The organism is Pseudomonas sp. HLG18 (genome assembly GCF_051903985.1).
GTDB lineage: Bacteria > Pseudomonadota > Gammaproteobacteria > Pseudomonadales > Pseudomonadaceae > Aquipseudomonas > Aquipseudomonas fluorescens_BT.
Genome location: NZ_CP195831.1, coordinates 3,691,290 through 4,152,662 on the forward strand (window position 1 = coordinate 3,691,290; position 461,373 = coordinate 4,152,662).

Here is a 461,373-nt window from a genome sequence, read left to right on the forward strand (position 1 = left end):
TCGCTCTCGGACATCGAAGCCATCGTCCAGGGCACCGCCGGTACACGGGTCAGCACGGCAGCGCCAGGCATCACCTACCGATAACAAGAAACTCCGGGGGCAGATCTCAGGTCTGCCCTTCTCCCATGCCTTGAAAGGAGAAAACCATGGCCCAGTTCGAACCCGGCCGCTTGCACATCGAGCGCCACGCGTTAACTGACGACGACGTCAATTACAACGTGCACCTCGACTATGAAGTGTTCACCGATCCCCAGAAAGGCAAAGGGATACAGTTCACCCTGCATGGCAGCATGCAGGGAAAAGAGGTCAAAGAACCGTTCTTTCTGCCCAAAGAGGAAGCCTACAACTTCGCTCGCAACGTGACGCAGATCGCCGAGAAGTACGGCATCCCCAAGAGTCACAGCCAGATCGGCTCGGTGCACAAACATTACGACCTGATGTTTGAAGACATCCGCAAGCAGTTGAATATGCAATCCGGGGATCCGGTCAATCCCGAGCATTTCGAGTAACCCCAAAAGCCCCCTCACCCGGAGGGAGAGGGAGCTGACCGAGTTGCTTGCTCAAGGTACACCGACCTGAAATAGCGAGCCGAACTCAAGCTTTGAAAAGCCCCCAATCCGCTCCCTTTCCCCCTCGCCCCTCTGGGGAGAGGGCTGGGGTGAGGGGTGGATTTCGAGCACGACGCCATTCTCAAGATTTCACCCCAGTCCCCCATCAAGGCATACTTGCCCCCCTCCGCACTCCAGAACCCAGAACCGCCCCATGCGTATCCACGTCAGCTTCATCGACCGCGTCGGCATCACCCAGGAAGTCCTGGCTATCCTCGGCGGGCGTAATCTCAATCTGGATGCGGTGGAGATGATCCCGCCCAACGTCTACATCGACGCCCCGACCTTGAGCCCGCAAGTGCTCGAAGAACTGAAGGATGCGCTGTTTCGCGTGCGTGGTGTAGAAGCAGTGACCGTGGTCGACATTCTCCCCGGCCAGCGTCGGCACTTGCAGCTCGATGCGTTGCTCGCGGCGATGACCGACCCGGTGCTGGCACTCGACAGCGCCGGCAAGGTGCTGCTGGCCAACCCGGCGCTGATCGCCTTGTACGGTCGCGAGCCGGCGGGCGAAAGCGTGTCGGAACTGTTCAACGATCCGGGCCTGCTCGAAACCCTGCTCGAACAGGGCTTCCGCCTGCCGCTGCGGGAAATCACCGTCAACGGCCAGACCCTGTTGCTGGACGCCACGCCGATCACCGACGCCGGCGCCCTGCTGACCCTGTATCAACCGAACCGCATCGGCGAACAACTCTCAGCGCTGCATCACGACCATGCCGAAGGTTTCGATGCGTTGCTCGGTGAGTCGCCGCCGATCCGCACCCTCAAGGCCCGCGCCCAGCGCGTCGCGGCCCTCGATGCACCACTGCTGATCCAGGGCGAAACCGGTACCGGCAAGGAACTGGTGGCCCGCGCCTGTCACGCCATCAGCGCCCGGCACAACGCGCCCTTCCTGGCGCTGAACTGCGCGGCCCTGCCGGAGAACCTCGCCGAGAGCGAGCTGTTCGGCTACGCCCCCGGCGCCTTCACCGGTGCACAACGGGGCGGCAAACCGGGGCTGATGGAGCTGGCCAACCAGGGCACGGTGTTTCTCGACGAGATCGGCGAGATGTCGCCGTACTTGCAGGCCAAGTTGCTGCGATTCCTCAACGACGGCAGCTTCCGTCGGGTCGGTGGCGATCGTGAGGTGAAGGTCAACGTGCGGATCCTCAGCGCCACCCACCGCGATCTGGAAAAAATGGTCAGCGAAGGCCTGTTTCGCGAAGACCTGTTCTACCGCCTCAACGTGCTCAACGTCGAAGTGCCGCCGTTACGCGAACGCGGTCAGGACATTCTGCTGCTGGCCCGCTATTTCATGCAGCAGGCCTGCGCGCAGATCCAGCGCCCGGTCTGCCGCCTCGCCCCGGGCACTTACCCGGCGCTGCTCGGCAACCGCTGGCCGGGCAACGTGCGGCAATTGCAGAACGTGATCTTCCGCGCCGCCGCCATCTGCGAAAGCAGCCTGGTGGACATCGGAGATCTCGACATCGCCGGCACCTCGGTGGCACGCCAGGCCGACACCGACGTCGACAGTCTGGAAGAAGCCGTGGAAGCGTTCGAGAAATCGCTGCTGGAAAAACTCTACGTCAGCTACCCCTCGACCCGCCAACTGGCCAGCCGCCTGCAGACCTCGCACACGGCAATCGCGCATCGACTGCGCAAATACGGCATCCCCAACAAACCCTGAACCGGACTCGCTCCCACAGGGTATGTGGCGGATTCGAAATCCGTTCAAAAGCGACCTCCATCTGTACTGAAAGCGCTACAGCGGAACGATATCGATACAGCCTCCTCGAATCACCGCTGTGCAAGGCTTTGATCCGGTTCAGCTTTTTTCTTCGCCTCACGCTGTAGCGATTTCGCTACAGTCAACGTGATCGCGCTCGCCCACAAATCAATTAAGCCATTGATTAATAACGATATTTTTACATTGGCCGCGTTCTTGCTAAGTAACCGTTCATAAAATCAGGGCATTGCCGCCCGAGTATTTCACCGCGTCCACCAGACGAGTCTGGCCCCTAGGAGATTCCATGAGCGAGTTGCGTTTTACTGAAGATCACGAATGGCTGCGCGCCGAAGCCGATGGTTCTGTCACCGTTGGCATCACCGCTTTCGCGCAGAACGCCCTGGGCGACGTGGTGTTCGTGCAACTGCCTGAATTGCAGGCGTACGAGAAAGGCGCCGAAGCCGCCACCGTGGAATCGGTGAAAGCCGCCAGCGGCGTGTACATGCCACTGGACGGTGAAGTGCTGGCAGTGAACCCGGCGCTGGAAGATGCCCCTGAACTGGTCAACGAAGATCCGCTGGGCGAAGGCTGGTTCTTCCGCTTCAAGCCAGCCGACGCTTCTGCCGTCGCCAAGCTGCTGGATCAGGACGCCTACGACCGTCTGATCAAAGCCCAAGCCGAAGCCTGAGGAACCTGACATGACCCAAGTAAATCTCGGCACCGCCAACGAATTCATCGCCCGTCACATCGGCCCGCGCGCCGGTGACGAGCAAGCCATGCTCAACAGCCTCGGCTTCGACTCGCTCGAAGCCCTGAGCGCCAGCGTCATCCCGGAAAGCATCAAGGGCACCAGCGTGCTCGGCCTCGACGACGGTCTGAGCGAAGCCGATGCCCTGGCAATGATCAAAGGCATCGCCGGCAAGAACCAGCTGTTCAAGACCTACATCGGCCAGGGCTACTACAACTGCCACACGCCGTCGCCGATCCTGCGCAACCTGCTGGAAAACCCGGCCTGGTACACCGCCTACACCCCGTACCAGCCGGAAATTTCCCAGGGCCGTCTCGAAGCGCTGCTGAACTTCCAGACCCTGATCAGCGACCTCACCGGCCTGCCGATCGCCAACGCCTCCTTGCTCGACGAAGCCACCGCCGCTGCCGAAGCCATGACCTTCTGCAAACGCCTGAGCAAGAACAAGGGCAGCCACCAGTTCTTCGCCTCGATCCACAGCCACCCGCAAACCCTCGACGTGCTGCGCACCCGTGCCGAGCCGCTGGGCATTGAAGTGGTGGTCGGCGACGAGCGTGAACTGACCGACGTGACGCCATTCTTCGGCGCACTGCTGCAATACCCGGCGAGCAACGGAGATGTGTTCGACTACCGCGAACTGACCGAGCGCTTCCACGCCGCCAACGCACTGGTCGCCGTGGCTGCCGACCTGCTGGCCCTGACCCTGCTGACTCCGCCGGGTGAATTCGGCGCCGACGTGGCCATCGGCAGCGCCCAGCGCTTCGGCGTGCCGCTGGGCTTCGGTGGCCCGCACGCGGCTTACTTCTCCACCAAAGACGCGTTCAAGCGCGACATGCCCGGCCGTCTGGTCGGTGTTTCGGTTGACCGTTTCGGCAAACCGGCCCTGCGTCTGGCGATGCAGACCCGCGAGCAACACATCCGCCGCGAGAAAGCCACGTCGAACATCTGCACCGCACAAGTGCTGCTGGCCAACATCGCCAGCATGTACGCCGTGTATCACGGCCCGAAAGGCCTGACCCAGATCGCCAACCGCGTGCATCACCTGACCGCGATCCTGGCCAAGGGCCTGAGCGCACTGGGCGTGACCGTCGAGCAAGCCAGCTTCTTCGACACCCTGACCCTGGCCACCGGCGCGCAAACTGCTGCGCTGCATGACAAGGCCCGCGCCCAACAGATCAACCTGCGTGTGATCGATGCCCAGCGTCTGGGCCTGTCGGTGGACGAAACCACCACCCAGGCCGACATCGAAACCCTGTGGAGCCTGTTCGCCGACGGCAAGAGCCTGCCGGATTTCGCTGCTCTGGCCGCTGCCGCACAAAGCACCATTCCAGCCACGCTGGTGCGTCAGTCGCCGATCCTCAGCCACCCGGTGTTCAACCGTTATCACTCGGAAACCGAGCTGATGCGCTACCTGCGCAAACTGGCGGACAAGGACCTGGCACTGGATCGCACCATGATTCCGCTGGGCTCGTGCACCATGAAACTCAACGCCGCCAGCGAAATGATCCCGGTGACCTGGGCTGAATTCGGCGCCCTGCACCCGTTCGCTCCGGCCGAGCAAAGCGCCGGTTACCAGCAACTGACCGACGAACTGGAAGCGATGCTCTGCGCCGCCACCGGTTACGACTCGATCTCGCTGCAGCCGAACGCCGGTTCCCAAGGTGAGTACGCCGGTCTGCTGGCAATTCGCGCCTATCACCAGAGCCGTGGCGAAGACCGTCGCGACATCTGCCTGATCCCGTCGTCCGCCCACGGCACCAACCCGGCGACCGCCAACATGGCCGGCATGCGTGTGGTCGTGACCGCGTGCGACGCCCGTGGCAACGTGGACATCGAAGACCTGCGCGCCAAGGCCATCGAGCACCGCGAACACCTCGCCGCACTGATGATCACCTACCCGTCGACCCACGGCGTGTTCGAAGAAGGCATCCGCGAAATCTGCGGCATCATTCATGACAACGGCGGCCAGGTGTACATCGATGGCGCCAACATGAACGCGATGGTCGGCCTCTGCGCACCAGGCAAGTTCGGGGGCGACGTCTCGCACCTGAACCTGCACAAGACTTTCTGCATTCCCCACGGCGGTGGCGGCCCAGGCGTCGGCCCGATCGGCGTGAAATCGCACCTGACGCCGTTCCTGCCGGGCCACGGCCACATGGAACGCAAGGAAGGCGCGGTCTGCGCAGCACCGTTCGGCAGCGCGAGCATTCTGCCGATCACCTGGATGTACATTCGCATGATGGGTGGCGCAGGTCTCAAGCGCGCTTCGCAACTGGCGATCCTCAATGCCAACTACATTTCCCGTCGCCTGGAAGAGCACTACCCGGTGCTGTACACCGGCAGCAACGGTCTCGTGGCGCACGAGTGCATCCTCGATCTGCGTCCGTTGAAAGACAGCAGCGGTATCAGCGTCGATGACGTCGCCAAGCGTCTGATCGACTTCGGCTTCCACGCCCCGACCATGTCGTTCCCGGTGGCCGGCACGCTGATGATCGAGCCGACCGAAAGTGAATCCAAGGAAGAGCTGGACCGCTTCTGCGACGCCATGATCCGCATCCGCGAAGAAATCCGCGCTGTAGAGAACGGCACCCTGGACAAGGATGACAACCCGCTGAAGAACGCTCCGCACACCGCTGCTGAGCTGGTCGGCGAGTGGACTCACCCGTACAGCCGCGAGCAAGCGGTGTACCCGGTGGCGTCGTTGATCGAAGGCAAGTACTGGCCGCCGGTCGGTCGCGTCGACAACGTGTTCGGCGACCGCAACCTGGTCTGCGCCTGCCCGTCGATCGAAAGCTACGCTTAAACGAATGAGGGGCAGGTAAACCTGCCCCGACTTCAGCTACACCACAGTTCCCCATGTGGGAGCGGGCTTGCTCCGGGCGGCGATCCGACGAATGCGGTGAATCAGTCGCCATCAATGTTGCCTGACACACCGCATTCGCGAGCAAGCCCGCTCCCACAAGGAAATGCATCAAGCCTCAAATCCCGCCAATTCCTATAACAAGAAACCGGAGAACCACTCATGTCGTTAAGCGTGTTCGACCTGTTCAAGATTGGCATCGGTCCCTCCAGCTCCCACACCGTCGGCCCGATGCGTGCTGCTGCGCGCTTCGTCGAAGGCCTGCGCCGGGAAAACCTGTTGTCGGCCACCACCGGTATCAGGGTCGAGTTGTATGGATCCCTCGGCGCCACCGGCAAGGGCCACGGCAGCGACAAGGCCGTGCTGCTGGGCCTGGAAGGTGAACACCCGGACACCGTGGATACCGAAACCGTCGCCGCACGTCTCACGCAGATTCGCGGCAGCGGGCGTTTGAACCTGCTCGGCGAACACAGCATCGCGTTCAATGAGAAAGAACACCTGGCAATGATCCGCAAGCCGTTGGCCTATCACCCCAACGGTATGATCTTCCGTGCCTTCGATGCGGCGCGATTGCAGATCCGCAGCCGCGAGTACTACTCGGTCGGGGGTGGCTTTGTGGTCGACGAAGACGCGGCCGGTGCCGACCGCATCGTCGAAGATGCCACCCCGCTGACCTTCCCGTTCAAAAGTGCCAAGGACTTGCTCGGTCACTGCGCCACCTATGGTCTGTCGATCAGCCAGGTGATGCTGACCAACGAAAGCGCCTGGCGCCCGGAAGCGGAAACCCGCGCCGGCCTGCTGAAAATCTGGCAAGTGATGCAGGACTGCGTGGCTGCGGGCTGTCGTAACGAAGGCATTCTGCCGGGTGGCCTGAAGGTCAAGCGGCGGGCGGCAGCACTGCACCGGCAACTGTGCAAGAACCCGGAATCGTCACTGCGCGATCCGCTGTCGGTGCTGGACTGGGTCAACCTCTACGCCCTCGCCGTCAACGAAGAAAACGCCAACGGCGGGCGCGTGGTCACGGCACCGACCAATGGCGCGGCGGGGATCATCCCTGCGGTGCTGCATTACTACATGCGCTTCATTCCCGGCGCGAACGATGACGGCGTGGTGCGCTTCCTGCTGACCGCGGCGGCCATCGGCATTCTGTACAAGGAAAACGCCTCGATCTCCGGCGCCGAAGTCGGCTGTCAGGGCGAGGTTGGCGTGGCCTGCTCGATGGCGGCCGGCGCGTTGTGCGAAGTCCTCGGCGGCAGCGTGCAGCAAGTGGAAAACGCCGCCGAAATCGGCATGGAACACAACCTCGGCCTGACCTGCGATCCGATCGGCGGGCTGGTTCAGGTGCCGTGCATCGAGCGCAACGCCATGGGCTCGGTCAAGGCGATCAACGCCGTGCGCATGGCCATGCGCGGAGACGGGCAGCACTTCGTCTCCCTCGACAAGGTCATCCGCACCATGCGCCAGACCGGCGCCGACATGAAAAGCAAATACAAGGAGACCGCCCGTGGCGGTCTGGCGGTCAACATTATCGAGTGCTGATCGCGCCATAAACTCGCTCTCCCTTTGGGAGAGAACACAAAACTGGCCCCCTCTCCCTCCGGGAGAGGGTTGGTGTGAATCAAGGAGTTCCGCATGTCCACCGAACAATTGTCGAAAACCCCGCTGCACGCTCTGCACATCGAACTCGGCGCCCGCATGGTGCCGTTCGCCGGCTACGACATGCCGGTGCAATACCCGCTGGGCGTGATGAAAGAACACCAGCACACCCGTGAGCAGGCCGGGCTGTTCGATGTCTCGCACATGGGCCAGATCCGCCTGACCGGCGCCAATGCCGCCAAAGCCCTGGAAACCCTGGTGCCGGTGGACATCTTTGACCTGCCGGTGGGCATGCAGCGCTACGCGATGTTCACCAACAAAACCGGCGGCATTCTCGATGACCTGATGGTCGCCAACCTCGGCAACGACGAACTGTTCCTGGTGGTCAACGCCGCGTGCAAGGATCAGGATCTCGCGCATTTGCAACAACACATCGGCGATCAGTGCACCATTACGGAGCTGTTCGAAGCCCGCGCCCTGCTCGCCCTGCAAGGTCCGGCGGCCGTAACCGTACTGGCACGCCTGGCGCCGGAAGTGGCGAAGATGACTTTCATGCAGTTCGCTCGAGTGACTCTGCTGGGTGTGGATTGCTTCGTCAGCCGCTCGGGCTACACCGGTGAAGACGGTTTCGAAATCTCGGTACCGGCAGGCGATGCAGAAAAACTCGCTCGCGCCCTGCTGGCCGAACCCGAAGTGGCGGCCATCGGCCTCGGTGCCCGGGATTCACTGCGCCTGGAGGCCGGCCTGTGCCTGTACGGCCACGACATGAACTCCGAGACCACGCCGATCGAAGCCAGCCTGCTGTGGGCAATCTCCAAGCCACGGCGTGCCGATGGTGCGCGGGCTGGCGGCTTCCCGGGGGCAGAACAGATTTTCAGCCAGCAGCAGAACGGCGTCGCGCGCAAACGCGTCGGCCTGCTGCCTCAGGAGCGCACGCCGGTCCGTGAAGGAGCAGAGATCGTCAACGAAGCCGGCGAAATCATCGGCAGCGTGTGCAGCGGCGGTTTCGGTCCGACCCTGGGCGGGCCATTGGCGATGGGTTACCTCGACAGCGCCTATGTCGCACTGGACACGCCAGTCTGGGCCATCGTTCGTGGGAAAAAGGTGCAAATGCTTGTAAGCAAAATGCCATTTGTTCCACAACGCTACTATCGCGGTTGATTGACTGTTTCTATAAGTAACGCGATTGCGTTATGCGTGCACTAATGTGTAACGCAATCGCCATAAAACAGTGCACTCCGTTTACATTCGATTCGAATATGAACTTGGCTTATAACGTTCGAAAACAATTGAACAAGCCAATCGAATAAGCCGGACTAGTGGACCGACTAAGTGCCAGCAAGCGCAGGAAAACCGGGGCCTTCACAGGGCTTGTTTTTCCTCCCGTAGTTGGCGTAGAGTTTGTCCACTGTGTTTGCATGGGTCAGCTTGGAATCGTGACCTGGGCAGTAGCCTACAAGTTAGCTACATCCCGTTCGACGTCTTCTTACTCTCCTGCAACCAGCCCCAGTACTCTTTCATGAGGAAGAGACTGTCATCAATTTTTGCGTCAAAGGAAATAAGAAATGTCCACACGTCAGAGCGGTACCGTCAAGTGGTTTAACGACGAGAAAGGTTTTGGTTTTATCACTCCAGAAAGCGGTCCGGATCTGTTCGTGCATTTCCGCGCCATTCAGGGCAGCGGCTTCAAGAGCCTGAAAGAAGGCCAGAAAGTGACCTTCGTTGCCGTACAAGGCCAGAAAGGCATGCAGGCTGATGAAGTCATCGCCGAAGCCTGATCTTCTGTAACGAAAAAGCCCCTGATATTGATATCAGGGGCTTTTTTGTGCGCGTGAATCCGTAAAATGGCGCTTCACTTTCCGTCCAGAGGCTGCCATGTCGAAACACCTGCTCATTCCCCAGGGCGATTTCCCCGCCGTCGGCCTTGGCCGCCGCCTGGCAGCGATGTTCTACGACTTTCTCCTGTGCACCGCCCTGCTGATCGTGACCGGCGGCATCTACAAGATGATTCAGGCCGCGATCATCGGCGAAGAGCGCCTGCGAGTGCTGACCGACGCCGGCAAGCTGGACGGCGACCCGCTGTACTCAACCGTTCTGCTGCTGGTGCTGTTCGGCTTCTTTGCCAAGTTCTGGACCCACGCCGGCCAGACGCTGGGCATGCAGGTATGGGGCATCCGCGTGCAGAACGCCGATGGTACCGCCATCAGCCTGTGGCAGGCGCTGCTGCGGTTCATGGTGTCGATTGCGTCGTGGCTCTGTCTGGGGGTGGGGTTCTTCTGGTCGCTGTTCGACAAGCGCAAGCGCGCCTGGCATGACATCTACTCGGACACGCAACTGGTGCGGATCCCGAAGAAAGCAAAGTAACCCTGCAGATGCAAAAACGCCCCGATCAAATCGGGGCGTTTTCGTTTACGGCTCAAGGTCAGGCGTTGCCTGCCAGCTTCATGCGCGCGGCCTGGGTGAAATCGAGCATGCGCTTGAGCGGGCGGATTGCCTGAGGAATGAGGGCCGGGTCGACGAAGATCTCGTTCGAGCCCTCCTTCAGGCACTTGAGCGTGCGCTCAAGGGTGTTCATGGCCATCCACGGGCAATGTGCGCAACTGCGGCACGCCGCGCCGTTACCGGCGGTTGGCGCCTCGATGAAGACCTTGTCCGGGCACAGCTGCTGCATCTTGTAGAAGATGCCACGGTCGGTGGCCACGATCAGGGTCTTGTTCGGCAGCGATTGAGCGGCGGCAATCAGCTGACTGGTAGAACCCACGGCGTCCGCCAGTTCGATCACCGAGGTCGGCGATTCCGGATGCACCAGAATGGCGGCGTCCGGGTACAGCGCTTTCATGTCTTCCAGCTGTTTGGACTTGAACTCTTCGTGGACGATGCAGGCACCATCCCAGAGCAGCATGTCGGCGCCGGTCTGACGCTGGATGTAGGTACCCAGGTGCTTGTCCGGGCCCCAGATAATGGTTTCGCCGTTGTCCATCAGGCTTTCGACGATCTCCAGCGCGCAGCTCGATGTCACCACCCAGTCGGCCCGGGCCTTGACCGCCGCCGACGTGTTGGCGTAGACCACGACCGTGCGCTCCGGATGCTGATCGCAGAACGCCGAGAACTCATCCACCGGGCAACCCAGGTCCAGCGAGCAGGTCGCCTCCAGGGTCGGCATCAGCACACGTTTTTCCGGGTTGAGAATCTTCGCGGTTTCACCCATGAACTTCACGCCGGCGACCACCACGGTCTTGGCCGGGTGGGCGTTGCCGAAGCGGGCCATTTCCAGAGAATCGGACACGCAACCGCCGGTTTCTTCGGCGAGGGCCTGGATGATCGGATCGCAATAAAAGTGGGCAACCAGCACCGCGTCCTGAGCCTTGAGCTCGGCGGCGATGGCGGAACGGTAATAAGCCTCTTCCTCGGCCGTCAGCGGTTTGGGCTGTTTGGCGTCGAGGTGGGCTTGTACCAGAAGGCGTTCGGAAATCTGCGTCATGTTCGCAAGACCTGCAGGCGCATTCGCGCGAAAGTCGAGTATACACCCGGCTCCGGACCGCTTGAGGGTACCGCCGGGAGAGTGAGTGTTATCAGGCACGGACAGCGTTGAAGCTGCGCAAGGCTACAGAATATCCCGTTGATACAAAAGATGATTCTGACCTGCGTCACGGCGGGAAAAAACGAAGGGAGGGATGCTCGAATCGCAGGCAAAAAAAAATCCGGAAATCCTCACTTTCGTGGGCCTTCCAGACTTTTAAAACAGCAAAAATGGTGGGTCGTGTGGGATTCGAACCTACGACCAATTGGTTAAAAGCCAACTGCTCTACCAACTGAGCTAACGACCCGCTGTGTGGTGGCGCGTATAATACTGATTTTTAAGGACTATTCAACACCTAATTTGAAAAAAATCAAAAATAACGTGTCGGGTCGCTGATTCCGGCCGCTGCGAAGCCTTCTGCGCGCAGTCGGCAGCTATCGCATTTGCCACAGGCGCGGCCTTCATCGTCCGCCTGATAGCAGGAAACAGTCAGCCCGTAATCGAGCCCAAGCTTCACACCCGCCTGGACAATCTGCGCCTTGCTCAGGTTCTGCAACGGTGCCTGGATACGGAAACCATTGCCTTCGACACCGGCCTTGGTCGCCAGATTGGCCATACGCTCGAACGACTCGATGAACTCCGGGCGACAATCCGGGTAACCGGAGTAATCCACCGCGTTGACACCAATGAAGATGTCACGGGCACCGAGTACTTCAGCCCAGCCCAGGGCAAGCGACAGGAATACCGTATTGCGCGCCGGAACATAAGTCACCGGAATGCCGTCACCGAGCGACTCCGGGATATCGATGCTGCTGTCGGTCAGGGCCGAACCGCCCATACCGTTCAGGTTCAGCCCGATCACCTTGTGTTCGACCACTCCCAGATCGCGTGCGACGCGCGCCGCGGCATGCAACTCGGCATGGGAGCGCTGGCCGTAATCGAAGCTCATGGTGTAACAGCGATAGCCTTCGGCCCGAGCCATGGCCACGACCGTGGCCGAGTCCAGGCCGCCGGACAGCAAAATGACCGCGCGTTTTTCAGTAGTGTTCAGTTGCTCAGTCATCTCAGCGCCCCGGCTCGTCATTCCACAGATACTTGTGCAGCTGCAATTGCAGGCGTACGGGCAAATTGTCCGCTACCACCCAATCGGCCAGTTCCCGTGCATTCAGGTCATGGTGGCTCGGGGAAAACAGCACTTCGCCGGCCCGCCGCTCAAGACCGTACTGGATCAGTTTGGAGACCGCCCAGTCGTAGTCTTCCCGCGAACAGATGACAAACTTCACCTGATCGTTGGGCGTCAGCAGTTCGATATTCTCGTAACGGTTGCGATGGGCTTCCTTCGAGTCAGGGGTCTTCAAATCGACAACCCGGCTGACCCGAGGATCGACCGCCGAAATATCGAGGGCACCACTGGTTTCCAGCGAGACCTCGTAACCGGCATCACACAACCGCTTGAGCAAGGGAATGGCATTGGGCTGAGCCAGCGGCTCCCCGCCAGTGACGCAGACGTAGCGCGGACGATACCCGGCCACTTGTTCGAGGATATCGTCGAGCGTACGAATGGTGCCGCCGCTGAACGCATAGGCACTGTCGCAGTATTGGCAACGCAATGGGCAACCGGTCAGGCGCACAAAAACCGTGGGCAGCCCGGCAGTCCGCGTTTCCCCCTGCAACGAGTAGAAAACTTCGGTGATTCTCAATGTGTCTTGCATAGTCGCCACGGGCGTAACAGCTAAACAGGCTGTCCGCCTCCGTCAGGCACTTCAGGCAACCCCGCCAACGCGTAGATCACCAGAAGCGTGTTTCATAAAAGGGCGTGAATTCTAACGAAAAAACCCGCGACAAGCGCGGGTTTCTTCCAAACGGGTCAAACACACTTACATGCGCTGCAGATCGCGCTGGGCCAACTGAGCAGCAGAGGTCCCCGGGTATTGGGAAACCACTTGCTGCAGAATGCCCTTGACCTTGTCGGTGTGGCCGAGACGGCGTTCTACGTCAGCCAGCTTGTACAGCGAGTCCGGCACCTTGGCGTGCTTGGGATACAGCTGCGAAACCTTGGCGAAAGCCTGACCCGCGCCTTGCAGGTCACCTTTGGCCAGGTTCACCTCGCCCAGCCAGTACTGGGCGTTGCCCGCGTACTGACTGTTCGGGTATTTACGCAGGAATGCCGAAAAAGCCTGGCTGGCCTTGTCGAAATCCTTGGCCTTGATCAAGTCGAAGGCGGCATCGTAATACAGCTTTTCCTTGGCCGGGTCAGCCGGTTCACCACCCGCGGCAGGTGCCTGGGCGGCAGCAGCGGCCCCGGCTCCAGCGGCAGCACCGGCAGCAGCACTTGCATCGCCACCGGCAGAAGAATTCTCAGGAGTCGCGGCAGGTGCAGCACCGGATCCTATGCGCCGATCAAGATCCTGGTATCGCTCCAGGGATTCCTGCTTCATGCGCGCAACCTGATTCTGCAGTTCTTCGATCACGCCTTGCTGGCGCGATATCTGATCCTGCATTTGTTGCAGTTGGTTGAACAGCATGCCTTGTGCCGAGGCAGGGGCCGAAGCCGCTCCCCCGGCATAGGCGCCGTTCGTACCGTAACCTGCAGGCGGATAACTGCTCCCGCTATTGTTATAACCGGAGTTGTCATCGACCACAGGAACCGCAGCCCACGCCGCAAGCGGCGCGAGACTGAGAGCCAGAACAGTTACAGCACGACGGCACGTTCGCATATCGAATTACTTACGCAGTTCGACGCGACGGTTTTGAGCCCAGGACTGCTCGTCGTTGCCGGTAGCAACTGGACGCTCTTCGCCGTAGGAAACCAGTTCCAGCTGAGCTGGGGAAACACCTTGCAGTACCAGGTAACGCTGAACGGCTTTCGCACGACGCTCGCCCAGTGCCATGTTGTACTCACGAGTACCACGTTCGTCGGTGTTGCCTTCCAGAACAACGCGAGCGCCGTTTGCTTTCAGGTCTTTGGCGTGAACGTCCAGAGCGCGCATGGCTTCTGGCTTCAGGTCCGAGCTGTCGTATTCGAAGTAGAAGGTGGTGATTGCGCGCAGAGCAGCTTCTTCGCTCAGGGAACCGTCAACTGCACCAGTGTTTGCGCCGTAACCAGCGTTTGGATCAACAGCGCCTTCACCGGCGTTGTCGCCGCCTTTGGACGAGCAACCTACAGCTACAGCCATGGCCAGAGCCAGCGCAGCAAATTTACCAAACTTCAGCATTTCCATCGTGAAACTCCTAATGAACCCCAGTGTGTTAAGTAAAACGTAAAGCGCCGCGTCAGTTCAGGTAAGGGGACCAGGACGGTTCTCTGACTTCGCCTTGAGCGGTAGGAAGCGGGAGCCTCACGCGTCCATTAATGGACACGAGCATCAAGACTCCCCGGCCCTGCTGGCGGGTGGCGTAGATTACCATGGTGCCGTTGGGCGCAACAGTAGGCGACTCGTCCAGAGTGCTATCAGTGAGGATTTTTACACTTCCGCGCTGCAAATCCTGAGCCGCTACTTTGAAATTGGTGAAACCGTCCTGACGATGGATCATCACCAGGGTCTTTTCATCCGCCGACAGCTTCGGGTTGGCGTTGTAGTTGCCCACGAACGTCACGCGCTCGGCACCACCGCCACCGGCGCTGGTCTTGTAGATCTGCGGCTTGCCGCCACGGTCGGAGGTGAAGTAGATGGTCGAGCCATCCTTGCCCCAGTACGGTTCGGTGTTGATGCCCGGACCTGCAGTCACTCGGGTGATCTGACGCGAACCGAGGTTCATCACGTAGATGTCCGGGTTACCGTCTTTCGACAGCACGAACGCCAGGCGATTGCCATCCGGCGACCAGGCCGGAGCGCCGTTCAGGCCTTCGAAATTGGTGATCTGCTCGCGGCGACCGGTGTCGATATTCTGCATGAAGATCCGTGGACGCTTCTGCTCGAACGACACATAGGCAATGCGCTTGCCATCCGGTGCAAAACGCGGCGACAGGATAGGCTCGCGCGATTGCAACAGGGTCACGGCACGGGCACCGTCGTAGTCCGAACGCTGCAGCGTGTAACGAGTGTTCTTCTCGGAGAAGCGTTCAGCCGTCACGTACAGCAGGCGAGTCGAAAACGCGCCCTTGATACCGGTCAGTTTCTCGAACGACTGGTCGGAGATGTAGTGCGCCATGTCACGCAGTTGTTCGGTGGTACCGGAAACACTGCCGTCCGCGACCTTCTGCTCGGTAGCGACGTTGAACAACGCCCACTGCACCTGCAGGCGACCGCCCGCTGGAACGATGCTGCCAACCATCATGTACTGGGCACCGACCGCCTTCCAGTCACGGAAGATGATTTCGCTCGGCTGGCTTGGCTGGCTGATCATGTTCTGTTTCGGAATCGGCGAGTAATAACCCGAGTTCCGAAGATCGTTGCCAATGATTTCAGCCATGTCGTCCGGCAGGACGGCACCGCCCTGGAAACCGAACGGTACGACGGCGATCGGGGTAGCCCGATCGCTGCCGCTGGTGACCAGAATGTTCTTTTCATCCGCCATCGCGATCCCTGCCATGCAGCAGATCACGACCAGCATTCCTCGAAGAAGGTTTCTCACAAGGCTAGATCCTCAGGTGTGAATGTCATCTTGAATGAACGATACGGAGCGAAATCGCTCGGCTTCATTCCCTGCATTTCCGTCAAACGTCCAATATTCTTGACCGCCGCCACTGCCGACGCATCGAAAGGACCGTCGCCACTGGACTTGGCCACGCTGACCGTGGTCACCGTGCCGTCCGGCAACATGCCGATCTGCAGCACAACCGTCATGCCCTTGCGTGCCGAAGGAGGACGAGCCCAACCTTCCGCTGCCCGCGCACGAATCAAGTCATCGAAGCTGCCCGCGGTTTCGTCACCACGTTCGTCCGCCAAAGCCTGTTGACGCTCGGTCTTGTCGGACAGCAGGTCGGCCAGAGCCTGGGCCTTCTTGTCCTCGACCGATTTGCGTGCCGCGTCCTGCGCTTTCTTCTTCGCAGCATCGGCAGCAGCTTTCTTCTTGGCTTCGTCGGCGACTTTCTTCTTCGCCTCTTCAGCCTCGGCTTTTTTCTTGGCGTCTTCGGCAGCTTTCTTCTTCGCGTCTTCGACGATCTTCTTCTTGGCTTCTTCAGCGGCCGCTTTCTTGGCCTCTTCTTCAGCAGCCTTCTTGGCTTCTTCTTCGGCTTTCTTCTTGGCTATATCAGCCAATTGTTTCTCTTCTGCCTTCTTGGCTTCGGCGGCTTTCTTCGCGTCGTCGGCTTTCTTGGCTTCATCAGCCTTCTTCGCCTCGTCCGCTTTTTTCGCCTCATCGGCCTTCTTGGCTTCCTCGGCCTTTTGAGCCGCTTCTTCTTTCTTTTGTTCCGCAGCCTTCACCGCTTCCTGCTCGACCTTTTTCTGCTCCATCTGCTCGACTTCGGTCTGGCGCGCGGCGGATTTCTTCGCCTCACCCGCAATCTTCTGATTGGTCTGGGTGGTCGCCTGACTTTTCGATTTCAGCTGGTAAAGGGTCGCCTGGACGATCGGTTTGGCCGGCGGCAGCTCCGGTGTCATGGCGAAACTGACGAACAGCATGCCGAACACCAGCACGTGCAAGCCAATCGCCCAGACACTGGGCCAGAAGTAGCTTTCCGAGGCGGACGGCTCTCGCTGTTGCTGCATCAGGGGGCCTCGGTGATCAAACCAACATTACCGACCCCGGCTTTCTGCAACCCGCCCATGGCACCCATGACGGAGCCATAATCGACGGACTTGTCGCCACGGATGAAGACCTGGGTACGCTTGCCGTTATCGTTACCGGCCGCGATGATCTTGGTCACCGCGCTGGTCATCTGCGGCAGGGTCATGGCCCGGTCCTGTTGCTTCTCGGTGTCGACTTCGCTGCCAAGGTTCCAGTAGTAGGTCTTGTCAGCCTTGATCGAAATGGTCAGCACCTGGGTGTTGTTGTCCTGCGGCAAGGCTTCGCTGGAAACCTTGGGCAGATCCACCTTCACGCCCTGATTGAGCATCGGCGCAGTCACCATGAAGATGACCAGCAGCACCAGCATCACGTCGATGTAAGGCACTACGTTCATCTCGGCGACCGGCTTGCGCTTGTGTCGGGCTCGAGTGATTAAAGCCATCGGGAAATACCTGCTTATTCTTCGCTGGTGTGCACTTTGCGGTGCAGGATCGCCTGGAACTCATCGGCGAAGGTGTAGTAGCGGCTCAGCAAGGTTTCACTGCGGGCAGAGAAACGGTTGTAAGCGATAACGGCCGGGATCGCGGCGAACAGACCGATCGCGGTGGCGATCAGGGCCTCGGCGATGCCCGGGGCCACGGTGGCCAGGGTGGCCTGCTGGGCGCTGGCCAGACCACGGAAGGAGTTCATGATCCCCCAGACAGTACCGAACAGACCGATGTACGGGCTGACCGAACCGACGGTGGCCAGGAACGGCAGGCTCTGCTCGAGCTTCTCTTCCTCGCGGGAGATGGCCACGCGCATGGCACGGGCCACGCCTTCCATCACCGCTTCAGGATCGACGCCCGGCTGCTGGCGCAGACGGGAGAATTCCTTGAAGCCGGCACGGAAGATCTGCTCGACGCCCGAATCCGGATCCGGGTTGCTGCCGGCCTGGCGGTACAGTTTGGACAAGTCGATACCCGACCAGAAGCGCTCCTCGAAGCTCTCCAGGGCACGTCGACCGGCGCGCAGCAGATTGCTGCGCTGAAAGATCATGATCCATGAGGTCACCGATGCGGCCACCAGAGTCAACATTACCAACTGCACCACGATGCTGGCATTGCTGACCAGGCTCCACATGGAGGAATGGTCGACGACGTTAGCTTCCACGCTTTATCTCCTGCTTTGAGTGTGTACCCGTGCCGACCGCGTCGGCAAAGGCCGCACGCAGGTCTTCGGGAAGGGCCCGGGGTTTCAAACTGTTAGTGCGCACACAGGCCACCAGAAACTGCCCCTCGCAGAGCAGCACATTATCCGTTGCCCGCCTGACCTGCTGTCGAAAGCGCAGGCTGGCACGGTTCAATTCGATTACATCAGCGCTTACCAGCAGCTCGTCGTCCAGTCGCGCCGGCGCGTGATAACGCGCTTCGCTGGAATGCACGACGAACAACAGGTCCTCACCTGCCAGCGCCGACTGGGCAAAGCCCAGCTCCCGGAGCCGCTCGGTTCGAGCCCGTTCCATAAACTTGAGGTAATTAACGTAATACACGATGCCGCCCGCATCGGTGTCCTCGTAATAAACGCGACAACGATGTGTGAACGGCTCAAGCCCGTTTTGCGCGCGCATACTCTAGTGCTTACTCCTCGGGTTGCCAATCCGGCCAGGCAACTGTTTTTCATTGTTCAAAGGCTTTACCGCAAAAGTACCGTCCTGAGACAGTACAAACGCTGAATAAATCGCCAATAAATGTGTATCAATCGTCCACAGCATCCAGAAACTCGTCTGCCACGGGCATTTCGCCCATTCGTGACGGAATGTTTAAACCAAAATGCAGGTACGCATGCCGGGTCACCACCCTGCCCCGCGGCGTGCGCATGATGTAGCCCTGCTGGATCAGATACGGCTCCAGCACATCTTCGATCGTGTGACGCTCTTCGCTGATCGCGGCCGCGAGACTGTCGATGCCGACCGGACCGCCATCGAACTTCTCGATCATGGTCAGCAGCAATCGCCGGTCCTGATGATCGAAGCCGTGTTCGTCGACATCCAGCAGGTTCAATGCCAGATCAGCGACGGACTTGGTGATATGCCCCTTGGCCCGGACTTCGGCAAAATCCCGCACCCTGCGCAGCAGTCGATTGGCGATCCGCGGCGTGCCACGGGCACGGCGGGCGATCTCGAAAGAGCCTTCCGGATCCAGCGGCAATCCAAGGATATTCGCCGAGCGACTGACGATCGTCGCCAGATCGGCGGTGCTGTAGAACTCCAGGCGCTGGACGATACCAAAACGGTCGCGCAGCGGGTTGGTCAGCATCCCTGCCCGCGTCGTTGCACCGACCAGGGTGAACGGCGGCAGATCAAGCTTGATCGAACGCGCCGCCGGCCCTTCACCGATCATGATGTCGAGCTGAAAATCCTCCATCGCCGGGTACAGCACTTCTTCGACGATTGGCGACAGACGATGGATTTCATCGATGAACAGCACGTCGTGCGGCTCAAGGTTGGTCAACAGCGCGGCCAGATCCCCGGGGCGCTCGAGCACCGGTCCCGACGTACTCTTGATCGACACACCCATTTCCTGGGCAATGATGTTGGCCAGAGTAGTCTTGCCCAATCCGGGCGGGCCGAAAATCAGGGTGTGGTCGAGGGATTCGCTACGGCCACGGGCGGCCTGGATAAACAGTTCCATCTGCTCGCGGACGGTCGGCTGGCCGATGTATTCGGCCAGGCTGACGGGACGTATAGCCCGATCCTGGACTTCTTCGCGCTCACGCGGACTGTGCGTGGCGGCGATCAGACGATCAGCTTCAATCACTTAAATCATTCCCTTCAGGGCGCGTCGGATCATGTCTTCACTGCTCAAGCCTTTCTCCTTGATCGCGGAAATCGCCTTGCTCGCTTCCTGTGGCTTGTAGCCCAGGGAAATCAGCGCGCTGACCGCATCATTCTCGGCGGTATTGACCGGCGCCGGGCCGTCCGGCTGGTTAGGCACCAGTGCAAACATGGCCGGCGAGGTTTCCCAGGCCTTGAAGCGATCCTTGAGCTCCACCAGCAGACGCTCGGCGGTTTTCTTGCCTACGCCCGGCACCTTGGTCAGCGCCGAGGTGTCCTGGGATTGCACGCAGCGGATCAGCTCATCGACTTCCAGACTCGACATCAGGGCCAGGGCCAGTTTCGGCCCCACACCATTGAGACGGATCAACTCGCGAAAAAAGTCTCGCTCGCGCTTGCCGGCAAAACCATAGAGTAACTGCGCGTCTTCGCGTACGACCAAATGGGTGTGCAAGGTCAGTGGTTCACCGACCGACGGCAGGCGATACAAGGTGGTCATGGGCACTTCCAACTCATACCCGAGGCCGTTTACATCCAGAATCAGGTGCGGCGGCTGTTTCTCAGCCAGAGTGCCGCGCAAGCGTCCAATCACGTTTCAGATCCTTGAGCGTTGGCCAGCCGTGGGCTGGCGACCAACAGAACATGGATTTACGGCCGACGACCCAGGCGCGAAATCCACATTCCGTGAAATTGACTGCTGATGCTATCAGAGACGCAGGCGCCCGCCACGACTGCGTGCGGTACCCAGACCGTGAGGCAACAGGCTGGAGCGAGTGTGCGCGTGGCAAATGGCAATGGCCAACGCGTCAGAAGCGTCGATTTGCGGCTTGCTGGTCAGTTTCAGCATGTGCATGACCATCATCTGAACCTGCTCTTTATTCGCGGCGCCGGTGCCGACCACCGCCTGCTTGACTTGAGTGGCCGTGTACTCGGCGATCTCCAGGCTCTCCTCGGCGCCAGCAACAATAGCGGCCCCCCTGGCCTGCCCCAGTTTCAGCGCGGAATCGGCATTCTTCGCCATGAACACCTTTTCGATCCCCATGGTCACCGGACCGTAGGTCTGGATGATTTCCCGTACACCGCGATAGACGATTTGCAGACGTTCATGCAGCTCGCCGGCACCGGTACGAATGCAGCCGGAAGCCACGTAGACACAACCACGGCCCGTATCGCGAACAATGCCGTATCCGGTGATGCGCGAACCGGGGTCGATACCAAGAATTAAAGTCATAAGCCTGCAGGTTCGAAAAAACACAAAAACAAATGTGGGAGCTGGCTTGCCAGCGATGACGGAATGTCAGGCGCCATCATTACCTGATGTGCCGACGCCATCGCTGGCAAGCCAGCTCCCACATTGAAGCCTAGCCGTTATCAGCCGAGCTGAGCAGCCACGTCTTCCGGAATATCCGCGTTGGAATAGACGTTTTGCACGTCATCCAGGTCCTCGAGCATGTCGATCAGCTTGAGTACCTTCTCGGCGCCCTCCAGATCCAGTTCGGCACTGGTGGTCGGCTGCATGACGATTTCCGCGTCATCGCCCTTGAACCCGGCCGCTTCCAGCGCATTGCGTACCGCGTAGAAACTGGTGAACGAGGTGAACACATCGATCGAGCCGTCTTCGTGGCTGACCACGTCGTCTGCATCGGCTTCCAGCGCCGCTTCCGTCAGCGCATCTTCGTCGACACCCGGTGCAAAGCTGATCTGGCCCTTGCGTTCGAACAGATAGGCCACCGAACCGTCGGTACCGAGGTTGCCGCCACACTTGCTGAACGCGTGGCGAACAGCTGCTGCGGTTCGGTTGCGGTTATCGGTCATGCATTCGACCATCACCGCCACGCCACCCGGGCCGTAACCTTCGTAGGTCAGTTCTTCAACGTTGTCGGCTTCGGTAGCGCCGGCGCCACGAGCCACGGCACGATCGATGATGTCCCGGCTCATGTTGGCGCCCAGCGCCTTGTCCAGTGCCAGACGCAGACGCGGGTTGGAGCCCGGATCACCGCCGCCCTGACGGGCCGCCACGGTCAGCTCGCGGATCCACTTGGTGAAAATCTTGCCTCTCTTGGCATCCTGGCGTTCTTTGCGGTGCTTGATGTTCGCCCACTTGGAATGACCTGCCATAACTCGCTCCGAATTCTCTTGAACAATGCCCGCCATGCAGGTGCATCGGCCAGCAAAAAAATCTCGTTTTCAATCACTGCAGAAAGAAAAAAGGCGCATCCGAAGATGCGCCTTCAGGCCCGTCTTACTCAGCCTTTGGTGTTTCACGCAAACGAATGTGCAGTTCGCGCAGTGCCTTGGCATCCACGACACCCGGCGCCTGCGTCATCACGTCGGCAGCACTCTGGGTTTTCGGGAAAGCGATCACTTCACGGATCGACTGAGCGCCGGTCATCAGCATCACCAGACGGTCCAGACCGAAGGCCAGGCCACCGTGCGGCGGTGCACCGTACTTCAACGCGTCGAGCAGGAAGCCGAACTTCTCTTCCTGTTCCGCTTCGTTGATGCCCAGCAGACGGAATACCGCCTGTTGCATCTCTTTACGGTGGATACGGATCGAACCGCCACCCAGTTCGGTGCCGTTCAGAACCATGTCGTAGGCACGGGACAGCGCGCCAGCCGGGTTGGCTTCGAGCTCTTCCGGGGTGCACTTCGGCGCGGTGAACGGGTGGTGCAGAGCAGAGAAGCTGCCGTCGTCATTCTCTTCGAACATCGGGAAGTCGACGACCCACATCGGTGCCCACTCGCAGGTCAGCAGCTTCAGGTCGTGACCGAGCTTGATACGCAGCGCGCCCAGGGCTTCGCTGACGATCTTGGCCTTGTCGGCGCCAAAGAACACGATATCGCCGTCGACTGCACCGACGCGATCGAGGATCACGTTCAGGTTGGCTTCCGGAATGTTTTTCACGATCGGCGACTGCAGACCTTCAACACCGGCCGCGCGCTCGTTGACCTTGATGTACGCCAGGCCCTTGGCACCGTAGATACCGACGAACTTGGTGTAATCGTCGATCTGCTTGCGCGGCATGCTCGCCCCGCCTGGAACGCGCAGTGCGGCGATACGGCATTTCGGATCGTTGGCAGGGCCGCTGAAGACTTTGAAATCCACTTCTTTCAGCTGATCAGCCACGTCTACCAGTTCCAGCGGGTTACGCAGGTCCGGCTTGTCGGAACCGTAGCGGCGCATGGCTTCTTCGAAGGTCATGTGCGGGAATTCGCCGAATTCCAGATCCAGCACTTCCTTGAACAGGTTGCGGATCATGCCTTCGGTCAGGCCCATGATGTCTTTTTCGTCGAGGAAGCTGGTCTCGATGTCGATCTGAGTGAACTCAGGCTGACGGTCGGCACGCAGGTCTTCGTCGCGGAAGCACTTGGCGATCTGGTAGTAGCGGTCGAAACCGGCAACCATCAGCAGTTGCTTGAACAGCTGTGGCGATTGCGGCAGCGCGAAGAACGAACCGGCGTGGGTACGGCTCGGTACGAGGTAGTCGCGCGCGCCTTCCGGAGTCGCACGGGTCAGGATCGGCGTTTCCACGTCGAGGAAGCCGTTCTCGTCGAGGTAACGACGGATGCTGGTGGTCATGCGCGAACGCAGACGCAGCTTCTCGGCCATTTCCGGGCGACGCAGGTCGAGGAAGCGATAGCGCAGGCGGGTTTCTTCACCGACATCGGAGAACTCGTTCAGCGGGAACGGCGGGGTTTCCGACTCGTTCAGCACTTCCAGTTCGTAGCCCAGGACTTCGATCATGCCCGACGCCATGTTGGCGTTGGTGGCACCGGCCGGACGCAGACGCACCTTGCCGGTGATCTTCACGACGTATTCGCTGCGCACGCGATCGGCGGCGGCGAAGCTCTCGGCGCGATCCGGATCGAATACCACCTGGGCCAGACCGTCACGATCACGGATATCGAGGAAAATCACCCCGCCGTGGTCGCGGCGACGGTGAACCCATCCGCAAAGGGTAATTTCCTGGCCTTCCAGGCTTTCGTTCAGTTGGCCGCAATAATGGCTGCGCATCATGGTAGTGGTTTCGCTTCTCGTAATTCGAAATTCGGTGGAGATCCCGTCGCACTCAAGCGCCCCGGAAACTCACGCATGTCGTTCGACCTGGGCCTGAACCCTAGTCAGATTTGTCGCCACCGGCCAGATTCTTCTTCGCGCCGGTCTTGAAATCGGTTTCGTACCAACCGCTGCCGCTGAGGCGAAAGCCCGGCATGGACAGCTGTTTCCTGAGCTCTGGAGCCTGACAGGCAGGGCAATCGACCAGTGGTGCGTCACTGATCTTTTGAATGGCTTCCAACTGATGACCACAGGAAGCACATTGGTAATCGTACATCGGCATGGAGTTGTCTCGGCGATCAGATTGCCAGCTCCCGCAGGGCGGTGTGGCGAAAGAGCGGGATTATATCCATTAAATGCGGCCTGTGCAGCCGCAAGACTGCACAGGCCGCCACGTCATTGGCAACCCCCGGCCGACACCGGGGCATCACGCAGGCCATGTACGACACACAGCACCCGTACAAGGCCGCTGAAGTTCTTCACCCCGCCGTGGCGCAAATGCACCTCGCGATCGACACGGGATAACAGCGCACCGACCGAACAACTGTTGTTCTCGGCCATGCGACCCAGAATATTCCAGTAGACCTGCTCCAGCCGCATGCAGGTTGCAAAACCGTTCAAACGCACCGAACGGGCCAGCGGCTGGATCAATGCCATGTCGAACTCTTCAAGAAACGGCGCCAGGGCTCCGTCCTGCCGTGAGCCGATGGCGATGTCACCTCGCCTGTCTCCACCTTCCATATCGTTGACACTCCTTTGCCATCGCTGCCTCTTGTCAAGGCAACATCCTGTCACCTCATTAAAAGCGCAGGGGCAAAGGTATATCCAGACGACTTTTTGTCCGTCTGCGTAGGATAAGCCAACGCAGCAAGGAGGATCATGGAGCGGCGAGCCGCTCTCTTCATTTCCTACATTAGCGAATGCCTTTTCCCGGCCAAAACAGGCGCACGCCCCACAATTCGTGTCCGTGCGCCTCCGGCAATCAGGCTTCGAGCAGCGCCCTGAGCATCCACGCGGTTTTCTCGTGGACTTGCATGCGCTGGGTCAAAAGGTCAGCGGTCGGCTCGTCACTGACTTTATCAAGCAACGGGAAAATGCCGCGGGCGGTACGGGTGACCGCTTCCTGACCTTCGACCAATTGCCTGATCATGTCTTCGGCACTTGGCACCCCCACTTCTTCTTTGATGGAAGAAAGGCGCGCATAGGTCGCATAGGCACCCGGTGCCGGAAAGCCCAAGGCCCGGATGCGCTCGGCGATCGAGTCCACGGCCAGTGCCAGTTCGTTGTATTGCTCTTCGAACATCAGGTGCAGGGTGCGGAACATCGGACCGGTGACGTTCCAGTGGAAATTATGGGTTTTCAGATACAGCACATAGGTGTCCGACAGCAGACGCGACAACCCTTCGACGATGGACTTGCGATCCTCTTCACTGATACCGATATCGATTGCCATGTTTACCCCCTAACGGCGATTGAATTCATCCAGCAGGTGTCGCTGCACTGTAGCAAGGCCACCCTCGCCTGACAGCCCCCGTATCGACCCGATAGAGGCGACAAATCGCCCCACGCATGCCGCTGGCCGGCGTGATTTGAGTAGCTGCAGGCTTTGCTGTTAAATAGACAGCGTGTCGCTACGCCCCGTTTTCCGGGTGTTGCGCATAGGCTGATACCGGGCACGTGTCCAACGCCTCTTATAGTTTCGAAGCGAACCGTGCGCCTTCAGCTCTTCCTTGTGAGCCGTCATAACGTGAGTCAATAAAAATGTTGAAAATCGTCCACCTGCTAATGGGCGCAGCGGCGTTGCTGCTGTCGTTCATACCCAGCTTGAAATCCGAAGCCGTTCCTTACCTGCAACAACCCGATGCACTTTACCTGGCCTTTTTCGGCCTGCTGAACCTGGTCATTGCCCCGGTGATCCCTTACTGGAACAAAGGCCCGCGCCAGCATTTGCAAAACCTTGTCAGCGCCCTGCTGGTGCTCACCGTCGTGCTGCAAACCCTGACCCTGATCGCACCGATGCCGGTCATCGCCGGCCAGCCTGCGGTACTGTTCAGCCTGGCGATCGCTCTGGTTGCCGTGGTCCTGCACCTGGCCGTCAGCTTCTACAGGTCATCTCCGGCTGCCGCGCCGACCAGCTACGACATGAGCAACCGCGATACCGGTACCGTCAAGTGGTTCAACACTTCCAAGGGCTTCGGCTTTATCTCCCGGGACTCCGGCGATGATATTTTCGTGCACTTTCGCGCCATTCGTGGCGAAGGCCACCGCGTCCTGGTCGAAGGCCAGCGTGTGGAGTTCTCGGTGATGAACCGTGACAAAGGCCTGCAAGCCGAGGATGTGATCGCCGCCCTGCCGCGTCGCTGATCCAGAACGAAAAAACCGCGAACAGCCTGGCTGTCCGCGGTTTTTTATTGCCCTTACAAAATACGCAAACTCAGTAATGCGGCGGCGGCGCGTCTTCTTCAAAGGATCCGAACTGGCCGACCATTTCTTCCTGGCGCTTGAGCAGTGCGGCCATCTGCAACTGCAGACGCTCCACCACATTCTGCTGAGTCACCAGCACGTCGTTCAGCGCCTGAATGGTGTCATCCTGAAAGGCCAGGCGGCTTTCCAGATCGTTAACGCGTTGTTCCAGGCTCATGTTCAGCCCTCCAGAAACTTGAAATCTTCGTCCAGCACCAGGCGCAGTCGCTCGCGGATCGCGGCCACCTGCCCGGCACCATAAGGCGTAGCAGGATGCTTGCCCCAGACCGGCGCCGGCCATGCGGCATCATCACGCTTACGCACGATCACATGCATGTGCAGCTGACTGACGACGTTGCCCAGGGTGGCAACGTTCATTTTGTCGGCATCGAACGAGTCCTTGAGCACTTCGGCCAGCGCGGTGGTTTCCTGCCAGAGGCGCTGCTGGTCTGCGACATCCAATTGAAACAACTCGCTGATATCGTCGCGACGAGGCACCAGGATGAACCAGGGGTAGTTGGCGTCATTGGACAGCAGCAACCGGCAGAGCGGGAAGTCACCGATGGTCAGGGTGTCCTGTTGAAGTCGTGGATCTAAAGCAAACACTGGGTGCACTCCCGGCTGATCGACATTATTCAGCTTAGTGGGCCTCCCGAGGGGACGGCGCACTAAACGACAGGACGGCAGCATACCTTCGATTGCCCGGCCCTTCACGACGAAGCAACGCCCCGACATGGAGCATTTCTGGAGATCGCGCACCAGCACAAGACCCACCGACCCAGGTAACGCGCGGAAATGATCATGGCTCCCCCCTGTGTTCAGGGTCATGACAGGGCTCAAGTGTTTGAATTCGGTACAGCCAGAAAAATTATTTGCACCAAAACCGTACAGCACGTCTACGCTCAATGGCTTAGGTATCCGCCAAATACTCACTGACAGGGTGAACCGGTAACGTTTTTGATTGTCGCGGGTTGAAAACAGGTGTGACAGCACCAAGCGAGAAAGCGCGTCAACCCCCATCGAAAACGTGCCTGAGCCCCAGGGATTACAAGGTTTTTACAGCAACAGGCGGGTAAGGAAAAAAATATCCGCATTCATTTTGCGGTTTGTGCACGCTTGTTGCATTCATACTCAAATGGACTATGAGCACACCACGGGAAGTGGCAGTGCCAGGCCCAAGAAAAACAGTGGCAGGGTTGCCCGATGGAGATTCAAGTGTTTTGCCAGGGACTCTTTTTTACCGATGCAGAAAGGCCCAGAAACAGCGATAAAGTTGTCAGCCCGGCTGCATGGGTACTGTGAATTTGCGACATCGACCAAGCCATTTGCGACAGCGTCGTAAAGAACGTGAAAGGTTGTATGCGCAAGTATCGCCAACATTGTCGGCGTGATATAAGTTTGCGCCGACACAAAAAGAAAGAGCCGCCCAGATAATAAAACAGGTGGGACGGCAGTACTCTTCTAAAACCAAAGGAGCAAATCACGATGCGCGTGATGAAGTGGAGCATGATCGCACTGGCAGTTTCAGCAGCCGCCAGTACTCAATTGGCTACGGCCGCACCTTTTGTTAGTGACCAGTCTGAAGCCAAAGGCTTTGTCGAAGACGCGAAACTGACCGAGACGTTGAAGAACTACTACTTCAACCGCGACAACAAGAACGGCGGCCACGACCAGAAAGACTGGACCCAGGGTTTCCTCGGCAACTTCACTTCCGGTTACACCCAAGGCACCGTAGGCGTCGGTATCGATGCATTCGGTTACCTGGCGGTCAAACTGGATGGCGGTGACGGTACTTCCGGTACCGGTAACATGAGCCGCAGCAATACCGTCAAAGCCAACGGCTATGCCCATGACGTTGATGACAGCCAAGGCAAAGCCGGCGCAGCCATCAAATTCCGCATCTCCAAAACCGAGCTGAAAATCGGCGACCAGCAGCCAAGCACTGCTCCAGTGTTCGCTGTCGGTGGTTCCCGCGTTCTGCCGCAAACTGCCAGCGGCTTCCAGCTGCAGAGCAGTGAAATCAAAGACCTCGATCTCGAAGCCGGTCACTTCTACTCGGCTACCAGCCAGGACAAAAACGCTCGTGAAGGCGGCCTTTACGCCACCTACGCAGGCGTAGAAGCCAAAAACATCGACTACTTCGGTGGTAAATACGGCATCACTGACAACCTGACTGCATCCCTGTACGGCGCCAAGCTGGAAGACATCTGGAACCAGTACTACGCGAACGTGAACCTCACCACGCCATTCGGTGGTGACACTTCGTTGAACACTGATTTCAACATCTACCGCACCACCGACACCGGTAGCGCCAAAGCAGGCGAAATCAGCAACACCGCCTTCTCGCTGGCAACCGCGCTGTCGTTCCTGAAAGCGCACACCTTCACCCTGGCCTTCCAGAAGGTCAACGGCGACACCCCGTTCGACTACATCGGCGTGGGCAAGAACAACCGTGGTGGCGACTCGATCTTCCTCGCCAACTCCATCCAGTACTCCGACTTTAACGGTGCAGGCGAGAAATCCCTGCAAGCCCGTTACGACCTGAAAATGGCCGAGTACGGCGTGCCTGGCCTGAGCTTCATGGTTCGTTACGTCAAAGGCTGGGATATCGACGGCACCCACACTCCAGCGGGTAGCGCTTACGCCGGTCTCTACGGTGAAGATGGCAAGCACCACGAAACCAACTTTGAAGCCAAGTATGTGGTTCAAAGCGGTCCGGCAAAAGACCTGTCCTTCCGTATTCGTCAAGCGTGGCACGTTGCTAACGCTGATGAAGGCGAAGGCGACGTTAAAGAGTTCCGCCTGATCACCGAGTACCCACTGAACATCTTGTAATCGTCAGTGGTTAGTTTGGTTGAATGAAAAAGGCCCATCTTCGGATGGGCCTTTTTTGTTATCTGTCACTTGTAATAAATGCCTGACCAACAAGTCAGGCAATTAATTAGCAACCTATCATTACACCGCCGATTCCTGAACCACACGAATCACTCGCTGTGGAAACGGAATGTCAATGCCGGCAGTCTTTAAACGATCACGGGACTGTTCGTTAAACATGAACATCACATCCCAGTAGTCCGCAGTTTTAACCCACACACGCAGCGAAACAGTGATCGAACTGTCTCCCAGAGTAGAAATGACCGCCTGAGGCGCCGGATCCTGCAGAACGCGATCATCCTTGGCCAGATCCAACAGCACCTGACGGGCCTTTTGCAGATCGGCTTCGTAATCGACACCCACGTCAAACACCACCTTGCGGGTTGGCTGACGGTTGGTGTTGGTAATGATGCCATTCGACAGATTGCCGTTCGGCACGATGATGGTCTTGTTGTCGCCGGTACGCAGTACGGTGTGGAAAATCTGGATGCTGTCGACAGTACCCGCCACGCCTTGCGCTTCGATCCAGTCACCGATACGGAAAGGACGGAACAGCAGAATCAGCACGCCGCCGGCGAAGTTCGCCAGGCTGCCCTGCAATGCCAGACCGATGGCCAGACCCGCCGCACCGATTGCCGCGACAAACGAAGTGGTCTCGACGCCGATCATCGACGCCACACTGACGATCAGCAGCACCTTGAGAATGATGTTGGCCAGGCTGCTGATGAAACCTTGCAGCGCCAGGTCGGCATTGCGCAGAGCCAGCAAGCCACCGAGCTTTTGCGTGACCTTGTTGATCAGCCACCAGCCGATCGCCAGCGTAATCACCGCCAGCAGTACACGGCTGCCGTATTCCATGATCATCGGAATCCACGCCTGGGACGCCTTGACCAGGTGGTCCACCTCAGCATTCAAATCCATCTTTTATCTCCTGATTTCCGGCTACCCGGGCTATGAAATATCAACGGCAGAAAGACCGAGGCCATTGGGGCTCAATCGTTTCTGCCGCTGCTTGGCCCTCGGACGCTGAAAACGCCGAGAGGTTCCCGACCGAGGTGGCTCAGTCGCGGAAGTTGTTGAACTGAAGTGGCATGCCGAATTCCTTGGCACGCAGCGCCGCAATGGCTTCCTGCAGGTCATCACGCTTCTTGCCGGTCACACGCACCTGCTCGCCCTGAATGGCGGCCTGTACCTTGAGCTTGGCTTCCTTGATGTGGCCGACGATCTTCTTCGCCAGTTCCTTGTCGATGCCTTCCTTGAGGACGGCGTCCTGCTTCATCAGCTTGCCCGAGGCGAAGGAGTCTTTGACTTCGAGGCACTGCACGTCGATCTTGCGCTTGACCAGGGCCAGCTTGAGGATCTCGATCATCGCTTCCAGCTGGAAATCGGCTTCAGCGGTCAGGTGGACGGTCAGGTCCTTTTCCTTGAATTCGAAGCTGCCCTTGCCTTTCAGGTCATAACGACGATCGAGTTCCTTCACGGCGTTCTCGACCGCGTTGGTGAGTTCGTGTTTGTCCAGTTCGGATACCACGTCGAACGACGGCATGTAATCTCTCCAATAAAAAGGCGCGCTCGTTCAGGACGCGGCGCGCTTGGCTTGCGGTTAAAATCGGGCTCATTATAACGGGTCTTTTCCCACCGACACGGCGAGCCTTGCATGCCTGTACCTTACCGAGTGAAAAACTGATGTCCACCCCCTGGCATGTGCTGGGCGCCGGAAGCCTCGGCACGCTCTGGGCCACACGTCTGGCCCGGGCCGGATTGCCTGTCCGGTTGATCCTGCGCGATATCGACCGTTTGCATGACTATGCGACGGCGGGCGGCCTGACGCTGGTGGAACAAGGCGTGGCCAGCCGTTATGCCATCCCCGCCGAAACGCCGGACAGCCCCGAACCGATCCGTCGTTTGCTGGTGGCGTGCAAGGCCTATGACGCCCAAAGCGCCGTGGCCGGTGTCGCTCATCGTCTGGCGCCAGACGCAGAACTGATTCTTCTGCAAAACGGCCTCGGCAGCCAGGAAGCGGTCGCCGCACAAGTCCCGCAGGCACGCTGCATCAGTGCATCGAGCACCGAAGGCGCGTTTCGTGACGGTGACTGGCGCGTGGTGTTCGCCGGTCACGGCTACACCTGGCTCGGCGACGTCAGCCATCCCGTGGCGCCCCTCTGGCTCGACGATCTGGAAGCCGCAAAAATCCCCCACGAATGGACCGCCGACATCCTCACTCGCCTGTGGCGAAAACTGGCGCTCAACTGCGCGATCAATCCGTTGACCGTGTTGCATGACTGTCGCAACGGCGGTTTGCAGCAACACCACTGCGAAGTCGCCACACTCTGCGCCGAGTTGACCGAGTTGCTGGAACGCTGCGGTCAGCCGGCGGCAGCGGACAATCTGCAACTGGAAGTCGAGCGGGTCATTCTGGCCACAGCGGCCAATTTCTCCTCCATGTATCAGGACGTGGCCAACAAGCGCCGTACCGAAATCAGCTATCTGTTGGGCCATGCCTGCAAAGTCGCGCAACGCCATCAATTGAACCTGCCGCATCTACAACAATTGCAGCAACGGCTGACAGCCCATCTGTACAGTCTCGGATTGCCCGTCGACTGAGCAGCGGCTACGCTGCCCACTTGTTCCTTTGCTGCGATAACCCCGATGCCATTGCGCCAGCGCCTCGAAAACCTGCCGGTCGGCCAGAAACTGCTGGCCGCCCTGCTGGTGCTGTTGACCACCGTGTTACTGGTCGCCAACCTGACCTTCATCAGCGCGGCCTATTACATTTCCCAGGAGAGCATGGCGCCGCAGGCGCTGCAGACCATTGGCCGGCTGGTCGCGAACCCGAGCCTGATCGCCGAAGCGCTGCAATCACCGCAGAACGCCGAACGCCTGCTCAAGGAGCTCGACAGCTACTCGCCGCTGCGAGCCGCTGCCCTGTATGACGGCAAGGGTGATCGTATTGCGCAGGTACAACGCGGCGACAAACTCAACCTGCCGGAACGCTACCGGCACATCGAAGCCTGGCAACTGACCGAGTTTCGCAGCAATCAACTGATCACCCTGCCCCGCCCCGGCACTGCGCCGGGTCATCTGCTGCTGGTGGCCAGCAGCGAACTGCCGATGGCGTTCTACACCGGCACCCTGACGGCGAGTCTGGGAATCCTGATTTTCAGCGTCCTGCTGTGGCTGGTGATTGCCCGGCAAATCAAGCGCCTGATCACTCGACCCATCCACGAACTCGAAGAGCTGTCCCGCCAGGTCACCCGCGAGGAGAACTATGCCCTGCGCGCTTCCCGTGGCAACCACGACGAAATCGGCAGCCTGGCCGAGGCGTTCAACACCATGCTTTCACGCATCGAGGCCCGCGAGCAGCAGCTCAAGCGCGCCCGCGATGACTCGCAAGCCGCCTACGATCAGGCACAGGGCCTGGCCGAAGAAACCCGCCACACCAACCGTAAGCTGGAGCTGGAAGTCCAGGTGCGCAGCAAGATCGAGAAAAAGCTCACGGGCTTCCAGAACTACCTCAACAGCATCATCGACTCCATGCCCTCGGCGCTGATTGCCCTCGACGAGCAGCTCTACGTCACCCAGTGGAACCAGGAGGCCAGCGCCCTCTCCGGAACGCGGCTGGACGAAGCGCTGAACCAGCCGATCTTCCTTGCCTTCGAACCGCTCAAGCCGTTTCTGCCGCAACTCAAGCAGACCGTCGAACAACACACGGTGGCGAAGATCGAGCGAGTGACGTGGTTCAAGGACGACGAGCCCAAGCACTACGCCCTGACCTTCTACCCGCTGATGGGCGGTGCCGGGCGTGGTGTGGTGATCCGGATCGACGACATCACCCAGCGCCTGTCCCTGGAAGAAATGATGGTGCAGTCGGAGAAAATGCTCTCGGTTGGCGGTCTCGCTGCCGGCATGGCCCACGAAATCAACAACCCGCTGGGCGCGATCCTGCACAACGTGCAAAACATTCGTCGGCGCCTGTCGCCCGACCTGCCGAAGAACCTCGAACAGGCCGAGCAACTGGGTATCGAGCTGGAGACCGTGAACCGCTACCTGCAAGGCCGGGAAGTCCCGCAACTGCTCGACGGCATTCAACAGGCCGGGGCCCGGGCAGCAAAGATCGTCACCCACATGCTCAGTTTCAGCCGTCGCAGCACCCGTCAGATGGCGCCATGCGACCTGCCGGCACTGATCGATCAGGCCGTGGAAATCGCCGGCAACGATTTCGACCTGGCCATCGGCTTCGATTTCAAGGGGCAGGCGATCATCCGTCAGTTCGACCCGGCACTGGGCCCTGTGCCAGGCACCGCCAATGAACTTGAGCAGGTGCTGCTCAACCTGCTGAAAAACGCCGCGCAAGCGATTCACCAGCGCGAAGACGACAGCGAACCGGGGCGGATCATTCTGCGCACCCGACTCAATCCGCCATGGGCCGAGATTCAGGTCGAAGACAATGGCATCGGCATGAGCGAGAACGTGCGCAAACGGACGTTCGAGCCGTTCTTCACCACCAAGGAAATCGGCCAGGGCACCGGGCTCGGCCTGTCGGTGTCGTACTTCATCATCACCAACAACCACAAAGGGCAGATGGAAGTGCAGTCCACACCCGGGCAAGGCACTTGCTTCACCCTGCGCCTGCCGCTCGTGCAACCGGCCCCCATCGCTGCAGAAACCAATCAACTACCGAGGTAAACCATGGGCTTTCGCTTGTCGAAGATTTACACCCGCACCGGCGACAAAGGCGAAACCGGACTTGGAGATGGCCGCCGCGTACCCAAGGATCATCCGCGGATCGAGGCAATTGGCGAGGTCGACACCCTGAACAGTCAGGTCGGCGTGCTGCTGGCCGGATTGATTGCCGAGCGCGAAGACTGCCCCGGGCTCAACGAGTTGATCGAAGTTCTGGCGCCTTGTCAGCACCGACTGTTTGACCTGGGTGGCGAGCTGGCAATGCCGGAATATCAGGCGCTGAACACGGCAGAAATCGAGCGACTGGAAGCGGCCATCGATGTGTGGAACGAAGAGCTGGGGCCGCTGGAGAACTTCATTCTGCCTGGCGGCTCGATGCTGATTGCCCAGGCGCATGTTTGCCGCAGCCTGGCGCGCAGTGCCGAGCGTCGTTGTCAGCATTTGAATGCGATCGAGCCGTTGGCCGGGGTTGGCCTAGCTTATATCAATCGCTTGTCGGATCTGTTGTTTGTGGCGGCAAGGCTGATTGCGCGGCGCCAAGGGATTGCCGAGATTCTGTGGCAACCGGCGACCAAACCTTCAGATCAGTAGCGACGGTCGGGACGCCTTCGCGAGCAAGCCCGCTCCCACAGCTGATTGCATTCCAACAGGAAGAACTCGATCAGCTGGGGGAGCGGGCTCGCTCGCGAAGGGGCCATCAGCCTCAATACAGATCAGACCCCAGGCCAGAACGCCCGAATCCCCGCCACACCCTGCGCCCCGGCACTCCACGCTTTCTCGCGCTCGGCCGGGCCGACTCCACCCAGCAGGAATACCGGTTTGCTGAAGCCCTCGATCAACGTCGATGCCTGCTCCCAGCCCAACGGTTGCGCGTCCGGGTGAGTCAGGGTCGGCTGCACCGGCGACAGGGTGACGAAATCCACGCCCATCTGCTCGGCCAGCGCGAGCTCTTCAACATTGTGGCAGGACGCCGCCAGCCAGCGCTCCGCCGGTAGCGGACGCCCTGCGGCCGCGTACTTGCGCAGTTGCGCCGAGGTGATGTGCCAACCGGCGGACGGGAAATCCCCCAGCCACTCGAACGGCCCCTTGATCATCAACTGCGCCTTGCCGGCACAAAGGCCGACCGCGTCCACCGCCAGATCGCGGTACTTCGGATCATAGCCATTGGGTGCTCGCAGCTGGATCAGCTTGATGCCACCGGCAATCGCTTTCTGGATACCACGCAGCAACGCCGGGGTTTCCAGATCTTGCGGGGTTATCAGGTATTCAGCGGGCAGACGCGCTGCCGCGACGATCGGCTGGTTGGCCGCCGGGAATTCGTAATTCGTCAGTTCCCTGGCCGACACCCAGGCCAATGGCTGGCCTTCGGCGCCGTGGGGTTCGCCGGTGAAGCTCGAGACTTCCCAGACATCCAGCAACACCTGTTTGTCCGGGTAATCGTGGCGAACCTTGATCAGCGGGCGGGCGGCGCCGACGACAATGCCCAGTTCTTCCTGCAGCTCACGGGCCAGCGCGGTTTCCACCGACTCATCGGCCTCGACCTTGCCACCGGGAAATTCCCACAGCCCCCCCTGATGCTGGGTGTCAGCACGGCGGGCGATGAGGATTTTGCCACTGTCGTCACGAATGACGGCAGCAGCGACGTGTACACGTTTCACGACTGCAACTCCTCCAGTCCTGCCTTTTGCCAGGCCTTGAAGGCCGGCCATTGGTAGACGGTTTCAACATAGGCTTCATCTTCGGCCGGCAGCTTCACCTGATAGGTACGCAGACGCACGGCAATCGGTGCGAAGAACGCATCGGCCAGCGACACCCGACCAAACAGGAACGGCCCGGCCTCGGTCGCCGCCGCCCGGCATTCGGCCCACAGCGCGAGCATCCGCTCGACATCGACCTTCACTTCCGGCGGCACCGGATTGAGCGGTGCGTCGTGGCTCAGGTTGAACGGCATGTGATTGCGCATGGCAAAGAAGCCGCTGTGCATCTGCGCACAGGCAGAGCGCGCCTGAGCACGAGCGGCGATGTCGGTCGGCCAGAGTTGCTCGGAAGGAAACTGTTCGGCCAGGTATTCGGCAATTGCCAGCGAGTCGGCGACGGTGCCACGGGCGGTTTTCAGCAACGGCACCTTGCCGGTAGGCGAATGCTTGAGCAACCGCTCGCGGGTGTCGGGTTTGCCGAGCTTGATCAGTTCTTCGGTGTAGGGCGCGCCGGTCAGCTCAAGCGCCAGTGCCGCGCGCAGGGACCAGGAGGAAAGCAGTTTGTCGCCGATGATCAGGTGAAGGCTCATGTTCGGGTCCTTTCATGGGACAGAAGAAAAGGAGGTCCGCAGACCTCCCTCTTCGGCAGGGATCAGGTGCGGTATTCGGCGTTGATCTTCACGTATTCGTGGGACAGGTCGGTGGTCCAGATGGTTTCGCTGCAATCGCCGCGACCCAGTTCGATACGGATAGTGATTTCTTCCTGCTGCATCACCGCCGAGCCCTGGGCTTCGGTGTAGGTCGCGGCGCGGGCGCCACGGCTGGCGATGCACACATCGCCGAGGAACACGTCGATCTTGCTCACGTCCAGATCCGGTACACCTGCACGGCCCACGGCGGCGAGGATACGGCCCCAGTTCGGGTCGGAGGCAAACAGTGCAGTCTTGATCAGCGGCGAGTGCGCCACGGTATAACCGACGTCCAGGCATTCCTGGTGATTGCCGCCACCGTTGACTTCAACGGTCACGAACTTGGTCGCGCCTTCGCCGTCACGCACGATGGCCTGAGCCACGTCCATGCACACCTCGAACACGGCCTGTTTCAGCTTGGTGAACAGCTCGCCTTCGGCACGGGTGATTTCCGGCAGCGCAGCCTTGCCGGTAGCAATCAGCATGCAGCAGTCGTTGGTCGAGGTGTCGCCGTCGATGGTGATGCGGTTGAACGACTTGTTGGCGCCGTCCAGCATCAGGTTGTGCAACACGTCGCGGGAGACTTTGGCGTCGGTGGCAATGTAACCGAGCATGGTCGCCATGTTCGGACGGATCATGCCCGCGCCTTTGCTGATGCCGGTGACGGTGATGGTCACGCCGTCATGCTGGAACTGGCGGCTGGCGCCTTTTGGCAGCGTGTCGGTGGTCATGATGCCGGTGGCGGCGGCTTCCCAGTTGTTTTCCGACAGATCGTCCAGCGCGGCCTGCAAGGCGCCTTCGATCTTCTCGACCGGCAGCGGCTCGCCGATCACGCCGGTGGAGTACGGCAGAATCTGGCTGGCATCGACGCCGGTCAGCTCGGCCAGCTTCGCGGTCGTACGCTCGGCGGCGGCCAGGCCCGGCTCGCCGGTGCCCGCGTTGGCGTTGCCGGTGTTGGTCAACAGGTAGCGCACAGCGTTCTGCACGCGTTTCTTGGCCAGGATCACCGGCGCTGCACAGAAAGCGTTCAACGTGAACACGCCCGCCACGGTAGAACCTTCGGCACAGCGCATCACGACGACATCCTTGCGCCCCGGGCGCTTGATGCCGGCCGAAGCGATACCGAGTTCAAAACCGGCGACCGGGTGCAACGTTGGCAAAGGACCAAGACCAACAGCCATGAATGCGCTCCTTACTCAATGATGTCAGCACCGCCAAGCGTAGTGACGGTGGTGTAAATGGCAAAACGCCGCGACGGCTGGTGCCGGTCGCGGCGCGGGTATTTCAGCGATTGAAACGGGGTTTACTGGATCTGCCCGTGGCAATGCTTGAATTTCTTGCCCGAACCGCAGTAGCACAGCTCGTTGCGGCCCAGTTTCTGCTCGTTGCGAACCGGCGCGGTGGCCAGCGCCACATCGACCTCTTCACCGACCAGTGCTTCCGGCTGCTCCAGACCTGGCGCCTCGGCGTGTTCGAACTGCATGCGAGCAGCCAGCGCTTCGGCTTCCTGACGCAGGCGTTGTTCTTCTTCGGCCGGATCTTCGCGGCGAACCTGAACGTGCGACAGCACACGGATCGAGTCGCGCTTGATCGAATCCAGCAGCTCGGAGAACAGCGTGAAGGACTCGCGCTTGTATTCCTGTTTCGGGTTCTTCTGCGCATAACCACGCAGGTGGATGCCGTGACGCAGGTGATCCATGGTCGACAAGTGGTCTTTCCACAGGTCGTCCAGCACGCGCAGCACGATTTGTTTCTCGAAGGAGCGCAGTGCGTCGGCACCGGCCTGGTCTTCTTTCTCGTTGTACGCGGCGATCAGCTCGTTCATCAGCTTCTCGCGCAGGGTTTCTTCGTACAGGTGATCGTCTTCGTCGAGCCATTGCTGGATCGGCAGCTTCACGCCGAAGTCGCTGGCAATCGCGGCTTCCAGACCGGCCACGTCCCACTGCTCGGGCAGCGATTGTGGCGGAATGTGCGCGCTGACGGTGGCGTTCAGGACGTCCTGACGGAAGTCAGCGATGGTTTCGCCGATGTTGTCCGCAGCCAGCAACGTGTTGCGCATGTGATAGATCACTTTACGCTGTTCGTTGTTGACGTCGTCGAACTCCAGCAGTTGTTTACGAATGTCGAAGTTGCGACCTTCAACCTTGCGCTGGGCCTTTTCGATGGCGTTGGTCACCATGCGGTGCTCGATCGCTTCGCCAGGCTGCATGCCCAGGGCCTTCATGAAGTTCTTCACCCGGTCGGAGGCGAAGATGCGCATCAGGCTGTCTTCCAGCGACAGGTAGAAGCGGCTGGAACCAGCGTCACCCTGACGGCCGGCACGGCCACGCAGCTGGTTGTCGATACGACGGGATTCGTGACGCTCGGACGCGATCACCTGCAAACCGCCGGACTCCAGCACCTGCTGGTGACGCTTCTGCCAGTCGGCCTTGATCTGGGCGATCTGCTCAGGGGTCGGGTTTTCCAGGGACGCGACTTCAACTTCCCAGTTGCCGCCCAACAGGATGTCGGTACCGCGACCGGCCATGTTGGTCGCGATGGTCAGGGCGCCCGGACGGCCGGCCTGCGCGATGATCTCGGCTTCTTTTTCGTGGAACTTGGCGTTCAGAACCTTGTGTTCGATGCCTTCCTTCACGAGCAGTGCGGACATGTGCTCGGAGGTTTCGATGGTCGCAGTACCCACCAGCACCGGACGGCCGGCAGCCATGCTTTCCTTGATGTCATTGACGATCGCCGCGTATTTCTCTTCGGCGGTCAGGAACACCAGGTCGTTGTAGTCCTTACGGGCCAACGGCTTGTTGGTCGGAATCACGATGACCTGCAGACCATAGATCTGATGGAACTCGAACGCTTCGGTGTCGGCGGTACCGGTCATGCCGGACAACTTGTCGTACAGACGGAAGTAGTTCTGGAACGTGGTCGATGCCAGGGTCTGGCTCTCGGCCTGGATGTTCAGGTTTTCCTTGGCCTCGATAGCCTGGTGCAGGCCTTCGGACAGACGACGGCCGGGCATGGTACGGCCGGTGTGTTCGTCGACCAGCACGACCTGGCCATCCTGCACGATGTATTCAACATTGCGATGGAACAGCTTGTGCGCACGCAGACCGGCGTAAACGTGGGTCAGCAGGCTCAGGTTGTGCGCCGAGTACAGGCTCTCGCCTTCGGCCAGCAGGCCGATGCTGGTCAGCTGGTCTTCGATGAACTGGTGACCGGCTTCGTTGAGTTCGACCTGACGGGTCTTCTCGTCAACGGTGTAATGGCCTTCCTGGGTGACTTCGCCTTCGACTTCTTCGACATGCAGCTTGAGTTTCGGGATCAGCTTGTTGATCTCGATGTACAGCTTGGAGCTGTCCTCGGCCTGACCGGAAATGATCAGCGGGGTACGCGCTTCGTCGATGAGGATGGAGTCGACTTCGTCGATCACGGCAAAATTGAGTTCGCGCTGGAATTTCTCTTCCATGCTGAACGCCATGTTGTCGCGCAGGTAGTCGAACCCGAATTCGTTGTTGGTGCCGTAGGTGATGTCGGCGGCGTAGGCGGCGCGCTTCTCTTCCGGCGGCTGGAAAGGCGTCACGATGCCGACGCTCAGACCGAGGAATTCATACAGCGGACGCATCCAGTTGGCGTCGCGGCGAGCCAGGTAATCGTTCACGGTCACAACGTGCACGCCCTTGCCGGACAGCGCATTGAGGTAAACGCCCAGGGTACCCACCAGGGTCTTGCCTTCACCGGTGCGCATTTCGGCAATCTTGCCTTCGTGCAAGGTCATGCCGCCAATCAGCTGGACGTCGAAGTGGCGCATGCCCATGACCCGCTTGCCGGCTTCGCGGGCGACCGCAAAAGCTTCCGGCAACAGCTTGTCGAGGGTCTCCCCTTTGGCAATGCGGTCTTTGAACTCTGCGGTCTTGGCGCGCAGTTGATCGTCCGAGAGGGCGACCATCTTCTCTTCGAAGGCATTGACGAGCTGCACCGTCTTGAGCATGCGTTTGACTTCACGCTCGTTCTTGCTTCCAAAAAGTTTCTTTAACAAAGGCGCAAACATATCGGCAGGATCTTCCACACTAAAGGGATGGAGGGCGGCCCCGTGAGTCGCCCGTGCAGCCCTCATGGCCGCATGCGAACGAGCATTCTACCCGGAAACGGTGGTGAGGAAAGTGGGGATATTCCACGATGCTGGCACTGCGCTTTGACGGGGCTCACTTAAAATAGGGGCGTTTTGCTCAACTTCAAGCCGTTGGCAACAGAAGTTAGTCGTTGATTTAATGGGTAAAGCAGGGACAAAAGCAATGGGCGAGTGAAATGGGGTCCATCTGCTACCATGGCGCCTTTGCTACTTCAGGTGTTGGATCATGGCATTTCGCCCTCTTACCGCCAGAGCGCCCGCCGTTCTGCTACGCGAAGCCAGGCCGTTGAAAGCCATCCTCGGCCATGCTCAACGCCTGGCCCACCTGCAGCGTCTGCTCGACAGCCAACTGCAACCCGCCGCCCGCGAGCACTGCCATGTGGCCAAGTGGCGCGAAGGCGAACTGTCGCTGGTGGTCACCGACGGCCATTGGGCCACTCGCCTGCGCTATCAGCAAAAGCGCCTGCTGCGGCAACTGCAGATGTTCGACGAATTCGCCGGTCTGACGCGGATCAAGTTCTCGGTGCGACCTCCCGTCATCCAGTCCAGGCCATCCGGGCACACGATGGACCTGTCGACGGATGCCGCGGCGACCATTCAATCGACCGCCGACGGGATCAGCGATCCGAACCTGCGGGCGGCGCTGGAGCGTCTGGCAGCGCACGCCAAGGCCAAATCCTGACCCTGGCGCGCCCGTCACAGTTCTTAGCGGCGCTTGCTGCCACCGAGCAACGACCCCATCAATCCCCGCACCAACTGGCGTCCCAACTGGTTCGCCGCTTGACGCATCGCCGACTTCAAAGCCTGACCCGCGGCAGTCCCGAGGAATTCCCCGGCCTTGTCCGCCAGACTTGGCTCCTCGGCTGCCGGCTTGCCAGGTATTGCCTCGGCTTCAGGCCCCAGGTTCTTGCGCCCGGTGAGGATTTCATAAGCCGACTCGCGGTCGATCGGCTTGTCATAACGGCCCTTGAACGGCGAGCCGGCAATCAGCACCGTGCGTTCGGTCTCGGTCAAAGGCCCGATCCGCGACTGCGGCGGTGCCACCAGCACACGCTGAACCATTTCCGGGGTGCCCTTTTCCTGCAAGGTGCCGACGAGCGCCTCGCCAATCCCGAGTTCGGTCAATACCGATAACGTATCGAACGCCACATTCGACCGGAAACCATCCGCCACCGCACGCAGGGATTTCTGCTCTTTGGCGGTGAACGCCCGTAGACCGTGCTGAACCCGCAAACCCAGCTGTGCCAGCACGTTGTCCGGCAAGTCGCCCGGCGACTGGGTGACGAAATACACCCCGACGCCCTTGGAGCGGATCAACCGCACCACTTGTTCCAGACGCTCCTGCAAGGCCTTGGGCGTATCGCCGAACAGCAAGTGCGCTTCATCGAAGAACAGCGCCAGCAGCGGTTTTTCGGCATCGCCCCGCTCCGGCAGTTGCTCGAACAGCTCGGCGAGCAGCCACAGCAGAAACGTCGCGTAAACCTTCGGCGCTTCATGTACCAGACGACTGGCATCCAGCAAATGAATGCGTCCGCGACCGTCGGCGGCCGGTTGCAGGATGTCTTCCAGTTGCAGCCCCGGTTCACCGAACAAGGCTTCGGCCCCTTGCTGTTCAAGGACCGCCAGACGCCGCAATAGCGCCTGGCTGGAACCGGTGGTGAACAGCGCCGCGTCTTCGCCCAGCAACTGCGGATTGTCCTTGAGGTGATTGAGCAGTGCCTTCAGGTCTTTCAGGTCCAGCAGCAACAGGCCTTCGCGGTCGGCGACCTTGAACGCCGCGTACAACGCCGACTGCTGGCTGTCGGTCAGCTCCAGCAACGCACCGATCAATAACGGCCCCATTTCACTCAGCGTGGTGCGCAGCGGATGACCGGACTCCCCGTGAATGTCCCACAAGGTCACGGGATAAGCCTGAGGCTTGTAGTTGAGCCACGGCATCCCGGCGATGCGCTCGGCGACCTTGCCCTGAGGGTTGCCGGCAGCGCCGAGGCCGCACAGGTCACCTTTGATGTCGGCGGCGAACACCGCGACGCCGGCGTCGCTGAAAGCTTCGGCCAGCCTCTGCAAAGTGACGGTCTTGCCAGTGCCGGTCGCCCCGGCCACCAGTCCGTGACGGTTGGCCAGGCGCATCGCCTGGGCGATCGGTTGCCCGGCGAGATCGGCGCCGATTACGAGTTGCGAAGAGTCAGGCATTTGGTCACCCAATAGTTAATCTTTGTCGAGCATGGCCGATAGAAAGGAGTGAGAGACCCGATCAAAAGTCAGGTCCGTGATTTCCCTAAGGAGAGACGGAAATATCACTCAGCGTTCACACCTGCCCATTTTGCGCGCCTTTATAAAAGCACGCCCTGGACATTAAGACCTTAGCGGAACCCCAAGCCATGAACAAAAATCTACGCTTCAGCCATAAAATCCTGCTTGCCGCCGCCCTCATCGTCATTGCCGCCTTTGCCTCGTTCACGCTGTACAACGACTGGCTGCAGCGCAATGCAATCCGCGACGACCTGAACAACTACCTCAACGAGATGGGCGAAGTCACCGCCGACAACATCCAGACCTGGCTCACCGGGCGCATCCTGCTGATCGAGAACGCCGCACAGAACATCGCCATCAATCCCGAGCCGGCCGCCGTCGCCAGCCTGCTGGAACAGAAAGCCCTGACATCGACGTTCATGGCGTCCTACCTCGGCGACGCCACCGGGCACTTCACCATCCGTCCGGATGCGAAAATGCCGGACGGTTTCGATCCGCGGGTCCGCCCCTGGTATAAGGGTGCCGAAAGCAGCAGCACCTCTACCCTGACCGAACCGTACATCGACGCCGCCACCGGCCAGACCATCATTTCCATCGCCACCGCCGCGAAAAAGGCCGACCAGAGCGTCGGCGTGGTGGGCGGTGACCTGAGCCTGCAAACCCTGATCGACACCCTCAGCGCCCGGGACTTCTCCGGCATGGGCTATGCGTTCCTGGTCAGCGCCGACGGCAAGATCCTGGTGCACCCGGACAAGGCCCTGGTGATGAAATCGCTCAAAGAAGCCTATCCGCAGGACACCCCGCGCATCAGCAGCGATTTCAGTGAAATCACTGTCGACGGCAAGACCCGCATCGTCACGTTTGCCCCGATCAAGGGCCTGCCGTCGGTGAACTGGTACATCGGCCTGTCAGTGGACAAGGACAAAGCGTTCTCGATGCTCAGCCAGTTCCGCACCTCGGCCGTGATCGCGACCGTGATTGCGGTGGCGATCATCATCGCCCTGCTCGGCATGCTGATCCGCATCCTGATTCAGCCGCTGCACGTCATGACCCGCGCCATGGAAGACATCGCCGACGGCGAAGGTGACCTGACCAAACGTCTGACCATTCAGAACCAGGACGAATTCGGCGTGCTCGGCACGGCATTCAACCGCTTCGTCGAGCGGATTCACGGTTCGATCCGCGAAGTGTCGTCCGCCACCGGGCAAGTCAACGAAGTCGCCCTGCGCGTGGTCGCGGCGTCCAACTCGTCGATGTACAACTCCGACCAGCAAGCCTCGCGCACCAACAGCGTGGCTGCCGCGATCAATCAGCTCGGTGCCGCCGCCCAGGAAATCGCCCGCAACGCCGCACAAGCCTCGACCCAGGCCAGCGACGCCCGTGGCCTGGCCGAAGACGGCCAGCAAGTGGTGGATCGCAGCATCAAGGCAATGAATCAGTTGTCGAGCATGCTCAGCGCGTCCAGCAGCAACATCGAGTCGCTGAACAGCAAGACCGTGAACATCGGCCAGATCCTGGAAGTGATCACCAGCATTTCCCAGCAGACCAACCTGCTGGCGCTCAACGCCGCCATCGAGGCTGCGCGTGCCGGTGAAGCCGGCCGTGGATTTGCCGTGGTAGCGGATGAAGTACGCAACCTTGCCCACCGCACCCAGGAATCGGCGCAACAGGTGCAGACCATGATCGAGGAGCTGCAAGTCGGCGCCCGCGAATCGGTCAGCACCATGAGCGACAGTCAGCGCCACAGCCAGGACAGCGTGGAAATCGCCAACCTGGCCGGCGAGCGCCTGAACAGCGTGACCCAGCGTATCGGCGAAATCGACGGAATGAACCAGTCGGTGGCCACCGCGACCGAGGAACAGACCGCCGTGGTCGAGTCGATCAACGTGGACATTACCGAGATCAATACCCTGAACCAGGAAGGCGTCGAGAACCTCCAGGCAACCTTGCGTGCCTGCTCGGATCTTGAGCAGCAGGCTTCGCGATTGAAGCATCTGGTTGGCAGCTTCCGCATTTAAAGCCGCTCTGCCGGTCGTCTTCGTCGTTCGTTACCATCCGACGAAGACGGCCAACAATCCCTCCGAAACCAGCCCTGCACCCCACCGCGAAACCCCGACCGAACATCTATTCTTGATAAGGGTCAACCTAGGGAGATCAACGCGGAGGGTCGTTTACTGTGCATATCGCCGACATCACCATGTTCTACGCCCCGGCCAGCGGCGGCGTGCGCACCTATCTGGACGCCAAGCACCGTCGTCTGGGCGTGAAGCCCGGGATCCGCCACAGCCTGCTGATCCCCGGCGCGCGTTACGGCGAGCATGATGGCGTTTACACAGTTCCCGCCCCCGCCCTGCCCTTCGGCAAAGGCTATCGTTTTCCCCTGCGCCTGGCCCCGTGGCGAAACGTCCTGCAGGACTTGCAACCGGATCTGATCGAAGTCGGCGATCCGTACCTCACCGCCTGGGCCGCGCTCGATGCGCGTCGGCAACTGGATGTGCCGGTGATCGGTTTCTATCACTCCGACCTGCCGCTGTTGGTGGGCAACCGAATGGGCCACTGGGTCACGCCGAATATCGATGCGTATGTGCGCAAGTTGTACGGTAATTTCGACCGGGTGCTGGCGCCCAGCCAGGTCATGGCCGACAAGCTCAGCGGGCTGGGCGTGCGCAACGTCTTCGTGCAGCCGCTGGGCGTTGACCTTCAGACCTTCCACCCCGATGCCCGCGACGCCGCATTGCGCAGCGAACTGGGGATCGCCGAGGACACGCGCCTGTTGATCTTCGCCGGTCGGGGCTCCAAAGAGAAAAACCTGCCGGTGCTGCTCGATTGCATGAAGCGTCTGGGCCCGCGTTATCACCTGCTGCTGGTCGGCTCGTCGATGCCGGCGTCCGTCCCGGACAACGTCAGCGTGATCGACCGGTTCTGCCCGGCCACCCAGGTCGCACGCCTGATGGCCAGTGCCGACGCGCTGATCCACGCCGGCGATCAGGAAACCTTCGGCCTGGTGATTCTGGAGGCCATGGCCTGCGGCATTCCGGTGGTGGCGGTGGCGGCCGGGGCGTTCGAGGAAATCGTCAGCGAATCCTGCGGCCTGCTCTGTGCGCCGAACAATGCGCAAGCCATGGCCAATGCCGTGCGCGAACTGTTCAGTCGCGGGACTGGCTCACTTGGTCAACAGGCACGCCAACATGTCGAGCGCAATTACGCCTGGGACACCGTGGTCGACAGCCTGCTGGGCCACTACCACGCCGTACTCGGCGATTCGGCTCCGTGGGTGGCCAATGGCTGAATCTCACGAGTGCCCGGCGGTGATGCTTGTGCTGCATGACGTGGCCCCCTCCACGTGGGCCGATTATCGAGGATTCGTCGACGCCGTTGACCGGTTGGGCAACGTACCGATGACGTGGCTGGTGGTCCCGGACTTCCATCGACACGATGCCCTTGAGGCTCACCCGGCGTTCTGTCGAATGCTCGACGAGCGCGTCGCACGCGGCGATGAACTGGCCTTGCACGGCCATTTCCATGAAGACACCGAACCCGGCCCGCGAACGGCGCGCGACTGGTTCATGCGCCGGGTCTACACCCATGAAGGCGAGTTTTATCAACTGTCCCGTGAAGCCGCCCTCGCCCGCCTGCACCCCGGCATCGATCTGTTTCGGCGCCACGACTGGCCGCTGCACGGTTTCGTCGCCCCGGCCTGGCTGATGAGCGCCGGCACGCGCCAGGCACTGCGCGAACTGCCGCTGCGCTACACCAGCGATCCGCAGCATCTTTATCACTTGCCGGATTTCACTGCGGTCGAGGCCCCGGGACTGGTCTGGAGCGCACGCAGCGCCTGGCGTCGCGGCATGTCGAAGGTCATCAGCGAACAGCGTGAGCAGCGCTGGCGTCAGGCGCCGGTGATTCGTCTAGGCTTGCACCCGGTGGACATGCGCCATCGGTTTTCCCGGGATTACTGGTGGCGCACCCTTGAACGACTGTTGGCGGACGGACGCGTGCCCATGACCAAAATCGACTGGCTGACGCGCCAGCGCACTCAAGCCGAGCGTGCCGCTTGAGTCGCGGCATTCTGTTACTGATCGGCCTGCTGGTGGCCGTGGCGGTGCCCGTCCTGCTCGGCGGCGGCGAGACTTTGGAGCGCTTGCAGGCTTTTCCGCTGAATTGGCTGTTGATCATGTTCGCCATGGTGCTGCTGTGCTGGGGCATCAACACCCTGCGCCTGCGGCTGCTGCTCGGCGATCAGCGTGACCGGGTCACGCCCGTGAAAAGCCTCGGGGTGGTGATGGCGGCCGAATTCGCCTGGTGCGCCACGCCCGGCGGCAGCGGAGGGCCGTTGACGATCATGGCCCTGCTGGCGCGCAGCGGCGTGCGCCCGGCCCGGGGCAGCGCCGTGTTTGCGATGGATCAGTTGAGCGATCTGCTGTTTTTTCTCTGCGCCCTGAGCGGGATCCTGATCTACGCGCTGTTCCAGCATCTCAGCGGCCGTATGGAATGGCTGCTGACCGTCAGTGCCCTGTCGTTGACCGGCGGTCTGTTCAGTTGCGTGCTGGTCGCGCGCTATCACCGTCGATTGATTCGCCTGAGCGGACGCCTGCTGGCCGGGATGAACGTCGAACCGCGTACCCGACGGCGCTGGGCGCGGCAGTTGCTGCACTTTCTGGCCGCGTTCACCGATGCGCTGAAATTGCCGTGGCAGACATTGATCAAGGTGTTCGTCCTGACCTGCGTGCATTGGTCGCTGCGTTACAGCGTGCTGTATCTGGCGCTGCGCGGGCTGGGGGCGGATGTGCAGTGGGCCTGGACGTTTCTGATTCAGATGCTTTCGCTGGGTGCGGGGCAGTTCAGCCTGCTGCCGGGCGGTGCCGGTGCGGCGGAATTGACCTCGGCGGCGCTGCTGGCGCCGATGGTCGGCAAATCGACCGCGGCGGCGGCGATCCTGATCTGGCGGGTGGTGACGTATTACTTCTACCTGCTGGTGGGTGGCCCGGTGTTTCTGTTGATGCTGGGCAGGCCGTTGCTGAAAAAATTGCTGAGCGTCAGACAGGCTTCTTGAGGTCGTCCTCTTCGTCCTTGAGTTGCTCCCACAGTTCGGCAGCGCCAGGAAACTCCGTGCCGTCCTCCGGGCTCAGGTCATCCGGGTCATAGCGGCTCAGGCAGCCTTCGCCAAGGGTGGCGGGGGCTTTGGAAGTGGCTTTGTCCAGTGGATCGCTCATGAACGCTTCCTCACAGGGCTGCAACAAGGCAAAAAAAAGGGCCTGAGGCGATTGAACGCCCAGGCCCTTTGTTTTTCAACCGAAAGCTTCGATCAGAACACCACGGTCTTGTTGCCGTGCACCAGCACGCGGTCTTCCAGGTGATAGCGCAGGCCACGGGCCAGCACCATCTTCTCGACGTCACGGCCGAAACGCACCATGTCTTCAATGCTGTCGCTGTGGCTGACACGCACTACGTCCTGCTCGATGATCGGGCCGGCATCCAGCTCTTCGGTCACGTAGTGGCAGGTTGCGCCGATCAGCTTCACGCCGCGCAGCGAGGCCTGGTGATACGGCTTGGCACCGACGAACGACGGCAGGAAGCTGTGGTGAATGTTGATGACCTTGTGAGCGTATTCGCGGCACATGTCCGGCGGCAGGATCTGCATGTAGCGCGCCAGCACCACCACTTCGGCGTCATGCTGCTTGACCAGGCGCGACACTTCGTCGAAGGCCGGCTGCTTGTCCTGCGGATTGACCGGGACGTGGTAATAAGGAATGCCGTGCCACTCGACCATGCTGCGCAGGTCATCGTGGTTGGAAATCACGCAGGAGATCTCGCAATCGAGTTCATCGCTGTGCCAGCGGTGCAACAGGTCGGCCAGGCAGTGGGATTCACGGCTGGCCATCAGCACCACGCGCTTCTTCTGCTCGGTGTCGGTGATGCGCCAGTCCATCGAGAACTCTTCGGCGATCGGCGCAAACTTCTCGCGCAATACCTCGATACCGAAAGGCAGGGAATCGGCACGGATTTCGTGACGCATGAAGAACCAGCCGACCTGATTGTCCGAGTGGTGGCTCGCTTCGGTGATCCAGCCATTGTGGGCCGCCAGAAAATTACTGACTTTGGCAACGATGCCAACGCGGTCCGGGCAAGAAATCACCAGCCGAAAAGTGCGCATGAGGGGGAAACTCCAGAACTTCGCAAAGGCGGCCATTCTAGCGACTGCGCGGGAAAACTGCAGTATTGATGCCCCCCGGAACCTCGCGGCAGTCCGTCACAGATTTTTTGACGCTGGCAAACGCCAGAATGATGGCGCAGCAATAGCCATGCATGAACAGTCCTGTGTGAATATCTGTGAAGACTCCATCACAATATTTAACTGAACATTCAATTCAGGGCTTTTCAACGTAACTAATTCAAATAAAAACCCCGGTTAAATGTTTACTTGATGAAACAGCCTGACTATTATTGCGGCACTGTCCCCTGCCATCGCGCACTCCCACATAAGGTAGTAATCATGTCCTTGATCAACGAATACCGTGCCACCGAAGAAGCTATCAAAGAGCTGCAAGCTCGTTTGAAGAACCTGTCGCAAGACGACAAACTGCAAGCCGAGCTGGAATTTGAAGGCAAACTGCGCACACTGATGGGCGAATATTCCAAATCCCTGCGCGACATCATCGCGCTGCTGGATCCAGAATCCAAAACCAAAGCACCACGTGGCGGCGCAGCCAAAACTACCGGCACCAAGCGTGCTCGCAAAGTTAAACAATACAAAAACCCGCACAACGGCGAAGTCATCGAAACCAAAGGTGGCAACCACAAAACTCTGAAAGAGTGGAAAGCCAAGTGGGGCGGTGACGTGGTTGAAGGCTGGGCTACCCTGCTGGGCTAAGCCGCAACCCCCGTCGCAGCCCCCTGCGCGACATAAAAAAACGCCAGCATCCGCTGGCGTTTTTTTATGCCCGTCATTCAGGCGACGGACATGTTCGATTTCAAAGATTCAAACGTTTGCGTAATGCCTGGACATAGTTCTGCCATTCAATCAACACCTGGGCCTGCATCGGCGCAGCACTAAGCAGCCATTGCTCCATGGCCTCGGCAAAAGATTGCAAGGTATTAGGGGCACCCCACTCCGGTTCGGACAAGCGTTGCCGACAAAAGATTTGCCAGCGTTCTTGCTCTTCGAAACTCAACGTATCCGGAAAGTTACGCGCTCGATATCGAAACAACAATTCGGGCAAGCGTTCGTCATCGAACGGCCATTGCTCTCGCGCCAATTGCGCAGGATCTGCCGTCCTCACTTGCTCACATAGTCGCCGGTCTCGATCACCGATAAATCCGTCGTACAACTGTTGTTCCGGATCTTCACTCGGGGTGAAATCTTCGCTGGCATAAATCGCCGAGACTTTATCTTTCCAAACTTGTTGTGCGTCACTTAGTCGCAATGCGCGCGCCTGATAAAGCGCCATGTCCAGCCCCAGACGCTGCTGATCTTCAGCTCTCAGCACCGACAACGGCGCCACCACCGGGCACTTGTTGATGTGAATCAGCTTGAGCGGCACCGGCAGCTCACCCTCGGCCAGATCGTCGCGACGGGTATACAGGCGCTGGCGCAAGGCCTGTGCATCCAGATCCAGCAGGCCCTGCGGGTCCAGATGCAGATCACAGACGATCAACGCATTCTTGTTGCGCGGATGCCAGGCCAGCGGCAGCACCACACCGACAAAACTGCGGGCCGCCGAAAAGCGTCCGGAAATGTGCACCATCGGCTGCAACAGGCGAATCTGGTCCATGACCTTCTGCTTGCTGCGCAGCTGGAACAGCCAGTCATACAACCGGGGCTGTTTCTCGCGGATCAACCGGGCCAGGGCGATGGTGGCGCGCACGTCCGACAGCGCCTCGTGGGCGTTGCCGTGATCAATGCCATTGGCAGCGGTCAGGCGTTCGAGCTTGAGCGTCACCCGGCCTTCGTCATCGGTTGGCCAGACCAGCCCGTCGGGACGCAACGCATAAGCGGCGCGCACCACATCGATCAGGTCCCAGCGACTGTTGCCGCCCTGCCATTCACGGGCGTAAGGATCGAAAAAGTTGCGGTACAGGCTGTAGCGGGTCATCTCGTCATCGAAGCGCAGGGTGTTGTACCCCGCGCCGCAGGTGCCGGGGGCGGCGAGCTGGGCATAGACCCGGGTCATGAAGTCGGCTTCGCTCAAACCTTGCTCGGCGAGGCGGCTCGGAGTGATGCCGGTGATCGCGCACGCCGCCGGGTGCGGCAGGATGTCTTCGCTGGGCTGGCAGTAAAGATTGACCGGTTCGTCGATTTCGTTGAGTTCGTGGTCGGTGCGGATCCCGGCCACCTGCAACGGACGGTCGCATCGGGGATTGATGCCGGTGGTTTCGTAGTCGTACCAGAAGATGGAAGTCACGGGCGGTTCCTGAACTGAAGATCGGCAAAGTCTAGGCGTTCGACCGCCGTCGCGGCCAGCACCGCATCATTCAGTCACCTTTGGTTGAAAGATGTGTATGACATAGTGATGTCGTTTCCCCCCGAGAGACTGCTAGCATCGGATTCACTCGCATCCCGATCCGGCAACATCAGGTAGCCCATGCTCGAGACCACAGCACCGCCAAGGAAAGCACCGCTGGCCCCGCCACTGGAAACGCGGCACCAGGTTGAAACGCCGGAAGGCATCGACCTGCCGCTGCGTCCCGCCGGTCTGATGGTGCGTGCCGTGGCGTTTACCATTGATCTGGGGTTGCGCGGGCTTATCCTGGGCCTGCTGCTGATGTTGCTGGCGCTGCTCGGCAAACTCGGCATCGGCCTCGGCTCATTGCTGCTGTTTGTGGTGAGCTGGTGGTACATGGTGCTGTTCGAAGTACTGCGTCAGGGCCGCTCGCCGGGTAAACAATGGATGGGCCTGCGGGTGGTGCACGACGACGGCACGCCGGTCGGCTGGTCGGCCTCCCTGTTGCGCAACCTGCTGCGTTTTGTCGACCTGATGCCATTCGGCTACTTCCTCGGTGCGATCAGTTGCCTGCAACACCCGACCTTCAAACGCCTCGGCGACATCGCTGCCGGCACGCTGGTGATCTACAGCGAACGCCCGCTCAGGCACCCGCAGTTACCCGATGCGGAACCACGCCGCTCGCCGATCCCGCTGACCCTGACTGAACAACGCGCCCTGCTCGCCTTCGCCGAACGCCAGGGGGAACTGTCGACCGCGCGGGTCAACGAGCTCGCCGCATTGCTGACCCAGCCGCTGCGCATCAGCGCCCCCAAAGCCGTAGGCGAACTCAACAGCATCGCCCGTGGCCTGATGGGGCCGACATGAAACAAAGCCTTTTCGAAAGCCGCCACAAGGCCGAATGGGAGCGCTTTACACTCGCTCTCGAACGACTGGAACGAGGCAAGGACACTTCGCAGGTGGCCGAATTTCCCAAGGCCTATCGCCGACTCTGCCAACATCTGGCTCTGGCGCAGGAGCGTGGCTACAGCAGCTTTCTCGTCGACTCCTTGCAACAGCTCGTGCTGCGCGGTCATCAACAGCTTTACCGTCATCGCCGACAGCTCGGTGCCAGCCTGCTGAGTTTCATCCTCGCCGGATTCCCCCGGCTGGTAAGGGCGCAATGGCCTTTCGTGCTCGTGGCCGGGCTGCTGTTCTTCGGCAGCCTGGCCAGTTTCGGGGTACTGGTGTATCTGAATCCCGAATTGATCTACAACATGATCCCCGCCGAGCAGGTCCGCGAGATGCAGAGCATGTACGATCCGGTCGCCGGCCACCTCGGGCGCTCGGCCGAGCGCGCCGCCAGTGAAAACTGGGTGATGTTCGGCTACTACATCATGCACAACATCGACATCGCCTTTCAGACCTTCGCCAGCGGTTTGCTGCTGGGTCTGGGCAGTGCGTTTTTCCTGTTCTACAACGGCCTGACCATCGGTGCAGTGGCCGGGCACCTGAGTGAAATCGGCTTCGGTCAGACCTTCTGGCCTTTCGTGATCGGTCACGGCGCATTTGAACTCAGCGCAATTGTCCTGGCCGGCGCAGCGGGGTTGAAACTGGGTTGGACACTGATTGCACCGGGACGCCTGACTCGCGGTGAGGCCTTGAGACACGCGGCGCGCCAGAGTGTCCTGCTGATCTGCGGGGTGATGCTGTTCCTGCTGATCGCCGCGTTCATCGAGGCGTACTGGTCATCACGCACCGGGGTCACGTCGCAGACCAAATACCTGGTCGGCGCGGGACTCTGGCTCTGCGTGGCGATTTATCTGCTGTTCGCCGGAAGGAGCCGCCATGCGCCTGAGTGACGCGACGGTGGTGATCCGCCCACGCAGCACCTGGGAAGCCATGGACCTGGGCGTGCGCATGAGCCAGCAGCATCGGCGCTTGCTGATGACCAGCTGGGCCATCGTCACCCTGCCATTGTTTGCGGTCCTGAGCCTGTTGTTCTGGGATTCTCCGTCGCTCGCGGTGTTCATCTTCTGGTGGCTGAAACCGGCCTATGAGCGCTTGCCGCTGTACATCCTCTCCAAAGCCCTGTTCGGCGAAACACCCACTTTGCAACAGGCGTTACGCCAATGGCCGCACTTGCTCAAACCGCAACTGCTGGCCAGCCTGACCTGGCGACGCCTGAGCTTGAGTCGCAGCTTCCTGATGCCGGTGGTGCAACTCGAGGGCCTGGGCGGCCTCGCACGACAGCAGCGTGTGCGGGTGCTGCTGCAACGCAACGCCGGCGCGGCCCAGTGGCTGACGATCATCGGCGTCCATCTGGAAACGGCGCTGTGGATTGGCCTGATGGTGCTGTTCTATTTACTCCTGCCACAACAGGTCGAAACCGACTGGGACTGGCAAAGCCTGATCTTCGCCGCCGATCACCAATGGCGCTGGCTCGAGCACTTGACCAATGCCCTCTACGCTCTGGTACTGGTGATCTGGGAACCGATCTACGTCGCCTGCGGTTTCAGCCTCTACCTCAACCGGCGCACCATCCTCGAAGCGTGGGACATCGAACTGGTGTTCCGCCGCCTGCGCCAGCGCCTGAACAGCAGCGCGCTCGGTGTGCTGCTGGTGGTTTGCCTGTTGCTGCCGGGAGTCCCCTCGGCATGGGCCGCCGCCCCCGCCACCGCTCCGGATGCGCCCCGGCTTTTGAATCAGCCACTGACCAGCCAGGCGTCTCGCGACAGCATCAACGCCTTGCTCGAACAACCGCCGTTCAAGAACAAGGAAACCGTCACCCGCTATCGCTTTGGCGAAGATCCCGCCACCGCCGAAAAAGCCAAGGACGGCAAGACGCCGCAATGGCTGAAAACCCTGCTCGACTGGCTCAACGGTCAACACCTCAACGGGTTGGCCAAGGCGATTGAAGTGTTGCTGTGGGCCGTGGTGATCGCAGCACTCGGCGGGTTGATCTGGCGCTATCGCGAGTTTCTGCAGACGTTCGTCAGTCGTCGCCCGCGATTGCCCGAGCGGATAAAACGCCCCTTGCCACAGCAAGCCTTCGGCCTCGACCTGAGCCGGGAAACACTGCCCGACGACATCGCCGCCAGTGCCGAACAGCTCTGGCAGACCCAGCCCCGCGCGGCGCTCGGTCTGCTGTATCGGGCGCTGCTCAGTCACCTGCTGCACGATTTCAACCTGACACTGAAACCCGCTGACACCGAAAGCGAAGTACTGGCACGGATCGAACACTTGCAGCGTCCGGACCTGCTCGCCTACAGCCGTCACCTCACCGGCCACTGGCAGAACATGGCCTACGGACACCGCGTGCCGGCGGCGCATCTGCAACAGGAACTGTGCGATGGCTGGCGGTCACTGTTCGGCCATGGAGCCGCCCGTTGAACCGGCGCACGATCTGGCTGGCCGGCGCGCTGATCGTCGCTCTGCTGAGTGCGCTGGGCGTTTATCTGTACCTCAAGGCCACGCCTTACCAGACCGTGGTCGATCACGGCCCCTCGCCCGCCGCACAAGCCAATCCTTATCTGGCGGCGGAGATGTTTCTGCGCGGTCACGGGATAACCGTCGGCCATGCCGAAAGCCTGTCCGTGCTGCCCGAGATCGATCCGCGCCAACACACCCTGCTGTTGTTCAACGATCGTTCGAAAATGACGCCGCGTCAGGTCGATCAAGTCTTGAACTGGGCCCGGGCCGGCGGGCGGCTGGTATTCGTTGCCGAGTCGCTGTGGGATGAAAAGACCGGCCAGAGCAACGACCTGCTGCTCGACCGTGTGCAACTGCATCAGTCCCTGAGCAAGGATCTCAAAGACCCGCCGCCGGATGCCGACGAAGATCCCTACCCCAACCTGACCAAGCTCTATCTGGAAGACGAAGACGCGCCGGCCTACGCCGGGTTCGACACCGCGTTCCACCTCGACGACCCGAAAAACCTCGCCCAGGCCTGGGCCAACAGCGCCAGAGCCACCCACATGATGCAACTGCCCTACGGCGTCGGCTCGGTCACCGTGGTAACCGACGCCGAACTGTGGAAAACCCCGGCCATCGCTCAGCACGACAATGCCTGGCTGCTTTGGTACCTGAGCGCCGACACCTCCGTAACCCTGCTGTACAACACCGAACACGACGGTCTGCTGACTCTGCTCTGGCGCTACTTCCCACAAGCCATCGTCGCCCTGCTCGCCTTGATCGGACTGTGGTTGTGGCATGTCGGCGTGCGTCACGGGCCGGTGCAGGCCCCTGTCCCGAGCGGTCGTCGTCAGTTGATGGAACACCTGCGCGCCAGCGCCGATTTCATCCTGCGCCACAACGGCCAGCAGACCTTGCTGCAAGCCCTGCAGCAGGACGTCCTGCGCCGCGCCCGTCACCGTCATCCCGGTTTCGACCAATTGAACGTCGCCGAACAATGGCTGGCCTTGTCGCGCCTGACCCGCCAACCGACCCGTGCCATCAGCCAGGCCCTGAGCCCGGCACCGAAGCGGCGCCTGTCCAGCGCCGAATTCTGCCGTCAGGTCGCCCACCTGCAAGCCTTGAGGAACTCGCTATGACCGAACACATCGAACCCGGCTCGCCCAGCCACGCCGCCCAGCAACGTCACCGTGCCAGCCAGTTGGCACAAGCGGTACGCGGTGAACTGCAAAAGGTGCTGATCGGCCAGAACCCGGTGATCGACGACGTGCTGACCGCGCTGATCGCCGGCGGTCACGTGCTGCTCGAAGGCGTTCCCGGCCTCGGTAAAACCTTGTTGGTACGCGCCCTGGCAAAATGCTTCGGGGGCGAGTTCGCGCGCATCCAGTTCACCCCGGACCTGATGCCCAGCGACGTCACCGGCCACGCGGTCTACGACCTGCAGACCGAGCAGTTCAAACTGCGCAAAGGCCCGCTGTTCACCAACCTGCTGCTGGCCGACGAGATCAACCGCGCCCCGGCCAAGACCCAGGCCGCTCTGCTCGAAGCGATGCAGGAACGTCAGGTCACTCTCGAAGGCCGCCCCCTGCCGATTGCCCAGCCGTTCATGGTGCTCGCCACGCAGAACCCGATCGAACAGGAAGGCACTTACCCGCTGCCCGAAGCCGAGCTCGACCGTTTCATGCTCAAAGTACGCATGGATTACCCCGAAGCCGACCAGGAGCTGGACATGGTGCGCCAGGTCAGCCGCTCGACCCGCGCCGACATGCTCGACGTGCAACCGCTGCGCACCGTGTTGCAAGCCAAGGACGTGCAAGCCCTGCAGCGCATCGCCAGCGATCTGCCACTGGACGATCAGGTGCTCGATTACGCCGTGCGCCTGGCCCGCAGCACCCGTACCTGGCCGGGGCTGAGTCTGGGCGCCGGGCCACGCGCCTCCATCGCACTGGTGCGCTGCGCTCGCGCTCGCGCGCTGTTGCGCGGTGGTGAATTCGTGATCCCGGACGACATCAAGGGCTGCGCACTGGCGGTGCTGCGTCACCGGGTACGCCTTGCACCGGAGCTGGACATCGAAGGGCTGCAAATCGATCAAGTCCTTCAGCAACTGCTCGACCAAGTACCGGCGCCGCGCCTGTGAAACCCTCGCGCCTGCTGTTGATCTGGCTGGCGATCCTGCTGGTCATCGGCATTGTGCTGGGCGCGTTGCAGGCGCTGGACGTCGAGGTGCCATCGAGCCTGTTGTCGATCAACTGGGGATTGTTGCTGGCGCTGTTTGCGCTGAGCCTGCTGGACGCGCTGCGCCTCAAGCGCCTGCCCTCGCCCCGCGTACATCGGCATATGCCCGGCAGCCTGGCCCTCGGTCGCTGGAGCGAAATCCGGCTGGAGGTCGAACACGATTTCGCCCAGCCACTGCCCCTTCAACTCTTCGACCATGTACCCGACGGCCTCAGCTACGAAAACCTGCCGCTCTCGACCGAGCTGCAACCTGGCCAGCGCAGCCTGATCGGCTATCGCCTGCGCCCACTCAAGCGCGGCCACTTCAGCTTCGACACCTGCGAACTCAACCTGCCGAGCCCCTTCGGCCTGTGGTCCGGCAAACGCCTGCTGAACATCACTGATCACACCCGCGTCTACCCCGACTTCGCCCGCCTCTACGACGGCCAGCTGCTGGCGGTCGACAACTGGCTCAGCCAGCTCGGCGTACGCCAGCGCCAGCGCCGTGGCCAGGGAATGGAATTTCATCAGCTAAGGGAATTTCGCGAAGGCGACAGCCTGCGCCAGATCGACTGGAAAGCCACCGCCCGCCATCGCACACCGATTGCCCGGGAGTACGAAGACGAGCGGGATCAACAGATTGTTTTCATGCTCGATTGCGGGCGGCAGATGCGAAGTCAGGATGGGGAGCTGTCGCATTTCGATCATGCGTTGAATGCGTGTTTACTGTTGAGTCATGTGGCGTTGCGGCAGGGGGATGCGGTGGGCTTGTCCACCTTCGCCAGTGATCAGCCGCGGTTTATTGCACCGGTCAAAGGTGCGGGGCAGCTCAAGGTGTTGCTCAATGGTGTTTACGATCTGGATAGCACGCGGCGTTCGGCGGACTATCCGGCTGCGGTGAATCAGTTACTGGCCAGACAAAAGCGTCGGGCGCTGGTGGTGCTGGTGACGAATGTGCGGGATAAGGATGATGAGGAATTGCTGAACGCCGTCAGACAACTAAGCCACCGGCATCGAGTACTCGTGGCCAGCCTGCGTGAAAGCAAGCTTGAAGATAGACGGTATGCTCAGGTGCAAACGATTGAGCAAGCGCTTGAATACTGCGCAACAGTGGATTACCTGAACGCCCGATCGGTGCTCCATGAAAAATTGAGTGCCCAAGGAGTACAAGTGATAGATGTCCCCCCAAGTGAATTGAGCACAGACGTAATTTCGCGGTATCTGAACTGGAAAAAATCTGGAGCACTCTGCTAACACACTGTGAAATTCACACAGGAGGGCCAGATTAAAATTACGAAAATCAAAAAGTTCTAAACAATAAGCTGGCTCAGTTCACCCGCGGAGCATCACAGCTGATGCAGCTCACCATTTGAGTAGAAATCGCTAGCCAACTAACACTCGCAAATGCCACTGCTATGCTTAGTTTTTTGCAAAAAGGAGACTAAGAATGGCCGATCAATATTCTCTATCAGACGTGTTGGAAAGGATGTATCAGAATCAACTCGGCTTGGAAGCCGCTCTGATGGAATTTGTACTCCTGGTCGAAGCACAGGGAATGGTGGATACCGGAAACAACGTCCGGGAAGCACTTTTTACTATTGGAGAAAACGCTGGCTTCATCAAGCAAGGTTTGGCAAAGCTGAAAGGAAACCGTCCCAGCTAAAGCTTTCGGACTCTCACCGATGTCCAAGATCTTTCGATGTATTTCTTCTACGGTTCACGTTCTCTAAAACCAATCATTAACCGGGGGGGTTCTTACAGCTCGGCTCTCAAAAAAGCCCCCCTTTGCCTACGAATACGCTAGCCCTGCCCCGCGTGTAAAAACCCTCAAAAGAGATGCAGAACTGTTGTTCTCTCACTTTTTGTGGAGAACAAAAAAACGGTGGAATTGAGGCTACAACACGTGACGCTTTTGCCTACGTGTAAGCGCGAATCCGCTGGCTTGTGCACCTTGGCGTTGCCCCGTAACTTGATACCCGTCGCTGCCAATCAGCGGCCGGGTTTAGTCGCCCGAGGTAAGATAGGTTTGCAAACGCATCGTCCAGTCGGGTATTCCCTATCCCTGCACTCGATGGTGGCTGTGAGCAGGGTGCCCCCGGGCACGCCGGAAAAAGCCTACTTCCCCGGTCGACTAACCTGCTTACAGCTGCCACCCCCTCGTTTAGTCGCGAAGCGGTAACAGCCCAACTTATTAGGAAGTTAGGTATGTTCAAAGCTACACCAAATCCCCCATCAGACACCGATCCAAAGGACCCGACCGATCAACCCGATCCGGTCTCCCCCTACGCTTCAATCGATTCGAAAAAACTTCACGACGCAGCCCACAAGGCCCTCGACTTCTACCTGAACCCCAAGGCCGAAAAACCGCGCAACTCCGTGGATCGCGGCATGCAGATGTTCAAGGTCGACCCGGACATCAACCCCGAGGCGATCGCCATCCAGACCTACGAAACCTTTTCTTCGGTGAGCATCCTGCTGCTGGACCTGGCCGACAGCCTGGACGACAAGCCGCGGCATCTGGCGATGGCGATCTATCAGTTGAGCGAGATGGGATTGTTGCTGGCAGAGAGGACGCTGGATAACGAACGGGCGATTGCGATAACCGAGTAAGAAAAAAGGGCCACAACCTTCGGCAGGTTGTGGCCCTTTTTTGTTTTCAGGCCGAAGCCGGCAACGGCTGAAAACTGAAGTACTGCTTCAACGCCTCGACCAGTTGCCCATACTCCGGTGGTGTCCGGTACAGGCTGAAACCGGCGTCGTAATGCCGGGGAGTCGCGTCTTCATGGCACCACAGGCAGCAGGCGCTGAGATCAATCACCTGCTGGCAGTCAGCGCCTACAGGAATCTTCAGACGCAATTTGAATTCAGCACCGATCATCATCGGCAACTGGCTGATGAGCATCAGCCCGTCTTCGGAGACGTTGCCCAGAAAGCCGATGGGTTTGTCGGTGACGCTGTTGAACACTCGCAGAAAATACGGCAACTGGTGCCGTTCGATTCGACGGTCAGTAAACATGAACTTATCACCATGCAGGGCCCGGTAAACGGACCGCACTGTGCTTCGGAACGAACCTGCCCGACAGGTCCGCTCTCCCCGCTTCCGGTGTGGCGCTCGCCACGTAATGCTCATGCCAGTCGCAGGTGTTGCGCCGATGTGGAGTCCAGGCTCTAAACCGGTGTCATTGGACTATAGCTCACCTTGTACAGCCGGCCATATTTTGTAGGACAACCGCCATCAGAACCGGGTTGGACGTACCACCGCGGCAGCGCTGCGAGTCGGGTAGTGACCCAGACTCTGCAGGGTTTCCAGACGCGCGCGGGCGCGGTAGGCGTATTCGCTGTTGGGGTACGAGGTGATGATGAACTGATAGGTCTGCGCCGCATCGACGAACATTTTCTGCCGCTCCAGGCACTGGCCGCGCATCATCGATACCTCCGGCCACACGTAAGGGCGGGCACGGCTGGCGCGTTCGACCTTGGACAGTTCGAGCATCACCTGCTCGCAGTTGCCACGGTCGTAGGCGCTGTAGGCGTTGTTCAAATGATGGTTCATCGACCAACGGGTGCAGCCCGTGACGGCGAGGACGCTGAGGGCAAGGGCGGCAATGGGCACGAATCGCATGGGGTATTCTCCTGTCTTGTGATCATTATCGACCTCTGGCGAGAAATCTTCAGAGCCCTTTGCTCCGATTGTCGCGTTCAATAAAGAAAACAATAAGTAGTGCAAACGAACAATGACTACACCCAAAGAGCGTAGTAGCCTCTGCGAGCGCTTGAACCTGAGGAGTCTTTGCATGTCCGTCCGTCGTACCAAAATCGTCGCTACCCTTGGCCCGGCCAGTAACTCGCCGGAAGTTCTCGAACAGCTGATTCTGGCTGGCCTGGACGTCGCCCGTCTGAACTTCTCCCACGGCACCCCCGACGAGCACAAGGCTCGCGCGAAGCTGGTGCGTGACCTGGCTGCCAAGCACGGCCGCTTCGTCGCCCTGCTGGGTGACCTGCAAGGCCCGAAAATCCGTATCGCCAAATTCGCCAACAAGCGCATCGAGCTGAAGATCGGTGACAAGTTCACCTTCTCCACCAGCCATCCGCTGACCGAAGGCAACCAGCAGGTGGTCGGCATCGACTACCCGGATCTGGTCAAGGACTGCGGCGTGGGCGACGAGCTGCTGCTCGACGACGGCCGCGTGGTGATGCGCGTTGAAACCGCCACCGCGACCGAACTGAACTGTGTCGTGACCATCGGCGGCCCGCTGTCCGACCACAAAGGCATCAACCGTCGCGGCGGCGGCCTGACCGCGCCGGCCCTGACTGAAAAAGACAAGGCCGACATCAAGCTCGCCGCTGAAATGGAAGTCGACTACCTCGCCGTGTCCTTCCCGCGTGACGCTGCCGACATGAACTACGCCCGTCAACTGCGCGACGAAGCCGGCGGCACTGCCTGGCTGGTGGCGAAGATCGAACGCGCCGAAGCCGTGGCCGACGACGAAACCCTCGACGGCCTGATCAAGGCGTCCGACGCGGTAATGGTTGCCCGTGGTGACCTGGGTGTGGAAATCGGCGACGCTGAACTGGTGGGCATCCAGAAGAAAATCATTCTGCACGCACGCCGCCACAACAAGGCGGTGATCGTGGCGACCCAGATGATGGAGTCGATGATCCAGAACCCGATGCCGACCCGCGCCGAAGTGTCCGACGTGGCCAACGCCGTGCTCGACTACACCGACGCCGTGATGCTGTCGGCCGAATCCGCTGCCGGGGCTTACCCGCTGGAAGCCGTGCAGGCCATGGCGCGCATCTGTGTCGGCGCTGAAAAGCACCCGACCAGCAAGACCTCCAGCCACCGCATCGGCAAGGAATTCGAGCGCTGCGACGAGAGTATTGCGCTGGCGACCATGTACACCGCCAACCACTTCCCGGGCGTCAAGGCGATCATCGCGCTGACCGAAAGCGGCTACACCCCGCTGATCATGTCGCGTATCCGTTCGTCGGTGCCGATCTACTGCTTCACCCCGCACCGCGAAGCCCAGGCCCGCGCTGCGTTGTTCCGTGGCGTGTACACCGTTCCGTTCGACCCGGCCTCGCTGGCCCCGAACGAAGTCAGCCAGAAAGCCATCGACGAGCTGGTCAAGCGCGGCGTGGTGGAGAAAGGCGACTGGGTCATCCTGACCAAGGGCGACAGCTACCACACCACCGGCGGCACCAACGGCATGAAGATCCTGCACGTGGGCGACCCGCAGGTCTGAGTGACCGGTTGCTGAAAACGAAAAGCCCCGCCATGTGAATGGCGGGGCTTTTTCGTTAATGCCGCTTGATGAACCCGGTCAACGCCGCCAACGCCTCCGGCGAGCGCAGTCGCTGGGTGAACAGTGCGCCCTCCTCCTCGATCACTTTGCGAATCAACTCGCGATCCGGTGCGCGCATCAACTGCTTGCTGATCCGCACCGCCTCGGCCGGCAGCTCGTCAAACCGCAGCGCCATCTCCCGCGCCTTGGCCAACGCGGCTTCGCCGCTGCCCAATGCCTCGGTCGCGATCCCCCATTGCGCCGCTTGCTCACCGGTAAAGCCCTCACCGAGCAGCAACAATTCCGAGGCTTTGGCCTGCCCGAGCAATCGCGGCAGGATCAGGCTGGAGCAGAATTCCGGGCACAACCCGAGGTTGACGAACGGCATGCGCAACCGGGCATTCCGCGCCACGTACACCAGATCGCAATGCAACAGCAGCGTCGTACCAATCCCCACCGCCGCCCCGGCCACGGCGGCGATCACCGGTTTGCGGCATTCGAGCAGTTCAAGCATGAAATGAAACACCGGGCTGTCGAGGTCGCTCGGCGGTTGCTGGATGAAGTCGGCGATGTCGTTGCCGGCGGTGAAGCACTCGGCGCTGCCGGTGATCAGCACGGCGTTGATTTCCGGGTCGCGGTCGGCCTGTTTCAGGGCGTCGGCCAACTGGCTGTACATGACGCGGGTCAGGGCGTTTTTCTTGTCCGGGCGGTTGAGGCGCAGGGTCAGCAAACCGCGTTCACGGTGCAGCAGGATGGCGTCGGGCATGGCAGGTCTCGCGTCTGAGAATTCAGCGCTCAACCACGGCTCAGGAAGACATCGGCCAGCAGTTGATTGCGCGGCAGTCCGGCCAGGAACAGGCGCTTGGCAAAGGCGTCGACGCTGGCCGTCGAGCCGCAGACTAAGGCCAGGGTTTGCCGGGAAACAAGGCGCAGTTGCGCCAAAGCGCCCGGCAACTCGGCCGCCGTCCACCGTTCGACGCTGAGGTTTTCCCGCTGCGCGGCCAGTGCCTCAAGGGGTTTGGCCAGGTAATGCCCGTCGGCATCATGGGCCAGGTGAATGACGCGGATGGCGCCCCGATGATCGTGACGCAAGGCTTCGCGCAACACGCCGAACAACGGGCCGAGCCCGGTGCCGGCGGCGAGCAGCCACAGCGGCCGGTCGTGCCAGTCCGGGTCGTAATGCAGCGCGCCGCCGCGCAGTTCGCCGAGGCGGATCGGGTCGCCGATCTGCAAGCGCCGGGCAGCATCGCTGAATTCGCCGGGCTGGCGGCAATCGAGGTGAAATTCGAGAAAGCGGTCCTCTTCCGGCAGGCTCGCCAGCGAATACGGCCGCGCAATGTGGCCGGCCCACAGCACCAGATGCTGTCCGGCGCTGTAGCGCAACGGCCGCTGGGGTGTCAGGCGCAATCGCAACACGCTGTCGCCGAGCCAGTCCAGCGCTTCGACCGTGGCCGGGCGCCCATCGGTGACAGGGTCGAAGGTGTGCACCTGCAAGTCTTCGACGACCTGACACTGGCAGGCCAGCCGCCAGCCCTGCTCACGCTGTTCGGCGCTCAGGGCATCGGGGCGACTGTCGGCAGGCAAACCCCGGACGCATTGCACCAGACACGCATGGCAACTGCCGGCGCGGCAGCTGTAAGGCACCGCCACACCGTTCTGATTGAGGGCATCGAGCAGGTTGCTGCCCGCCGCCACCGACCACTGTCGTTCACCGACCCGCAGTTCAGGCATCGACGTTCTCCCACGCCGCCGCGCAACGGTTGCGCCCGTCGCGCTTGGCCCGGTACAGCGCCTGATCGGCGCGCTGCAAGGCGTCGTCCAGATCATCGCCCAGTTCCAGCAGGGTCATGCCGGCGGACAAGCTCAGGTTTTTCACATTCAGGCCCACCAGTTCAACGTCGGTGAAGGCGATGCGCAGGCGTTCGCAACAGGCGGTCAGCCGCTCGGCGTTGCAATCGGGCAGCAGCACCACGAATTCTTCACCACCATAACGCGCCAGCACGTCGCCGTCGCGCAGGCAGGCTCCGGCCACACCGGCGAAGGCCTGCAAGACCTGATCGCCGGCGGCATGGCCGTGAATATCGTTGATGCGTTTGAAGTGGTCGAGGTCGATCAGCGCCAGACCGTGCACCACGTCGGCCTCCATCGCATTCAACTCGCGGGTGGCCAGGCGCAGGAAATGCCGACGGTTGAACAGCCCGGTCAATTCGTCGGTAGCCACCAGGTCTTCGAGCTGGCGCATCATCCCGCGCAACGTGTCCTGATGCGCCTGCAAGGCAAACCGGCGCTGACGCATGCGTTGTCGCGAGGTCTGGACGAAGCGCGCGTAAATCACCAGCCACGCCAGCACAATCAACAGGATGCAGGCCTGCAACGCGGACAGCGCCGGATCGTGCAGACGCATGTGATAACCGTCCCACAGCGTGATCGCGCAGAAACTGAAGAACACCAGCATCGCGCAGCGCACGAAGGCCCGCCGCGACAGATGGAACAGGCCGAACAGCAGGATCAGCACATAGAAGACCAGGAACTCGCCCCGGGCCTCTTGCAGATGCGCGATCAGCCACGTCTGCCAGCCGAGGCCGAGCAGCACTTGCGCTTCGGTCAGGCTCGGGTCGGAAAACCGCAGGTTGGCGCCTGAGAAAAACACCGCGAACAGGGTCGCCTGGCTGATGACCACCAGGGCGCTGCCGACAGCGACGCCTGCCAGCGAGTCTTCGTAGTGTCCGGTGAAATACGCCAGCCACAGCAGCAGCAAGGCCAATCCATAGGTGGCTGCAGCGAGGGCAAAGCGTTTAAGCAAAAGACGTTGAATGGCGTTATGGGTCAATCGTTGACTCACCGTGCGATAAGAGGCTGACCGAGTGTCCTACTCTACAGACCGGCTGCCACTTTAGTGGCCCAGTCGATAAATGACCATTGATTTTCGGGCCGGGTATTTGGCGTCAAAAACCTGCAGCCATGCGACCAACGAATGACTCCGGGCAGATGTGCCCGCCACCGAGGCGCGGTATACTGCCGCGCCTTTTTAGCGTCGCGCCAGCAGCCCCGGCGTGCCTTGAAAGGTGTCTGCGACCGACCGATGCACCCAAGCCGCAGGCACCTTATTGAATGTTCCCGTCTTTTAGAGGAGCGCGACTCATGACCGTGATCAAGCAAGACGACCTGATTCAGAGCGTTGCCGACGCCCTGCAATTCATTTCCTATTACCACCCCGTGGACTTCATCCAGGCGATGCACGAAGCCTACCTGCGCGAAGAATCGCCAGCGGCCCGTGACTCGATGGCGCAGATCCTGATCAACTCGCGCATGTGCGCCACCGGCCACCGGCCGATCTGCCAGGACACCGGCATCGTGACCGTGTTCGTGCGTGTGGGCATGGACGTGCGTTGGGATGGCGCGACCATGAGCCTGGACGACATGATCAACGAAGGCGTGCGCCGCGCCTACAACCTGCCGGAAAACGTCCTGCGTGCTTCCATCCTGGCCGACCCGGCCGGTGCGCGTAAAAACACCAAGGACAACACCCCGGCGGTCATCCACTACTCCATCGTCCCGGGCAACACCGTGGAAGTGGACGTGGCGGCCAAGGGCGGCGGTTCCGAGAACAAGTCGAAAATGGCCATGCTCAACCCGTCCGACTCGATCGTCGACTGGGTACTCAAGACCGTTCCGACCATGGGCGCAGGCTGGTGCCCACCGGGTATGCTGGGCATCGGCATCGGCGGTACTGCCGAGAAAGCCGCCGTGATGGCCAAGGAAGTGTTGATGGAATCCATCGACATTCACGAGCTCAAGGCCCGTGGCCCACAGAACCGCATCGAAGAAATGCGTCTGGAGCTGTTCGAGAAGGTCAACCAGCTGGGTATCGGCGCCCAGGGCCTCGGTGGCCTGACCACCGTGCTCGACGTGAAGATCATGGATTACCCGACCCACGCCGCTTCCTTGCCGGTGTGCATGATCCCGAACTGCGCCGCTACCCGTCACGCGCACTTCGTGCTCGACGGTTCCGGCCCTGCTTCGCTGGAAGCGCCACCGCTGGACGCCTACCCGGAAATCGTCTGGGAAGCCGGCCCGTCGGCCCGTCGCGTCAATCTCGACACCCTGACCCCGGAAGACGTGCAGAGCTGGAAGCCGGGCGAAACCGTCCTGCTCAACGGCAAGATGCTCACCGGTCGCGACGCCGCGCACAAGCGCATGGTCGAGATGCTGAACAAGGGTGAAACCCTGCCGGTAGACCTCAAGGGTCGCTTCATCTACTACGTCGGCCCGGTTGATCCGGTCGGTGACGAAGTGGTTGGCCCGGCCGGCCCGACCACCGCCACGCGGATGGACAAGTTCACCCGTCAGATCCTCGAGCAGACTGGCCTGCTGGGCATGATCGGCAAGTCCGAGCGCGGCCCGACCGCCATCGACGCGATCAAGGACAACAAGGCTGTGTACCTGATGGCCGTCGGCGGTGCCGCTTACCTGGTGGCGCAGGCGATCAAGAAGTCCAAGGTCCTGGCGTTCGCGGAGCTGGGCATGGAAGCGATCTACGAGTTCGAGGTCAAGGACATGCCGGTCACCGTTGCGGTGGACAGCAAAGGTGAGTCGGTGCACATCACCGGTCCTGCGATCTGGCAACAGAAGATCAGCGAAAGCCTGGCGGTTGAAGTGCAGTAAGCGCTTCATCTGCCAGCAAAAAGGCCGGGCGGTCAGCAATGATCGCCCGGCCTTTTTTTCGCCTGCCATAAAGTGCCGGCACCAGCACCTGTCAGATCTGACAGGTGTCGAAAGAAAAATGCTTTGTTAGCGTGCAATCTCGGCATTCACTGGTTACGTCGCCATGGTTCCTGATGCAGATGCGCTAGTCACCCCGCCCTCCATTGCCAAAACCGCGTCCATTGCCACCAATGGGCGCAGTTGGGGAGAGATCGGTGCGAGCGGGCAACGGTCTTACTCTCTGACGCTGCCGACGATGTCATGCAGGCTGACGGAACCGACCTGCGGCCCGAACTGACGACGCGCGGCAAGATCAAGGCCAACCTGGATCGGCAAACGGGAAAAGTCACGAACATGCTCCGCGGTCTGGCCAATACGGTTCGAACCCACAGAGCCAGCCCAAAAGTCGTGGCCTGAACGCACATAATTTATGCCTCGACAACCCTGCCGCCACAGGGAGGCATGTTATCGTGCCACCCCGTCCTGCCATCCATTCGTCCCAGCATGCTGCCGACTTCCCGTACCTTGCGTCTGTCGTTGTATACCCTGCTGATCATCGCCGGTGCCGCCCTTGCTGCAACGCTGGCAATCCGTCACGCCGAACGCCAGGCGCTGGAAGAAGACGCTGCCCGGGCCAATCAGCAACTGGCGCTGTACGCCAACTCGCTGCACACCCTGATCGACCGCTACCGCGCCCTGCCCGCCGTGCTCGCGCTGGATCCGCAATTGCGTGCGGCGCTGGCCGGTCAGGTGGATGCCGAACAGCAGGCTGCGCTGAATCTGAAGCTGGAAAAGATCAACGGCGCCGCACAGTCCTCGACCCTGGAGCTGCTCGATCACACGGGTCTGGCGGTGGCGGCCAGCAACTGGCGCTTGCCCAGCAGTTACGTCGGCCACAATTATGGCTTTCGCCCCTACTTCAGCCAGACCCGCACTCAAGGCACCGGGCGCTTTTACGCGGTCGGCGTGACCAGCGGGATTCCCGGTTATTTCCTGTCCAGTGCCGTGCTCGGTGACAGCGGCGAGTTCCTCGGGGCGATGGTGGTCAAACTCGAATTCCCGGAGCTTGAACGCGAATGGAGCCATGGCAACGATACTCTGCTGGTCAGCGATGCCCGGGGCATCATCTTCATCGCCAACCAGCCGGACTGGCGCTATCGCCTGCTGCACCCGCTGAGCCCGGCCGATTACCGCGAGATCAAGGCCACCCGCCAATACGACAAACAGTCGCTGGTGCCGCTGACGCATCTGTCGCTGCGGCGCTTCGATGACAACAGTGATCTGCGTCGCGTCGAAGGTCCGCAAGGCACGGCGGATTACCTGTGGGAATCGCTGCCGCTGACCGCCGAAGGCTGGACCCTGCACCTGCTGCGTCGCCCGCAACTGTCCTTCGAAGACCAACGCAATGCCGGGCTCGCTGCTGCCGGGGTGTGGCTGGCGCTGGTATTCCTGTTGCTGTTCCTCAACCAGCGCTGGCGCCTGGCAAAAATGCGCCAGCGCAGCCGCGAAGAGCTTGAGCAACTGGTCGAAGAACGCACCCGTGATTTGCGTACCGCCCAGGATGGTCTGGTGCAATCGGCGAAACTCGCGGCACTGGGGCAGATGTCGGCGGCGCTGGCTCACGAAATCAATCAGCCGCTGACCGCCCAGCGCATGCAACTGGCGACCCTGCGCCTGCTGCTCGATCATGGGCGCGTCGATGACGCCTACAAGGCGCTCAAACCGGTGGATGACATGCTCACGCGCATGGCGGCCCTCACCGGTCATTTGAAAACCTTCGCCCGCAAGAGCCCCAGCGGCCTGCGCGAACGGCTGGACCTGGCGACGGTGGTCGATCAGGCCTTGCAGTTGCTGGACGCCAGAATGCGCGACGAACAGGTCAGTCTGGTGCTGCACCTGACCCGGCCGGCGTGGGTACGCGGCGATGCGATCCGTCTCGAACAGGTGCTGATCAACCTGCTGCGCAACGCCCTCGATGCGATGCAGGGCAAACCGTGCAAGCGTCTGGAAATCCGCCTGGAAACCGACGAGCAACTGTGGCGCCTGAGCGTCATCGACAACGGCGGCGGCATCGCCGAAGAACATCTGGGGCAGGTATTCGATCCGTTCTTCACCACTAAACCGGTGGGTGACGGGTTGGGTCTGGGGCTGGCGGTATCATTCGCCATCGTTCATGAATCCGGCGGACGCCTGTGCGCCGAAAATGGCGACAACGGCGCGGTGTTCAGCCTGACCTTGCCGATCGATCTGGAGGCGCACATCTGATGCTCAATTCGGTGATGGTGGTCGATGACGAAAGCAGCATTCGCAGTGCCGTCGAACAATGGCTGAGCCTGTCCGGGTTCGAGGTGCAGCTGTTCAGCCGCGCCGAAGAATGCCTGGCGGCGTTGCCGGCGCATTTTGCCGGGGTGATTGTCAGCGACGTGCGCATGCCCGGCCTCAGCGGCCTTGAGCTGCTGGCCGAAGTGCAGCGCCGCGATGCCGACCTGCCGGTAATTCTGCTGACCGGCCACGGCGATGTGCCGATGGCGGTCGAAGCCATGCGCGACGGCGCCTACGATTTTCTGGAAAAACCCTTCAGCCCCGAGACCCTGCTCGGCAGCCTGCGCCGGGCACTGGACAAGCGTCGGCTGGTGCTGGAAAACCGCGCCCTGCACGAACAGGCCGACAACCGCGCCAGACTGGATGCGACGCTGCTGGGTGTGTCCCGTAGTTTGCAGACCCTGCGCCGGCAGGTACTGGACTTGGCGACGCTGCCGGTCAACGTGCTGATCCGTGGCGAAACCGGCAGCGGCAAGGAACTGGTCGCCCGTTGCCTGCACGACTTCGGCCCCCGCGCCGATAAGCCGTTCGTGGCGCTGAACTGCGCGGCGATCCCCGAGCAACTGTTCGAAGCCGAGTTGTTCGGGCATGAAAGCGGCGCGTTCACCGGCGCCTCGGGCAAGCGCATCGGCAAACTGGAATACGCCGATGGCGGCACGCTGTTTCTCGATGAAATCGAAAGCATGCCGCTGGCCCAGCAGGTGAAACTGCTGCGGGTGTTGCAGGAGCAGAAGCTGGAGCGGCTGGGGTCGAACCAGAGTATTCGCGTGGACTTGCGCATCGTCGCGGCGACCAAACCCGACTTGCTGGATGAAGCGCGGGCCGGGCGTTTTCGCGAAGACCTGGCGTATCGTCTGAACGTCGCTGAGCTGCGATTGCCGCCGCTACGGGATCGTCGCGAAGACATTCCGCTGTTATTTGAATCCTTCGCCCAGAGCGCCGCCCAGCGCTTGGGCCGGACGTTCCCGCCGCTCAGTGGTGCGCAGTTGAGCCACCTGCTCAGCCATGACTGGCCGGGGAATGTGCGTGAGTTGGCAAACGTGGCCGAACGTCAGGTGCTGGGGCTGGATGAACCGGTGCAAGGCATCGATCCGGGCCAGTCGCTGGCGGCGCAGCAGGAAGCGTTTGAAGCGCAGTGTCTGCGGGCGGCGTTGACCCGGCACAAGGGTGATGTGAAAGCCGTGCTTGAAGAGCTGCAACTGCCGCGTCGAACCTTTAATGAAAAGATGCAGCGCCATGGTTTGACCCGGGAGATGTTTGTGCAGGGTAGTTGATTTTTACAGTGCCTGATCGGGCCCCTTCGCGGGCAAGCCCGCTCCCACAGGGATTTTTGTGAACACAGAATTTGTGAACACTCCCGACCACTGTGGGAGCGGGCTTGCCCGCGAAGAGGCCGGCACAGACAACAATGAACTATCCGTCAGGGTGAGCGAATTTCCGCTCAATACAACTCATACATAAGCGGATTTCCGCTCATCCATTCTTCCCAGCCCCTCTAAACCGGCCCTCCCTCCGTTGGCACAGGTCCTGCTATAGCCCTCGCAGGCTGCGTTTCAACGCGCTCCACAAAAACAATTAAACGAAGGATCCTTCAATGGATAACTCCAACGCCCTGCCTCTTGGGTCGGCAGCCGTGCCGGCCAAAGAACGAACCACCGCCAGTCGCATCAAGTCGATCTTCAGCGGTTCCGTCGGCAACATGGTCGAGTGGTACGACTGGTACGTCTATGCCGCCTTCTCGCTGTACTTTGCCAAGACCTTCTTCCCCGCCGGTTCCACCACCGCCCAGTTGATGAACACCGCCGCGATCTTCGCCGTGGGTTTTCTGATGCGCCCGATCGGTGGCTGGCTGATGGGCCTGTACGCCGACAAGGTCGGACGTAAAAAAGCGCTGATGGCCTCGGTGTACCTGATGTGCTTCGGCTCCCTGCTGATCGCCCTCAGCCCGAACTACGAAACCATCGGCATTGGCGCGCCGATCCTGCTGGTGTTCGCCCGTCTGCTGCAAGGCCTGTCGGTGGGCGGCGAGTACGGCACCTCCGCCACTTACCTGTCGGAGATGGCAACCAGGGAGCGTCGCGGCTTCTTCTCCAGCTTCCAGTACGTGACCCTGATTTCCGGCCAGCTCATCGCGCTGGGCGTGTTGATCGTGCTGCAGAACATGCTGACCACCGAACAGCTATATGCCTGGGGCTGGCGTATTCCGTTCGCCATCGGCGCACTGTGCGCAATCGTGGCGCTGTACCTGCGTCGTGGCATGGAAGAAACCGAGTCGTTCACCAAGAAAGAGAAGTCCAAGGAAAGCGCCATGCGCACCTTGCTCCGTCATCCGAAGGAACTGCTCACCGTGGTCGGCCTGACCATGGGCGGTACGCTGGCGTTCTACACCTACACCACCTACATGCAGAAATACTTGGTGAACACCGTCGGCATGAGCATCTCCGACTCCACCACCATTTCCGCCGCCACGCTGTTCCTGTTCATGTGCCTGCAACCGATCATCGGCGGCCTGTCCGACAAGATCGGTCGTCGTCCGATCCTGATCGCCTTCGGCGTGCTGGGGACGATCTTCACCGTGCCGATCCTGATGACCCTGCACACCATCCAGACCTGGTGGGGCGCGTTCTTCCTGATCATGGCGGCACTGATCATCGTCAGCGGCTACACCTCGATCAACGCCGTGGTGAAGGCCGAGCTGTTCCCGACCGAAATCCGCGCACTGGGCGTCGGCCTGCCGTACGCACTGACCGTGTCGATCTTCGGTGGCACCGCCGAATACATCGCGCTGTGGTTCAAGAGCATCGGCATGGAAACCGGTTACTACTGGTACGTGACCGCCTGCATCGCGGTGTCCCTGCTGGTGTACATCACCATGAAAGACACCCAGAAACATTCGCGCATCGTCACTGACTGATCGGGTTTCTACAGCCACCGCAATGGTGGCTGTTCTGGCCCTATCGCGAGCAGGCTCGCTCCCACAGGATCAGATTTACGCCGATCCGATGTGGGAGCGAGCCTGCTCGCGATTGAAGTCACCTCGTTCTCATGCCGACTCGGCAACCGCCGGCTTGCCATAACGCTTCTGCGCATAAGACGCGCCCACGATCATCACCAACAGAATCCCCGCCAGCACTGCCGACGAACCGATGGTGCCGAAGTCCAGTCCGCCCTTCTCATGGGACTTGGTCATCAAGTCGCCCAGGGTCGCGCCAAACGGCCGGGTCAGCACGAACGCCACCCAGAACAGCGCCACCGCCGAAATCTTCGTGAAGTACTTGAGCAGTACCACCACCGCAATCGCCGAGCCGATCAACAGCGCGCCACCGGCAAAGCCCAGACCCGAATCGTCCGCCAGGTAATCGCCGAGCGCGGTGCCCAGGGTGTTGGAGAACAGGATCGCCATCCAGTAGAACATCTCGCCGCGAAAGCTCTGCACTTTGGTGACGTTGAGCGAATCGCCGCTCAGGCGCCACGCCGCGAAGATCGCCAGCAGGATCGCGATCAGGATCATGGAACCTGTGGCGTAACCCAGCTCCAGCGTGCGGTCCATGAAGTCGGACATGGTGGTGCCGGCGGTGCTGGTCGACAGGATCACGATCCAGTACAGCAGCGGCTTGTAAGTCTTGGACATCAGTTGCGTGATCAGCGTCAGGACGAACACGCTGATCAGGATCAGCGAGCTCATGGCGTAGCCGACGTTCAGGGTCATCGACAGCAAATCCCCCGCGGTTTCCCCCAGGGTCGTCGCGCAGATTTTCATGACCCAGAAGGCCAGGGTGATTTGGGGCAGTTTGTTCATTGCAGGTAAAGCTCCAGTGTGTGACGGCCGGTTCTTGGTTTTCTGGCCGCCGGCAGACTGGCGTTACGAGGGTGAAAAACCGGTCGGGAATGTATGAAAAATCTGTCACACACCCCAAAAGCGGGGATTAATCACCGGTTAATGCCTCTGCCGCATCCTGCACCTACCTGATCGATGACCTGCGCGACGCTCGCTCCGACGACGAAAGCGATTTGAATGCGCCGCCCTTAATATCTAGTTAATCGATTGTTTTTAGCATTATTTTGCGATTTTTAATCAATTTAGTTGGCGTAGCATGAACCCCATGCGAAACACATCGCCAACCAATTTCGAATCTGGAGAACGACCATGAAAACCAAACTGATCCTCGCCCTGACCCTGTCCGTACTGGCCGCCAACACCTTCGCCGCCGATGGCTCGGACAAGACCAAATCTGCCGACTTCATTTCCGGCGCCAGCGCCGCCATCGAAACCAGCCACTCGGGCGCCTACGCTGCCGATGGTTTCGATAAAACCAACGTCGGCAAAGCCGTTGCTGCCGATGGCTTCGACAAGACTGGCACCGCTGCAGCCATCGCGGCCGACGGCTTCGACAAAACCGGCACCGCCGCAGCCATCGCTGCCGACGGTTTCGATAAAACCGGCACTGCTGCAGCCATCAGCTGATCGGCAGAATGCAGACACCAAAGCCCGGCCATTGCCGGGCTTGTTCATTTCCAAAGGTCGGGATTTGATCTTCGCGGACCGGACTTGCACTATTGACCGCTTATAAAAGCCTTCAGGAACACCCCGCCATGCCCGATGACATCCATTTCTACGAACCGGCCAACGGCCACGGCCTGCCTCACGATCCGTTCAACGCCATCGTCGGCCCGCGTCCCATCGGCTGGATTTCTTCGCAGGATGCCGAGGGCCGGCTGAACCTGGCGCCCTACAGCTTTTTCAACGCGTTCAACTACATTCCGCCGATCATCGGGTTCTCCAGCGTCGGGCGCAAAGACAGCCTGAACAACATCGAGCAGACCGGCGAATTCGTCTGGAACCTCGCCACCCGACCGCTTGCCGAGCAGATGAACCAGAGCTGCGCGATGGTCGCGCCCGAGGTCAACGAGTTCGAACTCGCAGGGCTGACGCCGGTGGCGTCGAAAGTGATCGCCGTGCCGCGCGTGGCCGAAAGCCCGGTGTCCTTCGAGTGCAAGGTCACGCAGATCATTCAGTTGCAGCGCGCCGACGGCGAGACCGTGCCGAGCTGGCTGGTGCTGGGCGAAGTGGTCGCCGTGCATATCGCCAAATGGCTGTTGAAGGACGGGATCTACGACACCGCCGCGGCAGAACCGATTCTGCGGGGCGGCGGGCCGGCGGACTACTTCCAGCTGGGGCCGGAGGCATTGTTCAAGATGTGGCGCCCGGGCGCCGTCAAGTAAACGCGATTACCAGATCAGCTCGGCGTCATCAGTGACGCCCTTGAGCTTGTCCAGCTCGTTGATAGCCGCTTCATCGGCGGCAATGGCGCCAGGGAACACCTGGTCATTCAACAGCTTGTGAAAGCGTGGCGCACCGCCGTCGACCAGGGCCTTGACCGCGATTGCCGCGTGATAACCCTTGTTGCTGCCCAACTCGACGGGGACTACAGCGGATACCGCTTCGAAGTGTTCGAACTCTTTACGTGCCATGTCGCAGGTCCTGGCTCAGTCAAATAGGCTGGCCATTAAACCCTCAACCGGCGAGTTTGTGTATCGGCGCGCAACTTTGACCAAGCGCCTGCGCCGCCGACACGTCTTTAAACGTGTGGAAATCCAGGCTGTTGACCACAAGGTCCTGCACCAGCTCGGCAAAGACTTCCATCGACGGGCTGCTGAAATAGGCGGTCATCGACTGTTGGTTGCTCCAGAAACCGGAGACCAGCCACAGCTCGGGATCACACTGCGAATGCTGCAAGGAAAAGCTCAGGCAACCGGCGGCGGCACGAGACGGCTCGATCAATGCGCTCAGGCGCATGCCGAGTTCCGCCGAGCGGCCGGCGCGCGCTCGAACGAAGGCCATATGACTGACGGGAATCTGCTTGGACATGTTCAACCCTCCCAGGGAGTCGTGTGGCAGCCGGGGACGGGCTGCGACAGGATCCAAGGTTAAGGGCCGGGCAGCGCTCGCCGTTAGTCGATTCCTGCCGTCGCATTGCACAATCCTGCGAGACTGTCTTGCACACCTGTAACCAGTCGTGAATTGCTGTCACCGTCCTGTCACACCGGTTTCGGGCAATTCTGACGACCTGCGTCCTGCTATGGCTGGGCGAGCCAACAACCCAATGCAGGATCAGGCAAGCATTTCGCAGGATGTGTCTACCGCTTGCGCTTGCACAAACTTATGCTCTGCCCCATTCCACCGACTTTGCCGAGGATGCCGCACATGACGTCATTCGATCGTTTTCAAACGCCGCCCGATGCCGACATGGAAAAGCAGCGCGAGGAACTGGCGGCGATCATTCGCCGCAACACGTCCGAAGATGGCAGTTATGCCACCGCCGTCGGCTCGCTGTTCATGTCGCGCCACACAAAATCCCATGACTTCGCCCCGGTGCTCGCGCAACCGGCGCTGTGCATCATGGCCCAGGGTCGCAAAGAGGTACGGCTGGCGGACGAATTCTTCAATTACGACCCGCTGAATTACCTGGTGGTATCGGTTTCGATGCCGTTGAGCGGTCGGGTGGTGAATGTCTCGCCCGAAGAGCCGATCCTCGCCGTGCGCCTGGACATTGATCCGGCGGAAATCACCGCGCTGATCGCCGACGCCGGCCCGATGGGCGTACCGACCCGGCCGACCGGGCGCGGTCTGTATGTGGAAAAGATCGACAGCGCCATGCTCGATGCGGTGCTGCGTCTGGCCCGCCTGCTCGACGCACCGAAAGACATCGCCATGCTCGCGCCACTGATCCGCCGGGAGATTCTCTATCGCCTGTTGCGCAGTCCGCAGGGCCATCGGCTGTATGAAATCGCCATTGCCAACAGTCAGAGTCATCGCATCAGCCAGGCGATCAAATGGCTCAACGGCAACTTCGAACAGCCGCTGCGCATCGATGATCTGGCGAAGGAAGTGAACCTCAGCGTCTCGACGTTGCATCACCGCTTCAAGGCGATGACGGCAATGAGTCCGTTGCAGTATCAGAAGCAGCTGCGCCTGCAAGAGGCGCGGCGGTTGATGCTGGCTGAGGGGCTGGAGGCTTCTGCGGCCGGGTATCGGGTGGGGTATGAAAGCCCTTCGCAGTTCAGTCGTGAGTACAGCCGGCTGTTTGGCGCGCCGCCGCTAAGGGATCTGGCGCGGTTGCGGCTGACGGTCTGATCTGGATTATTGCGTCGCGGCTACTGGCCTCTTCGTCGGATCGCCGCCCGGACCAAGCCCGCTCCCACAGTGACTGGTGTCTACTACAAAGCTTGTGTACGACGAATAACCTGTGGGAGCGGGCTTGCCCGCGAAGAGGTCGGCAGAGCCAGCATCAAATCTGGATCAGGCGCCCAACACCCGACACGCCTCACTCGGCAACGTCACCGACACCGGATGCCCGATCCCCAGCCCAATCCCCTGACACGGCGTACTCAGCGCCGTAAAGGTCACCCCGGAACATTCCACCGTAGTCTCGATCGTCGCGCCGATATCGCGCACAAACGTCACCTTGCCCAGCAGGCGGTTGCCCGCCGTAGCCTGGGGCGCCGACAGTTGCAGGTCTTCGGGGCGGATCAGCATTTTCACTTTCTGCCCGACCATGATGCTGCTGCAGATCGGCACTTGCAGGGCATCTCCACCGGGCAGCACGACCTTGCCATTGCCCAGTGCGGTGGCCGGGAAGATGTTGCCGGAACCGATGAAGTCCGCGACGAATTCGTTGGCCGGATGCCGATAGATTTCAATCGGCGTACCCACCTGCTGCACCCGATGCTCACCGAGGACCACCACGATGTCGGCCATGGTCATGGCTTCGCGTTGATCGTGGGTCACCATGATCGTGGTGATGTTCAGGCGTTGTTGCAGCTGGCGGATTTCCACCTGCATCGACTCGCGCAACTTGGCGTCCAGCGCCGACAGCGGTTCGTCGAGCAGAAGGATTTTCGGATGCGATGCAATCGCCCGGGCAATCGCCACGCGCTGACGCTGGCCACCGGAGAGTTTCGCTACCGGACGGTCGATCATCGGTTGCAGCTGGATCAGTTCCAGCAATTCCACCACCCGCGCCTGTTGATCGGCCTTGCTCACGCCGCGCAATTTCAATGGATAGGCGATGTTCTCGCCCACGGTCATGTGCGGAAACAGCGCCAGCGACTGGAACACCATGCCGAAGTTGCGCAGGTGCGCCGGGGTGTGGCCGATGTCCTCGCCGTCCAGGCGGATCTCGCCGCCGGTGAGGGTTTCCAGCCCGGCGATCATTCGCAGCAACGTGGTCTTGCCGCAACCCGACGGGCCGAGGAAGCACACCAGTTTGCCCTCGGGCAAATGCAGGTTGACGTCTTTTACCGCGCAGGCCGAGCCGTAGTGTTTCTCGACGTTTTCCAGAATCAGACCAGACATAAAATCACCTCAAGAAATCAAAAGGACACGCCACCCTCGCCCACCAGCTTCTCCAGCGCCCAGATCAGGACGAAGTCGATCAGCACGATCAGCACGGCAAACGAGAACACGGTAGGGTCGAGCGATGACACGGTGCGGCTGTACATCCAGATCGGCACGGTCATGACGTCGATGGTGTAGAGAAAATAGGTCACGGTGAATTCGTTGAACGAGACGATGAACGCCAGCAGCATCCCCGCCAGAATCCCCGATTTCATCAACGGCACCACCACGTCGACGATGGCCCGTAGCGGCGAGGCGCCGAGCATCTGCGCGGCCTCTTCGACTTCACTGCCGATGGAAAGCATGGCCGCCGTGCAGTTCTTCACCACGAAGGGCAGCGCGAGAATCACGTGGGCAATGACCAGCCGCGAAGTCGTCATGTGGAACGGCAGGCTGTCGAACACCAGCAGCAAGGCCAGCCCCAGTACCACCATCGGAAACACCAGCGGCAACGACATCAGTTGCAGCGCCACGCCCTTGCCACGGAACTCGCAACGGGTCAGCGCGTAGGCCGCCGGCACCGCGATCAGTGTGGCGAAAATCATCGTCAGGCACGCCACCAGCAAACTGGTGCCCATGGCCTGGCCGAGGCTCAGCACATCGCTGGCGTCCGGCGAGACAAACGTGTGCCACGCCGCCTTGTACCACTGCAGGCTGTAGCTGCTCGGCGGGAAGTCGAGGTTCGACGCACCGCTGAACGACATCACGATCATGGTCAGAATCGGCAACACGGCCAGGAACAAAATGATCCCGGAGAGGATGCCGGCAAACTTGCCGGTGTCGCCCGGCAGCAGCGACTGACGCTTCTTGATCAGGGCACTCATTGCGAAGCCTCCAGCAGACGGCGACGGCGGCCGGTGATGTATTCGGACAAGGTCATGATGGCGAGCGTAGTGATGATCAGCACCACACCGGCGGCGGACGCGGCAGGCCAATTCATCAGGGGAGCGATCTGGTCATGCACCATCACCGCGAGCATCGGCACGCGCCGACCGCCGAGCAGCAACGGCACCACGAAGCTGCTGGCGTTGTAGGCGAACACCAGGGTCGCGCCGGTGATGATCCCCGGCAGGCTCATCGGTAACACCACCTGGCGGAACACTTGAAAGCGACTGGCGCCCAGCGTCGCGGCGGCTTCTTCGTAGCTGCGGGCGACACCGCGCATGGCGCTGGCAATCGGCAGCACGGCCAGCGGGAACGCGGTCTGCACCAGGCCCATCAGCACGCCGTTCTGGTTGTACAGCAACATGATCGGGCGCTTGATCAGACCGAGGCCCATCAGGGTCTGGTTGAGCATGCCGCCGGGGCCGAGGATCACCAGCCAGCCGTAGCTTTGCAGCAGCAGGTTGACCAGCAGCGGCAATAACACCGCCGCCAGAAAAATCCGCCGCACGAATGGCGAGGTCAGGCGCGACATGGTGTACGCCACCGGGATCGCCAGCACCACCGCGATCACCGCGCTGATCAGCGCCAGACGCAAGGTCAGCAGCAACGATTTGAGGTAGTAGGGTTCGAGCAACTGGGCGTAACTGGCCAGGCTGAAACCGGACCATTCCGCGCCCTTGGTGCCGACACTCATGCGCAGCACCAGCAGGCTGGCGGCAATCAGCACGCCGAGGAACAGCATCGACGGCGTGAGAAAAAACCACGCCCGGGCGGTCGGCGAAACACCGCGCGCCGAGCGCACGTCACCCGCGCCGACCGGTTGGGTCAGGGATTGATGTTCCATAGCAATGATCTCGTCAATGGAAAAACAACGGCTTCAAGCTCACCTTGGCCCTCTGTGGGAGCGAGCCTGCTCGCGATTGCGGACTGACATTCACCAACAACGTCGGCTGACAGATTGCTATCGCGAGCAGGCTCGCTCCCACAGGAACTTTCGGTGTTTGAGAGCCTGTATACGTCACTCGATCAGGAAGAAAAGATTTCCGTGTAGCGACGAATCCACTGGTCATGCACGGTCGCCAGGAAGGCGTTGTCGTGCATGATCGCCTTCTCCGAGATCTGCTCCGGGGTGAGGATGAACGGGCTCTTGCGCGCTTCGGCGGAGATGATCGCCTTGGCGTTGACCGGGCCGTTGAAGATGTCTTCGGCCATCTTGCCCTGCACCAGCGGGTCGAGGGAGTGGTCGATGAAGGCGTAGGCCAGGTCGGTGTCGCCCGGACGGTTCTTCGGCATCACCGAGAGCATCAGGTCGGTGTAGAAACCTTCCTTCATGCCGAACGTGGCGCCCAGGCCGTAGTTCGGGTCGCGGATCTGCTTGGGGAAAAACGCCGGGGCGTAGAGGCCGCCCATGTCCAGGGAACCGGTGCGGAACAGCTCGGCGATCTGGTTGGGGTTTTCGCCCAGGGTCACCACGCGGTCTTTCAGTTCGGCGAGTTTCTTGAAGCCCGGCTCGATGTTGTGCTCGTCACCACCGGCCAGTTTGGCGGCGATGATGATCAGGTCCATCGCTTCGGTCCAGTTCGGCGGCGGCAGGAAAATGTTCGGCGCAAGGTCGGCGTCCCATAGCGCAGCGTAACTGTCCGGCGCTTCCTTCTGGGTACGGGTGCTGTAGACCAGACTGTTGCACCACAGCAGGTAACCGATGCCGTGACCGTTGGCCCCGGTGCGGTATTTTTCCGGGACGTCGATCAGGTTGGGAATGCGGTTGAGATCGGGTTTTTCCAGCAGCCCGGCAGCGGCCAGACCTTCGGCGCCAACGCCGGCCAGGGTGATGATGTCGTACTGCGGACGGTCACCGCCGGCCTTGAGTTTGGCGACCATTTCCGAGGTGCTGCCGGTGCGGTCGGCAATCACTTTGGCGCCGGTCTTGGCTTCGAACGTTGCGGCGATATTGCGCAGTGCGGCGAGGCCCGTGTCATCGGACCAGGTCAACAGGCGCAGGGTCTTGCCGGCAAAGCGGGTGTCGCTGGCACTGGCCCGGATGAAGGGCATGCTCATGGCCGCCGCAGCCACCGAGGCCACGCCGACGGTTTTGATGAATTGACGCCTGTTCAGATCGTGCTCGCCCATTTAGGACTCCCATTTTTTTGTAAGTATGAGACTGATCGCAACCCTTGCATCTGCGTGACCGGAATTGCTCAAGCGCCCGGTTTCAAAGGGCTTGAGCGTGGTCTGCGGGTTCATCCTGAGGTCGTGCAAAACACCTGACTATCGATAAAAACTCATTGAAGCCATGACGCCGGCGCATGCCTCGTTGCGAGGCATGCGCTCACCTTTTTCGGGCATTCAGAGCGCGCGGATCACGTGCTTGATTTCCTGGAACGCCGCCAGGCCCCATGGCCCCAACTCGCGGCCGATGCTGCTCTGTTTGTAGCCGCCCCACGCCGTCTGCGGGAAGATCACCTGCGGCGCGTTGAGCCACACCAGCCCCGCCTGCAAGGCGTTGGCGACCCGATCCGCGGTCTCGGCATTACGCGTGACCACGCTGGCCACCAGACCGAACTGACTGTCGTTGGCCAGGGCAATCGCCTCGGCTTGCGTAGCGAAACTGCGAACGCAGATCACCGGCCCGAAGATCTCTTCACACCACAGCGCACTGTCGAGGGGCACTTCGGTGAAGATCGTCGGTTGCAAGAAATAGCCGCGCGGCAGATCTGCAGGACGATTGCCACCACAGATCAACTTGGCACCGGCGCTCAGACCACGGTCGATATGACCGAGCACGCGTTGGTATTGCGCCTGATTGACCAGCGCGCCCATCTCGACTTCCGGATCGAACGGGTCGGCCACACGAATTTTTTCCGCGCGGGCCTTCAGACGAATCAGGAATTCATCGGCGATTTCATCGGCAACCAGCACCCGGCTGGTGGCCGAGCACATCTGCCCGGCGTTGAAGAAACCACCACCACAGGCCAGCTCCACCGCCAGATCCAGGTCGGCGTCTTCCAGGATCAGCAGCGAGGATTTGCCGCCCAGCTCCAGGCTCACGCCCTTCACGGTTTCAGCGGCGCGTTGCATCACTTGCACACCGACGGCGTTGCTGCCGGTGAAGGAAACCTTGGCGATGCGCGGATCCGCCGACAGCGGCGCACCGACCGCCAGACCGGTGCCGCACACCAGGTTGAACACGCCTTTTGGCAGACCGGATTCAGCGATGATGGCCGCCAGCTCCAGTTCCGGCAGCGGCGTGACTTCCGACGGTTTGAGTACCACGCAGCAACCGGCGGCCAAGGCCGGGGCGAGTTTCCACGCGGTGGTGACCATCGGGAAATTCCACGGCACGATCAGCCCGACCACACCGCACGGCTCGCGGCGCAGACGTGCGCTGAAGTCGTCGCTGGGCAGCGGCACGTTGCTGTCGAGTCTGGCGTCGAGGCCTTCGGCGAGTTCGGCGTAGTACTCGAACGTGGCGATCACGTCGTCGACATCGATGCCCGCTTCAAACTGCGGTTTGCCGTTGTTGCTCGACTGCAATTTCATCAAGTGATCACGACCGTTGCGCACGCCGTTGGCGATGTTGCGCAGGATCGCGCCGCGCTCGGCACCGGTGGTTTTCGACCAGCCCTTGAAGGCTTCGGTCGCTGCCGTTACCGCTTGATTGACAGCGCTTTCGTCGCCGCCATTGACCGTGGTCAGCAGCGCTTCGGTGGCCGGGTTGATGACGCGCAGGTGTTCTCGGCCGGCGGACCATTGGCCGTTGATGTACAGGCCGTCGAGTGTGGTCGGGAAATTCATCATTGGGCCACCGCCTTCATCCATTGGGTCTGGTCGATTTCGATCAGGGTCGGGCCCTGGCGATCGGTGGCGGCGCGCAGTGCGCCGCGCAGATGTTCGGCCGAGCTGATCGCTTCTGCTGCACAACCCAGGGCCTTGGCCACACCGATGAAATCCGGGGTGTAGATGTCCACGCCCACCGGCTCGATGGCGCGGTTGACCATGTATTTCTTGATCTCTTCGTAACCCTGGTTATTCCACAGCAGGATGATCACCGGCGTGCGCGCCTCCACAGCACTGGCCAGTTCCGGCAGGGTGAATTGCAGGCCGCCGTCGCCGATCAGGCACACCACCGGCGCACGAGCGCCGCGTTCGAGGTTGCCGCCAAGCCATGCGCCAATCGCCGCCGGCAAGGCGTAACCGAGGGTGCCGTAACCGGTGGACGAGTTGAACCAGCGGCGCGGACGCTCCGGGTTGAAGGTCAGGTTGCCGGTGTACACCGGTTGCGTGGAGTCACCGACGAACACCGCGTTCGGCAATTCATGCAGCACGGTTTCGAGGAAACGGGTCTGGGCCAGGGTCGGCGCGTCCCAGGTTGCGGCCAGGTCTTCACGCAGACGGGCGGCACGTACCTGACCCCAGTCGTTGCGGCGCTCGGCCAGTGGTTTGTGCGACAGCGCGCTGAGCAGCGCTTGTGCGGCGTTGCGCGAGTCGGCCACCAGCGCCACGTGAGGCGGGTAGTTGCGCACGGTCTGGTCGGGATCGATATCGACGCGCAGCAACTTGCCGGGGATTTCGAAGCCGCCGGCGAAGGTCACGTCGTAGTCGGTTTCCGCCAGTTCAGTGCCGATCGCCAGCACCACGTCGGCATCGGCCACCAAGGCGCGGGTCGCCACCAGGCTCTGGGTCGAACCGATCAGCAGTGGATGGCTGGACGGCAGCATGCCTTTGGCGTTGATGGTCAGAGCCACCGGTGCGTCGAGCAGTTCGGCCAGTTCGGTGAGTTCGGCAGCCGCGTCGATGGCGCCGCCACCGGCGAGGATCAGCGGACGCTGGGCGCCGGCCAGCAGTTCAGTCATGCGGCTCACGGCGGCCGGCGCGGCACCGGCGCGGTCGATGTTGACCGGCACGCTGGCCAGCAGTTCGTCGGCTTCTTCGACCAGCACGTCCAGCGGAATTTCGATGTGCACCGGACGCGGACGCCCGGCCTGGAACAGCGCGAAAGCACGGGCCAATGCGCCCGGCAATTCGGACGCCGACATCAGGGTGTGGGAGAACGCCGCCACGCCGCCGACCAGTGCGCTCTGGTTCGGCAGTTCATGCAGCTTGCCGCGTCCGCCGCCCAACTGGTTGCGAGTCTGTACGCTGGAGATCACCAGCATCGGGATCGAATCGGCGTACGCCTGGCCCATGGCGGTGGTGATGTTGGTCATGCCCGGGCCGGTGATGATGAAGCACACACCCGGTTTGCCGCTGGTACGGGCGTAGCCGTCGGCCATGAAGCCGGCGCCCTGTTCGTGGCGCGGGGTGACGTGGTTGATGCTCGAACGGGCCAGCCCGCGATACAGCTCCACGGTATGTACGCCGGGAATGCCGAACACCTGCTCGACCCCGTAATCTTCGAGTAACTTGACCAGTACTTCGCCACACGTCGCCATGTCTTTGCCCTTCTTGTTCGTTGAGGCACCGGGCTTGAAAGGAACCGGTGATTGGCCTCATTGAAACGGGCGACCCGTAGCCGCAACAATCGATAAAAGCTCATACTAGCCATGTCCTCACGTCATACCTTGGATCCACATGAAACGACTGCCACCCCTGCCCGCCCTGCATACGTTTCTGATTACCGCGCAGTGCTGCAACTTCACCCGGGCCGCCGAGCAGTTGCACATCACCCAGGGTGCGGTGAGCCGGCAGATCGCCGGGCTTGAGGAACATCTGGGTTATGAGCTGTTCATTCGCCTGGCCCGGGGCCTGGAGCTGACGGCCGAAGGGCGTGAATGGCTGCCACGGGTGCAGCAGGTGTTCAGCCTGATCGGCGACTCGGTGGAGCAGATCGGCGCCAAACGCGAGACCCTGCAACTCAAGGCGCCGAGCTGCGTGATGCGCTGGTTGTTGCCACGACTGCTGCAATGGCAGCGCGAGCGCCCGGACGTGCCGGTGAAACTCACGGCGTCGTTGCAGCACGGGGTGGACTTTCATCGCGAGCAATTCGACGCCGCCGTGATCTACGGCACCGCGCCCCACGACTCCCCTGCCACGCTGCATCTGTTCGATGAACAACTGACGCCGGTCTGCTCGCCGACGCTGCTCAACGGAGGGCCGGCCCTGCTCACACCGGCAGATCTGCAACAGCATCTGCTGCTGCACCCGACCCACACGGATGACGACTGGACACTCTGGCTCGAAGCCGCCGAACTGCACTTGAACAACATCGCCAGCGGTCAGCATTTCGAGACGCTGGATCAGGCGATGTCGATGGCGTCCCACGGGACGGGGGTGGCGATCGGCGACTGGTCACTGATCGGCGACGACTTGAACGCCGGGCGACTGGTGATGCCGTTCGATCTGAAGGTGAAGACGGGACTGGGCTACTACATCGTCGCGCCGGCATCGGAGCCTTCGGCGAAATTGCAGGAATTGATGGGGTGGTTGGTGGAGCAGGCTCATACGCGGTGACGCCTTGCCCTCACCCTAACCCTCTCCCAGGGGGAGAGGGAACTGACCGAGGTGTCTTACGTAATACATCGACCTGAAAAATCTGGGCGATTATGGATTCAATACATCCCGTTCAAGTCGGCGTAATTTTCAAGCATCCCACGATCGGCTCCCTCTCCCCCCGGGAGAGGGCTGGGGTGAGGGGCTTTTCAGTACTTAATAACCGACCGTAAACCGCTGACGCGAATGCTTCGGCGTTTCCACTTCGTCGATCAGCGCAATCGCATAGTCGGCAAAGCTGATCGAGCTCTGGCCTTCAGCACTCACCAGCAAGTCATCCTTGCCGACGCGGAATTTGCCGGTGCGCTCGCCTTCGAAGAACAGCGCCGACGGCGACAGGAACGTCCAGTCCAGTTCTTTTTCCTGACGCAGCGCATCAAGGAACGCCGCACCGGCGCTGGCCTCAGCCTTGTACTCGGCCGGGAAACCGGCGCTGTCGATCACGCGAGTGCCGTCCGGCAGCAACAACGAACCGGCCCCGCCGACCACCAGCAGACGTTTCACCCCGGCCTGTTTCACCGGGCCGATCAGCGCGCTGGCCGGCACCGTGGCGAAATGCGCGGCGCTGATCACCACATCGTGACCGGCGATTGCCGCTTGCAGCGCGCCGGCGTCCAGCACGTCGACATTCTTGCTGACCACACCGGCACGGGCGCCGATCTTCGAGGTATCCCGAGCGATGGCGGTGACGCTGTGGCCGCGGCGCAGGGCTTCTTCCAGCAATTGGCTGCCGGCACGGCCGGTGGCACCAATGATTGCGATCTTGCTCATGACATTCTCCAGTTGGCTTGAGAGTGCTGCGTTTTTCAGAATCGGGTTACCACGTCATCTCGCCCTTGGCGACTTTGGCGCTCAGCTCCAGCGAGCTTTCTTCGCCCAGTGTCGGGTAGCGTTTTTGCATCGCGGCGATCAGCGCGGCAGAGTCCTTGGCCTTGGCGGCTTCCTCGTCGAACGCCTTGATGTAGTCGGCGGTGAATTTCACGGCCGCCAGCGAACGGGCGCTGTCACCCAGGTAGTGACCCGGCACCACGGTTTTCGGTTTCAGGGTTTCGATCGAGTGCAGGGTTTCCAGCCAGTCGGCGTGGGATTGTGCAGTCTGGGTATCGGCCATCCACACATGGATGTTCTCGGCGACGACGACACCGCCAACCACGGCTTTCAACGATGGAATCCACACAAAGCTGCGATCCGGTTGCTTGCCTTCCAGACCGACCACCTGCAGTTTCTGCCCTTCAAGCATCAGGCTGTCGCCCTTGAGCACGCCCGGCACGATGGTTTTGGCCGGCACGTCGGCGCCCATTTTTGGGCCCCAGAACGCGAGTTTGCCGTCGACGGTTTGCTTGATGTGATCAACGGTTGGCTGCGAGGCCAGCACCTTGGCATTCGGGAAGGCTTTGGTCAGGGTGTCGAGACCGAAGTAGTAATCCGGGTCACCGTGGCTGATGTAGATGGTGGTCAGTTGCTTGCCGCTGGCGCGGATCTTTTCCACCACTTGCTCGGCCTGGGACTTGCCGAACTGGGCGTCCACCAGAATCGCGTCCTTCTCACCGCTGACCAGCACCGAGGTCACCGGGAAGATCGCGTGGGTGCCCGGGTTGTAGACATCGAGGTTCAGGTTCGCGGCCGCTGCGTGGGCAGCAAAGCCGAGGGTGGCGGTGGCCAGTAAAACGCGCTTGAGGGTGGTGAAGCCGATCATGGGTTGCTCCGCTGTTCGAATGCCGTGCTTGGCGATGGGACAGAGCTTAGTTGCCAGACTCGTTACAAAAAATGCGATGCTTGAACATAGTTTGTTTCTGAAAGCGGGCAAATCATGGATCGTCTCCAAGCAATGCGGGTGTTTGTCACAGTGGTGGATCTGGGCAGCCAGTCGGCGGCGGCCGATCACCTGGACCTGTCACGGCCGGTGGTGTCGCGGTATCTGGCGGAACTGGAAGACTGGGTCGGCGCGCGCCTGATGCACCGCACCACGCGCAAGTTGAGCCTGACCGCCGCCGGCAACGAAATCCTGCCGCGCTGCCGGCAGATGCTCGAACTGTCGGGCGACATGCAGGCCGCCGTCAGCGAGCCCGACGACGCGCCACGGGGGTTGCTGCGGATCAGCGTCAGCACCTCGTTCGGCCAGGCGCAACTGGCCGATGCCATGGCGGCGTTCGTCAAGCACTACCCGGGCGTCAACATCGACCTGCAAATGCTCGATCGCACGGTGAATCTGGTGGACGAGCGCATCGACCTGGCGATCCGTACCAGCAACGACCTCGACCCCAACCTGATCGCCCGGCGCCTGACGGTCTGCCGCTCGGTGGTCTGTGCCGCGCCCGCCTATCTGCAGGCACATCCACAGCCGCAGCGCGTAGAAGATCTGAGCCGGCACAACTGCCTGACCCATTCCTATTTCGGCAAGAGCCTGTGGCATTTCGAGGAGGACGGCGACCCGGTCTCGGTGCCGGTGCAGGGCAACATCAGCGCCAACGAGGCCAGCACCCTGCTGCGCGCGACCCTGGCCGGCGCCGGCGTGGCGATGCTGCCGACCTATCTGGCCGGGGCACATATTCACAGCGGCGAACTGGTGCGCCTGCTGCCCCACGCCGAGCCCCGGCAGATGAACATCTACGCCGTGTATGCCTCGCGCAAGCACATGCCGGCGGCGCTGCGCTGCATGCTGGATTTTCTGGTGCAGCGTTTTCCCGAAAACCCGCAATGGGATATCGGGCTGTAATCCCGTGCATAGAGCCGCTGGCAACTCCACGGCGCTGACCTATGCTGAAAGTAGTACCCAAGGGTATTCGTTCAGAGGTCAACGCCATGAACACCAGAACAAGAAGATACCTCGCGATTTTCATCACCTGCGCGGCCACGCTGGCGCTGTACGGCACCGCGGCATGGCGCGTGGAGCAGTTGCGGCAACTGCCCCGTGAGTACGCGAGCTGCAACTTCGAGCGCTGCATCCCTCACAACGCCACCCTCAACGCCCTGCGCTGATACCAGGTTCAGGCGTCGTCGTTCTGCTCGGCCTTCAAGCGGTCGCGGAACGCCTTTGGCGAGATCCCCACCCGGCGCCGGAACAGGCGCGTGAAGTTGGTCGGATCGGAAAAACCCAACACCTCGGACATCTCGTAAATGGTCATGCCGGTGTAAGTCAGCAGCCGCTTGGCTTCCAGCAACTGGCGTTCGTGCATGATCTGCAACGCCGGCTGCCCCGCCAGTTCGCGGCAGGTGCCGTTGAGGTGCGAGACGGAAATTCCCAGGCGATGAGCCAGGTCCTCGACCTTGACGTGCTGTCGGTACGTCTCCTCTACCAGTTGGATAAAGCCATTGAGGTATTCGCGCTGACGGTGTGGTCGTTGCTTGGCGTTGTGACGGTGGATCGCCTGACGGCTGACCCAGACCATGATCACGCTCACCAGCGAATGCATGAGCATTTCCCGCGCCGGTTGATGGCCGTTGTACTCGGCCTGCAACGCAGCAAACAGACTGTTGAGGTAGTCCGCATCCTTGCCCGCCGGGTAGCTTTCGGCCTGGGCCAGGGCCTGCACCGCGTTGCCCAGCTGCGCCTGCAAGTGGTTGATCAATGGCGTGGCCAGGGTGACGACAAATCCTTCGACGTCCTCGGAAAAACGGAATCCATGCACCGATAACGGCGGCAGGATCTGGATCGCGGCTTCGTTCAGTTGCGTGCGTTGGCCTTCGATTTCAAGCTCTGCCTGACCTTTGAATACGAAGAGCAACTGGCACAAATCGGCGTGGCGGTGGGGTTTGATTTCCCATTGGTGTTCGCGGCTGCGTTTGGAAATGGTTTCACAGTGCAGCAAGTCAGGGGTCGGCCAGTCCAGGCTTTCACCGTAGAGCTTGAACACCGGAATCGAAGGCAGGTCAGGCTTGTTCATCACTTCAATCCAGGCCTCTCGAGGTTTGCGGGCGATAATCGCACCGATTGGCAGAATGTACAGGTATCGGCTCAGTTTTCACCTTCAATTGACAGACCCGCAAGGGAAAAATGCAAGCACTCGAATCCTGAAAATCATTCACCGGCCGCTGTCGCGTGAACCTTGCGAGTCATAAAAACAATGAAAACGCTGAAAACCCAAGTCGCCATCATTGGCGCCGGTCCGTCCGGATTGTTGCTCGGCCAACTGTTGCACAATGCCGGCATCGACACCCTGATTATCGAGCGCCAGACCCCTGACTATGTGCTCGGCCGAATTCGCGCCGGGGTCCTTGAACAGGGCATGGTAGAGCTGTTGCGCGAGGCTGGCGTGGGCCAGCGGATGGACGCTGAAGGGCTGGTGCACGGTGGTTTCGAACTGGCCCTCGACGGGCGTCGGGTGCACATCGATCTGCAGGCGCTGACCGGTGGAAAAACCGTGATGGTCTATGGCCAGACCGAGGTTACCCGCGACCTGATGGCCGCTCGTCGGGAGACCGGCGGACAGACAATCTACGAAGCCAGCCATGTCGTTCCCTGCGGCATGAAAAGCGACGAAGCCTATGTCACGTTTGAAAAGGACGGCGAAACCTGGCGCGTCGATTGCGATTACATCGCCGGTTGCGACGGTTTCCACGGCGTGGCGCGTCAGTCGATTCCGGCGGACTGCCTGAAGGTGTTCGAACGGGTTTATCCGTTCGGCTGGCTGGGGATCCTCGCCGATACGCCACCGATTCACGATGAACTGGTCTACGCCCGCCACGAGCGCGGCTTCGCCCTGTGCAGCATGCGTTCGGCGACCCGCACCCGCTATTACCTGCAAGTGCCGGCCGAGGAAAACGTCGACGACTGGTCGGATCAGCGATTCTGGGATGAACTGCGCAGTCGTCTGCCGAAAGATCTGGCGCAGAAGCTGGTGACCGGTCCATCGATTGAAAAGAGCATCGCGCCGCTGCGCAGTTTTGTGGTCGAGCCGATGCAGTACGGGCGGATGTTTCTGGTGGGCGACGCGGCGCATATCGTTCCGCCGACCGGGGCCAAGGGTTTGAACCTGGCGGCCAGCGACGTCAGCACGTTGTTCAGGATTCTGCTGAAGGTCTACCGCGAAGGTCGCACTGAGTTGCTGGAGAAGTACTCGGAAATCTGCCTGCGTCGGGTGTGGAAAGCCGAGCGGTTTTCCTGGTGGATGACCTCGATGCTGCACCGTTTCGACGAGCACGACGATTTCAGTCAGCGCATCAGCGCCTCGGAACTGGACTACTTTGTCAGTTCAGAAGCGGGACAAAAAACCATTGCAGAAAATTACGTCGGGCTTCCTTATGAGGCTATCGAATAGCCTGCTACCGACTTACACTGGCGAGCATCCACCCGCTCGCCTTGCCCCTGCGGGTCAATCACTGCCCGCAGGTTCGCCCGTGACCAATCTCAACCATCCCGAAACGCCCAAACCGGCCATTCGCAGCGTGCTGGTCGCGCTGATGATGGCGATTTTTCTCGGCGCGCTGGACCAGACCATCGTCGCTGTATCCATGCCGGCCATCTCCGCACAGTTCAAGGATGTCAGCCTGCTGGCCTGGGTGATTTCCGGCTACATGGTGGCGATGACCGTGGCGGTGCCGATCTACGGCAAACTCGGTGACCTGTACGGGCGGCGCAAATTGATGCTGTTCGGCATGGGCCTGTTCACCCTCGCCTCGCTGTTCTGCGGCATGGCCCAAAGCATGGAACAACTGGTGCTGGCGCGGATTTTCCAGGGCATCGGTGCCGGCGGGATGATTTCGGTGAGTCAGGCAATCATCGGCGACATAGTCCCGCCCCGGGAACGCGGACGCTATCAGGGTTACTTCAGCAGCATGTACGCGGTGGCCAGTGTTGCCGGCCCGGTACTGGGCGGCTACATGACCGAATATCTTTCGTGGCGCTGGGTGTTCCTGATCAACCTGCCGCTGGGCATCGGCGCGTACTGGGTGGCCCGACGCAATCTGGTCGGCCTGCCGATTCCCCAGCGCAAACCAGTCATCGATTACCTCGGCACGCTGCTGATGATCATCGGCCTGACCGCGCTGTTGCTGGCGATCACTCAGGTGGGCCAGGGCCATGCGTGGCGCAGCAGCGAAGTGCTCGGACTGTTCGCTTGCGCGGTAGCGGTGCTGGCGGTGTTCGTCTGGCATGAGCGGCGAGCCCGCGAGCCATTGCTGCCGATGCATCTGTTCACCAATCGCAGCGCTCTGCTGTGCTGGTGCACGATTTTCTTCTGCAGCTTCCAGGCGATTTCGTTGATTGTGTTGATGCCGTTGCGCTTCCAGAGCGTAACCGGTGCCGGCGCCGACAGCGCCGCGTTGCACTTGCTGCCGCTGGCAATGGGCCTGCCGATCGGCGCGTACTTCGCCGGACGTCGCACATCGATCACCGGGCGCTACAAACCGCAGATTCTCACCGGTGCGCTGCTGATGCCGATCTCGATCCTCGGCATGGCCTTCAGCCCGCCCGATGCGACGCTGATCAGCAGCCTGTTCATGTTGCTCAGCGGTATCGCCGGCGGCATGCAGTTTCCGACTTCGCTGGTCGGCACGCAGAATTCGGTCGAACAGAAGGACATCGGCGTCGCCACCAGCACCACCAACCTGTTCCGCTCCCTGGGCGGCGCGGTGGGCGTGGCGTTGATGTCGGCGCTGCTGCTGGCGTTGTTGCAGGACTCCAGTTTCGCTCACCTGACCGGCGCATCGCTGATCGGCGAAGGTCATTCCGGCAACGTGCTGCTCGATGGCCTGAACGCGGCGCCCGGCGATGCGCAGAATGCCTTGCGTGCCGAGTTGCTGGTGACATTCCGGCATTTGCTGATGGTCAGCGCCGGGGTGTCGCTGCTCGGGCTGGCGGCGGCGATTGCCATGCCGAACCGTTTGCTGCGGGGCCGTGAGCACGGCGCCCGCTGATTGATGCCGATGGCTCCCACGCGCGGCGTGGGAGCTTCCAGGAATCAAGCGCTGTAATAACCGACCGCCACCAGCAGATTTCCGACCTTCTTCAGGTAGGCATGTTTGTCCTCGACCTTGCCGGTCACCGGGTTCTTCCAGCGATATTCGTACTCGCCCTCATCCTGCTTGCCGATCAACGCCAGAATCGGCTCGCCCACCGGTTTGCCTTCCGGGTCATCGACCTTGGCGAAATCGGTGTTGATCAACCGCAGGTTGGTGCCATGGGCGACGTAACGCCGGGTGTTCAAATCCACAACGAACACATACAGGTCATCCTGCAGATACCCCCCCTTGAGCGAGTTGATCGCGGACAGTGTGCCCTTCTCGTCCCTGGTCAGATCGGTGGCGGCTTTGTCGAGCAAGGCCTTCGCCTGCTCTGCCGACGCACGCGGCAAGTAATAACCGACCGCCAGAATTCGCTGACCGATGCGTTGATAGTAAACGTGCTTGCGCTCGACCTTGCCGTCGGCCCAGTTCTGCCAGCGGTATTCGGCCTGCTGAATGCCGTTGCCTTCCGGCACTTTCAGGGCGTCCTTGAAGGACTTCTGCAAGTCCGGCCCGAGGACTTCGCTCACGTCGCGACCGATCAATGCCGACGACGGCCCTCCGCTGGCGAGCATCACGCCCTTGGTATCGACCACGAACACGTAGCGATCCTTGTCGACGAACTCGCCCTGTCGGCTGAACGCCGCGAACGCCTTGTCGCCGTTGTCGTGATAGTAGGCCAGTGCCTTTTCCAGCAAGGCGATGGCAGCCTTGCTGTCGTCCTTTTCCGTAGCCCCATTGGCCTGGCCGAAACTCAACAGCAGCACCGCACCGAGCCAGGCCAGTTTTTGCACAAACCCCATGACGCATCCCTCGTTCTTGTTGATGTTTCAAGAGCGTAGACGGCCTGAAGGCAGGTATGGATATTCAGAAAGGTTCTGAATGTTGCGAGGGGGATTGCGGCGAGGGAACACGCTCCCTCGCCGCAGAGGTGGCTCAAGGCCGGGCGTTGAGTTGCTGTTGCAGGTTCTGGATCTGCGCCTGCAGAGTGTTGATGTTACGGGTCATCTGCCCGCGGAACGCATCGAACTCGGCCGTGTTGGTGCCGCCCTGGGAAGCAGCCGGGCGGTTGTCCTGCTCACTTTTGAGCACAACGATTTCCTGCTCCAGACGCTCGATGGCGGCGTTGGAACTGCCTTGTTTCTTCAGCGCCGTGATGTCCGCCCCCAGACTCTTGAACTGCGCATCGAAGCCCTTGAGTTGCGCTTCGACCTTGCTGGTGTCGGCCGGTGTGCTTTTCAACGTCGCCAACTCTGCACTCAGGGCTTTGACCTGGGCCTGCAACTGGGTATTGGCGTTTTGCTGCTCGGTGGCCTGGGCGGTCATCTGCGCCAGGCGCTTGTCCAGATCCGTCGCCTGTCCGGCCACACCCTGTTGCTGCCTGCTCTGATCCTGAAGCGCGTTTTGCAGCTGTTTGATCTGCAGTTTCAGGGCTTCACTGTCGGTGTTGACGTTGGTCTGGCTGGCCACGACCTTGCCGGAAATGTCCTGCAGTCGCCCCGCCGCTTCTTCACTGATCCGCGCGAAACTTTCCTGGGTCGCCACCAGTTGCTGCTCCATCAGCGAGATCTGCTGGAAACTCCACCAGGCCAGGCCGATGAAGGCAAAGAACAGGGCGCCGACCAGCGCCCACAATGGCCCGGTGCTCGCAGACTTGACCTTGACCACCGGCGGCGTGCGCGAGTGTACGGACGTACGGGCTGTGGTGGGAAAATCATCGTCATCGAGGGTGTCGGCACGCAGACTGGGTACATCATCGAAATCGTCGTCGTGGGCATCGTTACGCATGGACATTGAGGCAACCTTTGTGAAACGCGGTAATGGCTGATTGCGGCGCAGTATAACCCCCCGCAGCCGCAGGGATTGACCCTCTGGCGGCGACGGGGTTCACGATCAGCCGGTCGACTTGTTTCAATGAATGTCCTGGGCTTTCCACCAGCCGCAGAACTCATCGAGGGCCGCCCACAGGCTGACCTTCGGATCGTAGTCGAGATAATGCCGGGCGCGGCTGATGTCGAGGGTGAAATTTTTGTTCATCACCTGCATGCCCAGGCGCGACAGGGTCGGCTCGGGACGGCCCGGCCAAAGCTTGCAGGCCGCTTCGTTGAGTGCCGCGACACTGTAGGCCAGCCCGTAGGAACGGTACTTGGTGACTTGTGGGACTTCCATTTTGCGCATCACGTAATTGACCACATCCCACAGCGGCACCGGGGCGCCATTGCTGATGTTGTAGGCCTTGCCCAGCGCCGAACCGGCAGCCAGCAGGCTGCTCAACAACGCTTCGTTGAGGTTGTGCACGCTGGTGAAGTCGACCTTGTTCAGGCCGTTGCCGATGATTGCCAGACGCCCTTTGCGCTGCATCTTCAGCAGGCGCGGAAAAATGCTCATGTCCCCGGCGCCGGTGACGAAACGCGGGCGCAGGGCCAGGGTTTCGAGGCCGAATTCCTGAGCGCCGAAGACTTTCTGCTCCGCCAGATACTTGGTCGCCGCATAGTGATGCTTGAAACGCTTGGGCACCTGCTCTTCGGTCAGGCCGAGGTGGTCGCGGCCGTCAAAGTAGATCGACGGCGACGACAGGTGCACCAGGCGCCGCACCCGCTGTTTGAGGCAGGCTTCAACCACGTTTTCGGTCACTTGCACGTTGCCCTGATGAAAGTCCTGATAACGGCCCCACAACCCGACGGATCCGGCGCAGTGCACCACGGCTTCGACATCGCTGCACAGCGCACGCACCAGGTCCGGGTCGCTCAAGTCGCCTTGAACGAACTCGGCACCGCGACGTACCAGATGCTCGACACCCTCGGCCCGGCGACCGTTGACCCGCACGTCCAGGCCCTGCTCCAGGGCGAAACGCGCAAAGCGTCCGCCAATGAAGCCGCTTGCGCCGGTGACCAGAATTTTCATGTAGAGCTCCGCTGTCTTTCGTTTTGCCTGATTCGTGAGTCTTGACGCTGGCCGTCAGTCCAACGGCACCAGCCATTGCGCCGACGAGCGCACCAGTTGCTCGGTCAACAGCCCGAGCAACTGACCGCCATTGCGCCAATGATGCCAGTACAACGGCACGTCGATCGGTTTATCTGGCAACAGTTCGCGCAACAGGCCGCGTTCCAGTTGCTCGCGCACCTGTAATTCCGGCACCAGTCCCCAGCCGAGCCCGGCTTCGGTCAGACGGATAAAACCTTCGGAGGATGGACACAAATGGTGTTCGAAACCGCCATCGACACCGAGGGACGCAAGGTATCGATGTTGCAGAAAGTCGTCCGGACCAAACACCAGCGCCGGGGTACGCGGCAGTTGGGCGGCCTGCACGCCGTCGGGGAAATGCCGCTCGATGAACGCCGGGCTGGCCAGCGCCCGATAGCGCATGGCGCCGAGCAATACGCTGCGGGCGCCGGCCACCGGTCGTTCACTGGCACACAGACATGCGGCGACTTCACCGGCGCGCATGCGCTTGAGGCCGACGGTCTGGTCTTCGACGATCAGATCCAGCAACAGATGTTGTTCGGCGCAGAAGTCGCCCACCGCCTCAGCCCACCAGGTGGCCAGGCTGTCGGCGTTCAGCGCGATGCGCAGCCGTTCCGGCAAGCCCTCCTCGTCCAGCGCCGGCACCAGCGTCTGCAGATCCCGTTCGAGCAGGCGCACCTGCTGCACATGGTTGAGCAGCCGCCGGCCAATCTCGGTGGGTGACGGCGGCGTGCCGCGCACCAGAACCGGCTGGCCGACCCGCGCCTCCAACAGTTTGATCCGCTGGGAAATCGCCGATTGCGAAAGGCCCAGCACCTGAGCCGCCCGTTCGAATCCGGCCTGCTCGACCACGGCGGCCAGAGCGGAAAGCAATTTGTAGTCGAACATCAGTTTTCCTAATGAGCGATCAGCACTATTGGTTTTTCTTATACAGCGTCTGCCCGGAGAATAGCCAGCAAGCACTCTTTATCAAGGACCACCCCCATGGCTGGCGAAACCTCGTTGACCACCCTGCTGCGCAGCATGAGCCCGCAGCTCAATGCCGGCGAATACGTGTTCTGCACCTTGCGCGACGGCCAATTGCCGAGCGGCCTGGAGATCGTCGGCAGTTTCCGTGAACAGGAAGGCCTGACGGTGATTCTCGAACGGTCCCACGCCGAGCGCGCCGGTTTCAGCTTCGACTACGTCGCAGCCTGGATCACCCTGAACGTGCATTCGGCGCTGGAAGCCGTCGGTCTGACCGCCGCTTTCGCCACCGCACTGGGCAAGGCCGGTATCAGCTGCAACGTGATTGCCGGCTATTACCACGACCATTTGTTCGTCGGTCAGGCCGACGCCGAACGCGCCATGCAAGTGCTGCGCGATCTCGCAGCCAACGCGGAGTAACCGTCATGTGGCAAAGCTATACCAACGGTTTACTGGTAGCGTTCGGGCTGATCATGGCGATCGGCACGCAGAACGCTTTTGTCCTGGCCCAGAGCCTGCGGCGAGAGCATCACCTGCCGGTCGCGGCGCTGTGCGTCGCCTGCGATGCGTTGCTGGTGGCGGCAGGGGTTTTCGGTCTGGCCACGGTGCTGGCACAAAACCCGACCTTGCTGGCGGTCGCCCGCTGGGGCGGCGCGGTGTTCCTGATCTGGTACGGCAGCCAGGCGTTGCGCCGGGCCTGCTCGAAACAGAGCCTGCAACAAGGTGAAAACCAGACCGTGCGCTCGCTGCGGGCAGTGATGCTCAGCGCCCTGGCGGTGACCCTGCTCAACCCGCACGTCTATCTCGACACCGTTCTGCTGATCGGTTCTCTCGGTGCGCAACAGTCGGTGCCCGGCGCGTATGTCGTCGGCGCGGCAAGTGCTTCGCTGCTGTGGTTCTTCACCCTGGCGTTCGGCGCGGCATGGCTGGCGCCGTGGCTGGCACGGCCGAGTACGTGGCGGATTCTGGATCTGTTGGTGGCAGTGATGATGTTCACGGTGGCGGGACAATTGATAATCGCCAGCTGAATTATTCCAAAAGGCTCTGGAACCTCTATCCCACACAGTTGTTGCGTGGTTAAGCCGCACCCCCGGTGCTATGATCCGAACCCTGCGCCGCAAAGAGTAAAAACTCGCCGGTGCATTTCTGGCCGCCCGTGATCGGCCTTGCGCTCACCGCAACAGACCTGATTAGGAGAATCATCATGGCTTTCGAATTGCCGCCGCTGCCTTACGCACACGATGCCCTGCAGCCGCACATTTCCAAGGAAACCCTGGAATTCCACCACGACAAACACCACAACACCTACGTCGTGAACCTGAACAACCTGGTGCCAGGCACCGAGTTCGAAGGCAAGACCCTGGAAGAGATCGTCAAGACTTCCTCGGGCGGCATCTTCAACAACGCCGCTCAGGTCTGGAACCACACTTTCTACTGGAACTGCCTGGCGCCAAACGCCGGCGGTCAACCAACCGGCGCGCTGGCTGATGCCATCAACGCAGCTTTCGGTTCGTTCGACAAGTTCAAGGAAGAGTTCAGCAAAACCTCGATCGGCACTTTCGGTTCCGGCTGGGGCTGGCTGGTGAAAAAGGCTGACGGTTCCCTGGCCCTGGCCAGCACCATCGGCGCCGGCAACCCGCTGACCAGCGGCGACACCCCGCTGCTGACCTGCGATGTGTGGGAACATGCTTACTACATCGACTACCGTAACCTGCGTCCTAAGTACGTCGAGGCGTTCTGGAACCTGGTCAACTGGAAGTTCGTGGCCGAGCAGTTCGAAGGCAAGACCTTCACCGCTTAAGCTGCACGCCAGACAAAAACCCGGCTATAGCCGGGTTTTTTCTGCCCGCAGAAATCATCGGGGGTGCGTCTCATCACAAACAGGGCCTTTTCCCACACGCAAAGCAGCCCTTCTCGCCTTGCTCCCAAGCCACGGCGAACTAACATCAAAAGAGGAAAAATTGTCCGACGCCCTCAAGTTGGAGGCCAAAACTACCGACACAGTACAACCAGGGCAAATACCCCATGCAGCAGCATTTCGGCCAACGCCACGGACAAATTTTCCGCGGCTCGATTGTCCCTTTGACTGCCAACACGGGATTGCCAATACTCATGGCAACTTGACGCTACCCGCACGGAACAAGGAATAACCCTTTGAAGCTGGAACTCAAGAACAGCTTGTCGGTGAAGTTGCTCCGGGTCGTGCTCCTGTCGGCATTGATCGTCGGCGTAGTCTTGAGCTGTGCGCAGATCGTTTTCGATGCCTATAAAACACGCCAGGCCGTCGCTGGCGACGCCGAACGCATCCTCGACATGTTCCGCGATCCCTCGACCCAGGCGGTCTACAGCCTGGACCGGGAAATGGGCATGCAGGTGATCGAAGGCCTGTTCCAGGACGACGCCGTGCGCCAGGCCTCCATCGGGCATCCCAACGAAGCGATGCTCGCGCAGAAATCCCGTGAATTGCAGCAATCCAGCAGCCGCTGGCTGACCGACCTGATTCTCGGCCAGGAACGCACGTTCACCACTCAACTGGTGGGGCGTGGTCCCTACAGCGAGTATTACGGCGACCTGAGCATCACCCTCGACACCGCCACTTACGGCCAGGGCTTCATCGTCAGTTCGGTGATCATCTTCATTTCCGGCGTGCTGCGCGCCCTGGCCATGGGCCTTGTGTTGTATCTGGTCTATCACTGGCTACTGACCAAACCACTGTCGCGGATCATCGAACACCTCACCGAGATCAACCCGGACCGCCCCAGCGAACACAAGATTCCGCAGCTCAAGGGCCACGAGAAAAACGAGCTCGGGATCTGGATCAACACCGCCAACCAGTTGCTCGAGTCCATCGAACGCAACACCCATCTGCGCCACGAAGCGGAAAACAGCCTGCTGCGCATGGCCCAGTACGACTTCCTCACCGGCCTGCCGAACCGCCAGCAACTGCAGCAGCAACTGGACAAGATTCTGGTGGATGCCGGCAAGCTGCAGCGGCGGGTCGCCGTCCTTTGCGTAGGTCTGGACGATTTCAAAGGCATCAACGAACAATTCAGCTATCAGACCGGCGACCAATTGCTGCTGGCCCTGGCTGATCGACTGCGCGCCCACAGCGGTCGCCTCGGCGCCCTCGCCCGTCTCGGCGGCGACCAGTTCGCTCTGGTGCAGGCCGACATCGAACAGCCTTACGAAGCGGCGGAACTCGCGCAAAGCATCCTCGATGACCTGGAAGCGCCGTTCGCCCTCGATCATCAGGAAATCCGCCTGCGCGCGACCATCGGCATCACTCTGTTCCCCGAGGACGGCGACAGCACCGAAAAGCTGCTGCAGAAAGCCGAGCAGACCATGACCCTGGCCAAGACGCGCTCGCGCAACCGCTATCAGTTCTATATCGCCAGCGTCGACAGCGAAATGCGCCGCCGTCGCGAACTGGAAAAAGACCTGCGCGATGCCCTGTTGCGGGATCAGTTCTACCTCGTCTACCAACCACAGATCAGCTACCGCGATCACCGCGTGGTCGGCGTCGAGGCCCTGATCCGCTGGCAACATCCGGAGCACGGACTGGTGCCGCCGGACCTGTTCATTCCGCTGGCCGAACAGAACGGCACGATCATCGCCATCGGCGAATGGGTGCTGGATCAGGCCTGCAAGCAACTGCGCGAATGGCACGATCAGGGTTTCGTCGACCTGCGCATGGCCGTCAACCTGTCCACCGTGCAACTGCACCACGCCGAGCTGCCGAGAGTGGTCAACAACCTGTTGCAGATGTACCGCCTGCCACCGCGCAGCCTGGAACTGGAAGTCACCGAAACCGGCCTGATGGAGGACATCAGCACCGCCGCCCAGCACCTGCTGAGCCTGCGCCGTTCCGGCGCACTGATCGCCATCGACGACTTCGGAACCGGCTATTCCTCGCTGAGCTATCTCAAGAGTCTGCCGCTGGACAAGATCAAGATCGACAAGAGCTTCGTCCAGGACCTGCTGGATGACGACGATGACGCGACCATCGTTCGCGCCATCATTCAACTGGGCAAGAGCCTGGGCATGCAGGTGATCGCCGAAGGCGTGGAAACCGCCGAACAGGAGACCTATATCATCTCCGAAGGCTGCCACGAAGGTCAGGGATATCACTACAGCAAACCGCTGCCGGCGCGGGAACTGAGCGTCTATCTCAAGCAGGCGCAACGCAGCAACGCAGCGATTCTCTGAAACCTCCGGCAACGGACTCCCCGCCACTGATACCGGGAAGAACCCACACCGTTGATCCCGCGCCCCCCGGTGCAAACAGGAAATATTTCCAGCTACAACCCTTTACACATAATGCGAAAGATTTGCATTATGTCGCAGCTTTTGCGCCCCCCGCGCCTGTCCACTCAATTACCGAAGCAGGATGTTCGCCATGATTCGTATGCCTCTGGCTACCGCCAGTCTGCTGGCCATCGCCATTTCCCTCGCCGGTTGCGGCGAAGGCAAAGACAAGGCCGCCGCTCCAGCTGCGCCGACGCCAGCCGCCAGCACCGCCGCACCGGCGGCTGCCGCTGCCGGCAAAGTCGACGAAGCCGCTGCCAAGGCTGTGGTCGCGCACTACGCCGACATGGTCTTCGCCGTCTACAGCGATGCCGAATCCACCGCGAAAACCCTGCAGACCGCTATCGACGCCTTCCTTGCCAAGCCAAACGCCGACACCCTGAAGGCTGCTCGTGAAGCCTGGATCGCCGCCCGCGTTCCTTACCTGCAAAGCGAAGTGTTCCGCTTCGGCAACACCATCATCGACGACTGGGAAGGTCAGGTTAACGCCTGGCCGCTGGACGAAGGCCTGATCGACTACGTCGACAAATCCTACGAACACGCACTGGGCAACCCGGGCGCCAACGCCAACATCATCGCCAACACCGAAGTTCAGGTCGGCGAAGACAAGGTCGACGTCAAGGACATCACTCCGGAAAAACTCGCCAGCCTGAACGAGCTGGGAGGTTCCGAAGCCAACGTCGCCACTGGCTACCACGCCATCGAATTCCTGCTCTGGGGCCAGGACCTGAACGGCACCGGCCCTGGCGCCGGCAACCGTCCGGCGTCGGACTACCTGGAAGGCAAAGGCGCCACTGGCGGTCACAACGACCGTCGTCGTGCCTACCTGAAAGCCGTGACCCAGCTGCTGGTCAGCGACCTGGAAGAAATGGTCGGCAACTGGAAGCCGAACGTGGCCGACAACTACCGCGCCACCCTGGAAGCCGAACCGGCTGAAAGCGGCCTGCGCAAAATGCTGTTCGGCATGGGCAGCCTGTCCCTGGGCGAGCTGGCCGGCGAGCGCATGAAGGTGTCCCTCGAAGCGAACTCCCCGGAAGACGAACAGGATTGCTTCAGCGACAACACCCACAACTCGCACTTCTACGATGCCAAAGGCATTCGTAACGTCTATCTGGGCGAGTACACCCGCGTCGACGGCACCAAGATGACCGGCGCCAGCCTGTCGTCGCTGGTGGCCAAGGTTGACCCGGCTGCCGACACCGCGCTGAAAGCCGATCTGGCCGCTACCGAAGCCAAGATCCAGGTCATGGTCGATCACGCCAACAAGGGTGAGCACTACGACCAGTTGATCGCCGCCGGCAACACCGCTGGCAACCAGATCGTCCGTGACGCCATCGCCTCGCTGGTCAAGCAGACCGGCTCGATCGAAGCGGCTGCCGGCAAACTGGGCATCAGCGACCTGAACCCGGACAACGCCGATCACGAGTTCTGATCGACACTGTCTATTGAACAAGGCGACCTTCGGGTCGCCTTGTTCGTTTCGGCCGGCCTGACTTGTATCAAGTAAACGATAATTCCTCTTATTCAAACCCCCTCGCCCTGTTAGACTTTGCGCCTTTAAATTCGCCCCTCTTGCAGGAAGTCTGATGCCGTCGCTGCCTCTTCGCTTGTCCGCGCTGTTTCTGGCCCTTGGCCTGAGTGCCTGCGATGACGCCCCGCGTTTCACCAAGGCCGAGCCCGGCGAAGCCCGCTCCGGCGGCGCCGCGACCGTACGCAAGACGGATCAGAATGCGTTCTCCCTGCCCTCGGCCAACCTGCCACCTTCGCGTCGGGTGGATTTCAGCGTCGGCAACAGTTTCTTTCGCAGTCCCTGGGTGATCGCACCGTCGACCACCACCGCCCGCGATGGCCTCGGCCCGCTGTTCAACACCAACGCCTGCCAGGGCTGCCACATCAAGGATGGTCGCGGACATCCGCCGCCCCCGGACGCGCCAAACGCCGTATCGATGCTGGTGCGTTTGTCGATTCCCGATGCGCCACAGTACGCCGGATTGATCGAGCAGGTCGGCGTGGTGCCGGAACCGGTTTACGGCGGGCAGTTCCAGGACATGGCCATCCCCGGCGTCGCACCGGAAGGCAAAGTGCGGGTCGATTACACGCCAGTACCGGTGCGCTTCAAGGACGGCACCGAAGTCGAGCTGCGCAAACCGGTGTTGCAGTTCACTCAGTTAGGCTACGGCCCGATGCACCCGGACACACGTTTCTCCGCACGCGTTGCACCACCGATGATCGGCCTGGGTCTGCTCGAAGCGATCCCCGAAGCAGCGATCCTCGCCAACGCCGCCGCGCAGGCCAAAGAGAAAAACGGTATCAACGGCCGGCCCAACCGGGTCTGGGACGACGCGCAGCAAAAGACCGTGATGGGCCGATTTGGCTGGAAAGCCGGACAACCGAACCTCAATCAACAAAATGTTCACGCGTTTTCCGGTGATATGGGCCTCACCACGAGCCTGAGACCGTTTGATGACTGCACCGACGCACAAGTGGCCTGCAAACAGGCCCCGAATGGCAATGGCCCGGACGGCGAACCCGAAGTCAGCGACAACATTCTGCGCCTGGTGTTGTTCTATACCCGCAACCTCGCCGTTCCTGCTCGCCGTGACGTCAACGATGCTCAGGTGCTGGCCGGCAAGAGCCTGTTTTTCCAGGCGGGTTGTCAGTCCTGTCACACGCCGAAATACACCACCGCCGCCAACGCGGCCGAACCTGAACTGGCCAATCAAGTGATTCGTCCGTACAGCGATCTGCTGCTGCATGACATGGGCGAAGGCCTGGCCGACAACCGCACCGAGTTCCAGGCCAGCGGCCGCGACTGGCGCACGCCGCCGCTGTGGGGCATCGGCCTGACGCAGACGGTCAGCGGCCACACCCAGTTTCTGCACGACGGCCGCGCCCGCAACTTGCTCGAAGCCGTGCTCTGGCATGACGGCGAGGCGAAAGCGGCGCAGCAACAGGTTTTGTCTTTCAATGCCGAGCAGCGTGCCGCGCTGCTGGCGTTCTTGAATTCACTTTAAACACTTAAAAGAATCGGGAGCCCGACATGTTCCGTCCCAAGCTGTTGTTCACCAGCCTTGCCGCACTGGCCCTCGGCGCGTGCTCGCCGCAGGATCCACAAGCCGTGACCTCGGCCGCCATCGCCAAATCGGTGATCCTGCCGACCTACACCCGCTGGGTCGAGGCCGACAGGCAACTGGCCGTCAGCGCCCTCGCCTATTGCCAGGGCAAAGAAACCCTGGACACCGCCCGTGCCGACTTCCTGCATGCACAGAAAGCCTGGGCCGAGCTGCAACCGTTGCTGATCGGTCCACTGGCCGAGGGCAACCGTTCGTGGCAGGTGCAATTCTGGCCGGACAAGAAAAACCTGGTCGGCCGTCAGGTCGAGCAACTGGTCACCGCCCAGCCGCAGATCGACGCCGCTGCCCTGGCCAAGTCCAGCGTCGTGGTACAAGGCCTGTCCGCTTACGAATACATCCTGTTCGACGCCAAGCCTGACGTAGCCAATGACGCGCAGAAAGCCAAATACTGCCCACTGCTGGTGGCCATCGGCGAGCGTCAGAAACAACTGGCCGAAGAGATTCTCAGCAGCTGGAACACGACCGACGGCATGCTCGCACAGATGAGCAAATTCCCGAACCAGCGCTATGCCGACTCCCACGAAGCGATCGCCGATCTGCTGCGGGTACAGGTGACCGCTCTCGATACCCTGAAGAAAAAACTCGGCACGCCGATGGGCCGCCAGAGCAAGGGCGTACCTCAGCCGTTCCAGGCTGACGCGTGGCGCAGCCAGTCGTCCATGGAGGCGCTGGAAGCCAGCCTCGCGGCGGCCAGAACCGTCTGGGAAGGCGTCGACAACAAAGGTCTGCGCGGCCTGCTGCCGGCTGAGCAGAAACCGTTGGCGGACAAGATCGATGCCGCCTACGCGGCGTCGCTCAAACTGTTCGACAGCACCCAGCGCTCGCTGACCGAAATGCTCAACGATGACGCCGGTCGCCAGCAGCTCAACGACATCTACGACAGCCTCAACGTCGTCCACCGCCTGCACGAAGGCGAACTGGCCAAGGCGCTGGGCATCCAACTGGGCTTCAACGCCAACGACGGTGACTGATGAGGGCAAGTGCCATGCTGCGACGCCAGGCTCTGACTTTAGGTAGTTTGCTGCTGGGAGCAGTGACACTGGGCGGCTGGACGCTGTTCAAGCGCAAGGATCAGAGCCCGCTGCTGCTGTCGGCGCGGGACGACACCGACGGCAAGCACTATGCCGTCGGTTACCGGCTGGACGGCACCCGGGTGTTCGCCACCGAAGTCGACCAGCGCTGCCACGACATCATCAATCACCCGACGCTGCCGATCGCGCTGTTCGTCGCCCGCCGTCCGGGCACCGAGAGCTACCTGATCGACCTGCGCGACGGTGCACTGCTGCAAACCGTGACCTCGCAGCCGAACCGGCATTTCTACGGCCATGCGGTGATCCATCACAGCGGCGATTACCTGTATGCCACCGAGAACGACACCACCGATCCGGGCCGCGGCCTGCTCGGGGTGTACAAGTTCGAAGGCGAACGGCTGGTGCACAGTGGAGAGCTTTCCACTCACGGGCTCGGCCCGCATCAGGTGTCGTGGATGCCCGACGGTGAAACCCTGGTGGTGGCCAACGGCGGGATCCGCACCGAGGCTGAAAGCCGGGTCGACATGAACCTCGACGCCATGGAGCCAAGCCTGGTCCTGATGCAACGCGACGGCACCCTGCTGAGCAAGGAAACCCTCGCCCAGCAGATGAACAGCGTGCGCCACCTAGGGATCGCCAGCGACGGCACCATTGTCGCCGGCCAGCAATTCATGGGGCCTTCCCACGAGCGCTCGGAGCTGCTGGCGATCAAACGTCCCGGCCAGCCATTCGTGGCGTTCCCGGTGCCGGACCATCAGTTGCAGTCGATGGGGCACTACACCGCCAGCGTCGCCGTGCACAGCGAACTGCGTCTGGTGGCGCTGACCGCACCACGGGGCAACCGCTTCTTCATCTGGGATCTGGACAGCGGCGAAGTGCGCCTCGATGCACCGTTGCCCGACTGCGCCGGCGTCGGTGCGGTGAAGGACGGCTTTGTCGTGACCTCGGGGCAAGGACGTTGCCGCTATTACGATTGTCGCCAGGATGAACTGCTGGCCAAACCGCTGGATCTGCCCGCAGGGCTCTGGGACAACCATCTGCACCTGATGGCCTGAAGATCGCCGCCGACTGTCCCGTCGGCGGTGCTCCCCTCCTCCACTTTATCCCCTCATACCCTGTAAAAACTGGCAGTTGGAATCCCTGCCGGAGTCGGGGTAATGTTCCCGCCTGTCTCGCCTGATTTTCTCCAAGGAACTGGAATATGCTGCGTCGCCGCATGTTGATCATGTTGGGTGTTGTACTGCTGATCGTTCTGCTCCTCGCCGGTTACAAGGCCTTCTCGATCTACACGATGATCCAGGGCTTTTCCAAACCGAAACCGCCGATCAGCGTCGCCGTGGCCACAGCCACCGAGCGCCCGTGGCAGATGCGCCTGCCCACCGTCGGCACATTGAAGGCGCTGCAGGGTGTCGAGCTGAGCCTGGAAGTCGCCGGCACCGTTACCGAGCTGAAATTCGAATCGGGACAGAAGGTCAAGGCCGGGCAGCCGTTGCTGCAACTCGACAGCGCCGTCGAGTCCGCATTGCTGGAAACCGCCAAGGCCGACCTCGGTCTGGCACAGCTGGACTTCGGCCGCGGCAGCCAGCTGGTGGGCAGCAGTGCCATCTCCAAGGGCGAATTCGACCGACTGTCGGCGGTGCTGCAAAAGAACCGGGCCACGGTCAATCAGCTCAATGCGTCGCTGGCGAAAAAACGCATCGTCGCGCCGTTCAGTGGCACCATCGGCATCCGTCAGGTCGACGTCGGCGACTACCTCGCCAGCGGTACGAAAATCGCCACCCTGCAGGATCTGAGCAGTCTCTACGCGGACTTCTACGTGCCCGAGCAATCGGTGCCGAAACTGGCGATCGGCCAACCGGTACAGCTATCGGTGGCCGCCTATCCCGGCCAGAACTTTGCCGGCGCCATCAGCGCCATCAACCCGATCGTCGAAAGTACCACTCGCAACATTCTGGTTCGCGCCACGCTGGCCAACCCCGATGGCAAGTTGCTGCCGGGCATGTTCGCCAGCCTTGAAGTCCTGCTGCCTGATCCGCGCAAACACATCGTCGTACCGGAAAGCGCGATCACCTACACCCTCTACGGCAACTCACTGTACGTGGTCGGGCAGAAGAAAGCCGAGGACGGCAGCGTCGAGAAGGACGACAAGGGCCAACCGGTACTGATTGCCGAGCGCCGCTTCATCGAGACCGGCGAACGCCGCGATGGCCTGGTGATGATCAACAAGGGCGTACAGAGTGGCGAACAAGTGGTGACGGCCGGCCAGATCAAACTGGACAACGGCGCCCACATCGCCATCAGCGACGACAAGACCCTCGGCGAGCAGAACAGTCCGCGCCGCGTCGACTGATCAAGGAATTCCCATGGCCTTTACCGATCCGTTCATCCGTCGCCCGGTGCTTGCCACCGTGGTCAGCCTGCTGATTGTGCTGCTGGGCTTCCAGGCCTGGAGCAAGCTGCCGCTGCGCCAATACCCGCAAATGGAAAACGCCCTGATCACGGTGACCACCGCTTACCCCGGGGCGAATGCCGAAACCATCCAGGGCTACATCACCCAGCCGATGCAACAGAGCCTGGCCAGCGCCGAGGGTATCGACTACATGACCTCGGTCAGTCGCCAGAACTTCTCGGTCATCTCGATCTACGCGCGCATCGGCTCCAACAGCGACCGGCTGTTCACCGAGCTGTTGGCCAAGGCCAACGAGGTGAAGAACAAGCTGCCCCAGGATGCCGAAGACCCGGTGCTGAGCAAGGAGGCCGCCGATGCCTCGGCGCTGATGTACATCAGCTTCTTCAGCAAGGAGTTGAGCAACCCGCAGATCACCGACTACCTGTCACGGGTGATCCAGCCGAAACTGGCCACCCTGCCGGGCATGGCCGAGGCGGAAATCCTCGGCAACCAGGTGTTCGCCATGCGCCTGTGGATCGACCCGGTGAAACTCGCCGGCTTCGGCCTCAGCGCCAGCGACGTGACCAACGCGGTGCGCCAGTACAACTTCCTTTCCGCTGCCGGCGAAGTGAAAGGCGAGTACGTGGTCACCAGCATCAACGCCAACACCGAACTGAAGTCCGCCGAGGCCTTCGGCAAGATCCCGCTCAAGGTCAGCGGCGATAGCCGCGTCCTGTTGAGCGATGTGGCGCGGGTGGAAATGGGCGCCGAGAACTACAACTCCATCAGTTCCTTCGGTGGTACACCCTCGGTGTACATCGGGATCAAGGCAACCCCCGGCGCCAACCCGCTGGAAGTGATCAAGGAAGTGCGCAAGATCATGCCGGAGCTGGAAGCCCAGCTACCGCCCAACCTCAAGAGCGAGATCGCCTACGACGCCACGCTGTTCATCCAGGCCTCCATCGACGAAGTGGTGAAAACCCTGTTCGAGGCGGTGCTGATCGTGATCGTGGTGGTGTTCCTGTTTCTGGGTGCCCTGCGCTCGGTGGTGATCCCGGTGGTGACCATTCCGCTGTCGATGATCGGCGTGATGTTCTTCATGCAGATGATGGGTTATTCGATCAACCTGCTGACCCTGCTGGCAATGGTGCTGGCCATCGGGCTGGTGGTGGACGATGCCATCGTCGTGGTGGAAAACATTCACCGGCATATAGAGGAAGGCAAGACGCCGCTGGAGGCCGCGCTCGAAGGCGCCCGGGAAATTGCGATGCCGGTGGTGTCGATGACCATTACCCTGGCCGCGGTGTATGCACCGATCGGTTTCCTCACCGGGCTGACCGGGGCCCTGTTCAAGGAGTTCGCGCTGACCCTCGCCGGCGCCGTGGTGATTTCCGGCATCGTCGCCCTGACGCTGTCGCCGATGATGTGCGCGCTGCTGTTGCGCCACGAGGAAAACCCCACTGGCCTGGCCCATCGACTCGACCTGATCTTCGACAGCCTCAAGCGTCGTTATCAGAGCATGCTGCATGGCACCCTCGATACGCGCCCGGTGGTGCTGGTGTTCGCAGTAATCGTGCTGTGCCTGATTCCGGTGCTGCTCAAGTTCACCAAATCGGAACTGGCACCGGACGAAGACCAGGGCATCATTTTCATGATGGCCAACGCACCGCAACCGACCAACCTCGACTATCTGAACACCTACACCGACGAATTCGTGAAGATCTTCAAGGAGTTTCCGGAGTACTACTCGTCGTTCCAGATCAATGGCTACAACGGTGTGCAGAGCGGCATCGGCGGTTTCCTGCTCAAGCCATGGAACGAGCGCAGCCGCACCCAGATGCAGATCCTTCCCGAGGTACAAGGCAAGCTCGGCAGCATTCCCGGCCTGCAGATCTTCGGTTTCAACCTGCCGTCCCTGCCCGGCACCGGTGAAGGCCTGCCGTTCGAATTCGTGATCAACACCGCCAACGACTACGAGCCGCTGTTGCAGGTGGCCGACCGGATCAAGAAGCGTGCGATGGAGTCGGGCAAGTTCGCGTTCGTCGACCTGGACCTGGCCTTCGACAAACCGGAAGTCGTAGTCGATATCGACCGCGCGAAGGCGGCGCAGATGGGCGTGTCGATGCAGGATCTGGGCGGCACGCTCGCCACCCTGCTGGGTGAGGCGGAGATCAACCGGTTCACCATTGAAGGCCGCAGCTACAAGGTTATCGCCCAAGTGGAACGGGCCTATCGTGACAACCCGGACTGGCTGAACAACTACTACGTGAAAAACACTCAGGGCGAGTTGCTGCCGCTGTCGACCCTGATCACCGTGACCGACCGGGCACGACCGCGACAGCTTAACCAGTTTCAGCAATTGAACGCGGCGAAGCTGTCCGGGTTTCCGCTGGTCAGCATGGGCGAAGCCATCGACAGCGTGTTGCAGATCGCCCGGGAAGAAGCCCCGGCCGGTTTTGCCTTCGATTACGGCGGTGCGTCGCGACAGTTCGTGCAGGAAGGCAGTGCGCTTTGGGTGACTTTCGCCCTGGCGCTGGCGATCATTTTTCTGGTGCTGGCCGCGCAGTTCGAGAGTTTCCGCGATCCGCTGGTGATCCTGGTGACGGTACCGCTGTCGATCTGCGGGGCGCTGATTCCGTTGTTCCTGGGCTGGTCGAGCATGAACATCTACACCCAGGTCGGGCTGGTGACGCTGATCGGCCTGATCAGCAAACACGGGATTCTGATCGTCGAGTTTGCCAATCAGTTGCGCAAGGAAAAAGGCCTGACGGCACGCGAGGCCGTTGAAGAGGCGGCGGCGATTCGCTTGCGGCCGGTGCTGATGACCACTGCCGCCATGGTGTTTGGCATGGTGCCGTTGATCGTGGCCAGCGGTGCAGGCGCAGTAAGCCGCTTTGATATCGGCACGGTGATCGCCACCGGGATGTCGATCGGGACGTTGTTCACGCTGTTTGTCCTGCCTTGCGTCTACACCTTGCTGGCCAGGCCCGATCCAAAGCCTTCCAGTTGATGCCGCCATAAAAAAGGCCTCGCAACTGCGAGGCCTTTGGCTCTTGTAGAAAGAGGCTTCAATCGATTCAACTCTGCGGCCTCATCCGTTGAGAAAGACCGAACATGAACAGCAGCAAATCATGGTCGGGTTGAGTCGCCACGGTGGCCTTGGCCACCCGTGGCATCGGGCAATGGGCATCGGTTGATTTGCCGATCACCTGCATCTGTGGCTGTTCCCAGGCCGCCACCGCCCATGATGCAACTGCCAAGGCTCCTACCAGAAACAAACCTCGTGCAATTTCTAGTTTCATCGCTATAAACCCTTGATAGCGCTGCCAAACGCCGTCTCATAAAAATAGACGAGTTTTTTCCAGTCCGTAGGGCTGAACGACGAGTGGCGACGCAATTGTTTCATGTCGTGGGACGCCGCACGATGAGCGGTCAGGCGCTGGCGGCATTTTTCCAGATCGATCAGAGCCACTTCGACCTTGGCCGACTCACCCTCGCCAGTGACACTGACAAAAACGTGCTTGATATAAATGCAGCTGTGCTGCCAGCGACCCTTGTGCATCCGGGCCAGGTTTTCGGCGAGGTCCTTGAGCACGCGTTCATACACGGCTTCACCGTGCCGCTCGCGGCCGCCTCCCGCTTCCCACTGTTCAAGCTCCTGGAAACCGTCCAGCGACTTGGTGACCAGCAGCGCCCGCCACTTGTGCTGTGGATCGGGCTGAGCACCGCAGAACACGATTTCCGGTACACGGACACCCAACCGGGATACACCGGTCAGCGCGTCCAGTTCACGCAATACGGTCGGCCGCCCGAACGGGTGCAGCCAACTGCGATAGATATGACCCGTCTGGCGCTTGGCATACAGCAGTTGCCCATCGCGCCCCACCACTCGCTGCACACCACTTTCGCCACCACGACGCACGTTGGGTTCTTCTACCCACTCACCGCGCTGGTTCCAGTAATAGTCGAAGCGATCCTGGGGAGCAACTTCCGTCTCTGCTGCAAATTGCACTGCCATCCTCTTACCTCTTGCGTAATACGTAAACTCGCCACATGGCATAGAGCGGAATGAAGTCCAGTTGTTCCTGGATCCTGAATCCCGCCGCTTCGAATTCCTTTTCGACCGTAGCGGCCGGTAACACAAACCGGTTCTGGTAACCTTCCTGTCCGCGCCGTTTCTCGGCGCGCTTGCGTTTCCAGGCCTTGAAATTGCCGTCTACCCACAACGAAATGATCACACTGTCCCGGGTCACGCGTTCGAACTCACGCAAAATTGCCTGCCGATGCTCGGCTTCGCCGATGTGGTGCAGCAGACGCATGCAGAAAATGCTGTCCACGGCATTGTCAGGCAAGGCAATGTCGAACGCCGATGTGTGCAAGGGTTGTACCCGCTTGACCACATCTGCCGGTTGGGCCTGCATCGCCGTCTTGATCATGGACTCGGAATTGTCCGCCCCGATGATCACCCGATTGGGTTTTTCTGCCAGTAACGGCCAGAAACGCCCGGCACCGCACGGCAGATCCAGCACCAGTCCCGGTTCGCCGACCAGGGTCAACGCCTTGCGGGCCAACTGCTGATCACGCCAGTTGGACAGACGACGCCCCAGACCATCCTGGTGCTTGTGCAGGTATTTCTGCGCGTGGTTATCGTCGTACTTCTCGGAAAAATCGAGTTTGATCGGGCCGGCCATCATCGGGACTCCTGAATTGCTGATATCCCCCACCTTATGCAGGGGTGTGTCAGCGTCAGGTCATCCCTTTGTGAAAAAAACGTCGCGTAAACCCCCAAACTATTTCAAGGTTATACAGGTTTCGTTCAGGTTGGCAGCTTTTTCGTGCCATTGGGGAGGGATTGGTGTTTGCCCAGATCTACCTCGAAACGGCAGCCATTGGGCTCCATCGTACTCAAAGTAACGCTCCAGCCCTGGTTTTCACAGATGCGCTGCACCAATGACAACCCGAGGCCAAGGCCTTCTCCGCGTTTTTCGTTGCCGCGCACGAACGGCTTGAACATCTCCTCGCGCTTCTCCTCGGGAATGCCTACGCCCGAGTCCTCGACCACGAAGCCGTTGTCATTGAGCGCCAACCGAATGAACCCCTGCTCGGTGTAGTGCAGGGCATTGCGCAGCAGGTTCCCCATCACGGCATTGAGCAATGTGGCGTTGTAAAGAGTTTCCGGCGGGTTGCCCGGCTCGAAAATCAGCTTCAGGCCCTTGGACTCGATCGGCTCGCGCCACACGCCCAACAGATTGTCCGCCACCTGACCGAGACTGTGCCGGGGTGCAGCCCCCGCATCTTCGCGCTGGGCACGGGCCAGCATCAGGAAGGTCTGCACCAGTTCGCGCATTTCTTCGCTGGCACGGGCAATCCGTTCGACCTGGGCGCGGCCGCGCTGATCGATGCCCGTGTTTTCCAGCAGCAGTTCACAGGAACTGGCCAATACCATCAACGGCGTGCGCAGCTCGTGGCTGACGTCACTGGTGAAGAGCCGCTCGCGAGTCAAGGCCTGGCGCAGACGGCCCAGCGTCGCATCGAAGGCCACCGCCAGTTCACCCACTTCATCGGCGGCGTAGTCCGGCGCCAGCGGCGGTGCCAGCCCCAGCAACTGATCGCGGTGACGCACCTGACGTGCCAGCCGGACCACCGGCGCCATCACTTTGCGCGCCAGTACCCAGCCAAGAAATACCGCCAGGGCGAGGCTCAGCACGAAGCCCACCAGTACCACGGCGAATAGCACGCGCTCACGCTCTTCGAAATCGCTCTGATCCTGTAGCAACACGTAGCGCCGACCGTCGACGATTTCGACCATCGCGTGATACGACAGCTGTTCGCGGAAGACTTCGTGGAACCCCGAATCCAGGTGCCGCAGATCCTTGGGCAGCTCGAAATCCCCCGGGCCGCCGCTGAAATAGAACAACTGGTCCGGCTCCGGCCGATGGCTCCAGTCCGAAACGTTGTCCATCAGCAACAGGCGCTGCAGGTCGCCGCCCAATCCAGCGGAAATCAGTTTTTCTTCCACCAGGTGCACGGTCGCGACAATGCCCATGGCGAATGCCCCTGCCACCAGTGCGCTCATCAGTGCGAAAGCGATGATGATCCGCTGGGCAAGGCTCTGCTTAAACTCCATCGCGGCCCTCGGCCAGGCGATAACCTACGCCATGTACGGTGTGCAGCAACGGTTTGGCGAACGGTTTGTCGATCACCTGACGCAACTGGTGGACATGACTGCGCAGGCTGTCGCTGTCCGGACAATCATCGCCCCACAGGGCTTCTTCAAGAATTTCCCGACGCAGGACGTGCGGGCTCTTCTGCATCAGTACCGCAAGCAGTTTCAGGCCGACCGGGTTGAGCTTGAGCAGTTTGCCTTCACGGGTGACTTCAAGGGTGTCGAGGTCGTAGCTCAGGTCGCCGACCTGCAGGGAACGGCGCCCGCCGCCCTGGGTGCGGCGCATCACTGCCTCGATTCGCGCCGCCAGCTCCGACAATGCGAAAGGTTTGACCAGATAGTCGTCGGCCCCGGACTTGAAACCCTGCAAGCGGTCATCGAGCTGATCGCGGGCGGTGAGCATGATCACCGGCGTGTCGCGACGGGCGTCTTCACGCAGGCGTTTGCACAGGGTGTAGCCGTCGATGCCCGGCAACATGATGTCGAGCACGATCAGGTCATAGTGCTCGGTGGCGGCCAGATGCAGGCCCGACAGACCGTCCTGGGCGCAATCGACGGTGTAGCCCTTCAGGCCCAGGTAATCGGCCAGGTTGGCCAGGATATCGCGGTTGTCTTCAACCAATAGAATTCGCATGGGCACCTCTTCCGTACACAGTAACGGCCGTCATGGCCCGCGCAGCTTAAGGCCTGTCTCGGCTCAGGGCTAGGGTTGGCGCCCCGACAGATGAAATTGCCCGGACGAAATAAATCTTTAACAAAGTTTTCACTATCGATTCACAACCTGATTACAGTGGCGCCGCGAAACTCCCGCACCATTGATAAAAGGAAAAGAACACAATGGGTTCTCTCAAGACAGCGCCGATGCGCTATCTGTTGTTGGTCACCGGCGCCTGGCTGGTGGTGTTTCTCCTCACCCGCATCGCACTGCTGCTGACTCATCTGGATGAGGCCGGCGGCGGGGCGTTGTCCGTGTTCGGTATCGGCCTGATCTACGATCTGGGCTTTCTCGCCTATGCCGCCTTGCCGTTGGGCCTGTACCTGTTGCTGTGCCCGCCGGCCCTGTGGCGTCGTCGCGGTCACCGCTGGTTCCTCCAGGGACTGCTGACGGTCAGCCTGTACGCCATGCTGTTTACGGCGGTGGCCGAGTGGCTGTTCTGGGATGAGTTCGGGGTTCGCTTCAATTTCATCGCCGTCGATTATCTGGTGTATTCCGACGAAGTGCTGAACAACGTGCTGGAGTCCTACCCGATCGGCAAGTTGCTCAGCATCCTGGCAGTGCTGGCCATCGTGTTGAGTTTCGCGCTGCGCAAACCGTTCAACGCAGCGCTGGATGCACCGCTGCCGCCATTGCGCGGGCGTCTGCTCAATGCACTGGCTCTGCTGGTGGTCGCGGGTCTGAGCCTGCAACTGATCAGCCAGGACGCACCGCGCGCCCAGGGCGGCAACGCCTATCAGAACGAACTGGCGAGCAACGGCCCTTATCAGTTCTTCGCCGCGTTCCGTAACAACGAGCTGGACTACAGCCAGTTCTACAAGAGCCTGCCAGCGGACAAAGTCGCCGGTCAGATTCGAGCCGAGCTGAACGAGCCCAATGCCCGTTTCGTCGGCAAGGATCCTCAGGACATCCGTCGCGATATCGACAACCCGGGCGTCACCCGCAAACCGAACATTGTGCTGGTGACCATCGAGAGCCTCAGCGCCAAGTACCTGGGCAGCAACGGTGACGGCCGCAACCTGACGCCGAACCTCGACGCCTTGCGCAAGCAGAGTCTGTACTTCAACAATTTCTACGCCACCGGCACGCGCACCGACCGGGGTCTGGAAGCCATTACCCTGGCCATTCCACCGACGCCGGGCCGTTCCATCGTCAAGCGCATCGGTCGCGAGAGCGGTTTTGCCAGCCTTGGCCAGCAATTGAGCGCCGTCGGCTATGACAGCGTGTTCGTCTACGGTGGCCGTGGCTACTTCGACAACATGAACGCGTTCTTCAGTGGCAACGGCTATCGCGTTGTCGACCAGAGCAGCGTCGACGAGTCGGAGATTCACTTCAAAAATGCGTGGGGCATGGCCGACGAGGATCTGTACAAACAGACGCTGAAGCTGGCGGACGCCGACTACGCCAAGCAGCAGCCTTTCCTGCTTCAGCTGATGACCACCTCCAACCACCGCCCGTACACCTATCCGGAAAACCGCATCGACATCAAATCGGGCAACGGTCGTGATGGTGCGGTGAAGTACACCGACTACGCCATCGGTCAGTTCCTGGAGCAGGCGCGGCAGAAACCGTGGTTCGACAACACGATCTTCATCTTCGTCGCCGACCATACTGCCGGCAGCGCGGGCAAGGAAGACCTGCCGATCACCAACTACCAGATCCCGCTGTTCATCTATGCACCGAAGCTGATCGAGCCACGGGAGAACGCGCAACTGGCCAGCCAGATCGACCTCGCGCCGACCCTGCTGGGTTTGTTGAACCTGGATTACCAATCGACGTTCTTCGGCCGCAACCTGCTGGCGGACAACCCGCTGCCACCTCGGGTGGTGGTGGGCAACTATCAGCACCTGGGGCTGTTCGACGGCAAGGATCTGGCGATCCTCAGCCCACGCCAGGGCCTGCGCCGGCATGACGATGCGCTGACCGAAAGCCGCGAGTCCCGGGTCGGCAGCGACGACCCGATGGTCAGTCGCGCCATCACGTATTACCAAACCGCCAGTTATGGCTTCAAGCAACAGCTGCTTGGCTGGAAAGCACCCAAGGAGGGTGCCGAGCAAGTCAGCGATCGTTAATCGAGGCGCCCCGGACTGATGCTCCGGGGCGTTTTCCCGTTCTGGATCCCTCATGTCATCAAATGTTGTACGTCCCGCCCCTCGCCCGCTGAACTTCTGGCTTTGCCTGGGGATTCCCGCCGTCGCCGCCACCCTTCTGGTACTGCTCGAACTGACCGATCTGGACATGAATCTGGCGCGAATGTTCTACGACCCCGCCGCCGGCGACTTCATCGGGCGCCACAGTTACTTTCTGGAAAACATCCTTCACGACCGCGCCAAGCAGGTGGTGATCGCGTTTTCGGTGTTCGCCGTCATCGGTTTCATCGGCGCGTTTTTCATCGACCGGATCAAACCCTACAAGCGTGAACTGGGCTGCCTGGTGCTGTCCCTGGGCCTGGCGACCTCATTCGTGACACCGATGAAAGCTGTGACTGCCGTGCAGTGCCCATGGAGCCTTGAGCAATTCGGCGGTCATGAAACCTACAGCAAACTGCTGGAACATCGCCCGCCTACCGACAAGCCCGGCCGCTGCTGGCCCGGTGGTCATGCGGCAACGGGGTTCACCCTGTTTGCGCTGTTCTTCGTGCTGCGTGATCGTCGCCCGCGACTGGCGCGGCAGGCGTTCATCTTTGCCTTTGCGCTGGGTTCGGTGTTTTCGATCAGCCGGATGATGCAGGGCGCACACTTCTTTTCCCACAACGTGTGGACGGCGATCTTCTGCTGGCTGATCTGCCTGGGGTCGTATTACTGGGTGCTGTATCGCCCGACCGTCAAAGCAGAAGCGGCCATGAAGGCACAACCGGTAAACGCCTGATGACTTGAAGGCCGGACAATAAAATCAGGGCAATAAAAAACCCCGTCTGCTCTCGCAGACGGGGTTTTTCGTTACAGGGGTAAGGCTGGCTTACATCATGCCGCCCATGCCACCCATGCCGCCCATGTCTGGCATACCGCCGCCAGCTGCACCTTCTTTCTTCGGTGCGTCGGCAACAGCGGCTTCGGTGGTCAGGATCAGACCGCCGATGGACGCTGCGGCTTGCAGAGCCGAACGGGTCACCTTGGTTGGGTCCAGGATGCCCATTTCGATCATGTCGCCGTATTCGCCGGAAGCAGCGTTGTAACCGAAGTTACCTTTGCCGTTTTTGACTTCGTTGACGACTACGCTTGGCTCGTCACCGGAGTTGGCAGCGATCTGACGCAGCGGCGCTTCAACAGCGCGACGCAGCACAGCGATACCGACGTTCTGGTCAGCGTTGTCGCCGGTCAGTTCGGTCAGGGCTTCCAGAGCACGGATCAGCGCAACGCCACCGCCAGGTACCACGCCTTCTTCAACGGCTGCACGGGTTGCGTGCAGGGCGTCTTCAACGCGGGCTTTCTTCTCTTTCATTTCGACTTCGGAACCGGCGCCAACCTTGATCACTGCAACGCCGCCGGACAGCTTGGCCAGACGCTCTTGCAGTTTTTCACGGTCGTAGTCCGAGGAAGTTTCGGCAACCTGGGCACGGATCTGAGCGATGCGGGCTTCGATGTCGCCTTGAACGCCAGCACCGTCAACGATGATGGTGTTTTCCTTGGACAGGGTGACGCGCTTGGCGTTGCCCAGGTGTTCCAGGGTGGTGCTTTCCAGGCTCAGGCCGATCTCTTCGGAGATCACGGTACCGCCGGTCAGAACGGCGATGTCCTGCAGCATGGCCTTGCGACGGTCGCCGAAGCCTGGAGCCTTGACGGCTGCGACTTTAACGATGCCACGCATGTTGTTCACAACCAGAGTCGCCAGGGCTTCGCCTTCAACGTCTTCGGCCACGATCAGCAGTGGACGGCCGGCTTTGGCAACGGCTTCCAATACTGGCAGCATTTCGCGGATGTTCGAGATCTTCTTGTCGACCAGCAGGATCAGCGGGCCGTCGAGCTCGGCGACCATGGTGTCCGGCTTGTTGACGAAGTACGGAGACAGGTAACCACGGTCGAACTGCATGCCTTCTACAACCGACAGTTCGTTTTCCAGGCCCGAGCCTTCCTCAACGGTGATCACGCCTTCTTTACCGACTTTCTCCATGGCTTCGGCAATGATGTCGCCGATGGAGTTGTCGGAGTTGGCGGAGATGGTGCCGACCTGAGCGATGGCCTTGGTGTCAGCGCATGGCTTGGACAGGGCTTTGAGCTCTTTGACGATCGCGATGGTCGCTTTGTCGATACCGCGTTTCAGGTCCATCGGGTTCATGCCGGCAGCGACGGCTTTCAGGCCTTCGTTGACGATCGACTGAGCCAGAACAGTAGCGGTGGTAGTACCGTCACCGGCGTCATCGTTGGCACGGGAGGCAACGTCTTTGACCAGCTGCGCGCCCATGTTTTCGAAGCGATCTTCGAGTTCGATTTCTTTGGCGACGGACACGCCGTCCTTGGTGATGGTCGGAGCGCCGAAGCTCTTCTCGAGGATCACGTTACGGCCTTTCGGGCCCAGGGTTGCTTTTACCGCGTCAGCCAGAACGTTGACGCCTTTGAGCATTTTGGAGCGAGCGGCATCGCCGAATTTAACTTCTTTAGCAGCCATGATCGATATTCCTTAAATACTTTGTAGTAGCGGGAAAATGAACGGGGGTAATCAGCCTTCGATAACGGCGAGGATTTCGTTCTCGCTCATTACCAGCAGGTCTTCGCCGTCGACTTTCACAGTGTTGCTGCCGGAGTACGGACCGAACACAACCTTGTCGCCCACCTTCACGGACAGTGCGCGCACTTCACCGCTTTCCAGTGCCTTGCCCGGGCCTACAGCCAGAATCTCACCGTGGTTGGCTTTTTCAGCAGCCGAACCTGGCAGGACGATACCGCCAGCGGTTTTCTTTTCTTCTTCGCTGCGACGGATGACGACGCGGTCATGCAGAGGACGAAGCTTCATTGTCGATCTCTCCTAATTGTGGTTTTCATCGGCCGGTGTAGTCCCGGCGGGTTTAACGAATCCGGCCTGCGCCGGTTGCGGTTCGTCGAGCGAGCCGCGGAAGTCTGTCCGGTTCAAATACCGGAAACCTTTCGGTGACCGATACATAAGGGCGCATAAGCTTATTACAAGGGCAGGCCCAAAATTTTTTCATCGCGGCTTGTCATAAGCGCGGCCGTAAACGAACACGGCACCCGAAGGTGCCGTGTGAGTGAGGAGGTCAGTGGGTGTCGCGGTGTTCGAACTCGCCTTCGATCACATCGCCTTCGCGGCCCAGAGGCTGGCGCGGTGCGGGACCGCCGCGAGGTTGCAGGTCATCGGCGAACGCACGCTGACGCATGGCCTGTTCTTCGGCGCGCTGGCGCATTTTGTTGGCGAACAGGCGTCGGCTGAACGGCAACAGCAGCACCAGACCGACCACATCGCTGATGAAGCCCGGCAGGATCAACAGGCCACCGGCCAGGGCCAGCATCAGGCCTTCGAGCATGGTTTGCGCAGGCAGCTCGCCGCGGTTCAGGTTTTCACGGGCACGCAGGGCGGTTGCCAGTCCGGCGATACGCAGCACAAATACGCCGAACATCGAGCCGAGAATGATCAGCAGCAGGGCCGGGAAAAATCCGATCGATCCTGCCACTTTGACGAATACGAACAGCTCCAACACCGGGAACAGCAGAAAGAGCAACAAAAAAGGGCGCATCAAAGTTTCCTCAACGCAAGAAATGCCTTGCAGTAAGCCTTAGATGACGTCGCCCTTTCGTGAATTCAAGCGTCGGCCACCGCATTTTTTGGCCAGACCTCGGCGTGAGCCAGAGAAACCAAGGCTTCGCGCACTTGTATCGGCGTGTGACAAGGCGCTTGAAACGGCAGCCAGTACAGCGCCTGACCGATGCGCAGGTGCATGCCTTCGGTGTCGATCCCGGCCATTTGTGCCGGAACGGTTTTCGGCAGCCCGGCGAGGTCGACGTAATGCGCGATGGCCTTGGCGTGGTCGCTGTTCATGTGCTCGACCATGCTGATCTCGGCCTTGCCGGCGAACGGGTTGGCCAGGGTCAAGTGATCAACCCAGTGGATTGCGCCGAAACCGCCGATGTAACGATGGCGCACTGGTTTGAGCACCCAGAAATCGAAGTCGTGGGCCTTGTGGTAATTCTGCGAATCGGGGAAATAACGGTAGTAGCGCTCGGCGGCAGCTTCGATGGCTGCGGCGTCTTCGAGCTTTTCCGCTTCGGCCAGATAGGTCAGGCGACCAACGGCTTGCACATCGTCAGCCTCGCGCTCCCCCACCAGCAGCGAACATTTCGGATCTTTCTGCAGGTTGTGAGTGTGCTGGGCGATACGGCTGATCAGGATCAGCGGCCGGCCCTGCTCGTCCAGGCAGTAGGGAACCACGGAGCCAAACGGAAAACCGGGCATTGATTTTGAGTGGGTCGACAGCACGCCACGGTATTCCTTGAGAAGCAATTCTCGGGCATTCTTAGCCGCTTCAACGCTCAATTTATGACTCCTTAAATAGAATCCGTCGAAAAAACGGACGGGCAACCTGGATACGTCCCGGTCGCCATCGGGGCAGTTCTCATGTGCAGCCAGGCCATGTCGGGCGCAGATCGAGAGGCTCTCTAAAGGACACCACTCTTACCTGCTCTCGGAGGCATGCGAATGCAACTCAACGACAAAGTAATCATTATCACTGGCGGTTGCCAAGGTTTGGGCCGCTCGATGGCCGAGTATTTCGCAGGCAAGGGCGCGAAGCTGGCGCTGGTCGACCTGAACCAGGAAAAACTCGATGACGCGGTCGCGGCCTGCAAGGCCAAGGGTGTCGAGGCGCGCAGCTATCTGTGCAACGTCGCCAACGAAGAGCAGGTGACACACATGGTTGCCCAGGTCGCCGAAGACTTCGGCGCGATCCACGGCCTGATCAACAACGCCGGGATCCTGCGCGACGGCCTGCTGCTCAAGGTCAAGGACGGCGAGATGACCAAGATGAGCCTGGCCCAGTGGCAGGCGGTGATCGACGTCAACCTGACCGGCGTATTCCTCTGCACCCGTGAAGTCGCGGCGAAAATGGTCGAACTGAAGAACAGCGGCGCGATCATCAACATCTCGTCGATCTCCCGCGCGGGCAACGTCGGCCAGACCAACTACTCCGCCGCCAAGGCCGGCGTCGCGGCGGCGACGGTGACCTGGGCCAAGGAACTGGCGCGCTACGGCATTCGCGTGGCGGGCATTGCACCGGGCTTCATTGAAACCGAGATGACCCTGGGCATGAAGCCCGAAGCACTGGAGAAAATGACTTCAGGCATTCCGCTCAAGCGCATGGGCAAGCCGGAAGAGATCGCCCATTCGGCGGCGTACATCTTCGAGAACGACTACTACACCGGCCGGATTCTGGAGATGGATGGCGGGTTGCGCATCTAACTGACAACACAAAACCAAATGTGGGAGCGGGCTTGCTCGCTCCCACAATTGAATGTGTTTCAGACCATCAATCGTCGCTGATGGTGATGTTCGGCATCGCCGGCGAAGCCGCTTCCTGCAACACGATCCGCGCACCGACGTGGCGCGCCAGTTCCTGATAGACCATGGCGATCTGGCTGTCCGGCTCGGCAATCACCGTCGGTTTGCCGCCATCGGCCTGTTCGCGGATCAGCATCGACAGCGGCAACGAAGCCAGCAGCTCGACGCCGAACTGGGTCGCCAGCTTCTCGCCACCGCCCTCACCGAACAGATGCTCGGCATGCCCGCAGTTCGAGCAGATGTGCACCGCCATGTTCTCCACCACGCCCAGCACCGGAATGTTGACCTTACGGAACATCTCCACGCCTTTGCGCGCATCGAGCAACGCCAGATCCTGCGGCGTGGTGACGATCACCGCGCCGGCCACCGGCACTTTCTGCGCCAGGGTCAGCTGAATGTCGCCGGTGCCTGGCGGCATGTCGATGACCAGGTAATCCAGGTCGCCCCAGGCGGTTTGCGTGACCAGTTGCAGCAGCGCCCCGGAGACCATCGGCCCGCGCCAGACCATCGGCGTGTTGTCGTCGGTCAGGAAGGCCATCGACATCACTTCGACACCATGGGCCTGAAGCGGCACAAACCACTTCTGGTCCTTGATCTGCGGGCGGGTGCCCTCGGGGATGCCGAACATGATGCCCTGGCTCGGGCCGTAGATATCGGCGTCGAGAATCCCGACCTTCGCACCTTCACGGGCCAGCGCCAGGGCCAGGTTGGCGGCGGTGGTGGATTTGCCCACACCGCCCTTGCCGGATGCCACTGCAACCACGTTCTTGACGTTGGCCAGCCCCGGAATCTGAGCCTGGGCCTTGTGCGCGGCGATCACGCTGTTGACTTCGACCTTGGCCGACACCACGCCGTCGAGGTTTTCGATGGCCAGTTGCAGCATTTGCGCCCAGCCGCTCTTGAACAGACCGGCGGCATAACCGATTTCCAGCTGCACGCTGACGCGGTCGCCGGCAATTTCGATGTTGCGCACGCAACCGGCGCTGACCGGGTCCTGGTTCAGGTAGGGGTCGGTGTATTGGCTGAGGACGGCTTCCACCGCTGCGCGAGTGACGGCGCTCATGGGCAACTCCGATATCAAGACTGGGAAAAGAAAGATGGCGGGTATCCTACCCCTTCTGTCCTCCGGACGGCATGCCCGGCAACGATTTGCAGGGGTGAAATATCTTTCCCGGCGCTTTATAGTGGCCGACCTCCGTTTCATCAAGTAGCGAAGCCCCACATGTCCGAACCACGCAAGATTCTCGTCACCAGCGCCCTGCCCTACGCCAACGGTTCGATCCACCTTGGCCACATGCTGGAATACATCCAGACCGATATGTGGGTGCGCTTCCAGAAGCATCGCGGCAATCAGTGCATTTATGTCTGCGCCGACGACGCCCACGGTTCGGCGATCATGCTGCGCGCGGAAAAGGAAGGCATCACCCCGGAACAACTGATCGCCAACGTCCAGGCTGAACACAGCGCCGACTTTGCCGACTTCCTGGTGGACTTCGACAACTTCCACTCCACTCACGCCGAAGAAAACCGTGAGCTGTCGAGCCAGATCTACCTGAAGCTGCGTGACGCCGGGCACATCGCCCAACGTTCGATCACCCAGTATTTCGACCCGGAAAAGAAAATGTTCCTGGCCGACCGCTTCATCAAGGGCACCTGCCCGAAATGCGGCACCGAAGACCAGTACGGCGACAACTGCGAAAAATGCGGCGCGACCTACGCACCGACCGACCTGAAGGATCCGAAGTCGGCCATCTCCGGCGCCACCCCGGTGCTCAAGGATTCCCAGCACTTCTTCTTCAAGCTGCCGGACTTCCAGGAAATGCTGCAGGCCTGGACCCGCAGCGGCACCCTGCAGGACGCCGTGGCCAACAAGATCGCCGAATGGCTGGACGCCGGCCTGCAACAGTGGGATATCTCCCGCGATGCGCCGTACTTCGGTTTCGAGATCCCGGGCGAGCCGGGCAAGTACTTCTATGTGTGGCTGGACGCGCCGATCGGCTACATGGCCAGCTTCAAGAACCTCTGCAACCGCACGCCGGAGCTGGACTTCGACGCGTTCTGGGGCAAGGACTCCACCGCCGAGCTGTACCACTTCATCGGCAAGGACATCGTCAACTTCCATGCCCTGTTCTGGCCGGCGATGCTCGAAGGCGCGGGTTTGCGCAAACCGACCGGGATCAACGTACACGGCTACCTGACCGTCAACGGTCAGAAGATGTCCAAGTCCCGCGGCACCTTCATCAAGGCCCGTACCTACCTGGATCACCTGTCGCCGGAATACCTGCGCTACTACTACGCGGCCAAACTCGGCCGTGGCGTGGACGACCTCGACCTGAACCTCGAAGACTTCGTGCAGAAGGTCAACTCCGACCTGGTCGGCAAAGTGGTCAACATCGCCAGCCGTTGCGCCGGTTTCATCCAGAAGGGCAACGCCGGCCTGCTGGTGGACAAAAACGCCGCACCGGAACTGACCGACGCATTCCTGGCCGCTGCGCCGAGCATCGCCGACGCCTATGAAGCCCGCGACTTCGCCCGCGCCATGCGTGAAACCATGGCACTGGCAGACCGTGCCAACGCCTGGATCGCCGACAAGGCACCATGGTCGCTGAACAAACAGGAAGGCAAGCAGGATGAAGTCCAGGCGGTCTGCGCCACGGCGATCAACCTGTTCCGCCAGCTGGTGATCTTCCTCAAACCGGTGCTGCCAGTGCTGGCCGCCGATGCCGAGGCGTTCCTCAACGTGGCCCCGCTGACCTGGAACGACCACACCACCCTGCTGGCCAACCACCAGTTGAACGAATTCAAGCCGTTGATGACCCGCATCGACCCGGTAAAAGTGCAAGCCATGACCGACGCCTCGAAAGAAGACCTGACCGCCAGCCAGACCGACACCGGCGCCGCCGCGCCTGCCGGCAATGGCGAACTGGCCAAGGATCCGCTGTCGCCGGAAATCGACTTCGACACCTTCGCCGCCGTCGACCTGCGCGTGGCACTGATCGTCAAGGCCGAACATGTTGAAGGCGCGGACAAGCTGCTGCGTCTGACCCTCGACATCGGTGACGAGCAACGCAACGTGTTCTCCGGAATCAAGAGCGCTTACCCGGATCCGTCGAAACTCGACGGTCGCCTGACCATGATGATCGCCAACCTCAAGCCACGGAAAATGAAGTTCGGCATCTCCGAAGGCATGGTGATGGCAGCCGGCCCTGGCGGTGAAGAAATCTACCTGCTGAGCCCGGACAGCGGCGCCAAGCCGGGTCAGCGCATCAAGTAAGGTTTTGCACTGATCGATCCCACAGGCGTACCCCGTGCGCCTGTGGGATTTTTCATATCTGGCCCACCCGTCATGGCGGCCGGAAAATGCCTAATCTTAAGTGACATCCGCCCGCTCTCACCGGCAGAACCATGACCGAACTCGTGCTTACGCTCTTCAGTGCTGCGCTGATCAACAACTTCGTGTTGCACTGGCCGCTGGGCGTCGATCCGCTGCTGGCGGGCGAGCGCCGTCAGGTGCATGCGCTGGGGCTGGCGACGTTGTGTCTGATGTTGATTGTCGGCGTGACGGGTTACGCGATCGGGCATTGGCTGCTGGTGCCGTTGCAACTGGAGTTCCTGCGGATGCTTGTGTTCCTGCCACTGAGCGTGCTGCTGATCGCACCTTTGCTGAAGTTGCTGACGCGATGGCGACCCGATATGCCTTTTGACGGTTTGTGGCCGCTGCTGCTGGGCAACGCGGGTGTGCTGGGGCTGACACTGATCAACGCGCAAGCAGATAAAGGCCTGTTTCATGCGACAGCGCTGAGCCTGGGTGCCGGACTGGGTTTCTGGCTGGTGTTGAGCCTGTTCAGCGATTTGCGTGAGCGCACGGCCGACAACGATATTCCCCTGCCCTTTCGTGGCCTGCCGATCCAGTTGATCGGCGCCGGACTGATGGCCGTGGCTTTTCTCGGATTCAGTGGACTGATCAAAACATGAGTCTGATTCAACGCATCGACGCCTTGCTGCCGCAGACCCAATGCGGCAAGTGCGGTCATCCCGGATGCAAACCCTACGCTGAAGGCATCGCCGCCGGTGAGCCGATCAACAAGTGCCCGCCCGGTGGCGACGAAACCATCGCGGCGCTGGCCGAACTGTTGAAAATCCCGGTGCTGGAACTGGACATCAGCCGCGGTTCGGCGCCACCGCAAGTGGCCTATATCCGCGAAGCCGAATGCATCGGCTGCACCAAGTGCATTCAAGCCTGCCCGATCGACGCCATCGTTGGTGCGGCGAAACTGATGCACACGGTGATCATCGACGAGTGCACCGGTTGCGATCTGTGCGTGGCGCCCTGCCCGGTGGACTGCATTGAAATGCACCCGCTGCCGCTGGGTACGCTGCCGGTGGTTGGAGGCCTGGCCAACAGCCTCGAAGAACAACAGGCACGCACCAAAAAGCGCGATCACGCCCGCCTGCGCTTCGAACGGCGCAACGCTCGTCTGCAACGCGAAGAACAGCAGAAACAGGCCGAACGCGAGGCTCGGGCGCAGCGCGCGGCACAGGTTGAAGTTGCGTCCGCCACGCTTGATCCGGTGCAGGCGGCACTGGAGCGGGTGCGTGCTCAGAAAGCCGTAACCGCCGACGCCGCGCTGAAAAAGGCCAAGATCGACGTGGCGATGAGCCGAGCTCAGTTGCACAAGTCGCTGAAAGCCTTCGGTCATCCGCCGACCTTCGAACAGCAGTCGCAACTGATCGTGTTGCAGCAGCAATTCGAAGCCGCCGAACAGGCCCTGGCGAAACTGGAAAGCAGCGCCACACCTGCGCCGGCCGTGGCGGCCCCAGCAAAAGACGCCGACCTGAAACGGGCGAAAATCCAGCTGGCGATGCGCCGGGCCGAGCTGAAAAAGGCCCAGACCGCAGAGGCTCCGCCGGAGCAGATTGCAGCACTGGAACAAGCCCTGCGTGACGCCGAACAAGCGTTGCACGACGCCGAAGCCGCGAGCGACCAACCGCTGCCCGACCTTGTGCGCGTGGAGAAACGTCCGATCGACAACCAGCTTCGTCAGCTGAAAACCGAATTGGCCTACGCGCGCGCCGAGCTGAACAAACTGCAACGACGCGAAGGCACTCCAGTCGAAGTCCTCGACAAGGCCCGCACCCGCCTGCAAGAGGCCGAGCGGCAGGTACAAGCCCATGTCATTCATTGAAACCAGAGACGAGCGCCTGCAACAGGCAATGAAGCTAGTCCTGCTGGCGACATTGCCGGGGTTGCTGGCGTTGTTCTGGTTTTACGGCTGGGGCGTGTTGATCAACCTGATCCTGTCCGTCGTCACAGCCTTGAGCGTCGAAGCCGCCGTGACATCTCTGCGCCGGCAACCGCTGCAATCCACATTGACCGATGGCAGCGCAGTGGTCAGCGCCACGCTGCTGGCCATCGCCCTGCCGCCTTACTGCCCGTGGTGGCTGACGGTCACAGCAATCGGCTCAGGCCTGCTGTTGGGCAAACACTTGTACGGTGGCGTGGGCCGAAACCCTTTCAATCCGGCCATGCTCGGTTTTGCCGTGGCGATGGTGATGTTCCCGCAGCCGATGACCCATTGGCCGGCCCATGGGATGGATCTGACGGCGGCTGTTGGCCAGGTGTTCAACCTGGGCACGCAGCCGGACGCCTGGGTCCAGGCCACGGCGCTGGACAGCCTGCGTATCAACAAAAGCCTGACTATCGATGAATTGTTCGCCACCCACCCGGCATTCGGCCGTTTCGGTGGACATGGCGTGGAGTGGGTGAACCTGGCGTTTCTCGCCGGTGGACTGTTTCTGCTACAGCGCCGGGCGATCGGCTGGCACGCACCGGTCGGCATGCTCGCCAGCCTGTTCGTCATCAGCCTGCTGTGCTGGAACGGCTCGGGGTCGGATTCCCATGGCTCGCCACTGTTTCATCTGCTGAACGGCGCAACCATGCTGGGGGCATTCTTCATCGTCACTGAACCGGTTTCCGGTGCAAAAAGTCCCCTCGCTCGCTTGCTGTTCGGCGTGGGCGTCGGCCTGCTGACTTATCTGATTCGTACCTGGGGCGGTTATCCCGACGGCGTGGCGTTCGCGGTGTTGCTGATGAACCTGTGCGTGCCGGCTCTGGAACGCCTTGCCGCTGTCCGTCAGACGCAGGTGACGCCATGAACCGCGCGAGCAGCCTGATGACCTTGGTGCTGCTGGCGACTGCAGGCGTCGGCGTGACTTACATTGTGCAACGCAGCAATGCCTCGCACATCGCCGCCGAACAGCGCCAGCTCGAAAATCGCAAATGGCTGGATGTGCTTTCAGTCGATGCGTACGACAACCAACCTCTGGAACAACCTTTGGCGCTGACTGGCACCGACCTGAGTCACAGCCTGCTGCTGGGCGGTTATCGAGCGACCAAAGCCGGTCAACCCGTAGCGGTGCTGCTCCTCAGCCAGACTGAAGGTTATGCGGGGAGCATCGAGTTGCTGATTGCCATCGATGCCAATGGCCGATTGCTCGGTGTGAAAACCCTTGAGCAATCTGAAACGCCGGCACTGGGCGGGCATATCGGTGACTGGCCAAATAGCTGGTTGCAGGCGTTTATCGGCAAATCCGGCAGCCAACCGACAGATGCCGGATGGGCCTTGAAAAAGGATCAGGGGCAATTCGACCAGATCGCGGGCGCAACCATGACCTCCCGCGCGGCCATCAACGCCATCCACGATGCCCTGCGCTATTTCGATGATCACCGCACGACCCTGCTGGGGAGCGCGCCATGAACACCTCAGCGACACTGTCGAATTCAATGATGCTGGTGCTGTTGATCGGCGCCACCGACGCCGTGGCCGGTGCGCTGGCGACTCTGTTGCTGTTCACCGTTGTGGTGAGCGCGTATGGCTTGTGCATGGCAGCGCTGCGCGTACGCCTGAGCAACGAGAGCCTGTTGCCGGTCAGTCTGGTACTGGCCGCGACCCTGGCCGGCTGCGCCGATATTCTGCTGCAAAGCGCGTCGGTGCAGTGGCATCAGCAGATCAGCCTGTACACGGGACTGATCGGCCTGCAATGCGTTGTACTGGAACACAATGGATTTTTTCGCCTGCCGATCAATGGAAAACTGAAACTGTGCGGGCTGTTTGCCGCGCTGATGACAGTGATGGCCGTGTTGCGCGAACTGATCGGTCAGGGCAGCATCGGCCATCATCTGTTTGAACACTGGCAAGGCTTGATCCCGTTTGCCGACGGCCTGCATTTCGCGACGCTGGCGCCTGGCGCCTTCATACTGCTGGGATTGTTGCTCGCTGCCCGTCAGGCCTGGACTCGCCCCGCCCCACCCGAGGAAACGCATCACCCATGAATGCCGCCAAACGCCTGGAGATCTTCCGCAGGTTTCACGAGGACAATCCCGAGCCCAAGACTGAACTGGCCTATTCATCACCTTTCGAGCTGTTGATTGCGGTGATCCTGTCCGCGCAGTCGACGGATGTCGGGGTGAACAAGGCGACCGCGAAACTGTTCCCGGTAGCCAATACGCCAGCGGCCATTCACGCGTTGGGCGTGGAAGGCTTGTCCGAGTACATCAAGACGATCGGTCTGTATAACAGCAAGGCCAAAAACGTGATCGAGACCTGCCGCCTGCTGATGGAACTGCACGATAGCCAGGTCCCGCAGACACGCGAAGAACTGGAGGCCCTGCCCGGCGTAGGCCGCAAGACTGCCAACGTCGTGCTCAACACGGCTTTTCGTCAGCTGACCATGGCTGTCGATACGCACATTTTCCGGGTAAGCAACCGCACGGGCATTGCCCCGGGCAAAAATGTGGTCGAGGTGGAAAAGAAGTTGATGAAGTTTGTACCAAAAGAGTATCTGCTGGACTCCCACCACTGGCTGATTCTGCACGGGCGCTATGTATGTCTGGCGCGCAAGCCGCGCTGTGGCAGCTGCCGGATCGAAGATCTGTGCGAGTACAAACACAAAACCTCTGACGATTGATCGGCTATTGGATTTATCGATTCGTCGATTGAAAAAATCTTTTTTACCCGTAGCAGGAATATCGATATAAGGAGCGCCAAAGGCAGTCTTAGCCTGGAGTTAACCTTATGACTGACAGCAAAGAACAACTGGACGTAGATGACGACTTCGTCGCTGCAGATGCCGACGACGCCGAGCCTGTGGTCGAAGTCGCCAAGACCAACCTCAGCAAGCGCCGCACCATCGATAACCTGCTCGAGGAGCGCCGACTGCAGAAGCAATTGGCCGATTACGATTTTGATCTGTGACATTTGAAAGCCTCCCGCAACGGAGGCTTTTTATTTTCTGCTGCAAGTCGATACCGATCCGCCCATGATCCCTCGACGGTTGAAGCCGTCAGACCAGCCCATTACGCTGGGCCAGCTCGATCAGATCCACCAGAGAGCGCGCATTGAGTTTCAACAGCAAGCGGGTCTTGTAGGTGCTGACAGTCTTGTTGCTGAGAAACATGCCATCAGCGATTTCCTTGTTGGTCCTGCCCCTTGCCAATTGTTGCAGCACCATCATCTCGCGCCCGGACAGGCGATCAACCATGTCGGCCTCACTGGCATTGCCCAGACTGGTCCGCACAGTATGCAAGGCCTGATTGGGAAAGTAGCTGTATCCGGACAGCACAGCCTTTATTGCGCTGAGCAGCTCGGTCAGATCCTGTTGCTTGCAAACATATCCCGCAGCCCCCGACTGCATGCAGCGCATGGAAAAATGGCCCGGGGCCTGAGAGGTCAGCACCAACACTTTCAAAGGCATCGCGCTCGTCGTCAGACGCGCAATGACTTCCAGTCCATCAAGTTTTGGTATGCCGATATCCAGAATGACAATATCGGGCATCTGGTCGCGGGCCAGTTGTAATGCATCCACTCCATTATCCGTTTCTGCAACGACTTCGTAGCCATGACGTTCCATCAGCATACGCACAGCAAGACGAATGACGGGATGATCATCCACGATCAACACTTTATTCATGGGCAAGTCCAGTTTCGCTGTTCGATTTTTTAGAACCGGCACAATAACGTAGTCGTTTCATGCTTGGCATAGCAAAGTTCCTTTGCACCTGCAGCGAGAGACGCCTCCTACAGGCAATAAAGATTTATCCTACAGAAAAGACTCATAAACGCCCAACAACAGACTAGATTAAATAAGCATTTAAACTTTCCGGACCTGCAATTCAAAAACCGGAAGCAATGAGATCTGCAAAGGGCAGATCAAACAAACAAAAAAACCGAAACAACATACCGATATCCATCCGGCTATTTTTAATATAGATACCAGATACCGAACACTGAAATCACTTCGGCCGGACTCTACAAGCAGCGCCAATAACCAACATGACGAGAAAGACCCTACCCATGAGTAAAGAACATGTTAAAGATCAATCAAAAAATCACCAACCCCATCACCGTCATTGCCATATTCGCTTTCATCTCAGAAACGTCTGCGGCGGTATCCTTGCCATTTCTCGACAATGCCGAACGTGAAATCTATATCTGGTTTTTGATCAGCTTCCCGTTCTATTTACTGTTCCTGTTCTTTATCACCTTGAACTTCAACTATCGCTCCCTGTATGCCCCATCGGACTTCGACAATGACAACAACTTCCTCAAGGCTTTTGAAGATACGGAGCCTCATTCATCCGAAGAACCATCAGATCGGGAAGAGCCGGAAATACATGTAATAAAACTGCCGAAACCCCTGAGCACACTGTGCATCGGTTTTATTCGAGGAACGAACGCCGAATCTCAAATAGACTCGATGAAGAAAAAAATTCTGCAACCGATAAAGCACTCACCCAGAATACTCCTCGTTCTGATCGATGATATGCCAGACACTTTCCCGAAAGAAAACATCATCAAATCGCTCAGACAAGGCAATAAAACAACAGGAACGACATACTGTATTATTTACGACATTCGCTCACCGAATATCACGGTATCGGGAAAGATTTAAAGTGAAACAGGGGGATGAATATTACTTCAACGCAATATTCGAAGTCATAAAGATGAAAACAGGAACGCTGACCGGCAACGATCAGGTCAACAGAAGGGTATTGCGGCATGGCGGCCTTGTCACAACGACAAGGCCGCCATTTGACGTCAGTTCCGAGGGGCTCAGAACAGCTTGCGGCCTTTGTTGGCAGCAATACGCATGCGCAGCGCGTTGAGTTTGATGAAGCCTGCGGCATCGGCCTGGTTGTAGGCGCCGCCGTCTTCTTCGAAAGTCGCGATGTTGGCGTCGAACAGCGAATCGTCGGACTTGCGGCCGGTCACGATCACGTTGCCCTTGTACAGCTTCAGGCGCACGACGCCATTCACGTTGACCTGGGAGGCGTCGATCATCTGTTGCAGCATCAGACGCTCCGGGCTCCACCAGTAACCGGTGTAGATCAGGCTGGCGTACTTCGGCATCAACTCGTCTTTCAAGTGAGCGACTTCGCGGTCCAGGGTGATCGATTCAATGGCGCGGTGAGCGCGCAGCATGATGGTGCCGCCCGGGGTTTCGTAGCAGCCACGGGATTTCATGCCGACGTAACGGTTCTCGACGATATCCAGACGGCCGATACCGTGTTGGCCGCCGATCTTGTTCAGGGTCGCCAGTACGGTGGCCGGAGTCATTTCGACGCCGTCCAGGGCGACGATGTCGCCGTTGCGGTAAGTCAGTTCCAGGTACTGCGGGGTGTCGGGAGCCTTCTCCGGGGAGACGGTCCAGCGCCACATGTCTTCTTCGTGCTCGGTCCAGGTGTCTTCCAGCACGCCGCCTTCATAGGAGATGTGCAGCAGGTTGGCGTCCATCGAGTACGGGGATTTCTTCTTGCCGTGGCGCTCGATCGGGATCGCGTGCTTCTCGGCGTAGTCCATCAGTTTCTCGCGGGACAGCAGGTCCCACTCGCGCCAAGGGGCGATCACTTTCACACCAGGCTTGAGCGCGTAGGCACCCAGCTCGAAACGGACCTGGTCGTTGCCCTTGCCGGTCGCGCCGTGGGAAATGGCATCGGCACCGGTTTCGTTGGCGATTTCGATCAGACGTTTGGCGATCAGCGGACGCGCGATGGAAGTACCCAACAGGTACTCGCCTTCGTAAACGGTGTTGGCACGGAACATCGGGAACACGAAGTCACGCACGAATTCTTCGCGCAGGTCGTCGATGTAGATTTCTTTGACGCCCATGGCCTGAGCCTTGGCGCGAGCCGGCTCGACCTCTTCGCCCTGACCCAGGTCAGCGGTGAAGGTCACGACTTCACAGTTATAAGTATCCTGCAGCCACTTGAGGATCACCGAAGTGTCCAGGCCGCCGGAATACGCCAGAACGACCTTGTTTACGTCCGCCATGCCATCACTCCACGGGGTTCTACGGAAAGCCGAGGAGTCTACCGCTCAAACGCGATAATTTACAGAGGCGCGACAGCTTAAGACGACAAAGCGACAGAATCTGTCGAGAGCGCGACGATGACCGGCAGGTCAGGAAGTCGCCGCTGCGTTGGCCGGCGTACTGGCTTGAGGCGCTGGAGCAGTGACCGGGGCCACCCGGGCCAACTTCACGCTGACCCGACGGTTCTTCGCCCGGTTGGCGGCATTGGTGTTGGGGACCAGTGGGTATTGCTCACCGTGGAAACGCACAGTGATCTGCGATTCGGCGATGCCGTTGGCCTTGAAGAAATCGACCACCGCCAGCGCGCGACGGCGCGACAACTCACGATTGGTCAGACGATTGCCGCTGTTGTCGGAGTAGCCATCGAGCTCAATGTGATTGACCGTAGGATCGGCCTTCATGAACTCGAGCATCACTTGCAGTCTGGCTTTCGCGGCAGCGTCCAGATCGGTGCCCTCGCCCGGAAAGCCGACCTGCGAGTTTTTGACCTGATCGAAATTCTGCGGGAGCAGTTTCGCCACACAGGTCTGATAGTCGTTGAACGCCTTGCTGAACTTGACCGGCAGCAAACGCACTTCGGAGACCCGTCCATCACCGGAGGCACGCCGCACCACCGGGCTGCGACCTTCCAGCAAACCACTGATCAACCCGCCGGCCTGCGACTGCGAACTATTGAACAGCACGTTGCCGGTGCCAATCCTGACGCTGCCCAGATTGATGTCATTGCGTCCCGGCTGCCAAGGCGCTGCCGCCGCCAGCAAGGTTGCCGAACCGCCGCCCAGCATCGCGTTGTAGGCGTTCAGGCGAAAAATCGCCTGCTCGCCGGCCTTGCGCACGAACTGGCCCGAGCCGAAGTCGGTGATCGGCTGCGTCAGGCGGCATTCGAACTTGTCGCCTTCGACCGTCCACTCAATGTTCTCCAGACGGGTCTGGTAGGTCAGTGCCATCGCGGGAAGACTGGCAAACACACTGAGCAAGACTAAATAACGCTGGCGCACGGGAGGCTCCATTGGCTTCTACAACAAAAAAGACCGATACATACATGTTTACGGCATACCTATGGGATATCGGACGCTCGTCGCAAAACTTGATAGCGAGTGCCTGCAAGAGTCTTTTCCGGTAGCATTCGCCTCAGTTTGACCCGCCTGGAATCCCCTCATGTCCGACCGCCTGACCCTGCTGCGTCCCGACGACTGGCACATTCATCTTCGTGATGGTGCCGTGTTGACCAATACCGTTGCAGATGTTGCGCGCACCTTTGGTCGCGCCATCATCATGCCCAACCTGGTACCTCCGGTGCGCAACGCCGCTGAAGCCGACGGCTATCGCCAGCGGATTCTCGCTGCCCGCCCGGCCGGCAGTCGTTTCGAGCCGTTGATGGTGCTGTACCTCACCGACCGTACCCAGCCCGAAGAAATTCGTGAAGCCAAGGCCAGCGGTTTTGTCCACGCGGCCAAGTTGTACCCGGCCGGCGCCACCACCAACTCCGATTCCGGGGTCACCAGCATCGACAAGATCTTCCCGGCGCTGGAAGCCATGGCCGAAGTCGGCATGCCGCTGCTGATCCACGGTGAAGTCACCCGTGGCGACGTCGATGTGTTCGACCGCGAGAAAATCTTCATCGACGAGCACATGCGTCGTGTGGTCGAGCGTTTCCCGACGCTCAAGGTCGTGTTCGAACACATCACCACCGGTGATGCCGTGCAGTTCGTCAACGAGGCTTCGGCCAACGTCGGCGCGACCATCACCGCGCATCATCTGCTGTACAACCGCAACCACATGCTGGTGGGCGGGATTCGGCCGCACTTCTATTGCCTGCCGATCCTCAAGCGCAACACCCACCAGGAAGCCCTGCTCGACGCCGCCACCAGCGGCAGCGCGAAGTTCTTCCTCGGCACCGACTCGGCGCCGCACGCCCAGCACGCCAAGGAAGCCGCCTGCGGCTGCGCCGGCTGCTACACCGCGTACGCCGCCATCGAGCTGTATGCCGAAGCCTTTGAACAGCGCAATGCGCTGGACAAGCTCGAAGCATTCGCCAGCCTCAACGGCCCGCGTTTCTACGGCCTGCCGGCCAACACCGACCGTATCACCCTGGTTCGTGAAGAATGGACCGCCCCGACCAGCCTGCCTTTCGGCGAGCTGACCGTTATCCCGCTGCGCGCCGGTGAAAAACTGCGCTGGCGCCTGCTGGAGGAACACGCGTGAGTGAAGACCATTTCGACGACGAACTGGACGGTCAAGGTGGCGGCGGCTCCCGCCATCCGATGGCAGCACGCTTTCGCGGCTACCTGCCGGTTGTCGTCGACGTAGAAACCGGTGGTTTCAACTCGGCCACCGATGCGTTGCTGGAGATTGCCGCGACCACCATCGCCATGGATGAAAAGGGTTTCGTCTACCCGGATCACACCTACTTCTTCCGCGTCGAGCCGTTCGAAGGCGCCAACGTCGAAGCGGCGGCACTGGAGTTCACCGGGATCAAGCTCGATCACCCGTTGCGCATGGCCGTCAGCGAAGAAACGGCCCTGACCGACATCTTCCGTGGCGTGCGCAAGGCCTTGAAGGCCAACGGTTGCAAGCGGGCGATCCTGGTCGGCCACAACAGCAGCTTCGACCTGGGCTTCCTCAACGCCGCCGTTGCGCGGCTGGACATGAAGCGCAATCCGTTCCACCCGTTCTCCAGCTTCGACACCGCGACCCTCGCCGGCCTGGCGTACGGTCAGACCGTGCTGGCGAAAGCCTGTCAGGCAGCCGATATCGATTTCGATGGCCGTGAAGCGCATTCGGCGCGTTACGACACCGAAAAGACCGCCGAGCTGTTCTGCGGCATCGTCAACCGCTGGAAACAGATGGGCGGCTGGGAAGACTTCGACGACTGATCTTCGTCGGGCTGCTTCCGAGCATGAAAAAACCGGCCACATGGGCCGGTTTTTTTGTACCTCGCTTTCTGTACCTGAAGCGTGCGCCTTACAGGGCAGCAGCGTTCTCGGTCAGGTAAGCCGCAACGCCTTCTGGCGAAGCGTTCATGCCCTTGTCGCCTTTTTTCCAGTTGGCAGGGCAGACTTCGCCGTGCTCTTCGTGGAATTGCAGAGCGTCGACCAGACGGATCAGCTCTTCCATGTTACGGCCCAGCGGCAGGTCATTGATGATCTGCGAACGGACAACGCCTTTGTCGTCGATCAGGAACGCGCCACGGAACGCCACGCCACCTTCGGACTCAACGTCGTAGGCCTTGGCGATGTCGTGCTTCATGTCGGCTGCCATGGTGTATTTCACCTGACCGATGCCGCCATTGTTGACCGGGGTGTTACGCCAGGCGTTGTGGGTGAAGTGCGAGTCGATCGAAACGGCGACCACTTCAACGTTACGTGCCTTGAAATCAGCCATGCGGTTGTCCAGAGCGATCAGCTCGGACGGGCAGACGAAGGTGAAGTCCAGCGGGTAGAAGAACACCAGGCCGTATTTGCCTTTGATGGCCGAGGACAGGGTGAAGCTGTCAACGATCTCGCCATTGCCGAGTACGGCCGGGACGGTGAAGTCAGGGGCTTGTTTGCCTACGAGTACGCTCATTGATATCTCCTGGTGTAGAAACTTGAAGTTCAGGGTCCGCGCCAGCCTGCCACCCTCAGGCGACAGCCCTGTGACACGAACCCCCTTCGCAAGGGCCGACCATCATACACTGCGTTTTTCGACTGTCCTCAAAGGTTTTTCGCGAAATCCCGGCTGGCATTCAGCCATGCACCACCGTTCGTCAGTCACAGGCGTTGGCGATGAAAACCACTGGGAAAGCACTTTGACAATCATTCTCGTTAACATTAAGATCCATCGCAATTGAGTCACAACCAGCGACGGTTCTCACTTATGTATGTTTGCCTCTGCACTGGCGTCACCGACGGACAGATCCGCGAAGCGATCTATGAAGGTTGCTGCAGCTATAAAGAAGTCCGTCAGGCCACCGGCGTCGCCAGCCAATGCGGCAAATGTGCGTGCCTCGCGAAGGAAGTGGTCCGCGAAACCCTGACCAAGCTGCAAACCGCCCAGGCTGCGATCCCCTACCCGGCAGAATTTACCGCCGCGTAATTATCACGAATTCGAAGAACCGGACTTATGTCCGGTTTTTTTATGCCTGAAAATCAATTGCTTAGCGTCTAGACGCGGAACACAAACATTCTTATTCAGATTAATTTTCATTTATTATTCAATAACTTAGGTTTGACACTTATAAATACCCAGCTCAAACTCTGCCTTATATACCGCTACTTAGGGCAGGACTCCCACCATGAAAGGCGACGTAACAGTCATCCAGCATCTCAACAAGATCCTTGCCAATGAGCTGGTCGCGATCAATCAGTACTTCCTGCATGCGCGCATGTACGAAGATTGGGGCCTGAACAAGCTGGGCAAGCACGAGTACCACGAATCCATCGACGAGATGAAGCACGCGGACAAGCTGATCAAGCGCATCCTGTTCCTCGAAGGCCTGCCGAACGTCCAGGACCTGGGCAAGCTGCACATCGGCGAGCACACCAAGGAAATGCTGGAGTGCGACCTGCGTATCGAGCGTACCGGTCACGCCGACCTGAAGGCAGCCATCGCTCATTGCGAATCCGTTGGCGACTTCGGCAGCCGCGAACTGCTTGAAGACATTCTTGAGTCCGAAGAAGAACACATCGACTGGCTGGAAACCCAACTCGGCCTGATCGATAAAGTCGGTCTTGAGAACTATCTGCAATCGCAGATGGGCGACGACGAGTGATTAGCCAGCGCTAAACACGAGATACAAAAAAGCCCCGCCCTCTTTCAAGAGGCGGGGCTTTTTATTGCCCGGACTTCAGACTCGCCGAAATCCAGGCTGAAACCAATCAGGCTTCGGACTTGGCCGCAGCAGCCTTGGCGGATGCTTCCTTGACCAGGGTCTGCAGTTCACCGTTGGCGAACATTTCAGCCATGATGTCGCTGCCACCGACCAGTTCACCGGCTACCCACAGTTGCGGGAAAGTCGGCCAGTTGGCGTACTTTGGCAGGTTGGCACGGATTTCCGGGTTCTGCAGGATGTCGACGTAGGCGAACTTCTCGCCACAGCCCATTACAGCCTGCGCAGCTTTCGCGGAGAAGCCACACTGCGGGGCATTCGGCGAGCCTTTCATGTAAAGCAGAATGGTGTTGTTGGCAATCTGCTCTTTAATCGTTTCGATGATATCCATGGAGCACCTCGGCTGAACTTTCCGACTCATGGGTCGGCACGGTGGCGCATTGTAACGGAATCCCGAGCGCCCTGCTCGGTCTCCCCGACAGACTTGCTCAAGCCGCCGCCACCGTCACCGGCACGCCGTTGAGCGCCGCATTGCCTGACAGCTCGTCGAGCTGGCATTCATCGGTCAGGTCATTGGCGCTCGAGCCCGGCTGGCCACTGGCAATCGCCATCTGCACCCCCGGCCGGGCATGACCCCAGCCGTGGGGCAGGCTGACCACGCCCGGCATCATGTCCGCACTGCCGAGCACCTCGACCTCGATCTGGCCGACCCTTGAACTGACCCGCACCAGTTGACCATCACTGAGCCCGCGACTGGCGAGATCCTCCGGATTCATCAACAACTGATGACGCGGCTTGCCCTTCACCAGTCGATGATAGTTGTGCATCCACGAGTTGTTGCTGCGCACATGACGGCGACCAATCATCAACAGTTCACCGGCGGCCGGCGCCTGCAAAGCAGAGAAACGCGCCAGGTCGGCGAGAATTTCCGGCGGCGCGGCCTGAACGCGTTGATTGGCGGTCTTCAATCGCGGTGTCAGGTTGGGTTTCAGCGCTCCCAGATCAACGCCGTGGGGATGATCGAACAGCGTCGCCAGCGACAATCTGTGTTCGGACGCATCGCCATAGGCGCCCATGCGCAACCCCATGTCGATCATCTTCGCCGGCGGCATCGTCGGTTTCAGTTCCTTGCCGGTCTTCGCCGCAAAGGCCTTGGCCAGGCCGACGAAGATTTCCCAGTCGTGCAGTGCGCCTTCAGGTTTGGCGAGAATCGACCGGTTGAAACGGGTGACGTTGCGCACCGCAAACAGGTTGAAGGTGGTGTCGTAGTGATCGTTCTCCAGCGCCGAGGTCGACGGCAGGATCAGGTCGGCATAGCGCGTGGTTTCGTTGATATACAGGTCGACACTGACCATGAACTCCAACCCGTCCAGCGCCTGCTCCAGTTGCCGGCCGTTGGGCGTGGACAGCACCGGGTTGCCGGCGACGGTGATTAACGCGCGGATCTGTCCTTCACCTTCGGTGAGCATTTCTTCGGCCAGTGCCGAGACCGGTAACTCGCCGCCGTATTCAGGACGCCCCGAAACACGGCTCTGCCATTTGTTGAAGTGCCCGCCTGAAGTCGATGCCACCAGATCCACCGCAGGCTCCGTGCACAGTGCACCGCCAACCCGATCGAGGTTGCCGGTCACCAGGTTGATCAACTGCACGACCCAATGGCACAGCGTGCCGAAAGCCTGAGTGGAAACCCCCATCCGGCCGTAACAGACGGCGCTCGGCGCGGCGGCGAAGTCCCGGGCCAGCTGGCGGATCTGTTCGGAGGGAACGGCGCACAACGGGCTCATGGCTTCGGCGGTGAAGCCCGCCACCGCCGCGCGAACCTCATCCAGACCGTCCACCGGCAAATGACTGCCTCGAGCCAGCCCCTCATCGAACAGCGTGTTGAGTACACCAAACAGCAACGCCGCATCACCACCCGGGCGCACGAACAAATGCTGATCGGCCATCGCCGCCGTCTCGCTGCGCCGTGGGTCGACCACCACTACTTTGCCGCCCCGGGCCTGGATCGCCTTCAGACGTTTCTCGACATCCGGCACGGTCATGATGCTGCCGTTGGACGCCAGCGGATTGCCGCCCAGGATCAGCATGAAATCCGTGTGATCGATATCCGGGATCGGCAGCAGCAAACCGTGGCCGTACATCAGGTAGCTGGTCAGGTGATGGGGCAGTTGGTCGACAGAAGTGGCCGAGTAACGATTGCGGGTTTTCAGCAGCCCCAGAAAGTAATTGCTGTGGGTCATCAGCCCGTAGTTGTGCACGCTGGGATTGCCCTGATACACGGCAACCGCATTCTGACCATGACGCTCCTGAATGGCCGAGAGCTTTTCGGCTACAAGCTCGAACGCTTCGTCCCACTCGATCGGCAACCATTCACTGCCGACCCGCCGCACGGGCTGGCGCAGACGATCCGGATCATTCTGGATGTCTTGCAGCGCGACGGCCTTGGGGCAGATGTGCCCGCGACTGAAGGTATCCAGTGCATCCCCCTTGATCGAGGTGATCTGCACCTGGCCGTCGGTTTCTGTGGTTTCGATGGTCAAGCCGCAGATGGCTTCACACAGGTGGCAGGCACGGTGATGGAGAGTCTTGGTCATGGCCAGTCTCTGTCTTGTTCTGGGCAGGCAAGCACGCCTGCGGGAACAAAACTATGGCGCGTGGCCGGGCGCCGCGCCAGCGACGTTCGTCTTGTGAATCGGCGGCCATCAGGCCGGCCGATAGACCCGCGTCAGTTCGCCGGAAGCTGTGGCGGTGCGGCCAGCTGGATTTCCTGGATGGTCTCGATCTGCTCGTGCGCGACGTGCACGCCGGTGAGTTCGCCGATCAATCGCCAGTGCTCATCGAGTCCGGCGCTAATGGTGGCCATGCGATCGATCATATGGCGGCCGGCCGTCTTGACCACTTCGTCTTCACTGCGCAGCAGTTCGAAAGACATTGAAGTGACCGATGCGGTCAGATGAGTCAGTGAGCGTGCCGTGTGGCCCAGCAATTCCATTAACAGTTTTTCTTTCGATTCCATGCGGAGGCTTCCTGCGTCGCTCGTGAGTTATTTATAACCCAGCACTTTGCTTTAGCAAATGTTTCAGATCTGACATCCGACCAGCGAATCCATGGCTGACCAGTCGCAAACCGACCAGACCTGTTCCATCCCCGCCCCGCCTGATTGCCAAGCCGTGCGACGTCAGTGTACAAAGGTCTGGAACCCGGCTCCAAACCGGCGCTTCGAGTGACCTCGTCACCCCCGCACAATCCGCAAAAATCGTAGCCTATTGGAAAAACGCGACATTTAGTGTCAATATCGCGCCTCCCCCTATTTCGTCGCCCCGTGCGGCTTACGCCGCAGGTCTCGCCCGTTGTTCCGATAAACAAGGCTTTGAGCATCTGCGGTTTGTAGCAAAAAGGTAGTCAATGATGAGCGCAAGGCACTTTCTCTCCCTGATGGATTGCACGCCCGAAGAGCTGGTCAGCGTGATCCGTCGAGGCGTTGAGCTCAAGGACCTGCGTAACCGCGGCGTACTGTTCGAGCCTTTGAAAAACCGCGTCCTGGGGATGATCTTCGAGAAATCCTCGACCCGTACCCGGATCTCCTTCGAGGCCGGCATGATCCAGCTCGGTGGCCAGGCGATCTTCCTTTCGCCGCGCGACACCCAGCTGGGCCGTGGCGAGCCCATCGGCGACTGCGCCATCGTCATGTCGAGCATGCTCGATGCGGTGATGATCCGTACCTTTGCCCATAGCACCCTGACCGAATTTGCCGCCAACTCCCGCGTGCCGGTGATCAACGGCCTGTCCGATGACCTGCACCCGTGCCAGTTGCTGGCCGACATGCAGACCTTCCTCGAACACCGTGGCTCGATCCAGGGCAAGACCGTGGCCTGGATCGGCGATGGCAACAACATGTGCAACAGCTATATAGAAGCGGCGATCCAGTTCGACTTCCAGTTGCGCGTGGCCTGCCCTGAAGGCTACGAGCCAAATCCCGAGTTCGTGGCCCGGGCCGGTGATCGCGTGACCATCGTCCGCGACCCGAAAGACGCCGTGCGTGGCGCGCATCTGGTCAGCACCGATGTCTGGACCTCCATGGGCCAGGAAGAGGAAACCGCCAAGCGCCTGAAGCTGTTTGCTCCGTTTCAGGTCAACCGCGCCCTGCTCGACCTGGCTGCCGATGACGTGCTATTCATGCACTGCCTGCCCGCCCACCGCGGTGAGGAAATCAGCCTCGACCTGCTTGATGACCCGCGCTCCGTCGCCTGGGATCAGGCAGAAAACCGTCTCCACGCACAGAAGGCCCTGCTCGAGTTCCTCGTCGAACCGGCATATCACCACGCATGAGTCATGAATTACTGCTGAACCTGCGCAACCTCGCTTGCGGCTATCAAGATCAACGTGTGGTGCAGAACCTCAATCTGCACCTCAACGCCGGCGACATCGGTTGCCTGCTCGGCTCGTCCGGCTGCGGCAAGACCACCACCCTGCGCGCCATCGCCGGTTTCGAACCGGTGCACGAAGGGGAAATCCAGCTCGGCGGGGAAACCCTCTCCAGCGCCGGTTTCACCCTCGCCCCGGAGAAGCGCCGGATCGGCATGGTGTTCCAGGACTACGCGCTGTTCCCGCACCTGAGTGTCGCGGACAACATCGCCTTCGGCATTCGCAAGCACCCGAACAAGGAGCGCGTCGTCGAAGAACTGCTGGAACTGGTCAACCTGAAGAACCTCGGCAAGCGCTTCCCGCACGAACTGTCCGGCGGCCAGCAGCAACGTGTTGCCCTCGCCCGCGCCCTGGCGCCGGAACCGCAACTGCTGCTGCTCGACGAGCCGTTCTCCAACCTCGACGGCGAACTGCGACGCAAGCTCAGCCATGAAGTGCGCGACATCCTCAAGGCCCGTGGCACCAGCGCAATTCTGGTGACCCACGATCAGGAAGAAGCCTTCGCCGTCAGCGATCACGTCGGCGTGTTCAAGGAAGGCCGGCTGGAGCAGTGGGATACGCCTTACAACCTCTATCACGAACCGGCGACACCGTTTGTTGCCAGCTTCATTGGCCAGGGCTATTTCATTCGCGGCCAGCTCGGCAGCCCGGAATCGGTGCACACCGAACTTGGTGAACTGCGCGGCAATCGCGCCTACACCTGGCCGGTCGGTGGCGCGGTGGATGTGCTGCTGCGTCCGGACGACATCGTTTACGCGCCGGACAGCGGGCTGAAAGCACGGATCGTCGGCAAGACATTCCTTGGGGCTTCGACCCTGTATCGCCTGCAACTGCCGACCGGCGCTCAACTGGAATCGATCTTCCCGAGCCATGCTGACCATCAGATCGGTGCTGATGTCGGGATTCGTGTGGCGGCGGAACATCTGGTGCTGTTCCAGGCGTCCGGCAGCACCGCTGCGCAGATTCCCGCTGTGGAAAACGGCGTTCGTCGCTACAGCACCGCGCACTGATCTGCCGACAAACAATGAGGGAGCCTGATGGCTCCCTTGTTTTTTGCTCTCAGCCCAGCATCAATGTGCCGCTGGCAACCAGGGTCGCATGTCCGCCGATCTTCACCCGCTCGCCTTCCAGCCGACAGAACAACTCCCCGCCCCGCGACGAACGCTGGCAAGCCGTCAGGCTCGATTTGCCCAGCCGCTTGGACCAATACGGGATCAGGCTGCAATGGGTCGAGCCGGTCACCGGATCTTCATTGATGCCAATGGCAGGAGCAAAATAGCGCGAGACGAAATCATGCTGATTGCCCCGGGCCGTGACGATGGCACCGAGCCAGGGCAGTTTGGCCAGGGCGACCATGTCCGGCGTGCAATCGAGCACCGCCTGCTCCGACTCGAGCACCACGAACAGCTCGTTGGAACCCAGCACATCCACCGCCTGAACGCCCAACGCTCGCTCGACATCCAGTGTCACGCCGATTTCCGAAGGGGTGATGGCCGGAAAATCCAGCCACAATCGGTTGCCTTCCCGACTGACACTCAACGGCCCGGACTTGCAGATGAACTCCAGACGCTCGGCCGTTTCCTTGTAAATCTCGAACAGCACATACGCACTGGCCAGGGTCGCGTGACCGCACAACGGCACCTCGGTGGTCGGCGTGAACCAGCGGATGTGCCAAGCCTGACCTTCGCGCACCAGAAACGCGGTTTCCGCCAGGTTGTGCTCGGCGGCGATCTTCTGCATCAAGTTGTCCGAGAGCCAGGCGTCGAGCCGATAGACCATCGCCGGGTTGCCACTGAACGGCCTATCGCTGAATGCGTCGACCTGATGAAACTCGAGCTGCATAACCTTCTCCCCTTGTCAGTCGAAAGAGCATGGCGCTACGGCTCGTTCATCGCCAGTGACAGAGCCGGTCAATTTTTCTCATACAGAACTCAGACGCGACCAATGTCGGCGAACTTCGCCTGGGTGTGCTCGGCGAGAACCGCGGGCGCCAGTTCGACCTCCAGCCCGCGTCGACCGGCACTGACATAAATGGTCGCAAACCCTTGGGCGGAATTATCAATAAAAGTGCGCAGGCGCTTTTTCTGTCCCAGCGGACTGATGCCGCCCAACAGGTAACCGGTGGAACGTTGCGCAGCGGCCGGGTCGGCCATTTCGACTTTCTTTACTCCGGCCGCGTGGGCGAGCCCCTTGAGGTCGAGACTTCCGACGACCGGCACCACCGCCACCAGCAATTCACCTTTTTCACTGGCCGCCAGCAGAGTCTTGAACACTTGTGCCGGCTCCAGCCCCAGTTTTTCCGCGGCCTCCAGCCCGTAGGACGCCGCTTTCGGGTCATGTTCGTAACTGTGCACGCGATGTTCGGCACGAACTTTTTTCAACAAGTCCAACGCAGGGGTCATGGCAGCTCCAGGCTCGGCAGTAACAAAAAAACCTGCGCCGGATTCTAGGCCATCGCCAAGCAAAAGGCTCTATTGCGCGCCACGTTTCCCGGGGCTTGCAGGCTGACAGCCGGATTGCCCGGCGAGTGCCCCGCAGGATCATTCACCTGACTGATAGTTTATTTGTGACTGACGGTTCACTTTCGACCTTTGACAGCTTTGTTTCTTGTCTATATTTTTTCGAATCTGAATAATGTAAGAATTATGGTCACCGCAGCAACCAGCAGTAAACCGGGAACAGGATGGGGATCCTGCCCCGGCGAAAATCGCGCCTTGCCCTGTCGGCAAACGCGCCAGACAACAACAAAAACCGAGGTTTTCAATGACAACTGCGTTACAGCAACCATCGCTCTCGAGCCAGTGCATGGCCGAGTTTCTGGGTACTGCACTTCTGATCTTCTTCGGTACAGGCTGCGTCGCCGCGCTCAAGGTCGCGGGCGCCAGCTTCGGTCTGTGGGAAATCAGCATCATCTGGGGCGTCGGCGTGAGCATGGCGATCTACCTCACCGCCGGGGTTTCCGGTGCGCACCTGAACCCTGCCGTCAGTATTGCCCTGAGCATTTTTGCCGACTTCGAAAAGCGCAAACTGCCGTTCTACATCCTTTCACAGATTGCCGGCGCCTTCTGCGGCGCGCTGTTGGTTTACACGCTGTACAGCAACCTGTTCTTCGATTTCGAACAGACTCACCATATGGTTCGTGGTTCGGCCGCCAGCCTGGAACTGGCGTCGGTGTTCTCCACCTTCCCGAACCCTGCGCTGTCGACGGCCCAGGCGTTCCTGGTCGAGGTGATCATCACGGCGATCCTGATGGGCGTGATCATGTCCCTGACCGACGATAACAACGGCCTGCCGAAAGGCCCGCTGGCGCCGCTGCTGATCGGCCTGTTGATTGCCGTGATCGGCAGCTCGATGGGCCCGCTGACCGGTTTCGCGATGAACCCGGCCCGCGACTTCGGTCCGAAACTGATGACTTTCTTCGCAGGCTGGGGTGAAATTTCCTTCACCGGCGCACGTGAAATCCCGTACTTCCTGATTCCGATTTTTGCACCGATTGTCGGTGCCTGCCTCGGCGCTGCCGGGTATCGCGGGCTGATTGCCCGTCACCTGACCGGCGCCACACCTGCTACAAAGGATGCAGAACCGGCCATTGACGGCAAACCAAGAACTTCTTGAAACAAGTCGGCGCGGGCTCCTGCCAATCCGAGCCTGCGCCACGGCCCACTCTCCCTTATTTCGTCCAAGGCAATCGACATGACCGACATTCAGAATAAGAACTACATCATTGCCCTCGATCAGGGTACGACCAGCTCCCGCGCGATCATTTTCGACCGCGATGCGAACGTGGTCTGCACCGCGCAGCGCGAATTCGCCCAGCATTACCCGCAAGCCGGCTGGGTCGAACACGACCCGATGGAAATCTTCGCCACCCAGAGCGCGGTGATGGTCGAAGCGCTGGCCCAGGCCGGTCTGCATCACGATCAGGTGGCCGCCATCGGCATCACCAACCAGCGTGAAACCACCGTGGTCTGGGACAAGACCACCGGTCGCCCGGTCTACAACGCGATCGTCTGGCAATGCCGCCGCAGCACCGAGATCTGCCAGCAGCTCAAGCGCGACGGTCATGAAGACTACATCCGCGACAACACCGGTCTGGTGACCGACCCGTACTTCTCCGGCACCAAACTGAAGTGGATCCTCGACAACGTCGAGGGCAGCCGTGAACGTGCGCGCAACGGCGAACTGCTGTTCGGCACCGTCGACAGCTGGCTGATCTGGAAATTCACTGGCGGCAAGGTCCACGTCACCGACTACACCAACGCCTCGCGCACCATGCTCTTCAACATCCACACGCTTGAGTGGGACACGAAGATGCTGGAGATCCTCGACATCCCGCGCGAGATGCTGCCGGAAGTCAAAGCCTCCTCGGAAATCTACGGTCGTACCAAGAGCGGCATCGCCATCGGCGGTATCGCCGGCGACCAGCAGGCCGCGCTGTTCGGCCAGATGTGCGTGGAGCCGGGCCAGGCGAAAAACACCTACGGCACCGGCTGCTTCCTGCTGATGAACACCGGCGACAAAGCGGTGAAATCGCAACACGGCATGCTCACCACCATCGCCTGTGGCCCACGCGGCGAAGTGGCTTACGCACTGGAAGGCGCGGTGTTCAACGGTGGCTCGACCGTGCAGTGGCTGCGCGATGAGCTGAAAATCATCAACGACGCCCACGACACCGAATACTTCGCCAATAAAGTGAAGGACAGTAACGGCGTTTATCTGGTGCCAGCCTTCACCGGCCTCGGCGCTCCCTACTGGGACCCGTATGCCCGTGGCGCGCTGTTCGGCCTGACCCGCGGCGTGCGTGTGGATCACATCATCCGCGCCGCGCTGGAATCGATCGCCTACCAGACCCGCGACGTACTCGACGCCATGCAACAGGACTCCGGCGAACGCCTCAAGGCCCTGCGCGTGGACGGCGGTGCGGTAGCCAACAACTTCCTCATGCAGTTCCAGGCCGACATCCTCGGCACTCAGGTCGAGCGCCCGCAAATGCGCGAAACCACAGCGCTCGGCGCGGCTTACCTGGCCGGCCTGGCGTGCGGTTTCTGGGGCAGCCTGGAAGAACTGCGCGGCAAGGCAGTGATCGAGCGCGAGTTCGAACCGAGTCTGGACGAAGCGGCCAAAGAGAAGCTCTATAAAGGCTGGAAAAAAGCCGTCAGCCGTACCCGTGACTGGGAACGCGAGGACGCTGAATAAGCCAGTCTGAGGACTGACTAAGGCTGGTCCAAACAGCGTGAAAGCGTAGCGAGCGAAGGCAAGACAAGGCAAAAACAGGCGAGGACGCGGAGTTTACGGGTTTGTAAATGAGCAGTCCGAGCCTGTTTTTAACGCAGGATTGCCGAGCGCAGTAGCTTTCACGTTGTTTGGAAACTGGTCGGGAGGAGATTCCTGCGTCATCATGGGCAAATTTTGCACGGCAGCCCAAAGGAAGCCCCATGAATCTGCCTCCCCGTCAGCAGCAAATCCTCGAGCTGGTCCGCGAACGCGGCTATGTGAGCATCGAGGAAATGGCCACGCTGTTCGTTGTTACCCCGCAAACCATCCGCCGCGATATCAATCAACTGGCGGAAGCCAATCTGCTGCGTCGCTACCATGGCGGCGCCGCTTATGATTCCAGCGTCGAAAACACCGCCTATGCGATGCGCGCCGATCAGATGCGCGATGAAAAACAACGCATCGGTGAAGCCATCGCCGCGCAGATCCCCGATCACGCCTCGCTGTTCATCAACATCGGCACCACCACCGAATCGATTGCCCGCGCCCTGCTCAATCACAGCCATCTGAAGATCATCACCAACAACCTGCACGTCGCTTCGATGCTCAGCGCCAAGGATGATTTCGATGTGCTGCTGACCGGCGGCAACGTGCGTCGCGACGGCGGCGTGGTGGGTCAGGCGAGCGTGGATTTCATCAACCAGTTCAAGGTCGACTTTGCGCTGGTGGGCATCAGCGGTATCGACGAAGACGGCAGCCTGCTCGACTTCGATTACCAGGAAGTGCGAGTGTCCCAGGCAATCATCGCCAATGCCCGGCAGGTGATTCTGGCGGCGGACTCCAGCAAGTTCGGGCGTAACGCGATGATCCGCCTCGGCCCGATCAGCCTGATCGATTGCCTGGTGACCGATCAGCAACCGGTGCCGGCCCTGGCGCAATTGCTGAGCCAGCACAAGATTCGCCTGGAAGTCGTTTAACCCTCTCCCGCAGAAGGCGCCTGCACCGGCGCCTTATGCACATCTGATGTTCGAATATTTTCCTTTCCCCGCCCTTCGATGAGTTTTTTCAATCGAAGTCGACTGGCTGCGCGCGTCTTTATGGGCTACCATTTTCGCAAATGAACATTCATGTTCGATTTCCAAGACAGAAAATCAAAAGAGCCCGAGGCCAGCCGATGTCCACATCTACCTTGCGTACGCCCCCTATCTCCGAGATCTACGACATCGCCGTCATCGGCGGCGGGATCAATGGCGTGGGGATCGCAGCGGATGCCGCCGGTCGCGGTCTCTCGGTGTTCCTTTGCGAAAAGGACGACCTGGCCAGCCATACCTCATCGGCCAGCAGCAAGCTGATCCACGGTGGTCTGCGCTACCTCGAACATTATGAATTCCGTCTGGTGCGCGAAGCCTTGGCCGAACGCGAAGTGCTGCTGGCCAAGGCCCCGCACATCGTCAAGCCGATGCGTTTCGTGCTGCCGCACCGCCCGCACCTGCGTCCGGCGTGGATGATCCGTGCCGGCCTGTTCCTCTATGACCACCTTGGCAAGCGCGAGAAACTGGCAGGCTCGAAAAGCCTGAAGTTCGGCGCCGACAGTGCATTGAAAAGCGAAATCCGCAAAGGCTTCGAATACTCCGACTGCTGGGTCGACGACGCCCGTCTCGTGGTGCTCAACGCCATGGCCGCCCGCGAAAAAGGCGCCCATGTGCACACCCAGACCCGTTGCGTCAGCGCCCGCCGTGCCAAGGGCCTGTGGCACCTGAACCTGGAGCGCGCCGACGGCAGCCTGTTTTCGATCACCGCCAAAGCGCTGGTGAACGCCGCCGGCCCGTGGGTCGCCAAGTTCATCCGTGACGACCTGAAGATGGAATCACCGTACGGTATCCGACTGATCCAGGGCAGCCACATCATCGTGCCGAAACTGTACGAGGGCGATCACGCGCACATCCTGCAAAACGAAGATCAGCGCATCGTTTTCACCATTCCGTACCTGAACAATCTGACGCTGATCGGCACCACCGACCGCGAGTACACCGGCGATCCGGCCAAAGTGGCAATCACCGACGGCGAAACCGATTACCTGCTGAAAGTGGTCAACGCCCACTTCAAGAAACAGATCGGCCGTGACGACATCCTGCACACCTACTCGGGCGTACGTCCGCTGTGCAACGACGAGTCCGACAATCCTTCGGCCGTGACCCGCGACTACACCCTGGCGCTGTCCGGCAGCACCGAAGAAGCGCCGTTGCTGTCGGTATTCGGCGGCAAGCTGACCACCTACCGCAAACTCGCCGAGTCGGCGATGGCACAACTGATGCCGTTCTTCACTCAGATGCGCCCGAGCTGGACCGCCAGCGCCACCCTGCCGGGCGGCGAAGACATGACCACGCCGCAGGCCTTGAGCGCGCTGATTCGCGACAAGTTCGACTGGGTACCGACCGAAATCGCCCGCCGCTGGGCCACCACCTACGGCAGCCGCACCTGGCGCATGCTCGAAGGCGTCGACACCCTGACCGACCTGGGCGAACACATCGGCGGCGGACTCTACACCCGTGAAGTCGATTACCTGTGCGCCGAAGAGTGGGCCACCACCGCGCATGACATCCTGTGGCGCCGCAGCAAACTGGGGCTGTTCACCACCCCGGCCGAGCAGGAAAGACTGGCGGCGTACCTGAACAAGGTCGAGCAGAACCGCAGCAAGATCGAAGCGGCCTGATTCGTTCGTCGCCGAACAAAAAGCCCCTGAATCGAAAGATTCAGGGGCTTTTTGCATTCAAGCTGAAACAAGGCGCATTGAAGACGTTCGGTTTTCCGAACGCGACCTGACGGTCAATTCGGTTAACCGGATCAGATTCATGGAAAAACACCATCACAAAACTTTAATAACGTTATAAATCAATGCATTAACGCCTATCGACTGGTCTGGCACGACTCATGCTCTACACTCCTTCGACGAATGCCTGTTGCGCCAGCACAACAGGAGCCGTCAGGCATTCGAAGTACAAAAGGGCCCGCTCAACCGGCTCCATAAAAAAAACAATGTCGAGGAAAATTTGATGCGCATCGTTCCCCATATCCTGGGCGCAGCCATTGCTGCCGCTCTGATCAGCACACCAGTTTTCGCTGCCGAGCTCACCGGCACCCTTAAGAAGATCAACGACTCGGGCACCATCACCCTCGGGCATCGTGACAGCTCCATTCCGTTCTCCTACATCGCCGATGCTTCGGGCAAACCCGTGGGCTACTCCCACGACATTCAGGTCGCTATCGTCGAAGCCCTGAAAAAAGACCTGAACAAGCCTGACCTGAACGTCAAGTACAACCTGGTCACCTCGCAGACCCGTATCCCGCTGGTACAGAACGGCACCGTGGACATCGAGTGCGGCTCCACCACCAACAACGCCGAACGCGCCCAGCAAGTGGCCTTCACCACCAACATCTTCGAAATCGGCACCCGCCTGCTGGTCAAGAAAGACAAGGAAGGCAAGCCGTCCTACGCTGACTTCGCCGACCTGAAAGGCAAGAACGTCGTGACCACCGCCGGCACCACCTCCGAGCGCATCATCAAGGCGATGAACGCTGACAAGCAGATGGGCATGAACGTCATCTCCGCCAAGGACCACGGCGAATCCTTCCAGATGCTGGAGAGCGGCCGCGCCGTCGCCTTCATGATGGACGACGCCCTGCTGGCCGGCGAAGAAGCCAAGGCCAAGAAGCCGGACGACTGGGTCATCACCGGTACTGCACAGTCCTTCGAAGCCTACGCGTGCATGGTCCGCAAAGACGACCCGGCCTTCAAGAAGGCTGTAGACGACGCCATCGTCGCGCTCTACAAATCCGGCGAGATCAACAAGATCTACAGCAAGTGGTTCGAGAGCCCGATCCCGCCGAAGGGTCTGAACCTGAACTTCCCGATGAGCGATAAGGTTAAAGAGCTGATCGCCAATCCGAGCGACAAGCCTGCGCCAGACGTAAAAATCTGACACTGATCTAACCTTGTCACCTGAGGGAGCCAACCCTCCCTCGGGCGACAGTTAATACCTGCTGGTTTCAACTGGAACACTCGACCTGGTGGTTTTCGAGCCGATCGCGTGTGCCTGACGTTCAACGTCAGACGGGAAAGGATCTTCCCCAGGCGGGCACTTGTACATCGATCGAATCGAGGGGAGACCCTAATGAATTACAACTGGGACTGGGGCGTGTTCTTCAAGTCCACCGGCGTGGGCAGCGAGACCTATCTCGACTGGTTCATCTCCGGCCTGGGCTGGACCATCGCCATCGCCATCGTGGCCTGGATCATCGCCCTGTTGCTGGGCTCGCTGCTGGGCATCATGCGCACCGTGCCGAACCGCATCGTGTCGGGCATCGCGACCTGCTACGTCGAACTGTTCCGCAACGTGCCGCTGCTGGTTCAGCTGTTCATCTGGTACTTCCTGGTACCCGACATGCTGCCGCAGAACCTGCAGGACTGGTACAAACAGGACCTGAACCCGACCACCTCGGCCTACCTGAGCGTTGTCGTGTGCCTGGGCCTGTTCACCGCCGCCCGGGTCTGCGAACAGGTTCGCACCGGTATCCAGGCGCTGCCGCGCGGCCAGGAATCCGCCGCTCGCGCCATGGGTTTCAAGCTGCCGCAGATCTACTGGAACGTGCTGCTGCCCCAGGCCTACCGGATCATCATTCCACCGCTCACCTCGGAATTTTTGAACGTGTTCAAGAACTCCTCCGTGGCGTCCCTGATCGGTCTGATGGAGCTGCTGGCGCAAACCAAACAGACCGCCGAATTCTCGGCCAACCTGTTTGAAGCCTTCACCCTGGCGACCCTGATCTATTTCACCCTGAACATGAGCCTGATGCTGCTGATGCGCATGGTCGAGAAGAAAGTCGCCGTGCCCGGCCTGATCTCCGTGGGGGGTAAATAATGGAATTCGATTTCAGTGGCATCGTTCCGGCCATTCCCGGCCTGTGGAACGGCATGCTGATGACCCTCAAGCTGATGGCGCTGGGCGTGGTCGGCGGGATCATCCTCGGTACCATCCTTGCGTTGTGCCGTCTGTCCCACAGCAAACTGCTGTCGAGCATCGCCGGCGCCTACGTCAACTATTTCCGTTCGATCCCGCTGCTGCTGGTGATCACCTGGTTCTACCTGGCGGTGCCGTTCGTGCTGCGCTGGATCACCGGCGAAGACACCCCGATCGGCGCGTTCACCTCGTGCATCGTGGCGTTCATGATGTTCGAAGCGGCGTATTTCTGCGAAATCGTCCGGGCCGGCGTGCAGTCGATTCCCAAGGGCCAGATGGGTGCGGCGCAAGCACTGGGCATGACCTACGGCCAGATGATGCGCCTGATCATCCTGCCCCAGGCGTTCCGCAAGATGACCCCGCTGCTGCTGCAACAGAGCATCATCCTGTTCCAGGACACCTCGCTGGTCTACACCGTGGGCCTGGTGGACTTCCTCAACGCCTCGCGCGCCAGTGGCGACATCATTGGCCGCTCGAATGAGTTCCTGATCTTCGCAGGTCTCGTGTACTTCACCATCAGCTTTGCCGCCTCGCAGCTGGTCAAGCGTCTGCAAAAAAGGTTCGCCGTATGATCTCTATCAAGAACATCAACAAGTGGTATGGGGACTTCCAGGTGCTGACCGATTGCAGCACCGAGGTCAAGAAGGGTGAAGTGATCGTGGTCTGCGGCCCGTCCGGTTCGGGCAAGTCGACCCTGATCAAGTGCGTCAACGCACTGGAGCCGTTCCAGAAAGGCGACATCGTGGTCGACGGCACATCGATTGCCGATCCGAAGACCAACCTGCCGAAACTGCGCTCGCGCGTCGGCATGGTGTTCCAGCATTTCGAACTGTTCCCGCACCTGACCATCACCGAAAACCTGACCATCGCGCAGATCAAGGTGCTGGGCCGCAGCAAGGAAGAAGCGACCAAAAAAGGCCTGCAACTGCTGGAGCGCGTCGGCCTCTCGGCTCACGCCCACAAGCACCCGGGCCAACTGTCCGGTGGTCAGCAACAGCGTGTGGCGATCGCCCGTGCGCTGGCGATGGACCCGATCGTCATGCTGTTCGACGAACCGACCTCGGCACTGGACCCGGAAATGGTCAACGAAGTGCTCGACGTGATGGTGCAACTGGCCCACGAAGGCATGACCATGATGTGTGTGACCCACGAAATGGGCTTCGCCCGCAAAGTGGCCGACCGCGTAATCTTCATGGACGCCGGCAAGATCATCGAAGACTGCAAGAAAGAAGAGTTCTTTGGCGACATCAGCCAGCGCTCCGAACGCGCGCAGCATTTCCTCGAGAAAATCCTGCAGCACTAAAACCACACACCGCTCCCCAACTGTGGGAGCGGGCTTGCTCGCGAACGGGCCGGCACTTTCAACATCATCGTTGGCTGCCCCACCGCTTTCGCGAGCACGCCCGCTCCCACATTGGATCGATTCTGATCCTGAGATTTGTGTTGTGGTTGACCCAAGGCATCTGTGATGAAATGCGACCCCAATCTTTATCGCGCAACCACGCCATCACTTGCCGTGAAACCCCGTCTGATCCGCCATTTGTTCCTGCCGCCGCTGGTCATCGTTTTGATGGTCGGGCTGGGTTACGCCGGCTTCTGGACCAGTGAACACTTCGGCATTCGCAGCCTCAGCGAAAACGGCCAGCGTCAACTCGAACTGAACGCCCGGGCCGTCGAAAGCGAAATCAGCAAATACACCTACCTGCCCAGCCTGCTGGAGCTCGAATCGAGCGTTTCACAGTTGCTCGGCGACCCGACTCCGGAACACCGGCAAACGGTCAACGATTACCTTGAAGGCCTGAACCGGCGCAGCCGAAGTCGGGCCATCTATGTCATGGACACTACCGGCCGGGTCATGGCCACCAGCAACTGGCGCGATGTCGACAGCTACCTCGGCGAGGACCTGTCGTTCCGTGCCTACTTTCAGAAAGCGGTACGCGGTCAGCCCGGACGTTTCTACGGGATCGGCAGCACCAATGGCGAACCCGGCTATTACCTGGCCCATGGCCTGGAAGAACACGGCAAGATCATCGGTGTCGCGGTGGTCAAGGTCCGTATGGAGGCCATGGAGGAGCGCTGGCAACGGGCGCGCCTGGAAGCCTTCGTCAGTGACGAGAACGGCATCATCATTCTTTCCAGCGACCCGGCCCGACGCCTGAAATCCGTGGTGCCACTGAGCGACGAGACCAAGGAAAAACTCGCCCGCAGCCTGCAGTACTACTGGTTTCCGCTCAACGAACTGCAACCGCTGGCCCGGGAAACCCTGGCCGAAGGCGTGGAAAAACTCACCTTCCCGGCCAACAGCGAAGTCCCGAGCCAACAGGATGGCGACGAAGAGAACATCAGCTACCTGGCGCAGACCCGGCCATTGAGCGATACACCGTGGAACTTCACCCTGCTCACGCCGTTGCAGGACCTGCGGCGCGAAGCGATCAATCAGGGGATTCTGGTAGCCGTGGCGTTTGCCTTGGTGGCGTTCCTGCTAATTGCCTGGAACGAGCGCCGCAAGGTCATCGCCACCCGCCTCGCCGCCCGGGAAGCCCTGCAGGAAGCCAACAATCAGCTGGAGCGTCGGATTACCGAACGCACCGCCGATCTGCGCGCCAGCAACGAGCGGCTCAAGAGTCAGATCCGCGAACGCCGTCAGGCCGAAGAAACCTTGCGCCGGGCCCAGGACGAACTGGTGCAGGCCGGTAAACTCGCAGCCATCGGCCAGATGTCCACCAGCATCGCCCACGAACTGAATCAGCCACTGGCGGCGATGCGCACGCTGTCGGGCAATACCGTGCGTTTCCTGGAACGGGGTCAGCTGGATGTCGCCAGCACCAACCTCAAGACCATCAACGACCTGATCGACCGCATGGGCCGGATCACCGCCAGCCTGCGCTCGTTCGCCCGGCGCGGTGACGACAAGGGTCGCGCCAGCCTCGGCAAAGCGGTGGACGCCGCGCTGCAGGTGCTCGGCGCCCGTGTCGAAAAAGCCGCGCTGCAAGTGCATCGTCAGTTCATTGATGTGCAAGTACAGATCGACCAGACGCGACTGGAACAGATTCTGGTCAACCTGATCGGCAACGCCCTCGACGCCATGCAGGCACAACCGCTGCCGGAGCTGTGGCTGGAAGGCGAAGAATTTGACGGCAAATATCGCCTGCGGGTGCGCGACAACGGTCACGGCATCGACGCCGAAGCGCGCAAGCATCTGTTCGAACCGTTTTTCACCACCAAACCCGGCGAACAGGGCCTGGGCCTCGGCCTGACCCTCTCCGCCAGTCTGGCCGCCGCCACTGGCGGGCATCTGGGTGTCGAGCACCCGGCCGGCGGTGGTACCACTTTCGTCCTCAGTTTACCGTTGGTAAGCCCTACTCCTGCCGAGCCAATATGAACAATGACCTTAGTGTGCTGATTGTCGAAGACGATCCCCATGTGCTGCTCGGCTGCCAGCAGGCACTGACCCTGGAAGACATTCCCTGCATCGGCGTCGGCAGTGCCGAGGAAGCCCTGGAGCGGGTCGGCGACAATTTCGCCGGCATCGTCATCAGTGACATCCGCCTGCCCGGCATCGACGGTCTGGAACTGCTGACCCGCCTCAAGCAACGGGACCGCAGCCTGCCGGTGGTTTTGATCACCGGTCACGGCGACATCTCCATGGCCGTCGGCGCGATGCAGAAAGGCGCCTATGACTTCATGGAAAAACCGTTCTCCCCGGAACGGCTGGTGGACGTCGCCCGGCGTGCGCTGGAGCAACGCAGCCTGAACCGCGAAGTCTCGTTCCTGCGCCGGCAACTGGCCGAGCGCGACTCCCTTGAGGGTCGAATCATCGGTCGCTCGCCGGCCATGCAGAACCTGCGCGAGCTGATCGCCAACGTCGCCGACACCTCGGCCAACGTGTTGATCGAAGGCGAAACCGGTACCGGCAAGGAACTGGTCGCCCGTTGCCTGCATGACTTCAGCCGCCGCCACACCAGACAATTCGTCGCGCTGAACTGCGGCGGCCTGCCGGAAAACCTGTTCGAAAGCGAGATCTTCGGCCACGAGGCCAACGCCTTCACCGGCGCCGGCAAGCGGCGGATCGGCAAGATCGAACACGCCGACGGCGGCACGCTGTTCCTCGATGAAGTGGAAAGCATGCCGTTGCCGTTACAGATCAAGCTGCTGCGGGTGTTGCAGGAACGCACCCTCGAACGCCTCGGCTCGAACCAGAGCGTGGCGGTGGATTGCCGGGTGATCGCGGCGACCAAATCCGACCTCGATGAATCGAGCAAGGCCGGGGCGTTTCGCAGCGACTTGTACTACCGCCTCAACGTGGTGACGCTGGAACTGCCGCCCCTGCGCGAGCGCCGCGAAGACATCCTGCAACTGTTCGAACACTTCACCCAGCAGTCGGCCCTGCGCTTCGACCGAGCGCTGCCGGAGCTGGACAACCAGACCCTGTCCAGCCTGATGAGCCACGACTGGCCGGGCAACGTGCGCGAATTGCGCAACGTCGCCGAACGTTTCGCCCTCGGTTTGCCGGCGTTCAAGAAGTCAGGCGCCAGCAGTGGCGGTCAGGGCCTGGCGTTCGCCGAAGCGGTGGAAGCCTTTGAACGCAACCTGCTCAGCGACGCCCTGCAGCGCAGCGGCGGCAACCTGACCCAGGCCAGTCAGGAACTGGGCATGGCCAAGACCACGCTGTTCGACAAAGTGAAAAAGTACGGCTTGAACCATTAAGCGAGAACGATGTGGATCTGATTTTCAAGGCAACGCTCGGTGCGGCAGTGGTGGTGATTCTTGCCATGCTGGCCAAGACCAGAAACTACTACATCGCAGGACTGGTGCCGCTGTTTCCGACCTTCGCCCTGATCGCCCATTACGTCGTCGGCAAGGGCCGTTCGCTCGACGACCTGAAGACCACCATCGTGTTCGGCATGTGGTCGATCATTCCGTACTTCGTGTACCTGGCGACGCTGTACGTGATGGTTGACCGGATGCGCCTTGAAGCTTCATTGGCCGTGGCGGCTGTCGCGTGGCTGATGGCAGCGACGACACTGGTCAGCGTCTGGATCCGCCTGCACGCCTGAGCTGGCGTCTGGGCGAGGGCCTGGCCCGTCCCTTGCATTTACCCCCGAAAGCCCGCCCGGCCGGCGCTCATGTTCGATGAGGCCGGTGTCTGGGAGGGTCTGCCAAGGGTGAATTGCGACCTTGAACATTTTAGATCTCGACCACAGCCTGACCGGTCAGGCGTCCATCGCACGACTGCTCGACAGCGGCCGTGCCCGGCGCCTGGACCTGCTCGACCTGGGCCCGAAACTTCGGCTCTGGTCCAGCGAGCGCACCTTCCGCCGTTTCACCGAACGCCTGCGCGAGCGGCCCCGGCACAGCGGCCCCGCACCGGAAATCTTTTTTGTCGGCTCCGGCGACTATCACCATCTGACGCCGGCCTTCCTGACTGATTTGCCGGAGCCGGTGAGCCTGATCCACTTCGACAACCACCCCGACTGGGTTCACTTCGCGCCCCGCCGGCATTGCGGTTCGTGGGTCAATCAGGCCCTGAAACTGCCGAACATCGAACGTATCGTCACCCTCGGGCCGTGCAGTGACGACCTGCAGAATCCGCAGATCAAGGGTGGCAATCTCGGCGCCCTCAAACGCGGGGTGTTGCAGCTGTTCCCGTGGCAGCACCCGCCGTCGAAAGTCTGGGGCCGGGTTGGTGACGGCGCCGGTCATCAGCAACAGGAAAACCTGCTGCACTGGAACAATCTGGCCGATCAGGACTGGTCGGCGTTTCTCGAGCGGATGATCGCCAGCCTGCCCACCCAGGCGGTGTGGATCACCATCGACAAGGATGTGCTGGCCAGCGAAGACGCCGCGACCAATTGGGATCAGGGCCAGATGCGCCTGAGCCACTTGCTCCAGGCCATCCGCAGCCTGGCCGCCAGCAAGCGCATTATCGGCATCGACATCTGCGGCGAGTTCGCCCGCCCGGCCTTCAGCAACGCGTTCAAACGCTGGGAAGCCAAGTCCGACCAGCCGCCGGCAGAACGCTGGAGCGAGACCGATCTGCTGCGCAATTCGGCGACCAACCAGGCGCTGATCGAGTTGTTCGAGGAGCTGTTCCCATGACTTTCACCGTCATCATGCTGGTAGCGTTTTCCATCGTGCTCGACGTGATCGGCCAGCTCTGTTTCAAGCTCGGCCTGGATCGTCTGCCTGAGCTTGAGGGCGGTTTTCGGCTAGGTGCGTTCTGGGGGCAGGTGTTCAATGCGCCGCTGCTGTGGTGCGGGATCGGCGCCTACGTGATCGAGTTTTTCGTCTGGCTCGAAGCGCTGTCCCGGGCCCCCCTGAGCCTGTTGTTTCCCGCCGCCGCGCTGGCGTATTGCGGCGTGGTGCTGGCCGGCAAGTCGTTCCTCGGCGAAACCGTCAGCCGCCGCCGCTGGCTGGGCACTCTGGTGATTACGGCGGGCGTGATGCTCGTGTGTGTCGGCCATGCCTGATTCTCAACTGATACTCAAAAGGAATGGCTCGATGGATTGGCTTCATGGCCGCCTCGGCACCGTGGTGCTCTGGGCGTTGCTGATCATTCTGGAAAGTGGCGGACAGATCGCGACCAAGGTCGGCGGCGATCAACTGGGGCAAATGGACTTCACCCTGCAATGGCTGCTCAGCGTCGCCCAGGCGCCGGGTGTGCTGGTGGCGATTGCCTGCTACATCGGCGCGTTCTTTGTCTGGATGCTGATTCTGCGGCGCAGCAGCCTGTCACTGGCGTTCCCGCTCAGTTCGCTGGTATTCGTCGGGGTGTTGCTGGGGTCGTGGCTGGGGCTGGGCGAACAGATCAGCCCGCTGCACTGGGTGGGCGTGGCCGTGATCATGGGCGGCATTGCGCTGCTGGCCGAGGGCGAGGAAAACTGATGTGAACGGTCGTGGGAGCCCGCGGGCTCCCACATTGGTTACGGCTCAATCCTTGCGATGAGCCACCAGAAATCCGAGGCCATGGGCCACCGGAATATCCTTCACCCCCGCCTCCCGCTGTTGTCCGGCGATCTCCCGGTGAAACGCCTTGACCCGGGTCCAGTGCATTTTCGGCCGGTAGTGATGCTCGGCGTGGTAGCCGTTGTTCATCCACAGCAGGTTGTAGAGCGGGCTGTAGGCGCTGACGCCCCAGGCGATGGGCGAATCCGGGTTGCCGCCGAAATGCTCGTAGTAACCGTTGAGCGATGACAGCGCCTGGCCCAGATACCAGAACGGCAGCAACACCAGCACCGCCCGCCAGTCACAGATCGCCAGCCCCAGATAGAACGCCAGCGCCACTCCGATCTCCACTTTGACCCAGCGCGCATCGGCGGGACGTTTGCGCTGCATCTCGTCGTAGATCGGTTTGGGGTCGTCGCGAAAAAAACTCAGGAAGGTGTAGGCCCAGGGATTCTCGGGCTGACCATCCTTGCCGCGCTGATAGATCGACAACGGATCGATGGTCTTGCCATCCGCCCCCGGCCGGTCCGAATTGCCCCGGTGATGGCGGTTGTGGATATCGCGGTAGAGGGTCTGGGAAAAACCGATGGTGACCGACAGCAGCAGGTCAAAGGCGCGGTTGAGCCACGCTGGCGTGAAGTAGGCGTTGTGGATCTGGTTGTGGGAAATGCTGTTGATGCTCCATGACAGGCTCACCGCGTAAACCAGCGCCAGCGGCACCAGTGCCCACCAGGACAACGCATGAAAGGCCAGGACCAGCCACACCACAAAGGCGAAGTGGGCCAGGCCGAGGGCGACGGGAATCAGGTCCCACAACGAATGAGCCAGCAGACGGTAAGCAGGGCGAGCCATGAAGAACATCCTGAAACAATGGGTTCGTCACGGCTGTCTGCAAAGGCCAGACCAGTTCCCCTCGGGCTTATTTGAATTTATAGGCGATCGCCATTTGCACCTCGCCTTGATTGGTATCGCCGACGCCTTTGACGATGCTGCTGTCGGCCGCCGAACCGGTCAGGTGAATCCAGCTCGCACTGGTCAAAAGCGACCATTGCGGGCCCAGAGGAAACTCGAAACTCTGGGTCAGCACGATGTTCTGCAGACCGCCGCCAGCGTTGTAGGCGCGTATGCCGGACGCCTGGGCTTCCTTGTCGCTGACACCGAAGAAGGTGTTGTTCTGCCGGGCGTTGGCGAAATGTGCAGTCAGATTGCTGCTGCCGATCACGCCGCCGCCCAGTGGATAACCGATCTCGCCACCGACCCGACCGAGTACGCCGCCCTGCCCGCCACCGCCGCCGATGGCTTGGCCAACGGAGGCAAACACCCGCCAGAAGTCGGCCGGTGCGTACTGCACGAAACCACCGGCCTCGGCCATGTCGGGCACGTCGCGCAAACCGCGCAGTTCGCCGTTGGAGGTGCGGCCCGGCAGGTAATTCACATACGGGCCGGCACTGAAGCCGTTGGTCTTCAAGGCGCTCCAGGTCAGGCCGTCATCGGTACTGAGGCTCACGTCGCCCCAGTCCAGATCCAGATACGGTATCGGCCGGGTTTCATAACGGCTGCCACTCGGATCGTGAGGCTGATAACCCAGGCCCACACCGGCCTCCCCGGTAATCCGGTCCGCCAGTGCGCTGGCCGAAAAAGCGCTCAGCACCACGAGTAAAAACAGTGTTTTCCTCTTCATGAGGCCATTCCCTTAATTGAACATGCGCGCATCAATCCCCGGATGGCCCCCACTGCGCAAGCACTCATGTTGTTTGTAGCAAGCTACAAAAATTGTAGCTTCGAATTGCCAAAGCACCTGATCGGCCCCGCCAGCAAGGGGCTGGTGGCACTTGGCACAGTCCCTGCTCTACCCCTCGGCAAGCGCACACAACGCGCTCTGACCAATAGGTAATGCAGATGATTGACTGGCATATCGTGTGTGATTTCGACGGGACCATCACCCGCACCGACGTGATCGACAGCATCCTCGAACGCTTCGCCGACCCGAGTTGGGAAACGATCGAAAACCAATGGCTGGCCGGTGAAATCGGTTCCCGTGAATGCCTCAGCCGCCAGCTCTCGCTGGTCAAGGCCACGCCCGGCCAATTGCTGGAGTTCTTCGACAGCATCGAGATCGATCCGGACTTCCCCGACTTCGTCGACCACGCCATCGGCCTGGGCGCTTCGTTCGAAGTGGTCAGCGACGGCATCGAGCAAGGCATCGCGCGGATCCTGTCGCGCAACTACGTGACCCTGCTGCCGATTCTCGCCAACCGCCTGCGACAGCTCGATCACGAAAGCTGGCGCATCGACTTTCCGCATTCCAGCGACGCCTGCCGCGCAGCGTCCGGCAACTGCAAATGCAAATCCACGCCGGGCAACAAACGGGTGCTGGTGATCGGTGATGGCCAGTCCGACATGTGTGTGTCCTCCACCGCCGACTTCGTTTTCGCCAAGGGTCGCCTCGCCGAGTACTGCGAACGCAACGCGATCCCTTACGCCCGCTTCGACAGCTTCGCCGAACTCCCGGCGCTGCTGGCCCTGCTGCCAAAGGCCAGCGCCGCCAACGCCACCACTTTCAACACAGAAACCCAGGAACTCTTCCACCATGTCTGATATTCGAATCGCTACCCAGGAAGACCAGATTCTTCTGGAAAAAGAAGCCAAGTACTGCTCCTACGGCGACACCGTTCACTACATCGAACCGCCGCGCATTTTCAGCCGCTGCGAAGGCTCCTATGTCTGGGACACCGAAGACCAGGCCTACCTCGACCTGCAAATGTGGTACTCGGCGGTCAACTTCGGTTACGCCAACCCGCGCCTGAACAATGCACTGAAACAGCAGATCGACACCCTGCCGCAGATCGCCAGCCAATACCTGCACAAAGGCAAGATCGAGCTTTCGGAAATGATCGCCGTGGACGCCAAGAAGAAGTTCGGCCTCGACGGTCGCGTGCACTTCAACGTCGGCGGTTCGCAGTCCATCGAGGACTCGCTCAAAGTCGTGCGTAACGCCAGCAACGGCAAGAGCCTGATGTTCGCCTTCGAGGGCGGTTACCACGGTCGCACCCTCGGCGCCTCGTCGATCACCTCCAGCTACCGCTATCGCCGCCGCTACGGCCACTTCGGCGAGCGCGCCAACTTCATTCCGTTCCCGTATCACTTCCGCGGCCCGAAAGGCATGACCAAGGAAGAATACGGCAGCCACTGCGTGCAGCAGTTCGCCCGTCTGTTCGAGACTGAATACAACGGCGTCTGGGACCCGAAAGTCGGCCAGAGTGAATACGCCGCGTTCTACGTCGAGCCGATCCAGGGCACCGGCGGCTACGTGATTCCACCGATGAACTTCTACAGCGAACTCAAGCATGTGCTGGACCAGCACGGCATCCTGATGGTGGTCGACGAAATCCAGATGGGCTTCTATCGCACCGGCAAGCTGTGGTCGATCGAGCACTTCGACGTCAAACCGGACGTGATCGTTTTCGGCAAGGCACTGACCAACGGCCTCAACCCGCTGGGCGGCATCTGGGCCAAGGAAGAACTGATCAACCCGAAAGTCTTCCCGCCTGGTTCGACCCACTCGACCTTCGCCTCCAACCCGCTGGGTACCGCCGTGGGTCTGGAAATGTTCAAGATGACCAGCGAAGTCGACTACGGCGCGATGGTCATGGCCAAGGGCAAATACTTCCTCGAAGGCCTGCAGGACCTGCAGAAACGCTACCCGATCATCGGCGACGTCGATGGCCTGGGCCTGGCCCTGCGCTGCGAGATCTGCGCCCCGGACGGTTTCACCCCGGACAAGGCCACCCTGGACTTCATGGTCGAGGAAGGCATGAAGGGCGACATCGAGATCGACGGTCGCAAACTGGGCCTGATCCTCGATGTGGGCGGTTACTACAAGAACGTGATCACCCTCGCGCCATCGCTGGAAATCAGCTACCCGGAAATCGACCTGGGCATCGCCCTGCTCGACCGTCTGCTGGCCCGGGCGATGAAACGATGAACGCGGCCGGGATCGATCTGGGCGAAGGCGACGCCGGTTTCGTTCTCGGCACAGGGGAGGTCGCGGTGTTGTTGATCCACGGCCTCACCGGCACCCCGACGGAGTTGCGTCGGGTCGCCGTGGGACTGGCCAAGGCCGGTTGCACGGTGTATGTGCCGACCCTGGCCGGACACTGCGGCGGCAATGCCGACCTGCAGGCCACCGGCTGGCGCGACTGGTACGAAGGCGTGCGCAAGACCTTCGTCGGCATTCGTCGCCAGCACAGCAAGGTGTTCGTCGGCGGTCTGTCGATGGGGGCGGTGATGTCGATGTACGTGGCGTCCGAGCATCCGGGCCAGGTGGCCGGGTTGCTGATGTATTCCACGACGCTCAAGTACGACGGCTGGAGTATCAACAAACTGGCGTTCCTCACGCCGTTGCTGATGAAAATCCCGTTCGGCGTGCACATCTGCAAGTTCGAAGAAAAACCGCCCTACGGCATCAAGAACGAGCGCCTGCGGGCCATCGTCGAACGGCAGATGAAGGAAGGCCACAGCAGTGAGGCCGGCCTGTTGACCATGGAGGGTGTAACCGTGCGCGAACTGCACCGGATGAACGCCGTGGTACGCAAGCGCATGCCTTCGATCACCGTCCCGGCACTGGTACTGCATTCCATCGAGGACGACATCACCAGCCGCTGGAATGCCGACTACGTGGAACGCAAGCTCGGCGGTGAAGTGGTGAAGATCCTGCTGGACGACTGTTATCACATGATCACCGTCGACCTGCAGTACCGGCGCGTCGTTGAACTGAGCGTGCAGTTCATCAACAACCACCGCACCGACCTTGCGCTATCCGCTCACTCCCTGCCAACCGAGGAATACCGGCAACGAGCGTGAAGCGACTGCAAAACGACATGCCATGCCGGTTAAGGAAACGACGTGATCACGGCCCAAGCCTTTTCAACCATCGAAGCGATTGATCGCGACGCGTGGAATGCCTGCTTTCCCGAGGAGCTCGAAGACTGGGCCTACTATCGTGCCGTTGAACAGGCCGGCATCGACGGCTTTCAGTGGCGCTATCTGGCGCTGTTTGAAAGCGACCGGCTGATTGCGGCGGTCGTGGCCTTCACCACGGCTTATTCGCTCGACACCACTCTGCAGGGCACCGGCAAACGTTTGAGCCAATGGCTGCGCAGTTGCTGGCCGGGGCTGTTCGACATTCGCCTGTACGCCCTCGGTTCGCCAGTGGCGGAGCAGTGCCACGTCGGCACCCATCCGTCTATCGTTCCGGCACGCTTGCCGGAACTGTTCGCACGTCTGCTGAACCTGGCCCGTCAGGATGCGGACCAGGCCGGGGTCGGCCTGCTGGCCGTCAAGGACGCTTCCCACCGCAATCCACAATGGCTCCAGGCCTGCCGCGAGGCCGGTTTGCAAAGCATGCCGGGATTGCCCGGTGCCGAGCTGCCGATCAAATTCGCCTCGGTCGACGCCTACCTCGGCACCCTGGGCAAATCCACCCGCAAGGACCTGCGCCGGACCCTGCGCGGCTCAGGCCCGCGAATCGAATGGCGACGTTCGGTGGACGACCTGCTGCCGACCATGATGCGGCTTTATGAAGCGACATTGGCGCGCAGCGACCTGGCTTTCGAATGCCTGCCAGCGGCCTATTTTCGGCAAGTGCTGGAACACCTCGACGAACGTGCCGCCTGCGTCCTGTACTGGGTCGGCGATGAGCTGGTCGCGTTCAATCTGGTGCTGCTGGACGAACAGCGGCTGGTGGACAAGTTTTTCGCCCATGATCTGGCCCGGACCCGCGAGCACAAACTGTACATGCGCAGTTGGCTGGCCAATGTCGGCTACTGTATTGAGCACCGGATTCCGATCTACGCGTGCGGTCAGGCCGGTTATGCCAGTAAGCTGCGCCTGGGTTGTTCGTTCATCGGCAACACGGTGTTTTTCCGCCATCGCCACCCCGTACTCAATCACCTGCTGCGGCTGGTCAAGATTTTCATCCGTCCGGATCGAACCGATCCGGCCATGGCGACCGCGATAAGCGAACAACAATAAGCGAGCATGATGAGCAAAGACCGACACGCCACCGCCCGACCCTTCGCCCTTTCCGGCTGGAGCCTGCAACGCAAACTGGTGTTGGCGTTCTGGCTGGTCAGCGTGATTCCGACCATGATCGCCGCGGAACTGGCGGCCACCACCCTGTCGCAGATTTTCGACAGCAACGTGCGAATCTGGCTGCAGGAGTCGACCAAGATCGTCGAGGACGAGATCCGCGAGATCGTGCGCGACAATGCCCGCGCCGCGCAGTTGTTCCTGCGCTACACCCGTCCGCCAACGGACCGCCAGTCGGCCCGGCGCGACAAGCTCACCTCCGACATCGCCGACTCCATGGGCATCGATGTGGTCGCGCTGGTGCGCAACAGCGATCACAAAGTGGTATTCAGCACCGCCGCCGATGACATCGTGCGGCAGATCAGCACCGCGCCCAAAGCCGTGCTGCAGACCCTGCAGGTCGGTGGTGTGGCGACCGGCGCCGTGGTGTCGACCTTCGAGAGCGATCAGGACGGCACCGACTATAAACTGATCGTGGTGACCTACCTCGACAACAGCTTCCTCACCAGCGTCGCCGACGTACATTCCCTGGACCTGCGTCTGTACCTGGCCAGAGACGCCGATTTCTCCGAGATCTTTTCCACTCAGCGCTTTGAAGATCACCCGGTAATCGTTCCGGAAAACATCGAACAGCAACTGCGCAACACCAAACAACCGATCGAGCAGTCGACCAAGCGCTACAGCGGCATCTACCGACCGATTCTCAACGAAAACGGCGAGCTGCAAGGTGTGGTGTTCAGCGGCCTGCTGCGCCACACCACGCTGGTCGGGCTGGTCAACCAGAGCAATCTGTTCATCCTGATCTTCATCCTCAGTTCGGCGGCTTCGCTGGCGGTGGGCTGGCTGGTATCGGAGCGCATGACCAAACCGTTGCGCGGCCTGGCCAAAGGCGTGCAAGCGGTGATCGCCGGGGATTACCGTCAGCGCCTGCCGGTCACCGGCGGCGATGAGCTGGCGGAGCTGAGCAGCATCTTCAACCACATGAGCGAACGCCTCGGCGAGTTGCAGCACCTGGAGTCGCAACTGCGGCGCCGCGACCGCCTGCACGCGCTGGGCGAAGTGGCGATGGGCCTGGCCCATGAAATCCGCAACCCGCTGGGCATTATCAAGACAGCCACGCAATTGCTGCACCGACGTGCCGACCTGCCGGAGACCGACAAGCGTCATCTGGAATATGTGGTCAGTGAAGTCAGCCGCATCAACGACCTCATCACTGAATTTCTCGACTTCGCCAAACCCAGTGCGCCGCTGCGTTCGACCCAACTGGCGCGGCCACTGGTGGATGAGCTGGTGGGTTTCTGCGCCCCGGAGCTTTCCAGCCACAACATCGATGTGCAGATCGACGACCGCGCGCCGGGTGCCACCGTGTATGCCGATGCGCGGCAACTCAAACAGGCGGGCCTGAACCTGATCGTCAACGCCATCGACGCCATGCCCGAGGGCGGCCGCCTGACCCTGGGCATCGCCAGCGACGAGCACAATACGGTCATCAGCATCAGCGACACGGGCCAGGGCATCGAAGCGGACATGCTTGAACGGATCTTCACACCGTTCGTCACCACCAAGGCGTCCGGCACCGGGCTCGGTCTGGCCAAAGTCTTCTCGATCATGGAAAACCATGACGGACGCATCGAATGCGTCAGCGAAAAAGATGCCGGAGCCACCTTCAGCCTGTACATTCCGGCCAACGGTGAAGATTTCGACGAGGACAGCGATGACGCATAACGTACTGGTGGTGGACGACGAGCCCAAGCTCTGCGACCTGCTGGCATCGGCCTTGAGTCAGAACGACATTGCGGTGTTCACCGCCGGCAACGGCCTGCATGCGCTCAAGGTGCTGGAATCCGAGGACATCGATCTGGTGATCAGCGACTGGCGCATGCCCGGCATGGACGGCCCGCAACTGCTGGCGGAAATCAAGAACCGCTTCCCGCAGTTGCCGGTCATCGTCATGACCGCCTACAGCACGGTGAAAAATGCCGTGCAGTCGATGCGCAACGGCGCCTTCGATTACATCGCCAAACCGTTCGACATCGATGAGCTGGACATCACCGTCAGCAAGGCCCTTCAGTTTCGCGACATCCTCAAAGACAACCTGCGCATGCGCGCCGAACTCGACGAACACCAGCAGATCGACAGTCTGGTGGGCGACAGTCCGAGCTTTCGCCGGGTCTTGAGCGCGATCGATTCGGTGCGCGAAAGCAACGCCACCATTCTGCTGACCGGCGAAAGCGGCACCGGCAAGGAAATGGTCGCCCGGGCCATCCACAAGCATGGCAATCGCGCGGATAAACCGTTTGTCGCGGTCAACTGCGCAGCAATCCCGGAAGGGCTGCTGGAAAGTGAAATGTTCGGCCATCGCAAAGGTGCGTTCACCGGTGCGGTATCGGACCGGGTCGGGCGCTTCCAGCAGGCGGACAAGGGCACGCTGTTTCTCGATGAAATCGGCGAAATGCCGCTGGCGCTGCAAGCGAAAATCCTCCGCGCCTTGCAGGAACGCATCATCGAACCGGTCGGCGATCCGCGCGAGCGCAAGGTCGATGTGCGGGTCATCGCCGCGACCAACAAGAACCTGCTGGACGCGGTGGCCAACAAGGAGTTTCGCGAAGACCTGTATTACCGCCTCAACGTGTTCCCGATTCCGTTGCCGGCCTTGCGTGAGCGGGTCGAAGACATCGCCCCGCTGGCCCGGCATTTCGCCCACACCCTGGGCACCGCGGCGGGCAAACGCTTTAGCGGTTTCAGCGCCGAGGCATTGCAGGCGATGACTCGCTATTCGTGGCCGGGAAACATTCGTGAGCTGCAGAACTGCGTCGAACGCGCCACCATCGTCGCCTCCGGCACAGTGATCGAGGAGCACGACCTGCCGGCCTATCTGTTTGCCTCACAGCCGACCGAGCCCGGCGCTCTGGTCGCCGAAGGCAGCGTGCCGGCCGACCTTGAAGCGGCACTGGCAGAGGTGGAAAAAGCCTACATCCTCGCCGCCCTGGCGCAGAGCAACGGTGTGCAGGCTGCGGCGGCGCAGTTGATCGGGATTTCCGAGCGCAGCTTCTGGTATCGCCTGAAAAAACTGGGGATTCACGTGGACAAGATCGTCCGCTGAGCAGGATTCCCGGGCCGAGCCCGGGAATCTTCACGGCCTCGATTCACCGTGCCGCCCTTCGCCTCGCTCATGATCTGCCGGACCGCCCCGACAAAGGTATCCACCGGCTGCCCGGTGGTCAAAGACCTGCACGATATACCCGCTAGAGCAGGTTGCGCTCGCCCACCGGTTCGATCTGCGCCCAGTGCGAAGTGTCTTCACGGTGTTGCTGCAAATACGGCAACACCGCCGCCAGCAACGGCGCCTTGAACGCCTCCTGGAAGCGATGGGCCAGGCCCGGGATCAGCTTCAACTGGCTGCCACGAATGTGCGCTGCCAGGTGTACACCGTGCATCACCGGCAGCAGCGGGTCGGCCGTGCCGTGTACCACCAGGGTCGGCACCCGCAATTGATTGAGCAATGCCACCCGGCTCGGTTCGGCAAGGATCGCCATGATCTGGCGCTTCACGCCTTCGGGATTGAACGCCCGGTCATAGGACACCGCCGCCTGATGCAACAGCACCTGACGATCATCGGTAACCATCGGGCTGCCCAGCGCCGCCAACAGATCCGCCTGTTGCTCCAGCGCCACTTCGCGGTTGGGTGCGCCACGGCGCGACAACAATTGCACCAGTGCGGCGCTCGGTGCCGGCAAGCCTTCGGCACCGGAACTGGTCATGATCAGCGTCAGACTCTCGACCCGCTGCGGTGCCATTGCCGCCAGGTGCTGGGCAATCATCCCGCCCATGCTCGCGCCGAGCACGTGGAATTGCTCGACGTGCAACGCGTCCATCAGGCCCAGTGCATCGTCGGCCATGTCGGTCAGGCTGTAAGGTGCCGCCACCGGCAGGCCGAGTTTGTAGCGCAGCACCTCAAACGTCAGGTTGGCCTCGGCCGGTGCCTGGCGCCAGGTCGAAAGACCCACGTCGCGGTTGTCATAGCGGATCACCCGAAAGCCCTGCTGACAGAGGGCGACCACCACTTCGTCCGGCCAGTGGATCAACTGCCCGCCCAACCCCATCACCAACAGCAATGCCGGATCCGACGCACGGCCGATGCTCTGGTACGCCAGGCTCACCTGCGCCAGATCGACCCGTTCGGTCGGTACATTGACGTCGCAACGCGACGCCGCATAGGACGCCTGCCCGAAAAAAACCGCGGCCAACAACGCCGCGATTGCAAAAATTCCCTTGAACATGAAAAACACCGAAACGCAGAACCCCAGTAGAGCGCGAGTCTGATGAAGTTTGTTCAAGCGCGCTGCCACAGTTCGATGACAGTTTGATGAAGAGTGCCGAGTGGTCGGTTGATCCCGATAAACATGCACCACCCTCCGTCTGACCATTGCTCTTGAATAGCTCATGAATGAGCGGATCCGCCGCTCTCTGCCTGAGCCTGTCGTCATGGTCGAACGATCCTTTTTAGAAAGTCCCCCTCCCCCGTTGTACACGCTGCCCGGCTTCGCCAGCCTGCCCGTCTCTATCGATGAAAGCCTGCTGCAAGGCGCGGCAGTCCGGCGGCGAGCCTGCAGCGAAGGACTGCGCCAACTGTGCGCCGGCGTTCCCTCGGTTCGCGATACCCTTGACCGGTTGCTCCACGAGAAACTGGGTCTGAACGGCCAGCAGTGCGGTTTGCTTTTTCACCCGACAAATGGGCATGCACAGCGTTTTGTCAGCCTCACGGCGGCCTTTGCCTTTGTCGTTCAGCACCCGCGACTGGAGGAATGGCTCGACAACCGATGCCGGTTGACCGGTATGAACAACGCCCATGCACTGTCGGCACTCACCCCGTCGCAACTGCTCGCACAAATCAAAACCCTCGAACCGGCTTTGGCGCTTGATGAGCGTTGGCAGGCTTACTGGAGATCCCGCGCCCCGGGCACGCCTCTGTCCCGTCGGGACCAGGCCGACCGCTTGTACCGCGGGCATATCGAGGCGTCCGCGCAAATGGCCTTTGCCCGGCGCACGGTAACGGCCCAACAGCTGGAACCCCTGTGGTCGCTGATGGACGGGACGCCAACGCGCAGCGGTTCAGACGATACTCTGCGCATCGAACTGCCGACCCTGCGACTGCACAACGGCGTGCGGGTAAAACCGGCGGCTGCCTGGGTCATCAGCCGCGCAGACGACGCCGCTCACTTGCTGTACGCGCCCGGCCAAGCGGATGCGATCCAGGCCTTCGCCCGACGCAGTGACGTGCAGACTCGGCTGGCGCTGCGGCCCTACGTGCCCGCCGGACTGCCGGTCGAGAACCTCCAGATCGAATATGTCCCCGCCGGCCGCTCACTGACGATGGTCTTCAATGAGTGGCTGTCGCAGCAGCAAATGGCGCAAATCACCGCCCTGCGCAACGGATCGGACGGCAAACGCGGCCTGGCTGAACATGGCCCCCGTTCGCTGGATGTTGCCGAGCGAATCGACCGACAGCGCAGCCTCGCCATCTTCAGCGCACCTCCCGGCCTGGACAGCCCTGTCCCGACGCAGGAGAACGAAGACGAACCATCATTGTTCGGCGACCTGCATGCCGATGTTTCCAGGTCCCTGCGACAGGCTGCCGTCAAGCGTGAATGCGATGCACTGGAATCAGTGCCTGACGGTGAAGCCCTGCAATCGTTCAGAGCGCTGCAAACGACGCAGGAAAACGCCGAACAAGCCGCCGACCTCGCCGCAAGGGCGTTGCTCTACCGCGAGCGAACACTGGACGTCACCACGTTCAATCGGCAGTTTACCGCGCTGCACAACGCTCACAGGCAAGGGCTGCTTGCCGAAGCGCAGATGCAACGGGCCCTGAATCAGATCAGCGTTGAAGAACACCGTCTGCTCACATCAATGCTGGATACACCCGACAGCGCCGATGCCGATTTCGTAGCGGTCAGCCTCAAGCTGTCACTGACCGCGTCCGTGGAAAACAAAACCCTGGTCAACCATCAAGAGATCAATGGCCCATTCGTGCTGATGCGCAGGCAACCCCGGCCAGTCTCCACACAAAGTCTGCTGCTCTACTGGCCCGGCAGCGGCGGTGGCCTGCAACGGTTCGCCGATCTTCAGGCCCTTGAACAGCAACTGTTCAAACTGCACGCCAGCACAGGCAGTCAGGTGCTGGAGTTGATACCTATTCCAGGCGATCCGCTGCACTACGCGTTGAATCAGTTGACCGGCGAGTTCGAAACCCGGGCAGCCACGATTCGCCAACGCTACAGCGAACCGTTACAGGCCCGACACCGTGCAGATGATTTGGAACACCTGCGCAACCAGACGCTTGCCCTTCTACAAGTGCCGATCCACGCAGCCCGACGCCAGGCCCTGGCCTTTCGAATGGATCAGCAACGCAGCGCCATCCTCGCCACCCAAATGCCTGACTGGCTGCGCGACCTGCCAGACACCGAACGCAACCCCCTCAAGGATTTGATCCAGGCCTGGATCGGTGCGATGAACCGGAGTCACGAATTGCTGACCGTCACATTGCCGCCTCGCGAGGATTTCACCCGCCAGCGTCTGCATGAACGGCTGCGCCGGGACTTTTCCCTCAAAGGGTATTTTTCGGTGCATCTGAACCTGCCGGATTCGGTGGCACTGCAGAAGCAGACATTCAACGCGCCCGGCGCTCCCGGCACCCCTCAGAAGCTGGTGCCGGTACCCAGCGCAACTCGCAGCAGCCTGTCGCTGGAGGCCCTGGCGCAACTCAATATCGACAACACAGCGTCGATGAATCTGGAACCTTTGCTGATGCGTCTTCGCTTCATGCAGGTTGAAGTCAGTGCCAGCGACGACCGCGACCACTCGGCGCTGGTTGCAGGGATCACCCTTCCCTACCTGCGCAGGCTGCTGCCGGAACTGGACCTGCCCAAGGCCTACGAGCAACTGATCTACTCCACCTTCAAAGGCACGCCCGACGAGCCACCCTACCGACGCGAATATCGTCGGGAATGCCTGCTCGAACCCTGGCGCCTGATGCTCAGGCTGCAAGGTCGATGCGCGTGGTTGCAGCATCAGATCGACACGCCTGCGCTGCACATCCTCGACACAGCCATCGATGCCGACACCGACGACGCCTGGAACAACGGTGACCGACGCATTGTATTGCGCCCGGCGATCCTGGCCGCCGGTGGCACGGACACACCGGGCGAAGGGCCCGCTACGCTGTCCGGGGTGACGTTTATCGAGGAACAGGCAGGCGGCACGACGTTGCTGTACCTGCCGGATGCTCCCGACGGCCGATTCCTGCGTGTTTACGACAGCCTCGAAGCGGCTCGCAAGGATCTGTTCCAGCGCTGCAGCCAGGACACGATGATCCGCTATCTGGCCGGCCGCGCCGTGCAGGGCAGCGTTCGTGCCCACGAAAACCGTATTGCCCTGGCCGTGGAAAGACGCTTTGACGGCATGATCGGCGTCGGGCTGAAATGGCCGTCCACCACGTCACTTGCCGCACACCTGCTGGACGCTCATATGGGCCGCCTGATCGAGGCCCATCGTGGTACATCGCGCTCGAATGAAGCGCTGTATCTGGAGCGCTACGCTCTCAATGGTCCCCGGGTATTCAACTACCTGAAAATGGCCTTGGGGCTGGTACCTTTCGTCGGCACGGCGTTCGCGCTGTATGACGCCTGGAGTGCCGCCAACCAGGCGGTCGCGGCGTTTCTGCGGGGCAAGGTCGGCGATGGACTGACCGAGATCGAATCACTGTTGCTATGCCTGATCGACGCTGCCATCGATCTTGTGCCCGGCGCTGGTGCGGCGCTCAAGGCCCGTTCGGCGACCCGCAACCGCCTGCTTCGGAACCTGGCGACCGACTCCGCTGCGCTGACGCTGAGAAATCAACACCAGGCGCGGCGCATCGTCGAACGGTTCGCCGGTTACGAATATGAGTCGCCCCTCTCGCTGGCCGGTCTGCAACCGGTCGACAGTGGCCTATGGCGAAACATCTACCGGCATGCAGACGGGGATTTCATCGTCCGCCAGGGCCGGATCTACCAGGTCGAATGGAGTCATGACTCTCGCAACTGGCGTCTGAGCGGCACCGCCCGGAAAACCTATAAGCAACCCATCGCTCTGGACGAGGCTGGTGAGTGGGACACCTGGTTCGGTGTCTACGGCACCACGTTCGAGGGCGGTGGCCTCGGGGGTGGCAGCGTGCTGGGGCACATGGCCGATGCCCTCGACCCGGTCTGGCCGCAGGCGATACGTAACCGCCTGCCACGCTGGTGGATCGATCGCACTTATCGATTGCACCATCGACTGACCCTCGAATGTGACAGCTTGAGCTCTCGTATCGATGCTCAGGTTCGACGAAGTGATGTGGTGATCAACACCCACTACGAGCACCCCGATAATCTGCTGTTCAGAATGGCGGCAGAAAAATGCTGTCGAGATGACATTGCATTGGCCACCCGGCAATTTCAGACAGTGGCCGAACTGCGCGCCCTTTCTCACGGCAACAAACTGCGTGCGCTGCTGGAGATACAGAGCCACGACGCCACACTGATCACCGACCGCCTCAAACACCGGGCGCTGATCACCAATCATCGCATCCGCAAGAAACTGGATGAGCTCGATGCACGGCACGACGTCCTCGATGCGTTACCTGCGGACTCGATCGAGGAACGATTGAGACAACTCCAGGACATGCACCGGATTCGTCTCGAAATCATCGCCGCTATCGAGGACGTCGAAGGACTGATGAGCGATCTCAATCGTTGGTTCAGCCTCGTCACCGCTCGAACGGACAGGGCCAAACTGGGGCCGATGATCACTGACATGAACAGTCGCATGACCGATTTCAATCTGGGATACATCAAGACTTCGCAGCGCCTGGAAACGGTCAAGAACTTCGAAAACACCGGCGAAGTATCCTGGCGATATCTGCAGGAAAGGGCCTGGCAATTGCGTGTCGACATGGACCGGGCGCTCTTTACGCAGTTCAGCCTGTCGGAGGTCAGCGCCACGCGGGCACAGCGCATGCAGATTCTGACGGACTGTCTCGACACCTATGCAAGATATGGCCGGGAAATGAACCAATGGACCGCCAGTTACCCGCAGTACTTTCACATGGAGGAGTTCGAACCGTTGATGGCCGGCGTGGAGGTCATGGCCGAGCGGGCCAGAAAGGCCATCGACCATCCGGTGCCCCCGCGTACTGGCGGGCAAGGCAACAAGAAGATCTTTCGCACCGAAGACGATCAGTGGCTGATCGGTGTGGAGAACTGGGAACTCAGAACCCGCAAGCGGCAATTCGTCCTGAACCACGGCAAGGCCGGGGAGGAAGTCTGGGAACAGACGGGCAATGGCCGGTATCGCCTGTTGACGATGCAGCCGTCGCAACCGGTTGCGACCCGCCATCTCCCGTCGCTGCTGGCCGATGCCCGCAAGCGGCTTGATGGACAACCGGCCTATCAAGCAAAAGTGCAGACCTATGCCGAACGCGACATGCTCCCGGTGGATCTGGAACACATGATGATCAGCGAGGCCGATGACTTGTCGCGCCGCGCCAGAGATATCGAAGCCCTGTCCGCCGAGCATCCGGTGATCGAAGAACTGGACACCATGGCTGCCCGATTGCGCACTCAAGGACGGCAAATGCGCACCCGGCAGACTCTTGCAAGCCGAAAACCCACCGATGGCATGCTCGAAGACCTGCTTCGGCAAAATGCCGTGGAGGTCCGCAAGATTGCGCTGATGAAGCAACTGCGCAATCGCGCCGACGGCCGGCCAGACTACCTGCAGGAATACGAAATTCGCGATTTGAGCATCCAGCCGCCCCGTCTGTTGTGGTATGCACACTTTCACTACAGCAAGGCCAGGCCCCGGTTCGGTGAGTTCGAAAAAGCCCATCTGAAACTGCCGGAGCACCGTGGCAAAACCCATGCTGACGATCAAACGTTGCCGTACGCCGACATCGGCAAGCGGTCGCCAGTGCTGCCCTGGTTCGAAGCGCTTTGAAACGACACAGGGAGCGATTCACCGCTCCCTGTCTCTTGCGTGTTATGCCAACTGACTGCGCAGTTGCCGCGCTGCCGCGACCATATTGACCAGCGCCGCTTCGGTCTCCGGCCAGGCGCGGGTTTTCAGACCGCAATCGGGGTTGACCCACAGACGCTGCGCCGGAATCCGTTTCACCGCCTGGCTCATCAACTTGACCATCTCGGCCGTGTCCGGCACCCGTGGCGAGTGGATGTCGTAGACGCCCGGGCCAATGTCGTTCGGGTAGTCGAACGCTTCGAAGGCGTCCAGCAGTTCCATGTCCGACCGCGAGGTCTCGATGGTGATGACGTCGGCGTCCATGTCGGCGATCGCCTTGATCACATCGTTGAATTCGCTGTAGCACATGTGGGTGTGAATCTGGGTTTCATCCTTCACCCCCGAAGCCGTCAGGCGGAACGCTTCCACCGCCCAATCAAGGTATTCCTGCCATTGCTCACGACGCAGCGGCAGGCCTTCACGGAACGCCGCCTCGTCGATCTGTACGATCTTGATCCCGGCCTTTTCCAGATCCACCACTTCGTCACGCAGGGCCAGCGCCAGTTGTTGTGCCTGAACCTTGCGCGACACGTCTTCGCGGGGGAACGACCACATCAGCATGGTCACGGGGCCGGTCAGCATGCCTTTCATGACCTTGTCGGTCAGGCTCTGGGCGTAGGTGATCCAGTCCACGGTCATGGCGCTCGGACGGGACAGATCGCCATAGATCACCGCCGGTTTCACGCAGCGGGAACCGTAGCTCTGGACCCAGCCGAAGCGCGTGAACAGATAGCCGTCCAGTTGCTCGGCGAAATACTCGACCATGTCGTTGCGCTCGGCTTCACCGTGCACCAGCACATCGAGACCCAGGCGCTCCTGGACTTGCACCACATGGCGGATTTCACTGCGCATGGCGTCGTGGTAATCGTTGGCCGACAGCTTGCCCTGCTTGAACGCCTGACGGGCCAGGCGGATCGAACCGGTCTGTGGGAACGAGCCGATGGTGGTGGTCGGGAACGTCGGCAATTTCAGACGCGCCTGTTGTGCAGCGATGCGTTGCGCAAACGGCGAATGACGTTGGCTGTCGCTGGCGTTGATCGCCTCGATCCGCGCTTGCACTTCGGCCTTGTGAATGCGCGGCGAACGGGCGCGGCTCTGTTGAATGGCGCGGCTGGCGGCCAGTGCGCTTTGCACGTTCGGCGCTTGCGGGTCGTTCAGCGCATCACGCAACACTGAGATTTCGCTGCACTTCTGCACGGCGAATGCCAGCCAGCTTTTCAGCTCCGGGTCGAGCTTGTCTTCGCGCTCGACATCCACCGGACTGTGCAACAACGAGCAGGAACTGCTGACCCACAGGTTGTCGCCAAAACGCTCCTGCGCCGGTTGCAGTTGTGCCAGCGCCTGCTCCAGTTCGCAGCGCCAGACGTTGCGCCCGTTGACCAGACCGACCGACAGAATCTTGTAGGTCGGCAGACGATCAAGCACCTGACCGAGCTGATCCGGCGCACGCACCGCGTCGATGTGCAGGCCTTGCACCGGCAGGCCGACGGCCAGGCCGAGGTTGTCCTGCAGGCCACTGAAATAGGTCGCCACCAGTTTTTTCAGCGGCGAGTACTGAAGGATGTGATAGGCGCGTTCGAAGGCGCTTTTCCAGGCTTGCGGCAGGTCGAGGGTCAGGATCGGTTCGTCGATCTGCACCCACTCCACGCCTTGTGCAGCGAGGCGACCGAGGATTTCGTTGTATACCGGCAGCAGACGCTCAAGCAGATCGAGCTTGTCGAAGCCGTTGCCTTTCGCCTTGCCCAGCCACAGGTAAGTCAGCGGGCCGATGATCACCGGTTTGACGTTGTGACCAAGGGCTTTGGCTTCTTCGACTTCATCGAACAGCTGTTCCCAGCTCAGCTTGAACTGTTGGTCGGCGGTGAATTCCGGGACCAGGTAGTGGTAGTTGGTGTCGAACCACTTGGTCAGCTCTTGGGCGTATTGGGTCTTGCCGTGCTCGCCGCCGCAGCAGGACGCCGTGGCGCCACGGGCCATGGCGAACAGCGTGTCGAGGGTCGGCAGGCCGCGCACATCACGCGCACCGTCAAAGCGCTCGGGGATCACACCGAAGGTCAGCGAGTGGGTCAGCACCTGGTCGTACCAGGCGAAGTCGCCGACCGGCAACAGGTCGATGCCGGCGTCCTTCTGCAATTGCCAGTGCCTGGCGCGCAGCTCACGGCCGACCTGATTCAGCGACGCCTGATCGAGATCGCCTTTCCAATAGGCTTCGAGGGCTTTTTTCAGTTCGCGGTCGGCGCCGATGCGCGGGAAACCAAGGGTGTGGGCCACGGCCATGTCGAGTGTTCTCCATTGCGTAAAAGATGGCGCCATTGTCGACAGCCAGGACAACATGAGACAAACTCAACCTTTTCGTGTTGATCACAAATTTTCCTCATGGAGCCTGCAGTGCTTGAAATCCGTCACCTGAAAACCCTGCATGCCCTGCGCGAAGCCGACAGCCTGGTCGATGCGGCCGACCGTCTGCACCTGACCCAGTCGGCGCTGTCCCACCAGTTCAAGGAGCTGGAAGAGCGCATGGGCATGCCGTTGTTCGTGCGCAAGACCAAACCGGTGCGGTTCACCAGCGCCGGCCTGCGCCTGCTGCAACTGGCCGACGCGACCCTGCCGCTGCTGCGCGCCGCCGAACGTGACATCGGGCGTCTGGCCGGGGGCACCGCCGGACGTCTGCACATGGCCATCGAATGCCATAGCTGCTTCCAGTGGCTGATGCCGACCATCGACCAGTTCCGCGATGCGTGGCCGGAAGTCGAACTCGACCTGGCCTCGGGCTTCTCCTTCGCCCCGCTGCCGGCGCTGGCCCGCGGTGACCTGGATCTGGTGGTGACGTCCGACCCGCTGGAAATCGCCGGCATTACTTACGTGCCGCTGTTCACCTACGAAGCCATGCTGGCGGTCGCCAACCAGCATGCGCTGGCGAGCAAACCGTACATCGTCCCCGAGGACCTGCTGACCGAAACCCTGATCACCTATCCGGTGGAACGGGACCGCCTCGATATTTTCACCCGCTTCCTCGAACCGGCCGACATCGAACCGGCGCAAGTGCGCACTTCCGAGCTGACAGTGATGATGATGCAACTGGTGGCCAGCGGCCGCGGCGTGTGCGGCATGCCGCACTGGGCGCTGCATGAATACAGCTCACGGGGTTACGTAAAGGCCAAGCGGCTGGGTGAGAAAGGTCTGTTTGCGACGTTGTACGCGGCGATCCGCGCCGACATGCTGGACGCGCCGTACATGCGCGATTTCCTGCTGACGGCCAAGGACACCTCGTTCTCGACCCTCGATGGGGTCAGTGCGGTTCGTTGAGGCTGGCGGATGGCACGAAAGGCGCGCACCACATGTGGATCTTGTCGAAGTAGTCCTCGCCGACCCGCACCGCCATCGGTTCGAGGCCGAACTGGATGAAGCCGCAACGCTGGTAAAGCTTGAACGCGGCTTCATTGCCGGCGGTGACAGTCAATTGAATGACCTTCAGCGCCGGATGCTGCTGCGCTTCACCCAGCACGGCTTCCATCAATTTCAACCCCAGCCCGCGCTGGCGAAACTCGGCCGACACATACATGCCGAACACCGTTGCCTTGTGCCGGGCCTTTTCCCGAGGCTCGAACGCCAGGCCGACGATGCCCGCCAGCCGGCCGTCTTCGAACGCGCCAAACACCGCATCGAGCTTGCTGGTCAGGCGCGACTCCCACCAGCTCAGCGGCATTGCTGCGCGTTCGCGCACGCTGGAGGTGAAGGCCTGCGGATGCCGGTCGTAAGCCTCCAGCATCAACTCCCGATAGGCCAGCGCATGACTGGCATCCAGCCTTTCGATCCACATGTTCAAGCTGCCTTGCGCTGCTCAAGCATCAGCCGCAGGGCCAGCCCCCCAAGCACAAACCCCATGAAATAGCGTTGCGCCGCCAGCCAGGACGGATTGTTGACGAACCACGAGGCAATGCCTGCCGCCGACAGGGCAATCAACAGGTTGACGCTGAAGCTGACGCTGATCTGGGTCAGGCCGAGAATGATGCTCTGGCTGAACACCGAGCCATGTTCCGGCGTGATGAACTGCGGAAACACCGAAAGGTAGAACACCGCGATCTTCGGGTTCAGGGCGCTGGTGAGAAAGCCCATGGTGATGAGCTTGCGCGATGAGTCCGCCGGCAATGGCTGCACTTCGAACGGCGAACGGGCACCCGGTTTCACCGCTTGCCAGGCCAGCCACAGCAGGTACAGCGCGCCGGCCCACTTCAAGACTTCATAGGCCATCGGCACCGCGAGAAACACCGCCGTCAGACCGGCCGCCGCCGCGAACAGATGCACGAAGAACCCGGCCACCACGCCGAGCAGCGAAGTCACCCCGGCCTTGCGCCCCTGACAGATCGAACGGGAAATCAGGTAGATCATGTTCGGCCCCGGCGTCAGTACCATCAACAACGCGGCAGCGGCGAAAATCAGCAGGTCTTGAAGCGGGATCATGACGAAGTCCTTTGCACGAATGATCAGGCGATCGCGGTCAGCGAGGCTCGATAAAACGGCAGGATCAGGTCGCGTGTCAATGGGGCGAGAACCACATCACCGTCGGTGGCCGGGTCGATCCAGATCACCTCTTCGATCTCGGCGGCGGGAGAAACGTCGGCGTCGATGGTCAGTTGAAAGATCTCGGCCTGCACGACGAACCCCGGCTCGTTGGCGGCCGGTGCCGAGAACTGGCCGAGAAAGCGCGCCTGCGCCGGATCGATCACCAGCCCCAGTTCTTCTTCCAACTCGCGGGCCAACGCATGCACCGGCAGTTCATGGGTTTCGATCTTGCCGCCCGGTTGCATGAACGCCGTGGTATCGCGCTTGCGCACCAGCAGGGTCTGGCCGTCGTGGTTGAGCAGCAACGCGGCGGCAATACGAATGGTGCGGGAGGAAACAGCGGATACAGGAGTCATGGGTCAGCCACCGGCCTTGAGAAAAACCGCAAGGATCCCATGCCGGCGGCGCCAGCGTCACCTCGTACGACCTCAAGAACTGGCCAGCAACGCCGCTTCGCCCTCCTGCGGCACCTTCACGAACACCTTGTATTTGCCTCCCTCCATCGCTTCGAAACTGATCAGTTTGTCCACCAGCAAAGCGCTCAGGACCTTGCCGGCATTGAGCAGCAACATGCCGTTGTCGGCATTGAGGTTGCGCGCCAGGATCATCCCCGCTGCCAGCTCCCGGGTGCCCATGACCTTGACGTTCGGATCGGTCAGGGTGATGTCGCTGACCATTGCACAGACCTTGATGAAATCCTCGATCAGTTCGGGATCGTAAAGTTTGCCGGCGTACTGGCGCAGGTACAGCAACGCTTCGTCGCTGTTCATTTGCCGCTCGAGAATCAGCCCGCGCTGCAACTCGACGAAATCCACCGCCAGTTTCAGCAGACGCGAACCAAAGGGGATGGCCTCGCCCTTGAGCCGGTCGGGAAAACCGCTGCCGTCCCAGCGCTCCTGGTGATGCAGGATCAGCCGCGCGGCATCCTTCATCGGGTCCAGGGTCATCAACAGCGATTCGCTCTGTTTCGGATAAGCCCGATAGCGGTCGCGCTCGGTGCTGTGCAGCAGGTCCGACGGCGTGGTCATCATGCTGTCGGTCCAGCTCAGCTTGCCGATGTTGTAGAGCGCGGCGGCCATGGTCAGATCGCGGCTGGCGGCTTCGTCCAGCCGGTGCACCTTGCAGTAGCCGCGCACCAGCTCGATGATCTGCCGGTTGGTCTGCTTGGCCGGCGGCAGGCGCAGATTGGCGATCAATGAAAACACTTCAGTGCCGGTCACATAGCTGTGCTTGAGCTCTTCGTAGGCCAGGTCGAGCATGTCGGCGGTCTGCTGCAGTTCGGCGGTACGGGCGGCGACGTGTTTTTCCAGGGTGCTGTTGAGCAGTTTCAATTGTTCGTTTTGCACTCGCGTCAGTTTTTCCAGACGTTCGCGCTCGCGTGCCAGATGCTGATGCTCGAGGGCCTGACGCAAGGTCAGCAGCATTTCCTCGTCGTTCCAGGGTTTGCTGATGTAACGGTGGATCTGCCCTTCGTTGATAGCCTTGATGATCGCCGAAGGGTCGGCGTAGCCGGTGAGCATGATCCGCGCGGTCGCCGGATACCGCTCATGAACAAGAGCCAGCAGCGTAGCCCCATCCATGTTGGGCATGCGCGCGTCGCTCATCACCAGATTCACCGGTTGCTGCTCGAGTATTTCCAGCGCCTGGGCACCGCTGGTGGCCAGCAAGACGTCATAAGGCTGACCGCGCAACAGGCGGCGCAGGCTGTTGAGGATCGGTTCCTCGTCATCGACCAGCAGCACTTTGGGCCGGGGCGGCGAAATCGGGGCGGACGGCTCTTCCATGGCGAAGCCTCGTGAGAAACGTTGGACATGACTGACGCGCCGGCAGACCTCCCCTGCTTGCCCGCGCTTGAATCACAGGCTAGATGATTTTCGCAGGGCGCGTGTAAATCCTCTGTTACACCGCGACAGGCAAAGTTGCGTCCGTGCAACTATGCTCAAGTGGCTGGACGACACCATCGGCCTGAGCGCAGGCATGGGATGAGGGGAAAGGGATGCTCCCGATGACGAATGTGCGTGAACACACGGGTTTTGCGTCATGAGTGCGCAACCCGGACACACCAACCGCCGCGTGCTCATCGTCGACGATACCGCGTCGATCCATGAGGACTTCGCCAAGATCCTCAAACCGGCCACGGCTGAAGCCGACAGCCTGGATGAAACGGAAAGCCTGCTGTTCGGCGATGCGTCCTCCGCCCCCGTCGGACCGAAAGACCGTTTCGAACTGGACTCGGCCTATCAGGGCCGCGAAGCGCTGGACAAAGTCGAAGCCGCACTCGCCGCCGGGCGCCCCTACGCCATGGCCTTCATCGACATGCGCATGCCGCCGGGCTGGGATGGCCTGGAAACCATCGAGCGGCTGTGGCAGGTCGACCCCAAGCTGCAAGTGGCCCTGTGTACCGCTTATTCCGATTACTCCTGGGAAGACATCGACCAGCGGCTGGCCCTGACCGATCGCCTGCTGATCCTGAAAAAACCCTTCGACGCGATAGAAATCCGGCAGATGGCCAGCGCCCTGACGGTCAAGTGGCAAATGACCGAAGACGCCGCCATGAAGATGAACCTGCTGGAGCAGGCTGTTCAGGAACGCACGCGGGAGTTGTCCGACGCCAACATCATCGTGCAGAACAGCCCGACCATCCTGTACAGGCTGCGCGGCGAGCCGTCGTTTCCGTTGATGTACATCTCCCACAACATCACCCGATACGGCCATGTCGCGGCTGATCTGGTGGGTTCGGCCAACTGGGCGCAGACGCTGATTCACCCGGACGATCAGGTCAGTGTCGATACCGCCATGGGCCGGGTGCTCGATCGGCATGCCGAAGGCGCCTCCATCGAGTTTCGCCTGCGTACCGGCGCAGGTGACTGGCGCTGGGTGGAAAACCGCTACATCCCGGTACGCGATCACGACGGCCGACTGCTGGAAGTCGAGGGGATCATTCTTGACATCACCGAGCGCCGGCTGGCCGAAGAAAAGATGCACCTGCTGGCCCGCACCGACGGCCTCACCGGGCTGGCCAATCGCGCCACCCTGATCGAGCGCCTGCATCAGGCCTTCGCCGCCGCTCGCCGGGGTGCGGCCCCCTTCGCGGTGTTTTATCTGGATCTGGACCATTTCAAGCGGATCAACGACACCCTCGGCCATCCGGTCGGCGATTTGCTTTTGCAGGAAGTGGCGCAGCGGATCAAATCGAATGTGCGGGAAAACGACGTGGTCGCACGGCTGGGCGGTGACGAATTCGCGATCCTGCAGTTGGATGTCAGCGACCCGACCCAGTCCGCCACCGTTGCCACCAAGATCCGCGATGCACTGTCGCAGCCTTACCACTTGACGGGCAACGCCTTGCACACCTCCGCCAGTATCGGCATCTGCCTCTACCGGCCCACAAGTCTGGATGCCGACAGTCTGCTGGGCGGCGCCGACATGGCGCTGTACCGCGCCAAGGAAACCGGGCGCAATCAGTACCAGTTCTACTCCGAGCAAATCACTCGGGAAGTGGCCGAGCGCATTACCCTTGCCGAAGAGTTGACGACAGCGCTCATTCAGGGAGGACTGAAGCTCGATTACACGCCGGAAGTGGACATGCACAGCGGCAAGATTCTCGGCATGGCCGCGCAGGTCAAATGGCAACATCCCAGGCTTGGTCTGCTGCCGGCGTCGGCCTTCGTACCGGCAGCGGAAAAGACCGGTGCAATCATCCCGCTCGGTCGCTGGATACTGGATCACGTCTGCTGGCAGATGCGCCAGTGGCAAAACGAGGGCGTGGCGCCGCCGGTGATGGCGATCAAGATCTCTCTGGCGCAGCTCAAGAGCGGCCCCGAGCTCATCTATGACGTGCTGCGCACCACCGCCCGTTGGGAGCTGGCACCGTGGGATCTGCGTTTCGATGTCACGGAAGCGACCCTGGCCCAGACCAAATGGACCCACAACGATGTGCTGCCGCGCCTGAGTGAGCTTGGGGTGAAGATCGCCATCGACGATTTCGGCACCGAATACTCATCGTTCGATTACCTGAAAACCTACCGGGTCAATCACCTCAAACTCTCCCAATACCTGATCGACAGTGCGGCCCAGGATGAAGGCAGCGCCAATACCCTGCGAGCGATCGTCAATTTCGCCCGGGATCTGGCGATCGACATCAGCGCCGAAGGCGTCCAGCCCGCAGATCGGGATGACGCCCTCGCCTCTTCGGCCCCCCTGAAAAACGTGCAAGGCCTTTGCTTCAGGGAAGCGGTCAGCCCCGAACAGGCAGCCCGACTGCTGAAGGACGCAAGTGCAGCCGCCCCGCTGCCCAAGGAGGATGAAGGATGAAAACGCCTTTTCCCCAGACCAACCGGCGCATTCTGATCGTCGACGATACGCCGGCGATCCATGCCGATTTCCGCAAGATCCTCGCCCCCGAGACCGGTGGCGAAGCGGATCTGAGTGGTCTTGAACAGACGCTGTTCGGCACCCGTCAGGCAACGCACCTGACGTTCCAGCTCGACTCCGCCTACCAGGGCCAGGAAGCCTTGAAACTGGTGCAACACGCGCTGGACGAAGGCCGGCCCTACGCCCTCGCCTTCACCGACATGCGCATGCCGCCCGGCTGGGATGGACTGGAAACCATCGAAAAACTCTGGGAAGTCGATCCGAACCTGCAAATTGCATTGTGCACCGCTTACTCCGACTACAGCTGGGAGGCCATGGCCGAGCGCCTGGAATTCGGCGATCAGTTGCTGATCCTGAAAAAGCCGTTCGACACCCTGGAAATCCGCCAGATGGCCAATGCCCTGACCTGGAAATGGCAACTGGCCCAGGACGCAGCGCTGAAGATGCTCAACCTTGAGCAGACCATCGAGGCGCGGGTGCATGAACTGCTCAAGGTCTCGCACCTGCTGCAATACGACAGCCTCACGGGCCTGCCCAACAGCACCTTGCTGGGCGATCGCCTGAGCCAGTCGCTGGCGGCCTGCCGGCGTCACGACAAGCAACTGGTGGTGATGTTTCTCGGCCTGGACCGCTTCAAGCGCATCAACAATGCCCTGGGCCATCCGGCGGGCGACGAAATGCTCAAACGGGTCGGCCAGCAATTGCTGGCCTGCGTGCGCGAATCGGACTCGGTCTTTCGTTATGGCTCCGACGAGTTCGTGGTGATGCTCAGCGACATCAAGCATCCACAGCAGACCCGCAGCATTGCCGAGAAACTACTGAGCGCCATCCGCGCTCCACAGACAATCGTCGGGCATGACGTGAGCGTCACGGCCAGTCTGGGCATCAGCCTCTACCCCGATGACGGGCTCGAGGCCATCGAGCTGATCAAGAAAGCTGAAACGGCCATGCGCAGCGCCAAGGAAAACGGACCGAACGAAATCGGCTTCTTCATCGAAGCCATGAACCAGCGCGCCCGGGAGCAGCAAGGCATCGAGTCGGGTATTCGCCAGGCCCTGCAGCGCCATGAATTCGTCCTGCACTACCAGCCGAAAATCGAGCTGACCAGCGGCCGGGTGGTCGGCGCCGAGGCTCTGGTGCGCTGGCAAAAACCGGGGCATGGCTGGGTGTATCCATCGGAGTTCATTCCAGTGGCCGAAGACAGCGGCCTGATCGTGCCGTTGAGCAAATGGGTGCTGGCCGAGGCCTGTCGGCAGACCCGGGACTGGCAACTGGCGGGGTTGCCGTCGATCCGCATGTCGGTCAACACCTCGGCCATCGACTTTCGCCAGCGGCACTTCGTCGAGGGCATCGAACAGGTGTTGGCACAGACCGGGCTAGATCCCCGTCTGCTGGAACTGGAAATCACCGAAGGCGTGCTGATGCAGAACGTGGACGCAACGATGAGTGCGCTGAACCGGCTGAAAGCCCTGGGTGTCCGGCTGGCCATCGATGACTTCGGCACCGGTTATTCCAGCCTGAGCTACCTGCGGCGGTTTCCCATCGATGTGCTGAAAATCGATCAGTCGTTCATTCGCGGCCTCAGCCATGACAGCAGCGACGCGGCCCTGGTCGGTGCGATCATCAGCCTGGGCAAGAGCCTCAACCTGAACGTCATCGCCGAAGGCGTGGAGACCGCACAACAGCTGGCCTTTCTAAGGGCCCACGAGTGCGAGGAGGGCCAGGGCTTCTACTTCAGCAAAGCCTTGCCGGCAGACTCCTTTGCCCACCTTCTGGTTGACGGGTTGCCTGACCCCTGGAGCGTTGCATGAACACACCGACGACATGCCCGTCACGCAGCGTTTTGTTCCTGATGCTTTTCGCTCCCGGCGTCAATATCGTAGCCGCGCCCCTGGACGAGCCACTGAAGCCGCTGCCTGACATTGCGAAACAGGACCCGAAGCGCGTCGAACTGGGTCGCCGGCTTTTCCAGGATCCACAGCTGTCGGTGAACAACAGCCTGTCCTGCGCCAGTTGTCATCAACTGGACAAGAACGGCGCTGACAGCCGGGCCCTTTCCCTGGGCTTCGATGGACAACCGGTGGCGGTCAACACCCCGACCGTGCTCAACGCCAGCCTCAATTTCCGCCAGTTCTGGGACGGTCGCGTGGAGACGCTGGAGGAACAAAGCAACGTCGTCATCACCAGCCCCCACGAAATGGGCAATGACTGGAACACCGTCGTGCAACGGATCGCCGACGACCCCGGCTATCGCCAGTCTTTCAGCACCGCCTACCCGGATGCCGTGACGAAAGCCAACATCCAGAACGCCCTGACGAGCTACGAACGCACACTGCTGACACCCGGCTCACGCTTCGATCAGTACCTGCTGGGCAACACCGACATCCTGACCCTCGATGAGAAATACGGCTATCAGCGCTTCAAGGACTACGGCTGCATTGCCTGCCATCAGGGCGTGAACATCGGCGGCAACATGTACCAGAAGTTCGGGGTGTTCGGTGACTACATCGCCGATCGTGGCAACCCGACGGTGGCCGACCAGGGCCGGTTCAACGTCACTGGTGACGAAAACGATCGGGCCGTGTTCAAGGTGCCGAGCCTGCGCAACGTCGCACTGACCGCGCCGTATTTCCACGACGGTTCGGCGCCCACCCTCGAACGGGCCGTGGACGTGATGTTCCAGTATCAGTTGGGCCGCATGCCGAGCGAGCAAGACAAGGCACTGATCATCGAGTTTCTCAAGACCCTGACCGGACACTGGGAGGGTCAGCCATGATGAAAACAGTCTCGGGGCGGCGCAGCCTGCTGTTGCTCAGCCTCCTCGCCGTATTGCTGGCCTCGATCCTGGTGTTTCTGTACCTCAAGTCCAGTTCCGAGCAGACCACCACCTACACCGAATCCCGGGACCTGATCCGTCAGATCAAGCAACAGGATTCGCAGTGGGAAAGTGAAGTCCTCAAGTCCCGGGTGGCGATCACCCACAATTACGACCCGCTGATCTCGCCGATGAACGAGATGAATCGCCTGTGGGCACGTTTCGAATCCATGGAATCCGGGCATGGACGGGACGAATCCACGCAATGGGCTGATGCCCACGAACGCTACCTGGACGCCTGGCAGGAAAAAGCCCGCCTGGTGGAACAGTTCAAGTCGCACAACGCGCTGTTGCGCAACTCCCTGGCTTTTCTGCCCAGTGCCGAGGATGACATTCAGGCACAACTGGCCAATCTGTCCGACCTCGACAAGATTCAGTTGCAGAACATCGTCACCGACACCTATGACCTGTTGCTCAGTGCACTGGAATTTGCCCAGGTCGCCTCCGCCGACAAGGCCTCCGACATCGAGGTGGGCCTGAACAAACTGGCGGTGAACGCACAACGTCTGCCGGCGGATTTTCAAACCCCGATCAGGATCCTGAGCAATCACATCGCCCTGATCCTGCGCGAGCAACCGATCGTCAACCGCCTGCTCGATCAGATCGAGGCAATTCCCGTGGACGAGCGTCTGGACACCATCACCAACATGCTCGACCTGGATCAGCAACAGGCCGAACGAACCGACCAGAAATACCATTTCTACCTGCTGCTGTTTTCTGTCCTGCTGATGTTGTCGCTGCTGTGGCTGGCCATCCGCCTGATCCGCAGTTTTGCCGAGATCAACCGGGTCAATGCGGCCCTGCAAACGGCCAACGATGTGCTCGAACAACGGGTCGACGAACGGACCCGCGAACTGAAGAACGTGCAGAGCGAACTGCTCGACGCCGCACGCCAGGCCGGCATGGCGGAAATCGCCACCAACGTGTTGCACAACGTCGGCAACGTGCTCAACAGCGTGAACATTTCCTCCGACCTGATCTCGCGGAAACTGCGCAGCAGCAAGGCCTTGGGACTCGGCAAGGCGATGCAGCTGATCAACGAACACCCGGACGACCTCGGGTCGTTTCTGACCGAGGACGCCAAGGGCAAGCTGCTGCCCGGCTACCTCAACCAACTGGTGGGCGCCATCGCCCAGGAACAGCAGGAAATGGCCGACGAACTGACCCAGATGAACAAGAGCGTCGATCACATCAAGGACATCGTCGCCACCCAGCAATCCTATGCCGGGGCCAACAGCATGACCGAGCCGCTGTACGTCAACGAACTGCTCGAAGACGCCCTGCGCATGAATGCCGGGGCGCTCACCCGACATCACGTCACGGTGGTCAAGGAATACGGCGACGTGCCCCAGGTGATGGGCGACAAGCACCGTCTGCTGCTGATCCTGATCAACCTGATCAGCAACGCCAAGTACGCGATGTCCGATCTCAGCAACCGCCCGCGGACCATGACCCTGGCGGTGAAGATCGTCGATGACGGCTTTCTGGAGATCAGCGTCAGGGACGATGGCGAGGGCATCGCACCGGAGAACATGACGCGGATCTTTGCCCACGGCTTCACCACCCGCAAGGACGGCCACGGCTTCGGTCTGCACAGCTGCGCCCTGGCGGCCATCGAGATGAACGGCCATCTCACCGCCCACAGCGACGGGCCTGGCCAAGGCGCCCTGTTCACTTTGCAGATCCCGCTGATCACGGTAACGGAGAACGCATGAGCGAACTGTCGAACCGCCGCATCCTGCTGATCGACGACATGCCGTCGATCCATGAAGACTTTCGCAAGATCCTCACCCCGAACCGGGCGCAGTCGGCGGAACTGGACGAGATGGAAGCCGCCCTGTTCGGCGCCCCTGCCAAGCCCCGACGGGCGATGTTCGAACTGGACTCGGCCTATGGTGGCGAAGAAGGCCTGGCCAAACTCAATCTGGCCTTGCAGGAGCAATGCCCGTACGCCCTGGCCTTTGTCGACATGCGCATGCCCGATGGCTGGGACGGAGCAAAGACCATCGAGCAATTGTGGCTGCAGGATCCACAACTGCAGGTGGTGGTCTGCACCGCCTATTCCGACTATTCCTGGGACGAACTGCTGGATCGCCTGCACGCCCATGACCGGCTGCTGATCCTGAAAAAGCCCTTCGACAACATCGAAGTCCAGCAGATGGCCAACACCCTGTTGACCAAATGGCAGATGACCGAACGCGCCTCGCTGCAAATGCATCACCTGGAACACCTGGTGGACCAGCGCACCGCTCAGTTCAAGCAGGCCAGCGAAGCCTTGCAGCGGGAGATCGATGAACGCAAGCAACTGGAAGGTCAGCTGGTGCAGTCGGAAAAGCTCGCCTCGCTGGGGCAACTGGCCGCCGGGGTGGCCCACGAAATCAACAACCCGATCGGCTTCGTTTCCTCCAACCTCGGCACCCTCGACGGTTACTTCCAGCAACTGCTGGCCATGCTCGGCGCCTATCACAGCGCCGGGCAGGAATTGCCCGCCGAAGCCGCCGCGCAGTTGCAGCAATTGCGCGAGCACCTGGAACTGGACTATCTGCTGGAAGACATCCCGACGCTGATCCGGGAATCCAAGGAAGGCATCGGGCGCGTCGGACAGATCGTCCGGGATCTCAAGGATTTCTCCCGGGTCGACAGCCATCAGGAATGGCAGTGGGCCAATCTGCAACAGGGCATCGAATCGACTCTGAACATCGTTGCCGGCGAGCTCAAGTACAAGGCCGATGTGATCAAGGAATACCAGGATCTGCCGGACATCGAATGCCTGCCCTCGCAAATCAATCAGGTGATCATGAACCTGGTGGTCAACGCGGCGCAGGCCATGGGTCCGGAGCGCGGCACCATCACCCTGCGCACCGGGGTGCAGGGCGAAACGGCAATCATCGAAGTGGCCGACACCGGTTCGGGCATCGCCCCCGAGACCCTGCAGAAAATCTTCGACCCGTTCTTCACCACCAAACCGGTGGGCCAGGGGACAGGCCTGGGTCTGTCCCTGTCCTACGGCATCGTGAAAAAGCACGGCGGGGACATTTCAGTCAGCAGCACCCTGGGCGCCGGCACGACGTTTCGCGTGCAATTGCCGTTGCGCCAGACCCGGCCTGCGGCCTGAGGTCAGGTCGCTTCCTGGAAATCCATCTCCGGTGGCTGGCGTCGGAAACCGCCGGTCAGCACCGCCAGATACACCACACCAATCGCCAGCCAGCTCAGGCCCAGATACACCGCCAGGTGATCGAGGCTCACCATCAGCCACAAGTCCGCGACCAGGCCGATGAACGGGAACACCAGAAACAGCAGCAGCTCGCGCGGGCCTTTCTTCTCGCCGCCAATCCAGTAATGGAAGATCACTGACAGGTTGACCAGGCTGAACGCCAGGAAAGCACCGAAGTTGATGAACGAGGTCGAGGTGGTCACATCGAGTTTCAATGCGAGCAAGGCCACCACGGCGCAAAGCAGGATGCTGTTGACCGGCGTGCCGAAGCGCTCGTGCAAGGTGCCGAAAAACGACTTGGGCAACACACCGTCACGCCCCATCGCGAACAACAGGCGCGAACCGCTGGCCTGGGCAGACAGTCCCGAGGCGAACTGACCGACGATCAGGCCGATGAGGAAGATCGACACGAACAGGTCGCCACCGATGTTGCGCGCAATCTCGTAGGCCGCCGAGTCGACGCTGTCGAACTGGAACGACGGGTGAGCGATCTGCACGAAGTACGATACACCGACGAAAATCAGCCCGCCGATCAGGGTGATCAACATGATTGCCCGAGGGATGGTGCGGCGTGGATCACGGGTTTCTTCGGTGAGGGTGCTGACAGCGTCGAAACCGAGGAACGAGTAGCAGGCGATGGCGGCCCCGCTCATGATCAGCGGCATCTGCATGTCGCCATTGAAGAACGGTTTGATCGACCACAGCGGCGTGCTGGCATCGCCACCGACGTAGTGCACGCACAGCGCGACAAAGGCGACCAGCACCAGAAATTGCACCAGCATCAGCAAGGCGTTGATGCCGTTGGCGAGCTTCAGGCCGATGACGTTGATGGCGCTGGTGATGCCGATGAACGCCAGCACCCAGATCCACTGCGGGATCGAGGGGAAGGCCGAAGCGAGGTACGCGGCGCCGATCAGCCAGATCGCCATCGGCAGAAACAGATAATCGAGCAGCACCGCCCAACCGGCGATGAAGCCGAGTTTCGGGCTGATGGCCTTGCGCACATAGCTGTAGGCCGAGCCGGCCACCGGGAACGCGGCGGCCATGCGCCCGTAGCTCATGGCGGTGAAAAACATCGCCACCAGCGCCGCCAGATACGCGGCGGGCACCATGCCAGCGGTGGACTGGGCGAGGATGCCGAACGTGCCGAGGACAATGATCGGCGTCATGTAGGCGATGCCGAACAGCACCACCGACCCCAGCGAAAGGGTGCGTTGCAAACGAGCCATGGGCGACTTACTCCGGATTTTATTGGATTTATGGCAGAGGCCGAGTTCGGCGAATGTTTTGGGTGTTGTTTGTTTTTTTGTTCGACTGGAGATCCTTACCCCCCTCACCCCAGCCCTCCCGAAACGTCGGACCGCCCCCAAGGGGGCGAGGGGGAAAGGGAGCCGATCTCCATGCTTTTCAAGACCTGAGTTCGACTGGGTATTTCAGGTCGGCGTAACTTGAGAGAACACCTCGGTCAGTCCCCTCTCCCTCCGGGCGGTCCGACGTTTCGGGAGGGTTAGGGTGAGGGCTGGGGTTCAACGGTGTGGAATAAGCAACTCCCGAACACCACCATCCCGCTCCACCACCTCCCCCGGCAACCTCAACCGCTGATCATCCAGATACCGATAATCCTTGCGCGCCAGCTCCAGCTGAGCGAAATCCAGCTCGACGCTGAACCGCCCCTCCTCACGCCCGGCCTCGAACAGCAGCGTGCCCAGCGGATCCACCAGCGCACTGCCGCCGGCGAACATCAACCCGTCATCCCCGGCTTCCACACGGTTGACCATCAGCGCAAACGCCTGGTTTTCCTGAGCCCGGGCCATGATCGCGGTGCGGTGGGTCGGGCCGTACGGGTCCATGTTGCCGTTGGTCACGATCAGCAATTCGGCGCCCAGTTGCGCCAGGGCCCGGGCCGATTCCGGAAACTCGATGTCGTAGCAGATCAGCAAACCGACCCGAACACCGTTCCACAGGCACGTGGCGTAACGGTCGCCGGCCTCGAACACGCCGCGGTCCGACGCCCAGAGGTGGGTCTTGCGGTATTTCAGGGCGATGCCTTCCGGAGTAATCAGCAGCGTGGTGTTGTAGAAGCGGCCGTTGTCGTTCTCGGCCATGCCGATCACCACGGCGAGGTTGCGTTCACGGGCGGCAGCCTGCACGGCGCTGACGGTCGGGCCGTCCAGCGGCTCGGCGATCTGCGCCACAGTGTCGGCCGTCGGGAAGCCCATCAGGTGAGTCTCGGGGAACACGATCAGTTGCGTGTCGGCGGCGCAGGCCGCAATCGCCGCAATCGCCGCGAGTGCGCGTTCGAGGTTGTACGCCGTGTCTTTGTCACGGCCCGCCAGTTGGGCGAGTTCGACTTTCATGGGGAGTCCTTGTTATGAGCGCCGGGTGCCGAAAGATTGCCCGGCGACTGTCTGTGGGCCAGTATGCTTCGCATTCGACCGGCCAGGGAATTACGCGGCCGGGGTAACCCGATAGGGGTAGAGGCATGACTGTTTCGTTTGACGACATCACCTGGCACCGCGCCGTCGGGCAGTTGATCGACGCCCTCGACAAGCCGAATTTCTGGGCGCAACTGGTGCGCCTGCTCGACCAGTACGTCACGTTCGATAGCTGGGTGGCGCTGCTGTTCAGCGCCGACCGCCATCCGCAGGTGTTCGCCGAATGCCCCGGCGCCGACGGCAGTCCCGACCAGTTGTTCCAGGATTACCTGCGCGGGTTGTACCTGCTCGACCCGTTCTACATCGCCTGCCGCGAGCAATCGCGCACCGGGTTGTATCGCCTGTCGGAGGTCGCACCGGAGCACTTCGAATTGACCGAGTATTACCAGCGATACTTTCGTCTGAATGTGGTGGCCGACGAAATCCAGTTCAATTGCCAGCTCGAAGGCGACCGCACGCTGTGCCTGTCACTGGGCAGCCAGCAGCGCTTCAGCGGCGAGCAGATTGCCTTGCTGTCGCTGATCCAGCCGTGGGTGCTCGGCCTGTTGCGCCAGCGCCTGCCCTACGAAATCAATGAAACCCTGGCATTGGCACCGGCGCCTGCGCAACCGGACTGGCGGGTGCAGCTCGAAGCGTCGGTGCAGCAACTCAAGGGCGCGCAACTGACCGCCCGGGAACTGGATGTCGGGCGTTTGATGCTCAGCGGTTGCTCCAGTAAAGAAATCGCCCGTAAGCTGGAAATCTCTGTTGAAACCGTGAAAGTCCATAAGAAACACATGTACAGCAAGCTGGGGATCAAATCCCAGTCGGAGCTGTTTTCGATCTTTCTGCAGGCGCAGAACGCCTGACTGCCGCAAAAAACCGTCCGAACCAAGGAAACCGTATGAGCCTGTCACTTCTGAGCCGCTACGCCTTCTTTGCCGTCTGCGTGATTTTCACCCTCGCCAGCCTGCCCTTTCTCGAACACGACTGGCTGTGGCCGATCACTGCCGTTACCGGCGTGTTGAGCCTGCTGGGTCTGTTCGACCTGATGCAAAGCCCCCACGCGGTGCGCCGCAACTACCCGATCCTGGGCAACATCCGTTACCTGGTCGAAGGCATCCGCCCGGAGATCCGCCAGTACCTGCTGGAATCCGACAGCGACGCCCTGCCCTTCTCCCGCGCCCAGCGTTCGCTGGTGTACTCGCGAGCCAAGAATGAAAGCGCCGACAAACCGTTCGGCACCTTGATCGACGTCTACCAATCCGGTTTCGAATTCATCGGCCACTCGATGCGCCCGGCGCCGTTGAGCGACCCGAGCAGCTTTCGCGTTACCGTCGGTGGCCCGCAGTGTACCCAGCCGTATTCGGCGTCGGTGTTCAACATCTCGGCCATGAGTTTTGGCTCCCTCAGTGCCAACGCGATCCGTGCGCTGAACCAGGGTGCGAAACTCGGCAACTTCGCCCACGACACCGGCGAAGGCAGCATCAGCCCGTATCACCGCGAACACGGCGGCGACCTGACTTGGGAGCTGGGCAGCGGCTATTTCGGTTGCCGCACCAGCGACGGCCGCTTCGACCCCGAACGCTTCGCCGCCCAGGCACAGACCCCACAAGTGCGGATGATCGAAATCAAGATGAGCCAGGGCGCCAAACCCGGCCACGGCGGGATTCTGCCCAAGCACAAAGTGACCCAGGAAATCGCCGACACCCGCGGCATCCTGATGGGCGAAGACTGCATTTCACCGTCCCGCCACAGCGCGTTCTCCACACCGATCGAGATGATGCATTTCATACAGCAACTGCGTGAATTGTCTGGCGGCAAACCGGTGGGCTTCAAGTTCTGCCTCGGTCATCCATGGGAGTTCATGGGCATCGCCAAAGCCATGCTCGAAACCGGGATCCTGCCGGACTTCATCGTGGTCGACGGCAAGGAAGGTGGCACCGGCGCCGCGCCGGTGGAATTCACCGACCACATCGGCGTACCGATGCGCGAAGGTCTGCTGTTCGTACACAACACGCTGGTCGGCCTGAACCTGCGGGACAAGATCAAACTCGGCGCCAGCGGCAAGATCGTCAGTGCCTTCGACATCGCCAGCGTGCTGGCCATCGGCGCCGACTGGGCCAACTCGGCGCGCGGTTTCATGTTCGCCATCGGCTGCATCCAGTCGCAAAGCTGCCACACCAACAAATGCCCGACCGGCGTCGCCACCCAGGACAACCTCCGCCAGCGCGCGCTGGTGGTGCCGGACAAGGCCCAGCGGGTCTACAACTTCCATCGCAACACGTTGAAGGCGCTGGCGGAAATGCTCGCCGCCGCCGGCCTCGATCATCCGTCGCAACTGTCGGCCAAGCACTTGGTACGGCGCATGTCGGCGACTGAAATCAAACTGTTCTCGCAACTGCATGTGTTTTTGAAACCTGGGGAATTGCTCACCGGGGAAGTGAACGGCGAGTTCTATTCGCGGATGTGGCAGATGGCGCGGGCGGACAGTTTTGAGCCGCAGGAAATCGCGGCGGCCTAGACTCTGAACGGTCACCATTGCAGCAAGCGGCCGTGGGGCGGCTCCTTCATCACGATGAAGCCGTAGTCGCCAATCAGGTAAAGCCGGTAATAGAGGCTGTCCACTAAGGGTGGATAGCCCATCAGACCGACGCGGGTCGCGTTGCGCCGCTCCCGCTCGGCGACCACGTTGGTGATGCCGGCCGAAGGCAGATTTTCGGCGAGCATGAAGTAATCGATGTTCAGCAGATATTGCAGCACCGGCAACTGTTTGAACGTACCCACCGCCCCCGCCAGCCAGCGGTCGGAGTACGTCACCGAGATATAAATCCGTTTGGCTTCGCGCAGTTCGCGATGGGATGAAATGTCGTGGCTCAGGCTGTTGAGAGCACTGCTGGCGAAGGTTTTTTCCATCGTCAGCACCCGCCCGTACGCGAAGGACAGCGACAGCGTGGCCAGAAGCGGAATTGCCAACAACAGGGACAGCCGCGAGTGCAGCGACGTCAATCCGATACAGGCCAGATAGAACAGCATCATCAGCAGTACGCCAAACCCCATCAGAGTTCGGGCACCTTCGTTGAAATCGCGAAACAACAGCGTCATCCCCGGCACCAGCAACACAATCAGCGGCAAAGTCAGAAGGCAGCCAACGCTCAGGAGCCGGCCCTTTGCGGGTGGTTCCTGGCGCAGGCGAATTTGCCGTCCCATCCGTACACCACCGAACAATGCGCACAGAAGTAATACGACGAACACTGCTGTGTAGCCACTGTGAAACAGCAGCGCCACCTTCTCCATGACCCGGCCAAAATTGATGCTGATCTGCAGCAGTGGATCAGCACTGAGGTTGAGCAATTCGGTGCGTGTGGAATCCGTGAACGGATAGGCCGTGACCGCGTAGATCGACACGCCCAGCACCAGTTGCGCCAGCCGCCAGCCTGATTGGCGCCAGAGCTCATCCCATGGCACTCGCGCGTGAACATGCCTGAGCAACTCCACACAACACAGTCCAAGAAACACATTGAGGCTGATCTGATACAGCCCGATCGCCAGCGCCAGCAGCACCGAAGGGACCAGCCATCGCTGTATTCGCGAAGTACCGCCAAACGTGATCGCGTAAATCACCGCAACGAGACTCAGGGCCATGCCGGCCCCGTCGTATTGATAGGACAGGTTCTGCAACAGGAAAGGGTTGTACCAGAGCGGCAACGGCACCAGACAACAGGCCAGGGTCGGTTCAGGAAAATAGTGAAAGGTCAGCCGCGTCAGGGCAAAAGACATGGCCACCGTGGCGATCAACAGCGGCAATGGAAAAATATTCGGTGCAGCGCCGGTGAACGTCAGCGCCTGATACAGCCAGTCCATGAACAACCGCCCCTGCCCCGCCCAGGCGTTGCCGGCGGCCAGGGTCCGCCAGTTGTCGTCGATGTAGGGGAAGTCGGCGAGGATCAGCGGCAGGATGTACAGCGTCGTGGCGAGCAGGAAGAACAGCACGACCTGACGGTGGCCGAGTTCTCGGTCGACAAAATCACTCATCCTCATGTCCGTGCCTCTGAATTGGTTGCCACCGATTCGATCACTAAACGTTGGAAAGCGGCTACTGTCAGGAATTACAGGTTAGCGACCCTTTCAGACGAGCGGATAGGCATGTCCAGGCCGTTGAATATCTTTATCCCGGAAAAACAAAAGCCCCGGACTTTCGACCGGGGCTTTCGAGTTTCAGCGCTGACGAATTATGACACCGAACGCATCGCGCCCTGTGCCGAATCCTTCGGCTGCAGCTTGAACACGTAGAACAACACCGTCAGCAGCACCAGGAACGCCGGGCCCACATACAGCGCCACACGGGTATCCGGGAAGTACGCCATCAGCCCCACCACCAACACCAGGAACGCCAGCGCCAGATAGGAGCTGACCGGGAACAGCCACATTTTGTACTTCAGGCCGGCCCGTTCGCTGGCGCTCAGGCCTTTGCGGAATTTCAACTGCGCCAGCAGGATCATCACCCAGGTCCAGATTGCGCCGAAGGTGGCAATCGAGGTCACCCAGACGAAGACTTTTTCCGGAACCAGATAGTTGAGCAGCACGCCCAGCAACAGCGCGAAGATCGACAGCAGCAACGCCCGACGCGGCACGCCGTTGCTCGAGGTGCGAGCGAAACCGGCCGGCGCCTGGCCGTTCTGCGCCAGGCTGTAGAGCATGCGCCCGGTGCTGAAGATGCCGCCATTGCACGACGACAGCGCAGCGGTAATCACCACGAAGTTGATGATGCCGGCGGCGGTCTTGATGCCCAGACGCTCGAAGGTCATCACGAACGGACTGCCCTGGGTGCCGATTTCATTCCACGGGTAGATCGACAGGATCACGAACAGCGCGCCGACGTAGAACAGCAGGATCCGCCAGAACACCGAGCCGATCGCATTGGGGATGGTCTTCTGCGGGTTCTTCGCTTCACCGGCGGTCAGACCGATCATTTCCACACCCAGATAAGCGAACATCACCATCTGCAGCGACATCAACACGCCCGTCACGCCGTTGGGCATGAAGCCGCCGTGGGCCCACAGGTTGGAAATCCCCAGCGCCACACCGTCGTTGCCGAAACCGAAGGCGATGATGCCGATGCCGCCCAGCACCATGGCGATGATGGTGACGATTTTGATCAGGGCGAACCAGAACTCGAACTCACCGAAGGCCTTCACCGCGATCAGGTTGATCGAGCCCATGCTGACCAGCGCCGCCAGCGCCCAGATCCAGCGCGGGACATCGGGAAACCAGATGCCCATGTACACCGCCACCGCCGTGATCTCGGCGACGCAGGTCACCAGCCACAGGAACCAGTAGTTCCAGCCGGTCAGAAAACCCGCCAGCGGGCCGAGGTAATCCTGTGCGTAACGGCTGAAGGAACCGGCCACCGGGTTGTGTACGGCCATTTCGCCGAGGGCGCGCATGATCACCAGGATCGCCAGACCACCGATGATGTAAGACAGCATGATTGCCGGGCCGGCCATTTCGATGGCCTTGGCCGAACCGAGAAACAGACCGACACCGATACAGGCGCCGAGCGCCATCAGGCGAATGTGCCGTTCACCAAGTTCGCGTTTGAGTGGACCGCCGTTAGCGGTCTCGCCATGGGGCGGGTGATTGCCGACTGGCATGGGGGACTTCCTCGTCTTGTTATTGGATAGACCACCGAGTGTCGAAGCGTCGGCCGATAAGCCATGGCTTCCCGACACCGCGCCGGCCTCGTGGGCGGACGCGTCCTGCAGGTTCGGGCCTGAGGATCAGAGGGGCTGGCAGTATAAAAAGCTTCCCGCAGGAAATTTCACTCTAAAAACCGACATATTCAGCGACAAGCATCGTTATAAATCGGCCTTTCGAGACAAACACTCCTGAAAAAACCGGATTATTCACTGCCGAAATGGGCGCCGAGTATTGCACAGCAATGGTGCATCGTCATGCCCCTACCCAAGTCGTATTTACCCGAGAACCGCTCTGTTCCGCCCTTTTCCGGGACCTGCACACCCGTCGCTGCCGGATTGCCCGCCGCGCAGATTTGTTCAGGGTCCAGGCTTCACAATTTTTTCACCCGCGCCAACCACCGACTAAGCTTCAGTCAAGTCCGATCAATCTGCGTGAATGGATCAATCGACTATGGGCGCTTTGTGGCAAACCGATTCGAGTGAAAAAGTGGTTCCGACTGAACGTGTGGATGAAGCGCCTGTCCCTGAGAAACCCCGTCGCAACCGGCATGGGTGGAAGGCTTTCTGGCTGTTGCTGGTGATCATTGCGATTGTGGTGGGCCTGGCCGCGATGAAGGAAATGCGCACCTCGCGTTTTCAATCCCGCGAGGTCAGCCAGTACGCCGCCAAATTGACTTATGAGCTGCAACCGGGGCCCAGCGAAGCCATTCGTTATCCGGGCAACGGGCCTTTCGATCTGCGTCTGGGTTACAGCTCGCTGGATGAGTTTCTGCCTCGGCTGCTCAAGCGCAACTACGTGATCACCGAACAGACGCGCTTCTCGCCAGCGCTGCTCGGCTATACCGACAAGGGCCTGTTCGTGCCCTACTCCGAGAAAATCCAGGCCGGGCTGTCGATCACCGATTGCCGCGCCGCGCCGCTGTATCAGTACAACTATCCACAGCAGCTGTATTCGAGTTTCGAGTCGATCCCGCCGGTGGTGGTCAACAGCCTGCTGTTCATCGAAAACCGCTTTCTGCTCGACCCCCAACAACCGCTGGCCAACCCGGCAGTGGACTGGCCGCGCTTCGGCATGGCCGCGTGGTCGCAGGTCGCCAAGTTATTGCACTTGCCGGGACAGTCGGCCGGCGGCAGCACCCTGGCCACGCAACTGGAAAAGTATCGCCACTCGCCTGACGGACTGACGGTGAACGGCGCCGAGAAAATCCGCCAGATGATTTCCGCCAGCGTGCGAGCCTATCAGGCCGGCCCTGACACCTTGTCGGCACGGCGCAACATCATTCGTGATTACCTCAACAGCGTGCCGTTGTCAGCGGTGCCGGGGCATGGTGAAGTCCACGGCATGGCCGAAGGTTTGCGGGTCTGGTACGGCGCCGACTTCAACGAAGCCAACGCAAAACTGGCGAGCACCGCGACCGACCCGAAGACCATGGCCGACAAGGGCCTGGCCCTGCGCGAAATGCTCTCGCTGATGATCGCCCAGCGCCGCCCTTCGCATTACCTGACCAAGGGCCGGGAAGAGCTGGCCGACCTCACCGACAGCCATCTGCGGCTGCTCAAGCAGAACGGCGTGATCGACAACGCGCTGGCCGATGCCGCCCTGGCCAGCAAGGTCACTTACCGCGACTGGCAGACCCAGCCGACCATCCAGCCGATCGAGACCAACAAAGGCATCAGCGTCGCCCGCAGCCGGTTGGCCTCGATGCTCAATCGTCCGCTCTACGATCTCGACCGTCTCGACCTCTCGGCCACCAGCACTCTGCAAGGCGAGCTGCAAACCCAGGCCACCGCCTACCTGAAAAAACTCGCCGACCCCGCCTACGCCGCCGAAATCGGCCTGCTCGGCGAACGTCTGCTGACGCCCACCAGCACCACGCAAGTGCGCTACAGCTTCACACTGTTCGAACTGACACCGGACGGTTCGCGCGTGCGGGTGCAGACCGACAGCACCGACCAGCCGTTCGACATCAACGAGGGCAGCAAGCTGGAACTGGGCTCCACCGCCAAGATGCGGGTGCTGACCACCTACCTGCAAATCATCTCTGAGCTGCATGACAAGTACGGCGCCATGACCGTGCCGGAGCTGAAGAAAGTGGACGTACCGGATCAGGACCGCCTGACCCAGTGGGTGATCGATTACCTGATCCAGAACAAGGATCACGACCTGTCGAAGATGCTCGGCGCAGCCCTCGACCGCAAATATTCCGCCAGCCCCGGCGAGGCGTTTTTCACCGGCGGCGGGCTGCATGTGTTCCACAACTTTCGCAAGGAAGACAACGGCCGCATGCCGACCCTGCGCGATGCTCTGCGCGAGTCGATCAACCTGCCGTTCATTCGCCTGATGCGCGATCTGGTGCGCTACACCACCTACTCCGGCCCCAACAACAGCGCCGAGCTGCTCAAGGACGATCGCGACCCGCGGCGTCAGGAATACCTCGCCTCGTTCGCCGACCGCGAAGGCACTTCGTTCCTGCTCAAGTTCTGGAAGAAATACAAAAACAAGGACACCCAGGCCCGGCTCGATACCTTCCTCGACAGCATGCGCCCGACCCCGATCCGCATGGCCGCCGTGCACCGTTACCTGCTGCCCAACGCCAGTCAGGAAGACTTCAACACCTTTGTGCGCTCGCACCTCAAGGGCGTAAAAATTACCGAAAAACTCACCGACGAACGCCTGGAACGGCTCTATCTGGCCTACGGGCCCGGCACCTATGACCTGCCGGATCAGGGCTTCATCGCCAAGGTCCACCCGCTGGACCTGTGGCTGATCGGCTACCTGCTCAACCACCCGGACGCGACCTGGAGCCAGATCGTCAAGGCCAGTCAGTTCGAACGTCAGGAAGTCTACAGCTGGCTGTTCAAGAGCAAGCACAAGGGCGCCCGCGACAGCCGGATCCGCACCATGCTGGAAATCGAGGCGTTCCTCGACATCCATCAGCGCTGGCAGAAAGTCGGCTATCCGTTCGATCACCTGGTACCGTCGCTGGCCACCGCCATCGGCAGTTCCGGTGATCGTCCCGCCGCGCTGGCGGAGTTGATCGGCACCATCCTCAACGACGGTGTTCGCATGCCGACCTTGCGCATCGACAGCCTGCACTTCGCCGCTGGCACGCCTTACGAAACCAAACTGGTCAATGACCCTCACGTCGGCAAACGGGTGATGCCGTCCGAAGTCGCCACGGCGATGCGTGAAGCGCTTTCGCAAGTGGTGGACTCGGGGACGGCCAAACGTGTTTCCGGCAGTTTCAAACTGAACGATGGAACACCGCTGACCATGGGCGGCAAGACCGGTACCGGTGACAACCGCATCGAAGCCATCGGTTCCGGCGGACGCATTTTGAGCTCCAAGTCGATCAACCGTACGGCGACCTTCGTGTTCTACATCGGCGACCACCATTTCGGCACGCTCACCGCATTCGTGCCGGGGCGCTCGGCGGAGAACTTCAAGTTCACCTCGGCCCTGCCGGTGCAGGTGCTCAAGGGCATGGCGCCGATTCTGATGCCGTACTTGCAGCCGGGCAGTGATTCACAGTGCCTTGCACCGCACACACCTACTGTGGCATCCGCTTCATTTGAAGCCGATGCCGGGTAGTAGTTATGTGTTTTATGCATTTCAATATTCAATCATTAACGTATTAATCCGACACCGAGACAGCAGGCTTTTAAACTAATTAATCAGGACTTTGAACGTTAGGCTGAGAACTCTTTACTTATTCAAGGCCTGTACAATGACTGCAACATCCACATATAAAGGGCAACATTACGACTTAATTAAATCGCGGATCGATCCGGTATTCAGCGATATGCAGTTGCATCGTGCCCGAGCGCTGGCAAAGACATCGCCAAACCGTGAGTCGTGGATGATCGCGACGCCAGCAGCCAGGCTGGAACGCCTGTCCGACGATAACCGTCGCGCCTGGGGAGCGCAGAATCGCATCGACCGCCTGCTCGGCCGTCTCCAGGACATTTACGCCTTTGCCGAACCGCTGCTGAAAGCGAAGTTGCTTGAACAGTTCAATATCGACGTCGACGTCAGGAATACCTATGTAAGGCTTTACGCAGCAGCAACAACACCCTGGTATGCGATTGATATCGCCAAGGGTTCCAAAGCCCGTACCGTTTCAATGCTTGACGCTGCGTTGCAGAACTTCGCGCGCGATGAAACTTATCAACACTACTCAACATTCATTATAAAAACCGATGCTGTCCGTGACTTGTTCGATATCTCGCCAATTGGCAAGACCCTGAGTGTGAGTCAGTTTCAGGCATTGTGCCGGCAACTGGACATCGGAGCGCAGTACAGGGCCCATCTCGACACAATCCTGCTGAATCCGGAACCGGTTGCCGAAACCTATTTGCGGACAAGGGTCGAGCAAAGCCTGCAAGCCGCACTGAAGGCTGCCGCCCGCATGGCGCAGATCAAAAAGGACATTGGCCCCGGCGCCTATGCGCTGATTCGCGACCTGCTGCTGGGCCGGCAGAACCTGACGCTCGATGGTCAGGCCATGTGCGTGTGCGATCTGGGCATGATGGACCTGACCCTGACCGGGGTCGTGATCATCCGGCCCGATCCGGCGCAGGCGCAACACTCGCAGAAAATGATTGCCTACGTGCCGCACGACCCCGATCACCCGCTCAAGGAATATGCCTCCACACTGGCATTCATGGACGAGTTGACCCGCCAGTTGCGGGCAGACAGAACGTTGCCGTCTTCGGGTATCGGCTACCGGACGTTTTTCAGTCAGTTTGTCGACCACGAACAGCGCGGTCATTTTTTCGCCGGACTCGAACAGCGCCTGACCTTCGTCAAATGGTATGCGAAGGAACCGGGTGACGCCCGACCGTCCTGGCGGGAAACCCCGGTCGAGAAGCCTCAACTGCAATTCAGCGCCCCCCCGATCACAGCGCCTCTGTGGACTTATCTCTACCGACAACGGCTCAACAAAATCCTCAATGACGCACGCAGCATTGCCGTGTCGACTGCCGACGCCGACAACAACGCGCGCTGGGCCTGGTGGGAGAATTTCAAGAAGATCGCCTCGGACATCTTCAATGCCGCGCTACTGGTCCTGACGCCATTCGTTCCGGGACTGGGCGAACTGATGTTGGCCTATACCGCTTATCAACTGACCAGCGAAGTGGTTGAAGGCGTGGTCGACCTCACTCACGCCCACTGGGCCGACGCGGCGCAACACGTGGTCGGCGTGGTGACCGATGTGATTGAGCTCGCCGCATTGGGTGCCGGCCATGCCATCGGCAGTTCATTTCGCCTCAAGCTTTCCCCGTTTGTCGAGAACATGAAACCGGTTCAGTCGTTCGACGGCAAGACCCGGCTCTGGAACCCCGACCTGACACCTTACGAGCAACCGGCGCTGGCTCCGCCCGATACCTCCAGGCCAGATGTCCTGGGCTTGCATCACCATGCCGGAAAAACCGTTCTGCCCCTGGAGGGCAAGCATTACGAGGTGAAATACGATCGCAACAGCGGCCATCATCGCGTTCAGCACCCCGTTCGGCCGCAGGCCTATTCTCCGCAGTTGCGGCACAACGGCCAGGGGGCATGGACTCACGAAGCGGAAACCCCACAAGATTGGGAAGGGCCGACGCTGATGCAGCGCCTGGGGCATTCCGTGGCGGGATACACCCAGGCCGAGCAGGAGAACCTGCGCGCCATCAGTGGCACCCCACCTGCAGCCTTGCGCAGGATCCATGTGGAAAACACGTCCCCCCCACCGCTGCTGGCCGACACGGTGACGCGCTTCAATACCTGGGAGGAAGCGAAAAGCCTCAGTCAGCGGATTCGTACCGGCCAGCCGCTGGATCCGGCCTCGTACTGGTTCGAGCGCATGGCACCGGACCTGCCCGGCTGGCCCGCCGACAAAGCCTTGAAGGTCTTTGAGAACGGCGATACAAGCGGTGGCTTTCGCAAGTATGGAAATCCCCAGGCACCGGATGCTCAGACGCTTGGCATCAGTGTCTCGGACATGATGGCTGGCAGATTGCCGGAACGGTTGGCGGACTTCCTTGACGATGCCGACATGAAGTCTTTGCTGGGCGGCAACTACCCCAAGGCCGAACGGGCACAGGCCTTGCGCAACCAACTGGCCGATGCCGCGCAAAGGCGCATCCCGGAAATTTTCGACTACCAGTACCGGCTCAAGGATTACAACGGCGATGCGCGTATCCAGTTGCTGCAACGGCAGTACCCGTCATTGCCTTCCAGAGTCGCTGAAATCCTGCTGTCAAAGGCAACCCCCGACGAACAGAACGTGATGCTCGAAGAACATCGAATTCCCCTGCGCCTGAAGGATCAGGCACGGGAAAGCGCTTTCGAGGTGATGGCCGCACGCGCGGTCGAAGGCCTGCACGAGCCAGCGCTGCTGGGCCTGGACACCGAACGCCTCGTGCTCAACACCCTGAAAGTCCATACCCACACCTTCGCCGATTTGCGCATTGAGGTACGCGCCGGCACTTACGACGGCCCCTTGCGCTGCAGCGCCGGCGCCCCGGACGCAGCCCAACAGCGAATATTGATCAGGGACGAGTACGGCCGTTACGAGGTGCGCAACGGCGCGCACATTGAACGCAATAATCTGTACGAAGCCATTCTGTTGGCCCTGCCTTCCGAACTGCGCAACACACTGGGATATCGACCCGGGCAGGGAGAACGGTTCAGGCAATGGCTGATCGCCAAAACCGAGCCGCCGGCCGAACGTCGGACCCTGCTGGCCCAACCACCGATACGTCCAGTCGTACCGCTGGAAACCGGATTGTTGCTGCGCGGTGGCTGGCTGTCCAAAGGCGCTCGAACCGTGGAAGAGAAAGTGCAGAATCTCTATCCGCATTTCAATGAAGCGCAAGTCGCAGCGTTCACCCGGTCGCTGCAGCGCAACGGCGATCCCCACGCCGGGATCGAACGCCTTGAGCGCGAACTGAATAGCCTGAAACAGAAACTCGAACAATGGCGGCAGAGTTTTCTGAGCAGTTGGGACGCCGACAGTCCCGACACTAACCTGCCCAGGTCCTACTTCGACTATCTGCACAGGGGCGGTCGTGACATCGCCGATCGGCTGCTGGAATGTTTCGAGCGAAAGTCCGAGTTGTTCGGCGAGCGCTTCACCAGCCTGGAAAGTGGCTATGCGCTGGACCTCTCCAGCGGATACCTGTCTCGCGATCTCCAGCGCTGGTGGCGACAACTGCCGGACGGTTTGAAACCCTGGCTCGATCAGATCACCACCCTGAGTGTGGATGGATCGAGATTTTCCCCGGATGCAACCGGTTTGTTGAAAGACTTTCGCCATTTGCGGCAGTTCAGCGCCCGAAATTGCGGACTGCATGCCTTGCCCGATGGCGTCGGTCAGATGCGCCTGCTGGAAACCCTGCGTCTGAACAACAATCAGATCCGCCTGACGCCTGCGACGGTGGAGCAACTGCGCAATCTGACGCGCCTGGAAACCCTGCGCCTGGACAACAATCCACTGGGCCTGCCACCGGATATCGGACGGATGCCGAGACTCAAGGTGTTGAGTCTGGTCAACACACAGATCAGTGACTGGCCCGTGGGGCTGTTATTGAAAGCCCGGCCACGGGGGTTTTTCCTGGATCTGAGGTCAAATCCGATTACGCAGATGCCCCAGGTTGCTCCGGGGTCCGACAAGGCGTGGCTGATTGCGCGCACTCGCCTTCATGGAGAAAGGCTGTCGACTTCGGCGCGTGCAACCTTCGAGACCTACCGGACGTCAGTGGGGATATCCGCCCATGAAACTTACTCCACCGCCGCCGAAGACCTACTCCAGCAGTGGCCCATTTCCCTGGATACCTCGCTGGCGCAAGACAGCGCGGGCATCGGCGCCTATCGCGGCGAAGCGTGGCATGCGGTGGCCAGCGAGCCCGATTCAGACGGCTTTCTGAAAGTGCTGCAGGCCCTGACCCGCTCCGCCGATTATCTGGCCGGTGATAAGGCGCAGGATCAATTGACCGACCGGGTCTGGCGGATGATTGCCGCCATGGACATCGACACCCGATTGCGCGAAGACCTGTTTCTCATGTCAACCGATCCCGAAGGCTGCGAGGATGCCAGTGCCCAGTTGTTCAACAACATGGGCATACGGGTGCTGGCGTCCGAAGCCCGATTGTTCTCCACCAGTCACGCCGAGCTGGAGCGCAAACTGGTGACACTGGCCAAGGGCGCGGCACGCCTGAGACAAGTGAGCGAAATCGCCCGAGACGACATCAAGGCTCGCAACGGCGATCCCGATGAGGTCGAGGTTCACCTGGCCTACGAAACGGGGCTGGCCAAACGCCTGGATTTGCCCTGGCAGTCCGAAGCCATGAAATTTCGTCCGGTCGCCGGTGTCGACGACGAGACCATCGCCGAGGCCTACGACAGGATCATCGGCCAGGAGGCGGGCGACGGGCTGGTCAACCAAATGATCGAGCAACCGTTCTGGGGCCAATATTTGCGCGAAACCTGGCCGGGAGAACTCCTCGCCAACACCCGCGCTCATCAGGCAAAGGGCGACCTGCTGATCGATTTGCAGGCGGCCCAGCACGACTGGGTTGAAGCGGCGCACTTGCCACCGCAGCAACAGTACCTGCGCAGGCACGCACTCAGCGAGCTGGCGCGCCAATTGTCGATACCCGATCAAGAGGTGTTCACAGAAGAGAAGATGAGCGAGGAAACTTATTCTCGCTGGTTGGAGGCCATCGGTGATCAGGAGAAGGAACTGCCCAGAACGCTGACACGCGAGGCCATGGTTCGGGCGGGGATCTGATCCCACTCGACGGAGCCGTGAAGGCGTGGATCGATTGCCTTCACGGTACAGCGGTGGCCAGGCCTACACTTCCGAATCCCAGATCACGGTGACGTTGCCGGCATACCGCCTGGCCCGACCGGGCTGCAACATCTGCTCAAGATAGAACGCCGGTATTTCGAAGTGCAGCGTGCCGGGCGCCCGCTCCAGAAAATACCCCGGTTGAAAGACCGTGCCTTGCGCATCATCTGTCAGAGGACGGTGTTTGACCGGTTGGCCCGCCATGTCCGTGATGCCGTGGGGCAGGCTGACGCTCATGTAGACCTGGGGAAATGTCGAGCCGCTTTCGGTATCGCGCAGGGCACAGGCACCGATTCCGCCATGCTCGCACTCGAAGAACATCTTGAATTTCGAAGAGGCCGAAATGTTGAAGGTCTGATCCCGGAACAGGCGTGCCGGCCGGCGTCCTTCCTGCAGCCACGCCTGCCAGCCTCCCTGCGGCACCAGTTCGATCCTGTTGCCGCCGGGCGGCAGGGCGACCTTGAGCACATGCTGGACATCCAGGACAAAGCGAAAGGTCAGGCTCGAATTGTCCGGCAGCATGTTGTCGCCCATGTCAAAGTCGCCGCCCGGCGCGATGGAATAAATCAGTTCGCCCGTGTAAAGCCCCGACGACATGGCCAAAGGGTCGGGAGTACGCAACTCATAGCCCACGTCCAGATAGTCGTAGGACATCCACGGAATCGTGAAGGCGGCGCCCTTGCTGCAGGCCGACTCGTTCGGTGTCCGCCAGAAAAATGTGTAACTGTCAGGTCCCAGACTGGCCATCGCGCCGCTCTGACAGGCCCCCGGCGCCCCTCCCCATGAGCCTCCGATCCACAATCGGTTATGCCCTTCCTGATCACCGGATGCCCCCGTCAGATTGGCCGCGGTGTCACTCAGGACATACTGTGACCCGAGTGCGCCGATCCGGATCTCCATGGAATGCGACTCCCCTGTCACCACATTCGAGACATTCAGGCTTCGCCACTGCGCCGGTGCCTTGAGCGTCGCCCCGGCACGTGCCGGCGCGCCGGGCTCGATGGGATGGATGGCGGCAAAACGCAGGGGCAACCTGAGACCGGACAGGTTGTACGTCTTGCAATCGTTGACGTAGTCGGCGCAATAGCCGCTTTGCGGGGTCTGGTTGATGAACTGATTGTTGTGCGGATTGGCGGAATCGGGAACGAAGCTGGCTCGTATCTCCTGCGTGACCGCCTGCGCCGGAGACGAGAACACTCCGGCGAGCACTTGCATGAACAACCAACCTTTACCGAACGTCCTGACTGTTCCAAAGCTGAAATCCATTGACCCTTCCTTGCACTGAAAGCCGTGGTGAATTCATGGGGGGTGGTCTTCGGTCAGCCCGCCGGAGCTGCCGCGTTGAAAATGATATTGACGGTGCCGTAGTAATCCCCCGGTTTATAGCCTCCTGCCTGCTCCCTCGGTTCGATCTCCAGCGGCACACGCACCCCGGCCCTCGCGTCTTCGGCCGACACCACTTGCAACGGAACGGGATTGTGGGTGAGCTCCCTGCCGTTGAAAGTCACACGCAAGTTGATGTTTTCCCGAGAGTCCCGGCCATTGGTCAGGTACGGAAAGCCTTCCAGGCGCGCTTCTATGGCACTGCTGTCGTGTTTCACATCAAAGTTGCGCCGCAGTGTGCCCAGCGTCGAGGTGTTCACATTCCAGTGCAGCCGCTGCTCGCGATGTATCCAGTCCGGCTCGCTGGGAATGACATAGAAATTCAACGCAGGAATGTCCACCGAAACGAAGAATTCGATTTCCTCGCGCGCGGCAAACGTCCAGGCGCTCGTCAACGCCAGCCCGCTGGCCGATGTCAGAGCGATCCACTGTCTGATCATTTTCCGATACCCGTTACTTGCATGAATGAACGCGTTCGCGCACGCCGGCGAGCGCTGTCACCCGGCGACCCGCAGGTTTTTCTTTGCGTCGCCTTCGACGAGGATGAAGCGGTAATCACGCCCCGGCCGCTTTTCGAATTCAAATGACTTACCGGCCATGACATGGTGCTTGGTGGTCGGCTCGCAATCGGTCTCGTCGGTTTTCGAACAACTCTTGAACTCGTCGATCACGACCACTGTGTTGCCGTTGTTACGCACTTTGTAAGTGCCGGCACGGTCTTCGATCACACTGTCGAATCGCGCGTCGGCCGGACGCACGAAGAAGATCGTGCCGAACCCCGCCATCACGTTTACGCCGGCGGTCAGGGTCTTTTTGTAATCTTCCCGTTCTTCATGAGAGACCGCGAACTCGTCCTCCTTTTCCGGCACTACCGGTATGAAGCGCACCCGGAAATAACGCTCCCTGTCGCGCTCGCCCATGAACAGCAACCGGGTGCCCTGCATGCCCTGGGCCGGGATGATCAAACGGGCGGGGCTGGCCATCAGGCCATCCCGGGCACTGGCATCGGCCTGCACCTTGACCGGTACTTCGGAAGACGTGCCATCGGCGTTGTAAATGATTTCCAGCACATTGATCTTGACGAACGCCGTACTGTCGCCGCTGTTGTATACCCGTTTCAGATAGGTACTTTTATCGCCGGCCAGATAGTCGTAGACCACTCCGATATTGATGTTCGGGCCGGCGTAGGCACTTTGGAAAAGCAGACCTGCCACCAGCAGAGCAAGGAATTGTTTCATCAGCAGAACCTCGACTTGAATACAGCGACTCGACTAAAAGCGATCAGATTTCCGAATCCCAGACCACCACGACAGTACCGAGGTACTGGTTGCCCCTGTTGGCCTTGACGATTCGTTCGGTGTTGCGTTTATCGATTTCAAAATGCAGTACGCCAGACTTGCGATCCACGTAGTTGCGGGGTTGAAAAGTGACAGTGCCCCAGGCCTTCGGCAGCAGTGCCTGTCGCCTGACCGGCCCTCCGCTGGCATCGGTCAATCCATCGGGCAGGCTTACGCTCACATTGAATGGCGTGCCGAAGTCATTGCCTTCATTGACCAGAATGCAGGTCTCGAGTGATCCCTGACCGCACTCCAGGTACATCTTGAATCTGGAACTGGCGGATATGTGGAAGGTCTGGTCACTGAACAGCCGTTGCGGGACCTGCCCCGAATTCAACCAACGCTGCCACCCGCCTTCGGGCTGCAGCGTGATCCGGTTGCCACCCGGTGGCAGATCCACTTTCAGCGTGTGCTGCACATCCAGCACAAAATCCAGCGTCAGGCTGCCGTCATCCGCCCCCAGGAACGGTCCCATGGTGAAGTCGGCACTGCCTCGGCCGACACTGTAGGTCAGCGATCCGGTGTACAGCCCGGAAGACATGTTCAAGGGGTTCGGCGTGCGTAACTCATAGGCAATATCGAGGTATTCGAACGACATGTGCCCGACATCGAATGCGGCCGTCTTGATGCACATTCCTGGCTGGGGTGTTTTCCAGAAAAACTGGTAGGTGGTAGGACTGAAAAAGCCAACGCCGCTGTACTCGCAAGGCGGCGGTGCGTATACCCAGGAGTTGCCGGTCCACAACTTTCGATGCCCCTCGAGCACATCGGACTGCCCCGTCAGTTCGGTGACCGGTTTGCTCAGTTGGAACCTGGACCCGATACCACTGATGCGCACTTCAACGACGCTCGATTCCTGAGTCTCATGATTGGTCACATTCAACTGACGCCACTCGGAGGGCGCTTTTACCCACACGCCGTTATTGGCAAACAACGGGCTGACGGTGCTGAAACGAATCGGCACCTGAATACTGAACATGTTGTTATCCGCGCACTGAGCCGGATGGCTCGCGCAATAACCGCTGTTCGGCGTCTTGTTAATGAACACGTTTTTGTGGGGTTGCGACGAATCAGGCTGGAACAGTGCCCGGATTTCCTGACTCGCCGCCTGCACCCCCGACATGCCCAGCACCGCTGACAAGCCCAGCCAATATGCTGTTGTCTTCATGGTTCAGCCCGCCTTCTGATCAGTGAACGTGGCATCGGCGAGGGTGTCGGGGCTGCACCGCAGATCCCCGATCATCAGCACATTGTTTTCCACCCGCCCCTGTTCAGGATCGAGGCGGAACTGGCACAGCAATTGATCGGCGTAGCGAACTTCGAGGGTCGGTGAACCTGCATTCATCTCCATGGAGAAGAATCCATCCACTTCGCTCACTCCACGGCTGGCGTGATTGATGACGTGGTGCCCCTTGAGCGGACGCCCGTGGGGATCGAGCAGGCGGCCCAGCACGGTCAGGGTTTTCATCACACGTATCTTCCTGTACTCCACGCCGCCCTTGTTCAGGTGATAACGGGTGCGCGTCGGCTCGATGGACGCTGCCGGCACATCGTTGCCTTCGAAGTCGAAGCTCACAGAGCTGTTCTTGTAAGCCGTGAGGGGAATAAAGTTGCGACCCGGCCGCAAGGCCGCACTGCCACCGCTCAAGTCATCGGCGCGCAGGGCGATGCCGTCGATATCGGACTCGACATCCACGATCATTCCCGCCCCCCTCCCCTGATGCTGGCTGGTCATCACGATCTGCTGTGCGCCGATCGCTACCGTGCTGTCGAGGTTCAGGCCGCCGGTGTAATTACCGTTATAGGACGAGCGCTGGAGGAAACCATCGCCATTGATCGTGTCGGTGCTGAAATACGCCTGACCGTTCAAGCCGACTCCGTAGGTGTCGGTGATCACGGTACCCGCCACGCTTTGCAGTACGTGGTTTTCAAGGGTCTTGCGGTAACCGAGGGAGGCGTTGTTGTCGCGGCTGCCATCGCGGGCCGTGCGCGTGCCGATGCTGCCGGAAACCTGCTCGCCAGGGCCGCCCAGCGCCACGTTGAGACTCAGGTCAACGCCCCGGTTGCGCGCATCGCCGCTGCTAAAACTGCCGGGTCGATCAAACACGGACAACCGCCAGTTCGAATCACTGCCGAACACGGTGGTGCGTTGGGTCCAGCCCAGGTCGACGCCGACGCCCTCGACATTGCCTTCACTGTGAGACACTCGGGCGTTGAGCGAGCTGTTGCGGCTGATACGGTGATTGAGCGCCAGCGAAGAGTTGCTGGTCTGCCCGACGAACACATTGCGCTGACGAATGCGCGTGCCATCCGGCAAGGTGTCGTAAAGATCGGTGGTGTCCAGCCAGCTGCGGTTGTGGCTGATCACCAGGCTGCCGGCGCCGTAGTTGTACAGGCCCTGCAGGTCGAGGCCGGTGCCGTGGTCTTCGGTCTGGTAGAAGTTGGCGTACACACTGGTGCTGCTGGCCAGAGTCCAGTCGATAGAAGTGCCGTACTGCAGTTTTTCCCGAACCTGGCGCGCCGACATCCCGAGGATGACCCGTGGGTGCAGCAAGTAGTTGAGCGAAGCGCCGGCCGTGGCATCACCGCTGGCCTGCTTGTCCTAGTTGCTGAGCAACTTGGTCTCCTGACCGGCAAACAGGTTGTAGCGCCAGCGCTCATCGGGGTTGCGCCAGTTGTTCGGCTTGTAGACCAGCTCCTGGGTGGTCGAGGTGGTCTGGCCATCTTCGATCAGGCGCACCTCCACCTCATAAATGCCACCGGGCAATGGCCGGGTGTCCAGGGTCTGTAATCCGGCGGGCACCGACTGGGTATTGATCAGCAGTCCATCCCGGTAGATTTCCACCGATGCCTGACGGTTGACGGTGACGTAGATCGGGTAGACGCTGGGATTCTGCAAGTCGATCGCCAGGCTGTCGGAACTGCCGTACATCACGCCCACGGTGGTATCGGGGCTGGTGCCGAAAGAACGCGGCTGACGGGTCAGGCCTTCCGAAGTGGGCGTGAAATAGCCCAGCCGCAGAAAACGGCCTTGCAGTTCGCGCTGTGTGTGCAGCTCGTAGACGGCGTGGTAGAGCTGGTCGTCGGGGCCTCCGAGACGGGCCAGCTGCATGTTGAACGTCTGGCTCCAGTTGCCCAGGCTGCTGCTGGCTTCCAGACCGAACCGACCGCCCAGATCCTGCTCCTGGCCACCGTTCAGATTGAGTTGGTTGCGCACGATCAGACCGGTACTGCCTCGTTCCGGCTGCTCGTGAAAACGCTTGGCCTCGGTATCGCGCTCGGCATTTTCAGTCAGGATGGAAACCAAAGAGTTTTCCAGGTTGTAATGCACCGCCAGCATTTGCTCGGGGCATTGACCGGTGCAGGATCCAAGCGCTACGCCGGGCTTGAGGTAGCTCGCCCATTTTTCCCGTTCGGCGGCGCCGAAACGGTTTTCGCTGGTATCGGTAAATTCAAGCAAGGTGAGGCGGTCATCGCGAGACAACACGATCATCGCTTCACCCAGCGGCTGTTGGTCAAGCTCGACCCGGACGGCCAGAGGGACATCAAAAAAGTGCTCCTCGAAGTCTTTCGGCAAACCTTTGGCCTGCGCGAGCAAACTACGCGGTGTCGTACCGGCAAGTTCGGGGGCCGCTACTGCGCCAACACAAAACAACAACGCAAGCGCAGCCGCGATGGGGGTCATCGGGAACATGAACACGGACTCTGATTGCGAACGGAAAAAGTCCGGCTGACAGGCATTCGCCTCAGTCAGCCGGCTTTTGTTACTTCACGGGTTAGAGCGCGCCGCCGATCGGAGGAACCGCGTCGAACATCATGGTGACCGCGCCGGTGTAATCCCCCGGAGTGAAGTCGGTGCCGGAAGCGGTAATGCGCAACGGCGCACGATAGTTCACATCGGACTCGGCTTCGCCCACGACCATTTGCGGAGTCTGGGTCAGCACCTTGCCGTTGAATTCGACTTTCAGATCGATAGCGCTCGAACCGCCGATCAGTTTCGGCACACCTTCGAGGGAACCGTGAACCGAACCGTTGTTGTTGCGCACATCGAAGAAGCCTTCCACCGGTTTCATGGTGCCGGTGATCGGGCTGAAGCTCATGTCCTGATCCTTGTTGACCAGATCAGCATCCGTCGGCACCACATAGAAACCATTGGTCGGCACATGTGCCACCAGGCTGATGGAGTGACGTGCCTCACCGGCGGCGAAGACCACGGAAGAGCTCAAAGCCAGAACAGCCAGCGGAGCAGCGAAAGCGATTTTCTTGAACATCGGTCATTACCTGTTTTCTTTTAAAGGATCGAAGCGTTGAACGTTCAAGTCATTCAAGCCAACAAGGGCTTTATTGATCCTGAGTTTCAACGCCGGGGCATGATCGACTGTTCACTCCGGAATGTAAGCAGGCAACTTCCCACAAGCTTGTAGTTAAAACAGCTCATAGCCAGAAAGAAAAAACGCAATATTTTCAACATTCAAAACAATAGCTGTAAGTTATACCCTACCTACAGTTTCAGACAAAAAACCATACAGCATTTTCAACTAACCAATGCGGGGATAATTGCACTTTCTAGAGCATCTACTCAACCACTTGTAGAGTTTAAACTTTAACTTTTTAGTCATTGATACAAATATTTCGTGGTGTTTCCGAATGGGGGAAATGCGCCTCCAGGTCTGCTCGCCGCTCGTCAGTGCGAACGCGCGCTCGGTAAAAAACCGCTTGCCCACACCAAAAGATATATCTTAAGTTGTATCTAAATACGACGAGAGAAGACTGAAATGAGAGACCATCATTCCCCCCACCGCGACCACGGTGACAGCCGTGACGGCTTTGAAAAACGCCATGGCCGAGAGCGCGGCGGTCGCGGCCCGCGGGTATTCGCCCCCGGCGATCTGAAATTGCTGTTGCTGGCGCTGATCGCTGAACAGCCGTGCCACGGCTATGACCTGATCCGCCAGATCGAAACCATGTTCGACGGCGCCTACAGCCCCAGCCCCGGCGTGATCTACCCGACCCTGACGTTTCTCGAAGAAAGCGAAATGGTCACCGGCGATGCCGAGGGCGGCAAAAAGCGCTACAGCGTCACCGAAGCCGGCCGCCAGTCCCTCGGCGAGCAAGCTGTGGCGCTGGACGGCGTGCGCATGCGCATCGACGTCAGCAAGCGCTCATTGCGCGGCCACGACCGGCCGCCGGAAATCCATGAAGCGGTGCACAACCTGCGCCACGCCCTGCAAATGCACCACGGGCGCTGGAGCCCGGAAGAAATCCTGCGAGTGCGCGACCTGCTCAACGACACCGCCAGAGCCATCGTCGACGGCCCCGCCGTTCAATCTGCCCCGGAGAAAGCCGAATGACTGAAGTCCAGACCCAAGGCATCCACCGTGTGATGCATGAAATCAAACGCCGCCGACTCGAGGTGTTGCGAGTGGTCGACCTGACCCCGCGCATGCGCCGCATCACCCTCGGCGGGCCGGAACTGGCAGGCTTCGTCAGCCTCGGTACCGACGATCACGTCAAACTGCTGTTCCCGCAGAACGCCGAACAGGCCGCCGCGCTGGAAACCCTGGTGCTGGGTGCCGGCAAGAGCGACGTGCCGATGCGCGACTACACCCCGCGCCGCTACGACCTCGACAAGCTTGAGCTGGACATCGACTTCGTCCTGCACGGCGACGGCCCTGCCTCGACCTGGGCTGAACAGGCGAAACCGGGGCAGTTCCTGCACATCGGCGGTCCGCGAGGCTCGATGATCGTGCCGGACATCTTCGACAGTTACCTGCTGATCGGCGACGAGACCGCCCTGCCCGCCATCGCCCGCCGCCTCGAAGGCCTGGCGGCCAATCGCAAGGCGCTGGTGGTGGTCGAAGTGGAAAACGGCAAGGAACAGCAAATCCTGGAAAGCGCGGCTCAGGTCAACGTGATCTGGGTCTTGCGCGAGGGGGGCAAAGACAATCTGCTGGCCACCGTCAAACAATTGCAGGTGCCCAAGGGCAATCTGTATGCGTGGGTGGCGACGGAAACCAAAGTCTCGCGGCAGATCCGCCGGGTGCTGCTCGATGAGCACGGGCTGGATGAGCAGTTCGTCAAAGCCGTCGGTTACTGGCGTGCCGAAGGCTCCGAGCAAGAGTGACTAAAAGTGGCGGCGCTATTGGCGCCGCCCTTGCCAACGGTCGATGCCCATCACCAGCAACGCCACCAGCACAAACCCCGCCAGAATCCCCCCGGCATTGACGAACACCTGTGGATACCCCAGCAGCGCCACGTCAATGAACGGATAAGCGTAAGCCCCCAGCAGATGCCCGCGCAGCAGCGCGTAGGCGAAGTACACCAGTGGATAAATCAGCCACAGCGGCAGATGCTTCAGACGCAGGGTGCCCTTCGGCACGCACAGCCACCAATAGGCCAGGAACACCAGCGGCATCACGTCGTGGAGCAATTCGTCAGCGATAAACTGCCAGCCCTGCGGGTGCCACAGATGCCGCAGCAGAATGCTGTAGGCCAGGCCCACCACGGCAATGCTCACGGCAATCGCGCTGCTGACCCAGGGTTGCAGAAACCAGCGCCGTGCAGCGGATTCGCGATCGGTCACCGCGCAGGTCAGCACCACGGCCACCAACGTGTTGGTGATCACGGTGAAGTAACTGAAGAAACTCACCAGCCCGCCCAGCAGACTGGCGCCGACGCTCAGGCGTGCGAAGAAAATCAGGTACAGCTGAATCCCCAGCCCGGCCCAGCCCAATACCGCGGCCGAAGTGATCAGGCGTCGCCGCCATACGGCGTTCATCTCAGAGCGGACGCTTGGTGCGCATCAGCTTCACGTACAGGCGTTCGACCTTTTCCCGCGCCCATGGCGTCTTGCGCAAAAAGGTCAGGCTCGACTTGATGGTCGGATCGCTCTTGAAGCAACGAATGTCGATGCGCTCGGCCAGCCCCGACCATTCGTAATGGGTCACCAGTGCATTGAGGATCTGTTCGAGGGTCACGCCGTGCAGCGGATCGGGGTTATGGTCGTTCATGCCGGGCCTTTGGGCGAAGTGAAAATGCAGAAGCCGCGCACCTTAGCCGAGGGCATGGGCGGGTGGAAGGCCTTGGGTTAAATGTAGGCCAACCGGAGAAGATCGCAGCCTGCGCCAACGCCCGCAATGCGCTGTATTGCCGCACTGTTACCGAATCCGAAAGGGTTCATGTCTGCAAAAGCACTTTGTGTTTTTGTAACGGGACATTATCCTGCCGCCCTTCTGCTGAACCGCTTCACTGCCTGCGTCAAATCGTAGCGGCCAGCTTATCCCCCAAAAAGATCAAGAAAGACCCTATTCATGCCCGATTTTCCGTTCTCCCGAGACAGCGCTATCTCCACGCTGCGCCTGCTCGGCGGCTGCACCGCTCTTGGCCTCGCCACCTGCACCCAGGCCGCCCCGGCCTTCGACAGTGAATCCCCGTGGATGCTCGGTGACTGGAACGGCACCCGCAGCGAACTCGCGGCAAAAGGTATCGACTTCAAGCTCGACTACACCGGCGAGATGGGCAGCAATCTGCACGGCGGCTACGATCACGACCGCACCGCGCGTTACAGCGATCAATGGGGCCTCGGCACGCATCTGGACCTGCAAAAACTGCTGGGCTGGAACGATGCCGAATTCCAGCTGACCGTGACCAAACGCAGTGGCAACAACATCAGCAACGACCGCATCAACGACCCGCGCGTCGGCGGTTTCACTTCCGCCCAGGAAGTCTGGGGTCGTGGCCAGACCACGCGCCTGACGCAGATGTGGTACCAGCAGAAATTCTTTGATCAGAAGCTCGACATCAAGGTCGGCCGCTTCGGCGAAGGTGAAGACTTCAACAGCTTCCCGTGCGACTTCCAGAACCTGGCGTTCTGCGGCTCGCAGGTCGGCAACTGGGTCGGCGGCATCTGGTACAACTGGCCGGTCAGCCAATGGGCGCTGCGCGTCAAATATCACCTGACGCCAGAGTTGTACGCGCAAATCGGCGCCTACGAGCAGAACCCGTCGAACCTTGACCGCGGCAACGGCTTCAAGCTCAGCGGCAGCGGCACCCAGGGCGCGATCCTGCCGATCGAACTGGTGTGGAAACCGAAGCTCAACGGCCTGCCGGGCGAATACCGCGCCGGTTACTACTACAGCAACGCCAAGGCCACCGACGCCTATAAAGACAGCAACGGCCAGCCGGCGGCCCTGAGCGGCGAGGCCTATCGCAGCGCTTCGAGCAAACACGGCGTGTGGCTCGGTGTGCAGCAGCAGATCACCAGCGTCGCCAGCGACAATTCCCGCGGCTTGAGCGTGTTTGCCAACGGCACGATGCACGACAAGAAGACCAACGCCATCGACAACTACGTCCAGGCCGGCGTGGTCTACAAAGGCCTGTTCGACGCCCGCGCAAAAGACGACATCGGTTTCGCCCTGGCCCGCGTCCACGTCAACCCGGCCTACCGCAAGAACGCCGAAGCGACCAACCAGGCCCGTGCCGTCTATGACTACGACGATCCGTCCTTCCTGCCACCGCAGGACACCGAATACAGCGCTGAACTCTATTACGGCGTGCACGTCACGAACTGGCTGACCGTGCGCCCGAACCTGCAATACATCCGCCATCCGGGCGGTGTGGACAAGGTCGATGACGCGCTGATCGGCGGGATCAAGATTCAGTCGTCGTTCTAATCCCATGCAGGACTGAGCCGCCTCCAGGCGACTCAGTCCTGCACAGGAAATTCGATAGCTACACAAGTTTTTATCTGAACCATGCCCGCGCCCAATCGTCATCTACAGTGACTACAGCGCGGGACTACTTGAAACGTCACGGAGAACCACACTATGAGCACCGAAAGTGCTTCGAGTCGAGGCCGTCTGCTTCCGAGCCTGCTCGGCATTCTGCTTCTACTGATGGGCCTGGCCATGCTGGCCGGGGGAATCAAGCTGAGCACGCTCGGCGGCTCGCTGTACTACCTGCTGGCCGGTATCGGCATCACGCTGACCGGCATTCTGCTGCTGATGCGCCGTCGCGCGGCACTGGGCCTGTACGCCATCGTGCTGTTTGCCAGCACCGTCTGGGCGCTGTGGGAAGTCGGTCTGGACTGGTGGCAACTGGTGCCGCGTCTGGCGCTGTGGTTCGTCCTCGGCTTCGTGATGCTGCTGCCATGGTTCCGTCGTCCGCTGCTGCTCGCAGGCCCGGCGCCGATGGGCACCGGCGGCCTGACCGTGGCCGTGATTCTGGCCGGCGTCACCGCCCTGGCCAGCCTGTTCACCCACCCGGGCGAAACCTTTGGCGAACTGGGTCGCGACACCGCCGACACCACCAGCACCGCCCCGCAAATGCCGGACGGCGACTGGCAGGCCTATGGCCGCACCGAATTCGGTGACCGTTACTCGCCACTCAAGCAGATCACTCCGGCCAACGTCGGCAAGCTGCAAGAAGCCTGGCGCATCCAGACCGGCGATCTGCCGACTGCTGATGACCCGGTGGAGCTGACCAACGAAAACACCCCGCTCAAAGCCAACGGCATGCTCTACGCCTGCACCGCCCACAGCAAAGTGCTGGCGCTGGACCCGGACACCGGCAAGGAACTGTGGCGCTTCGACCCGCAGATCAAGAGCCCGGTCGGCTTCAAGGGCTTCGCCCACATGACCTGCCGTGGCGTGTCGTACTACGACGAAGCCGCTTACGCCAAGTCTGAAAACGCTGCGTCCGCCGTCATCTCCGAGGCCGGCAAAGCCGTCGCCCAGGCGTGCCCGCGTCGCCTGTACCTGCCAACCGCCGATGCTCGCCTGATCGCACTGAACGCCGACACCGGCAAAATCTGCGAAGGCTTCGGCAACAAAGGCGTGGTCGATCTGACCCAAGGCATCGGCCCGTTCACCCCGGGTGGCTACTACTCCACCTCGCCAGCCGCGATCACTCGCGATCTGGTGATCATGGGCGGTCACGTTACCGATAACGAATCGACCAACGAGCCGTCCGGCGTGATCCGCGCCTACGACGTGCGCGACGGTCATCTGGTATGGAACTGGGACAGCAACAACCCGGACGCCACCGAACCCTTGGCTCCAGGCCAGACCTACAGCCGCAACTCGGCCAACATGTGGTCGCTGGCCAGCGTCGATGAAAAACTCGGCATGGTCTTCCTGCCACTGGGCAACCAGACACCGGACCAATGGGGCGCCGACCGCACTCCAGGCGCCGAGAAATTCAGCGCCGGCATCGTCGCGCTGGACCTGGCCACCGGTAAAGTGCGCTGGAACTACCAGTTCACCCACCACGACCTGTGGGACATGGACGTCGGCAGCCAGCCAACCCTGCTGGACATGAAAACCGCCGACGGCATCAAACCTGCGCTGATCGCCCCGACCAAACAGGGCAGCCTGTACGTCCTCGACCGTCGCGACGGCACGCCGATCATCCCGATCCGCGAGATCCCGGTTCCGCAAGGCGCCGTGAAAGGCGACCACACCGCACCGACCCAGGCCCGTTCGGACCTGAACCTGCTGGCCCCGGAACTGACCGAAAAAGCCATGTGGGGCGCCAGCCCGTTCGACCAGATGCTGTGCCGCATCCAGTTCAAGGAACTGCGCTACGAAGGCCAATACACGCCTCCGTCGGAACAGGGCAGCCTGATCTATCCGGGTAACGTCGGCGTGTTCAACTGGGGCGGCGTCTCGGTCGACCCGGTTCGCCAGATGCTGTTCACCAGCCCGAACTACATGGCCTTCGTCTCGAAAATGGTGCCTCGCGAAAAAGTCGCGGCCGGCAGCAAACGCGAGAGCGAAACCGCTGGCGTGCAACCGAACACCGGCGCGCCATACGCGGTGATCATGCACCCGTTCATGTCGCCACTGGGCGTACCTTGCCAGGCCCCGGCCTGGGGCTACGTCGCCGGTATCGACCTGACCACCGGCAAAGTCGTCTGGAAACGCAAAAACGGCACCAGCCGCGACAGCTCGCCAATCCCGATCGGCTTCACCCTGGGCGTGCCAAGCATGGGCGGCTCGATCGTGACTGCCGGCGGCGTCGGCTTCCTCAGCGGCACCCTGGACCAGTACCTGCGCGCCTACGACGTGAACACGGGTAAAGAGCTGTGGAAATCGCGTCTGCCTGCGGGTGGTCAAGCGACTCCGATGACCTACACCGGCAAGGACGGCAAGCAATACGTCCTGCTCGTGGTGGGTGGTCACGGCTCGCTGGGCACCAAGATGGGTGACTATGTGATTGCTTACAAACTGCCGGAATAAGTTGTAACGGCAGTAAGAAAGAAGGCGACGCCCTGTGAGGGGCGTCGCCTTTTTTTGTGGGCTGCGTTTTCCTACACGGGATGTGTATGTCCTACAGACAGGGTGTTTGCAGGGGATGTTTCTGACATGTCGCGTCGGTTGTCCCTAGGAAACGGGGTGGATAGGCTTTGGGGGTCGCTGCAAATTCAGCGAACGGGCTTGGTCGTCCGGGTTTAGAATGGCGCACTTTTCAGCATGCTTAATGGCGAACTGTGCGTGGGAGGGCTAACGGCCCTGCCGGGTATCCATTCCCTGGTCGACCAACCTGCGTACGGTTCGCCACCCTATTGCTTGGTCGCAGTGAGCGGCGAACTCCACATCCCGAATGGAGTTCCATCATGAAAAAACCAACACCCAATCCCCCCGAATCAAACGACGCATCGCCCTACGAATCGCCAGATTCCAAAAAACTCCACGACGCCGCCGAACGCGCGCTCGACCACTACCTGAAACCCAACGCCACCACCCTGCGCTTCCATAAACCCAGCACCATGTTCCAGGTCGCACCCGATCAGGACAGCGAAAGCCTGCTGGTCCACGCCTGCGAATCACTGGCACAGGCCAGCCTCATGACCAGTGACATCGCCTCACACATCGACCTCCCGCAGCGGCGGACAATCCTGGCCATTCAGCAAATCATCATGCTGGCCGAGCTGGCGGTGAATCGGGTGCTGGATAATGTCGAGGTCAGTCGATATCCGGCGTAAATGCTAATGAGATCTCTGCGGGAGTCAGGCTTGTGGTGAGTCAGTCAGGACGCTGCCCTCACCCTAGCCCTCTCCCCGGAGGGAGAGGGAACTGACCGCGTTGTTTCGGAGAGGTACGCCGACGTGAGATACCGAGTCGAACTCAGGTTTTAGAGCCCCCAATCGGCTCCCTCCTCGCACCACCACCACCACCACCACCACCACCACCACCACCACCACCACCACCACCACCACCACCAATCTGCTTCTAACCACTCAACACGATGAGCGTTAGCTCAAGTACCGCTTTTGACGTGCTGGCCCCGTCGGCAGGCTGAGTGGAGGGATTTATCCGGGGGTGGGAGCGCAGCGACCGTTCGACGAAGTCGAACACATCGAGAGGAGGTGCAGCGAAGCAAACCGGAGGCGATGCCCCCGGATGAATCCCGGAGCGAAGGAACACCGAGCCAAAGCGAGGTGCCGAACGCCGGGGCCCAGCGTTTTTGGTTACTTTTTTCTGGGCCGGCATTCCGGGCGTTTGAAAAAAGTGACTCGCCGTAAGGGCGAAACCGCCAGCGGCAACACCCGAAGCAACGGATATTCACCCAAAACACCCAGAGCATGGTCGGCCCAAAGGCCGCCAAGCCCAACCCCCAAAACCCTGTCAAAACCCTGTCAAAACCCTGAACACACAACCAGAAACACCCCACCCCATTGAAACCACCAAAACCCTGCCCCATCTAAGACCCATACCCCATTGCGCAGGTGCCCCATGAGCGACCAGCAAGAATTCCCCGAGAATCCCGACGACATCACCGAAACCGACGCCGAACACATCGAACACCACGTCCCCGGCAAAGGCCTGGCCCTGCCCGGCCAGAACCTGCCGGACAAGGTCTACATCATCCCGATCCACAACCGCCCGTTCTTCCCGGCCCAGGTCCTGCCGGTCATCGTCAACGAAGAACCCTGGGCCGAAACCCTCGAACTGGTCAGCAAATCCGAACACCACTCCTTGGCCCTGTTCTTCATGGACACGCCCCAGGAAGACCCGCGCCACTTCGACACCAAGGCGTTGCCGCAATACGGCACCCTGGTCAAGGTGCATCACGCCAGCCGCGAAAACGGCAAACTGCAATTCGTCGCCCAGGGCCTGAGCCGCGTACGCATCAAGACCTGGCTCAAACACCATCGCCCGCCGTACCTGGTGGAAGTCGAATACCCGCACCAGCCCACCGAGCCGACCGACGAGGTCAAGGCCTACGGCATGGCGCTGATCAACGCGATCAAGGAACTGCTGCCGCTCAATCCGCTGTACAGCGAAGAGCTGAAGAACTACCTCAACCGCTTCAGCCCCAACGATCCGTCGCCTCTGACAGATTTTGCCGCCGCCCTCACGTCGGCGACCGGGAATGAACTGCAGGAAGTGCTCGACTGCGTGCCAATGCTCAAGCGCATGGAAAAAGTCCTGCCGATGCTGCGCAAGGAAGTCGAAGTCGCGCGCCTGCAAAAAGAAATCTCCGCCGAAGTGAACCGCAAGATCGGCGAGCATCAGCGCGAGTTCTTCCTTAAAGAACAGCTCAAGGTCATCCAGCAGGAACTCGGCCTGACCAAGGACGACCGCAGCGCTGACCTCGAACAGTTCGAGCAGCGCCTGGAGGGCAAGGTCCTGCCGACGCAAGTGCAGAAGCGCCTTGAAGAAGAGATGAACAAGCTGTCGATCCTCGAAACCGGATCGCCGGAGTACGCGGTCACCCGCAACTACCTCGACTGGGCGACCTCGGTGCCGTGGGGCGTGTATGGCGAGGACAAACTCGACCTCAAGCACGCGCGCAAGGTGCTCGACAAACACCACGCCGGCCTCGACGACATCAAGGACCGCATTCTCGAATTCCTCGCCGTCGGCGCCTATAAAGGCGAGATCAGCGGTTCCATCGTGCTACTGGTGGGCCCGCCGGGCGTGGGTAAAACCAGCGTCGGCAAGTCCATCGCCGAATCCCTCGGCCGGCCGTTCTACCGCTTCAGCCTAGGCGGTATGCGCGACGAGGCCGAGATCAAGGGCCACCGCCGCACCTACATCGGCGCGCAGCCGGGCAAACTGGTGCAGGCGTTGAAAGACGTCGAAGTGATGAACCCGGTGATCATGCTCGACGAAATCGACAAGATGGGCCAGAGCTACCAGGGCGACCCGGCCTCGGCGCTGCTGGAAACCCTTGATCCGGAACAGAACGTCGAATTCCTCGACCACTATCTGGACCTGCGGATGGACCTGTCGAAAGTCCTGTTCGTCTGCACCGCCAACACCCTGGATTCGATTCCCGGCCCGTTGCTGGACCGGATGGAAGTGATTCGCCTGTCGGGCTACATCACCGAAGAAAAAGTTGCCATCGCCAAGCGTCACCTGTGGCCGAAACTGCTGGAAAAGGCCGGCGTGTCCAAGGGCAGCCTGAGCATCAGCGACACGGCGCTCAAGGCCCTGATCGACGGTTACGCCCGTGAAGCCGGTGTGCGCCAGCTGGAAAAACAGATGGGCAAACTGGTGCGCAAAGCGGTGATGAAGCTGATCGACGAGCCGAAAGCCGTGATCAAGCTCGGCCCGAAAGACCTCGAAGCGTCTCTCGGCCATCCGGTGTTTCGCAACGAGCAAGTGCTGTCCGGCACCGGTGTCATCACGGGGCTTGCCTGGACCAGCATGGGCGGCGCGACCCTGCCGATCGAAGCTACGCGCATTCACACGCTCAACCGTGGTTTCAAACTCACCGGGCAACTGGGCGATGTCATGAAGGAGTCGGCGGAGATCGCCTACAGCTACGTCAGTTCGCACCTCAAATCCTTCGGTGGCGATCCGAAATTCTTCGACGAGGCGTTCGTCCACCTGCACGTGCCGGAAGGCGCCACGCCGAAAGACGGCCCGAGCGCCGGCGTGACCATGGCCAGCGCCCTGCTCTCCCTCGCCCGTAATCAGCCGCCGAAAAAAGGCGTGGCGATGACCGGCGAACTGACGCTCACCGGGCATGTACTGCCGATTGGCGGGGTGCGCGAAAAAGTGATTGCAGCGCGGCGGCAGAAGATTTTCGAGTTGATTCTGCCGGAACCGAACCGGGGTAACTTCGAGGAACTGCCGAATTACTTGAAGGAAGGCATCACTGTGCATTTCGCCAAGAAGTTTTCGGATGTAGCGAAGGTGCTTTTCTGATTTCGTCTTGAGCTATCGAGGGGGGCTGGCATCGCTACCCCCTCACCCCAGCCCTCTCCCGGAGGGAGAGGGAGCCGAGTGGGGGATATTTAAGAGATACGCCGACCTGAAAGCTCTTCACTGAATCCATAATCAACTCGATCTTTCAGGTCGATGTACCTCAAAAGACACCTCGGTCAGTCCCCTCTCCCTCTGGGAGAGGGTTAGGGTGAGGGGTGGCGTTGTCACACTTTGTCTCATCTTCAGTTATGCTCGCCGTTCGTCGCCAACACCGGAGCCACTGAATCCATGTCCCCCACTCGCCTGTTTGTCCCCCTGTCCTTCGCCCTGCTGGCCGCCTGCGCCACGCAACCGAAACACAACGTGACCGTGGAAAAACAGAGCGAATGTCCGGTACGGCTGACCAACGGGCAAAACCTGATCGTCATGCTTCCGAGCAACCCGACTACCGGTTACCGCTGGGCCATCCAGGATTCTGCCGGCGGCGTATTGCGCGCCCTCAGCCCCGAGGTCTACAGCAATCCGGAAGATGCCGGTGTGGTCGGCGCAGCCGGTCTCTCGACCTGGCGCTTCCAGGCTTTCGCCACCGGCACCGGGCGCCTGCGTCTGACCTCGCAGCAACCGTGGGCACCGGAAGTGTTGCCGGTGGAAACCTTTGACTGCGCCATTTCGGTGAACTGACCGTGGGCTGGCTGATCCTCGCACTGATGGGCGCCGTGACCTTCCTCTATGGCGTCAGCACCCATGCGGCGTTGCTTTGTCTGCTGGTCAAACCGCTGCCGGTGTTGGCCTTGCTTGGCTGGCTGCACGATGCGCCGCCCAGTGACTATCGCCGCTGGATCAGCCTCGGTCTGATTTTCTCGTTGATCGGCGATGTGTTGCTGGCGTGGCCGGGGGATTTGTTCGTGTTTGGCCTGGGCGCATTTCTGGTCGCGCATCTGGCGTATCTAAAGGCTTACCTCAGCGATTGCCGGCGCTTGGCTCTGCTGCCGCTGATCCTGGCACTCAGCGTCGGCGCCGTGCTGTTGGGCATATTGATCGGCAGCGGACTCGGCCCGTTGACCGTGCCAGTGATCGTCTACGGCACAGCCATCAGCGCCATGCTCTGGCGCGCTCTCGCCCGCCTCGGCAGCGACGTACCGCAACGTTCGGCACTGCTGGCGGCGGGCGGCGCAGTGGCGTTCGTGTTTTCCGACAGCGTGATCGGCATCAACCGGTTTGTCTCACCGTTCAATGCAGCGCCCTACATCATCATTCTCAGTTACTGGCTGGGGCAGTGGGGGATTGCGGCGTCGGCGTTTTCACAGAGCAAACGTCCGGAGCTTTGAACCAGCGGTTTATCAGACAACCCGCGCATCTGCGCGCCAGTTTGGCTAAAATGCCGGCCTTTTCATCGACACCGCCGGAACCGCCGTGAGCAAAGAACCCGATCGCATTTTCGCCCAGCCGATGGCCCAGGTGCCTGACTTCGCCTTCAACGAAGACGTGGTGCGGGTGTTCCCGGACATGATCAAGCGTTCGGTGCCGGGTTACCCGACCATCGTCGAAAACCTCGGTGTGCTGGCGGCGCAGTTCGCTCAACCGAACAGCGTGCTCTACGACCTCGGTTCATCCCTCGGTGCCGTGACCCAGGCCCTGCGCCGCCACGTGCGCACCGACGGTTGCCGGGTGATCGCGGTGGATAACTCGGCAGCGATGGTCGAGCGCTGCCGTGAATACCTCAACGGTCAGGATTCAATGTTCCAGGAGTTGCTGCCGGTCGAGGTGATCGAAGGCGACATCCTCGCCCTCGATTTCAAACAGGCCTCGGTGGTGGCGCTGAACTTCACTCTGCAATTCATCGCCCCGGAGCAGCGCACGGCGCTGCTGTCGCGTATTCGCCAATCGTTGCTGCCGGGCGGCGCACTGATTCTGTCGGAAAAGCTGCGCTTCAACGATGCCGAAGAACACGCGCTGCTGACCGACCTGCACGTCGCGTTCAAACGCGCCAACGGTTACAGCGAACTGGAAATCGCCCAGAAGCGCAGCGCCATCGAAAACGTCATGAAGCCCGACAGCCTCGAAGAACACCGCGAACGCCTGCTGGCCGCCGGGTTCTCGAAAGTCGTGCCATGGTTCCAGTGTCTTAACTTTGCCTCGTTGATTGCCTTGCCATGATTGATCTGTCCCCCCTCGCCCGCCGTCTGGCCGGCACGCCGCTAGCCGAATGGGCCAACACCCTGCAAGTGCAGCTCGACAAGAAAATGGAGAAGGGTCACGGCGATCTGGAGCGCTGGCAAAGTGCGCTGGACGCCTTGCCGAAGATCCAGCCGACTGAAGTCGACCTGCTCGACGGCCTGAAACTCGACACCGATTGCGACGACGAAACCCGCGCACAAATGCGCACCGCGCTGATGGGTCTGTCGCCGTGGCGCAAGGGGCCGTTCGATCTGTTCGGCGTGCACGTCGACACCGAATGGCGTTCGGACTGGAAGTGGTCGCGGGTCGCTCCGCATCTGGACCTGAAGGGCAAACGCATTCTCGATGTCGGTTGCGGCAACGGTTACTACATGTGGCGCATGCTCGGTGCCGGCGCCGACAGCGTGATCGGCGTCGATCCGAACTGGCTGTTCTTCTGCCAGTTTCAGGCAGTGCAGCGTTATCTGTCAGAGCCGAATGCCTGGCACCTGCCGTTCCCGTTCGAAGACCTGCCGCCGAATCTGGAAGGTTTCGACACGGTGTTTTCCATGGGTGTGTTCTACCACCGTCGCTCGCCGATCGAGCATTTGCTGGCGCTCAAGGATTGCCTGGTGAAGGGTGGCGAGCTGGTGCTGGAGACGCTGGTGGTCGAGGGTGACAAGCACCAAGTGCTGGTGCCGGAAGACCGTTATGCGCAGATGCGTAACGTGTGGTTCCTGCCGTCTGTGCCGGCGCTGGAGCTGTGGCTGCGTCGTGCGGGTTTCACGGATGTGAAATGCGTGGATGTGAGCACCACCACTGTTGAAGAACAGCGCGGGACTGAATGGATGAAGTATCAGTCGTTGAGCGACTTCCTGGATCCGGAAGATCACAGCAAGACGATCGAAGGGCTGCCGGCGCCGATGCGCGCGGTGATTGTCGCGAAGAAATAACCCCGATCTCCAGAAAAAGGAGATCCCCTGTGGGAGCGGGCTTGCTCGCGAAGGCGGTGTGTAAGGTACATCAATGTCGACTGACACTCCCTCTTCGCGAGCAAGCCCGCTCCCACATTTGTTTTGTTTTTATTCAGTGGGTTTGGCGCGTCTCGCCCTGAAGAACTCGGTCAACACCGCCCCACACTCCTGCGCCAACACCCCGCCTTCATACAACACTCGATGGTTGAGAAAACCCTGAGTGAAGAACTGCCCCTGACTCTGCACAATTCCAGCCTTGGGCTCCAGCGCGCCGTACACCACGCGAGCAACCCGCGAATGCACGATCAGCCCGGCGCACATGCTGCACGGCTCCAGCGTCACATACAGCGTGCTGCCCGGCAGACGATAGTTATCCACCGCCTGCGCCGCCGCACGGATCGCGACCATTTCCGCGTGGGCACTGGGGTCGCTGGTACTGATCGGGCAATTGAAGCCGCGACCGATGATCTCGCCGTCCTGCACCAGCACCGCGCCTACCGGCACCTCGCCGAGGGCTGCGCCTTGCGCCGCCAATGTCAGGGCTTCGCGCATGAAGTCGCGATCACGGCTGCGGTCGATGATCGCCGCGGGGCGAATCTGGCGCATCACTTCACCTCGATGGCGGCCATCAGGCCGGTTTCCATGTGGTCGATCACGTGACAGTGGAACATCCATACCCCCGGGTTATCCGCCACCAGCGCCACTTGCGCGCGCTCGTTCTTGCCCAGCAGATAAGTGTCGGTGAAGTACGGCACGATCTTGTGCCGATTCGATGCAATCACCTTGAAGCTCATGCCGTGCAGGTGGATCGGGTGCTGGTACTGGGTCATGTTCTTGAGTTCGAAGATATAACTCTGGCCCAGTTTCAGGCTGGCGATCGGCCGGTCGGCGCAGGTCTTGTCGGTGATGTCCCAGGCCTTGCCGTTGATCTGCCACAGGCTCGGCGGCTTGCCGTTGTCGACATTCACCGACACCGAACCGACCCATTCGAAATTGAAGTTGAGTTTCTCGGCATTGGCCAGGTCCGGCTCGGCCACCGGGTTGGCCGGCAGTGCTTTCGGCCAGTCGGTCGGCGCCTCATTGTTGGCCACCGAACGTAAAGTACCGAGGCGAACCGGGCCGTTGCGCAGCGACAGTTCCTCACCGGCCGGCGGTGCCTTGATCGCCAGGCAGATGCGCATGCCCGGGCCGAGCCAGTATTCCTTGCCCAACGGGCGCGGCTCGACCGGGTTGCCGTCCAGCGCATAGATCTGCGCTTCGACGCCGGGAATGTTGATGCGATAGGTCAGGGTGTTGTCGAGGTTGAGCAGGCGTACGCGAGTGATCTGGCCCGCCGGCAACTCGATGACCGGCGAAGGCACGCCGTTGATGGTCGACAACCGCCCCGCCGTACCGCCACGGGCCGCTTCGCGTGGAATGCTGAACTCGACGAAGTTGCCCTCGTCGTCGATATGCCAGTTTTTCAGGCTCAGGGTCTTTTCGTACTTGAACCCGGTCGGCTCGCGCTCCTCGACAATCAACGGCCCGACCAGGCCGCGACCGAGTTCTTCGCTGCTGCTGACGTGCGGGTGATACCAGTAGCTGCCGGCGTCCGGCACGCGGAATTTGTAATCGAAGTATTCGCCTGGCAGTACCGGCAGTTGCGATACGTAAGGCACGCCGTCCATTTCCAGCGGCAGGCGAATGCCGTGCCAGTGAATGGTCGTTGCGACCGGCAGATGGTTGATGAACCGCACCCGCAGCCACTCGCCCTGACGCACGCGCAATTCAGTGCCCGGCGCCGACGGGCCGAACGCCCAGGCCTGGGTCTTGTGGCCTGGCACAAGTTCTACGTCCAGCGGTGCAGCGATCAGCTCGTAGTCGTGCCCCGCGTTGGCATCCGCCACCTTGCCCAACCAGTAACGCGTCGCACCACCGGCTCCCGCACCAACCACTGCAAGACCGGCCAGACCACCGAGTATCTGTCGACGGGTAAAGGATTTGGACACAACTACCTCACGTATCTGCCGCAGGCCTGGGTGCCCGCAAAAGGCGAATACGATACACCTGCGCCTGCGAAACGGTAAGGGCGGAGCGGCGGATGGCCGCACATCCGGGACAATATCGGGCGGTAATCATGTACCGCACGTCCCTTGAGCGAGTGGATCACCCTTCCCTCCTCTCTCTCAAGGAATAGAGCGAATGAACCCAACAGAACAACGCCCGCTGCCCAACGACACCGACAGAGCTGCACTTCAGGTCATGGCCACACAGGTGGTCACGGCGTGTCCGAGCCTGAACGATACGGCCCGTCAGGTTGCCATCGAAGTGCTCGCCAGACATGGCATTACCGGTCTCGACCCCGATCACGTCTATTACCATCGATTCAGAACAGCTCAGAGTCAGTCCATATCATTCACCGGTTGGCAGCATTATGGTGAGAAGCCCTATGAAAGCCTGACCCTGACGCAATTGGTGATACACCGGTTCCGCGCCACGGATCAGGACAACGCCGACTTGCTCGACGTATACGGCGGGTTTTACAGCGCAGGGCCGGACACCGAAAACTTCGATGCAACCAACGAAGTCCGGCTGCACGGTAACGAGGTACTCAACGACTTCTGGAACATCAACTTCAGCGAGCGTTACCGCAACGAGCTGCACTCGTTCTGGGACCAGCACTCCAGCCAATTCCGCACGCTGGCCAAATGCAACTTCCTCGGCAAAGCCGTTGAAGCCCGGGAGCTCGGCCACCTGAACGACGAGGACTTCCAGACGGCAATCAGCGCGGTCATCGGCCCGCTGACCTGGCCTGTGAGCCTGCACAGTCTGCAAACCGAGTTCATCCCCGGCCATGGCCTGAGGGTTTGCGCGCTGGATATCGACGGTCGTACGGCCACCGATATCCTGCGCATCATCGACTCGTCAGGCCGGCAGATCCTTTACGTGCCCGGCGACAACCAGCCATTTCATGTGCTGGACACTCCCACTGACATGCACTGGTGGGCCTTGCAACAGTTGAACGAGAAAGCGCCGCGCGAACTGTTTCTCAACCATTTCTCGCTGGCAGACCGGCACTGGATGAGCGAACACATCAGCGACCTGATGAACCGATTGGTCAGCACCTGGGGGCATTCGGATCATCATCTGATCAACCGCAACGATCACACCGTCACGGTAGATGCATTCAGCTGGCTGCGTGACTGCACCCACAACGCGATGTTCGACGAAGCAGATCTTTCCCTGATCTCGAACGGTGATCTGCGCAAGAAACTCTGGATCGGCTATCTGAGCGCTGGACTGAAAGTCTTCGGCCCGATGGCCATGGTCGGCTGGCCCGTCGCATTGCCGGTGATTGGCGCCAGCCTCGCCAACATGGGGTTGAATATCGACAAGGCCGTCAACGGCAAAACCTCCGCGCAGCGCAAGGAAGGTGTCCTGGGGGCCATTTTCAGCGGTATCGATGCGCTGTTTAACATTCCGTTTCTCAAGGGCTTCGGTGCACTGGCCGAGTTTGACGTGCCTCCAGAGATCTACGAGGCAGACGAACTGGCAGAAACCGAAACAACAGCGGAGCTGGAACCAGAAGAACCGAACGAGATTCTGCCTGTTCTGCAGGAGCAGCCCTCGCTCTCCTCCGAAACCGCACAAGCCGGACAGATTCCGCAACGCTTTCAATCCAACGAAATACTCGAGGGCCTGAATCCGGTTACCGAGCCAGGCAAATACCAGGGAATCTACAGGCTGAACACCTATCCGCCCCATGCCATCCTGATGAACGACACGGCCTATTGCGTCCGTTACTTCAACGATTCAGAGGGCGGCGGATTCTGGGCAATCATTGATCCCGTAAAACCCAACCAGCTGATCCACGCAATACCCGTGCGTTTGAACAGCGAAGGCCTATGGGAGCGTATGACCCAACTGGGACTCAAGGGGGGTGGTCAGTGTCTGGGCAAGCAATGCACTTTAGATGTGGCACTTGAGCTTGATGCGCGCGAGCCTTCGGCCGCAGAGCCAGAGCAGTCCGCAACACCACCTGCCCCATCCAACCCTGCACCCATCGAGCCGCAGCCATCGACCTCGAACAACATCCGGCTGCTCAAGACCCCATACGCGGTAGACCCGCAGCATGAGTTCGAACTGAGGCGGTGGGCCCTGCAACTGCGCGAAACCCACATTCAATTGCGCATTGGCCCTGATGGCGGGTTAGTCGCTCCAAACCGCTATGCGCTGTATTTCGCCGAAAAAGCCCGGGCACTTCAGATCTCCGCCAGACGCTTCTACAAGAACCTTCCTTGGGCGAACCTGCCGCCACGTCCGCCGATACCCGCTATCACCTCTTCAATGACCTTCACGGACTTCGTTGCGCAGGCACTCGAGGAAGCGTCCGGCCTGGTTATCGGCGAAACCCCGGGTCGTATCACAAGCATGCGACTGATCATTGAAAACATGCCTGCTCTGGCGCGCGCAGGGGTCAAGACCCTTTATGTGCGCCGACTGCTCAGCGACTTTGCCCAGGCTGACCTGAATGCATACTTCAAGTCCGGCGTCATGACCGATGACCTGCAGCAGTACCTGAGCCGACTCGGTACCGATCCGGCAGAGCAGTTCGACGAACTGGCACTGGTGAAGAGCGCCCGGGAAAACGGTATTCGAGTCCAGGCGACCGATTGCGCGGCGACTTACAACAAGCCCGTTTCGCTCACACTGCCTGAGGAGCAAATCATGACCAATCACCTGACAGCCGACATCATGTTCATGGACAAAACCCTGAATGACGTGGGTAAGTGGGTGGTTCTGACAGGGGTGGAAAACACCAATACGTTCAGGGGCGTTGCCGGTATCAGCGAACTGGAAGGCGGTATTGGTCTACGGATTGAAGAGGTCGATCCGGGACTGGGGGAACGTGTCTCTCTGGATCCGGGCATCGATATAGAACGGGGTCCACATTCAGGGACGCTGGTACAAGGCGGTACTGTCGATACGCATTACGTCGATGTGCTTTTGCAATTGGAAGCGACGCCGGTCAGCCGAAGCGAACTGCAAATACACCGACTGCTTTATCGCTCGGGCATGTATGTTTTCGAACGTTCACAAGGCGCCTATCGGTTGTTCCACAGAAGTGTGAGCGGCGAGCTTGTTCAAACCCCTGTCCAGACCTTCGCGGACGGGCGCTATTTCATTGATCGCCCGTCCTGGGGCTCGGTACACCGCGTGCCCTACGATAATCTCGAGCAGTTATCCAACGCACTGAAACAGATGGGGCTGCAACTGCAAAGCCGCCTTCCCCACTGACCTGTCCATGGCGACAGACGAAAAAAAACCCTGGCCATAGCCAGGGTTTCTCCTTGCATCAATGCAGCCGGTGTCGCGGGATCATTCCCACTCAATCGTCGCCGCCGGCTTGCTCGACACGTCGTAAGTGACGCGGGAGATGCCTTCGATTTCATTGATGATGTGTGCCTAACGCGCGGTGAAGTAGCTTGTTACGTGTGTAAGACATAGCAACCTGACAAAAAGCGAAAACCTTCCGTAGAATGTCGGCGTGGCTATGGAACACCTTCCTTCTAAACCCTATGAACTAGGGGTTCCGCTCTCCACTCAACGCCTGCTCCTAGCAGGCGTTTTCATATCGGCTGTAGACATGACGCTGCAGCTCGCTCACGACGGTGACTCAGGGAGAAAATCAAGCATGAATCAGGAGCTGTTCCTGCGTCGCCGTAGCAAAGTTCACGTCCCGATGGGCACTGGCGGTGCCACGCGCGCTCAGGTCGCGTCGGCTGTCCGGGAAATCGCGGCGTTCCGATGCGTACTGTCAGAAGCTCTGATTGAGCAAATCGGCCTGTTGTCACCGACAGAACTCAAGTACTGGTTGCGTGACATTGTCGGAGTTCTTCGGCGCAGGAGTGGCGCTCATGTGCACCACCGGCCGTTCTATCCTGACTTTCCTGAGCAGGTTCTGACGGCCTCGGAAGCCGAGCTGTACCTCAACGCCGTCGTGCATTACCTCACGCTTCGACGTTTACCCGCGACTGAAGAATCTCGACCTCCACTGCTTGAAGGCAACTTCATCCCCTGTGTTATCGAACCGGGAAGCATCCCTGAGTTCGAGTCGCTGCTCGAACCACTGGTTTCATCACGCACCTCGCTCTCCGAAGAGGAAGCGGCCGATGTCATCCGGTTTATCCGCGAGTACAAAAATGATGTGTTCCGCCTGCTGCCTGAGGTCGTCCCGTTCCGGGAGATCCGCGCACAGGTTGGCGGCGCACTGATCCTGCATGTAGCTGGCGATGCACGGGTGAATGCATTTCTGGAGCAAAACGTCGAAACGGCGACTGACGTGCTACGACTTGCGATCGCGCTGAATGGTGGAGACGTGTCACTGGCGACCGCTACGACACGTTTCAAAGCGATGAAGCGATCGATGCGCCGTCTGTTGTTGAGTCTGCTCGATCGTATACCCAACGCTACGGAAGACGTGATGCGACAAACCGAGCGATGGAAACGCTTGGCTGAAGTACTTCATCCGGGCGATTACGCCGATAAATACCCAAGAGCGCTGGCCGCCATCAACGCAGCGCGTCGCAACGAAGCGCCTGCCTCATTCGGTTCACGTGTCGAAACATTATTCGCCCAGCGTGATATTGCCGAGCTTGTACACGTGCTACAGAGTCGTCCCGGTGAGTTCGCCCGACGGCTGGACGCTACCCTGCGGCGCGCGACGGAACCAGAGCCGGTTCTCGATGCGTTCGAAGCTGTTGCACCACAAGTGTCCTCACCTGTCCTGCTGCAGTTGCTCGCCCAGTCACGTGCACCGCGCCCCCTGCCACTTCGGGCGTTCACACCCAAAGGTTCATTCGCCAAAGTCTATGGCATCAAGGATGACCGAGAGCTTCTCGCACCCGAGGTGCTGGCTCGTGCAGCCCGAATCTGCGAGGTCGCTCTGGTTACGCGTTTTGCGACACTACCGCCATTGGGGCGCTGCTACATCGATCCAGAATTACGCGAATACAGGGTACCGCTGGCACAACGCGCTTCTTCGAAATCGCTACGGACACTGGTGCGGGGCAGTCGATTGCCGATGCCCGACACACGTTTTATTCGCCTTTTTCTGTGGTGGAAAAACGGTCGATCACGCACTGACATCGATTTGTCCTCCGCATTTTTCGATGCCAACTTCGTGTTCAGAGAAACGGTTGCGTACTACAACCTGAGAGATTACGGCGGCTGCCACAGCGGCGACATCGTCGACGCACCCGAAGGGGCTTCGGAGTTCATCGACCTCGATCTTGAAGTCCTCGTCGAGAAAGGCATCCGTTACGTCGTCACGTCTATCAACTCGTTCACCGAACAGCCGTACTGCGATCTTCCAGAATGCTTTGCTGGCTGGATGGCCCGCACCGATACGGCATCGGGCGAAGTATTCGAACCGCGAACCGTGTTCGATCGTATCGATATCGCATCCGATACACAGATCTGCCTGCCATTCGTGATGGACTTGCAGGAGCGGCGCGTGATCTGGGCCGACCTGGGACTGACCTCAGCTCCCCGATGGAACAATGTCGGGAACAACCTCAGCGGAATATCGTTGATGCTGCGGGCTTTGGTACATACGCCGCGGCCTGATCTGGAGACATTATTCGATTTGCATGTACGAGCACGAGGCGAACGAGTGGCTTCGCCGCAGCAGGCACAAGCGGTGTTTGCACCTGATCAAGGGATAACACCGTTCGATACGGATTTGATTCGGTCACAGTTCCTCTAATACCTGCGCCCGCCTCCACACTTTCCGCCCAAAAAAAATGCCAGTCAGATTAACTGACTGGCATTTTCTATAACCCCTTTTATGCCTCTGCGAATCCAACCTTGAATTCTAGAGGGCGCGACGCGGGATCATTCCCACTCAATCGTCGCCGGCGGCTTGCTCGACACGTCGTAAGTGACGCGGGAGATGCCTTCGATTTCATTGATGATGCGGCCGGAAACGGTTTCCAGCAATTCGTAAGGCAGGTGTGCCCAACGTGCGGTCATGAAGTCGATGGTTTCCACGGCACGCAGGGCCACGACCCAGGCGTAACGACGGCCATCTCCCACCACGCCCACCGATTTCACCGGCTGGAACACGACGAAGGCCTGGCTGACCTTGTGGTACCAGTCGGCCTTGCGCAGTTCTTCGATGAAGATGTGGTCGGCGCGACGCAGCAGGTCGGCGTATTCCTTCTTCACTTCACCAAGGATCCGTACGCCCAGGCCCGGGCCCGGGAACGGGTGACGGTAGACCATGTCGTACGGCAGGCCCAGTTCCAGACCCAGACGACGGACTTCGTCCTTGAACAGTTCGCGCAGTGGCTCGACCAGTTTCAGGTTCATCTCTTCCGGCAGGCCGCCCACGTTGTGGTGCGACTTGATCACGTGGGCCTTGCCGCTTTTCGCGCCAGCCGACTCGATAACGTCCGGGTAGATGGTGCCCTGGGCCAGGTACTTGATGTTGTCCAGTTTGCAGGATTCGGCATCGAACACGTCGATGAAGGTACGGCCGATGATCTTGCGCTTCTTCTCCGGATCGGCTTCGCCGGCCAGGTTGTTCAGGAACTGGTCTTCGGCGTTGGCGCGGATCACCTTGACGCCCATGTTCTCGGCGAACATGGCCATCACTTGCTCGCCTTCGTGCAGACGCAGCAGGCCGTTGTCGACGAAGACGCAGGTCAGCTGATCGCCGATGGCCTTGTGCAGCAGCGCCGCAACTACCGAGGAGTCCACACCGCCGGACAGACCCAGCAGCACGTTGTCGGTACCGACCTGCGCGCGGATGTTGGCGATGGCGTCTTCGGCAATCTTCGACGGAGTCCACAGGGCTTCACAGCCGCAGATGTCGAGAACGAAACGCGACAGGATGCGACCGCCCTGCTTGGTGTGGGTCACTTCCGGGTGGAACTGCACGCCGTAGTAAGCGCGCTCGTCGTTGAACATGCCGGCGATCGGGCAGCTCGGGGTGCTGGCCAGGATGTGGAAATCGCTCGGCATTTTGGTGACCTTGTCACCGTGGCTCATCCACACGTCGAGGCCGAACAGGCCGTCGGCGTCGATGTGGTCTTCGATACCGTCGAGCAGACGGCTCTTGCCGACCACGTCAACGCGGGCATAACCGAACTCACGCAGCTCGGAGCCTTCAACCTTGCCGCCCAGTTGTTCGGCCATGGTCTGCATGCCGTAGCAGATGCCGAAGACCGGTACGCCCAGATCGAACACCGCTTGCGGGCAGCGTGGGCTGTTGGCTTCGTGCACAGACTCGGGACCGCCGGCGAGGATCACGCCTTTTGGAGCGAATTCGCGGATCGCATCTTCGTCCATGTCGAACGGATGCAGTTCGCAGTACACACCGATCTCGCGCACGCGGCGAGCGATCAATTGGGTGTACTGCGAACCGAAGTCGAGGATCAGGATGCGGTGAGCGTGAATGTCGAGGGCCATGATTCAGTCTCGTCTAAGTAATTCAGAAACAGTCTTGATTCAGAAACGACTCGGGGCTGAATAAAACAGCCCCGGTCATTTAACGTTTTGCTTGAAGCCTCAACCTACACGGTAGTTTGGCGCTTCCTTGGTGATCTGCACGTCGTGGACGTGGGATTCGGCCATGCCGGCACCGGTGATCCGCACGAACTCAGGCTTGGTGCGCATTTCTTCGATGTTGGCGCTGCCGGTGTAACCCATCGAGGAACGCAGACCGCCCATCAACTGGTGAATGATCGCGCTCAGGGTGCCCTTGTAAGGAACACGGCCTTCGATGCCTTCCGGAACGAGTTTCTCGGCGCCTGCCGAGGAGTCCTGGAAGTAACGGTCGGAGGAACCTTGAGCCTGGGACATGGCGCCCAGCGAACCCATGCCGCGATAAGCCTTGTACGAACGGCCCTGGAACAGTTCGATCTCGCCCGGCGCTTCTTCGGTACCGGCGAACATCGAGCCCATCATCACGCAGGACGCACCGGCCACGATGGCCTTGGACAGGTCACCGGAGAAACGGATGCCGCCGTCGGCGATCAACGGAACGCCAGTGCCTTCGAGGGCAGCGGCAACGTTGGCGATGGCACTGATTTGCGGAACGCCGACACCGGCGACGATACGGGTGGTGCAGATCGAGCCAGGGCCGATACCGACCTTGACGGCGTCGGCGCCGGCTTCGGCCAGGGCCTTGGCGGCTGCGCCGGTGGCGATGTTGCCGCCGATCACCTGCACTTCAGGGAAGTTCTCTTTGACCCAGCGAACGCGGTCGATCACGCCTTTGGAGTGACCGTGAGCGGTGTCGACCACCACCACGTCCACACCGGCATTGACCAGGGCTGCAACGCGGTCACCGGTATCTTTACCGGTACCGACCGCAGCGCCGACGCGCAGACGACCTTGATCGTCCTTGCTGGCCAGCGGGTAGGCCTTGGCTTTTTCGATGTCTTTGACGGTCATCATGCCTTTGAGGGCAAACTTGTCGTCGACGATCAGGACTTTTTCCAGACGGTGCTTGTGCAGCAGCTCGCGGACTTCGTTCTTGTCGGCGCCTTCGCGAACAGTGACCAGACGCTCTTTGGGCGTCATCACTTCACGAACGGTGGCTTCCAGACGGGTTTCGAAACGCACGTCACGGGAGGTGACGATGCCGACCAGGTCGCCATCGTGCAGGACCGGAACGCCGGAAATATTGTGCATGCGGGTCAGTTCGAACAAATCACGAACCGTGGCGTCAGCCTCGATGGTGATCGGATCCTTGACCACACCGGCTTCGAACTTCTTGACCTTGCGAACTTCGGCAGCTTGCTGCTCGATGGTCATGTTCTTGTGGATAATGCCGATGCCACCTTCCTGAGCCATGGCGATTGCCAGACGGGCTTCGGTGACGGTGTCCATGGCGGCAGAAACCAGAGGAATGTTCAGCTCGATGCCACGGGTAAGGCGGGTCTTCAGACTGACTTCGTTAGGAAGCACCTCGGAATAACCGGGCACTAGGAGAATGTCGTCGAATGTCAGAGCTTCTTGGCTGATACGCAGCATCGCGGGGGCTCCCGAGCGGGAAAATGGAAGCGCGCCATTATAGTCAGACACCCCTTCGGGTTCAATGTAAAACTTGTCTTATATCAATGTTGCTGATGTACGGAAAAAGCGGCCCCTAAAGCTCGACCTTGACCCAGCTCACCGGTTGATCCAGCCAGTCCGCGAATTCGTCGATGAAACTCTGCTTGAACCCCGCCTCCAGCCAGTTGTTGAAGATGAACCCGAGGTTGGAAAACGCGCACTCCTGCAAATACAGAAATCCATTGATGTCATCTTCATGCCCGCACTCGGGGCAGGTGAAGTTGTCGGTGCGCCCCGGCATCCAGTCTTCCAGGCTTTCGAACAGCGCTTCGCCGATCTCCTGGCGGCACTCGGCACATCCGGCCTCCTCGAGAAAGCCTTTGGCCGGGGTGAAGATGCAGCGCTTGGTGACAATTTCCAGACCATTGATCGGTTCACCGAACGGCAGCGCCTCGGGGTGCAGGACCACTGCGCGGGCGCCATCGGCGATGGCGTAGGCCATGCGGTTGCCGGTACGTCCGCAGGTGCTCAGCTCTTCCTTGACGATGTTCTTGCGCACCAGCCAGCGCAGGATCGCCCGGGCCCGGGGTTCGTGCACCGGCAGGTTGGAGATTTTCGGGACGATGATGCTCTGGGAATTCATGGTGCAAGCCTGCTGCGTCAAAGGATGTTCTGCGACGAACGCGGCCGGCAGCTTAATCCCTGACAAAATCCGGTCAAGTGCTTAAATAGCGGCCGATCAGCGCAATCCCGCTCGCCAGCACCAGCCAGGTCACCAACCGCACGAAGGCCTCGCGGGACAGGCGCATGGTCAACCGCCGCCCGATCCACAAGCCCAGCGCCATGGCCGGCAACAGGCACAGCGCAAGCATCAACAAGGGTAGCTCGGCATACACCCCGGCGATGGCGAACAGACTCAAACGCACCACCGTGCTGCAACTGATCAGCGCACTTTGCGTGGCCCGCGCCGCGTCTTTGGGGAGTCGGCTGTTGAGGTAGATTGCATAAAGAAAGCCGCCACTGCCGAACAACGCTCCGAACAGCCCGCCCACGGTGCCCATCGGCAACGCCCACACGGAGGATAACTGCGCCGGCCGGGCCTTGATCCACAAGCTGTAAACCGCATAGGCACTGATGAACAACCCCATCAGCAGCAACAGCAGATCGGACTTGAGGTTAAGCAGAAAAATCACCCCCAGCGTGCAGCCCACCGCCATGCACGGCAGCAACCGCAGCAATTCCGGTTTCGCCACGTCGCGCCGCGATGGCAGCAGGTTGCCGAACGCCGCGACGAAATCCAGCAGCACCAGCAACGGCACGATCTTCGACAGCGGCATGAACAGAATCAGGATCGGCCCGGCCACCAGCGCAGTGCCGAAACCGGCAATCCCGAACACGATGTAGGCCAGCGCGATGGCCAGTCCGATCACCACCCAGCCCTGCGCGCCCCACGACCATTCGCTCAACAACCCCGCCACACTCATTCGCTCGCTTCCTTTATAAGCCTGCGATGACTTTAGCCAGCGCCGAGGGTTGCGACTAATATCATCGAAACCGCCAAGTCATCTCGAAAAGGCATGTCTCGTGCTTTCAACCCGTCAATTGCGCTACTTCGTGGAAATCGCCGAGTGCGGCAGCTTCAGCGCCGCGGCCGAACGCCTGTTCATTGCTCAGTCGGCGTTAAGCCGGCAGATCAAGGACATGGAAACCCGCCTGCAAACGCCGCTGTTCGAACGCACCGCGCGCCAGCCCCGGCTCACCGCCGCAGGCGAAGCGTTCCTGCCCCGGGCGAGAAACCTGCTGAATGAATTGAACAAGGCCAGCACTTTGGCCACGGAAATTGGCCAAGGGCAGCGCGGTACTTTGCGCGTGTGTCACTCCAGCACCGTGCCGATCAGCGGCCGACTGTTGCGCGACATGAGTACTTACCTGGAGCAACAACCCGGGGTTTCGCTGGACATCGGCACGCTCTCCTCGGAGGCACAGCTCGAAGAACTGGCAGAGGGCCGGCTCGACATCGGCTTGCTGCGCCTTCCAGTTCTGCGCCAGCGCGAGGATGTTCAGGTTGTGCCGCTCTATACCGAACGTTTGCTGCTTGCCGTGCCGGAGGATCATCGACTGGGGTTGGCAGAGGTCGTCGATTTGGCGCAATTGAAGGACGAGGCCTTCATCTCCATCCCCCACCCGCAACGCGGCGGGCTGAGTTATTTGTGCGCCGAACTGTGCATGCGCCACGGCTTTTTCCCTCAGGCTGCGCGGGTAATGTCGCGCAAGACCACGCAGTTGCAATTGATCCAGGCCGGATTCGGCATCGCTTTGCTGCCGGAATCGATGCAGGACATCGCTCCGCCCGGTGTGCGATTTCTGCCGCTGACCGGCGATTGCCGAAGTACCGTCGCCCTCGCTTCTCGGCAAAATCCCACACCTCTGGTGCAACACTTCCTCCAGACATTCATCGGCGAAAGCCTTTAAACTGCGCCCCATGATTAAAGATCCCTTTGCAAGACTCGGCCTGGACCGCGAAGTCCTGACCGTCAGCCAGCTCAACGGCCGCGCGCGGGTGTTGCTCGAAGACGTGTTCAGCAACATCTGGGTCGAAGGCGAAATCTCCAACCTCGCCCGCCCGGCGTCCGGCCACGTGTATTTCACGCTCAAGGACAGCGGCGCGCAGGTGCGTTGCGCACTGTTCCGCCAGAATGCTGCGCGGGTGCGTCAGGCGCTGAAGGATGGCCTGGCGGTGAAGGTGCGCGGCAAGGTCTCGCTGTTCGAAGGGCGTGGCGACTATCAACTGATCCTCGATACCGTGGAGCCTGCCGGTGACGGCGCCCTGCGTCTGGCCTTCGATGCCTTGAAGGAAAAGCTCAGCGCCGAAGGCCTGTTCAGTGCCGAGCGCAAAGTGCCACTGCCGGCGCACCCGCAACGCATCGGCATCATCAGTTCACCGACCGGTGCGGTGATCCGCGACATCATCAGCGTGTTCCGCCGCCGCGCTCCGCAAGTGCAACTGACGCTGATTCCGACCGCCGTTCAGGGCCGCGAAGCCACCGCGCAGATCGTCCGCGCCCTGAAGCTGGCGGATGCCCGTGGCTTCGACGCGCTGATCCTGGCCCGTGGCGGCGGCTCGCTGGAAGACCTCTGGTGCTTCAACGAAGAGGCCGTGGCCCGGGCGGTGGATGCCTGTGTTACGCCAATTGTCAGCGCAGTCGGCCATGAAACCGACGTGTCGATCAGCGACTTCGTGGCGGACGTGCGCGCACCGACACCGTCCGCTGCTGCTGAACTGCTTGCCCCGGATTCCAGCCACCTGATCCGTCAGGTCGAAAGCCTGCATCGCCGACTGGTGATGCGCATGCGTGACCGCCTGATGCGTGATCGGCTGCGTCTTGAGGGCATGGCCCGTCGTCTGCGTCATCCCGGCGAACGTCTGCGCCAGCAGGCACAGCGTCTGGATGACCTGGACATGCGCATGCGCCGTGCCTTCGAGCGCCAGCTCAACACCCGCCGCGAACGCCTGATCCGCCTGGAAACCCGTCTCGCCGGCCAACATCCGGGACGCCAGTTGGCCCTGTTGCGCCAGCGCCTCGACAGTCTCGCCGAGCGCCTGCCCCGCGCCATGAACGAAGGCCTGAAACGACGCCGTTTACAGTTGCAGAGCCAGATGCAGACCCTGCACGTGGTCAGCCCCCTGGCGACCCTCGGCCGTGGCTACAGCATTCTGCTGGATGAGCGCGGCAACGCAATCCGCAACGCCGCGCAGACCCACACCGGCCAGCGTCTGAAGGCCAGACTGGGCGAAGGCGAACTGCAAGTGCGCGTCGAGGACAATCACCTGACGCCTGTCACACTCTCTCTACTGGACTGATCCATGCCGCGTTTTCTTGCTCCGCTGCTGTTGCTGTGCCTGACCTTCAACGCCCATGCCGACAGTTACATCACCCGCCTGCTGAACAAACCGGTGCCGGGCGGCGTGGCTGTCGTCGATCTGGGCAGCGCCGCGCAAGCGCCGAAAGCCACGTATCAGGGCAAGCCGGTGCTGGTGGTCAAGGAACAGAACAACTGGCTGGCGATTGTCGGCGTTCCGTTGACCGTCAAACCCGGTGCGCAACAGATCAGCAGTGGCGGCCGTAACCTCAGCTTCAGTGTCGGCAACAAGAAATACCCGGAACAGCACATCACCCTGAAGAACACCCAGCAGGTCAATCCGAACCCGGCCAACCTCAAGCGCATCGAGGGGGAACTGGCAGAGCAGATCAAGGCCTACCGCAGTTTCAGCCCGAACACGCCGAGCAATCTGCTGCTGGACAAACCGGTCAACGGACCGCTGTCGAGCAAGTTCGGCGTGCGCCGTTTCTTCAACGGTGAAGAGCGTAATCCGCACGCAGGCCTCGACTTTGCGGTGCCGGCCGGCACACCGATCAAGACTCCGGCGGCGGGCAAAGTGATCCTGATCGGCAATTACTTCTTCAATGGCAACACCGTGTTCGTCGACCACGGCCAGGGCTTCATCAGCATGTTCTGCCACATGTCGAAGATCGATGTGCAGAACGGCCAGCAACTGGCGCGCGGTGCGGTGGTGGGCAAGGTGGGAGCGACAGGTCGGGCGACCGGGCCGCACATGCACTGGAACGTCAGCCTGAACGATGCGCGGGTTGATCCGGCGATTTTCATTGGGGCATTCCAGCCTTGATTCCAGGCTGAACACCCTCCAGCAGGGATTGCGCACGACGAATGGTCCGCGCAATCCCCGCCAACAATTACCGCCATGTCGAGAATAAAATCTCGGAAAAAACCGCTTTCCGGGTATTCCTCTCAATTTTTTTCGACTGCTTGCCATCCTCATCCCCCGCGGTTAGGGTTGAAGGCATGAAAACCTCTCACACCCTCATTCAGCTTCGCCAGCACCGCAGCCTGTGCCTTGTCAGCGCACGACTGCCGGGCTGAATCGCTGCGCCTCGTCCCACGCTTTTCCAAGAACGTTCGTCCACCGGCAGGCCGCCTCTTTTCGGCCCAGACAATAAGGAATTTCCCGATGAGCATGCTCAAAGACCCGTCTTCGAAATACCGCGCGTTTCCTGTGATCAATCTGCCGGATCGTACCTGGCCATCGAAAACCATCGATGCCGCGCCGATCTGGTGCAGCTCCGACCTGCGTGACGGCAACCAGTCGCTGATCGAGCCGATGGACGCGGTGAAAAAGCTGCGCTTCTGGAAAACCCTGGTGCAGGTAGGTGTGAAAGAAATCGAGGCGTCGTTCCCGGCCGCTTCGCAAACCGACTTCGACTTCGTGCGTACCCTGATCGAAGACGGCCACATCCCGGACGACACCACCATTCAGGTGTTGACTCAAGGCCGTGAAGACCTGATCGAGCGCACCTTCGAATCCCTGCGTGGGGCAAAGAAAGCGATTGTTCACCTGTACAACGCGACCTCCCCTTCTTTCCGTCGCATCGTGTTCAACCAGGACAAGGACGGGATCAAGGCCATCGCCGTGAACGCCGCCAAGCTGTTCGTCAAATATGCTGCCATGCAGCCGGACACCGAGTGGACCTTCGAATACTCGCCGGAAACCTTCAGCGCCACCGAGCTGGAATTCGCCAAGGAAGTCTGTGACGCGGTGATCGAGGTCTGGAACCCGACACCCGAGCACAAGATCATCCTCAACCTGCCGGCCACCGTTGAATGCGCGACCCCGAACGTCTACGCCGACCAGATCGAGTGGTTCCACCGCAACATCAACCGTCGTGACAGCGTGATCATCAGCCTGCACACCCACAACGACCGTGGCACTGGCGTGGCCGCCACCGAGCTGGGCCTGATGGCCGGCGCCGACCGCGTCGAAGGTTGCCTGTTCGGCAACGGCGAGCGCACCGGTAACGTCGATCTCGTCACCGTGGCACTGAACATGTACACCCAGGGTCTCGACCCGCAACTCGACTTCTCCGACATCGACGGCGTGCGCAAAGTCGTCGAAGAGTGCAACCAGATCCAGGTTCACCCGCGTCACCCGTACGTCGGCGATCTGGTGCACACCGCGTTCTCCGGCTCCCACCAGGACGCGATCCGCAAGGGCTTCGCCCAGCAGAAACCGGACACCCTGTGGGAAGTGCCGTATCTGCCGATCGACCCGGCCGACATCGGCCGCAGCTACGAGGCGGTGATCCGCGTCAACAGCCAGTCGGGCAAGGGCGGCATCGCCTACCTGCTGGAGCAGGAATACGGCATCAGCCTGCCGCGTCGCATGCAGATCGAATTCAGCCAGGTGGTGCAGCGTGAAACCGATCGGCTGGGCCTGGAGATGACCGCGCAGCAAATCCACGCGCTGCTGCACAGCGAGTACCTGCAAGCCAACACCCCGTACGCGCTGGTCAGCCATCGCCTGCAGGAAGAAAACGGCAACAGCGCCGTCGAAGTGGAAGTGGCGAGCAAGGGTCAGGGCGAAACCAACCTGCACTGGCGCGGCAAGGGCAACGGCGCACTGGAAGCGCTGGTGGCCGGCCTGCCGATTCCGGTGGAGATCATGGACTACAACGAACACGCCATCGGCGCGGGCACCAACGCCAAGGCTGCGGCGTACATCGAATTGCGTGTGAACGGTGAACGTGCGGTACACGGCGTGGGCATCGATGAAAACATCACCACCGCCAGCTTCAAGGCCCTGTTCAGCGCGCTGAACCGCTCGCTGAGCCAGCCGGAAGCGAAAGCGGCGTAACTGACCGCTGCAATGCAAAAGGCCCCGAAGTGCGAACTCCGGGGCCTTTTTTTGCCTTCCATTTTAGTACCGTCTGTAATGCCCCCTTCGCGGGCAAGCCCGCTCCCACAGGGGACGCCGGTGCACCCCAGACTCATGTACACCATAGAACACTGTGGGAGCGGGCTTGCCCGCGAAAAGGGCCTTGTAGACGCTGCAAATGTCAGGTGAACTCGAAGGTGTCCGCGTCCAGGTTCGCCGGGAACCGCTCCCGGTAAGCCGCCAGCGAAGCCGCTTCCAGAACCACCTTGAACACCCCGTCAGCCTCCCCTGCCGCCAGCAAGGTCTCGCCCTGGAAATCCAGCACCTGACTGTCGCCGGTATAAGCGAAGCCCTTGCCATCGGTGCCAATCCGGTTGACCGCCGCCACATAGCAAAGATTTTCGATCGCCCGGGCCGGCAGCAACCGGTTCCAATGCTGACGCCGCGCCCCCGGCCAGTTGGCGGTGTACAGCAGCAAATCAGTGTCCTGCGCGTCGCGGCTCCACACCGGGAAGCGCAGGTCGTAACAGATCAGCGGACGCACCCGCCAGCCCTTGAGCTCGAACTGCACCTGACGCTCGCCGGGGGTGTAGTGATTGTGTTCGCCAGCCATGCGGAACAGATGGCGCTTGTCGTAATGCAGCACTTCGCCGTCCGGCCGTGCCCACAACAAGCGATTGCGGTGGCTGCCATCGGCGGCCTGGATAATCACGCTGCCTGTGACGACTGCATTCAGTTTCGCTGCCTGGGCCCGAAGCCACTTGCTGGTCGGACCGTTTTCGGCTTCGGCCAGGGTTTTGGACTCCATGGAAAATCCGGTGGTGAACATCTCCGGCAGAATGATCAGATCCGCACCACGCGCCTGCTCCAGCAACGCGTCGAAATGCTCGAGGTTGGCCTGACGGTCATGCCAGACCAGGCTGGTCTGGATCAGCGCCAGGTTGAGATCGGGCAACGCACTCAGATCACGCATAGTTTCCCCGCCGCTTCCCGCAGCGTCTCCTCGCGTTTGGCGAAGCACAAGCGCACCAGGCGCTGGCCTTCAGGTGGGTTCTGGTAGAACACCGACACCGGGATGCTCGCCACACCATGTTCGCGAGTCATCCACATCGCCATCTCGACGTCGTTCAGGTCGGGACGGATCTGCGAGTAATCGACCAGTTGGAAATAGGTGCCGGTGACCCGGGTGAAGCTGAATCGGGACGGCGCCAGCAGATCACAGAACAGATCACGCTTGGCCTGATAGAAGCCCGGCAGTTCTTCGACGTGTTCCGGATGCTCGGCCATGTAATCGGCCAGCGCGTATTGCAGCGGCGTCACGCCGCAGAAACTGACGTATTGATGCACCTTGCGCAGTTCGGCGGTCAGCGCCGGCGGCGCCACCACGTAGCCGGTTTTCCAGCCTGTGACGTGATAGGTCTTGCCGAACGAGCTGACCACGAATGCACGCTGATACAGCTCTTCATGGGCCAGTACGCTGACATGTGAAACGCCGTCGAACACCAGGTGTTCGTAGACTTCGTCGCTGATCACATAGATGTCGCGATCACGGATCAGCGCCGCCAACTGATCAAGCTCTGCGCGACTGATCAGGGCGCCGCTCGGGTTGTGCGGGGTGTTGAGGATGATCATCCGCGTGCGCGGGCTCAGGGCTGCACTGAGCTTGTCGAAGTCGATGGAGAAATCCTTCAGCCCCAACTGCACATGCACGCAACGCCCGCCAGCCAGTTCCACCGATGGCTCGTAGCTGTCGTAGGCCGGATCGAACACGATGACTTCATCGCCGCTGTGGATAACCGCCTGGATTGCACAGAAGATCGCCTGGGTCGCACCCGGGGTGACAGTCACCTCATGATCTGCATCGACGTTCACGCCATAGCTGCGGGCGATTTTTGCCGCGATCTGCTGGCGCAGGACCGGCAGGCCGGTCATCGGCGAATACTGGTTATGGCCGCTGGCGATGTGCCGACCGACCGCATCGCGCAGTGCCTGCGGGCCGTCGAAATCGGGAAAACCCTGGGACAGGTTGATGGCTCCGGTCTGCGCCGCGAGCTGAGACATCTGCGTGAAAATAGTGATGCCGACATTCGGCAGCTTGCTGGTGATCATCGGGGTTCCCTGCTCTGCCCCGGCTCTGACGACGGCGCGGGAGAGCCCGAGGATAGCCCATCCGGCGCCCATAAAAAAAGGGATTGGCGCAACACAGAATGCCGCGTCACGCCTTTGATTAGACCGATCGGGCCGTCTCTCGGATGCCGGCCAACAGCAGAATAATGACGAGCTACCTGTTACTTCTGACAGTTGTCGAAATACCCATCGAGGCGTTCACTGTCCGGACTCCGATCAGAGGTCAAAATCATGAGAAAACTCAAGGCGGGTGAACTCGATCCCGGGTTTGGTAATGATGGTATTCATCCATTGGAACCACACGGAGACTTTTTTCAGGCCTTTGGCCTGAGCCGATCAGACAATGGAGAATTGTTCGTTGCCGGCAGCAGTGACGGTTCAGAACGCAACTTTACGAACTTCGTATTGATCAAACTTGATCCGCGGGGAGAACGAGAAAAATCCTTCGCTACGAATGGAGTCCTGGAGGCTCGATTTTCCCCCGATGCCAGTCTTTCCTCCGTCGGACTGAAGGCGTTCCCCCTCGAAAACTCAAATATTGTTCTGATCGGTCAGTTCAACAATGGCACCAATGCGCCCTTGCCCGGTCTAGCACAAGTTCGTCCCGACGGGACGTTCGATACGGACTTTGCTGACCAGGGAACCCACGTTGTTCGCACTTCCCTGATACCGGAATACGGCGCACCGAGCGGAACGGTCATTGACGGCAGCCGTCAATCCAGCGGCGCATGGGTGACGATAAATCCTCACGTTGCGGGTCCTGAACTGACCATGACGCTGATCGTAATGACCCGCGCCAACGGCACGCCAGCCACCGAATTCAATGACGGCAAAGGCTATGTCGAACTCCCGCTCAGTGGTGGCGAGGAAACAAGGCTGAACGCCATCGCAGTAGACCAACGGGATGCAATACTGGTGTGTGGTCATACCACGGATGTTCGAGGCATAAAGACAGGCATTGTCATGCGCTTTCAGCCAAACGGGATGGAAGACAAGAGCTTTGCAAATAACGGAGCACTGCAAAGTACAGAACTGTACTTTGATAATTTGCTTCCTTGCGATGACCGAATCTTGTGTTGTGGCTCAACCCGCTCAGGTGAGGCCCTGATTGCGCAACTGGACCGGGACGGTAATCCACTGCACTCCCCCAGCATTACGCCTGCTGAAGTGAGTACTCGCTGGATCAAGGTCGCATGGCACGACAACCATATTCTTGCACTCGGCGAGCAGCAATTTCCTTTCGGAACCGGAACGGTGGTTGCCCGTTTCAACGAGCGTGGAATTCTCGACCCTTCATTTGGCAGAGATGAGGGCTGGACTTCCATTCTTTTCAACGGACAACCCGCAGAACCTCGGGATATCGTGATCGACTCGTCGGGGATTTTAGTACTGGCATCAGCGAAAGATCTGACCGGATCGCAAACACACTTTCTGGCCCGACTACTGAACTGATCTGACAGCCACAAAAAAGGGCGTCATGGACGCCCTTTCCCGATGGCATCAGCGCTTGTCGCGGCGCTTCTTCTCGCTCTTCTTGTGGTGCGACATCAAGCGGCGCTTCTTGTTGACCTGGCGGTCGGTCAGCGTGTTCTTGTTGCCTTCGTACGGGTTCTCGCCGCCCTTGAACTCGATACGGATCGGCGTACCGACCAGTTTGAGCACGCGGCGGTAAGTGTTTTCCAGATAGCGCACGTACGACTTCGGCACTTTCTCGACCTGGTTGCCGTGGATCACGATGATCGGCGGGTTCGCCCCACCAAGGTGAGCGTATCGCAGCTTGATCCGGCGGCTGTTGACCATCGGCGGCTGGTGCTCGCTGACCGCGTCTTCGAGAATCTGCGTCAGGCGGCTGGTCGGCCAGCGGGTGACCGCGGACTTGAACGAGTTCTGCACCGAGGCGTAGAGGTTGCCCACGCCAGTGCCGTGCAGTGCCGAGATGAAGTGGATATCGGCGAAGTCAACGAAGAACAACCGACGCTGCAACTCGACCTTCACGAAGTCGCGCTCGCTCGGCGTCATTCCGTCCCACTTGTTGATCGCGATCACCAGCGCGCGACCCGCCTCAAGGGCGAAGCCCAGCAGGTTGAGGTCGTGATCGACCACACCTTCGCGGGCGTCCATCACAAAGATCACCACGTTGGCGTCTTTGATCGCCTGCAGGGTTTTGACCACGGAGAACTTTTCGACTTCTTCGTGGATCTTGCCGCGCTTGCGCACACCGGCGGTGTCGATCAGCGTGTACTTCTCGTCGTTACGCTCGAACGGGATGTAGATACTGTCGCGGGTGGTGCCGGGCTGGTCGTAGACGATTACCCGGTCTTCACCGAGCATGCGGTTGACCAGGGTCGACTTGCCGACGTTCGGACGGCCGATGATGGCGATCTTGATCCCGTCTTTTTCGCTCGGACCAGGAATGCGCTTGGCTTCCTCGCCTTCGGCGACCACTTCTTCCTCTTCACCTTCCGCCGGCTCGTCATCATCACGCGGGAAGTCGCTCAGGGCGGCTTCCAGCAGTTGAGTGATGCCGCGACCGTGGGCACCGGCGATCGGGATCGCGTGGCCCATGCCCAGCGGGGCGAATTCGGCGCGGGCCATTTCCGGGTCGATGTTGTCGACCTTGTTGGCGACCACGTGAGAACGCTTGTTACGTTTGCGCAAGTGTTCGGCGATCATCTGGTCGGCGGCGGTGAAACCGGCCTTGGCATCTACCAGGAACAGAACGACATCCGCTTCTTCGATGGCCAGCAGCGACTGCTCGGCCATTTTTTCGTCCATACCATGCTCGTCACCGGAGATACCGCCGGTGTCGATCAGAATGTAGGAACGCCCTTGCCACTTGGCCTCACCGTACTGGCGATCACGGGTCAGACCGGACAAGTCGCCGACGATGGCGTCGCGAGTCCTGGTCAGGCGGTTGAACAAGGTGGACTTGCCGACGTTCGGTCGGCCCACCAGGGCGATTACGGGAACCATGCGGCTCTCCACTTCGTTATTTCAGAAAATACAAAAGCCGCTGCGAGGCAGCGGCTGGTGCTCGGGGCAACGCCCAAAAGCGCTGCAAGCCCCGGTATACCGGGGCCGCCTGGGGGTTTAACCCCAAGCATAGCTAAAGGGCCTGCGTTCGATCATGCGGCGTTAAAAATCAGCTCGGGATGCTCATTGACTGAAGTCAACTCCGCGCCCTCGCTGATTTTTGCCTTGCCTGATCTTCGCTCGGCTCCTTCAGTGAATTGTTACTTGATGGTCAGGGCTTCCAGTTTGCCGCTGTTGCCATACACATAAATCGTGTCACCCACCACCAGCGGACGGGCACGCAGGCCGTCGCTGTCGATGCGCTCGCGGCCGACGAAACGACCGTCCACCTGACTCAGCAGATGCAGGTAACCTTCCAGGTCACCGACTGCAACGTAGCTGGAGAACACTTCCGGTGCCGACAGTTGACGGCGGGCCAGCGAATCGTTGCTCCACAGTGCAGTGGTGGAACGCTCGTCGACGCCTTCAACGGTACCCGAAGACAGGCTCACATAGACGTTGCCGAAACCCTGTGCGATACCGGCGTAGCTGGACGCATCGCGCTGCCAGAGTTGACGGCCGCTTTCCAGGTCCAGTGCCGCAACGCGACCCTGATAGCTGGCAACGTACAGCGTACCGCCGGACAGCAGCAGCCCGCCGTCGATGTCAACCACACGTTCCAGTTCCGAACGACCCTGTGGAATCGCAATCCGCTGCTCCCAGACCGGCACGCCGTTGGAAATGTCCAGAGCGACCACTTTACCGGTCGACAGTCCAGCCACCGCAAGGCGGTTGGTCGCGAGCGGCGCACTGGTACCACGCAGGGTCAGTACGGCAGGGGTGCTGTCATACACCCAGCGCTGGTGACCGGTGGATGCATCCAGACCGATCAGACGATCGTCCTGGGTCTGTACAACCACGATGTCGCCGTTGCTGGCAGGTGGCGCCAGCACTTCGCTGGTCACCCGGGCGCGCCATTTCTCTTCACCATTGATGGTGTCGAGGGCGATGACATCACCACGCAGAGTACCGATCAGAACCAGACCGTAGCCTACGCCGACGGCACCGGAGACAGGCACATCCAGTTCTTTCTTCCACTTCACGTCGCCGTTGCTGCGATCCATGGCCATCACGATGCCAGTAACGTCGGCGGCGTAGATGGTGTCACCATCAATCGCCGGCACCAGCATGTTGTAGGTTTCGCCCTGACCGTCACCGATCGAACGACTCCACACTTTGTGCAGAACCACTTCTTCCTTGAAGGAAGTCAGCTCGGCCGGTGGCAGTTCCTTGGTGCTGTTGCTGCTGCAACCCGTGGCCAGAATGGCCAGAGCCAGCAATGCTGCATGCTTCCAACCGATCACGTCACGCATCCCCTTTGGCCAGGTCGTCCAGCTTGATTTGAAGGCCACCGACCGCCGCTTCATCCGACAGTGCCGCCTTGGCTTTTTGATACGCCGCGTTCGCTTCGTCAGTGCGGCCCAGCTGTACCAGCAGGTCGCCCTTGAGTTCTTCGCGAGTGGCCAGGAACGACTTGTCGGCATCGCCTTCAAGCAGTTTCAGGGCCTCGTCAGCCTTGTTCTGCGCACCCAGCACCTGCGCCAGACGCTGACGGGCGATTTCGCCCAACGCCGCGTTGGCCGGTTTGGCAACGATTGCCTTGAGCTCGGTCGCCGCGTCGTCCAGCTTGCCGCTGTCGACCGCAACCTTGGCCACGAACAGGCTGCCGTACTGCGCGTAGGCAGTACCGCCGAATTCGCTGTTGAGCTTGCCGGCCAGATCCGCAACGCGCGCGGCGTCAGGCTTGCCATCCGGAGTCAGCGTGGTTTCCAGCAATTGCTGATAGAGCACCGAGGCGCCTTGCGACTGGTTGCTCTGATACTTGTGAAATGCCTGCCAGCCGAACACGATGACCAGCGCCAACAGGCCGCCAGTGACCAGAGGTTTGCCGTTGCGTGTCCACCAGTCCTTCAAATCCGCCAACTGTTCGTCTTCGGTACTCGACACCCCAATACTCCTTAATCGCTAAATCGGCTGTTTGGACAGCTTCAACCCTGCACGACGCAGGTGGCCAGGTGAGCGGCAAGCGCATCCCAGGCAATGCTTTGTTGTTCGCCCTGGCCACGCAGGGGTTTGAAACCTACCACTTGCTGGGCCATTTCGTCGTCACCCAGGATCAGCGCGTACAACGCACCGCTCTTGTCGGCTTTCTTGAACTGGCTCTTGAAGCTGCCGGCACCGGCATTGACTTGCAGGCGCAGGTTAGGCAACTGGTCGCGTACACGCTCGGCCAGGGCCAGACCGGCCAGCTCCGCCTCTTCGCCGAAGGCGCAGAGGTAGACGTCAACCTGACGGGAAAGCTCTTGCGGGATCTGCTCCAGGGTTTCCAGCATCAGCACCAGACGCTCGATGCCCATGGCGAATCCGACGCCCGGCGTCGGCTTGCCGCCCATCTGCTCGACCAGACCGTCGTAACGGCCGCCCGCACAAACAGTGCCCTGGGCGCCGAGCTTGTCGGTGACCCATTCGAATACGGTTTTGCTGTAGTAATCGAGACCGCGTACCAGTTTCGGGTTGAGCACGTAAGGAATGCCGACAGCATCCAGACGGGCCTTCAGACCTTCGAAGTGGGCACGGGACTCGTCGTCCAGGTAGTCAGCCATCTTCGGCGCCTCGACCAGGACGGCTTGCGTGTCGGCGTTCTTGGTATCGAGCACGCGCAGCGGGTTGGTCTTCAGGCGACGCTGGCTGTCTTCGTCCAGTTTGTCGTGGTGCGCCGAGAGGTACTCGACCAGCGCTTCACGATAACGGCCGCGGGACTCGCTGGTGCCCAAGCTGTTGAGTTCGAGCTTGACGGCATCACGGATACCCAGCTCGCCCCACAGGCGCCAGGTCATGATGATCAACTCGGCGTCGATGTCCGGACCTTCGAGGTTGAAGACTTCCAGACCGATCTGGTGAAACTGGCGATAACGGCCTTTCTGCGGACGCTCGTGACGGAACATCGGACCGATGTACCAGAGCTTCTGCACCTGGCCACCGCCAGTGATGCCATGCTCGAGCACGGCACGCACGCACGCAGCGGTGCCTTCCGGACGCAGGGTCAGGGAGTCGCCGTTGCGGTCGTCGAAGGTGTACATCTCTTTTTCGACGATGTCGGTCACTTCACCGATCGAGCGCTTGAACAGCTCGGTGAATTCGACGATCGGCATGCGGATCTGCTTGTAACCGTAGTTATCCAGCAAACGCGAAACGGTGCCTTCGAAGTAGCGCCATACCGGGGTCTGTTCCGGCAGGATGTCGTTCATGCCACGAATGGCTTGCAGGGACTTGCTCACAGAAATTCCTTAATTCGTTCGATCAGCCGCGCGCGATGACCGCTGCGTCGGCTTCGACCTTCTCGGCCGCCTTCTCGCGGATCAGCTTTTCCAGCTCGTCCACCAGATTGTCATTCGTCAGCTTATGCGACGGCTTGCCGTCGATGTAAATCAGGTTTGGCGAGCCGCCGGTCAAGCCGATATGGGCTTCCTTGGCTTCACCCGGGCCATTGACCACACAACCGATCACCGCGACATCCAGCGGCACCAGCAGGTCTTCAAGGCGCCCTTCCAGCTCGTTCATGGTCTTGACCACATCGAAGTTCTGCCGCGAGCAGCTCGGGCAGGCGATGAAGTTGATGCCACGGGAACGCAAATGCAAAGACTTGAGAATGTCGTAACCGACCTTCACTTCCTCGACCGGGTCGGCGGCCAGCGAGATGCGGATGGTATCGCCAATCCCCTCGGCGAGCAGCATACCTAGGCCCACGGCGGATTTCACTGTACCGGAGCGCAATCCACCGGCTTCGGTGATGCCCAGGTGCAGCGGCTGAACGATTTCCCTGGCGAGCAGGCGATAGGCTTCGACGGCCATGAACACGTCGGAGGCCTTCACACTGACCTTGTAGTCCTGGAAATTCAGGCGCTCAAGGTGCTCGACATGACGCAATGCCGACTCGACCAGCGCAGCCGGTGTCGGCTCGCCGTATTTTTTCTGCAGGTCTTTTTCCAGTGAACCGGCGTTGACGCCGATGCGGATCGGAATCCCGCGATCACGGGCCGCATCGACCACGGCGCGTACGCGATCCGGGCTACCGATGTTGCCCGGATTGATGCGCAGGCAGTCCACACCCAGTTCGGCCACGCGCAAAGCGATCTTGTGGTCGAAGTGGATGTCGGCAACCAGCGGCACTTTGACCAGTTGCTTGATCTTGCCGAACGCCTCGGCGGCGTCCATGTCCGGCACCGAAACCCGGACGATGTCGACGCCGGCAGCTTCCAGACGGTTGATCTGTGCGACGGTGGCCGCGACGTCGTTGGTGTCGCTGTTGGTCATGCTCTGCACCGCGATAGGTGCATCGCCGCCCACAGGCACGTTACCGACCCAGATCTTGCGTGATTCGCGACGTTTGATTGGAGATTCGCCGTGCATGACTTATTGACCCAACTTCAGGCGAGCAGTCTCGCCACTGGTGAACGGAGCCACATCGACCGATTGGCCGTTGTAGCTGACCTGGGCGCCACGGGCATAACCCAGGCGCACGGCAAACGGTGGCTTGCCGGCGACGGACAGGCTGTCGCCCTTGCGCTTCAGACCACTGAACAGCACTTTGCCGCTGCCATCGGTCACTTGTGTCCAGCAATCGGCGATGAACTGAACCTGCACCTGGCCTTGACCGGCAACCGGGGCAGCCGCAACGGCAGGGGCTGAAGTCGGTGCAGCAACGCTTGGCGTTACCGGCGCAGTAACAACGGGTGCAGGCGCGGCTGGAACGGTTGCCGGCACAGGCGCGGCCGGAGCCGCAACCACTGGAGCCGGGGTGTGGGCCGTCGCGGCCGGGGCCGGTGCCACGGCTGCCGGAGCGGCAGTTTCGGCAACCGTCGATTCAGCGGTGGATTGCGATTGAGGCAGTGCCAAAGCCGTTGCGCCCTCAGCCTCGCCTTCCGCAACAGCCTGGTCTTCCGGCTCGTCCAGCGGGTGGATCTGGGTAGTGCCGTCTGCACCTTCGACTTCCACGTGCTCGGGAGCCAGCGTGGTCAGGTCCTTGGTGCGCAACGAGGTCTGATCCTGCCACCAGACGAAACCGCCGCCGATGACCCCGATCAGTAACAGCAGGCTGACGATCCGCAAAATGGTGTGGGAAACCCGAACCGGTTCTTCGATGCGCCCCAGCGCGTGCACATTGCTGCCCTGGGAGTCGGTGCCGGTGGACTGGTCGAACTGCTGGACCAGAACAGCCTGATCCATGCCGAGCAATTTGGCATAGGCGCGAATATAGCCGCGAGCAAAGGTATGCCCCGGCAGCTTGTCGAACGCACCGGCTTCGAGGTTGGACAGGGAAGTCACGGTGAGGTTGAGCTTGAGGGCCACTTCGGCCAGCGACCAGCCATTGCTTTCGCGGGCCTGGCGCAAGGTTTCACCGGGGTTAACGCGATTCGCTGCTACAACTTCGGGATGCGCCGCTTTCATCATTGCTCCGACAGGTATTGCTGATATTCCGGCGTACCGGGATAGAGTCGTTTTAATTGCAGGCCCGCACTGGCGGCCTTGTCGCGATCTTCAAATACTTTTGCCAACCGAACGGCGAGCAACAGACTACGTGCATTTTGCTCGGAGAGCTGGCTGAAACGGTCGTAATAGTCACGCGCGGGCACATAATGCCTGTCTTCGAATGACAACTCAGCCATTTCCAGCAAGGCCCGTGGTTGTTGCTGGTTCAAACGCAGCGCCTTTTCCAGTTGCTGCTGCGCCAGCTCACGCTGACCAAGCTTCGATGCCGTCATGCCGAGATTCTCGAACACGCGTGAACGCTCAGGATACAGGGTATCGGCGGCGGCCTGCTCAAAACGCTCGTAGGCCTCCTTGTAACGCTTCTCTTCGTAGAGAAAACTGCCGTAATTGTTGAGGATGCGGGCATCGGCGGGACGGGAGGACAGCGCCTTGCGAAAGTGTTCGTCGGCCAGCTTCGGCTCCATTTCCGCCTGGAACACCAGCCCGAGGGCGGCGTTCGCATCAGGATCCGAGCTATCCAGCTCGAGGGCCTTTTTCAACGGCACCTTGGCCCGTTCGGTCATGCCTTGCTGCAAGTATCCCAGCCCCAGCTGCACATAGGCAGCTCGCGCCTCGTCGCGGCCCTTGCTGGTCTTCATCGGGTTGTAATCACCCGACAGGACACAGCCAGCACACAGGCTGGCCAACAGCAACAGCAGCGCAAAGCGCAGGGACATAGAGATCCTCTCTTAATTAGTGTTCGCGGCGTTCTGTGCCAGATCGCTGTCGGCGCTCAATTCGCGCACGGCGATGTAACGTTCACTGCGACGGGTGCGATCCAGCACCTGCCCTACCAATTGACCGCAAGCCGCGTCGATGTCTTCACCACGGGTGGTGCGGACGGTGACGTTGAAGCCTGCCTGATGAAGCTGATCCTGGAATCGGCGAATCGCGTTGTTGCTTGGCCGCTCGTAACCGGAGTGCGGGAACGGGTTGAACGGAATCAGGTTGATCTTGCAGGGAATATCCTTGAGCAACTCGATCATTTCCACAGCGTGCTCAAGCTTGTCGTTGATGTCCTTGAGCAAGGTGTACTCGATGGTCAGCACACGTTTCTCGCCCAGGGCGGACATGTAGCGCACGCACGAATCGAGAAGCATCTTAAGCGGATATTTCTTGTTGATCGGCACCAATTGGTTACGCAATGCGTCATTCGGTGCGTGCAGGGACAACGCCAGGGATACGTCGATGTGCTTGGCCAGCTCATCGATCATCGGCACCACACCCGACGTGGACAGGGTCACGCGGCGCTTGGAGATCCCGTAGCCCAGATCATCCATCATCAGATGCATGGCGGCCACGACGTTGTCGAAGTTCAGCAGCGGTTCGCCCATGCCCATCATCACCACGTTGGTGATGGCGCGGTCGATGGTTGCCGGAACACTGCCGAAGGATTTGTTGGCAATCCACACCTGGCCGATGACTTCGGCGGCGGTGAGGTTGCTGTTGAAGCCTTGCTTGCCGGTGGAGCAGAAACTGCAGTCCAGGGCACAGCCTGCCTGGGACGAAACGCACAGAGTGCCGCGTTTGCCCTGGGGAATATAAACGGTCTCGACGCAGCTGCCGGACGCCACGCGCACCACCCATTTACGGGTGCCGTCGCTGGAGATGTCCTCGCTGACCACTTCGGGACCACGGACCTCGGCAACCGCCTTGAGCTTTTCGCGCAAGGCCTTGCTGACGTTCGTCATGGCGTCGAAATCATCGACGCCAAAGTGGTGAATCCATTTCATTACCTGACCGGCACGGAAACGCTTCTCCCCGATTGAGTCGAAGAATTTTTCCATTTCCGGCTGGGTCAGACCCAGCAGGTTGGTTTTAACAGTCGATGTCGTCATGGATTCACCTTCACTCTTAAGCCAATGCTTAGCGAGTGGTTACTTCAGTAGCTGCGAAGAAGTACGAGATTTCGCGAGCGGCAGCGGCTTCGGAGTCCGAACCGTGAACGGCGTTGGCGTCGATCGATTCAGCGAAATCAGCACGGATGGTGCCGGCAGCCGCTTCTTTAGGGTTGGTAGCGCCCATCAGCTCACGGTTGCGAGCGATGGCGTTTTCGCCTTCCAGAACCTGAACAACGACTGGACCGGAGATCATGAAAGCAACCAGGTCACCGAAGAAACCACGCTCTTTGTGCTCAGCGTAGAAGCCTTCAGCTTCGGCTTTGGACAGCTGCTTCATTTTCGAAGCAACCACTTTCAGACCAGCCTTTTCGAAACGGGTAACGATTTCGCCGGCAACGCCTTTTGCAACGGCGTCAGGCTTGATGATGGAGAAAGTACGTTGAACAGCCATGGTGTAACTCCAGAAACAGTAATTTGCGAAAAATTAAACCCGCGAATTATACGCGGGTTCTTGGGTATTGCCTAACCTGCAAGGACGATCAGTCTACTTCTTCGATCCAGAGCGCCTGAACCGCTTCCAACACCTTCTCACCGACTCGGCCAGAGGTATTGTCGAAATCAGGCAGTTCCATGATCCATCGCTGCAAGTCGACGAAATTGACAGAGAGCGGATCGACGTCCGGCTTGGCTTCGGCCAGCTCTTCTGCAATACGTTGAACATCATTCCAACCGTAGCTCATGACAGTCTTACCAGTCAGTGCGGCGCTTCGGCCGCATGGTTAAGCGAATATTTCGGAATTTCGACGGTGATGTCTTCTTCACCGACGATGGCCTGACAGGCCAGGCGCGAATGCGCTTCAAGACCCCATGCGCGATCAAGGAAATCTTCCTCCAACTCGTCGGCTTCTTCCAGCGAGTCAAAACCCTCGCGAATGATGCAGTGACAGGTGGTGCAGGCGCAGACGCCGCCGCAGGCGCTTTCCATCTCGATGTGGTGTTCGTGGGCCAGATCGAGAATCGATGTGCCGGGCTCAGCCTCGACCACCATGCCCTCAGGGCAGAACTTCTCGTGGGGCAGAAAAATGACCTGCGGCATCAGATATCCTCGATTTCATTCAGATTGCGCCCGGACAGAGCGGCTTTCACCGTCTGATCCATACGACGGGCAGCAAAGGCGTCGGTCACTTGCGACAGACGCTTGGTCTGCTGCTCGATGGCGTAACCATCGGTACCTTTCATCAGTTCGGTCAGTTCCTGCACCTGCAGATCGATGACCATGCGCTCTTCGGCGTCGAGCAAACGCTCGCCATCCGCCTCCAGAGCCCCCTGCACCGCCTCGATCAGGCGCTGGGCATCGACTTGCTGCTCACGCAGAACGCGGGCGACCTTGTCGTCATTGGCATGCTGGAACGAATCCTTGAGCATTTTGGCGATCTCGCCATCGGTCAGACCATACGATGGCTTGACCTGAATGCTGGCCTCAACGCCCGAACCCAGTTCGCGGGCAGAAACGCTGAGCAGACCGTCGGCATCGACCTGGAAGGTGACGCGAATCTTGGCTGCACCGGCGACCATTGCCGGTATGCCGCGCAATTCGAAGCGAGCCAGGGAGCGGCAGTCGCTGATCAGCTCGCGCTCGCCCTGCAACACGTGAATAGCCATGGCCGACTGGCCATCTTTATAAGTGGTGAAGTCCTGGGCGCGGGCAACCGGAATGGTGGTGTTGCGCGGAATCACCTTCTCCATCAGGCCGCCCATGGTTTCCAGCCCCAGGGACAGCGGAATCACGTCGAGCAGCAGCAGCTCGCCACCATCGCGCTTGTTGCCGGCCAGTGTATCGGCCTGGATCGCAGCCCCGATGGCCACCACCTGATCCGGGTCGATTTCAGTCAGCGGTTGGCGACCGAAGGCTTCGGCGACGGCCTCGCGAACACGTGGAACGCGGGTAGAACCACCCACCATCACCACGGCGTGCACGTCTTCCAGCTCGACGCCGGAATCGCGAACGGCACGGCGACAGGCTTTCAGGCTGCGAGCAACCATCGGCTCAATCAGCGCATCAAAGGCTTCGCGGGTCAGCTGTGCTTTCCAGTCACCATAAGCAACTTCAACACTGTCGGCATTCGTCAGGGCTTCTTTGGCCGCACAGGCGGTTTGCAGCAGATTGCGCTGCGCACCCGGATCGAGATCGGCAGACAGGCCCGCGCTCTCGATGATCCAGCCGGCAATCGCGTGGTCGAAGTCATCGCCACCCAGCGCGCTGTCGCCGCCGGTTGCCAGAACTTCGAAGACACCGCCAGTCAGGCGCAGAATCGAAATATCGAAAGTACCGCCGCCCAGGTCATAAATGGCGACCAGGCCTTCGGCATGCTGATCCAGACCATAAGCCACGGCAGCAGCAGTCGGCTCGTTAAGCAGACGCAGCACGTTCAGGCCTGCGAGTTTCGCTGCATCTTTAGTGGCCTGACGCTGAGCGTCGTCGAAATATGCAGGAACGGTGATCACTGCGCCAACCAGCTCGCCGCCCAAGGTCGCTTCAGCGCGCTGGCGCAGCACTTTCAGGATATCGGCGGAGACTTCGACCGGGCTTTTCGGACCCTGCACGGTGTCGATGAACGGCATGTGCGATTCGCCGCCGACAAAGCGGTACGGCAGTTGCTCGCCCAATTGCTTGACGTCGGACAGACCACGGCCCATCAGGCGCTTGACCGACAGCACGGTATTCAGGGGATCGGAGGACGCGGCCAGCTTGGCCGACTCGCCGACTTCGACGCGATCGGCGTGATAACGCACGGCGGAAGGCAGGATGACCCGCCCTTCAGCATCGGCCAGCGGCTCGGAAAGACCACTGCGCAACGCAGCGACCAGCGAATTGGTAGTGCCCAAGTCGATCCCCACAGCCAGACGACGCTGGTGCGGTTGAGGACTTTGGCCGGGTTCGGCGATCTGCAGTAGGGCCATCGTGATCAGGACTTATCTGTATATCAGGCGTGCGACCGGAGCGGCACTGGGTTAATCGTCGAGGCGCTCTTCTAACTGGCGCACTTCGTAGGTGAGCTTGTCGAGGAACTGCATGCGCCGCATCAGGCGTTCGGCCTGTTCGCGCTGCGCCGCATCATCCCAACAGGCTGCGAAGCTTTCGTTCAGCTGTTCCTGGGCAGTTTTCAGGCGACGCTTGAAGGCTGCGACGCCCGCCAGGTCGGCACTGTCCTGCAGATCTTCGAGTTCTTCGCGCCATTGCATCTGCTGCAACAGAAACTCGGGATCATGGACCGTGACTTCCATCGGCACTTCATGACCGCTGATCGTCAGCAGGTAACGCGCACGCTGGGCCGGACTCTTGAGCGTCTGGTAAGCATCGTTGAGCCGAGCGGACTGTTCGAGCGCCGAGCGCTGCTCACGTTCGGAAGCGTCGGCAAAACGATCGGGATGAACGCCGCGCGCCAACTCGCGATAGCGCGTGGCCAACTGCTCGAGATCCAGACGAAAGCCCGGTTGCAGCTCGAATAAAGCGAAATGACAAGGAGTTCCCACGACCAGCCTCAGATGTTGAAGCTTTCGCCGCAGCCACACTCACCGCGCACGTTGGGATTGTTGAACTTGAAGCCTTCGTTCAACCCTTCCTTGACGAAATCGAGCTCGGTGCCGTCAAGGTAGGCCAGGCTCTTGGGGTCGATAATCACTTTTTCGCCGTGACTCTCGAACACCTGATCTTCTGCAACCACCTCGTCGACAAACTCCAGCACGTAGGCAAGGCCGGAACAGCCCGTGGTGCGAACACCCAGACGAATCCCTTCACCCTTGCCGCGCCCGTCGAGGGAGCGTCGCACGTGTCGAGCAGCCGCTTCTGTCATGCTGATAGCCATCGTTGACTCCTTACTCGTCGCCCAATGCTTAGATCAAGCCTTTCTTCTGCTTGTAGTCGCGAACGGCCGCCTTGATGGCGTCTTCAGCGAGAACCGAGCAGTGGATTTTCACCGGCGGCAGGGCCAGTTCTTCGGCCAGCTGAGTGTTCTTGATGGTTTCCGCTTCGTCCAGGGTCTTGCCCTTCATCCACTCAGTGGCGAGGGAGCTGGAAGCGATAGCCGAACCGCAGCCGTAGGTCTTGAACTTGGCGTCTTCGATAACGCCCTGCTCGTTGACCTTGATTTGCAGACGCATCACGTCGCCGCACGCCGGAGCGCCGACCATACCGGTGCCGACATCTGGATCTTCCGCGTCCATCTTGCCGACGTTACGCGGGTTTTCGTAGTGGTCGATGACCTTTTCGCTGTAAGCCATGATTCTCAATCCTCACTCATCAGGGCCGCTCTTGAGACCCTGCAACTGCGCTGCGCAAACCGCCGCGTCGCTACAGGATCTGTATCCGGCGGCTTCTATATTTAGTGTGCCGCCCACTCGATCTTCGAGATATCGACGCCGTCTTTGTACATGTCCCACAGCGGCGACAGAGCGCGCAGCTTGGTAACGGCCTCGCAGACTTTCTGCGCGGCGTAATCGATTTCTTCTTCGGTGGTGAAGCGGCCGAAGGTGAAGCGAATCGAGCTGTGTGCCAGTTCGTCGTTGCGGCCCAAGGCGCGCAGTACGTACGAAGGCTCAAGCGACGCCGAGGTGCAGGCCGAACCGGACGAAACCGCCAGATCCTTGAGCGCCATGATCAGCGACTCGCCTTCAACGTAGTTGAAGCTCAGGTTCAGGTTGTGCGGAACGCGGGCGGTCAGGCTGCCGTTGACGTACAGCTCTTCCAGATGCTCGACCTGCTTGTAGAAACGGTCGCTCAACGCCTTGATACGCACGTTTTCGGCAGCCATGTCTTCCTTGGCCACACGGAACGCTTCGCCCATGCCGACGATCTGGTGAGTCGCCAGGGTGCCGGAACGCATGCCACGCTCGTGACCGCCGCCGTGCATGGTCGCTTCGATGCGCACACGCGGCTTGCGGCTGACGTACAGCGCACCGATGCCTTTAGGGCCGTAGGTCTTGTGGGCAGAGAACGACATCATGTCGACTTTCAGCTTCTGCAGATCGATATCGACCTTGCCAGTGGACTGAGCGGCGTCGACGTGGAACAGGACGCCTTTGGAACGAGTCAGCTCGCCGATAGCGGCGATGTCGTTGACCGTGCCGATTTCGTTGTTCACGTGCATCACCGACACCAGGATGGTGTCTTCGCGCAGTGCGGCTTCGATCATGGCCGGCGTGATCAGACCGTCTTCGGTCGGCTCGAGGTAGGTCACTTCGAAACCTTCACGCTCCAGCTGGCGCATGGTGTCGAGGACAGCCTTGTGCTCGATCTTGGAGGTGATCAGGTGCTTGCCCTTGGAGGCGTAGAAATGTGCCGCACCCTTGATTGCCAGGTTGTCGGACTCGGTGGCACCGGAGGTCCAGACGATTTCGCGCGGGTCGGCGTTGACCAGGTCGGCCACCTGACGACGGGCGTTTTCGACGGACTCTTCGGCCTTCCAGCCGAACACGTGGGAACGGGACGCCGGGTTACCGAAGTTTCCGTCGACCAGCAGGCATTCACTCATCTTTTGCGCAACGCGCGGATCGACCGGGGTGGTCGCAGAGTAATCAAGGTAAATCGGCAATTTCATGGACTATCTCCTAAATCAGGCTGGCTGGCGTGCCGCTAGCTCTCTGGCTGTCATTCGACGGCGGACGCTTCAATCTTGTCCAGGCGCGGCGCCTTGCCATTGCAACGACGCTGATCCTGACGCTGGGCCACTTCCTGTACCTCACGGCGAGTTACGAGGTCGGCCAAGCTGATACCGCTGAGAAATTCGTGAATCTGCAGGCTCAGGTCGCACCACAGGTGATGGGTCAGACAGGTGTCGCCGGAATGGCAATCGCCCTGGCCCTGGCATTTGGTGGCATCGACCGATTCGTTCACCGCATCGATCACCTGGGCGACCTGAATGCCCTGCATGTCGCGGGACAACTGGTAACCACCGCCGGGACCGCGAACACTGGAAACCAGGTTACTGCGGCGCAGCTTGGCGAAAAGCTGTTCGAGATAGGACAGGGAGATGCCTTGGCGCTCGGAGATATCGGCCAGGGACACCGGCCCGTGTTGCGCGTGCAACGCCAGGTCAAGCATGGCGGTCACGGCGTATCGGCCTTTTGTAGTCAGTCGCATGGACAATTACCACGGAGTTCGGAATGGACGGGAGTATGCAATTCCCGAGCATTTAAGTCAACTATAAGACCTAGTGCTTTAGTCGGGTTTACCCGCAAAAGAGCGCGCGAATGATAGCAGGGTCTGCGGCCTAATGGCACACCGGTCGGCAGCAGCCCTGCAGGGGCGTCAGTGGAGCTTGGATTCGTCCTTGCCCTTGACGCAGGCGAAGTCTTCTTCACGCAGCTCGGGCAGGTCTTTCGCACAGTAATTACTGCCCAGATCCTTAAGCGCGCCGCACATTCCTTCCAGACGTCCGTCCACCGCTTGCAGGTGATCGAGCAACTGGCCAATGGCACGCGCCACCGGATCGGGCATGTCTTCGCTGACGCCGTAGGCATCGAAGCCAATCTTCTCGGCCATCGCCTTGCGCTTGGCGTCGACCTCATCATCGGACTTGACGATGATCCGGCCCGGGATCCCCACCACAGTGGCGCCCGGAGGCACTTCCTTGGTGACCACGGCGTTAGAACCGACCTTGGCGCCAGCGCCAACAGTGAACGGACCGAGCACCTTCGCGCCCGCCCCCACCACCACGCCATCGCCAAGCGTCGGGTGACGCTTGCCCTTGTTCCAGCTGGTACCGCCGAGCGTCACGCCCTGATAGATCGTCACGTCATCGCCGATTTCAGCGGTTTCGCCAATCACGATACCCATGCCATGGTCGATGAAGAAGCGTCGACCGACCTTGGCACCCGGATGAATCTCGATTCCGGTCAGCCAGCGACCGAAGTTCGACACCAGCCGCGCCAGCCATTTCAGATCATTGCGCCAGAGCATGCCGGCCAGTCGATGAATCCAGATTGCATGCATGCCGGGGTAGCAGGTCAGGACTTCAAAAGCGTTACGCGCCGCCGGGTCTCGGTGGAATACGCTCTGGATATCTTCACGCAAACGCTCGAACATCATTAATCCTTCCGCTTAAGGAGCTCGCCACGGGCCGCTTTTTGGGTTTCCGTGAGGATGCCACGCAAAATATTCATTTCCGCTCGGCTGACCGAGCTGCGTCCGTACAACCGGCGCAGGCGCGCCATCAAGTGCCGAGGCTTTTCCGGATCGAGGAATTCGATCGCAACCAGCGTCTGTTCCAGGTGCTCATAGAAGCGCTCCAGCTCATCCATGGTCGCAAGCTCTGCGCTTTTCACGGAGGCCACTTCTTCCTTCTCGACCTTGGTCGGCTGTCCCTGTGCGGCCAGCCAGGCCATGCGCACTTCATAACTCAACACCTGCACCGCCGCCCCGAGGTTCAGCGAACTGAACTCAGGATCGGAAGGGATGTGCACGTGATAGTGACATCGCTGCAGCTCTTCATTGGTCAGCCCGGAATCTTCACGACCGAACACCAGCGCGATTTCCGCGCCCTGCCCGGCCTCCTCGACCACTTTGGTCCCGCACTCGCGCGGATCCAGCAATGGCCAGGGAATGCGCCGGTCACGGGCACTGGTGCCGAGCACCAGATTGCAACCGACCAAGGCGTCTTCCAAGGTGGCGACGACTTGCGCGCTTTCAAGGATGTCACCGGCACCGGAAGCACGGGCATCGGCTTCGTGATGCGGAAAGACTCGCGGATCAACCAGCACCAGACGCGACAGGCCCATGTTTTTCATGGCGCGCGCGGTCCCGCCGATGTTTCCCGGATGGCTGGTGTTGACCAGGACGACACGAATATTCTGCAGCACGGCGGGCGCTCTCGGACTCGGCAAAGGGGTGCAAATCTTACAGAACAGCCTACCGTTAAGCTATGAAAGCGAACAGCGACCTTCACCTGAAGAAAAGTTCTGATAGAATGCGCGGCTTTCTTTAACAACCTTAGGTGACACATCCATGCAGCCCATGCTGAATATCGCGCTGCGCGCCGCCCGCAGCGCCAGTGAACTGATCTTCCGCTCCATCGAGCGCCTGGATACCATCAAGGTCGACGAAAAAGACGCCAAGGATTATGTATCCGAGGTGGATCGCGCCGCCGAACAGAAAATCATCGACGCTCTGCGCAAGGCTTACCCGAATCACTCGATCATGGGTGAAGAGACCGGCATGCACGCCGGTAGCGGTATCGAAGGTGAAGAATACCTGTGGATCATTGATCCGCTGGACGGCACCACCAACTTCCTGCGCGGCATTCCTCACTTCGCTGTCAGCATTGCCTGCAAATACCGTGGTCGCCTGGAACACGCCGTTGTTCTGGATCCGGTTCGCCAGGAAGAATTCACCGCCAGCCGTGGTCGCGGCGCTCAACTGAACGGTCGCCGTCTGCGTGTCAGCGGTCGCACCAGCCTGGACGGCGCTCTGCTGGGTACCGGTTTCCCGTTCCGTGACGACCAGATGGACAACCTCGACAACTACCTGGGCATGTTCCGCGCCCTGGTTGGCCAGACTGCCGGCATCCGCCGCGCCGGTTCGGCGAGCCTGGATCTGGCTTACGTTGCTGCCGGTCGTTTCGATGCTTTCTGGGAGTCGGGTCTGTCCGAGTGGGACATGGCAGCTGGCGCCCTGCTGATTCAGGAAGCTGGCGGCCTGGTGAGCGACTTCACCGGCGGTCACGACTTCCTTGAAAAAGGCCACGTCGTCGCCGGCAACACCAAATGCTTCAAGGCAGTTCTGACGGCGATCCAGCCGCACCTGCCAGCCTCGCTGAAGCGCTAAGCGTTCCGCGAAATCAAAAAACACCCTTCGGGGTGTTTTTTTATGGGCATGAAAAAGCACCCCGAAGGGTGCTTTTCTTATAAGCCTTCAGCCAGTTACTGGCCTGGCGCGTTCTGCGACAGGATCAGCTTGCCTTCCTTGTCGACCGGAATCTGGTTGCCCGGATCACGATCCATCCGCACCTTGCCTTCCTTGCCGTCCAGCGAATACCGGACGTCATAGCCCACGACCTTGTCGCTGATGTCATTCACCGTGTTACAGCGAGTCTGAGTCGTGGTGTAGGTATCACGCTCCTGCATACCCTCCTGAACCTTGTTACCGGCGTAACCACCACCGACCGCACCGGCCACCGTGGCAATCTTCTTGCCGGTGCCGCCGCCGATCTGGTTACCCAGCAGACCACCCGCCAGCGCACCGACAACGGTGCCGGCGATCTGGTGCTGATCTTTCACCGGCGCCTGCCGGGTCACCGTCACATCCTTGCACACTTCACGTGGAGTCTTGATTTGTGTCTTGACCGGCTCGACGGCCAATACCTGCGCATACTCAGGGCCGCTTTTCACCAGGCTGTAGGTGGCAACAGCGCCCCCGGCAGTCACACCGACAGCACCCAGTACCGCACCAACCAGCAACGACTTGTTCACATGAACCTCCTGACCATCACATGCGGGACGCGCCCGCGCTTCTCCCAGCCTTGGAGCAATAAAAAAGGCGCGAGTTCAACTCGCGCCTTTTTTTGACTGACAACCGGGTTAACGATGGCCGTTATGGACGGTCGTCGACTTCCTTCTCGGTATTGGCCGGCGGAATCAGGTCTTCCGAAGACAGGTTCAGCCAGATCAGCACCACGTTGGCGATGTAGATCGACGAGTAGGTACCCGCCAGAACACCAATGAACAGGGCGATGGAGAAGCCGAACAGGTTGTCGCCACCGAAGAACAGCAGCGCCGCGATCGCCAGCAAGGTGGAGATCGAAGTCGCCATGGTGCGCAGCAGGGTCTGAGTGGTCGAGATGTTGATGTTCTCGATCAGCGAAGCCTTGCGCAGCACGCGGAAGTTCTCACGCACCCGGTCGAACACGACGATGGTGTCGTTCAGCGAGTAACCGATAATCGCCAGCACCGCCGCCAGCACCGTCAGGTCGAAGGTGATCTGGAAGAACGACAGGATACCCACGGTCACGATCACGTCGTGAATCAGCGAAACGATGGCACCGACCGCGAATTTCCACTGAAAGCGGAAAGCCAGATAGATCAGGATACCGCCGAGCGCCAGCAGCATGCCGAGGCCGCCCTGGTCGCGCAGCTCTTCACCGACCTGCGGGCCGACGAACTCGACGCGCTTGACCGTCGCCGGGTTCTCACCGCCGACCTTCTGCAGCGCTTCCGCTACCTGATGGCCCAGCTGCGGGTCTTCACCCGGCATGCGCACCAGCAGGTCGGTGGTCGCACCGAAGTTCTGCACGACCGCTTCGTGATAACCGGCGGTAACCAGTTGCTCACGCACCTTGGTGACGTCGGCCGGACGCTCGTAGGTCAGCTCGATGAGCGTACCGCCGGTGAAGTCCAGGCCCCAGTTCATGCCCTTGTGGAACACGCTGAACAAGGCCAGCACGGTAAGGAACAATGTGACGCCGAACGCGAAGTTGCGAACGCCCATGAAGTTGATTGTACGTAACATGGCAGCCCCTTAAATCCACAACTTCTTGAAGTCACGACCGCCGAAGATCAGGTTGACCATCGCGCGGGTCACCATGATGGCCGTGAACATCGAGGTAAAGATCCCGAGGGACATGGTCACTGCGAAACCCTTCACCGGGCCGGTGCCCATGGCGAAGAGGATGCCGCCGACCAGCAAGGTGGTCAGGTTGGCGTCGAGAATCGCAGTGAATGCCCGGCCGAAGCCTTCGTTGATTGCACGCTGCACAGTCATGCCGGCGGCGATCTCTTCGCGGATCCGCGAGAAGATCAGCACGTTGGCGTCGACCGCCATACCCATGGTCAACACGATACCGGCGATACCTGGCAGGGTCAGGGTTGCACCCAGCAGCGACATCAACGCCAGCAGCAGCACCATGTTCACCGCCAATGCGACAGTGGCGATCAGACCGAAGAAGCGGTAGATGGCGATGATGAACAGCGAGACAAACAGCATGCCCCACAGCGATGCATCGATACCCTTGGTGATGTTGTCCGCACCCAGGCTCGGGCCGATGGTACGTTCTTCAGCGAAGTACATCGGAGCCGCCAGACCACCGGCACGCAGCAGCAGCGCCAGCTCGGACGACTCGCCCTGGCCGTTCAGGCCGGTGATACGGAATTGCGCACCCAGCGGCGACTGAATGGTCGCCAGGCTGATGATTTTCTTCTCTTCCTTGAAGGTCTGCACGGCAACGTCTTTCTCGACGCCGTCGACCATCTGCTTGACGTAGGTGGTCACCGGACGCTGCTCGATGAAGATCACCGCCATGCTGCGACCGACGTTGCTGCGGGTCGCACGACTCATCAGCTCGCCACCGTGGCCATCCAGACGGATGTTCACTTCAGGCGTGCCGTGCTCGCCGAAACCGGCCTTGGCGTCAGTCACCTGGTCACCGGTGATGATCAGGCCACGCTCGATCTGGGCAGGAGGACGCTTGCCTTCGCGGAATTCAAAGGTTTCGGAAGTGGCTTTCGAAGCGCCCGGCTCTGCAGCCAGACGGAACTCCAGGTTGGCCGTCTTGCCGAGGATACGCTTGGCTTCGGCAGTGTCCTGCACGCCCGGCAGCTCAACCACGATACGGTTGGCGCCCTGACGCTGGACGATCGGCTCGGCAACACCCAGCTCGTTGACGCGGTTACGTACCGTGGTCAAGTTCTGCTTGATGGAATATTCACGGATTTCCGCCAGCTTGGCCGGGGTCATCGCCAGACGCAGCACCGGTTGCCCGTTGAGGTCAGCCGGAACAATGTCGAAATCGTTGAAGTTCTTGCGGATCAGCACGCGGGCCTGTTCGCGGGAGTCAGCATCGCTGAAGCCCAGCTGAATGGCACCATTGAGCTGCGGCAGGCTGCGATAGCGCAGTTTCTCTTTGCGCAGCAGGCTCTTGACGTCGCCTTCGTAGACTTTCAGGCGTGCGTCGAGGGCTTTGTCCATGTCCACTTCCAGCAGGAAGTGCACACCACCGGACAAGTCCAGACCCAGCTTCATGGGGTGCGCGCCCAGGCTGCGCAGCCATTGCGGAGTGGTCTGTGCCAGGTTCAGCGCGACGACGTAGTCATCACCCAATGCCTTGCGTACAACGTCTTTGGCCGGCAACTGGTCTTCAGCCTTGGTCAGACGGATCAGACCGCCCTTGCCGTTCGCTGCCAGACTCGAAGCCTTGACGTTGATCCCGGACTCCTTGAGCGCGGTGCTCACGCGGTCCAGGTCGGCCTGGTTGACCTGCAGGGCCGTGCTGGCGCCGCTGATCTGGATGGCCGGGTCATCGGGGTACAGATTGGGAGCGGAATAAATCAGACCGATCGCCAGCACCGCCAGGATCAGAATGTATTTCCACAGAGGATATTTGTTCAGCATCACGCCGCCCGTTATGAACGCGGGGCGCCTTGCGCGCCCCGTCGATTGAGTAGAAGTTGGAACCTTAGATCGCTTTCAGCGTGCCTTTTGGCAGCGTGGCGGCGATGGCGCCCTTCTGGAACTTCATTTCCACGGTGTCGGAAACTTCCAGAACCACGAAGTCATCGGCCACTTTGGTGATCTTGCCGGCGATGCCGCCGGTGGTGACCACTTCGTCGCCCTTCTGCAGGCTGCTCAGCAGGTTCTTCTGCTCTTTGGCGCGCTTGGCCTGTGGACGCCAGATCATCAGGTAGAAGATGACCAGGAAGCCGACCAGGAAAATCCACTCGAAGCCGCCGCCCATAGGCGCTGCAGCCGGTGCAGCCGCGTCAGCCATGGCATTAGAGATAAAAAAGCTCATTTAGCACTCCAGTTGCAAATGTTGAATCTTGGGGTCAGAAAACTCAGTCCAAAGGCGGAACGGGGAGCCCGCGTTTGGCGTAGAAGGCATCGACAAAGGCGGCCAATGTACCCTGTTGAATAGCCTCGCGCAAACCAGCCATCAGCACCTGATAATGGCGCAAGTTATGGATGGTATTGAGCATGCTTCCCAGCATTTCGCCGCACTTGTCCAGGTGATGCAGATAGGCGCGGGAGAAGTTCTGGCAGGTATAGCAATCGCAGGTCGGATCCAGCGGCGAATCATCATGGCGATGGAACGCGTTACGGATCTTCAGCACGCCTGTATCAATGAACAGATGCCCGTTGCGGGCATTACGGGTTGGCATCACGCAATCGAACATGTCCACACCGCGGCGCACACCCTCAACCAGATCTTCCGGTTTGCCAACGCCCATAAGGTAACGAGGTTTGTCAGCCGGCATCATGCCCGGCAGGTAATCGAGCACCTTGATCATTTCGTGCTTCGGCTCGCCCACCGACAGACCGCCGATGGCCAGGCCATCGAAACCGATCTTGTCCAGACCTTCCAGCGAGCGCATGCGCAGGTCCTGGTGCATGCCACCCTGAACGATGCCGAACAGCGCCGCCGTGTTGTCGCCATGGGCATTCTTCGAACGCTGAGCCCAACGCAGTGACAGCTCCATGGACACGCGGGCGACGTCTTCGTCAGCCGGGTACGGCGTGCATTCGTCGAAGATCATCACAATGTCGGAACCCAGATCGCGCTGGACCTGCATCGATTCTTCCGGGCCCATGAACACTTTCGAGCCGTCGACCGGGGAGGCGAAGGTCACGCCCTCCTCCTTGATCTTGCGCATGGCGCCGAGGCTGAACACCTGGAAACCGCCGGAGTCGGTCAGGATCGGGCCTTTCCACTGCATGAAATCGTGCAGGTCGCCGTGCTCCTTGATCACTTCGGTACCCGGGCGCAGCCACAGGTGGAAGGTGTTGCCCAGAATGATCTCCGCGCCGGTGGCGACGATGTCACGCGGCAACATGCCCTTGACCGTGCCGTAGGTGCCCACCGGCATGAAGGCCGGGGTCTCGACGGTGCCACGGGGGAAAGTCAGACGACCACGACGAGCCTTGCCATCGGTGGCAAGCAACTCGAAAGACATACGACAGGTGCGACTCATACGGATTCCTCTGGGCCGCGGGGGGCGGGATTACGGGTGATGAACATCGCATCACCGTAGCTGAAAAAGCGGTAACCGTTGTCCACGGCAGCTTTATAGGCGGCCATGGTTTCCGGGTAACCGGCAAACGCCGAAACCAGCATCAACAGCGTGGATTCGGGCAAATGGAAATTGGTCACCAGGGCATCGACCACGTGGAACGGCCGGCCCGGGTAGATAAAGATATCGGTATCGCCGCTGAACGCTTTGAGCACGCCATCGCGGGCGGCGCTTTCCAGCGAACGCACGCTGGTGGTGCCAACGGCAATGACTCGACCGCCGCGCTCACGGCAAGCGGCGACTGCATCGACCACATCCTGACCGACTTCCAGCCACTCACTGTGCATGTGGTGATCTTCGATTTTCTCGACGCGCACCGGCTGGAACGTGCCAGCGCCGACGTGCAACGTGACGAACGCAGTCTCGACGCCCTTGGCGGCGATCGCTTCCATCAGCGTCTTGTCGAAGTGCAGCCCGGCGGTCGGTGCAGCCACCGCGCCCAGCTTCTCGGCGTAAACCGTCTGATAACGCTCGCGATCCGAACCTTCGTCCGGGCGGTCTATATAAGGAGGCAACGGCATGTGCCCGACACGGTCGAGCAACGGCAGCACTTCTTCGGCAAACCCCAGCTCGAACAGCGCATCGTGACGCGCCAGCATCTCGGCTTCGCCACCACCGTCGATCAGGATCTTCGAACCCGGTTTCGGCGACTTGCTGGAACGCACATGGGCCAACACACGGTGCGTATCGAGCACCCGCTCGATGAGGATTTCCAGCTTGCCGCCGGAGGCTTTCTGCCCGAACAGCCGCGCCGGAATCACCCGGGTATTGTTGAACACCATCAAATCACCCGGGCGTAAATGCTCAAGCAGATCAGTGAATTGACGGTGTGCCAGGGCGCCGCTGACCCCATCCAGGGTCAACAGGCGACTACCGCGACGCTCGGCCAAAGGGTGGCGGGCGATCAGCGAATCAGGAAGCTCGAAGGTAAAGTCAGCAACGCGCATGATGGGGTTCGTCTAGCAGGGCCGGAAAGTCTAGCGGAAATATCGAAAATTGACCATGAAACGTGATTGACCAACGGTAGGCACCTCTCTATACTTCGCCGCCATTGAGCCCTGATGGCGGAATTGGTAGACGCGGCGGATTCAAAATCCGTTTTCGAAAGGAGTGGGAGTTCGAGTCTCCCTCGGGGCACCAAAATTAAAAAAGGTCTTGCTTAGCAAGGCCTTTTTTTTCGTCTGTCGGAAAGTGCCGCTGACCATCCGGCAAGATCTCACACAGGTTCACACCATGGAAACGTCACTGGAAACCGTCGCCCTGTTCTCCCTCAAACTCGCCTACGAAGAAGAAGGCCTGAGCCCGATTCTGCGGGATGACATGGTCATGGGCGACTATCAGAAAGACGTTTTCGAATTGTTGGTGCGCCGAGGTGATGTCGAGACGATCCAGTTCAAGATGAACGAGTGCCTGGCGCTGGCGATGAATGCGCTGGGTGGCGTCGAGAAACCGTTGGGGCGGGAACTGCACACGTTGTCGACCGACTTCAGTCAGGCGCAGTCGCTGGATCAGCTGGATCAGCCGCTCCTCGCGCTCAAGGGTTATTTGAAGGACGTTCTGTAATCAGACGTGCGATCTGAAGAAACAGCCCCTCAGACTACTTGCGCACCTTTACCACTTGACTGTCGATGGGGAACCCGCCTGTTTCTTCCAGCTTCTTCCATCCCACGTATTGAAAAATCGCGTCACGATCGGTGGTATCGCCCCTCTCCACCATGGCTCCGCCCAGCACCGCGACCTCTCTATAGATTGCGCAGTTGCCCTAATCGGGATGGGCGGTGTAGATCACGTAGGGTTTGACGTATCGGACGGCTCGGCAATGTCTGCCGCCACGCCAGTCGACCTTGATCATCAATGTCTTCAGATGCGCTTCGCCAGAAATGCCAGGCATGTGTAGTCCATTGCGCAGCTGAAGAAAGTGGCGCGACGCTACTATTTTGCTATCTTGCCATCCACTGCCGGGCGGGGCGCAAAGAACCTGACCGGTACTGACTCAAATGGAAGGATTCGATGGACTTTGCGTTTTGTCTTTTAGCCTGGGCGGCCATGTGGGTGTGGGTCGTCCAGCAGCGTGGTAGCTGGAACCTGTTTCTCGCCAACCTGCTGGGCGCTGCCAGCGGTCTGGTGGTGGGACTGGTGGTCTCGGAGTTTTACATCGGCCTGTTCGGGTCGACCCGGCCACACGTATCCGGGCTGACGGGTACATTGCTGGAAATGATGACAACCGCCGCGGCACTGATCGGCGTGTGGATGCTGGTCGCGCGACGCTCGCAAGTCGAGCCCGTCATTGCGCGGCAGCTTCTGGCAGGCCTTTGCGGCACGGTGGCCGGCATCACAGCCCTGGCGTTTTTTGCACTCAAGTGATCTTTATCGACACTGGGCATGAAGGTTCTCGTGGCACCAGAAATCTATTTTGATATCTTGCCGTCCACCGTCAGGACTCATTCTCCACGACGCACTGTTTTCAGGTTTTTGCAGGTTTAAGGAAAGGATCGAATGGAGTTTCTGCGTTTTCTGGCATTTGTCGCAGCCTGGGGTTTCATGTGGCGCTGGGTGGTAAAAAACCGCGGCAGCTGGAATCTGTTTTACGGCAACCTGGTCGGTGCAGCGGGCGGCTTTATTGTGGCGCTGGTGGTGTTGTCGATCACTTTTTCACTGTTCCCTTCGGCGCATCGCTACGAAGCGGCGCAGACTGAAAACGTGGTGGCGCAGGACGCCGAGCCGACGTCGTTGCTGCCGGAAGCCGAGTCGGCTGCAAGCCCCGCTGCGCTGAAAGACGCGCCAGTGTTTGCCGCTATCGAGCCGGACGACAAACCCTCTCTACCAGATTCGGCATTGCTGCCGAACTACGCCAGTCGGGCGCCGAAGACGATGTCGGTGCAAACCGTGATTGACCAGAGTGACGGCCAGGGACGCAAGGCCCTGACAGCCCTGAGCAAAAAACTGCGCAACGACGCGCAGGGCGACAAGTCGATGCTCGCGTATGTCATGTGCAGCCCGTTCGTGACCAGTACCTTGCGCTTCCCCGCTTCTGCGCGGTTTGCCGATAGCAAGAGCCTCACCCCGCAACGCTTCAAGGAACAGGTCTACACCTTCAGCAACACCGTCACCGCGCGGAACATGAATGGCGACGACGTCACTTACCGTTTCGACTGCTCCGTGCAAGAACAACCAAGCGTCGACACGACGCCTGCCGAATGGCGCCTGTTGGCGCTGAAGCTGCAAAAGGTGGACTCTTAAGCCTCGCTTAAGGGTTGAAAGCACAGGCTGAGCTATTATCGCCAGCCTGTGCGACCTGAGTTTTGCCCTCCGATGTCTCAAACTTCTGTTGACCTGACTGCGCTGCCTCCTGTGCTGGCCGGCCCCCTGCTGCGACGGCTGGAGCCGACGCGCGTAGTGCTTTGGCTGGTCGGCAGCCGCGAGTTGGCGCTGACCTTGCGCCTGCAAGGCGCAGGAGACATTCCACTGGAGGCCGGGAAATGCACGGTCATTCCTGTGGGCGCTCATGCATTCATTCACCTGATAGACATCACGCTCGACAGCCCCCTGCCTTTTGATACGCGTGTCGATTACGACTTGCTGATCGATGGCCGACATCCCGTCGCCGACTGGGCGCCGCATCTGTTATACGGTAGCGCCTTGTGCCCGAACCTGGTCGTGCGCTCGCGGATCGATCAACTGCTCCACGGCTCCTGTCGCAAACCGCATCACCCTTCGACTGACGGTCTGCTCTGTGTCGATCAACTGCTGGCGGCTGAAAACGAGCCACAACAACGCCCTGCCTTGTTGATGATGAGCGGTGATCAGATCTACGCCGATGACGTCGCCGGCCCGATGCTACGGGCGACTCATGCCCTGATCGAGCGGCTCGGCCTGTTCGGTGAGCAACTCGAAGGCGCGGTGGTCAGCGACAGCGCTCGACTCTACGAACACCCGGCCAGCTATTACCACCGTGCGGATTTGTTACCGGCGCTCGAGAGCAACGAGACGTTGCGCGAGCGATTTTTCGGCGGTGCGCGCAAGCCGATTTTCACCAGCAGCAGCGCGGACAATCACCTGGTGACGTTCGCTGAAGTCATGGCCATGTACCTGTTGGTGTGGTCGCCGACGCCATGGACGCTGATCGATCCGCAAGTCCCGAAGCTGACGCACGAACGCCAGCAGCGCTACGCACTGGAGCAGACCCGGATCGATGCCTTCAAGGCAGGTCTTGGCAACGTCGCCCGAGCATTGGCGCACTTGCCGAGCCTGATGATTTTCGATGATCACGACATCACCGATGACTGGAATCTTTCCGCGCAATGGGAGGAAACCGCCTACAGCCACCCGTTCTCCAAACGCATCATCGGCAACGCGCTGATCGCCTACATGCTGTGTCAGGGCTGGGGCAACAATCCGGATGCATTCAGCACAGTGCTGGAGAAAACCCGTGGCCTGAGCGCCGGCGGTGACGACCGTCATCTCGACGCTCTCGTGCAGGACGAATTGATTGATGAACTGCTGCGCTTCCAAAACTGGCACTTCGTGCTGCCGACCAGCCCGGCGCTGGTGGTACTCGACACCCGCACCCGTCGCTGGCGCAGCGAGATGGCGCTCAAGCAACCTTCCGGTCTGCTGGATTGGGAAGCCCTGAGCGAACTGCAACAGGAACTGCTCGATCATCCCTCGGCGATCATCGTTTCACCGGCGCCGATCTTTGGCGTGAAGCTGATCGAGACTGTGCAGAAAGTCTTCAGCTGGTGCGGTTATCCCTTGTTGGTGGACGCGGAAAACTGGATGGCCCATCGGGGTGCGGCCCAGGTGATCCTGAATATTTTCCGACACACCCGTACACCCGGCAGCTACGTGGTGCTGTCAGGAGACGTGCATTATTCCTTTGTCTACGAAGTGCTTATCCGACACCGCAAGGCCGGACCGCGAATCTGGCAGATCACCAGCAGCGGCATCAAGAACGAATTCCCGCCCACCCTGCTGGAATGGTTCGACCGCCTCAACCGCTGGCTCTACTCACCCCGTTCGCCGCTGAACTGGCTGACCAAGCGCCGGCGCATGCGCATCGTGCCGTACGTTCCCGAGCATGCCGAAGCCGGTGAACGGCTATGGAATTCGGCGGGGATCGGTCAGGTGTTTTTCAATGAACAAGGGCAGCCCCGAGAGATCATTCAACACAACTCGAACGGCGCGCCGAAGACCCGGATGCAGGCGCCGGATCTGACGGATTATCCTGATTAGGATTGCGGCAATATCCGACAGCAGATTTACCCGGACGAAAAAATGGCTGCCGAAAAAATCGGCAGCAACTTCAGGCGATCTCGTGGCGGTCAGTTTGCCTCAAGCATCCGCCCCACTCCCCTCACAATCATCCCCACCTCCCGCTCATCAATCGTCAGCGGCGGCAGCAGCCGGATCGTCTTGCCGCGAGTAACGTTGATCAGCAACGCGTGATCCCGCGCGGCAATCAGGGTCAGGTCGCGGATCGGCTGTTTCAGTTCAATACCGATCATCAATCCCTGTCCACGAATCGCCAGCACATTCGGGTTGTCCGCCAGTTCCGCCCGCAAACGGCTGAGCAAGTGCTCGCCTTGTGTCCGGGCATTCTCCAACAGCCCCTGCTCTTCAATGATGTCGAGCACCGTACAACCCACCCGACAGGCCAGCGGATTGCCGCCGAAGGTGCTGCCATGGCTGCCCGGCGTAAACAGTTCCGCCGCCCGGCCCTGTGCCAGGCAGGCACCGATCGGCACACCATTGCCCAGGCCCTTGGCGAGGGTCATGACATCCGGGACGATGCCTTCGTGCTGAAACGCAAACCACCGCCCGGTGCGGCCGATGCCGGTCTGGATCTCGTCGAGCATCAACAGCCAGGCGTGGCGATTGCATTGTTCGCGCAGGGCTTTCAGGTAACCCGGCGGCGCCATCTGCACACCGCTTTCGCCCTGGATCGGCTCGACCAGAATCGCCACGATCCGCTCGCCATGTTTTTGCTGCACCTGCTTCAGCGCTTCAAGATCACCAAATGGCACTTTGACGAAATCCCCCGGCAGCTCGTTGAATCCCAAGCGCACCGCCGGGCCATCGCTGGCGGACAAGGTGCCGAGAGTGCGGCCATGAAACGCATTGGCCATGACCACCACCAGCGGCTGTTCGATCCCTTTGCGCCAACCGTGCAGCCGCGCCAGTTTCAGCGCGGTTTCATTGGCCTCGGCGCCGGAATTGTTGAAGAACGCCCGCTCCATCCCTGACAGCTGCGTCAGCTTGCGCGCCAACTGCTGCTGCCAATCGATGCTGTAGAGGTTGGAGGTGTGCAGCAGCAATCCCGCCTGCTCGCTGATCGCCGAAACAATTCGCGGATGCGAGTGGCCGACATTCGTCACCGCCACTCCTGCGACGGCATCGAGGTATTCACGACCGGCCTGATCCCACAGTCGAGTGCCCAGACCCTTGGTGAAACTCAGGGCCAATGGTTGGTACGTGTTCATCAGGGCGGCGGCGGTCATGACTTCAAACTCCAGTGAAGGTCGGTGTGCTTGCAGTATGGTTAGCCACCAGAACTGGATAAACTCGGCAAAACTTCAATCATTTAAAAGCAGGGCTTGATAATGGATCTGTTCCAGTCGATGAGCGTCTACGTCAAGGTTGTGGAAACCGGCAGCATGACGGCGGCCGCCCTGCAATGCGAAATGTCCACGACCATGGTCGGCAATCACCTGCGGGCATTGGAACAGCGCCTTGGCGTGCAACTCCTGCAACGCACCACACGCCGTCAGCGGCTGACCGAATTCGGCACGGTCTATTACCAGCGCTGTCTGGAAGTGCTGGGCCTGGTGCAAGACTCCGAACGACTCGCCGAGCAAACCCTGGATGAGCCGCGCGGCTTGCTGCGCATCACCGCGCCGTTAACCTTTGGTGTCGAACGCCTGGCTCCGGCGCTCAGCGAATTTTCCCTGCAGTATCCGCAAGTCAGAATGGATGTCGTGCTGACCAACAGCCGCCCGGATCTGCTGGAAAGCGGTCTCGATGTCGCGTTCCGCCTCGGCCATTTCGAGCAATCGAACCTGATCGCCCGCCCATTGATCGACTACACCCTGACCGTCTGCGCCTCCCCGGAATACGTGGCCCGGCGCGGCATGCCCCTGACACCTGAAGACCTGCAACAACACGATTGCCTGTCATTCGCCTACCCCGCCGGCGATGACTGGCAATCGGTGGAAAAACGCTGGCGATTGAGTGGTCCGGAGGGTGAAATCATGATCGACGTCAGCGGGCCGATGCTGATGAATACTTCCGCCGGTTTGCATCAGGCTGCCCGCACCGGCATGGGTATCGTGATGTTGCCCGATGCACTGGTGGAACAGGATCTGCGCGACGGCAAACTGGTCACGGTGATTCCCGACTACCAGCCACCGAGCCGCCCATTGCACCTGCTTTATGCACAGGATCGCTATCGTTTGCCGAAACTGCGGCGCTTCGTCGAGTTTGCGATGCGGACATGGGGAAAAAACTGACTACGCTTGGCATCGGTTCAATTGCATTCATCCACTCATCAAGGACTCGATCACCCAATGGAAAACGCTCTGACGGTACGCGATCTTTTACCCGCCTGGGGTTTGAAGCCTCAGTGATTGCGATGGAACGTCCTCTGTGTTTAAACACTCAGCAAACTTGAATGCCATTTCCGAGATGTGCGTAGGAACCGTCTAGACCAGCACTTCCAGTCTTCACGATTACATTGGGCTTGATACAATCCGCCGCTTTTCTGAAAGCACGGACACATTCCAGGCCCTTCATGACCTTCAGCTCCCCAAAATTCTTCCTGATCTACCTTCCCATTGTCTTTTTTGTGTACTTTTTCCTGAATCGCAAACGACTGATCACGGCTGGAAAAGTCTGGCTTGTCATTGCCAGCCTGATCTTTTACGGGCACTGGAGCGTCGCGTATATTCCTTTGCTCGGGCTCTCCATTGGATTCAATTTCATTGTGGGAAAAAGCCTTGCGACCCCCAACCGACCTGTGACGTCTTGCCTATCTAAAAAAGCCATTCTCGTTATTGGAATCGTCACGAATCTGGCCTTGCTTGGATACTTCAAATACGCCAATTTCCTTGTCGACAACATAAACTCGGCTCTTGGTACAGACCTGTTTTTTGTCCAGGTCGTTCTGCCTTTGGGCATCAGCTTCTACACTTTTACGCAGATCGCCTTTCTGGTGGACTGCTACAAGAACCTCGCGAAAGAGTACAGCTTCGTAAACTATGCGTTGTTCGTAACGTTCTTTCCTCACTTGATCGCCGGGCCGATTCTTCACCATAAAGAAATGATGAGCCAGTTTCAGTCGCGCTGGACGCTCGCCGTTCGCCACAGAAACATAATGATGGGGCTGTTTATTTTCAGCATCGGTCTTTTCAAGAAAGTCGTGCTTGCCGATACATTCGCCATCTGGGCGGATGCCGGCTTCGCACAAGGTGTCAGCCATGATTTTTTCAGCGCCTGGGCGACCAGCCTTTCCTATACCTTTCAACTCTATTTTGACTTCAGTGGTTATTGCGACATGGCAATAGGTGCAGCGCTGTTGTTCAACATCTGTCTGCCAGTCAACTTCAACTCACCTTACAAGTCGCTGGACATCCAGGACTTCTGGCGGCGTTGGCACATGACGTTGAGCCGCTATCTTCGCGATTACCTATACATACCGCTAGGCGGTAACAGAGGGGGTCGGCAGCGCTTGTATTTCAATTTGATGATTACTTTCGTTCTCGGTGGACTCTGGCATGGCGCGAGCTGGATGTTCATCATTTGGGGAGCATTACACGGCGGCGCCATCGTCATGCATCGGATCTGGAAACAATGGGGCATGTCGCTGCCCGATCCTGTCGCATGGATTGTTACCTTCATGTTCGTGAACATCACATGGGTATTCTTCAGAGCCGATACCGTTGACGATGCCCTGCGCATACTTCGTGGGCTGGTAGATTTCGACTCAATCCATCAACTCGCCGTCAATAGCGTGCCGACCGCCAATCTTGCATGGGGAGGGATTTTTTCCGACCGTTTGCTAGAGATCCTTCCCGCAGGCCTGGTCGCCAACCTTGCACCCACATTGATGATCGCGATCGCCCTGCTGATCATTCGCCAGAAGAATGCTTTCGAACTCACCGTTCGCAGCGACTTCGGGCATGCGAAGGCGCTCGCAATGTCCACACTGTTTTGCCTCGCGCTGTACACCGGCGTGCAAAGCAAAAGCCCCGTTTTCCTCTACTTCAATTTCTGAGGATGCCGCCAATGAAAAAGAAATTGTATGCGGCACTCACTCTGACAGTGCTGATCATGAGCGTTGTACCGGCGATCAATCTTAAACAGGTGTTCACGGCACAGAGCGACGTGAAATGGTGGAAATCAAAGGTGTTGTACAACATGGATTCATTTCATGCTGTCATCAGCGAATGGATCTATCCCATCGGGCTGTCCATCAGTCCGGGGAAAGTCATCATCGGCAAGGATGGCTGGCTGTTTCTCGGTGACGACTACGCCAATACGATTTCATCGAAACGTATGGGTATGAACCAGGAGGATACTCGGACAGTCGAGAAAGTCGCCCGGTCCGTAGAGGCCTGGAGTCAATGGTTGAACAACAAAGGCGTGGTCGCCTTTCGCATTGTCGTAGGCCCGGACAAGGACTCCGTATATCCGGAACACCTCCCGAACTGGTCGTCGCACGCCCCTGCCAGGCCAACCGATGTGCTGCTGCGTTACGTGCGAGATGATATTTATGTCGATCCGACAAAGGCGTTGCTCAAGGCCAAAGAACAATTTCTCCATCCGCTCTACTACAAGACCGATACACACTGGAACAACGCAGGTGCATGGATCGCCTTCGATGAGTTGCGCAAAAGCCTTTCGAAAAGCCAGGCTCGGTTGATATGGCCGCAGGCTCGGGAACCCTTGATTCTGAAAACTCACGAACGCCTTGGTGGTGACCTGGCCCAGTTTCTGAGGATTCAAGCGTCGCTGACCGACCATGAGACCGTGCTCAATTTCCCTGACGAATACGCACTAACGGTCGAACACCAGGACTTCAACTCCGGTGACATCACATTCGCGGGTCAAAACATCGGTGTCGCGTCTCCGGCGTCACCTCTTTTGGTCAAATCGCCTCACGCCCTGAATGCGAAAAAAGTACTTTGGTTACGTGATTCGTTTGGCATGTCAATGTCTCCCTTGATGTCGGCCACCTTTACCGAAACATTGCATGTGTATTATCTGCCGCTCAAACCTGAGGGGCTCGTCTCACTCATTGAACGATTCCAACCGGACTATGTGTTCATCACGAGTGTCGAGCGAGATATTCGCAGCGACTTTTTCCAATCAGGACCACCCATCGCCGACGTTGAAGCCGCAGTGATCAATTAGCCAAACAGGAAGGTGCTTTTGCCTTGAGTTCGATAACGACTATGCTCGTTTATCTCTTTCCAGCATGGATGCTGCACGATGCTAACGATTCTGCAAAACACCCCGATACGGGCGTACGTGATTTTTCTGTTGCTGGTTTATTTCGGGATCAAGGCATTTTCTCCCCGCCGTGAAAGCCGTCTCTCGATGCTCATCACACCACCCGCATTTTTGGCGTGGTCGTTGTACTCCGTGAACTTGACGATCGACCCGGTCCTGTTCCTTGGCAGTTGGTTCGGCGCGCTGTTGCTGGGTGGTCTCGCGGCCTGGATGGTGTTTTCCCGCAAGGGCGTGGTACTTGACGACTCCGCGACCGGGCTGATCATGCCGGGCACCGTGAAAATCCTGATCATGCTCCTGATGTTTTTTTCCGCGAACTTCTACTTCGGATATCAACAGGACGTAAATCCGGAGTTTTCTGCTTCTGCGGATATGCTCCTGCTCAAGTCCACGGTATCGGGTTTCATGTGCGGCCTGATCAGTACCCGTTCGCTGAAGCTCTACTGGACACTGCGAACCCTCGCCGCCCGACAGTCGCCAGTGACCGCACAATAACCAGTGATCACGACCCGCTTTTCACCAGCACCGGCTTCTCCTGATAACGTTCGGCGAACAGTTGCTTCAACTGCGCCACTTTCGGCAGGTCGTTGATCACGATGTATGGATAGGTCGGGTGTTCGGTCAGGAAGTCCTGGTGATAATCCTCCGCCGGGTAGAAGCCGTTATAGGTTTCCAGCCGGGTCACGATGGGTTTGCTGTAGGCATGCGCCGCATCGAGTTGAGCGATATAGGCCTGGGCCACTCGTTGCTGATCGGCATTGACCGGGAACAGTGCCGATCGATATTGCGTGCCGCTGTCCGGCCCCTGACGATTGAGTTCGGTCGGGTTGTGGGCCACCGAGAAGTAGATCTGCAACAGGCTGCCGTAGCTGACTTGAGTTGGATCGAAGGTAACCTGCACCGACTCGGCATGCCCGGTGTCGCCCTCGCTGACTCGTTCATATTCCGCCGTGTCGGCCGCGCCGCCAGCGTATCCGGAAACGGCTTTCTGCACGCCTTTGACGTGCTGGAAAACACCCTGCACACCCCAGAAACAGCCGCCAGCGAACACTGCCGTCTCGCTGTGTGCCTGGGTGTTCTCATCAAGAGCCGGCGGCGCAATGGCCACACCCTCCTCGGCGCCGAAAGAAAATGCCGAGCATTGACCGATCACCCCGGCCGCTGCGACGCCCAGCAACAGACGACGCCAGATAATTCGAGTTTTCATGTCGCGCACTCCTGATCAGCCGAAGGTAAAGGCGTAGGCCGACACGCCCGGATCGAGAAACTCGATACTGAAGGTTCGATCCTTCACCCCATCGTTTTGCCGCACCAATTGATACAAACGCTGCTCGGTTACCCGACCACTGCCGTCAGGCGCCACATCGACTCCGTGGGCATCGCCGGGTGCCTGACCATCGATGGTCACCTTGAAACGCACCGGTTTACCGTCCGTACCCGGCCCCAGCACCAGATGCAGGTCACGGGCATGGAACCGGTAAACGATACGACTGGCTGGCGCACTGGCGGTGGCGCGCTCGGCACCGACCGCCCATTGCCCGCCCAGACTCCAGTCATTCAGGGCCAGGTTGGTCGGCGTCGTGTAAGCCGCCACCTTGTCAGGCACGAGGCTGGTCTCCGGTACGAAATGTTCCGCGCGCTGGTAGCCGACGTAGGTTTCCGGCGACAGCACCTGATTCATGTCCGGCGCCAACTGCACGCCTTGGGCATCGGCATTGATCAAACCGTCGGCGACGGTTTTCGCACCGGCCTCACGCAGCAGTTGCTGGATGACGCGTTCCGATTCGGCGTAGTCCCCTTCGCCAAAGTGGTGGTAACGAATGCGCCCCTGTGCGTCGGCAAAGTAATGCGCCGGCCAGTATTCATTGCTGAAAGCACGCCAGATCCTGTAGTCGTTATCGACGGCAACCGGGTAGTTGATACCCAGTTCCTTCATGGCTTTGGTGACGTTGCCTACGTCACGCTCGAAGGCGAATTCCGGTGCGTGCACGCCGATCACCACCAGGCCCTGATCCTTGTACTTCTCGGCCCAGGCTTTGACATAAGGCAGCGTGCGCAGGCAGTTGATGCAGGAGTAGGTCCAGAAATCCACCAGCACCACTTTGCCCTTCAATGCCTGTGCATCCAGGGGGGCGGAGTTAAGCCATTGCACGGCGCCATCGAGCGGCGGCAGCTGACCTTCGACCGGCAAAGAGCCCGGCGCCTTGGCAGCCATTTTCATCGCGCCACCGGCGGCCATCATGCTGCTGTTCGCCGCATCATCCGCAGCGGGAATCTGCGCCATCATCGTGCCGTTGCTTTGAGGGGATTTTCCCACGAGCTTGCCGACCAGTGCCTGTTCCAGACCGCCGGTGGAGGCGGTCGAGACCCGTGCCAGAATCCCGGTATCGAGGCCCAGCGCGATGGCGGCCACACCGGCCAGCATCGCAGCGCCGAGCCCGCGGCGGATCCACTCGCCGGTGCCGATCGAACGCTTCATCAGCGCAAAAACCTTACCGCCGAGCAGCAGCGCCGCAGCCAGCGACGTAGCCGCGCCCGCCGCGTAGGCGAGCAACAACAGCGTGGTGGCGATGCTTGCCCCTTGCAGTGCGGCTCCGGTCAGAATCAAGCCGAGGATAGGCCCGGCGCACGGTGCCCAGAGCAGCCCGGTGGCGACACCGATCAGAAACGACGCGCCGGGACGCGGACGATTGTCCCGGCCGGCGGCCTCCGACAGGCGACTGCCGGCGGACACCAGCGGCCGGGTCAGACGCTCGGCCAGATGCGGCAGCAGCAAGGTCAGCCCGAACAGTGCAACGAACAGCAACGCGAGCCAGCGACCGTACTGATTGACTTGCACCACCCAACCGCCGCCCACCGCCGCCAGTGTCGCAACGAGGGCGAAGGTCAGAGCCATCCCGGCCAGCAGCGGCAAGCCACTCTTGATAAACGGCTGCCCGGTGCGAGCGAAGACAAAAGGCAGAACCGGCAGGATGCACGGGCTGACGATCGTCAGCACACCGCCGAGATAAGCGAGAACCAAGAGCCACATGGTGTCGTCCTGTAGTGAGTGAAGATTGCAGGCGGGCCATGACTCAAACCGCCACGGGTTTGAAGGTCATGGCCAGGCCGTTCATGCAGTAGCGCAGGCCGGTGGGCTTTGGCCCGTCGTCAAAGACATGTCCCAGGTGACCACCGCAGCGCCGGCAATGGACCTCCTCGCGGGTCATGCCGAAGGAGCGGTCCTGGCGGGTGGCCACGGCGCGTTCCAGCGGCGCCCAGAAGCTCGGCCAGCCGGTGCGGCTGTCGAACTTGGTGTCCGACGGGAACAGCGCCAGATCGCACCCGGCACAGGCAAACGTGCCGGCCCGATGCTCGTTGTTCAGTGGGCTGCTGTAGGCCCGTTCCGTGCCTTCCTTGCGCAGCACGTCGTATTGCTCGTCGGTGAGCAGTGCATGCCACTCGCTGTCACTGTGGGTCACTTCGAAAGCCTCGTCGGCAAGCGCCTCACTCACCAGCGCGGAGCCCGTGGATAATTTTGGCAATACACCCGTCAGTAACGCTGCAAGCCCCAGCCCGCCGCCTGTTGCGAGAATCTGTCGCCGTGAAAACATGGCCTTCTCCCAAAATTCCAGATGCCTGTCGTGGAACACAGCCTAGGCTTGGGTTGATCGCCAAATCCTCACGGGAAGTTAAACAATTCGTGATAACTCGCCCCGAGGAAAACCCGCACAATGCGCACATTGCGCCGAAGGATTGAGCTTCATGGAACAGACCAAACGCGTCCTGGTGGTCGAGGACGACCTGCACATCGCTGACCTCATTTGCCTGCATCTGCGGGACGAACAATTCGAGGTGGTGCACAGCGCCGATGGCGACGAAGGCATGCGCCTGCTGCAACAAGGCCACTGGGATGCGCTCATCCTCGATCTCATGCTGCCCGGCGTCGACGGCCTGGAAATCTGCCGCCGCGCCCGGGCCATGGCCCGCTATACGCCGATCATCATCACCAGCGCCCGCTCCAGCGAACTGCACCGCATTCTCGGCCTCGAACTGGGCGCCGACGATTACCTCGCCAAACCGTTTTCGATGCTCGAACTCGTCGCCCGGGTCAAAGCACTGTTGCGTCGGGTGGACGCCATGGCGCGCAACCTGAAGATGGACGCCGGCAGCCTGAGCCTCGATGGCCTGACCATCGACCCGATCACCCGTGACGTTGCCCTCAACGGCCAGCGTCTTGATCTCACGCCTCGGGAGTTCGACCTGCTGTATTTCTTCGCCCGCCAGCCGGGCAAGGTGTTCTCGCGCATGGATCTGCTCAACGCAGTCTGGGGCTACAGTCACGAAGGTTACGAACACACGGTCAACACCCACATCAATCGCCTGCGGGCGAAGATCGAGGCCGATCCGGCACAACCGGTGCGCATCCTTACGGTGTGGGGCCGTGGCTACAAATTCGGCACGAGCGCAGAGCAACCATGAAACTGACCCTGACGCAGCGCCTGTCTCTGGTATTCGCCGTGTTGCTGCTGGCGTGCTGCGGCACGTCCGCGTGGCTGCAGGTGCGCTCCAGCCAGATGCATGAACTGGAGGTGGTGCAGGGCCTGTCCCGGGATCTGGCGCAGCACATCGCCCACGACACGGTGCTGATGGACAGCAACGGCCTGATGCCTGGCGCGGTGCGCGAACTGTTCAGCCAGTTGATGCTGGTCAACCCGAGTGTCGAGGTGTACCTGCTCGACACCGAAGGGCGGATCGTTGGCAATGCGGCGCCGGAAGGACGCCTGCGTCGGCAGACTGTCGATCTCGCGCCGATTCAGCGATTGCTCAACGATCAGCCATTGCCGATCCTTGGTGATGACCCGCGCAGCCTCGACGGCCGCAAGGTTTTCAGCGCCGCCCCGTTGCAGGTCAACGGCAAGCCGGCCGGGTATCTTTACGTGGTGTTGCTCAGTGAAGCCCATGATCGCTTTGCCGAACGTGGCGCCACCAGCGCGGCGCTGAATACGGCGTTGCTGTCCATCGGTCTGGTGGCGTTCCTGTGTCTGATTGCCGGTCTGACGGCATTCAACCTGATCACCCGACCGCTGCGACGATTGACCGAAACCGTGAGCCAGTTCGACATCGACGGTGCGCCGCAAACGCTTCCTGTCACTCCGAACGCTGTGGACAAGTTCGCCGATCCGGATGAAATCGCCGTACTCGACGCGGCGTTCCGACAAATGCAAAACCGCCTCGGTGAACAGTGGCGCTCATTGACCCGCCAGGATCAGGAACGCCGGGAACTGGTGGCGAACATTTCCCATGACCTGCGCACACCACTGGCTTCGCTGCACGGTTATCTGGAAACCCTGTCGCTCAAGGACGCCACACTGTCTCCCGAAGAACGCCGCCGCTATCTGGGGATTGCCCTGGACCAGAGCCGCAAGGTCGGCGGACTCGCGCAGTCTTTGCTGGAACTGGTGCGCCTCGAACATGGTTTTGTGCAGCCGATACTGGAGAAGTTTTCCCTGACCGACCTGGTGCAGGACATCTTCCAGAAATTCGAACTCGGGGCCGAAGCCCGGAACGTCGAGCTCAAGGCCCGTTTCAGCGCCAACCTGCCGGCCGTCTGCGCCGACCTCGGGCTGATCGAACGAGTGCTGACCAATCTGGTGGACAACGCCCTGCGTCACACACCGCAAGGCGGCGAAATCGAACTCGGCCTGATGTCACGTGGCCAATTGGTCGAGGTGACCGTAAGCGACTCCGGGCCCGGTATCGCCGCCGAACTGCGCGAAGGCTTGTTCCTGCGTCCCTTCAATATCGGCGGCGCGCGACGGGATGGCGGGCTGGGCCTGAGGATCGTGCACCGGATCCTGCAACTGCATGGACGCGAGATCCGCTTGCTGGATGTCGCCGGGCGCGGGGCGACCTTTCAATTCTCGCTGCCGGTGGATCAACAGGACGCCGAGCAGTGGATCGTCCGCTCGATGAACCTGAATACGCCAGGCAAATGATCTCCATCGGGCCGTTGCTCCGTGACAACACCGCCCCGCTCCCCTAAATTAGTCGGCCTGAAAAAGCCCCCCATGCTTTCTCGTCTTATCCCAAGTTAAAAGTAGTGAAATTTCAATGTCCGATTTCAACACCGCTGAATCCGTAGTCACCCTGTCGTCCAAAGCGGAATACGAAAACTCCATCAATCTTTCACAACACATTCCACAAGCGAAGATCATCAGCGAGATGGTGCTCGACGCGTTCCAGTCGACCCGCGAGAGCGAGCAGATCCGCGAACTGCGCGCCGCGATCCGTCAGGCTCACGATCGCTTCGATGACGATCAGGCCTACGAGCTGATGGGCCAGCTCAAGCGCCTGAAGGACGCCGAGGCAGCCGACATTGCGGCGCTCGAAGACCTGAGCAGCAAGTTCCCGATCAGCCGCATCCTGTCCAGCTTCAAGGACGACCCGGCGTTCCAGGAAATCGTCTACGGCCTGGCTCTCAAGGTGCTGAACCAGACCCATCAGGCCATCAGCAACCCGGGCGGCGGCAAAAGCAAGGCTGCCCGTGCCAAGAAAGATGTCGAAGTGTTCAGCATCCGCAAGGACGGCATCAGCGTGACCCTGCCCCTGCGCACGCCGCGTTCGCGCCTGAGCGTGGATCGTGAAGCGCTGGAGTTCCTCGGTTTCACCTTCGTCGGGGAAGGCGAAGAAGCAGAAATCGAAGGCGAGACCTTCGTCGACAACGCCGGCACCGAACACGCGATCAACCGCAAGAACATCATCACGGCCCTGCAACAGCAGACCGCGTTCGACGGTTACAGCATCGCTGCCCAGTAACACGGCGACCGCAAAAAAAAAGCCCCACGCTGTCCGGCAGCGTGGGGCTTTTGGTTTTTACGACGGGCAATCGTCAGAGCTGTGGATAAATCCGCTCGTACAATCGCACATCCGACGGGCAATCGATTTCGCCCCAGGGTTCATGGGTCGGCACTCCCTGAACCCGGATACCCGCTTCGATTGCCAGAGAAAACAACGAGGTCATGTCCACCTGATCGCGCTGTTCGGTACTCAGATCCGCCAATTGTTCATTCAATCCGCGCCAGCCCGCCGGGGTCAGCTTGAACAAGCCCATGTACTGCCCCTGAATCTGCTCCAGCGACTGCGCGCGATGGCCGATCTCGCAGATCTGTCCGTTATCGATGACAAAGCGCTCCATATCGTCCAGCGGCTGCTCGAAGCGTTGCTGCCAGAGCTCGACTGCGCGTGGGTCATAGCCCAGAACGATATCGCCCTGCGCTTGCGTCAGATCACGCACCAGAGCCGGCGAGTAGAAAATGTCGCCATAACTCACCACACACGGTTCGTCGTCGAGCCACGCTTGCGCCGCACTCAAGGACTGGCGAATACCGGTGGTACTCCACAACGGGTTGATGAACAGCCGATCAGCATAGGCGGCAAGCATGTCGCTGCGATAACCGGCGACAATGCCGATTTCGCTGATACCGCCGGCGCGCAACGTGTTGACCGTGCGCTCGATCAACGGGATCGCATTAAACTCGACCAGCGCCTTGGGCCGTTGATCGGTCAGCGATCCCAGTCGGCTGCCGCGCCCTGCCGCAAGAATGATTGCCTTCATGGTGAAACTCCAAAAACCTGGCGGACCAGCGAAAGGTCGGCACTGTCAAAGGGGGAATTGCGCTCGGGATGCCACATCACCGCGCTGTGGCGGGCGTCCGGATGGCTGACCGCTTCAATCACGCCATCGGCGCTCTCGGCCTCGATTTCATAGCCCAACGGAACGGAACGGAACCCGTAGTCGTGGAACGAATTGACACGTCGGGGCGCACCGCGATACCGGATGTCGTGACTGCCGACATGATCTGTGACCGGTGCAAGTGCGGCGCCAGCCCGCGTGAGCATGACCTGCATGCCGCGACACACCCCCAGCACCGGCAATCGCCGTCGTTGCGCCCAATCCAGCAGCAGCGCTTCAGTCTCATCGCGCAGATCGGCGCTGCCGGTCAGAGCCTGACAGCTTCCACCTCCGGTCAGCAGCACCCCGTCAGGCTCGAATCGCTCCAGCAATTGCCGACTGACGGCGGGATCGTTCGGCAGGTACAACGGCAGCACTGCGCATTGCGTCAGAAACGCCGTCCAGCGCTGGTCGATCGCATCGCGCCACTCCTGGCGCGCGGTATCGAACAGGCGCAGCATGGTCACCGCGATCAACGTCACGACAGCACCTGAATCCGCCGCTCGGCGCAATCGAGGATCAACCGTTTGCTGTTCAGCAGGCTGCGAAACTTCACGTCACCGACGCCGATGGCGGCGGGAATCGCAAACTCCCTGGCGCGGATCGACATGTGCGAGTTTTCCCCACCGTAAGCGGTGATGAAGCCGGCGATGCGGTGGGTGAAAATCCAGTCGAATCCGGGATCGGCGTTTTCGATCAGGACAATGCAGCCCTCGATATCGCGTTTGCCGATGTCTTCCGCACGCAACACCGCGACCGGCGCCTGCGTCGAACTGCGGGTGATGAAGTTGGGGTTGCACGATTCGATGGCGTGAGCCAGCAAATCCTGCGGTTTGCAGACGATCACCGGGGTACGAATGTTCTGCGTCTGTTGCCAACGCGTGCGGTTACTGGCGATCTTGTCGCGAATCGAGTCCAGTCGCACCTCTTCCAGGTTGCCGACAAAATCGCCAAGCCTGGCGAAGCTCAGTTCATCGAGACTCAATTCATGCTCGCGCCCCCAGCCTGCCAGCGCCTTGAGCGCCTGGGACACGAACCCGCCATACAAGTATTTGACCTTCTCGCGCGCTGCCACGGCGGCATCGAGGAACTTGAAAAACTGCTCCGCCGACACCCGGAACCGGCACTCGTCGAACGCCTGCTGCACCGCCAGGCGGATCTCGCCACTGATCACCCTTGGCCCTTCGTCACGCTGGGCCCGTTGCGGCGGCGTGCTCCAGTCGAAATACGCTTGCGGACTTTCGTCATAACGCGCCACACGCACGTCATAAGTGCCAGGCCGCACATGACCATGCAGGCGCAGGAACGCTTCTTTGTGCAGGATGCGGAAGTCGTCGGCCATCTTGCGCCCGACCGTGTGCACGCCACCGATCATCCAGTCGGTGAAGCCCGCCGGGATGCGCTGCTGGTTTTCCAGCGACTTGATCACCGCTGTCGCCACGAACGCTGCCCGGGCGACCCCGGAAAACACTTCGCCCACGACCTTTGCATCGGCGAGTGCGTGACGCAGACGATGCAACGGGTCGACGTTTTCAGGGTCGCGATCCAGGCGCTCTACCTTCTGTTCGATCCGCGGCAGTCGCGTCAGATCCGAAAAGAACGGGCCATCGGCACTGATGATATGTTCGGTGACGCTTTTCAGTTCGGCCAGATAGAGTGCGCGCTGCCCGGCATTGAGCCCCTTGAAGGCCGGGATCGACTCGGCGGGCATCGCAGCCAGTTGCGGTGTGAAACAGGTGGGAATGATCGAGAACTCGATCTTGTCGTGCAACGACTGATGCGCCCCCAGATGTTCACAACATTGGGTGACCACCGAGTTGACGATCGACAGCGGCAAACTCGCAGGGATGAACGACTCCACGCTGTAGGGAATGCAGATATAGGGTGAGCCGCTGAACTGATACATCAGCGGCTTGTTGCGCATGTCACGGTAGCCATAGCGGAACCGGGCCGATGCCCAGTTCACGTCGGTGATCAGTTCCTTGTACAGCGAGTAGGCCAAGGGACGTGGCTTGACCCCAATCATCTCGGCCGGGTTCCAGTCCGGCATCAGCCCCAGAAAGGCATGCACGCCGAGTTCGGGCTGACGGGTCTTGCGGGCCAGTCCTTCGAGTAGCACCACTTCCGAGTCGAGTACCGCCTGTAACCCGATGTCCGCCCGCGCATCGATGTTGTCGATGCCTTGTCCGGTCATCGGTCGCACTTGAAACAGCAGCGGCCCGTCTTCGGTAATGGCGAACTCGATGTCCAGCGCATCGCGTTCGGTGAGTTGTTCGACTTCGGCCAGCAAGGCAAACAGCCCCTTGAGCGCTGCCGGTTCTGCAGCGGTCTGGGACTTGATCGCAACAAATGAATGAACGGTGCCGGTGCCGGCCGTCACGCCATCGGTTCCGTGACCGGGCACATAGTCGACCACGTAATACGGCAGGCCGGATTCCGGATCGCGGGTCATCGCCACGCCCGAAGCCAGCACCCCGGTCGCCATGCTTTGAATCAGCACTTCATCGAAGTCACGCGCCTGCCCATAAGAAGCAATCACTTGCTCGATGGCCTGCTGCAGCGCTGGCGCGCCGCAGACATTACCGACCGAGTCGTACATCCCGGCGCCCGAGGTGCCATCCTGATCTTCGGTCAGACTGCTCGAACGCACGATCAAAGGCTGATCACCGAAGCGCCTGACACAGTAATCCAGAATCGCCTGGGGTTTATTGCGCCAGTTTCCCACAGTGAACCGGTGCAGAGGCAGCACACGACCGTTCTGCAGAAACGGGGCAAGGCTTTCCAGTGTTCCGGCCTTACCGGAAAACTCGAAGGGACTGACTAAAGTCATCGACTGCATGTCGTCTTCCATTGAGAGAGGTCATTACATTCCGTTGTGAGCCGTGACGGCCACCGGGAGCCGGGTACAACGACGATTTACAACAACTCGGGGCCGGTGTATTTCGCCAGTTCGTTGCCGTACAACAGCGACAGTTCGGCCAGGAACTCATTGCCTTTTTTCGCTGCGGCATAAGGACAGCTGTCGAGCACGATCACATGGCCGATAGTGCCGATGTTGCCGCTGTAGACACTCACCTGCTGGCCAGGAACCACGTGCGCCGTGCAGAACTCGATGGCGTACTTGTCCAGAAGCGGCTGCAACAGACTTGGGTCGTAGCTTTCGCAAATGCTGCCGCCATGACGCGAAGCGACCGTCACCACGGTGCCGGCGGTTTCGATCAGCGAATCGTCGATCTTGATGGTCTCGCCCAGGTGCAGGCGAATGAGCATTTCGAAGGGATCGATACCGGTCAGCATCCGGTACATCTGCGGAGCAACGCTGCCCATCATGCGGGCATTGATTTCCACCAGGCACGGACCTTTTTCGTCACGCAGCAGCTCGACGTGATACAGACCGATGTCGAGTTTCAGCGCACTGAAAACATCCTGTACGTATGCCTTGATTTCATCACGCGCGGCATTGTCCAGACCCGACGGCATGGTCGCGGTCATTTCGAGGATTTCGTTGTACTCGGCGCGGAAACGGATGGTCGTCGCATAGCACGACACCACGCCCTTTTGCACGATCACTTCGGCCGAATGCAGCGTGCCTTTGACGTATTCCTCGATCAGGTATTCACGGCTGACCAGTCCATCGATCATCGGGTCCGATTCGGAACGGGCCTGGCGGATGTTCTCGACGAAACCGTCGAAATCCTGCCGAGTAAAACAGATCGCGGAAAACTGCTTGGAGAAACCACGGGTAGGCTTGACCACGAACGGCAGTGCCAGTCGTGGCGCGACACCTTCAGCCAGCTGGCTTTCAGTGAGTACCTGGAAATCAGGTGAGCGAACATTATTGGCTCGCAGCGTTTCGCGCAGACGACTTTTATAGACCGCACCGCACAGATGCTCGTGGCTTGGATAACGGGTACCCAGCCACTCCGACTCTCTGGCCACCGCCACAATGGCGGCTTCAGATGTGGTGATCAGCGCATCGATCTTGCGGGCTTCGTTGAGCTTGACCAGCAGGTCGTGGAATTCGCTACCTTCCAGCGATCCGACCCGAATGTATTCATCGACATGCTTGAGGTACGGTTCGATCTTCGATTGATCACCCTTGACCGAGATGGTCAGGAACGACATGTCGCGCTGGTGAATGAAGGTCACGTAACAACCCAGACGCTTGGCCGCTTCAAAGGCCAGCAGGCCACTGACCGTGCTGTCGACCAAAACAACGTGTTTCATAAGGAACGCTCCATGTAGTTATGCGTTGTGCAGGAGAAAACTGCTCAGAGAAAACACCACCGCGATGAACGTCACCGTAGGAACCGCCTTGAATTTCGGCAGTTTCAGGCTGGTGACTTGCAATACGGCAATCAGAAAGGTCAGCCACAGAACGCTGTGTTCCGAAGCCTTGCCAGCGGCGACAGCCTGGAACGCGAGCGCGAACAGCAGGCCGGAATAAGTGGTTGGCAATCCGCGATAACCGACCGGGGCATTCGGGTCGTTGATGGCGAACACCGCCAGGCGCAGAACACCCGATAGCACCAGCGCAGCAGCGGCCGACACACCGGGCAAGGAAGGCGACAGCAGAATCAGGATCAGCGCCGGCGCAACGCTGAAGTTCAACAGGTCGGCAAAGCTGTCCAGGTGTTTACCGAAGGCACGACGGGGAGCATCAGCGGCCAGCCAGGTTCTGGCGATGTGACCATCAACGAAATCCAGAATGGCCGCCAGGCATATGATGCTCGCGGCCCAGGACAGACTTCCCCGGTAGGCGGTCACGACCGCAGCGAAGGACAACAATATATTTATTGTTGTCACCCAGTTAGCGAGGTCGAGAAAACGGACGAACGGAAACACCGGCACAATAATGCGCATGACTCATGACTTCCTTGTCTTATTTGATTTGATTAAACGACTTGCTCGGCGGCTCTTGTACCGAACGACAATAACTTTATAGCGAGCAAGTAAGTAACAACGAAAACAATACTGGTGATAAACAGCCCGACCTGCTCAACCAATAATGTTCCGAGAAAGATAGTAACTATCATCCCTGCATAGACACCCGCGTACTGAACCGATGCGACTAATGGCATGGCATGACCGGGCGTCGCCAATACCACATCCGACTGCAGTTTGAAAAATGCCAGTTCAAAGAAAAAGATGTAGAAAAAGTACGCCACGTAACTTGAAGAGAACCCGCCACCGAAAGCGGCAGTCATCATGAACAATGCACTGGCACACGCCATCGACAACGGCGCCAGCCGATGCCCACGCTTGTTCAGCCTGTAATAAACGATGGCTCCGACCAGGGCAGCGATGCTGTTCACCGCTTGCAACAGCCCGACATAACCTTCCGACAAACCCAGCACGTGGGCAGGCAGCAAAATCCGGGAAACGTTGAAGAAACCCTGATAGACGCTCACGAAAACGATGAAGCTGATGAAACTGTGGCGCAGCTGCGGTGTGCTTTTCATGAGCGCCGAAAAAGTCGCGATCAGCGCCGTGGACGCTGGCACCCCGGTACTGACCGAGCGCTCGGCCCGTGGCAGCAGAAACGCCGCGATAGCTGCGCAGGCAAACAGCGTGGCGGTAATCAGCAAGGCGTGCCAGGGCATCATTTCACCCTTGACCAACGCCATGGCGGCACCGGCAATCCCGCCGGCGATGAACTGCGCCGTGAGAGTCAGCGGCACTGTCGACTCCACGTTCTGCGAATTGAAATAGCACTTGATCGCAACGATCCGCCCTACCCGCTGCAAAGCATCCAGTGCCCCTATCGCAATACCGCCGACGACGGCAATCAACGCAAACGTCGGCAACACCGAATACACCAGGATGGCGACCAGCAACGCCACGGCATTGGATAACAGCAACAGGGCGCGTGGGGAGACGCGATCAGAGAGCCGATAAATCTGCCCGACGAACAGAACCGGCAACACCATCGGCGAAAACAACACGATTTGAGAATACAGCAGGCTACCGGTTTCTTTATAAGTGTAATAAGAAAGGTAGATATAACTGAGCGTCGATGCACAGATGGCGCAAAGATTGATGATCCATATAAGGATCGTCAGTTTTTTCGTAGAGAGGGTGTTGCTCATTATGATCCTTCACTGTGCAAGCTTCCTGCTTGACGGACACGCTATCGTAAAAAACAATACTGGGCAATGTCTTTTAATAATTTTGTCATCTATCTCTGAATGAAAAAAACACGCACTCTTTTAGTGCGCGAAGTTAGACAAAGTCACCTTGTTGTTACAAAGGACGTGCAACAACACTCAGACCCATAATGACTTATTAGTCGCGTTGATTTTCCCTGGCCAGGCAAAAAGAAACTGCCTTCGGTTGCACTGTTTCGATTCAAAACAAACATAAGTACAACCCGATACTTTCGGCGGTTGCACCCACCCCGTCGATTGCATCTCTCAAGCCCTGCCAGGCCCCCCTCCACCAGACCATTTGCAAAGTGCCAGTATCTGCGGCACTCAATGCCGGTCCCTGAAAGTCACAGGCGCCGGACGGCCGCGACAGCCCACCCGATGCCTTTTACGCCGGACACCTCCATTTTTCTCAACCCTTGAGCACCACGGATCCGCCTGCAGGGAGCATCGAATCATTTTCCAGCCAACGACGAGTGGTGCGTTTGCTGAGGCTCTCATGAATACCCCACCCCTCTATCGGCAACTCGCCAATCACTATCTCGATGCCATTCGCAGCGGCACCCTCAAGGCAGGCGAACGGTTGCCCTCGATCCGACTGATGATGGAAAAACATGCCGTCAGCCTCTCCACGGCAGTGCAGGTGTGCCGCGAACTGGAACACCAGGGCGTGCTGGAAGCCCGTCCACGTTCGGGCAACTTCATCCGTCAGCCCGACAAATTGCCCAAATCGCCAGCCATTGCAGCCCCGTCACCTGTGAGCACCGACGTGTACGTCGGCATTCATGAACAGGTGTCGTCGGTGCTCAAGGCCAGCCAGGGTCTGTCGATCAAAGTCAATTTCGCCAGTGCCTACTGCGCGCCCGAACTGTATCCACTGAAGATCCTGCAGGCCCACATGACCAAGTCCCTGCGCCTGGATCAACACCTGCTCGGTGCTCCGGGTTCTGCCTGTGGCAACACGCTGCTGCGTCAGGTCCTGGCGCGCCGCGCCTTGGCCAGCAAGGCCAATCTGCCGGCCGAGCGCATCGTCATCACCAACGGTGCAACCGAGGCGATCAATCTTGCGTTGCGCGCAGTCACTCAACCCGGCGATATCGTGGCAGTGGAATCTCCGACCTTCTATGGACTGCTGCAAATCCTTGAGAGCCTCAATCTGCGGGTGCTCGAAGTGCCGACAACCAGCGACACCGGCCTGAACCTCGACGTCCTCGAACAATTGCTCGCAGGAGCAAAACCGATCCGCGCGCTGATCGTCATCCCCAACCTGCAGAATCCGTTGGGCAGCATCATGCCCGACGCCCACAAGGCGCGGCTGGTCGAGTTGTGTGATAAACACGGCACCGTACTGATCGAAGACGACACCTATGGCGATCTGGTGGATACCGAGCAACCGTTGTCGACCCTCAAGCACTGGGATCGTAACGACAACCTGATTTATTGCGCCTCACTGAACAAAACCCTGGCACCGGGCATTCGCCTGGGCTGGATAAGCGCCGGGCGCTGGCATGAACGTGTAGAGATGCTCAAACATACGCAGTCGCGTGGTTGCGAGGCATTGTCTCAACTGGCGGTCAGCGCCTTGATGAAAACGCCCTCCTACGAACGTTATCTGCGTCGTTTGCGCAAGACACTCACCGGGCAACGCCAGCAAATGAGCAGCGCGATCCTGCGTCATTTCCCCGCCGGTACTCGGGTCACGTCACCTCAGGGCGGCACGTTGCTGTGGGTGGAACTGCCGCGGGAGTTGTCGGCCATGAGGTTGTTTCACGACGCGCTGAAACTCGGTATCCAGATCACGCCAGGTGACATCTTTTCCAACGCCAAGCGCTTCGGTCACTGTGTGCGTATCGGTTGCGGCGCGCCGTTTTCACCGCGTATCGAGGACGCGGTGAAAACCCTTGGACGACTGCTGGAGAACCAGTACTAGCCAGCGGACAACGGCGGCAGGTGCAGACAAATGATGTGCGGATCACCGTTCCAGTGAACGAAACGCTCGGCGATCAATGGATCGTGACCGGGAATGACATGGTCTTCACCGTCCGCCAATTCATCGATCCGATCGAACGCCTCAAGCGTGCGCGCCAGATCATCGAGAATCGGAAACGGACTGCGCTGGCGGATGTTGGCCCACAGGTGGGCGGCGTCGGAGGCCAGTACGATCCAGCCGCGCTCGGTGAACACCCGCACCACCTGGCTGCCGGGTGTGTGACCGCCGACCGGATGCAGGGTGATGCCCGGCAACACTTCGACACTGCCGTTGTGCAAACGCAAGCGCCCTTCGAACAATGGCGGCAGGGCCGACATGACGTCCTCGACCTCGTAGGTTTTGTTGAGGGTGCGATGGGTCATTTTCGGCCCGGTGCAGAAACGCAGTTCAGCTTCCTGCAAATGCACTGTCGCATTGGCAAACAAACCGATGTTGCCGGCATGATCCCAATGCAGATGCGTCAGGATCAATTGTTTGACTTGCGCAGGATCGATATCCAGTTGCCGCAGGGAGTTTTCTGGCCGGCGATACATCTGACGATCACGCCGGCCCGCCGTGGCAGGCTGGAAGCAAGTATCGACCACGACCACGTGCTCGGCATTGCGAATGACCCAGAAGTAATAGTCCAGCGGCATTGGCGCATTCGGGTCACCGCAACAGGCGTCGTAAAGAAAGCTCTCGCGGGCTGTGCGTTGTGCATTGGCCCCGACACGGATGGCAAAAACTTCGTACTCAGGAACAGACATGTTCACCTCCCGATTCAGGCTGCCGCTTCGGATTTGAGCGTCGGGCGGAAATCAAAATCGATCTGCGCGCCGATTCCCAGATCTTCGGCCAGACGATGCAATCCGCTGTAGTCGCGCATGATGGTGGCGTTGCGATTGCTTTCACGGGTTTCGTCGATGATCTGCCTGGCTTGCTCAACACCGAGCTGACTCAGAATCGCCTCCCACATCGAGTAGTCCTGGGCCACGAATGCGCTCAATGCCTGGGACAGGGTGCGGGTGAAAAACGCTCGCTGTTCCGGCTGCATGTTGGCGTACATGACCTTGGCCACTTCGGCCAGCACCTTGCTGTGGGCATATTCATCCCGATTGTGCAGTTCGGCGACGAGTCGATTCTGCGGCTGGATGCTTTGGTCATCCGCCAGCAGGTCGAGGAAGGCGTTGACGCTGATTTCTGCCACGACAGCAAACGTGATTGCAGCCATGTCCCGCTGCCAGGGCTCACTCAGTTCCTGTTGCAAGGCCTTCAGCCGCAGATACGTGACCGACGGAGGCAGGTCAAGCATCGCCCCCAGTTTGCGTTCGGCGCGGGTACGCTCCACAGCGCGCAGGTGCATCAGCGTGTGGTAGTGCTCGTCGATCAGTGCCTGCTGCATGGCCTCGCGAAAATGCCAGTCGTCCGGACCGAGGTACTGGTTGGCAATGACGCTCAATGCCGGGTTTACCACCAGTTCTTCGGCAGTGACGGTGCGCAGGTTATAGCCAATCCACCCCCAGGTGAGCACGCTGCTCTTGAGTTCTTCACTGAGCGCCTGAAACGCCGGGTGATGGAAGAACGGCACCAGCCGCTCGGGGTAATCAGCACGGGTCGGGTCGAACGCCTCGCTGACATCCGCCTTTGCCGGCGAACACACCGTAGCCCGTTTGCTCCAGGCCTGATTCAGACGGATCACCAGTTGATGATCGACAGAGACGATCTCGATTGCAGTTTCCATGACGCGATACCTGTAGGACGCGTACCTGTTGCCAGGTACGTCAATGAAATTAAGAAAGTCGCAAAACTCAACCCAGCCAGTAGCGAACAAGGTGTCGCGCCGGATCGCTGTAGCGGCTGCGAGCATGGATCATTCGCCAGTTGTCCCAGATCAGCATGTGCCCGTCAGGGATAAGCACCGGGGTGTTGTGTTCAAGAAAGTACGCCTCGCCCAAACGGGCAAAACGGGCCAGCGGGCTATCGCTGTTGGCGATCTGTGATTGCTCCAGTGCTTGTTTCGAAGGGTTCACATCGCCGTAATTAAACTGGTTGTAGCTGAAACGAAAGACGTCGCCCTTCTCGGCCGGCGTGAGGATGTACTCCAGCACACGGCGCTGCCCTGGCTCACCGGGCTTGGCGGTGGCGACAAACTCCACCGGAGTATCGTGAATCCACTCGCGCAACTCTGGGTCGTCCTGCTCCAGTGATTGGAGAAACTCGAGACCATCCACCAGCCCCGTATGCCCGCCACCACAAGTGGCCTGGCGCAGACAATGCAGCGCGAGGTAGCGCGGCGGCGGACCATAGACCGGCGCCTCGGTGTGCGGGCCGATGCCATTCATGCTTTGCGAATAAGGCAGGTCCTCATAACCCGGCTTGCGGGTGATGGCGAACGCCGTTTGCCCGTTGAACTGCGGAATGATCGGGCCGAACGCCTGCAAAACGCCCTCGACATCGTGCGCAAATTCGTTGGGGGTGAGCACCGTCCAGCCGCGTATGGCCAACTCTTCTTGACGAAGGTCCAGCGAAGCGTGAGTGGCGGGCACAGCAAATCCTTGGTCTGACATGGTGGCAGTCCTTTTTCCGGTTCAGGCGTTAACGGTTGAGGTGTAGGCCGCAATCAGTTCGCGGCATGCGGCGCCAGGTTCGAAGCGTTGTTGGTCGATGCTTTGCACGGGGGTAATTTCAGCGGCGGTGCCGGTGAGAAAACACTCATCGAACTCGCCCAGCTCCGAGGGCACGATCGTTCGTTCGATGACCTGATAATCCAATGCCCGCGCCAGTTCGATCACGGTCTGGCGAGTGATGCCATTGAGGAAACAATCGGCCGTTGGCGTGTACAGCGTCCGGCCTTTGACGAAGAACACGTTGGCGCTGGTCGCCTCCGCAACATGCCCACGCCAGTCAAGCATCAGTGCATCGTGATAACCGCTGTTCTCTGCATCGTGCTTGCTCAATGTCGCGATCTGATAGTGCCCGGACGCCTTGGCCTGGAACGGGCTGGTGTCCGGTGGCGGCCGACGCCACAGTGCAGTCTTCAAACGGATGCCAGCCATGCGTGCCGCCGGATCGAAATAGCTCGGCCATTGCCAACAGGCAATCGCCACATGGATCCGGTTGAAACGTGCGGACGTGGAAATCATCTCGCTGCCGCGCCACGCCACCGGACGCAGATAGCCGTCGATGACCGAGTTGCGCCGCAGCAACTCATGACTGGCGTCTTCCAGTGCCTGCGGCGTAAAGGGAATCGTGAAATCCATCCATTGCGCCGAGCGATACAAACGCTCTGTGTGCTCACGCAGCTTGAATACTTTTCCCCCATAGACTCTCTCGCCTTCATACACGGTGCTGGCGTAATGCAGCCCGTGACTGAGCACATGCAACCGTGCCTGCGACCACTCGACGAACTCGCCGTCAAGCCAGATCACGCCTTCGCGCTGATCAAATGGAATTGCGCTCATGTCCCTTCTTCTCCCTTTGACAATCAATCGTCCTAAGCGGTTTGCAGCAGCACCGGTATCAATTCAGGCGTGATCGCCGCTTCGGTCTGAAAGAAAAAACTCCGCTCGCCGAACGCCGGTCTCAGCTCGTCAAACCACGTGGCGTGGGGATCGAATGCGGCATAAAACGTGCGCAGCACCCACTGCGGGTTGCGGGCCTGGAGAAACTGCAACACGAAGACCTTTTCCCCGGCGACGGTTTCGATTCCGTTGATCAGGACCTTGCCGTAAAACGTGCTCATCGATGGCCCACGCACAGTGCGCGCCAGACCCGAGACCGTGCGATAGGCTGCCTGAAAGATCTCGAACGCCCGGGCCAGCGGCATTGCGAAGTAGTGGCTCGGCCCGGTATCGCGTTCGACGAACATGTAGTAGGGAATCGCCCCCAACCGCACGCCCTCCGTCCACAGTGCCGCCCAGTCCGCCGGCGCTTCATTGATATGGCGGATCACTGGAGCCTGCATGCGCAGGGTTGCGCCGCTTGCTCGAATATTCGCCACAGCCTGTCGGGCGATGTCCTGACGGATTTCCACCGGATGGTTGTAGTGCCCCATGATCGACAGGTTCTTGCCGGCGGCCACAATCCGCTCGAACAGTGCCAGCAACTGCGGCGCGTCCTTGTCGCTGACGAACCGCTGCGGCCAGTACGCCACCGATTTGGTGCCGATGCGGATGCTCTTCAGATGCGCCAGTTCCAGCAGCGGTTCGATGTAGGACGCCAGTGAGCGGGTATTCATGATCATCGGATCGCCACCCGTGATCAGCACATCGGTGACCTCGGTGTGCAGCGTCAGATAATTCACCAGCTCCTGGGATTCCCGGGCGTTGAACTTGAGTTCTTCTTCACCGATGAACTGCGCCCAGCGGAAACAGAACGTGCAGTAGGCGTGACACGTCTGACCGGCGCCGGGGAAAAACAGAACCGTCTCGCGGTACTTGTGCTGAATGCCCGGCAGGATTTTTCCGTCGAGGCTGGCGCCATTGTGTGTCAGCTGTCCCGCAGGATGCGGATTCATTCGCCGCCAGATCCCTTCGATGCAGCGCTTGATCGCGATGGAATCATCCTGCTCGATCAACCGTTTCAACGTGTCGTATTCGTGAGCCAGCAGCATGTCTCGATGCGGAAAGGTCATGCGAAAGATCGGGTCGTCGGGAATGTTGTCCCAATCGATCAGCGTGCCCAGCACATAGTCGTTGGTGCGAAACGGCATGACCCGCGCCACCACGTCCATGGCTTCCTGCAACGCCGGCGTCAGCCTTTGCCAGTACGACGTGTCGCGAATGCTGCGTGAGTTGTAGGGTTTGTAGCGTTCAAATTGCGACGGTCCTTGTTCGAATCCCTGCATGGCGATACTCCTGGGCGCGATGATCAGGCTTGCAGCGGTGCGACGCGCGGCTGATCCAGCCACGCTTGCACGCTGTCACGCTGCCATTGGCGGCGTACGTATTCGGCAAGCCGCTCGGGCAACGGATCACCATTGGCCAGCAGCCGGTTGAGCATGATCGCCAGGTCGATATCAGCGATGCACCATTCGTCAAACAGGTACTCGCTCCCTGTCTTCAGCAAAGTCTGGGCAACGAACAAGAGGCGTTGCACAGCGCTCCGGGCGTCGGGGGACAATGGCGTATCACGCGGTCCGAAGTAGATGAGGTCTGCCGGACGCTCCTTGCGGATGACCAGCAAATCACTGCGCAGCCAGGCTTGCAGCTGTCGGGCCCGGGCACGATGGTGGATGTTCTGTGGCAGCAGCTTCGGATGGCCGGGGGCGATCTCGTCGAGGTATTCGACGATGGCGGACGATTCCGACAGGGCGAAGTTTTCATGAACCAGTGTGGGAATCTTGCAGGTCAGCGAAAGATCTCGGTAAGCCGACTGGTAGTTCTCTCCCGACTTCAGATCAACACTCACAAGTTCAAAGGAAAGTTGTTTTTCCTTGAGCCCGACAAAGGCCGACATCGCAAACGCGCTGATGAAATCCGCACCGATATACAACTTCAATCTTGAACTATTCACGCATGCGCTCCCCTATATAAACGCGCTCGATCGCACCACTAAAAGCGGGCGCTTCGTTAATATCGAACGTCTTGCAACCAATCCTAATTAGTTGCCAGGAGGCTGAATAGATACAGAAATGCCTTGTTTGCATCGATACAGAAAACGCGCGCAAAGGCTCAAACTCCAGACAAAAAAAAGGGAGCCATTGGCTCCCTCGCAATTGCAATCCGGTATCAGGCCGGGGTGGTGATCAGCCCGTGACTGTCGGCAAAGTTGGACAACAATGCCATCTGCGGCATGTTACTCAGATTCAGCATCGCCAGGGGTTCCTCCCCCTCGACATTGTCGAAGCCGTGGGTGTTCCAGGCAGGCACCAGCAACACATCGCCCGGTCCAACGGCCACTGGCGCGGCATCGCCGAGGGTCAGGTAACCGCGGCCGGACTGAATGATGAACAGGTGCCACCAGGCATGGGCATGCCCCTTCAACTGGACGCCAGGGTTCAGCCATTGCATCGCCATGGCCATGCCGGGTGCCACCTCGCAACCAGCCGTATCCGCTGCCGATGTGAGCGCCACGATATCCACATCCTCACTCGCCAGGGCCTGGCGCTCGTTCGTCAGTTGCGTGCGGGTCCAGACTTTCGGACTGAGCATTTGATGATGAAGACTTCTTCTAAAGTCTTTGTAAGAAAAAAAATCGCCACGGATATCGTTCATCAACTCCTGCCTTCCATCCCTAAAAGTCGCGCCACATTAGTTCAGAGCAACGCCACTGTAAAGTTGCGACGACACAACTTATAACGCGGTTGGACGCAATGCTACGATCATGTCCACTTCAATCGCCGCATTCTTTGGAAGTTGATAAACGCCCACGGTTGTCCGTGTATGTTTACCTGAATCGCCGAGTACATGACTGAAGACATCGGAGGCGCCATTGGCAACTTCGCTCAGGTCGACAAAGTCCGCCGTGGACTTGACGTAGACCGTCACTTTCACCAGCGACTTGATTTTGTCCAGTGAGCCAATCGCATCAACGATCAGGGCCAGGCAACGCATGGCACTGATACTCGCTGCCGCCTGGGCCTGGCTCATATCCAGTTCAACGCCGACACGCCCGGGATACTGAATCTTGCCATTCATGCGCGGCACCATACCGCTTACATACAGCTCATCCTGATGACGCACGAGCGGTACGTAATGGCCTCCGGCAGCGTTTTCACCATAGATGTCATAGCCCAATTCCCGGGCCAGTCTGATGAAGCGCTCATCACACGTCTCTTTCTCCACAGCGTCACCCTCTGACTCATTACTACGAAAAATGCGTTTCAACCCGCCATTGCCAGCGCCGTGACCTCAACCTGCACCTCGACGGCTTCGGCCAGTCGCTGCAAGTCGTCACTGAGTTGTGTGTAGTCACTGTTGAACAAAATGATGTGACCGATGAAGGCAGTGTTGTCCTTCACCTGCGCCGTCACAGAGTCGCCGACCTTGCGGGCATACACCGCCTCGATCAGCTCGATCCCGAGGCTGCGGGCCAGTGCATGGATATCCGGCATCGAGCGCAGGATGCCGTCGCGCGGCGCGCGCAACAGGCGGATTGCGCAATGACCACGGGCCACTGGCGCATGAGGGGCAACCTGACCTTCGACGGCCCAGCGCACCCAACGCTCCCACGGATCGAAATCACTGAAGGCATGACGCGCCAGATCCCAGATGTGCATGCCGCCGGGGCGCATGTTGGTTTCCACCGCCGAACTGAAACCATCGCGACGCAGGAACACCTCGTTGTGCCAGGCACCGTTGTCGGTCGACACCAGATCCGCCATGTGCTTTCCGGCAGCGATCAGGCGCGTGTGCAACTGATTCGCCAGCGGCGCGGGTACCACTTGCTGGATCTCGGCACGATAAGCACCTTCGGTGGTCGTTTTCTCGGTGATCCAGGTGCTCCCGGCGACGTTGTCCCAGCTGTATTCACGTGCGCCCTCGATCAGTTCTTCGAGAACGATCCCGCCATCGCGATAGGGTTTGAGGGCCTGCCATGCCTCCTCACACTCGGATGGATGATGGATCACCCGGCAACCACGGCTCGCACCTTCACAGGCGGGTTTGATGAACGCCTTGCCGCCCAGCGAGACGACCCGCTCACGCAGTTGCGCGAGGTTTTCAATACGAGTCGAGGCAACCGGGCGATAGTCTGCCGGAGCAGCATCGGCGGCGGCTTCGAGGCCACGAAAAATCTGTTTATCGAGTCCCGCCCGCGCCTGTGCTGCGGTAATGCCGGGCAATCCGAATCGCTGCGCCAGTGCAGCGCCGAGCAAGACGCCGCGATCGGAAAACGGCAGCACACCGAGCAACTTCCAGCGATCTGCACTGAGGCAGCCGCTCACCAGTTCCACGGAATCGGACAAGTCTTTTTCGGCAAAGGACGTGGTGCAGACGTGATCGGCAACCCGGTGATCATCCTTGTGTATCTGCTCGACCAGAAGCACCAGTCGCGCGTTGTACAGACGATGGCTCAGATCGCGCAGTTTCTGGATATCGTTGATCCGGTTGCCGTTGTAACCGACCACCACCAGACAAGACGTCGTACTCATAACCCCTCCTGCGTTCCGTGAATCATTCGTGCAGCGCGGCGTTGGACCGGCGAACCATCCAATACCAGGCCAGAATCCCGCCGGCTCCGATCAGCGCCAGCAATACCGCGTTGAACGGCGCCGGTACCACACGCATGACCAGTACCGTGAGGCCTGCGCCGACACCCAGCGAGACTTCCTTGACGAACATGTTGTTCTGCTTGACCGAGAAGTAGTCGAGGTAGCTGAACGCGCACTCGGCCACCGACAGCAGCGCCACCCAGACAAGGGCTCCGAGCAGTGTTTCGACATGGAACAGCGCGGGCGAGGAAAGCACGGCAAAGCCACCGGCGATGATCGCGATCACGGTCAGCACCTTGAAGCGCCCGGTGCGCTCGATCAGCTTCATCACGGGCATCTGTGCAAACACCACCACCGCACTGTTCAGGATCAGCATCAGGCCGTACCAGGCTGGCAGCTCACCGGTCTCAAGCAGGATGGCTTGCGGCAGGATCGAAAATACCCCGAACAACTTGATACCCATGATGATCCCAGCGACCACCCAAGGCAGCTTGTTGCGCCAGCCGCTGCCCTCATGCGTCACCGCAGGTGCGACGCCTGGCGCGGTGGTGAACGTGGCACCGAAGGCAATCGGCAGGCACAGCAACACGAATGCGGCCGCCCCCAGGAAAAACGTCGTCGGGGTCAGCAGCGGCGAGAGCAGGATCAGCCCTGCCACCAGACTGCCCATGTTCATCGCCACCCGGTTATAGGCCGCACCTTCTTTGGTCTGCGCCGCTTCACTCTTGATCAGATAGCCGGCAATGGCGATTCCGTAGGCGAACAGCGCTGCGGCAAACATCACCACACCTTGTTGACTGGTCAGTGCCAGCAGCACCAGCCCGAGACCGGCGCACAGCAGCGTCACGCTCAGCGAGCGCCGTCCCAGAATCAGCAAGGTCAGCGGCAGCAACAGCAGCAGGGCGCGATAGCCCAGTGCCAGAATGCTGTTGGTGGCGGTATCGAGCCAGACATTGGCCTTGCCCAGCACCGCGAACAGCGAGACAGCGGTGATCATGCGGATCACGAACAACCGCACGTTAATGACCGGTTTGGCGACTGCAACCGTTGTTTCAATACTCATTGAAAGCCCCTGACCAGCAAACGTCGGAAAGTCTGTCAGGCGATGGTAGAGACGCAGGTCACTTTCGGTCAGAGCAAGTTCGTATAGAATCCAACGAAGTTTACTGCTGGGGAGACCAGTAAAATGCAGGTTCAACGCGCCGTGATCGCCGCGATCGAATTCCAGCCGGGTGCACCACTGGTGCAACAGATCGTCGATCAGTTGTCCCGCGCAATCAGCAGCGGCGCTCTGCCACACGGTGCCCGATTGCCCCCGATTCGTGAGCTTTCAGAGCTGATGAATGTCGGCAAATCCACGGTGGTCGATGCCCTTGACCGCTTGCGGGCCAAGGGCCAGGTTGTGTCGCGTCAAGGCTCCGGGCACTACGTGCACCGTTCGAGCAGTTCGCAGCCCGGCAGTCGCGGCCCTGATCTGCTGCCCCAGGACACTCTCAGCGTCGTTCGCCGCGCCTTGTTGCTGGACAACGGCGCATTGCGCCCGGGCTGCGGTTTCCTGCCCTCGTCCTGGCTGCCTGCCGAAGAACTGCTCAAGGCCGTACGCGGTACTTTGCGCGCCACCACCCTGCGTATGGGTGAATACGGCGTTGCCGGCGGCTACCTGCCCTTGCGTCAGGCATTGCGGGTAAAACTGGCGAGCTTCGGCATCGAGGCGCCGGTGGAGCAGATCATCACGACGGCCAATACCATGCAGGCGATTGACCTGCTGATGCGCCTGCTGATCAAACCCGGCGATACGGTACTGCTCGATGATCCCTGTTACTTCAACATGCACGCCAATCTGGCATTGCACGGCGCCAGGGTCATTACCATTGCCCGCGATTGCGACGGCATGGATCTGGAAGCCTTCGAACAACTGCTGATCGCCCATCGACCGGTGCTGTACATGACCAACAGCACCCTGCACAACCCGACCGGTCACTCCTTCTCCCCGGCACAGGTCTATCGTTTGCTGGAGTTGAGCCATCGTTATGGCTTCCACCTGGTCGAGGACGATTTGTACTGCGATATCCAGCAGCGCCGCACCCCGCGACTGGCGGCGAGCGGACTGGACAACGTCAGTTACGTTTCCGGTTTCTCGAAAACCCTGACCGCCAACAGCCGGGTCAGTTATGCGGTGCTGTCAGCACCACTCGCTGCACGGATGATTGCGCTGAAAATGGCCTGCGGCGGCGTCACCTCCGAACTGGCCGAGCAGATTACCTGCACCATGCTCAGCGATGGCAGCTACGCCAGACACACGCGGCGCACGGTAGATCGCCTTTATGAATCCAACAGCCGGGTCGCCGGCTGGCTGGTCGAAGCGGGTTGTTCGGTGTCATCGCTACCGGGGGAGGGTCTGTTCATCTGGACGCGTCTGCCCGAGGGCAAACATGCCGAAACGCTCGCCCGCCGGGGTCTGGAAAATGATCTGGTGCTGGCACCGGGCACCCTGCTGAGCAAAGCGGCGGATGCCGACAACTATCTGCGCTTCAACGTCGCACACAGTGATCACGTGCAAGTGCGTGAACGGTTCCTGCGCTTGCTCGACGAGAAATAACGATCAATAAAAAACCCCGCTCATCTCTCGATGAACGGGGTTTTTCGTACAACGTTCGAACCTTACGGTGCGTACGTCAGCAGCAGCTCGGTCGGCACCTTGAAGTCCAGGGACATCATGACGCTCAACGCGGTGATGGTGAAGATCGAGAACACGAACAGCTTGCGTGCCCAGACCGTGTCATCCACCGCCTTGTAGCCGGTCCAGGCCATGTACAGCCAGTACATGCCCATGGCCGCGGCGACGGCGAGGTAGCTCATGCCGGCGTAGCCGCTGAAGGTCAGCATCAGGGTCGCCACGAGGAACGCCAGGATGTAGAGCAGGATGTGCTTCTTGGCTACCTGGATCCCGCGCTTCACTGGCAGCACCGGAATCGACGCGGCCAGGTAATCGTTGAAGCGGAAGATCGCGATAGCGTAGGAATGCGGCATCTGCCACAGGCTGAACATTACCAGCAGGGTCAGCGCGGCCATGTCGAAACTGTTGGTCACGGCCACGTAACCGATCACCGGCGGCATGGCGCCCGACAGACTGCCCACCAGCGTGCCGTGAACCGACTTGCGCTTGAGGTACAGGCTGTAGAAGCCGACGTAGATGATGAAGCCGATCACGGCGAACAGGGCAGCCAACGGGTTGGCCACCTTGTACAGCAACGCAACGCCGGCGACACCCAGGACGGTCGCATAGACCAGGGCCAGTTTCAGGGAGATCAGGCCCTGGACCAGCACCCGGTTCTTGGTGCGTTCCATCTTCAGGTCGATGTCGCGGTCGATGCAGTTGTTGAACACGCAACCGGAGGCCACAACCAGGGAAGTGCCGATCATGGCGGCCAGGAACACCGCCAGATCGACATGCCCTTTCGAGGCCAGGAAGAACCCGCCTGCCACAGAAAGCACGTTACCGAAAATGATCCCCGGTTTGGTGATTTGGATAAAGTGCTTGAGCGACATCGGGTTTACCTCACTTCGCCATCATGTAGGTGTGGATGCTGAACATGATCCACAACGACAGACCGACCAGCAGCACGATCACGATGGCCGTAAAGACGAACGCAATCACGTTGTTACGCTGGGCAATGGAACGGTCCAGGTGCAGGAAGTAATACAGGTGAACGATCACCTGGATGACTGCGAACAGCAGGACGATTGCCAGCGTGGTGGACTTCGGCAGGGTCGGGAACATCACCAGGCCGAACGGGATGACGGTCAGGATCACCGACAGGATGAAGCCGATGGCGTACGACTTTACGCTGCCGTGGCCAGCATCATGGCTGTCATGGGAGTGTGCATTAGCCATTACAGGGTCCCCATCAGGTAAACAACGGTGAATACGCAGATCCACACCACGTCCAGGAAGTGCCAGAACAGGCTCAGGCAGCTCAGACGGGTCTTGTTGGTCGCCGTCAGGCCGTGCTTGTTGACCTGGTACATCATGATGCCCATCCAGATCAGACCCGCAGACACGTGCAGACCGTGGGTACCGACCAGGGTGAAGAACGCCGACAGGAAGCCCGAACGGCTAGGACCGAAGCCCTCGGAGATCAGCAGGTGGAACTCGTTGATCTCCATGGCGATGAAGCCTGCGCCGAGCAGGAAGGTCATGAACAACCAGCCCAGAACCTGCTGCTTTTTACCTTTGTACAACGCCAGCATGGCGAAGCCGTAGGTGATCGAGCTGAACAGCAGCAGAGCGGTTTCGCCCAGCACGTATGGCAGTTCGAAGATGTCGTGGCCCGACGGGCCACCGGCGACGTTGTTTACCAGTACCGCGTACACCGCGAAGATCGACGCAAACAGAATGCAGTCGGTCATCAGGTAGAGCCAGAAACCGTATACGGTCATCTCGCCCGAGTCGTGGTGATGGTCATCGTGCCCATGGTCATGGCCATGGGCGTGTCCAGCATTGGTCACTAAGTTCGACATTGTTTAAGCCTGTTCCAACTTGGTTTCAACACGGGTCGCGGAAGCAGGGATCTTCCCGGCCGCTACCAGACGCTTGTGCTGCTCGGCTTCGATGCGCTCGATCGTTTCAACCGGAACCATGTAGCCCTGGTCGTCACGTGCAGCGTGGATCACGAAGTAGATGACAGTGCCGGCCAGGCTGGCGATCGCCAACCACCAGATGTGCCAGATCATCGCGAAACCGAACACGGTCAGCAGTGCGCCCATCACCACGCCAGTGGCGGTGTTGTTCGGCATGTGGATCGGTTCGTACTTGGCCGGAGCCTGGTACGCAGTACCGTTTTCCTTGGCTTCGGTGAACGGGTCGATGCAGTCAGCCTTTGGCAGTACAGCGAAGTTGTAGAACGGAGGTGGCGACGAGGTCGACCATTCCAGGGTATGGGCATTCCACGGGTCACCGTGTTCGCACATGTTTTCCGGTTTGTTGCGGTCACGTACCGATACATACAGCTGGATCAGCTGGCAGGCGATACCCACAGCGATCAGGATCGCACCGAACATGGCAACGTACAGGTACGGTACCCACTCAGGGTTGGTGGTGGCGTTCAGACGACGGGTCATGCCCATGAAGCCCAGAGCGTAGAGCGGCATGAACGCAACGAAGAAGCCCGAGATCCAGAACCAGAACGCTGCTTTACCCCAGCCTTCGTGCAGCTTGAAGCCGAACGCTTTCGGGAAGTAGAAGCCGAAGCCTGCGATGTAGCCGAATACCGCGCCGCCGATGATCACGTTGTGGAAGTGCGCGATCACGAACAGGCTGTTGTGCAGAACGAAGTCAGCACCCGGGATGGCCAGCAGTACGCCGGTCATGCCGCCGATGGCGAAGGTCACCATGAAGCCCAGGGTCCACAGAACCTGGCTGGTGAAGCGCAGACGGCCCTGGTAGATGGTGAACAGCCAGTTGAACAGTTTCACACCCGTCGGGATGGAAATCAGCATCGTCGCCAGACCGAAGAAGGCGTTGACGCTGGCACCCGACCCCATGGTGAAGAAGTGGTGCAGCCAAACCATGAAGCCCAGTACCGAGATCGCGCCCGAAGCGTAGATCATCGAGTGATGGCCGAACAGTTTCTTGCCGGTGAAGGCCGAGATGACTTCCGAGAAAATGCCGAATGCCGGCAGGATCAGGATGTAAACCTCAGGGTGGCCCCATGCCCAGAACAGGTTGACGTACATCATTGGATTGCCACCAAGTTCATTGGTGAAAATGTGGAAATCCATGTAACGGTCAAGGGTCAGCAGTGCCAGGGTAGCGGTCAGGATCGGGAACGAAGCCACGATCAGAACGTTTGCCCAGGTGCAGGTCCAGGTGAAGATCGGCATGTCCATCAGTTTCATGCCAGGGGTACGCATTTTCAGCACGGTCGCGAGGAAGTTGACCCCGGTTAACGTTGTACCCAGACCCGATAGCTGTAGCGCCCAGATGTAGTAGTCCATCCCCACGCCAGGGCTGTATTGCAGACCCGACAGCGGTGGATAGGCAACCCAGCCGGTCTTGGCGAATTCGCCGACGCCCAGGGACAGGTTGATCAGCACGACGCCGGACACCAGCAGCCAGAAGCTCAGGGAGTTCAGGAACGGGAACGCAACGTCACGGGCGCCGATCTGCAGCGGCACTGCAAGGTTCATCAGGCCGGTGAAGAATGGCATCGCCATGAAGATGATCATGATCACACCGTGAGCGGTGAAGATCTGGTCATAGTGTTCAGGTGGCAGGTAGCCAGGCGAACCCTCGGTGGCCATGGCCAGCTGGGTACGCATCATGATGGCGTCGGCAAAGCCACGCAGCAGCATGACCATGGCAACGATGATGTACATCACGCCGATTTTCTTGTGGTCGACCGACGTCAGCCACTCGGTCCACAAGTAAGTCCACTTCTTGAAGTAGGTGATTGCAGCGAACAACGCCAGACCACCGAGCGCGATCATCGAGATGGTGACCATCACGATCGGCTCGTGGAAAGGGATCGCTTCCCAACTTAATTTACCAAACATCGTTTACTCCTCTGCCCCGGCAGCTGAATGCGAATTCGAGTCCATATCCGTTGCCGCCACTTCTTTCTCTTTCTTCTCGTGCTTCAGCGGCTTGCCCGGTTTCATGCCTTCGTACTTGTCGACGATGGTCTGGAACAGGTTCGGCGTGACCGAGGAGTAGAGCTCGACTGGATTGTTCTGGCTTGGCTTGGCAAGGGCTGCGTATTCAGCGGCTTCAAGCTGTTTAGGTGCCTTTTTGACTTCACTTACCCAGGCGTCGAAATCTTCCTGAGAAGTTGCGATCGCTTTGAATTTCATACCGGTGAAACCAGCGCCGCTGTAGTTGGCGGAGATACCGTCCATTTCAGCGTTGCGGTCAGCGATCAGGTGCAGCTTGGTGGTCATGCCCGCCATCGCATAGATCTGGCCGCCCAGGCCCGGGATGAAGAACGAGTTCATCACCGCATCCGAAGTGATCCGGAAGTTAACCGGGGTGTGCGCCGGGAATACGATCTTGTTGACCGTGGCGATGCCTTGTTCCGGGTAGATGAACAGCCACTTCCAGTCCAGCGCGACCACTTCGATGGTCACAGGCTTGACGTCGGATTCGATCGGACGATACGGATCCAGCGAGTGGGTCGACTTGTAGGTGATGTAACCCAGGGCAATGATGATCAGGACCGGAATGGTCCAGACTGCCACTTCGATTTTGGTCGAGTGCGACCATTTCGGGGTGTAGACGGCGTTCTTGTTGGAGGCGCGGTACTTCCAGGCGAACAGGAAGGTCATGACGATGACCGGCACAACGACCAACAGCATCAGCAGCGTAGCGGTGATGATCAGGTTGCGCTGTTCCAGGCCGACCTGGCCCGTTGGATTGAGCAAGGTCATGTTGCAGCCTCCCAGCAACAACGTGCCGAGCAGCGGCACTAGGCCTAGTAATCTGGGGTACCTGTTTTTACTCATCTCACGACCTCTAAAGCAGCTTGCGCAATGCAGTTGGGTTTTGATCGCCAACACTTCACCCTGCCAAGGGTTGGCATTTTCTTTGGATTGAATAAGGGCCGCCCGTCGCGCGTCAGACGCTCGACAAATCCTGGGACAGCGGTCAGTTCTTATTCGAATTCGTGGTCAAAGGCCTTGTTACAGACCAATTCCATTTGGTGCGGAAAGTTGGAAGGCACCGACACCTGGGTGTCTCGCAAGCCTTTCGGCCCCTCGACACCCGACTTCCTGCTCAGTTCCTTATAAAGGTTGAACAGTGCCGGGAATTCAGTGCGGGCGATTGTAGATAGGTAGCGCCCTATACACCATGTCTTATCCCGAAATAATTTTTATCGCTCAGAGCAACAATCCATCACCGTTTTTGCAAAAGTGACCCATGCTATCGAAATCGATTCTCAACAAAAACACCAAAAAATGTAGGTGTACCTGACTCGGATCAGACAGTTCCGAAGACTTTTTCCGACACCGTGAAGCGCTTAAACCCCGATAACCCAAGGGCTTTGGCCAATTGCCACAGGTTGTTAAAACTGCCTGTTTCGGCACAAGCGTCCCAAAGCCGAAAACCCCTGAAACAGACCAATCCTTTTTTGTAACAACAGTCCAATCCGGGCCCGCGAAAGGCACTGCGACATGGCGCGTGTGACAACATGTCGCACACCTGTCGCACGCTCCCTTGCCGTTCGTCACGACGTTTTCACAAAGACCCTGAAATGCAAAACGCCCCGATTTGCGTCACTGCAAATCGAGGCGTTTGTGTTATCGGCACAGGGGCCGAAAAGTTGATTCAACGCAATGCTTTTCGGTTGCGCGAGGTCAACAGCGGCACCAGGATCACCACCAGCACGAAGGCCACGAGTGCCCACTGCGCCAGCGACAGACCGAGGATCGGCGGGTACGGCGTCGAGCAGAAACCATCGACCTGGAAGCCCAGCGGGAAGATCTTCGCCAGCGGCAGATCATCGACAATCGGCTGCAGTACATCGATGCCGCAACTCACCGCCGGGTAGAACTGGGTGTACACGTGATGCCCGGCGACACCGGCCCCGGCGATCGCACAGATCACCACCAGCACCTCGAACACGGTGATGCTGCGGCGGGTGCGCATGGCCGCGCCGATGAACGCGAACAGCGCGATCAACAGCAATGCATAGCGCTGCAGGATGCACAGCGGGCATGGCGCCTCGCCCAGCACGATCTGCATGTACAGCGCGCCACCGATCAGTGCCAGACAGATGACGCCCAGCAACACCAGATAGCGCCGCTCACGCCCCAATCGAATCGTTTCCTCGCTCATCGCGTTTCCCTTTCATGTCCATGGTTCAGCTGGCCGGCGGCTGCGCTTGCAGTTGCGCCATCAGGCTGATGTTGTCTTCGATATGCCAATTGGCCGCGATGCGACCGTTGTCGATCTGATAGATATCGGTTGCCCGGAAGTCTACACGCTGCCCCTGCCCTTTGAGAGCCTTGAACGTACCGGTGAAATGCCCGCGAAAGTGCAGATGCACCACCACGCGGTCGCCGGCAACGATCATTTGTTCGATCTCGCAGCTCAGGTCCGGCACCGCCGTGCGAAAGAACTTCGACGCCAGCAGCGGCCCGGTCGGCCCTTGCACCCGGCCTTCCGGCGGGGTCTTGTCGACAAACTGCGGCGACAGGGCGGCGGTGGCCAACGCCTCTTCGCCCGTGTTCCAGAAACTGCCGTAACGCCGCGCCGCCAGCTCCATCGCATCACGCTGGGCCTTGGGCAGGCTCTGATCGACGATCAGGGTCTGGGGTTCGATCAAGGCGGATTCGGCGAACGCGAACGGACTGGACAGCAAGGCAACCGACAGGCCCAACGCGGCCAGGCTGAAACGACGGGAAGAGGCGAAGTGCGACATGGGGGCGATCCTGATCATGTAAACGAACGAGCGCCTATCATCAGCATCGGGGAATAAACGATAAACCGGTTAAGAAACGATTAACCTTTAAACAGAATTTAAGAATCAGGACCGTGTAACGGCCAATCGCTGGCAAGCCAGCTCCCACAAGGATCGCGTCGAACTCAAATCCTGTGGGAGCGGGCTTGCTCGCGAATGAGGGCGACCCGGTTCCGGATTACTCCAAAGCAGCAGCCGGCCCGAAAAACTCATAACGGCTCTGCTTCTCCGGCACGCCCAGCGCCTTCAGATGACGCTTGATTGCCCCCATGAAGCCTTTCGGACCGAGGAAATAGGCGTCCACATCACGCTGCGCCGGCAACCACTCGCCCAATTGCTCCTGGCTCAGCAGGCCGACCTTGTCCGCCGCCGGGCTCACGCCGTCATCTTCGGCGTAGCAATAGAAGCGCTTGAGCTGCGGATGACGCTCGGCCAGACCGTCGATCCAGTCACGGAACGCATGCACGCTGCCATTGCGCGCGCAGTGAATGAAGTGCACCGGACGCTCGGTTTGCAGTGCCGCTTCCAGCATCGCCAGGGTCGGAGTGATGCCGACGCCGCCGCTGATCAGCACCAGAGGTTTGTCGCTGGCAGCTAGAGTGAACTCGCCCGATGGCGGAAACAGCTGAATGCTGGAACCGACGTGCAGTTGATCGTGCAGGTGATTGGAGGCTCGGCCGCCCGGTTCACGCTTGACGCTGATGCGGTACTGGCCTTTGTTGGCCAGGGCCGACAGCGAATAGTTGCGGCGGATTTCTTCGCCGTCGAGGATCAGCTTCATGCCGATGTACTGACCCGGCTCGGCGGCGAGGATCGGGCCCTTGTCTGCTGGCTCGAAGTAGAACGAAATGATTTCCGCACTCTCCTCGACCCTGGCCGCGACGATGAACTCCCGCGCCCCGCGCCAGCCGCCGACGGCTTGCTCTTTCTGGTCATAAATGGCGGTTTCGGCGCCGATCAGGATCTCGGCCAATTGACCGTAGGCCGCGCCCCAGGCGCTCATCACTTCAGGCGTGGCAATTTCATCGCCCAGCACTTCGGAGATGGCGCGCAGCAGGCAGGTGCCGACGATCGGGTAGTGCTCTGGCAGAATCTGCAATGCTACGTGCTTGTTGATGATCTTCGCCACCAGGTCGCCCAACTGGTCGAGTTGATCGATGTGACGGGCGTACATCAACACGCCGTTGGCCAGGGCGCGGGGCTGGTCACCGCTGGCCTGGTGGGCCTGGTTGAACAGCGGGCGGACTTGCGGGTACTCGGAGAGCATCATCCGGTAGAAATGGGTGATCAGCGCTTCACCGCCGCTTTCCAGCAGAGGCACGGTGGACTTGATGATGGCACGATCCTGGACGCTAAGCATAAGAGTGACTCCTGAGCTTTCTCTAAAAGTGCCTTGTTCACTCCAGTATTCATGCCAACTATTTTTTCCATACAATTCAACAACTTGAAAATTGTGTAGTCAGATCGACACAAGCCCCTCTATAGTCGCTTCGACTACAACGTGTCTCTTTGACTACAAGCCCATGTCCGCCAAATCATTGCTCACCGCCCTGCTCCCACTGGTCTCGGACCTGTCCCGCGAACTACCTGAAGGCGAGCGCTATCGACGCCTGCTCGAAGCCATGCGCGCCTTGCTGCCCTGCGATGCCGCCGCCCTGCTGCGCCTCGACGGTGAATGGCTGGTGCCGCTGGCCGTCGACGGCTTGAGCACCGACACCCTCGGTCGCCGCTTCAAGGTCAGCGAACACCCGCGCTTTGAAGTGCTGCTGGCCGGCGAAGGGCCGACCCGTTTCGCCGCCGACAGCGATCTGCCCGATCCGTACGACGGACTGGTCGACGGCCTCGACGATCATCTTGAAGTTCACGATTGCCTCGGCTGTCCGTTGTTCGTCGATGAAAAGCTCTGGGGCCTGATCACCCTCGACGCCCTCGATCCGGAGCGCTTCGAACCGATCGAACTCGATGCCCTGCAAGCCTTCGCCAGCCTCGCCTCGGCCACGGTCAACGCCGCCGAACGCATCGAACGTCTGGCGATTCGCGCCGAAGACGAACACCAGCGCGCCGAGGTCTATCGCCAGGCCAGCGGCCAGCAGAACCGCGAAATGATCGGCCAGAGCAAAGCGCATAAACGACTGGTGGAAGAAATCAATCTGGTCGGCGGCAGCGACCTGACCGTGTTGATCACCGGCGAAACCGGAGTCGGCAAGGAGCTGGTGGCCCAGGCCATTCACGCCGCTTCCAAGCGTGCCGAGAAACCGATCATCAGCCTCAACTGCGCGGCCCTGCCGGACACGCTGGTGGAAAGCGAACTGTTCGGCCACGTGCGCGGCGCCTTCACTGGCGCTACCAGCGATCGACGCGGCAAATTCGAACTGGCCAATGGCGGCACGCTGTTTCTCGATGAAGTCGGCGAGTTGTCGCTGACCGTCCAGGCCAAGCTGTTGCGGGTGTTGCAGAGCGGCCAGTTACAACGTCTGGGGTCGGACAAGGAGCATCAGGTCGACGTGCGCCTGATCGCGGCGACCAACCGCGACCTGGCCGAAGAAGTGCGCAGCGGCCGCTACCGCGCCGACTTTTACCATCGCCTCAGCGTCTACCCGTTGCGGGTGCCGGCGCTGCGTGACCGGGGTCGTGATGTGTTGCTGCTCAGCGGCTATTTTCTGGAACAGAACCGCTCACGCATGGGCCTCAACAGCCTGCGCCTGAACAGCGACGCCCAGGAAGCGCTGCTGACCTACACCTGGCCGGGCAACGTGCGGGAACTGGAACACCTGATCGGACGCAGCGCGCTGAAAGCGCTGGGCAACTGCAAGGTGCGGCCGAAGATTCTCAGCTTGAGCGCGATGGACCTCGATCTGCCGCGCGAGGTTGTGGATAACTCGCCGGCGCCGTCCGAAACGACTGCCGCCCTGCCATTGATCAGCGGTGACCTGCGTGCAGCCACCGAGCAGTATCAGCGGCAGTTGATCAGCGCAGCGCTTGAGCGTAACCGGGACAACTGGGCCAGTGCCGCACGTGAGCTGGGGCTGGACCGGGCGAATCTGGGGCGGATGGCGAAGCGGTTGGGGATGAAAAGCTGAAATGCTTATTCAAGATCAAAAGCACCCTCATCGGAACGCCGCCCGCCCAGCCCTCTCCCGGAGGGAGAGGGAGCCGATTGGGGATGATTCAGAGCTACACCGACCTGAAAGTGCATTGTTGAATCCATAATCGACTCGGTGGTTCAGGTCGATGTCAGACGCCAGACACCTCGGTCGGCCCCCTCTCCCTCCGGGAGAGGGCTGGGGTGAGGGGCTCTGGATCTCGACGCCACCCGACAACTAACCTAAAGCCCACCCCTTTGACGCCGATAACCCGGCATCAATAGTTTCTGGCGATTTCCAACCTCGCCCACCACCTTTCTCCACAGAAGGTTTTTATGTCTTCCAACAAAGCCCGCGCAGATTCACTTTCGCTTCTGCTGTTTACCTTGCGCAGCGGCAAGCTGATGGCGATCAACCTGCTGAAGGTCAGTGAAATCATCCCCTGCCCGCCGCTGACCAAGCTGCCGGAGTCGCACCCGCACGTCAAAGGCATCGCCACTCTGCGCGGCGCTTCACTGTCGGTGATCGACCTGAGCCGCGCCATCGGTGAGCGACCGCTGGAAGACCCGAACGGCGGCTGCCTGATCGTCACCGACGTCAGCCGTTCGAAACAGGGCCTGCATGTGCAGGCGGTGAGCAAGATCGTGCATTGCCTGACCACCGACATCAAACCGCCGCCGTTCGGCTCCGGCGGCTCCCGCGCCTACATTACCGGCGTGACTTCGGTGGACGGCACGCTGGTGCAGGTGCTGGACATCGAAAAAGTCATCCACGGCATCGCCCCGGCGCAGATCGAAATGGCCCCGACCGAGCTGAGCATGGAAGACGCCGAAGTGCTGGGCAACGCACGGATCCTGGTGGTCGACGACAGCCAGGTGGCGCTGCAGCAATCGGTGCACACCCTGCGCAACCTCGGCCTGCAATGCCACACCGCTCGCAGCGCCAAGGAAGCCATCGACTGCCTGCTGGACCTGCAAGGCACGGCGCAGCAGATCAACCTGATCGTCTCCGACATCGAAATGTCCGAGATGGACGGCTACGCCTTCACCCGTACCCTGCGCGAGACCCCGGACTTCGCCCACCTCTACGTACTGCTGCACACCTCGCTGGACAGCGCGATGAACAGCGAAAAAGCCCGACTCGCCGGGGCCAACGGCGTGTTGACCAAGTTCTCCTCGCCCGAGCTGACCCACTGCCTGATCGAAGCGGCCAAACACGTCGCCGCCCAGGGCTACTGAGCCTTGAGCGAGACGTTCTGCTTTCTGATGCGGCGCGACCTGAGCCAGGACGTGCCGGCCATCGAATGGCCGAACGGCATCGAACTCACGACCTACAGCGCCGAACGCGCACCCGCCGTGCATGAACTGATGCAAATCGGTTACCGCGAAGGCGGCGGTCGGGTGCCGGCGCTGGACGTCTGGCAACAGCAGTTTGAAAACGATCCGGAATACGATCCGGCACTGTGTTTCATCGCCAGTGATACCGAAGGCGTCATCGGCGTGGCGCAATGCTGGACCAGTTCCTACATCAAGAATCTGGTGGTGCATCCTCGGGCGCAAGGTCGGGGATTGGGCCGGGCGTTGCTGCTTCATGCGTTCAAGGCGTTTCGGGATCGACGTGAAGGGTTTGTCGATCTGAAGGTGCTGGAAGACAACCAGCGAGCGCAGCGTTTGTATGAAAGGTCTGGAATGTATGTGGTTCGCCGGGAATGGGTGCCGGACTGACAAACTAAAATCCTGCGGCATACTCCAACCTTGGCGATCACCCCTCCAAGGATGCCCGAACCATGAAACGCCTCGCCCTCTCCGTGCTTTGCCTCATCGCCCCGTTCGCCCACGCCTCCAGCCCCGACGCCTGGGCGGCCTACGACAAAACCGTGCTCGCCAGTTGCACCAAGGCCAGCGGCCTGAAAAACGCCAAACCGGTCGGCAACGCCGCGCAATTCGATGACCGGGTCGGCTATACCGCGCTGTTGCTGCAAGGCCAGTACCCGCAAAAACACATGAAAGGCCAGCAAGGCACCGAGTTGTGCCTGTACAACAAGAAGTCGAAAACCGCGTACGTCACCGAATGGGACTCGATCCGCCCGAACGCCAAGCCCTGAGCGAATGGCGCACAACTTGCTTCACTCCGGACCTGTACGGCGGCTTTATGTCGCCGATTCACACCCTGATTGAAGATTGCCCGCTCAATGAATACGACCTTTTCCTGCGTAGGTTGCGGCAAATGCTGCACCGATCACCATGTGCCCCTGACCCTGGCCGAAGCCCGCATGTGGGCGGCCGACGGCGGTCAGGTGATCGTGCTGGTGGAGGCGTTTCTCGCCAACGGTCTGGGTCTGCCGGAACAGCAGCGCGAGCATGCGCAGCGCCGTTCGGCGGTGGTGCGCAGCGGAATGTCCGACGCCCATGTGGCGATCACTTTTGCCGCCTACAACGTCGGCCCCTGCCGGAATCTTGACGAAGACAAGCTGTGCCGTATCTACGAACGCCGGCCGCTGGTGTGCCGCATCTATCCCGCCGAAATCAATCCGCACATTCCGTTGAATCCTGCGGCCAAGGACTGCCCGCCGGAGTCCTGGGAGCAGGGGCCGGACCTGATCGTCGGTGGTGAACTGGTGGATCAGGAACTGGTGACGCTGATCCAGCGCTCCCGTCAGGCCGATCGGGATGACATCCAGACCAAGGACGCGATCTGCGGCTTGCTCGGCATCCGCACCACCGCGCTCAAGGGCGACGGGTTTACCGCGTACCTGCCGGACATGGGCGCGTTTGCCTCGGTGATCGATCAGGTCACGGCGCAGCCATTGAGCGAAGTTTCCAGTGAATGGCTGTTTCATGTCTCCGGTGACGACATTGCCGGGCAAGTGCGGGCGGCCGGGGCACAAGTGGTGTCCGAACCGCCGCAGACCTACGCGTTCATATCGTTGCGAGCGGCCTGAGCGCCCTGCCGCCGCCCCCAGAACTCCCGCGCCAGCGAACGCAAATCCCCCGCCAGCCCCGCCACATCCTGTGAGTTGAGCTGGCTCTGGCGCCCCTCATCCACCGTCAGTTCGCAGGCCGTACGAATACTGACGATGTTGCGGTTGATGTCCTCGCTCACCGCGCTCTGCTCTTCAACGGCTGCAGCGATTTGCAGACTCATCTCGGTAATCTGCTCGACCCGCCCGCTGATCCCGTCGAGTGCCCGGGCCGCACGCTGGGCCTGTTCGACGCTGTTATCCACATGCTCGCTGCTCTGCTGCATCACCAGCACCGCATCCCGCGCGCCGTTTTGCAGGGTGCTGATCATCCGTTGAATTTCATTGGTCGACTGCTGAGTGCGCTGGGCCAGACCGCGCACCTCATCGGCGACCACCGCAAACCCGCGCCCGGCATCCCCGGCCCGCGCCGCTTCGATCGCCGCGTTAAGTGCCAGCAGATTGGTCTGCTCGGCGATGCTGCGAATCACCTCCAGCACCCCGGAAATCTCGCTGCTGTGGCCTTCGAGCTGATGGATGACCTCGGTCGCCCGCCCCAACTCTTCGGCCAGCCGCAACACCGCACTGCGACTCTCGCCGACCAACAAATGCCCTTCACGGGTTTCCGTTCCCGCCATATCGGCCGCCACCGACGCCTGCTGCGCATGGCTGGCGACTTCGGCCACACTGGCCGCCATCTGATGAATCGCCGCCGCCACCTGATCGGTTTCCGCCTGCTGCGCCAGCGTACTGGTGTGACTGCTGTGCAAATGATCCACAAGCTGCGCCGCATGCCCGGCCAGCCGTTGCGAGGCATCACCGATCCGCCCGACCACCGCACCGACCTGGGCTTCGAGCATCTGCAACGCAAACTCGATCTGCCCGAACTGATCCCGCCGCCCGGTATAAATGCCCTGACTCAACGGGTTGTCGGCAATCAGCCGCGCACGCTCGGTCAGACGCTCCAGCGGCCGCAACAACCAACCCACGCCCAAGGCACACGCGCCGCTGCCGACCACCAGCGCAGCAGCTTCGATGCCCATGGACTCCGGCCGCAGCCAGGCTTCAATCCCCAGTACCACCGCCAGCACCGAACTGGTCAACGCCATGATCTTCGCCCGCAAACTCAGCACTGGCAGCCGCTGCCACCGCGCCATCCGCCCCTCGCGCAACTGCGCATACGTCCGCTCCGCTGCGGCGATCTGCCGGGCATCCGGCCGTGTACGCACCGACTGAAACTCCACCGCCGCACCGTTCTGCGTGACCGGCGTGACATAGGCACTGACCCAATAGTGATCACCGTTCTTGCAACGATTCTTCACCAGCCCCATCCACGACCGTCCACGCTTGAGCGTCTGCCACATATGGGCAAACGCCTGCGCCGGCATGTCCGGATGACGCAACAGGTTGTGCGGCGCACCCAGCAGCTCGTCGCGGCTGTAACCGCTGATCTTGATGAAATCGTCGTTGGCGTAGGTGATCGCGCTGGTCAGATCGGTGGTCGAGAGAATATTCGCATCCGGCGCAACATCGACATTGCGCCCGGTCACCGGGAGATTGATCTTCATGGAAAGCGCGCTCGTTTTATTGGAAAGAGTCGGCAGGGCTGCTGACTCTAAGCGCACTCACTGGTTAAACGTTGATCTGGCTCAGGAACTGAGCAATTAGCCATCACTGTGACCGAAAATCACAGACGATGGCTGCAGGAGGGAGGTGGAATCAGCGCTTGCCCATCGAACGACGCGTGCCCGATGGCGCCACACCCGGAATCTTGGCGTGACGATCACCGTCCTTGCCCTTGAACTGCGGCAGTTTCGCCGCTTTGGCAGCCGCCAGCTCACCTGGCTTGAACGGAAACTTGAACGCAGGAATGGTCGGCTTGGATTCACCGGCCTCGGCCAGCTCTGCCGGGACATCGCTCACAGCGTTGTCGATTGGGGAAGTCATGAAAGCTCCGCGAAGCAAAAAGTCCGGCCCGGTGGACGAGCCGCGAAAGCGCGCAGTATACCTGCGCGCGTGGACTTTAAAGAGCCCCAAAACGGCTACGACCGGTGCCTTTTGGGGACTGCGCGACTAACGGATCACGTCTGCGGATCAACCCGATCCAGCGCCCGATTCACCGCCAGCTCGGCCAGCATAATGATCTGCTGAATGCCCAACGCCGTACTACGCTGCGGGCCGGAAAGCTCATTGGCGAAATTGCTGGCAATGGTACTGGCCGAGGCCAGGGATTCGCAGGCATTGGCCAACAGGCTTTCGGTGTCGACGTTGGGAGTGACGCTGTACATCGTGCTCGGGCACGGCTTGGTGGGGTTGGGGCAGAGGTAGTAGTCGAGGGCGCGTTTGATGGCTTCGCGGTTACGGGCGAGGTCTTCGGCGCGCATGGCCTCTTCGAGGGGGGTGGGTGATTCGAGGGGTGGGTCGGGTATCAGTTTGTCCATGAAAAACTCCTACTTGGCTATGGAGCCATCCCTTGTCGTTTCCACACGACAAAAGGTGGCAACTGTACGCAGGGTGGAAAACCGATAAGTAGGCAACCGGCCAGACCGAAGTCTGCCTGCGCACAGCCGCCGCGACGCAGTTTGCAGACGAAAGAAGACATCGGCAACGATTACGGGGAGATGCTTTGCAACTACTTGAAATCAGGTTTCCACGCCTGTTCGCTGAATTGGCAGCGACAGCCAAAGACTAGAGAGCGTGCTTCCGACGGACAACCTGAAAACCTTGTGGGAAGGATCCGGTGTAGTTGTTGAAATTTAAACAACCTCAAAAGCTCCCCTCACCCTAGCCCTCTCCCGGAGGGAGAGGGAACTGACGGTGTTGTTTATACGGAATACACCGACCTGAATCACCGAGCTGAACTCCAGTTTTGAGCAGCACCGCACTACGCTCTTCACCACTCAAAACGATGAGCGTTAGCTCGAGTACCGCTTTTGACGTGCCGGCCCCATCGGCAGGCTGAGTGGAGGGATTTATCCGGGGGTGGGAGCGAAGCGACCGTGCGGCGAAGCCGCATGCATCGAGAGGAGGTGCAGCGAAGCAAACCGTAGGCGATGCCCCCGGATGAATCCCGGAACGAAGGAACACCGAGCCAAAGCGAGGTGCCGTACGCCGGGACCCAGCGTTTTGCTTACTTTTGGGCGTCTGCAAAAGTGAGCCGCTGTAAGAGCGGAACCGCCAGCGGCAACACCCGCAGAAACGGATATTCACAAAGAACACCCAAAGCCTGGTCGGCCCAAAGGCCGCCAAGTCAAAAGCCGAAACTGACAGCGCCGTCAGCTAGCCGTCACCCTCCTGACCCCCAAACAAGTTTATAAAGACAAAACCTGCCCAAACCCCGTCCCCCTGGCGCCCCACAAGCATGCAAATCCAGAAGAAAAAGGCCCTGCTCGCCACCCTGCTTATCGCCCTCGCAGCCGCCGGTCTGTGGTACGCATACAAACCCGCCCCGGCCAAACTCGCGGCCCCCAGCGCCATCCCGGTACGGGTCGTCGCTGTCAGCGAAAAAGACGTCCCCCGCTACACCAGCGGCATCGGCTCGGTGCTCTCGCTGCACAGCGTGGTGGTGCGCCCGCAGATCGACGGCATCCTCACCAAGCTCTTCGTCAAAGAGGGCCAGTTGGTGAAACAGGGCGACCTGCTCGCCACCATCGACGACCGCTCGATCCGCGCCAGCCTCGACCAGGCCCGGGCGCAACTGGGCGAAAGTCAGGCGCAACTGCAAGTGGCGCTGGTCAACCTCAAGCGCTACAAACTGCTCAGCGTCGACGACGGTGTATCGAAGCAGACCTACGACCAGCAACAGGCACTGGTCAACCAACTCAAGGCCACCGCCCAAGGCAATCAAGCCTCGATTGACGCGGCACAGGTACAACTTTCCTACACCCAGATTCGCTCCCCGGTCACCGGCCGCGTCGGGATTCGCACAGTCGACGAAGGTAACTTCCTGCGCATGACCGACACCCAGGGTCTGTTCACCGTGACCCAGATCGACCCGATCGCCGTCGAGTTTTCCCTGCCCCAGCAAATGCTGCCGACCCTGCAAGGCCTGATCAGCGATCCGCAGCGCGCACAGGTCAAGGCTTACATCGGCGCCGACACCGACGGCGAAACCGGCAACCTGCTCGGCGAAGGTCACCTGACCCTGATCGACAACCAGATCAACGCCAACACCGGCACCATCCGCGCCAAAGCCGAATTCGACAACCCCAACCAGAAACTCTGGCCGGGCCTGCTGGTAACGGTAAAGATTCAGACGGCACTGGATAAAAATGCGCTGGTGGTCCCGCCCACCGTCGTACAGCGGGGCCTCGATCAACACTTCGTGTACCGGGTCAACGGCGACAAGGTTGAAGCGGTGCAGGTGCAGATGGTTTATCAGGGCAGCGGCCAGGACATCATCAAAGGCGTGAAACCCGGCGACGTATTGGTCAGCGATGGCCAGTCGCGGCTCAAGCCCGGTTCGACCGTACAGGTCATGAGCGAACCGCCGCAGGTGGTGCAAGCGGAGCCCAAGCCATGAAGCAGCACAAAGGCGTTTCGACCTGGTGCATCGATCACCCGGTGGCGACGATTCTGCTGACCATCGCGCTGGTGCTGGTCGGGGTGATTGCCTTCCCGCGCTTGCCGATTGCCCCACTGCCGGAAGCGGAATTTCCGACGATCCAGGTCTCCGCCCAACTGCCAGGCGCCAGCCCGGACACCATGGCCTCGTCCGTGGCCACGCCGCTGGAGGTGCAATTCAGCGCCATCCCCGGCATGACCCAGATGACCTCCAGCAGTGCGCTGGGCTCCAGCCTGCTGACTCTGCAATTCACCCTCGACAAGAGCATCGACACCGCCGCCCAGGAAGTGCAGGCCGCGATCAACACCGCCGCCGGCAAACTGCCGAAAGACATGCCGACCCTGCCGACCTGGAAGAAGGTCAACCCGGCCGACAGCCCGGTGCTGATCCTCAGCGTCAGCTCCACGCAAATGCCCGGCACCGAACTCAGCGACCTGGTGGAAACCCTTCTCGCCCGTCAGATCAGTCAGATCGACGGCGTAGGTCAGATCAACATCACCGGTCAACAACGTCCGGCAATCCGTGTTCAAGCTTCGGCGGACAAACTGGCGGCCATCGGCCTGACCCTCGCCGACATTCGTGTGGCGATCCAGCAGACCAGCCTCAACCTCGCCAAAGGCGCGCTGTACGGCGATTCGAGCATTTCCACGCTGTCGACCAACGACCAGTTGTTCCACCCCGAGGAATACAGCCAGCTCATCGTTTCCTACAAGGATGGCGCCCCGGTTCACCTCAAGGATGTCGCCAAAGTCGTCAACGGTTCGGAAGATGCCTACGTGCAAGCCTGGGCCGGCGATCAACCGGGAGTGAACCTGGTGATCTCCCGCCAGCCGGGGGCCAACATTGTCGAGACCGTGGACCGCATTCAAGCCGCCCTGCCCGGCCTCGAAGCCATGTTGCCGGCTTCGGTGCAGGTCAAAGTGCTGATCGACCGCACCCAGACCATCCGCGCGTCCCTGCATGAAGTGGAAATCACCCTGCTGATCGCGATCCTGTTGGTGGTGGCGGTCATGGCGCTGTTCCTGCGCCAGTTGTCGGCGACGATGATTGTCTCGGCGGTGCTCGGCGTGTCGCTGACCGCCAGCTTCGCACTGATGTATTTGCTCGGTTTCAGCCTGAACAACCTGACACTTGTTGCCATCGTGGTGGCGGTGGGGTTCGTGGTCGACGATGCCATCGTGGTCGTGGAAAACATTCACCGCCATCTGGAGGCCGGCGACAGCATGCGTGACGCCGCGATCAAGGGCGCCGGCGAGATCGGTTTCACCGTGGTGTCGATCAGTTTCTCGCTGGTGGCAGCGTTCATTCCGCTGCTGTTCATGGGCGGTGTGGTCGGGCGTCTGTTCAAGGAGTTCGCCCTGACGGCCACCTCGACCATCATGATTTCCGTGGTGGTGTCGCTGACCCTCGCGCCGACGCTGGCCGCGCTGTTCATGCGTAAACCGGTGCATCACGCCCATGACAAACCGGGCTTCAGCGAACGGCTGCTCGGCTGGTACGAAAACGGCCTGCGCCGCGCCCTCGCCCACCAGAAACTGATGATCGGCGTGTTCGGCATTTCCGTCGCGCTGGCGATTGGCGGCTACGTGTTTATCCCCAAGGGTTTCTTCCCGGTGCAGGACACCGGTTTCGTCCTCGGCACTACCGAAGCCGCCGCCGATATCTCCTACAGCGACATGGTGAAAAAACACCTGGCGATGGCCGAAATCGTCGCCGCCGACCCGGCCGTGCAGGCGTTTTCCCACTCGGTCGGCGTGTCCGGCAGCAACCAGACCATCGCCAACGGCCGCTTCTGGATTGCCCTGAAACCACGGGGTGAACGAGACGTCTCGGCCAGCCAGTTCATCGACCGCATTCGTCCGAAACTGATGAAAGTCCCGGGCATCGTGCTTTACCTGCGCGCCGGCCAGGACATCAACCTCAGCTCCGGACCGAGCCGTGCGCAGTATCAATACGTGCTCAAAAGCAACGACGGGCCGACGCTCGCCACCTGGACCCAGAAGCTCACGGAAAAACTGCGCAGCATCCCGGCGTTCCGTGACATTTCCAACGACCTGCAACTGGGCGGCAGCATCACCCACATCAGCATCGACCGCAGCGCCGCCGCGCGTTTCGGCCTGACGGCGAGTGATGTCGACGAGGCGCTGTACGACGCCTTCGGCCAGCGGCAGATCAACGAGTTCCAGACCCAGGTCAACCAGTACAACGTGATCCTGGAACTGGACACCAAACAGCGCGGCAAGGCCGAAAGCCTCAACTATTTCTACCTGCGCTCACCGCTGAGCGGAGAAATGGTGCCACTGTCGGCGCTGGCCCGATTCGACGCGCCGACCATCGGCCCACTGTCGATTGCCCACGACGGCATGTTCCCGGCCGCCAACCTGTCGTTCAACCTGGCGCCCGGCGTGGCATTGGGCGACGCGGTGATTTTGCTCAATCAGGCCAAGGCAGAGATCGGCATGCCGACCGCCATCAGCGGCAACTTCCAGGGTGCGGCCCAGGCGTTCCAGAGTTCGCTGAAAAGTCAGCCGTGGTTGATTCTCGCGGCGCTGGTAGCGGTGTACATCATCCTTGGTGTGCTCTATGAAAGCTTCGTCCATCCGCTGACGATCATCTCGACCTTGCCGGCAGCGGGTCTGGGCGCGGTGATCATGCTGTGGATCTGCGGCCAGGATTTTTCGATCATGGCGCTGATCGGGCTGGTGCTGCTGATCGGTATCGTCAAGAAGAACGGTATTCTGATGATCGACTTCGCCCTGGAAGCGCAGCGCCATCGCGGGCTGTCGCCGCAGGATGCGATTTTCGAGGCATGTATCACGCGGTTCCGGCCGATCATCATGACCACCCTCGCCGCCCTGCTCGGCGCCCTGCCGCTGATGCTCGGTTACGGCACCGGCGCCGAACTGCGCCAGCCATTGGGGATCGCGGTGGTGGGTGGCCTGCTGGTCAGCCAGATGCTGACGCTGTTCACCACGCCGGTCATATACTTGTGGCTTGAGCGGCTGTTCCACAAGCCCAAACCGGCGCCCGTCGCGGCGCTGGCAACGACAGACTGAGGCGGGTCATGCGCGTTCTGATTATCGAAGACGAGGAGAAAACCGCGGACTATCTGCACCGCGGCCTGACGGAACAGGGTTACACCGTGGATCTGGCCCGCGACGGCGTCGAGGGCCTGCATCTGGCGCTGGAAAGCGACTACGCGGTGATCGTCCTCGACGTGATGCTGCCGGGCCTCGATGGCTTCGGCGTATTGCGCGCGCTGCGTGCGCGCAAGCAGACGCCGGTGATCATGCTCACCGCCCGCGAGCGGGTCGAAGACCGGATCCGGGGTTTGCGTGACGGCGCCGACGATTACCTCGGCAAACCGTTTTCCTTCCTTGAACTGGTGGCGCGCCTGCAAGCGCTGACCCGCCGCAGCGGCGGCCACGAGCCGGTGCAGGTGAGCATCGCCGACCTGTGGATCGATCTGATCAGCCGCAAGGCCACCCGCGCCGGCACGCGCCTGGACCTGACCGCCAAGGAGTTTTCGCTGCTCAGCGTACTGGCCCGGCGTCAGGGCGAAATCCTCTCGAAAACCGCGATTGCGGAAATGGTCTGGGACATCAATTTCGACAGCGACGCCAACGTCGTCGAAGTCGCGATCAAACGTCTGCGCGCCAAGCTCGACGGGCCGTTCGACGAAAAGCTGCTGCACACCATCCGGGGCATGGGTTATGTGCTGGAGAGCCGTGGTGTCCAGTAACTCCATTGCCCTGCGCCTGAGCGGGATGTTCACGCTGGTGGCGCTGCTGGTGTTCCTGTTGATTGGCGGCGCGCTGTATCAACAAGTGGACAAAGGCCTGGGCCTGCTGCCGGAAGCGGAACTCGATGCGCGTTACAGCGTGCTCGAGTCCGCGCTCAATCGGTATGGCACCCCCGAGCATTGGGTGAAGATCAACGCCAAACTCAAGCTGCTCGGCGAAGAAGACAAACGCATTCGTTTCTGGGTAGTCAGCGGCGATCCGGGCTACGAGTTCGGCGAACCGGATGCCTTGATCCGCACCTTTGCCCAAGGAGCGCCCGGCATGCACGACCTGCAACTGCCCGGCCATCCCTATCCGCTGAAAGTGCTGCTCACCGAACTGCCGGCCAGGGATCAGCGCCCGCCGCTGCGCTTCATGATCGGCATCGATACCGAGACCGTTCACCAGACCCAGCATCAGTTGCTGATCGCGCTGGTGAGTCTGGCGGTGATCGGCGTGCTGCTGGCCTCGGCATTGGGTTACTGGGTGGCACGAATCGGCCTCAAACCGCTGATCAAACTGTCCCACGAGGCCCAGCGTCTGGCGCCGCCGTTGCGGGCCGGGCGTCTGCGTCTGTCGCCGTTGCCACCGGAACTGGAGCAGTTCGTCGACTCGTTCAACTCGACGCTGGAGCGGGTTGAACAGGCCTATTCACGACTGGAATCCTTCAACGCCGACGTGGCCCATGAGCTGCGCTCGCCGCTGACCAATCTGATCGGCCAGACCCAGGTCGCCCTCACTCGCGGGCGCTCCGCCGAGCATTATTTCGAAGTGCTGCAATCCAACCTCGAAGAGCTGGAACGCCTGCGCTCGATCATCAATGACATGCTGTTTCTGGCCAGCGCCGATCAGGGCAGCAAGGCCACCAAGCTGACCTCGACCTCCCTGGCCGATGAAGTGGCGACTACCCTCGAATACCTCGATTTCATCCTCGAAGATGCACAGGTTCAGGTCCATGTGAGTGGCGACGCACAGGTGCAGATCGAGATCGCCCATCTGCGCCGGGCGTTGATCAATCTGCTGAGTAACGCGGTGCAACACACCGCGCCGGGACAGGTGATCGAAGTGCAGATCACGGTCGAGGAACATCAGGTCAGCATCGGCGTGGCCAACCCCGGCGCACCGATTGCCAGCGAGCATTTGCCACGGCTGTTCGAGCGCTTTTACCGGGTCGACGCTTCGCGCAGTAACAGCGGTAATAACCATGGGCTAGGGCTGGCGATCGTCAAGGCGATTGCGCTGATGCATGGTGGGGATGTGTTTGTGCGCAGTGATCGCGGGATGAACACTTTCGGGATTCATTTGCCGGTCTGAAAAGCCCCTCACCCTAACCCTCCCGAAACGTCGGACCGCCCCGAGGGAGAGGGGACTGACCGAGTTGTTCTTTCGAGTTACGCCGACCTGAAAAATCCAGTCGAACTCAGATTCTGAAAAGTCCCCAATCGGCTCCCTTTCCCCCTCGCCCCTTGGGGGAGAGGGTTGGGCGGGCGGCGTTCCGATGAGGGGCTGACTTTTGCTTTTGCTGTAACAGTCATTTATGAAAATCATGCTGTTTCCCGACGCCCGGCAACCTTATCTTTGCCCGCACCAAACAGCACTTGCCAAGCAAGAAGGTTTTCAAGATGTCCAACAGTATGGGTATTGCCAGCGCTTTCGTTTTGTCCTCATTGATCCTGTCGCCGATGGCGATGGCTGAAGAATCGCAGTCGTTCGTAGCGCACAATGCCGCTCGCGCCCTGGCATTCGAACAGTATCAGGCAGAAGTGATGGCCAAGGCTCAAGACGCCACGCAAGCCCCTCAGGCCGCAACTTCCCAGACTCAGGCAGCCGAGAAAGACAGCTGAGTCGCGCAACGTTAAACGTTTCCCTCGACGCGGTTGTTTGGCTCTTCCCGTTCAACCGTCGTCCTTCCAGGCCACTGATTTTCAGTGGCCTTTTTTCGTTGTGGTGTGAAAGCGGTCCGGTGCGTCTCTTACCATTAGAAACACCCCGCACCTCAAGACATTGAAGTGCCAGTTGACCCAAGGAGCTTTACCGCAAGTGCGTTACCCAGTCCGCTTTACCCCGCTGTTCATTGCAATCGCCGCAACGATTGCTCCTGCCGCCCACGCCGCTGAAGCCGATAAGGAAGGTTTTGTCGAAGGCTCGAGCCTCAACCTCAACGCCCGCAACTACTACATGAATCGCAACCGCCTACAGAAAGCGGACGACAACATCGAGTGGGGCCAGGGTTTCCTCGGCAAATTCCAGTCCGGTTACACCGAGGGCACGGTCGGCTTCGGCATCGATGCCCACGCCATGCTCGGTCTGAAACTCGACGGTGGTGGCGGTACGGACAACTCCAGCATCCTGCCGGTCAGCGATGGCAACGGCAAAGCGCCGGGCTCGTTCTCCACCGCGGGCGGTACGTTGAAAATGCGTGCATTCGATACCGAACTGAAGGCCGGCGACCTGTTCCTCACCAACCCGGTGATCGCCGGCGGTGAAAGCCGCATGCTGGCGCAGACTTTTCGCGGTGTCAGCCTGACCAACCACAGCTTCGACGGCTGGATGATCGAAGGTGGCCAGGCGAGCTTCACCAAGCCGTACAACCAGAGCGGCCACAAACGCATCGGCACCTCGTACGGCACCCTCGCCGAGGGCGATAAAAGCCAGCACCTGAACTGGGCCGGCGTGTCCTGGAGCGGCGTCGAAGGCCTGACCAGCAACCTGTATGCCGCCGAGCTGAAGGACATCTGGAACCAGTACTACTACGACCTCGACTACACCTGGGCGCTGAACGATCGGGTGACCCTCAACCCGGGCCTGCACTTCTATCACACCCAGGACACCGGCGAGGCGCTGCTGGGCAACATCGACAACAACACCTACAGCCTGCATTTCACCGTCGGCATCGGCAGCCACAGCGTCACCGCCGCGTACCAGCGGGTCAACGGCAATACGCCATTCGACTACATCAGCCAGGGCGACAGCATCTACCTCGACAACTCCCAGCAATACTCGGACTTCAACGGCCCGAACGAGCGCTCGTGGAAACTCAAGTACGCCTACGACTTCGCAGGTGTCGGCTTGCCGGGCCTGACTTCGGCGGTGTCCTACTCGCGCGGTACGCTGGACCTGACCAAGGTCGATCCGGACAGCAAGGGCTACGCCTCGTGGTACAGCGCTGAAGGCCGCAACGCCAAGCACTGGGAACGCGACATCGACCTCAAATACGTGGTGCAGAGCGGCCAGGCCAAAGACCTGGCGGTACGCCTGCAATGGGCAACCAACCGCGGCGGCAACGGTTACGGCGCGCTGGACACTGACACCGATGAATACCGAGTGATCATCGACTACCCGATCAACGTCTTCTAAGATCGGCGCTACAGTAGAGAGGCCAGCCTTATGCGCTGGCCTTTTTCTTGCGTGTGCGGCAGCGACGTTTGTACAACTACGCTTATAAGACTCTTCAACCGATAACCCAACCATGATCGCGAGCCGCACCCCACCCGCTACGGGCAAGACCGGACATCCGGAGCTGCTGCTGATCTTCGGCAGTTTGCTGAGCGTTATCGCGATTGTGTGCATCGTCACTTTTCTGCTGATTCGCGAACGCGCCAACGCTCAGGAATCGGCGACTCGCAGCGCCACCACCATCGCCCAACTGATCGACGCCGATGTGCTGCGCACCGTCGAACTGTACGACCTGACCCTGCAAGGATTGATCGCCGCCGCCCAGCGCGACGACCTGAAAAACGTGTCGCCGCAGATCCGCCACCTGGCGCTGTTCGACCGCTCCACTACCGCGCGCTTCAAGGGCGACATCCTGCTTCTCGACAAGCATGGCGAGGTCATCGCCGACTCTTCGCGGATCGAACCGCTGCCGGGCAACTTCGCCGACCGCGACTACTTCCTCGCCCACGCCTTCAACCGCGACGCCGGCATGTTCATCAGTCGCCCGTTCAAGCCGCGTTGCGACTGCGACGACGCCAACCAGTGGCGTATCAGTTTCAGCCGACGTATCTCTTCGGACACCGGCGAATTCCTCGGCGTAGCGGTGGCGTCAATGAAGCTCGATTATTTCGACCAGTTGTTCAACAGCCTCGACATCGGCGTCGACAGCACCCTGAACATCATCAACAACGACGGCATCCTGCTGGCCCAGAAGCCTTATCTGCAAAGTGATTCGATCGGCAAGAGCTTCGCCGCCCGTCCCAATGTTGTGAGGATTCTGCGCGATCGCAGCGGCAATGGCAGTTTCAATAGCATTTCGAGCATGGATCATCAGCAACGGCTGTACACCTACTCCCAGGTCGGCAACCTGCCGCTGACAGTGATCGTGGCGCTATCGAGTGAGGAAGTGTTCGGGGCGTGGAAGCGCACGGCAATTCTGATCAGTGGCGCCACCGGCGTGCTCTGCCTCGGACTGCTGTGGCTGACCTGGCTGCTGGTCAGAGAACTGCGTCTGCGCCAGCGCGCCGAACATGAGCTGGCCCAACTGGCGGCCACCGATGCTCTGACGGGGGTCGCCAACCGGCGCATGCTCGACCAGTCGTTGCGTCACGAATGGTTTCGTGCGCAGCGCTCGGGCAAATCCTTGTCACTGCTGATGATCGACGCCGATCACTTCAAGGCATTCAACGACCGGCATGGCCATCAGGCCGGGGATCAGGCCCTGCGTGAACTGGCCAAGGTCATTACCGCGAATGTGCGACGCCCGACGGATCTGGTGGCGCGCTACGGCGGTGAAGAGTTCTCGGTGATCCTGGCAGAGACCGATAGCGCAGGCGCGCGACAGATTGCCGAGCATGTGCGGGCTGGCGTTGAGCAATTACCGCGTATGGAGGGCGATGAAATGCCGATGACAGTGAGCATCGGTATCAGCACCTGGACGGTAGCGAGTGAAATCAGTCTGGAACAACTGTTGTTCGCGGCGGACCGGGCGCTGTATCAGGCCAAGGAAGGAGGCCGAAACCGGGTGGTGCTGGCGTCCTGAACACAGGCATAAAAAAAGGCCACCCAAAGGTGGCCTTCAAAAAACTAGAGAGGTTTTTTACTTACACTGCCGCAACCGGGCGCATGTAAGAGATCGGTGCAGTGCTGGCGTCTTCGAACGTCACGACTTCCCAGGCGTCTTTCTGCTCAATCAGTTTGCGCAGAAGCTGGTTGTTCAGTGCGTGGCCGGACTTGAAGCCCTTGAACTCACCAATCAGGCTGTTGCCCAGCAGGTACAGGTCGCCAATTGCATCGAGGATCTTGTGCTTCACGAATTCGTCTTCGTAGCGAAGGCCGTCTTCGTTCAGTACGCCATCGGCATCGACCACGATTGCGTTTTCAACGCTGCCGCCGAGTGCGAGGTTGTGCTTGCGCAGGTACTCGATGTCACTCATGAAACCGAAAGTACGGGCGCGGCTGACTTCTTTTACGAACGAAGTGCTGGAAAAATCCACGCTTGCACTTTGGGTGCGGTTCCGGAATACCGGGTGATCGAAATCGATCTCGAAGCTCACCTTGAATCCGTCGAAAGGGACGAAAGTGGCGCGCTTGTCGCCGTCTTCCACTGTCACTTCACGCAGGATGCGGATGAATTTCTTGGCGGCGTCCTGTTCTTCCAGGCCTGCCGATTGAATCAGGAATACGAAAGGTCCTGCGCTACCGTCCATGATCGGGACTTCGGACGCGGAGAGCTCGACGTAGGCGTTATCGATGCCCAGGCCAGCCATGGCCGAGAGCAAGTGCTCTACCGTGTCCACTTTGACGTCGCCATTGATCAGCGTCGTCGACATAGTGGTTTCACCGACGTTTTCCGCGCGGGCAGGAATCTGCACCACAGGGTCGAGGTCAGCGCGACAAAACACAATGCCAGTGTCGACAGGCGCAGGCTTGAGGGTCAGGTAGACCTTCTCCCCGGAGTGCAGGCCTACACCTGTGGCACGGATAATATTTTTCAGTGTGCGTTGTTTAATCATGGCTTGGGCCGCTTCAGCGCAAATTGCGAACTGGTATCAACAAAGGCTGGCGATAATAGCAGACCGAGCCTTTGCTGAACACCAATCACCTTCATAGCCCTGATACATTCCATCAATCAGCCTGACGACGCAGGAAAGCCGGGATGTCCAGGTAGTCCAGGTCATCTTGCGGATTCATCTTCGCGGCAGTCGCAGCACCGGCCTGAGCCTGGTTGCGCATGACGGTCGGACGGTCCAGGTCACGGTAGTTCACAGCAGGTTGTTCCTGACGCGCAGGGGCCTGTTGTTGCACCGGAGCGGATGCCATGGTGGTGTGAACGGTGTTGTCGATGACCTTCACAGGCTTCTCGATTTTCGCGCCCAGACCCGTGGCAACCACAGTCACGTGCAGCTCGTCACGCATGTCCGGATCGATAACGGTACCGACCTTGACCATCGCGTGCTCGGAAGCGAAGGCTTCGATGATCGAACCCACGTCGGAGTACTCACCCAGGGACAGGTCAGGACCGGCAGTGATGTTCACCAGGATGCCGCGTGCGCCTTGCAGGTTCACGTCTTCCAGCAGCGGGTTGCGGATGGCCGCTTCGGTGGCTTCACGTGCACGGTTCGGACCGCTGGCGCAGCCAGTGCCCATCATCGCCATGCCCATTTCGCTCATCACGGTGCGTACGTCGGCGAAGTCGACGTTGATCATGCCCGGACGCTTGATGATGTCGGAGATACCGCGAACGGCACCGGCCAGTACATCGTCAGCCTTGGCGAAAGCCGACAGCAGGCTGGCGTCTTTGCCGAGGATGGTCAGCAGTTTTTCGTTCGGAATGGTGATCAGCGAGTCGACGCTTTCCGAAAGCATGCGGATGCCTTCGTCGGCGATCTGCATACGCTTGCGGCCTTCGAACGGGAACGGACGGGTCACGACCGCAACGGTCAGGATGCCCATTTCCTTGGCCACTTCGGCGATGATCGGCGCCGCACCGGTACCGGTACCGCCGCCCATGCCGGTGGTGATGAACACCATGTTGGTGCCCGCCAGCACTTCAGCGATGCGCTCGCGATCTTCCAGCGCAGCCTGACGGCCGACTTCCGGGTTGGCGCCGGCACCCAGGCCTTTGGTCACGCCGGTGCCCAGTTGCAGAATGGTGCGCGCGCCGATGTTTTTCAGCGCTTGAGCATCGGTGTTGGCGCAGATGAACTCGACGCCTTCGATGTTGCTCTTGACCATGTGGTTGACAGCGTTGCCGCCGCCACCGCCAACACCGATAACTTTGATTACCGGGCTTGCGGGGATGTTGTCTACGAGTTCGAACATTTTCCCTCTCCTTACATTCTCTAGTTTTTTCGCCTACTGCTGTTTGTTGCGGTGCTGCGGTAAAGCTTTAGAAGTTGCCTTGAACCCACTTCTTCAAACGGTCCAGCAACGGCGCCTGCGGCTCCTCGTTGCTGTAGCTGTCGCGGCTGCCGATGCCCGAGAACGAGATCCCGTCGGACTGCTTCTGCAGGCCGTACATCAACAAGCCAACGCCAGTGGAATAAATCGGGTTGCGCACCACGTCATCCAGGCCCTTCACGCCGTGCGGTACACCGAGGCGTACCGGCATGTGGAAGATTTCCTCGGCCAGTTCGGTGGCGCCTTCCATTTTCGAGGTACCGCCGGTCAGCACGATGCCGGCCGGGATCAGGTCTTCATAGCCGCTGCGACGCAGCTCGGCCTGGATCAGGGTGAACAGCTCGTCGTAACGCGGCTCGACCACTTCAGCCAGGGCCTGACGTGACAGTTCGCGCGGCGGACGGTCGCCGACGCTCGGCACCTTGATGGTTTCGCCGGCACCGGCCAGTTTGGCCAGAGCGCAGGCGTAACGGATCTTGATCTCTTCGGCGTACTGGGTCGGGGTGCGCAACGCCATGGCGATGTCGTTGGTCACCTGATCGCCGGCAATCGGGATCACGGCCGTGTGGCGGATGGCGCCTTCGGTGAAGATCGCGATGTCGGTGGTGCCGCCGCCGATGTCGACCAGGCACACGCCCAGTTCTTTTTCATCGTCGGTCAGGACCGAGTAGGCCGAAGCCAGTTGCTCGAGAATGATGTCGTCGATTTCCAGACCGCAGCGACGCACGCATTTTTCAATGTTCTGCGCAGCGTTGACCGCACAGGTCACCACGTGAACCTTGGCTTCCAGACGCACGCCGGACATGCCCAGCGGCTCGCGCACGCCTTCCTGGTTATCGATCACGTAGTCCTGCGGCAAGGTATGCAGCACACGCTGGTCAGCCGGGATCGCCACTGCCTGGGCAGCGTCGAGTACGCGTTCCAGGTCAGCGGAGCTGACTTCGCGGTCGCGGATCGCCACGATGCCGTGGGAGTTCAGGCTGCGGATGTGATTGCCCGCCACGCCGACGAACGCCGAGTGAATGCGGCAACCCGCCATCAGTTGGGCTTCCTCGATCGCGCGCTGGATCGATTGCACGGTGGACTCGATGTTCACCACCACGCCTTTCTTCAGGCCGCGGGACGGATGAGTGCCGATCCCGACGATTTCCAGCGAGCCGTCGTCCGCAACCTCGCCGACCAGCGCCACCACCTTGGAGGTGCCGATATCGAGACCGACGATCATTTTGCCGCTTTGCACGTTTGCCATGGGTCCTGCCTCTTCTTAATTCTTTGCGACAGCGGGTTGGGCTGTCGTCGGCGCTACTGGTTCCCGCCAGCCAACAGCGAGGCCGTTGGCATAGCGCAGATCGATGCGCGCAATGTTCGTAATCTGGTCTTTAAGCGTCTTGTCGTAGATGGCAATGAAGCGGCGCATCTTTTCCACCAGGTTGCCGCGTCCCAGCAGCAACTCGATGCCGGGGCCGGAACTGCCGGCACCGGTGGTCAGGAACCAGCTGCCACGCTCGCGCAGTTCCAGGCGCGCGATCGAGAAGCCCAACGGCCTGAGCATCTGACTCAGCACCTGATATTGCTGCATCACTTGCTGCTGGGCCCGCTGCGGGCCGAACAGCTGTGGCAGGTGTTCGTAATTCGCCAGTTCCTTGGGCGTGAACGCCTGGCCCTGGTTGTTGAGCAGCGACTCGTCACCCCAACGGGCCACAGGCAGTTGCTCTTCGAGGCGGATCACCACCTGATCCGGCCACACCCGACGGACTTCGGCGTGAGCGATCCAAGGCATCTGTTCCAGCTCCGAGCGCATGCTGGCCAGGTCGATGGTGAAGAAGCTCGACGCCACGTAGGGGGCGATTCGCTGCTGCACCGCCTGCTGGCTGATGTAGCTCAGATCACCCTGCACGGCGATTTTGGTGATCGGCCGGTCGGCATACGGCAGCAAACGCTGCGCGCCTTCGTAAGTGCCGAAACCGAGCGCCACCAGCAGCACCGGCCAGAACAGGCCTTTGAGGAACCCGAAATTGGCTTTCGGCAGGCGCGCGGACATCGGCTCTTTGGCCACCATTCGGCTGGCACCCCGCGGCACCGGCTTGCGGCCGGGAGCGGGTGGCTGATGTCTGAGCTGTGCGCCTTGCATGGTCTTAACCTCGCGCCTCTTTATGGCCATCGGCATCGACACTGGCGGCCAGAATGGCCAGAACCAGCTGCTGGAAATCCAGACCGGCCGCTTTCGCCGCCATCGGTACCAGGCTGTGATCGGTCATGCCGGGAGCCGTGTTGACTTCCAGGAACCAGAATTTTCCGTCGGCGTCCTGCATCACGTCCGCCCTGCCCCAACCGGCGATACCCAGCGCCTCGCAGGCTTGCGCCGTGAGGTCCATGAGTTCTTTTTCCTTGTCGGCATCGAGCCCGCACGGAATCCGATACTGGGTATCGTTGGCGATGTACTTGGCGTCGTAGTCGTAGAACGTGTGCGGCGTACCCAGGGCGATAGGAGGCAACACCTGGTCACGCAGGGTGGCGATGGTGAACTCGGGACCGTGGATCCATTGCTCGACCAACACTTGCGAATCGTAGGTACTGGCCGCTTTCCATGCGTCGATCAACTCGGACGCAGAACTCACTTTGGCCATCCCGATACTTGAACCTTCATGCGCCGGTTTGACGATCAAAGGGAAGCCCAGTTCCGTCGCTGCCGAAATACAATCGGCCTCGCTGCGCAGCACGGCGTGACGCGGCGTCGGAATACCGAGTGTGTGCCAGACCTGCTTGGTACGCAGTTTGTCCATCGCCAGCGCCGAAGCCAGGATGCCGCTGCCGGTGTAGGGAATACCGGCCACTTCGAGCAGGCCCTGCATGCTGCCGTCTTCACCGCCACGACCGTGGAGAATGATGAAGGCGCGGTCGATCTTTTCACTCAACAGACGCTGCAGAATATCGGCGCCGACATCGATCCCGAATGCGTCCACACCGGCGCTTTGCAGCGCAGAGAGCACGGCGTTGCCGGACTTCAGCGAAACTTCACGCTCGGCACTCAGGCCACCGAACAGCACGGCGACACGGCCGAAGTCTTTCGGGGCAATGGTGGAGAACAGGTTGGCGTAGGCAGCAGTCATTTCAACTTCCCCTCGACCGGTGCGGCCACGGCACCGGCGAACAACTCGCTTTTCAACAGTTTCGGTGCAAGACCGCCGATGTCGCCGGCGCCCTGGCACAACAGAATGTCGCCGGCACGCAGCAACGGCTTGACCAGCGGCGCCAGGTCGACACCACGCTCGATGTAGATCGGGTCCAGTTGACCGCGCTGACGGATGCTGTTGCACAGCTTGCGGCTGTCGGCACCCGGGATCGGCTCTTCGCCGGCCGGATAGACTTCCATCAGCAGCAGCACGTTGGCGTCGGCCAGTACATTGACGAAATCGTCGTACAGGTCGCGGGTGCGGCTGTAGCGGTGCGGCTGGTAGACCATCACCAGACGGCGCTCAGGCCAGCCACCGCGTACAGCCTTGATGACGGCCGCGACTTCGGTCGGGTGATGACCGTAGTCGTCGACCAGCATCACGTTGCCGCCGTCCACCGGCAGTTCGCCGTAGACCTGGAAGCGGCGGCCGACACCCTGGAACCCGGACAGGCCCTGGACGATGGCTTCATCGCTGACGCCTTCGTCGGTAGCGATGCAGATGGTCGCCAGGGAATTGAGCACGTTGTGGTTGCCCGGCATGTTCACGGACACATCCAGCGGCTCGCGATCAGGGCGCAGCACAGTGAAGAAGGTCTGCATGCCTTGTTGGCGCACATTGATGGCGCGCACGTCGGCCTCTTCGCTGAAGCCGTAGGTCATGGTCGGACGTTTCACCTGCGGCAGGATTTCACGCACCACCGGATCGTCCAGGCACATCACCGCCAGACCGTAGAACGGCAGGTTGTGCAGGAACTCGACGAAGGTTTTCTTCAGTTTGTTGAAGTCACCGTCGTAGGTCGCCATGTGGTCGGCGTCGATGTTGGTCACCACAGCCACCAGCGGCTGCAGGTGCAGGAAACTGGCGTCGCTTTCATCGGCCTCGGCGATCAGGTAACGGCTGGTGCCGAGCTGGGCATTGGTGCCCGCGGCGTTCAGACGGCCACCGATGACGAAGGTCGGATCCAGGCCACCGGCCGCAAACACCGAAGCGATCAGGCTGGTGGTGGTGGTCTTGCCGTGGGTACCGGCGACGGCGATGCCGTGGCGGTAGCGCATCAGTTCGGCAAGCATTTCGGCACGCGGTACCACCGGGATGCGGCGTTCCAGTGCGGTCGCCACTTCCGGGTTGGATGTGTTGACGGCGCTCGACACTACCAGCACATCGGCAGCAGCGGCGTTCTCGGCACGGTGGCCGATGAAGATCTGCGCACCGAAGGATTCCAGGCGCTCGGTGACCGGCGAAGCCTTCAGGTCGGAACCGGACACGGCGTAACCCAGGTTCAGCAGCACTTCAGCAATACCGCACATGCCCACACCGCCGATCCCGACGAAGTGGATGCGACGGATGCGGCGCATTTCCGGTTGCGGCATGGCTTTCTGATTCTCAACCATGGGCCACCTCCAGACAGGTATCGACCACGCTGCGGGTGGCTTCGGGTTTCGCCAGACGGCGGGCCGCTCGGGCCATTTCTTCAAGTCGTTGCGGTTGCATCAAGACCTCTGTCAGGCGCGCGGCAAGGTCCGCGGCACCAGTCGTTCTTTGCGGCATCAGGAAGGCAGCGCCTTCGCGGGCCAGATAATCGGCGTTGCGGGTCTGGTGATCGTCGATCGCGTGGGGCAAGGGCACCAGCATCGACGGCAGACCGGCGGCGGCCAGCTCGCTGACGGTCAATGCGCCTGCACGGCACACCACCAGGTCAGCCCAGCCATAGGCCTGAGCCATGTCCTTGATGAAGGGCTGCACCTGCGCGTCCACGCCGACAGCGCGGTAGCGCTCTGCAGTCACTTCATCGTGATTTTTGCCGGCCTGATGAAACACCTCCGGACGCAGGTCGACAGCGACTTGCGACAGGGCTTCAGGCAGCAACTTGTTCAACGGTTCTGCCCCCAGGCTTCCGCCCAGGATCAGCAAACGCGCCTTGCGTCCGGCCAGGGCCGCACGCGGTGTTTCGAGGAACAGCTCGCTGCGCACCGGGTTGCCGGTGGTACGGCGGCTGTCCGACAGGGTAAAGGTGTCGGGGAACGCTTCACACACCCGGGCGGCGAACGGCACCAGCAACCGATTGGCGGTGCCAGCCACAGCGTTCTGCTCGTGAACGATCACCGGCACGCCGGCCAGTTTGGCGGCAATGCCACCAGGACCGGTCACATAACCACCGAAACCAACCACGCACACCGGACGCAGGCGGCGAATGATCGCCCGCGCCTGCCAGACCGATTTCAGCAACATGAACGGTGCCTTGAGCAACGACAGCTTGCCCTTGCCACGCAGGCCAGTGGCGTTGATGCGATGCAATTCGAGGCCGGCGGCCGGCACCAGGTCGTTCTCGATCCCCCGTGGCGTGCCGAGCCAGTGCACGGTGTAACCCCGCGCCTGAAATTCACGGGCGCAGGACAGCGCCGGGAACACGTGGCCGCCGGTACCGCCGGCCATGATCAATACGTTAGCGCCCATGGTTCGGCTCCTCGGCGAAGTCGCTCTCATGGAATTCCATCTCTTCACTGCCCAGGTGGGTCCGACTTTCCCACTCGATCCTCAGCAACAGGCCAAGGCAGGCACAGCAGATCACCAGGGAACTGCCGCCATAACTGAGGAACGGCAAGGTCAGGCCCTTGGTCGGCAGCAGGCCGACGTTCACGCCGATGTTGATCAGGAACTGACCGATCCACAGGAACGACAGACCGTAGGCAACATAAGCGGCAAAAAACTGTTTGGCTTTCTCGGCCCACAGACCGATGTACATGCCGCGAATACACACGAACACGAAGAGCGCCACGGTGCACAGCGAACCCACCGCGCCCAGCTCTTCAGCCAGTACCGAAAACACGAAGTCAGTGTGGGCTTCCGGCAGATAGAACTGCTTCTGCACGCTGTTGCCCAGCCCAACGCCCAGCCACTCGCCGCGACCGAAGGCGATCAAGGCCTGGGACAATTGATAACCGGCACCGAACTGGTCCGCCCACGGGTCGGCGAAGTTGGTCAGACGCGCCATCCGGTAGGGTTGCATCTGGATCAGCAACACCACCGCCGCCACCGCCAGCACCACCATCAGCGAGAACCGGAACAGCCCGACCCCGCCAAGGAACAGCATCGCCGCTGCAGCCCCCATCATCACAACGGTGGCACCGAAGTCCGGTTCCATCAGCAGCAGGCCCGCCATCGGCAGCAGCACGATGAACGGCTTGAAGAAGCCCATCCAGCTCTCGCGCACTTCCTTCTGGCGACGCACCAGATAACCGGCGAGGTAAATCACCACGAACACCTTGGCGATTTCGGACGGCTGAACGTTGAAGAAGCTGAAGCCGATCCAGCGCATCGAACCGTTCACCTCACGGCCGATCCCCGGGATGATCACCATCACCAACAGACCGAATGCGCCGATCAGCATCAGCCAGCCCAGACGCTGCCAGGTGGCGATCGGAATCATCATGGTGACGATGCACGCGCCCAGGCCCAGCACCACATAGATCAGGTGACGGGTCATGTAGTAGAGAGCGCTGCCCGATTGCACCGCACCCACCTCGGTCGAGGCCGAGGCGATCATGATCAGCCCCAGGCCGAGCAGCGCCAGGCAACCGGCGAGCATGGGGAAGTCGAGGTCGATCCCACGTCCGGTGATGATCGGCGACGGGTACGGCTTGATGATGTTTCGCAGGCTCATGCCAGTTCCTCCACGGCGCGGACGAACTGGTGACCACGGTCTTCGTAATTCTTGAACATGTCGAAACTGGCGCAGGCCGGCGACAGCAGCACCACGTCACCCGGCTGGGCGGCGGCGCGGCATTTCTCGACGGCGTCGATCAGCGTGGTGGCGCGGATCAGCGGCACGGCATCACCGATGGCCTGGCCGATTTTGTCGGAGTCGCGGCCCATCAGGATCACGGCGCGGCAATGGGCAGCCGCCGGATCGCGCAGGTCCTTGAATTCGGCACCCTTGCCGTCGCCGCCGGCGATCAGCACGACCTTGCCGCTGATGTCCGCACCCAGGCCTTCGATGGCGGCCAGGGCGGCGCCGACGTTGGTGGCTTTGGAATCGTTGTAGTAACCGACGCCGTCCAGGTCACGCACCCACTGGCAGCGATGTTCGAGGCCGGCGAAGTTGCGCAGGGCCGCCAGCATGGCGTCGAACGGCAGCCCGACTGCGTGCCCGAGCGCCAGCGCCGCCAGGGCGTTCGACTGGTTGTGGGCGCCGCGAATCTTCAGTTCACGCACCGGCATCAGGTTCTGGAATTCGAAGGCCAGGTATTTCTCGCCATTCTCTTCGCGCAGACCGAACGCCTTGAAATCCGGCTGGGTGAGGCCGAAGGTCCAGCATGGCTGGCCCTCGCCCATCAGTGGCCGGGTCAGGGCGTCCTGACGGTTGACCACGAACTGTTTCGCGCCACGGAAGATCCGGTGCTTGGCCAGGTGATAGGCCGGCAGGCCGCTGTAGCGGTCCATGTGGTCTTCGCTGATGTTGAGCACGGTCGCCACTTCGGCGTTGAGCTGATCGGTGGTTTCCAGCTGAAAACTCGACAGTTCCATCACGTACAGCTCGACGTCATCGCTGAGCAGATCCAGCGCCGGCGTACCGAGGTTGCCGCCCACCGCCACGCGCTTGCCGGCCGCTGCCGCCATTTCACCAACCAGGGTGGTGACAGTGCTTTTCGCGTTGGAACCGCTGATGGCCACGATCGGCGCCTTCGCGTTACGCGCGAACAGCTCGATATCGCCGGACAACTTCACGCCACGGGCCGCGGCGGCTTGCAGGGCCGGGGTCGCCAGCGCCAGGCCGGGGCTCACGTAGAGCTCGTCGGCACGGCACAGGAACTCGACGTCCAGCTCGCCACAACGCACTTCCACGTGCGGATAGTCACGCTGGAGCGTGGCCAGTTCCGGTGGATTTTCCCGCGTGTCGGCCACGGCAAACGCCACACCCCGGTTCGCCAGGAAGCGAACCAGGGACATGCCGCTCTTGCCGAGGCCGACAACGATGCGGAAGTGGTCAGAAGCGATCAGAGACACTCGTTCTACCTCAGCTTCAGGGTGGCAAGGCCGATCAGCACGAGAATCACGGTGATGATCCAGAAACGGACGATCACGCGCGGCTCGGGCCAGCCCTTGAGTTCAAAGTGGTGGTGTATCGGAGCCATGCGGAACACACGACGACCGGTCAGCTTAAAGGAAGCCACCTGAATGACGACTGACAGGGTTTCCATCACGAACACGCCGCCCATGATGAACAGGACGATTTCCTGACGGACGATCACCGCGATGGTGCCCAGAGCAGCGCCCAGCGCCAGTGCGCCGACGTCACCCATGAAGACTTGCGCCGGATAGGTGTTGAACCACAGGAAGCCCAGACCGGCACCGATCAGCGCGCCGCAGAACACGATCAGCTCGCCCGCGCCCGGCACGTACGGGATCAACAGGTATTCAGCGAATTTCACGTTACCCGACAGGTAGCAGAAGATGCCCAGGCCACCGCCGACCATCACTGTCGGCATGATCGCCAGACCGTCGAGGCCGTCGGTCAGGTTGACCGCGTTGCTCGAACCGACGATCACGAAGTAAGTCAGCACGATGAAACCGGCGCCCAGCGGAATGCTGTAGTCCTTGAGCATCGGCAGGATCAGGGTGGTTTCCACCGGCGTGGCGGCAGTCATATAAAGGAAGATCGCCGCGCCGAGACCGAACACCGACTGCCAGAAATACTTCCAGCGACTCGGCAGACCACGGGAGTTCTTCTCGATCACCTTGCGGTAGTCATCGACCCAGCCAATGGCACCGAACAGCAGGGTCACCAGCAACACAACCCACACGTAACGATTGCTCAGGTCGGCCCACAGCAGGGTACTGACGCCGATGGACGACAGAATCAGTGCGCCACCCATGGTCGGCGTACCGGATTTGGACAGGTGCGATTGCGGGCCGTCGTTACGAACCGATTGGCCGATCTGACGGTTCTGCAGGGTGCGGATCATCCACGGGCCGTAGCACAGCGACAAGACCAGCGCGGTCAGCACACCGAGAATCCCGCGCAGGGTCAGGTACTGGAAGACCGCGAAGCCTTTGTAGAACTGTTGCAGATACTCCGCTAGCAGCAGCAGCATTAATGTTTCTCCAGACTGGACCCGCACAGGGCCGCAACGATGTTTTCCATCGCTGCGCTGCGCGAACCCTTGATCAAAATGGTGGTGTTTTTATCCTGCTCGGCGCCGAGGGCCTGGATCAGTTCGGCCTGTGTGCCGAAGTGATGCGCCTCGTTGCCGAATGCGTTCACGGCGTGGACCATGTTCGGCCCGACGGCGTAAAGCGCGGAAACCTTGCCCCGGGCGTATTCGCCCACGTCGCGGTGCCCCTGCTCCGCCCAGTCGCCCAACTCGCCGATATCCCCGAGCACCAGGACGGTGCGGCCGGAAAAGCCGGCGAGTATATCAACGGCCGCGCACATGGAGGTGGGGTTCGCGTTGTAAGTGTCATCGATCACGCGCATGCCGTTTTTCGCCAGTTGCGCGACGGTGCGACCCTTGACCGGTTGTACCGCGCCAAGCCCGGTAGCGATGCCGAACAGCGACACGCCCAGGGCGTGAGCAGCAGCGGCAGCGGCCAGGGCATTGGCGACGTTATGGGTGCCGAGCAGGTTCAGTTGAACCCGTTCCACACCTTCAGGACTGTGCAGGTTGAACGCCGGACAGCCACGGGCATCAGTGGCCAGATCGCTGGCGTGGAAATCCGCTTGCGTGTTGCTCAGCGCGAAAGTCAGCACTTTGCGACCGGCGGCGCGGAGCTTCCAGATACCGAATGCCTTGTCATCGAGATTCAGCACGGCGATGCCATCGGAGGCCAGCCCTTCGATGATTTCGCCTTTGGCTTCGACAATTTTCTCGGGCCCGCCGAACTCGCCGACATGGGCGGTCCCTGCGTTATTGAGGATCGCTACGTGCGGCTTGGTCAGCCCGACGGTGTAAGCGATTTCACCCAGACGCGAGGCGCCCAGTTCGATCACTGCCGCGCTGTGCTCCGGGGCAAGTTCGAGCAGGGTCAGCGGTACGCCGAGGTCGTTGTTCAGGTTGCCACGGGTCGCGTGTACCGAGCCGCGCGTACGCAGGATACTCGCGAGCATTTCCTTGACCGTGGTCTTGCCGCTGGAGCCGGTCACGGCCGCGACCGGTCTGGTGAACGCGGCACGATTCAATGCGCCCAGTTGACCGAGGGCCTGACGGGTGTCCTTGACCAGCAATTGTGGCAGCGTGCTGTCGGCGACTTCGCGCTCGACCAATGCAGCAACGGCGCCTTTGGCAGCGACCTCGTTCAGATAGTCATGACCGTCGAAGCGCGGACCGGTCAATGCAACAAACAGTTGGCCAGCCTTGATGGCGCGGCTGTCGATGCTCACGCCGTCGAAGCTTGCGTCCGCGCTGATCAACCGCGCGTCGAGTGCGTTGGTCAGTTCGCTGAGTTTCAGGGCCTTAAGCATGGGCCACCTCCCAGGCGGTCAGGGCGTGATCGGCCTCGACCAGATCGGAGAATGCGTGGCGCTCGCCGTTGATTTCCTGATAGTCCTCATGACCTTTGCCGGCCAGGACAATCACGTCATCCGCCGAGGCGCTGGCAATCAGTTGTGCGATGGCCTGGCCACGACCGGCCACGAACGTCACGTTATCCACAGCCGTGAAGCCGGCGCGGATGTCGTCGAAGATCACCGCTGGATCTTCGGTACGCGGATTGTCATCGGTGACCAGCACGCGGTCGGCCAGACGCTCGACCACTTCGGCCATCAACGGGCGTTTGCCGCGATCACGGTCACCGCCACAGCCGAACAGGCACAACAGTTGGCCTTTGACGTGCGGACGCAACGCCGTCAGAACTTTTTCCAGCGCATCGGGCGTGTGGGCGTAATCGACCACCACCAGCGGCTGGGTGCCACCACCGAGACGTTGCATGCGTCCGGCCGGGCCTTCGAGTTTCGGCAGCACCTTGAGGATTTCGTCGAGGGCGTAGTCCAGGCCAAGCAAGGCGCCGACCGCGGCCAGTACGTTGCTCAGGTTGAAACGACCGAGCAGCGTGCTGCGCAGATGGTGTTCGCCCTGCGGCGTCACCAGCGTGGCGCGCACGCCATGGTCGTCGAACTGTGCTTCGCGGACATATAGATACGCGCTGCTGTCGAGCAGGCTGTAAGTGATCAGGCGCGACTCACGTTTTTCAGCGGCCAGTTGCCGGCCGAAATCGTCGTCCAGATTGACCACGCGGCACTTCAAGTCATTCCAGGCGAACAGCTTGGCTTTCGCTTCGGCGTAGGCCTCCATGGTGCCGTGGTAATCGAGGTGGTCGCGGGACAGGTTGGTCATCACCGCCACGTCGAACGCCAGCGCGGTGACCCGGCCCTGATCCAGGCCGTGAGACGAAACTTCCATGGCCACGGCTTTGGCACCGGCCTTTTTCAGGTCGCCCAGGGTCGCCTGCATGGCGATCGGATTCGGTGTGGTGTGCAGGCCGCTTTGCAGCGAGCCATGGAAACCGGAACCGAGGGTGCCGACGATGCCGCAGTGCTGACCGAGCAGGTCCAGCGCCTGGGCAACAAGCTGGGTCACGCTGGTCTTGCCGTTGGTGCCGGTGACGCCCACCAGGTTCAGGTGATGGCTTGGTTCACCGTAAAAACGTCCGGCGATATCCGACAACTGCGCTGCCAGACCTTTGACCGGAATCAGCGGCACATCAGTGATCGGCAACACGGTGGCGCCTTCCACTTCGTAAGCCACGGCGGCCGCGCCACGGGTGAGTGCGTCAGCAATGTGCGCACGACCGTCGAACTTGCCGCCCGGCACCGCGAGGAACAGGTCGCCTGCGCGTACGTTGCGGCTGTCGAGCGCCAGTTCACGGATCAACAGATCGTGGCCGGCGTGGGGGAATATCTTGTTCAGACTAAGAGACATCAGCCGCGCCCTCCATTGGCTTTCAGCGGAACAGCCGGGGTGGCGTTGGCTTGCTGGGTATTCGGCAGGTTGTCCGGGGTGATGTTCATCAGGCGCAGAGTGCCGGACATCACACGGCTGAACACCGGCGCCGACACCAGACCACCGAAGTAGCCGGCCTTGGTCGGTTCATCGATCACCACGACGATGGCATAACGCGGATCGCTCATCGGGCCGAAACCGGCGAACAGCGAGCGATAGGAATTTTCGGCATAGCCCTTGGTGCCCACCGAGGTCTTGCGGGCGGTACCCGACTTCCCGGCCACGTGATACGCCGGGACTTGAGCACGGAACACGCCACGTGGTGCTTCGATTACTTGCTGCAGCATGCCCTGCATGGTTTTCGCCACGGCTTCCGGCAGCACCTGGGTGGTCTGCGGCGCCTTGTCGGTTTTGATCAGAGTCAGCGGTGCGAGACGACCGTTGTTGGCCAATGCCGAGAACGCGTGCACCAGCTGGATCGCCGTCACCGAAACACCGTAGCCGTAGGACAGCGTTGCGGTTTCAGCTTTACGCCACTCGCGGTAGTTCGGCAGGTTGCCGACACGTTCACCCGGGAAACCGAGGCCGGTGTCCTGACCGAGGCCGACCTTTTGTGCGAGACGGAAAATGGTTTCGCCGCCAATGTCGAACGCGACCTTACTCATGCCGACGTTACTGGAATTGATCAGAATGCCGGTCAGGTCAAGCACCGGACCTTCGGTCTTCGATACGTCCTTGATGGTGTACTTGCCGATCTGCAGGGAACCCGGATACACCTCGACGGTGTCGCTCGGTTTCCAGCGGCCGGTTTCGATCGCGGCGCTCATCGAGATCGCCTTCATGGTCGAACCCGGTTCGAACACGTCGATCATCGCGCGGTTACGCATCATCGCCGGCTGCAGGTTGCGACGGTTGTTCGGGTTGTAGGTCGGCTGGTTGACCATGGCGAGGATCTCGCCGGTCTTCACGTCCATGATCACCAGACTGCCGGCCTTGGCGCCGTTCTCGATGATCGCGTTGCGCAGCTCGCGGTTGGCCAGGTATTGCAGACGCAGGTCAATGGACAACGCCAAGGGCTTGCCGGCCTTGGCGTTCTTGGTGACCTGGACATCCTTGATCAGCCGTCCGCGCCGATCCTTGATGACTTGCCGCTTGCCGGGTACGCCGGCCAGCCACTCGTCGTAGGCCAGTTCGACACCTTCACGGCCGTGGTCGTCGATGTCGGTGAACCCGACCATGTGCGCAGTGACTTCACCGGCCGGATAGAACCGGCGGAACTCTTCGATGCCATAGACGCCCGGCACTTTCAGGTCGAGCACAGCCTGGCCCTGCTCGGGGGTCAGTCCGCGCACCAGATAAATGAATTCCTTGTTCGCCTGGGCTTCGAGGCGCTCGGCCAGGGCTTTCGGGTCCTGGCCCAGGGCAGCGGCGAGTGCCGGCCACTTTTCTTTGGCCAGCTGCATTTCCTTGGCGTTGGCCCATAACGTGGTCACCGGCGTACTCACCGCCAGAGGCTCGCCATTGCGGTCGGTGATCAAACCACGGTGCGCCGGGATCGGAATGTGACGAACGCTACGTGCATCGCCCTGCCCCTTGAGGAAGTCACGGTCGATCACCTGCAGGTCGATGATGCGCCAGCAGATCGCGGCCACCATCATGCCCAGCAGACCAACGACCAGACGGAAGCGCCACGGGAAGAGTGCCCCTTCGAGTTTCATCATGGCGCCACCATCTTCACGTCAGCCGCGCCAGGGATGTGCATCTTCAGTTGTTCGGTAGCCAGTACTTCGATCCGGCTGTGGGCGGTCCAGGTGCTCTGTTCCAGAATCAGACGCCCCCACTCGGCCTGCGCCTTGTCGCGCACGCTGAGCTCGTTGTACAGGGTGTTGAGCAACTGCCGGTTCCAGTGGGCGCTGTAGGAAACGCCGATGGCCGACACGAGCACGCCGATGAACAGCAGCAGCATGAAAAAGCTGCCGCCAGGCAGTGGTTTGGCGAAAAGCTTGCTCACCGCAACTTCTCCGCGACGCGCATGACGGCGCTACGGGAACGTGGGTTGGCCTTGAGCTCGGCGTCGGAGGCCGTCTGCGCTTTGCCATGGACTTTGATTTTCGGTTCGAACGCAACGTGGCGAACCGGCAGGTTGCGCGGCAGGTTGTCGGCTTCGCCTTTCACCAGCTTGCGCATGAACAGTTTGACGATGCGGTCTTCCAGCGAATGGAAGCTGATGACGACCAGACGGCCGCCCACTTCCAGGCATTCGAGCGCGGCTTCAAGGCCTGCTTCCAGATCGCCCAGTTCGTTGTTGACGTGAATGCGCAGGCCCTGGAATGCACGGGTGGCCGGGTTCTTGCCCTTTTCCCACGCCGGGTTGGCGACTTTCAGAACTTCGGCCAGATCAGCGGTACGCTCGAACGGCGTGATGTCACGACGTTCGGCCACGGCACGGGCCATGCGACCCGAGAAACGCTCTTCGCCATATTCCTTGAAAACACGGGCGATTTCTTCCACCGGCGCGGTGTTGACGAACTCGGCTGCACTGATGCCCCGGGACGGATCCATACGCATGTCCAGCGGACCGTCGTTGAGGAAACTGAAGCCGCGCTCGGCATCATCGAGCTGCGGCGAAGACACGCCCAGATCCAGCAGAATGCCGCTGACCTTGCCAGCCAGACCCTGTTCGGCAACCACCGAACCGAGCTCGGCAAAGCTGCGCTGCACAACGACAAAGCGGCCGTCTTCGGCCGCTAGCGTTTGCCCGGTGGCAATCGCTTGAGGATCCTTGTCGAATCCGATGAGCCGACCATCCGGCCCGAGCTTGCTCAGGATCAACCGGCTGTGCCCGCCGCGCCCGAACGTGCCGTCCAGATAGCAGCCATCAGGACGTACGGCGAGAGCCTCGACGGCTTCGTCAAGCAGTACGGTGATGTGGTTAAAGCCGCTATCAATAGTCACAGGATCAGATCACGCAGTTCGTCAGGCATGGCGCCCGGTTGTTGTATGGCAGCCAGGTCAGCGGCAGAAACCGCGTTCCAGGCATCTTCGTCCCACAGTTGGAACTTGTTCAGTTGGCCCACCAGCATCGCGCGCTTGTCGAGCTTCGCGTATTCGCGCAGGCGCGGCGGCACCAGGAAACGACCACTGCCGTCGAGCTCGAGGTCAACGGCATTACCAATCAATAAACGTTGCAGACGACGGTTCTCTTCGCGAAGCGAAGGAAGCGCGCGCAACTTGGTTTCAATAATTTCCCACTCATCGAGCGGGTAGACACACAGGCACGGATCAACGGCATCAATGGTCACGATCAACTGGCCGGAACTACGCGAAACGAGCTCGTCACGGTACCGGCTCGGCATGGCGAGACGGCCCTTTGCGTCGAGACTGATAGCGTTAGCTCCGCGAAACACGTCTGCGTTTCTCCAATTTTTATCGTTTTGAGCTCAAAAAACCCACTTCATGCCACTTTCCGCCACTTGCGCACACTATAGGAATGCGCCCACCACACCGTCAAGGCGCGGATCAAAGGAAAACCCTTACAGAACGGAGATTTAGGAGCATAAAAGGAGGAGCAACGAGAATCCGGCGGATGCTTTTATCCAATAACTTGAGACAGCACTGACAGCTGCGCTCGAAAGTTAAAGTAATTTGTTAAGAGTAAGATTTTTTCGGTATTACAAAAGCGCTTCTGCTGTTGATTGAAGCAAGGTGGGAAATGGCTATTACTGCGATTGCCGCCGCCGGAATTCCAGAGCAGGCCTGCTGATAATAAACAGCCCTGTTGCCTTTAATTCAAGCAGGGAAAAGAAAAAGGTGGAGAGTCGATCTGTAAGCCGGGTTCTGTCTTGAACAGTCATTCGTCTACGATGGCCATCACTGGACATCTTTAGCAACCTACCCGGTCCCAGCGCGGGCCACGCCTTGGGACCCTATTTGGTCTTGCTCCAAGTGGGGTTTACCTAGCCACGAACTGTTGCCAGACGTGCGGTGCGCTCTTACCGCACCTTTTCACCCTTACCGGCGCCGAAGCGCTTAGGCGGTTATTTTCTGTGGCACTTTCCGTAGGCTCACGCCTCCCAGGCATTACCTGGCACTTCGCCCTATGGAGCCCGGACTTTCCTCCCCCCCCTAATTTTCATAGAGGGCAGCGACTGTCCGATCGACTCTCCGCCGCGCAGGTTAACGGCAGAGCGCTCGAAGAACAAGCGCTAATAGCCCGCCAACCGGTCTGCGCGACGGGTTACGCGTCTTTTTGCTGATCCAGCGCGACTTGATACAGCACGTTTTTGCGCTCACCGGTGATTTGCGCTGCCAAAGCGGCCGCACGCTTGAGCGGCATCTCTTCGAGCAGCAGATTGAGGATGCGCATCGCCTCGCTGCTCACGGCATCTTCTGACTCCGGCGCAGTCCAGCCAGCCACGACCACCACACATTCGCCACGCTGCTGATTGCTGTCCGCCTCGACGAATGCCCGCAGCTCGGCCAGCGGCAGCCCCTTGAGGGTTTCAAAGGTCTTGGTGATTTCCCGGGCAAGCAATGCCGGGCGATCAGCGCCAAACACGGCTTCCATATCCTGCAGACACTCAAGAATACGATGCGGCGCCTCGTAGAAAATCAGCGTGCGCGGCTCTTCCTTGATGGCTTCAAGGCGTGCCTTGCGTCCAACCGCCTTGGCCGGCAGAAAGCCTTCGAAGATAAAACGGTCGGATGGCAGACCGGCCGCGGACAAGGCAGCGATCAGCGCACAAGCCCCCGGCACCGGCACCACATTGATGCCGGCTGCACGGGCCTGACGCACCAGGTGATAACCCGGATCGGAAATCAGCGGGGTACCGGCATCGGAAATCAGTGCGACGTTGTCGCCTGCCAGCAGACGAGTGATGAAACGACTGCCTTCATCACGTTCGTTGTGCTCGTGACAGGCCGCCAGCGGCGTGGAGATGCCAAAGTGCTGCATCAGACGCTGGGAATGGCGCGTGTCTTCGGCGGCGATCAGCGCCACCTCGCGCAGGATCTTCAACGCCCGGGCGCTGATGTCATCCAGGTTGCCGATGGGCGTCGCCACCACATAAAGCGAGCCTGCAGCGGAATTCAAAGCACCTGGAGCAGTCAAAGCGCACACCTCATGATCGGTAAAAACCGCCATTGTAGCGCGTCGCGCAACTGACGATGCGGCCGCGGCAGACACGGTTTGTCGCACCATTGTGCGGTCGCGCAACATTTACATCATCTAAATTGACGGTTTCACACCAGTAACATCGCGCCCCGGCCAGCGCTTGGGTACAATTCGACGCTAATTTGATCGAGTATCAGGAACACTTACATGATCGCTTGTCTGCGGCTGTTCACTGCCCTCTGCCTCGCTGCCTTGCTGGCGGCCTGCGCCAGCTCCCCTTCCTCCAGCCTTGGCGAACTTCCACGGACTCCGGATGCCAGCATCGAGCAACTGCTCGAACAGGCCGCCCAGGCCAAATCGCCGGACAAGGCTGCGCTGCTGCGCCTGAGTGCGGCGGACATGGCTTATCGCCAGGGCAATGCCGGACAGTCCGCGCAAATCCTGCAACAAGTGCCGATGGAGCAACTCCAGCCAGGCCAGCAGGCATTCGCCAGCACTTTGTCTGCTGAACTGGCGATGACCCGCAATCAGCCCAAAGCCGCACTGGCAGCCTTGAACCATCCAAGCCTGCAACGCCTGAGCGAAATGTCGGTGCCGTTGCAGGTTCGCGCCGGCACCGTTCACGCCCGTGCCCTTGAGGCAGACGGTCAGACCCTGGCTGCGGCACGCGAGCGCATTTTCATTGCCCCGATGCTCGAAGGCGAAGCCGCGAGCAAGAACCACGAAGCCATCTGGACCCTGATCGCCTCGCTGCCGACCGATCAACTGCAACCCAACGGGACCGACGACCTCGCCGGCTGGATGAGCCTGGCCCTGGCCGTGAAAACCGCCGGCACCCTGGAACAGCAACAGGCAGCCATCGACGACTGGCGCTCTCAGCACCCGAAACACCCGGCCGCCATCAACCTGCCGCTACCACTGACCAAACTCAAGGAGCTGGCCAGCCAGCCCCTGAGCAAGATCGCCCTGCTGCTGCCACAGGACGGCCAACTGGCCTCTGTCGGCAAGGCACTGCGTGACGGCTTCATGGCCGCGCACTATCAGGCTCAGCAAGCCGGCCAGAAGCCACCGGCCATCGTGTTCTATGACAGCTCGCACCTGACCAATATGGACGAGTTCTACCGCAAGGCCCAGGCCGACGGCGTGCAACTGGTTGTCGGGCCGCTGGAAAAACCACTGGTCAAACAGCTGAGCATCCGCCCGCAACTGCCGATCACCACCCTCGCTCTGAACTACAGCGAAGGTGACCAGGGCCCGGCGCAGCTGTTCCAGTTCGGCCTCGCCGCTGAAGACGAGGCCCGTGAAGTCTCCCGCCGCGCCCGCGCCGACGGCCTGCACCGCGCCGCAATCATGGTGCCGAAAGGTGAATGGGGCGACCGCGTCCTGCGCGCCTTCAGCCAGGACTGGCAAGCCAACGGTGGCAGCATCGTCGCCACCGAACGCGTTGACCAGCCAGTACAACTGGCCCAGCAAATCGCCGACATGTTCCAGCTGCGCCAGAGCGAAGCCCGTGCCAAGAGCCTGCAGAACGCCGTCGGCACCAACGTTGCCGCTCAGCCTTCGCGTCGCCAGGACATCGAATTCATCTTCCTCGCCGCGACACCGCAACAGGCCCAGCAGATCAAGCCGACCCTGAACTTCCAGTACGCCGGTGACGTTCCGGTCTACGCCACTTCCCACGTGTTCAGCGCCAGCGGCGACGTGAACCAGTACAACGACATGAACGGTGTGCGCTTCTGCGAAACCCCTTGGCTGCTGGATACCAACGACCCGCTGCGCAAACAAGTCGCCGCGCAATGGCCACAAGCCTCCGGCAGTCTTGGTCGTCTGTATGCAATGGGTGCCGATGCCTACCGCCTGGCCCCGCGCCTGAGCCAGCTCAAGACCCTGCCGGACAGCCGCATCGAAGGTCTGTCGGGCAGCCTGGGCATGACCCAGAGCCAACGCGTGGTACGCCAGTTGCCATGGGCCCAGTTTGTCAGCGGCCAGATCCAGCGCCTGCCGGACACTCCGCGCTGATGCCCGACAGGTCACACCTGCAAAGCGGCAAGGATGCCGAGCGTCAGGCGCTCGAGCATTTGCAACACCAGGGTCTGCGCCTCCTGGCGCAGAACTGGTTATGTAAACGCGGCGAGCTTGATCTGGTCATGCTTGATGGCGATACAGTAGTATTCGTCGAAGTACGTTACCGAAAGAACACTCAATGGGGTGGAGCGCTCGACAGTATCGACGGGCGCAAACGGCAGAAACTGATTTTCGCCGCACAATATTTTCTTCAGCGCGAGTCGCGCTGGGCAAATTCCCCCTGCCGCTTCGACGTGGTGGCCATCGACAGCCATCAGGATCAGTTGAACTGGTTGCAGAATGCGTTCGACAGTTGACCGCCTGCACCGACCCGGACATTTTCACTCAACACTTTTGCTCTTTGCTTTGCGGGCTGCACATTCACGTGCCGGACAGCCGCGCCAATTAAGGTCACACAGATGGACATGCAATCCCGAATTCGCCAGCTTTTTCAGGCCAGTATCGACACCAAGCAACAGGCGATGGACGTACTTGCACCGCACATCGAGCAAGCCAGCCAGGTAATGGTCAACGCCCTGCTCAACGAAGGGAAAATGCTCTCGTGCGGCAACGGCGGCTCGGCCGGCGATGCCCAGCACTTCTCCTCGGAACTGCTCAACCGTTTCGAGCGCGAGCGTCCGAGTCTGCCTGCCATCGCGCTGACCACCGACAGCTCGACCATCACCTCGATCGCCAACGATTACAGCTACAACGAAGTGTTCTCCAAGCAGATCCGCGCACTCGGCCAGCCAGGCGATGTATTGCTGGCGATTTCGACCAGCGGCAACTCGGCGAACATTATTCAAGCGATCCAGGCCGCACATGATCGCGAAATGATTGTCGTAGCATTGACCGGTCGCGATGGCGGCGGCATGGCGTCGCTGCTGCTGCCTGAAGACGTCGAAATTCGCGTACCGGCCAACGTCACCGCACGTATTCAGGAAGTCCACTTGCTGGCGATCCATTGCCTCTGCGATCTGATCGACAGCCAACTGTTCGGGAGTGAAGAATGACCCCTAATCGCCTTGGCCTTCTGGCCTTGACCCTGTGCCTCGGCATTTCTGGCTGCACCTCGGTGGTGAACGCCAGCCGTGAAGCACCGATCGAAGACGATCGCGGCACCCGCACCTTCGGCAGCAAGATCGACGATTCGCTGATTGAAACCAAGGTCGGCGTCAACGTGGCCAAGGCCGACCCGGCTCTGGACAACGACTCGCACATCGTCGTGACCAGTTTCAACGGTGTCGTGCTGCTGGCTGGACAGACCCCACGCGAAGACCTGAAGGCCAAGGCCGAACAGGCTGCCGCCAACGTGCAACGCGTGAAGAAAGTACACAACGAGCTGCAAGTGATTGCGCCTTCGAGCTTCCTCGCCCGCCAGAACGATTCCTGGCTGACGACCAAGATCAAAACCCAGATGCTCACCGACGCCAGCATTCCTGGCTCACGCATCAAGGTCGTGACCGAGAACGGCATCGTCTATCTGCTTGGCCTGCTGACCAAACAGGAAGCCGCACAGGCCACCAATCTCGTGCAGGGTGTTTCTGGCGTGCAGAAAATCGTGAAGCTGTTCGAATACATCGACTGATACACAAAGCGCAGGCACAAAAAAGGCGATCCGGTTGGATCGCCTTTTTTATTACTTCACCACTTTCAGGCTTGGCCGACCGCTTGGGCGCGGCGGCTCGCTGTCCGGTGGCGGAACATCGTCATCCTGCTCGATCTCGTCTTCGTCATCCATCGGCGACTCCAGATCGAACACCATGCCCTGACCGTTCTCCCGGGCATAGATCCCCAGAATTGCAGCAATCGGCACGTACAGGCTATGCGGAACGCCACCGAAACGACCTTCGAAGGTCACGACGTCGTTGTCCATGTGCAGATGCCGCACGGCACTTGGCGAAATATTCAGGACAATCTGTCCGTCACTGGCAAAGCCCTGTGGCACCTGTACCGCCGGGTACTCGGAATTGACCAGCATGTGCGGGGTGCAATCGTTATCCACAATCCACTCGTAGAGCGCGCGGACCAGATAAGGTCGACTGGAGTTCATAGCGGCTCCTTAAGCCTTAGCGCATGTCGCGTTCGACACCAGACAGACTCGCCTGGAAAGCCTCACGCGCAAATTGACGCTCCATATAATCAAGCAGCGGCTTGGCAGGCCGCGGCAGTTCTATACCCAGAATCGGCAAACGCCAGAGTATTGGCAATAGGCAGCAATCCACCAGACTTTGTTCCTCACTGAGGAAAAACGGCTTGTCGGCGAACAGCGGCGACACACCCGTCAGGCTCTCGCGCAATTCCTTGCGCGCCACGGCACGCGCCGCTTCCTTGGTGCGCGAATCCAGAATCAGATCCACCAGACCACACCAGTCGCGCTGAATGCGGTGAATCAGCAGACGACTGTTGGCACGCGCCACCGGGTACACAGGCATCAATGGCGGATGCGGGTAACGCTCATCCAGGTATTCCATCACCACGGTCGACTCCCACAACGCCAGGTCACGATCGACCAGCGTCGGAAGACTGCCGTAAGGGTTTACTTCAATCAGTTTAGGCGGCTGGCGACCAGCCTCCACAAAAATGATTTCGGCGCTGACACCCTTCTCTGCAAGCACGATGCGCACTCGGTGGGAATAGTGGTCGGCGGGGTCGGAGTAACAGGCCAACCGATTGGTCACGCCCATGGCGATCCTCCTCGCTTGTTGAAATAGTCGGAGCCGGAAAAACGCGCGCGCCCAGAGGGCGCCTCCCGCAAAACATGGCTGACCAGGCTTTGCATTTCAGAGACGCCCTTGGGCGCGCGCGATTAACAGCAATTGCTTGAAGCGTATCAGTGCACGTCTTTCCAGTATTCACGCTTGAGCAGGTAGGCGAACACAAAGAAGAACGCCAGGTACAGCAAGACGTAAGTACCGATGCGCTGATGTTGCAGCTTAACCGGGTTAGCCGAGTAAGCCAGGAAGGTTACCAGATTCTTGACCTTCTCATCGAACTGCTCTTCGTTGAGAGTTCCGGTTTTCGGCACGATGGTCAACTGATCGCACGCCTCATGAGTCAGAGGCGTACCGGTCAGCGGATCATATTGCTTCTTGCCGTCTTCGACGATCTGTACCTGCTTGCAACCCACGACCTGACGACCTTGCAGACCGACCAGCACGTTAGGCATGCCGACGTTCGGGAAGACCTTGTTGTTCACGCCCCAAGGACGCGCCGGATCCTCATAGAACGAACGCAGATAACCATAAAGCCAGTCGGTACCACGAACACGCGCCACCAGAGTCAGATCCGGAGGCGCTGCACCGAACCAGGTCTTGGCGTCGGCCGGCTGCATGCCGATGTTCATGTGATCGCCGATCTTGGCACCGGTGAACACCAGCTTCTCCAGCATCATTTCGTGCGGGATGCCGAGGTCGTCGGCCACACGCTCATAACGCTGGAACTTGGCACTGTGGCAACCCATGCAATAGTTGGCAAAGGTGCGTGCACCATCCTGCAGGGCAGCCTTGTCGGAAACGTCGATGTCGACTTTTTCCAGTTCCGGGCCACCGTGTTCCGCAGCAAAGGACAGCACTGGCAGAGCAGCAAAAATCAGAGCAAAAAATAACTTTTTCATCAGCCAGTCACCCTTTCCGGAACCGGTTTGGTCTTCTCGAGCCTGGTGTAGAAAGGCATCAGAATGAAGTAGGCGAAATACAGGAAGGTGCAGATCTGCGACACCAGCGTGCGCTCCGGCGTCGGGGCCAGAACCCCCAGAATGCCGAGGATCACGAAGGAAATGCAGAACACCACCAGCCAGATTTTGCTCATCCAGCCTTTATAGCGCATTGACTTGACCGGACTGCGGTCGAGCCACGGCAGGACGAAAAGCACCGCAATGGCCGCCCCCATGGCGATAACGCCCATGAGCTTGTCAGGAACCGCACGCAAGATCGCGTAGAACGGCGTGAAGTACCAGACCGGCGCAATATGCTCTGGCGTCTTGAACGGGTTGGCCTGCTCGAAGTTTGGTTTTTCGAGGAAGTAGCCGCCCATTTCCGGGAAGAAGAACACGATGAAGCAGAAGATGAACAGGAACACCACCACACCGACGATGTCTTTCACGGTGTAGTACGGGTGGAAAGCGATGCCGTCCAGCGGCACACCGTTTTCGTCTTTGTGTTTCTTGATGTCCACGCCATCCGGGTTGTTCGAACCCACTTCGTGCAGTGCCAGAATGTGCAGCACCACCAGACCGAGGATCACGATCGGCAGAGCGACTACGTGCAGGGCGAAGAAGCGGTTCAGGGTAATTCCGGAAATCAGGTAGTCACCACGAATCCACTGAGTCAGGTCGTTGCCGATGACCGGAATCGCACCGAACAGCGAGATGATCACCTGGGCGCCCCAGTAGGACATCTGCCCCCATGGCAACAGATAACCCATGAAGGCCTCAGCCATCAGCGCCAGATAGATCAGCATGCCGAAGACCCACACCAGTTCGCGCGGTTTCTGGTACGAACCGTAAAGCAGGCCACGGAACATGTGCAGATAGACCACGATGAAGAACGCCGAAGCGCCGGTGGAGTGCAGCAAACGCAGGATCGAGCCGTACTCGACGTCCCGCATGATGTATTCGACGGAGGCGAACGCCTCTTCCGCCGACGGGGTGTAGCTCATGGTCAGCCAGACACCGGTGACGATCTGGTTGACCAGAACGAGCAGTGCCAGCGAGCCGAAGAAGTAGAAGAAGTTGAAGTTTTTTGGCGCGTAATACTTGCTGAGATGGTCTTCCCACATTTTGGTGGCGGGGAAGCGCGCATCAACCCAATCCATGAACTTGCTCATCACGCTTTCTCCGTATCGACGCCAATGACAATCAGGTCATCGGTCTCATAGGAATGCGGGGGTACTGGCAGGTTCAAAGGCGCAGGTTGCGACTTGTAGACGCGGCCAGCCAGATCGTAGTGGGAACCGTGGCAAGGGCAGAAATAGCCACCTACCCAGTCTTTGCCCAGATCCGCGGGTGCCACTTCGGGACGGAAAGTCGGTGAGCAACCCAGGTGAGTGCAGATCCCGATCAGCAGCAGGATTTCCGGCTTGATCGAACGCACCTCAGGGTCGACATAGGTGGGTTGCGTGGAGTTTTTGGAGGTCGGATCGGAGAGCTGGCCCTCGATCTTCTTGAGATTCCCCAGGATTTCCGCAGTACGGCGAACAATGAATACCGGCTGGCCGCGCCATTCAGCAATCATCTGCTGTCCGGGCTCGATTTTGCTGACATTCACTTTCACCGGTGCGCCGGCAGCCTTCGCCTTGGCACTGGGAAACCATGACCCCACGAACGGGACCGCAGCCCCCACCGCTCCTGCAGCACCCACCACGGATGTGGCCGCTACCAAGAAGCGACGCCGGCCTGCATTCACGCCGTCATTGCTCATTCAGTCCTCTCCCATCAGCTTTGTGGCCTGTTAAATCAGGCATCTACTAAATATGAAACAATGTACTTATAAAAATTTTGCCGAATGGTAATGAAAACCCCCAATTCTGACAAGGTAATTACCCGGAGGGCTGGCCCTCAAGCCTTGTAGTATAGGGGGTCTACGAATGTGGCAAGTTGTCACAGCGCAATTATTCAAGAAATCGCACGCATAAAAAAACGCCCGGTTCCGTGAGGAATCGGGCGTTCTTTTTGAACGTGAAAGCGGAATTAACGCTTCGAGTACTGCGGACGCTTACGCGCTTTACGCAGACCAACTTTCTTACGTTCAACTTCACGGGCGTCGCGGGTAACGAAGCCAGCTTTGCGCAGAGCGCTACGCAGGGTTTCGTCGTAGTCCATCAGAGCGCGAGTGATACCGTGGCGGATTGCGCCAGCCTGACCACTTACACCACCGCCGATCACGGTGACGTAGATGTCGAACTTCTCGACAGTCTCGGTCAGTTCCAGCGGCTGACGAACTACCATGCGGGCAGTTTCGCGGCCGAAGAACGAATCCAGCGAACGATTGTTGATGGAGATGTTACCAGTACCCGGACGCAGGAAAACGCGTGCGGTTGCGGTCTTGCGACGGCCAGTGCCGTAATTTTGAGTCGCCGACATAATGAACTATTCCGTTAAATCTTCAGTTCTTGGGGCTGCTGAGCAGTATGAGGGTGTGCAGCGCCCGCATAGACTTTCAGCTTACGGTACATGTCGCGACCCAGTGGGTTCTTAGGCAGCATGCCTTTAACCGCGGTCTCGATCACGCGCTCAGGGGCCTTGGCGATCAGCTTTTCAAAGTTGATCGACTTGATGCCGCCCGGGAAACCGGAGTGGGAGTAGTACATTTTGTCAGTGGTTTTAGCACCGGTAACACGGATCTGCTCAGCGTTGATTACGACGATGTAGTCGCCGGTGTCAACGTGAGGAGTGTACTCAGGCTTGTGCTTGCCACGCAGACGGCTCGCGATTTCGGTGGCCAGACGACCCAGGGTCTGACCAGCAGCGTCGACGACAAACCAGTCGCGCTTTACTGTTTCCGGTTTAGCAGTAAAAGTTTTCATTCTTTATAGCCTCAGGGGCCGCCTGTAAATAAGACGGCGGATCTTACTGAATAGTGCGTACTTTGACAAGTCAAAGGCAGCCGGATACAGACGCTTTCGGGGGCTCGGGTCGGCGCGTCCGTTCAACGGCAAGATTCTTCGGCGGCGGGGCATCACTTCCACTGCAGAAAGAGGTCGGCAATTATGCAGATTGCGAAAAAAATTTCAACCTGCTTTTATGCTTGTTTTGCCCAAGGAGCACCCGATGGACTATCGCCAGCTAGGCCGTACCGACCTGAACGTGAGCGCAATCTGCCTTGGCACCATGACCTGGGGCGAGCAAAACACTGAAGCTGAAGCCTTCGCCCAGATCGAGCGGGCCAAGGGCGCCGGGATCAACTTCATCGACACCGCCGAGATGTATCCGGTGCCGCCGAAAGCCGAAACCTACGCCACCACCGAGCGGTACATCGGCAATTACTTCAAGAGCCGGGGCGACCGCGCCGACTGGATCCTCGCCAGCAAGATCGCCGGCCCCGGCAACACCATCGACTACATCCGCGACAAAAACCTGCGCCACAACCGCCAGCACATCACCGAAGCAGTGGACGCCAGCCTCAAGCGTCTGCAGACCGATTACATCGACCTTTATCAATTGCACTGGCCGGAGCGCAGCACCAACTTTTTCGGACAGCTGGGCTACAAGCACAAGATCGAAGCCAACCTCACCCCGCTCGAAGACACCCTCGAAGCACTCGACGAGCAAGTGAAGGCCGGCAAGATCCGCCACATCGGCCTGTCCAACGAAACCCCGTGGGGCACCATGCGTTTCCTCGCCCTGGCCGAAGCCCGTGGCTGGCCGCGCGCGGTATCGATCCAGAACCCGTACAACCTGCTCAACCGCAGCTTCGAAGTCGGTCTGGCGGAGATCGCCATTCGCGAACAGTGCGGCCTGCTCGCCTATTCGCCGCTGGCATTCGGTTTCCTGTCGGGCAAGTACGAAGGTGGCGCCCGTCCGCCAAAAGGTCGCCTGAGCCTCTACAGCCGCTTCAGCCGCTACTTCAACCCGCAATCGGAAGCGGCGTGCAGCCGTTACGTGGCGCTCGCCCGGAAACATGGCCTGGATCCGGCGCAAATGGCGCTGGCCTTTGTGAACCAGCAACCTTTTGTCACCAGCAACATCATCGGGGCGACGACACTGGAGCAACTGGACAGCAATATCGCCAGTTACGAGCTGAAACTGTCGAAGGAAGTGCTGGAAGGGATCGAAGCGATTCACAAGGATCATCCGAACCCGGCACCGTGATCAGCCGCTAAAAGCTTCGCGAGCAGGCTCGCTCCCACAGGTACAGCGTGATCCTTGTGGAAGCGAGCCTGCTCGCGAAGGGGCCAGTCAATTCACTGCGAAATTCAAAGCGACCGCGCAATGATCTCCTTCATGATTTCATTGGTGCCGGCATAGATTCGCTGCACCCGCGCATCCGCCCACGCCCGGGCCACCGGGTACTCCCACATGAAACCGTAGCCGCCATGCAACTGCACGCACTCATCGAGCACCTTGCATTGCAGGTCGGTGCCCCAATACTTGGCCATCGCCGCCGTCGGCACATCCAGCTTGCCCTGAAGATGCAGCTCCAGACAGCGATCGACGAACACCCGGCCGATCTGTATCTCGGTGGCCATTTCCGCCAGTTTGAAGCGCGTGTTCTGGAAGTCGGCAATTGCCTTGCCGAACGCCTTGCGATCACGGGTGTAATCCAGCGTCCACTGCAGCGCCGCCTCGGCCGAAGCCAACCCGCCAATGGCTACTGTCAGACGCTCCTGAGGCAATTCCTGCATCAGATAGGCAAACCCGGCCCCGGCCTGACCCAACAGGTTTTCCTTCGGCACTCGCACGTCCTGAAAGAATAATTCCGAGGTGTCCTGAGCCTTCATTCCGACCTTCTCCAGGCGCTTGCCCTTGTCGAAGCCAGGCGTGTTCGCCTCCACCAGAAACAGGCTGGTGCCCTTTGCCCCGGCCTTGGGATCGGTCTTGGCCACGACAATCACCAGATCAGCCAGAAAGCCATTGGTGATGAAGGTTTTCGAGCCATTGATCACATACTCGTCACCGTCCAGCACAGCGGTAGTCTTGACCCCCTGCAAATCGGAACCGGCACCCGGCTCGGTCATGGCGATGGCACTGACCATCTCGCCGGACACCAGTTTCGGCAGGTATTTGTGCTTCAGCGCCTCGCTGCCGTAATGCAGGATGTACGGCGCAACGATGTCCGAGTGCAGCGAGAAGCCGATGCCGGTCAGGCCCAGTCGCCCCACCTCCTCGATGACCACAGCGCTGTACAGGAAGTCCGCCCCCAACCCGCCGTATTCCTCCGGCAGGTGTGAGCAGAGCATCCCCGCCTCCCCCGCCTTGTTCCAGAGTTTTCGGTCGATGTAGCCCTGTTTTTCCCACTGAGCATGAAACGGCACCGCCTCTTTTTCGAGGAATGTTCTTACGCTGTCGCGGAACAATTCGTGCTCGGAGCTGAACAGGGTTCTGGGGATCATGCGACACCTTTTCTTTATTGTTGAAGGGATCAGACCTTCAGAGACTAAGCCTCGCTACCGATACAGGACACTGGACACATCCGACAAAAAATAAGACGATCCAGCCGTCTGGTGACCACTTTCCCTTATAAAAACAAAAGTTGAATTATGTCCAAGCAAGTCTCCACGCCCTTGCGGCGCGTCAGCATCCTGGCGATCGACCGGGTTTTCGCTTCCACCCTCATGCAAGCCAAGGATTTCTTCCATCTGGCCAGCCTGCGTTACGGCAAACAACTGGGCCACGGCCTGACTCCGGCGTTCGAAACCCGCCTGGTCAGCCCCGACGGCAAACCGGTGAACAGCTTCAGTGACGTGATCATGCCGGTGGACGGCGGCCTGGAAAACGCCGACGTCATCATCCTCCCGGCCTTCTGGGACGATTTCGATACGCTGTGTCGGCGTTATCCTCAGATCCTGCCGTGGCTGCGCGAGCAGCATGCCCGAGGTGCGGTGCTATGCGGCGAGGCCACCGGGGTGTTCTGGCTGGCCGAGGCCGGCTTGCTCAACGGCAAGGAAGCGACCACCTACTGGCGCTTCTTCAACGCCTTCGCCGAGCGTTTCCCGCAGGTCTATCTCAATCAGGACAAGCACCTGACCGACGCCGACAACCTGTACTGCGCCGGCGGCACCACCTCGGCCTGCGACCTCTATATCTATCTGATCGAACGCTTCTGTGGTGCCAATGTGGCGCAAGCCGTGGCCCGCGACATTCTTTATGAAGTGCAGCGCAGCTACTCACCGGGCCGCATTGGTTTCGGCGGCCAGAAGCTGCACCAGGACGTGATCATCCTGCAGATCCAGCACTGGCTCGAAGAGCATTTCGCCGACAAGTTCCGCTTCGAAGATGTGGCCCGCGAGCACGGCATGAGCATCCGCAACTTCATGCGCCGCTTCCAGACCGCCACCGGTGACAAGCCGCTGCACTATCTGCAACGGCTGCGCATCGAAACGGCCAAAGGCTTGCTCTCCGGCAGTCGCAAGAGCATCAAGACCATCAGCTACGAAGTCGGCTACGACGATGCGAGCTTCTTCGCACGGCTGTTCCGCCAGCACACCGAACTGTCGCCGAACCAGTATCGACAGCAGTTTCAGCAGGCTGCCTGACGACTCGACCAGACACAAAAAAGGGCCTGCATCTGCAGGCCCTTTTAGTTTGCCGAATCCGCTCAGGGCTTGTGTGCCCGGGACAGGAACTCGTGGGATTGCATCTCCAGCAGACGGCTGAGGGTGCGCTGGAATTCGAACGTCAGGCGCCCGCCGGTGTACAGGTCTTTCAACTCGACTTCGGCAGAAATGATCAGCTTGACGTTACGGTCGTAGAACTCGTCGACCATGTTGATGAAGCGACGGGCGATGTCGTCGGTGGTGACGCTCATCTGCTCCACGCCACTGAGCAGCACGGCGTGGAAGATCTTGCCCAGCTCGATGTAGTCGTTCTGGCTGCGCGGGCCGTCGCACAGTTCGCGGAAGTCGAACCAGGCCACGTCATCGCAGGTGCGCAGGGCGCGGATTTCGCGGTTCTCGATGATCAGCACATCGTTTTCCACGGCAGCTGTGCACTCAGGCGTCAGCGCACGGAAGCTCTTGCGCAGGCTTTCGTGAGCGGCTTCGTCGAGCGGGAAGTGGAACAGCTCCGCTTGTTCGAGGTGGCGCAGACGGTAGTCGACGCCGCTGTCGACGTTGACGATCTCGGTGTTCTGCTTGATCAGCGCGATGGCCGGCAGGAAGCGCGCGCGTTGCAGGCCGTCCTTGTACAGACCGTCCGGCACGATGTTCGACGTGGCGACCAGGGTCACGCCATTCTTGAACAGCTCTTCCATCAGCGTGCCGAGGATCATGGCGTCGGTGATGTCGGAAACAAAGAATTCATCGAAGCAGATGACCCGCGACTCCGTCGCAAAGCGCTTGGCGATGATGGTCAGCGGGTTTTTCTCGCCGCCGAGGGTTTTCATCTCTTCGTGCACGCGCTTCATGAAGCGGTGGAAGTGAGTGCGGGTCTTTTCCTTGAATGGCAGGGCTTCGAAGAAGGTGTCCACCAGGTAAGTCTTGCCGCGACCCACGCCGCCCCAGAAGTACAGGCCCTTGACCGGCGTCTGATCCTTTTTGCCAAACAGCTTGCCCAGCAAACCCGGCTTGTTCTGCTCGGCCGCGATCAGATCGTCGTACAGGCGTTGCAAGTGACGCACGGCAGTTTCCTGCGCCGCGTCATGGAAGAAGTCCGGGCGTTTCAGATCAGCTTGATATCGTTCTAGGGGCGTCATAATTCGTTAGCAAGGCAACAAAAACGGGCCGTCACTGTAGCGATGGCCCGTGGGAATGGCAATCGGCCCTTGGTCGGGCCGGCCCGTTGATTATTCCTGCGCAGGTGTCAGAGCGATCCGCAGAGCCTCGACGGCCGCGTCCCGCGCAGCCACGTCGGCGAACGCCGGGCTGTCGCCGACACACTCGCCTTCCAGCCAGACACTGAAACTCAAGTCTTCGCTGCGTACATCCAGTGCCTGACCCGATTGCAGCTGCTTGGTCACCTGACCGGCGGTCTTGCCGTCGGCAAAGTTGCGCGACAGCAGCAATTGCTCGCCATCGGCGGCCAGCAGACGGAAACGGAAGCTGCCGTCGTCTTCGCGGAAGCTGACGAAACGCGCGGCTTTCGCAGCTTTCTTCTTGGTGGTCGCGGCCACCTGAACCTGATTGACGAACGAACGCAGGCCGACCGCTTCGCGCAACTCATTGAGAAACGGCGTCGCCACTGCACGGGCCTTTTTGGCCCCGTGTTGCAGGATGTCTTCCAGGTCCGCCGGGCGTTCGATCAACTGGTGATAACGCTCGCGGGACTCGCCCAGTTCGTTGTCGAGCAACTGGAACAGACGGTTCTTCGCCTCCCCCCAGCCCAGACCGCCCAGCAGCTCGCTGCGGAACTCGTCGGCCTGCGCCGGCGTGGCGAACGCCTGGAACAGGGTGAACAGGTGCGAGTTGTCCGGATCCTTGGCTTCGCCCGGCGCACGGGAGTCGGTAACGATCCGCGAGATCGCGTCCTTCATTTCCTTGGCGCTGGAGAACAGCGGAATGGTGTTGTCGTAGCTCTTGGACATCTTGCGACCGTCCAGGCCCGGCAATGTGGCCACGCTTTCCTCGATCAGCGCTTCGGGCATGGTGAAAAACTCCTTGCCCTGGCCGAACAGGTGGTTGAAGCGCTGGCCGATGTCGCGGGCCATTTCCACGTGCTGGATCTGGTCGCGCCCGACCGGCACCTTGTGCGCGTTGAACATCAGAATGTCCGCCGCCATCAGCACCGGGTAGCTGTACAGGCCCATGGTGATGCCGGCATCCGGGTCTTCGCCGGTCTCGACGTTCTTGTCCACCGAAGCCTTGTAGGCGTGGGCGCGGTTGAGCAGGCCCTTGGCGGCAACGCAAGTCAGCAGCCAGGTCAGCTCGGGGATTTCCGGGATGTCGGACTGGCGGTAGAAAGTCACGCGATCCACATCCAGGCCACCGGCCAGCCAGGTCGCGGCGATTTCCAGGCGCGAGCGCTGAATGCGCAGCGGGTCATCGCACTTGATCAGGGCGTGATAGTCGGCCAGGAAGTAGAACGAATCGGCGTTCGTGTCACGGCTGGCGACGATCGCCGGGCGGATGGCACCGGCGTAGTTGCCCAGGTGCGGGGTGCCGGTGGTGGTGATGCCGGTGAGGATGCGGGTACGGTTCGTCATGGGTAATCGCTTGTCAGACTGCAATCAATTCGAGAGACGCGGCAGGATCAGATCCTTGAGATCGGTCAGCTTGCCATGAAAAAAGTGTCCGCATTCTGCCACTTTCAGCAGCTCATGGGGGCGCTGGAGTTTGTCGGACCAGTCGTAGACCAGTTGCGGATCGATCACTTCGTCGGTTTCCGGCTGGATGACAGTCAGCTCACCCTGCTGCGGCAGTTGATCCTGATCGCCCAGACGCATCACCGCCGGCGCCACCATGAACAGATGTTTGAGGTGCAAACCCTGCTCTTCGAGACGACCGCCGAGACTTGCTGCAACAAATCCACCGAAGGAGAAACCGAACAGGGTCAGCGGCAGATCCGGGTGTTTTTCCCGAAGCCACGCGGCGGCAGCCTGGGCGTCATCGACTTCACCACTGCCCATGTCATGGGAGCCTTCGCTGGCACCGACGCCGCGGTAGTTGAAGCGCAAGGTAATCAGGCCCGCGTCGCGCGCGGTGCGCTGCAGGGTCGAGACGACCTTGTTGAGCATGGTGCCGCCCTGCACCGGGTTGGGGTGGCAGATCAGCGCGATGCCGCGTGGCTGCTCATTCTCCAGATACAGACTCTCTAATTGACCCACAGGGCCATCAATCACTACAGGGGTTTCACGCATCAGCAAGGAAGGAACTCCGTGACCTCGAATCGGGTCGACTCGTCTAGCAAATTGTCTGTGCCAATCTATTGCGAGTGAATCGCGGTATACAGCGCAGGTTCGAGCCGTTAACGTAAAGCAAAGCCGTTTATAGAGGAAGGACTCGTGGAACACTCGCTCTTAGTTTGGTTGTTACCGACTCTTGCCCTGGTTGTGGGTGTCGCCATTGGTTTCCTGATCGCACGCGTTGCGCCGAATGCCGCGCCCAGCCGCACACAGCGTCAACTGGACGACATTCAGGAACGTTTCGACAGTTATCAGAATGAAGTGGTGACCCACTTCAACAGCACCGCCAACCTGGTCAAGAAGCTGACCCAGAGTTACCAGGAAGTGCAGGATCACCTCGCCGAGGGCGCCAATCGCCTGGCCCTGGACGAACAGACCCGTCAGCGTCTGCTGGCCTCTCTGCACTCCGAAGCGGCACAGGCTCCACGGGAGCGCCTGACGCCACCACGGGATCAGGAACCGCCGCGTGACTACGCGCCGAAGACCCCGAACTCGCCCGGCATGCTCGATGAGCATTACGGTCTGAAGAAGTAATCAGTCTTCGCACCAACAAAAAGCCCCCGGACAATCACTTGTCCGGGGGCTTTTTTGTACCTGACGGTTACGGATACTGCTGAACCGTACCCGGCTGTTGCTGTTGACCACCGTACTGCTGGCCCGGGATCGCCTTCAGGTTGACCTCGACGCGGCGGTTCTGTGCCCGGCCGTTGACGTCACCGTTGCTGGCAATCGGATTATCCGGACCGGCACCGCGGGCGCTCAGGTTGGCACCGCTGACGCCTTGCGAGGTCAGGTAGGTGGCCACGCTCTGCGCACGACGCTGGGACAGGTCCATGTTGTGCTGACGGCTGCCGGTGCTGTCGGTGTAGCCGACGATTTCGATCTGGTTCTGGTTGAACTCCTTCAGGGAGTTGGCCAGGTTGTTCAGCGGTTGATAGAAGCTTGGCGCGATGTTCGCCGAATCGGTGGCGAAGGTGATGTTGCCCGGCATGATCAGTTTGATCTGGTCACCCTGACGCTGCACCTCGACACCGGTGTTGGCCATGCTGGCGCGCAGTTTCTTCTCCTGCTGGTCGGCGTAATAGCCGTAACCGGCAGCGGAAGCACCGACGACAGCAGCACCGATCAAGGCGCCCTTGCCGCGGTTGTTGTGGTCGATGGCGGCACCGGCCAGCGCACCGGCCAGTGCACCGAGGCCACCGTACTTGGCGGTTTTGCTCATGCCCTGGGAGCCACCGTCGGCCTGACCCTGATTGTCATATGGGTTGGGCGAGGCGCAGCCGGACAGTACGGCTACGGCAGTAGCGACAATAATCAAACGACGCGTGGTGAACATGGAGAGCTCCTACATTTTGCATTCTGTGGTGCAGCGGCCATTGGCAATCGGCCCGTGCGGGCGTTGGATCATGACAATGCACAAAAATTCCGCCGGGCACCCGTGACAAAATGTTTAGGCACGCACAAACGGGTTCTCGCGCATTTCATCCCCCAGTCGCGTATCCGGACCATGCCCGGCCACGACGGTCGCGTCTTCATCCAGGGTATACAGCCGCTGCCTGATCGATCGCACGATGGTCGCCTGATCGCCGCCCCACAAATCCGTGCGCCCTACTCCGCGCCGGAACAACGTGTCGCCGGCAATCAACAGCTTAGCCTCGGAAAACCAAAAGCTCATGGAACCGGGTGTATGCCCCGGCGTATGCAGCGCCACGCCACAGCCACAGGCCAGCTCCTCATCGTCGGACAGCCAGCGATCAGGCGCCGGAACCGGGGTGTATGGCACACCGAACATCTGGCACTGCATCTCCAGGTTGTCCCACAGGAACTGATCCTCTTTATGCAGGTGCAGGGTTGCACCGGTTTTTTCCTTCATCTGCCCGGAGGCCAGAAAATGATCGAGATGGGCATGAGTGTGGATGATGCTGACCACCTTCAGGCCCAGCGCATCGAGGCGCGCCATGATCAGATCGGGATTGCCGCCCGGATCGACGACGATGGCTTTTTTCGTGATCGGGTCGCCGATGATGGTGCAGTTGCACTGCAACGGGCCGACGGGAAAGGTTTCGCGAATCAGAGCGGGCTTGTCGACGGTCATGAAAAATCCTGGACGAACGGCAGTGGGTATTGTTTCAGAATTCTACTTCACAGGCCGATACAGATCGCCCGGTCAGTTATTTGGCGTCAGCGATCAGAAAAATGATGGCTCATTGATGTCAAGCGCACTGTTTCTGGTGCAAAATCGCATTTTTTTGTAGCGGTCGCATTCAGGAAGGGCCGCAGCGCACTCAGGAAATCCGCATGCCTAGCCCAACTGGTTATACCGTAAGCCTTTATTCCAAACTCACCGGCAATAAAGCAGTCGACAGCCTGCTGTCGGGAACCTACTGGGCAGGCGTCAATTGGCCCTTCGACGGTCCGACCAAGCTGACCTACAGCTTTATCGAGCCCGGGACATCCTATTTCGCGACCAACTACAGCGCGGACAACGAATACCAATCCATCTATTCGCTGACCGGCTATCAGAAGAACGGCATCGCTGCGGCACTCGCCACCTGGAGTGCCGTGGCCAACATCAGCTTTACCGAGACCACCGACGACATTTCCAATGTCGGTGACCTGCGGTTCGGCGGTTACGGCTTGATGGGCAATCAGGCCGCTGCCTGGGCTTATACCCCCTCCACCGCGCCGCGCGGCGGGGATGTCTGGATTGGCGAGCCGACCACCGACTACCCGATCAAGGGTACCTATGACTACATGACCTACATCCACGAGATCGGTCATGCCCTGGGCCTCAAGCACCCGTTTTCCGCCAGCGCGACGAACACCACACTGCTCGACCCGTCGCTGGACGATGTCCGCTATACGGTCATGAGTTACGACAACAGCTATTCGTCCCAGCCGACGACACCGATGGTGCTGGACATTCTCGCCATCCAGGCGCTGTACGGCGCCAACATGAACTGGCAGACCGGCGACAACGTCTACTCGTGGCAGGCCTACCGACCGGTATTCGAAACCATCTGGGACGCCGGCGGCAACGACACGATCGATGCCAGCTCCCAAGGCAATGGCGTCACCCTCGACCTGAACGAAGGTGCCTACAGCAGCCTGGGTCTGTATCTCGAGCACCACGCCGACGGCACTGTCTATTCGTTCAACAGTGGCCTGGCGATTGCCTTTGGCGCCAAGATCGAAAACGCCACCGGCTCCACCTTCGACGACATCCTGTACGGCAATGCCCTGGACAACGTCCTCAATGGCAATACCGGCAAAGACTACATGTACGGGGGCGCCGGCAACGATATCTATGTGGTCGACAACGTCGGTGATGTGGTCATCGAAACCAGCACCGTGGCTGACGAAATCGACACCGTTCGCGCATCGGTCAGCTACACCCTGAGCAGCAACCTCGAGAATCTCCAGCTCACTGGAAATGCCAGCGTCAATGCCGTGGGCAACAACCAGAACAACGTGCTGACCGGTAACGCCGGCAGTAACGTACTCGACGGTATGGGAGGTCTGGACACAATGATTGGCGGCGCCGGCAACGACGCCTATGTGCTTGACCAATCTGGCGAACTGAACCTGATCAAGGAAAACGCCAACGAAGGTAGCGACACGCTGATCCTCGCCTACGACGTGCAAGGCAACACGCTGATCGACCTGAACAGCAGCACGCTGAGCAATTTCGAGCACGTCACTCTCAAAGGTGTCGGCGCATTCGACGTGCTGGGCAACGCGCAGGACAATTACCTGTTCGGCAACGCCTCTGCCAACACTCTCCAGGGCGGCGCAGGCAATGACTTGCTCGACGGCGGCGTCGGCAACGACACACTGATCGGTGGCACGGGTAATGACACCTATGTCATCGACAGCCTGCAGGACTCGGTGATCGAACAGGCCAACGAAGGCCGGGATCTGGTTCGCACCTCCGTCACCTACACCCTCGGCGCCAACCTCGAGGAAGGTGAACTGGTGGGCAACGCTGCACTGAACCTGACCGGCAATGAACTGAACAACGTTCTGACCGGCAACTCGGGTGACAACCTCATTGATGGCGGACTCGGTGCCGACAGCCTGATCGGCGGCCTGGGCAACGACACCTACATCGTCGACAACCTCGGTGACACCATTACCGAAACCAGCACCCTGGCCAGCGAAATCGACGCGGTGTGGAGCTGGTTCAGCTGGACCCTCGGCGCCAACCTGGAAAACCTGTTCCTCGCAGGCCCGGCCAATCTCAATGGCACAGGCAACGAACTGGCCAACTACATGATCGGCAACTCTGGCGCCAACGTCCTCGACGGCGGTCTGGGCGCTGACAAACTGATCGGCGGCCTGGGCAACGACACCTACATCGTCGACAACCTCGGCGATACAGTCACCGAAACCAGCACCCTGGCCGGTGAAATCGACACCGTGCGCTCATCCGTGGACTGGCGCCTGGGCGCCAACCTGGAAAACCTGGTGCTGACCGGCAACGCCGTCAATGGTACTGGCAACGAGCTGAACAACAGCCTGACCGGCAACGCCGCAGCCAACACCCTGGACGGCGGCCTCGGCGCCGACACCATGATCGGTGGCGACGGCAGCGACACCTACTATGTCGACAACGTCGGCGACATCGTCATCGAGACCGATGCTTCGCTGACCGCACTCGACCGGGTGTTCTCATCCATCGACTACACCCTCGTTGCCAACGTCGAGAACCTGACCCTCATGGGTTCGGCCAACCTCAACGGCACCGGCAACTCGGTCAACAACACCCTGACCGGCAACGCTGGCGCCAACATCCTTGACGGTGGCCTGGGCGCCGACAGCCTGATCGGCGGCCTGGGCAACGACACCTACATTGTCGACAATCTCGGCGATACCATCACCGAAACCAGCACCCTGGCCGGCGAGATCGATTCCGTGTGGAGCTGGACCAACTGGACTCTGGGCGCCAACCTGGAAAACCTGTTCCTCGCAGGCACCGCCAATCTCAATGGTGTCGGCAACGGCCTGAACAACTATCTGATCGGCAACAGCGGCAACAACGTACTCAGCGGCGGTGCCGGCGACGACACCCTCGACGGTGGTATCGGTGCCGATGCCATGGTCGGAGGCGACGGCAACGACAGCTATTACGTCGACAACGTTGGCGATCTGGTAATCGAAACCGATACCTCGCCAAACGCCATTGACCGCGTATTCTCGTCCATCAACTACACCCTAGGCGCCAATCTCGAGAATCTCACGCTCCTCGGTTCCGCCAACCTCAACGGCACCGGTAATGCGGCCAATAACGTGCTCACCGGTAACGAGGGTGCCAACATCCTCGACGGTGGACTGGGCGCTGACAAACTGATCGGCGGGCTCGGCAATGACACTTACATCGTCGACAACCTCGGCGATACAGTCACCGAAACCAGCACCCTGGCCGGTGAAATCGATACCGTGCGCTCATCCGTGGACTGGCGCCTGGGCGCCAACCTGGAAAACCTGGTGCTGACCAGCAACGCTATCAATGGTACCGGCAACGAGCTGAACAACAGCCTGACCGGCAACGCCGCAGCCAACACCCTGGACGGCGGCCTCGGCGCCGACACCATGATCGGTGGCGACGGCAGCGACACCTATTACGTCGACAACGTCGGCGACATCGTCATCGAGACCGATGCTTCGCTGACCGCACTCGACCGGGTGTTCTCATCCATCGACTACACCCTCGTTGCCAACGTCGAGAACCTGACCCTCATGGGTTCGGCCAACCTCAACGGCACCGGCAACTCGGTCAACAACACCCTGACCGGCAACGCTGGCGCCAACATCCTTGACGGTGGCCTGGGCGCCGACAGCCTGATCGGCGGCCTGGGCAACGACACCTACATTGTCGACAATCTCGGCGATACCATCACCGAAACCAGCACCCTGGCCGGCGAGATCGATTCCGTGTGGAGCTGGACCAACTGGACTCTGGGCGCCAACCTGGAAAACCTGTTCCTCGCAGGCACCGCCAATCTCAATGGTGTCGGCAACGGCCTGAACAACTATCTGATCGGCAACAGCGGCAACAACGTACTCAGCGGCGGTGCCGGCGACGACACCCTCGACGGTGGTATCGGTGCCGATGCCATGGTCGGAGGCGACGGCAACGACAGCTATTACGTCGACAACGTTGGCGATCTGGTAATCGAAACCGATACCTCGCCAAACGCCATTGACCGCGTATTCTCGTCCATCAACTACACCCTAGGCACCAATCTCGAGAATCTCACGCTCCTCGGTTCCGCCAACCTCAACGGCACCGGTAATGCGGCCAATAACGTGATCACCGGTAACGAGGGTGCCAACGTCCTCGATGGCGGTCTCGGGTCGGACACCCTGATCGGCGGGCTGGGCAATGACACCTACATCGTCGACGGCATCGACGACATCATTCGCGAAACCAGCACCCTGGCCGGTGAAATCGACACAGTGCGCTCATCCGTGGACTGGCGCCTGGGTGCCAACCTGGAAAACCTGGTGCTGACCGGCAACGCCGTCAATGGTACCGGCAACGAGCTGAACAACAGCCTGACCGGCAACGCCGCAGCCAACACCCTGGACGGCGGCCTCGGCGCCGACACCATGATCGGTGGCGACGGCAGCGACACCTATTACGTCGACAACGTCGGCGACATCGTCATCGAGACCGACGCTTCGCTGACCGCACTCGACCGGGTGTTCTCATCCATCGACTACACCCTCGTTGCCAACGTCGAGAACCTGACCCTCATGGGTTCGGCCAACCTCAACGGCACCGGCAACTCGGTCAACAACACCCTGACCGGCAATTCGGGTGACAACCTCATTGATGGCGGACTCGGTGCCGACAGCCTGATCGGCGGCCTGGGCAACGACACCTACATCGTCGACAACCTCGGCGACACCATCACCGAGACCAGCACCCTGGCCGGCGAAATCGACGCCGTGTGGAGCTGGGTCAACTGGACCCTGGGCGCCAACCTGGAAAACCTGTTCCTCGCAGGCCCGGCCAATCTCAATGGCACAGGCAACGAACTGGCCAACTACATGATCGGCAACTCTGGCGCCAACGTCCTCGACGGCGGTCTGGGCGCTGACAAACTGATCGGCGGCCTGGGCAACGACACCTACATCGTCGACAACCTCGGCGATACCATCACCGAAACCAGCACCCTGGCCGGTGAAATCGATACCGTGCGCTCATCCGTGGACTGGCGCCTGGGCGCCAACCTGGAAAACCTGGTGCTGACCGGCAACGCTATCAATGGTACCGGCAACGAGCTGAACAACAGCCTGACCGGCAACGCCGCAGCCAACACTCTGGACGGCGGCCTCGGCGCCGACACCATGATCGGTGGCGACGGCAGCGACACCTACTATGTCGACAACGTCGGCGACATCGTCATCGAGACCGATGCTTCGCTGACCGCACTCGACCGGGTGTTCTCGTCCATCGACTACACCCTCGTTGCCAACGTCGAGAACCTGACCCTCATGGGTTCAGCCAACCTCAACGGCACCGGCAACTCGGTCAACAACACCCTGACCGGCAACGCTGGCGCCAACATCCTTGACGGTGGCCTGGGCGCCGACAGCCTGATCGGCGGCCTGGGCAGCGACACCTACATCGTCGACAACCTCGGTGACACCATTACCGAAACCAGCACCCTGGCCAGCGAAATCGACGCGGTGTGGAGCTGGGTCAACTGGACCCTGGGCGCTAACCTGGAAAACCTGTTCCTCGCAGGCACCGCCAATCTCAATGGTGTCGGCAACGGCCTGAACAACTATCTGATCGGCAACAGCGGCAACAACGTACTCAGCGGTGGTGCCGGCGACGACACCCTCGACGGTGGCATCGGTGCCGATGCCATGGTCGGAGGCGACGGCAACGACAGCTATTACGTCGACAACGTTGGCGATCTGGTGATCGAAACCGATACCTCGCCAAACGCCATTGACCGCGTACTCTCGTCCATCAACTACATCCTAGGCACCAATCTCGAGAATCTCACGCTCCTCGGTTCCGCCAACCTCAACGGCACCGGTAATGCGGCCAATAACGTGATCACCGGTAACGAGGGTGCCAACGTCCTCGATGGCGGTCTCGGGTCGGACACCCTGATCGGCGGGCTGGGCAATGACACCTACATCGTCGACGGCATCGACGACATCATTCGCGAAACCAGCACGCTGGTCAGCGAAATCGACACCGTGCGCGCTTCAGTCGACTGGACGCTAGGCGCCAACCTGGAAAGCCTGGTGCTGACTGGCAATGCGATGAGGGGCACCGGCAACGATCTGAACAACGTGCTGATCGGCAACAGTGAAAACAACACGCTGAACGGTGGGGCCGGTGATGACATTCTCGACGGAGGACTGGGCCAGGACCTGATGAGAGGCGGCGCCGGTTCGGACACCTACTACGTGGATGACGACTTTGACTTTGTCATGGACATGGGCGGTTCGGCCAGCGACGTCGATCAGGTGATCTCGACGATCAGCTATACCCTTGTCGGTGGTATCGAGAACCTGACCCTGGCAGGAACCGCCAACCTGAACGGCACCGGCAATGATCAAGACAACGTGATCAATGGCAACGCCGCTAACAACACGCTCGACGGCGGTGCCGGTGTCGATACCCTGATCGGTGGTGCCGGTGATGACATCTACATTGTGGATAATTCTCAGGACGTTGTGATCGAACAGATCGGCGAGGGTCACGACCTGATCCTCACCAATACCAGCTACACCCTTTCAGCCAACATCGAAGACCTGACGATGATCGGTGACGCCAATTCGGTGTTGACCGGCAACGCATTGAACAACGTGATCAGGGGCAATTCCGCGACCAACAACATCGACGGCGGTCTGGGCGCGGACACCATGATCGGCGGAGGCGGCCACGACACCTACATCGTGGACAACATCAACGATATCGTGATTGAACTTGCCGATGAAGGTATCGACACCGTCAACATCAGTGTCGACTACACGCTGACGGCCAACGTCGAAGACGGCCAGATGCTTGGCAACGCCAACCTGAACCTGACCGGCAATGCCCTGGATAACGTCTTGCACGGCAACAGCGGCAACAACATCCTGTCGGGTGGACTCGGTGCCGATCGCATGATCGGCGAGGGCGGCGACGACATCTATATCGTCGATAACGTCAATGATCTCGTCTTTGAATCGCCACTCAATGGCGGCCACGACCTGATTCAGACCTGGGTCGACTACGGCCTTTCGGACAACGTCGAAGACGGCGTATTGCTCGGCAATGCGGACCTCACCCTGAGCGGCAACAATCTCGATAACGTCCTCACCGGCAACTCCGGCAATAACACACTCATGGGCTTTGGCGGCACCAACCAACTGTTCGGCGCAGAAGGTAACGACACACTGTTCGGTGGGTGGGGAAGCAACACACTGACCGGTGGTACTGGGTCCGACACGTTTACCTTCAATAACTGGATCACCTTGGGACCGGAAATGGGCATGGGCCCGGCCGACTCACAGAACATCATTACCGATTTCAGCGCGCTTGATGGTGACAAGATCGACTTCTCCGGCTACGACATGGATCCGCTGACCCTCGGTGTACAGCACATGACTTTCATCGGTTCCAATGAGTTCACCGGTGCCGGTCAACTGCGTTTCGTGGATCAGGTGCTTCTCGGCAACGTAAGCGGTGACCTCGGCGCTGACTTCCAGGTGCAACTGCTGGGTGTCCATACTCTCAGCGCGAACGATGTGCTGGTCTGACCCCTTGGATCCTTGAACGGACAGATAGACACAAATGAAAACACCCCGCCTTGGCGGGGTGTTTTTTTAACTGTCTCTAGGACAACAGACCCAGCTCTTTGGCCCGGGCCACTGCCTGTGTTCGTCGCTCGACGCCCAGCTTGCTGTTGATATGGCTGGCGTGGGTCTTCACGGTATGCAACGAAATGAACAGTTGCTCGCTGATCTCCTGATTCGAACAGCCCTGGGCGATCAGCCGTAACACGGCCAACTCGCGACTGCTGAGTTGTTCGGTCGCGGCCTGCTCCAGGACCGGGCGAGCCATCGGTTGTGGAAGAAGCTCAAGCAGTTGCTGACTGACGGCAGCCGGGGTGCTCGTTACCAACTGCCCACGCAACCAGTCCGGGTGCTGGCTGACGAGCGCGTCGAACGGCTGCACGACCCCACCCGCCGCAGCCTCCAGCGCCAGATTCAATGCCTTGCGCGCTTCCGGCTCCCTTCCATCCGCCAGCAATAATGCCACTTTCTGCGTCAGCGCCATCACGCTGAGCAATTGGCGGCCGGTCTGCTGGCCATTTTCATGCAACACATTCAAACGCCCTTCGGCGAGCATCGGATGCCCCTGAATCACATCGAGCAGCGCCTGTTGCAGTTCAACATGCAAGGGCAATTGCGGATGAAACTCAGGAGGTGCGGCGGCACGTTCTCCGGTGTAGGTCTGCCCCAGTCGGGCCAACCACGCCTCGGCCAGATCGGTACGCCCCTGGGCAAGCCAGAGTTCGCATTTGACCAGGGTGATCATTGCCAGGTAATAGATCGGCGGAACATCCCAGATGTGCATCAATCGTTCGGCTTCGGCGAGTTCGGCGAACGCCTTGGCAAATTCGCCACAACTGCCGTCCAGGCGAGCGACCACGCAGTGGCCGATCAAGACGCTGATATCACGACACGCGCGCGCCTCACCGATCCCGATCAACAGCCGCGCACGCGCGGCCTGCGGCTGCAAACGCATGGCCAACAGAAAACCTTCATACAGCGTCAGCCGTGCGCGTACCGCGTACAAACGCTGTGGAGACAAACCGCGCAAGCGTTCCAGCCCCTGATGCACTTCATCCAGCGCGCGCAGGATTTCGCCGCGTGACTGCAATACTCGAGCGCGGTCGTAATGCGCCAACGCTTCGAACAACGGATTGCCGACCCGCTGCGCCAGCTCAAGAGACTCGCGATTCAACCCCCGTGCACGCCACAGATCGCCGTCGGCAATCGCCAGGTTGGACAGTGTCGAAAGACACATCAAACGCTGGCCATAACGTTTGGCCGGCAGGCTTTCCAGCGCTTCGCTGCAATACTTCAGCGTCAATTCGCGATGACCGCGACCTCGCGCGATGATGCCGCTGAGTGCCAGCCATTGGGCCAGCATCGATTTCTGTGCAGTGGCCGAAGGCGCCGGCAGAAAACGGCTCAGGTGGCTGGCAAGTTCTTCGGCGGCATCCAGTTGGCAGGCCAGCCCCAGCGCCCAGCTGTACAGCACGATCAGGCGCGGCGTGCTGATCAGCAGGCTGTCGGGCAGGTCCATTTTCCAGCGCAGCAGCATGCCGACGTTCTGCTCGGCCAGCAGTTGTTCCTCGGACAGGTTCTGCACCAGGTTCGCCGCGACATCGAGATGTCCGGCACGCAACGCCTGCTCCACCGCCTCATCGAGCAAGCCCTGTGCATTGAACCAGCGACAGGCGCGCAGATGCAGCGTGGCGGTCGGCACCACGGCTTGAGCCACCGGCCGGCTGCGCAACAGATCAGAAAACAGATGATGATAACGATACCAGTGACCATGCTCGTCGAGCGGCACCAGAAACACTTGGTGAGCCGAGAGAAAACGCAGGATTTCAGCACTGTCATGGGCATCGCGCACCGCGTTGCACAACTCGCTGCAAAAGCGCTCCTGCGGGGCGGTTTCATAGAGAAAGGCCTGAACCTCGGCGGGCAGGCAGTCGATGACCTCTTCCAGCAGGTAATCGCGAATCAGCCCTTCCCCGCCGTTCAGTACTTGAGGCAAGGCCATGTCATTGCCTGCCTCGGCAGCGGCCAGCAACCAGAAACGCAGCCCGGCCACCCAGCCTTCGCTACGTTGAATCAGGTTTTCAAGGGCTTCGCCGCGCAGCGAGCTGCTGTGACGATCAAGCAGGGCCAGGGCTTCGTCGTGGGTCAGTCGCAAATCCTGTTCATGCAGTTCGAGCAATTGTCGCGACAGGCGCAGACGAGCCAGATGCCAGTCCGGCCGCTGGCGGCTGGTAACCATGACCAGCAGGCCATCGGGCAGGTGATTGAGGAAAAATTGCAGGCAGCGGTCAAGTACCGGTCCTTGGGCGAGGTGGTAATCGTCCAGCACCAATAACAGCGGCGAGGTCGGTTGCAGGTGCAATGCCAGCTCATCGAGCAAACCGTCGAGCCATTCTTCGAAGGCGAACGGCTGATGACGCTGGCGCATTTTCAACAGGCCAAGCGCGCGGCTGCCAAGTTCCGGGAAGTAGTCCTGCAGGCCTTCGAGCAGGCGCTCGAGAAAGCGCCCCGGATCACTGTCCCGGGCGCTCAGTCCCAGCCACAGACTGTGCCAATGACCCGGCAGGCTTTGACAGAACTCCACGGCCAGCGAACTCTTGCCAAACCCGGCCGGGGCGCAGACCAGCAACAGACGTCCACCGAGCCCGGCTCGCAGGCGCTCGCAAAGGCGTGGTCGCAAGACGTATCCGTCCGGCAGCGGAGGACGGAAAAAACGTCCGTCCAGTGCCGCGACGGCAACGCTTGCGGGACCCGGAAGTGGGGACAGATCAGTCATGGCCGGCTCTTGTTCGAATGGCTGTTGGCGGCGTAGCAGATGTCCGCAGACTAGCCTTAAACGAAGAGGGATTGAAGGTTATTGCAACAAATGACTACAAAAAGACTACAAGCAAACATGTCGAACTTCAGTGACAGATCTCCCGGATCCAGCTCCGATGTCGGAGGCGTAATCACCGCCTCCGAATACGGGCGGCAACTTCCGCCCGCCGTGGCGAAGTCCGAAAAATGCAGATCACAGTTGTGCCTGGATGCTTCGAGTGACCGATCTGGCAAGCTGCTCATAACCTGCTTCGGTGTAGTGAACGTCAGTATCCGACTCACGCAGATTGTCCGAAAGTGCTGCCGACACGGCTTCCAGATCGTTTATCGGGATCCCCATCCGCTTCATCACATCCGCGGCGGCTCGATTATATCGGCCGACATCGTCACTGTTGCGGCCAGGTTCCTGCGCAGGTACGACGGTCACACTCTGAAAGATCACCTTCGCCCCTGTGGCTTTGAGTTTTGTCGCGATCTGCGCAAGGTTGATTGCATACTGATCCAGCGGAACGGCAATCGAGCCGTTGATCTTGTCACGGTTTTCCTGTGTGACGGGGCCAGGACGTCGATAGCACAGATCCCACAGACCAAAGTTGAAACTGATCACATCCCATTTGCCACCCTCGAGCCAGGCGTCGAGGTTCTTGAGGCCATTGGTCGAATCCTGAGCGTTGCCGATGTTGTGGACAACTTCGGCCTCTGCGGCCAGCGACTTCGTGACATAGGGTGTATAGCCGATCGAAATGGAGTCGCCGATGATCAGTACGCGAGGTTTGTCGTGTGAGCCGGCATGACTGCTACCGATGACAAAAAATGAAGAGAGTATCAGGGCCTTGATGAATGAACGCTTGAGCACGAGTGGCCGTCCGTAGATTTCAGTCGCGACAGTCTACCTTCAGATTACGTCAGAACAAGGCACTTGAGGGGCAGCCGATAAAAAACGCCCCGAACCAGTCGGGGCGTTTTTTCGAGGATGCGGCCTCGGGTTACAGCTTAGCGGATACCGTCCTGGCCCAGGTTGCCAGGCTGGAATTCGCTTTTGGTGGCAGAGAACCCGAAGTCATAAGCCTGTTTCTCTTCGTTCTTCATGCCCAGTGCCAGGTAGCGACCCGATTGCAGGTCGTACAGGGTTTCCAGCGCGTACCACGGCACTTGCTTGTCGTAGTAGTCCTCGGCATGGGCCTCGGCGACGCGCCACAGCTGACCACGACCGTCGTAATGGTCGATGACGGCTGCCTGCCAGGTATCTTCATCGATGAAGAAGTCACGTTTGGCGTAAATGTGACGCTGGCCCGGTTTCAGGGTTGCCACCACATGCCAGACGCGACGCAGCTCGTAACGGGCCAGGTCCTGGTTGATGTGGCCGGCCTTGATGATGTCGGCGTACTTCAGCGTCGGCGAATCGATCTTGTAGCTGTTGTTGGCAATGTACATCTCTTTCTTGCCTTCCAGCTTCCAGTCATAACGATCCGGTGCACCGTTGTACATGTCGAGGTTGTCGGAGGTACGCAGGCCGTCCGCCGCAGTACCCGGACCGTCATAGGACACTTGCGGTGCCTGACGCACACGACGCTGACCGGTCGCATAAACCCAGGCCTTGCGCGGCTCCTTCACCTGGTCGAGGGTCTCGTGCACCAGCAGCACGGTACCTGCCAGACGAGCCGGTGCGGTCACTTTCTGCTTGAAGTAGAACAGCACGTTGCCCGGGTTGGCCGGATCGTAGTCCTTCATCTTGTCGCGGAACACGAACTGGTCCTGGAAATACACCAGGCTGAACGAGCCGTTGGTCTGCGGCGTCGCCTGAGTCACCAGACGGGTCACGCTGCCACCGCGATAGCGGGTGATGTGGTTCCAGATGACTTCCAGACCGTCTTTCGGGATCGGGAACGGGATGGCGGTCTGGAAGTTTTCCAGACCGTTACCCCCGGCCACCAGCGTGGTGGTCGTTGCGTTTTTCTTGATGGCGGCGAACACGTCATCCGGCACGGTAGCACCACGATGGGACGGGTAGACCGGCATTTTGAAGGTGTCCGGGTAACGCTTGAACATCGCGTACTGGCCCGGTGCAAGCTTGTCCTTGTACTGGTCGACGTTCTGCGCGGTGATGGTGAACAGCGGTTTCTCACTGCCGTACGGATCGGACAGGAAGCCTTTACTGTCGACCGTGCCGGCATTCTTCGCCAGCGGCTTCCAGGCCGGGATCGAACCGTCGGCGTTGCCCGCCATCTCGGCGCCCATCGGGGTCAGGCTCTTGCCCAGTTTGTCGGCTTCGGCGGCAGGGACCGCCGCCATTACGCTGGTGGCCAGCAGCGAAAGCCCCAGAACACCGGCGTGGAACAGACTCTTTGTTATTTTCATGTGTTTGTTCGTCCTGAAAAAACTGTACTTAGAAGTTCACGCCAACACTGAGGGCAACGAAGTCGCGATCATCCACCGTGCTGTATTCGCCACCAAAGAAGTTGGTGTAGGCCAGGCTTGCGGTGTAGGTGTTCTGGTATTCGGCATCCAGCCCGAGGCTGATGGCCTTGCGGCCTTCCTCGAAGTTGCCGCCAGGGCCCGGGGAGTAACCCTTGACGTCGTGAGACCAGGCAACGTTCGGCTTCAGGTTCACGCCGGCGAACACGTCGCTGTAATCCCAGATGGCACGAGCGCGATAGCCCCAGGACGTGGCGGTGGTGAACCCGTTGTTGTCGCAATTGCTGGAGCGGTTGCTGGTCGAAGCGCCAGGACCGGCACCGTTGATGGTCGAGGTGTTGAGGATCTGCGAGCAGGTGTTCAGACCGCCAGTGGACGGCAGTTCACCCGGACCGAAGACCGGATCGCGGCCGTAGCGGGCTTCTGACTTGCTTTCCAGCCCGCCGACGTGGGTCACACCGACTTCACCCACCAGGGTCAGACGGTTGGCGCCCATGACCTGATCGAAGAAGTGCGTCAGGGTGGTCTGCAGCTGAGTGATTTCCTTGCGGTTGTAACCGTGCAGGTCCTGGCCCGGAACGCCATTGAGGATCGAAGCGTTGGTCAGTGCACCGCCCAATGGACGCACACCGGCGAACAGGATATCCGTGGAGTTCAGTTGCACCGGTGCGTTCGGTCGGTAGCTGATCTCACCGCTCCACGCCGTACCGGTAGGCAGGGTGGTGGAGAAACTCAGACCGTACAGACGAATGTCCTCTGGATACTCGATGAAATACTCGGAGTTACCCGCCACCACCAGAGGGCCCAATGCCTGGAACGGGCCCGGGAGCGCCTTGACGCCGTTATAGATCGACTGTGGCGCGCCGGTTGCGCTGAAGATCGGCGCACGGCTGTGGTAGTTCATGAAATAGGCACCGAACTCGGTGGCCAGCGGATCGAACATGTACTTGGCCGAAACACCCCACTGCCCGCTGTCCCGAGCGTTGCGGTTCGGCGAACGGCGCACCAGCACGCCTTCTTCGTTGACGTCGACATTGGCGGCCGCCAGCGGGCCGAGGGCAACGCCCGGAATGGTCGAGCGCTTGTTCAGCACGCGCAGGTTGTCGTCGCAGCCGGTGGTGACGATGTCAGGCTGGGAGAAGAACGTGCCGCAGTTGTCGGTCACGGTCTTCTGCCAGTCGATCTGATAGAAACCTTCGGCGGACAGGTTTTCGGTGATGCTCTGGGACACGTAGAACATGTTGACCGGAATCAGGCCTTCCTTGATCTCGGCCCCCGGACGGCGGAACGCGGAAACGTCGATCGGGTTGATCGAGTTGATGCCGCCACCGATGAAGGTGCTTTCACCCCAGTTCACCACCTGCTTGCCCAGACGCACCGAGCCCGGCTCATCGGCAATGGCGTAGTTGTGGTAGATGAAGGCGTCAAGGATCTGCCCGCCCGAAGATCGTGCAGCCACGTCGCGGTTATGGTTGCTGACGTCCTTGTATTCCAGGTCCTGGTTCTGCAACGCGAAGTCGTACCAGTATTTGCCCCGGACGAAGACACCGGTATCGCCATATTTCAATTCGAGGTCATGGATGCCCTTGAAGATCTTCGAGAACGCTTGCCCGCTCTTGAAGTTCAAGTGACCGTCGTCAGAGGTCTGGGACAGGCCCCTGCCGCCGTTGTTGACACCAATAAGGTCCTTGTTCGGCTGCTGGGTCGAAATACTCATGCCCAGGGAGAGCGAGGAGTCGAACTGGCCTTCGATTTCACCGACGTTGAAACTGACGCCGAATGCGGGCCCGGCGAGCGTGGAGGCAAGACTGACCGCCAGAGGCAGTTTCGCCCGGCGCCAGAACTGGTTTACTGAGGTCATCGACGCTACTCCATGTGCATTATTGTTATGGCAGTGAGTACTTTTAAAAACGCCTGAAGGACCGGGCGCCAGTGGCCTCCCGAAATCGCTTCAATGTTGCATTGCCCCGTTCTTAAAAATCCTTGAGCGGACTATAGCCAGCAGGTGGTACTGCTTGATCCCTCTAAAGTGTGATTTGCAGCTGCCGGCCACTCTGGAACAGTCCTTTCGCCAGTCCGACACATGTCGGCACGGCAAGGATGGCTGAAAATTCGGATTTCACAAGCCAAGCGCTTGCTTGGTGGGTCTGGCGCGCCGTTTTCGGCGCGCCAGGGGACGTTCAGAGCGTCGAGAGAAAGGTGCTGTTGTTGGCCTGCCATTCGGTGATGTCGAGGCGGATGCGCTTCTTGTCGAGCTTGCCGACACTGGTCTTGGGAATTTCCGTAACAAGGGCGATCTGGCTTGGAATCGCCCACTTGCTCAGGTGCCCCAGTTCCACGAACGGCTTGAGGTGTTCCTTGAGCTCACGAGCCCCGATGGCATGCCCTTCGCGGATCACCAGCAAGGCAAACGGACGCTCGCCCCACTGCGGATCGGCGATGCCCACCACTGCTACTTCACGTACCGCCACGTGACGGCTGATCAGGTCTTCGAGGTCCAGCGAGGAGATCCACTCGCCGCCGGTCTTGATCACATCCTTGATCCGGTCGCGGATATCGATCACGCCCATGCTGTCGAGTGTCGCGACGTCGCCGGTGTGCAGCCAGCCGCCGGCCCACAGCTCGGCGCCCTTCTGCGGTTCGTTGAAGTAGCCTTCGGTCAGCCATGGCGCGCGCAGTACCAGTTCGCCCTGGGTCTCGCCGTCCGCCGGGAGGAAATGGCCCTCGGTGTCGACGATCGCCGCTTCGACCAATGGCCCCGGCACGCCGGCCTTGATCCGGTAGGTGGTGCGCTCGTCTTCGGTGCCCGCCATCAACTCGTCGTTCAGATGTGCGCACGACACCAATGGCCCGGTTTCCGACATGCCATAGGCTGCCGTGAGCTGAATGCCCCGGGCCTTGGCCGCTTCATACAGGGAGCGGTTCAGCGCACTGCCGCCGATGACGATTTTCCAGCCGCCGAAATCGGTGCCTTGCGCGCCCTTGGCGTTGAGCACCATTTGCAGGATGGTCGGCACGCAATGGGAGAACGTGACCTTCTCCTTGCGCCACAGCTCGACCAGGAATTCCGGGTCGTAACGCCCCGGATAAACCTGCTTGAGCCCGAGCATGGTCGCCACATACGGAAGGCCCCAGGCATGCACGTGGAACATCGGGGTGATCGGCATATACACATCGTTGGTGCCCAGCAGGCGCACGCTGTCGATGGCGCCCATGATGGTCGACACGCCCATGGTGTGCAGCACCAGTTGCCGATGGGTGAAATACACGCCTTTCGGATTGCCGGTGGTGCCCGTGGTGTAGAACGTGGTGGCGACCGAGTTCTCGTCGAAATCCTGGAAGTCGTACTGCGGACTCGCGGCCGCCAGCAGTTGCTCGTACTCGCCGACCAGATTCGGCAGATCCGCGGTTTTCTCCGGCAGATCGGTCAGCAGCAGGGTTTTCTCCACCGTGGTCAGGTGCGGCGCTATGGCCTGATACAGCCCGACGAACTCGCTGTTGACCAGCACGAAACGGTCCTCGGCGTGGTTCATGGTGTAGAGGATCTGTTCCGGCGACAGCCGTACGTTGATGGTGTGAATCACCGCGCCAATCATCGGAATCGCAAACATGCACTCGAGGTAGCGATGGCTGTCCCAGTCCATCACCGCCACGGTGTCACCGGCCTTGACCCCGGCCGCCGTCAGTACGTTGGCCAGTCGCGCGACCCGCTCGATCAGGGTCGGGTAGCTGTAGCGCAGCTGGTCACGGTAGATGATCTCGCGGGTTTTCTCGTAACGGGCGCCTGACATCAGCAGCCGTTTAATCAGCAGTGGATACTGGTAGGCCCCTTCGGCGGGCGGAATAACGCGAGTCTGCAACATAAGAATCCCTTTTCTGACTGCACGGTGTTGGCGTTGGAGTTTTGTACTCTAGAACCCTTATACGCCAGCCAAATCAGCCAAAGGAATGATTTGCAGCGCCGTACAAATGCTAGCTTTGCGCCAGCATTTGCCGGTATTCGTCACCGCTCAGGCCATTTGCCCTACAGACGCTTCGGAAGGCGTTCGTGGGAAAACCACCGCCGCGAGGAAAGTCAAAGCGCCAAAACCGGCCAGAATCAGGTAAAGCCCCACAAACCCATGGCGCGGTTCGACATAGGCAATCAGCGGAATCGCCGTCGCACTGGCACCGAACGATAAACAGTAACGCAGGGCAAATACCCGTGACTGCCATTGCGGCGCGACGAAATTGGCGACCATCGAATCGTTCACCGTCACCTGACCGAACACCACAAACATGAATGCCGCCCCAACGGCGATCACCGCCCAGCCGTCGACATAAGCCAGCGCGAACAGTAACGGCGCCTGGCACAACGTCAGCACGATAAACGGCCATTTCAGGCTGACGCGGTGCAGCACCCGACCGATGCTCAACTGCGCAATCGCACCGAAGGCGTAAGCCAGGCTCACCACCACACCGAGGGTCTGTGGCGAGGCGAACAGGTCATGCAAGCGCTCCTGAAACAGTTTTGGATAGGTCATGGTGGTGGCGTTGAACACCACCCCGCCGGTGGCCGTGGCCAAGGCCAGCACGCCGAACACCATGGCCATCGAAATCCGCTGGCCGCCGGCGCCCTTGAGCGCGGTGTGCGGACGCTTGGGGATCGGCTCCTCGCGCACCTGCAAGGCAAAACCGATCCCCAGCACGATGGCCACGGCACCCGGAATCAGGAACGCCGAACGCCAGCCGAACTGCGCCACCAGCAGACCGGTGATCAGCGCCGAGAACGCCACGCCAAGATTGCCCCACATGCCGTTGATGCCGATTTCGCGGCCACGATTTTGCGCATAGGCCACCAGCATCGCCGTGCCGACCGGGTGATAGATCGCAGCAAAAATGCCGATCAGGGTCAGGCCGATCACCAGCATCGTCGGGCTGTTACTTAAGCCGGTAACGATCGCCGAACCACCGATGCCGAAGAAAAACACCAGCATCATCCGTCGCCGGCTCCAGTGATCGCCGAGCCAGCCGGCCGGTAGCGAACAGGCGCCGAACGCAATGAAACCGCCCAGCGACAGGCCGATCAGCGAGGCGTAGTCGAGGGCGAAGGCCTGGGTCATGCCGAGCACGGCGGCGGGGAAAATCAGCATGAACATGTGATCGATCACATGGGCTGCGTTGATGTAGCGGATGACATTTCTGGATTGATTCATCGCGGCACGCTTTTCTTTTTATGAACAGGAGGGGTGTGAGCGCCTATGCTAAGTTGGCAAAAAAGCGCATTCCTGCCATTCAAGTCAGCGAACCGGACATGTTGATCAGCCATTTCGAACACGGCCCGGTGAGCGCCTACCCCCGGGATTACCTGGACGGCGCGCACCAGCCATTGCACCTGCATCGCGAGGCGCAGTTGCTGTATGCGGTGAGCGGGGTCATGCGGGTGGTCACGGCACAAGGTGCTTGGGTGATTCCACCGACCCGCGCGGTGTGGATCCCACCGCAGATCGGCCACGAGATCTTCATGTCCGGCGATGTGCAGATGCGTTCATTGTTCATCGCCCCCGAGCTGTCGCCCGCCAGCCTGCAACATTGTTGCGTGCTGGCCGTGACGCCGTTGCTGCGCGAACTGATTCTGCGCGCGGTGCAGGGCCCGCCCCACGCCGACAACCCGCTGATCCAGCAATTGATGCTGGAGGAGCTGGCCGGCCTCGAAAACCTGCCGCTGCACATTCCCATGCCCAGCGACCGGCGCCTGCAAAACATTTGCCTGGCGCTGCTGCGCGAGCCTGATCATCCCAACACCCTGGAAGACTGGGCGCAGCAGGTCGGCGCCAGCTCACGCACACTGGCGCGGCTGTTCCAGCAACAACTGAAGATGAATTTCAATGCCTGGCGCCAGCAATTGCGCCTGATGGAAGCCCTGCCCCGCCTGCTCGCCGGGGACAGCGTGCAGAGCGTGGCGCGGGATCTGGGTTACGGCAGCGCGCGGGCGTTCAGCGCAATGTTTCGCCGTTTGCTCGGGGACAATCCCCGGGAGTACCTCAACGCCCTGAATCAGCTCAGTTCGATCAATGCATCTCGGTGAACGCGAGTTTCACGCCGATGGCGATCAGCACGGCGCCCATGGTGCGGTCGAACCAGTGGCCCATGCGGGCGAAACCGGCGCGCACGCGCTGCTGGCTGAACAGCATTGCCACCAGGCAGAACCAGGTTGCGGTCGCGACGGCCAGATAAATCCCGTAGCCGGCCTGCACCGCCAGTGGCGTATGCGGGTTGATCACCACCGTGAACAGCGACAGGAAAAACAGCGTGGCTTTCGGGTTCAGACCATTGGTCACGAAGCCTGAAGTGAAGGCGCCACGGGCGGTGCGTTCGCCGGCCTCTTTGTGCAGGTCGTCAGTCACGGTCTTGGCGGGTTGCGCGCGCAGGGCCTTGTAGCCGATGTACAGCAGGTAAGCGGCGGCGGCCCATTTCAAAGCGTTGAACAGCACGATCGATTGGGAAACGATCAGGCCGATGCCCAGCAGCGAATAACCGACGTGCAGGAAAATCGCCGTGCCCACACCCAGCGCGGTCCAGGTCCCGGCGCGCCGACCGTGGGTCACGCTTTCGCGCACCACCACGGCGAAATCAGGACCGGGGCTGGCGACGGCCAACAGGTGGATCAGGGCAACGGTCAAGAATTCGGTCCAGTACATGAGGGCTCCTTTCGGCCAAGCGTAACGCGTTGTTTCATCTGGTAGGCTCGGCAGATTACGCCTTCCCTTCAAAGCACAACAGGTACAGTTGATGACGAACGCCCACCGCGCCGTATTCCTCGATCACCCGTCGCTGGATCTTGGCGATCTCGACTTGAGCCCTTTGCGCGACTGCTTCAGCGATCTGCAACTGTTCGCCCAGACGTTGCCTGCGCAGATTGCCGAACGCCTGCAAGGGGCGACCGTGGCGATCAGCAACAAGGTCCTGATCGACGCCGCCGCCATGGCCGCCAACCCACAGCTGAAGCTGATCCTGATCACCGCCACCGGCACCAACAACGTCGATCTGGCCGCCGCCCGCGCCCATGGCATCACCGTGTGCAACTGCCAGGGTTACGGCACGCCATCGGTGGCGCAACACACGATCATGCTGCTGCTCAACCTCGCCACGCGGCTGGCCGATTATCAAAAAGCCGTCGGTGAAGGACGCTGGCAAGAGGCCAAACAGTTCTGTCTGCTGGATTATCCGATCGTTGAGCTGGAGGGCAAAACCCTCGGCCTGCTCGGGCATGGCGAACTGGGCGGCGCAGTTGCGCGTCTGGCCGAAGCCTTTGGCATGCGTGTGTTGCTGGGGCAGATTCCGGGGCGTCCGGCCCGCCCGGATCGTCTGCCGCTGGAGGAACTGCTGCCGCAGATCGACGCCCTCACCCTGCACTGCCCGCTCAATGAACACACCCGCCACTTCATCGGTGCCCGCGAGCTGGCGTCGATGAAACCGGGTGCTTTCGTGGTCAACACCGCCCGTGGCGGGCTGATTGACGAGCAAGCATTGGCCGATGCACTGCGCAATGGTCATCTGGGTGGCGCGGCGACCGATGTATTGAGCGTCGAACCGCCAACCCAGGGCAATCCGCTGCTGGCCGCCGACATCCCGCGCCTGATCGTCACCCCGCACAACGCCTGGGGCAGCCGCGAAGCGCGGCAGCGAATCGTCGGCCAACTGGTGGAAAACACCCAGGCGTTCTACAGCGGTAAGGCGCTGCGGGTCGTCAGTTGATAAACTGCGGCACTTTTTTTCACAGGAGCAGTTATGGATCCGCGCAGTGAAGTACTGCTTCGTCAGGTCGAGTTATTCCAAGGCTCGCTGTTGTTGGCCGGTCTGCCGGCCGATGACTTGCTCGGGCGCCTGCCCGACGCCTTCGGCTGGTGCTGGCATGCGGGTGACCAGGCGGCGCTCGACGCGCGCTTCGAAGGTCGCAGCCATTTCGGCGTGAATGTGCCGGAGCGCGCATTCGACAGCGCCGTGGTGTTCCTGCCCAAGTCCAAGGATTTGACCGACTACGTCCTCAATGCCGTGGCTTCACGTCTGGCCGGGCGTGAGGTGTTTCTGGTCGGGGAAAAGCGCAGCGGCATCGAAGGCGCGTCCAAGCAACTCAACCCGTTCGGCAAGCCGCGCAAACTCGACAGCGCACGCCATTGCCAACTGTGGCAAGTGACGGTGGCCAACGCTCCAGAAGCCAAATCCCTGGAAAGCCTGGCCCAGACTTATGAGCTGCCACTGGCCGAGGGACCGCTGAAAGTCATCAGCCTGCCGGGCGTCTTCAGCCATGGCCGACTGGATCGCGGCAGTGCCTTGCTGCTGGAACACCTGGACAAACTGCCGAGCGGTCACCTGTTGGACTTCGGTTGCGGTGCCGGGGTGCTCGGTGCGGCGGTCAAGCGTCGTTACCCGCACAATCAGGTCACGTTGCTCGACGTTGATGCCTTCGCTGCCGCCAGCAGCCGGTTGACCCTGGCGGCCAACGGTCTGGAAGCCGAGGTGCTGACCGGTGACGGCATCGATGCCGCGCCGATGGGCCTGAATGCGATTCTGAGCAACCCGCCGTTCCATGTCGGCGTTCACACCGACTATTTCGCGACCGAGAACTTGCTGCGAAAAGCAGCGAAACATCTGAAAAACGGCGGCGAACTGCGGCTGGTGGCGAACAGCTTCCTGAAGTATCAACCGCTGATCGAAGAACATCTTGGCGTGTGTGCGATCAAGGCTGAAGGCAATGGTTTCCGGATTTACCGGGCCAAGCGCGGCTGAAAATTAGCACTTGCCGAATGGATTCTGCCTAGGCAGAATCCGCTCCGTCCTAGGGGAGTAGTCTCCCACGAGCGCCATGCTCGTCCGGCATACGTCAACATACTTGATCCTCAGATCATGGCGTATGCGACCCAAGCGTCCGCAGCAGACGGATCGCAGGGTTTGACAAGACCTATGACACGCACACCTTACCCGGGGCGGGAAGGCTGTACGTGTCATAGCCGTGTCGACCCGCCCCTTAGGAAATCCTGATGCTGGACTCGTTACTCGTTCCCACCGCAATCGTTGCCCTGGCCGAAATCGGCGACAAGACGCAACTGCTCGCGCTGATTCTCGCCGCTCGCTTTCGCAAACCCTGGCCGATCATTGCCGGCATCGTCGCTGCGACCCTGGCCAACCACGCGGCAGCCGGTGCGGTAGGTGCCTGGTTCGGCAGTTTCTTCTCCGATGCTGTCCTGCACTGGATTCTCGCCGCAAGCTTCACCGCCACCGCCCTGTGGACGCTGGTGCCGGACAAGATGGACGACGACGAAGCCAGCACCGCCCGCAAGTTCGGGCCGTTCCTGACCACCCTGATCGCCTTCTTCCTCGCGGAAATCGGTGACAAGACCCAGATCGCCACCGTGATGCTGGCTGCGCAATACCCGGAACTGTGGCTGGTGATCATCGGCACCACGCTCGGCATGTTGATTGCCAACGTACCGGTGGTTCTGGCGGGTAACTTTGCCGCAGACAAATTGCCATTGACCCTGATCCGTCGCCTCGCGGCTTCGGCGTTCATGATTCTGGCAATCGTCGCGGTGTACAAGGCGATGCAGAGCAGCGGCTGGGTCTGATCCGGCAGACCGCTCCCATACTCAGTGTGGGAGCGGTCATTTGTTTCAGGACTTGGGCGCTTTTTCGTAGAGCGGCATGACCTTCGGAATCGCCGCCTGCAAGGCAGCCGTGCGACTGCTGGAGGACGGGTGAGTGCTCATGAACTCCGGCGGTGCACCTTCGGACGCCTTGCTCATCTTGTTCCACAGGGTGATCGCGGCGTTCGGGTTGTAGCCGGCGCGGGCAGCCAATTCCAGGCCGATCAGGTCGGCTTCGTTCTCATTGGCGCGGCTGTTGGGCAGTGTCATGCCGTAGTTGGCCACGGTATCGGCCAGCGCCAGGCTGTCCTGACCCAGACCGAGCAACGCGCCGGCGCCCTGCTTGGCCATTTCGATGCCATAGGCCTTGGACATCGCTTCACGACCGTGCTCGCGCAGGGCGTGGGCGATTTCATGGCCCATGACCGCAGCGATTTCATCGTCGGTCAGTTTCAGGCTGTCGATCAGCCCGGTGTAGAAAATGATCTTGCCGCCAGGACCGCAGTTGGCGTTGAGCTCGTCACTCTTGATCAGATTCACTTCCCACTGCCATTGCGCCGCATCCGGACGGAAGTTCGGCGCCTGGGCGATCAAGCGGTTGGCAATCGCCTGAACCCGCCTGGCTTCGTTGCTGGTCTTGTCCAGCACACCTTTGCTGGACGCCTCGCCAACGGTCTTCTGATAGGACTGGGCATACATCTGGTCGACCTCTTGCGAGGACAGCATGCTGAACATGTACTGCTTGCGCTCCACACCCACGGCACCGCCGCTGGTGGTGTTGACCGACTGACAACCGGCCAGCAACAGCGCTGCGCTCAGTGCACTTACAACCAATGTCTTGTTCATTCAAAAGCTCCCTGAAAACCTGCCGCGTATCCTAGGCGGGTAATTGTATCGACGCCAGATACAACGGACGTGTTGCACCTGTTTTCAGAAGACGCCCGCCAGTCCTGCAGGAAAAAATTCACATTCTTCGGCAAGCCTGCTGCAGCAGCGTCGCACACTGATCCATTTGCGACATCCGGCCCTGATTGCACGCGTTTTGCCTCATGGCGCAATAGTGGCTGCCGATACAGCAGCGGCAGACGTCCTCTCGCGTGCGGAGCTCCCATGAAGTTCAAGTCGATCCAGTTTTCCGTGGCCGCCCTGGCCGGCGCCATCGTACTCAGCGTGGTCGCCGCGCTGGTGCTGTATGCGCTGTTCTCCGGTGCCCGCACCCAGGAAATGGTCCAGCAACGGACCCAGGCCCAGTTCGAACAAGTCATCGAACAGCGCCTGACCTCGCTGGCGCAGACCCAGGTCAGCCAGATCCAGCGTGAACTGGAAGCGCCGCTGCTGATTGCCGGCGGACTGGTGCGCGTCAACGCCCTGCTCGGCACTCCGGGCACCGACGGCCAGCCACGACTGACCGTCAGCCGCGAGCAACTGATCAGCCTGATCAAGGAAAACGTCGAGAAGAACCCGAAGATTCTCGGCACTTACATCGGCTGGGAAAAAAATGCGCTGGATCACAATGACGCGGCCTATGTCGGTACCCAGGTTGTCGGCATCGACCCTGGCAACGGGCGCTTCCTGCCGTGGTGGTTTCGCAATGACGACGGCACCTTGGGCCTGGACAAACTGGTGGACGTTGACGACCAGAAGGTCCTGTCCACCGGCGTGCGCGCCAGCGAGTACTACCTGTGCTCGAAAGAAACCAGGAAATCCTGTGTGATCGATCCGGCCCCGTACAAGGTCGGCGACAAGATCGTCATGCTCGCCTCCTTCATTGAACCGATCATGCTCAACGGCACCTTCCAGGGCATCGTCGGCGCCGACCTGTCGGTGAACTTCATCCAGGAAATGCTGCTGGGCGCAAACCAGAAGCTCTACAGCGGCGCCGGGCAAATGGCCCTGATCGGCAGCAACGGCCGGATCGTTGCCTACACCCAGGACCCGAGCAAATTCGGCGAGAAGGTCAGCGACATTCTCGACGCCCAACAGATTGCCAACATGGCCAATCTCAAGCGCGGCGAAGTGACTTACACCATCAATAAAGAGCAAGGCCGGATCGAGTTGTACCTGCCGTTCGGCATCGGTCAGACCGACGCGCGCTGGACACTGATGCTGCAACTGCCACTGAACGCGGTGATGGCCGATCTGCAAAAGCTGCAAGGCGACCTCGACGCCCAGCGCAAATCCGACACTTTCGGCATGGCCATGGTCGGCCTGATCATTGCCGGCCTCGGCCTGCTGGTGATCTGGCTGGTGGGCCACGGCATCGCCCGTCCGCTGAAGCAAATGGTCACCATGCTCGACGACATTGCCCAGGGCGAGGGCGACCTGACCCGTCGCCTGACCAGTGATCGCAACGACGAACTCGGCTCCATCGCCAAAGGCTTCAATACCTTCCTCGCGAAATTGCAGGGGATGATCACGCAGGTGGTAGCGTCGGTACAGAGCGTCAGCGATTCCTCGGAGCACACCGCGGACATCGCGATCCGGACCAATATCGGCATTCAGAAACAGATGGCCGAGATCGATCAGGTGGCCACCGCCGTGCAGGAAATGACCGCCACCGCCCAGGACGTCGCGCGCAACGCGACCCAGGCGGCACAAGCCGCCAGCCATGCCGATCAGGCGGCCAGTCAGGGCATGCAGATCGTGCGTGACACCTCCAACTCGATTGGCGTGCTGGCCGTGGAAATCGGCAAGGCCGTGGACGTGGTGCAGACGCTGGCCAAGGACAGCGAGAACATCAACGCGATCCTCATCGCCATTCGCGGGATCGCCGAGCAGACCAACCTGCTGGCCCTCAACGCCGCCATCGAAGCAGCACGTGCCGGTGAACAGGGTCGCGGGTTTGCCGTGGTGGCCGACGAGGTGCGCAACCTGGCGCAGAAGACCCAGAAAGCCACCGAAGAAATCCAGAGCATGATCCAGCAACTGCAGCAGGGCACCCGGGATGTGGTGCGGGTCATGGAAGACAGCCAGAACCGCACCGACGAAAGCGTGCAGCACGCGGCCAAGGCCGCCGAAGCGCTGGAGACCATCACCCAGGCGGTGTCGGTGATCAACGACATGAACACCCAGATCGCCAGCGCCGCCGAGGAACAGAGCGCAGTGGCCGACGACATCAACCGCAACGTGATCAACATCGGTCAGGTGGCGAACGAGGTGGCCGGTGGTGCAGATGAATCGAGTTCGGCGAGTGCGGACCTGACCAAACTGGCGGAGCAGCAGCGGCGGTTGATCAATCAGTTCAAGGTTTGACCGATCAGGCCGGAGTCAGACACTCCGGCCCGTTGAGCTTCGGATCATTGACCAGGTTCGCCAGCACCCGCTCACGCAAGGCGGCGGGTTCGCTGGCGAGCAGGCCTTGCAGGACGTGCAGCGGCGTTTCCGGATCGAGCCATGCCGCCTGCCCCGCCTCGTCGAGAATCAACGGCCGGCGCTGACTGGCCGCCGACTGAGTGATCACCGCCGTGCTCAGCCACACCTGTTCCTGCACCGGATACGCCTCCCAGATCGCCGCAAAAAACAGCGAAGAACCTTCCCCCGGCGTCAACCAGTACGGGTGCTTGCGCACATTTCCGCGCCATTCGTAAAACCCGTTGGCCGGCAGCAGGCAACGGCGCAGGCGCAGGGCTTCGCGGAACATTGGCTGTTCGGCAACGGTTTCGGCCCGGGCATGGGCCGGGGTACGCGACAGATCAGTCAGCCACGGCGGCGTCAGGCCCCAGCGGGCACGGGCCAGGGTGCGCTGGCCATCAGGTTCGGCGCGCAGCATCAACACCGAATCGTTGGGGGAAATGTTCCACTGCGCCTGCTGATCAGCGGGAAAACCTGGCAGCGCCGCGAAGTCGCGGTTCCAGCGAAACAGGGCATAACGTCCACACATGGGGCAGCACGACTCAAGAAAAAAACGAACGTCAGCCTAACAGACCAGCGTACCGGGGAAGCTCTCCGGTTCATCGCCGGGCAGCGGCAGCGCGGCATTGTACGCGCTGATCAGCTCGCGGGCGTATTCGGCCTGATCGTTCTCGACCGAAAGCCCCAGCAGGCCGAAGATCGGCAACTCGCCCGTGCCGCCGAGCAGATCACGCCCCACCAGATGCGCCTCGATGCCTTCGCTGGCGAGCATGCCCTTGAGCATTTCGCCTTCCATCAGGTTTTCCGGCTCGTAGATTCGCTGCATGGGCGCACCTCACTCGTTTTCGCTGAAGACTTCCAGAAACCAATCCTCTCCATGGACCTGCAGTACGAACGTAATGGGTCGGCAACACACCTGACAGTCTTCGATATAGGTCTGATCGCCCGCCGACAGATCCACGGTCGTCTCGACTTCCTCCCCACAGTACGGACATTCATACAGTGCGCTTTCCAGCATCGCGGTCTCCCGGGTGACTTGTGCGTATAATCGCCGGTCTATTTGCAGGGCTATTTTTGTCTGGCTACTTTTTCAGACCGTGCCCCGTTGGTTTTCGATCCAAACCTTTACTTACCCTAGCCGTTTCCAACAAGAGAGCATGATGGGCGAATTCGATGCCATCCGACCTTACGACGACAGCGAAGTACCTGCGGTACTGGCAAGACTGCTCGGCGACAAGGCGTTTCTAGATATCCTCACCCACTTCCGCTTCCCGCGTTTCGCCGGTGCCTTCGGCTGGATGCTCAAACCACTTATAGCCCATCGGCTGCGTCGTGAGTTCGCCGACGTGACCTCCGTGGCCACTTTGCAGGACAAGGTCGAGTTCTACGTCGACCACACCATCGAGCGCGCCACCGATGGCGTGACCTACACCGGTGTCGAGCAATTCAAGTCCGGCAGCGCCTATCTGTTCATCGCCAACCACCGCGACATCGTGATGGACCCGGCCTTCGTCAACTACGCCGTGTACCACGCCGGCCTGCCGACCCCGCGCATTGCGATTGGCGACAACCTGCTGCAAAAGCCGTTCGTCAGCGACCTGATGCGTTTGAACAAGAGCTTTATCGTTCACCGTTCGATCACCGGACGCCGCGAGAAGATGGCCGCCTATCAACTGCTGTCGGCCTACATCAACCACTCGATCCGCAACGATTGCGCCTCGATCTGGATCGCCCAGGCCGAAGGCCGCGCGAAGGACGGCGACGACCGTACCGAATCGGCGATTCTCAAGATGTTCCACATGAGCCGCAAGGACGAGCCGTTCGGCGAGGTCATCCAGTCGCTGAACCTGACGCCGGTGTCGATCAGCTACGAATACGACCCGTGCGACCAGGCCAAGGCCCGCGAGCTGTACATCCGCGCCACCACTGGCACCTACAGCAAGGCGCCGGGCGAGGATGACGTGAGCATCGCCAAGGGCATCACCGGCTACAAGGGCCGGGTGCACGTGAACTTCGCCGCGCCGATCACCGAGCTGTTCGAGGACACCAAGCAATTGGCGGTCGAGATGGACAAGCAGATTCTCGGCGGCTACCGGTTGTTCCCGGTGCATTACCTGGCGTACGCGCAGTGGGCCGATGCCGATCCGCAATTGAACGTGCCAAAGGCTGCCGACGTGTTCGGCGCCGAGGAACTGGCCAAGGCCCAGAAGGAATGGCAAAGCCGTCTGGACGCCTGCCCGGAGGAGCACCGCCCGTATCTGGTGCTGCAATATGCGACGCCGGTGCGCAATCAGTACCGGGTCAAGGCTGGTTTGCCGCTGTAAGCGGTTTCGGCCGGATACAAGAACGGCGCCTTCGGGCGCCGTTCTTCGTTCAGTAGCGGGTGCTGATCCAGGAAATCAGCAACGCCAGCCCCAGACAGGCAAAACCGAAACGATAGAAAAACCGGTTCATGCGCAGGGTTGCCCAGTCCAGCACCGGCTCTTGGTCGGGCTGACTCTGACGCTGGGCCGCGATGCTGGCCATCGCCCGTTGTTCACGCCGACGGGTCGCGTGTAGCAGCCAACTGCCCGGGAAGGCCAGCAGCAGGGCCAGCAGGTTGATCAGTTTGGCGGGATGGGCGGTAAACAGCGTCATCAAGTGCAGCGACATCACAGACCTCAATCTAGACCGGTATGGCGAACGCCAGACCGACGACCGCGGCGCGGATTCTACCGAAACCCTCCCCGACTGCCCTACCCTTTGCGACAAATAACGCATCAATCGACCGATGGCTGTCCTGTGTCACGGCATCGTCATTTTTTTCGGCCACCCTGCGCGCCTCGAAACGTAAACGGAATGCGACATGCTTCACGCTGAAAACCAGGATCGCCTGTATCTCATCTCCCCGTCCGACGAACAACAGACCCTCGTCGGCAGCCTGGCCTTCAATGTTCAGGACCGTCACTGGCTGGTGTATTGCGCCCTCGGCGGGCACCAGCATGCGGACTTGCCCGAGACCGACCTGCTGACCGGCGTCAGCGTCCTCGACTTCTATTCGCAAGCTGCCTGAACGAAAAAGCCCGGAACCATCACTGGCCCCGGGCTTTTTCACATCAGGCGACTGCCTTATTCAGCGAGGATCTGACCCACGGTCGGATCCTTGAACAGACGGGTCAGCGCATCGCTCAGCACATCGCTGACCAGTTTGGTGTTGGTTTCCTGGTTCGGTGCCATGCCGAAACGCTGGTCCAGCGAGGCACCGTAACGACCGCTGTAACGACGGTTGGCGTTCTGCACGTCGGAGCGGAAGGTCGCGCCGATGGTGGCCTCGGTCACGTACATGCCTTCTTTCGGCGACTGGTATTTCAGTTCAGTCAGGGTCACGGTCAGTTGCGGTGCATTCATCGCGCCATTGGACGGGGTGAAGCCCAGCAGACGCACGGCCGCTTCGGCCTGGGCCTGCAACTTCGGCAGGATCTGCTCGCGCTGCACGGTGATGGCGCTGGTTTCCGGGTACAGGCCGCCACGGGTGCCGAGGGTTGGCGACGGACGACCGTCCACTACGCGGACCACGACAGGCTGGCCATGGCCGACCGGTGCCAGCTGAGTGGTCAGCTTCGGTTCCGGGCTCAGTTGTTGCGGGCTGTGGGCGCAGCCAACCAGGGTCAAACTGGTCACAGTGATCAAACCGAACAACAGGCGTTGCAACATGCTCTTCTCTCCAGAATCAGGCACAGACAGGCCCGCAGTATAGCGGTGGGCCACTGCGGGTCACCAGCACTGAAATCTCTGACAAACCCCGGTGCACGCGGTTCCTGTCACAGATTGTTCACCCCCCATACACGTTCGCGTCACGGCCTTCTGACAATCTTCCTCACAGACCCCAAAAGGAGCACTGCCATGCGCTATCTGATCTCGTTGTTCGCACCACGTCCGCTGCACCGCAGCTTCGCCCTGCTCGACCGCAACGGCCATTGCCAGGCTTTCAAGCAATGCAGCCTGCAGCCAATGGGTGACGGCTGGGTCGAAATCGAGGAAATCCGTCTCAACTGGTTGCACCAACCCCTGCCGGCCAGCGCCCGGGTCGAACAGCAGCGCCCTCGCGCACGCGCTCAGGCGATGTTGAGCATCTGACCGGATGCCTAATAAAAGTCATTAAACTCGACCAACTCCCCGCATTTCTTCGATACAATCTCCCCCCGATTATAAGGACGTCTCCTGATCGGGCCCCGCAACAGCGTCAATGCGCTTGCATTGGCATCCAAATCGCCCACAGAGAGCCGCCCACACAGATCGAGTGAAGCTGGCGTGCTTGCTGTTTCCCTGGCAAATCCCCGCTTTTCGCGAATCTGCAGAGCTGTCATGACGCTCGGTCACTGAGTTGTTTGCCCGTTTTGCCTGCCCATGTATCGCGTGGCGGCAAACCCTCCGGGCACGGTGCCAGGCCCGGACAGCCCTTTTTGAGGTTCACGTCTTCAAAAGAGCGTGAAAAAAACGGGTTTTCACAACTTCACAAGAGTGTGGCGAGCAAATGAATAGTTTTGCGTCTGAACATGCACCATTAGCGTCTGAAACAGCCCAACGACACAGGAACGGGTACGCCTCGAATACCGGAGCCTGAAGCCTGTCCGCTACGGATTTGGTTGCACAAACGGATGTCTCGACCATAAGTCGAATTGCCAGCCCCGCGCCGAAATGAGTTCATGTGACTCTAGAAGCCAGGCCGCACGCATCCGTCGAAGTTGCGAAAAATTGCGAAGATTCGGACATGGCAAACCTGGCCATGGGTACCTGGGGCGCCACTGACCTGCCCCGGACACCTGGCAGCCATGCCGACAATTTGGTGCTGCAGATTTTGGAGACGCGTTAAATGGCGCATAACGAAGCAGTCGACGTAGTTCTGGTTGGGGCCGGCATCATGAGTGCCACCCTTGCAGTGCTGCTCAAGGAACTCGACCCGGCGATCAAGCTGGAGGTCGTCGAACTGATGGATTCCGGTGCCGCGGAAAGTTCCAACCCGTGGAACAACGCCGGTACCGGCCACGCCGGCCTCTGCGAGCTGAACTACACGCCGCAGGCTGCCGACGGCACTGTCGACATCAAGAAAGCCGTGCACATCAACACCCAGTTCGAGGTGTCGAAGCAGTTCTGGTCGTACCTGACCAAAAAAGGCACGTTCGGCTCGTGCAAATCCTTCATCAGCCCGGTGCCGCACCTGAGCTACGTCGAAGGCGAAAAAGGCGTTTCATTCCTCAAGGAACGCTTCAACGTGCTGCACAAGCACCACGCCTTCGCCGACATGGAATACACCGAAGACAAGGCGAAGATGGCCGAGTGGATGCCGCTGATGATGCCGGGTCGTCCGAAAGACCAGGTGCTCGCCGCCACCCGCGTGATCAACGGCACCGACGTCAACTTCGGCGCGCTGACCAATCAGCTGCTCAAGCACCTGACCAGCGCCCCGGATGCCCAGGTCAAGTACTGCAAGCGCGTGACCGGCCTCAAGCGTAACGCCAACGGCTGGACCGTCAGCATCAAGGACGTCAACAGCGGCAGCAGCCGTGAAGTCGACGCCAAGTTCGTATTCCTCGGCGCCGGTGGCGCGGCCCTGCCGCTGCTGCAAGCCTCGGGCATCGAAGAGAGCAAAGGCTTCGGCGGCTTCCCGATCAGCGGCCAGTGGCTGCGTTGCGACAACCCGGAAGTGGTCAAGCATCACCAGGCCAAGGTTTACAGCCAGGCCGCCGTGGGTTCGCCACCGATGTCCGTGCCGCACCTGGACACTCGCGTGGTCGACGGCAAGAAATCCCTGCTGTTCGGGCCATACGCCGGTTTCACCACCAAGTTCCTCAAGCACGGCTCCTTCATGGACCTGCCGATGTCGGTTCGCGCCGGCAACATCGGCCCGATGCTGGCCGTGGCCAAGAACAACATGGACCTGACCAAGTACCTGGTCAGTGAAGTGATGCAGTCGATGGAGCAGCGTCTGGAATCCCTGCGCCGTTTCTACCCGCTGGCGAAAGCCGAAGACTGGCGCCTGGAAGTGGCCGGCCAACGGGTGCAGATCATCAAGAAAGACCCGAAGAAAGGCGGCATTCTGCAGTTCGGTACCGAACTGGTGGCGGCGAAGGACGGCTCCCTCGCCGCCCTGCTCGGCGCCTCGCCAGGTGCTTCGGTGACCGTTTCGATCATGCTGGAACTGATCGAGAAATGCTTCCCGGCCAAGGCCAAGGGTGAGTGGGCTGCCAAACTGGCGGAAATCTTCCCGGCCCGTGAAAAAGTCCTGGAAACCGACGCTGCGCTGTATCGCAAGATCAACACGCAGAACAACGTCGCGCTGGAACTGGTCGAAGCCAGTAACGAGACCGAAAGCTACGCCTGATTCGGCTCCATGAAAAACGCCCCGCACTCGATGAGTGCGGGGCGTTTTTTTATGCCTCGGAAAACTGCGCAGGTATCAGCCGCGCGCTTTCTCGATCAGCTCGATGTATTCCTGTGCGTTGCGTTGATCGCGGATCTGGTCGACGAAAGTCTTGCCGTGCTCGTCCTTGCCGTCCACGTCATAACCGGCTGCAACGAAGAACGTCAGGAAACGCTCGAAATCGTCGATGCGCAGGCCGCGGTAGGCCTTGACCAGTTTGTGCAGCGACGGCGAAGTGGCGTCGACGGGCTCAAAATCGAGAAACAGCTTGATCTGCTCATCGCCGATCTCGTCACCAATCACTTGTTTCTTATCTTTACGCATTGCCGACTCCAGCTCGCAGACATTTCACGGGGCGGGCAGTTTACCCCTGCCCGGGCACGGGGCTCAACGCGCACGCGTGCTGCCGGTGTGCAGATCGGCCCAGATGTGGCCGTTGGCGTAGCTGAGGAATTGCACGTACACGGTGTCATTGCGCAGCAGATCGATGATTACCCGGTATTGAGCCAGCGGATAGAACAGGGTCAGGGTCTTGCGCTGGTCGTCGTATACCGGTTTTTTCAGGCTTTTGCTTTCGCCATCGAAGCTGACCAGCACCTGATTGATCGTCGCGCCCTTGTTCAGAGGCTTGCCCTTGAGGCGGATCATCAATGGCGAGGTGACCGGAATCGGCTGCTGATTGGACTGACGCTGGGCACCGACCACCACCGAATAGTCGAGGACCTGCAACAGTTGTTGCTGCTCGGGTTCGGCATCGCGCAGGCTCAGGTCGTCGGGTGGCAGGAACTGACTGTGCATCGGCGCGGCGACCAGGGGCAGGCTGAGGGTCAGCAACAGGGCGGCGCAGCTGCGGATCAAGAGGCTCATGACAGGCTCCGGGGGGCGGGGCCAAGCACTTTAGCAGTCTTTAAAAGCAAAAGATCGCAGCCTGGGGCTGCGATCTTTCAGGGGTGCTTACATGCCTTTGACGGCGAAGATCCCGTTGGCGTTGCGCCAGTAGCCTTTGTAGTCCATGCCGTAACCAAAGATGTAACGGTCGACGCACGGCAGGCCGACGAAATCGGCTTTCAGGTCAGGACGGGCCTTGCGGTCGTGGTCCTTGTCGATCAGCACAGCGGTGTGTACGGCTCGGGCACCGGCGTGTTTGCAGAAGTCGATGATCGCGCCCAGGGTGTGACCTTCGTCGAGGATGTCGTCGATGATCAGCACGTCGCGGTCGATGAACGAGACTTCAGGTTTGGCTTTCCAGAACAGGTCGCCGCCGCTGGTTTCGTTGCGATAGCGGGTAGCGTGCAGGTAGGACGCTTCCAGCGGAAACTGCAGATGGGTCAGCAGTTTGCCGGAAAAAATCAGCCCGCCGTTCATCACACAGAACACCACCGGGTTGCTCTCGGCCAGTTGTTCGTTGATTTGTGCACCGACGCGGGCAATGGCAGCCTCGACTTCAGCTTCGGTGTACAGGCAGTCAGCCTCTCGCATGATTTGACGGATATGCTCGAGATCAGCGGACATGGCGCTCTCCAAGGGGGGTCTGTTTCGGAAAAGCGGGCAAAGGTACGCATCCCGCACGGCCGAATCAAGCATTTGTGGACTAACGTTCTGTATGTCCTATAGGACATCACCCTCGGATAGATTAATCTAGGCCGGTTTTTTTGCCCGCCGCCGGAGCCTTTCCCCATGTCCATCCAAGAGATCCGCCATCCGCTGATCCGTCACAAACTTGGCCTTATGCGCCGTGCAGACATCAGCACCAAGAATTTCCGTGAGCTCGCTCAGGAAGTCGGTGCCCTGTTGACCTATGAAGCTACAAAAGACCTGCCGCTGGAAACCTACGACATCGAAGGTTGGTGCGGCACCGTGTCGGTCGAGAAAATCGCCGGCAAGAAAATTACCGTCGTGCCGATCCTGCGTGCCGGCATCGGCATGCTCGAAGGCGTGCTGAGCCTGATACCGGGCGCCAAGGTCAGCGCCGTCGGCGTTGCCCGTAACGAAGAAACCCTGCAGGCCCACACCTATCTGGAAAAGCTGGTTCCGGAAATCGACGAACGTCTCGCCATGATCATCGACCCGATGCTCGCCACCGGCAGCTCCATGGTTGCAACCATCGACCTGCTGAAGAAGGCCGGCTGCAAGGACATACGCGCGATGGTGCTGGTGGCCGCGCCGGAAGGCATTGCCGCTGTCGAGAAAGCTCACCCGGACGTGATCATCTACACCGCGTCCATCGATCAGAAACTCAACGAGCACGGTTACATCATTCCTGGGCTTGGCGATGCCGGTGACAAGATCTTCGGCACCAAGCAGAAGGACGCGTAACCATGCAGCAAGAGTTCAACGATCCGCTCTGGCGCACGGTACTGTCCGGCGCACAGATGCTGTTCGTGGCTTTCGGCGCCCTGGTGCTGATGCCGCTGATCACGGGCCTTGACCCGAACGTGGCACTGTTTACCGCGGGTTTAGGCACGATTCTGTTCCAGATCGTCACCGGGCGTCAGGTGCCGGTGTTCCTGGCATCGAGCTTCGCCTTCATCACCCCGATCATTCTCGCCAAGGGCCAGTTCGGCCTCGCCGCGACCATGGGCGGCGTGATGGCGGCCGGTTTCGTCTACACCTTCCTTGGCCTGGCCGTGAAGATCAAAGGCACCGGCTTCATTGACCGTCTGCTGCCACCGGTAGTGATCGGTCCGGTGATCATCTCCATTGGCCTGGCCATGGCGCCGATTGCCGCGAACATGGCGATGGGCAAGGCTGGTGACGGTTCGGAGCTGATCCATTACCAGACCGCGATGATGATCTCGATGCCGGCGCTGCTGACCACGCTGATCGTGGCGGTGTTCGGCAAAGGCATTTTCCGCCTGGTGCCGATCATTTCCGGCGTGCTGGTGGGTTTCGCCATGTCCTTCTATTTCGGTGTCGTCGACACCGCGAAGATTGCGGCGGCCCCATGGTTTGCACTTCCTCATTTCACCGCGCCGGAGTTCAACTGGCAGGCGATCCTGTTCATCGTCCCGGTAGCTTTGGCCCCGGCGATCGAACACATCGGCGGCGTGATTGCGGTCGGCAGCGTGACCGGTCGCGACTACCTGAAGAAGCCGGGCCTGCATCGCACCCTGCTCGGTGACGGCATCGCCACCACGGCAGCCGGTCTGTTTGGCGGTCCGCCCAATACCACCTACGCCGAAGTGACTGGCGCGGTGATGCTGACCAAGAACTACAACCCGAAAATCATGACCTGGGCGGCGATCTTCGCCATCAGCCTGGCGTTCATCGGCAAGTTCGGCGCCCTGCTGCAGAGCATTCCGGTGCCGGTGATGGGCGGGATTCTGTGCCTGCTGTTCGGTTCGATCGCGGCGGTGGGGATGAACACCCTGATCCGTCACAAGATCGATCTGGGCGAAGCACGCAATCTGGTGATCGTTTCGGTGACCCTGGTGTTCGGTATCGGCGGTGTGCTGGTCGGCACCGGCACAGGTCCGGATGACTTCGGCCTCAAAGGCATCGCGCTGTGCGCGGTGGTGGCGATTGCGCTGAACCTGATCCTGCCGGGCAACGACAGCTGGAAACACAAGAAGGCGGATGAGCCGCTGATCTAAGACTTAGCTTCATCGCCTGAAAGACCGCTATCGCCAGCAGGCTGGCTCCCACATTGGAATGCGCTTTCCTGTGGGATCCAGCCTGCTGGCGATGCTTTTAGAGGGCCAGTGGCGCCCGTTCACACAGCGTTGCCAACGCCTTCGCCCATTGCGGGTCATCGTTCAGGCACGGCACCAGCACCAACTCCTCCCCTCCCGCCTCGCGGAACTGTTCCTTGCCGCGATCGCCGATCTCTTCAAGGGTCTCGATGCAATCGGCGACAAACGCCGGGCACATCACCAGAATCTTCTTCACGCCGCTTTTGGCCAGTTCATCCAACCGCGCTTCAGTGTAGGGCTCGATCCATTTCGCCCGGCCCAGCCGCGACTGAAACGACACCGACCACTTGCCGTCCGGCAACCCCATGCGTTGCGCGAACAGCGCCGCCGTACGCAGGCACTGGGCGCGATAACAGGTGGCCAATACGGCAGCCGAGGCGTTCCTGCAGCAATCTTCATTCTTGAAGCAATGATTGCCGGTCGGGTCGAGTTTGGTCAGGTGCCGCTCCGGCAAACCGTGGAAGCTCAGCAACAGGTGATCGTAATCCTGTTGCAAATGCGGTTTGGCGCTCGCCACCAGCGCGTTGAGGTATTCCGGCTGATCGTAGAACGGCTGCAACACCGACAGCTGCACATCGAGCTTCTTCTCGCGCAGCACCCGCTTGGCTTCTTCAATCACCGTAGTGGTGGTGCTGTCGGCGAACTGTGGATAAAGCGGCGCGAGGGTGATGCGTTTGTGCCCCGCCGCGACCAGCTTCAACAGGCTAGTTTCAATCGACGGCTCGCCGTAACGCATGGCCAGCTCAACCGGGCCGTGAGTCCACTGCGCCTTCATCTGCTGTTGCAGGCGACGGCTGAGCACCACCAGCGGCGAGCCTTCGTCCCACCAGATCGAAGCGTAGGCATGGGCCGACTGCTCCGGGCGCTTGATCAGGATCAGTGACACCAGCAGACGCCGCACCGGCCACGGCAGGTCGATCACATACGGGTCCATCAGAAATTGATTGAGGTAGCTGCGCACGTCGGCCACCGAAGTGGAGGCCGGCGAACCCAGGTTGACCAGAAGCAAGGCGTGATCGGTCATGCAACGTCCTATTTCAGAGGCGGCTGGAGAGATCGTCCAGGGCCGCGCGTAAATCCGTGAACCGGAAGGTGAATCCGGCTTCCAGCAAGCGTGCCGGCGTGGCCCGCTGACCACCCAGCAACAGCAATGACATCTCGCCGAGCACGACCTTAAGGGCCAGCGCCGGCATCGGCATGAACGCCGGGCGATGCAGCACGCGGCCCAGCGTCTTGGCAAATTCGCGATTGCGCACAGGTTTCGGCGCGCACGCATTATAAGGACCACTCGCCTGATCGCGGTGCAGAAGAAAATCAATCAGGGCGATTTGATCGTCGATATGAATCCACGACATCCACTGCCGACCATTGCCCAAAGGCCCACCCAGCCCGAGTTTGAACGGCAGCAACAGGCGCGACAAAAAACCGCCCTCGGCCGACAGCACCAGCCCGGTTCGTACCAGTACCACACGAATGTCCATCGCTTCGGCGCGCTGCGCGGTTTCCTCCCAGGCAATGCACAACTGGCTGGCGAAGTCATCGATCACCGGTGGCGATTGCTCGGTCAACTCACGCTCGCCGCCGTCACCGTACCAGCCCACCGCCGAACCGGAAATCAGCAGCGACGGTTTCTGTCCGCGGTTTTCCAGCCACGTCAGCAGCGTCTCGGTGAGCGTGATCCGGCTGCTCCACAGCAATGCCTTGCGTCGATGTGTCCACGGCCGATCGGCAATCGGCGCGCCGGCGAGGTTGACGATCACGTCCACGGCTTCGTCGCCAAGGTCCTCCAGACGCGCGATGCCACGCACTTGAGCGCCGCAGATTTTCGCGACCTTTTCCGCACGACGGCTCCACACGGTCAACCGGTGGCCCTGACCCGACCAGTGCCGGCAGAGCTGACGTCCGATCAATCCAGTACCGCCGGTCAGCAATATGTGCATGACGTCTTCCTCACGTGGCGTTTTACTTCAATCACTAGTCTATTTTTATAGGCAGGGATCTTTTCTATCGGACAAGCTCTATTGTTTAACAATAGGCCAAGCTGTCAGAACGAGAATGCTGGAAGTTATACCAAAAAACAAAATTGTACAGGTTTCATCCACGGCGTAGTCTGTACAGAAAGGTAAACGAGGCCCCTATGACTGTACCTATCGCAATCATCGGCACCGGCATCGCCGGGCTCTCCGCCGCCCAGGCCCTCACCGAGGCCGGGCACACCGTTCAGTTGTTCGATAAAAGCCGCGGCAGCGGTGGGCGCATGTCGAGCAAGCGCAGCGATGCCGGCTCGCTGGACATGGGTGCCCAATATTTCACGGCCCGCGACCGGCGCTTCGTCACCGAAGTCCAGCGCTGGCAAAGCCAGGGCTGGGTCGCCGAGTGGACGCCGCAGCTCTATACCTTTCATGGCGGACAACTGAACCTGTCACCGGACGAGCAGACCCGCTGGGTCGGCTCGCCGCGCATGAGCGCCATCACCCGTGGTTTGCTCGATGGCCTGGAAGTGCATTTCGCCTGCCGGATCACCGAGGTCTATCGCGGCGAAGAGCACTGGCACCTGCAAGATGCAGAGGGCTTCACTCACGGGCCGTACAGCCACGTGGTGATCGCCACGCCGGCGCCGCAGGCCACCGCCCTGCTGGCCGCCGCGCCGAAACTCGCCGGTGCCGCCGCCGGGGTAAAAATGGACCCGACCTGGGCCGTCGCCCTTGCCTTCGACACGCCGCTGGATACGCCCATCGAAGGCTGCTTCGTCCAGGACAGCGCCCTCGACTGGCTGGCCCGCAACCGCAGCAAACCGGGACGCGACACCACGTGCGATACCTGGGTCCTGCACGCCACCAGCGCCTGGAGCCGGCAACACATCGACCTGTCCAAGGAAGCGGTGATCGAACAATTGCACGGCGCCTTCGCCGAACTGTTGCACAGCGCCATGCCGGCCCCGACCTTCAGCCTCGCCCACCGCTGGCTTTATGCCCGCCCGGCCAGCAGTCATGAATGGGGCACCCTGGCCGACGCCGATCTGGGCCTGTATGCCTGTGGCGACTGGTGCCTGTCGGGGCGGGTCGAAGGGGCGTGGCTCAGTGGTCAGGAGGCTGCAAGACGCTTGCACGAACACTTACAGTGAACCGCATCAACCCGCGCAAATTGCTGCTGTCGAAATGGACAGCAGCCCACCCGAAAAACCGTGAAAAGCATTTCCTGGTGACCGAACTGTTCCGCGACGAGGACGGTATGGTGCTGGAAATCGAATTGCAGGCTGTGCTCACCCGGCGTACCGAGCAATGCGACTGGCGCGCTTTGCAGGATGATTCACACTGGAAAATGGGCTGGCGCTAAAAACCTCAAAAAACTTATACAAATAGTTTGACTTGTACACCCATGAATCTATGCTGAGAGAATGTTGTACAGATCTATCCATCTGTACAGGATCAGATTCGAGGTTGTTGCATGTCCGACTCATCGACGTCCCTACCGAAAATCGCCATCAGCGCCTGCCTGATGGGTGCCGAAGTGCGGTACAACGGCGGGCACAAGGAATCGCGGTTATGCAGCCGCACCCTGGCCGAGCATTTTGAGTTCGTTCCGGTATGCCCTGAAGTAGCGATCGGCCTGGGAATTCCCCGCGAGCCGATTCGACTTGTTGGCGACCCGGCCAAGCCTGAAGCGGTCGGCACCGTCAATCCATCGATCAATGTCACCCAACCGCTGGCGGCCTATGGCGCAAAAATGGCTGCAGAGCTCGATGACATCTGCGGCTACATCTTCATGCAGCAATCGCCTTCCTGCGGTCTGGAGCGCGTCAAGGTCTACCACGCCAACGGTGCACCGGTGAATGGTGGCGGGCGCGGCATTTACGCCGAGGCGTTCTGTGCACAGCATCCGGATCTGCCGGTGGAAGAAGCAGGGCGCCTTAACGATCCGGTGCTGCGGGAGAACTTCATCACCCGCGTGCTCGCCTACCGCGAATGGCAGCAGGTGCTCAAGCAGGGTCTGAGCCGCCGCGTCCTGACCGACTTCCACTCGCGCTACAAATACCTGCTGATGGCCCACAACCCGGTGCAATACAAGGCACTGGGCAATCTGCTGGGCAACATGAGCGGAATCGATCCCGTGGAGCTCGGCCCGCGCTACTTCAGCCAGTTGATGGCGGCACTCACTACCTGCGCTACACGCCGCACCCACAGCAACGTGTTGCAGCACATCAGCGGCTACTTGAAACGCGCCATCAGCGCCGAAGACAAACAGGAAATGCAGCACGTCATCGGCCAGTACCGCCACGGCATCGTGCCGCTTGTGGTGCCGCTGACGCTGCTCAAACATCACTTTCGCCAACACCCCGATCCGTACATCGCGCAACAGGTTTACCTGCAACCGCACCCGGAAAACCTCAGCCTGCGAAACGCCATTTAATGAACGACACCCCCGACAGCAGCGCCCGCGAAGACCTCGGCGCCGACTTCAAGAAAGCCCTCGACGAGGGCTGGCTGCCGATCCGCGAGGTCGCGCGCCAGACCGGCGTCAACGCGATTACCCTGCGCGCCTGGGAACGTCGCTACGGGCTGATCGTGCCCCAGCGCACGCCCAAAGGTCATCGCCTGTATTCGGCTGAACACGTGCAGCGCATCCAGACCATCCTCACCTGGCTCAACCGTGGTGTGGCCGTCAGTCAGGTCAAACCGCTGCTCGACACCCCGCAAACCATCGAAGAACCACCGGAAAATGAATGGCACCCCTTGCGTCAGGCCGCGCTGCTGGCGGTCACCCAGCTGAATGAACGCAGCCTCGACGACAGCATCAACCAGGCCATGGCGCTGTACCCGCCACGAACGCTGTGCGAGCAATTGCTGATGCCGTTGCTGGCGGAACTCGAACAGCGCTGGCAAGGCCAGTTCGGTGCGCAGATGGAGCGGGTGTTCTTTCATTCCTGGCTACGTAGCAAATTCGGCGCACGCATCTACCATAACAACCGTCAGTTGCGCGGCGCACCGTTGTTGCTGATCAATCAGTCGGATCTGTTGCTGGAGCCACACCTGTGGCTCTGCGCCTGGCTGATCAGCAGCGCCGATTGCCCGGTGCAGGTGTTCGACTGGCCGCTGCCATCCGGTGAACTGGCGCTGACAATTGATCACCTGCAAGCCCGCGGCGTTCTGCTGTATTCCAGCAAAGCCATGAATCTTGTGCAGTTGCCGAAACTGTTGAACGGCATCAACTGCCCAAAAATGATTGCCGGACCAACGGTGTGCATCCACCACGCCGAGTTGTCCGTAAGAACTTCCGAAATCGCTGATCTGTACCTGGCCGAAGATCCCTTGTCGGCACATCGGGCACTCCTTCAGCGTGGGTTGATTTAATGATTCGTGCAGAGAACACCATGCAATTGATCTGGCTGCGCAGCGATCTGCGCCAACATGACAACACCGCCCTGACGGCCGCCGCCGAGCGTGGCCCGACCGTGGCCGTGTACCTGTTGAGCCCCGAGCAATGGCAGGAACATGACGATGCACCGTGCAAGGTCGATTTCTGGCTGCGCAACCTGCGGGTATTGAGCAAGAGCCTGGGCGAATTGAACATCCCGCTGTTGATCCGCAGCGCGCCGCACTGGGATCAGGCACCCGCAGTGCTGCTTGAGCTCTGCCGGCACTTGAAGATCGAGGCCGTTCACGTCAATGAAGAATACGGCGTCCACGAGAGCCGACGCGATGCAGCTGTTGCCCGGGTATTGCAGGCTGAAGGGATTGCATTTCACAGCTATCTCGATCAGTTGCTGTTCAAGCCCGGCAGCGTGCTGACCAAGACCGGCACCTATTTTCAGGTGTTCAGCCAGTTCCGCAAGGTCTGCTATGAACGCCTGCATCGCTCGATGCCGCCACTGATAAAGACGCCCTCCTCGCAGGCCCCGCTGAAGATCGACAGCGACCCGGTGCCCGAGTCCATCGAGGGCTTTGCGACGCCCGGCCAATCCCTGCGCAACCTTTGGCCCGCCGGCGAAGCCGAGGCCCAGCGACGCCTCGACACCTTCGCCGACGTGCAAATCGACTACTACAAGAGCGAGCGCGACTTCCCGGCCAAACCCGGCACCAGTCAGCTCTCGGCCTATCTCGCCGCAGGTGTGATCTCGCCGCGCCAGTGCCTGCATGCCGCACTGCAAGGCAATCAGGGCGAATTCGAAAGCGGCAAGGTCGGCGCGGTCACCTGGATCAACGAACTGTTGTGGCGCGAGTTCTACAAACACATTCTGGTCGGCTACCCACGGGTGTCCCGACATCGCGCGTTCCGCCCGGAAACCGAAGCCCTGGCCTGGCGTGATGCGCCGCAGGAGCTCGCGGCCTGGCAGGAAGCACGCACCGGCCTGCCGATCATCGACGCGGCCATGCGCCAATTGCTCGAAACCGGCTGGATGCACAACCGCCTGCGGATGGTGGTAGCGATGTTCCTGACCAAAAACCTGCTGATCGACTGGCGCGAAGGCGAACGCTTTTTCATGCGTCACCTGATCGATGGCGATCTGGCGGCCAACAACGGCGGCTGGCAGTGGAGCGCATCGACCGGCACCGATGCAGCGCCGTACTTCCGGATTTTCAATCCGGTCAGCCAGTCGGAAAAGTTCGACAGCGAAGGCCTGTTCATCAAGCACTGGCTGCCCGAACTGGCCGGGCTGAACAAAAAAGAAGTGCATAACCCGGCCAGTGCCGGTGGGCTGTTCGGCGTGGCGGACTATCCGCCGCCGATCGTCAACCTGAGCACCTCACGGGAGCGGGCGCTGACAGCATTCAAGAACCTGCCCTCTCGTGAGTCTATCGGAGAAGGCCATGAGTGAATTCCTGCGCCGCTTCGCCCGCCAGTTTGCGCAATTGAACAAAGACAACCTGCACAACCTGGAGGCGCTCTACAGCGAGGACATTCATTTCACCGATCCACTGCACGAGGTGCAGGGACTGACGCAACTGCGCAGTTACTTCAGCGAGCTGTACGCCAACGTCACCGAGTTGCGGTTCGACTTCCACGGTTTCGACCAGATCGGCGACTGCGAAGGTTACCTGCGCTGGGTCATGAGCTACCGCCACCCGCGCCTGGCGGGTGGACGATTGATTCGCGTCACGGGCTGCTCGCATCTGCTCTGGCGCGACAAGGTTTATCGCCACCGGGATTACTTCGATGCCGGAGCACTGCTTTATGAACATCTACCAGTATTGGGCCGGGTGATCGCCTGGCTGAAAAGGAGAATGGGATGAGTCGTACACCTCCAAGACGTTATTGGCTGACCGGTGCCAGCAGTGGCATCGGTGCAGCACTGGCTGAAGAGATTCTGAAAACCGGCGCGCACCTGGCGGTCAGTTCCCGTCAGGTCGCACCGCTCAAAGTGTTGTCGCAACGTTATCCAGGAAGGGTTCTGGTAGTGCCCGGGGATTTGACCAACAGCCAGACCGTGCGGGAAATCGGTGAAAAGATCGCGATGGAGTGGGGCTCGCTGGACACCGTGATCCTCAACGCCGGCACCTGCGAGTACGTCGACGCAAAGCAGTTCGACGCGACGATCATCGAACACGTGGTGCGCACCAACCTGCTGGCCAGCAGTTACTGCATCGAAGCCGCCCTGCCGTTGCTGCGCAAAGGGACTGCGCCGCATCTGGTGGGCATGGCCAGCTCCGTCACCTACGTGCCGCTGCCCCGGGCCGAAGCCTACGGCGCGTCGAAGGCCGGCCTGCGTTATCTGTTCGAATCGCTGCGCATCGATCTGGCAGACGAAGGTATCGAAGTCACGGTCATCAGCCCGGGCTTTGTCGATACACCGCTGACGGCGAAAAACGATTTTCCGATGCCATTGAGCTGGCCTGTGGACAAAGCCGCGCGGCACATCTTCGGTCGACTCAAGGATCGGCCTCTGGAAATCGCTTTTCCAGCGCTGTTCATGGCGGCGCTCTGGCCCCTGTCGAAAATGCCCGCGCGCGTGCAACTGGCGATCGGTAAGCGCATGGTGCGCAGCACACCACCGCTGCGGGATGCGACATGAATATCGCCATCGTCGGCAGCGGGATTGCAGGTCTGACTTGCGCGTATCTGCTCAGTCGCCGACATACCGTCACCGTCTTCGAGGCTGGCGCCTGGGTCGGCGGCCACACCCACACCGTGCCAGTCACGGTGGATGGGCGCGAATATGCCGTGGATACCGGATTCATCGTGTTCAATGACTGGACGTACCCGAACTTTATTCGCCTGCTCGGCCAGTTGGGTGTGAGCAGCAAAGCCACCGAGATGAGCTTTTCGGTGACCGATCCCGACACCGGCCTGGAATACAACGGCAACAACCTCGACAGCCTCTTCGCTCAACGCAGCAACCTGATTTCGCCGGGCTTCTGGGGCATGCTGCGCGACATCCTGCGGTTCAACAAGGAGGCCCGGCGCGACCTCACCGAACAGCGGATCGCCAGCGACACCACACTCGACGACTACCTCAAGGCCGGTGGCTACGGCGAACGCTTCATCCTGCATTACATCGTGCCGATGGGCGCGGCGATCTGGTCGATGCCGATGGCCGAAATGTTGAATTTTCCGTTGCAGTTTTTTGTGCGGTTCTTCGAGAACCACGGTTTGCTGTCGGTCAGCAATCGTCCGCAATGGCGAGTGATCGAGGGCGGTTCCAGTGCCTATATCGCACCGCTGACCGCAAGCTTCAAAGACCGGATCCGCCTGAACTGCCCGGTCAACCGGATCGACCGCGACGAGCACGGTGTGGTTATCCACAGCCCTGTCGGCATCGAGCATTTCGACAAAGTCGTGCTGGCCTGCCACAGCGACCAGGCGCTACGCCTGCTGGGCAGTCCAGGTCGTGCCGAACGGGAGATCCTCGGTGCACTGCCTTACGCCGACAATGAAGTGGTGTTGCACACCGACACCCGCCTGCTGCCGACACGCAAACGGGCCTGGGCCAGCTGGAATTATCGCCTCGGCGGTGCGGGGCATACCCAGGCAGCCGTGACCTATGACATGAATATCCTGCAGGGCATCCAGAGCGACACCACGTTCTGTGTCAGCCTCAACCAGAGTGCCGGGATCAGCCCGTCCAAAGTGCTTGCCCGTTTCACCTACGCCCATCCGCAATTCAGTCTCGCGGCGGTGGCGGCACAACAGCGCTGGGCCGAACTCGACGGCGCGCAACACACACATTATTGCGGTGCCTACTGGGCCAACGGTTTTCATGAAGACGGCGTGGTCAGCGCTTTACGCGTCGCTGCAGCGTTTGGAGAAAGCCTGTGAACAGCGCGCTCTACAGCGGCTGGATCGCCCACCGGCGCTTCGCTCCGCGTCGGCATGAATTCCGTTACCGGATCGGGCTGATCTATCTCGATCTGACCGAACAGGATGCCGTGCTGAACCTGTCGCCCCTGGCAGGCACGAGCCGGTTTGCACCGTTCTCGTTTCGCGAGACCGACTACCTCAAGACGTTCACCGATCGCGGCGTGCGGCTGATCGATGCCGTGCGCCTGCAGGTCGGCGCGGCGCTCGGTCACGAGCCGCAAGGCTCGGTCTGCCTGCTGACCCAGCCGCGCAGTTGGGGCCTGGCATTCAACCCGGTGAGTTTCTTTTATTGCCACGAAGCCGACGGGCAACTGGCGGCGATTCTCTGTGAAGTCAGCAACACGCCGTGGCGCGAGCGCTATCACTACGTACTGCCGGCGCGGGCGCCGACCAGCGTGCGTGACTTCCACCAGCACTTCGCCGTGGCCAAGGCGTTCCATGTATCACCGTTCCTGCCGCCGGACCTGGAATACCGCATGAGCTTCAGTCCTGTCGCGCAAACCCTTGGCGTGCACATGGCCGACTGGCAGGGCGAACGCAAACTGTTCGACGCCACGCTCAATCTGAAGCGCGAACCTCTTGATCGATCTCACCTGCACCGGCATTTGTGGCGCTTTCCATGGATGACCGCCAAGACCGCCCTTGCGATCTATTGGCAGGCCCTGCGTTTGCTGCTCAAGCGCACCCCGCTGTTCACCCATTACGCGGCCGATGACAGTTTTCGCACCGCCACTGCATCTCCCGAGGAGCACCGCCATGAAGTCCTCTAGCGTTTCGGCCAGAGCCATTCCGTTCAGCACTCACGGGATCACCGGTTCGCTGCTGCGTCGCGGAGTCCTGCGCCAGCTCGCACAGCTCAAGCACGGGCAACTGGTGGTGATCGAGGACGGCGAGCGTCAGGTCTTCGGCACACCGGGCAGTGCGTTGGTGGGCGAAATTCATGTCCTCGACGTGGCGGCCTGGGGCATGGTCGCGAGCAATGGCTCGATCGGCGCCGGGGAAGCGTTCATTCACGGCTACTGGAGTTCTCCGGACCTGACCGCCGTGGTACGCGTCTTCGTCAGCAACCTTGAAGTGCTCGACGGCCTGGAGGGCGGACTGGCAAAAATCGGCCGGCCGCTGGTGCGCGGCCTGCACTGGCTCAACCGCAACACGCGCAAGGGCTCGCAGAAAAACATCGCCGCGCACTACGACCTCGGCAACGATCTGTTCGAACAATTCCTCGACCCGACCATGATGTATTCGGCGGCGCAGTTCCTCAGCCCGGACGACAGCCTGGAACAGGCGCAATTGAACAAACTGGAACGGATCTGCCAGAAACTCGCACTCGAACCCGGTGATCATCTGCTGGAAATCGGCACCGGATGGGGCAGCATGGCGCTGTATGCCGCGCAGCATTATGGCTGCAAAGTCACTACGACCACGCTGTCCAGAGAGCAATACGCATTCACCGCCCGGCGCATCGAAAGCCTCGGCCTGCAGGACCGGGTGACGCTGTTGCTCAAGGACTACCGCGACCTCACCGGCCAGTACGACAAACTGGTGTCGATCGAAATGATCGAGGCGGTCGGCCATCGCTTTTTGCCGACCTATTTCAAGCAATGCGCGCACCTGCTCAAGAGCAACGGCCTGATGCTGCTGCAAGCGATCACCATCCGGGATCAGCGCTACGAGCAGGCAAAACGCGGCGTGGATTTCATTCAGCGCTATATCTTCCCCGGCGGCGCCCTGCCCTGTGTGCAGAAAATGCTCGAAATCGTCAGCCGCGATACCGACATGAACCTGCTGCACATGGAAGACTTCGGCCTGCACTACGCCCGGACCCTGCGCCTGTGGCACGAGAACTTTCGCCACGCCCACGGTCGCCTGAGCGAATTGGGCTACGACGATTATTTCCTGCGGCTGTGGGAGTTTTACCTGTGTTACTGCGAGGGCGGATTCCTCGAACGCACCATCGGCACCGCACAATTGCTGTTGGCCAAACCGGGGGCCATGCCTGCGCCACTGCTTGGGCGTTTCGATGCCTGAACGGATCGCCAATGCCGTACTGTTCCAGATCGGCTGGCTGGCCTGCGTGCTCGGTGGCAACAGCCTGTGGTTGCTGGTGGCGCTGGCAGTCTTGGTGATTCATCTGCGCTGGGTCAGCAGTTGGGCAGCGGAAGGTCGCCTGATTCTCAGCGTGGTGATTATCGGCACCGCCGTGGACAGCGGCCTGCGCGGTCTCGGCGTCTTCGAGTTCAAGGACCTGTCGCCCCTCATTCCGCTGTGGCTGATGCTGCTGTGGGCACTCCTTGCCACGACGCTGCGCCACTGCCTGCAATGGAGCGCGCGGCCATGGTGGCTGGCGACTCTGCTCGGGGCCGTCGGAGGCGCATTGTCTTACTGCGCCGGAGGACGACTGGCCGGGGTGCAGTTTCCCTACGGCGAACTGCCAACCCTGATCGGTATCGGCCTGTTGTGGGCGCTGCTGTTCCCCTTGCTGCACTACATGTCCCGACGCCTGGTGCAGTAATCGTCCGTCAGGGCTTTCACACGCACGCGGTTCGCTGCCGTACACTGCGGCCATGAAGACTATTCCTCTCCAGCCAATCGACGAACCCGCAGTGACCTGTTCGACCTGCGCAGCCTGCTGCTGTCAGCTCGAAGTCATGCTGATCACCGACACAGGTGTGCCCGAACGCTTCATCGATACCGATGATTGGGGGGGTGAAGTGATGTTGCGTCTGGACGACGGCTGGTGCGCCGCACTGGATCGCGACTCGATGATGTGCACCATCTACGAGAAGCGCCCGCTGATCTGCCGCGAGTTCGAAATGGGCGCACCGGAATGCATCGAGGAACGCCAGGGAATTGCCACGGCGTATCGCTGAGCACAAAAAAAGGAGCGCCTGGCGCTCCTTTTTTCTTGAACGGACTGTCCGGGTGCTTACAGCGGCATCGTGTAATGCAGCGAGTAGCTTTCGACCCCGTCGTTGTCGCTGCTCAGGCCGGCGTTGGAATAGTGCGTCGCACGGATCCCGACTTCATGCCCGCCATTGAAGCGCAGGCCGAAACCGAAGCGGTCTTCGAACTGGAAGGCGCCGCCGAGCTTGTTGTCTTCGTATTCGGTGTTGGAGAACAACGCCACGCCGATCCCTGCCTCGACATACGGCTTGACCGACTGACCGGCAAACTCGTAAACAAACACCGGCGAGAACGACAGGCTGTTGTTGCCAGAGGTCTTGTCACCTTCCCAGTAAGTGTAAGCACCGCTCCAGTAACCGGTCAGACGCCCCACGTCACTTTGCAGCCAACTCTTGTCCCAATCGAAATTCATGCCCAGGCGATAAGTCATGGTCGAATCGCTGGTGGCACCCACTGCAAACTCGACGCCAGCAGCTTGTGCGGTAAAACTTTGCCCCATCAGTGCAGCCGCAATCGCGGCCAAGCAGAATAGTCGCTTCACGTTGAAACTTCCTTTTCCGGAACGATCGTTTGGTTTTTTAGGTCACTCTGCGCTATAGAAATCTGCGCTTGGTCAGAAGTTCAGCTGACTTTTTAGATATTTCACATTTTTTTTACAAGGTGAATTTTTCGACATCGCCGGCGACTTGGCCCAACAGGACCAGGGTACTGCGCAAAGACTCGGGATCGGCGCTGGTCCAGAATCTGACCGGCCGGTTTGGCCCTTCGGCGAGCAGATCACGCGCGGCCAGCAGCCGCTGCAATTGCCGTGCGACCGCCGCGCCCGTATCGATCAGGCTGATGCTCTCGGGGATCATCGACTTGAGCATCGGCTTGAGAAACGGGTAGTGAGTGCAGCCCAGAATGATCGTGTCGCAACCGCTGGCCAATAGCGGATCGACGTAGTGCCTGAGCAATGCTCGCAACTCGGCGCTGTGCAGATCGCCGCTTTCAATCCGCTCGACCAATCCGGGGCACGGTTGAGTGATGACCCGCACATCGGTGGCAAAACGATCGAGCAGCGCCGCAAACTTCGCACTTTGCAAGGTGCCGGTGGTGGCGAGTACGCCCACTACGCCGCTGCGGGTGGCAGCAGCCGCCGGCTTGACCGCCGGCTCCATGCCGACAATCGGCCAGTCGGGGAAATCCCGCCGCAGATCCGTGACGCCCGCCACGGTCGCGGTGTTGCAAGCGATCACCAATGCCTTGGCGCCCTGCTCGCGGAAAAAACCGGCCATCACGCTGCAACGCTGGCGAATGAAGTCCGGGGTTTTCTCGCCATACGGAATGTGGCCGCAATCGCCGAAGTACAGCAGCGATTCATTGGGAAGCAGATGCTGGATTTCCGCCAGCACCGACAGCCCGCCGACGCCAGAATCGAATACAGCGATCGGCGCCTCACGCATGGTGCGAACCACAGACGCTGCATCCCGGATCCCGCTTGACCCGCAGCTCACGAAATCGCGAGCCCAGAGCATCGATCAACAGCAGACGCCCCACCAGTGGTTCGCCGAAACCCGCCAACAACTTCAGGGCTTCCAGCGCTTGCAGGCTGCCGACCAGACCGACCAGCGGCCCGACCACGCCGGCTTCGCTGCAAGTCAGTTCGGCTTCGCTGCCGTGACCGTACAGGCAGTGGTAGCACGGGCTCTCGGCGCGACGCGGGTCGAACACCGACAGTTGTCCTTCAAGGCGGATCGCCGCGCCGCTGACCAGCGGTTTGCGCGCCGCCACACACGCGGCGTTGACCGCTTCGCGGGTGGAGAAATTGTCCGAGCAGTCGAGCACCAGATCCACTGCAGCCACGGCGGCGGCGAGAGAATCCTCGTCCAGTGCCTGACGATGAGGCACCAGTTTGATTTCAGGGTTGATTGCGCTCAGGCGCTTGAGCGCCGAGTCGACCTTGGTCATGCCGACACTGTCGGTGTCGTGGATGATCTGGCGTTGCAGGTTGGTCAGGTCGACCGTGTCGAAGTCCGCCAGATGCAATTCACCGACACCCGCCGCCGCCAGATACAAGGCCACCGGCGCACCGAGACCACCGAGGCCGACGATCAGCACCCGGCTGTCCTTGAGCTTCAACTGGCCATCGATATCGATGTGTTGCAGGAGGATCTGCCGACTGTAGCGCAACAATTCCTGATCATTCAGCACGGCAGGCGCCCCAGGCTGATCCGTTGATGGCCGCCCAGATCGGTGCGGCTGTGGACTTCTTCGAAACCTTGAGTGATCAGCAGATCGCGCACGGCTTCAGCTTGATCATAGCCGTGTTCGAGCATCAGCCAGCCACCGGCTTCCAGATGTGCCGGCGCCTGAGCGATGATCAGACGCAGATCGTCGAGCCCGTCGATGCCCGCCACCAGGGCGCTTTCCGGTTCGAAACGCACATCGCCTTCGACCAGGTGCGGATCAGCGGCGCGGATGTACGGCGGATTGCTGATGATCAGCTCGAAACGCTTGCCTTCGAGGGCGCTGAACCAGTGACTGCTCAGTACCGTGACGTTGTTCAGGTGCAGACGCTGACGGTTGCGCTCAGCCAGGGCCACGGCTTCCAGCACACGATCCACGGCAGTGACACTCCACGCCGGGCGCTCGCTGGCCAGGGCCAGGGCAATCGCCCCGCTGCCGGTGCCGAGGTCGAGAACCCTGGCCGGGGCCGCCGACAATAATTCCAGTGCGGCTTCCACTAGCAGTTCGGTGTCCGGACGCGGTATCAGCGTGTGCGGTGCGACTTCCAGATCGAGCTTCCAGAACCCTTGCTGACCCAGAATGTAGGCCACCGGCTCGCCGCTGCGACGACGCTGCAGGTACTCGGCGAACACCAGTGCGGCTTCGCTGGGCACGATGCGCTCAGGCCAGGTGTGGAGAAAACTGCGGGACTTGCCCAGCGCGGCGGCCAGAAGCAATTCGGCATCCAGGCGTGCGGTGGGCGAGTCTGGCAGTTCGGCGGCGCGCAACAGACTGGCGATGATGGTCATTTACTCACCTATCGCTGCGAGCTGGTCAGCCTGGTATTCGGCCAGCAACGGCTCGATCACCGCTTCGACGCCACCGGCGAGGATTTCGTCCAGGGAATACAGGGTCAGGTTGACGCGGTGGTCGGTGACCCGGCCCTGGGCAAAGTTGTAGGTACGGATACGCTCGGAGCGGTCACCGGAACCCACCAGCAATTTACGCTCGCTGGCGATGGCGTTGGCCGCCGCCGTGGTCTGCTGGTCATTGAGCTTGGCCGACAGCCAGGCCATCGCCCGTGCACGGTTCTTGTGCTGGGAACGTTCTTCCTGGCATTCGACCACGATGCCGGTCGGCAAGTGAGTGATGCGGATCGCCGAGTCGGTCTTGTTGACGTGCTGACCACCGGCCCCGGAGGAACGGTAGGTGTCGACACGCAAGTCCGCCGGGTTGATCTCGATCGCTTCCTGCTCGTCCGGTTCCGGCAACACGGCCACGGTGCAGGCCGAGGTGTGGATCCGGCCCTGGGATTCGGTGGCCGGCACGCGCTGCACGCGGTGGGCGCCGGACTCGAATTTCAGCTTGCCGTAGACATTGTCGCCTTCGACCCGGGCGATGACTTCTTTATAGCCGCCATGTTCGCCTTCGTTCTCGGAAAGGATTTCCACCCGCCAGCCGCGTTTCTCGGCGTAGCGCGAGTACATGCGGAAAAGGTCGCCGGAGAAGATCGCCGCTTCGTCGCCACCGGTACCGGCGCGGATCTCGAGGAACACGTTGCGCCCGTCGTTGGGGTCCTTGGGCAGCAGCATGCGCTGCAAGGTGGCTTCCAGTTCGATGAGTTGCTCTTTGGTTTCGCGAACTTCTTCCACGGCCATTTCGCGCATGTCCGGGTCGCCGTCCTTGAGCAGCGCCTGGGCGCCTTCCAGATCGGCCTGGGCCTTGAGCAGCTGTTTATAGGCTTCGACGACCGGCTCGACTTCGGCGTATTCCTTGGAATAGGCGCGAAATTTGGTCTGGTCGGAAATGACTTCGGCGTCGCCGAGCAGCGCCGTCAGTTCCTCGAAACGGTCCTGGAGGATATCCAGCTTATTGAGCAGTGACGCTTTCATTGCGGTTTTTTATCCGAAAAGCTATCCGGTGAGCCCTCGAGGGCAAAGAGTTCCTGGGCCATGGCCAGCGCATCGAGGCGGCCTTCGGCAGAAAGCTTTTTCAACTGCACGCTCGGGGCGTGCAGGAGTTTATTGGTCAGGCCACGGGCCAACTGACCCAGCACGTCTTCGGCGTTGCCGCCGTTGGCCAGCAAGCGCAGGGCCTTTTGCAGTTCCTCGTCGCGCAGGCGTTCGCTCTGTTGACGATAGGCCTTGAGCACATCGACCGCCGCCAGCTCGCGCAGGCGCACCATGAAATCGTCGGCGCCGACCGAGACCATCTCTTCGGCAGCCTGCGCTGCGCCCTGACGGCTCTTGAGGTTTTCGGCGACCACTTCGTGCAGATCGTCGACGCTATAGAGGTAAACGTCGTCGAGTTCGCCGACTTCCGGTTCGATGTCCCGGGGAACGGCGATGTCGACCATGAAGATCGGCTTGTGCTTGCGCAGCTTCAGCGCGCTCTCCACGGCGCCCTTGCCGAGGATCGGCAACTGACTGGCGGTGGAACTGATAACGATGTCGCTGCGCACCAGTTCGGCCGGGATGTCCGACAGCAATACCGCGTGGGCGCCGAACTGTTCGGCCAGCAGACTCGCACGCTCCAGCGTCCGGTTGGCCACCACGATACGCTTGACTCCCAGTTCGTGCAGATGACGGGCGACCAGGGTGATGGTCTCGCCGGCTCCGATCAGCAGGGCCTGGCTGCGTTGCAGGTCGCTGAAAATCTGTTTGGCCAGGCTGACGGCAGCAAACGCCACGGACACCGGGTTTTCACCGATGGCAGTGTCGGTGCGCACTTGCTTGGCGGCATTGAAGGTCGCCTGAAACAAGCGCCCGAGCAGCGGCCCGATGGTGCCGGCCTCGCGGGCCACGGCGTAGGCCGACTTCATCTGGCCGAGGATCTGCGGTTCGCCCAGCACCAGCGAGTCGAGCCCGGAGGCGACGCGCATCATGTGACGAACTGCCGCATCATCTTCATGCACATAAGCACTCGCGCGCAGCTCGTCGAGGCTTAAATGGTGATAGTCGGCCAGCCAGCGCAGCACGATATCGGCCGAAAGCTGATCCTGTTCTATATACAGTTCACTGCGATTGCAGGTGGAAAGGATCGCAGCTTCGCGGCTGTCGGTGATTCGGCAGAGCTGCTGCAAGGCCTCCACCAGCTGCTCAGGAGTAAAGGCCACGCGCTCGCGGACGTCTACTGAAGCAGTCTTGTGGTTGATACCGAGTGCAAGGAAGGCCATTCAAGGTCGCTGATGGTGACGTGAAGCCGGCAATTGTCCTACTTCGTCAGATTCAGAACAACTACCGCTGACTATTGTCCCAATTGCCGGCCCCTATAATGGCCACAATCGAGACTCGGTTATGTTTGGCCGAAGGCTTGTGTCATGATGATCCGACCGCAGGTTAGTCGTCCTCTTCCCATATGAATAGATCTTCCGCGTTGCTCCTTGCTTTTGTCTTCCTCAGCGGCTGCCAGGCCTTGGCCCCCGTTTCGCACGATGGCGCCCCGCCGGTCGAAGACACCACGCCAGCCCCTGAAAAGCCCAAGGTGTACAGCTCGTTCAGCGAGGAAACGGTTTTCAGCCTGCTGAGCGCCGAACTCGCCGGCCAGCGCAATCGTTTCGATATTGCCCTGGACAACTACGTGACCCAGGCGATCAACACTCAGGATCCGGGCGTTTCCGAGCGGGCGTTCCGTATTGCCGAGTACCTGGGCGCGGATCAACCGGCACTGGATACGGCGCTGATCTGGGCGAAAAATGCTCCCGACGACCTCGAAGCGCAACGCGCCGCCGCCGTGCAACTGGCACGCGCCGGGCGTTATGACGACTCGATGGTCTACATGGAGAAAGTCCTGCAGGGCAAGGGCGACACCCATTTCGACTTCCTCGCGCTGTCGGCCGCCGACACCGATCAGGAAACCCGCAACGGTCTGATGAAGAGTTTCGACCGTCTGCTGCAGCGTCACCCGCACAACAATCAGCTGATTTTCGGCAAGGCCCTGCTGATGCAGCAGGACGGCGATACCAAAGGTGCGCTGACCCTGCTTGAAGACAATCCACCGGACGACGGCGAAATCGCCCCGATCCTGCTGCGTGCCCGTCTGCTGCAAGGGCTGAACCGTGGCGACGAAGCCCTGCCGTTGCTGCAGAAGAACATCAAGAAATATCCGGAAGACAAGCGCCTGCGCCTGACTTACGCGCGGATGCTGGTGGAACAGGACCGGATGGACGACGCCAAGGTCGAGTTCTCCACGCTGGTCCAGCAATACCCGGAAGACGACGAACTGCGTTACTCCCTGGCGCTGGTCTGCCTGGAAGCCAAGGCCTGGGACGAGGCCAAGGGTTATCTGGAAGACCTGATCGCCCGTGAAAGCCACGTCGACTCGGCCCACCTGAACCTGGGTCGCATCGCCGAAGAACGCAACGACCCGCAAGGCGCGCTGATCGAGTACGCCCAGGTCGGCCCGGGTAACGACTATCTGCCGGCGCAACTGCGTCAGGCCGATATTCTGATGAACAACGGCAAGACCGCCGAAGCCCAGAGCAAACTGGCCGCCGAACGTGATGCGCAGCCGGATTACGCGATCCAGCTGTACCTGATCGAAGCCGAGACCCTGTCCGCCAACAATCAGGGCGACAAGGCCTGGAAAACCCTGCAACAGGCGTTGCTGCAATACCCGGACGATCTGAATCTGCTCTACACCCGGGCCATGCAGGCGGAAAAACGCAATGACCTGGGGCAGATGGAAAAAGACCTGCGCCTGATCATCAAACGCGACCCGGACAACGCCATGGCGCTCAACGCCCTTGGCTACACCCTGTCCGACCGCACGACTCGCTACGCCGAAGCCAAGACACTGATCGAGCAGGCTCACCAGATCAACCCGGAAGACCCGGCGGTACTCGACAGCCTCGGTTGGGTGAATTTCCGCATGGGCAACCTGGATGACGCGGAGAAATATCTGCGTCAGGCGCTGGAGCGCTTCCCTGATCACGAAGTCGCCGCGCATCTGGGCGAAGTGCTGTGGGCCAAGGGCAAGCAGCGCGAAGCGAAACAAATCTGGGGCAAGTTCCTCAAGGACCAGCCTGACAGCACTATCCTGCGCAGCACCATCAAGCGCCTGACCGGATCCGAGACTCTTTAACTCATGTTTTTGCGCCACGTCATCGTTTTCAGCTTCATCGCCCTGCTCGCCGGTTGCGCGGGCTTCGGCGCCCGCGAATCCGTCGAAGGCCATGGCAGCCCGGCACAATGGGCCGCGAACAAACAGCAGCTGACCGGTCTCGATGGCTGGCAGATCGACGGCAAGATCGGTATCCGCGCCCCGAAAGACTCCGGCAGCGGCACGCTGTTCTGGCTGCAACGCCAGGATTACTACGACATCCGCCTGTCCGGCCCGCTGGGTCGTGGCGCAGCACGACTGACCGGTCGCCCGGGCAAGGTCTCGCTGGAAGTCGCCAACCAGGGCCGCTACGACGCGCAGTCCCCGGAAGCCCTGCTGGAAGAACAGCTCGGCTGGAAGTTGCCGGTATCGAACCTGGCCTGGTGGGTCCGCGGCCTGCCGGCTCCGGCCAGCAAAAGCCGCCTCACACTCGATGCCGACAGTCGCCTGGCCAATCTGGAACAGGACGGCTGGCAGGTCGAGTACCTCGGTTATGCCGAACAGAACGGTTACTGGCTGCCCGAGCGGATCAAGCTGCACGGCACCGACCTGGACGTGACGCTGGTCATCAAGACCTGGCAACCGCGCAAATTGGGGCAATAAGCATGACCGCTCCACGCCTGACGCTGCCTTCTCCGGCCAAACTCAATCTGATGCTGCACATTCTCGGTCGCCGTGAAGACGGTTATCACGAATTGCAGACAATTTTTCAGTTCCTCGATTACGGCGACGAAATCACCTTCGCCGTGCGTGACGATGGCGTGATTCGCCTGCACACCGAATTCGACGGCGTGCCTCACGACAGCAATCTGATCGTGCGCGCTGCGCAAAAACTTCAGGAACAATCCGGCTGCTCGCTCGGCATCGACATCTGGATCGACAAGATCCTGCCGATGGGCGGCGGCATCGGCGGCGGCAGCTCGAATGCGGCGACCACCCTGCTTGGTCTCAATCATTTGTGGCAACTGGGCTGGGACGACGATCGACTGGCCGCACTGGGCCTGAGCCTGGGTGCGGACGTCCCGGTCTTCGTGCGTGGGCACGCGGCATTCGCCGAGGGTGTCGGCGAGAAACTGACCCCGGTCGAGCCGGCCGAACCGTGGTATGTCGTGCTCGTTCCGCAAGTCTCTGTTAGTACGGCAGAAATTTTTTCAGATCCATTGTTGACACGTAACACGCCGCCCATTAAAGTGCGCCCCGTTCCCGAGGGAAACAGTCGAAATGACTGCTTGCCGGTGGTCTCGAGGCGTTATCCAGAAGTACGTAACGCATTGAATTTGTTAGGTAATTTTACCGAAGCAAAACTCACCGGAACTGGAAGTTGTGTGTTTGGGGGCTTCCCAAGCAAAGCTGAAGCTGATAAAGTCTCGGCCCTTCTGACAGAGACCCTTACAGGGTTTGTAGCGAAAGGAAGCAACGTTTCGATGTTGCATCGCAAGCTGCAAAGTCTGCTCTAAAGGAATCAAGTGCCCGGCACTTGAAAGCAACAGATACAGGGGCGTCGCCAAGCGGTAAGGCAGCAGGTTTTGATCCTGCCATGCGTTGGTTCGAATCCAGCCGCCCCTGCCATTTTCTATACTCATCCAGGTTACCCTCAGCCTCTAGGTACTGCGCGTGTCCAAGATGATGGTCTTTACGGGGAACGCTAACCCCGATCTGGCTCGGCGTGTCGTACGTCAGCTGCATATCCCTCTCGGTGACATCTCTGTCGGTAAATTTTCCGACGGCGAAATTACAGCCGAGATCAATGAAAACGTTCGCGGTAAAGACGTCTTCATTATTCAGCCGACTTGCGCTCCGACCAACGATAACCTGATGGAACTGGTAGTGATGGCTGACGCCTTCCGCCGCTCCTCGGCTACTCGTATCACTGCTGTTATTCCTTATTTTGGTTATGCCCGTCAGGATCGCCGTCCGCGTTCCGCACGTGTGGCCATCAGCGCGAAAGTCGTTGCTGACATGCTCACCGTAGTCGGCATCGACCGTGTTCTCACGGTTGATCTGCATGCTGACCAGATTCAGGGCTTCTTCGATATTCCGGTAGATAACATCTACGGCTCCCCGGTTCTGGTGGATGACATCGAAGATCAGCGCTTCGAGAACCTGATGATTGTGTCCCCGGACATTGGTGGCGTCGTGCGTGCACGAGCTGTTGCCAAATCCCTGGGCGTGGATCTCGGGATCATCGACAAACGCCGTGAGAAAGCCAATCACTCTGAAGTGATGCATATCATCGGTGATGTCGAAGGGCGTACCTGCATCCTGGTCGATGACATGGTCGATACCGCTGGCACTCTGTGCCACGCGGCCAAGGCCCTGAAAGAGCATGGCGCAGCCAAGGTCTTTGCCTACTGCACACACCCTGTGCTGTCGGGTCGGGCCATCGAGAATATCGAAAATTCCGTGCTGGACGAGCTGGTGGTCACTAACACCATCCCGCTGTCCGCCGCAGCACAAGCCTGTGCACGTATCCGTCAACTGGATATCGCACCGGTTGTTGCCGAAGCGGTTCGCCGCATCAGCAATGAAGAATCGATCAGCGCGATGTTCCGTTAAGGGCCCTGCCCTTCTCGAAATGTCTCGTTGACGAAAAGCGCCCCGCCCCGGCATCTCTGCCGGGGCGGGGCTTTTTTGCCCATACCGTGTTCGGCGCTGGTCGCAAACGCCACTCGGTCATGGCTATTTTGGAGATACAAAATGAACGATTTTACTTTGAATGCTGAACTGCGTTCCGACCTGGGGAAAGGTGCGAGCCGCCGCCTGCGTCGTCTCGCCTCCCTGGTTCCAGCTGTTGTTTACGGTGGCGACAAAGCCCCTGAATCCATCAGCATGCTGGCCAAAGAAGTTGCCAAACTGCTCGAAAACGAAGCTGCCTACAGCCACGTTATCGAACTGAACGTTGGTGGCACCAAGCAAAACGTGATCATCAAGGCTCTGCAACGTCACCCGGCCAAAGGCCACGTGATGCACGCTGACTTCGTCCGCGTTGTTGCCGGCAAGAAACTGACCGCAATCGTTCCTGTGCACTTCATCAACGAAGCTGCTCCAGTGAAGAAAGGCGGCGAGATCTCGCACGTTGTTGCTGAAATCGAAGTTTCCTGCGAAGCGAAAGACCTGCCTGAGTTCATCGAAGTCGACCTGGCTAACGCTGAAATCGGCACCATCGTTCACCTGTCGGACCTCAAAGCTCCTAAAGGTGTTGAATTCGTTGCTCTGGCACACGGCGATGACAAGGCTGTTGCCAACGTCCACGCTCCACGTGTTGCTCCAGAAGCTACCGAAGAAGGCGCAGCAGAGTAATTCACTCTGTCATGCCTGAGTGAGCAGGTAACATCGCGGACTGGAACGTAGCGAGAAAGCGGGCGGGAACGCGGAGTTTACATCCATGGTAAATGAGCATTTTTCGTCCACTTTCGCCGCCTTCCCTGATCGCGGCGATGTTATCCACCACTCAAAGGAAGGGCCCCTATCGTGACTGCCATCAAACTGATCGTTGGCCTGGGAAATCCAGGCGCTGAATACGAGCAGACCCGGCATAACGCAGGGGCCCTTTTTGTTGAGCGCATCGCCCACGCACAGAACGTGAATCTCGTGGCCGATCGCAAGTATTTCGGCCTGACCGGGCGTTTTTCGCATCAGGGTCAGGATGTTCGTCTGCTGATTCCCACCACCTACATGAACCGCAGCGGCCAGGCCGTGGCGGCACTCGCCGGTTTCTTCCGCATCAAGCCCGAAGAAATCCTGGTGGCGCACGACGAACTCGATCTGCCTCCGGGCGTCGCCAAACTCAAAGTCGGCGGCGGCCATGGCGGTCACAACGGGTTGCGCGACATCATTGCGCAATTGGGCAATCAGAATACGTTCCACCGCCTGCGGCTTGGCATCGGCCACCCGGGCGTCGCCAGTATGGTTTCAAATTTCGTCCTGGGTCGTGCGCCACGCGCCGAACAGGAAAAACTCGATGCCAGCATCGACTTTGCCCTCGGCGTGCTGCCGGATATCCTCGCCGGTGAATGGAACCGCGCGATGAAAAACCTGCACAGCCAGAAGGCCTGACTCTAATCCGAGGGGAAACACCATGGGATTCAATTGCGGCATCGTCGGCCTGCCTAACGTCGGCAAGTCCACCCTGTTCAACGCCCTGACCAAATCCGGGATCGCGGCCGAGAACTTCCCCTTCTGCACCATCGAGCCGAACAGCGGTATCGTGCCGATGCCGGATCCACGCCTGAACGCTCTGGCGGAAATCGTCAATCCGAAGCGCATCCTGCCGACCACCATGGAGTTCGTCGACATCGCAGGCCTGGTGGCCGGCGCGTCGAAAGGTGAAGGCCTGGGCAACAAGTTCCTGGCCAATATCCGTGAAACCGACGCGATCGCTCACGTGGTGCGCTGCTTCGAAGACGAGAACGTGATCCACGTTTCCAACAGCGTCGACCCGAAGCGCGACATCGAAATCATCGACCTGGAACTGATCTTCGCCGACCTCGACAGCTGCGAGAAGCAACTGCAGAAAGTCGCGCGCAACGCCAAGGGCGGTGACAAGGACGCGGTGGCCCAGAAGGCCCTGCTGGAGCAGTTGATCCCGCACTTCACCGAAGGCAAGCCTGCGCGCAGCCTGATGAAGAACATGAGCGCTGACGAGAAAGCGATCATCAAGGGCTTCCACCTGCTGACCACCAAGCCGGTCATGTACATCGCCAACGTCGCTGAAGACGGTTTCGAGAACAACCCGCACCTGGACGTGGTCAAGGCCATCGCCGAAGAAGAAGGCGCGATGGTCGTTCCGGTCTGCAACAAGATCGAAGCGGAAATCGCCGAGCTGGACGACGGCGAAGAGAAAGACATGTTCCTCGAGGCCCTGGGCCTGGAAGAGCCTGGCCTGAACCGCGTGATCCGCGCCGGCTACGAAATGCTGCACCTGCAGACCTACTTCACCGCCGGTGTCGAAGAAGTCCGCGCCTGGACCGTCCGCGTCGGTGCCACTGCACCGCAAGCCGCTGGCGTGATCCACACCGACTTCGAGAAAGGCTTCATCCGCGCCGAAGTTATCGCCTACAACGACTTCATCCAGTACAAGGGCGAAGCCGGCACCAAGGAAGCCGGTAAATGGCGTCTGGAAGGCAAGGACTACATCGTCAAGGACGGCGACGTAATGCACTTCCGCTTCAACGTGTAAAAGCTGCACCCATGAAAAAGCCGCGTTTGATACGCGGCTTTTTTGTGCCCGACATTCAGCCTGTCAGGCCTTTTGGGTTCTCGGCAGGAAGATCGCCAGCACCCCGAACAGCGGCAGGAACGAGCACAGGAAGTACACGTACTCGATGCCGTGAATGTCCGCCAGGTGCCCGAGCAACGCCGCACCAATCCCGCCAAAGCCGAACATCAGCCCGAAGAACACGCCGGCAATCATTCCGACATTGCCTGGCACCAGCTCCTGCGCGTATACCACGATCGCCGAAAACGCCGAAGCCAGGATGAAGCCGATCACCACGCTGAGGACACTGGTCCAGAACAGGTCGACATGCGGCATCAGCAAGGTAAACGGCGCCACACCAAGGATCGAGAACCAGATCACTGCCTTGCGCCCGATCTTGTCGCCAATCGGCCCGCCAAAGAATGTGCCCGCCGCCACCGCGCCGAGGAACAGGAACAGATGCAGCTGGGAACTTGCCACCGACAGGTCGAACTTCTCGATCAGGTAGAAGGTGAAGTAACTGGTCAGGCTGGCCATGTAGAAATACTTGGAGAACACCAGCAGCCCGAGCACCACCAGCGCGCTGATCACCCTGCCCTTCGACAGTCCATGAGTGGCGGCCTGGCCAGCCTTGAGCTTGAACAGGTTCAGGTGATGGGCGTACCAGCGGCTGATGCGATACAGCACGAACAGCGCAAACACCGCGAACAGTCCGAACCAAGCCACATTGCCCTGCCCGAAAGGAATGATGATCGCCGCCGCCAGTAACGGGCCGAATGCCGAACCGGCGTTACCACCGACCTGAAACGTCGATTGCGCCAGACCAAAACGTCCACCGGAGGCCAGCCGTGCAATACGAGAAGCTTCGGGGTGGAAGGTCGAAGAGCCAATGCCGATCAGCGCCGCCGCCAGCAAGATAAGAGGGAAACTGCCCACCATCGACATCATCACAATGCCGATCAGTGTGCACACGGAACCTGCCGGCAGCAGCCACGGTTTCGGGTGTCGGTCGGTGTGGAAACCGACCCACGGCTGCAACAGCGAAGCGGTCAATTGAAAGGTCAGGGTAATCAGGCCGACCTGGGTGAAACTCAGGCCATAGTTGGCCTTGAGCATCGGATAGATCGACGGCAGCACTGACTGGATCAGGTCGTTGATCAAATGCGCCAGCGCCACCGCGCCGATGATGCGCATCACCAGAGGACTGCTTTGGGGCGGAGCGGACGCCGACGCAGCGGCGGTCTGAACGTTGCTGATAGCCATGGGAGTTTCCGTACAGCAGATGGGTGCACGCAGGCAGGTGCGTCAATGTGCCATTTTTCGGTGCGCCAGCGCCATCCCCTTAGCCAGCTAACGAACTATTCCTCCATCGCGGCGCAAGTGATAGCGCAAAGCCATGGTCTGAATCTTGCCTTGCTTATCCGCTTGAACGCGGCGCCCTTACAAAGGGCATCGAGAATGGGAAGTTTCGCTACAGAGCCTGCCTACAGAGCGGGCAAGGGTGAACTTTCGAGGCCTTTTAGCAGGGCACCAATCCCGGTCGCAACGACCGCGATGCACGCCAATGGTGCGTGGTGTCCAGAGGAGTCATGAGGCATGCAGGCTTTTTTATCACCGGGGATCGGGCTGCTGGGGCGGTTTGGCTTCGCGCGTAAATTCCAGTTGTTGTTTCTGCTGTTTATCCTGCCATTGGCCGGCAGCTTGTTGATGATCGGCCAGGACTATCGCGAAAAACTCAATCTGATCGCTGGCGAACGTGCCGGCGTGCGGCAGTTGCTCGCCCTCGATGCACTCGACAATCTTCTTGCCGCCCAGCGTGATCGCGCTGCCCGCTGGCGCGCCACGGAAACCAACCGTCAGCCGACGCCCGCCACCCTCGCCGCCATGGCTGCATTCGATTCCGTGCAACCTGCGGTCGCTCAGGCCACACTGGATCTGGGTAACGCGTTGAAAGCCGAAGGTGCGGAAGGCGAAACCCTGGCCCGCTATCAAGCCCTGCAAACCGCGCTCGGCACTCTGGACTCCAAGAGCCTGGCCGGCGTCGGCTGGTGGCCGGACGGTTACGATCGCTTCACCAACGCCCTCAGCGCCCTGCAAGCATTGCGCGAACAAATCGCGATGGACAATCGCCTGATCCTCGCGCCGTGGCTGGAAACCTATCTGCTGACACAGATTTCCACCCAGCACGCACCAGACCTGATCGAACGGGTCGGCCGACTGGCAGCCGTCGGCCAAGCCTCTGTAGTGTCCGGTCAGTTCACTCTGCAAAGTCGCTTGCAACTGCGTGACCTGCGCAGCCGCATCGGCGATGCCCGCGAGCAGTTGGTGAAAACTGCGGGCCTGCTCGAAGCGCGCCTGCCGCCAGCCCTGCAAGGCTGGGCCGGGCAGTATCACGACAGCCTCAAGCAACTGGATACCGGATTGAAAGTGCTGGATGACGGCGTGTTCGGCGGCAGCATCAATCTCAAGCCAGACGAATTCGAGCGCACTCTCGATGCCCTGCTCGGCAACCTCGCCACGCTGCGCCAGCAATCGCTGGTGTCACTGGATCAGCGGCTGGACGACTACCATGGATCGGCGATTCGTCAGTTCATTATTGTCGCGGCGATTTTCGGTTGCCTGTTGCTGGCGGCACTGTACTTGTTCGTTTGCCTGCAAGCCTCGATCCGCCGCAGCGCCAGCGGCATCACGCTGCTCGCCGAAGCCTTGCGCGACGGTAATCTGAGCCTGCAAGTGCCGGTCGTGGGCCGTGATGAACTGGCGTCGATCAGCACCGCGCTCAACGTGGCTGTCGTGCAGTTGCGCACCAGCCTGTTGGGTGTCGATCACGAGACTTCGCAACTGAGCAATGCGGTGCGCAGCCTTAACGAGCACTCCAGTGGCGCCCTCAGCGAAGTGGAAGCACAGCAATTGCAGATCAGCCAGATCGCCGCAGCGGCCACGCAACTGGCGGCGACGTCTCAAGGTGTGGCGCAGAGTTGCGAACAGGCTTCCGGCAGCGCCCAGCACACCCGGCGCATCGCTGCCGACAGCAGCCGTGACAGCCAGCGCACCACGGCGAGCATTCAACAACTCAATCAGCGCTTGAACGAGACTGCAGCAGCGCTCGGTCGGGTCAGCGAGCAAGGGCAGCAGATTCAGTTGGTGGTCGACACCATTCGTGGCGTCGCCGAACAGACCAACCTGCTGGCGCTCAACGCCGCCATCGAGGCCGCTCGCGCTGGTGAACAGGGTCGCGGTTTTGCCGTGGTGGCCGACGAGGTACGCAGCCTGTCACAACGCACGCAATCGTCTACCGCACAGATTGCCGACACGGTCGACAGTCTGCGCAATACGGTCAACGAAGCGGTGAGCCTGATGGAAGCAGCGTGCGGCCAGGCGCAGTCGGATGCCGAAGCCGTCACCGGGCTGGGCGAACGCCTGGGGGAAATCGCCAGCGCCGTGCAGAGCGTCACCGACACCCTCGCCCAGATCGCCACGGCGGTCGAAGAACAGGCGAGCACCGCTGATGAGGTCAGCGGCAATATCCAGCAGGTGGATCAGGCGGCGGTTCGCCTGCTCGAAGGTGCTCGGGCGGTGAACCTTGCGGCGGACACGTTGAGTCAGGGCAGCCATGCCTTGAGTGCCAACACCGGAAGATTTCAGCTGCGTTGAAAGCCCCTCCCGCCCCGATTTTCGGCGCGGGAGGATAAGCGGTTGAAAATAAGAAGAAATATTTTGAATTTACGCTTGACGCTTTTCCATTTCAGGGGAATAATGCGCGCCACTTGGCTACATAGCTCAGTTGGTTAGAGCATAGCATTCATAATGCTGGGGTCCGGGGTTCAAGTCCCTGTGTAGCCACCAAGTACTAAAAACGGCTTACCGAAAGGTAGGCCGTTTTTTTATGCCTCGAGAAAAGTGCCGGCCATCACCAGCCCGCACATTCTTTTACTCGGCCAGTGCAGCCAGCCCTTTCGCCCAGATCTGCCGCGTGCGCAAACCGACCATCGCCCGCCAGTCCGGATCTGCCGGATAAAACTGCTCCAGCAGATTCAGTTTGATTTCGCGCCCCGTCGCATCCAGCGGATCGCCATGCAGATGCAGCCAGTGATCGTCGCGCAGGTAACGATGCACGTCCGGCCCCGGATAAGTCCCGCACTCGATCACGAATGGCATCAACTGCACATTCGGCAACGCATTGAGCAGTGCCTGCGAGGTGTAACCGGTAGCGGTCGCTGCAACACCGGTTTCGCTCAGGGTTTCGGCACCGGTATGCAGCGTGTAGAGCCACGGGCCGTAAATCGATTGCGCCCGGGACAACGCCGGATACGGTGCCTGGGTAATCGTCAGCAACATCGGATGGCCATACTCGCCGGCGCCGGTGTGCAGGTCGAAGCACATCACGGTTTCAGCACCGGCCAAATGATTCTCGATGATTGAATGTAGCGTGCGATTCGACCAGCTCGGCGCGAGTCCGCCAAAGAACAGGCCGTCGGGATGACTGTGCTGGCCGCCCTCGACAATCGACATGACGGCCGGCCAGCCGTGCTCGGCAATTTGCGCATCCAGCAAGGCATCAGCCTTTTGCCGCTCGGGGCCATTCAAATCGGTACAGACGTAGATCTCATGCAGCGCCGCGTAAGCGCGGTTGTCCGGGAGCGGTCGGCTGAAATCCAGGTGATTGCGGTTGAGGTCGATGTTGTCTTCGTTGACCCGCCGCAGCCATGCCGTGCCCCACGGGTTGATCAGGTGAATCATCACGACCGCGACATCCTTGGGCAGCGAGTCCGCCGTGAAATGCTTCAGCCAGTCGATCTGGCACTCCGAACCGTAATAGCCCTCAACCCCATGGGTGCCGCTGAGCGCCACCAGACGCCGTTTGGCCAATGGATCCCCCAGCACCGCGACGTCGGTACTCAAAGACTCGCCAAACGGCCCGTTGAGCGGATGCGCGTACGAATAGAGCATGGCACCGGCCACCTTCGCGGCGGCAAGAAATCGCTCGCGCTGTTCGCGGTAGCTGGGCTGTGTCGGAAATGCGTTGTGCATGGCGGCCTCTTGTTGATTGTTCTGGCTTCACTATTGGCTCTGACCCTACAGAAAATTCGCCAAGGCATGAAGGACAAACACACCGATGGTTTGCGTCCTGCACGGTCGGCCGATACAGTCCGTCAGACTTTTATCCCACGGACGGAGAGCCCCGCGTGTTTCCAGCCCTGCCCCTGAACCGCTTTCGCCTGCACGCCCTGACCCTGATCGTCAGCGCCATCACCCTCGCCGCCTGCAACGCACCGCCCTCCTCGACCTTGCCGCTGGCTCCGGAAGCCGCCTCCGGTTACCGCACCGGCCTGCGAGCCAGCCACGCCGAAAAACACATGGCCGCCGCTGCCAATCCGCTGGCCGCCGAAGCCGGTCGCGAGATGTTGCGTAAAGGTGGGTCGGCCATCGATGCAGCCATTGCGATGCAAGCCGTGTTGACCTTGGTCGAACCGCAATCCTCAGGAATCGGCGGCGGCGCGATGATCGTGCTGTGGGACGGCAAACAGGTGCGCACCTACGACGGTCGCGAAACCGCACCGGCCCGCGCGACCGAGAAGCTGTTTCTGCAGGCCGACGGCAAACCGATGCCGTTCCCGCAGGCGCAGATCGGTGGACGCTCTGTCGGCACGCCGGGCGTGATGCGTGCATTGGAACTGGCGCACAAAAAGCACGGCCGCTTGCCGTGGGCGACGTTGTTCGAGCCGGCAATCAAACTGGCCGAGCAGGGTTTTGCGATCTCCCCGCGCCTGCATTCGCTGCTGGAATCCGACCCGGTGATTCGCCGCTCGCCGGACATGGCCAGGTACTTTCTGAACAGCGATGGCAGCGTCAAAGCCGTCGGCACTCGCTTGCAGAATCCGGCGCTGGCCGCCGTGCTCAAACGCATCGCCACCGAAGGTGCGGACGCGCTGTACAAAGGCCCGATCGCCGAAGAAATCGTGGCCAAGGTTCAGGGCCACGCCAACCCCGGCAGCCTGTCACTGAACGACCTTCAGCACTATCAGGCCAAGGAGCGTGCGCCACTGTGCACCGATTACAAACGCTGGCAGGTTTGCGGGATGCCGCCACCGTCATCGGGCGGGATTGCAGTCGCGCAAATCCTCGGCACCTTGCAGGCACTGGAAACCCGAGATCCGCGTCTGTCCCTGACGCCGCTCAAGCCTGTAAAGACCGATAAGCCCGCCGGCATCGAACCTGCACCGCAAGCCGTGCACCTGATCGCCGAAGCCGAGCGTCTGGCCTACGCCGACCGCGCGCAATACGTAGCCGATACCGACTTCGTGCCGGTACCGGTCAAAGGCCTGGTCGATCCGGGTTACCTGGCCAGCCGCGCCAGCCTGATCAGCGAACGCAGCATGGGCAGCGCCAAACCCGGTACACCGCCGGGCATACAGGTTGCCTATGCGCCGGATCGCTCGCCGCTGCGCATTTCCACCTCGCAAGTGGTGGCGGTCGATGACTTCGGTGGTGCCGTGTCGATGACCACCACCATCGAAGCGGCATTCGGCTCGCATCTGATGGTTCAGGGCTTCCTCCTCAACAACCAGATGACCGACTTCTCGTTCATCCCCGAAGAGAACGGACAGAAAGTCGCCAACCGCGTGGAGCCCGGCAAACGCCCGCGCTCGTCGATGGCACCGACCCTGATCTTCGACCGCAACAGCGGCGAATTCGTCGCCACCGTTGGCTCTCCCGGCGGCTCGCAGATCATCGAATACGTGGCCAAAACCACCGTCGGCCTGCTCGACTGGAACCTCGACCCGCAAACCGCCATCAGCCTGCCCAACTTCGGCAGCCGCAACGGCCCGACAGAACTGGAGCAGGGCCAGTTCAGCCCGACGCTGATCCAGGCACTCAAGGACAAGGGCCATACCGTCAACGAAATCGACATGACCAGCGGCACCCAGGCCATCGTGCGGGTCAAGGATGCTGCGGGGAAGGCAACGCTGTCAGGTGGGGCAGATCCTCGGCGCGAAGGAGTAGCGTTGGGGGATTGAATTAACGCTGCCAACTGAAAAAGGCTTACCGAGAGGTAAGCCTTTTTTGTATTGCAACATCCGGCCATGACTTGTCACCAAGCGGCGTTCAAACCTCGAGCGTCTTGCCATCCACCGGATCGCCAATCTTCAAAAAATGCCCGCCGGCCACATGGTGCAACGTGCGCAGGCCGTCATGCCCATCGAAGTGCCAGCGTCCATCGCTGAACACCCGCGAGTCAGCCTGCGCCGCGATCACCTCGCCCAGAAACAGATCGTACTGTTCATGATTGCGCGGCTCCGGCAGCAACCGGCATTCGAGCCAGGCGACACAACCGTCAAGCATTGGCGCATCAATCTGTTCAGCTGCGAAGGTCTGCAAGCCGTAAGCCTGGAATTTGTCCTGGCCTTGATCGCGATTGATTTCCAGGCCCGAAGTCGAACCGACGGTCTGCACGATGTCGGCCTGATTCACGCACGGCACGTTAAGAACGAAGGTGCCCGAGGCCTCGAGCAGTTGTCGGGTCCAGGTAGATTTGTCGAGGACCACCGCCACTTTCGGCGGTTCGAAATCCAGCGGCATGGCCCAGGCAGCGGCCATGATGTTGCGCCGCCCGTCATGGGCGGCGCTGACCAGCACGGTCGGCCCGTGATTGAGCAAACGGTAGGCTTTGTTCAGGGGAACCGGGCGACGAAAGAACTCGCTCATGGGATCTGCTCCGGGAAAAAGAGCCGATTGTAACGGGATAAAAACAACGAAGGGATGGCCGTAGACCACCCCTTCGCCCGTACGGCATCAGCTGGATAGCTGGTTGGCGAACTGACCGACCGCGTTCACTACCTTCTGCGCGCCGTCCTGAATCTCGACAATCACCGTACCGGCCTCTGCCGCCAGCGCCAGCCCTTGTTCGGCCTGCTGCTTGCCGTCGGTCATCAGGGCCACGGCGTTGCGTGCCATGTCCTGGTTCTGGCGCACCACGCCGACGATTTCCTCGGTCGCCTGGCTGGTGCGCGAAGCCAGTTGCCGCACTTCGTCGGCTACCACGGCAAAGCCCCGGCCCTGCTCACCCGCGCGAGCGGCTTCGATGGCGGCGTTGAGCGCCAGCAGGTTGGTCTGTTCGGCAATGCCGCTGATGGTCTTGACGATGGTGCCGATTACCTGGGATTGCTCGTTCAGCGCCTCGATGCCTTCGCCGGCGGTTTGCATGTGACTGGACAGATCGCGCATCACGTTGACCGCCTCGGTGACCACACGGGTGCCACGCTGGGCGGTGCTGTCAGTCTGCAAGGAGGTGCTGTAGGCGATGTTGGCAGCCTCGGCGACGGCCCGTTCCTGATTGACTTGATCGGTGATCACCGTGGCGAACTTCACCACTTTGTAGAGTTTTTCGTTGGCGTCGAGCACCGGGTTGTAGGACGCCTCCAGCCAGACCTCGCGACCATGACTGTCGATCCGCTTGAAGCGTCCGGCCACGAACTCGCCGTTGTTCAGTCGACGCCAGAAATTCTGGTACTCGGCACTGTTGGACTCGCCCGAGTCACAGAACATGCGGTGATGTTTGCCCTTGATCTGCGCCAGGCTATAACCCATGCCCTGAAGAAACCGGTCGTTGGCGCTCAACACGTTACCGTTGAGGTCGAATTCGATCACGGCAGTCGAACGCACCAACGCGCCGATCAGATTTTCGTGTTCGCGAGAGGCTTCGATGGTGCGGGTCAGGTCGCTGGAGAAAATCGAGAAATGCTTGATCCGGCCATCCGAAGAGCGAACCGGCTGCACGATAGAGCGCAACCAGGCTTCGTCGCCATTGCCACGTAAAAGGCGTACAGCGCCGGCGAAATGCTCGCCACGGGTCAGTGCAGCCTTGAAGCGGTGATGAAACTCGTCTGACTTCACATGAGCCGGCACGATGTCTTCGATGGCGCGGCCGATCAGGTCGTGGCTCTTGTAGAGCATTTCGTCGAGGAAATTCTGGTTGACCGACTGAATCCGTCCGTCGGGCTCAAGGGTGAGCACCAGCATCTCGCTTTCCAGGCTCTCCTTCACTTGCAGAAGGCTGGAGAGTTCTTCACGAAGAGCCGCCAGCTCTTGCTTCAGGCGTTTGTTGAACATGGGAAAGCACCGATGGACTGGATGGATAGCGGGTATGCAGCCTAGCCATCGGCCTTGGAAATCTTTTCTGAAGAGCGCGCGAGGCTTGTCCTACAAAAATAGTTAAGCCTCGACAACTCAGGCGGTGCCGGCCACCGGACACGGCTCCGCCCGCGGCATCCGCGAACCGAAATACGCCGTACTGACGACGCCCACCGCGCCCATCACCGCGCAGAAAATCACGCAGATCCACGGGCTCCAGGGCATCAGGCCGATCAGCAGCAGAGGCGTGACACTGGCCCAGGCGGCGTAGGCAATGTTGTAGGTAAAGGAGATCCCGGAGACGCGGATCCGCGCCGGGAACAGGCTGACCATCACCGACGGCACCGCACCGACCACGCCACAGCACAACCCGGCGATGGCGTAGGCCAGACCGACCCAATCGCCGCCGCTGATCAGGCAGGTGTAAAGCAGGCCGATCCCCAGTGGCAGCAACAGGCTGTAGAGCATGACCGTGCGCCAGGCGCCGATGCGATCGACCAGCCGACCGGCAATCACGCAGCCGATGTTCAGAAACACAATGCCCAGCGCGCTCAACGCAAAAGTATGGCCGGCGGTCATGCCGAAGGTTTTCTGCATCATGGTCGGGGTAATGACCACGAACACCACCACCGCCGAAGTCAGCACGCAGGTCAGCAGCATGGCCGGCAGCATGGCCAGACGATGCTCACGCAGCACGGTGCGCAGCGGCAGTTCGACCCGTACCTCGCGCTGCGCTTCCATGGCCATGAACACCGGGGTTTCGCTCAGCCATCGGCGCAGGTACACGCCGATCACGCCGAACACTCCGCCGAGCAGGAACGGATAACGCCAGGCGTAATCCAGCACTTCGGCCGGGGTGAACACTTGTGCCAGGAAGGTCGCAGTCAGCGCGCCGATCAGATAACCGAAGGTCAGCCCGGCCTGCAGAAAGCCCAAGGCATAACCGCGATGCCCGGCCGGCGCGTGCTCGGCCACGAACACCCAGGCGCTCGGCACTTCACCGCCCACTGCCGCGCCTTGCAGGATGCGCAACGCCAACAGCAACAGCGGTGCGAAATAGCCGATCTGGGCGTAGGTCGGCATGATCCCGATCAGCAGGCACGGCAGCGCCATCATCAGGATGCTCAGGCTGAAGACTTTCTTGCGCCCCAGCCGGTCGGCGAAATGCGCCATCAGTATTCCGCCCAGCGGGCGCGCCAGATAGCCGGTGACGAAGATTCCGAAACTTTGCAGCAGGCGCAGCCACTCGGGCATTTCCGGCGGGAAGAACAGCTGGCTGAGGGTCAGGGCGAAGAACACGAAAATGATGAAATCGTAGATCTCCAGCGCCCCGCCCAGGGCCGCAAGGCCGAGGGTCTTGTAGTCGGAACGGCTGAACGGCGCCGGTCGGGCTGTGGGTTGGGCAGTCATGGCAAAGAACTCTGGCAGGCAAAAAACCAAGGCGCCCATGGTCTACGCAAACGGGCCGCCGGACAACCCGTTAGACCATAGTCTGATTCAGTGAAACACGGTCACAAAAATCCGCCGGTTGATTTACTGTTGGCACCTGTCCAGACGGGCCGGCCAAGCCCCGAAGACCACAATAAACATAAAAATCCGAGGTACTCCCGTGGCCGTTGATATCGAAGATAGCCGCTCTGCGCGCTTTGCCTTGCGCTGTTCAAGTTTTGCCGAACGCTGGTTTCCCGACTCCTGGGTCTTCGCCGCGCTGGCGGTGATCATCGTCGCGCTGGCGACCCTGGCCATGGGCGCCAAACCCACCGATGCCGCCATGGCGTTCGGCGACGGATTCTGGAGCCTGATCCCGTTCACCATGCAGATGGCCTTCGTGGTGATTGGCGGTTATGTGGTGGCCAGCTCGCCACCCGCCGTAAAGCTGATCGATCGTCTGGCGCGGATCCCGAAAAACGGACGCTCGGCCGTGGCCTGGGTTGCGCTGATCTCGATGGTCGCGTCCCTACTGAACTGGGGTCTATCGCTGGTGTTCGGCGGCCTGCTGGTACGCGCCCTCGCCCGCCGTACCGACCTGAAAATGGACTACCGCGCCGCCGGCGCCGCCGCCTATCTTGGCCTCGGCGCCGTGTGGGCTTTGGGCCTGTCGTCATCTGCCGCGCAGTTGCAGGCCAACCCCGCCAGCCTGCCACCGTCGATCCTGTCGATTACCGGGGTGATTCCATTCACTCAGACGATTTTCCTCTGGCAGTCGGGAGTGATGCTGCTGGCGCTTGTGGTGATCTCGATCATCATCGCCTACGCCACCGCGCCCGGCCCGAACTCGGCGCGCGATGCCAGGGCCTGCGGGATCGACCCGGCCTTCAACCTGCCGCCGCTGCAACCGCGCACCCGCCCCGGCGAATGGCTGGAGCACAGTCCGTTGCTGATTATTGTGCTGGTGCTGCTGGCAGCCGGATGGCTGTTCCACGAGTTCTCGACCAAACCTGCGATCACCGCGATTTCCGGGCTCAACACCTATAACTTTCTGTTCATCATGCTCGGCGCATTGCTGCACTGGCGCCCGCGCAGCTTCCTTGATGCTGTGGCGCGGGCGGTGCCGACCACCACCGGCGTGCTGATCCAGTTCCCGCTGTACGGCTCGATTGCCGCGCTGATGACCACCGTCAAAGGCACCGATGCCCAGACTCTGGCCCACCACATCTCGACTTTCTTCGTCAGCATCGCGTCCCACGACACCTATGCGTTGTTGATGGGTGTGTACTCGGCGATTCTCGGCTTCTTCATTCCGTCCGGGGGCGGCAAGTGGATCATCGAGGCGCCGTACGTGATGCAGGTGGCCACCGACCTGAAATACCACCTGGGCTGGGCCGTGCAGATTTACAACGCCGCCGAAGCCCTGCCTAACCTGATCAACCCGTTCTACATGCTGCCGCTGCTGGGCGTACTGGGATTGAAGGCGCGGGATCTGATCGGCTTCTCCTTCGTGCAACTGTTGGTGCACACGCCGCTGGTGCTGCTGTTGCTGTGGGCGCTGGGGACGACGCTGGCGTATACGCCGCCGGTGATGCCATGACGCGGAATCATCTTCAGGCGTAATTCTTATGAGGGAGCTAGCGTATTGGCTCCCTCATTTGTTTCTGCGCCTTGGAAATGTCACCCAACCGTCACATTCCCTTGCTAGCGTCCGCCCGAAACATACTGAAACAATTAGGCATAAACGGACTTCTACATGAACGACGACACCGACGGCAAAGATCTCTCCTCGCCAGAATCCGACAATCCCACCGATACCAGCCGCCGCCGTTTTCTCGGCGGTGTCGCCGTGCTGGGTGTGGGCGCCACGCTGGCCGGGTGCGGGAAAGCCGATGATCAGCCGGGCAAGCCCGATGAGCGTCCGCTGACGCCCGCCGAGCTGGACAAGGCCCTGAGCGATCAGGTGAAGACCGTCGTGGTGATCTACGCCGAGAACCGCAGCTTCAATAACCTGTTCGGTGACTTCCCCGGTGTCGAGAAGCCGCTGTCTTCACTCAAGCCCGAGCAATACCAGCAGCGCGACCGCGATGGCAGCCTGCTGCAGACCCTGCCGCCGGTCTGGGGCGGTGTATTGCAGATCGGCCCGCAAACCCTCGATGGCGTGACCTATCCCAACGCCGTGCAGTTTCAGGAAAACCTGCCCAATGCACCTTTCGCTCTGAAAGGCCCGAATGCCGAAGACCTGCCCCTGGGTCTGGTGACTCGGGATCTGTGGCACGTGTTCTATCAGAACCAGATGCAGATCAACGGCGGCAAGAATGACGGCTTCGTTGCCTGGGCCGACTCCGGCGGCCTCACCATGGGCCACTATGCCCAGAGTCGCTATTCCCTGCGCCTGTGGGATGTGGCTCAGGAGTTCGTGCTGTGCGACAACTTCTTCCAGGGCGCCTTCGGCGGCTCGTTCCTCAACCACCAATACCTGATCAGCGCCACCGCGCCGTTCTACCCGAATGTCGCCAGTTCGGTCGCCAAAAGCCAGATCGCCGCGCTGCAAAGCGATGACCCGGCCGACCCGCGACTCAAGCCCCTGGAGCAATCCCCGGCCAGCGCCATGACCGGCCCACCACAGTTCGGCCCGAGCGCGCTGACCCCGGACGGTTACGGGGTCAATACCCTCGCCCCGCCGTACTGGCCGACCTGGATTCGCGACCCGGAGCGCCCGGCGTATTCCAAGGCCGATCTGCCGAACGTCATGGTGCCGCAGACCCACGAGCACATTGGCGACAAGCTGTCGAAGAAGAACATCGACTGGGCGTGGTACGCCGGCGCCTGGCAGGCGACGCTGGATCAATACAAGGATTCCGGCGGCATCCCGAAAATCCCCAACTTCCAGTATCACCACCAGCCGTTCAACTACTTCCAGCAGCAAGGCCCGGAGCATCCCGAAGAACGCAGCAAGCGCCTGCGCGACGCCGGTCTGGGCGATGAGTCGAGCACCAACAAATTCTTCGCCGATGCCGAGGCGGGCAAGTTACCGGCCGTGAGTTTCTACAAGCCTCAGGGCAACCTGAACATGCACGCCGGCTACGCCGATGTGGCCTCCGGTGATCGACACATCGTCCGCGCGTTGAAAGTGCTGCGGGAAAGTCCGCAGTGGAAAAACATGGTGGTGATCGTGACCGTCGATGAGAACGGCGGCTGGTGGGACCACGTCGCGCCGCCCAAGGGCGATCGCTGGGGGCCGGGGTCACGGGTGCCGACGCTGGTGGTGTCACCATTCGCCCGCAAGGGTACGGTGGATCACACGGTCTATGACACCGGGTCGATCCTGCGCCTGATCACCCGTGTCTTCCAGCTGGAGACGCTGGCGGGTATCAAGCAGCGCGACGATGCGATGACCGGCCGTGGCCAGAAACCCATGGGTGACTTGACCAATACCCTGCATTTCAAGGCCTGAGGACAGATCCTGCGGTACAGCTCAAAAAACTGTCACTGACGGCTTCTCGCCATCACTCGGCTGATCCAATATGTGGCGCACCCGAGCAACGGGGAACCCACGCTGAAAAGGATCTGAGCATGTTCAAACTAGCAGGACTCACCCTCGCTGCGCTCACACTGAGCGCAGCCGCCCACGCCGATGTCGACCTGAAACTGGGCAGCACCGAGCGCGTCACCCGCCTCTTCGCCTATCCCAACAATTGCAGCGTGATCTGCTTTCGCAACTGGACGCTTGAGCAGACTGTCGCTCACTACCTGAGCCAAAGCGTGCAACGCGATGGCTATACCGGTGCCAAGGTGCTGGTGAAGAATGACAACGGACAGATCTATGCCGAGATCAGCGGCGTGCCCAAAGGCTACGACAAGCCGTTGACCGCGCTGCTGGATGCCGGCGACCTGGCCTACACCGGCGCCAGCAAGCTCAACGCCGATGGCAAGTGGGCTTACAGCTGGTACCTGTTCCTGCCATTGGGCATGGCCCTGGAAAACCGTAAAAGCGTCGAGCTGCTGCACTTCCCGCCGGATTACTCGCTGACCCAGGCCCAGGACTACCTGCGCTCCAACACCACAGACCGCTGGGCTGCGCTGCTGACCGACAACGGTATCCCGGCCGACCAGACGCCCGGCTACCAGACCATCGTCGACATCGCGCCGATCGCCGCACCTGCCAGCGCCGGCAAGGACCTTGAAGGCGTCTATGACTACTTCAAGGATTACCAGACCACCATGGTCAAACAGGTCAGCGTCAGCGCCAGCGGTGCTGCCCTGCCGATGGTGGCCTTCGGTGCACCGGTGCGTAACTGGATCAAACAGCAATATGGACCGACCGTGAACGTGCTGGGCCTGGCAACCATCACTCCGAGCACCGGGGTGAACGTGCCGGTACTGGGTTCCAACCACCCGAGCTACATCTGGTACGCCGCCGACCCCAAGAGCTACACCGGCGACGACGCCGAGGCCAAGGCTGACGCCGCGGGGCTGAAAGTGATGGGACAGGACTTGAGCGCCGCCTGCTGGCAGGCCGGCATGGGCAGCAAGCCGGGCACCGACCCGAAAACCCTGCTGAACAGCTGCACCCAGACGTGGCAAGTAACGCAGAAGGTCAAGACTTGCGAGTTGTTCTACACCTCGATCCGCAACCTGACCGCTGAACAAGCCGCTGCCAAGTGCGCCACCACGCCGATCAAGGCTCAGTTGAAACAACTCCAGAGCCCGATGCCTGAGACCGCGGTGCCTGCTCCGCACATTTGACGCGGAACGCTATTTCCCCGTGTCAGCCTTGGCTGACACGGGGAAACGTCTATCACGCCTGTCAGATATGACAGTAGATCTGCTATCCCATATGCGCGAATATTGGATCCCATGTGTTGCAGGGTTGGAAGGAGTCTGGCCCGTTGAAGTAGCAGCACCTGTCTGACAGGGAACGTTATGAATACGCACGTACTTCACCAGCACTCATCCCGCAATACCGAGGGGATCTACCCTTTCATCGGGCTTCCCGTGCGCCTCGGATTCCCTTCCCGGGCCGACTTCGAAGTGCTTCACGACGCCCAGGCAAGGCCTTGCGCAATCGTCGCGCGCCGGGAATTCCTGCGCATCACCCGCATGTGCAGGGTGTCGGGCCAGTTGCTGCCCTACCGCTGCCGTCAGACCCGGCAATTGCAGACCGGTATTCACATCTACGATCGACTGTTCTGCGGACTGATCGAACACTCCTGCGACCCGAACGTGTTCATCGACATGAGCGAATTATGGTTGTGGGCCCTGCGTGACATTCAGCCGGGCGAGCGACTGACCATGGATCTCACTGCCACCGAAGACAAACTGCTCAAGCAGTTCGCCTGCGGTTGCAGATCTGCACATTGTCGCGGCTGGATCACCGGTTACGACGAACCACCCAGCCTTGAAGGCCAGCGCTACTTAAAGAACTGGCTGCGACAAGGCATACGCTGAATTGCAGGTTATGGCGCGCCAACCGGCCGCAGGCGATATTGCGGTGGCAGTTGCTCGAAACCGCTGATGGTGGTGTTCAGACTTTTCCAGCGCCCATCCTTGATGCCGTAGATGCAACCGTGGATCGACAGGCTCTGACCGCGATGCCAGGCGTTCTGGATGATGCTGGTGTGGGCGACGTTGGCCACTTGCTGGATCACGTTGAGCTCGCACAGGCGATCGACCTGTTCTTCTTCGGTCGGCAGTTTGGCCAGTTCTTCGCGCTTTTCGTAATACAGATCGCGAATCGACCGCAGCCAGCCATCGATCAGGCCGAACTGGCGGTCCTGCATCGACGCCCGCACACCGCCGCACCCGTAGTGGCCGGTCACCAGGATGTGTTTGACCTTGAGCACGTCCACTGCATACTGAATCACCGACAGGCAGTTGAGATCGGTGTGCAGTACCACGTTGGCGACGTTGCGGTGAACGAACAGATCCCCCGGCAACATGCCGACGATTTCGTTGGCCGGAACCCGCGCATCGGAGCAGCCGATCCACAGGTATTCAGGCGTCTGCTGGCGAGCCAGTTTGGCGAAGAAATCCGGGTCTTCCTTGGTGATCGCGTCAGCCCAACGCTCGTTGTTATCAATCAGGTCTTGTAAGTCATGCATGCTGTAAGGCCTCAAGAAAGATGCGCTGCTTTGACAGACGACCGCCTGTCGAGGTCACGAAAGGATCGCAAGTGATTTCGTTGGAATTTCTCGCGTGCCCGATGAGTCCACCTCAGTAAGGCCCACACTATGAGGATTTGCCATGACTGATACACGACGCTCCTTCGACGCGGTGCAACCAGAGCCCATCGATGATAACGAAGACCGCATGGGATCGGTGCATGAGCTGAATTTTGACGACGAACACCCCGGCGCGAAGATCGGCGATGAACTGCCGGATCGTGAGCGCGAACAACGGATGCCCCGGGAACGGGGGCGTGAAGCCGGCATGACCGGTGCTTCAATGCCTGACCACGAGCCGACCGACGATGACCTTAGCCCGGAAACCCTGATCCATGAGGACGGCGCCCGTGATGCCGATGAACTGGGTTCAGGCAAACAGGCAGATTGGGACTTGAGCATTGTCGATGAGGACGACATTGGTGGTGGCAACGGTCTGGATGAAGCGGAATTGGCGCGACGCGATCCGATGGATGGCAAACGCTGAAGTGCTCGTTAGAAGCTGCCTCAGGTTGAGGCAGCTTCGACTGGCGATCAGTCAACCAAAGTACAGGCCATGACCACGGCGTCCTCACGCCCACCCACCGCCGGGTAGTAATCGCGACGACGGCCGATTTCATTGAAACCGTAGCGCTCATACAGGCGGAAAGCCGCCGTGTTGCTGTCGCGCACCTCCAGGAAACATTCCCGGGCATCTGCCGCATAGGCACGGGACATCAGGTATTCGAGCAGTGTCAGCCCCAGACCGCGTCCCTGGTTCTCCGGTTTTACCGTGATGTTGAGCAGGTGAGCTTCATCCAGAATGATCTGCACCACGCCGTGACCGACCTGCTGCTCGCCTTCGAACATCAGCCAGATCTGATATTTGCCCAGCCCGTCGAGAAATATCCCGCGGGTCCAGGGGTGGCTGTAAGCCGCGAATTCAATTTTCAGCACAGCGTCCAGATCGGCTTCGACCATCGGACGGAAAGTTACAGCATCACTCATTCGATTCTTTCCAGCGCGCCATCAGCCGACGCATGGCTTGCCACACGGCGGCTTTGCGCTGTGGCTCTTCCATCAACAATTCCAGTCCCGGCACGGCCCAGGCCAGGCCAAGACCTTCGATCTGCAATTCACTGTTGAACGCTTCGGCGTCCTTCTCACCGGCGAAGCGCACCGCTGGCAGACCGATCAGCCACAGGCAGGCGCACGGCGATGCCTCCATTTGCACCGAAAGAAAACCCTGGACGAAATCCCGGGCCGCATCCGGGCCCTGATCCATGGTGCCGCGCACCAGGAGTGGCCAACGCACCGGATCGCCGACGATCTGCGGCGCATCCGGCAAACCGGCGGCACGCAGCATGTCCTTGAGCAGCAGATAGGCAGGATCCCGGCTCTGGAACGATTCGCCTGTGGGTAACTCCACCAGCAACAGGCAACGACCGGCGCGCAGCAATTGCAGGGCGAAACGCGGTGGTGGCACCGGCGCGGGCCGCGCAACCACCGGCGCTTCTTCGACTTCTTCCACCGGTTTGGCGGCAGGGCGGCCGCTGGCGGGCGTCGGTCGCGGGACCTCGATCTTCGGCCGTTCGACCACGCGTGCGGCCGGCTGCGCAGGCGCGCCAGCCTCGGGGGCCGGCGCTACGGGCAGCAGAACCTCGGGCTCCGGCGCCAGAGGCTCAAGCAGCTCGGGCCGCGACGGTGCGGCGAAGGGCAATTCGGTGCGCGGCAGCCAGTTGACCACCTGCATGGCGTTCAAATAGGCGCGGCGGCGGGACTCGATTAGCAAGGGTCGGCCACTTGTGGATAACTGAAGTGCGCTGATTCTACCGCCCTTCGCTCAAGATCGCTTGCGGTTGATCGATAGTCTTGAACGCTACTCTTCACCTCAGAAAAAGCGACAGCCCGTCCCGAGAGTGAATCGCATCGTCCGTGATGCAGTACAATCGCGGCTTTTAATCGCCAACCAGCCGGCCATTCCGATGATCGAACCCAAGCGCGTCTTGCGCGCCCTCGCTGAACACTGGGCACTTCTGGAGCCACTGTGCGAGCACTTCGACCAGGGCACCCTGAGCCTCAACGAACTGCGCACGCAACTGGCCGCCCAACAACTGGAAAGCACGCCGCAGGACATCACCAGCCTGCTCGATGTGTGGATTCGCCTCGACATTCTGGTGCCCGTGGCGAAAAGCCCGAACCGCTTCGAGCTCAACGCACAGATCCACGACTTCCTTGCCTACCTGCGCCGGGAGCACCGACTGGGCCTGTGCCTGGAAATCGAAGCCTACCTGCGTCACCTCGAGCGTCTGGCCGGTTATATCCAGGATGCGTTCGACATCCGCGACGGCAATGACCTGGCCCGTCAGCTGCGCCTGCTCGACATGCGCGTGCGCGACGTTCTGAAGAAACTCGACAACGACGAACAGGCGCTGGTGGCCGTGGCTGAACGGGCCAAGACCAGCGACCGGCAGATTCCCCTGCGTCAGCGTTACGCCGAAGTGCTGGCGACCTGGGACGAATACGTCGAGCCGATGATCGATCTGGTGAACGCCGACGGCGCTTTCGAGCAAGGCGTGCGCAAGGTCGAAACCGTGCTGCTGAAGATGCTCAGCGAACAGCAGCGCCTCGGCCATCTGGTCGATGACGACATGTTGCTGCGCACCCACGCGCGCATCCTCGAAATGCAGACCAGCGCCCAGCTGACCCTGCGTCACGCCCGGGAATTGCTGCTGCCATTGCGTGAAGAAGCGCGCCGGCACAACGCCGTGACCCGGGGCGCCGCACTGGCGCTGGCCGCGATCCGCCGCAAAGGCATCGACGCCGTACCGCAAGCCGCGATGCCGCTGTTCACCCGGCCGCAAAGCACCTTCCTCGGCAGCGCCAGTCAGGTTGAAGCCTACGTCTACGCCCTGGCCCGTTTCGAGCCGAAACCGGCGCGTTTTCCCAAGGCGCACAAATCGCAGAAGACCGGCGATGCCCCGCGTGCACCGCGCACCGTGCGCGAGATGGTCGACCGCTGCGAAGAATCCCTGCCGATGCCGGATCTGATGACCTGGCTGCTGGAGCAGGAGCCGGACGGCGCGACCGACGAATTGCTTTACTGGTTCTCGCGTCTGTCGCGGGAAAAACGCTTCAAGCGCGAGCGTCTGGAACGCCGCGAATACCACACTCACGAGCACCAGGTCAGCCTGCGCTCCTTCGCCCTGCTCTCGGCCCGCGACCCCGCCGCCGAGGATTCTGCGAGCACCCCACATGCATCTTGATCTCTCCGAACTGTCTCAACTGGCGCCGATCTTCCGCGAACTGTTCAAGGGCTACCACGTCAGCCGCCGCGATCCGGAGCTGTACGCACAGCTGTCGAACTTCCAGGACCAGTACCGCACGCTGTTCAAGGCACTGGGCTTCGAACTCGTCTGCGATACCCGTGGTTTTTACTACTTCGTGCCGGACATGGCCGCAGCGGCGGTGAACAAGACCGCTCAGCGCCTGGCGTTGTTCACCTTCATCCTCGTCGAGCATCTGGCCGATCAGGGTCGCGACCCGATCGCCGTGCTCGACGGCGGCAGCCTCGGCCGCGACGAGCTGCCTTCGCTGCTGGAAAAGTACCGCGACCTGTTCATCCAGGCCGAAGTGCAGACCGTTGATGAGCTGGAAGAGAAAATCATGCGCCGCATGACCCAGCTCGGTTTCGCCGGGGAAGAAAACGGCGTGTACCGCTTCCTGCCGCCGATGCACCGTTTCCTCGACGTCTGCCTGTCGGTTCAGCAGGACCGCGATCTGGCGGCCAGCGTGCACAGCGTTCTGCCACTGCCGGCACCGGTGCTGATCGACGAAGAGGCCGAGGCCAAACTCCTCGAGACCGACGATCCACTCGATCTTTCCGACTTTGAAGAAGAGAGCGAAGAAGACGCACTGGCCCGAGCCATTGCCGAAGAACAGGAGTCCGACGCATGAGCCAGGAACGCTACGGCATCCGCCGCTTTGCCCTTTTGAACACCGCCGGTTACAGCCTCGGTCTGTTCCCGCTGGAAGAACCGTTGTCGGTCTACGGCGCGAACAACCTCGGTAAATCCGCCTCGATCAACGCCTTGCAGTTCCCGATTCTGGCGCGTATGTCGGATATGAGTTTCGGCAAGTACAGCCTGGAACAATCCCGGCGCTTCTACTTTGCTTCGGACACCAGCTACATCCTGGTCGAAGTGAACCTGCCCCACGGCCCGCACGTGATCGGCGTGGTCGGTCGCGGCCCGGGCGGCGGTTTCGGTCACCAGTTCTTCGCCTACGCCGGCAAGCTCGATCTGGCCCACTACCAGAAAAACGACACCTGCCTGCGTCAGAAAGAGCTGTTCAGCAACCTTGAGAAAGAAGGCCTGAAAGCCTACGAACTCAAGCCGGATGAGTTGCGCCGCTTGCTGGTTGGCGGTCACACGTCGATCCCGCTGGACCTGACGCTGATCCCGCTGCGCTCCACCAGCGAACAGAGCCTGAAGACCTTCCGTGCGCTGTTCATCAACCTGCTGCACATGCGCGAAATCACCGCAGCCAAGCTCAAGCAGCTGTTCCTCGATGCCTTTGAACACAGCCTGCGTTCCGGCAGCGTCGATTACATTGCGGCGTGCGAAGAAGCCTTCCGCGATGTACGTCGCATGGAACAGGACTACAACTCGCTGGTGGCTGCCGGCCCGCTGGTCGAAGCCTTGGCCAACGGCGTGAAACAGCGCGATGTGCTGCGCGGCAAACTGCATCGCCTGTCGCCGCTGCTCGACTCGTTGCTCGGCACCTGGTCGGACTACGCCACGGCGCGCAAGGAAGAACTGACGATCCAGGCCGAACACTACCGTCGCGAGCAGGACGATCTGCAAAACGATCAGCGCGGTGGCACTCAGGAACTGATGCGTCTGGAGCGGGAAATCTCCGGCATCCAGCGCTGGCTCGGCGAGTTGTCGGTTCTGAAGAACCGCTTCGCGCTGGTCGATGACGTCAAAGTGCTGGAGCAGCAACTGCTGGCGGCCAAGGACGCTCACGACGAACTGGCCGGTGCGCTGGCGCAGTCCCGTCAGTTCAGCGCCGAGGATCTCGAAGAACGTCTTCGCGATCTGGAAAAACGCCTGAAGTCGGTGAAGCAGCAACTCGATCACGCCGACAACAACAGCTACGCCCGCCTGCGCGAAGAGTTCTCGCAACAGGACGTCGAACGCCTGATGCGTCTGTTCAACAGCGCGTTGTTCAGCCTGCCGCTGGGCGAACATGGCATCACGCTCGACGAAAACGGCGAGTGGGTGAAGTCCGTGGAGCTGATTCTCGACGGCTTCAAGGGCGAGCGTTTCGAAGTGCCGGGCCTGTCGATCGACATCTCGCACATCGAGCCTCCGGCTCTGCAAGCGCTGGCCGACCGTGCCGCGCTGCGCGATCAGAAAGAGCGTCTGGAAAAAGAGCTCAAGCAACTCAAGACTCAACAAGCCGTGGCCGCCGACCGCGCCGCGAGCAAGACTCAGACTGAAGCGCTGTACCAGCAGGTGCTGGATGCGCAGAAGGCTCTGGAAGACTTCCGCCGCACCCAGACCCTGAGCGCCGAAGAAGGCGACAAGCTGGAGCAACTGGCGCAGATGGAAGCCGCGCAGGACGAACTCAAGCGCTCCAGCGATGCGTTCACCGAGCGCGTCCAGCAACTGTCGGCCAAGCTGCAACTGGTCGGCCGGCAAATTGCTGACATGGAAGCCAAGCAACGCACTCTCGACGATGCCCTGCGTCGCCGCCAGTTGCTGCCGGCGGATTTGCCGTTCGGCACGCCGTTCATGGATCCGGTCGACGACTCGATGGACAACCTGCTGCCGCTGCTCAACGACTATCAGGACAGCTGGCAAGGCCTGTTGCGTGCCGATGGCCAGATCGAAGCGCTGTACGCGCAGGTACGCCTCAAGGGCGTGGCCAAGTTCGACAGCGAAGACGACATGGAGCGCCGTCTGTCGCTGTTGATCAACGCGTATGCACACCGTACCGACGAAGCCCTGACTCTGGGCAAGGCCCGTCGTGCAGCCGTGACCGATATCGCGCGGACCCTGCGCAACATCCGCAGCGACTACGACAGCCTCGAACACCAACTGGCGCTGTTCAACCGCGAGATCAACAAGCGTCAGGTGTCCAACCTGCAAAGCTTCCGTATCGTGCTCGCGCCGAACAAGGAAGCACTCAAGCACATTGACCAGATCATCCACAGCGCCGGTCAGTACGAAGAAGGCGAAACCCTGTCGGTGTTCGACCTGAGCCAGAGCGCCGAGCAGGACAACAAGAACGAAGAGGCCAAGGAATACCTGGCGCGGCTGGTGGCGGCGAACCACAACCAGCTCGGCCTCAAGGACTTGTTCGAACTGGCGTTCGAGATCACCAAGGTCAACGGTCAGCCGGTTATCCACACCGACATCGATGGCGCGGCGTCCAACGGCACCACCATGACCATCAAGGCGCTGACCAACATGTACTTGTTGCTGCACCTGATGGATCGCGATCTGGCCGGTCGCGTGCGCCTGCCGTACTACCTCGACGAGGCGGCGGACATCGACGAAAGGAACCAGGCCGCACTGCTGGAAACCAGCCTGCAACTGGGCTTCGTGCCGATTCTGGCGAGCGTGAAGCCGCAGGTCTGCGCCAGTGTCGCCATCGACCTGGAAGGCGGCAGCGGCCCGGCGGGCATCTACATCGACGAGGCGGACTGGAAGTACATCCGTCGCCACGATGTGGTGAAGGCCACCGTCAATGTCGAAGCGGACGAACCGGAGCTGGATGCGGTTTGACCGGCGTTAACTGACGGGCAGTAAAAAGGCCGCGATCTGTCTGGATCGCGGCCTTTTTTATGGCTTGGATTTTGTGCTCAATGACAGGGCCTCTTCGCGGGCAAGCCCGCGAAGGCGTCCTCCCAGACGCCACCTGTTTCACAGACTACTTGCCGAGGGGGATTTTCGGCGCCCAGGTCAGCCATTCGTCTTCGAACTTGTCGAACAGCGGGAAGGTCTGTTCGGCGCGTGCCGGATTCCCCATCTTCTCGCCGTCCGGTGTGGCGAAGGCGATACCGCCCTGAATCGCCGTTTCGAGAGACTCGGTCCGTACGGTCAGACCATTGAACAAGCCAATGTCGAAACCGACACCACTGGTGTTCCAGAAGCGACTGCCACTGCGAACCAGCGGCGCATACTTCGGCTCGATCAGGATGTGCACCAGAACGCGGTCGGCGGTCTGACCCAGTTCGTAACCAGTGACTTTCCCCACCGTGATTTCGCGGTAGGTTACCGGCACGCCTGGCTTCAAAGAACCACGGCGGGCAGCACTCAATACCAGGCTGAGGCCGGCCTCTTGCTTGCTCACTTCCGGCGGATTGGCCAGGGCCACAAAGTTTTTCTGCGGGCCGAGGTTTTTCGCAGCGGGTTGGACTTCGATGTACTGACCCGTTACCAGAGTTTCCAGATTCGAGGTCTTGATCAGCCCCAGTTCCGGCTTGACCACCCAGAACTGACTGCCGACCCGGGCAATCTTCTCCGGCACTTCAGTAATGCGTGCGGTGAGGATCACCGATTGCAGGTCATCGGTCAGATCGACACTTTCGATCTTGCCGACATCCAGTCCCTTGAAGCGAACCGGGGTGCCGCTGCGCAGACCGTCGGCGCGGTCCACTTTGATGGTCACCACCTCGCCCTTCTGATTGGCCTCGTCATGGTTGGCGAACAGGCGGAAGCGTGGAATCCGTTTCTGCAACGGCGCCTTGGCTTGCGGCGTCTCGAAGGCGATGCCGCCGGCCATCAGGGTCTGCAAGGATTCACTCTTGACCTGAATACCGCCGGTCAAACCGCCGGTCAGCGTGACGCCGCTGACGTTCCAGAAACGGGTCGAAGCGTTGACCAGGTTTTCGTATTCCTTCTCGATGTGGACGCCGATCACCAGTTGTTTGCGGGTCTTGGAGAACTGATAGCTCTGCACGGAACCGACCTTGACCTGCTTGTAGAGGATCGGGCTGCCGACATCGATCGAGCCGAGGGTGTCGGTAAACAGCACCAGGTGCAGGCCGGGTGCGCGCAGATCCAGCGGCGGCGCTTTTGGCCGGGCCTCGAATTCACGTTGCGGAGCGCCGCCCTTGTCACCCGGGCGTACGGCGATGTAGTTACCTTTTACCAGCGCTTCCAGACCGGTGATGCCGGCCAGAGAAATCGACGGTTTGACCACCCAGAACTGAGTGCCGGTGACCAGGTATTCCTCAGCCAGAGGATCGAGGGTCAATTCAGCCGTGGCGCTGGACAGATCCGGATCAATCTTCAGTGCTTTCAGGTTACCGACCTGAATGCCTTTGTACATCACCGGGGTACGCCCGGCCTGCAGACCTTCGAAATCGCTGAGTTTGACCTTCACGCGGATACCGGCGGCGGCCGCATCGAAGTCTTCGTACAGACGAAACGGCAGGCTTGGATCGGTGGGCGGACTGTCCTTGCGGTTCTCCGGCGTAGCGAACGCGATACCGCCGGCGACGATGCTGGCCAGGGACTCGCTGCGCACTTTCACCCCGGACAGGTTGGCGTCGATGCTGATGCCGCTGGCGTTCCAGAAACGCGTGTGTTTGCGCACCAGTTTTGCGTAAGTCGGCTCGATGAACACCTTGAGCTCGACGGTGCTCTGGTCTTCCGACAGCACGTAACTCTTGATCTGGCCGACTTTGATCTGCTTGTAGAACACCGGGCTGCCACGGTTCAACGAACCGAGGCGATCAGCCTTGATCGTCAGGTGCAGGCCGGGTTTGGAGTCCGACAGCGGCGGCTCTTCGGCCAAGGCCTTGAACTTGCGGGTCGGCTCGCCTTCGCCGGGACTGATGGCGACGTAGTTACCCGATACCAGGGTTTCCAGCCCGGTGATCCCGGCCAGGGTCACGCTCGGTTTGACCAGCCAGAAACGGGTGCTGGTCTTCAGGTACTGATCGACATCCTTGTTCATCTCGATGGTCGCGATGACACCTTTGGAGTTGCCTTCATCATCGAGTTTGAGGGCTTTCACCTTGCCGACCGGCATGCCTTTGTAGACCACTTCGGTCTTGTTGGCCTGAATGCCTTCACCGCTTTCAAAACGCACCTGAATCTCGATGCCGGTTTCGGTATAGGCACGCCAACCGAGCCATCCGCCGATAATCAGGGCGATGAGGGGCAGCACCCAGATGGCAGACCAGTTCGAAGCCGGTCGGGTTTTCGCTACAGGCAAATCAGTCATGGTCGGCGTCCGACTCCGTGTTATCCCAAATCAGTCGGGGATCGAAAGTGACAGCGGCAAGCATCGTCAGAATCACCACACTGGCGAAGGCGATGGCGCCAAGATTGGCTTCGACGCTGGCTAGCCGGCCGAAGTTGACGACTGCCACCAGAATGGCAATCACAAAAATATCGAGCATGGACCAGCGGCCGATGAACTCGATGAAGCGGTACATCCAGATCCGCTGGCGCGCGGAGAGTGGCTGACGGCGTTGAACCGAAAACAGCAGAAGCGCAATGCCTACCAGTTTGAAGGTCGGCACCAGGATGCTGGCGACAAACACCACAGCCGCGATCGGAATCATGCCGTGCTGCACCAACTGGATGACGCCGGACATGATGGTGCTCGGATCACCCTGGCCCAGCGAGCTGACCGTCATGATCGGCAGGACATTGGCCGGAATGTAGACGATCGCGGCCGTGATCAGCAGCGCCCAGGTTCTCGCGAGACTATTGGGCCGCCGGGCGTGAACCAATGCACCGCATCGGGTGCAGGTCTGCTGATCGCTGTCGGCATCCTGCTTGTTCAGTTCGTGGCATTCGGTACAGATCAGAATGCCCGCATCAATCGCCCGCATGGGCATCCTCTCCTGATAACGCCTGCCAGATCTGGTGCGGTGACATCACCACTTCGAGCCAGACCTGAACCAACAACAAGCCGATGAAACATGCCAGACCGAGACCGACGGTGATGGCGGCCATGTCCGCCAGTTTGACGATCGCCACCAGGACGCCCATGAGGTAGACCTCAAGCATGCCCCAGTCTTTGAGGTGGTGATAAATGCGGTAGAGCAACAGGCCGTAGCTACGACCGAAGTTAAAACGGATGGTCAGCAACACGATCAACTGACACAGCAGTTTCAGCAGCGGAATCGCCATGCTGCAAAGGAATACGACAACTGAAACACCACGCATATCGGTATTGAACAGACCGACAACGCCGCTCCAGACAGTGTCCTGCGACGATTGCCCGAGAACATTGAGCTGCATGATGGGTAAAAAGTTCGCCGGCACATAGAGCAACAGCGCGGCAATGACCAGGGCGAGACTGCGCTGCACCACATTATGACGGTGAGCGTACAGTTCGTAACCGCAACGTGGGCAGAGGGCTTTTTCGCCGTGAGCAAGCTTGGGCTTGCGCATCAGCAGATCGCACTCATGGCAGGCCACCAAGTCATCCAGCGGTAAATCTGACAGCCCTGGGGCGTCAACCGAATCCGACATAAGGGCTCTGGCTCCGAAAAAGTTGGGATCTATTCTAGTGTCCTGATTCGAAAATAACTGTGCAAATTTGTTCTCTGACGCGAGCAAAAACTTTCCCGCAGGCAAAACAAAACCCCAACTGCTTTCGCAATTGGGGTTTCGGAATTTAATCTTGACGATGACCTACTCTCACATGGGGAAACCCCACACTACCATCGGCGATGCATCGTTTCACTTCTGAGTTCGGGATGGGATCAGGTGGTTCCAACGCTCTATGGTCGTCAAGAAATTCGGGTACTGACTCGTGACCGGACGGCCTCGCTTCAGCAAATTGGGTATGGGATAGTTTTCGGTGCTTTGTGAGCGTCGAACTTTCGGTTCGTTTCGTCTTCACACACCGCAATCTGGTTGCTCTGGTTTAGAGAGCCGACGCAAATTGCTTGGGTGTTATATGGTCAAGCCTCACGGGCAATTAGTATTGGTTAGCTCAACGCCTCACAGCGCTTACACACCCAACCTATCAACGTCGTAGTCTTCGACGGCCCTTCAGGGAACTCAAGGTTCCAGTGAGATCTCATCTTGAGGCAAGTTTCCCGCTTAGATGCTTTCAGCGGTTATCTTTTCCGAACATAGCTACCCGGCAATGCCACTGGCGTGACAACCGGAACACCAGAGGTTCGTCCACTCCGGTCCTCTCGTACTAGGAGCAGCCCCTCTCAAATCTCAAACGTCCACGGCAGATAGGGACCGAACTGTCTCACGACGTTCTAAACCCAGCTCGCGTACCACTTTAAATGGCGAACAGCCATACCCTTGGGACCGGCTTCAGCCCCAGGATGTGATGAGCCGACATCGAGGTGCCAAACACCGCCGTCGATATGAACTCTTGGGCGGTATCAGCCTGTTATCCCCGGAGTACCTTTTATCCGTTGAGCGATGGCCCTTCCATACAGAACCACCGGATCA

Annotated in this window: 409 protein-coding genes, 4 tRNA genes, 2 rRNA genes, 1 other RNA gene, 7 pseudogenes and 1 riboswitch (2 of these 424 running past the window's edge); of the genes and pseudogenes, 195 read left to right on the plus strand and 228 right to left on the minus strand. The window is 60.4% G+C overall.

All coding sequences use genetic code 11. From position 1 onward, the window contains the following. The 9 genes from arcC to ACSPX5_RS16995 form a co-directional block, all read left to right on the plus strand. Window positions 1-84, plus strand: partial view of a carbamate kinase gene (gene arcC / locus ACSPX5_RS16955; protein ID WP_169431614.1) — the final stretch only. It extends 846 nt beyond the left edge of the window; only the last 84 of its 930 coding nucleotides appear in the window; its start codon lies off the left edge, out of view; its stop codon occupies window positions 82-84. A gap of 62 nt (window positions 85-146) precedes the next feature. After that, window positions 147-509, plus strand: coding sequence for a DUF5064 family protein (locus tag ACSPX5_RS16960; RefSeq protein WP_169431615.1), 363 nt, complete (start codon window positions 147-149; stop codon window positions 507-509). Between the two features lie 253 nt (window positions 510-762). Continuing rightward, entirely contained in the window at window positions 763-2,271 is a 1,509-nt protein-coding gene (locus ACSPX5_RS16965; RefSeq protein WP_323160693.1) for a sigma-54-dependent transcriptional regulator, read from the plus strand. A gap of 343 nt (window positions 2,272-2,614) precedes the next feature. After that, window positions 2,615-2,998, plus strand: a complete 384-nt coding sequence (gene gcvH, locus ACSPX5_RS16970; protein ID WP_119427862.1) for a glycine cleavage system protein GcvH — start codon at window positions 2,615-2,617, stop codon at window positions 2,996-2,998. Between the two features lie 10 nt (window positions 2,999-3,008). Next, the gene (gene gcvP / locus ACSPX5_RS16975) at window positions 3,009-5,861 is read left to right on the plus strand and encodes an aminomethyl-transferring glycine dehydrogenase (protein ID WP_439819954.1); all 2,853 of its coding nucleotides are present in this window, start codon (window positions 3,009-3,011) and stop codon (window positions 5,859-5,861) included. 219 nt (window positions 5,862-6,080) lie between these two features. Continuing rightward, window positions 6,081-7,457, plus strand: coding sequence for an L-serine ammonia-lyase (locus ACSPX5_RS16980; protein WP_207866975.1), 1,377 nt, complete (start codon window positions 6,081-6,083; stop codon window positions 7,455-7,457). Between the two features lie 93 nt (window positions 7,458-7,550). Continuing rightward, window positions 7,551-8,675: a glycine cleavage system aminomethyltransferase GcvT gene (gcvT, locus tag ACSPX5_RS16985; RefSeq protein ID WP_439819955.1), complete on the plus strand. Its 1,125-nt coding sequence runs from the start codon at window positions 7,551-7,553 to the stop codon at window positions 8,673-8,675. 404 nt (window positions 8,676-9,079) lie between these two features. Further along, window positions 9,080-9,292 (plus strand): cold-shock protein, encoded by a 213-nt coding sequence (locus ACSPX5_RS16990; RefSeq protein ID WP_065258514.1) that lies wholly within the window; start codon window positions 9,080-9,082, stop codon window positions 9,290-9,292. Between the two features lie 97 nt (window positions 9,293-9,389). Further along, complete coding sequence (locus tag ACSPX5_RS16995) at window positions 9,390-9,878, plus strand: RDD family protein (protein WP_102621276.1); 489 nt, start codon at window positions 9,390-9,392, stop codon at window positions 9,876-9,878. A gap of 58 nt (window positions 9,879-9,936) precedes the next feature. On the opposite strand, the gene nadA is transcribed toward ACSPX5_RS16995, so the two are convergent. The 19 genes from nadA to ACSPX5_RS17090 form a co-directional block, all read right to left on the minus strand. Continuing rightward, a complete protein-coding gene (gene nadA, locus ACSPX5_RS17000) occupies window positions 9,937-10,995 on the minus strand; it encodes a quinolinate synthase NadA (protein WP_039766022.1) in 1,059 nt (352 codons plus the stop codon). Between the two features lie 270 nt (window positions 10,996-11,265). Beyond that, window positions 11,266-11,341: transfer RNA gene (locus tag ACSPX5_RS17005), tRNA-Lys, on the minus strand. A 63-nt stretch (window positions 11,342-11,404) separates the two neighbouring features. Then, on the minus strand, window positions 11,405-12,097 hold the full coding sequence (gene queC, locus ACSPX5_RS17010) for a 7-cyano-7-deazaguanine synthase QueC (RefSeq protein ID WP_439819956.1): 693 nt from the start codon (window positions 12,095-12,097) through the stop codon (window positions 11,405-11,407). Between the two features lies 1 nt (window position 12,098). Continuing rightward, the gene (gene queE / locus ACSPX5_RS17015) at window positions 12,099-12,746 is read right to left on the minus strand and encodes a 7-carboxy-7-deazaguanine synthase QueE (RefSeq protein WP_169431622.1); all 648 of its coding nucleotides are present in this window, start codon (window positions 12,744-12,746) and stop codon (window positions 12,099-12,101) included. Window positions 12,747-12,911: 165 nt separating this feature from the next. After that, window positions 12,912-13,751 carry a tol-pal system protein YbgF gene (gene ybgF / locus ACSPX5_RS17020; protein WP_169431623.1) on the minus strand — a complete coding sequence of 280 codons (840 nt, stop codon included), beginning with the start codon at window positions 13,749-13,751 and terminating at the stop codon, window positions 12,912-12,914. Window positions 13,752-13,757: 6 nt separating this feature from the next. After that, window positions 13,758-14,255 (minus strand): peptidoglycan-associated lipoprotein Pal, encoded by a 498-nt coding sequence (gene pal / locus ACSPX5_RS17025; RefSeq protein WP_003178634.1) that lies wholly within the window; start codon window positions 14,253-14,255, stop codon window positions 13,758-13,760. A gap of 52 nt (window positions 14,256-14,307) precedes the next feature. Then, the gene (gene tolB / locus ACSPX5_RS17030; protein ID WP_166742344.1) at window positions 14,308-15,588 is read right to left on the minus strand and encodes a Tol-Pal system beta propeller repeat protein TolB; all 1,281 of its coding nucleotides are present in this window, start codon (window positions 15,586-15,588) and stop codon (window positions 14,308-14,310) included. Window positions 15,589-15,605: 17 nt separating this feature from the next. Beyond that, a complete protein-coding gene (gene tolA, locus ACSPX5_RS17035) occupies window positions 15,606-16,685 on the minus strand; it encodes a cell envelope integrity protein TolA (protein ID WP_169431624.1) in 1,080 nt (359 codons plus the stop codon). Next, the gene (gene tolR / locus ACSPX5_RS17040) at window positions 16,685-17,137 is read right to left on the minus strand and encodes a protein TolR (protein ID WP_169432690.1); all 453 of its coding nucleotides are present in this window, start codon (window positions 17,135-17,137) and stop codon (window positions 16,685-16,687) included. Before tolR ends, tolA begins: the two co-directional genes overlap by 1 nt. Window positions 17,138-17,160: 23 nt before the next feature. Next, window positions 17,161-17,856 (minus strand): protein TolQ, encoded by a 696-nt coding sequence (tolQ, locus tag ACSPX5_RS17045; RefSeq protein ID WP_007912733.1) that lies wholly within the window; start codon window positions 17,854-17,856, stop codon window positions 17,161-17,163. Beyond that, complete coding sequence (gene ybgC / locus ACSPX5_RS17050; RefSeq protein WP_207866971.1) at window positions 17,846-18,313, minus strand: tol-pal system-associated acyl-CoA thioesterase; 468 nt, start codon at window positions 18,311-18,313, stop codon at window positions 17,846-17,848. The genes tolQ and ybgC overlap by 11 nt, the downstream gene beginning before the upstream one ends. A gap of 127 nt (window positions 18,314-18,440) precedes the next feature. Beyond that, window positions 18,441-19,502 (minus strand): Holliday junction branch migration DNA helicase RuvB, encoded by a 1,062-nt coding sequence (gene ruvB / locus ACSPX5_RS17055; protein WP_085709623.1) that lies wholly within the window; start codon window positions 19,500-19,502, stop codon window positions 18,441-18,443. After that, window positions 19,503-20,111, minus strand: coding sequence for a Holliday junction branch migration protein RuvA (ruvA, locus tag ACSPX5_RS17060; RefSeq protein WP_007951205.1), 609 nt, complete (start codon window positions 20,109-20,111; stop codon window positions 19,503-19,505). Between the two features lie 114 nt (window positions 20,112-20,225). Further along, complete coding sequence (gene ruvC, locus ACSPX5_RS17065; RefSeq protein WP_169431626.1) at window positions 20,226-20,750, minus strand: crossover junction endodeoxyribonuclease RuvC; 525 nt, start codon at window positions 20,748-20,750, stop codon at window positions 20,226-20,228. A 140-nt stretch (window positions 20,751-20,890) separates the two neighbouring features. Then, entirely contained in the window at window positions 20,891-21,637 is a 747-nt protein-coding gene (locus ACSPX5_RS17070; protein ID WP_003227527.1) for a YebC/PmpR family DNA-binding transcriptional regulator, read from the minus strand. Between the two features lie 124 nt (window positions 21,638-21,761). Continuing rightward, window positions 21,762-23,537: an aspartate--tRNA ligase gene (gene aspS, locus ACSPX5_RS17075; RefSeq protein ID WP_085709621.1), complete on the minus strand. Its 1,776-nt coding sequence runs from the start codon at window positions 23,535-23,537 to the stop codon at window positions 21,762-21,764. A 100-nt stretch (window positions 23,538-23,637) separates the two neighbouring features. Continuing rightward, window positions 23,638-23,859 carry an FmdB family zinc ribbon protein gene (locus ACSPX5_RS17080; RefSeq protein WP_065258528.1) on the minus strand — a complete coding sequence of 74 codons (222 nt, stop codon included), beginning with the start codon at window positions 23,857-23,859 and terminating at the stop codon, window positions 23,638-23,640. 113 nt (window positions 23,860-23,972) lie between these two features. Further along, on the minus strand, window positions 23,973-24,317 hold the full coding sequence (locus ACSPX5_RS17085; RefSeq protein ID WP_169431627.1) for a ribbon-helix-helix domain-containing protein: 345 nt from the start codon (window positions 24,315-24,317) through the stop codon (window positions 23,973-23,975). 241 nt (window positions 24,318-24,558) lie between these two features. After that, window positions 24,559-25,029, minus strand: coding sequence for a Dps family protein (locus tag ACSPX5_RS17090; RefSeq protein WP_065258530.1), 471 nt, complete (start codon window positions 25,027-25,029; stop codon window positions 24,559-24,561). Window positions 25,030-25,337: 308 nt separating this feature from the next. Between ACSPX5_RS17090 and ACSPX5_RS17095 the strand changes: the two genes are divergently transcribed. Beyond that, a complete protein-coding gene (locus ACSPX5_RS17095) occupies window positions 25,338-25,940 on the plus strand; it encodes a cold-shock protein (RefSeq protein WP_169431628.1) in 603 nt (200 codons plus the stop codon). 70 nt (window positions 25,941-26,010) lie between these two features. Here ACSPX5_RS17095 and ACSPX5_RS17100 read toward each other — a convergent pair whose 3' ends face one another. Continuing rightward, on the minus strand, window positions 26,011-26,217 hold the full coding sequence (locus ACSPX5_RS17100; RefSeq protein ID WP_323160700.1) for a SlyX family protein: 207 nt from the start codon (window positions 26,215-26,217) through the stop codon (window positions 26,011-26,013). Window positions 26,218-26,219: 2 nt separating this feature from the next. Further along, a complete protein-coding gene (locus ACSPX5_RS17105) occupies window positions 26,220-26,645 on the minus strand; it encodes an HIT family protein (RefSeq protein ID WP_207867036.1) in 426 nt (141 codons plus the stop codon). Window positions 26,646-27,524: 879 nt separating this feature from the next. Here ACSPX5_RS17105 and ACSPX5_RS17110 point away from each other — a divergent pair. Further along, the gene (locus ACSPX5_RS17110) at window positions 27,525-28,874 is read left to right on the plus strand and encodes an OprD family porin (RefSeq protein WP_169431631.1); all 1,350 of its coding nucleotides are present in this window, start codon (window positions 27,525-27,527) and stop codon (window positions 28,872-28,874) included. Window positions 28,875-28,994: 120 nt separating this feature from the next. Here the strand turns inward: ACSPX5_RS17110 and ACSPX5_RS17115 are convergent, their stop codons facing one another. Together ACSPX5_RS17115 and ACSPX5_RS17120 are read right to left on the minus strand one after the other, a co-directional pair. After that, window positions 28,995-29,834: a mechanosensitive ion channel family protein gene (locus ACSPX5_RS17115; RefSeq protein ID WP_207866967.1), complete on the minus strand. Its 840-nt coding sequence runs from the start codon at window positions 29,832-29,834 to the stop codon at window positions 28,995-28,997. Window positions 29,835-29,973: 139 nt separating this feature from the next. Next, complete coding sequence (locus tag ACSPX5_RS17120) at window positions 29,974-30,459, minus strand: YajQ family cyclic di-GMP-binding protein (protein ID WP_007951218.1); 486 nt, start codon at window positions 30,457-30,459, stop codon at window positions 29,974-29,976. 140 nt (window positions 30,460-30,599) lie between these two features. On the opposite strand from ACSPX5_RS17120, the gene ACSPX5_RS17125 reads away from it, so the two are divergent. From ACSPX5_RS17125 to ACSPX5_RS17135, 3 genes are read left to right on the plus strand one after another with little or no spacing between them, the layout of a single operon-like run. Next, the gene (locus ACSPX5_RS17125) at window positions 30,600-31,517 is read left to right on the plus strand and encodes a putative 2-dehydropantoate 2-reductase (protein WP_169431633.1); all 918 of its coding nucleotides are present in this window, start codon (window positions 30,600-30,602) and stop codon (window positions 31,515-31,517) included. Between the two features lie 45 nt (window positions 31,518-31,562). Further along, window positions 31,563-33,599 carry a sensor histidine kinase gene (locus tag ACSPX5_RS17130; protein ID WP_169431634.1) on the plus strand — a complete coding sequence of 679 codons (2,037 nt, stop codon included), beginning with the start codon at window positions 31,563-31,565 and terminating at the stop codon, window positions 33,597-33,599. A 3-nt stretch (window positions 33,600-33,602) separates the two neighbouring features. Continuing rightward, complete coding sequence (locus ACSPX5_RS17135; RefSeq protein ID WP_439819957.1) at window positions 33,603-34,187, plus strand: cob(I)yrinic acid a,c-diamide adenosyltransferase; 585 nt, start codon at window positions 33,603-33,605, stop codon at window positions 34,185-34,187. Between the two features lie 122 nt (window positions 34,188-34,309). On the opposite strand, the gene ACSPX5_RS17140 is transcribed toward ACSPX5_RS17135, so the two are convergent. The 4 genes from ACSPX5_RS17140 to secA all read right to left on the minus strand — a co-directional run bounded on the left by ACSPX5_RS17140 (window position 34,310) and on the right by secA (window position 40,024). Then, complete coding sequence (locus tag ACSPX5_RS17140; RefSeq protein WP_439819958.1) at window positions 34,310-35,254, minus strand: Nudix family hydrolase; 945 nt, start codon at window positions 35,252-35,254, stop codon at window positions 34,310-34,312. Further along, window positions 35,251-35,883 (minus strand): glutathione S-transferase family protein, encoded by a 633-nt coding sequence (locus ACSPX5_RS17145; protein ID WP_169431637.1) that lies wholly within the window; start codon window positions 35,881-35,883, stop codon window positions 35,251-35,253. Before ACSPX5_RS17145 ends, ACSPX5_RS17140 begins: the two co-directional genes overlap by 4 nt. Window positions 35,884-35,945: 62 nt before the next feature. After that, window positions 35,946-37,163: a bifunctional glutamate N-acetyltransferase/amino-acid acetyltransferase ArgJ gene (argJ, locus tag ACSPX5_RS17150; protein ID WP_169431638.1), complete on the minus strand. Its 1,218-nt coding sequence runs from the start codon at window positions 37,161-37,163 to the stop codon at window positions 35,946-35,948. A 122-nt stretch (window positions 37,164-37,285) separates the two neighbouring features. Next, complete coding sequence (secA, locus tag ACSPX5_RS17155; protein WP_169431639.1) at window positions 37,286-40,024, minus strand: preprotein translocase subunit SecA; 2,739 nt, start codon at window positions 40,022-40,024, stop codon at window positions 37,286-37,288. A gap of 307 nt (window positions 40,025-40,331) precedes the next feature. Between secA and ACSPX5_RS17160 the strand changes: the two genes are divergently transcribed. After that, on the plus strand, window positions 40,332-40,787 hold the full coding sequence (locus tag ACSPX5_RS17160) for a DUF721 domain-containing protein (RefSeq protein ID WP_169431640.1): 456 nt from the start codon (window positions 40,332-40,334) through the stop codon (window positions 40,785-40,787). 23 nt (window positions 40,788-40,810) lie between these two features. Here ACSPX5_RS17160 and ACSPX5_RS17165 read toward each other — a convergent pair whose 3' ends face one another. Next, a complete protein-coding gene (locus ACSPX5_RS17165) occupies window positions 40,811-42,298 on the minus strand; it encodes a helicase HerA-like domain-containing protein (RefSeq protein ID WP_439819959.1) in 1,488 nt (495 codons plus the stop codon). Between the two features lie 188 nt (window positions 42,299-42,486). Between ACSPX5_RS17165 and ACSPX5_RS17170 the strand changes: the two are divergent. The 5 genes and pseudogenes from ACSPX5_RS17170 to ACSPX5_RS17190 all read left to right on the plus strand — a co-directional run. Beyond that, a pseudogene (locus ACSPX5_RS17170) lies at window positions 42,487-43,518 on the plus strand (HAMP domain-containing protein); the annotation flags it as partial. Between the two features lie 93 nt (window positions 43,519-43,611). Beyond that, window positions 43,612-44,376, plus strand: a complete 765-nt coding sequence (locus ACSPX5_RS17175; protein ID WP_423815185.1) for a methyl-accepting chemotaxis protein — start codon at window positions 43,612-43,614, stop codon at window positions 44,374-44,376. Window positions 44,377-44,534: 158 nt separating this feature from the next. Further along, entirely contained in the window at window positions 44,535-45,647 is a 1,113-nt protein-coding gene (locus ACSPX5_RS17180) for a glycosyltransferase family 4 protein (protein ID WP_439819960.1), read from the plus strand. Next, window positions 45,640-46,416, plus strand: coding sequence for a DUF2334 domain-containing protein (locus ACSPX5_RS17185; protein WP_439819961.1), 777 nt, complete (start codon window positions 45,640-45,642; stop codon window positions 46,414-46,416). The genes ACSPX5_RS17180 and ACSPX5_RS17185 overlap by 8 nt, the downstream gene beginning before the upstream one ends. Continuing rightward, window positions 46,413-47,411, plus strand: coding sequence for a lysylphosphatidylglycerol synthase transmembrane domain-containing protein (locus tag ACSPX5_RS17190; RefSeq protein WP_439819962.1), 999 nt, complete (start codon window positions 46,413-46,415; stop codon window positions 47,409-47,411). Before ACSPX5_RS17185 ends, ACSPX5_RS17190 begins: the two co-directional genes overlap by 4 nt. Here ACSPX5_RS17190 and ACSPX5_RS17195 read toward each other — a convergent pair. Further along, window positions 47,395-47,571, minus strand: coding sequence for a hypothetical protein (locus tag ACSPX5_RS17195; RefSeq protein WP_007951232.1), 177 nt, complete (start codon window positions 47,569-47,571; stop codon window positions 47,395-47,397). The genes ACSPX5_RS17190 and ACSPX5_RS17195 overlap by 17 nt on opposite strands. Before the next feature lie 92 nt (window positions 47,572-47,663). After that, complete coding sequence (gene purU / locus ACSPX5_RS17200) at window positions 47,664-48,512, minus strand: formyltetrahydrofolate deformylase (RefSeq protein WP_007912774.1); 849 nt, start codon at window positions 48,510-48,512, stop codon at window positions 47,664-47,666. 339 nt (window positions 48,513-48,851) lie between these two features. Here purU and mvaT point away from each other — a divergent pair, with 339 nt between their 5' ends. Continuing rightward, on the plus strand, window positions 48,852-49,229 hold the full coding sequence (gene mvaT / locus ACSPX5_RS17205; RefSeq protein ID WP_007951234.1) for a histone-like nucleoid-structuring protein MvaT: 378 nt from the start codon (window positions 48,852-48,854) through the stop codon (window positions 49,227-49,229). A 100-nt stretch (window positions 49,230-49,329) separates the two neighbouring features. Here the strand turns inward: mvaT and sbcB are convergent, their stop codons facing one another. Beyond that, window positions 49,330-50,760, minus strand: a complete 1,431-nt coding sequence (gene sbcB / locus ACSPX5_RS17210) for an exodeoxyribonuclease I (protein ID WP_439819963.1) — start codon at window positions 50,758-50,760, stop codon at window positions 49,330-49,332. Window positions 50,761-50,940: 180 nt separating this feature from the next. On the opposite strand from sbcB, the gene ACSPX5_RS17215 reads away from it, so the two are divergent. From ACSPX5_RS17215 to ACSPX5_RS17250, 8 genes are all read left to right on the plus strand, one after another. Then, complete coding sequence (locus tag ACSPX5_RS17215) at window positions 50,941-51,666, plus strand: RDD family protein (protein WP_439819964.1); 726 nt, start codon at window positions 50,941-50,943, stop codon at window positions 51,664-51,666. Then, on the plus strand, window positions 51,663-52,640 hold the full coding sequence (locus ACSPX5_RS17220) for a stage II sporulation protein M (protein WP_323160709.1): 978 nt from the start codon (window positions 51,663-51,665) through the stop codon (window positions 52,638-52,640). The genes ACSPX5_RS17215 and ACSPX5_RS17220 overlap by 4 nt, the downstream gene beginning before the upstream one ends. Further along, the gene (locus ACSPX5_RS17225) at window positions 52,627-54,171 is read left to right on the plus strand and encodes a DUF4129 domain-containing protein (RefSeq protein WP_439819965.1); all 1,545 of its coding nucleotides are present in this window, start codon (window positions 52,627-52,629) and stop codon (window positions 54,169-54,171) included. The genes ACSPX5_RS17220 and ACSPX5_RS17225 overlap by 14 nt, the downstream gene beginning before the upstream one ends. After that, a complete protein-coding gene (locus ACSPX5_RS17230; protein ID WP_439819966.1) occupies window positions 54,168-55,331 on the plus strand; it encodes a DUF4350 domain-containing protein in 1,164 nt (387 codons plus the stop codon). Before ACSPX5_RS17225 ends, ACSPX5_RS17230 begins: the two co-directional genes overlap by 4 nt. After that, window positions 55,328-56,329 carry an AAA family ATPase gene (locus tag ACSPX5_RS17235; RefSeq protein WP_169431651.1) on the plus strand — a complete coding sequence of 334 codons (1,002 nt, stop codon included), beginning with the start codon at window positions 55,328-55,330 and terminating at the stop codon, window positions 56,327-56,329. The genes ACSPX5_RS17230 and ACSPX5_RS17235 overlap by 4 nt, the downstream gene beginning before the upstream one ends. Further along, complete coding sequence (locus tag ACSPX5_RS17240; protein WP_169431652.1) at window positions 56,326-57,660, plus strand: DUF58 domain-containing protein; 1,335 nt, start codon at window positions 56,326-56,328, stop codon at window positions 57,658-57,660. Before ACSPX5_RS17235 ends, ACSPX5_RS17240 begins: the two co-directional genes overlap by 4 nt. A 193-nt stretch (window positions 57,661-57,853) precedes the next feature. After that, window positions 57,854-58,069 carry a hypothetical protein gene (locus ACSPX5_RS17245; protein ID WP_169431653.1) on the plus strand — a complete coding sequence of 72 codons (216 nt, stop codon included), beginning with the start codon at window positions 57,854-57,856 and terminating at the stop codon, window positions 58,067-58,069. 542 nt (window positions 58,070-58,611) lie between these two features. Next, window positions 58,612-59,016, plus strand: coding sequence for a DUF6124 family protein (locus tag ACSPX5_RS17250; protein ID WP_207866757.1), 405 nt, complete (start codon window positions 58,612-58,614; stop codon window positions 59,014-59,016). 46 nt (window positions 59,017-59,062) lie between these two features. On the opposite strand, the gene ACSPX5_RS17255 is transcribed toward ACSPX5_RS17250, so the two are convergent. Together ACSPX5_RS17255 and ACSPX5_RS17260 are read right to left on the minus strand one after the other, a co-directional pair. Further along, the gene (locus ACSPX5_RS17255; protein WP_169431655.1) at window positions 59,063-59,422 is read right to left on the minus strand and encodes a PilZ domain-containing protein; all 360 of its coding nucleotides are present in this window, start codon (window positions 59,420-59,422) and stop codon (window positions 59,063-59,065) included. Between the two features lie 219 nt (window positions 59,423-59,641). Next, a complete protein-coding gene (locus tag ACSPX5_RS17260; RefSeq protein WP_439819967.1) occupies window positions 59,642-60,028 on the minus strand; it encodes a tetratricopeptide repeat protein in 387 nt (128 codons plus the stop codon). A 172-nt stretch (window positions 60,029-60,200) separates the two neighbouring features. On the opposite strand from ACSPX5_RS17260, the gene pyk reads away from it, so the two are divergent. Next, the gene (gene pyk / locus ACSPX5_RS17265) at window positions 60,201-61,652 is read left to right on the plus strand and encodes a pyruvate kinase (RefSeq protein ID WP_169431656.1); all 1,452 of its coding nucleotides are present in this window, start codon (window positions 60,201-60,203) and stop codon (window positions 61,650-61,652) included. Between the two features lie 55 nt (window positions 61,653-61,707). Here pyk and ACSPX5_RS17270 read toward each other — a convergent pair whose 3' ends face one another. The 3 genes from ACSPX5_RS17270 to ACSPX5_RS17280 are packed head-to-tail and all read right to left on the minus strand — an operon-like array spanning window position 61,708 to window position 64,521. Further along, window positions 61,708-62,457, minus strand: coding sequence for an enoyl-CoA hydratase-related protein (locus tag ACSPX5_RS17270; RefSeq protein ID WP_439819968.1), 750 nt, complete (start codon window positions 62,455-62,457; stop codon window positions 61,708-61,710). Between the two features lie 29 nt (window positions 62,458-62,486). Continuing rightward, on the minus strand, window positions 62,487-63,422 hold the full coding sequence (locus ACSPX5_RS17275; RefSeq protein ID WP_439819969.1) for an iron-sulfur-binding ferredoxin reductase: 936 nt from the start codon (window positions 63,420-63,422) through the stop codon (window positions 62,487-62,489). After that, window positions 63,415-64,521 carry a GGDEF domain-containing protein gene (locus ACSPX5_RS17280; protein ID WP_169431659.1) on the minus strand — a complete coding sequence of 369 codons (1,107 nt, stop codon included), beginning with the start codon at window positions 64,519-64,521 and terminating at the stop codon, window positions 63,415-63,417. Before ACSPX5_RS17280 ends, ACSPX5_RS17275 begins: the two co-directional genes overlap by 8 nt. Window positions 64,522-64,832: 311 nt before the next feature. Between ACSPX5_RS17280 and ACSPX5_RS17285 the strand changes: the two genes are divergently transcribed. The 4 genes from ACSPX5_RS17285 to ACSPX5_RS17300 all read left to right on the plus strand — a co-directional run bounded on the left by ACSPX5_RS17285 (window position 64,833) and on the right by ACSPX5_RS17300 (window position 71,631). Next, entirely contained in the window at window positions 64,833-66,356 is a 1,524-nt protein-coding gene (locus tag ACSPX5_RS17285) for a fumarate hydratase (RefSeq protein WP_007960181.1), read from the plus strand. 543 nt (window positions 66,357-66,899) lie between these two features. Next, entirely contained in the window at window positions 66,900-68,660 is a 1,761-nt protein-coding gene (locus ACSPX5_RS17290) for a sensor histidine kinase (protein WP_169431660.1), read from the plus strand. Beyond that, window positions 68,660-69,991: a sigma-54-dependent transcriptional regulator gene (locus ACSPX5_RS17295; RefSeq protein ID WP_169431661.1), complete on the plus strand. Its 1,332-nt coding sequence runs from the start codon at window positions 68,660-68,662 to the stop codon at window positions 69,989-69,991. Before ACSPX5_RS17290 ends, ACSPX5_RS17295 begins: the two co-directional genes overlap by 1 nt. A 320-nt stretch (window positions 69,992-70,311) precedes the next feature. Continuing rightward, window positions 70,312-71,631, plus strand: a complete 1,320-nt coding sequence (locus ACSPX5_RS17300) for an MFS transporter (RefSeq protein ID WP_169431662.1) — start codon at window positions 70,312-70,314, stop codon at window positions 71,629-71,631. A 129-nt stretch (window positions 71,632-71,760) separates the two neighbouring features. On the opposite strand, the gene ACSPX5_RS17305 is transcribed toward ACSPX5_RS17300, so the two are convergent. Beyond that, entirely contained in the window at window positions 71,761-72,516 is a 756-nt protein-coding gene (locus ACSPX5_RS17305) for a COG4705 family protein (protein WP_439819970.1), read from the minus strand. Between the two features lie 348 nt (window positions 72,517-72,864). Between ACSPX5_RS17305 and ACSPX5_RS17310 the strand changes: the two genes are divergently transcribed. Both ACSPX5_RS17310 and ACSPX5_RS17315 read left to right on the plus strand, forming a co-directional pair. Then, window positions 72,865-73,182: a hypothetical protein gene (locus ACSPX5_RS17310; protein ID WP_085730226.1), complete on the plus strand. Its 318-nt coding sequence runs from the start codon at window positions 72,865-72,867 to the stop codon at window positions 73,180-73,182. Between the two features lie 128 nt (window positions 73,183-73,310). After that, entirely contained in the window at window positions 73,311-73,940 is a 630-nt protein-coding gene (locus tag ACSPX5_RS17315) for a flavin reductase family protein (RefSeq protein WP_169431663.1), read from the plus strand. A 6-nt stretch (window positions 73,941-73,946) separates the two neighbouring features. Here the strand turns inward: ACSPX5_RS17315 and ACSPX5_RS17320 are convergent, their stop codons facing one another. Both ACSPX5_RS17320 and ACSPX5_RS17325 read right to left on the minus strand, forming a co-directional pair. Continuing rightward, window positions 73,947-74,189, minus strand: a complete 243-nt coding sequence (locus tag ACSPX5_RS17320) for a hypothetical protein (protein WP_096818378.1) — start codon at window positions 74,187-74,189, stop codon at window positions 73,947-73,949. A gap of 43 nt (window positions 74,190-74,232) precedes the next feature. Continuing rightward, complete coding sequence (locus ACSPX5_RS17325; RefSeq protein WP_119427821.1) at window positions 74,233-74,586, minus strand: putative quinol monooxygenase; 354 nt, start codon at window positions 74,584-74,586, stop codon at window positions 74,233-74,235. Window positions 74,587-74,922: 336 nt separating this feature from the next. Here ACSPX5_RS17325 and ACSPX5_RS17330 point away from each other — a divergent pair, with 336 nt between their 5' ends. Beyond that, window positions 74,923-75,852: an AraC family transcriptional regulator gene (locus ACSPX5_RS17330; protein WP_439819971.1), complete on the plus strand. Its 930-nt coding sequence runs from the start codon at window positions 74,923-74,925 to the stop codon at window positions 75,850-75,852. Window positions 75,853-76,017: 165 nt separating this feature from the next. Here the strand turns inward: ACSPX5_RS17330 and ACSPX5_RS17335 are convergent, their stop codons facing one another. The 6 genes from ACSPX5_RS17335 to ACSPX5_RS17360 all read right to left on the minus strand — a co-directional run bounded on the left by ACSPX5_RS17335 (window position 76,018) and on the right by ACSPX5_RS17360 (window position 83,432). Next, window positions 76,018-77,073 carry an ABC transporter ATP-binding protein gene (locus ACSPX5_RS17335; RefSeq protein WP_439819972.1) on the minus strand — a complete coding sequence of 352 codons (1,056 nt, stop codon included), beginning with the start codon at window positions 77,071-77,073 and terminating at the stop codon, window positions 76,018-76,020. A 17-nt stretch (window positions 77,074-77,090) separates the two neighbouring features. Beyond that, window positions 77,091-77,939, minus strand: a complete 849-nt coding sequence (locus ACSPX5_RS17340) for an ABC transporter permease (RefSeq protein ID WP_064599073.1) — start codon at window positions 77,937-77,939, stop codon at window positions 77,091-77,093. Continuing rightward, window positions 77,936-78,844, minus strand: a complete 909-nt coding sequence (locus ACSPX5_RS17345) for an ABC transporter permease (protein ID WP_439819973.1) — start codon at window positions 78,842-78,844, stop codon at window positions 77,936-77,938. The genes ACSPX5_RS17340 and ACSPX5_RS17345 overlap by 4 nt, the downstream gene beginning before the upstream one ends. A gap of 182 nt (window positions 78,845-79,026) precedes the next feature. Continuing rightward, window positions 79,027-80,130 carry an ABC transporter substrate-binding protein gene (locus tag ACSPX5_RS17350; RefSeq protein WP_207866747.1) on the minus strand — a complete coding sequence of 368 codons (1,104 nt, stop codon included), beginning with the start codon at window positions 80,128-80,130 and terminating at the stop codon, window positions 79,027-79,029. A gap of 216 nt (window positions 80,131-80,346) precedes the next feature. Continuing rightward, the gene (locus ACSPX5_RS17355; protein WP_169431666.1) at window positions 80,347-81,795 is read right to left on the minus strand and encodes an aldehyde dehydrogenase family protein; all 1,449 of its coding nucleotides are present in this window, start codon (window positions 81,793-81,795) and stop codon (window positions 80,347-80,349) included. Next, window positions 81,795-83,432, minus strand: a complete 1,638-nt coding sequence (locus ACSPX5_RS17360; RefSeq protein ID WP_439819974.1) for a 5-guanidino-2-oxopentanoate decarboxylase — start codon at window positions 83,430-83,432, stop codon at window positions 81,795-81,797. Before ACSPX5_RS17360 ends, ACSPX5_RS17355 begins: the two co-directional genes overlap by 1 nt. Before the next feature lie 139 nt (window positions 83,433-83,571). Between ACSPX5_RS17360 and ACSPX5_RS17365 the strand changes: the two genes are divergently transcribed. After that, complete coding sequence (locus ACSPX5_RS17365) at window positions 83,572-84,450, plus strand: LysR substrate-binding domain-containing protein (protein ID WP_439819975.1); 879 nt, start codon at window positions 83,572-83,574, stop codon at window positions 84,448-84,450. Window positions 84,451-84,645: 195 nt separating this feature from the next. Here ACSPX5_RS17365 and ACSPX5_RS17370 read toward each other — a convergent pair whose 3' ends face one another. Continuing rightward, complete coding sequence (locus ACSPX5_RS17370; protein WP_439819976.1) at window positions 84,646-85,260, minus strand: NAD(P)-dependent oxidoreductase; 615 nt, start codon at window positions 85,258-85,260, stop codon at window positions 84,646-84,648. 46 nt (window positions 85,261-85,306) lie between these two features. After that, the gene (locus ACSPX5_RS17375) at window positions 85,307-86,185 is read right to left on the minus strand and encodes an MBL fold metallo-hydrolase (protein WP_439819977.1); all 879 of its coding nucleotides are present in this window, start codon (window positions 86,183-86,185) and stop codon (window positions 85,307-85,309) included. Between the two features lie 114 nt (window positions 86,186-86,299). On the opposite strand from ACSPX5_RS17375, the gene ACSPX5_RS17380 reads away from it, so the two are divergent. Both ACSPX5_RS17380 and ACSPX5_RS17385 read left to right on the plus strand, forming a co-directional pair. Continuing rightward, window positions 86,300-87,205: a LysR family transcriptional regulator gene (locus tag ACSPX5_RS17380; RefSeq protein WP_439819978.1), complete on the plus strand. Its 906-nt coding sequence runs from the start codon at window positions 86,300-86,302 to the stop codon at window positions 87,203-87,205. 41 nt (window positions 87,206-87,246) lie between these two features. Beyond that, a complete protein-coding gene (locus ACSPX5_RS17385; RefSeq protein WP_011335701.1) occupies window positions 87,247-87,468 on the plus strand; it encodes a hypothetical protein in 222 nt (73 codons plus the stop codon). An 8-nt stretch (window positions 87,469-87,476) separates the two neighbouring features. On the opposite strand, the gene ACSPX5_RS17390 is transcribed toward ACSPX5_RS17385, so the two are convergent. Beyond that, the gene (locus ACSPX5_RS17390) at window positions 87,477-88,373 is read right to left on the minus strand and encodes a helix-turn-helix domain-containing protein (RefSeq protein ID WP_169431671.1); all 897 of its coding nucleotides are present in this window, start codon (window positions 88,371-88,373) and stop codon (window positions 87,477-87,479) included. A 189-nt stretch (window positions 88,374-88,562) separates the two neighbouring features. Between ACSPX5_RS17390 and pobA the strand changes: the two genes are divergently transcribed. Further along, on the plus strand, window positions 88,563-89,747 hold the full coding sequence (gene pobA / locus ACSPX5_RS17395) for a 4-hydroxybenzoate 3-monooxygenase (protein WP_439822039.1): 1,185 nt from the start codon (window positions 88,563-88,565) through the stop codon (window positions 89,745-89,747). A gap of 79 nt (window positions 89,748-89,826) precedes the next feature. Continuing rightward, window positions 89,827-91,344 carry an MDR family MFS transporter gene (locus tag ACSPX5_RS17400; protein WP_439819979.1) on the plus strand — a complete coding sequence of 506 codons (1,518 nt, stop codon included), beginning with the start codon at window positions 89,827-89,829 and terminating at the stop codon, window positions 91,342-91,344. Between the two features lie 44 nt (window positions 91,345-91,388). Here ACSPX5_RS17400 and ACSPX5_RS17405 read toward each other — a convergent pair whose 3' ends face one another. The 4 genes from ACSPX5_RS17405 to ACSPX5_RS17420 form a co-directional block, all read right to left on the minus strand. After that, the gene (locus tag ACSPX5_RS17405; RefSeq protein ID WP_169431673.1) at window positions 91,389-92,234 is read right to left on the minus strand and encodes a cache domain-containing protein; all 846 of its coding nucleotides are present in this window, start codon (window positions 92,232-92,234) and stop codon (window positions 91,389-91,391) included. Between the two features lie 133 nt (window positions 92,235-92,367). Beyond that, window positions 92,368-93,225, minus strand: coding sequence for an ATPase (locus ACSPX5_RS17410; RefSeq protein ID WP_439819980.1), 858 nt, complete (start codon window positions 93,223-93,225; stop codon window positions 92,368-92,370). A 117-nt stretch (window positions 93,226-93,342) separates the two neighbouring features. Continuing rightward, window positions 93,343-94,335, minus strand: coding sequence for an NAD-dependent epimerase/dehydratase family protein (locus tag ACSPX5_RS17415; RefSeq protein ID WP_439819981.1), 993 nt, complete (start codon window positions 94,333-94,335; stop codon window positions 93,343-93,345). A 54-nt stretch (window positions 94,336-94,389) separates the two neighbouring features. After that, complete coding sequence (locus ACSPX5_RS17420; protein WP_169431676.1) at window positions 94,390-95,283, minus strand: LysR family transcriptional regulator ArgP; 894 nt, start codon at window positions 95,281-95,283, stop codon at window positions 94,390-94,392. Between the two features lie 96 nt (window positions 95,284-95,379). On the opposite strand from ACSPX5_RS17420, the gene ACSPX5_RS17425 reads away from it, so the two are divergent. The 10 genes from ACSPX5_RS17425 (at window position 95,380) to ACSPX5_RS17470 (ending at window position 109,230) form a co-directional block, all read left to right on the plus strand. After that, window positions 95,380-95,781 carry an ACT domain-containing protein gene (locus tag ACSPX5_RS17425; RefSeq protein ID WP_085709558.1) on the plus strand — a complete coding sequence of 134 codons (402 nt, stop codon included), beginning with the start codon at window positions 95,380-95,382 and terminating at the stop codon, window positions 95,779-95,781. 5 nt (window positions 95,782-95,786) lie between these two features. Beyond that, on the plus strand, window positions 95,787-96,389 hold the full coding sequence (locus tag ACSPX5_RS17430) for a LysE/ArgO family amino acid transporter (RefSeq protein WP_207866736.1): 603 nt from the start codon (window positions 95,787-95,789) through the stop codon (window positions 96,387-96,389). A gap of 176 nt (window positions 96,390-96,565) precedes the next feature. After that, window positions 96,566-97,162, plus strand: a complete 597-nt coding sequence (locus tag ACSPX5_RS17435) for a superoxide dismutase (protein WP_016773431.1) — start codon at window positions 96,566-96,568, stop codon at window positions 97,160-97,162. A 353-nt stretch (window positions 97,163-97,515) separates the two neighbouring features. Beyond that, window positions 97,516-99,567, plus strand: a complete 2,052-nt coding sequence (locus ACSPX5_RS17440) for a putative bifunctional diguanylate cyclase/phosphodiesterase (protein ID WP_085709556.1) — start codon at window positions 97,516-97,518, stop codon at window positions 99,565-99,567. 190 nt (window positions 99,568-99,757) lie between these two features. After that, entirely contained in the window at window positions 99,758-101,098 is a 1,341-nt protein-coding gene (locus ACSPX5_RS17445) for an imelysin family protein (protein WP_207866735.1), read from the plus strand. A 154-nt stretch (window positions 101,099-101,252) separates the two neighbouring features. Beyond that, a complete protein-coding gene (locus tag ACSPX5_RS17450) occupies window positions 101,253-102,680 on the plus strand; it encodes a di-heme oxidoreductase family protein (protein ID WP_439819982.1) in 1,428 nt (475 codons plus the stop codon). A gap of 26 nt (window positions 102,681-102,706) precedes the next feature. Continuing rightward, on the plus strand, window positions 102,707-103,771 hold the full coding sequence (locus tag ACSPX5_RS17455) for an imelysin family protein (protein ID WP_207866734.1): 1,065 nt from the start codon (window positions 102,707-102,709) through the stop codon (window positions 103,769-103,771). A 14-nt stretch (window positions 103,772-103,785) separates the two neighbouring features. Beyond that, window positions 103,786-104,886, plus strand: coding sequence for a DUF1513 domain-containing protein (locus ACSPX5_RS17460; RefSeq protein WP_439819983.1), 1,101 nt, complete (start codon window positions 103,786-103,788; stop codon window positions 104,884-104,886). A gap of 146 nt (window positions 104,887-105,032) precedes the next feature. Further along, window positions 105,033-106,181 (plus strand): efflux RND transporter periplasmic adaptor subunit, encoded by a 1,149-nt coding sequence (locus ACSPX5_RS17465; protein ID WP_169431683.1) that lies wholly within the window; start codon window positions 105,033-105,035, stop codon window positions 106,179-106,181. A gap of 13 nt (window positions 106,182-106,194) precedes the next feature. After that, window positions 106,195-109,230: a multidrug efflux RND transporter permease subunit gene (locus tag ACSPX5_RS17470; RefSeq protein ID WP_439819984.1), complete on the plus strand. Its 3,036-nt coding sequence runs from the start codon at window positions 106,195-106,197 to the stop codon at window positions 109,228-109,230. Window positions 109,231-109,297: 67 nt separating this feature from the next. On the opposite strand, the gene ACSPX5_RS17475 is transcribed toward ACSPX5_RS17470, so the two are convergent. The 5 genes from ACSPX5_RS17475 to colR form a co-directional block, all read right to left on the minus strand. After that, on the minus strand, window positions 109,298-109,522 hold the full coding sequence (locus tag ACSPX5_RS17475; RefSeq protein ID WP_439819985.1) for a hypothetical protein: 225 nt from the start codon (window positions 109,520-109,522) through the stop codon (window positions 109,298-109,300). A gap of 2 nt (window positions 109,523-109,524) precedes the next feature. Further along, complete coding sequence (locus tag ACSPX5_RS17480; RefSeq protein ID WP_169431686.1) at window positions 109,525-110,238, minus strand: lipopolysaccharide kinase InaA family protein; 714 nt, start codon at window positions 110,236-110,238, stop codon at window positions 109,525-109,527. Between the two features lie 4 nt (window positions 110,239-110,242). Beyond that, window positions 110,243-110,911 carry a class I SAM-dependent methyltransferase gene (locus ACSPX5_RS17485; RefSeq protein ID WP_439819986.1) on the minus strand — a complete coding sequence of 223 codons (669 nt, stop codon included), beginning with the start codon at window positions 110,909-110,911 and terminating at the stop codon, window positions 110,243-110,245. A gap of 125 nt (window positions 110,912-111,036) precedes the next feature. Beyond that, window positions 111,037-112,347, minus strand: coding sequence for a sensor histidine kinase (locus ACSPX5_RS17490; RefSeq protein ID WP_439819987.1), 1,311 nt, complete (start codon window positions 112,345-112,347; stop codon window positions 111,037-111,039). Then, complete coding sequence (gene colR, locus ACSPX5_RS17495; protein WP_085709546.1) at window positions 112,337-113,020, minus strand: two-component system response regulator ColR; 684 nt, start codon at window positions 113,018-113,020, stop codon at window positions 112,337-112,339. The genes ACSPX5_RS17490 and colR overlap by 11 nt, the downstream gene beginning before the upstream one ends. A gap of 203 nt (window positions 113,021-113,223) precedes the next feature. Here colR and ACSPX5_RS17500 point away from each other — a divergent pair, with 203 nt between their 5' ends. Both ACSPX5_RS17500 and ACSPX5_RS17505 read left to right on the plus strand, forming a co-directional pair. Beyond that, on the plus strand, window positions 113,224-115,173 hold the full coding sequence (locus tag ACSPX5_RS17500) for an LTA synthase family protein (protein ID WP_207866731.1): 1,950 nt from the start codon (window positions 113,224-113,226) through the stop codon (window positions 115,171-115,173). 52 nt (window positions 115,174-115,225) lie between these two features. After that, a complete protein-coding gene (locus tag ACSPX5_RS17505) occupies window positions 115,226-115,969 on the plus strand; it encodes a phosphatase PAP2 family protein (RefSeq protein ID WP_169431690.1) in 744 nt (247 codons plus the stop codon). 90 nt (window positions 115,970-116,059) lie between these two features. On the opposite strand, the gene groL is transcribed toward ACSPX5_RS17505, so the two are convergent. From groL to ACSPX5_RS17525, 4 genes are all read right to left on the minus strand, one after another. Continuing rightward, entirely contained in the window at window positions 116,060-117,706 is a 1,647-nt protein-coding gene (gene groL / locus ACSPX5_RS17510; protein WP_039765873.1) for a chaperonin GroEL, read from the minus strand. A gap of 51 nt (window positions 117,707-117,757) precedes the next feature. Further along, on the minus strand, window positions 117,758-118,051 hold the full coding sequence (locus ACSPX5_RS17515) for a co-chaperone GroES (protein WP_011335724.1): 294 nt from the start codon (window positions 118,049-118,051) through the stop codon (window positions 117,758-117,760). Window positions 118,052-118,310: 259 nt separating this feature from the next. Next, on the minus strand, window positions 118,311-118,787 hold the full coding sequence (locus ACSPX5_RS17520; protein WP_439819988.1) for an FxsA family protein: 477 nt from the start codon (window positions 118,785-118,787) through the stop codon (window positions 118,311-118,313). Between the two features lie 65 nt (window positions 118,788-118,852). Beyond that, window positions 118,853-119,584 carry a HugZ family protein gene (locus ACSPX5_RS17525; protein ID WP_085709541.1) on the minus strand — a complete coding sequence of 244 codons (732 nt, stop codon included), beginning with the start codon at window positions 119,582-119,584 and terminating at the stop codon, window positions 118,853-118,855. A 162-nt stretch (window positions 119,585-119,746) separates the two neighbouring features. Between ACSPX5_RS17525 and ACSPX5_RS17530 the strand changes: the two genes are divergently transcribed. Then, a complete protein-coding gene (locus ACSPX5_RS17530; protein ID WP_011335726.1) occupies window positions 119,747-120,505 on the plus strand; it encodes an SDR family oxidoreductase in 759 nt (252 codons plus the stop codon). A gap of 67 nt (window positions 120,506-120,572) precedes the next feature. On the opposite strand, the gene apbC is transcribed toward ACSPX5_RS17530, so the two are convergent. After that, window positions 120,573-121,667 (minus strand): iron-sulfur cluster carrier protein ApbC, encoded by a 1,095-nt coding sequence (apbC, locus tag ACSPX5_RS17535; RefSeq protein ID WP_439819989.1) that lies wholly within the window; start codon window positions 121,665-121,667, stop codon window positions 120,573-120,575. A 159-nt stretch (window positions 121,668-121,826) separates the two neighbouring features. Here apbC and metG point away from each other — a divergent pair, with 159 nt between their 5' ends. From metG to ACSPX5_RS17575, 8 genes and pseudogenes are all read left to right on the plus strand, one after another. After that, the gene (gene metG / locus ACSPX5_RS17540; protein ID WP_439819990.1) at window positions 121,827-123,878 is read left to right on the plus strand and encodes a methionine--tRNA ligase; all 2,052 of its coding nucleotides are present in this window, start codon (window positions 121,827-121,829) and stop codon (window positions 123,876-123,878) included. 131 nt (window positions 123,879-124,009) lie between these two features. Further along, window positions 124,010-124,579, plus strand: a complete 570-nt coding sequence (locus tag ACSPX5_RS17545; RefSeq protein WP_439819991.1) for an electron transport complex protein RnfA — start codon at window positions 124,010-124,012, stop codon at window positions 124,577-124,579. Window positions 124,580-124,596: 17 nt separating this feature from the next. Beyond that, window positions 124,597-124,971, plus strand: a pseudogene (gene rsxB / locus ACSPX5_RS17550) (electron transport complex subunit RsxB); the annotation flags it as partial. An 805-nt stretch (window positions 124,972-125,776) separates the two neighbouring features. Beyond that, on the plus strand, window positions 125,777-126,760 hold the full coding sequence (locus tag ACSPX5_RS17555; protein ID WP_439819992.1) for an RnfABCDGE type electron transport complex subunit D: 984 nt from the start codon (window positions 125,777-125,779) through the stop codon (window positions 126,758-126,760). Continuing rightward, complete coding sequence (locus tag ACSPX5_RS17560) at window positions 126,757-127,362, plus strand: RnfABCDGE type electron transport complex subunit G (RefSeq protein ID WP_169431699.1); 606 nt, start codon at window positions 126,757-126,759, stop codon at window positions 127,360-127,362. Before ACSPX5_RS17555 ends, ACSPX5_RS17560 begins: the two co-directional genes overlap by 4 nt. Next, window positions 127,359-127,937, plus strand: coding sequence for an Rnf-Nqr domain containing protein (locus ACSPX5_RS17565; RefSeq protein WP_439819993.1), 579 nt, complete (start codon window positions 127,359-127,361; stop codon window positions 127,935-127,937). Before ACSPX5_RS17560 ends, ACSPX5_RS17565 begins: the two co-directional genes overlap by 4 nt. Continuing rightward, entirely contained in the window at window positions 127,934-128,572 is a 639-nt protein-coding gene (nth, locus tag ACSPX5_RS17570) for an endonuclease III (protein WP_169431701.1), read from the plus strand. Before ACSPX5_RS17565 ends, nth begins: the two co-directional genes overlap by 4 nt. Window positions 128,573-128,679: 107 nt before the next feature. Beyond that, on the plus strand, window positions 128,680-128,859 hold the full coding sequence (locus ACSPX5_RS17575; protein WP_169431702.1) for a PA3496 family putative envelope integrity protein: 180 nt from the start codon (window positions 128,680-128,682) through the stop codon (window positions 128,857-128,859). 88 nt (window positions 128,860-128,947) lie between these two features. Here the strand turns inward: ACSPX5_RS17575 and ACSPX5_RS17580 are convergent, their stop codons facing one another. Continuing rightward, window positions 128,948-129,574, minus strand: a complete 627-nt coding sequence (locus tag ACSPX5_RS17580) for a response regulator transcription factor (RefSeq protein ID WP_169431703.1) — start codon at window positions 129,572-129,574, stop codon at window positions 128,948-128,950. Between the two features lie 396 nt (window positions 129,575-129,970). On the opposite strand from ACSPX5_RS17580, the gene ACSPX5_RS17585 reads away from it, so the two are divergent. Beyond that, window positions 129,971-130,555, plus strand: a complete 585-nt coding sequence (locus ACSPX5_RS17585) for a hypothetical protein (RefSeq protein WP_323160748.1) — start codon at window positions 129,971-129,973, stop codon at window positions 130,553-130,555. Window positions 130,556-130,716: 161 nt separating this feature from the next. On the opposite strand, the gene ACSPX5_RS17590 is transcribed toward ACSPX5_RS17585, so the two are convergent. Together ACSPX5_RS17590 and ACSPX5_RS17595 are read right to left on the minus strand one after the other, a co-directional pair. Continuing rightward, entirely contained in the window at window positions 130,717-131,934 is a 1,218-nt protein-coding gene (locus tag ACSPX5_RS17590; protein WP_007963976.1) for an argininosuccinate synthase, read from the minus strand. Between the two features lie 129 nt (window positions 131,935-132,063). Beyond that, window positions 132,064-132,972, minus strand: a complete 909-nt coding sequence (locus tag ACSPX5_RS17595; protein WP_169431705.1) for a flagellar protein MotY — start codon at window positions 132,970-132,972, stop codon at window positions 132,064-132,066. Between the two features lie 160 nt (window positions 132,973-133,132). Here ACSPX5_RS17595 and pyrC point away from each other — a divergent pair, with 160 nt between their 5' ends. After that, on the plus strand, window positions 133,133-134,179 hold the full coding sequence (gene pyrC / locus ACSPX5_RS17600; RefSeq protein WP_095190451.1) for a dihydroorotase: 1,047 nt from the start codon (window positions 133,133-133,135) through the stop codon (window positions 134,177-134,179). Further along, window positions 134,176-134,850: a ribonuclease T gene (gene rnt / locus ACSPX5_RS17605; protein WP_007953196.1), complete on the plus strand. Its 675-nt coding sequence runs from the start codon at window positions 134,176-134,178 to the stop codon at window positions 134,848-134,850. The genes pyrC and rnt overlap by 4 nt, the downstream gene beginning before the upstream one ends. Window positions 134,851-134,938: 88 nt before the next feature. Here the strand turns inward: rnt and ACSPX5_RS17610 are convergent, their stop codons facing one another. Continuing rightward, a complete protein-coding gene (locus tag ACSPX5_RS17610) occupies window positions 134,939-135,541 on the minus strand; it encodes a peroxiredoxin (RefSeq protein ID WP_123588592.1) in 603 nt (200 codons plus the stop codon). 291 nt (window positions 135,542-135,832) lie between these two features. Between ACSPX5_RS17610 and ACSPX5_RS17615 the strand changes: the two genes are divergently transcribed. Beyond that, entirely contained in the window at window positions 135,833-136,051 is a 219-nt protein-coding gene (locus tag ACSPX5_RS17615) for a bacterioferritin-associated ferredoxin (protein ID WP_007953193.1), read from the plus strand. Window positions 136,052-136,250: 199 nt separating this feature from the next. Continuing rightward, window positions 136,251-136,727 carry a bacterioferritin gene (bfr, locus tag ACSPX5_RS17620; protein WP_169431706.1) on the plus strand — a complete coding sequence of 159 codons (477 nt, stop codon included), beginning with the start codon at window positions 136,251-136,253 and terminating at the stop codon, window positions 136,725-136,727. A 106-nt stretch (window positions 136,728-136,833) separates the two neighbouring features. On the opposite strand, the gene grxD is transcribed toward bfr, so the two are convergent. The 3 genes from grxD to ACSPX5_RS17635 all read right to left on the minus strand — a co-directional run bounded on the left by grxD (window position 136,834) and on the right by ACSPX5_RS17635 (window position 139,800). After that, window positions 136,834-137,175, minus strand: coding sequence for a Grx4 family monothiol glutaredoxin (gene grxD, locus ACSPX5_RS17625; RefSeq protein WP_039765841.1), 342 nt, complete (start codon window positions 137,173-137,175; stop codon window positions 136,834-136,836). A 97-nt stretch (window positions 137,176-137,272) separates the two neighbouring features. Beyond that, window positions 137,273-139,378 carry a molybdopterin oxidoreductase family protein gene (locus ACSPX5_RS17630; RefSeq protein WP_439819994.1) on the minus strand — a complete coding sequence of 702 codons (2,106 nt, stop codon included), beginning with the start codon at window positions 139,376-139,378 and terminating at the stop codon, window positions 137,273-137,275. A 131-nt stretch (window positions 139,379-139,509) separates the two neighbouring features. After that, window positions 139,510-139,800 carry a hypothetical protein gene (locus ACSPX5_RS17635; RefSeq protein WP_169431708.1) on the minus strand — a complete coding sequence of 97 codons (291 nt, stop codon included), beginning with the start codon at window positions 139,798-139,800 and terminating at the stop codon, window positions 139,510-139,512. A 392-nt stretch (window positions 139,801-140,192) separates the two neighbouring features. On the opposite strand from ACSPX5_RS17635, the gene argF reads away from it, so the two are divergent. After that, entirely contained in the window at window positions 140,193-141,113 is a 921-nt protein-coding gene (gene argF / locus ACSPX5_RS17640; protein ID WP_207866720.1) for an ornithine carbamoyltransferase, read from the plus strand. Beyond that, window positions 141,110-142,219 carry an ABC transporter ATP-binding protein gene (locus tag ACSPX5_RS17645; RefSeq protein ID WP_207866719.1) on the plus strand — a complete coding sequence of 370 codons (1,110 nt, stop codon included), beginning with the start codon at window positions 141,110-141,112 and terminating at the stop codon, window positions 142,217-142,219. Before argF ends, ACSPX5_RS17645 begins: the two co-directional genes overlap by 4 nt. A 49-nt stretch (window positions 142,220-142,268) precedes the next feature. On the opposite strand, the gene ACSPX5_RS17650 is transcribed toward ACSPX5_RS17645, so the two are convergent. Then, window positions 142,269-143,051 carry a PhzF family phenazine biosynthesis protein gene (locus ACSPX5_RS17650; protein WP_169431711.1) on the minus strand — a complete coding sequence of 261 codons (783 nt, stop codon included), beginning with the start codon at window positions 143,049-143,051 and terminating at the stop codon, window positions 142,269-142,271. 89 nt (window positions 143,052-143,140) lie between these two features. Continuing rightward, entirely contained in the window at window positions 143,141-143,611 is a 471-nt protein-coding gene (gene ybaK, locus ACSPX5_RS17655) for a Cys-tRNA(Pro) deacylase (protein WP_207866718.1), read from the minus strand. A 361-nt stretch (window positions 143,612-143,972) separates the two neighbouring features. Here ybaK and ACSPX5_RS17660 point away from each other — a divergent pair, with 361 nt between their 5' ends. The 14 genes from ACSPX5_RS17660 to ACSPX5_RS17725 all read left to right on the plus strand — a co-directional run bounded on the left by ACSPX5_RS17660 (window position 143,973) and on the right by ACSPX5_RS17725 (window position 158,326). Further along, window positions 143,973-144,824, plus strand: a complete 852-nt coding sequence (locus ACSPX5_RS17660) for an MIP/aquaporin family protein (RefSeq protein ID WP_439819995.1) — start codon at window positions 143,973-143,975, stop codon at window positions 144,822-144,824. 78 nt (window positions 144,825-144,902) lie between these two features. Next, complete coding sequence (glpK, locus tag ACSPX5_RS17665) at window positions 144,903-146,405, plus strand: glycerol kinase GlpK (protein ID WP_439819996.1); 1,503 nt, start codon at window positions 144,903-144,905, stop codon at window positions 146,403-146,405. 239 nt (window positions 146,406-146,644) lie between these two features. Then, on the plus strand, window positions 146,645-147,400 hold the full coding sequence (locus ACSPX5_RS17670; RefSeq protein WP_007953179.1) for a DeoR/GlpR family transcriptional regulator: 756 nt from the start codon (window positions 146,645-146,647) through the stop codon (window positions 147,398-147,400). 197 nt (window positions 147,401-147,597) lie between these two features. Beyond that, window positions 147,598-149,136, plus strand: a complete 1,539-nt coding sequence (gene glpD, locus ACSPX5_RS17675) for a glycerol-3-phosphate dehydrogenase (RefSeq protein ID WP_439819997.1) — start codon at window positions 147,598-147,600, stop codon at window positions 149,134-149,136. Between the two features lie 340 nt (window positions 149,137-149,476). After that, window positions 149,477-150,403 (plus strand): glutamate/aspartate ABC transporter substrate-binding protein, encoded by a 927-nt coding sequence (locus ACSPX5_RS17680; RefSeq protein ID WP_169431715.1) that lies wholly within the window; start codon window positions 149,477-149,479, stop codon window positions 150,401-150,403. A gap of 192 nt (window positions 150,404-150,595) precedes the next feature. Further along, window positions 150,596-151,342: an amino acid ABC transporter permease gene (locus ACSPX5_RS17685; protein ID WP_169431716.1), complete on the plus strand. Its 747-nt coding sequence runs from the start codon at window positions 150,596-150,598 to the stop codon at window positions 151,340-151,342. Then, on the plus strand, window positions 151,342-152,013 hold the full coding sequence (locus ACSPX5_RS17690; protein ID WP_169431717.1) for an amino acid ABC transporter permease: 672 nt from the start codon (window positions 151,342-151,344) through the stop codon (window positions 152,011-152,013). Before ACSPX5_RS17685 ends, ACSPX5_RS17690 begins: the two co-directional genes overlap by 1 nt. Next, window positions 152,010-152,744, plus strand: a complete 735-nt coding sequence (locus ACSPX5_RS17695) for an amino acid ABC transporter ATP-binding protein (RefSeq protein ID WP_007953170.1) — start codon at window positions 152,010-152,012, stop codon at window positions 152,742-152,744. Before ACSPX5_RS17690 ends, ACSPX5_RS17695 begins: the two co-directional genes overlap by 4 nt. A 165-nt stretch (window positions 152,745-152,909) precedes the next feature. Next, window positions 152,910-154,823 (plus strand): sensor histidine kinase, encoded by a 1,914-nt coding sequence (locus ACSPX5_RS17700; protein ID WP_169431718.1) that lies wholly within the window; start codon window positions 152,910-152,912, stop codon window positions 154,821-154,823. Continuing rightward, entirely contained in the window at window positions 154,820-156,148 is a 1,329-nt protein-coding gene (locus ACSPX5_RS17705; RefSeq protein ID WP_207866715.1) for a sigma-54-dependent transcriptional regulator, read from the plus strand. The genes ACSPX5_RS17700 and ACSPX5_RS17705 overlap by 4 nt, the downstream gene beginning before the upstream one ends. A 20-nt stretch (window positions 156,149-156,168) precedes the next feature. After that, complete coding sequence (locus ACSPX5_RS17710; protein WP_169432693.1) at window positions 156,169-156,498, plus strand: GlpM family protein; 330 nt, start codon at window positions 156,169-156,171, stop codon at window positions 156,496-156,498. A 121-nt stretch (window positions 156,499-156,619) separates the two neighbouring features. Continuing rightward, entirely contained in the window at window positions 156,620-157,540 is a 921-nt protein-coding gene (locus ACSPX5_RS17715) for an arginase (RefSeq protein WP_169431720.1), read from the plus strand. After that, window positions 157,537-157,911: a transporter gene (locus tag ACSPX5_RS17720; RefSeq protein WP_169431721.1), complete on the plus strand. Its 375-nt coding sequence runs from the start codon at window positions 157,537-157,539 to the stop codon at window positions 157,909-157,911. The genes ACSPX5_RS17715 and ACSPX5_RS17720 overlap by 4 nt, the downstream gene beginning before the upstream one ends. A gap of 31 nt (window positions 157,912-157,942) precedes the next feature. After that, window positions 157,943-158,326 carry a transporter gene (locus ACSPX5_RS17725; protein WP_439819998.1) on the plus strand — a complete coding sequence of 128 codons (384 nt, stop codon included), beginning with the start codon at window positions 157,943-157,945 and terminating at the stop codon, window positions 158,324-158,326. A gap of 45 nt (window positions 158,327-158,371) precedes the next feature. Here the strand turns inward: ACSPX5_RS17725 and ACSPX5_RS17730 are convergent, their stop codons facing one another. Together ACSPX5_RS17730 and ACSPX5_RS17735 are read right to left on the minus strand one after the other, a co-directional pair. Next, on the minus strand, window positions 158,372-159,238 hold the full coding sequence (locus ACSPX5_RS17730; RefSeq protein ID WP_439819999.1) for a fatty acid desaturase family protein: 867 nt from the start codon (window positions 159,236-159,238) through the stop codon (window positions 158,372-158,374). Window positions 159,239-159,305: 67 nt separating this feature from the next. Beyond that, entirely contained in the window at window positions 159,306-160,067 is a 762-nt protein-coding gene (locus ACSPX5_RS17735) for a MipA/OmpV family protein (RefSeq protein ID WP_439820000.1), read from the minus strand. Between the two features lie 218 nt (window positions 160,068-160,285). On the opposite strand from ACSPX5_RS17735, the gene ACSPX5_RS17740 reads away from it, so the two are divergent. Genes ACSPX5_RS17740 through ACSPX5_RS17765 form a run of 6 tightly spaced genes read left to right on the plus strand, consistent with a single transcriptional unit; the run spans window position 160,286 to window position 167,579 of the window. Then, complete coding sequence (locus ACSPX5_RS17740) at window positions 160,286-160,984, plus strand: HAD-IB family phosphatase (protein WP_169431725.1); 699 nt, start codon at window positions 160,286-160,288, stop codon at window positions 160,982-160,984. Beyond that, window positions 160,977-162,371 (plus strand): aspartate aminotransferase family protein, encoded by a 1,395-nt coding sequence (locus tag ACSPX5_RS17745; RefSeq protein WP_169431726.1) that lies wholly within the window; start codon window positions 160,977-160,979, stop codon window positions 162,369-162,371. The genes ACSPX5_RS17740 and ACSPX5_RS17745 overlap by 8 nt, the downstream gene beginning before the upstream one ends. Continuing rightward, the gene (locus tag ACSPX5_RS17750) at window positions 162,368-163,249 is read left to right on the plus strand and encodes an alpha/beta hydrolase (protein ID WP_169431727.1); all 882 of its coding nucleotides are present in this window, start codon (window positions 162,368-162,370) and stop codon (window positions 163,247-163,249) included. The genes ACSPX5_RS17745 and ACSPX5_RS17750 overlap by 4 nt, the downstream gene beginning before the upstream one ends. Before the next feature lie 42 nt (window positions 163,250-163,291). After that, a complete protein-coding gene (locus ACSPX5_RS17755) occupies window positions 163,292-164,419 on the plus strand; it encodes a GNAT family N-acetyltransferase (protein ID WP_439820001.1) in 1,128 nt (375 codons plus the stop codon). 6 nt (window positions 164,420-164,425) lie between these two features. After that, the gene (locus ACSPX5_RS17760) at window positions 164,426-166,201 is read left to right on the plus strand and encodes a sensor histidine kinase (protein ID WP_169431729.1); all 1,776 of its coding nucleotides are present in this window, start codon (window positions 164,426-164,428) and stop codon (window positions 166,199-166,201) included. After that, complete coding sequence (locus ACSPX5_RS17765) at window positions 166,191-167,579, plus strand: sigma-54-dependent transcriptional regulator (RefSeq protein WP_169431730.1); 1,389 nt, start codon at window positions 166,191-166,193, stop codon at window positions 167,577-167,579. Before ACSPX5_RS17760 ends, ACSPX5_RS17765 begins: the two co-directional genes overlap by 11 nt. A gap of 41 nt (window positions 167,580-167,620) precedes the next feature. Here ACSPX5_RS17765 and ACSPX5_RS17770 read toward each other — a convergent pair. Both ACSPX5_RS17770 and ACSPX5_RS17775 read right to left on the minus strand, forming a co-directional pair. Continuing rightward, window positions 167,621-167,704: pseudogene (locus ACSPX5_RS17770) on the minus strand (disulfide bond formation protein DsbA); the annotation flags it as partial. Window positions 167,705-167,721: 17 nt separating this feature from the next. Further along, window positions 167,722-168,756: an alpha/beta fold hydrolase gene (locus ACSPX5_RS17775; protein ID WP_169431731.1), complete on the minus strand. Its 1,035-nt coding sequence runs from the start codon at window positions 168,754-168,756 to the stop codon at window positions 167,722-167,724. Window positions 168,757-169,000: 244 nt separating this feature from the next. On the opposite strand from ACSPX5_RS17775, the gene ACSPX5_RS17780 reads away from it, so the two are divergent. Next, on the plus strand, window positions 169,001-174,493 hold the full coding sequence (locus tag ACSPX5_RS17780; protein WP_439820002.1) for a dermonecrotic toxin domain-containing protein: 5,493 nt from the start codon (window positions 169,001-169,003) through the stop codon (window positions 174,491-174,493). A 42-nt stretch (window positions 174,494-174,535) separates the two neighbouring features. Here ACSPX5_RS17780 and metE read toward each other — a convergent pair whose 3' ends face one another. Next, window positions 174,536-176,848, minus strand: coding sequence for a 5-methyltetrahydropteroyltriglutamate--homocysteine S-methyltransferase (gene metE / locus ACSPX5_RS17785; RefSeq protein ID WP_439820003.1), 2,313 nt, complete (start codon window positions 176,846-176,848; stop codon window positions 174,536-174,538). 111 nt (window positions 176,849-176,959) lie between these two features. On the opposite strand from metE, the gene metR reads away from it, so the two are divergent. Further along, window positions 176,960-177,877 (plus strand): transcriptional regulator MetR, encoded by a 918-nt coding sequence (metR, locus tag ACSPX5_RS17790; RefSeq protein WP_085709456.1) that lies wholly within the window; start codon window positions 176,960-176,962, stop codon window positions 177,875-177,877. Here metR and ACSPX5_RS17795 read toward each other — a convergent pair. The 4 genes from ACSPX5_RS17795 to ACSPX5_RS17810 form a co-directional block, all read right to left on the minus strand. Further along, complete coding sequence (locus ACSPX5_RS17795; RefSeq protein ID WP_323160758.1) at window positions 177,861-178,391, minus strand: GNAT family N-acetyltransferase; 531 nt, start codon at window positions 178,389-178,391, stop codon at window positions 177,861-177,863. The two genes, metR and ACSPX5_RS17795, sit on opposite strands and share 17 nt — an antisense overlap. Before the next feature lie 2 nt (window positions 178,392-178,393). Continuing rightward, the gene (locus tag ACSPX5_RS17800; protein ID WP_169431735.1) at window positions 178,394-179,032 is read right to left on the minus strand and encodes a LysE family translocator; all 639 of its coding nucleotides are present in this window, start codon (window positions 179,030-179,032) and stop codon (window positions 178,394-178,396) included. A 23-nt stretch (window positions 179,033-179,055) separates the two neighbouring features. Further along, window positions 179,056-179,490, minus strand: coding sequence for an NUDIX hydrolase (locus tag ACSPX5_RS17805; protein WP_439820004.1), 435 nt, complete (start codon window positions 179,488-179,490; stop codon window positions 179,056-179,058). A gap of 72 nt (window positions 179,491-179,562) precedes the next feature. Then, entirely contained in the window at window positions 179,563-180,918 is a 1,356-nt protein-coding gene (locus ACSPX5_RS17810) for an HD domain-containing phosphohydrolase (RefSeq protein ID WP_439820005.1), read from the minus strand. Between the two features lie 256 nt (window positions 180,919-181,174). On the opposite strand from ACSPX5_RS17810, the gene ACSPX5_RS17815 reads away from it, so the two are divergent. The 5 genes from ACSPX5_RS17815 to ACSPX5_RS17835 are packed head-to-tail and all read left to right on the plus strand — an operon-like array spanning window position 181,175 to window position 189,498. Then, window positions 181,175-183,448 (plus strand): GGDEF/EAL domain-containing response regulator, encoded by a 2,274-nt coding sequence (locus ACSPX5_RS17815; RefSeq protein WP_439820006.1) that lies wholly within the window; start codon window positions 181,175-181,177, stop codon window positions 183,446-183,448. Then, a complete protein-coding gene (locus ACSPX5_RS17820) occupies window positions 183,445-185,319 on the plus strand; it encodes a putative bifunctional diguanylate cyclase/phosphodiesterase (RefSeq protein WP_169431739.1) in 1,875 nt (624 codons plus the stop codon). Before ACSPX5_RS17815 ends, ACSPX5_RS17820 begins: the two co-directional genes overlap by 4 nt. Window positions 185,320-185,360: 41 nt before the next feature. Continuing rightward, window positions 185,361-186,284, plus strand: a complete 924-nt coding sequence (locus tag ACSPX5_RS17825) for a cytochrome-c peroxidase (RefSeq protein ID WP_439822040.1) — start codon at window positions 185,361-185,363, stop codon at window positions 186,282-186,284. After that, on the plus strand, window positions 186,284-188,098 hold the full coding sequence (locus tag ACSPX5_RS17830; protein ID WP_439822041.1) for a DAHL domain-containing protein: 1,815 nt from the start codon (window positions 186,284-186,286) through the stop codon (window positions 188,096-188,098). Before ACSPX5_RS17825 ends, ACSPX5_RS17830 begins: the two co-directional genes overlap by 1 nt. Then, the gene (locus ACSPX5_RS17835; RefSeq protein WP_169431741.1) at window positions 188,095-189,498 is read left to right on the plus strand and encodes an ATP-binding protein; all 1,404 of its coding nucleotides are present in this window, start codon (window positions 188,095-188,097) and stop codon (window positions 189,496-189,498) included. Before ACSPX5_RS17830 ends, ACSPX5_RS17835 begins: the two co-directional genes overlap by 4 nt. A gap of 2 nt (window positions 189,499-189,500) precedes the next feature. On the opposite strand, the gene ACSPX5_RS17840 is transcribed toward ACSPX5_RS17835, so the two are convergent. Together ACSPX5_RS17840 and ACSPX5_RS17845 are read right to left on the minus strand one after the other, a co-directional pair. Next, complete coding sequence (locus tag ACSPX5_RS17840) at window positions 189,501-190,826, minus strand: APC family permease (protein WP_207866704.1); 1,326 nt, start codon at window positions 190,824-190,826, stop codon at window positions 189,501-189,503. Window positions 190,827-191,123: 297 nt separating this feature from the next. Then, window positions 191,124-191,954 carry a carbon-nitrogen hydrolase family protein gene (locus ACSPX5_RS17845; RefSeq protein ID WP_439820007.1) on the minus strand — a complete coding sequence of 277 codons (831 nt, stop codon included), beginning with the start codon at window positions 191,952-191,954 and terminating at the stop codon, window positions 191,124-191,126. 125 nt (window positions 191,955-192,079) lie between these two features. Here ACSPX5_RS17845 and ACSPX5_RS17850 point away from each other — a divergent pair, with 125 nt between their 5' ends. Next, complete coding sequence (locus tag ACSPX5_RS17850) at window positions 192,080-192,880, plus strand: helix-turn-helix transcriptional regulator (RefSeq protein ID WP_169431744.1); 801 nt, start codon at window positions 192,080-192,082, stop codon at window positions 192,878-192,880. 35 nt (window positions 192,881-192,915) lie between these two features. Next, complete coding sequence (locus ACSPX5_RS17855) at window positions 192,916-194,535, plus strand: FMN-binding glutamate synthase family protein (protein WP_169431745.1); 1,620 nt, start codon at window positions 192,916-192,918, stop codon at window positions 194,533-194,535. Window positions 194,536-194,546: 11 nt separating this feature from the next. Here the strand turns inward: ACSPX5_RS17855 and ACSPX5_RS17860 are convergent, their stop codons facing one another. Together ACSPX5_RS17860 and ACSPX5_RS17865 are read right to left on the minus strand one after the other, a co-directional pair. Then, window positions 194,547-196,052: a glucosyltransferase domain-containing protein gene (locus tag ACSPX5_RS17860; RefSeq protein WP_439820008.1), complete on the minus strand. Its 1,506-nt coding sequence runs from the start codon at window positions 196,050-196,052 to the stop codon at window positions 194,547-194,549. Between the two features lie 191 nt (window positions 196,053-196,243). Next, window positions 196,244-197,665, minus strand: coding sequence for an amino acid permease (locus ACSPX5_RS17865; protein WP_207868221.1), 1,422 nt, complete (start codon window positions 197,663-197,665; stop codon window positions 196,244-196,246). Between the two features lie 496 nt (window positions 197,666-198,161). Here ACSPX5_RS17865 and ACSPX5_RS17870 point away from each other — a divergent pair, with 496 nt between their 5' ends. Further along, a complete protein-coding gene (locus ACSPX5_RS17870) occupies window positions 198,162-201,302 on the plus strand; it encodes a transglycosylase domain-containing protein (protein WP_439820009.1) in 3,141 nt (1,046 codons plus the stop codon). Between the two features lie 211 nt (window positions 201,303-201,513). Next, on the plus strand, window positions 201,514-206,484 hold the full coding sequence (locus ACSPX5_RS17875) for an NEL-type E3 ubiquitin ligase domain-containing protein (protein ID WP_439820010.1): 4,971 nt from the start codon (window positions 201,514-201,516) through the stop codon (window positions 206,482-206,484). A gap of 63 nt (window positions 206,485-206,547) precedes the next feature. Here the strand turns inward: ACSPX5_RS17875 and ACSPX5_RS17880 are convergent, their stop codons facing one another. The 6 genes and pseudogenes from ACSPX5_RS17880 to ACSPX5_RS17905 form a co-directional block, all read right to left on the minus strand. Then, entirely contained in the window at window positions 206,548-207,810 is a 1,263-nt protein-coding gene (locus ACSPX5_RS17880; protein ID WP_439820011.1) for a hypothetical protein, read from the minus strand. Between the two features lie 53 nt (window positions 207,811-207,863). Then, a complete protein-coding gene (locus ACSPX5_RS17885; RefSeq protein WP_169432696.1) occupies window positions 207,864-208,367 on the minus strand; it encodes a CS1 type fimbrial major subunit in 504 nt (167 codons plus the stop codon). Window positions 208,368-208,424: 57 nt separating this feature from the next. Beyond that, on the minus strand, window positions 208,425-209,165 hold the full coding sequence (locus tag ACSPX5_RS17890; RefSeq protein WP_207868215.1) for a molecular chaperone: 741 nt from the start codon (window positions 209,163-209,165) through the stop codon (window positions 208,425-208,427). A 43-nt stretch (window positions 209,166-209,208) separates the two neighbouring features. After that, window positions 209,209-210,432, minus strand: a complete 1,224-nt coding sequence (locus tag ACSPX5_RS17895) for a hypothetical protein (protein ID WP_323160770.1) — start codon at window positions 210,430-210,432, stop codon at window positions 209,209-209,211. A gap of 3 nt (window positions 210,433-210,435) precedes the next feature. After that, window positions 210,436-212,958, minus strand: a pseudogene (locus tag ACSPX5_RS17900) (TcfC E-set like domain-containing protein). A gap of 82 nt (window positions 212,959-213,040) precedes the next feature. Then, complete coding sequence (locus tag ACSPX5_RS17905) at window positions 213,041-213,535, minus strand: CS1 type fimbrial major subunit (RefSeq protein WP_169431753.1); 495 nt, start codon at window positions 213,533-213,535, stop codon at window positions 213,041-213,043. A gap of 504 nt (window positions 213,536-214,039) precedes the next feature. Between ACSPX5_RS17905 and ACSPX5_RS17910 the strand changes: the two genes are divergently transcribed. Further along, window positions 214,040-214,615 (plus strand): PadR family transcriptional regulator, encoded by a 576-nt coding sequence (locus ACSPX5_RS17910; RefSeq protein ID WP_439820012.1) that lies wholly within the window; start codon window positions 214,040-214,042, stop codon window positions 214,613-214,615. Further along, window positions 214,612-215,388, plus strand: a complete 777-nt coding sequence (locus ACSPX5_RS17915; RefSeq protein WP_439820013.1) for a siderophore-interacting protein — start codon at window positions 214,612-214,614, stop codon at window positions 215,386-215,388. The genes ACSPX5_RS17910 and ACSPX5_RS17915 overlap by 4 nt, the downstream gene beginning before the upstream one ends. Before the next feature lie 15 nt (window positions 215,389-215,403). Here ACSPX5_RS17915 and ACSPX5_RS17920 read toward each other — a convergent pair whose 3' ends face one another. Continuing rightward, window positions 215,404-216,042 (minus strand): Pr6Pr family membrane protein, encoded by a 639-nt coding sequence (locus tag ACSPX5_RS17920; protein WP_169431756.1) that lies wholly within the window; start codon window positions 216,040-216,042, stop codon window positions 215,404-215,406. A gap of 1 nt (window position 216,043) precedes the next feature. Continuing rightward, the gene (locus tag ACSPX5_RS17925) at window positions 216,044-216,274 is read right to left on the minus strand and encodes a VF530 family DNA-binding protein (RefSeq protein WP_007956650.1); all 231 of its coding nucleotides are present in this window, start codon (window positions 216,272-216,274) and stop codon (window positions 216,044-216,046) included. Between the two features lie 300 nt (window positions 216,275-216,574). Between ACSPX5_RS17925 and ACSPX5_RS17930 the strand changes: the two genes are divergently transcribed. The 8 genes from ACSPX5_RS17930 to cmoB all read left to right on the plus strand — a co-directional run bounded on the left by ACSPX5_RS17930 (window position 216,575) and on the right by cmoB (window position 227,532). Continuing rightward, window positions 216,575-217,936, plus strand: coding sequence for a carbohydrate porin (locus ACSPX5_RS17930; protein ID WP_207868208.1), 1,362 nt, complete (start codon window positions 216,575-216,577; stop codon window positions 217,934-217,936). Between the two features lie 153 nt (window positions 217,937-218,089). Further along, complete coding sequence (locus ACSPX5_RS17935; RefSeq protein WP_207868206.1) at window positions 218,090-220,501, plus strand: glucose/quinate/shikimate family membrane-bound PQQ-dependent dehydrogenase; 2,412 nt, start codon at window positions 218,090-218,092, stop codon at window positions 220,499-220,501. Window positions 220,502-220,878: 377 nt separating this feature from the next. Next, entirely contained in the window at window positions 220,879-221,247 is a 369-nt protein-coding gene (locus tag ACSPX5_RS17940; protein WP_169431759.1) for a DUF6124 family protein, read from the plus strand. A gap of 751 nt (window positions 221,248-221,998) precedes the next feature. After that, a complete protein-coding gene (lon, locus tag ACSPX5_RS17945) occupies window positions 221,999-224,422 on the plus strand; it encodes an endopeptidase La (protein ID WP_439820014.1) in 2,424 nt (807 codons plus the stop codon). A gap of 288 nt (window positions 224,423-224,710) precedes the next feature. Next, entirely contained in the window at window positions 224,711-225,103 is a 393-nt protein-coding gene (locus ACSPX5_RS17950; RefSeq protein ID WP_169431761.1) for a protease inhibitor I42 family protein, read from the plus strand. A gap of 2 nt (window positions 225,104-225,105) precedes the next feature. Further along, the gene (locus ACSPX5_RS17955) at window positions 225,106-225,750 is read left to right on the plus strand and encodes a lysoplasmalogenase (RefSeq protein ID WP_169431762.1); all 645 of its coding nucleotides are present in this window, start codon (window positions 225,106-225,108) and stop codon (window positions 225,748-225,750) included. Window positions 225,751-225,871: 121 nt separating this feature from the next. Continuing rightward, window positions 225,872-226,579 (plus strand): carboxy-S-adenosyl-L-methionine synthase CmoA, encoded by a 708-nt coding sequence (gene cmoA, locus ACSPX5_RS17960; RefSeq protein WP_439822042.1) that lies wholly within the window; start codon window positions 225,872-225,874, stop codon window positions 226,577-226,579. Then, window positions 226,576-227,532, plus strand: coding sequence for a tRNA 5-methoxyuridine(34)/uridine 5-oxyacetic acid(34) synthase CmoB (gene cmoB / locus ACSPX5_RS17965; RefSeq protein ID WP_007956659.1), 957 nt, complete (start codon window positions 226,576-226,578; stop codon window positions 227,530-227,532). The genes cmoA and cmoB overlap by 4 nt, the downstream gene beginning before the upstream one ends. 129 nt (window positions 227,533-227,661) lie before the next feature. On the opposite strand, the gene tadA is transcribed toward cmoB, so the two are convergent. Both tadA and ACSPX5_RS17975 read right to left on the minus strand, forming a co-directional pair. Then, on the minus strand, window positions 227,662-228,159 hold the full coding sequence (gene tadA / locus ACSPX5_RS17970; protein ID WP_207867149.1) for a tRNA adenosine(34) deaminase TadA: 498 nt from the start codon (window positions 228,157-228,159) through the stop codon (window positions 227,662-227,664). Next, window positions 228,159-229,541: a multicopper oxidase family protein gene (locus ACSPX5_RS17975; RefSeq protein ID WP_439820015.1), complete on the minus strand. Its 1,383-nt coding sequence runs from the start codon at window positions 229,539-229,541 to the stop codon at window positions 228,159-228,161. Before ACSPX5_RS17975 ends, tadA begins: the two co-directional genes overlap by 1 nt. Window positions 229,542-229,734: 193 nt before the next feature. Here ACSPX5_RS17975 and ACSPX5_RS17980 point away from each other — a divergent pair, with 193 nt between their 5' ends. Next, entirely contained in the window at window positions 229,735-232,830 is a 3,096-nt protein-coding gene (locus ACSPX5_RS17980; RefSeq protein ID WP_439820016.1) for a membrane-targeted effector domain-containing toxin, read from the plus strand. An 81-nt stretch (window positions 232,831-232,911) separates the two neighbouring features. Here the strand turns inward: ACSPX5_RS17980 and ACSPX5_RS17985 are convergent. Beyond that, a pseudogene (locus ACSPX5_RS17985) lies at window positions 232,912-232,992 on the minus strand (hypothetical protein); the annotation flags it as partial. A gap of 235 nt (window positions 232,993-233,227) precedes the next feature. On the opposite strand from ACSPX5_RS17985, the gene ACSPX5_RS17990 reads away from it, so the two are divergent. Then, window positions 233,228-235,300, plus strand: coding sequence for a TerD family protein (locus tag ACSPX5_RS17990; RefSeq protein WP_439820017.1), 2,073 nt, complete (start codon window positions 233,228-233,230; stop codon window positions 235,298-235,300). A 128-nt stretch (window positions 235,301-235,428) separates the two neighbouring features. Here the strand turns inward: ACSPX5_RS17990 and guaA are convergent, their stop codons facing one another. From guaA to ACSPX5_RS18010, 4 genes are all read right to left on the minus strand, one after another. Further along, window positions 235,429-237,006 (minus strand): glutamine-hydrolyzing GMP synthase, encoded by a 1,578-nt coding sequence (gene guaA / locus ACSPX5_RS17995; RefSeq protein WP_011335797.1) that lies wholly within the window; start codon window positions 237,004-237,006, stop codon window positions 235,429-235,431. 99 nt (window positions 237,007-237,105) lie between these two features. After that, window positions 237,106-238,575: an IMP dehydrogenase gene (gene guaB / locus ACSPX5_RS18000; protein ID WP_034156270.1), complete on the minus strand. Its 1,470-nt coding sequence runs from the start codon at window positions 238,573-238,575 to the stop codon at window positions 237,106-237,108. A 115-nt stretch (window positions 238,576-238,690) separates the two neighbouring features. After that, window positions 238,691-239,239 carry a sugar ABC transporter ATPase gene (locus ACSPX5_RS18005; RefSeq protein ID WP_207867144.1) on the minus strand — a complete coding sequence of 183 codons (549 nt, stop codon included), beginning with the start codon at window positions 239,237-239,239 and terminating at the stop codon, window positions 238,691-238,693. 73 nt (window positions 239,240-239,312) lie between these two features. Further along, window positions 239,313-240,080: a sulfite exporter TauE/SafE family protein gene (locus ACSPX5_RS18010; RefSeq protein ID WP_439820018.1), complete on the minus strand. Its 768-nt coding sequence runs from the start codon at window positions 240,078-240,080 to the stop codon at window positions 239,313-239,315. A gap of 100 nt (window positions 240,081-240,180) precedes the next feature. On the opposite strand from ACSPX5_RS18010, the gene ACSPX5_RS18015 reads away from it, so the two are divergent. The 4 genes from ACSPX5_RS18015 (at window position 240,181) to leuA (ending at window position 245,305) form a co-directional block, all read left to right on the plus strand. Then, entirely contained in the window at window positions 240,181-241,068 is an 888-nt protein-coding gene (locus ACSPX5_RS18015) for a LysR family transcriptional regulator (RefSeq protein WP_439820019.1), read from the plus strand. A gap of 10 nt (window positions 241,069-241,078) precedes the next feature. Continuing rightward, a complete protein-coding gene (gene xseA / locus ACSPX5_RS18020) occupies window positions 241,079-242,458 on the plus strand; it encodes an exodeoxyribonuclease VII large subunit (RefSeq protein ID WP_169431769.1) in 1,380 nt (459 codons plus the stop codon). 3 nt (window positions 242,459-242,461) lie between these two features. Beyond that, window positions 242,462-243,283: a peptidoglycan DD-metalloendopeptidase family protein gene (locus tag ACSPX5_RS18025; protein ID WP_323161738.1), complete on the plus strand. Its 822-nt coding sequence runs from the start codon at window positions 242,462-242,464 to the stop codon at window positions 243,281-243,283. 342 nt (window positions 243,284-243,625) lie between these two features. Further along, on the plus strand, window positions 243,626-245,305 hold the full coding sequence (leuA, locus tag ACSPX5_RS18030) for a 2-isopropylmalate synthase (RefSeq protein WP_169431771.1): 1,680 nt from the start codon (window positions 243,626-243,628) through the stop codon (window positions 245,303-245,305). A gap of 202 nt (window positions 245,306-245,507) precedes the next feature. Here leuA and ACSPX5_RS18035 read toward each other — a convergent pair whose 3' ends face one another. Together ACSPX5_RS18035 and ACSPX5_RS18040 are read right to left on the minus strand one after the other, a co-directional pair. Continuing rightward, window positions 245,508-246,299 carry an amidohydrolase gene (locus tag ACSPX5_RS18035; protein ID WP_169431772.1) on the minus strand — a complete coding sequence of 264 codons (792 nt, stop codon included), beginning with the start codon at window positions 246,297-246,299 and terminating at the stop codon, window positions 245,508-245,510. Further along, window positions 246,287-247,435, minus strand: a complete 1,149-nt coding sequence (locus ACSPX5_RS18040; RefSeq protein WP_439820020.1) for a pyridoxal phosphate-dependent aminotransferase — start codon at window positions 247,433-247,435, stop codon at window positions 246,287-246,289. Before ACSPX5_RS18040 ends, ACSPX5_RS18035 begins: the two co-directional genes overlap by 13 nt. Before the next feature lie 249 nt (window positions 247,436-247,684). Here ACSPX5_RS18040 and ACSPX5_RS18045 point away from each other — a divergent pair, with 249 nt between their 5' ends. Further along, window positions 247,685-248,905, plus strand: a complete 1,221-nt coding sequence (locus ACSPX5_RS18045) for a hypothetical protein (RefSeq protein WP_439820021.1) — start codon at window positions 247,685-247,687, stop codon at window positions 248,903-248,905. 48 nt (window positions 248,906-248,953) lie between these two features. On the opposite strand, the gene der is transcribed toward ACSPX5_RS18045, so the two are convergent. The 19 genes from der to trmJ form a co-directional block, all read right to left on the minus strand. Further along, window positions 248,954-250,426, minus strand: coding sequence for a ribosome biogenesis GTPase Der (gene der, locus ACSPX5_RS18050; RefSeq protein WP_207867139.1), 1,473 nt, complete (start codon window positions 250,424-250,426; stop codon window positions 248,954-248,956). 260 nt (window positions 250,427-250,686) lie between these two features. Continuing rightward, the gene (bamB, locus tag ACSPX5_RS18055) at window positions 250,687-251,838 is read right to left on the minus strand and encodes an outer membrane protein assembly factor BamB (RefSeq protein WP_169431776.1); all 1,152 of its coding nucleotides are present in this window, start codon (window positions 251,836-251,838) and stop codon (window positions 250,687-250,689) included. Continuing rightward, the gene (locus tag ACSPX5_RS18060; protein WP_085734102.1) at window positions 251,831-252,472 is read right to left on the minus strand and encodes a tetratricopeptide repeat protein; all 642 of its coding nucleotides are present in this window, start codon (window positions 252,470-252,472) and stop codon (window positions 251,831-251,833) included. The genes bamB and ACSPX5_RS18060 overlap by 8 nt, the downstream gene beginning before the upstream one ends. Window positions 252,473-252,513: 41 nt before the next feature. Continuing rightward, window positions 252,514-253,803 carry a histidine--tRNA ligase gene (gene hisS / locus ACSPX5_RS18065; RefSeq protein WP_439820022.1) on the minus strand — a complete coding sequence of 430 codons (1,290 nt, stop codon included), beginning with the start codon at window positions 253,801-253,803 and terminating at the stop codon, window positions 252,514-252,516. Window positions 253,804-253,825: 22 nt separating this feature from the next. Further along, on the minus strand, window positions 253,826-254,935 hold the full coding sequence (gene ispG / locus ACSPX5_RS18070; RefSeq protein ID WP_207867138.1) for a flavodoxin-dependent (E)-4-hydroxy-3-methylbut-2-enyl-diphosphate synthase: 1,110 nt from the start codon (window positions 254,933-254,935) through the stop codon (window positions 253,826-253,828). Window positions 254,936-254,938: 3 nt separating this feature from the next. After that, the gene (locus ACSPX5_RS18075; protein ID WP_439820023.1) at window positions 254,939-255,973 is read right to left on the minus strand and encodes a RodZ domain-containing protein; all 1,035 of its coding nucleotides are present in this window, start codon (window positions 255,971-255,973) and stop codon (window positions 254,939-254,941) included. Further along, window positions 255,973-256,731 (minus strand): type IV pilus biogenesis/stability protein PilW, encoded by a 759-nt coding sequence (pilW, locus tag ACSPX5_RS18080; protein ID WP_169431780.1) that lies wholly within the window; start codon window positions 256,729-256,731, stop codon window positions 255,973-255,975. Before pilW ends, ACSPX5_RS18075 begins: the two co-directional genes overlap by 1 nt. Before the next feature lie 12 nt (window positions 256,732-256,743). Then, window positions 256,744-257,892, minus strand: coding sequence for a 23S rRNA (adenine(2503)-C(2))-methyltransferase RlmN (rlmN, locus tag ACSPX5_RS18085; protein ID WP_169431781.1), 1,149 nt, complete (start codon window positions 257,890-257,892; stop codon window positions 256,744-256,746). Between the two features lie 28 nt (window positions 257,893-257,920). Continuing rightward, a complete protein-coding gene (ndk, locus tag ACSPX5_RS18090; RefSeq protein WP_439820024.1) occupies window positions 257,921-258,346 on the minus strand; it encodes a nucleoside-diphosphate kinase in 426 nt (141 codons plus the stop codon). 88 nt (window positions 258,347-258,434) lie between these two features. Continuing rightward, window positions 258,435-258,635, minus strand: a complete 201-nt coding sequence (iscX, locus tag ACSPX5_RS18095) for a Fe-S cluster assembly protein IscX (RefSeq protein WP_027619659.1) — start codon at window positions 258,633-258,635, stop codon at window positions 258,435-258,437. A gap of 14 nt (window positions 258,636-258,649) precedes the next feature. After that, window positions 258,650-258,991 carry an ISC system 2Fe-2S type ferredoxin gene (fdx, locus tag ACSPX5_RS18100; protein ID WP_169431782.1) on the minus strand — a complete coding sequence of 114 codons (342 nt, stop codon included), beginning with the start codon at window positions 258,989-258,991 and terminating at the stop codon, window positions 258,650-258,652. After that, complete coding sequence (hscA, locus tag ACSPX5_RS18105; protein WP_169431783.1) at window positions 258,991-260,856, minus strand: Fe-S protein assembly chaperone HscA; 1,866 nt, start codon at window positions 260,854-260,856, stop codon at window positions 258,991-258,993. Before hscA ends, fdx begins: the two co-directional genes overlap by 1 nt. Before the next feature lie 51 nt (window positions 260,857-260,907). Continuing rightward, window positions 260,908-261,429 (minus strand): co-chaperone HscB, encoded by a 522-nt coding sequence (gene hscB / locus ACSPX5_RS18110; protein WP_169431784.1) that lies wholly within the window; start codon window positions 261,427-261,429, stop codon window positions 260,908-260,910. Window positions 261,430-261,437: 8 nt separating this feature from the next. Continuing rightward, window positions 261,438-261,761, minus strand: coding sequence for an iron-sulfur cluster assembly protein IscA (iscA, locus tag ACSPX5_RS18115; protein WP_003227904.1), 324 nt, complete (start codon window positions 261,759-261,761; stop codon window positions 261,438-261,440). 28 nt (window positions 261,762-261,789) lie between these two features. Further along, a complete protein-coding gene (gene iscU / locus ACSPX5_RS18120; protein ID WP_027619655.1) occupies window positions 261,790-262,176 on the minus strand; it encodes a Fe-S cluster assembly scaffold IscU in 387 nt (128 codons plus the stop codon). Between the two features lie 101 nt (window positions 262,177-262,277). Next, window positions 262,278-263,492, minus strand: a complete 1,215-nt coding sequence (locus tag ACSPX5_RS18125) for an IscS subfamily cysteine desulfurase (protein WP_323161733.1) — start codon at window positions 263,490-263,492, stop codon at window positions 262,278-262,280. A 50-nt stretch (window positions 263,493-263,542) separates the two neighbouring features. Next, window positions 263,543-264,034 (minus strand): Fe-S cluster assembly transcriptional regulator IscR, encoded by a 492-nt coding sequence (gene iscR / locus ACSPX5_RS18130; protein ID WP_007956690.1) that lies wholly within the window; start codon window positions 264,032-264,034, stop codon window positions 263,543-263,545. A 168-nt stretch (window positions 264,035-264,202) separates the two neighbouring features. Then, window positions 264,203-264,979: a serine O-acetyltransferase gene (cysE, locus tag ACSPX5_RS18135; protein ID WP_085699842.1), complete on the minus strand. Its 777-nt coding sequence runs from the start codon at window positions 264,977-264,979 to the stop codon at window positions 264,203-264,205. Between the two features lie 2 nt (window positions 264,980-264,981). Beyond that, complete coding sequence (gene trmJ, locus ACSPX5_RS18140; protein ID WP_323161732.1) at window positions 264,982-265,752, minus strand: tRNA (cytosine(32)/uridine(32)-2'-O)-methyltransferase TrmJ; 771 nt, start codon at window positions 265,750-265,752, stop codon at window positions 264,982-264,984. A 145-nt stretch (window positions 265,753-265,897) separates the two neighbouring features. Here trmJ and suhB point away from each other — a divergent pair, with 145 nt between their 5' ends. Beyond that, window positions 265,898-266,716 (plus strand): type III secretion system regulator SuhB, encoded by an 819-nt coding sequence (gene suhB / locus ACSPX5_RS18145; RefSeq protein ID WP_085709393.1) that lies wholly within the window; start codon window positions 265,898-265,900, stop codon window positions 266,714-266,716. Window positions 266,717-266,811: 95 nt separating this feature from the next. Here the strand turns inward: suhB and ACSPX5_RS18150 are convergent, their stop codons facing one another. The 6 genes from ACSPX5_RS18150 to queA form a co-directional block, all read right to left on the minus strand. Beyond that, complete coding sequence (locus ACSPX5_RS18150) at window positions 266,812-267,360, minus strand: glycine zipper 2TM domain-containing protein (RefSeq protein WP_169431787.1); 549 nt, start codon at window positions 267,358-267,360, stop codon at window positions 266,812-266,814. 121 nt (window positions 267,361-267,481) lie between these two features. Further along, a complete protein-coding gene (secF, locus tag ACSPX5_RS18155) occupies window positions 267,482-268,396 on the minus strand; it encodes a protein translocase subunit SecF (RefSeq protein WP_085709391.1) in 915 nt (304 codons plus the stop codon). A 9-nt stretch (window positions 268,397-268,405) separates the two neighbouring features. Then, window positions 268,406-270,274 (minus strand): protein translocase subunit SecD, encoded by a 1,869-nt coding sequence (gene secD, locus ACSPX5_RS18160; RefSeq protein WP_169431789.1) that lies wholly within the window; start codon window positions 270,272-270,274, stop codon window positions 268,406-268,408. Window positions 270,275-270,338: 64 nt separating this feature from the next. Then, window positions 270,339-270,674: a preprotein translocase subunit YajC gene (gene yajC, locus ACSPX5_RS18165; protein WP_007956696.1), complete on the minus strand. Its 336-nt coding sequence runs from the start codon at window positions 270,672-270,674 to the stop codon at window positions 270,339-270,341. A 43-nt stretch (window positions 270,675-270,717) separates the two neighbouring features. Beyond that, window positions 270,718-271,833, minus strand: coding sequence for a tRNA guanosine(34) transglycosylase Tgt (gene tgt, locus ACSPX5_RS18170; RefSeq protein WP_161794909.1), 1,116 nt, complete (start codon window positions 271,831-271,833; stop codon window positions 270,718-270,720). A gap of 14 nt (window positions 271,834-271,847) precedes the next feature. After that, the gene (queA, locus tag ACSPX5_RS18175; RefSeq protein ID WP_439820025.1) at window positions 271,848-272,897 is read right to left on the minus strand and encodes a tRNA preQ1(34) S-adenosylmethionine ribosyltransferase-isomerase QueA; all 1,050 of its coding nucleotides are present in this window, start codon (window positions 272,895-272,897) and stop codon (window positions 271,848-271,850) included. Window positions 272,898-273,005: 108 nt separating this feature from the next. On the opposite strand from queA, the gene ACSPX5_RS18180 reads away from it, so the two are divergent. Next, window positions 273,006-273,090 (plus strand) — tRNA-Leu (locus ACSPX5_RS18180). Between the two features lie 93 nt (window positions 273,091-273,183). Further along, a complete protein-coding gene (locus tag ACSPX5_RS18185) occupies window positions 273,184-273,513 on the plus strand; it encodes a hypothetical protein (protein ID WP_439820026.1) in 330 nt (109 codons plus the stop codon). A 199-nt stretch (window positions 273,514-273,712) separates the two neighbouring features. Here ACSPX5_RS18185 and ACSPX5_RS18190 read toward each other — a convergent pair whose 3' ends face one another. Continuing rightward, window positions 273,713-273,841 carry a hypothetical protein gene (locus ACSPX5_RS18190; protein ID WP_439820027.1) on the minus strand — a complete coding sequence of 43 codons (129 nt, stop codon included), beginning with the start codon at window positions 273,839-273,841 and terminating at the stop codon, window positions 273,713-273,715. A 119-nt stretch (window positions 273,842-273,960) separates the two neighbouring features. Here ACSPX5_RS18190 and ACSPX5_RS18195 point away from each other — a divergent pair, with 119 nt between their 5' ends. The 3 genes from ACSPX5_RS18195 (at window position 273,961) to ACSPX5_RS18205 (ending at window position 277,182) form a co-directional block, all read left to right on the plus strand. After that, entirely contained in the window at window positions 273,961-274,314 is a 354-nt protein-coding gene (locus ACSPX5_RS18195) for a hypothetical protein (protein WP_323161727.1), read from the plus strand. Between the two features lie 132 nt (window positions 274,315-274,446). Next, window positions 274,447-275,190 carry a hypothetical protein gene (locus ACSPX5_RS18200; RefSeq protein ID WP_439820028.1) on the plus strand — a complete coding sequence of 248 codons (744 nt, stop codon included), beginning with the start codon at window positions 274,447-274,449 and terminating at the stop codon, window positions 275,188-275,190. A gap of 72 nt (window positions 275,191-275,262) precedes the next feature. Beyond that, on the plus strand, window positions 275,263-277,182 hold the full coding sequence (locus ACSPX5_RS18205) for an alkaline phosphatase D family protein (protein WP_439820029.1): 1,920 nt from the start codon (window positions 275,263-275,265) through the stop codon (window positions 277,180-277,182). Window positions 277,183-277,271: 89 nt separating this feature from the next. Here the strand turns inward: ACSPX5_RS18205 and ACSPX5_RS18210 are convergent, their stop codons facing one another. Further along, on the minus strand, window positions 277,272-278,447 hold the full coding sequence (locus ACSPX5_RS18210) for an aspartate aminotransferase family protein (protein ID WP_169431807.1): 1,176 nt from the start codon (window positions 278,445-278,447) through the stop codon (window positions 277,272-277,274). 102 nt (window positions 278,448-278,549) lie between these two features. Here ACSPX5_RS18210 and ACSPX5_RS18215 point away from each other — a divergent pair, with 102 nt between their 5' ends. From ACSPX5_RS18215 to ACSPX5_RS18230, 4 genes are all read left to right on the plus strand, one after another. After that, a complete protein-coding gene (locus ACSPX5_RS18215; RefSeq protein ID WP_169431808.1) occupies window positions 278,550-279,455 on the plus strand; it encodes a LysR family transcriptional regulator in 906 nt (301 codons plus the stop codon). Between the two features lie 281 nt (window positions 279,456-279,736). Further along, complete coding sequence (locus ACSPX5_RS18220) at window positions 279,737-281,218, plus strand: MBOAT family O-acyltransferase (RefSeq protein ID WP_439820030.1); 1,482 nt, start codon at window positions 279,737-279,739, stop codon at window positions 281,216-281,218. A gap of 11 nt (window positions 281,219-281,229) precedes the next feature. After that, entirely contained in the window at window positions 281,230-282,357 is a 1,128-nt protein-coding gene (locus ACSPX5_RS18225) for an alginate O-acetyltransferase AlgX-related protein (protein WP_439820031.1), read from the plus strand. Window positions 282,358-282,435: 78 nt separating this feature from the next. Continuing rightward, window positions 282,436-282,951: a hypothetical protein gene (locus ACSPX5_RS18230; protein WP_439820032.1), complete on the plus strand. Its 516-nt coding sequence runs from the start codon at window positions 282,436-282,438 to the stop codon at window positions 282,949-282,951. A 7-nt stretch (window positions 282,952-282,958) separates the two neighbouring features. On the opposite strand, the gene msrA is transcribed toward ACSPX5_RS18230, so the two are convergent. Genes msrA through msrB form a run of 3 tightly spaced genes read right to left on the minus strand, consistent with a single transcriptional unit; the run spans window position 282,959 to window position 286,049 of the window. Further along, window positions 282,959-283,663, minus strand: a complete 705-nt coding sequence (gene msrA, locus ACSPX5_RS18235; protein WP_439820033.1) for a peptide-methionine (S)-S-oxide reductase MsrA — start codon at window positions 283,661-283,663, stop codon at window positions 282,959-282,961. Window positions 283,664-283,678: 15 nt separating this feature from the next. Further along, complete coding sequence (locus ACSPX5_RS18240) at window positions 283,679-285,487, minus strand: cytochrome c biogenesis protein DipZ (protein WP_439820034.1); 1,809 nt, start codon at window positions 285,485-285,487, stop codon at window positions 283,679-283,681. Window positions 285,488-285,530: 43 nt separating this feature from the next. After that, window positions 285,531-286,049, minus strand: coding sequence for a peptide-methionine (R)-S-oxide reductase MsrB (gene msrB / locus ACSPX5_RS18245; RefSeq protein WP_439820035.1), 519 nt, complete (start codon window positions 286,047-286,049; stop codon window positions 285,531-285,533). A 151-nt stretch (window positions 286,050-286,200) separates the two neighbouring features. Between msrB and ACSPX5_RS18250 the strand changes: the two genes are divergently transcribed. From ACSPX5_RS18250 to ACSPX5_RS18260, 3 genes are all read left to right on the plus strand, one after another. Further along, window positions 286,201-286,917: a response regulator transcription factor gene (locus ACSPX5_RS18250; RefSeq protein WP_096822804.1), complete on the plus strand. Its 717-nt coding sequence runs from the start codon at window positions 286,201-286,203 to the stop codon at window positions 286,915-286,917. After that, window positions 286,914-288,434: a HAMP domain-containing sensor histidine kinase gene (locus ACSPX5_RS18255; protein WP_439820036.1), complete on the plus strand. Its 1,521-nt coding sequence runs from the start codon at window positions 286,914-286,916 to the stop codon at window positions 288,432-288,434. Before ACSPX5_RS18250 ends, ACSPX5_RS18255 begins: the two co-directional genes overlap by 4 nt. Window positions 288,435-288,549: 115 nt before the next feature. Next, window positions 288,550-289,254, plus strand: a complete 705-nt coding sequence (locus tag ACSPX5_RS18260; protein ID WP_439820037.1) for a hypothetical protein — start codon at window positions 288,550-288,552, stop codon at window positions 289,252-289,254. Window positions 289,255-289,327: 73 nt separating this feature from the next. Here the strand turns inward: ACSPX5_RS18260 and ACSPX5_RS18265 are convergent, their stop codons facing one another. The 6 genes from ACSPX5_RS18265 to ACSPX5_RS18290 form a co-directional block, all read right to left on the minus strand. Beyond that, entirely contained in the window at window positions 289,328-290,053 is a 726-nt protein-coding gene (locus tag ACSPX5_RS18265) for an NTP transferase domain-containing protein (RefSeq protein WP_439820038.1), read from the minus strand. Continuing rightward, entirely contained in the window at window positions 290,050-290,652 is a 603-nt protein-coding gene (locus tag ACSPX5_RS18270) for a gamma-glutamyl-gamma-aminobutyrate hydrolase family protein (RefSeq protein WP_439820039.1), read from the minus strand. Before ACSPX5_RS18270 ends, ACSPX5_RS18265 begins: the two co-directional genes overlap by 4 nt. Further along, window positions 290,649-293,009, minus strand: coding sequence for a PEP/pyruvate-binding domain-containing protein (locus tag ACSPX5_RS18275; protein WP_439820040.1), 2,361 nt, complete (start codon window positions 293,007-293,009; stop codon window positions 290,649-290,651). The genes ACSPX5_RS18270 and ACSPX5_RS18275 overlap by 4 nt, the downstream gene beginning before the upstream one ends. Window positions 293,010-293,086: 77 nt before the next feature. Further along, window positions 293,087-294,397, minus strand: coding sequence for an ATP-grasp domain-containing protein (locus ACSPX5_RS18280; protein WP_169431820.1), 1,311 nt, complete (start codon window positions 294,395-294,397; stop codon window positions 293,087-293,089). 18 nt (window positions 294,398-294,415) lie between these two features. Next, window positions 294,416-295,033 (minus strand): CDP-alcohol phosphatidyltransferase family protein, encoded by a 618-nt coding sequence (locus tag ACSPX5_RS18285; RefSeq protein ID WP_169431821.1) that lies wholly within the window; start codon window positions 295,031-295,033, stop codon window positions 294,416-294,418. Window positions 295,034-295,065: 32 nt separating this feature from the next. Then, window positions 295,066-296,259: an MFS transporter gene (locus ACSPX5_RS18290; protein ID WP_439820041.1), complete on the minus strand. Its 1,194-nt coding sequence runs from the start codon at window positions 296,257-296,259 to the stop codon at window positions 295,066-295,068. Between the two features lie 556 nt (window positions 296,260-296,815). On the opposite strand from ACSPX5_RS18290, the gene ACSPX5_RS18295 reads away from it, so the two are divergent. Continuing rightward, a complete protein-coding gene (locus tag ACSPX5_RS18295) occupies window positions 296,816-298,246 on the plus strand; it encodes a PLP-dependent aminotransferase family protein (protein ID WP_169431823.1) in 1,431 nt (476 codons plus the stop codon). On the opposite strand, the gene ACSPX5_RS18300 is transcribed toward ACSPX5_RS18295, so the two are convergent. The 10 genes from ACSPX5_RS18300 to ACSPX5_RS18345 all read right to left on the minus strand — a co-directional run bounded on the left by ACSPX5_RS18300 (window position 298,243) and on the right by ACSPX5_RS18345 (window position 307,500). Continuing rightward, entirely contained in the window at window positions 298,243-299,052 is an 810-nt protein-coding gene (locus tag ACSPX5_RS18300; protein ID WP_439820042.1) for an N-acyl homoserine lactonase family protein, read from the minus strand. The genes ACSPX5_RS18295 and ACSPX5_RS18300 overlap by 4 nt on opposite strands. A gap of 14 nt (window positions 299,053-299,066) precedes the next feature. Beyond that, window positions 299,067-300,026 carry a diiron oxygenase gene (locus ACSPX5_RS18305; protein WP_323161713.1) on the minus strand — a complete coding sequence of 320 codons (960 nt, stop codon included), beginning with the start codon at window positions 300,024-300,026 and terminating at the stop codon, window positions 299,067-299,069. 67 nt (window positions 300,027-300,093) lie between these two features. Then, window positions 300,094-300,852: a TauD/TfdA family dioxygenase gene (locus tag ACSPX5_RS18310; RefSeq protein WP_439820043.1), complete on the minus strand. Its 759-nt coding sequence runs from the start codon at window positions 300,850-300,852 to the stop codon at window positions 300,094-300,096. A gap of 21 nt (window positions 300,853-300,873) precedes the next feature. After that, a complete protein-coding gene (locus ACSPX5_RS18315; RefSeq protein WP_439820044.1) occupies window positions 300,874-301,746 on the minus strand; it encodes a branched-chain amino acid aminotransferase in 873 nt (290 codons plus the stop codon). Between the two features lie 32 nt (window positions 301,747-301,778). Next, entirely contained in the window at window positions 301,779-303,131 is a 1,353-nt protein-coding gene (locus ACSPX5_RS18320) for a KamA family radical SAM protein (RefSeq protein ID WP_439820045.1), read from the minus strand. 23 nt (window positions 303,132-303,154) lie between these two features. Further along, entirely contained in the window at window positions 303,155-303,799 is a 645-nt protein-coding gene (yfcF, locus tag ACSPX5_RS18325) for a glutathione transferase (RefSeq protein WP_439820046.1), read from the minus strand. A gap of 215 nt (window positions 303,800-304,014) precedes the next feature. Continuing rightward, on the minus strand, window positions 304,015-304,500 hold the full coding sequence (locus ACSPX5_RS18330) for a cupin domain-containing protein (RefSeq protein WP_439820047.1): 486 nt from the start codon (window positions 304,498-304,500) through the stop codon (window positions 304,015-304,017). 78 nt (window positions 304,501-304,578) lie between these two features. Continuing rightward, window positions 304,579-305,103, minus strand: coding sequence for a RidA family protein (locus ACSPX5_RS18335; RefSeq protein WP_439822043.1), 525 nt, complete (start codon window positions 305,101-305,103; stop codon window positions 304,579-304,581). A 5-nt stretch (window positions 305,104-305,108) separates the two neighbouring features. Further along, the gene (locus ACSPX5_RS18340) at window positions 305,109-306,377 is read right to left on the minus strand and encodes a biotin carboxylase (RefSeq protein WP_323161707.1); all 1,269 of its coding nucleotides are present in this window, start codon (window positions 306,375-306,377) and stop codon (window positions 305,109-305,111) included. Window positions 306,378-306,399: 22 nt separating this feature from the next. Next, window positions 306,400-307,500, minus strand: a complete 1,101-nt coding sequence (locus ACSPX5_RS18345; protein WP_323161706.1) for a hypothetical protein — start codon at window positions 307,498-307,500, stop codon at window positions 306,400-306,402. A gap of 123 nt (window positions 307,501-307,623) precedes the next feature. Here ACSPX5_RS18345 and ACSPX5_RS18350 point away from each other — a divergent pair, with 123 nt between their 5' ends. Then, entirely contained in the window at window positions 307,624-309,036 is a 1,413-nt protein-coding gene (locus ACSPX5_RS18350) for a PLP-dependent aminotransferase family protein (protein ID WP_169431834.1), read from the plus strand. A 62-nt stretch (window positions 309,037-309,098) separates the two neighbouring features. On the opposite strand, the gene cyoE is transcribed toward ACSPX5_RS18350, so the two are convergent. From cyoE to hmpA, 8 genes are all read right to left on the minus strand, one after another. After that, a complete protein-coding gene (gene cyoE / locus ACSPX5_RS18355) occupies window positions 309,099-309,986 on the minus strand; it encodes a heme o synthase (protein WP_085668163.1) in 888 nt (295 codons plus the stop codon). Window positions 309,987-309,996: 10 nt separating this feature from the next. Continuing rightward, window positions 309,997-310,332, minus strand: a complete 336-nt coding sequence (cyoD, locus tag ACSPX5_RS18360) for a cytochrome o ubiquinol oxidase subunit IV (protein ID WP_007956718.1) — start codon at window positions 310,330-310,332, stop codon at window positions 309,997-309,999. Next, entirely contained in the window at window positions 310,332-310,958 is a 627-nt protein-coding gene (locus ACSPX5_RS18365) for a cytochrome o ubiquinol oxidase subunit III (RefSeq protein WP_007956720.1), read from the minus strand. Before ACSPX5_RS18365 ends, cyoD begins: the two co-directional genes overlap by 1 nt. A gap of 3 nt (window positions 310,959-310,961) precedes the next feature. Further along, on the minus strand, window positions 310,962-312,992 hold the full coding sequence (gene cyoB, locus ACSPX5_RS18370) for a cytochrome o ubiquinol oxidase subunit I (protein WP_169431836.1): 2,031 nt from the start codon (window positions 312,990-312,992) through the stop codon (window positions 310,962-310,964). 3 nt (window positions 312,993-312,995) lie between these two features. After that, window positions 312,996-313,937, minus strand: coding sequence for a ubiquinol oxidase subunit II (gene cyoA, locus ACSPX5_RS18375; RefSeq protein WP_011335843.1), 942 nt, complete (start codon window positions 313,935-313,937; stop codon window positions 312,996-312,998). Between the two features lie 823 nt (window positions 313,938-314,760). Beyond that, entirely contained in the window at window positions 314,761-315,270 is a 510-nt protein-coding gene (locus ACSPX5_RS18380; RefSeq protein WP_085709370.1) for a disulfide bond formation protein B, read from the minus strand. 25 nt (window positions 315,271-315,295) lie between these two features. Further along, complete coding sequence (locus tag ACSPX5_RS18385) at window positions 315,296-315,856, minus strand: ester cyclase (RefSeq protein WP_439820048.1); 561 nt, start codon at window positions 315,854-315,856, stop codon at window positions 315,296-315,298. Between the two features lie 217 nt (window positions 315,857-316,073). Then, window positions 316,074-317,255: an NO-inducible flavohemoprotein gene (gene hmpA, locus ACSPX5_RS18390; RefSeq protein WP_439820049.1), complete on the minus strand. Its 1,182-nt coding sequence runs from the start codon at window positions 317,253-317,255 to the stop codon at window positions 316,074-316,076. Window positions 317,256-317,418: 163 nt separating this feature from the next. Here hmpA and norR point away from each other — a divergent pair, with 163 nt between their 5' ends. From norR to ACSPX5_RS18415, 5 genes are all read left to right on the plus strand, one after another. Beyond that, window positions 317,419-318,975: a nitric oxide reductase transcriptional regulator NorR gene (gene norR, locus ACSPX5_RS18395; RefSeq protein ID WP_439820050.1), complete on the plus strand. Its 1,557-nt coding sequence runs from the start codon at window positions 317,419-317,421 to the stop codon at window positions 318,973-318,975. Between the two features lie 338 nt (window positions 318,976-319,313). Further along, window positions 319,314-320,216, plus strand: a complete 903-nt coding sequence (locus ACSPX5_RS18400) for a chemotaxis protein CheV (RefSeq protein ID WP_169431840.1) — start codon at window positions 319,314-319,316, stop codon at window positions 320,214-320,216. Between the two features lie 27 nt (window positions 320,217-320,243). Then, a complete protein-coding gene (locus tag ACSPX5_RS18405) occupies window positions 320,244-320,702 on the plus strand; it encodes a GNAT family N-acetyltransferase (RefSeq protein ID WP_439822044.1) in 459 nt (152 codons plus the stop codon). A 62-nt stretch (window positions 320,703-320,764) separates the two neighbouring features. Continuing rightward, a complete protein-coding gene (locus ACSPX5_RS18410; RefSeq protein WP_439820051.1) occupies window positions 320,765-321,082 on the plus strand; it encodes a hypothetical protein in 318 nt (105 codons plus the stop codon). Window positions 321,083-321,169: 87 nt separating this feature from the next. After that, a complete protein-coding gene (locus ACSPX5_RS18415) occupies window positions 321,170-321,919 on the plus strand; it encodes a YkgJ family cysteine cluster protein (protein WP_439820052.1) in 750 nt (249 codons plus the stop codon). On the opposite strand, the gene ACSPX5_RS18420 is transcribed toward ACSPX5_RS18415, so the two are convergent. The 4 genes and pseudogenes from ACSPX5_RS18420 to ACSPX5_RS18435 form a co-directional block, all read right to left on the minus strand. Further along, window positions 321,889-322,980, minus strand: a complete 1,092-nt coding sequence (locus tag ACSPX5_RS18420; protein WP_439822045.1) for a methyl-accepting chemotaxis protein — start codon at window positions 322,978-322,980, stop codon at window positions 321,889-321,891. The two genes, ACSPX5_RS18415 and ACSPX5_RS18420, sit on opposite strands and share 31 nt — an antisense overlap. Before the next feature lie 243 nt (window positions 322,981-323,223). Continuing rightward, a pseudogene (locus tag ACSPX5_RS18425) lies at window positions 323,224-323,505 on the minus strand (PAS domain-containing protein); the annotation flags it as partial. Window positions 323,506-323,656: 151 nt separating this feature from the next. Next, window positions 323,657-323,884, minus strand: coding sequence for a hypothetical protein (locus tag ACSPX5_RS18430; protein ID WP_169431844.1), 228 nt, complete (start codon window positions 323,882-323,884; stop codon window positions 323,657-323,659). Between the two features lie 134 nt (window positions 323,885-324,018). Further along, window positions 324,019-324,378, minus strand: coding sequence for a DUF6124 family protein (locus ACSPX5_RS18435; protein ID WP_439820053.1), 360 nt, complete (start codon window positions 324,376-324,378; stop codon window positions 324,019-324,021). Window positions 324,379-325,298: 920 nt separating this feature from the next. On the opposite strand from ACSPX5_RS18435, the gene ACSPX5_RS18440 reads away from it, so the two are divergent. From ACSPX5_RS18440 to ACSPX5_RS18470, 7 genes are all read left to right on the plus strand, one after another. After that, window positions 325,299-326,459, plus strand: coding sequence for an efflux RND transporter periplasmic adaptor subunit (locus tag ACSPX5_RS18440; RefSeq protein WP_169431846.1), 1,161 nt, complete (start codon window positions 325,299-325,301; stop codon window positions 326,457-326,459). Beyond that, window positions 326,456-329,557, plus strand: a complete 3,102-nt coding sequence (locus tag ACSPX5_RS18445) for a multidrug efflux RND transporter permease subunit (protein WP_439820054.1) — start codon at window positions 326,456-326,458, stop codon at window positions 329,555-329,557. The genes ACSPX5_RS18440 and ACSPX5_RS18445 overlap by 4 nt, the downstream gene beginning before the upstream one ends. An 8-nt stretch (window positions 329,558-329,565) precedes the next feature. After that, window positions 329,566-330,243: a heavy metal response regulator transcription factor gene (locus tag ACSPX5_RS18450; RefSeq protein WP_003228008.1), complete on the plus strand. Its 678-nt coding sequence runs from the start codon at window positions 329,566-329,568 to the stop codon at window positions 330,241-330,243. After that, complete coding sequence (locus ACSPX5_RS18455) at window positions 330,233-331,597, plus strand: heavy metal sensor histidine kinase (protein WP_169431848.1); 1,365 nt, start codon at window positions 330,233-330,235, stop codon at window positions 331,595-331,597. The genes ACSPX5_RS18450 and ACSPX5_RS18455 overlap by 11 nt, the downstream gene beginning before the upstream one ends. A 308-nt stretch (window positions 331,598-331,905) precedes the next feature. Further along, window positions 331,906-332,127, plus strand: coding sequence for a hypothetical protein (locus ACSPX5_RS18460; protein WP_323161696.1), 222 nt, complete (start codon window positions 331,906-331,908; stop codon window positions 332,125-332,127). A 196-nt stretch (window positions 332,128-332,323) separates the two neighbouring features. Continuing rightward, a complete protein-coding gene (locus tag ACSPX5_RS18465; protein WP_323161695.1) occupies window positions 332,324-333,640 on the plus strand; it encodes an OprD family porin in 1,317 nt (438 codons plus the stop codon). A gap of 112 nt (window positions 333,641-333,752) precedes the next feature. Continuing rightward, a complete protein-coding gene (locus tag ACSPX5_RS18470; protein ID WP_323161694.1) occupies window positions 333,753-335,261 on the plus strand; it encodes a sensor domain-containing diguanylate cyclase in 1,509 nt (502 codons plus the stop codon). Between the two features lie 61 nt (window positions 335,262-335,322). Here the strand turns inward: ACSPX5_RS18470 and lpxC are convergent, their stop codons facing one another. The 18 genes from lpxC to rsmI all read right to left on the minus strand — a co-directional run bounded on the left by lpxC (window position 335,323) and on the right by rsmI (window position 354,876). Then, a complete protein-coding gene (lpxC, locus tag ACSPX5_RS18475) occupies window positions 335,323-336,234 on the minus strand; it encodes a UDP-3-O-acyl-N-acetylglucosamine deacetylase (RefSeq protein ID WP_169431852.1) in 912 nt (303 codons plus the stop codon). 112 nt (window positions 336,235-336,346) lie between these two features. Continuing rightward, window positions 336,347-337,543 (minus strand): cell division protein FtsZ, encoded by a 1,197-nt coding sequence (gene ftsZ, locus ACSPX5_RS18480; RefSeq protein ID WP_085709356.1) that lies wholly within the window; start codon window positions 337,541-337,543, stop codon window positions 336,347-336,349. 67 nt (window positions 337,544-337,610) lie between these two features. After that, window positions 337,611-338,870: a cell division protein FtsA gene (ftsA, locus tag ACSPX5_RS18485; RefSeq protein ID WP_169431853.1), complete on the minus strand. Its 1,260-nt coding sequence runs from the start codon at window positions 338,868-338,870 to the stop codon at window positions 337,611-337,613. A gap of 15 nt (window positions 338,871-338,885) precedes the next feature. Beyond that, window positions 338,886-339,752: a cell division protein FtsQ/DivIB gene (locus tag ACSPX5_RS18490; protein ID WP_169431854.1), complete on the minus strand. Its 867-nt coding sequence runs from the start codon at window positions 339,750-339,752 to the stop codon at window positions 338,886-338,888. 4 nt (window positions 339,753-339,756) lie between these two features. After that, window positions 339,757-340,731 (minus strand): D-alanine--D-alanine ligase, encoded by a 975-nt coding sequence (locus tag ACSPX5_RS18495; protein WP_169431855.1) that lies wholly within the window; start codon window positions 340,729-340,731, stop codon window positions 339,757-339,759. Next, a complete protein-coding gene (gene murC, locus ACSPX5_RS18500) occupies window positions 340,728-342,188 on the minus strand; it encodes a UDP-N-acetylmuramate--L-alanine ligase (RefSeq protein ID WP_439820055.1) in 1,461 nt (486 codons plus the stop codon). The genes ACSPX5_RS18495 and murC overlap by 4 nt, the downstream gene beginning before the upstream one ends. After that, window positions 342,181-343,251 (minus strand): undecaprenyldiphospho-muramoylpentapeptide beta-N-acetylglucosaminyltransferase, encoded by a 1,071-nt coding sequence (gene murG / locus ACSPX5_RS18505; RefSeq protein WP_169431857.1) that lies wholly within the window; start codon window positions 343,249-343,251, stop codon window positions 342,181-342,183. The genes murC and murG overlap by 8 nt, the downstream gene beginning before the upstream one ends. Further along, on the minus strand, window positions 343,241-344,458 hold the full coding sequence (gene ftsW / locus ACSPX5_RS18510; RefSeq protein ID WP_423815203.1) for a putative lipid II flippase FtsW: 1,218 nt from the start codon (window positions 344,456-344,458) through the stop codon (window positions 343,241-343,243). The genes murG and ftsW overlap by 11 nt, the downstream gene beginning before the upstream one ends. After that, window positions 344,455-345,801 carry a UDP-N-acetylmuramoyl-L-alanine--D-glutamate ligase gene (murD, locus tag ACSPX5_RS18515; RefSeq protein WP_207868172.1) on the minus strand — a complete coding sequence of 449 codons (1,347 nt, stop codon included), beginning with the start codon at window positions 345,799-345,801 and terminating at the stop codon, window positions 344,455-344,457. The genes ftsW and murD overlap by 4 nt, the downstream gene beginning before the upstream one ends. 5 nt (window positions 345,802-345,806) lie before the next feature. Further along, window positions 345,807-346,889 carry a phospho-N-acetylmuramoyl-pentapeptide-transferase gene (mraY, locus tag ACSPX5_RS18520; RefSeq protein WP_015096766.1) on the minus strand — a complete coding sequence of 361 codons (1,083 nt, stop codon included), beginning with the start codon at window positions 346,887-346,889 and terminating at the stop codon, window positions 345,807-345,809. Next, window positions 346,889-348,256 (minus strand): UDP-N-acetylmuramoyl-tripeptide--D-alanyl-D-alanine ligase, encoded by a 1,368-nt coding sequence (locus ACSPX5_RS18525; protein WP_439820056.1) that lies wholly within the window; start codon window positions 348,254-348,256, stop codon window positions 346,889-346,891. Before ACSPX5_RS18525 ends, mraY begins: the two co-directional genes overlap by 1 nt. Beyond that, on the minus strand, window positions 348,249-349,712 hold the full coding sequence (locus tag ACSPX5_RS18530; RefSeq protein WP_439820057.1) for a UDP-N-acetylmuramoyl-L-alanyl-D-glutamate--2,6-diaminopimelate ligase: 1,464 nt from the start codon (window positions 349,710-349,712) through the stop codon (window positions 348,249-348,251). The genes ACSPX5_RS18525 and ACSPX5_RS18530 overlap by 8 nt, the downstream gene beginning before the upstream one ends. Further along, window positions 349,712-351,451 (minus strand): peptidoglycan D,D-transpeptidase FtsI family protein, encoded by a 1,740-nt coding sequence (locus ACSPX5_RS18535; protein ID WP_169432701.1) that lies wholly within the window; start codon window positions 351,449-351,451, stop codon window positions 349,712-349,714. The genes ACSPX5_RS18530 and ACSPX5_RS18535 overlap by 1 nt, the downstream gene beginning before the upstream one ends. Beyond that, a complete protein-coding gene (gene ftsL, locus ACSPX5_RS18540; RefSeq protein WP_007956777.1) occupies window positions 351,451-351,744 on the minus strand; it encodes a cell division protein FtsL in 294 nt (97 codons plus the stop codon). Before ftsL ends, ACSPX5_RS18535 begins: the two co-directional genes overlap by 1 nt. Further along, window positions 351,741-352,688, minus strand: coding sequence for a 16S rRNA (cytosine(1402)-N(4))-methyltransferase RsmH (gene rsmH / locus ACSPX5_RS18545; RefSeq protein WP_039766256.1), 948 nt, complete (start codon window positions 352,686-352,688; stop codon window positions 351,741-351,743). Before rsmH ends, ftsL begins: the two co-directional genes overlap by 4 nt. After that, window positions 352,685-353,140 carry a division/cell wall cluster transcriptional repressor MraZ gene (mraZ, locus tag ACSPX5_RS18550; protein ID WP_003205355.1) on the minus strand — a complete coding sequence of 152 codons (456 nt, stop codon included), beginning with the start codon at window positions 353,138-353,140 and terminating at the stop codon, window positions 352,685-352,687. Before mraZ ends, rsmH begins: the two co-directional genes overlap by 4 nt. Before the next feature lie 403 nt (window positions 353,141-353,543). Next, an RNA gene (gene rnpB / locus ACSPX5_RS18555) (RNase P RNA component class A) lies at window positions 353,544-353,897 on the minus strand. Between the two features lie 73 nt (window positions 353,898-353,970). Next, the gene (rsmI, locus tag ACSPX5_RS18560; protein ID WP_169431861.1) at window positions 353,971-354,876 is read right to left on the minus strand and encodes a 16S rRNA (cytidine(1402)-2'-O)-methyltransferase; all 906 of its coding nucleotides are present in this window, start codon (window positions 354,874-354,876) and stop codon (window positions 353,971-353,973) included. 177 nt (window positions 354,877-355,053) lie between these two features. Between rsmI and ACSPX5_RS18565 the strand changes: the two genes are divergently transcribed. The 4 genes from ACSPX5_RS18565 (at window position 355,054) to ACSPX5_RS18580 (ending at window position 358,498) form a co-directional block, all read left to right on the plus strand. Then, window positions 355,054-356,865, plus strand: coding sequence for a penicillin-binding protein activator (locus ACSPX5_RS18565; RefSeq protein ID WP_439820058.1), 1,812 nt, complete (start codon window positions 355,054-355,056; stop codon window positions 356,863-356,865). Further along, window positions 356,865-357,227 carry a YraN family protein gene (locus tag ACSPX5_RS18570; RefSeq protein ID WP_011335870.1) on the plus strand — a complete coding sequence of 121 codons (363 nt, stop codon included), beginning with the start codon at window positions 356,865-356,867 and terminating at the stop codon, window positions 357,225-357,227. Before ACSPX5_RS18565 ends, ACSPX5_RS18570 begins: the two co-directional genes overlap by 1 nt. 102 nt (window positions 357,228-357,329) lie before the next feature. After that, the gene (locus tag ACSPX5_RS18575; RefSeq protein WP_007928463.1) at window positions 357,330-357,923 is read left to right on the plus strand and encodes a phosphoheptose isomerase; all 594 of its coding nucleotides are present in this window, start codon (window positions 357,330-357,332) and stop codon (window positions 357,921-357,923) included. Beyond that, window positions 357,920-358,498 carry a BON domain-containing protein gene (locus ACSPX5_RS18580; RefSeq protein ID WP_169431864.1) on the plus strand — a complete coding sequence of 193 codons (579 nt, stop codon included), beginning with the start codon at window positions 357,920-357,922 and terminating at the stop codon, window positions 358,496-358,498. Before ACSPX5_RS18575 ends, ACSPX5_RS18580 begins: the two co-directional genes overlap by 4 nt. A 51-nt stretch (window positions 358,499-358,549) precedes the next feature. On the opposite strand, the gene ACSPX5_RS18585 is transcribed toward ACSPX5_RS18580, so the two are convergent. The 7 genes from ACSPX5_RS18585 to rplM form a co-directional block, all read right to left on the minus strand. Further along, window positions 358,550-358,963: a ClpXP protease specificity-enhancing factor gene (locus ACSPX5_RS18585; RefSeq protein WP_007956787.1), complete on the minus strand. Its 414-nt coding sequence runs from the start codon at window positions 358,961-358,963 to the stop codon at window positions 358,550-358,552. 16 nt (window positions 358,964-358,979) lie between these two features. Then, window positions 358,980-359,597 (minus strand): glutathione S-transferase N-terminal domain-containing protein, encoded by a 618-nt coding sequence (locus tag ACSPX5_RS18590; RefSeq protein WP_011335872.1) that lies wholly within the window; start codon window positions 359,595-359,597, stop codon window positions 358,980-358,982. 146 nt (window positions 359,598-359,743) lie between these two features. Continuing rightward, a complete protein-coding gene (locus ACSPX5_RS18595) occupies window positions 359,744-360,526 on the minus strand; it encodes a cytochrome c1 (protein WP_169431865.1) in 783 nt (260 codons plus the stop codon). Further along, complete coding sequence (locus tag ACSPX5_RS18600; RefSeq protein ID WP_065261493.1) at window positions 360,526-361,737, minus strand: cytochrome b; 1,212 nt, start codon at window positions 361,735-361,737, stop codon at window positions 360,526-360,528. Before ACSPX5_RS18600 ends, ACSPX5_RS18595 begins: the two co-directional genes overlap by 1 nt. After that, complete coding sequence (gene petA / locus ACSPX5_RS18605) at window positions 361,737-362,330, minus strand: ubiquinol-cytochrome c reductase iron-sulfur subunit (protein ID WP_003228055.1); 594 nt, start codon at window positions 362,328-362,330, stop codon at window positions 361,737-361,739. The genes ACSPX5_RS18600 and petA overlap by 1 nt, the downstream gene beginning before the upstream one ends. 269 nt (window positions 362,331-362,599) lie before the next feature. Beyond that, window positions 362,600-362,992: a 30S ribosomal protein S9 gene (rpsI, locus tag ACSPX5_RS18610; RefSeq protein ID WP_007961615.1), complete on the minus strand. Its 393-nt coding sequence runs from the start codon at window positions 362,990-362,992 to the stop codon at window positions 362,600-362,602. A 14-nt stretch (window positions 362,993-363,006) separates the two neighbouring features. Next, window positions 363,007-363,435: a 50S ribosomal protein L13 gene (gene rplM, locus ACSPX5_RS18615; RefSeq protein WP_003228062.1), complete on the minus strand. Its 429-nt coding sequence runs from the start codon at window positions 363,433-363,435 to the stop codon at window positions 363,007-363,009. A 244-nt stretch (window positions 363,436-363,679) separates the two neighbouring features. On the opposite strand from rplM, the gene ACSPX5_RS18620 reads away from it, so the two are divergent. Then, complete coding sequence (locus ACSPX5_RS18620; RefSeq protein ID WP_169431866.1) at window positions 363,680-364,720, plus strand: NADP(H)-dependent aldo-keto reductase; 1,041 nt, start codon at window positions 363,680-363,682, stop codon at window positions 364,718-364,720. Between the two features lie 104 nt (window positions 364,721-364,824). On the opposite strand, the gene ACSPX5_RS18625 is transcribed toward ACSPX5_RS18620, so the two are convergent. Further along, window positions 364,825-365,961, minus strand: coding sequence for an acyl-CoA dehydrogenase family protein (locus ACSPX5_RS18625; RefSeq protein WP_323161690.1), 1,137 nt, complete (start codon window positions 365,959-365,961; stop codon window positions 364,825-364,827). Window positions 365,962-366,207: 246 nt separating this feature from the next. Here ACSPX5_RS18625 and ACSPX5_RS18630 point away from each other — a divergent pair, with 246 nt between their 5' ends. Beyond that, the gene (locus tag ACSPX5_RS18630) at window positions 366,208-367,104 is read left to right on the plus strand and encodes a GlxA family transcriptional regulator (RefSeq protein WP_169432702.1); all 897 of its coding nucleotides are present in this window, start codon (window positions 366,208-366,210) and stop codon (window positions 367,102-367,104) included. 62 nt (window positions 367,105-367,166) lie between these two features. Here the strand turns inward: ACSPX5_RS18630 and zapE are convergent, their stop codons facing one another. The 3 genes from zapE to ACSPX5_RS18645 all read right to left on the minus strand — a co-directional run bounded on the left by zapE (window position 367,167) and on the right by ACSPX5_RS18645 (window position 370,361). Beyond that, entirely contained in the window at window positions 367,167-368,261 is a 1,095-nt protein-coding gene (gene zapE, locus ACSPX5_RS18635) for a cell division protein ZapE (protein WP_085606932.1), read from the minus strand. A gap of 90 nt (window positions 368,262-368,351) precedes the next feature. Next, entirely contained in the window at window positions 368,352-369,707 is a 1,356-nt protein-coding gene (locus ACSPX5_RS18640) for a tryptophan--tRNA ligase (RefSeq protein ID WP_439820059.1), read from the minus strand. A gap of 24 nt (window positions 369,708-369,731) precedes the next feature. Further along, window positions 369,732-370,361: an alpha/beta hydrolase gene (locus ACSPX5_RS18645; RefSeq protein WP_169432703.1), complete on the minus strand. Its 630-nt coding sequence runs from the start codon at window positions 370,359-370,361 to the stop codon at window positions 369,732-369,734. Between the two features lie 144 nt (window positions 370,362-370,505). Between ACSPX5_RS18645 and ACSPX5_RS18650 the strand changes: the two genes are divergently transcribed. Next, a complete protein-coding gene (locus tag ACSPX5_RS18650) occupies window positions 370,506-370,940 on the plus strand; it encodes a YhcB family protein (RefSeq protein WP_039766275.1) in 435 nt (144 codons plus the stop codon). A 67-nt stretch (window positions 370,941-371,007) separates the two neighbouring features. Here the strand turns inward: ACSPX5_RS18650 and ACSPX5_RS18655 are convergent, their stop codons facing one another. Both ACSPX5_RS18655 and ACSPX5_RS18660 read right to left on the minus strand, forming a co-directional pair. Further along, the gene (locus tag ACSPX5_RS18655; protein ID WP_065261680.1) at window positions 371,008-371,742 is read right to left on the minus strand and encodes an OmpA family protein; all 735 of its coding nucleotides are present in this window, start codon (window positions 371,740-371,742) and stop codon (window positions 371,008-371,010) included. A gap of 114 nt (window positions 371,743-371,856) precedes the next feature. After that, complete coding sequence (locus ACSPX5_RS18660; protein ID WP_207867288.1) at window positions 371,857-372,501, minus strand: MBL fold metallo-hydrolase; 645 nt, start codon at window positions 372,499-372,501, stop codon at window positions 371,857-371,859. A 203-nt stretch (window positions 372,502-372,704) separates the two neighbouring features. Between ACSPX5_RS18660 and ACSPX5_RS18665 the strand changes: the two genes are divergently transcribed. Beyond that, window positions 372,705-380,180, plus strand: a complete 7,476-nt coding sequence (locus tag ACSPX5_RS18665) for a calcium-binding protein (protein ID WP_439820060.1) — start codon at window positions 372,705-372,707, stop codon at window positions 380,178-380,180. A 76-nt stretch (window positions 380,181-380,256) separates the two neighbouring features. On the opposite strand, the gene ACSPX5_RS18670 is transcribed toward ACSPX5_RS18665, so the two are convergent. The 6 genes from ACSPX5_RS18670 to ACSPX5_RS18695 all read right to left on the minus strand — a co-directional run bounded on the left by ACSPX5_RS18670 (window position 380,257) and on the right by ACSPX5_RS18695 (window position 390,643). Further along, a complete protein-coding gene (locus ACSPX5_RS18670) occupies window positions 380,257-382,992 on the minus strand; it encodes a LuxR C-terminal-related transcriptional regulator (protein WP_439820061.1) in 2,736 nt (911 codons plus the stop codon). 234 nt (window positions 382,993-383,226) lie between these two features. Beyond that, a complete protein-coding gene (locus ACSPX5_RS18675) occupies window positions 383,227-383,889 on the minus strand; it encodes an SGNH/GDSL hydrolase family protein (protein ID WP_169431871.1) in 663 nt (220 codons plus the stop codon). A gap of 137 nt (window positions 383,890-384,026) precedes the next feature. Further along, entirely contained in the window at window positions 384,027-385,391 is a 1,365-nt protein-coding gene (locus ACSPX5_RS18680) for a DUF1329 domain-containing protein (RefSeq protein ID WP_169431872.1), read from the minus strand. A 28-nt stretch (window positions 385,392-385,419) separates the two neighbouring features. Further along, a complete protein-coding gene (locus tag ACSPX5_RS18685; RefSeq protein ID WP_169431873.1) occupies window positions 385,420-387,309 on the minus strand; it encodes a DUF1302 domain-containing protein in 1,890 nt (629 codons plus the stop codon). A gap of 319 nt (window positions 387,310-387,628) precedes the next feature. Further along, on the minus strand, window positions 387,629-389,311 hold the full coding sequence (locus tag ACSPX5_RS18690; RefSeq protein ID WP_439820062.1) for a fatty acid--CoA ligase: 1,683 nt from the start codon (window positions 389,309-389,311) through the stop codon (window positions 387,629-387,631). Between the two features lie 147 nt (window positions 389,312-389,458). Further along, window positions 389,459-390,643: an MFS transporter gene (locus tag ACSPX5_RS18695; protein ID WP_439820063.1), complete on the minus strand. Its 1,185-nt coding sequence runs from the start codon at window positions 390,641-390,643 to the stop codon at window positions 389,459-389,461. 98 nt (window positions 390,644-390,741) lie between these two features. On the opposite strand from ACSPX5_RS18695, the gene ACSPX5_RS18700 reads away from it, so the two are divergent. After that, window positions 390,742-391,515: an AraC family transcriptional regulator gene (locus tag ACSPX5_RS18700; protein WP_169432705.1), complete on the plus strand. Its 774-nt coding sequence runs from the start codon at window positions 390,742-390,744 to the stop codon at window positions 391,513-391,515. Here the strand turns inward: ACSPX5_RS18700 and ACSPX5_RS18705 are convergent. After that, complete coding sequence (locus ACSPX5_RS18705) at window positions 391,499-392,128, minus strand: LysE family translocator (protein ID WP_169431876.1); 630 nt, start codon at window positions 392,126-392,128, stop codon at window positions 391,499-391,501. The genes ACSPX5_RS18700 and ACSPX5_RS18705 overlap by 17 nt on opposite strands. A gap of 91 nt (window positions 392,129-392,219) precedes the next feature. Here ACSPX5_RS18705 and ACSPX5_RS18710 point away from each other — a divergent pair, with 91 nt between their 5' ends. From ACSPX5_RS18710 to ACSPX5_RS18720, 3 genes are all read left to right on the plus strand, one after another. Continuing rightward, window positions 392,220-393,185, plus strand: coding sequence for a 2-hydroxyacid dehydrogenase (locus ACSPX5_RS18710; RefSeq protein ID WP_439820064.1), 966 nt, complete (start codon window positions 392,220-392,222; stop codon window positions 393,183-393,185). Window positions 393,186-393,218: 33 nt separating this feature from the next. After that, window positions 393,219-394,217: a class I SAM-dependent methyltransferase gene (locus tag ACSPX5_RS18715; RefSeq protein WP_207867274.1), complete on the plus strand. Its 999-nt coding sequence runs from the start codon at window positions 393,219-393,221 to the stop codon at window positions 394,215-394,217. Window positions 394,218-394,256: 39 nt separating this feature from the next. Continuing rightward, window positions 394,257-394,381: riboswitch (yybP-ykoY riboswitch) on the plus strand. A gap of 87 nt (window positions 394,382-394,468) precedes the next feature. Then, window positions 394,469-395,053 carry a TMEM165/GDT1 family protein gene (locus ACSPX5_RS18720; protein WP_096822781.1) on the plus strand — a complete coding sequence of 195 codons (585 nt, stop codon included), beginning with the start codon at window positions 394,469-394,471 and terminating at the stop codon, window positions 395,051-395,053. Between the two features lie 45 nt (window positions 395,054-395,098). Here the strand turns inward: ACSPX5_RS18720 and ACSPX5_RS18725 are convergent, their stop codons facing one another. Beyond that, window positions 395,099-395,917: a M48 family metallopeptidase gene (locus tag ACSPX5_RS18725; RefSeq protein ID WP_439820065.1), complete on the minus strand. Its 819-nt coding sequence runs from the start codon at window positions 395,915-395,917 to the stop codon at window positions 395,099-395,101. Between the two features lie 264 nt (window positions 395,918-396,181). Between ACSPX5_RS18725 and ACSPX5_RS18730 the strand changes: the two genes are divergently transcribed. Beyond that, window positions 396,182-398,323, plus strand: a complete 2,142-nt coding sequence (locus tag ACSPX5_RS18730) for a methyl-accepting chemotaxis protein (RefSeq protein ID WP_207867272.1) — start codon at window positions 396,182-396,184, stop codon at window positions 398,321-398,323. A gap of 4 nt (window positions 398,324-398,327) precedes the next feature. On the opposite strand, the gene ACSPX5_RS18735 is transcribed toward ACSPX5_RS18730, so the two are convergent. From ACSPX5_RS18735 to ACSPX5_RS18745, 3 genes are read right to left on the minus strand one after another with little or no spacing between them, the layout of a single operon-like run. Further along, the gene (locus tag ACSPX5_RS18735; protein WP_207867271.1) at window positions 398,328-398,951 is read right to left on the minus strand and encodes an SOS response-associated peptidase; all 624 of its coding nucleotides are present in this window, start codon (window positions 398,949-398,951) and stop codon (window positions 398,328-398,330) included. Window positions 398,952-398,987: 36 nt separating this feature from the next. Further along, the gene (locus tag ACSPX5_RS18740; protein ID WP_085709319.1) at window positions 398,988-399,248 is read right to left on the minus strand and encodes a putative signal transducing protein; all 261 of its coding nucleotides are present in this window, start codon (window positions 399,246-399,248) and stop codon (window positions 398,988-398,990) included. Between the two features lie 9 nt (window positions 399,249-399,257). Then, window positions 399,258-399,440: a CPXCG motif-containing cysteine-rich protein gene (locus ACSPX5_RS18745; RefSeq protein ID WP_096797159.1), complete on the minus strand. Its 183-nt coding sequence runs from the start codon at window positions 399,438-399,440 to the stop codon at window positions 399,258-399,260. Between the two features lie 139 nt (window positions 399,441-399,579). Between ACSPX5_RS18745 and ACSPX5_RS18750 the strand changes: the two genes are divergently transcribed. After that, window positions 399,580-400,746 carry a 1-acyl-sn-glycerol-3-phosphate acyltransferase gene (locus ACSPX5_RS18750; RefSeq protein WP_169431884.1) on the plus strand — a complete coding sequence of 389 codons (1,167 nt, stop codon included), beginning with the start codon at window positions 399,580-399,582 and terminating at the stop codon, window positions 400,744-400,746. 49 nt (window positions 400,747-400,795) lie between these two features. Here the strand turns inward: ACSPX5_RS18750 and ACSPX5_RS18755 are convergent, their stop codons facing one another. Next, window positions 400,796-401,074, minus strand: coding sequence for a hypothetical protein (locus tag ACSPX5_RS18755; RefSeq protein ID WP_169431885.1), 279 nt, complete (start codon window positions 401,072-401,074; stop codon window positions 400,796-400,798). A 193-nt stretch (window positions 401,075-401,267) separates the two neighbouring features. Here ACSPX5_RS18755 and ACSPX5_RS18760 point away from each other — a divergent pair, with 193 nt between their 5' ends. After that, window positions 401,268-401,474 carry a hypothetical protein gene (locus tag ACSPX5_RS18760; RefSeq protein ID WP_039766399.1) on the plus strand — a complete coding sequence of 69 codons (207 nt, stop codon included), beginning with the start codon at window positions 401,268-401,270 and terminating at the stop codon, window positions 401,472-401,474. Window positions 401,475-401,530: 56 nt separating this feature from the next. On the opposite strand, the gene ACSPX5_RS18765 is transcribed toward ACSPX5_RS18760, so the two are convergent. Further along, window positions 401,531-402,115 (minus strand): YajG family lipoprotein, encoded by a 585-nt coding sequence (locus tag ACSPX5_RS18765; RefSeq protein ID WP_169431886.1) that lies wholly within the window; start codon window positions 402,113-402,115, stop codon window positions 401,531-401,533. Between the two features lie 189 nt (window positions 402,116-402,304). On the opposite strand from ACSPX5_RS18765, the gene ACSPX5_RS18770 reads away from it, so the two are divergent. Next, window positions 402,305-402,538, plus strand: a complete 234-nt coding sequence (locus tag ACSPX5_RS18770) for a hypothetical protein (protein WP_039766297.1) — start codon at window positions 402,305-402,307, stop codon at window positions 402,536-402,538. Between the two features lie 736 nt (window positions 402,539-403,274). Continuing rightward, the gene (gene mqo / locus ACSPX5_RS18775; RefSeq protein ID WP_169431887.1) at window positions 403,275-404,783 is read left to right on the plus strand and encodes a malate dehydrogenase (quinone); all 1,509 of its coding nucleotides are present in this window, start codon (window positions 403,275-403,277) and stop codon (window positions 404,781-404,783) included. Window positions 404,784-404,858: 75 nt separating this feature from the next. Here mqo and ACSPX5_RS18780 read toward each other — a convergent pair whose 3' ends face one another. The 3 genes from ACSPX5_RS18780 to ACSPX5_RS18790 all read right to left on the minus strand — a co-directional run bounded on the left by ACSPX5_RS18780 (window position 404,859) and on the right by ACSPX5_RS18790 (window position 406,334). After that, window positions 404,859-405,146, minus strand: coding sequence for a PA4642 family protein (locus ACSPX5_RS18780; protein ID WP_169431888.1), 288 nt, complete (start codon window positions 405,144-405,146; stop codon window positions 404,859-404,861). A gap of 63 nt (window positions 405,147-405,209) precedes the next feature. After that, complete coding sequence (locus ACSPX5_RS18785) at window positions 405,210-405,689, minus strand: hypothetical protein (RefSeq protein ID WP_207867269.1); 480 nt, start codon at window positions 405,687-405,689, stop codon at window positions 405,210-405,212. An 87-nt stretch (window positions 405,690-405,776) separates the two neighbouring features. Continuing rightward, on the minus strand, window positions 405,777-406,334 hold the full coding sequence (locus ACSPX5_RS18790; RefSeq protein ID WP_085709312.1) for a hypoxanthine-guanine phosphoribosyltransferase: 558 nt from the start codon (window positions 406,332-406,334) through the stop codon (window positions 405,777-405,779). 165 nt (window positions 406,335-406,499) lie between these two features. Here ACSPX5_RS18790 and upp point away from each other — a divergent pair, with 165 nt between their 5' ends. Together upp and ACSPX5_RS18800 are read left to right on the plus strand one after the other, a co-directional pair. Continuing rightward, the gene (gene upp, locus ACSPX5_RS18795) at window positions 406,500-407,138 is read left to right on the plus strand and encodes a uracil phosphoribosyltransferase (RefSeq protein ID WP_007951682.1); all 639 of its coding nucleotides are present in this window, start codon (window positions 406,500-406,502) and stop codon (window positions 407,136-407,138) included. 2 nt (window positions 407,139-407,140) lie between these two features. Then, on the plus strand, window positions 407,141-408,415 hold the full coding sequence (locus ACSPX5_RS18800) for a uracil-xanthine permease family protein (protein ID WP_169431890.1): 1,275 nt from the start codon (window positions 407,141-407,143) through the stop codon (window positions 408,413-408,415). Between the two features lie 97 nt (window positions 408,416-408,512). Here the strand turns inward: ACSPX5_RS18800 and hemH are convergent, their stop codons facing one another. Then, entirely contained in the window at window positions 408,513-409,538 is a 1,026-nt protein-coding gene (gene hemH, locus ACSPX5_RS18805; protein WP_439820066.1) for a ferrochelatase, read from the minus strand. 13 nt (window positions 409,539-409,551) lie between these two features. Next, the gene (locus tag ACSPX5_RS18810; protein ID WP_169431892.1) at window positions 409,552-410,454 is read right to left on the minus strand and encodes a TIGR01777 family oxidoreductase; all 903 of its coding nucleotides are present in this window, start codon (window positions 410,452-410,454) and stop codon (window positions 409,552-409,554) included. A gap of 197 nt (window positions 410,455-410,651) precedes the next feature. Between ACSPX5_RS18810 and ACSPX5_RS18815 the strand changes: the two genes are divergently transcribed. The 12 genes from ACSPX5_RS18815 (at window position 410,652) to ACSPX5_RS18870 (ending at window position 420,681) form a co-directional block, all read left to right on the plus strand. Next, a complete protein-coding gene (locus tag ACSPX5_RS18815) occupies window positions 410,652-411,638 on the plus strand; it encodes an NAD(P)/FAD-dependent oxidoreductase (RefSeq protein ID WP_439820067.1) in 987 nt (328 codons plus the stop codon). Beyond that, window positions 411,635-411,850, plus strand: a complete 216-nt coding sequence (locus ACSPX5_RS18820) for a TIGR02450 family Trp-rich protein (RefSeq protein WP_439820068.1) — start codon at window positions 411,635-411,637, stop codon at window positions 411,848-411,850. Before ACSPX5_RS18815 ends, ACSPX5_RS18820 begins: the two co-directional genes overlap by 4 nt. Before the next feature lie 111 nt (window positions 411,851-411,961). Further along, window positions 411,962-412,924 (plus strand): YbgA family protein, encoded by a 963-nt coding sequence (locus ACSPX5_RS18825; protein ID WP_169431895.1) that lies wholly within the window; start codon window positions 411,962-411,964, stop codon window positions 412,922-412,924. Then, entirely contained in the window at window positions 412,924-413,865 is a 942-nt protein-coding gene (locus ACSPX5_RS18830; protein ID WP_439820069.1) for a MerR family transcriptional regulator, read from the plus strand. Before ACSPX5_RS18825 ends, ACSPX5_RS18830 begins: the two co-directional genes overlap by 1 nt. A gap of 20 nt (window positions 413,866-413,885) precedes the next feature. Further along, entirely contained in the window at window positions 413,886-415,331 is a 1,446-nt protein-coding gene (gene phrB, locus ACSPX5_RS18835) for a deoxyribodipyrimidine photo-lyase (RefSeq protein WP_439820070.1), read from the plus strand. Then, window positions 415,324-415,746, plus strand: a complete 423-nt coding sequence (locus ACSPX5_RS18840; RefSeq protein ID WP_169431898.1) for a nuclear transport factor 2 family protein — start codon at window positions 415,324-415,326, stop codon at window positions 415,744-415,746. The genes phrB and ACSPX5_RS18840 overlap by 8 nt, the downstream gene beginning before the upstream one ends. Further along, the gene (locus ACSPX5_RS18845; protein WP_323162036.1) at window positions 415,743-416,525 is read left to right on the plus strand and encodes an SDR family NAD(P)-dependent oxidoreductase; all 783 of its coding nucleotides are present in this window, start codon (window positions 415,743-415,745) and stop codon (window positions 416,523-416,525) included. Before ACSPX5_RS18840 ends, ACSPX5_RS18845 begins: the two co-directional genes overlap by 4 nt. After that, window positions 416,522-417,769 carry an NAD(P)/FAD-dependent oxidoreductase gene (locus ACSPX5_RS18850; protein WP_439820071.1) on the plus strand — a complete coding sequence of 416 codons (1,248 nt, stop codon included), beginning with the start codon at window positions 416,522-416,524 and terminating at the stop codon, window positions 417,767-417,769. The genes ACSPX5_RS18845 and ACSPX5_RS18850 overlap by 4 nt, the downstream gene beginning before the upstream one ends. Continuing rightward, window positions 417,766-418,581: a DUF1365 domain-containing protein gene (locus ACSPX5_RS18855; protein ID WP_439820072.1), complete on the plus strand. Its 816-nt coding sequence runs from the start codon at window positions 417,766-417,768 to the stop codon at window positions 418,579-418,581. The genes ACSPX5_RS18850 and ACSPX5_RS18855 overlap by 4 nt, the downstream gene beginning before the upstream one ends. Then, on the plus strand, window positions 418,568-419,839 hold the full coding sequence (locus ACSPX5_RS18860) for an SAM-dependent methyltransferase (protein ID WP_169431902.1): 1,272 nt from the start codon (window positions 418,568-418,570) through the stop codon (window positions 419,837-419,839). Before ACSPX5_RS18855 ends, ACSPX5_RS18860 begins: the two co-directional genes overlap by 14 nt. Continuing rightward, window positions 419,832-420,323: a DUF2878 domain-containing protein gene (locus tag ACSPX5_RS18865; RefSeq protein ID WP_169431903.1), complete on the plus strand. Its 492-nt coding sequence runs from the start codon at window positions 419,832-419,834 to the stop codon at window positions 420,321-420,323. The genes ACSPX5_RS18860 and ACSPX5_RS18865 overlap by 8 nt, the downstream gene beginning before the upstream one ends. A gap of 52 nt (window positions 420,324-420,375) precedes the next feature. Continuing rightward, window positions 420,376-420,681, plus strand: a complete 306-nt coding sequence (locus ACSPX5_RS18870; protein WP_169431904.1) for a YkgJ family cysteine cluster protein — start codon at window positions 420,376-420,378, stop codon at window positions 420,679-420,681. A gap of 56 nt (window positions 420,682-420,737) precedes the next feature. Here ACSPX5_RS18870 and ACSPX5_RS18875 read toward each other — a convergent pair whose 3' ends face one another. The 6 genes from ACSPX5_RS18875 to hemA all read right to left on the minus strand — a co-directional run bounded on the left by ACSPX5_RS18875 (window position 420,738) and on the right by hemA (window position 426,098). After that, window positions 420,738-421,256 carry an acyloxyacyl hydrolase gene (locus tag ACSPX5_RS18875; RefSeq protein WP_169431905.1) on the minus strand — a complete coding sequence of 173 codons (519 nt, stop codon included), beginning with the start codon at window positions 421,254-421,256 and terminating at the stop codon, window positions 420,738-420,740. A gap of 112 nt (window positions 421,257-421,368) precedes the next feature. Then, window positions 421,369-422,160 carry a glutamate racemase gene (murI, locus tag ACSPX5_RS18880; RefSeq protein ID WP_439820073.1) on the minus strand — a complete coding sequence of 264 codons (792 nt, stop codon included), beginning with the start codon at window positions 422,158-422,160 and terminating at the stop codon, window positions 421,369-421,371. Further along, window positions 422,153-422,908, minus strand: a complete 756-nt coding sequence (locus tag ACSPX5_RS18885; RefSeq protein ID WP_085733619.1) for a molybdopterin-synthase adenylyltransferase MoeB — start codon at window positions 422,906-422,908, stop codon at window positions 422,153-422,155. Before ACSPX5_RS18885 ends, murI begins: the two co-directional genes overlap by 8 nt. Further along, the gene (gene prmC / locus ACSPX5_RS18890; RefSeq protein WP_439820074.1) at window positions 422,902-423,732 is read right to left on the minus strand and encodes a peptide chain release factor N(5)-glutamine methyltransferase; all 831 of its coding nucleotides are present in this window, start codon (window positions 423,730-423,732) and stop codon (window positions 422,902-422,904) included. Before prmC ends, ACSPX5_RS18885 begins: the two co-directional genes overlap by 7 nt. After that, on the minus strand, window positions 423,733-424,815 hold the full coding sequence (prfA, locus tag ACSPX5_RS18895; RefSeq protein WP_114885501.1) for a peptide chain release factor 1: 1,083 nt from the start codon (window positions 424,813-424,815) through the stop codon (window positions 423,733-423,735). It lies immediately after the preceding gene. Next, on the minus strand, window positions 424,812-426,098 hold the full coding sequence (hemA, locus tag ACSPX5_RS18900) for a glutamyl-tRNA reductase (RefSeq protein ID WP_103306074.1): 1,287 nt from the start codon (window positions 426,096-426,098) through the stop codon (window positions 424,812-424,814). The genes prfA and hemA overlap by 4 nt, the downstream gene beginning before the upstream one ends. A 182-nt stretch (window positions 426,099-426,280) precedes the next feature. On the opposite strand from hemA, the gene ACSPX5_RS18905 reads away from it, so the two are divergent. From ACSPX5_RS18905 to ychF, 8 genes are all read left to right on the plus strand, one after another. Next, window positions 426,281-428,005, plus strand: a complete 1,725-nt coding sequence (locus ACSPX5_RS18905) for a tetratricopeptide repeat protein (protein ID WP_169431909.1) — start codon at window positions 426,281-426,283, stop codon at window positions 428,003-428,005. Window positions 428,006-428,008: 3 nt separating this feature from the next. Next, a complete protein-coding gene (gene lolB, locus ACSPX5_RS18910; RefSeq protein ID WP_439820075.1) occupies window positions 428,009-428,626 on the plus strand; it encodes a lipoprotein insertase outer membrane protein LolB in 618 nt (205 codons plus the stop codon). Window positions 428,627-428,628: 2 nt separating this feature from the next. Further along, window positions 428,629-429,480 (plus strand): 4-(cytidine 5'-diphospho)-2-C-methyl-D-erythritol kinase, encoded by an 852-nt coding sequence (gene ispE, locus ACSPX5_RS18915; protein WP_207867260.1) that lies wholly within the window; start codon window positions 428,629-428,631, stop codon window positions 429,478-429,480. A gap of 37 nt (window positions 429,481-429,517) precedes the next feature. After that, window positions 429,518-429,592: transfer RNA gene (locus ACSPX5_RS18920), tRNA-Gln, on the plus strand. A 45-nt stretch (window positions 429,593-429,637) separates the two neighbouring features. Further along, on the plus strand, window positions 429,638-430,579 hold the full coding sequence (locus tag ACSPX5_RS18925; protein ID WP_003171603.1) for a ribose-phosphate pyrophosphokinase: 942 nt from the start codon (window positions 429,638-429,640) through the stop codon (window positions 430,577-430,579). A gap of 141 nt (window positions 430,580-430,720) precedes the next feature. Further along, the gene (locus tag ACSPX5_RS18930) at window positions 430,721-431,323 is read left to right on the plus strand and encodes a 50S ribosomal protein L25/general stress protein Ctc (protein WP_169431912.1); all 603 of its coding nucleotides are present in this window, start codon (window positions 430,721-430,723) and stop codon (window positions 431,321-431,323) included. A gap of 171 nt (window positions 431,324-431,494) precedes the next feature. After that, entirely contained in the window at window positions 431,495-432,079 is a 585-nt protein-coding gene (gene pth, locus ACSPX5_RS18935; protein ID WP_007951726.1) for an aminoacyl-tRNA hydrolase, read from the plus strand. Between the two features lie 22 nt (window positions 432,080-432,101). Beyond that, window positions 432,102-433,202 carry a redox-regulated ATPase YchF gene (gene ychF / locus ACSPX5_RS18940; protein ID WP_085709288.1) on the plus strand — a complete coding sequence of 367 codons (1,101 nt, stop codon included), beginning with the start codon at window positions 432,102-432,104 and terminating at the stop codon, window positions 433,200-433,202. 63 nt (window positions 433,203-433,265) lie between these two features. Here ychF and ACSPX5_RS18945 read toward each other — a convergent pair whose 3' ends face one another. Further along, window positions 433,266-434,483, minus strand: coding sequence for an MFS transporter (locus ACSPX5_RS18945; RefSeq protein ID WP_439820076.1), 1,218 nt, complete (start codon window positions 434,481-434,483; stop codon window positions 433,266-433,268). A 333-nt stretch (window positions 434,484-434,816) separates the two neighbouring features. On the opposite strand from ACSPX5_RS18945, the gene ACSPX5_RS18950 reads away from it, so the two are divergent. Next, window positions 434,817-436,874 (plus strand): methyl-accepting chemotaxis protein, encoded by a 2,058-nt coding sequence (locus ACSPX5_RS18950; protein WP_439820077.1) that lies wholly within the window; start codon window positions 434,817-434,819, stop codon window positions 436,872-436,874. Window positions 436,875-436,989: 115 nt separating this feature from the next. Beyond that, a tRNA-Met gene (locus tag ACSPX5_RS18955) sits at window positions 436,990-437,066 on the plus strand. Between the two features lie 84 nt (window positions 437,067-437,150). Here ACSPX5_RS18955 and ACSPX5_RS18960 read toward each other — a convergent pair. Continuing rightward, window positions 437,151-438,251 carry a M14 family metallopeptidase gene (locus tag ACSPX5_RS18960; protein ID WP_439820078.1) on the minus strand — a complete coding sequence of 367 codons (1,101 nt, stop codon included), beginning with the start codon at window positions 438,249-438,251 and terminating at the stop codon, window positions 437,151-437,153. Between the two features lie 155 nt (window positions 438,252-438,406). Between ACSPX5_RS18960 and ggt the strand changes: the two genes are divergently transcribed. Then, on the plus strand, window positions 438,407-440,239 hold the full coding sequence (gene ggt, locus ACSPX5_RS18965) for a gamma-glutamyltransferase (RefSeq protein ID WP_439820079.1): 1,833 nt from the start codon (window positions 438,407-438,409) through the stop codon (window positions 440,237-440,239). 88 nt (window positions 440,240-440,327) lie between these two features. Here ggt and ACSPX5_RS18970 read toward each other — a convergent pair whose 3' ends face one another. The 4 genes and pseudogenes from ACSPX5_RS18970 to ACSPX5_RS18985 all read right to left on the minus strand — a co-directional run bounded on the left by ACSPX5_RS18970 (window position 440,328) and on the right by ACSPX5_RS18985 (window position 443,762). Beyond that, window positions 440,328-440,927, minus strand: a complete 600-nt coding sequence (locus ACSPX5_RS18970; protein ID WP_169431917.1) for a flavin reductase family protein — start codon at window positions 440,925-440,927, stop codon at window positions 440,328-440,330. A gap of 87 nt (window positions 440,928-441,014) precedes the next feature. Next, a complete protein-coding gene (locus tag ACSPX5_RS18975) occupies window positions 441,015-441,446 on the minus strand; it encodes a methyl-accepting chemotaxis protein (RefSeq protein WP_423815214.1) in 432 nt (143 codons plus the stop codon). Window positions 441,447-441,602: 156 nt separating this feature from the next. Further along, window positions 441,603-442,331 (minus strand): annotated as a pseudogene (locus ACSPX5_RS18980) (PAS domain-containing protein); the annotation flags it as partial. Between the two features lie 117 nt (window positions 442,332-442,448). Beyond that, a complete protein-coding gene (locus tag ACSPX5_RS18985; protein WP_439820080.1) occupies window positions 442,449-443,762 on the minus strand; it encodes an MFS transporter in 1,314 nt (437 codons plus the stop codon). Window positions 443,763-443,961: 199 nt separating this feature from the next. Here ACSPX5_RS18985 and ACSPX5_RS18990 point away from each other — a divergent pair, with 199 nt between their 5' ends. The 4 genes from ACSPX5_RS18990 (at window position 443,962) to ACSPX5_RS19005 (ending at window position 449,231) form a co-directional block, all read left to right on the plus strand. Then, window positions 443,962-445,380, plus strand: a complete 1,419-nt coding sequence (locus ACSPX5_RS18990; RefSeq protein ID WP_439820081.1) for a short-chain fatty acid transporter — start codon at window positions 443,962-443,964, stop codon at window positions 445,378-445,380. 156 nt (window positions 445,381-445,536) lie between these two features. Continuing rightward, a complete protein-coding gene (acpA, locus tag ACSPX5_RS18995) occupies window positions 445,537-447,237 on the plus strand; it encodes an acid phosphatase (RefSeq protein ID WP_169431921.1) in 1,701 nt (566 codons plus the stop codon). 119 nt (window positions 447,238-447,356) lie between these two features. Then, window positions 447,357-448,529 (plus strand): hypothetical protein, encoded by a 1,173-nt coding sequence (locus ACSPX5_RS19000; protein ID WP_169431922.1) that lies wholly within the window; start codon window positions 447,357-447,359, stop codon window positions 448,527-448,529. A 177-nt stretch (window positions 448,530-448,706) separates the two neighbouring features. Further along, window positions 448,707-449,231, plus strand: a complete 525-nt coding sequence (locus tag ACSPX5_RS19005; RefSeq protein WP_169431923.1) for an SET domain-containing protein-lysine N-methyltransferase — start codon at window positions 448,707-448,709, stop codon at window positions 449,229-449,231. Window positions 449,232-449,239: 8 nt separating this feature from the next. On the opposite strand, the gene can is transcribed toward ACSPX5_RS19005, so the two are convergent. Beyond that, entirely contained in the window at window positions 449,240-449,884 is a 645-nt protein-coding gene (can, locus tag ACSPX5_RS19010) for a carbonate dehydratase (RefSeq protein WP_007951756.1), read from the minus strand. Between the two features lie 142 nt (window positions 449,885-450,026). On the opposite strand from can, the gene ACSPX5_RS19015 reads away from it, so the two are divergent. Then, a complete protein-coding gene (locus ACSPX5_RS19015; protein WP_439820082.1) occupies window positions 450,027-450,431 on the plus strand; it encodes a serine kinase/phosphatase in 405 nt (134 codons plus the stop codon). 47 nt (window positions 450,432-450,478) lie between these two features. Here ACSPX5_RS19015 and rimI read toward each other — a convergent pair whose 3' ends face one another. Beyond that, window positions 450,479-450,931 (minus strand): ribosomal protein S18-alanine N-acetyltransferase, encoded by a 453-nt coding sequence (rimI, locus tag ACSPX5_RS19020; RefSeq protein ID WP_085709267.1) that lies wholly within the window; start codon window positions 450,929-450,931, stop codon window positions 450,479-450,481. After that, a complete protein-coding gene (locus ACSPX5_RS19025; RefSeq protein WP_439822046.1) occupies window positions 450,924-451,676 on the minus strand; it encodes an energy transducer TonB in 753 nt (250 codons plus the stop codon). The genes rimI and ACSPX5_RS19025 overlap by 8 nt, the downstream gene beginning before the upstream one ends. Window positions 451,677-451,908: 232 nt before the next feature. On the opposite strand from ACSPX5_RS19025, the gene mksB reads away from it, so the two are divergent. The 3 genes from mksB to mksF are packed head-to-tail and all read left to right on the plus strand — an operon-like array spanning window position 451,909 to window position 456,717. Beyond that, entirely contained in the window at window positions 451,909-453,189 is a 1,281-nt protein-coding gene (gene mksB / locus ACSPX5_RS19030) for an Mks condensin complex protein MksB (protein ID WP_162803512.1), read from the plus strand. Then, entirely contained in the window at window positions 453,179-453,880 is a 702-nt protein-coding gene (gene mksE, locus ACSPX5_RS19035; RefSeq protein WP_169431926.1) for an Mks condensin complex protein MksE, read from the plus strand. Before mksB ends, mksE begins: the two co-directional genes overlap by 11 nt. Then, window positions 453,877-456,717, plus strand: coding sequence for an Mks condensin complex protein MksF (gene mksF / locus ACSPX5_RS19040; RefSeq protein WP_323162208.1), 2,841 nt, complete (start codon window positions 453,877-453,879; stop codon window positions 456,715-456,717). The genes mksE and mksF overlap by 4 nt, the downstream gene beginning before the upstream one ends. Window positions 456,718-456,862: 145 nt before the next feature. Here the strand turns inward: mksF and ACSPX5_RS19045 are convergent, their stop codons facing one another. The 5 genes from ACSPX5_RS19045 to ACSPX5_RS19065 all read right to left on the minus strand — a co-directional run. Then, window positions 456,863-459,166, minus strand: a complete 2,304-nt coding sequence (locus tag ACSPX5_RS19045) for a PqiB family protein (protein WP_169431928.1) — start codon at window positions 459,164-459,166, stop codon at window positions 456,863-456,865. Continuing rightward, on the minus strand, window positions 459,159-459,782 hold the full coding sequence (locus ACSPX5_RS19050; RefSeq protein WP_169431929.1) for a paraquat-inducible protein A: 624 nt from the start codon (window positions 459,780-459,782) through the stop codon (window positions 459,159-459,161). The genes ACSPX5_RS19045 and ACSPX5_RS19050 overlap by 8 nt, the downstream gene beginning before the upstream one ends. Continuing rightward, window positions 459,769-460,428 carry a paraquat-inducible protein A gene (locus ACSPX5_RS19055; protein WP_169431930.1) on the minus strand — a complete coding sequence of 220 codons (660 nt, stop codon included), beginning with the start codon at window positions 460,426-460,428 and terminating at the stop codon, window positions 459,769-459,771. The genes ACSPX5_RS19050 and ACSPX5_RS19055 overlap by 14 nt, the downstream gene beginning before the upstream one ends. Before the next feature lie 149 nt (window positions 460,429-460,577). Further along, window positions 460,578-460,693 (minus strand): 5S ribosomal RNA (rrf, locus tag ACSPX5_RS19060). A 165-nt stretch (window positions 460,694-460,858) separates the two neighbouring features. Continuing rightward, a 23S ribosomal RNA gene (locus tag ACSPX5_RS19065) occupies window positions 460,859-461,373 on the minus strand; it runs 2,376 nt beyond the window's last position.

Coding starts and splice junctions, on each gene's coding strand:
- ACSPX5_RS18025 (WP_323161738.1), top strand. CDS start 242,462: ATGCCGCGTTTTCTTGCTCCGCTGCTGTTGCTGTGCCTGACCTTCAAC.
- secA (WP_169431639.1), bottom strand. CDS start 40,024: ATGTTTGCGCCTTTGTTAAAGAAACTTTTTGGAAGCAAGAACGAGCGT.
- grxD (WP_039765841.1), bottom strand. CDS start 137,175: ATGGATATCATCGAAACGATTAAAGAGCAGATTGCCAACAACACCATT.
- ACSPX5_RS17735 (WP_439820000.1), bottom strand. CDS start 160,067: ATGAAGAGGAAAACACTGTTTTTACTCGTGGTGCTGAGCGCTTTTTCG.
- ACSPX5_RS18205 (WP_439820029.1), top strand. CDS start 275,263: ATGTCTCAAACTTCTGTTGACCTGACTGCGCTGCCTCCTGTGCTGGCC.
- ACSPX5_RS18195 (WP_323161727.1), top strand. CDS start 273,961: ATGGACTTTGCGTTTTGTCTTTTAGCCTGGGCGGCCATGTGGGTGTGG.
- ACSPX5_RS17215 (WP_439819964.1), top strand. CDS start 50,941: ATGCTCGAGACCACAGCACCGCCAAGGAAAGCACCGCTGGCCCCGCCA.
- ACSPX5_RS18945 (WP_439820076.1), bottom strand. CDS start 434,483: ATGGCTATCAGCAACGTTCAGACCGCCGCTGCGTCGGCGTCCGCTCCG.
- cmoA (WP_439822042.1), top strand. CDS start 225,872: ATGGCCCAGGTGCCTGACTTCGCCTTCAACGAAGACGTGGTGCGGGTG.
- pal (WP_003178634.1), bottom strand. CDS start 14,255: ATGGAAATGCTGAAGTTTGGTAAATTTGCTGCGCTGGCTCTGGCCATG.
- ACSPX5_RS17915 (WP_439820013.1), top strand. CDS start 214,612: ATGACTGAAGTCCAGACCCAAGGCATCCACCGTGTGATGCATGAAATC.
- ACSPX5_RS17335 (WP_439819972.1), bottom strand. CDS start 77,073: ATGTCTGGTCTGATTCTGGAAAACGTCGAGAAACACTACGGCTCGGCC.
- ACSPX5_RS19005 (WP_169431923.1), top strand. CDS start 448,707: ATGAATACGCACGTACTTCACCAGCACTCATCCCGCAATACCGAGGGG.
- ACSPX5_RS18215 (WP_169431808.1), top strand. CDS start 278,550: ATGGATCTGTTCCAGTCGATGAGCGTCTACGTCAAGGTTGTGGAAACC.
- ACSPX5_RS17910 (WP_439820012.1), top strand. CDS start 214,040: ATGAGAGACCATCATTCCCCCCACCGCGACCACGGTGACAGCCGTGAC.
- ACSPX5_RS16960 (WP_169431615.1), top strand. CDS start 147: ATGGCCCAGTTCGAACCCGGCCGCTTGCACATCGAGCGCCACGCGTTA.
- ACSPX5_RS17865 (WP_207868221.1), bottom strand. CDS start 197,665: ATGCCAGTCGGCAATCACCCGCCCCATGGCGAGACCGCTAACGGCGGT.
- ACSPX5_RS17145 (WP_169431637.1), bottom strand. CDS start 35,883: ATGAGCCTTCACCTGATCATCGGCGACAAACTGCTTTCCTCCTGGTCC.
- ACSPX5_RS18985 (WP_439820080.1), bottom strand. CDS start 443,762: ATGACTGCCCAACCCACAGCCCGACCGGCGCCGTTCAGCCGTTCCGAC.
- ACSPX5_RS17465 (WP_169431683.1), top strand. CDS start 105,033: ATGCTGCGTCGCCGCATGTTGATCATGTTGGGTGTTGTACTGCTGATC.
- ACSPX5_RS18530 (WP_439820057.1), bottom strand. CDS start 349,712: ATGTCTCTTAGTCTGAACAAGATATTCCCCCACGCCGGCCACGATCTG.
- ACSPX5_RS17940 (WP_169431759.1), top strand. CDS start 220,879: ATGAAAAAACCAACACCCAATCCCCCCGAATCAAACGACGCATCGCCC.
- ACSPX5_RS18565 (WP_439820058.1), top strand. CDS start 355,054: ATGATCGCTTGTCTGCGGCTGTTCACTGCCCTCTGCCTCGCTGCCTTG.
- ACSPX5_RS17130 (WP_169431634.1), top strand. CDS start 31,563: ATGCCATTGCGCCAGCGCCTCGAAAACCTGCCGGTCGGCCAGAAACTG.
- ACSPX5_RS18750 (WP_169431884.1), top strand. CDS start 399,580: ATGATGGGCGAATTCGATGCCATCCGACCTTACGACGACAGCGAAGTA.
- ACSPX5_RS17470 (WP_439819984.1), top strand. CDS start 106,195: ATGGCCTTTACCGATCCGTTCATCCGTCGCCCGGTGCTTGCCACCGTG.
- rlmN (WP_169431781.1), bottom strand. CDS start 257,892: ATGACGACATCGACTGTTAAAACCAACCTGCTGGGTCTGACCCAGCCG.
- ACSPX5_RS16965 (WP_323160693.1), top strand. CDS start 763: ATGCGTATCCACGTCAGCTTCATCGACCGCGTCGGCATCACCCAGGAA.
- ACSPX5_RS18715 (WP_207867274.1), top strand. CDS start 393,219: ATGGATCCGCGCAGTGAAGTACTGCTTCGTCAGGTCGAGTTATTCCAA.
- argF (WP_207866720.1), top strand. CDS start 140,193: ATGAGCGCAAGGCACTTTCTCTCCCTGATGGATTGCACGCCCGAAGAG.
- murI (WP_439820073.1), bottom strand. CDS start 422,160: ATGCGTGAGGCGCCGATCGCTGTATTCGATTCTGGCGTCGGCGGGCTG.
- iscR (WP_007956690.1), bottom strand. CDS start 264,034: ATGCGACTGACTACAAAAGGCCGATACGCCGTGACCGCCATGCTTGAC.
- ACSPX5_RS18240 (WP_439820034.1), bottom strand. CDS start 285,487: ATGTGGCTCTTGGTTCTCGCTTATCTCGGCGGTGTGCTGACGATCGTC.
- bamB (WP_169431776.1), bottom strand. CDS start 251,838: ATGCGTGACGTGATCGGTTGGAAGCATGCAGCATTGCTGGCTCTGGCC.
- ACSPX5_RS17575 (WP_169431702.1), top strand. CDS start 128,680: ATGACTGACAGCAAAGAACAACTGGACGTAGATGACGACTTCGTCGCT.
- ACSPX5_RS18460 (WP_323161696.1), top strand. CDS start 331,906: ATGTCCAACAGTATGGGTATTGCCAGCGCTTTCGTTTTGTCCTCATTG.
- ACSPX5_RS17460 (WP_439819983.1), top strand. CDS start 103,786: ATGCTGCGACGCCAGGCTCTGACTTTAGGTAGTTTGCTGCTGGGAGCA.
- ACSPX5_RS18125 (WP_323161733.1), bottom strand. CDS start 263,492: ATGAAATTGCCGATTTACCTTGATTACTCTGCGACCACCCCGGTCGAT.
- ACSPX5_RS18190 (WP_439820027.1), bottom strand. CDS start 273,841: ATGCCTGGCATTTCTGGCGAAGCGCATCTGAAGACATTGATGATCAAG.
- secF (WP_085709391.1), bottom strand. CDS start 268,396: ATGTTACGTACAATCAACTTCATGGGCGTTCGCAACTTCGCGTTCGGC.
- ACSPX5_RS18210 (WP_169431807.1), bottom strand. CDS start 278,447: ATGACCGCCGCCGCCCTGATGAACACGTACCAACCATTGGCCCTGAGT.
- ACSPX5_RS18645 (WP_169432703.1), bottom strand. CDS start 370,361: ATGCGTGAAACCCCTGTAGTGATTGATGGCCCTGTGGGTCAATTAGAG.
- ACSPX5_RS17090 (WP_065258530.1), bottom strand. CDS start 25,029: ATGGCAATCGATATCGGTATCAGTGAAGAGGATCGCAAGTCCATCGTC.
- ACSPX5_RS17885 (WP_169432696.1), bottom strand. CDS start 208,367: ATGATCAGACAGTGGATCGCTCTGACATCGGCCAGCGGGCTGGCGTTG.
- nth (WP_169431701.1), top strand. CDS start 127,934: ATGAATGCCGCCAAACGCCTGGAGATCTTCCGCAGGTTTCACGAGGAC.
- ACSPX5_RS18320 (WP_439820045.1), bottom strand. CDS start 303,131: ATGCAGGGATTCGAACAAGGACCGTCGCAATTTGAACGCTACAAACCC.
- purU (WP_007912774.1), bottom strand. CDS start 48,512: ATGCGCACTTTTCGGCTGGTGATTTCTTGCCCGGACCGCGTTGGCATC.
- ACSPX5_RS18440 (WP_169431846.1), top strand. CDS start 325,299: ATGCAAATCCAGAAGAAAAAGGCCCTGCTCGCCACCCTGCTTATCGCC.
- ACSPX5_RS17085 (WP_169431627.1), bottom strand. CDS start 24,317: ATGGAAGGTGGAGACAGGCGAGGTGACATCGCCATCGGCTCACGGCAG.
- ACSPX5_RS18665 (WP_439820060.1), top strand. CDS start 372,705: ATGCCTAGCCCAACTGGTTATACCGTAAGCCTTTATTCCAAACTCACC.
- murG (WP_169431857.1), bottom strand. CDS start 343,251: ATGGGCGCTAACGTATTGATCATGGCCGGCGGTACCGGCGGCCACGTG.
- ispE (WP_207867260.1), top strand. CDS start 428,629: ATGACCGCTCCACGCCTGACGCTGCCTTCTCCGGCCAAACTCAATCTG.
- ACSPX5_RS18770 (WP_039766297.1), top strand. CDS start 402,305: ATGCGCTATCTGATCTCGTTGTTCGCACCACGTCCGCTGCACCGCAGC.
- gcvP (WP_439819954.1), top strand. CDS start 3,009: ATGACCCAAGTAAATCTCGGCACCGCCAACGAATTCATCGCCCGTCAC.
- cyoA (WP_011335843.1), bottom strand. CDS start 313,937: ATGAGTAAAAACAGGTACCCCAGATTACTAGGCCTAGTGCCGCTGCTC.
- ACSPX5_RS18640 (WP_439820059.1), bottom strand. CDS start 369,707: ATGACGAACCGTACCCGCATCCTCACCGGCATCACCACCACCGGCACC.
- ACSPX5_RS18040 (WP_439820020.1), bottom strand. CDS start 247,435: ATGATCACCAGCAAGCTGCCGAATGTCGGCATCACTATTTTCACGCAG.
- ACSPX5_RS17890 (WP_207868215.1), bottom strand. CDS start 209,165: ATGAAACAATTCCTTGCTCTGCTGGTGGCAGGTCTGCTTTTCCAAAGT.
- ACSPX5_RS18595 (WP_169431865.1), bottom strand. CDS start 360,526: ATGAAAAAGTTATTTTTTGCTCTGATTTTTGCTGCTCTGCCAGTGCTG.
- ftsA (WP_169431853.1), bottom strand. CDS start 338,870: ATGGCAAACGTGCAAAGCGGCAAAATGATCGTCGGTCTCGATATCGGC.
- ACSPX5_RS17565 (WP_439819993.1), top strand. CDS start 127,359: ATGAACACCTCAGCGACACTGTCGAATTCAATGATGCTGGTGCTGTTG.
- mksE (WP_169431926.1), top strand. CDS start 453,179: ATGCATCTTGATCTCTCCGAACTGTCTCAACTGGCGCCGATCTTCCGC.
- ACSPX5_RS18220 (WP_439820030.1), top strand. CDS start 279,737: ATGACCTTCAGCTCCCCAAAATTCTTCCTGATCTACCTTCCCATTGTC.
- tolB (WP_166742344.1), bottom strand. CDS start 15,588: ATGCTGGTCGTGATCTGCTGCATGGCAGGGATCGCGATGGCGGATGAA.
- ACSPX5_RS17645 (WP_207866719.1), top strand. CDS start 141,110: ATGAGTCATGAATTACTGCTGAACCTGCGCAACCTCGCTTGCGGCTAT.
- ACSPX5_RS19045 (WP_169431928.1), bottom strand. CDS start 459,166: ATGACTGATTTGCCTGTAGCGAAAACCCGACCGGCTTCGAACTGGTCT.
- ACSPX5_RS16980 (WP_207866975.1), top strand. CDS start 6,081: ATGTCGTTAAGCGTGTTCGACCTGTTCAAGATTGGCATCGGTCCCTCC.
- ACSPX5_RS17255 (WP_169431655.1), bottom strand. CDS start 59,422: ATGTTTACTGACCGTCGAATCGAACGGCACCAGTTGCCGTATTTTCTG.
- ACSPX5_RS17485 (WP_439819986.1), bottom strand. CDS start 110,911: ATGGCCGGCCCGATCAAACTCGATTTTTCCGAGAAGTACGACGATAAC.
- xseA (WP_169431769.1), top strand. CDS start 241,079: ATGATTAAAGATCCCTTTGCAAGACTCGGCCTGGACCGCGAAGTCCTG.
- ACSPX5_RS18410 (WP_439820051.1), top strand. CDS start 320,765: ATGAAACGCCTCGCCCTCTCCGTGCTTTGCCTCATCGCCCCGTTCGCC.
- ACSPX5_RS17845 (WP_439820007.1), bottom strand. CDS start 191,954: ATGAAAGTCGAACTCGCCCAACTGGCGGGCCGTGACAAAGACACGGCG.
- ACSPX5_RS18625 (WP_323161690.1), bottom strand. CDS start 365,961: ATGATCCCCAGAACCCTGTTCAGCTCCGAGCACGAATTGTTCCGCGAC.
- ACSPX5_RS17260 (WP_439819967.1), bottom strand. CDS start 60,028: ATGCGATTCGTGCCCATTGCCGCCCTTGCCCTCAGCGTCCTCGCCGTC.
- ACSPX5_RS17740 (WP_169431725.1), top strand. CDS start 160,286: ATGATTGACTGGCATATCGTGTGTGATTTCGACGGGACCATCACCCGC.
- ACSPX5_RS18525 (WP_439820056.1), bottom strand. CDS start 348,256: ATGCTTAAGGCCCTGAAACTCAGCGAACTGACCAACGCACTCGACGCG.
- msrA (WP_439820033.1), bottom strand. CDS start 283,663: ATGAAAACTCGAATTATCTGGCGTCGTCTGTTGCTGGGCGTCGCAGCG.
- ACSPX5_RS18380 (WP_085709370.1), bottom strand. CDS start 315,270: ATGAGCGAGGAAACGATTCGATTGGGGCGTGAGCGGCGCTATCTGGTG.
- ACSPX5_RS19050 (WP_169431929.1), bottom strand. CDS start 459,782: ATGCGGGCGATTGATGCGGGCATTCTGATCTGTACCGAATGCCACGAA.
- ACSPX5_RS17530 (WP_011335726.1), top strand. CDS start 119,747: ATGCAACTCAACGACAAAGTAATCATTATCACTGGCGGTTGCCAAGGT.
- ACSPX5_RS18620 (WP_169431866.1), top strand. CDS start 363,680: ATGGACTATCGCCAGCTAGGCCGTACCGACCTGAACGTGAGCGCAATC.
- ACSPX5_RS17705 (WP_207866715.1), top strand. CDS start 154,820: ATGAACAATGACCTTAGTGTGCTGATTGTCGAAGACGATCCCCATGTG.
- ACSPX5_RS18435 (WP_439820053.1), bottom strand. CDS start 324,378: ATGGACAAACTGATACCCGACCCACCCCTCGAATCACCCACCCCCCTC.
- ACSPX5_RS17110 (WP_169431631.1), top strand. CDS start 27,525: ATGCGCGTGATGAAGTGGAGCATGATCGCACTGGCAGTTTCAGCAGCC.
- ACSPX5_RS17355 (WP_169431666.1), bottom strand. CDS start 81,795: ATGAATTTCCCGACCACACTCGACGGCCTGTACATCAACGGCCAATGG.
- ACSPX5_RS18785 (WP_207867269.1), bottom strand. CDS start 405,689: ATGAGCCTCTTGATCCGCAGCTGCGCCGCCCTGTTGCTGACCCTCAGC.
- ACSPX5_RS17580 (WP_169431703.1), bottom strand. CDS start 129,574: ATGAATAAAGTGTTGATCGTGGATGATCATCCCGTCATTCGTCTTGCT.
- ACSPX5_RS17555 (WP_439819992.1), top strand. CDS start 125,777: ATGTCATTCATTGAAACCAGAGACGAGCGCCTGCAACAGGCAATGAAG.
- ACSPX5_RS17860 (WP_439820008.1), bottom strand. CDS start 196,052: ATGAGGATGAGTGATTTTGTCGACCGAGAACTCGGCCACCGTCAGGTC.
- ACSPX5_RS17515 (WP_011335724.1), bottom strand. CDS start 118,051: ATGAAGCTTCGTCCTCTGCATGACCGCGTCGTCATCCGTCGCAGCGAA.
- ACSPX5_RS17185 (WP_439819961.1), top strand. CDS start 45,640: ATGGCTGAATCTCACGAGTGCCCGGCGGTGATGCTTGTGCTGCATGAC.
- ACSPX5_RS17830 (WP_439822041.1), top strand. CDS start 186,284: ATGAAAACAGTCTCGGGGCGGCGCAGCCTGCTGTTGCTCAGCCTCCTC.
- ACSPX5_RS17195 (WP_007951232.1), bottom strand. CDS start 47,571: ATGAGCGATCCACTGGACAAAGCCACTTCCAAAGCCCCCGCCACCCTT.
- ACSPX5_RS18185 (WP_439820026.1), top strand. CDS start 273,184: ATGGAAACGTCACTGGAAACCGTCGCCCTGTTCTCCCTCAAACTCGCC.
- ACSPX5_RS18420 (WP_439822045.1), bottom strand. CDS start 322,980: ATGGGCATCGAAGCTGCTGCGCTGGTGGTCGGCAGCGGCGCGTGTGCC.
- bfr (WP_169431706.1), top strand. CDS start 136,251: ATGAAAGGCGACGTAACAGTCATCCAGCATCTCAACAAGATCCTTGCC.
- ACSPX5_RS18575 (WP_007928463.1), top strand. CDS start 357,330: ATGGACATGCAATCCCGAATTCGCCAGCTTTTTCAGGCCAGTATCGAC.
- petA (WP_003228055.1), bottom strand. CDS start 362,330: ATGAGCAATGACGGCGTGAATGCAGGCCGGCGTCGCTTCTTGGTAGCG.
- ACSPX5_RS17835 (WP_169431741.1), top strand. CDS start 188,095: ATGAGCGAACTGTCGAACCGCCGCATCCTGCTGATCGACGACATGCCG.
- ACSPX5_RS18680 (WP_169431872.1), bottom strand. CDS start 385,391: ATGAAAATAACAAAGAGTCTGTTCCACGCCGGTGTTCTGGGGCTTTCG.
- ACSPX5_RS18840 (WP_169431898.1), top strand. CDS start 415,324: ATGAGTGAATTCCTGCGCCGCTTCGCCCGCCAGTTTGCGCAATTGAAC.
- lpxC (WP_169431852.1), bottom strand. CDS start 336,234: ATGATTAAACAACGCACACTGAAAAATATTATCCGTGCCACAGGTGTA.
- ACSPX5_RS18250 (WP_096822804.1), top strand. CDS start 286,201: ATGGAACAGACCAAACGCGTCCTGGTGGTCGAGGACGACCTGCACATC.
- ACSPX5_RS18685 (WP_169431873.1), bottom strand. CDS start 387,309: ATGACCTCAGTAAACCAGTTCTGGCGCCGGGCGAAACTGCCTCTGGCG.
- mksB (WP_162803512.1), top strand. CDS start 451,909: ATGATCGAACCCAAGCGCGTCTTGCGCGCCCTCGCTGAACACTGGGCA.
- glpD (WP_439819997.1), top strand. CDS start 147,598: ATGTCCACATCTACCTTGCGTACGCCCCCTATCTCCGAGATCTACGAC.
- ACSPX5_RS17745 (WP_169431726.1), top strand. CDS start 160,977: ATGTCTGATATTCGAATCGCTACCCAGGAAGACCAGATTCTTCTGGAA.
- rpsI (WP_007961615.1), bottom strand. CDS start 362,992: ATGTCGGCGACTCAAAATTACGGCACTGGCCGTCGCAAGACCGCAACC.
- ACSPX5_RS18265 (WP_439820038.1), bottom strand. CDS start 290,053: ATGAAGGCAATCATTCTTGCGGCAGGGCGCGGCAGCCGACTGGGATCG.
- ACSPX5_RS17270 (WP_439819968.1), bottom strand. CDS start 62,457: ATGCCCGACGCCATCCTGCTGCACCGTGAACGCGGTTTGCTGACCCTG.
- ACSPX5_RS17730 (WP_439819999.1), bottom strand. CDS start 159,238: ATGGCTCGCCCTGCTTACCGTCTGCTGGCTCATTCGTTGTGGGACCTG.
- ACSPX5_RS18850 (WP_439820071.1), top strand. CDS start 416,522: ATGAATATCGCCATCGTCGGCAGCGGGATTGCAGGTCTGACTTGCGCG.
- ACSPX5_RS17490 (WP_439819987.1), bottom strand. CDS start 112,347: ATGGAGTTTAAGCAGAGCCTTGCCCAGCGGATCATCATCGCTTTCGCA.
- ACSPX5_RS17320 (WP_096818378.1), bottom strand. CDS start 74,189: ATGGCACGTAAAGAGTTCGAACACTTCGAAGCGGTATCCGCTGTAGTC.
- ACSPX5_RS17635 (WP_169431708.1), bottom strand. CDS start 139,800: ATGGAATCGAAAGAAAAACTGTTAATGGAATTGCTGGGCCACACGGCA.
- ACSPX5_RS18340 (WP_323161707.1), bottom strand. CDS start 306,377: ATGAGTACGACGTCTTGTCTGGTGGTGGTCGGTTACAACGGCAACCGG.
- ACSPX5_RS17630 (WP_439819994.1), bottom strand. CDS start 139,378: ATGACCAAGACTCTCCATCACCGTGCCTGCCACCTGTGTGAAGCCATC.
- ACSPX5_RS18760 (WP_039766399.1), top strand. CDS start 401,268: ATGCTTCACGCTGAAAACCAGGATCGCCTGTATCTCATCTCCCCGTCC.
- ACSPX5_RS16990 (WP_065258514.1), top strand. CDS start 9,080: ATGTCCACACGTCAGAGCGGTACCGTCAAGTGGTTTAACGACGAGAAA.
- ACSPX5_RS17360 (WP_439819974.1), bottom strand. CDS start 83,432: ATGGCGACGTGTGGCGAAGTACTGGTCAAGTTACTCGAAGATTACGGG.
- ACSPX5_RS17390 (WP_169431671.1), bottom strand. CDS start 88,373: ATGAACAAGCCTGACCTGCCTTCGATTCCGGTGTTCAAGCTCTACGGT.
- ACSPX5_RS18845 (WP_323162036.1), top strand. CDS start 415,743: ATGAGTCGTACACCTCCAAGACGTTATTGGCTGACCGGTGCCAGCAGT.
- ACSPX5_RS17425 (WP_085709558.1), top strand. CDS start 95,380: ATGGCTGGCGAAACCTCGTTGACCACCCTGCTGCGCAGCATGAGCCCG.
- mksF (WP_323162208.1), top strand. CDS start 453,877: ATGAGCCAGGAACGCTACGGCATCCGCCGCTTTGCCCTTTTGAACACC.
- ACSPX5_RS18290 (WP_439820041.1), bottom strand. CDS start 296,259: ATGAGCAACACCCTCTCTACGAAAAAACTGACGATCCTTATATGGATC.
- ACSPX5_RS17905 (WP_169431753.1), bottom strand. CDS start 213,535: ATGTTCAAGAAAATCGCTTTCGCTGCTCCGCTGGCTGTTCTGGCTTTG.
- mvaT (WP_007951234.1), top strand. CDS start 48,852: ATGTCCTTGATCAACGAATACCGTGCCACCGAAGAAGCTATCAAAGAG.
- ftsZ (WP_085709356.1), bottom strand. CDS start 337,543: ATGTTCGAACTCGTAGACAACATCCCCGCAAGCCCGGTAATCAAAGTT.
- ACSPX5_RS19055 (WP_169431930.1), bottom strand. CDS start 460,428: ATGTCGGATTCGGTTGACGCCCCAGGGCTGTCAGATTTACCGCTGGAT.
- ACSPX5_RS18950 (WP_439820077.1), top strand. CDS start 434,817: ATGCAGGCTTTTTTATCACCGGGGATCGGGCTGCTGGGGCGGTTTGGC.
- guaB (WP_034156270.1), bottom strand. CDS start 238,575: ATGCTGCGTATCAGCCAAGAAGCTCTGACATTCGACGACATTCTCCTA.
- metE (WP_439820003.1), bottom strand. CDS start 176,848: ATGGCCGTGGCCCACACCCTTGGTTTCCCGCGCATCGGCGCCGACCGC.
- ACSPX5_RS17480 (WP_169431686.1), bottom strand. CDS start 110,238: ATGGCAGTGCAATTTGCAGCAGAGACGGAAGTTGCTCCCCAGGATCGC.
- can (WP_007951756.1), bottom strand. CDS start 449,884: ATGCATGACTTACAAGACCTGATTGATAACAACGAGCGTTGGGCTGAC.
- argJ (WP_169431638.1), bottom strand. CDS start 37,163: ATGGCTGTTGGTCTTGGTCCTTTGCCAACGTTGCACCCGGTCGCCGGT.
- ybgF (WP_169431623.1), bottom strand. CDS start 13,751: ATGCGAACGTGCCGTCGTGCTGTAACTGTTCTGGCTCTCAGTCTCGCG.
- ACSPX5_RS18730 (WP_207867272.1), top strand. CDS start 396,182: ATGAAGTTCAAGTCGATCCAGTTTTCCGTGGCCGCCCTGGCCGGCGCC.
- cysE (WP_085699842.1), bottom strand. CDS start 264,979: ATGTTCGAGCGTTTGCGTGAAGATATCCAGAGCGTATTCCACCGAGAC.
- ispG (WP_207867138.1), bottom strand. CDS start 254,935: ATGCACGGCGAATCTCCAATCAAACGTCGCGAATCACGCAAGATCTGG.
- ACSPX5_RS18655 (WP_065261680.1), bottom strand. CDS start 371,742: ATGTTCACCACGCGTCGTTTGATTATTGTCGCTACTGCCGTAGCCGTA.
- ACSPX5_RS17225 (WP_439819965.1), top strand. CDS start 52,627: ATGCGCCTGAGTGACGCGACGGTGGTGATCCGCCCACGCAGCACCTGG.
- ACSPX5_RS17920 (WP_169431756.1), bottom strand. CDS start 216,042: ATGAACGCCGTATGGCGGCGACGCCTGATCACTTCGGCCGCGGTATTG.
- ACSPX5_RS18350 (WP_169431834.1), top strand. CDS start 307,624: ATGCAGGTTCAACGCGCCGTGATCGCCGCGATCGAATTCCAGCCGGGT.
- ftsW (WP_423815203.1), bottom strand. CDS start 344,458: ATGAGCCTGCGAAACATCATCAAGCCGTACCCGTCGCCGATCATCACC.
- ACSPX5_RS19025 (WP_439822046.1), bottom strand. CDS start 451,676: ATGCAGGTGGTCAACTGGCTGCCGCGCACCGAATTGCCCTTCGCCGCA.
- ACSPX5_RS18005 (WP_207867144.1), bottom strand. CDS start 239,239: ATGAATTCCCAGAGCATCATCGTCCCGAAAATCTCCAACCTGCCGGTG.
- rplM (WP_003228062.1), bottom strand. CDS start 363,435: ATGAAAACTTTTACTGCTAAACCGGAAACAGTAAAGCGCGACTGGTTT.
- ACSPX5_RS17250 (WP_207866757.1), top strand. CDS start 58,612: ATGTTCAAAGCTACACCAAATCCCCCATCAGACACCGATCCAAAGGAC.
- ACSPX5_RS17325 (WP_119427821.1), bottom strand. CDS start 74,586: ATGTCCAAGCAGATTCCCGTCAGTCATATGGCCTTCGTTCGAGCGCGC.
- lon (WP_439820014.1), top strand. CDS start 221,999: ATGAGCGACCAGCAAGAATTCCCCGAGAATCCCGACGACATCACCGAA.
- ACSPX5_RS18830 (WP_439820069.1), top strand. CDS start 412,924: ATGAACGACACCCCCGACAGCAGCGCCCGCGAAGACCTCGGCGCCGAC.
- ACSPX5_RS18740 (WP_085709319.1), bottom strand. CDS start 399,248: ATGCAGCGAATCTACGAGCCGGAAAACCTGATGGAAGGCGAAATGCTC.
- ACSPX5_RS18075 (WP_439820023.1), bottom strand. CDS start 255,973: ATGAAAGCGGCGCATCCCGAAGTTGTAGCAGCGAATCGCGTTAACCCC.
- ACSPX5_RS17930 (WP_207868208.1), top strand. CDS start 216,575: ATGCCCGATTTTCCGTTCTCCCGAGACAGCGCTATCTCCACGCTGCGC.
- ACSPX5_RS18365 (WP_007956720.1), bottom strand. CDS start 310,958: ATGTCGAACTTAGTGACCAATGCTGGACACGCCCATGGCCATGACCAT.
- tolA (WP_169431624.1), bottom strand. CDS start 16,685: ATGCAGCAACAGCGAGAGCCGTCCGCCTCGGAAAGCTACTTCTGGCCC.
- nadA (WP_039766022.1), bottom strand. CDS start 10,995: ATGACGCAGATTTCCGAACGCCTTCTGGTACAAGCCCACCTCGACGCC.
- ACSPX5_RS17795 (WP_323160758.1), bottom strand. CDS start 178,391: ATGTGGATCGAAAGGCTGGATGCCAGTCATGCGCTGGCCTATCGGGAG.
- ACSPX5_RS18930 (WP_169431912.1), top strand. CDS start 430,721: ATGAACGATTTTACTTTGAATGCTGAACTGCGTTCCGACCTGGGGAAA.
- suhB (WP_085709393.1), top strand. CDS start 265,898: ATGCAGCCCATGCTGAATATCGCGCTGCGCGCCGCCCGCAGCGCCAGT.
- cmoB (WP_007956659.1), top strand. CDS start 226,576: ATGATTGATCTGTCCCCCCTCGCCCGCCGTCTGGCCGGCACGCCGCTA.
- ACSPX5_RS17660 (WP_439819995.1), top strand. CDS start 143,973: ATGACAACTGCGTTACAGCAACCATCGCTCTCGAGCCAGTGCATGGCC.
- ACSPX5_RS18405 (WP_439822044.1), top strand. CDS start 320,244: ATGCGGCGCGACCTGAGCCAGGACGTGCCGGCCATCGAATGGCCGAAC.
- leuA (WP_169431771.1), top strand. CDS start 243,626: ATGAGCATGCTCAAAGACCCGTCTTCGAAATACCGCGCGTTTCCTGTG.
- msrB (WP_439820035.1), bottom strand. CDS start 286,049: ATGTTTTCACGGCGACAGATTCTCGCAACAGGCGGCGGGCTGGGGCTT.
- ACSPX5_RS18285 (WP_169431821.1), bottom strand. CDS start 295,033: ATGCGCATTATTGTGCCGGTGTTTCCGTTCGTCCGTTTTCTCGACCTC.
- ndk (WP_439820024.1), bottom strand. CDS start 258,346: ATGGCTGTTCAACGTACTTTCTCCATCATCAAGCCTGACGCCGTTGCA.
- ACSPX5_RS17455 (WP_207866734.1), top strand. CDS start 102,707: ATGTTCCGTCCCAAGCTGTTGTTCACCAGCCTTGCCGCACTGGCCCTC.
- ACSPX5_RS17420 (WP_169431676.1), bottom strand. CDS start 95,283: ATGTTCGACTACAAATTGCTTTCCGCTCTGGCCGCCGTGGTCGAGCAG.
- metG (WP_439819990.1), top strand. CDS start 121,827: ATGTCCGAACCACGCAAGATTCTCGTCACCAGCGCCCTGCCCTACGCC.
- ACSPX5_RS17720 (WP_169431721.1), top strand. CDS start 157,537: ATGACTTTCACCGTCATCATGCTGGTAGCGTTTTCCATCGTGCTCGAC.
- ACSPX5_RS17810 (WP_439820005.1), bottom strand. CDS start 180,918: ATGGAAGAGCCGTCCGCCCCGATTTCGCCGCCCCGGCCCAAAGTGCTG.
- ACSPX5_RS17435 (WP_016773431.1), top strand. CDS start 96,566: ATGGCTTTCGAATTGCCGCCGCTGCCTTACGCACACGATGCCCTGCAG.
- ACSPX5_RS17820 (WP_169431739.1), top strand. CDS start 183,445: ATGAAAACGCCTTTTCCCCAGACCAACCGGCGCATTCTGATCGTCGAC.
- ACSPX5_RS18255 (WP_439820036.1), top strand. CDS start 286,914: ATGAAACTGACCCTGACGCAGCGCCTGTCTCTGGTATTCGCCGTGTTG.
- cyoD (WP_007956718.1), bottom strand. CDS start 310,332: ATGGCTAATGCACACTCCCATGACAGCCATGATGCTGGCCACGGCAGC.
- ACSPX5_RS18260 (WP_439820037.1), top strand. CDS start 288,550: ATGTCCGATTTCAACACCGCTGAATCCGTAGTCACCCTGTCGTCCAAA.
- ACSPX5_RS18385 (WP_439820048.1), bottom strand. CDS start 315,856: ATGTCGCACTTCGCCTCTTCCCGTCGTTTCAGCCTGGCCGCGTTGGGC.
- ACSPX5_RS17175 (WP_423815185.1), top strand. CDS start 43,612: ATGTACAACTCCGACCAGCAAGCCTCGCGCACCAACAGCGTGGCTGCC.
- ACSPX5_RS17505 (WP_169431690.1), top strand. CDS start 115,226: ATGTCATCAAATGTTGTACGTCCCGCCCCTCGCCCGCTGAACTTCTGG.
- ACSPX5_RS17875 (WP_439820010.1), top strand. CDS start 201,514: ATGCAGTTGCATCGTGCCCGAGCGCTGGCAAAGACATCGCCAAACCGT.
- ACSPX5_RS17310 (WP_085730226.1), top strand. CDS start 72,865: ATGAAAACCAAACTGATCCTCGCCCTGACCCTGTCCGTACTGGCCGCC.
- ACSPX5_RS18590 (WP_011335872.1), bottom strand. CDS start 359,597: ATGGGCGTGACCAATCGGTTGGCCTGTTACTCCGACCCCGCCGACCAC.
- ACSPX5_RS17615 (WP_007953193.1), top strand. CDS start 135,833: ATGTATGTTTGCCTCTGCACTGGCGTCACCGACGGACAGATCCGCGAA.
- ACSPX5_RS18295 (WP_169431823.1), top strand. CDS start 296,816: ATGAATACCCCACCCCTCTATCGGCAACTCGCCAATCACTATCTCGAT.
- ruvC (WP_169431626.1), bottom strand. CDS start 20,750: ATGACTTTAATTCTTGGTATCGACCCCGGTTCGCGCATCACCGGATAC.
- ACSPX5_RS19015 (WP_439820082.1), top strand. CDS start 450,027: ATGACTGATACACGACGCTCCTTCGACGCGGTGCAACCAGAGCCCATC.
- ACSPX5_RS17115 (WP_207866967.1), bottom strand. CDS start 29,834: ATGGATTTGAATGCTGAGGTGGACCACCTGGTCAAGGCGTCCCAGGCG.
- pyrC (WP_095190451.1), top strand. CDS start 133,133: ATGTCCGACCGCCTGACCCTGCTGCGTCCCGACGACTGGCACATTCAT.
- tgt (WP_161794909.1), bottom strand. CDS start 271,833: ATGTCTTTCGAGTTGCTTGCCACCGATGGCAAGGCTCGTCGTGGTCGT.
- apbC (WP_439819989.1), bottom strand. CDS start 121,667: ATGAGCGCCGTCACTCGCGCAGCGGTGGAAGCCGTCCTCAGCCAATAC.
- ACSPX5_RS18490 (WP_169431854.1), bottom strand. CDS start 339,752: ATGCAAGGCGCACAGCTCAGACATCAGCCACCCGCTCCCGGCCGCAAG.
- cyoB (WP_169431836.1), bottom strand. CDS start 312,992: ATGTTTGGTAAATTAAGTTGGGAAGCGATCCCTTTCCACGAGCCGATC.
- ychF (WP_085709288.1), top strand. CDS start 432,102: ATGGGATTCAATTGCGGCATCGTCGGCCTGCCTAACGTCGGCAAGTCC.
- ACSPX5_RS17950 (WP_169431761.1), top strand. CDS start 224,711: ATGTCCCCCACTCGCCTGTTTGTCCCCCTGTCCTTCGCCCTGCTGGCC.
- ACSPX5_RS18660 (WP_207867288.1), bottom strand. CDS start 372,501: ATGACCGTCGACAAGCCCGCTCTGATTCGCGAAACCTTTCCCGTCGGC.
- ACSPX5_RS17300 (WP_169431662.1), top strand. CDS start 70,312: ATGGATAACTCCAACGCCCTGCCTCTTGGGTCGGCAGCCGTGCCGGCC.
- ACSPX5_RS17585 (WP_323160748.1), top strand. CDS start 129,971: ATGTTAAAGATCAATCAAAAAATCACCAACCCCATCACCGTCATTGCC.
- ACSPX5_RS18600 (WP_065261493.1), bottom strand. CDS start 361,737: ATGAGCAAGTTCATGGATTGGGTTGATGCGCGCTTCCCCGCCACCAAA.
- ACSPX5_RS18710 (WP_439820064.1), top strand. CDS start 392,220: ATGACGAACGCCCACCGCGCCGTATTCCTCGATCACCCGTCGCTGGAT.
- hemA (WP_103306074.1), bottom strand. CDS start 426,098: ATGGCCTTCCTTGCACTCGGTATCAACCACAAGACTGCTTCAGTAGAC.
- ACSPX5_RS18310 (WP_439820043.1), bottom strand. CDS start 300,852: ATGTCAGACCAAGGATTTGCTGTGCCCGCCACTCACGCTTCGCTGGAC.
- norR (WP_439820050.1), top strand. CDS start 317,419: ATGTCCGCCAAATCATTGCTCACCGCCCTGCTCCCACTGGTCTCGGAC.
- ACSPX5_RS18670 (WP_439820061.1), bottom strand. CDS start 382,992: ATGACTGATCTGTCCCCACTTCCGGGTCCCGCAAGCGTTGCCGTCGCG.
- ACSPX5_RS17685 (WP_169431716.1), top strand. CDS start 150,596: ATGAATTACAACTGGGACTGGGGCGTGTTCTTCAAGTCCACCGGCGTG.
- ACSPX5_RS17070 (WP_003227527.1), bottom strand. CDS start 21,637: ATGGCAGGTCATTCCAAGTGGGCGAACATCAAGCACCGCAAAGAACGC.
- murC (WP_439820055.1), bottom strand. CDS start 342,188: ATGGTTGAGAATCAGAAAGCCATGCCGCAACCGGAAATGCGCCGCATC.
- pilW (WP_169431780.1), bottom strand. CDS start 256,731: ATGTCCCTGCGCTTTGCGCTGCTGTTGCTGTTGGCCAGCCTGTGTGCT.
- gcvH (WP_119427862.1), top strand. CDS start 2,615: ATGAGCGAGTTGCGTTTTACTGAAGATCACGAATGGCTGCGCGCCGAA.
- ACSPX5_RS18010 (WP_439820018.1), bottom strand. CDS start 240,080: ATGAGTGTGGCGGGGTTGTTGAGCGAATGGTCGTGGGGCGCGCAGGGC.
- rsmI (WP_169431861.1), bottom strand. CDS start 354,876: ATGGCGGTTTTTACCGATCATGAGGTGTGCGCTTTGACTGCTCCAGGT.
- queA (WP_439820025.1), bottom strand. CDS start 272,897: ATGCGCGTTGCTGACTTTACCTTCGAGCTTCCTGATTCGCTGATCGCC.
- ACSPX5_RS18330 (WP_439820047.1), bottom strand. CDS start 304,500: ATGAACGATATCCGTGGCGATTTTTTTTCTTACAAAGACTTTAGAAGA.
- ACSPX5_RS17295 (WP_169431661.1), top strand. CDS start 68,660: ATGCTCAATTCGGTGATGGTGGTCGATGACGAAAGCAGCATTCGCAGT.
- ACSPX5_RS18430 (WP_169431844.1), bottom strand. CDS start 323,884: ATGACTTCCCCAATCGACAACGCTGTGAGCGATGTCCCGGCAGAGCTG.
- ACSPX5_RS18450 (WP_003228008.1), top strand. CDS start 329,566: ATGCGCGTTCTGATTATCGAAGACGAGGAGAAAACCGCGGACTATCTG.
- ACSPX5_RS17235 (WP_169431651.1), top strand. CDS start 55,328: ATGACCGAACACATCGAACCCGGCTCGCCCAGCCACGCCGCCCAGCAA.
- prfA (WP_114885501.1), bottom strand. CDS start 424,815: ATGAAAGCGTCACTGCTCAATAAGCTGGATATCCTCCAGGACCGTTTC.
- ACSPX5_RS17330 (WP_439819971.1), top strand. CDS start 74,923: ATGACGTCATTCGATCGTTTTCAAACGCCGCCCGATGCCGACATGGAA.
- ACSPX5_RS17305 (WP_439819970.1), bottom strand. CDS start 72,516: ATGAACAAACTGCCCCAAATCACCCTGGCCTTCTGGGTCATGAAAATC.
- hmpA (WP_439820049.1), bottom strand. CDS start 317,255: ATGCTTAGCGTCCAGGATCGTGCCATCATCAAGTCCACCGTGCCTCTG.
- ACSPX5_RS18815 (WP_439820067.1), top strand. CDS start 410,652: ATGACTGTACCTATCGCAATCATCGGCACCGGCATCGCCGGGCTCTCC.
- ACSPX5_RS18790 (WP_085709312.1), bottom strand. CDS start 406,334: ATGTCCGCTGATCTCGAGCATATCCGTCAAATCATGCGAGAGGCTGAC.
- ACSPX5_RS17545 (WP_439819991.1), top strand. CDS start 124,010: ATGACCGAACTCGTGCTTACGCTCTTCAGTGCTGCGCTGATCAACAAC.
- acpA (WP_169431921.1), top strand. CDS start 445,537: ATGAACGACGACACCGACGGCAAAGATCTCTCCTCGCCAGAATCCGAC.
- rimI (WP_085709267.1), bottom strand. CDS start 450,931: ATGAGTGATGCTGTAACTTTCCGTCCGATGGTCGAAGCCGATCTGGAC.
- ACSPX5_RS17375 (WP_439819977.1), bottom strand. CDS start 86,185: ATGATCGGCTTCACCACCCTCAAGCGCGTTTTACTGGCCACCGCCACC.
- ACSPX5_RS18400 (WP_169431840.1), top strand. CDS start 319,314: ATGTCTTCCAACAAAGCCCGCGCAGATTCACTTTCGCTTCTGCTGTTT.
- ACSPX5_RS17405 (WP_169431673.1), bottom strand. CDS start 92,234: ATGGGGTTTGTGCAAAAACTGGCCTGGCTCGGTGCGGTGCTGCTGTTG.
- ACSPX5_RS17340 (WP_064599073.1), bottom strand. CDS start 77,939: ATGAGTGCCCTGATCAAGAAGCGTCAGTCGCTGCTGCCGGGCGACACC.
- ACSPX5_RS17345 (WP_439819973.1), bottom strand. CDS start 78,844: ATGGAACATCAATCCCTGACCCAACCGGTCGGCGCGGGTGACGTGCGC.
- prmC (WP_439820074.1), bottom strand. CDS start 423,732: ATGACCATCATCGCCAGTCTGTTGCGCGCCGCCGAACTGCCAGACTCG.
- ACSPX5_RS17775 (WP_169431731.1), bottom strand. CDS start 168,756: ATGTTCAAGGGAATTTTTGCAATCGCGGCGTTGTTGGCCGCGGTTTTT.
- ACSPX5_RS17520 (WP_439819988.1), bottom strand. CDS start 118,787: ATGCGCCCTTTTTTGTTGCTCTTTCTGCTGTTCCCGGTGTTGGAGCTG.
- ACSPX5_RS17990 (WP_439820017.1), top strand. CDS start 233,228: ATGAATCAGGAGCTGTTCCTGCGTCGCCGTAGCAAAGTTCACGTCCCG.
- aspS (WP_085709621.1), bottom strand. CDS start 23,537: ATGATGCGCAGCCATTATTGCGGCCAACTGAACGAAAGCCTGGAAGGC.
- ACSPX5_RS18280 (WP_169431820.1), bottom strand. CDS start 294,397: ATGAAACACGTTGTTTTGGTCGACAGCACGGTCAGTGGCCTGCTGGCC.
- ybaK (WP_207866718.1), bottom strand. CDS start 143,611: ATGACCCCTGCGTTGGACTTGTTGAAAAAAGTTCGTGCCGAACATCGC.
- ACSPX5_RS18495 (WP_169431855.1), bottom strand. CDS start 340,731: ATGACTGCTGCCTACGCCAACCTGTTCTCCACCATTGCCCCGAAAGAC.
- ACSPX5_RS17840 (WP_207866704.1), bottom strand. CDS start 190,826: ATGGCTCGTTTGCAACGCACCCTTTCGCTGGGGTCGGTGGTGCTGTTC.
- ACSPX5_RS17935 (WP_207868206.1), top strand. CDS start 218,090: ATGAGCACCGAAAGTGCTTCGAGTCGAGGCCGTCTGCTTCCGAGCCTG.
- ACSPX5_RS17380 (WP_439819978.1), top strand. CDS start 86,300: ATGGATCGTCTCCAAGCAATGCGGGTGTTTGTCACAGTGGTGGATCTG.
- iscX (WP_027619659.1), bottom strand. CDS start 258,635: ATGAGCTACGGTTGGAATGATGTTCAACGTATTGCAGAAGAGCTGGCC.
- hemH (WP_439820066.1), bottom strand. CDS start 409,538: ATGACCGATCACGCCTTGCTTCTGGTCAACCTGGGTTCGCCGGCCTCC.
- mqo (WP_169431887.1), top strand. CDS start 403,275: ATGGCGCATAACGAAGCAGTCGACGTAGTTCTGGTTGGGGCCGGCATC.
- ACSPX5_RS17370 (WP_439819976.1), bottom strand. CDS start 85,260: ATGAGCAAGATCGCAATCATTGGTGCCACCGGCCGTGCCGGCAGCCAA.
- ACSPX5_RS18905 (WP_169431909.1), top strand. CDS start 426,281: ATGAATAGATCTTCCGCGTTGCTCCTTGCTTTTGTCTTCCTCAGCGGC.
- ACSPX5_RS17100 (WP_323160700.1), bottom strand. CDS start 26,217: ATGAGCCTGGAACAACGCGTTAACGATCTGGAAAGCCGCCTGGCCTTT.
- iscU (WP_027619655.1), bottom strand. CDS start 262,176: ATGGCTTACAGCGAAAAGGTCATCGACCACTACGAAAACCCGCGTAAC.
- zapE (WP_085606932.1), bottom strand. CDS start 368,261: ATGACGCCCCTAGAACGATATCAAGCTGATCTGAAACGCCCGGACTTC.
- ACSPX5_RS18580 (WP_169431864.1), top strand. CDS start 357,920: ATGACCCCTAATCGCCTTGGCCTTCTGGCCTTGACCCTGTGCCTCGGC.
- ACSPX5_RS17880 (WP_439820011.1), bottom strand. CDS start 207,810: ATGGATTTCAGCTTTGGAACAGTCAGGACGTTCGGTAAAGGTTGGTTG.
- ACSPX5_RS17475 (WP_439819985.1), bottom strand. CDS start 109,522: ATGAAACTAGAAATTGCACGAGGTTTGTTTCTGGTAGGAGCCTTGGCA.
- ACSPX5_RS17825 (WP_439822040.1), top strand. CDS start 185,361: ATGCTTTTCGCTCCCGGCGTCAATATCGTAGCCGCGCCCCTGGACGAG.
- ACSPX5_RS18960 (WP_439820078.1), bottom strand. CDS start 438,251: ATGCACAACGCATTTCCGACACAGCCCAGCTACCGCGAACAGCGCGAG.
- ACSPX5_RS16995 (WP_102621276.1), top strand. CDS start 9,390: ATGTCGAAACACCTGCTCATTCCCCAGGGCGATTTCCCCGCCGTCGGC.
- ACSPX5_RS17700 (WP_169431718.1), top strand. CDS start 152,910: ATGAAATGCGACCCCAATCTTTATCGCGCAACCACGCCATCACTTGCC.
- ACSPX5_RS18755 (WP_169431885.1), bottom strand. CDS start 401,074: ATGTCGCTGCACTTGATGACGCTGTTTACCGCCCATCCCGCCAAACTG.
- ACSPX5_RS17415 (WP_439819981.1), bottom strand. CDS start 94,335: ATGAAAATTCTGGTCACCGGCGCAAGCGGCTTCATTGGCGGACGCTTT.
- ACSPX5_RS17590 (WP_007963976.1), bottom strand. CDS start 131,934: ATGGCGGACGTAAACAAGGTCGTTCTGGCGTATTCCGGCGGCCTGGAC.
- ACSPX5_RS17285 (WP_007960181.1), top strand. CDS start 64,833: ATGACCGTGATCAAGCAAGACGACCTGATTCAGAGCGTTGCCGACGCC.
- ACSPX5_RS17135 (WP_439819957.1), top strand. CDS start 33,603: ATGGGCTTTCGCTTGTCGAAGATTTACACCCGCACCGGCGACAAAGGC.
- ACSPX5_RS18570 (WP_011335870.1), top strand. CDS start 356,865: ATGCCCGACAGGTCACACCTGCAAAGCGGCAAGGATGCCGAGCGTCAG.
- phrB (WP_439820070.1), top strand. CDS start 413,886: ATGCAATTGATCTGGCTGCGCAGCGATCTGCGCCAACATGACAACACC.
- ACSPX5_RS17765 (WP_169431730.1), top strand. CDS start 166,191: ATGACGCATAACGTACTGGTGGTGGACGACGAGCCCAAGCTCTGCGAC.
- ACSPX5_RS18970 (WP_169431917.1), bottom strand. CDS start 440,927: ATGAGCGAGTTCTTTCGTCGCCCGGTTCCCCTGAACAAAGCCTACCGT.
- mraY (WP_015096766.1), bottom strand. CDS start 346,889: ATGCTGCTGCTGCTAGCGGAGTATCTGCAACAGTTCTACAAAGGCTTC.
- ACSPX5_RS18720 (WP_096822781.1), top strand. CDS start 394,469: ATGCTGGACTCGTTACTCGTTCCCACCGCAATCGTTGCCCTGGCCGAA.
- ACSPX5_RS17680 (WP_169431715.1), top strand. CDS start 149,477: ATGCGCATCGTTCCCCATATCCTGGGCGCAGCCATTGCTGCCGCTCTG.
- ACSPX5_RS18535 (WP_169432701.1), bottom strand. CDS start 351,451: ATGAAACTCGAAGGGGCACTCTTCCCGTGGCGCTTCCGTCTGGTCGTT.
- ACSPX5_RS17870 (WP_439820009.1), top strand. CDS start 198,162: ATGGGCGCTTTGTGGCAAACCGATTCGAGTGAAAAAGTGGTTCCGACT.
- ACSPX5_RS19000 (WP_169431922.1), top strand. CDS start 447,357: ATGTTCAAACTAGCAGGACTCACCCTCGCTGCGCTCACACTGAGCGCA.
- ACSPX5_RS17290 (WP_169431660.1), top strand. CDS start 66,900: ATGCTGCCGACTTCCCGTACCTTGCGTCTGTCGTTGTATACCCTGCTG.
- ACSPX5_RS18690 (WP_439820062.1), bottom strand. CDS start 389,311: ATGTTGCAGACTCGCGTTATTCCGCCCGCCGAAGGGGCCTACCAGTAT.
- ACSPX5_RS17385 (WP_011335701.1), top strand. CDS start 87,247: ATGCTGAAAGTAGTACCCAAGGGTATTCGTTCAGAGGTCAACGCCATG.
- ACSPX5_RS17430 (WP_207866736.1), top strand. CDS start 95,787: ATGTGGCAAAGCTATACCAACGGTTTACTGGTAGCGTTCGGGCTGATC.
- ACSPX5_RS17695 (WP_007953170.1), top strand. CDS start 152,010: ATGATCTCTATCAAGAACATCAACAAGTGGTATGGGGACTTCCAGGTG.
- ACSPX5_RS17365 (WP_439819975.1), top strand. CDS start 83,572: ATGAAACGACTGCCACCCCTGCCCGCCCTGCATACGTTTCTGATTACC.
- ACSPX5_RS18225 (WP_439820031.1), top strand. CDS start 281,230: ATGAAAAAGAAATTGTATGCGGCACTCACTCTGACAGTGCTGATCATG.
- ACSPX5_RS17925 (WP_007956650.1), bottom strand. CDS start 216,274: ATGAACGACCATAACCCCGATCCGCTGCACGGCGTGACCCTCGAACAG.
- lolB (WP_439820075.1), top strand. CDS start 428,009: ATGTTTTTGCGCCACGTCATCGTTTTCAGCTTCATCGCCCTGCTCGCC.
- ACSPX5_RS17760 (WP_169431729.1), top strand. CDS start 164,426: ATGATGAGCAAAGACCGACACGCCACCGCCCGACCCTTCGCCCTTTCC.
- ACSPX5_RS17095 (WP_169431628.1), top strand. CDS start 25,338: ATGTTGAAAATCGTCCACCTGCTAATGGGCGCAGCGGCGTTGCTGCTG.
- hscA (WP_169431783.1), bottom strand. CDS start 260,856: ATGGCCCTACTGCAGATCGCCGAACCCGGCCAAAGTCCTCAACCGCAC.
- ACSPX5_RS18705 (WP_169431876.1), bottom strand. CDS start 392,128: ATGTACTGGACCGAATTCTTGACCGTTGCCCTGATCCACCTGTTGGCC.
- ACSPX5_RS18810 (WP_169431892.1), bottom strand. CDS start 410,454: ATGCACATATTGCTGACCGGCGGTACTGGATTGATCGGACGTCAGCTC.
- tadA (WP_207867149.1), bottom strand. CDS start 228,159: ATGCGCCAGATTCGCCCCGCGGCGATCATCGACCGCAGCCGTGATCGC.
- ACSPX5_RS17895 (WP_323160770.1), bottom strand. CDS start 210,432: ATGAAGACAACAGCATATTGGCTGGGCTTGTCAGCGGTGCTGGGCATG.
- ACSPX5_RS18975 (WP_423815214.1), bottom strand. CDS start 441,446: ATGCGCGATCTGTCCAGTCACATGCAAACCGCCGGCGAAGGCATCGAG.
- ACSPX5_RS18275 (WP_439820040.1), bottom strand. CDS start 293,009: ATGCAGTCGATGACTTTAGTCAGTCCCTTCGAGTTTTCCGGTAAGGCC.
- ACSPX5_RS17275 (WP_439819969.1), bottom strand. CDS start 63,422: ATGCCTGAACTGCGGGTCGGTGAACGACAGTGGTCGGTGGCGGCGGGC.
- ACSPX5_RS18305 (WP_323161713.1), bottom strand. CDS start 300,026: ATGGAAACTGCAATCGAGATCGTCTCTGTCGATCATCAACTGGTGATC.
- ACSPX5_RS18045 (WP_439820021.1), top strand. CDS start 247,685: ATGAGAAAACTCAAGGCGGGTGAACTCGATCCCGGGTTTGGTAATGAT.
- ACSPX5_RS17805 (WP_439820004.1), bottom strand. CDS start 179,490: ATGACTCCTGTATCCGCTGTTTCCTCCCGCACCATTCGTATTGCCGCC.
- ACSPX5_RS18860 (WP_169431902.1), top strand. CDS start 418,568: ATGAAGTCCTCTAGCGTTTCGGCCAGAGCCATTCCGTTCAGCACTCAC.
- ACSPX5_RS17650 (WP_169431711.1), bottom strand. CDS start 143,051: ATGCAGCTCGAGTTTCATCAGGTCGACGCATTCAGCGATAGGCCGTTC.
- ACSPX5_RS18870 (WP_169431904.1), top strand. CDS start 420,376: ATGAAGACTATTCCTCTCCAGCCAATCGACGAACCCGCAGTGACCTGT.
- ACSPX5_RS17450 (WP_439819982.1), top strand. CDS start 101,253: ATGCCGTCGCTGCCTCTTCGCTTGTCCGCGCTGTTTCTGGCCCTTGGC.
- ACSPX5_RS17800 (WP_169431735.1), bottom strand. CDS start 179,032: ATGATCCCGCTTCAAGACCTGCTGATTTTCGCCGCTGCCGCGTTGTTG.
- ACSPX5_RS18035 (WP_169431772.1), bottom strand. CDS start 246,299: ATGCGTGATCTGAGTGCGTTGCCCGATCTCAACCTGGCGCTGATCCAG.
- ACSPX5_RS17350 (WP_207866747.1), bottom strand. CDS start 80,130: ATGGGCGAGCACGATCTGAACAGGCGTCAATTCATCAAAACCGTCGGC.
- colR (WP_085709546.1), bottom strand. CDS start 113,020: ATGCGAATTCTATTGGTTGAAGACAACCGCGATATCCTGGCCAACCTG.
- ACSPX5_RS17725 (WP_439819998.1), top strand. CDS start 157,943: ATGGATTGGCTTCATGGCCGCCTCGGCACCGTGGTGCTCTGGGCGTTG.
- ACSPX5_RS18345 (WP_323161706.1), bottom strand. CDS start 307,500: ATGAGTATTGAAACAACGGTTGCAGTCGCCAAACCGGTCATTAACGTG.
- ACSPX5_RS18200 (WP_439820028.1), top strand. CDS start 274,447: ATGGAGTTTCTGCGTTTTCTGGCATTTGTCGCAGCCTGGGGTTTCATG.
- ACSPX5_RS18695 (WP_439820063.1), bottom strand. CDS start 390,643: ATGAATCAATCCAGAAATGTCATCCGCTACATCAACGCAGCCCATGTG.
- ACSPX5_RS17980 (WP_439820016.1), top strand. CDS start 229,735: ATGAACCCAACAGAACAACGCCCGCTGCCCAACGACACCGACAGAGCT.
- ybgC (WP_207866971.1), bottom strand. CDS start 18,313: ATGCGCGCGCAAAACGGGCTTGAGCCGTTCACACATCGTTGTCGCGTT.
- ACSPX5_RS18415 (WP_439820052.1), top strand. CDS start 321,170: ATGAATACGACCTTTTCCTGCGTAGGTTGCGGCAAATGCTGCACCGAT.
- pyk (WP_169431656.1), top strand. CDS start 60,201: ATGTCCGTCCGTCGTACCAAAATCGTCGCTACCCTTGGCCCGGCCAGT.
- ACSPX5_RS17315 (WP_169431663.1), top strand. CDS start 73,311: ATGCCCGATGACATCCATTTCTACGAACCGGCCAACGGCCACGGCCTG.
- cyoE (WP_085668163.1), bottom strand. CDS start 309,986: ATGTCGCTCAAGCACTTTATCCAAATCACCAAACCGGGGATCATTTTC.
- ACSPX5_RS17690 (WP_169431717.1), top strand. CDS start 151,342: ATGGAATTCGATTTCAGTGGCATCGTTCCGGCCATTCCCGGCCTGTGG.
- ACSPX5_RS17125 (WP_169431633.1), top strand. CDS start 30,600: ATGTCCACCCCCTGGCATGTGCTGGGCGCCGGAAGCCTCGGCACGCTC.
- ACSPX5_RS18800 (WP_169431890.1), top strand. CDS start 407,141: ATGCAGCAAGAGTTCAACGATCCGCTCTGGCGCACGGTACTGTCCGGC.
- ACSPX5_RS18230 (WP_439820032.1), top strand. CDS start 282,436: ATGCTAACGATTCTGCAAAACACCCCGATACGGGCGTACGTGATTTTT.
- ACSPX5_RS18700 (WP_169432705.1), top strand. CDS start 390,742: ATGTTGATCAGCCATTTCGAACACGGCCCGGTGAGCGCCTACCCCCGG.
- queC (WP_439819956.1), bottom strand. CDS start 12,097: ATGACTGAGCAACTGAACACTACTGAAAAACGCGCGGTCATTTTGCTG.
- ACSPX5_RS18300 (WP_439820042.1), bottom strand. CDS start 299,052: ATGTCTGTTCCTGAGTACGAAGTTTTTGCCATCCGTGTCGGGGCCAAT.
- ACSPX5_RS18735 (WP_207867271.1), bottom strand. CDS start 398,951: ATGTGTGGACGTTATGCCCTGTTTCGCTGGAACCGCGACTTCGCGGCG.
- ACSPX5_RS17120 (WP_007951218.1), bottom strand. CDS start 30,459: ATGCCGTCGTTCGACGTGGTATCCGAACTGGACAAACACGAACTCACC.
- yajC (WP_007956696.1), bottom strand. CDS start 270,674: ATGAGCTTTTTTATCTCTAATGCCATGGCTGACGCGGCTGCACCGGCT.
- ACSPX5_RS18745 (WP_096797159.1), bottom strand. CDS start 399,440: ATGCTGGAAAGCGCACTGTATGAATGTCCGTACTGTGGGGAGGAAGTC.
- ACSPX5_RS18865 (WP_169431903.1), top strand. CDS start 419,832: ATGCCTGAACGGATCGCCAATGCCGTACTGTTCCAGATCGGCTGGCTG.
- ACSPX5_RS17500 (WP_207866731.1), top strand. CDS start 113,224: ATGGGTTCTCTCAAGACAGCGCCGATGCGCTATCTGTTGTTGGTCACC.
- ACSPX5_RS18585 (WP_007956787.1), bottom strand. CDS start 358,963: ATGAACTCCAGTCGACCTTATCTGGTCCGCGCGCTCTACGAGTGGATT.
- der (WP_207867139.1), bottom strand. CDS start 250,426: ATGGTTCCCGTAATCGCCCTGGTGGGCCGACCGAACGTCGGCAAGTCC.
- ACSPX5_RS18825 (WP_169431895.1), top strand. CDS start 411,962: ATGTCCGACTCATCGACGTCCCTACCGAAAATCGCCATCAGCGCCTGC.
- ACSPX5_RS17160 (WP_169431640.1), top strand. CDS start 40,332: ATGGCATTTCGCCCTCTTACCGCCAGAGCGCCCGCCGTTCTGCTACGC.
- ACSPX5_RS17815 (WP_439820006.1), top strand. CDS start 181,175: ATGAGTGCGCAACCCGGACACACCAACCGCCGCGTGCTCATCGTCGAC.
- groL (WP_039765873.1), bottom strand. CDS start 117,706: ATGGCTGCTAAAGAAGTTAAATTCGGCGATGCCGCTCGCTCCAAAATG.
- ACSPX5_RS17670 (WP_007953179.1), top strand. CDS start 146,645: ATGAATCTGCCTCCCCGTCAGCAGCAAATCCTCGAGCTGGTCCGCGAA.
- ACSPX5_RS18445 (WP_439820054.1), top strand. CDS start 326,456: ATGAAGCAGCACAAAGGCGTTTCGACCTGGTGCATCGATCACCCGGTG.
- ACSPX5_RS17610 (WP_123588592.1), bottom strand. CDS start 135,541: ATGAGCGTACTCGTAGGCAAACAAGCCCCTGACTTCACCGTCCCGGCC.
- ACSPX5_RS17750 (WP_169431727.1), top strand. CDS start 162,368: ATGAACGCGGCCGGGATCGATCTGGGCGAAGGCGACGCCGGTTTCGTT.
- ACSPX5_RS17560 (WP_169431699.1), top strand. CDS start 126,757: ATGAACCGCGCGAGCAGCCTGATGACCTTGGTGCTGCTGGCGACTGCA.
- ACSPX5_RS17165 (WP_439819959.1), bottom strand. CDS start 42,298: ATGCCTGACTCTTCGCAACTCGTAATCGGCGCCGATCTCGCCGGGCAA.
- ACSPX5_RS17410 (WP_439819980.1), bottom strand. CDS start 93,225: ATGTCCATGCGTAACGATGCCCACGACGACGATTTCGATGATGTACCC.
- queE (WP_169431622.1), bottom strand. CDS start 12,746: ATGCAAGACACATTGAGAATCACCGAAGTTTTCTACTCGTTGCAGGGG.
- gcvT (WP_439819955.1), top strand. CDS start 7,551: ATGTCCACCGAACAATTGTCGAAAACCCCGCTGCACGCTCTGCACATC.
- ACSPX5_RS18315 (WP_439820044.1), bottom strand. CDS start 301,746: ATGAGCGCAATTCCATTTGATCAGCGCGAAGGCGTGATCTGGCTTGAC.
- ACSPX5_RS18780 (WP_169431888.1), bottom strand. CDS start 405,146: ATGCGTAAAGATAAGAAACAAGTGATTGGTGACGAGATCGGCGATGAG.
- ACSPX5_RS17445 (WP_207866735.1), top strand. CDS start 99,758: ATGATTCGTATGCCTCTGGCTACCGCCAGTCTGCTGGCCATCGCCATT.
- ACSPX5_RS18725 (WP_439820065.1), bottom strand. CDS start 395,917: ATGAACAAGACATTGGTTGTAAGTGCACTGAGCGCAGCGCTGTTGCTG.
- upp (WP_007951682.1), top strand. CDS start 406,500: ATGTCCATCCAAGAGATCCGCCATCCGCTGATCCGTCACAAACTTGGC.
- secD (WP_169431789.1), bottom strand. CDS start 270,274: ATGCTGAACAAATATCCTCTGTGGAAATACATTCTGATCCTGGCGGTG.
- glpK (WP_439819996.1), top strand. CDS start 144,903: ATGACCGACATTCAGAATAAGAACTACATCATTGCCCTCGATCAGGGT.
- ACSPX5_RS17080 (WP_065258528.1), bottom strand. CDS start 23,859: ATGCCGATGTACGATTACCAATGTGCTTCCTGTGGTCATCAGTTGGAA.
- ACSPX5_RS17855 (WP_169431745.1), top strand. CDS start 192,916: ATGAGCCTGTCACTTCTGAGCCGCTACGCCTTCTTTGCCGTCTGCGTG.
- ACSPX5_RS18765 (WP_169431886.1), bottom strand. CDS start 402,115: ATGTTGCAACGCCTGTTGTTCGGTTTGATCACTGTGACCAGTTTGACC.
- ACSPX5_RS17245 (WP_169431653.1), top strand. CDS start 57,854: ATGGCCGATCAATATTCTCTATCAGACGTGTTGGAAAGGATGTATCAG.
- fdx (WP_169431782.1), bottom strand. CDS start 258,991: ATGCCGCAGGTCATTTTTCTGCCCCACGAGAAGTTCTGCCCTGAGGGC.
- ACSPX5_RS17220 (WP_323160709.1), top strand. CDS start 51,663: ATGAAACAAAGCCTTTTCGAAAGCCGCCACAAGGCCGAATGGGAGCGC.
- ACSPX5_RS18470 (WP_323161694.1), top strand. CDS start 333,753: ATGATCGCGAGCCGCACCCCACCCGCTACGGGCAAGACCGGACATCCG.
- guaA (WP_011335797.1), bottom strand. CDS start 237,006: ATGGCCCTCGACATTCACGCTCACCGCATCCTGATCCTCGACTTCGGT.
- iscA (WP_003227904.1), bottom strand. CDS start 261,761: ATGGCTATCAGCATGACAGAAGCGGCTGCTCGACACGTGCGACGCTCC.
- ACSPX5_RS17850 (WP_169431744.1), top strand. CDS start 192,080: ATGACTGTTTCGTTTGACGACATCACCTGGCACCGCGCCGTCGGGCAG.